The sequence below is a fragment of the Winogradskyella aurantia genome, from assembly GCF_002266855.1.
GTDB classification, from domain to species: Bacteria; Bacteroidota; Bacteroidia; order Flavobacteriales; family Flavobacteriaceae; genus Winogradskyella; species Winogradskyella aurantia.
On record NZ_NGJN01000001.1, the window covers coordinates 173,015 to 634,387 of the forward strand.

Consider the following 461,373-nt stretch of genomic DNA (forward strand, 5'->3'; position numbering starts at 1 on the left):
TCCTATAGTACTAGACTTATTTAAAAAATTGTACAATCGCAGATTATTGGTAAGACTTGTCGGTGTGCGTTTTAGCCATTTGGTAGAAGGAGGGCACCAAATCAATTTATTCCAAGATGATGAGACACAGCTTAATCTGTGTAAAGCGATTGACAAAATGCGTAAGCGCTATGGAGATAGAGCCGTAATTAATGCCGCAGGTATGGAGGCCAAAACCATCAGTCGTTGGAATCCCTTTACAGGTGAACCGCCACCACTACTAGCTAATAGACATCAGTAAATTTATCGCTTTAATGTAAAATGAGACGTAAACACTCTTGGTGAGCCATTCTCGTTAAAATAGTCCACCTTAAACCAATAATCATTCGCCGGCATTAGAGCGCCGTTGTATGCACCATCCCAACCAGAGCGTGTTGGTCTAATGGTGGCAAGGATTTTACCGTATCTATCAAAAATACTTATCCTGGCATTTGGTTGATTCCTTAAACAGGTAATATTCCAAAAGTCATTATCTGAATCACCATTGGGCGTAAAGAATTTAGGGTATTCCAAAATACGAAAGGTTTCACTGGCAACATTACTACAACCTGAGGATTCACGTGCCCTTATAATATGTTCCTCACAACCGGATACTCTTCTAAATACATTAGTCTCAACCCAAGGGCCACCGTCTAATTGATATTCATACGTGCCCGTACCACCTATCACAGTGGCCACCACAGTTTGATTATCACTAAATGGCTCCGTTACGACCTCAACCTCCAAAGACAATTCCGATATGGGAATAACCTCAACCGTCAAGGTGGTTTGGCCCGCACATTGATTTGCGTTAGGCGTAAATGTGTAAGTCGTTGTTTCCAGATTATTCAAATCTGGTGTCCAGACCCCAGTTATGCCGTCATTTGAAACGATAGGTAAGTTGTCTAAATTATCTCCTGTACAAATAGGTCCAACAGCATCAAAGGATGGGACAATAGGCTCTGTTACCACAATTTCTAAAGTTGTAGAGACTACACAACCCTGCCCTGGCTCTGGTGTAAAGGTATAGACTGTTGTTTCAACATTATTCAATTCGGGTGTCCAGGTTCCAGAAATCCCATTTAGGGATACGACAGGCAAATCAGCGATAAACTGCCCTGGGCAAACTGGCCCCACAGCATCAAACAAGGGTATTTCATTAGGAATCACTTCAACCGTTAGGGTAACCTCAACAGCACATTGATTGCCCGAAGGTGTGAAGGTATAGATAGTGGTTTCGGTATTATTTAATTCAGGCGTCCAGGCACCACTAATTCCGTTATTGGATATTGTAGGCAAATCATTGAGGGTATCACCTTCACAAATGGGAGGTACGGCATCAAAGACGGGAATCTCATTGGGCACCACCTCAATTTGAAGCGTTGTGGGTATTGCACATTCTTCAACATTTGGTGTAAAGGTATAAGTTGTAGTGGTTGTATTGTCTATTTCAGGAGACCATGTTCCAGCGATACCATTGGTGGATGTCGTCGGTAATTCTACCCCAGTATCTCCTTCACAAATTGGCCCTACTGATTGAAACGTTGGTGTAAGTATTGGGTTGACAACAACCTCCAAGGTTGTTTCTTGGGCACAAATTTGACCGGCATCAGGCGTAAAGGTATAGGTAGTTGTTGCCAATGGGTTTAACGCAGGGGCCCAAGTTCCTGTTATGCCATTAGTAGATGTGGTTGGCAAAGGGGCAAGTGCATCACCTTCACAGATAGGGTCTACAGGGTCAAAGGTTGGAAATTGTAAAGGGTTAACTACAATTTCAAGCGTGGTTGAAGTAGCGCATAGATTGTTTGGCGTAAATGTATACGTTGTCGTTTGGGTGTTATTAAGAGCGGGAGACCAAGTACCCGTCAACCCATTGTTTGAGGTTGTTGGTAAATTGTCTAAGGCATCTCCCTCACATATTGGTGCTACCGCGTCAAAAATTGGGTCTTCAATAGGAAGAACAAATAATGTAAATTCTTCTTCTGTGATATTACCACATACATCTGCAATGGTTACCGTATACGTTGTGTTCGTATTTGGTGAAAGTGTAGGGTTGGCAATATTTGGATTACTTACGCCGTTAATTGGTGACCATGAATAGGTTTCTCCACTTGGAATTGTGGCATCAATTACTTTAGAAGAGCCTTCGCAAATGAAATCATCCTCTATCTGTAAATTATCCACAAATGAAATGCTGTTAAAACAGACTTCATGTATGTTGGTCAAACCTCCTGTTGACCCTACAAAGCCAAAAAAAACAGAATCATCACCGGAAAATATGACATTTTTAACATCCTGATTCAATGTTAGTCTCAATTCGCAATCAAAAAACACACTTAAAATGTTGGTAGTCGCATTCCACTCTATTTTTATTTCATGGGTATTTCCATCTTCGATGTTTGCACTTGTAGCACTGGCTTGAATTGGACCAGATAAGTTACTGGCACCACTGTTATGGTTAGGGCTGCCGTTTCTCATTATGGAGATGTGATCAAAAAATGGGTCCCCCAAATCCCCATTCTGATAGGTATCAAACTCTATAACCAACGATGGGGATATGCCTTCATAGCCTACACCTCCGCCCGCATTTCCTAACTCAGGAGTTGGATTACCTTTAAACACCAATGCCATACCGTCGGCACCATTAGCATCTAAGGCACCAAAATTATTTTGATATAAAATGGTAAAGTCTTCGTCAAAATCAATGGGATTATTATACCAAACACCTCCGGCCTGGAATTCTAAATTTTGGGTAATAGTATAACAATTATTGCCTTGGTCAATAGCATCTCCAATTACAGCAGCGTTTAATTGAGCCATAACAGAACCTGTCACACACAGGGCTATTACCACAAAACCGTAAATTTTAGAATGCAATTTTTTTTTCTTTGGACAAAAGATATTAAATATAGTACTGAACTACAATAAAAGAGGTTGATGCGTTCAATATTAACGTTGATACTACTCTTAGACTAGGGTTAGTCGTCTGACACATATTCTAAAATATCACTGGGTTGGCAATCTAAAGCCTTACAGATAGCTTCAAGTGTAGAAAAACGGATGGCTTTAGCCTTACCCGTTTTAAGTATAGACAGATTTGCTGTTGTAATTCCAACCTTGTCTGCCAATTCATAGCTCTTCATGCCTCGTTTGGCCAACACCACATCTAGATTTACAATTATTGGCATAATTAGACGGTTAATTCATTTTCTTCCTTAGCGTGCTTGGCTACTTTAAATACTTCACTGAGTACCATAAAGAACAATCCCAAACAGACTATTAATAAGTATGAACTTATTCCTAACTGGATTCTAAATTTATTATCCACAAATAGCCGTGCCAAAAAGAATACCATTAAAGCACTAATTCCTATTCCTGAAAGCAAGTACCCTATCTTATAAAAGTTTGCAATGACATCCTCGTGAAAAGGCTTCACCTGTTGAAAATACCTTAGTGTCTTTCTAAATAAGTATAGACAATAGATACCAATAAAGCATAATACAACAAGTACTAATGCAATAAGTTGAACTTGTAACGTTGAGGCCTCGGTCTTAGAAACACCAGTATCTATTACAAAATTTACTGAGTCCGGATTGATAAATACAAACACCATAAAAAACAGAAGTAACGGTATACCAGGAATACAGGTCACTATCCAAATAAAATCTACAAGACTTTTTAAAATAACTAATTTTCTCATAATATATTATTGTTTTTCGATAACAAAACTATAAAAATTTATTGTAAAACAATAATTTCTTTCTTTTTTTCAATAAATCACATTGTTTATATTTGAATAATGAACGCTGAAAAAATTATCATTTCTGAAAGCAATAGACCAATTTGGCAAATTCCTATTGCCGCCTTGTGTTTTACAATTGCTTTTGGATTTATGGCCTACAAAGTATTTCTATGGCTAACCAGCGATGTTCCGCTTGATATAAATAGTTCAGATTTTCATATCGCTATTTATTTTAGCGCAATAGGCGTTAGTTTTACGTACACAAAACGAATTTATATTCATCTTGAAGACTCAAAGTTTAGGCCTACTTTTGAAGTTGGGCCTTTAAAATTCGGAAAATGGAAAACCATAAAGCACTATGAATATGTCTCTGTGTTTCACCAACCTTTGACAGATGGTAGTTACATCTATGAGGTAAATTTGTGGTACGACAACAATAAACATTTCCAACTTTATGAAAAAAATGATTATAAAGAAGCTTTTTTAATTGGCTATGAACTATCAGAAGAACTAGGTATTGATTTACTCGATGCCACAGTACCCAACGATTTTAAATGGATTGACAAGGAAGCGTGGAAAACGAAAATGAACGATTCAATTGAAACACAAAATCCGAAAACTTAAATGACAAACACATTTGCAACCATAGCACGTTATCAGTATTCCTCCGAAGCCCAAATCATAAAAGGACGACTAGAAGCAGAGGGCATTCAAGTATTTCTGAGTGATAATATCACCATTGACACAGATCCTTTGGTTAGCAATGCTATTGGCGGTGTTAAACTTAAAGTTCTGACAGAAGATGTTATAAAAGCTAAACACATCTTAGGGTTAATAAATTCTTATTCTCTTGATGATGATGGAAAGCGCATTTATTGTCCCAAATGCTCAAATGACCATATCGGTATGTACTCAAGTATAAAAGATTTTAAGTCCCTTTTTTCGTTTATTGTAGGCTTTCTCTTTGGGACTCTTCCATTTAGCACAAGGTACCACTACAAGTGTGAAAACTGCTATTTTGAATTCCCCCTTAAATAATATTATCTTGCGCCGAAACCAATAGCCATGCGCCTAAAATTAGTCTTTACGACAGTTGTTTTGCTAATACTAACAACTTGGGTTTTCGCTCAAGATTTTCCTCAACAGGACTTGGATTCCATTACCTTGACATCCGCTAGAATTGACTTGCCATTTAAAGAAAACTCAAGAACCCTAAATATTATCACCTCTGCCGATATCAAAAATAGTGCAGCGGTTAATGTGGCCGATTTACTTCAACAAGTTGCTGGCGTTGACATAAGGCGCAGAGGTACGGGAGGAAGTCAGGCAGATTTGCATATTAGAGGTGGCGGGTTTGACCAAACCCTATTATTGATTGATGGTATAAAAATGGACGATGCCCAAACGGGCCACCATACCATGAATGCCGCGCTCCCTATTGAAGTCATTGAGCGCATTGAAATTATAAAAGGCCCAGCAGCTCGCGTATTTGGCCAAAATGCTTTTACCGGTGCCATTAATATTGTAACTAAGAAAAAGTTAAAGAATAGTGTCTCTACTAATATCGAGGCCGGTTCTTTCGGTCAGCTTAACGGCAATGTTACTGCTGGAATTGAACTGGAGAATTCATCTCATATTGCACATTTTGGTCGGGTTACTTCAGAAGGTTACCGTTTTAACTCAGATTACGATAATGCCAACTACTTTTTAAAAAGTATCCTTAATAAGGATAAGCAACCTATTGAATTGATTGCATCGTTTTTGGAACGGAAGTTTGGAGCCCAGAACTTTTACACACCTCCAAGTCGTGGGTTTAATGAGTACGAAGAAACACAAAACAGTCTTGTTGGGCTAACCACTACCTTTAGAAAAAACAACCTTAAGATTTCCCCAAGACTCTATTGGAAACGTAACCAAGACATTTTTTTGTTAGAGCGTGAGGACCCTACCTTTTTTAGAAATATTCATATCACAGATAAAATTGGAGCAGAAACCAACGCATCTTATACATCTAAACTTGGAGTCACAGGTTTTGGTGTGGATTTAGCAAAAGTATACTTGAGAAGTAATAATCTAGGGAATCGCGACCGTTTTATGGCCACGGCATTTTTAGAACACCGTTTTAAAATGAGCAACGGAAGATTAGATATTACGCCGGGTGTGGCAATGACCTATTTTTCAGATTTTAAGTTTAATGCCTTCCCAGGTGTTGATATTGGATTTGCCATTACCGATGATTTTAGAATATATGGAAATGTTGGATATACTTATAGGATTCCTACCTATACGGATTTGTTCTACAGTGACCCTGCAACTCAAGGAAATCCTAATTTAGAGCCGGAAGAAGCATTTGCCCAAGAATTAGGTTTAAAATATATAACCCCAGTGATTTCAGCTTCAGTCGCGGTATTTAATCGCGATGCAGAAAACCTAATTGACTACATTAGACCAAACGTTACCGATGGTATTTTTACCGCTACCAATATTAGAACGGTCAATACACAAGGTGTTGAGTTTGACGCGTCCTACAATTTTAAAATCAAAGATTTCAATCAGACCCTAGCTTTGGGCTATTCTTATATTGATGATAATATCTTAGACCAAGACCCCGATTTATCGCGCTATTCACTAAATACCTTAAGACACCAATTTATTGCTCGTTTTAGCTCGCGATTGTTTAAACATATGAGTCAGAATATCGTTTATAAATATGCGGAGCGCACCACAGGCGATACTTATAACGTCTGGGATGCTTCCTTGATACTGCGTCTTAAACAAATGGAACTAACGGTTACGGCAAGCAATATTTTTAATGCTGAATACATTGAAACAGGCTTTGTACCCATGCCGCCAAGCAACGTATTATTCGGACTCAGATACACATTTAAATAATCATGACCATAGCTTTTTGTCTCAAAGGAAATTAAAAATTAAACATCACAGAAGGGTGTTTTACACAGCTCTCATTTTCAACATTATGCTATTTTAAAACAGTGTAATACTCATATTTTACTAACGTTTTATTAACTTTGACTTAATAATCAATAGAACATTGCAATTAAACCTACAGCAGATTCCTCGTGTTGAAACTATAACCAAGGAGGATTTTTTAAAAAACTACTTTAAGCCGCAAAAACCTCTGGTTATTGAACAGGGTATTAAAGACTGGCCTGCCTATTCAAAATGGAACTTAGATTATATGAAAGCTGTCGCAGGCGATATTACCGTTCCGCTTTACGACGATAGGCCTGTAGATTATAAGGATGGTTTTAACGAAGCTCACAAAAGAATGAAGATGGGCGACTACATAGAACTGTTAAAACGTGAACCCACAAAATATAGAATCTTTCTTTGGAATATACTGAAGGAAGTGCCTCAATTACAAAACGATTTTAAGTATCCCGATTTTGGTCTTAGGCTCATGAAGAGTTTACCCATGCTGTTCTTTGGTGGCAGGGATTCCTATACCTTTATGCACTACGATATTGATTTGGCCAATATATTTCATTTTCATTTTCAGGGAGAAAAGCAGTGTATCCTATTTGATCAAAATCAAAACAAGTACCTCTACAAGGTACCACATTCCCTCATTACGCGAGAAGATATCGATTTTGCCAATCCAGATTTTGAAAAATGGCCAGCACTACAACATGCCAAAGGTTGGATTTGTGATTTAAATCATGGCGAAACGCTCTATATGCCTGAGGGCTACTGGCATTATATGCGTTATATTACGCCAGGGTTTAGCATGAGTCTAAGATCTATTGCAAGAAACCCAAAAAATTTAGGTAAGGCTGTATACAATGTCTTCCTTATGCGGAACTATGACAACGTCATGCGTCGAATTAGAGGCCAGAAGTGGATTGATTGGAAAAACGACAAAGCCATTTCGAACACCAATCGATTCCTATAGATTTCAACCCCAAGCTAAAATTCTATTTGTATATTTGTTTGTATTAAAACTATTTATGATATGAAAAAAATTGTATTAATAGCAGCTTTACTATCGTTTACTTTTGGAAATTCACAAGCCTTTAAAGGTAAGGATGACAGCAAATTTCAGGTTGGTGCCAATTTTCAATCTGGGGGTACTGGTATCAATGCCTCGTATGATTATGGCGTAGGCGAAAATATTTCCTTGGGCCTATCGTCTACCTATGTGCTAGGTGTTGATAATGACATTGACGCTGATTTTACGGATCGCTTCGATGTAAGGGCGCGGTTTAATGCTAATATCGGTAACGTTTTAAAAATAGATGATAATTTTGACCTTTATCCAGGTTTAAGCTTCGGACTTAAAAATTTTGGAGGTCACCTAGGGGCGCGCTATTTTTTCTCGGATGGTTTTGGAATCTATACTGAGCTTAACACACCATTTGCAAAATATGATACTGGTGATTTAACACCAGCCGAAGAATTAAACAACCAATTTACCATAAGCTTCGGCGCATCATTTAATTTATAACGAATCTAAAAATTTATTAAGGAAGCCTTTTCAGACCAATACTGAAAAGGCTTTTTTTATAAGTATTCATTAAGTTTTTCATACACCAAATGCGACTCCCAGCCACGGTATAGCAAATAATCTGCTACCTTTTTCTTCTTTTTGTAATGGTTCTTTTCCTTCACCTGTTGTATTCGCTTTTGCACAAGGTCATCTAAGGTCTTGTAATAATCGTCCAAGTCTATTTCCTTTAGGGCACTATCAATACTGTAGGTTGAAATTTCCCTAAACTTCAGTTCTCTAACCAATCGGTTTTTACCCCATTTTTTAATTCTGAATTTACCCCTCACGAAGGTCTTGGCAAAGCGCTCCTCGTTTAAATAATTGTGCTGAATGAGATGCACCATAATCGTATCTATGGCCTCAGGAATCATCCGCATTTCCTTTAGTTTAGACTTAACCTCTTTATGACAACGTTCTTGGTAGGCGCAGTAGTGTTCTAACTTTTTCTGCGCTTCATCGACAGTATATGTTTTTTGCAGATCCACAGCGCCAAAAATATAACATTTTGTTAATAAAATCGTATCTTGCAAGAGTCTGAGGTACAAGGTTTTTGCTGTACCTTTACGACAATTTAATCCACTAATTCTCCCTCATGAAAAAAATTACCTTCGCATTCTTAGTTTTTTTAAGCTACTTAACATTAGGGTTTGCTGAAGCTAAATTCAACAACGCTACAACAGACCCAAACCCCAGTCTTGTCACCCCTTATAACAACGAACTAGGCCTTAACTCTAAAACGGTAATTTCAGAAATTGATAAGGAAAATGGAATTGAAGGCCTTAGTGGTAGTGTCTCTGCAGCGCCTTGCACAGGTACTACAATTACTTGGGATGGGGCTAACTGGAGTAATGGTGTTGGGCCAGATAATACCACGCCAGCCGTTTTAAATGGGGATTATAATACCGCTGTTAATGGTAGTTTTACGGCTTGTAGCTTGCTCGTAAACAATACCTTTAATTTAAATATCCAAAACGGAGATTTTATTGACATTGAAGGCAGTATTGTCGTAGATGGTACTATTACTGTTTCGTCACAAGGCTCGGTCGTTCAAAGAGATGATTTGGCAACAATAACGGGGACAGGGACAATGCAAGTTACAAAACGTACGGCACCAATGAATAATGCCTTTGAATACACCTATTGGAGTTCTCCAACCGCAAACACGACTATAAATGTCGCTCTATCGCAAGGTGATATTAATAGGCGATTTCTGTTTAATGCCCAAAACTATTTAGACCAGACCTCAGAAACGAACAATGATAACACTACCGTTGCCGGCCCAGATGATATAGATGATGATAATAATGATTGGACGCCTGTTATCGGAACTGATGTTATGCAAGCTGGTGTAGGTTATGCCTCTACACATGACCCAACATTATTTGCCAGCACACCTGGCACACCCCCGTATCAATTTGATTATATTTTTGAGGGGCCATTCAATAATGGTGTCATTACAGTGCCTGTTTATCGAAATGATTCATATTTATTGGATAACAACTGGAATTTTATTGGCAATCCATATCCATCTGCAATTGATGTTAATGCCTTCTTCGCTGAAAATGCTCAACCATTAAATGCTAATGGTGCCATGGATGGTGTTATTCATTTTTGGTCACATGACACAGATCCTGATGCTAATAATAATGGGAATCAAAATATAAACTTTGATCAAGGGGATTACGCCACGATTAACACAGTTGGTGGAATTGGACCGAGTAATGACGGTCAATCTCCAAATGGATTTATTCCCTCTGGACAGGGTTTCTTTGTAGCCATGAGTGACGCAGTTACTCCAACAACAGTTTCTGGCGATATTGCAACGAGCGAAGTAGTCTTTAATAATTCCATGAGGGTTACTGGAAATAACAATCAGTTCTTCAGAAATCCTAATCCAGACAATAAACTTTGGATTAATTTGACTTCTGATGATGGTATATTCAGCCAAATACTCATTGGATATGTGAATGATGCAACAGCAGGATATGATGGAAATTATATAGACGCACCTCGTCATCTAGGAACTGACATATCTACAAGGCTATATTCTTCAATCGAAGATTCAACTAAGAAATTTGTTATTCAAGGTAAAGCAACAACGGACCTTTCATTAGATGAAATAATTCCTTTAGGGATTTCCACTACATTAGAGTCGCCCACGATATACAACATTTCTATTGCACAATTACAAGGTCAATTTTTAAATGATAATTCTATTTATATAAAAGATAATCTTTTAGATACAATTCATAATCTAAAAGAGTCAGACTATAATTTCACTTCAGAAGCTGGCGAGTTTAATGACAGATTTGAAATAGTATTTCAAGAAAGTGCGCTAAACATCAATACCATTGAAATTGGAAGCTCAGATCTTAGCATTGTTGAACTTAACGATGGCCGTGTAGAATTTACTATAAGAAAAAACCTTACCATCCAAGAAGTGGTTATTCAAGACCTTGTTGGTAGAGAAATCTATCGATTAAGTGGCCATAGTTCAGTAGAAATCTATAATCTAGACAAACTGACTCAAGCGGCTTACATCGCACAAGTGCGCCTCTCAAATGGCCAAATTATTACCAAAAAAGCCATTAAACGCAGATAGCTAAACCACAGCATCATATCAAAAACCCGTATTAATAAGGCTTTTTTATAAAGTGTAACGAAGCGCTAAGATAAGATTTCTGCCAGCTGCAGAGAGGCCGGAAGAATACGGCCTATATCTTTGGTCGGTGATATTCTCTAAACTCGCCGTCAATGTAAATTGTCCACTAAATGCATACTGTGTCCTTAGGTTTAAGGTGTGCCAAGAAGGCGCATAAGGATTCCCGTTTTCATCCATGGCGTAGAGATACGCTTTAGACGGTTCGGAAGGCGCCAATTGATTGAAGGATAATTCGTCATTATAAACCAAAAAAGCATCAAATAAGAGATTGTCTTTTTTCCAAATTAAGTGAGTGCGTCCAAAATTTGGCGCTACATGTCTTACCGGCACCTCAACCCCATTGGTTTCTTCTGAGCCCCCAATAACATTATACTGGGAACGTAATTTTAAGTGGTCTGAAAAGTTGACTTCCATACCGACTTCAAAACCGTAAATCCAGGATTTTGATGCATTCTGAATGGCCTGAATATTACTCAATTCACCATCATAAATAATCTCGGTTTCACCGTTTAATTCAAAATCGCGTCTGATCAAAGCATTATCTAAAAAGGTATAATATGTCGCCATATCGAGTATCAACTTATTAGAAAAATTCAACTTCAAACCAAGTTCACCACCATATGCGTACTCTGCCTCCAAATCGTTATTAGGCACAACGATAGAACCTGGTTCAGAGTCAAATACTTTGCCTATATCATCAATATTTGGTGCTCTAAACGCAGTTGAAAAGTTCAATTTCCACTGAATCATTTCACTTGGTGACCATGTCATACCCGCTGATCCCGTTAAGGCTCCCGTATTCACTTCGGCCTTTTCAAAAGGTAAATTTAAGAACACATTATTCTCGCTGAAGTCTGCTTTTGTAATAATATGGTTATAACGCAACCCAGACTGAAAGACAAAGGCTTTACTAGGTTTAAATTTTAAGCTTGTATAAGCAGCCATAGCTTGCCAGGTAGATCCATTAGGATAACGGGTTACATTTGGTAGACTTGTGTTGGTATCAATATTTTCCTCTCGACCTGTTGAACCTACTTTATTGAATAGGTATTCTAACCCATAAAAAAGACTTGTACTTGTGCTTAACCGTTTTTCCAAGTCCGTATTAAAAGAAAAAACATCGACATTTTCCTCACGGATTTGTCTAATGGGTGACTGAAAATTTCTATCTTCTCTGCTCTCTTTAAAGTTTTGATAGGCCAAGGTAGTCTGTATCTTGTCATATAAGTTGGAGGAGCTGCTTAATTTGGTCACTTGAAAATTACCCATAAACCACTGTTGTGGCCCATAATTCCATTCAGCCGAACGGAGCGTGTCACCGCGTGGTCTAAGTAACCTATCATATCTTGAATATTCAGAAGTGGATGTATAATAAAGGCCAAGAACGAAATCTAAATTTGAGCTAGGCTCAAAACGTACCTTCTGCATTAGATTGATCTGGTCGTATTCCGTTGGTACTTGGATTTTAGGGTTTGGGTTGTCCACCAGGATATCTTCACCATTTTCCCTAACCACATAATTAGGTCTTAAATACGCGTCTGGACCATGACTTCCCATACGTAAATCATCAAAATCGGTATAGCTTACATTAGTTAGAAAACCCCATTTTTTATAGCCCAAATTAATATCGAAATGACCTGTTTTCTCTGTGTTGGCACTTGCAAATCTGGTCATTGCACCACCATCAATCATCAACTCATCATTATAGGATAATTGAGGTTTCTTGGTGTAAAAACTCATTACACCACCAATAGCATCGCTTCCGTATACAACAGACCCTGCCCCAAGGGTTACTTCGGTGTTTTGAACTGATAGAGGGTCTATGGATATGACGTTTTGAAGGTTTCCTCCTCTGAATATTGCATTGTTCATTCTTACGCCATCTATAGTAATGAGTAACCGGTTAGTAGAAAACCCTCTTATCATAGGACTTCCTCCTCCCATCTGGCTTTTTTGAATGAAAATATTCCCGGTATTGTCCAATAAATCTGCAGAGGTTTGGGGATTAGCAAGTGCAATATCCTTAGCGCTGAAACTCACGATAGTTTTAGGAATATCTCGCTTGCGTTGTTGAAATTTCGAAGCAGATAATACGATTTGCTTTAATGCCTCCACCGTTGGATTGAGATACACCACAAAATCTGAGTCAGACAGTTCTGACTTTTTAATTTGAAAATCTTCATAGAGGAAGTTCTGAAAATAAATAATCTCATCCTCCTTAAAATCGTTCAAACTTGCTTTGCCTTCAAAATCGGTAACCACCGATGTGTTCTTTTTTAGGTTATACAAGGTTACGCCAACTATAGGCTCCTTAGTTTGAGATTCCAGTACTGTAACTGTTTGGCCAAGGATTCCTTGTGTAAATAAGACTACAAAAAAGATAATATAACTGTACTTCACGTCAAGACTGTTCAACATCACATTTTCCTCAATATACCTCAATGAAATACCTCATTGAGCACTTGTAGTGACTTGGGTTTTTTAAAACCGTCCAAATGTAATTCAAAATAATACAATAACATCTTTAAAAATGATTGTCTATATTCTGAACTAATTTTAATCGTGTCTAACGCATCAAAATTTATGCCCAACAACTGTTTTAGCAACACTAAATTTTCTCCCGAAACAGAGTAAATCCCATTATTGACGTTTTCAAAAACGCCTGATTCGAGATTGAAATACGGATACTCCAAATTCAGATTTTCTGGCTGAAACCCTAAATATCTTGTTAACTTTAATAGGAAAAGTAAATGGAAATTCGAAAAGTTATTTTCACTATCCAAATATTGAAATGCCGTTTCCATATAAGAATATAAGTCCGAGTTCTGTTCTTCTTCCTTTAAAACCTGAGCTAATATTTCTGATAAGAACATTACAATGGCACTCTTGAATATATTGGTATGTAGTGTCTTAAAAATATAAGTTGGTTTTACTTCACTAATAGTTTGTAAGGATTGGTTGGCTTTATAATTTTCCTCAATGAACAACTGAGACAAGGGCTGAAAATAAATGGTTTTAGCTTGGCTTTTTTTTGACTTTAAAACCCCGCGAAGTATATAACTCACCAAACCACGTTCTGAGGTATAACATCTTACGATAAGGTCGTAATCTCGATATTTGAGCTTGGAGAGAACAATACATTTATTTTTAGAAAGCATGACTACCTAATGATTAGTACTTTTAAAACCTTAGTTTCAAACGATTCTAAATCTGAAATCATTACCAAATACACACCAGACCTTACGATATTGTTACCAAGATTTCTACCGTTCCAAATGGCAGTTCCACCATCAATAGCAAAATTATAGTTCGCTCCCGAAGATCTCAAGTTGACGTTTGACTGGGCCTCCGCCACCAAATTACCTTCTATGTCTGTAATTTTAATATTCACACGGTCCGTAAGACCACTAATTTTAATGCCCTTGGTAATATCACTTAAATCATTAGACCCTAAGATGTTGTATTCAGGCCGAACAGGGTTTGGATAGACATAAGCATTTTCCAGGTTTTCATCTGGTTCAGACCCTCCAGCTCTAAAGGATAACATTCCCCTGGTTGTTGCTATATAAACAAGCCCGTTTTGCGGATTAATAGAAATGTCTAAAATTCGATTTGACGGCAGTGGTGAGTTGTCTCGCGTAAAGTGGAAAATAGTATTTTGCCCATCTGGTGAAAAATAAAACACACCTGAGTCTACGGTACCAACCCATTTATTGTTAGAACCATCCACCTCAATATCTGAAATCGTTTGGCCTGCTAACAACTCTTGTGGTATGCCGTCCTCTAAAATCACAATGGTGTTTAATCTTGGGTTTGGGTTATCATAAAACCCTGCCGTATTAAACAGTACTCTGAGACCTGTAAAAGTACCGACCCAAAGTTGGTTTCTGTTATCTATTTCCAATGCTGTTATTCTTGGAAATGGCACATTTTGCTCTTCTGTACTCAAGGTTCTCAATGGGTTATTAGCAATAGTTTCATTAAAGGCATATAATCCATTAGAATAGCCTCCAATCCATTTCGTCCCATTATTATCAATAGCAATATCATAAAAACCAAACTCTCCTAACAAAGGGTTCTCATAAATATTGGAGAAGTCATAACCTTGCCAATTACCTGTTATGGGATCATATGATTTCAATGGATTTGGAGCACGCGATGTGGTTGACCAAAGCACACCGTTCCTATCAAAGGTAGAGGCAGAAACTCTTATAGAAATTAGGGCTGGATTGCTTGGTAGTACAAGTGATTCTAAACCGCTATTCGTGTTATCCAGTAATACAGTTGGTTCAAAATTATTGAGCTCTAAAATACCATCTTGGAAAGAGCTAATAAACACCTGGTTTTCAATAAATGGGTTTATTGAAATAGTATTTAAATTTCTAGCTCCGAGCAAGCTATCAAAGGGTATAGTGAACCAATCCTCATTACGGTAATAACTTAATCCTCGTGACCTGAGCGGTGAAGGATCAAAAGATTCCGTATAATCACCAAAGGTAGCCCAGACTACACCAGTCTCTGCATTGACGCTAAATACCTCATTAAAAAGTGGTCCGTTAGGCCTTATCTCAAAATAATCAATATCTGAATTTATGTTAGACAAAACCCCAAATTCCCTTGTTCCGATATACGTTATCCCATTTAGAATAGTCGCCGAGGTAAATACCGTATCAAAATTGTTGTTTGGTGTTAAGGTGTTTTCGAGTTGCAGATTAGTATCATAGATATAAATACCGTTATCTGAAGCGTAGATGAGATTATCATCATTGATTTCGCTATCGACTGGAAGCGCATTGAGGTCGAACAAAAGATTGAACGTTACACCTTCTATTTCAAAAAGGTTTCTGTTGGCTCTGACGGCATAAACCTTATTATTGAATGTATTTGTTGTGACAAAATTTCCAGGAATTAACGTTTGCCATTGAGCAAAATCGATTAAATTAGGATTATTCAGGTCAGCCCTTTTTAATCCGTTATTATCAGAGCAAGCCGCATAGATATCATTATTGACAATAGATACTTGATTTACTGTTATTTGTGCACCTCCATTCCCTAAGAAAAATGTATCCCCAAACTCTAAAGCCTCCAAATTATAAACTGAAACTCCGAAACCTGTAGATATATATATTAACCCTTCATTTTCAAAAAAATGATTAATACGTTTATTCACAGGGGCAATATTCTCTTTTTCCAAAATATCCACAATAGATAAAACGGTCTCTTCAGAGTCTGAATATAATTCTATTAACCCCGTTTCATAGCCAATGAGTAAATATTGGTATGTCTCACTGAAATATATTGTTGTAATCTGCTCGCCAGATAAGCCTTGTACCGTGGTTATGGTTTTAAGTTCATCACTTGACGGGTCATACTGAAAAATGGCATTTTGTGCAGCTGCATAAATTTTAGTACTGCCTTCTGCTACATCAATGATATCGTTGTAAGAATAATGCGCTTGCCATAAAGCCGAAAAATTTTGGGCATAACTAAAATGTGTTATGACCCCAAAAAACAGTAAAAAAGCAACCGAAAAAAATTTCATTAACTTTTATTTGCTCAAATATATTTAATACTTAACGATAATATTTAATCAATCATATAATTCATAAAAAAAGCTTCCATGAATATCATAGAAGCTTTTTAAAGTTATAACACTTAAAATTAAACCACGCCCTGCGCTAGCATCGCGTCAGCTACCTTTACAAAACCAGCAATATTGGCACCTCTAACATAATCAACAGAACCATCATCATTCGTTCCATATTCAACACACGAATCGTGTATATCCTTCATAATGTCTTTAAGCTTTTCATCCACCTCGGATCTTGTCCAACTTAAACGCAAGGAGTTTTGGCTCATCTCCAATCCAGATGTCGCTACACCACCGGCATTTGAGGCTTTCCCTGGTGCAAATAATAATTTAGCATTTTGGAATTCGTGAATAGCTTCAGGCATTGATGGCATATTGGCGCCTTCAGAAACACAAATACATCCGTTTTTAATAAGTTGCTTGGCCTCTTCACCATTTAATTCATTCTGTGTGGCACAAGGCAAGGCAATATCACATTTAACCGACCATGGTCTCTGGTTCTCAAAATATTTGGCATTTGGATACTCTTTGACATACTCACTAATGCGTCCACGCTTCACATTTTTTAGATTCATCACATACTTAAGCTTCGAAGTGTCAATGCCTTCCTCATCTAGTATATAACCTCCTGAATCGGATAACGTAAGTACTGTAGCTCCTAATTCAATAGCTTTTTCGGCAGCATATTGTGCCACATTACCTGAACCGGAAATCACAACACGTTTCCCTTCAAAGGATTCGTTTTTTCTCTTTAACATATTGTCTGCAAAGTAAACCGTCCCATAACCTGTGGCTTCTGGTCTAATTAAGGAACCACCCCAAGATTGTCCCTTACCAGTTAAAACTCCAGTAAATTCATTCTTTAGTTTTTTGTACTTCCCAAACATAAACCCTATTTCTCTACTACCTACTCCAATATCCCCTGCGGGTACATCTGTATTTGGACCAATATGTCTGAACAATTCAGTCATAAACGCATGACAGAAACGCATTATTTCATTATCACTTTTTCCTTTAGGGTCAAAATCCGAACCTCCTTTACCTCCACCCATTGGTAAGGTTGTAAGGCTGTTTTTAAAGACTTGCTCAAAGGCTAAAAACTTTAAGATACTAGCATTTACGGTAGGATGAAATCTCAAACCTCCTTTGTACGGCCCTATAGCAGAATTCATTTGAATTCTATAGCCTCTATTGACTTGAATTTCTCCAGAATCATCAACCCAGCAAACTCTGAACGAAATTAACCTCTCGGGTTCTACCATTCGCAATAGAATGTTCTTGCCATGATAAATATCGTGTTTTACGATATAGGGAAGTACGGTTTCTGCAACTTCCCGAACGGCCTGTAAAAACTCAGGTTCGTGGCCATTGCGCTCTTCTACCATGTCTAAAAAAGCTTCAATTGTATCTTTCATATAAAAAATAGTTAAGAAATTGTGATTTATAGGCCGTAAAGATACATTATCCATAAAAATAACTGCTCATTTTTTTTATATTCTCAATAAATTTTTCATTTTTACGTTATAAGCAAAATGCATTTACCTAATTAGAATGTTGCATTTTATCTGTTTTATTTGGTAGTTCGTCGAGTTTTTATATATTTGTTCGGCATAGCCTAAATCTTAACATTATATGGCAATACACATTAGGAAGATGTTTTTACTGCTTGCCTTGGGCTTCGCATCTCAACAGGGTTTTTCTCAATTAGGCTTTTCTCATGAAATAGGCGCTTTCGTTGGAGGTGTTGCATTTCAATCAGACTTTGGCGTTCGTAGCAATTTTGAGACGAATGCCGGTAATACAGGTTTGGCATTAGGATTAGTACACTACATAAACTTTTCCTATCGTGCGGATTGTAGTTGCTACACCACGGACACGTATTTTAACGATCATTTTAAAATACGGAGTGAGATTTCTTGGAACAGAACTAATCTTGAACATTTTGGTGCGTGGGTTGAAGATTCCAGAGTAAGTGATAATGCAGACCGACTCAGAGCACATTCTGGAAAGGCGGAGAATTGGGATATTGGAATGCAGCTGGAATACTATCCTAGGAGTATTAGAGCTTTTTCTGCTGGAGCGTATTCTTTTGCACCTTTCTTTGCACTAGGCGCGCATTTCGTTGCCTATAATCCCAGCGTCTCTACCACTTATGGTGACGGCAATCCAGATAATCCAAACAATTTCTATTCATTTTGGCAAGATGCCTCAGGTGGTGACCCTTTTGTAAGTGATGAAAGTGGCTCTACCTGGTCTGTTGTTGCTAGTGCGGGTACACGATATAAATTGACAGTGCTGTCCGATTTATTCGTGGAATTACGATGGCAATATTATTTTACGGATTTTATTGATGGCCTAGATCATAAATTAAATTCCAATAAATCCAATGATTGGAATTTATGGTTGAATTTCGGTTATATTTATTACTTAGATTAATCATAACTATACATTATAAAAGTTAAAAGCCGAGTTTACGGACTCGGCTTTTGTATAAAGACTTTCTTTTCCTTACCCTATGGCTTGTTTAAGATCGTCAATAAGATCTTCAACATCTTCTATGCCTACACTCAGTCTTATCAGCGCATCAACAATACCCGTTTTTTCTCGTTCTTCTTTTGGGATACTCGCATGTGTCATGCTTGCCGGATGACCAGCCAAGGACTCCACGCCTCCAAGGGATTCAGCAAGAGTAAAAACCTTAAGTTTTTCAACAATTTTTATAGCTGCGTTATAGTTGCTGTCTGCTGTAACAAAGGACACCATACCTCCAAAATCCTTCATCTGGGATTTGGCAATGTCATGATTTGGATGATTTTCGAAGCCCGGCCAGTACACCTTATCAATTTTAGGATGCAATGCTAAATATTCTGCTACAGCTCTTCCATTTTCACAATGACGCTGCATTCTTACATGCAAGGTTTTAATACCTCTTAATGCCAGAAACGCATCCTGAGGTCCACAAATAGCGCCACTTGCATTTTGAATGAAATACAATTTATCTGCCAGTGCCTTATCCTTAACCACTAATGCACCCATTACTAAGTCACTATGTCCTCCAATATACTTGGTAACTGAATGCATTACAATATCAGCACCCAAATCTAACGGCTGTTGTAAATAAGGTGTCGCAAATGTATTGTCTACAGCTAGCAACACATTATGTTCTTTGGCAATTTGTGATGTAGCTTTAATGTCTATAATATTCATCATAGGGTTGGTTGGTGTCTCTACCCAAATCAATTTGGTATTCTTATTAATATAAGACTCTATATGAGCCACATTATCCATACCAATAAAATGAAACTTAATACCAAAGTCCTTATAAATTTTAGTGAATAATCGATAGGTTCCGCCGTATAAATCATTGGTTGAAACCACTTCATCTCCTGGGCTTAATAATTTTAGCACAGCATCTATTGCGGCCAAACCAGAACCAAAAGCTAAACCATAATTACCATTTTCTATGCTGGCAAACGCTTTCTCAAGAGCGTTCCTGGTGGGATTATGGGTTCTAGAATATTCATATCCTTTATGGCCGCCTGGAGTAGATTGTGCATAGGTAGATGTCTGGTAAATGGGTGGCATAACAGAACCATAAGCTGGGTCGTTTTCTTGGCCGCCATGTATTGTTTTTGTATTGAATTTCATACTTGGTTATAATTAAGAATGCCTTGGGCTCTTTTAAAAAATACAGCTTTTGAGAAGGCTTTTTTTAAGGATAATAAAAATAACTGATAATTGGCTCTATTCAAATCTATCCCATACCTTTATTGTACACTAATTCAAAAATAGGATACATTGAAGAAATCACTTTTAGCCATTCAAATTCTCATGTTATTATTTTCCTGCTCTTCAGAATTTAAGCCTGCAACTTTTGAAACTGTAGAGATAAACGAAAATTTTGATGCAGACATTACTGTAATTTATGAGCGTGCAAAAGGTAATGATGACCTCAGCCAAGCCATTAATAAAAATATTGAACAGGCCATGATTTATGAGGTAGGCCGCGACAGTACATATACCGATGTTATGTCCATACTCAATTCCTTTAATCAAGAGTACGTTGATTTTAAAAAGGACTTTCCTGATGCCTCCGAACCTAAATGGGAGTTACAGATTGAAACGGAAAAAACCTACCAATCAGAAGATATTATCACTATTGCTATAAGTATTTATCAGTTTGAGGGTGGTGCCCATGGTAATGACCAAATTCGCCTACTTAATCTGAATGCCAAAAATGGAGCTATTTTGAGGCATGAGGATTTTATTGGAAATATCGAAGGATTTGAAACGTTAGCTAAAACATATTTTCTTGAAAATTTAGAAAACCAAAAAGAGAACTTAACCATGGAAGATTATTTCTTTGGAAAACCATTTCATTTGCCTGAAAATATAGGATATGGTGATGAGGGAATTATATTGTTATACAATGTTTATGAAGTAGCCTCCTATGCCCAAGGTTATACGGAATTTGCCATTCCCTATGATAAGGCTGAGTCGTTTTTAAAAATGAATTAAGTTGCGTTTCGTGTTAATCTTTTAATAATTGGTTCTACGGTTAGTCCTTGGCCAAGTATTGAGACGACAACCACAACATAGGTTATCACCAAAAACAACTCTCTGTTCATATCTTTGGAAAGACTCAAGGCTAAAGCAATGGATATACCGCCGCGAAGCCCACCCCAGGTCATTATTAGATTGGTTTTTGGAACAAAATCCAATTTTTTAGAAAAGATTTTTATAGGCAACCACAAGGAAAGGTAACGACATAATAAAATTACCGGTATTGCTAGGAGACCCGCATATATATAATTACGCCCCAAAGTAAGAACTAACATTTCCATACCAATCATAACAAATAGTATAGTGTTAAGGAAGACATCAATGAGTTCCCAAAACTTGTCAACATAGGCCTCAGTTGTTTCAGACATAGCAGAATTTCTAACCGTATCATTTCCAACCATAAGACCTGAGGTAACCATAGCTAAGGGTGCAGAAAGGTGAAATTTATGCGCAAGCATTGTTCCTCCCATAACAGAAGCAATAGTAAGTATCACTTCAATTTCGTAACTATCAATAGAGCGCATTAAGCGGTATGTAATCCACCCAAGCAATAGGCCAAGAGCAATGCCCCCTATAACTTCTTGTCCAAATAGTGTTGCAATATCAGAAATATCTATGGCTTTGTTTGGTTGAGCGGCTACTGCAAAAATTGTCAGAAATATAACCACACCTACCCCATCATTGAATAAGGATTCCCCTACAATTTTAGTTTCAAGTTTTTTTGGTGCACCTGCTTTTTTTAAAATACCAAGCACGGCAATGGGGTCCGTTGGAGAAATCAATGCCCCAAACAAAAGACAATTAATAAAGGTTACCTCTAAACCAATGCCATTCAAAATATAGAACATTGCACCACCTACAAGGAAAGTTGACACCAAAACACCTAATGTGGCAAACATTAAAATTGGTCCTCTTTGGATTTTTAATTGCTCAAAATTAGTATGAAGGGCACCTGCAAAAAGTAAAAAGCTCAACATAATGTCTAACAATACCGTTTCAAAATCAATACCGTTTATAAAGGCCTTTTCCCTTGTAAGAAGTGTATCGTCAAATTGTGCTAGCATAATTAACGCTAAGGTAAAAATGATGGTAATAAGCATTAAGCCAATGGTTATTGGGAGTTTTAGAAAGCGAACATTGATATAACCAAAAATGGCAGACAATACAACGAGAATTGTAACAATAGAGTAATATTCCATAATATCAGATTGATTTTCTAAGCGCTAAAATATAACCTAAATGAATGCCTTCGTGAAAATTATTGAATTCAATGGCATCTTCCACCTTATTTAGTGTGCTTTTGGTTGAAGTCGTATATGGCGTATACGTCTTAAAACGACCGTTAACATAGTCCTTTTTGGTTTTTTCTATAGTTGAAATCAACGCCCTTTTTACAAACTCCACATTTAGTTGGTCTACCCTAGCAATGGGTCGTGTGCCTTTTCTATATGCAGTAACCAGGTCATCTTCAATTAAGGGTGTAAGTCCAGAAAGCGTGTAAACCAATATTTGTTGGGTAACAAGTGTATGATAGATGTTCCAGATAATGTTGTTGGCAAAGCCATCGGGAATTTTATTAAGCTGTTCCAAGGTTAAGTCATTAAGAAAATCCCTTAAAATAAGTCTATTTTTTAAAGTGATGTCAAAAGCCCAGTCCATCCAATTATATTTTTCTTAAAAGTACTTAATTTTATGCTGAAATGCGGTTACTTTGCAAACTGAAACACTAATCTTTCAGTACCATGAAAAAACTGTTTTATCTAAGCACCTGCAATACCTGTACGCGTATTATTAACGAACTGGATTTGCCTGAGGAGGTTATTTTGCAAGATATAAAAACAGAAGCTATTACTGACGCCCAAATTGAGGAAATGAGACGGCTAGCTGAAAGTTATGAAAGTTTATTCAGCAAACGTGCGAGACGTTACAAGGAACTGAATCTAAAGGAAAAAAACTTAAGCGAAGCGGATTTTAAGCACTATATTTTAGACCATTATACCTTCTTAAAGCGTCCCGTTTTAATTTACAATGATGCTATTTTTATTGGTAATTCCAAAAAGGTAGTTGAGGCTGCGAAACAGGCCATTCATGCGTAGTAGAAGCTTTGCGATTTTCGCTCTCTTCTTGGTTCAATTGCTATATGGATTGAACTATACCTTTGCCAAAGTCATCATGAATGGCAACTTTGTAAAACCCTTTGCACTTACCGTATTACGAGTTGGTGGTGCCACTATACTATTTTGGTTGTTTAGCTTTTTGATGCCTAGCGAAAAAATCGAACGCAAAGATTACTTTAAATTTTTTGTCGCTGCTATATTTGGAGTGGTCATTAATATGCTCTTATTTTTAAAGGGTATAGAATTAACGACACCTATTCATGCGGCCTCAATTGTAACCATTACACCCGTTATAATTCTAATCTTATCAGCCCTTATTTTAAATGAAAAGATTACCAAGCTCAAAATAGTTGGTGTAGCCTTTGCTTTTTCAGGAGCTATCGTGTTAACCGTTTACGGTAAATCCGTCCGCCTAGGTGATAATATAGCCTTAGGCAACACCTTCGTGTTCATCAATGCTATTTCCTACAGCGTTTATATTATTTTAATTAAACAACTTACATCCAAGTATCACCCGTTTACATTTATTAAATGGCTCTTTTTATTCGGCTTTTTTATGGTGTTGCCTTTTGGATATCCAGAACTTCAAGATATAGAATGGTATGGTTTTACCCCTTATATAACTTTTGCCGTCATATTTGTGGTTATTGGTGCCACATTTGGAACGTATCTGTTAAACCCAATAGCCCTTAGCAAATTAAAAGCCTCAACTGTTGGGGTATTCATCTACTTACAGCCTGTTATCGCTGGGTTATTTGCCATTCTGATGGGAGCAGATGCTGTTGATGCGATTAAGATCATAGCTATGGTGCTTATTTTTTCTGGTGTATATTTAGTATCCATAAAACCTAAAAAGACACCATAATTTGTCTTTAAATTCTGAAATATTTTCATCAATAACTACAATACCAAAATCGTATTGGTCACAATTGGGTTGTGAGGATAATATATATTATACACCAGAATTTCTCAAAGCTTTTGAATTCGCCAACAAAGGCATTGATTTTAACTACATTTTTATTTTAAGAGACCAGATACCCGTTGCCTTTGCCAATACACAGCGCATCAGCATTGGTATAGAAACCATTACCAAAAACACAAGGATGCCCTCACTGACAAGGCAACTGGTAAATACAATTTTCCGGCATCGTAATTTACATGTTTTGTTTTGTGGCAATATTTTTCTCAGTGGTGAGTATGGGATATTTTTAAAAGAGAATCAAGATAAGACTACGGCGTTTAATGCCATTGCCAGGGCCCTTGGTTTACTGTCAAAAAACACACGGAAACTCCACACTCTATTTATCAAGGATTTTGAAAATGACTCTTTGCATATCACAAATTTGCTCCATTTGTATGATTATGCCTCTATGCAGGTAGAACCGAATATGATTATTTATTTAAAGCCCGAATGGCAAACTTTCAATGATTACAAATCTGATTTAAAATCAAAATATAGAATAAAAGCCAATAAAGCGGATGCTAAAAGCAAACCTCTTGAGGTTCAATTGTTTTCTAAAAATGACATTATAACTCATAAAAACGAGCTACAAGACCTCTACCAGAACACTATAGATAATGCCGATTTTAACGCCCAAATTTTAAATCTTGAAACCTATATTCACCTCAAGGAAACCTTCAAGGAGGCTTTTCTAGTTCAAGGCTATTTTCTGAAAAATAAATTGGTAGGATTCCTCTCAGCAATGAAAAATGGCACTCATTTAGATGCACATTTTATTGGGATTGACTATTCTAAAAATAACACATATGCTATATATCCTCGTATACTGAACGATTACGTGAGATTAGGGATTTCAACAAATTCAAGCCAGATAAATCTAGGGCGAACGGCATCTGAAATAAAGAGCACGCTGGGCGCTCAACCCAAACCTTTAACCTGCTATTGCAAACACAAAAGGTATTTGCCTAACAAAATCCTTAAGTCCTTTATTAAAAACGTTCGGATTAAAACTTATAAACAGCACCAGCCTTACAAATAATCATAAGTTCATGGGCTTTGGTCTTACATTGTATTTTCTGGTATCTGCTTTGGTCAAAACTTTATAACTTTTAGATCTTGGAAATTTGTTAGCGAGGGCTAACAAATCTTCTGGCAGACCTGTAAGCTTTCTTTGTTTTAAATCAATCCAGCCACCTTGCATTTCACAGTAGGCTAAATTATCCCCCTTATCGTTGTAGAAATTATGCTCAAACATAAATAACATCCCATCTTCACTTAATCCGGAAACCTCTATGGTTACTGTAATTGGGGTTCCAATAAACGACTCCTTAAAATAATACATATGTTCATAGAACACAACAGGGCCAATATTATTCTTCAATATCTCCCTCATTGAGAATCCTTGATCATTAAAAAAAGACATACGTGAATGACTCATAAAATTAGTATAGGCAGAATTGGCCAAATGACCATTAGCATCAACATCGCTCCAACGAATTTCAAATTGTTTTTTAAACATATTTTAATGAGGTTGTTATTTAAGGAGGCAAAGATAAAAAGTAAGGACCGTTGGCTCAATCCTTTTCCGATAATTTAACGGCATTATTAAAGATTTCAATTTTGTACCTTTGACCAACTTTAATCGTATTGGCTTAATGATACAATCCATGACTGGTTATGGGAAAACTGTTCTACAGCTCCCATCCAAAAAAATATCTATAGAATTAAAATCCTTAAACAGTAAAAGTCTCGATGTCAATGCCCGTATGCCTTCTATGTATAGGGCCAAGGAATTGGATATTCGAAAACTCCTCGCTAAGCATTTAACAAGAGGGAAAATAGACTTTTCGCTTTTTGTTGAAATAACAGGTGAGGATACAAGTTCTAAAATCAATAAAACTGTTGTAGAGCAATATATTAAACAACTCAAGGACGTTGTAGATGGTGACGAAACCGAGTTGCTCAAAATGGCAATTCGTTTGCCTGACGCTGTCACTACTGAAAGAGATGATATCGATGAAGAGGAATGGCACCTTATTGAAGAAGGCATCAATGATGCTTTAACTAAAATCGTAGCCTATAGAAAAGATGAAGGGGCTATCTTAAAACAAGATTTTACGGATAGGATTACCACACTTCAAGGACTGTTGAAAGATGTTATGGCCATTGATCCAGAACGTATTGATGGTGTTAGGGCACGGTTAGAAAAAGGCATTGCTGATATAAAGGAAAAAGTAGATGAAAATCGTTTTGAACAGGAGTTGGTTTACTATATCGAAAAATTTGATATAACGGAAGAAAAAGTACGCTTAGAAAATCACTTAGATTACTTCTTAAAAAGTTTAAATTCAGCCGATTCTAATGGTAAAAAGCTTGGGTTTATCTCACAAGAAATAGGTAGGGAAATCAATACCATAGGTTCAAAAGCCAATTATGCTCCCATGCAAAAGTTGGTGGTGCAGATGAAGGACGAACTGGAAAAAATAAAGGAACAATTATTGAATGTTCTTTAAATATCCGTATAAACTATTTTCAGTGGCTAAGGAAACAACTAAAAAACAAGGTAAACTTATTGTATTTTCCGCCCCGTCCGGATCAGGAAAGACAACTATCGTTAAGCATCTATTAAAACAGCCAGAATTGAACCTTGAATTTTCAATTTCGGCAACCTCAAGAGAAGCCAGAGGTAAAGAAATAGATGGTAAAGACTATTATTTTCTATCCCTTAAGGAGTTCAAAAACAAAATCAATAATGACGAGTTTTTGGAGTGGGAAGAAGTCTATCGCGACAATTTCTACGGTACGCTTAAGTCCGAAGTGGAGCGTATTTGGGCTCAAGGTAAACACGTTATATTTGATATTGATGTTTCTGGTGGATTGCGTATAAAAAGAAAGTTTCCTGAACAAACCCTTGCCATATTTGTAAAACCCCCAGATTTAAATGAACTGGTTAGACGTTTAAAAGATCGCGGTGAAGAGAGTCCTGAAAAAATAAGTATGCGCGTGGCCAAAGCCCCAGCCGAATTAGCCACGGCACCACTATTTGATGTTATTGTTGTAAATGCCAATCTCAAAGATGCTTTACAGAATGCTCATGATTTAGTTGCAAGATTTATAGCTGAGAAGTAATGAAAATTGGTCTATTTTTTGGAACATTTAACCCTATTCATATAGGCCATTTGACTATTGGCAACCACATGGTTGAGCATAGCGATTTAGACCAAGTTTGGTTTGTGGTGACGCCCCAAAGTCCTTTTAAACAGAAAAGCAGTTTATTGGACAACCATCAGCGTTTAGAAATGGTTTATTTAGCAACAAAAGACTACGATAAGTTGCGTCCGTGCGATATTGAATTTGGCCTTAAGCAACCTAATTATACCATTGATACCCTAACCTATTTAGAAGAAAAGTATCCTGAACATGAGTTTGCTTTGATTATGGGTGAGGACAATTTAAAAAGCCTACATAAATGGAAAAATTATGAGCTTATATTGGACCATTATGCTATCTACGTTTACCCAAGGATTTCAAATGGCACTCGGCCTGAAAGGTTTAAAAATCATCCTAAAATTTTTACTGTTTCAGCACCAATAATGGAACTATCCTCAACGTTTATAAGAAACGAGATTAATGAAGGTAGAAATATACGGCCTATGCTTCCTGAGCATGTCTGGCACTATATAGATGAAATGAATTTTTACAGGTAAATTCCATAAATAGATTAGATACTCATAACAGCGCTTATTAGAAATGGTAAAAGGCATTTTCTAAATGCTCGATATCATACGTATTCTTTTGTTTTAGAATAGCTATGATATCAAACCTCACCTCAAGATCTAGTTGATTCGAATCTACATATTCATTCACAGCCTTAACCAGATTTTTTATTTGCTTGGGTTTTACAAAATCTTGTGGATTTCCGAAGTCTGCCGTAGAACGGGTTTTTACTTCAACGATGGCCAAAACATCGCCCTTTTTAGCCATAATATCTACCTCAGCCTTATCAAAACGATAATTGCGTTCAATGATAGCGTAATTGTTTTCAATTAGAAAATCTACAGCCAATTGTTCACCTTTTTTACCGAGCTCATTGTGTTGTGCCATTAGCTGTCTCTTTCTATTATACTCACTATAAACCCTTGTTTAATTTTAAGATTCCGTCAAGTTTATTTATAAGTAACTTTTGACCTGTTTTTTGTGACCTCTAGTTTTATGGTTCTGCCCAAAACCAGTGCCCTATTATCCTCTTCATGACCTGCGGGCATGTTAAAGGCAATAGGGAAATCATACTCTGCTAGAGCATCTAATATCAACTGCTCTATGGATGTTCCCCAAAGAGTGGTGTTCTTACGAAGTTTGGACATATCACCTACGATAACCCCTTTACAGTTGTCAAAATAACCCGCTCGCTTCAAACTTTGTAGCATACGATCAATATGATATTTATACTCCCCGATTTCTTCTATAAACAGAATTTTACCTGAGGTATCTAAACTGGTTTCAGAGCCTAACATGGTATGGAGTATGGTTAGATTGCCTCCAACCAATTGGCCCTCTGAGGTACCGCCCCTATTATATTTAGAACCAACTAAGGTATAAGGTCTGGGATGACCGAATAGTGCTTCCTTAAACGAATCTACGGAATCTTTTATGTCTCCTAAATCTTTTGTGAGACTAACACACATAAGCGCATGCAAGGATTCAAATCCTTCATTATGCAGTTGGTTATGTAAGGCGGTTATGTCGGAGTAACCAATTACCCATTTAGGGTGCTTTTTGAATTTTGTATAATCTAATTTATCTAGAATCCTTACCGTACCATAACCTCCCCTAGCACACCAAATAGCACTGATTGTTGGGTCATCTAAAGCATTTTGAAGGTCTTCACAACGTTCTTCATCGGTACCAGCAAAATGATCGGCTTGATTAAAAACATGTTGGCCAACTCGGGCATGTAATCCCCAACTTTTCAATAAGTCCACGGCCTGTTGTATCTCTCCTTCACGACTTTTCAATATACCTGATGGCGCAACAATAGCAACTGTATCCCCTTTTTTTAGATAAAGTGGTTGAATCATATTAAAAGTCATTTCTGTAGAATTATCAGTTTTAGGTTGTGACACTAATCGTGCTATCGTCATCCCATAAAAGAGAAAGAAAACCACAATTATTTTAGCCCTTAGAGTCATGAAACATGCTTTTTGTAAATGTACATTTTTTTTCTAAATGCCTTTTAGAATGTGTACTTTTGTAGGCTCATTAATTGAATCCGTCATGGCTAAACGATACACTATCACAGCAGCACTACCTTACACCAATGGACCCATACATATTGGCCATCTCGCAGGTGTTTATGTGCCTGCAGATATTTTTGCCCGATATCTTAGATTAAAAGGAAATGATGTAGCCTTTATGTGCGGAAGTGATGAACACGGTGTTCCTATAACCATTAAAGCCAAAAAAGAAGGTGTATCACCACAGAATATAGTTGATAAGTACCACGGCATAATTAAACAATCCTTCGAGGAGTTTGGAATCTCTTTTGACAATTACTCCAGAACTTCAGCTAAAATGCATCATGATACAGCTTCAGAGTTTTTTAAAACCTTATATGACAACAATGAATTTGTTGAGGAAGTCTCACAACAATTGTACGATGCTGAAGCTAATCAATTTTTAGCCGACCGTTTTGTTACAGGGACTTGCCCAAAATGCGGCTATGAGGAAGCCTATGGCGATCAGTGTGAAAGCTGTGGCTCAAGCCTTAATGCGACGGATTTAATAAATCCCAAATCGGCCATAACAGGTAATGTACCAACCTTGAAAAAAACCAAACACTGGTTTTTACCCTTGAACAAGTATGAGGAATTTCTACGCAACTGGATTTTAGTAGGTCATAAGAAAGATTGGAAGCCCAATGTTTACGGGCAAGTAAAATCCTGGATCGATGATGGTTTACGACCAAGAGCAGTCACCAGGGATTTAGATTGGGGAATACCAGTGCCCGTAGAAGGCGGTGAAGGCAAAGTCCTTTATGTATGGTTTGATGCACCAATTGGCTATATTTCAGCAACCAAAGAGTGGGCCGCTCGAGAAGGTAAAAACTGGGAAGATTACTGGAAAGATAAAGACACCACCTTAGTGCACTTTATAGGTAAGGATAATATTGTGTTCCACTGTATTATTTTTCCGGCAATGCTAAAGGCTGAAGGCTCCTTTATTTTACCTGAAAACGTTCCGGCTAATGAGTTTTTAAATCTTGAAGGTAACAAGTTGTCTACATCAAAAAATTGGGCCGTTTGGCTGCCTGACTATTTGAAGGACTTTCCAAACCAACAAGATGTATTGCGCTATACGCTCACGGCCAATGCTCCTGAAACCAAAGACAATGATTTTACCTGGAAGGACTTTCAAGCGAGGAACAACAATGAATTAGTAGCCATTTTTGGTAATTTTATTAATCGTGTCGTTGTATTGACCCATAAATATTACAATGGTGTTGTTCCAAACCCATCTAACTATTCACAGATTGATTTAGATACACTTGCAGAACTCAAAGCTTACCCTGCTGTTATTGCAAGTTCCATAGAGCGCTACCGCTTTAGGGAAGCTAGTCAAGAACTAATGAATCTAGCGCGGCTTGGAAATAAGTACTTAGCTGAGGAAGAACCATGGAAAACCATTAAAACTGACGAAGCAAGGACCAAGACCGTTATGTATGTGGCCTTACAAATAGCTGCAGCTTTAGCAGTTTTAAGCGAACCTTTTTTACCGTTTACGTCTAACAAGTTAAAATCTATACTCAATGAGAGCGGCAATAGTTGGGATGATATTTCAAATGAAAAGGAATTACTGCCCACAAACCATGTAATAGGAAAAGGCGAATTACTTTTTTCTAAGATTGAAGATGCTGCCATACAAGAGCAATTAGATAAGTTGGAGGCCCAAAAAAGAACTAATGAAATGGCTGATAAAACAGTTGAACCTCAAAAAGATATTATAACTTTTGATGATTTCACTAAGTTAGATTTAAGAGTCGGCACGATTATAGAAGCTGAAAAAATGCCAAAGACCAAAAAACTTCTGGTCTTAAAAGTAGATACGGGTATTGATGTAAGAATCATTGTTTCTGGTATCGCAGAGAGCTTTTCCCCGGAGGAGGTCATTGGAAAGCGGGTTACTGTATTAGTGAATTTGGCGCCTCGTAAACTTAGAGGTGTTGAAAGTGAAGGTATGATACTAATGACAGAAAATGAGACCGGCAATCTTGTTTTTGTAAATCCAGATAAGGGAGACCAAATAGCAAATGGCATAAGAATTAGTTGAGAGTTCTGAGGAATTTGTTTATCATTCTTAGTTAATAAATTTTCTGATGAAAACAATTAATCCTAATAGCCAGGGTTAATTATAGTTAATGATTGGTTAAATCAAATTATAAGAAAATGATTTTTCTGTATTTTTCAGAAATGTATTACATTTAAAACAAATCTTGTGATTGTCATTAAGCGTATTTTGCTCTCCTTCCTCTTATTGTTTTTTTGTTCTGTTATTGCCCAGACACCAAACACCATTATTGAGCATTTTGAGAATTATGTAGAGGCTCCGCGAGAAGTTGCTTATGTGCATCTTAATAAGTCTAGTTACATTAAGGGTGAAATGATGGGATTTACGGCATACATTTTTGACAAATCAACGAAAGCCACATCCCAACTCACTACAAATCTTTATTGCACCATAACAGACGAGAACAATACGCCCATTAAAGAAGCCTTGATTCGGGTTGATGAAGGTATTGCCTCCAACGTCTTTAATATTGACAGTAGCTTCACAAGTGGTCGATATACCTTCAAAGCCTATACCAACTGGATGCGCAACTTTAAGGAGCCGAATCATTTTGAAGCTAGCTTCAGAGTAATACAAGCGAATGATAGCACCATCCAAACTAAACTTAATGGTTCGAGCGACATTGATTTACAGGTACTGGGAGAAGGAGGACATATTCTTTATAATGTTAACAATACTATTGGCATTATTGCCAAAAATAAATTTGGATATGGTGTTAAAGGCGCAAGCGGTACAATAAGGGATGAAAAAGATAACATTATTACAGAATTCAAACTCAATGAGGTGGGGCTTGCCAAAGCACTTTTTAATCCAAAGCCTAGTGCAAATTACAAGGCTGTTTTAGATATTGATGGTCAACTAACTGTGAAATCAATTGAAAACATTAAATTAACAGGAATCAACATGTCAATGGCGCCTTTATCTGAAAAGGTAAATATCTTATTTTCTACCAATGAAAGAAGCATCAAACAGCTTGCCAATAAAACGTTTAAGATTGCGCACCACAATGGAGTAGAGATTTATATTGTAGAGTTTAAACTCAACAGCGAAGGCAAGGCCTTGGTTAGTTTTCCTAAAGAAAGCCTTTTTAAGGGCATTAATATCTTTACTGTGTTAGATGAAAAGAATCGACCCACCTTAGAACGTCTTCTTTTTAATAAAAATGGTATTAAACACCACAAGGCATCTAGTGTAGAGTCACTCAAAGATAAAGATAGTTTAAGGGTAAAGATAGAATTTAACTTAAATGACAAAGTGGAATGGTCAAACTTAAGCGTATCAACTCTTCCGACCGGCACTAAATCTTACGACCACAATAGCTCGTTGCTCTCACAACTCTACATTAGACCATACATTAACGGATATCTAGAAAATGGACAAGACTACTTTAAAGATAATAATAGAATAACAGCCTATAACTTAGACCTTTTGATGCTTACTCAAGGTTGGAGCAGCTACAGTTGGGGCAACATTTTCAATACAGACAAAACCGTCCTAAAGTATCCTTTTGAAAATGGTATCGATATTACTGCAAAAATCAATAAAAATCAAAGTGGTACCTATGTATTATACCCCTTTGAAAATGATAATACGCAACTGTTCGATGTTCCTGAAGGAAAGGATGCGTTCCAGCTCAAATCGAACTTCCCTATGGAAGACGACTTTTTAAGGGTCTCTTATATAGGCCCTGGGGAAAAAAATAGTTATAAAGCCCCCAAACTTTACCTGACATTTTCTCCTAACATTTTTCCTAGTTTCGATTTGTCATACAATAGCCTAGCAAAGGTCTACTTAAAGGAAACACAAAACATATCAGCTGTCAAAATACCTGAGGCCTGGAAAAAAGTAGAACAATTAGAAGAAGTCATTGTCAAATCCAAAAAAAATAAGTCGCGCGCGGAAACATTAAAAAATAATGTGGTTAATTCAAGAATAGCAATATTAAATGATAACGTAGCTAACCTTAGAATAGACCTCTATATACAACGACTAGGTTTTATAACCAATTACAACTATTTCACTGGAGGATTAACAATAACAAATCCCAGGGTTAATTGGGGAAACCCAGTCCCCGCAGTTTATTTAGATGATGTTTTGGTTGGCGGTTATGGCCAAAATGCTACATTTGATATTTTAACAACCCTTACAACAAAGGATGTAGATTACATTGAATATGAATTGTATGGCATTGGTGGAGGTATTAATGGTGGTGCAGGGTTTATAAAAATTTATACGATACCTAGAGATAATAATAAAGGAGCTAATAAAAGTCTTAGCACCTACCTTGTTCCATTGCGATTTAGTTCAAACAAATCATTCTACACACCCAAATACACTAATTTTGACAACCAGTTTTTTGAGGATTATGCTGCTATAGATTGGCATCCTAATTTAAAATTGGATGATTCTGGTGCAGTATTTCTAACAATTGATAATTCAAGAACAGATGATATTACGTTATTTATAGAAGGGGTTATTAATGAGGACGAGTACATCTCTCAAAAAATTGAGCTGAACAAATATTAGGATTAATTTGCTTTGAGGTTACCTAGAATAGGTTAATTGATGTAACCCTCAATTATAGTTTTAGCGCGGCCCTATTAATGTTATTTTTTTTGCAGATGCTAAAAATTGCTTTTAACCCCATCTACAAACATCCCCTACCAAAGGGACATCGCTTCCCAATGGAAAAGTACGACCTTTTGCCACAACAGCTAAAACATGAAGGCACTTGCTCTGAGGTCAATTTCTTTGAGCCTAAAAGACCCAATGATAAGTATATTGTGGCTGTTCATGACCCAGAATATTATTACGATTTGGTCAATATGACCTTAGATCAACGTGCTGTACGTAAAATAGGCTTTCCACTAAGTGAAGTTTTGGTAGAGCGTGAAGTTATCATTGCAGATGGCACAATAAAAGCAAGTGAACACGCCTTGCAATATGGCATTGCCATGAATATTGCTGGTGGCACACACCACGCCTTTACCAATCGCGGCGAGGCCTTTTGTTTATTAAACGATCAGGCCATCGGAGCGAGATATTTACAACATAAGGGATTGGCTCATAACATCCTCATTGTAGACCTAGATGTGCACCAAGGCAATGGCACTGCCGAAATCTTTCAGAATGATAATTCTGTATTTACTTTTTCTATGCACGGTAAGAGCAACTATCCTTTTAAAAAAGAACAAAGTGATTTAGATATTGCATTAGATAATAATACCGATGATGGTACGTATTTATCGATTCTAAAAGAAACCTTACCTACATTAATCCGCGAGCAGAATCCAGATTTTATCTATTATTTATGTGGGGTTGATGTGATATCTTCCGATAAGCTAGGGAAATTAGGACTGTCTGTAGCTGGCTGTAAGGAACGTGATCGGTTTGTTTTGGAACAATGTAAGCACAATGGTATTCCTGTAATGTGTAGCATGGGAGGTGGTTACTCGCCAGATATAAAAACCATTGTTGATGCCCATGCTAACACGTTTAGATTGGCTAATGAATTATACTTTTAATCAAATCCTAGTATTCAAAACAAATTCATTCCGAATTAGGAAAAAATGCTTTTCTATGACTAATACCCTTTATAGTGAGGGAATTAGTAAGTATCTTTACATAAAAATTAAAATATTATGTTATCAAAAACTATAGAATCCGCATTAAATAAACAAATACGAATTGAAGCTGAGTCTTCCCAAGTTTATTTGGCAATGGCTGTTTGGGCCGAAGTCAAGGGTCTTGAAGGTATTTCAAACTTCATGTACGACCAATCTGATGAAGAGCGCGAACACATGCTTAAACTGGTCAAATTTGTTAATGAGCGCGGTGGCCATGCCCGTGTTTCAGAATTGAATGCACCTAACGTGACTTTCAAGAGCTTTAAGGAAATGTTTGAAAAACTATTAGATCACGAAATTGTTGTTTCTGAAAGCATCAATGAACTGGTACACATTTCACTTCAGGAGAAAGATTATGCCACACATAATTTCTTACAATGGTACGTTGCAGAACAAATTGAGGAAGAAGCTACTGCAAGAACCATCTTGGATAAAGTTAATATGATTGGTGACGATAAGGGTGGGCTATACTTGTTCGATAGGGACATTCAACAACTTACCGTTAATTCTGCAGCGCAGACCCCAACGGCCTAAAAGTGTTAAAGTTTATTTAGATTAAATTTAAATAATTATTTTTGCTTAAACATGGTCGGTTAGGTTTTGGGCAAAAAAAAGATTGATAAGAAGCTTAAAAAAGAACGCATTAACGTTCTTAAGACGTCTGGTGCTGAAGGTTTGGGTAAAGTAAAATCCAAGTGCTGTAAAAAGTATAAAAAAGCAGAGTGCAAACGCTGCAAAAAATGCCCTTGTCATGATTTACTCAAAAAAGTGGCGTAATTGGAAGAGCACCTAACAATGTGGAAAATCCATTCTTAAAAAATATTTGGAAATTTTCAAATCCAACCTTACCAATATCACCTAACCAAGTTCTAATCTTTGAGTTTCGTTTTTCTGACGGAATTTCAAGACACTCGATATTAAGAATAGATTATTGAATTAGAACAGCATCCAAGTCCTAAAAGGATGATGCTTGATGTTCTTCTCGTACGATAATAAATTAAAGCGTTTTTATGAATAAAATTTAAAGTTTAGCATCGCTTATATATTCTTAAATCTCAATTAAGTTTGTATTTTCTTTAGCTTAAATTTATATCACAATAAAGACCAAGTTTTAGTTCATTTCGAATCCTAAACACATCCTCAATTGTAGAAAACCTTGTATTTTATGGTTTTTTTTTGAGTCTCACATTATTTTTATCTTAATTTTAAAGTCTTAACATTAGTATTTATGAAAAAAACTACCCTATCTTATTTCTTGAAATGGAAAAACAAAAATTTCCTGATTTTTAGTTTTGTATCATTTTTTATCATCGGAAATTCTCAAAATATCGAAGATTTTGAGCGAGAAGAACTGATATTTACACAGCCTCTTTGTATTCTCTACGAAGGTCCATATATTGGACAAATTTCTGTGCCCAGGTCCCAAGAAATGATATCTAAAATGGAAAGGAATGGCAACCAATGCTCTAACATAGTGATAAACTATGGTCCAGGATTTACACCAGATGCCACCGCTGCCTTTGAGTTCGCAAAAAATATTTGGGAAAACTCCATAGAATCATCCGTTCAAATTACTGTCAATGCTACATTTAGTGCCTTAGATCCAGGAGCTCTAGGTGGTGCAGCTGCTACTGGCTCCTTAACTTCTAATCACCCAGATGCCTTACCTAATGTGTTCTATCCCAGAGCCCTTGTTGAAAAGATTGAGGGATCTGAAACCGACCCTTTCGGGGCAATTACTGTAGATATTACGGCTGCCTTTAGTAATACTGCCAATTGGTATTTTGGCTTAGACGCACAACCTCCAGGTGGCCAGTTCGACTTTGTTTCAGTCGTGCTTCACGAGCTTGGCCACGGTTTAGGTTTTTTTGGTGGTGCATCCGTTGGTGGTGCAGGTATTGGTAGTATTCGGACAAATAACAATCCTACTATTTATGACTTATTCATTGAAAACGGCAGTGGCAATTCCATTACTGATACCGCAATATTTCCTGATCCTTCGATTAGCTTAGGTAACCAATTGATAAGTAATAATCTATTTTGTAATGGCCCAATAGCCGTTGGACAATTATCAGGTACTCTTCCGAGAATTTGGGCACCATCAGTATGGACCCCAGGTAGTAGTTATTCACATTGGGATGAAAATACATTTGTTCCTGGTGATATTAACTCTCTTATGTCCCCTCAAATAGGTCCTGGTGAAGCCAACCACAATCCAGGCCCAATAACTTTAGGATTTTTTGAAGATATGGGCTGGTCAATTTGCGGAGGTTCTTTAAGTGTAGATGATATAAGCCTTAACAATACACTTGTAAGTCCTAATCCCTTTAAATCGTCAATTACCATTAACTTATCTAATGGTCTTAATGATGACTACAGCGTTACTATTTTTGATATTAATGGTAGACGTGTTCTACATTCAGATTTATCTGCAAAAAATGGCGCTATCATCTTAACTGATTTAACCCAATTGGATTCGGCATTTTATTTTATAAGGATTACTAATAAAACTAACGGTGCGCAGATCACTAAAAAAATCATGAAATCTTAATTAGATACAATAAAAAGAGCGGCCAATTGAAACCGCTCTTTTTATTTTTACCTTATAGGTTTATTTCCCCAACATCAGTAGTTCATTACAAACAACCTCAGTTGTATATCGTTTTATACCGTCTTTATCTTCCCACGCACGAGTGGTCAGTTTTCCCTCAACTGCAATTTCCTTTCCTTTAGTAATGTACTTCTCTACAATTTGTGCTGTTTTTCCCCAAGCTACAATATTGTGCCATTGTGTGTCGGTTACTTTCTCGCCTTGCGCATTTTTATAACTTTCATTAGTTGCAATAGAAAATTTTGCCAAGGTCTTGCCAGACTCTAAATTGATAATTTCAGGATCGTTTCCTAAGTTTCCAATCAACTGTACTTTGTTTCTTAATGTGTTCATGATTTTAAATTTAAATGTTAAACAGTTAATACTATTGATCCTCGATGGATTCAACACTGCAAATATGAGAGGTGTAGAAAAATATAGTCGGTAGTTACCTATTTATTATCGTTTGTAATTATTTGTATTCATTTGTAAATAGTTTTAGGCTCATTATCACTAAACCCTTCTGCTTATTTGTGATATTGGAGAAAACACTTAAGCGTAAATTTTTTTATTTGAGATTAATCTTGAGTTTCACAATTTTATTTTGTGTCTACCCTCAAAGGTTACGAGACAAGAATACCCTTGTATCTATTACTACAAAACACAGCGATATTGGTATGGTTTATGTGTTGCAGAAAAATGGAAACAGACCTCGATTTAAACCAAACCTAATACACAGGCAATTCAATGATTAACTCAAAGAAACTCCGATATCATCAAAAAAAGTGGACCATAGGTACTTTGATGAAGACTCTATTTCTTAGTTCAGCTTTATTACTTTTTATAAACTCATGTAATCTATTAAATCTACATAATGTTAAAAATGATTTTAAATGGAAAAACAAAAAATTATCTCAACCTTTGGAGATTCAACTAATTTTCATTCCAATAGTAGAGAAGAATTATGATTCTACTTCCGTTTTGGCATATTATTTCAAAAAGGATGACAGAATAGCTGACATTGAATCTACTCTGAATAAAAAATTATCCAATAGGAACTTTAAACTAACGGCAACCCCAAGCAAAACTTCACTAAGCATTGATAGCCTTCAGTTTGCCGATAAAGTCGAAATGGTGAGTGTGAGTTCTAATGACGGGACCGAAGTATTGGGAGACTATGAACAGAATCTTATTACACTTAAAATAACCGGTATTTTAAATTTAAAGGATAGCACTAAAACTAGGATTTCTACTCAATATACGTTTATTGATGAACCAAGGGAAAGTTATGTGGTTGAAGGCTCTATTGCATACTCGAACAATTGGGTTAGCATTGACAAGGTGATGAATAACATTATAAATGCATACAGTTATAAGTGCTACCAAGAAGTTCAGGCGCCCTAAAGCACTTTGATTCAGATTATTTCCAACAATTACTTTAACGCATCGGAATTAACTTTAAGGGCTTTATATTTAGGTATATAACCATTGGATGGGTCGTTCTTTCAAATCAAATAATAAGATAATTATTTAGAATTAGTATCTTGTGTTTGAGTAAACCAGAACAAGAAAGCAAGACATGCATCGAAAATGTCCAGAATGTGGTGATCGAATTATCGGACGAGCTGACAAGAAGTTCTGTGGAGATGCATGTAGAAATGCCCATAATAACAGGCTCAACAAAGATTCCAAGAACCTTATTAGAAACACTAACAATCGTTTAAGAAAAAACTACAGAATTTTGGAAATCCTGAACCCTAACCAAAAAACCAAGTGCTCTCGAGCCAAATTAATTGAAAAAGGTTTTGACTTTAATTATTTCACAAGTATATATACCACCAAGGCAGGTGCTATTTATTATTTTGTGTATGACCAAGGCTACCTGCCCTTAGAAGGTGATTATTACGCTTTGGTAAAACGCAATGATTAACTACTTTTTTTAGTAGAACTATTCCAATTAACACCTTTTAGTTGCAATGCTGCTTTCAAAATATCTTTCTGACTTATTTGACCAACTAATTTTCCGTTTTCGACTATCGGGAAACGTCTAAGTTTGGAGTTTAAAAATTTGTTTGCCGCATCAAACACGTCCATATTTCCGTCTATGGTTTCTACCTCTTTGGCCATTCGTTTTTCAACGTTGTCATGTTCTAATGGCATATTGTAATATCGGCTTTCGCTTAATTGTTTTAAACAATCTCCTTCTGAAATTATCCCAACAAGTTCATTGCGATCATTCACGACCGGTCCACCGGAAATCTTATACTTAATAAGTGATTCCACAACCTCTTGAACAGATTGTTCTGGCCTAAACGTGATAAGTGAGGTGGTCATATAATCTCTAACCTTAAGGGCTACTGGTACTGATGTACCTTGTTGTTTACGTGCCCCTTGAAAACTTTTGATGCCCATATTAGATTAATTTAGTGTGTCCTCTAAAATTAGTTAAAAATTATGATTTGGCAAAACAGCATGTGTTAGCACAACCTTCTGTAACTTTGTCTAAAGTTCTACATTTTGAAAACAAGGATTTCCATTATGGGCTGTGGTTGGTTAGGTTTACCCTTGGCCGAGATTTTATTGGAAAAGGGTTTCGCCGTGAATGGGTCTACAACCTCAAAGGATAAATTAGACAGCCTCAAGAAGCAACATATTGAGCCCTTTTTAATAGGTCTCTTAGAAGAAGGCATAGAAGGTGATATTGACAATTTCCTTAAAGACAGTGAGACTTTAATTATAAACATACCACCAGGCCTTAGAACAAATCCCAATAAAAATCATGTTAAGGAAATTCGCTATCTCATTGAAGCTATAGAACGAGGTAAGGTTAAAAACGTATTATATATCAGTTCAACTTCCGTTTTTAAAGACGATCTCACATTTCCTGTTATTACTGAAGCTACCATTCCAAATAATTTATCTAAAACCGGTAATCAATTAATACGCATCGAAAACCTATTAGAACAAAACTCAAATTTCAACACCACTATTTTGAGATTTGGCGGTTTAATTGATAACAACAGGCATCCAGGAAAAGTACTTTCAGGAAGAACAGACGTCCCTAACCCTGAAGCACCCATAAATTTAATTCACAAAACAGATGCCATAAATATTATTCTTACTATACTTGAAAAAGATGTATGGCAGAACTCGTTTAATGCTGTCTATCCGCTGCATCCAGACAAAAAAACCTATTACAGCAACTATTGTGAAGCACATAGTTTACCGAGGCCCTTCTTCAATCACTCAAAAAAAAGTACAGGAAAAATTGTGGAAAGTTCAAAACTGGAACGGCTTTTGAATTATAAATACATGGCACGACCATAGAATTAATAGATTTTTAAGACCAGTTATAATTAATTTTTATAGTTTTAGCCACCCAAAAAATTAAGAATCAAGAGGGTTGTTTATAACAACCTATTCTTTTAACAAATCAAGTGAAAATGAGAAAGATTACAATCGCAATCGCGTTATTATGTTCAGTAGGAGTTTTTGCACAATCTAATGCGGATTTAAAAACACATTATGAAAGTTTTTATAAAGAAATGAAAAAGCAAGGTGATGTGCAAGGTGTTATTAACGCGCTCACCCACCTTAATATTATAGAGCCATCCGTAGCGCGTAAAGATACGTTGGCTTATCTATACTTGTCAGAAGGAAAGTACGTGCAAGCTATTAATACTTTAGGTGTTGAAAAAAATGCTACCGATTCTGACATGAATGTCGAAGTAAAAGCGATAGCCCTTAAAAATTTAAACCAGCCCAAAATGGCGTTAGAACACTTTGAAGTGCTGTATGGCAGAAAACCTAATGTATATCTGGCCTATGAAATGGTGGATATGAAAATTCAGACCAATGACCTTGCTGGTGCAAGAGAAAATTTAAACTACGCATTTGCCAACGTTACTGATGACATGAAACGTGCATATTATGAAACACAACAACCTTATGAAACCTCTATGAAGGCCGCTTTAAAATATCTGGACGGCTTGTTAACTTTTACAGAGAATAAAACTGAAAATATGGATGCTGCTTTAAAGCTTATGAATGACGCCTTAGCGATTGATCCTAATTTCAATTTAGCTAAAGTGAGCAGACAGGCTTTAGAAAATCAGAAAGCACAAATGGCTAAATCGGCAGCACAAAAAAATTAGAACATAAAAGTCAAATCATAAAAAATGCGACCCTTTTAGGTCGCATTTTTCTTTTACCAAATTCTCACTCGTTCTTCAGGAGGCAAATACATGGCGTCACCCTTTTTAATATCAAACGCCTCGTAAAAAGCATCGATATTTTTTAAGGGTTGTGTAGCCCGTATCATTCCCGGAGAATGCGGATCTGTTTTAATTTGTGTTCTTAAAGCGTCTTCTCTTATTAAAGTTCTCCATACAGTTGCCCATGACATAAAGAAACGTTGTTCTGCCGTAAAACCGTCAATATCATCTGGTCTTCCATTTTCTTCAAAATATAACTGTAAGCCATCGTAAGCCCCAAGCACACCTCCTAAATCACCTATATTTTCGCCCAATGTAAATGGTCCATTAATATTTACACTGTCTAATACTTCTATAGCGGAATACTGGTCTGCAAGAGCCTTACCTCGTTTTTCAAATTCTGCTAAATCTTCTGCTGTCCACCAATTGTTTACATTCCCATCGCCATCAAATCTTGCCCCAGAATCATCAAAGGCATGTGAAATCTCATGCCCAATAACTGCACCTATTCCGCCATAATTTACAGCTTCATCAGCAGTGTAATTATAGAATGGTGGCTGCAAAATAGCTGCCGGAAATACTATTTCATTATTTAACGGATTAAAATAAGCATTCACTGTTTGTGGAGACATGCCCCACCTACTTTTATCTACTGGCTCATTTATTTCAGATAAATTATCTTTTTGAGCCCATTCGCCCACTGCAAGCATATTTTCTGCATACGAATTTCCTTCTTTGATTTGCATTTCAGAATAGTCTCGCCATTCGTCTGGATACGCAATCTTAACAGTAAACTTATCTAATTTTTCAATAGCCTTAGCTTTGGTTTCCTCAGACATCCAATCTAAAACCTTAATTCTATTTTGAAAAGCCTTAATAATATTGGTAATCATTTTTTCAGCTTTCTCCTTGGCTTCCGGTGGAAATTTTGACTGAACATATAGTTGACCAACAGCTTCTCCAACACTTCCATCAACAGTTCCCAGAGCGCGCTCTTCGGCTGGACGCATAGATTTTGAACCATTTAAAGTTTTACCATAAAATTCCCAATTGGCTTTTTCCATTTCAGTAGTTAGAAAACCTGCTGCATTATCTAAGGTTCTCCAGGTCATTAATGTCTTTATATCTTCTAGAGGTGTACTCTTTAAAAAAGCATCCATTGCTTTCATATACTTAGGCTGCATTACCATAAGAGTGTCTATCTTTTTATCAATACCCATATCTTCCATAAATCTTTTCCAATTCATGGTAGGTACCATAGCTTGCAAATCTTCTATTGACGTGGGGTTGTTATAGTTTCTTACATCTCTACTCGCCACCTTGTCTAAACGTGGTTCTGCCAAAGCTGTTTCTAATGCCAATATTTTTAAGGCGGCAGCATTAGCCTCATTTTCCGAATAATCAATATACTGAAGCATCCTTGCAATGTGATCAGTATATTTTTGTCTAATCTCTTTAGTTTTGGCATCTTGGTCAAGGTAATAATCACGTTGTAGACCTAAGCCTCCTGGAAACACCCACGCTATATTCATACTGCTGTCATTCAAATCTGGATTCGCTCCGATACCAAAAAATGGCGAGGAAACACCAATTTCTGTAGCCACTACTTTCTGCATGTCATCTAAAGAGGAAATAGCTTTAATATCCTCTAAATAAGGTTTCAATGGTGCTGTTCCAGCTTTATTTCTCGCTAGAGTATCCAACTCGGATTCAAAAATCAATAAAGCTTTCTTTTGATCAGACCCCTCCTTATAAGCACCAAGCTCCTTTGAGGTTTTCATAATCTCTAACATGTCCTTTCTCGTGGCTTTGCGGAGCACACCAAAACCTCCCCATCGTGTCTCGTCATCTGGAATTTGAGTCGTTTTCATCCAATTTCCATTAACATAATTGTAAAAATCTTCATTTGGACTCACTTCTAGATCCATGTTTTCCAGGACTATTCCCGGAATTTTTTCCGCCATAGCGGTCTCTTGCTTAGCCTCGTCTTTACATGAGAACATCATAAAGAAAGCTAACCCTGCTAGTGCCATATGGCGACTAAGATTTAAATTCATCATAAAATTGTTATTTGATTCAAATTAATAATCGTTATATATTAGACTTTGAGAGTCTTAAAATGTTACATCTCACTCTGGTTTGATACTATCAAAAAGATCTCGCTCCAATTTTTTATTGATTTGAAAATTAAGGTTCGAAAAGGACTCTAATACCGCCTTTATGCTCTCTAATTTATCCTCGACTTTAATATTACTTAAGGTTAAATCGTCATTTAGCTTTAATATAAAGGTTTCAAGAAGGGTAACTCTAGATGAAATGGGTCGCGTCTGTAAACTTTCTGGAATGTTATCTTTGAATTCCTTTATAAAATCGACCAATAGCGCTTTGTCGCCATTGAAAAAAGATAGATCGCCTTTTTTCAGGTAATTGATCTGTATGGTCAGTTCTTGGTATTTTTCCCATGGGTTGACAATAGTTTCTGCATCTTCACTGAGTGCATAATCCGTATAGTTTAAACTTTCAATCGCTTTGGCATTAATTTTCGTTAGGTCTTGAGATTTGACCGTTTCATCGCGTTCATTAGATTTTGCATTCTCATCACAAGCTACCAACACTAAAAAACTTACTACCAAAAGGACACGTACCATAGTCATTTGAAATATTTTCTCTGTAAATATAATTAAACTATTATTTGGCAATTAAAGTATATACTTATTCGTCATTGTTAAATTCATAAAATGAATTTTATTTCTTTGAGATTATGACAAGAATCTTGTTGATTTCTCATTATTTTTGAAGATAATATAATATCAAAACATGACACCTAAAATTTTAATCATTGGTGCCTGCGGTCAAATAGGTACAGAATTAACAATGAAGTTAAGAGAACTTCACGGTAAGGAAAATGTCATTGCAAGTGACATTAACACCAGAAACCTAGAGCTTGTGAACTCAGGGCCGTTTGAAATTATTGATGCAAAAAATTTTAATGCCATAAGGGACTGCTGCAAAAATTATAAAGTTAAAACGGTTTACCTTATGGCGGCACTCCTCAGTGCTACAGGTGAAAAATACCCCATGGAAGCATGGGACCTAAATATGAATTCTTTATTCCATGTCCTTAATTTAGCGAAAGACAAGGTTATTGAACGTATATTTTGGCCATCGAGCATTGCTGTTTTTGGTCCAACAACACCTAAAATAAATACCCCACAGCATACCGTTTGCGAACCCACAACGGTGTACGGTATTACCAAACAGGTCGGTGAACGCTGGTGTGAATATTATCATAATAAATTAGGAGTAGATGTGCGCAGTATTAGATACCCAGGTATTATTAGCCACAAAGCATTACCAGGTGGAGGAACAACTGATTACGCTGTAGATATTTATCATAAAGCCATTACGAATGGGCATTACAATTGTTTCTTATCTAAGGACAGTGAATTACCGATGATTTTTATGGAAGACGCCATTAGGGCAACCTTGGAACTTATGGATGCTCCTTCTGAAAAATTAAGTATTCGCTCCGCCTATAACCTAGCAGCTATAAGTTTCACACCTCAAGACGTGTTTGAGAGCATAAAAAACTACATTCCAGAATTTGAAATAACTTACAATCCAGATTTTAGACAAGCCATAGCCGATAGTTGGCCATCTTCTATTGATGATAGCGTCGCTAGAACGGATTGGAACTGGAGTCACCGATTCGATTTAGATGCTATGACCACAGAAATGATCCACAAGCTGCGTCTAAAATATGAGTCTTAATTTAAAAAAACAGAACCAAAAACGTAGTACGTCATTATTTTAATTGGAAGTCGGCAACTTAGCCTATCTTCATTATCTTTGAAAGACCTACTTAAGCATAGTATGAAATGTATCTTGAATTAGATTGTAACAACAATTGATCCGTTAAGAATTAATTATTTATATGACGCACGAGTTTAAGCATATACTCAACAAAGCAGTGGGCTACCAAAAAAATGGCGTTAAAAGTGTCTTGGCAAGCGTTGTTCATTTAGAAGGCTCATCTTATCGCAAACCCGGTGTGCGTATGCTCATTACCGAAGATGGTAAAATGACAGGTGCGGTAAGTGGAGGCTGTATTGAACGCGAAATATATCATCAATCCTCATCGGTATTTAAAAGTGGAATACCGAAAATAATGACTTACGACGGACGATATCGATTAGGCTGTGAAGGGTTATTATACATACTCATAGAGCCTTTTTTTATAACTGATCAAGTCTTAAATACTTTTTTAGGTTGCTTAGAAAACCGAAATAGTTTTATTATAAAATCTTATTTCAAAAGTGAAGACGTTTCTGCAGAGAACCTTGGCTCCATCATTGAGTTTAAGGACGACCTTAAATTCTCGTTTCGTGACGGTTTATCTGTAGATAAAGATGCCCAACTCAAAGAATTTGTACAAAAATTGGAACCCTGTTTTAAACTCCTCATTTTTGGAGGGGAACATGATGCAGTAAAATTATGTAGTATGGCCAGTTTATTGGGCTGGGAGGTCGATATCATTACTTCAGTAAAAGACCCTAAATCCTTGGCAGATTTTCCTGGAGCAGCATCGGTGACAGCACAAACGCCTGATATTTTAGATTTAAAAATCGATTCTGAAACTGCAGTTGTTCTTATGAACCATAACTACGCACAAGATTTAAAATATCTAATAAAATTAAAAACGTATAAACCAAATTACATAGGGATATTAGGCTCGGCCCATCGTCGCGAAAAACTTATTAGTGACGTCTATGACCATGTTCCCAACTTCGACGACTCAATTCTAGAGCATATCTACAGCCCGGCAGGTTTAAATATTGGAGCTATAACACCAGAAGAAATCGCCTTATCCATTATGTCTGAAATACTTTCGGTTTACAGAGGAATTAAACCTAAATCCCTAAGAGAAGTTTCAAAGCAACCCGTCTCAAAATGAAAACTGCTATTTTAATTTTGGCAGCAGGAAAATCTTCTAGAATGGGTCGGCCTAAACAGCTGTTACCTATAAAACACAAAACCTTATTAAATAGTGCTATCGATACAGCTCTTGCGTCTAACTGTTCAGATGTTATTTGTGTAATCGGTGCCTATAGGTATAAAATTAAAGCCTCTATTCCATCTAATTCTGTCAAATTGCTAGAAAATTCAAATTTTGAACATGGTCTAAGCACAAGTATTATTGAAGGTGTTAATTATCTAGAGAAAACAAACTGTGAAGGCCTTTTAATAATGCTCGCCGATCAGCCCAAAATAAGCACTTCCCATTTAAATCAACTCTTGAGTTCTTTTGAAAATCACCCTTCCCAGATAAGTGCAACTGCTTACCCAAATTCCCTAGGCGTACCCGCTGTTTTTCCAAAAAGATTCTTTGAAGGATTGAAGCAATTAAAGGGAGACAAGGGGGCTAAAGATTTTCTAAATTCAAGATATCATCAGATTGTACAGATTAAGCATTCACAATTATTTGATATTGACACTATCCAAGATTACGAGGACTATCTCAAATCCTTATAGGAGTTAAATCTCCTAACTCTATAACTTTGAAACCTTTAAAAATTTTCTAATTATCTAAAGATCCATAAATATTAGTTAACTTTAGCTAATAAATTTAGATACATGGCTATTTTCAACTTAAACGTAAACGGGAAAAAAGTTACCGTCGATGTCGATGCAGACACACCTTTATTATGGGTGCTTAGAGACGAACTTAATTTGATGGGAACAAAATTTGGATGTGGTATCGCCTCGTGTGGATCTTGCACTGTACACCTCAATGGCATGGCCATGCGCAGCTGTGTGACCCCAGTTTCTAGTGCAGAGTCAGTAGAAATTACAACAATTGAGGGCTTAGGTGAAGAAAAACTGCATCCCGTACAAGAAGCATGGAAAGAATTAGACGTGCCCCAATGTGGCTATTGCCAAGCAGGTCAAATTATGACGGCCACGTCTTTTTTGAAACAGAATCCTAATCCCAGTACCGAGGAAATACGCAATGCCATGAATGGTAATCTCTGTAGATGTGCCAGTTATAACAGAATTGAAAAGGCGGTTGCCCTAGCTGCAAAAAAAATGTCATAAGCGAAAAACATCATGAAAAAACAAGATCGAACCACCTTTAGTAGACGAAATTTTATGAAAACCTCAGCACTTGCTGGTGGTGGAATTTTAATTGGTTTTAATTTCTTCAGTTCGTGTAAAGAGGCTGTGGCACCGCCAGTAGATGTCTCTAAACTCAATTTTCAAGATTTTAATGCCTTTATAAAAATTGCAGAAAATGGCTACGTCACTATTTTTTCGCCTAATCCAGAAATTGGCCAAGGTGTAAAAACCTCCATGCCTATGATTATTGCCGAAGAACTTGATGTCCCCTGGAATCACGTGACTGTGGAGCAAGGTGCTTTAGATACTAAGAATTTTACAAGACAAGTGGCAGGTGGTAGTCAATCTATTAGATTTGGTTGGGACGCCCTGCGCCAAACCGGAGCCACGGCAAAACTTATGCTAATGACTGCCGCAGCCAATAAATGGGGCGTAGACGTCTCTGCATGCAAGGCTTCCAATGGAATTATAACAAATTCAAAGGGCGAAGAACTAACCTATGGGGATGTGGTTAACGATGCAGCAACGCTAGAAGTTCCAGAAGATGTCTCCTTAAAATCGCCAGAGGACTATAATATAATTGGAAAGGATGCCATTAACGTAGATATGGATAAAATTATACGAGGCGTTCCTTTATTTGGGTTAGACTACAAGGTCGATGGCATGAAATATGTTTGCGTATGCCGCCCACCGGCTTTCGGACAAAAAATTAAATCATTTGACGGTACGGCCGCAAAATTGGTCAATGGGGTAACTGAGGTAATTCAGTTTGGCGATAAGGTTGCTGTTTTAGCAGATAATACCTGGGCAGCTATGAAAGGCAAACAAGCTGTAAAGGTAGAATGGGTTACCGATAGCAAACCCGAAAACACAGCCCTCCACAATGAGGCTTTGTTCGAAGTACTAGATGGCAAAGGTTTAGAGACACGACGTGAGGATGGTAATATCAAAAACGCCTTTGAGGAGGCAGATAAAATTATTGAGCGGACCTATGAAGCACCTTTCCTCCCTCATAATTGTATGGAACCTATGAACTTTTATGCTAATGTCACAGAAGACAAGATTCATTTGGTTGGCCCCATTCAAACACCAGAACGCACGGCACAATACGTAGCAAAACTCTTAAACAGAAATGCCGATGACATCCATTTGGAAATGACCCGTATGGGTGGTGGATTTGGTCGTCGTCTCTACGGTGATTTTGTCGTAGAAGCCGCAGAAATATCAAATATCACGAAGCAGCCTATAAAAGTCATTTATTCCCGTGAGGATGATATGACTGCTGGGACCTATCGACCAGCTTCTAAATACCGTATTAAAGCTTCTATTAAAGATGGTGAGATTACTGGCTACCATCTTATAGAAGCTGCAGTTAATGGTAATATGTGGAATGCTATTGCCAACTATTTCCCTGCTGGTGCTATTGACAATTATAAGGTAGAAACCGGTAATTTTAGTAGTAATATCTCTACGGGTGCCTGGCGAGCCCCTTATACCAACTTCCTGGCTTTTGCAGAACAAAGTTTTTTCGATGAATTGGCATTGACTTTAGAAAAAGACCCTATTCAATTACGTCTCGATTTACTTAAAAAAGTACCTGATCAAAATGACCCTGAAAAATATTCATCCAAACGCATGACTCAGGTCATTAAACTTGCCGCTGAGAAGAGCAATTGGGGCAAAACAGATAGCGACACCTTTCAAGGTTTTGCCTCCTATTTCAGTCATAATACCCATGTTGCCGAAGTGGTTGATATTACCATGAATAATGGCATGCCCAAACTAGAAAAGGTGACGGTAGCCGTTGATTGCGGAATTGTGGTTAATCCTACTGGTGCCAAAAATCAAATAGAAGGTGGTGTCCTAGATGGCATTGGCCACGCCATGTTTGGTGATTTTTCATTTGAAAATGGAACTCCTCAGGATTCTAATTTTAACACCTATCAGCTCATCAGAATGAAGGATACACCAATAGTAGAAACCCATTTTGTTGATAGTAATATCTCTCCCACAGGATTGGGAGAACCTGGCTTGCCTCCAGCTGGTGGTGCCCTTGCAAATGCTATTAAAGCCGCCACTGGTCAACGCATATTACAACAGCCTTTTATAAACTCTCTTAAACAGCGTAAAACGGATATACAAGCTTAAGGTAAGTTAGTTTGCAAATCTTTGGTTGTAATGGTTTGATAATTGGTGATATTGTAGTGGGCTATCACTTGTTCTAACAAGGTGTCACGGACCACTAAAACCAAATGTGTATTGGAGCCTTTCTTATGTGCAGCGATGATGTGTTCGGCTGATTCATGTAATCCCATATTTTTTAACTCTAATTTGCCAATCTCATCAATAACAAAGTAGTTCACATTTGTATCCTTGGCCGCTTTCAATAAATAAGTATTAGCCCTATTAAAAGCAGAATTGAGAAATGTAAAAGGCCCTATTACAATAGTATCATGGTTGTTATCCCTATCTATTTCAAGTTTAAAGCGCTTAGCCGTCTTTATCTCAAAAAAGTACCGTTTTCCTTGGTTGTCGTCAGGACAGAGCAGACCATCCACATCGCTCCTATACTGGATCCACTTTTGTAGCGTATTTGTTTTTCCTGATCTAATAGGACCTGTAAGTAAATAAATCATTTTTTCCGATCAGGCTTTAAAATGAATACAATTAGAAATACTATTGGCTATAAAATATTTAAAACGGTTATAGCCTTTTAAGTGCTTCGTTTCTTTCCAGGTATGACGAATAATTTGCCTAAAGTAAGGAAGTAGGTCCATGGCATTAGCAACATCATCTTTGTATAATGATTCTTTTTTCTCAAGATATCGGCGCATCATCCTGAGTAAAAACGGACCAATGACTACGTACCAAAACATTATAATCAATAAACTTCTAAATAAGACATACACCCCCTTTTGCCAACCGAAAGTTGTATCTCCAAAGAAAGTGAATGATAAGACAATTATAGAAACCGTAGCCAACCATATCCATATGAGCTTTGCTTTGAAAGTTCCTTTTGATTTTGATTGCAACGTTTTTTTATCTTTAACTTCAAGATAAAAGTCTTCCTCTTCTTTTTCTGCTATTATTTTAATAATACTTTTAATAAATAACCCAGCGACGATACCTGACAACCCATAGACCGAAAGGTAAATGGTAATGAGCAGACTTGAAGCAGAACTATCTATAAATACATCGATTTTCTTTTGTACCCATTGTCCGTATATATTTATGGCTTCCCATAATTCGGTACCATATATAATAGTTAGAATTAGCAATTTCTGTAAAGCAGATTCTAAAAACGTTAAGACCCCTAAGGCCACCAAGGTCAACCCTTTCCAGGAAAAATTAGAAAAGAGTAATATTCCTAGTGCGCCTTGGAAGCTCACAGCGACATAGGCCCCAAGCGGCGAATAAGGGCTAACAGCCATTTTGATAATTAAAACCACAACCAGTGCTTTGAAAATAGATTGTGCTTTATTATCAGCATAATACGCTATTAAACTAATAAATAATATAGAAAGGCCACCTACGATTAAACCTGTAAACGGGGTGTTAAATATGTGCATAAAACCACCTAAGCCCGACTCATTTAAAGCCCAAAGTGCAGTTAATTTATCGATTGCGGATTTATTAGATTTTATCATTGCAGATATAACATTTAAAAATACTAACTTTTGATGCAAACAAAAATCATATTCGAGGGAAAAAAATAGGACTTAATACATATACTATTAAACCAATAGAAATTGTGGCTTATTTTGCTTCTCGAACTAGGCCAGTTTCAGTTTTGTCTAGAACGAACGTTGTGCACGGCTGTGCTAAAACAAAAAAACCACTCCGGTAAGAGTGGTTGTTTATTGCTTAGCTCCTCAGGCTGGGCTCGAACCAGCGACCCTCTGATTAACAGTCAGATGCTCTAACCAACTGAGCTACTGAGGAAGATGTTTTCGCTTTAGCGAGCGCAAATATAAATTATTTTTTTAATCTCTCCCAAAAGAAACATTAAAAATATGATGCCTCGTTACACAATTCTTAATTCGTAATGGCCTTAAAAATATCGTTGCCATTTGCAAATAAGACTAAGGCGATTAAAATGAAAAATCCTATAACCTGTGCGCGCTCTAAAAACTTTTCGCTTGGCTTTTTGCCTGAAATAATCTCAAATAATAAAAACATGACATGACCTCCGTCCAAGGCAGGAATCGGAAGCAGATTCAGTATAGCCAGCATAATGGATAAAAAGGCAGTCAATCCCCAAAAATAAGGCCAGCTCCACACAGGAGAAAACTGATCATAAATGGCTTTAAATCCACCAAGTCCTTTGTAGGCCCCAGTGCTAGGATTAAAGATAGCTGCTAATTGGTCCCCGTAATTACTGATGGTTTTGGTAAATTTAGTCCAGCCAGCACCAAAGCTTTCTCCAAAGGTGTACTCCTTTCTAAAAATATCATAATAGCCCAACTCGTCAAAACGAACCGGATTGTAATAAGGCCTGATTCCAAATTTACCTTCTTCATCGAGAGTTAATTCAATAGATTCAACGGTATTATCCTCCTTAAGTATTTCAGCAGCTACGGTCTGTCCTTCCAATCCAGAAGTTAAAGCCTCAAGTTGATCAAAATATTTAAGCTCCTTGCCATTAATTTTAGTGATGATATCACCCATTTTCAACCCTTTATTGGTATTTAGGGAACTGTCTGCGACTTCACCCACCATAAAAGGAATACGATATTCGAAATTTTTCTTGCTACGGCTATCTGAATACTTCCCTAAAAAGTCTTCAGGTAAATTAATAACTTTCTCTTGACCATCGCGCTCAATCTTTATGGATTGCGCACTGATAAGATTAAAACCAATATCTGAATTATTAACAATTGGAATATCATTTATGGCCAAAACCTTGTCCCCAGTTTTGAAGCCTAAATCTTCCAGCACAGGGTTATCGATCCAATAACCATCTTTTAAGCTCTCTACCTTAACGTCTGAATCCCCATAGGCAAATGACATAGCCACATATATAATATAGGCTAAAATAAAATTGACTGTTACACCACCCAACATAATAATAAGTCGCTGCCATGCGGGCTTAGAACGAAATTCCCATGGTTTAGGAGGTTGTGCCATTTGTTCCTTATCCATACTCTCATCAATCATCCCGGCAATCTTAACGTATCCTCCCAAAGGCAACCAGCCTATTCCATAAACAGTCTCACCAATTTTCTTTTTGAACAAGGAAAATTTAACATCAAAAAACAGGTAAAACTTCTCAACTTTAGTCTTAAACAATTTTGCTGGTATAAAATGTCCGAGTTCATGCAAAACGATAAGCAAGGATAAACTCAGCAAAAATTGGGATATTTTTATTACAAATTCCATGTAGTCTTTTCAAATTTCAGTTGACAAAAGTAAGGTTTTCAGGTAACTTAGAAAATAAATGTATTTGTTATCATTTCTTTTTTAACACCCTTTTATGGTTCTCAAAAAGTATCCCCAACTATTGTGTTAAAAATATTCTTGAAAACCGACCTGTATTGTAATTTTGCATTCTGAATTATAGGAATATTTATGTCGTTTATTTCTTTCTTTAAAGGGTACAGAAACTTCGGGATTTTTTTCTCTATCCTTTGCATTATTATAATCGCGATTATTTATAATATCTTAAATGTAAAGCAACCCTTACCCATATATCAACCTGCTATGGTTAGTGAAGAATTGGTAGATAGTGCTATTCAACACAAAATAAAATACCACACTATCGCAGATTTCAGTTTAATAAACCAAAACGGTGAGACGGTAACACAAGACAGCTACAAGGATAAAATATATGTGGCAGATTTCTTTTTCACAACCTGCCAGACCATATGCCCAATTATGACGGACCATATGTACCAAATACAGAAAGAAATCATTAATGATGACGAGGTGATGCTACTTTCACATTCTGTAACACCGACAATTGATAGTGTAGCCCAATTAAAAAAATATGCAAAAGAAAAAGGAGTAATAGATAGAAAATGGAATCTGGTAACAGGAGATAAAAAGCAGATATATGAATTGGCCCGGAAAAGTTACTTAGCAGTAAAAACAGACGGTAATGGCGATGAGTACGATATGATTCATACAGAAAACTTCATGCTTATAGATAAAAAAAGGCAAATTAGAGGTTTTTATGATGGCACCAACCCAGATGATATTGAGCGACTTTTGGAAGATATTAGTAGGCTAAAAGCAGAATCGTAAATTCTTCAACGATTGATTTTTACCCTTTACGATTTTAACGTATTTTTGCTTTTTTAAAATTAATCTAAATAAACTTAAGAGTGACTTTAGCGGAATTAAGACGTGGACAAAAGGCTATTATCAAGGATGTATCCTCCGTATACATTCCATTAAAGCTTTTGGAAATGGGCTGTTTACCAGGTAATTCCGCAGAATTAGTACAAGTAGCTCCTTTTGCTGACCCTATGTATCTTAACATCAATGGATCTCATCTTGCCATTCGCAAAGAAACGGCCATGCACATAATAATTGAGACTACGGATGAGTAAACAGATTAATGTAGCTCTAATAGGAAACCCAAATACGGGAAAAACCTCGGTGTTTAACGCACTAACAGGTCTCAATCAAAAGGTAGGTAATTACCCAGGAATTACGGTAGAGAAAAAAGAAGGTATCTGCAAGTTGCCTAGAGGCGTTAAGGCCCATATTATTGACTTACCAGGAACTTACAGTCTCAACGCATCTTCCCTAGACGAAAATGTGGTCATTGAATTATTGCTGAATAAAAATGACAAGGACTTTCCTGATGTCGCTGTAGTGGTAAGTGATGTTGAAAATTTAAAGCGTAACCTCCTGCTTTTTACGCAAATTAAAGATTTAGAAATTCCAACCATCTTAGTCATAAATATGTCAGACCGAATGGCTTACAAAGGAATTTCGCTAAATATTGACTTTTTAGAGCAGAAGCTAGAGACTAAAATTGCTTTAGTAAGCACAAGAAAAAATAAGGGCATTAATGAGCTAAAAGACTTAATTGCCAATTTTAAAAATTTAAATACCAAACCTTGTCTACAAGCATCAGAAATTGATAAGGCATATTTTGATGGTCTCAGAAAAGCCTTCCCTAATCAATTACTTTATAAGCTTTGGTTAGTGATTACACAAGATGTTAACTTTGGCAAAGTTGACAGAAATACGTATGAATCAGTCGCTGATTTCAAAATAAAATCTAAGTCAGATTTAAAACGACTTCAGCAGCGCGAAACGATTAAGCGCTATCAGTTTATCAATGAAATCCTTAAAGAAGGGCAGACCATAGATCTCAAAACAGCCAAAGACTTGAGGATAAAATTAGATAGAATTCTTACCCATAAGGTTTGGGGCTATTTAATATTTGGTATAATCCTTTTAACCATTTTCCAAGCTATATATGATTGGGCTGAAGTACCAATGGATTTTATAGATAGTACGTTTGCTTCATTAAGCGAATGGGCTAAATCGGTATTGCCTGAGGGGCCCTTTTCAAGTTTAATTACTGAAGGTATTATCCCTGGTTTGGGAGGTATCGTAATTTTCATCCCGCAGATTGCCTTCCTGTTTTTGTTTATTTCTATCCTCGAAGAAAGCGGCTACATGAGTCGAGTGGTATTTTTAATGGACCGTATTATGCGCAAGTTCGGGCTAAGCGGAAAAAGTGTTGTGCCATTAATTTCAGGTACCGCTTGTGCAATTCCGGCAATAATGGCGACACGTAACATTGAGAGTTGGAAGGAGCGTTTAATCACTATTTTGGTTACGCCATTCACAACTTGTTCAGCACGCCTACCTGTGTATCTCATTATTATTGCCCTTGTTATACCAGAAGGGCGATTTATTGGGTTGAGTTATCAAGCTTTAACGCTGATGCTTTTATATTTAATTGGTTTTGCCACTGCAGTGGGGTCTGCTTATTTGCTCAATAAGATTTTAAAAATAAAAAGCAAGTCCTTTTTTGTGATTGAAATGCCAAATTACAAATTACCATTACCCAGAAATGTGGCCTTGACTGTTGTGGAAAAAACCAAAGCATTTGTGTTCGGAGCTGGTAAAATCATTTTAGCAATTTCAATTGTATTGTGGTTTTTAGCTTCTTATGGGCCAGGTGAAGCATTTAATAACGCTGAAACTATTGTAACTGAACAATACGCAACAGCCAATTTATCAGAAGCGGAGCTACAACAAAAAATAGCATCACATAAATTAGAACATTCCTTTATTGGTATTACGGGTAGGGCTATTGAGCCAGCTATACAGCCTCTTGGTTACGATTGGAAAATTGGTATTGCCATTGTAAGTTCCTTTGCCGCAAGAGAGGTCTTTGTTGGGACATTAGCGACAATATACAGTGTAGGTAGCGATGAGGAAGATACCATTAAAAACAGAATGGCAGGTGAGGTAAATCCCATACTGGGCGGTCCACTTTTCAATTTAGCCTCAGGTATTTCGTTGTTACTGTTTTATGCCTTTGCTATGCAGTGTATGAGTACATTGGCCATAGTGAAACGCGAAACAAATAGTTGGAAATGGCCATTCTTACAACTCGTAATAATGAGTGGTTTTGCCTATATTGTAGCTTTAGCAGCTTATCAATTACTAAAATAGATAACACATGTTTATACAGAACATATTAGCCTTTTTAGCCTTAGCCATAGCTGTGTTATTCCTTTTTAAGACCTTTATCTGGTGGCCACGTAAAAAAGCTTCTAACTCTTGTGACGACACTAACTGTGGTTGTCATTAAGGCCTATCCCAAACCTACATCTAAAGTCATCATAACTATAAATCCACCTATAAATCCTAGTGTGGCAACATCTGTATATTTATCGCGTTGAGTTTCTGGAATCACCTCTTCAACTACAACGAATATCATAGCTCCTGCTGCAAAGGCTAATGCATATGGCAATACGGGCTGAAAAAAGGTTACGGCAACCGCTCCTACCACAGCAGCAATTGGTTCTACTGTAGCCGATAATTGGCCATACCAAAAACTCTTTAGTTTACTTACCCCGTGTCTGCGAAGTGGCATAGATACTGCAAGACCTTCCGGGAAATTCTGAATTCCAATTCCTAATGCCAATGCTACGGCACCACCAATGGTGGCTTCTGGAATCCCGACAGCTACACCACCAAAAAGCACCCCAACTGCAAGTCCTTCAGGAATATTGTGAAGTGTAATGGCCAGAACCAATAGTGTCGTTCTGCGCCAAGGCGTCTTAACGCCTTCTTTTTCATCTTCCTTAAAATTGATATGAAGATGGGGCAAAACTTTATCTAAACCAAATATGAAAAGAGCTCCTAGTGAAAAACCAACAACTGCTGGTATTACTTTAATAAAACCCTCGCCCTCACTCATTTCGATGCCTGGTGCTAACAAACTCCAAAAGCTAGCTGCTACCATTACGCCACCTGTAAAACCCAACATACCATCTAGCAATGCCCGATTCATTCCTCTTAAAAGAAAAACAAGAGAAGCCCCTGCCGCGGTAACTACCCACGTAAATAATGAGGCAAGTAAAGCGCCCATTACTGGATCAATAGATTCAAAAAATTCAATTACAGCATCCATAATTATATATTCTTTTTGACGTAAATATTAGTACTAATAATCTTAGACATTACCACAGTCTTACCTTTAATTTCAATAGTGATGGATTGATCGAACTCTTCTCTTTCCAACACCGTAATTTCAGAACCAATGCCAATATTGTATTTATCTAGATATTTTAAAAAATCTGAACTTGAATCAATAACGCCTACACAAATATAGGTTTGATTTATAACTGCTTGAGACAAGGTAATTTTATCGGTTCTCTGAATTTGTCCATTTTTGTCAGGAATGGGGTCTCCGTGAGGATCATGGGTTGGAAAGTCCAAATAAGCATCTAATTCATTAATTAATTTAGGCGACTTTATATGTTCTAATTGCTCTGCGACTTCATGTACTTCATCCCAGGAAAAGTTGAGCTTATCAACCAAAAACACTTCCCAAAGCCTGTGTTTTCTGATAATATCTACCGCCGTTAAGCGCCCTTTTTCAGTTAGTGTAACACCCTTATATTTTCTATAGCTAATAAGTTTTTTATCGGCTAATTTCTTTAGCATATCTGTTACAGATGATGCCTTTGCTTCAATTTTTTCGGCAATGGCATTTGTACTAATCTCCTTGTCACTTTTTTGACCCAGATGATAAATAGCTTTTAAATAATTCTCCTCCGTTAATGTGATTAGCATTTTACTTACTTTTCAAAATAGCGAGCATTTCCTTAGGTGGAATATAGCGATAAAATCGTTGCTCTACATTAAATTTCTTGTCAAGAATGACAGTTGCCGGTAGTTCTATATTTCTATTTTTTCTACCAGCCAACAACTCTGGTATCTGATGAAAAGCCAATCGCTTTTTACCAATATTTTTGTTCGTGAAATACTTTCCCCCAAAACTTATGGTGTCCTTAGTCTCAACATTAAACCGAACCGCATAATAGTTGCCTTCAAGCTCTTGCATAATTTCGGGCTTTGTAAAAACAGCCTCATCCATTTTCTTACAATATACGCACCAATCCGCGTAAAAGTGAATCATCACTTTTTTAGGTTGCACAATAAGTGCCTGCTCAAGTTCTTCAAAGCTTAGCCATGTCAACTCTTTCTTTTGGGCAAAACCCAAAGACATTGTAAATACGAATACGATTATAGATATCTTAGTCATTAGTGCAATTTTCCAATGGTTAGACCAATAAAAAACGTTCGTGGCATTGCTGGCCCATATACGTAATCTGAGTCGCGCATTGGACCAATATCAAAATCGTCTTGAAAACTATTGAAGAGATTTTTTACACCTGCATTTAGGGTAACGCTAAAATCCTTGGATACATCAAAATGGGTTTCAGCATTAATATTCAAATCAAAAAACGCTTGACTCTTATTCAATTGTAAAAATCCAGAATCACTAATGACAAGGGGCACTATCATTGGTCCGGTATAGGTTCCTGTTACTGATATACTGTAGGTTTCATTCGGTGTCCAGTTGGTATTTAGATAACCGTAAACATCTGGATTTCTTACAAATTCTGATATTAATATATCCAATTCGTTTGGGTTTGAGCCGTCTGCTTCAAACAAGACCTGCTCCTCTTTATATGCCGAACGTTGTAAGGTTCCGCCCACCTGAAACAACCACTTTTTTGAAGGGGATACACCAAGCTCAATATTGGCACCGTATACCAACGCGCCTTCGCCATTTCGCACCTCTTCAACTATTGACCCGTTAGGAAGTTGTGCGCCTGTGCTCACCAGGGTAAAGGGATTTTCTAAATTGGTATAAAACCCTTCCAACAGAAAATTAGTCTGTGTAGTATTAAAATCTTTGGTAAAATTAAAGGACCCTGTGAACGCGTTAGAGTATTCAGCTTCTAAATCATTTGATAGAATCACAAATTGTGGTTCACCTCCGACTGATGAAATATGTAAATCTTCATTAAATGCCTGTGGCGCTCTAAAACCTCTAGCATATCCACCTCTGAATTTTAAGTCTTCAGTAATTTGATATGCTAAAGTCATTCTGGGGTTTATAGTAGCTTGTGAAATATCTACACCACGTTCTATGTTGCCTACACGATATGTGCCATCAACGTTGATATAATCCAAACGTGAACCGATTAAAGCCGAAAACCTCCTATTGGGTTTCCATTCATATTGGGCATACACGCCCGAAGCATTTACATCTTGATCTATGAGACGATTATACCCAAGGATATTGTCTTCAGTCCGACTGACATTATGCTCCGCTCCTGCCGTAAGAATATCGCGTTTAAACTGCCTTGTAAATTGAAATCCAGTTGCTATGGCCAAATCTTTAGTAGTACCATAAGCATTTAAAGCCGTAAGGCTATCTTGCTGAGTTCTTCCCCCTCCAAGGCCACCGTAATAACTATCCCTATCCGTATATTGAACAGAACTATAAATAGAATAGTAACTAGAATTAGCCTCATTATTAAAATCATAACTAATACCACCCATTATAGTGTTGTGCGTTAATTCTTCAGTGATATCTGTTAAATGAGGTGCTAAATCCAAACGGTCTCCTCCACGGCGATATTCATTCAATACCGTCGCATCTACTGTGATGCGACTTCTGTCTGTCGGTTTATAATAGAACTTTGTTCCAAATGTGGTATTTCTTAATTCCACCAATTCCGTAAATCCATCATTATTGGCATCCCATTCATCTCGGTCTCTGTGGGTCCCGTAAAAGGTAGCTCCACTTCTTAAATCGTCCGACACTATTGAGGCATTAAATTTTAGAACCCTGTCAGGCGTATCTCCATCCACTAAACCCATATAACTTCCAACTTCCCAAGTATTTAGCACAGGGTCTTTGGTAATAATGTTTACTGTACCTGCGATGGCATTAGAACCAAAAAGTGCAGAACCACCACTGCGTACAATTTCCACCCTATCTATAATTTGGGCCGGAATTTGCTCTAACCCATAAACACTGTTCAACGCGCTAAATACGGCGCGACTATTAACCAATATTTGAGAGTAGCTACCATCTAGACCATTTAGTCGCACCTGAGTAAAACCGCAATTCTGACAGTTGTTCTCCACACGTACCCCAGGCGTATAATTTAAACTTTCTGAAACCACTAATGACTGGGTAGCATTAATGAGCTTTTCACCTAAAGTATTTACGATAATTGGCGCTTCTTTCTTATTAACTCGATTTCGAGTTGCACTTACAACGACTTCATCTAACCCTAATAAATCTTCAACTAATTCAATGTTAAGGTTATTCCTGTTTTGTTTGTTTATAACAATAGTAGCATGTTTGGCTTTAAAGCCTAAGGCATCAACCGTTAATTGATAATTACCATAAGGAATATTTATGCTGAAGTTTCCATTTTGATCGGAATAGCCAAGGTAGGTCTTTTCATCGTTTTTAAATTTTAAAGATGCATAAGAAATAGGGTCGCCCTGAAAACGAACCTTTCCCTTAACTGAGATATCCTGAGCAAATACAATGTTAATACAGAATAATGAAATGAAAATGTTTATACGCACCTTATTCTTTATTTCTGCAAATATAAATATATTTTTAGACTAATCTAAATTTAGTTTAATGGTCCTTAAATAGGCCTGATTAAAAAAGAAAAGGTTTTTATCAATACATGCTCGATAATGGTTATTTTTATAGCATATTTTAAAATTTTTAAACCAATGGAAAAGAATACCCTAATCATTGCCTTATTAATCGGTTTATTCCTAAGTCAAAGTTGTTCTTCCGTAAAAGTAATGGACTCCTGGAAGAGCGATGACATTTCCACAATTAAGCAGAATAATTTTTTAGTTGTTGCTCGGACAGAAAATACCCAAGCCCGGATTGCTTTTGAGGATGAAATTGTAAAGCAAATGACAGAAAAAGGCTATAAGGCAACTTCAAGTTTTTCAAAGTTTGCCTCATTGAAACCGAACGAGAAGCCTTCGGAGGAAAACAACAAGAAAATTGTGGAAATGCTCAAAAAAGAAGGTTTCAATGGTGTCGTTTTAACGATTCTTAAGGATTATCAAGAAGAGACAAGAGTACAAACAGACGGCGGCTACTATGCTGGCGGAACCTACTATGGATACTATCCGAGATACTACGGTGGTTTCGGTGGGTACTACTACCATCCTATGGCCTATCCAACCTTAGGTAATTATGTTGAGCAGACCACAACAACCAGTACATCCAAACTTTATATCGTAGAAACCACGGTTTACGACCTTGAAAAAGAAGGTGAGAATCAATTAGTAGCTGTTGTCACCTCACAAATTGACAATCCTGAAAGTGCAGGAGCCACGGCTAAGGATTACGTAAAAAAAATTACTCAAAGTTTAAAGTAAAAAACTCTTAATCAAAATATAAAGTGATTGGTCTAGACCAATCACTTTTTTTATTACTTAAATCCTCGTTCTCCCTGAATATGATCATAGGCCTCTTGAACTTGCCTAAATTTCTCCTCTGCACCTTCTTGATGTTCTTTACCTAAATGAACCACCCTGTCTGGGTGGTATTTTTTTGCCATTTTACGATAGGCACGTTTAACCTCATCATCAGATACTGATTTGTCAATTTCCAAAATTTTATACGCATTATCCGTCGTATTATAAAACATGGCCTTGATGCTATCAAAGTCCTTATGGCTAATCCCTAAATACCCGGACATGGTATAGATTTGCCTAATTTCGGTTTCTGATACCCGGCCGTCTGCCCGGGCAATCCCAAATAAAAAATGAATTAACTGAAGCCGTGATGCATGGTCCATCATCTGTTTTATTTGCAAACAGACTTGACGCATTGAAATGTTCTGCTTACTGACGCTTTTAAAAAGCTGAAAAGCATGGTTAGCACGCTCTTTACCATACAAAGATTTAAATTGTTGCCTTACAAAATCCAGTTCGCGCTGATCTTGCTGCCCATCTGCTTTAATTATTATTGAGGCTAATACCAGTAGACTCACCTCAAAATCACCAGATTGGGTTTGTGGTCTTTGTTTTGCGTTTTGGTATCTCGGTCTATTTACATACGGATTTCGCCTATTCCTTTTACCTCGTCTATCCTCTATTAAAGGCCTATCTGAATCACCGATATTATCCACAAGACTACCTAAGGCTAAACCAATTATTGCACCAATAGGCCCTCCAAAAGACCAACCTATAGCTCCACCAATCCATTTTGCAAAATTCATTTCATTATAGTTTTTATAAATGCATAAATATACTATTTGTTAGTGTATCGTATAAGGCAATTGTTACACAATTGGTATCTTTGTGTTTTGGAAGTTATAATTAAAAAAGAATAAATATGTATCCACCTGAATTAGTAAAACCAATGCGAGAAGATTTAACGAATGTTGGTTTTGAAGAATTGCATACTGCCGAAGCTGTTGATAAGGCAATAGAGAAGGAAGGCACAACGCTAGTTGTTGTAAATTCTGTATGTGGTTGTGCAGCTGCAAACGCCAGACCCGGCGCTAGGATGAGCCTACAAAACACCAAGCGACCTGATAATTTAGTTACAGTATTTGCAGGTGTAGACAGAGAAGCTACAGATAAGGCGAGATCCTATATGGTGCCTTTTCCTCCTAGTTCTCCGAGTATGGCCTTATTTAAAGACGGGGAATTAGTGCATATGCTAGAGCGTCATCACATAGAAGGTCGACCAGCAGAACTCATTGCTGAAAATCTGATGGATGCCTACAATGAGCATTGCTAAATCGCATTGAATTAGTTTTATCAAGACCACGATTTTCATCGTGGTTTTTTATTTTTACCATATGCGAAAGATTATTGCCTATCCATTAACCGTACTATATTTTATTTGCTTTGGCACTACCTTGGTTGTTTTTCATCCAATTCAATGGTTTTGCTTTAATGTATTTGGTTACAAAGCCCATAAAATATCTGTAGATTATTTGCAGTTTTTTTTAATGCGCTGTTTAAATGTGTTAGGAACACGTTTTACATTTAGCAATCCTCACAACATCACACGAGAAAGACCATTGATTATTGTATCCAATCATCAAAGTATGTACGATATTTCCCCGATTATGTGGTATATGCGACAGCACCATATAAAATTTGTAAGTAAGAAAGAGTTAGGAAAGGGCATACCCAGTGTATCCTATAATTTACGCCATGGTGGCTCAGTTTTAATTGACCGCAAAAACCCACGACAGGCCTTACCGGATATGATGAAGTTTGGTGCTTATATTGAAAAAACCAATCGTGCAGCTGTTATTTTCCCAGAGGGCACAAGAAGCAAAGATGGGAGGCCAAGACCATTTAAGACGAAAGGTTTAGAGATTTTAATAAAAAAAATACCGTCCGCCTTAATTGTTCCAATTACTGTAAATAATTCATGGAAAATGCTGCGATATGGAAAGTTTCCAATGGGTATTGGGAATCATATAAAATTTATAGTGCATAAGCCTTTAGAAATGGGTAACTTTACTGATAAACAACAATTAATTGAAGAGGTTGAAAAAACAATTGTTGATGCCATTGAAAATTAATTGCTCAAATCCCTTGAAAAATGTCCTTGAAAAACGTGCGATTAGAAGTTATGAATCATCTTGAAAAGGATGTGGAAAGCTTGATACAAAAATACTTAATCCCTGTAGATACAATTTGGCAACCTTCAGATTTTCTTCCAGATTCCGAGACTGATAAATTTTATGAAGAGGTTAAAGAGATTAGAGCTTTGGCTAAAGAGATGCCTTACGATTTTTGGGTAGTATTAGTTGGCGATATGATTACAGAGGAGGCCTTACCAACCTATGAATCCTGGCTCATGGATGTGGAAGGCGTTGGCCAAGTTGAACGAAATAGCTGGTCTAAATGGGTAAGACATTGGACGGCTGAAGAAAATCGTCACGGCGATGTTCTTAATAAGTATTTGTACTTGTCTGGTCGTGTAAATATGCGCGAAATTGAAAAAACGACCCAATACCTTATTGCGGATGGCTTCGATATTGGTACGGACCGCGATCCATATAAAAATTTTGTATATACAAGCTTTCAGGAACTAGCCACCTATATTTCCCATAACCGCGTAGCTAAGCTTGCCAAAGAAAAGGGTAATAAACAACTGGCAAAAATGTGTAAAATAATTTCTGGCGATGAGATGCGTCATCATAAGGCTTATGCGGAATTTGTAGAGCGTATTTTCGCAGTGGATCCTAGCCAAATGATGATGGCTTTTCACTATATGATGAAACAAAAAATAACTATGCCTGCACATTTTCTGAGAGAATCAGGTGATAAAATAAGCAGCGCTTTTGAAGAATTTTCAAATACTGCCCAACGCATTGGTGTTTATACGTCTGCCGATTATGTTTCTATTTTGCAGAATCTCATTAATCGCTGGGACATAGGAAATATAACTGACCTTTCCGATGAGGCAGAAAAAGCAAGAGATTACCTTATGAAACTTCCCGATCGTATGCTTCGATTAGCAGACCGTATGAAAATTCCAGAAAATTCATTTCAATTTAAATGGGTAGAGCCCGCCTAATTTATTCTCAATGCAAGCAAATTCTATTATAGATGTCACTAAATCTTTTGTGCAGTCTATCCTAAGAAATGCTGAAGGTGGTCATGATTGGTTTCATACCTCACGTGTTTATCGAAATGCCTTGCATATTTCAGAACATGAAGAGGTTAATGAATTGGTAGTAGCCTTAGCTGCATTGCTTCACGATATTGCAGACTCAAAATTTCACAATGGTGATGAACGTATTGGACCGAGACTAGCACGTGAATTTCTGCTGAAAAATAATGTAGATAGCGAAGTTATTGAACACGTCTCAAAAATTATTGAAAACATGTCTTTTAAAAATTCAATCGACGGGAGCTCTTCATTTTCCTCAATAGAATTGAAAGTTGTACAAGATGCTGATCGCTTGGATGCTATTGGTGCTATTGGAATAGCTCGATGCTTTAATTATGGTGGTTTTAAAAACAGGTCGATATATAATCCAGAGATAGAACCCAACCTTACTATGACCAAAGCTGAATATAAAGCAGCTAAGGGGCCGACAATTAATCACTTTTATGAAAAATTGTTGCTGCTAAAAGATATGATGAACACTAAAACCGGTCGTAGAATAGCTCATGAACGCCATGAATTCATGCTTCAATTTCTTAAGCAATTCTATGCCGAGTGGAATGGCAATAAATGAATTAACTTTCTTTGGCTACTTCCAGTGCGGTTAATTTATACTCTATCTTGGCCATTTCCTCACCGAAATAAATCAACTCATCAGGTGTTAAGTCTTTTCTAGAGTTGACCGTTTTAAGAATTTCTTCGCCTTGTTTTGTGTAGTAGCTAATAGCCGTTCCTATTTTATCCTTCATAATACATTGCTATTAAAATTTATTGTACCATCATTTTTAATTCACTTCTATACTTAGAGGCACTCTTACCGGTAATTTCTTTAAAGATTTTATTGAAGTGTGAAAAATTATTGAATCCACACTCATAACTAATATCTGTAATACTCATTTGACTTTCAGACAATAATTTAGTTGCATGAACCACGCGATATTCATTTACGAGTTTTGTAAATGTTTTTCCTGTTACTTTTTTAAAGTAACGACAAAATGCAGGTACGGTCATACTGACTACATCGGCAATTTCGTCTAAACTAATGTGGTTTTGAAAATTTGCATTAACATGCTTAAATATCTTATCTACCTTCGCACTGTCTTGTGGTTCTGCTTCAAAAGTAAAACTGTCAGCATTTAATACGGTATAGTCTTTGGCCTTTGCCAAAGCATGTAATACTTCTAGCAATACCAATATTTTTTTAAAACCTTCCTTTTGATTGAGTTTCTCAATCTTAGGGCCTATTTTCTGCTTTGTTTTTACACCAAATAATATCCCATTTTTAGCACGCTCGAATAAGTTATTGATGAGTTCCATTTCTGGTACCTTAAAAAAATGTTCTCCCAAAAATTCTGGTCTAAATTGAACGATAGTTTCAGAGCCATTAATGGTTAAGCGGTCCGTAAAGCCATTATGGGGAAGGTTGGAGCCTATAAGAAGCAACATACTGTTATTGAAATAAGACAAATGATTGCCTATATGCCGTTTGCCTCTGCCTTTATTAACATAGACCAACTCAATTTCTGGGTGAAAATGCCAAAACGGTTTTTTCTCACCGACATAAGCCTCATTTTTAATGACGCGCATTGAGCTGCCAAACTCATTACTGATTTTTTCTAATGTCGGTTTTCTTGTACTCATAGCTTAACAACTTATACAAAGTTAGACCTAATGTAATTTTAAAATCTATAGGAAATTACCTTAAATATGTCTTAAATTAACCCTTTTATTGTGTTTGAATAAAAATACGGTTAATATATTACACAAATATGGCAATTTTGTTCTATTAATTATACGAGTGATACGCTAACTTTGGATTGTTAATTTGAAAGAGACAGATTAACATCTCTAATTTTAAGGGTAGACTACTTATAATTTTCACTTCAAATATCATGAAATAGTCTTTCTTAAAAGTAGAACTTTAATATTGTTGTTTATATATTAGTTTTTATTTAGTAGAGAAAGTGGGTCACTTGGCCCACTTTTTTTGTTTTAACAAACTAGCAGGACCATTGTTTCTTATGATGAGCAGATAGGTCTCCTCACCAATGGTAATTGGTTTTATATGTTGCACATTTCCTGGAATAGACAATCCACTTTCTGAAGCTGCCAGGGCTTCAAGCTCTGATCCTTTATTAATTAATGTTGCTCCTATAGAGGCATCAAAGCGGCCAAACTCAGCATCTGTTCCATAGAAATTACCTCCTGTAACCATATCTAAAAGGCCGTCTTTATTAAGGTCTGTGACATAAGCATCATTTAATACTGAGATCTGTGTTTCTTTTGGCAAATTATGGGCTTTAAAGCGTTTTCCCTCCTCATTCACAAATAAAGTGTGTTGTAAATGATTAGCTTTTAAAACTATTGCACCCTTAAGTTCTATAGGTAAAAATATATCTTCAATTTTTGCATTTGCATAAGTTTCATAGCGCGTAAACCGTTTTTTGAGCATGACCATCTGATCTAGCATTCTGTCACGGCTATGGATTGGGTAACTCACCCCTTCGATGTAAGTAGTTAATATTGGGTCAATACTACCATTATTGTCAAAATCTTTAAAGTAGAGTTCTACTGGTTCAGATTCAGAAGCCTTAAATATGGAGTTTAAGCCCAAATTACCCGCAATGACATCTTTTAGCCCATCACCATTTAGGTCTGCAATAGTGATTGAATTCCACCAGCCTGTTTTATTATCTAACCCAAAAGTCTTTGTTACATTAACAAATCTTCCTTCATCAAACTTAAAAACAGAAATAGGCAACCATTCACCGGCTATAATTAATTCTTTAATCCCATCATTATCTAAATCTGCAAATTCAGCATCAGTTATCATGCCCATATTCTCCAGCCCTTCAGACCATGCAGTAGTTGCATCTTTAAAAATGCCGTTATTGTTTTTTAAAATATAACTTCTTGGAGCTTCAGGATAACGGCCAGGTGTAACCCTAGACCCTACGAATACATCTAATTGGCCATCATTGTCAATATCATGAACTTTAACTACTGAACCACTAGTCATTATATCTGGTAAAACCTTTGATAATCTTTGAAAATTTCCATTCCCGTCGTTACGGTATAAACGGTCCTTGTAATTAATACTGCCTGCTTTGTGCTCATTACCTCCGCTTACAACATATAGGTCTAGGTATCCGTCTGAATCCGCATCAAAAAATATTGCATCCGTATCTTCATATATTTTATCTTCATTAAAACTAGTCGTACTTCTAAAATCAAATGACCCTGATTTATTTTGAATAAATAGTTTCCCCGAAAAGCCCGAGGCTCCGCCGAGATAAATGTCTTCCAGCCCATCACCATTTATATCTTCAACAGCAACTGCCGGTCCTTCTTCGCTATATTTATGATGCAATAGTACTTCGCGCTTAAAGTCAATAAAATCATTCTCTACGTGTGTAAAGGCTCCCTTTAATTTTGAAGAAGCATCTTCAAAATATTTAGAAGGCGTCCGTGTATAAGAATATTTAGACTCTGGGGCTCGCTTAATACTTGTTATTGTATTTATTTCAGGGTTATTGATTACTTGAAGCTGTTTGTCTGGCCAAATAATTTCAAGCTTTTCAGCCTTTAATTTTTCTTTAAACCCAAAATGTAAACGATGCTGTGAAGACGATAAAAATCCTCGTGTCGGATTATATATTTCAGTAATTTCGGTGCCATCGGACAGGGTAAGCCTTGCGATAGTACCTTGTGCTACTTTACCAGCTTCATGTTCAAACGTAATTGAGATGAAATTATTTTTAAGCCTAGCCTTCCCTATATTCTTCATTATAAATGGATAGTCATTTAAATTATTGACGATAATATCTATATAACCATCGTTATTTAAATCGGTATAGGCCGAACCATTAGAAAAGGAAGGTCTGCCGCTGTTCCAGCCATCAGACACATCCTTAAAACTGTAATCTCCTTGATTTTTAAATAAAAAGGCAGAAACAGGAACGCTCGGGATGTTCTCGATCCACTGTTTTAAGGTGATTTGTTTTGCATTGAGCTGCTTTTGTAAAGCATCCATCTTATATCTTGAATAGTCATTATTTGTAACATCCCTATTATATCCATTTGTTATGTGCACATCCTTGAAGCCGTCGTTATTAAAATCTGCAAATAAGGCGCTCCAACTCCATTCTGTCTGTGCTAAATTATCGAGGAATGCTATATTTGAAAAATGGCCGATACCTGTGTTTATTTGTAACGCATTTGCCGAGTATTGCACACCAAATCCATAAGCCAGCATTTTTTCGAACTTATCATAATTCTGGGCCATCATCATCATCTTACGCCTATCGTTTTTCTTTGGTGACATATCTAAGGTGAACAAATCTAAATGACCGTCGTTGTTGATGTCCGCAAAATCTGATCCCATCGATGAAAATGAAGTATGGCTAAAATAATTATCTATTTCATCCTTAAATACATTACCTCCCTCGTTAATTAACAGACGATCAGGCATCATATAATCATTGCACACATAAATATCCGGTCTAAAATCATTATTAAAATCGCCTACTACGGCGCTTAATCCAAATGCATCACTAAGCACCCCAGCTTCTGAAGTAATATCCATAAATTTGGTAATATCGTTTCGGTAGAATCTATCCGTTACATTGGCATAGGATTTTGGTTCTGCCCTTACTACCTTCCCATTGTCATTTTGGGTTACCTTAATTGTATTTGATTCTCTCATATTACTTGAGTGATTTAAAACGTATACATCTAAATCACCATCACTATCTGAATCAAAAAAGTAGGCTTGTACGGAATAGCCTGGATCATCTAATCCAAAGGCTTCTGCTTTTTCCGTAAATGTTAGATCACCATTATTTATATAAAGTTCATTTCGTCGAAGGTTTTCATCCTTAAGAGCAGACTTACACACGTAAATATCTAAATAGCCATCGTTATTTACATCGGCCATGGTAACACCTGTTTTAAATCCATTGCCACTCGTAACTCCAGCACTTTCGGATATATCCTTAAATTCAAAATTACCTTGATTAAGGTATAATCTATTTTTTACTGTATTTCCAGAAAAATAGATATCATCGAGTCCATCATTATTTATATCTCCAACAGAAACACCGCCTCCATTGTATAGATACTCATAGAGAAGAAAATTGAAGGTTTCACTTTCGAAAACGTCATTTCTAAAATTAATATTAGTTTCCGCAGGAGGTAAAAACTCAAATAAAGTTGGTTCCTTTAGGTTTTGTTCCTCTGCAAAAGATTTAATCGGTTCTTTCTCTTTTTTTTGCTCCGCCTCTTTACAATTGATAAAGAGCAAAAGACAACAAAAAAATACTAACCCTCTATGAAACATCATGTTGTATTAATCTAATTTCTTAAGAATCATTTTAGCTATTTCAGCACCTTGTCTTGCACCTTCTCTTACGCCTTGCATATAATGAATTCCGCCATAAAACCGACTCAGATTCACTTGATTCGCAGCTTCTTTAAATGATTTGAATGAGCGGTTTTCTAAACCGAAGCGAATTTGTGTACTATCCGTAAAACCGTAATTTTCTCCAAATATATGCGTTAACATTTCGGCAGCTGAGGCCGAAGTCGCACTGTGGCCACTAGTATATTCTGGAAAAGGTGGTGTTTGTAAAATTGGACTCCATTCTGGATCGATATTTTCTTGAATATAAGTTATTGGCCTTACCAAATCGGTTTTATATTTTACATACCAAGCTCCAATAATAGCGTCAAACATGGCCATAGACGTAAATGTGTAAGCTTTGGTTGCTTTAAAATAATCTGAGTTTTCTTTTTCTGTTATTTGTCTAACGATATTCAACCAATGACCTGCTGGCGTAAATTTATGAATGGTTGTAATCATGTGGCCTTTATGGATAGTCATAATTGGATTACAATCCCAAAACCAAGCAATTCTCTCTTTTTCTTGAGTTGTATTTTTAGATTCCCGATAGACTTCATTGACCATCTCATAAAACTCAGATGAGACATCCGTACTGTATTTTGGCAATGGTTTATAGTCAAAAACATTTGCGCTATCTATTGCTAAAGGTCTTATTTTTTCCCAATAAGGCTCTAATGCTGTTGTGTAATCTGGTGGTGTCTCCCTCCAGTTTTCAGGATTTTTAGTGCTTGTAAAACGCGGAAGAGTTCTTGTTTCAATATACATATCCATATCAATCCAAGTACCCAGTTGATTAGTAATGGCTGAAGCGTAGTGTAAAGAACTCTTTATACTTTCTCTTGAGAGTCCATTTTCTAAAGCCTGGCGCTCTAAACTATCCTTCAAATTTTCAAAAAAATGTTCAGAATATATTAACTTCTTTCCAATATTAGTAAATGCAAATAAAGCCGAAAGTTCTGGATTGATATTTTTCTTATCCTCAATCACCATCTGTTTTAGTCCATTGATATGACTACTAATATCCTTGAGACTATCTGGCCTTAAACTTCTAAGAGTTATATAGTGAGCCAAGTGGGTATAAGCGTATATTCTACTGGCAACAGGCGGGGTAAAAGCATCTTCCATAACAGCCTCTAACAATACCGTATTCGCATAATTCAAATCTGATGTTTTAAAGATTTGGGACGCTTCATCTTTTTCCCTATTACAAGAACAGAACAGAATAAAAATGGTTAGACTGTAAATTCGGATTTTCATAAAGTATGATTGACCAGTTAAATATACTTATTAAATTATTATAACTCGTTTTCTAATATATTGAAAATTTAGAATAACCTCAATTGATTTGTTTTGTGATTTTGGTGAAATGACGTATCTAATTCTGGCATAAATTTCCCGTTGAAATATTTAAGTGTAGCGAGTTTCATTAGGTCGTTAATTTGTTGCGCTATCTTCCCTTCTCCACGCATACGCGTTCCAAACCTGTTATCATTCAACTTGCCTCCATGGCATTCTGCAATTTGATTTAATACCTTATCCGCCCTAGCTGGCATAGTCATTTTTATCCAATCTTTAAAAATTTCTCCAATGGCACCGTTTAAGCGAACTATGGTGTGTCCAATACCTAATGCTCCAGCTTCAGATACTGCTCTAGCCATTGGCAAAATCTCATGACTATTAATAGACGGTATAATTGGAGCAAGCATTACATTTACAGGAATTCCGCAATCAGTCAATTCTCTTATAACCATGAGCCGGCGTTTAATCGCTGTCGTTCTGGGTTCTAAAATACGTCTTGTTTCTTCTGATAACGTAGTAATTGAAATATTTACCGCAATGAGATTGTATTTGGCGAGCTGTTTCAAAAGGTCTAAATCCCTTAAGATAAGGGAATTTTTAGTAATAATTCCAACAGGATGTCTACAGTTTAAGAACACTTCCAAACACTTCCTCGTAATTCTTAATTTTTTCTCCACAGGTTGATAACAGTCCGTATTGCCAGACATCACTATAGTTTGAGCTTTCCAGCTTTTCTTTGACAAATGATTCTCAAGTAATATTGGAGCATTATGTTTTACTAAAATTTTACGCTCAAAATCCAGACCCGCACTATACCCCCAATACTCATGGCTGTTTCGTGCGTAGCAATATACGCAACCGTGTTCACAACCTTGGTATACGTTCATGGAGTAGGTCATCCCTACATCTGGACTGCTAATCTTATTGACTATAGTTTTAGGAAATACATTAAGCTATTGTGTTTTATTGACTTCAGCGACGTCGCCTTCTCTTTGACAGTACTGCATAAAATCATTGCGTAACTCGTGGGAGAGCTCAAAAAAACGGTTGGTTACATTATTTTGGGCACCACGTCCCTTGATGGCTCTTTTAGATTTCATACTACAAAAATATGATGATTATAGCTTCATAATAGCTACAATTTGTAGTATTAACTTTTTTAAGTTTAGCCAACTTATATTAAGCACAACTCCCTGAAAATATGGCAAATAGCCCAAAAAGGTTAATATGCAATAGAAATTCGATAATATACTTGTTTTAAGGGACTTAGAAAGGCTTCAACTTTGCAGTATAGTTTTAAACCAAATCTAAAAATGAAAAAAATGAAAAAGTCACATATAGTATTAGTCTTATTAAGTCCGTTTTTATTGGTGTCATTAGTATTGGCCTGTCCGTTTTATCTATTGCACAGAGCTATAGATGAAAACTCTAGAAATGTAGACTTCATTTAAAAAACCAACCTAAAGAATAACCGTTTTTAAAAAGCCTAGAAAGTTTCATAATGTTTTGGTCTAGATGGCAGTTATCTGCCAGGGAAGTTTGCTTTGCGTTTTTCTAAAAATGCGGTAGTACCTTCTGTAAAATCTTCTGTACCAAAACAGTTTCCAAAGGCTTCTATTTCTACATCATAGCCATTAATACCATCTTTATAGCTGGCGTTAATGGCTTTTATAGCTTCTGAAATAGCAACTGAAGAGTTACGCATAATTTTATCTGCAATTTTATGGCATAAAGCTAATAATTCTTCTTGCTCAACAACATGGTTAACCAAACCATAAGACAAGGCTTGTGCTGCATCAATCATACCCGCAGTCATAACCATTTCCATGGCTCGGCCTTTACCCACGAGTTGTGGTAATCGCTGTGTACCCCCATAACCAGGAATAACACCTAGTGAGGTTTCTGGCAATCCCATTTTAGCATTAGTGCTAGCTACCCTAAAATGACAGGCCATGGCTAGTTCTAGTCCACCCCCCAAAGCAAAGCCATTGACTGCAGCAATTACAGGTGTGCTTAAATTTTCAATAAAATCAAATAATAAGGCTTGGCCTTGCGCCGCTAATTTTGAGCCTTCCTCGACATTAAAATCAGCAAATTCACTAATGTCCGCACCTGCCACGAAGGCCTTTTCACCACTACCAATAACAATGATAACCTTAGTCTTCTCGTTTTGATTGGCTTCATCAAGAGCCTCATGAAGCTCTTGAATGGTTTCTCTATTGAGAGCATTGAGTTTACTCGGTCTGTTTATTGTAATGGTTGTAATACCGTTAGAATCTGCGGTAAGTATATTATTAAAAGCCATAGTCTTTAAGATTTAATGATTAAGCTGAGATTATTTTGATTTTCTTTGGTTTTAATAGCTACATTTTAGGAAAAGATACGGTGAATATGGTTCCTTTTCCGAGTTCTGAGGTAAAGGTAATACTTCCGTCGAAGGTTTCCACAATATTTTTAACCATAGCTAAACCCAGACCCATACCACTAGTCTTAGTAGTGAACTTTGGTTCAAATATTTTCGATTTTGTCTCCTCTGAAATACCACTTCCGTTATCCTCAACGGTTATTTTTATGAGGTCATCTTCTGTAAATACGTTAACATCGATTCTTGGGTTTGAATTATCATTAGTCATTGCCTGGATACTGTTTTTTACCAGATTAGTTACCACCCTTATCAGTTGGGTTCTATCAAATTTTGCAATGAGCTCTTCCGAATCTGCTGTAAAATGAATATAGTTTTCATTGAAAATATCTAAGGCTAATTTTACAATGTAGACTACATCTAAGAGTTCACTCTTTTGGGCTGGCATCTTAGCAAAGTTAGAGAATGCTGAAGCAATGGAAGTCATCGTATCTATTTGTTGAATTAGCGTATTGCTATATTCTGCTACCTTTTGGTTAATGTTAGGGTCGTTTGGGTTAAACTTGCGTTGAAAACTCTGTACACTAAGCCGCATAGGCGTCAATGGGTTTTTAATTTCGTGAGCGACTTGTTTTGCCATTTCCCGCCATGCCTGTTCTCTCTCACTAGTAGCTAACTTCACTGCACTAGCCTCTAGCTCATCAATCATACTGTTGTAAGATTTTACCAAAGTTTCAATTTCTTCACTTGAGGATTCTATCTGAATTTTAGAATTGCGCTTTTCCAATCGAATTTCATTCATTTTATCACTAATGGTTTTAAGCGATTTTGTAATGTATTTTGAAATGAAATAGGCGAAAATAATTGCCGCCAAAATCATAGCGACATAAGCATAACTTAATCTCAGTAAAAACTCATTTAACTCCCTATTCAGGAAGTCATCATTTTCTAAATAAGGTAAATTGAGAATCGCCAAATTTTTAAACTTCCCATCAGTAATATAGGAATAAGAAGACTGAAAGGTCTGTCCGTTTTTTTGGTTCTTTACAACGTAGCGGTGCTCTGCCGTGTTAGAGAGTTTATTTAAAATTTCAGCATTTAAGCATAATTCTGTAGAATCCCTTAAAATGGTACGTTTTGAGCTTTTGAGCAGTTGACCATCCAAATCATAAAGGTTGATTTGTAGATTGTGTATGGCGTCTATATCAAAAATATCCTCTTTGAAAATAAGGGGTATATTCTCTGTAGTTACTGGGTATGTAGTTTCTTTAATTGTAAAGTTAATGCTCTGCTTAATGGCCTTTTCCTTTCTATCCAGACGTTCTTTATGATAATCCTTAGCCTCCTCGTTATATTGATAAATAGTGACTGCCGCAATTAGGACAGATGCCAATAATACTAGAAGTATCATGGCAATGAATATTCTAGACCTTAGAGAAAGTTTTTTGATTATCATTGCTTGTCCGTGAAAACGGATGTCATTTAATTTAGTTCTAAATATAGCAATAATCGCGCCAACTAGGCATCTGGGTTTTTAGCCCGAATACTTTTGTAAACCTTAAACCCTAGCATGATAAGAATACCCAATATGATGATACCGCCCACACCAAAAATCCAGTTCAATGAGTTTTTCAAAATGACCAAAAACACAACAGCAAAAAGAATGAATGTGGCACCTTCATTCCAGAGGCGCATAAAATTTGAAGTCTTTTTTACAATGTCTTGCTGCAACTGTTTGAAATAAACGTGGGTCTGGTAATGATAGGCATATAGCAAGAATACAAATGCAAGTTTTACATGCATCCAACCTTGCTGAAGAAAACTTGGAACCAGTACTAAAAGCCAAAGAGCAAAAACTGTTGCTAAAATCGCAGAGGGCCATGTGATAATGTACCATAATCGTTTAGCCATGAGCTTCAGCTGCTTACCTAAAATCTCCTTATCTGGCGACGGTTTGTAAAAAGCTTCTATTTGATAAACAAATAATCTTGGAATGTAAAAAAGCCCTGCAAACCAGGTGACCACAAAAATCAAATGAAGCGATTTTATGTAATTATAGTATTCCATTAATCCTCAACAAAAAGGTAATTCAACCCCTTGGCATTGAACGCAGCATTAAAGGCTTTTATCTCATTACTCAATAAAGCATTAAACACATCCAATTCCTTGTTAATCTTACCCGTAAGCTCATTTTTAACCTCTATGGCCTGGTCTGTAGGTGGAAAATCACCACGACTCGTTAAGGCGTTTAATCCTCCTAATTTATCCGTAAGTTTAATTGGAAAATTCAATGGGTCTTGGTTACTTCTGTTTTTGGTTTGATACAATGCTTTCTCAATATTAGACAGTTGTTCTTCAAGTGTTTTTGCTTTTTCTAAAAGGTCTTTTACATCTTCATTATCCTTGTATTGTTTTTGAAAAGCCCCTAACTGCTCATTAATAGATCGGATGTTTTTAATGGATTTGTGTGCTTTGTCCACAGTAGAATTAACGTCCGTAATAAAATCGAACTGTTTTTCCATGTCTTCTACAGAACTTTCTGCCCTTGGGTCTGGAACAATAGTAAACGTTTGGTTTTGCTCGTCACCATTCACATTGAGTGATACCTTATACCTTCCAGGAACAGCTTTTGGTCCTTCCAAGCTTGCAGCCCATAAAATCATTCCTGGTAGCCGTTCAGCGCCATCGTAAGTCATATTCCAAATGAATTGGTTAGGTCCATTTTTTACTGTCAGTTTGTTTTTCTTATCAGACGTTGAAAACGTTTTTATGGTATCGCCCTTTTTATCAAAATAGGTTAATGCCACCTTGTCATCTTCATTGTAGTCCTTTAAGTTGAAATAGGTGATAACACCATTAGGGTGATTTGTACCAGAAGTTAAACTGCCTTTTCTGCTACCACCAGACATTCTATAAGAATCTTTTGGTTTAAATAAGTAATTCTTGTCTAAATCGGCATCAAATAACTGATTTATAACCGATAAATCGTCAATAATCCATAAGCTTCTTCCCTGAGTAGCAACAATAAGATTATTGTCTTTAATGGTTAAGTCTGTTATTGGAACTATAGGTAAGTTGAGTTGAAATGGTTTCCAATCCTTACCATCGTTAAAGGAAATGTACATTCCTGTTTCCGTTCCTGCATATAGAAGTCCTTTCTTTTTTGGATCTTCACGTACTACTCTGGTAAAATGCTCTTCATTAATGCCATTGGTAATCTGCTTCCAGGTTTTGCCATAGTCCGTAGTTTTATAAAGATATGGTGCAAAATCACCTGTTTTATATTTTGTACCTGCCACATAGCACGTACCTTCATCAAAGGCGCTTGGTTCAACACTATTAATCATCATCCATTTTGGCATTCCTTTGGGGGTTACATCTTCCCAAGTTTTACCTCCATCTTTAGTAACATGAATCAATCCGTCGTCACTACCTACCCATAGCAAACCTTCCTTGAGTGGTGATTCCTGAGCGGCAAAAATAGTACAGTAATATTCCACTGCGGTATTGTCTTGTGTGATTGGACCTCCAGAAGATTTCTGCTTTTCTGGGTCATTAGTTGTTAAATCTGGACTGATAACCTTCCAAGATTGCCCTTCATTTTCTGTTACATGTACATGTTGGGAAAACGTATACAGTTTGTTCGGGTTATGCTTGGAAAAAATTATCGGAAAATTCCATTGAAACCTATACTTCATAGCTTCTGCACCAGCACCCATTGGATTATCTGGCCAGACATTAATAGCTCTAGTAGTACCGCGCTCATGGTTAACACGTGTTAGGTATCCGCCATAACTTCCACCATAAACGATATCATTATTTTCTGGGTCCACAGCGATATGTGCGGACTCTCCCCCGGCAGTGGGCTCCCAATCATCCTCAGAAATGGAATAGCCATCTGTTCTATGTGCAATTCTTATAGTAGAATTATCCTGTTGTGCGGCATAAATACGATATGGAAATGCGTTGTCTGTTGTGACACGATAAAATTGTGAAGTTGGCTGGTTGTAATATGTACTCCAGGTCTCACCACCATCATAAGTAATCTGTGCTCCGCCATCATCACCAATAATCATTCGGTTTGGATCTTCAGGAGCAATCCATAAATCATGATGGTCACCATGAGGCGCACGATAGTTGCCAAAGGTCTTTCCACCATCTGTACTTTTGTGATAACTAACATTGAGCACGTAAACCGTATTGATGTCTTTCGTATCGGCATAAACTCGTGTGTAATACCATGCGCGTTGACGCAATTTACGTTCACTATTTGCCAAGGACCACGTTTCACCGCCATCGTCACTACGATAAAGACCACCATTATCTTTATTTTCAACCATAGCCCAAAGGCGTTCATTATTAATAGGGGATACCGTTACACCAATTATTCCTAAAATACCTTCTGGAAATCCCTCATGCCTTGAAATCTCAGTCCAGGTTTCACCGCTGTCTGTACTTTTCCAAAGTGCAGAACCCTCACCCCCGGAGCTTAAACTATATGGTGTCCGTTGTACACGCCAAGTTGAAGCATATAAAATTCTTGGATTTGTTGGGTCCATAGTCAAATCCACTACACCTGAATGTTCATTTGAAAATAAGGTTTTACGCCAAGTTTTACCCCCATCGGTACTTTTGTAGACTCCACGTTCTTCTGTCGGTTTATAGATATTACCCATAACACCAGCATAAACAATATTGTGATTAGTAGGGTGAATGGCTATACGCGGAATATGTCTTGATGTTGACAAACCTGAAGCCGTCCATGTCTTTCCTGCATCCACACTTTTCCAAACCCCATAACCTGAGGAGACATTACCGCGAACTGTTTTCTCACCGCCGCCGACATAAATAACGTTAGGATCACTTTTAGAAACACTAATGGCGCCAATACTACCACCGAAAAAACCATCGGAAATATTCTCCCATATTCGACCACCGTTGGTTGTCTTCCAGATGCCACCCCCAGTTGCACCAAAATAAAATAAATTAGGCTGATCAGGGACACCCGTTACCGCGGCACTACGACCACCTCGAAACGGACCAATAAGACGGTACTCCAAACCACCATAATCGGATTCAGTAAAGTTTTGGGATTCAATATTTAAGGTAAAAAAAGATAGAGAAAGGGCTATCAAAATGGCTGGAAATCGCATAGGTATATAGGATAATTTAATTAAAAGCTAAAATTACAATATAAAAATTACTTTGTTTTTGAACTCAATAAATTTAACGTCACTTCACGGTGAAGGAAATAAGCAGTCACAATAGTTGCTAAAATATCAGCAACCGGAAAAGCTATCCAAACCCCTAATTCGCCATAAAAAATCGGTAAAATAAAAATTAGTGGAATAAAGAAAATACCTTGGCGAAGAAGGGTTAAAATTAAGGCCGGCAAGGCCTTTCCAATGGCCTGAAAATAAGCGGCTCCAATAAGCTGAACAGCAATTATGGGCGTGGCCAAAAACACATAACGCATAGCGGGTGGCGTTTCTCGAAGTACAGCTTCATCTTGTGTAAAAAGGCGTGTTATTCCTTCAGGAAAGACCATTAAAAAAATGAATACTAGTGCAGCCAAAGCCGCAGCGTATTTAATAGCGGTTGTGATGCTTTCCCTAACCCGTTTATAGTTTCCTGCACCATAGTTAAAGCCTGCAATAGGAAGGAAGCCTTGTGTAATTCCATAAATAGGAAAAAAGGCAAACATTATCATGCGGCCTACAATAGCATAGGCTGTGACTGAAGTTTCGCCACCTAAATCAAATAAAATATTATTCATTAAAAGGTAGGTGACACTAACCACCGCCTGGCGTGATAAGGTAACAAATCCCAGGGACCCGATTTCCTTAACGATGGGTAGTTGCAATCCAAAATTGCAATTGGCAATTTTTAATTCTGAATTTTTTGAAAGAAAAAACCAAAGGATAAAGGCCAAACACAACATGTAAGATGCCGTTGTTGCCCACGCTGCACCATACATACCAAAATCAAACACATTAATTAGTATATAATCCAAAAGTAAGTTCCCAACGGATGGAATCAACATGGCGTACATAGCGAATTTTGGCTTGCCTTCAGCCCTAATAACGGTATTCCCCATCATACAAAGGGCTAGGAAGGGGATACCATAAAGAACAATAACGTAATAGATTTTGGCTGGTTCAAAAATAGCACCTCTACCACCAAAAGCTGGAATTATGCTATCCACAAAAATAAGCCCAGGGATAACCAAGGACACCGTAAGCAATAAGGTTAAGGTAATTTGATTTCCAAAAGTGGTTAGGGCCTTTTTCTTATTATTGCCCCCAAGTGCCCTCGAAATAATGGAAGATCCTCCTATACCTATGGCCATACCTAAGGCCGCAATAAAAAAAGACACCGGTAAAACAACGTTAATGGCCGCTATAGCTACCGAACCAATCCAATTACCAACAAAAATGGTATCAATAAGAATATTGAGAGACATCACAAGAATTCCAATAGAGGCAGGAACAGCTTGCTTTATAAGCAATTTTCCTATAGGCTGATTACCTAAATCCTGTGATGATACCTTAGCCATTAAACAGGCGCCATTTCAGCAGTTGCCCACTCATTAATCCATTTGGCCAATAAAGCGACCCACTCATCACTGTCATTTAAACAAGGAATGGTTGTAAAATCCTTTCCTCCCACTTCATGAAATATTTCTTCACCTTCCATAGCTATTTCCTCCAAAGTTTCTAAACAGTCGCTTACAAATGCGGGAGTTACAATGGCCATTTTCTTCATCCCTTCCTTGCCAAAACGCTCAATTGTGCGATCCGTATAAGGCCTTAACCAGGGATCAAATCCTAAGCGGGATTGAAAACTAGTAGAATACGTTCCCTCTTCCATATTTAATTTTTCACCAACAAGCCTAGTGACCTCAACACATTGATGTTTATAACAAAATTCGTGTGCAGGTGATGGTGTTTTACAACATTGGCAATCGCCGGAAGGTTTAGGATTGCAATGTGATTTTGTAATATCACTCTTTCTGATGTGTCGCTCGGGCACGCCATGATATGAGAACAATAGATGCTCATAGTCTTTCCCTTCAAGGTGTTTGGCAATACTGTTGGCCAAAACTTTTATGTAGTCTGGATTATTGTAGAAGGGTTTTAAATCCGTAATATTTAGTTTGGGGAAATAAGCTTGTCTTATCTCCTCGGCCAAAACCAAAATGGTCTCTGTAGTTGCCATAGCATATTGGGGGTATAATGGAATTAGAAGTACGTCTTCTACACCTTTATCGACTAATTCCTGAAGCCCTTCTCTTATGGTCATGCTTCCGTAACGCATAGCCAAGGCTACAGGGAAATCGACTTGTCGTTGAACTTTTGCTTGCAGCCGTTCTGACAACACAATTAAAGGTGATCCCTCTTCCCACCATATTTTTTGATAGGCTTTAGCAGATGCTTTTGGCCTAGTGTTAAGAATGATTCCTTTGACTAAAAGATTTCGTGCCCAAAGGGGAACATCTATAACACGTTCATCCATTAAGAATTCGCCTAAATAGGTCTTAACATCCTTTGGATTTGGGCTATCAGGTGAACCCAAATTAACCAATAATATTCCTTTCTTCATCTTATGCCCGCAAACGCGGGTATCCTTTTTAGTTCCACCTGAATTACCCGTGGTGGAATGATTAACAATCTCTTTTTACAAAAATACGAACCAATACCTAAGCTCATTTTAATTATACCATTGAATTTTACAATAAGGGCATAACGATTGATTTTTAGGAATTCGATTCTAAAATGTACTTCTTTGGTGTAGTTCCAAACTTCTTTTTAAAGGCTGCGATAAAATGACTGGCTGTACTATAGCCAACCTTAAGGCCTACCTCATTAACATTAAATTTACCGGACTCTAGATATTGTCTTGCAACCTCCATTTTATAATCAAGCAAAAAACTATAAACCGAATCGCCATATATCTGCTTGAATCCCTCTTTTAACTTTTTAAGGCTTAAACCAACGTCGGCAGCTAAATCTTTTAAACTTGGGGGCTCTACCATATTGGCAATAATGATATCCTTAGCTTGTTTTAATTTGGCCACATTAACCTCATCAACCAAAAATGGGCATTGCTCAATATCTGCATCCTCACTACGATTAAAAAACAAGCTCAACAGTTCATAAGCCTTTGCTTTAAAATAAAGGGGCTTTATAGAGGTGTTTAAATTAAAACTAATTAACTGATTTAAAACAACAGCCATGGAGGGCGAAATTTTCCCATCTTTATAGTATTTCTTGTCCTTATTCTCATCCGTTAAAAAAGTAATATAATTAGCGTCCTTAGAAAAAAGACTATGGAATTTTTTTATTGGAATGAGCAATGACACCAGTGTCGCTTTAGGTTGCGCCTCTAAATGTATGGGTAAATCTCGTTGAGGATTATACAATAACAAGGAGGTCTCTTCATTGATATTTAAAGAGTAATTTCCATTATTAAAGACAAAGGTTGAATAGCTTCTTGTACAAAAATGAAATTGGATAAAATTACTATCAATCTCGTGACCAACAACTTCAATATTTGTTGTTTCATTTTGATAAGTCAATACGGTAAAGCCATCTTCAATATCAACTTCGTCAAAAGTACCTCTAGCGATACTTTTTGTTGTTGAATTTTCCATTTTCATTTTACTGTTATTTAGATTCGTTCTAAACTAAAAGGTCTTAATCCACTGATTTCACTACAAAAATATGACAAATATCATGTTATTTTTAAAAAATAAGTTAAAAACCCAGAATCGATATTTAAAGTTCTTTTAGCGTTATTTTTTTGTTATTAACAAAATTACATTTGCATTGTTAATTTCCTAGTCAGGTAAACGAGCGAATGCAACACAAGAGTACATTCTTTTATGCCATAGGCCTCAGCTACAAAAAGGCTGACGCAGAGGTGCGCGGACATTTTAGTTTGAGCGATACGGCCAAGGAAGACGTATTAAAACAAGCTAAATCTAACGGTATAGAAAGTCTTGTAGTAATATCTACCTGTAACCGTACTGAACTGTATGGTTTTGCTGAACATCCCTATCAGTTAATCCATCTTCTCTGTGAAAACACAAAAGGTACTGTTGAAGAATTTCAAGAGGTAGCATACGTTTACAAAGCAAAAGAGGCTATTTCGCATATGTTTAGGGTAGGTTCTGGACTGGACAGTCAAATTCTTGGAGATTTTGAAATTATAAGCCAGTTAAAATCAGCAGCAAGACAGTCTAAAAAAGCCAATTTACTTAACTCTTTTTCAGAACGCTTAATAAATGCTGTCATTCAGGCTAGTAAGCGCATTAAGAACGAAACCGAATTATCGTCTGGTGCAACTTCAGTATCGTTCGCCGCTGTGCAATATATAATGAACACTGTTGAAGGTATTTCAGATAAAAATATCCTTCTTTTCGGTACAGGAAAAATTGGCAGGAATACCTGTGAAAATTTAGTAAAGCATACGAAAAACTCCCATATTACTTTAATAAATCGAACCAAAACTAAAGCTGAAGAGGTTGCCGGTAAGTTTAATCTTATCGTAAAGGATTTTGAAAGTTTAGAGGAGGAAGTTAATGCGGCAGATATTGTGATTGTTGCTACGGGAGCGCAAAACCCAACAGTACAAAAAGCGTTGATTTCAACTAACAAGCCCTTATTGTTTTTAGACTTATCGATTCCTAAAAATGTGAACGAAGATGTAAATGACCTCCGTAATGTGACTCTTGTCCACATGGATGATTTAGCTAAAATCACGGATAATACGTTGGAAAAACGCAAAACCTTTATTCCCACTGCAAAAAAAATCATTGATGAGGTCATGGGAGAATTCAATGGATGGCTAGACACCTTAAAATTCGTTCCAACAATTCAAGCTATTAAACATAAGCTTTCAGTTCTTACAACCACTGAAATAAATACGCAACGCAAAAAAATAAGCGACTTTAACGAGGACCAAGCAGAACTTATTAGCAATAACCTTATTCAAAAAATAACGAATCACTTCGCCCACCACCTGAAAGAGGATCAACACACCTCTGATGAGAGTATTGAGCTCATAAAAAAAATATTCCAGCTAGAAGAAACTACTGAAAATGTCTAAAGTGATTCGTATTGGCACACGAGATAGCGAACTTGCTATGTGGCAAGCTAAAACTGTCCAAGCACAACTTGAGCATCTCGGTCACAAAACCGATATAGTCCCTATAAAATCAACAGGAGATATTGTCCTGGATAAGCCTCTCTATGAATTAGGAATCACAGGTATTTTTACCAAAACCTTAGATATTGCTATGCTCAATGATGATATTGACATTGCGGTTCACTCATTGAAGGATGTCCCTACAAAACTACCAAAAGGGATTGTACAGGCAGCTGTAATAAAACGCGGTAATGTAAATGATACCTTGGTATTTAAGAACAATGAAGAGTTCCTCTCAGCAAAAGATGCCATCATTGCAACCGGAAGTTTAAGACGACGTGCACAATGGCTTCATCGTTATCCTACCCACACGATTGTTGGGCTTAGGGGAAACGTGAATTCGAGACTACAGAAACTAGAGGACAATGAAGATTGGAATGCTGCTATTTTTGCTGGGGCAGGGCTTGGACGACTCAATCTCACTCCTGAAAACGCTATAAATTTACACTGGATGATTCCAGCTCCAGCACAAGGAGCCATTATGATTACCGCATTGGAAAGTGATGAGGAAATACAAACTATTTGTGCAGAAATCAATCATGAAGAAACAGAAATATGTACAAGTATTGAACGTGAATTTTTGAACCGGTTAGAGGGTGGCTGCACAGCGCCTATCGGAGCTTTGGCCTATATAAAGAATGAGGAAGTTAATTTTAAGGGTATTTTACTGAGTAAAGACGGCACCAAAAAAATTGAAGTTACCAAAGTTGTTGAGCTTGGTAAACATCAGAACATAGCTGAATTCTGTGCGGATTATATTATAAGTAAAGGTGGAAACTCATTAATGGACAGTATTAAGCGCGATACGAAAACCGTAAACATCTATTCCACCAAAAAATTAACTGATGACCAACTTCAGTTGTTTCACAATGATGTGGTTGCCAATAGTAATGATGCCATAAAAATAAGTTTAAACAGACTCCCTCGAAGTGTTATTAAAAATGAAATTGAGAACGTAGTCATCACAAGTAAAAATACAGTGGAAGCCTTATTGCATAACTTTTCTTCAATAGAATTGCAATTTAAAAACATCTATTGTGTAGGCAGGCGCACCAAACGTATGGTACAGAAGCGCATTGGTGAAGTAAAACACACTGAACCTAATGCAAAGAAACTTGCTGAATATCTTGTAGAATATCTCGAAGGTACAGAAGTCACTTATTTCTGTAGTGATCTGCGACTAGACCATTTACCAAAAATTCTCTCAGAACATAGTATTAAAGTTAACGAAATTGAAGCCTATCAAACCAAGTTTGATGCAGAAAAGGTAGAATCAGCGCTCGAAGGTGTTATGTTCTTTAGTCCTTCAACGGTTGAGAGTTTCATGAAACAAAACAAAGCCAGTGGAATAGCCTTCTGCATTGGAGAGACTACCGCACTTGCTGCAAAAAATTACTTTAAGAATACGCGTATCGCAAAAGTGCCGACCGTAGAAAGCGTTATTGAGCTTGTTAATGATTATTTTATGGCTATTGGCCCTTAGCCTTTCGTTTATAGCAAATAGCTCTACTAATAAAATCGTTATGAATTGAGAAACTTTAGAACACTTGACATTTGGAAAAACGGAATTAAAATTGTTAATGCCATTTATTTACTTTCTGAAAAGCTACCTTCTGAAGAAAAATTTGGAATAAGAAGTCAAATAACGAGGGCTGCAATCGCAGTTCCTTCGAATATAGCTGAAGGTTGCAGTAGAAATAGTGAAATTGAGTTTAAACGGTTTCTTGAGATTGCTATGGGTTCACTTTTTGAAGTTGAAACACAACTTGTAATATGCCAAGAATTAGGTTTCATTTCAATTCAAGAACTTAAAACCATCTTCGAACTTCTTCATAAAGAGGCTAGAATGATTAATAGCTTAATTAACAGAATAAAGAACAACTAAAAAATAATGGCCAATAGCCCAAAGCTAAAAGCCAAAAGCGTTTATATGATTAAAAACGATTTATATCTGCGGGCACTAAAGGGTGAAACTGTTGAACGACCACCAGTGTGGATGATGCGTCAAGCAGGCCGCTACTTGCCAGAATTCATGGAAATAAAGGCCAAATACGATTTCTTTACTAGATGTCGCACCCCTGAACTAGCCAGCGAAATTACAGTTCAGCCCATAAGGCGCTATGGTATGGATGCCGCTATTTTATTTTCAGATATCTTGGTTATACCACAAGCTATGAATATTGAGGTTGAGATGAAACCTAATTTTGGCCCCTACTTACCTAAGCCTGTGCGTACGCAACAAGATGTGGACAATGTAATTATTCCAGATGTTACCATCGAACTCGATTATGTGATGCAAGCCATTAAAGCAACAAAGGAACTTCTCAACGATGACATTCCTTTAATAGGTTTTGCAGGTTCCCCGTGGACTATTCTATGCTATTGTGTTCAAGGGCAAGGCAGCAAAAACTTTGATAAAGCCAAACAGTTTTGTTTTACCAATCCAGTAGGGGCTCACCAATTGTTACAAAAAATAACAGATACGACGATTGCCTACCTAAAGGAAAAAGTAAAAGCAGGCTGCAACGCTGTACAAATTTTCGATTCTTGGGGAGGTATGTTATCGCCAGTAGATTATCAAGAATTTTCATGGCAATATATTAACCAAATCATTGAAGCTTTAAAAGATGATGCGCCGGTCGTGGCTTTTGGCAAAGGCTGTTGGTTCGCCTTAGGTGAGATGGCAAAATCTAATGCCTCTGCATTGGGGATTGATTGGACTTGCTCAGCCAGAAATGCGCGCTACCTTACAGGAGGTAATATTACGCTTCAAGGTAATTTTGATCCATCTCGGTTATTTTCCCCACCTGCTGAAATAAAAAAAATGGTACACCAAATGATAACTGAATTTGGAAAAGACAAATACATTGTAAATTTAGGGCATGGTATTTTACCTAACATTCCGTTGGATAATGCCAAAGCTTTTATAGATGCAGTGAAGGACTATCATGTTTAAAACTATTTTATCCGGATTACAAGCCTACTCAGGCGGTTTTGCATTAATTTCAAAATTGAAATTGTGGAGCTACTTCGCTATTCCTATTTTAATAAGTATTGTAGTCGCTCTCCTTATTATTTCTGCAGCCTATGGCTGGTCAGACAATCTTGGTGAATGGATTGCTAACGTTTGGGTTTGGGAATGGGGAAAATCAGCTTTTACTACCATAGGCACCATAGTAGGCGGATTAGTAATCATTGTTATTGGTCTTATACTATTTAAACATATCATCATGGCCTTATCTGCGCCATTTATGAGTCCGGTGTCAGAAAAAATTGAAGCCTATATCACCAACTCTGAAAGTGTCACCAGTAGAAAAACTACATTTATGTCCCAACTCTGGCGAGGCATAAAGATAAATGGCAGAAATTTAATTATGGAATTAGTGTTGACCGTTCCGATTTTACTCCTCAAGTTTATTCCCATCGTTAATATTTTTTCAACAGTATTATTGTTTTTGGTTCAAGCGTATTACGCAGGATTTGGAAATTTAGATTACACTTTAGAGCGGCATTTTTCCTATAAAGAGAGTATTGCATTCGTTAAAAAACATCGCGGTCTTTCCATTGGAAATGGTATTGGTTTTTTATTATTACTATTGATTCCAGTTGTCGGTGTTGTTTTAGTTCTACCCTTATCCGTAACAGCAGCATCAGTCTCAACAGTTAAAGTTTTAAAATCTGAACATAACGCACTAAAGCCATAAGACTTTTCAAATGACTCTAAAAGACAGGTTTTATAATTATATACAGGATTTACAGGACACTATAACCTCAGAACTCGAAGTCATTGATGGTAAGGCCAAATTCAGGCAAGACCTGTGGAAACGCCCGGAGGGTGGTGGTGGTCGCACACGCGTTATTGAAAATGGTAATGTCTTTGAAAAAGGCGGTGTCAATATTTCAGGTGTTCACGGTAAACTTCCAGAATCAATGCAGCAATATTTTGGAGTTGAGGATGCCGATTTTTTTGCCTGTGGCTTAAGTTTAGTATTACACCCAAAAAATCCTATGGTTCCTACGGTACATGCCAACTGGCGTTATTTTGAAATGTATGACAAAACGGGAAACATCGTAAATCAGTGGTTTGGAGGCGGCCAAGATTTAACGCCTTATTATTTATTTGAAGAAGATGCCAAGCATTTTCATGAGGTTTGCAAATCTGCTTGCGATAAGCACAATTCTAATTTTTACTTAAATTATAAAGGGCGTTGCGATGATTATTTCTACAATGCCCATAGAAATGAAGGGAGAGGGATAGGTGGATTGTTTTTTGATTACTGTAAAGCTTCAAAAGATATGAATATGCAAAACTGGTACGATTTTGTAACAGAAGTTGGCGATAGTTTCTTAGAAGCTTATGTGCCCATAGTTAAAAAACGCAAAGATTTACCCTATACCAAAGCTCAACGCGATTGGCAAGAAATTAGACGTGGCCGTTATGTAGAGTTTAATTTAGTGCATGATAAAGGCACCTTATTCGGACTAAAAACTAATGGACGAATAGAAAGTATTCTAATGAGTTTACCACCACATGTGCAATGGGTCTATGATCACCAGCCCGAAGCTGGAAGCGAGGAAGAAAAACTAATCAAGGTATTAAAGAAACCTAAAAATTGGATATAAATTATGTTCCCAATTAGAAGAAACAGACGCCTAAGAAACAATGAGGCTATAAGAAGTTTAGTTCGAGAAACTATAATAACACCAAATGATTTTTTAGTCCCTCTTTTTATAGTTGAAGGACGAGGTGTTAAAGAAGAAATTGGGTCTATGCCCAATTATTATCGCTTTAGTCTGGATCTATTGAAAGATGAAGTTAAAACGCTTTGGAATTTGGGATTAAAATCTGTTTTACTGTTTGTAAAAGTAGATGACAAATTGAAAGACAATAAAGGCACTGAAGCTCTAAATCCAAATGGCTTGATGCAACGCGCTATTAAAACCGTAAAAGACGTTTGCCCAGAAATGTTGGTGATGACCGATGTGGCTTTAGATCCATTTTCATCTTACGGACACGATGGGATTGTTGAAGGTGGAAAAATAATAAACGATGCTACGGTTGAAGTTTTAGCCGAAATGAGTATTTCTCATGCTGAAGCCGGAGCTAATTTTGTGGCGCCGAGCGATATGATGGATGGTCGGATTCTTGCTATTCGTGAAGCTTTAGACCAATCTAATTATATAGAAACGGGGATAATGAGCTATTCGGCAAAATATGCCTCTGCCTTTTATGGGCCCTTTAGAGATGCTTTAGATTCCGCTCCTGTAGACATGGTAGATATCCCTAAAGATAAAAAAACCTATCAGATGGATTTTGCTAACAGAGACGAAGCTATTCGAGAAACCGAAATGGATATTAATGAAGGTGCAGATATTGTGATGGTCAAACCTGGCTTATGTTATTTAGATATTGTCAGGGACCTTAGAAATAATTTTGAAATTCCTATTGCAGTATATCAGGTCTCTGGTGAATATGCCATGCTGAAAGCTGCTGCCGAAAAAGGATGGTTAAACCATGATAGCGTGATGTTAGAGCAGGTTACCTCAATTAAAAGAGCTGGTGCAGATATTATTGCAAGCTATTTTGCTAAAGATGTAGTGAAGTTAATTTCGTAACTTCGCAAAACTTAAATTCAAATGCATTAATGGGCTTACTCATTTTTTACGCCATTATTTCTATTTTCTTTTCTTTTTTGTGTTCCATTTTAGAGGCTGTATTGCTCAGCATTACACCCACCTTTATCAATGTAAAAAAGAAAGAAGGCAAAGTGTATGCACAAGAACTTGAGGATTTAAAGAAAGATGTTGATCGTCCGTTAATTGCTATTCTTACCTTAAATACTATAGCACACACCGTCGGAGCGATCTTGGTTGGTGTTCAAGCGAAAGTGGCCTATGCCGAATCTTATGGTAGTCAGACCCAACGTATTATGGGCATTCAGTTTACTGAAGATGTCATGGTTGGAGTTGTTTCTACCGTAATGACTATTCTCATATTGGTAGCTTCAGAAATCATCCCTAAGACTATTGGTGCGACGTATTGGAAACAATTGGCCAATTTTACGGCGAAAGCCTTACATGTACTTATTTTTCCCTTAAAATGGACAGGTATTTTGTGGCTTTTGCAATTAACCACAAAACTTATAGGTGGCAAGGGCCACGGGAGTGTATTGAGTCGTGAAGGATTTGCAGCTATGGCTGATATAGCACGTGAGGAAGGTGTGTTTGAAGAAAATGAGAGCAAGGTTATTAAAAACCTATTAACCTTTAAGGATGTGCAGGCCAAAGACATTATGACCCCTAGAACCGTTATGAAAACTGATAACGAGGAGACAGCTATTTCAACTTTTTTTAATGAGAATCAAAATATCAGATTTTCCCGTATCCCTGTTTATACGGATGAGTCCGATAATATCACCGGACTTGTTTTAAAAGATGAGGTATTTAAGGAGATGGCTCTAGGCAATGGCACAAAAAAATTATCAGAAATTAAACGAAATATTATTATTGTAAATCGTAGTACACCCATACCTAAACTTTTTGAGCAGCTGGTGGAAAGTCGAAACCATATGGCTCTGGTCGTAGACGAATACGGGTCGGTAAGCGGTTTGGTTACAATGGAAGATGTTATCGAGACCCTTCTAGGTCTTGAAATTATGGATGAAAGCGACAATGTTTCCGACTTACAATTATTAGCAAGACGCAGCTGGGAAGCCAGAGCTAAGCGTTTGGGGCTCATTGAAAATACCAGTTCTGAACCTTAATGCCAACTTGTTACATTGAAACACCATTAGGATGCGCTAAAATTGTCGGTGACGAAAAGGGTATTTCATCCCTAACTATAGTGGGTACACAAAAAAACAGGTCAGAAATTATTGCTAGTGAACTTGAAGATTGTGTTGAGCAGGTCGAGGCCTATTTCAGCAATCAATTGACTCAGTTCAACTTAACCTTAAACCCCCATGGCGCCGCATTTCAAAAAATGGTGTGGCGGGAGTTACAGACCGTCCCTTATGGTACAACCATGTCCTATAGAGAGCTATCCAAAAAAATTGGTAATGTAAAAGCTATACGAGCAATTGCCAATGCCAACGCAAAAAACCCAATTTGGATTATTGTTCCATGTCACCGTATCATTGGTAGTAACGGTAGTTTAACAGGTTATGCTAGTGGACTTCATAGAAAGCAATGGCTACTCAACCATGAAAGCAAATACAAACAAGAATCACTTTTTTAAACTGACTTTCACTATATTTATTTCTTAAATCATCATTATGAAATTCCTTATAAAAACGCTTAAATTTATCGTTGTTTTACTGGCTCTTGCAGTAGTTGTATTATACCTCACGGATACAGATTATCTCCTTAAAGCCGTGCGAACGATATATTTAAAAGGCCATACTACAGCTTATTTAGAAGACTACAAAGAATTTGATAATCAAATGATTGAAGCTAGCGATGAGCCTCTTCCTTGGCCAAATCACAAAAATTACAATAGTGTTGAAGAAACTGAAACCCTGAAAGAGCTTAATAACAAATCAGGAACAATTGCATATGTCATCATTAAAAATGATAGCATTTGGTTTGAGAATTATTACGATGGTTTTAGTGAAGATTCTAAGTCCAATAGTTTTTCAATGGCCAAAAGTTATGTGTCTGGACTAATGCAAAAGGCCATTCAAGATGGCTATATTCAAAGTTTAAACCAACCTGTTTGTGATTTTTTACCTGCCTTTTGCGATGGAAAAGCCGCAAAAATGACAGTTGGCGATTTATCAAGCATGAGTTCTGGCACCAATTGGGATGAAGCCTATTATTCACCTCTGTCCATCACAACTCGTGCCTACTTTGACGATGATTTGGCCAAAGTAATTAATGGTTTAAAAATGGATACTGATTCAGGAAAAAGTTTTAAATATGCCAGTGGTGATACACAAATGCTAGCTATGGTTATTGAAAAAGCCAGTGGAAAAAAGCTCTATAAGTATTTCGAAGAAAGCTTTTGGAAGCCTCTTGGGTCAGAACACCCAACTTTGTGGCAAGTTGATAGTAAGAACCACGATTTGGTAAAAGCCTATTGCTGTATTGCCAGCAATGCTAAAGATTTTGCACGCTACGGAAAATTATTTAAAGATCATGGGAAATGGAATGGGAAACAAATTTTAGATTCTTCTTTTGTTGCTAAATCGATAAAACCACGTTTTAACGATGGTCAAATGTATGGCTACGGCTGGTGGATTGCTAGCGTTAAGAACAAGGAGGTATTTTATATGCGGGGACATCTGGGGCAATTAGTTATCGTAATACCTGAAGATAATCTAATAGTTGTAAGACTTGGACATACTATTACCAAAGCAAAGAATAATAACCATTCGCCTGATTTTTATACCTTTATAGAGGAAGCTTATGAAATGATGAATAAATGATTAGCAAACTCAACTTAGAAAATATTCTATTTTTAGACATAGAAACGGTTCCGGAAACAGAACATTTCTCTGATTTAGATTCAACGAAACAAGACCTTTGGGATGCTAAATCGAGATACCAACGGAAAGATGATTTCACCGCAGAAGAGTTTTATGATCGCGCCGGAATTTGGGCTGAATTTGGCAAAATTATATGTATTTCTGTTGGCTATTTTCATTTTGAAGGCGATATAAGGCAATTTAGGGTAACCTCTTTTTATGGTGATGAAGTTAAGATTTTAAAGGATTTTAAAAATCTTATAATCTCACATTTCAGTCAAAACAAACACCTCCTTTGTGCGCACAATGGAAAGGAATTTGACTTTCCATATATAGCCAGGCGTATGATTATTCATAATATTCAATTACCGTATAAACTAAATCTTTTTGGTAAGAAGCCGTGGGAAGTCCCTCACTTAGACACCTTAGAACTGTGGAAATTTGGAGACTACAAAACCTACACCTCTCTTAAACTTTTGACCAACGTGCTAGGAATTCCATCGCCTAAAGAAGATATAGATGGTAGTGAAGTCTATGCGGTTTATTATAAAGAGAATAACCTAGACCGGATCATTTCCTATTGTGAGCGAGACACTGTTGCCGTGGCTCAGATTCTGCTTCGCCTGAGGGGTGATGAGTTGTTGGATAGCAGCGAAATAAAACGTATTTAATATCAAAGAAGTGTCAGATAAACGACTAGTTGTTGTTGATAAACTTAATATTTCATTCTATAAAGATGAAATAGAAACCCAAATCATTAAGTCTATATCGTTCCATGTAAATTCTAATGAAATTGTTGCTATCGTAGGCGAATCAGGTTCTGGCAAATCCATAACTTCTTTAGCTATTATGGGGCTATTACCAAAAGGGATTTCTAAAATTACCTCGGGTCATATAAATTTCAACAACCAAGACCTTGTGGGTTTATCCGAAAAGCAATATCAAAAGATACGTGGACAAGATATTGCAATGATTTTTCAAGAACCGATGAGTTCTTTAAATCCATCTATGCGTTGTGGTAAGCAGGTGGAGGAAATTTTAAAGGAGCATACTAATCTGAATAAGGCTGAAATTACTTCTGAAGTCATGAGACTATTTGGTCAAGTAAAACTTCCTGCTCCTGAACGAATTTATAAAGCCTACCCACACGAAATATCTGGAGGACAAAAGCAACGTGTTATGATTGCTATGGCCATAGCTTGTAAACCTAAATTACTTATAGCTGATGAACCAACTACGGCATTGGATGTTACCGTGCAAAAAGAAATTTTAGAACTACTAAAGCGAATACAGCAAGAAACCAAAATGAGTATCCTTTTTATTTCGCACGACTTATCACTTCTTTCAGAATTGGCTAATCGTGTAATTGTTATGTACAAAGGAGAAATAGTAGAGCAAAATACGGTTGAAAATATTTTCAAGAATTCACAGCATAACTACACTAAGGCCTTAATTGGCGCACGGCCGTCGTCTAATTATAGACTAAGAACCTTACCGACTATATCTGATTTTATGTCAGATTCAATTAATGAGGATATTATAACAGCAGAAGAAAGAAAACAAAAGCATAGAGAACTATATAAGCAACAACCTCTGCTAGAGGTTCTTGATGTTGAGAAAGAATACATCTCTAAAAGTAGTTGGTTTAGAAAAAAGGAAACTGTTAAAGCCGTGGGTGGTGTGAGCTTTAACATATACCCGGGTGAAACGGTTGGATTGGTTGGCGAATCTGGTTGTGGTAAATCAACACTTGGTAATGCTATTCTTCAATTAGATAAAGCAACCTCAGGAATTATTAAATACAAGGGTACAGATATTACGCAACTCAATAAAAAAGCAATACGGAAATTAAGAAGAGAAATACAGATTATATTTCAAGATCCTTTCGCCTCTTTAAATCCTAGGCTTAAAGTTGGGGATGCCATTATCGAGCCCATGCAAGTTCATCATATTGGCAAGGGTTATAAAGACAGGAAAGAACGAGTAATGGATATATTGCATAAAGTTGGTTTAGATAAGGAGGCTTTTCAGAGGTTTCCTCATGAATTTTCTGGTGGACAAAGACAGCGTATTGGTATAGCTAGAACTATCGCTTTACAACCAAAATTAATTATATGTGATGAATCCGTTTCGGCCTTGGATATATCTGTTCAAGCTCAAGTTTTAAATCTATTAAACGATTTAAAGGCTCAGTTTGGATTTACATATATTTTTATTTCGCACGACCTAGCTGTAGTAAAGTACATGGCTGACCAACTTTTGGTGATGAATGAGGGGAAAATAGAAGAAATTGGAGAGGCTGATAGCATTTATGATAATCCTCAAAAATCTTATACTAAAAAGTTAATAGCGGCTATTCCAAAAGGGTTTTAAATTGATTAACCTTATAAAAGGAGACCAAAGCAGTTTTTTAAGTCTCACCAACGATAATCGCGCAGATTAATAATTGAAACAGACATATTTACCATTTTTACTAGTGGTGACTCTTAGATCAATCTTAAAACAGGTTGTTTAATTAAATAAATAAGATTAATAAAAAAAGATATTTATGCTAGAAAAAATTATAGCATAAATATCTTTTTGGTCAATTTTAGGACGCTTGAGACTAACTGTAGGGTGTCCTTAAAATTTAAAATTGAACTACTTTCGTTAGTAGTAGGTTCTGGTAGATTTGGTTTTGTTCTCATAAGTAATTATTTATGACAGATTTGGGGCAAATCATAAATTAAGTTTATGATAGATTTGGTTATTTAAATTTGGGATTGCTAATATGACATATTTTTTATAAAAGTCAGTTTAAAAACATTATTAATCGATAAAATACATATTTTTTTAACATTTATAGTTTATAATTTAGAATTATCCTACAAAAAAGCCACTTAGAGGAGTGGCTTAAAGTTAAAAATATCTTTTATTACAGTTTCATTTCAGGAATTTCACCTCTAACCATCAAATGACCTTCAGTTGCTTCCTTAATGGCTTCTACGGAAACTCCCGGCGCCCGTTCCAAAAGTTCAAATCCTCCTTCGGTCACTTCTATTACCGCCATATTTGTGACTATTTTTTTAACACAACCAACACCCGTTAACGGAAGGGTACACCTCTTTAGTAATTTAGAAGCCCCGGCTCTATTAGTATGCATCATTGCTACTATGATATTCTCTGCACTAGCAACCAGGTCCATAGCTCCACCCATGCCTTTAACCATTTTCCCTGGAATTTTCCAATTTGCGATATCCCCGTTTTCCGCAACTTCCATGGCCCCAAGAATTGTTAAGTCCACATGCTGTCCTCTAATCATTGAAAAACTCATTGCTGAATCAAAGAAACTTGCACCTGGCAAGGTTGTTATTGTTTGCTTTCCGGCATTAATTATATCAGGGTCTTCCTCTCCTTCGTATGGGAAGGGTCCCATACCCAGAACACCATTTTCACTTTGGAACTCCACTTCAATATCATCTCTTACAAAATTGGCTACCAGTGTTGGTATACCAATACCCAAGTTAACATAATAACCATCCTTAACTTCTTTGGCAATGCGTTTTGCTATTCCGTTTTTGTCTAACATAATTATTAGCGTTGTCTAACTGTTCGTTGTTCTATACGTTTTTCGAAATGTGCCCCTTTAAATATGCGCTGAACAAAAATACCAGGAATGTGTATTTCATTAGGGTCTAACTCTCCGACAGGCACAAGCTCTTCAACTTCGGCTACCGTTACCTTCGCAGCGCCACACATGTTAGGATTAAAATTTCGTGCCGTACCCTTAAACACCAAATTACCAGCAGCATCTCCTTTCCAAGCTTTTATAAAACCAAAATCTGCATCAAAGGCCCGTTCCATAATATGCATCTTCCCATTGAACTCCCTTGTTTCTTTACCGTCTTGGACTTCCGTGCCATATCCAGCAGGTGTGTAGAAAGCAGGGATTCCTGCTTGGGCAGCTCTACAGCGTTCCGCTAATGTACCTTGTGGAATTAGTTCTACTTCCAATTCACCAGATAACATCTGACGCTCAAACTCGTCATTTTCGCCCACATAAGATGAAATCATTTTTTTTACCTGATTCTGTTGCAATAACAGTCCAAGACCAAAGTCATCGACACCAGCATTATTAGATATACAGGTTAAGCCTTTAATGTTTAATCTTACCAATTCAGCTATGGCGTTTTCTGGAATACCTGAGAGCCCAAAACCACCAAACATAAAGGTCATTCCATCCTTCACCCCTTTTAGGGCCTCAGAAACATTTGGTACTGTTTTATTAATCATAAATCAATATTTATATCTGAAAAATACGAAAGAAAGACTAATTTTTATATCACAACAGGCAGAGAATAAAGCTAAGATTTCAACAATTATTAGAAATCCACATTTACCTCATCCTCCTTTTTATAATCAGCACCTAAATCGCCTTCATCCACCACATCGCAATCTACATTGATACTTAATTCTTCTGGTTTTTCAAACTCTTCCAATGACACATTAAGGGTATCATCGGCATAACACGACTTCATATAAAGCGCCCAAATTGGCAAGGCCATTGAGGCGCCTTGACCATAGGTGATTGACCCAAAATGTGCAGCCCTGTCTTCAGCTCCAACCCAAACACCCGTAACTAAATTGGGCACCATACCCATAAACCACCCATCACTCTGATTTTGGGTTGTTCCGGTTTTTCCGGCTATTGGATTAGTAAACTCATAAGGGTAGCCGGTAATTATTTCTTTATAAACAGGAACTTTTGAGGCCCAACTGTGCCTTAAGCGCTGACCTGAACCCGCTTGGGTAACGCCTTCCATAAGGTTCACCGTAACATAGGCAACTTCCTCACTTAGTACATCCTTACTTTCTGGAACGACTTGGTAAAGCACTGTTCCATTCTTATCTTCAATTCGAGTAACCAAGACTGGCTTATTGTAAACCCCTTTATTAGCAAAAGTAGAATAGGCGGCTACCATTTCATAAACACTAATATCTGGAGTGCCCAATGCAATAGCAGGTACTGGAAGAATATCTTGCTCAACACCTAATTTTTTCGCCATTTCTACTACAGGCTGTGGTCCAATTTCGTTCATTAATCGGGCCGTAACGGTGTTCGTTGAACTTGCAAGGGCATCCTTTAAGGTTTGAACACCAGAATAATTTCCATCTGAATTTTTTGTCGTCCAAGGTTCTGGGTTACCAAATTTATTGGCTTCAATGGTTATAGCAGTCCTTGGAAACGAGTCACATGGTGAAACTTGTAATTGATCAATAGCCGTGGCATAAACAAAAGGCTTAAACGTAGATCCTACCTGGCGCTTACCTTGTTTTACCATATCGTATTTAAAATGCTTATAATCCATGCCGCCTACCCATACCTTTACATGGCCTGTTTGTGGATCCATTGACATCATACCTGGTCTGAGGAATGACTTATAATACCGCATAGAATCAATAGGCTTCATAATCGTATCAACTTCCCCAACCTTACCGTCAATCCACTTAAAGACTGTCATTTCAATAGGTTTGTAAAATGACGCTTCAATTTCCTTGTCTGATTTTCCCTGATTTTTTAGAATTCGCCATCGCTCACCTCTCCGCATTCCGTTCTTTAATAATTTGTCTATTTCAGCGTTTTTTAATTCTAGAAATGGTGCTGTTGGATTGCGTTGTGGCGTATTTTGATGGTCAAACTCTGCTTGTAATCTAGGCATGTGTTGTGCAACTGCATCTTCCGCATATTGTTGCATTCTGTAGTCTATGGTTGTGTAAATCTTGAGGCCGTCACTGTATAGATCATATTTACTGCCATCTGGTTTTCTGTTGTTTTCATCATTGATCCAGTCTTTCATAAAAGCTCTCAAGTATTCCCTAAAGTATGTCGCTAGACCCTCACGATGAGATTCTGGCGTGTATCGTAAATCTAACTCTGTATCTATTAATGAGTCCCTAACCTCTTCATTGATAAATTCATATTTAGCCATTTGAGCCAAAACCACATCACGTCTATTTTTGGTACCAACCGGATTGCGTCTCGGATTATACAGTGAGCTATTTTTTAACATACCTACAAGCATTGCAGATTCTTTTAAATCTAATTCACTAGGTTCTTTGCCAAAGTAAATACGTGCTGCTGAACGTATACCGTCTCCGTTATTTCCAAAATCATAAATATTAAAATATTGGGAAATGATTTCTTCTTTGGTATATTGACGTTCTAAACGGATAGCTATAATCCATTCCCTTACTTTCTGCAGGGCACGCTCTAATTTATTTTTAGAAACTTGGTCTGTAAATAGTTGTTTTGCTAATTGTTGTGATATTGTACTAGCACCGCCACCACGACCCGTTAAGGCGCGCAAGGTTCCTCTAGCATCTATTCCTGAATGAGAGTAATAACGAACATCTTCTGTAGCTATGAGGGCGTCAATTAGATTTTGTGGCAAGTCCTCATATGCCACCGGTGTTCTATTATCATTGAAATAAAATTTACCGAGTGTTTTGCTATCAGAAGAAATAATTTCAGTAGCTAAATTGGTTTCTGGGTTTTCTAATCTGGTGTGGTCTGGCATTTCACCCAGAAATCCCCATGATGCAAAGAGAAATAATATCACGATAGCTAAAACCCCTCCTGCGAAAATCATCCAAAACCAACGTATATATTTTGAAAAATCGTCCGTTGATGTTTTAGTTGGTGTCTTTTTTTTTGCCATGATTACTTGTTTTCAACTCTTTCTATTCTAAAGCCTACCTCAGTAACACCTTCTAGATTAACAATACCATTAACCTTACCATTGTTGCGCATAGCATGTTGCACATTTACAATGTAGTCGCCCTCCTCATCAAATCTAAAGATATCTTGATATCCTCTATACCAAAGTTTATTTTCCTTCACATCTGAAAACCCAGTCCCCAGTAGTTCACCATTAGGTTTGGCCATTTTATACTCTAAAGTATCCTTTAAGGTTTTTCCGTGGGGATACTGTAACTCTACAATGAGATAAAGGTTGTTGTAGTCGTAATCATTGTTATTTCTGAGATTGACAAACAGGTTATAACTCTGAGTCGTATCCGGCGCTGTAAACCTAAAACTTGCTACGGAATCCTTATGCCATTCGTTAGGGAATGATTTATAGGTATCATAAACAGCTGCTGAATCGCAATTTGCTAATACGAAACAAAGTAAGACTACCAGTCTTTTAATTCTTCCTAGCATTTGGCTTTCGATTTCTGTTTCGGTTAGATTTACGCTTTCTATTGTTTTTACGTTTTCTATTTGATTTTGGATTATCAAAACGTGTTAAACTATCCTGTCCTACAACGTTCTCAAACTCTGTTTTAGTATCTTGAATATGCTCCGAAGCGTATTCCTCTAAACTGGCAACTTTATCTTTTTTCTTATTTTTTTCTATAATTTCATTGGCTTGCTGGGCAGTAATGACATGCCAGTTCATCCATTCACCTTCATAGGCGTACCACATTAAACCTTTGAAAATATCAGTTTTTTGGCAGACCGCTGTCCCTTTTTCTGTATAAAGCTTAATATCCGTTTTAGGAAACTCCTTTAATGCATCGAGATAAGCATCTAGCTCATAGTTTAAACAGCATTTCAACTTACCGCACTGACCGGCCAACTTGAGCGGGTTTAAGGATAGCTGCTGATATCTTGCGGCAGATGTACTTACCGACCTAAAGTCCGTTAGCCATGTCGAACAACAGAGTTCTCGCCCACAAGATCCAATGCCCCCTAGTCTTGCAGCCTCTTGCCTAAATCCTACTTGACGCATTTCTATACGTGTTCTAAACTCTCTTGCAAAAACCTTGATTAGTTCTCTAAAATCTACTCGCTCCTCCGCTGTATAATAAAAAGTCGCTTTGCTACCATCGCCTTGATATTCAATATCCGATATCTTCATTTTTAGATTAAGGTCTATCGCAAATTGGCGCGCCTTAACCTTCATGGGTTCTTCCTTGTCTCTAGATGCAGACCAAATATCGATATCCTTTTGGGTAGCCTTTCTATAGATTTTAAGGACGTTTTCCTCGTCATTAATATCTATTTTTTTTCGTTTCATTTGAACGCGAACAAGTTCTCCCGTAAGCGTTACCATACCAACATCATGACCAGAATTAGCTTGGGTAGCTACAAGGTCTCCTATACTAAGGGTAAGATTTTCAGTATTTTTAAAATAATGTTTTCTGCCATTTTTAAAACGAACCTCAACACCTATAAAAGGGTCTTGTCCGTTTGGAAGCGACATATTGGCTAACCAATCAAAAACGGTAAGTTTGTTACAGCTATCTGTGCCGCAAGTACCATTGTTTTTACATCCTCTTGGTTGGCCGTCTATTCCAGTTGAGCAACTGTTACAAGCCATACAATTTTTTATCTATAGTCCGGCGTTGATTTCCGGATAAACGATTCGTAAATTATTTATTAAAAGTAAAGATAGCATTATTTATTTAGTCGCATTTGGAATTTAAGTTCAGTTTAAGGGGCAACTGAAATTTTTTATTTAACTTGTTGCTCACATTGGCACAATGTAATCGATAAATCACAAAACAAACCAACTAAATAATGAAATACATTTTATTTATCGCTCTTTTACTTTTTTCGACCCATTTGGTCATTTCTCAAAATACCCAATCTGAAATTGATGGCGGAGAACACGGGTATGTACCGGAACAATCAGAATGTTTAAATGAACAGCAACGGCAGTTGATTATTCAGCAGTTAAAGTCTCAATCACTACTATTAAAGTCGGAGGGACGACTTGCCTTTTCAGAAGAAAATCGAGGAACTAATCCCTTATTCATTTGGCCAGTTCAAAAGAAACAAGGCCTAGAATACAATTCAGTATGGTCCATTTCAAACTATGTAGATCACAACCCAACAAGTCCGAATGCTTTACTAGATTACAACTGTGGGTCTAGAACCTATGATACCAGTAGTGGTTATGATCACCAAGGTTTAGACATATTTACATGGCCTTTTAGTTGGAAGCAAATGGATAATGATGATGCTGAAATTATTGCTGCGGCAGCAGGGCAGATTATTGCCAAAAGTGACGGAAACTTTGATCGAAGTTGTGATTTCTCGACCATTACACCATGGAATGCCATTTATATACAGCATAGCGATGGCAGTGTAGCATGGTATGGCCATATGAAAAATGGTTCACTTACAACTAAAAACGTTGGTGATACAGTTGTAGTTGGAGAATATCTTGGTATTGTGGGTAGTTCGGGTGTTTCTACAGGACCTCACTTACACTTCGAGGTTTGGCAAGATGGAACATATACTCAACTTATTGATCCGTATGTCGGAGCCTGTAATTCGTTAAATTCTGTGTCTTGGTGGAATTCTCAAAAGCCATACACTAACCCGGGGATAAATGCCGTACTAACGCACTCTGCTAATGTCGATTTTAATAATTGCCCTAATTCAGAAACGACAAATGAGAGTGATAATTTTATGCTTAATGATATGGCATATTTTTATATTTATTTAAGAGACCAGTATATTGGCTCAATGTTTAACGTAAAAATTATAAGACCTGATGGGTCTTATCTTTTAGACGCTGACTATACAAGTACTAACGACTATTATGCCTCCTACTGGTGGTGGAGTAGAGTTGTGGATATGGAAGGTATTTGGCAATGGCAGGCTACCTATGAAGGTGAGACCGTTATACATTCATTTAGTGTTGGAGCATTGAGCATTGATGATGAAGAACTTCAAGAGCTATCAGTATATCCAAATCCGTTTTCGGATACTATTTCCATTAACTCAAGCACCATAATCCATTCCGTAACTATTTTTGATTTTACCGGAAAAAGTGTTGTTCTATTTGAAAAGAAATCTCCGGAAGGTATCCGAGAACTTGACTTATCAACTTTGTCACAAGGCATTTATTTTGCAGATATCAAAGGGGATAATAAAGAACAAAAAGTCATAAAACTCCTAAAGAAATAGCTTAATTAAACTCAATTTCATAATTAAGCCTATCAGATAAGGATTTTAATTCGGCCTTCGACTTAAATATATTTTTGAAAAGTGTATTGCTCCATCCAATTTTCTTAGAGAAATCGTTAAAGGACTCCTCTTTCCAGTTAAACCCTTCCTTCCAGAAGGCTTTGGGTGACACATAACAGAAGGTATAATCGTAAACAAAACTAGATTCATTTTCATTAGACAATTCTGAAATAGTCTGAGGGGCCAGTAAGACAATATTGTGTTTTTTGCAGGTTGTCCTTATTGAGTCTATAAGAGGCTGGTAATCATTGGATAAAGAGGAAATATCAAAGTCATTATATGCCGTATTTCCTATTTTTCTGATGGGTCTTATTTGGAGAATATCAAAGCTTTTAGGACTAAAGTGCTTAAATAGATCTTTTAACTCGCGGAAATTGTCCTTGTTAAATGTATAATTAACACGTACTTTAAAATTGTACGTTGTCTTTAACTTTTCAAAAGCCTTGAAGGCATTGTGAAATTTCTCATAACTTCCTTTCTGCATAAAGCCTTCATAACTTTCTTTATAAATTCCATGGAGCGAAATAGTGAACTCATTTAAGCCTGCTTTTAATAGATTTTCTATTTTCTCTTCAGTAAGTAAGTTGGCATTTGTTGTCAATGAGATATAAGGTACATTATACATCTTACCAAGCTCAACCAGTCTGTCCAGATTTTTAAACAAGGTGGGCTCTGTACCACAGCCTAATTGAAGTTTGAGGGCTCTGTTAAAAATCGACTTGGCAACCAGCTCTAAATCCTCTTCCTTAAATTGGCCCTTTAAGGTCTTGACATAGTCAACGTCTGTAAAATAACACATTTTACAACGCAGATTACATGCAAGAACGGGGTCGAGATTTACAGCCAAATAACGTTTATTAAGCTTGTGCAACAGGTATAACCCTAGAAATTTAATTCTATGGTTTTTAATCCTTCTATTCAGCTGTAATAATTTATAAACGTTCATCCAATGTAAATAAATATAAAAGCCTGGTTAAAAAAGCTCTTTTTTTCATTTGACTTTGGTCTTGGGGAATTTTTCAAAAATATTTCTCAAATCCTTCTTGTAAGGCAAGTGGTCTGCTCTTCCTTTTTTAAAGATGTCGTTACTATTGCCTTGCCCTTTTCGTAACGCTTTTTGTTCCTCATAAGGCAACCTATTTATTTCCATACATGCTGTGGAGCAACAGTTTTCCATCTTCTCCTTACAGCTATCACATTGAATAAATAGCAAGTGACAGGCTTCATTAGCGCAATTGGTGTGTAAGTCTGCAGGCTGACCACACTGGTGACACTTAGCGATTATATCATCACTTATGCGTTCCGAGCGACGCTCGTCGAATACAAAGTTTTTTCCAATAAATTTATTTTCTAAACCTTTAGATTTTACGTCTCTAGCATAATTTATAATACCCCCTTCCAATTGAAAAACGTTTTTAAACCCTTTATGCTTGTAATAAGCACTGGCCTTTTCACAACGGATACCGCCAGTGCAGTACATAACTAAATTCTTATCTTGTTTATGGTCTTTTAGGTCCTCATCAATAATGTCCAAGGACTCCCTAAAAGTGTCCACATCTGGTGTTACAGCATTCTTAAAATGACCAATCTCACTTTCATAGTGATTTCTCATGTCTACCAAAACGGTATTAGGGTCTTCAATAAGTTCATTGAACTGCTCTGCATTAACATGGATTCCCTTATTCGTTACATCAAAAGTTTCATCATTTAGACCGTCCGCTACAATTTTAGGTCTCACTTTTACCTTTAATTTTAAGAAGGCAAAATTATCATGCTCAATAGCAATGTTAAGTCTTACATTTTCCAAAAATGAAATAGAATCCAAATGACTTTTGAATAACTCAAAATTTTCGGCAGGCACTGAAAGTTGTGCATTAATACCTTCGGTGGCAATATATATACGACCTAAAACATCGAGGTCGTTCCACGCCAAGAACATGTGATTTCTAAAAATTTTGGTGTTTTTAATTTTCGCGTACTTGTAGAAAGAGATCGTCAATCGGTCCTTACCGGCTTTTTCAATAAGAGCAGCTCTTTCTTTAGCACTTAAGTTATTGTACAGTTGCATGCTATACTAATTTTAAGTTTAAAGACTAATGAAGCGCAAAGGTATTATTTTTATAAATCTCTAAGCCCTTTAACATAAAAAAAGCACTTTAACAGTGTAAAGTGCTTTTTTAGATTAACCAAAATTAAAAAGACTTAAGAAGTTAATCCCAATGGGCTTCACAACTGCTGAGAAATGTGCAACACTTGAAACACCTAATGTCTAAATTCTGATTAGATGACCCTTATTCAATTAAGACCACCATAAACAAATAACCTACTTCACCAAACATCCTTTCGAATGAATTTCATAGCAATTTTTTCCTTTTCATTATTAAGATGTAAAAAGATAGAAATGGTTGCGTAAGAAAATTGAAAAAAGTAAAATAAATGGTATTTTTGGGGATAGATTAATAATGAAATATTTTGACAGATGAGTAGTGAAAAAGACGCAAAATTAAAAGCTCTAAAATTGACCTTAGACAAACTAGATAAGGCATATGGAAAGGGAACCGTAATGAAAATGAGCGACCAAGCCATTGATGATGTAGATGCCATACCATCTGGGTCTTTAGGTTTGGATATTGCCCTAGGGGTTGGTGGTTATCCACGAGGTAGAGTGATAGAAATATATGGCCCAGAATCTTCAGGTAAAACAACTCTAACATTGCATGCCATCGCTGAAGCACAAAAAGCAGGAGGCATAGCTGCATTTATTGATGCAGAACACGCTTTTGATAGGTTTTATGCTGAAAAGCTAGGTGTAGATTTAGAAAATCTTATTATATCACAACCAGACAATGGAGAACAAGCTTTGGAAATAGCAGATAACTTAGTACGGTCTGGAGCTATTGATATTGTGGTAATTGATTCTGTTGCGGCCTTAACTCCTAAAAGTGAGATTGAAGGCGAAATGGGAGATTCTAAGATGGGGCTCCATGCCCGCTTGATGTCCCAAGCACTGCGTAAATTAACGGCTTCTATAAGCAAAACCAACTGTACCATGGTTTTTATAAATCAGCTGCGGGAAAAAATAGGGGTGATGTTCGGCAATCCAGAAACCACAACAGGTGGAAATGCCCTTAAGTTTTACGCTTCGGTTAGATTAGATATCAGACGTTCCACGCAGATTAAAGATGCGAACAGTAATGTAATGGGCAACAAAACACGGGTTAAAGTGGTTAAGAACAAGGTTGCTCCTCCATTTAAAACTGCAGAGTTCGACATAATGTACGGCGAAGGCATATCTAAGGTAGGTGAGGTGTTGGATTTAGCTGTAGAGCACGATATAGTAAAAAAGAGCGGGTCGTGGTTTAGTTACGAAGATACTAAACTTGGGCAAGGAAGGGATGCCGTAAAATCCTTGATTAAGGATAACCCAGATTTAATGGACGAGCTTGAAGAAAAGGTAAGGCAATTGATTAACGAAACTAAGTAAAATAAAAAAACCTGAAAATTCAGGTTTTTTTATTTTAACACGCAACCCTTTTAAGTTTTATGCATCTATAAATAGATTGATTTGAAATTATTATGAAAAAATTTATTTTTTTATTCATCCTCTCGTCTCTCATTTTCTCGTGTGATATTGAAAGCGATAGTCCGAACTTTTCATTTGAAATAGTGGGAATAGACAGTGTTGAAACACCAGAACTCTTCATTTTTGCTGAAACTTATGAAATAAGTGTCACCTATATCGCTCCAAACGGTTGTTACGAATTTAATGACTTTATTTACGATATAAATGGCAATGAAAGAACTATTGCTGTTGTTAATACAGTTTACGATTATTCCAATTGTACAACAGCTGAAGAGAGTATAACAGTAAGCTTTAATTTTACAGTGACTTCAACTGAAACCTATTTATTTAGGTTTTATAAGGGCGAGAATGAAGAGGGGGCAGATGAATATCACCTCGTGGAAATTCCTGTTGAAATGGGAGATTGAGAACTAGTGACTAAATCAGCCAATACTAATTAATATAAGTAAAAATGTGAGTTTAGAGAAGCTCATAGAACAATGCATAAAACAAAATGCTCATGCACAAAGCCAACTATACAAGCTCTACGCGAGTAAATTATTTTCGCTTTGTCTTAAGTACTCAAAGAATTATGCTGAGGCAGAAGATAATCTGCACGATACATTTATAACTGTATTTAAAAAAATAAATCAGTTTAAAAATAGAGGTTCTTTTGAAGGTTGGTTAAAACGTATTGCAATTAATACGGCACTGCAACGCTACAGAGAAAATGTAGGTGTTTTTGATATTGTTAATGAAGGACAAATTCAAGATGCTGCAGTAGATATAGAAGATGATGATGTAAGTTTAGATTTTTTGCTGAAAATCATCCAAGAATTGCCAGATCGTTACAGGTTGATTTTTAACTTGTATGTATTAGATGGTTATTCGCATGTTGAAATCAGTGAGCTCATCAATATCTCTGTAGGGACGTCAAAATCAAACCTCTCTAGGGCAAGAGCAATTTTAAAAAGTAAAATAGAAGATTACAAAGCGAATTTAAATTCGCAGTCAATTTAATAATGAGCGATAAAAAACAAATTGATAGGCTTTTTCAGGAAAAGTTTAAGGACTTTGAAGTTCATCCGGACGACCAGGTTTGGAATCGCATAAGTGAAAGCCTTCCCAAGAAAAAGAAAAAGCGAAAAGTATTGCCGCTTTGGTGGCAGATCGCAGGTGTGGCGGCAGCCATTGTTTTGCTATTCACAGTTGGTATTACAATATTTAATTCAGAAGATGGTAGTGATGAGCAATTACCTGTCGTCAATTCTGAAGTTAAGTATAAAAATAAGTCTTCTGATTATGACAACGCTAACGAAAATCAGGCCGCAGAATACTTAAAGAATAATAATTCCTCAAATAATGTGGTAGTCGAAACAGATTCTATTGATGATTTGAAAATAAAATCTAATGAAGTTGGAAATTCAATAATAACTCAATTTCCGAAAGCAAATCGGAAAAGCAAATCGTCCCAATCCACGGTGATTGCAAATCAAAGTACTAACAAGCAAAAGCCATTGTCCAATAACAAGACTAATGACTTAATTAAAATCACTTCAGAGAATAAGGCAAATAGGACAGTTGCTAATTCCACTGACAATGTCAGTATACCAACATCTAAAGATGGCTTAAAAACCAATGGTGAACTAAAATCCGTGATAGCTACATCTGTTAAAGATAACTCAACTGCCGTTACTGAAACGCATAGCGAAAAAGTAAATGATACGAAAAATAAGAACAACACCAATACTGATCTTAATTCAATAGAGTCGGCCCAAACCAATGAGACAATGCCTGAAGAATTTAATACGTTGACCATTGAAGAAGCGATTGCAGAGCAAACAAACACTACAAATGAAAAAGAAAAAGTAAATGAAAGAGACAGGTGGAGCATTTCTCCAAATGTTGCGCCTGTTTATTTTAGCTCGTTAGGACAAGGATCTCCAATCAACGAACAGTTTAACAACAATGCTAAAGGTGGTGATGTCAATATGAGCTACGGAATAGCAGGTAGTTATGCAATCTCAAATCGTTTAAAGATAAGAGCCGGTATTAACCGTGTTAATTTAAACCAAACTACGGCAGATGTTTTTGCGTTTGTTGGCGCCCAGTCTTCGGCAAATGGTGTAATGGCTAGAATGCCAAACGTAGATTACAAAAGCAATGTTGCTTCTATAGCCCTTATGAGTTCTGAAATGATGAACAGAAACTCATCACCCGAGTTATTTAATACAAAGATTGCTGGTAATTTGGAACAACGTTTTGGCTTTCTAGAGGTGCCGTTAGAATTGGAATATCGTCTTTTAGATAAAAAATTTGGTGTCAATTTAGTAGGAGGGTTCAGTACATTTTTCTTGAATGAAAATGAAATATATGCTGACGTTAATGGTTCGTCTACCTTGATTGGTGAAGCTAACAATATAAATTCAACAAGTTTTAGTGCCAATTTAGGTTTAGGAGTGGATTACAACTTAACACAACAATGGAATATAAATCTTGAACCCATGTTCAAGTATCAACTAAATACATTCAATAATACCTCGGGTGACTTTAGACCATTCTTTATTGGTGTATATACAGGACTAAGTTTTAAGTTTTAGGTTAGTTAGGTTATTGCAACAGATCAAAGCAATGATGAAATGCAATGATGACAAAGCTGCTCGTGGTTAGGGCAGCTTTTTTTTATGGGCGGTATTGAGTTCGTTTAGAATTACATTTCTCGCTTCTGTATTTAGAGTTTTTGTGTCTTCAATTTTAAGGTCCTCCGTCTTTATAAACTTATGGATTTTAGCTCTCATTGGACCTGGGCCTCCACTGAAAAACGTGTAAGAAAAACGCTTTTTATTATCATAAAAGGTAATTGGTACTACAGGAATTTGATGGTTAATGGCTAGCCTAAAGGCTCCATCTTTAAAACTGTCTAAAACGATGTCCTCATCTGGTACGCCTCCTTCTGGAAAAATGCATATGCTCAATCCTTGTTTTAGTCTACGCTGTGCCCTAAGAAATACAGCCTGTCTGCTTTTGGCGCTACTTCTGTCCACAAGAATACAGGTACGTTTATAAAAGAAACCAAACAAAGGGATATTTGCTAACTCTTTCTTACCAACGAAAACAAACGGATTCTTAACAGTGACCAACATCAACATGATATCTGCCATTGAGGTATGATTGGCAATAAACATATAGCTCTTCTTGGGTTCTGGTTGCTCCTCTTTAATAACTTTATAGGCAAAACCCATTCCTATGAGGATAAATTTGGCCCAAAAAACAGCTAGTTTAAAAAAATAAGGGTACCATTTCTCTTTAGAGATAGATATTACTAGCAAAGGCATTAAAACAATAATTGGAAGTGCTACTAGTATGTAGAACCAAATACGATATAAAAACCAAAATGGATACTTAAGCACTACCATGGCATCAAAACTAAATAAATAGTTCTACTAAAAAAATTATCTTTGTGAACTATTATTTAGGAAGTTTAATTTTAATAAAATTCCCTCTTTCGTGGGAAGTTAGCATGGCAAGAATTTTAACAGGCATACAAAGTACGGGAACACCGCATCTGGGAAATATTTTAGGGGCTATTTTACCTGCAATTGAAAAGGCACGGGATGAAGCTAATGATTCGTATTTATTTATAGCGGATTTGCACTCTTTAACCCAAATCAAGGAAGCACAAACCTTAAGACATAATACCTATTCTACCGCCGCTGCCTGGCTTGCTTTTGGCTTAGACACAGACAAAAGTGTTTTCTATAGACAAAGTGATGTGCCACAAGTCACTGAATTGGCATGGTATTTAAACTGTTTTTTTCCTTTTAAACGGTTGGAATTAGCCCATAGCTTTAAAGATAAGGCGGACCGTTTGGAGGATATCAATGGCGGATTGTTCACTTACCCTATGCTAATGGCCGCTGATATCTTGTTGTATGATTCTGAAATTATCCCTGTCGGAAAAGACCAAGAGCAACATATTGAAATGACGCGAGATGTGGCCTCAAGGTTTCACGCAAAAATGGGAGACACCTTTGTGTTACCAGAAGCAGACATTCAAAAAGATACTATGCTCATTCCAGGAACGGATGGTGCAAAGATGAGTAAAAGTAAAGGTAATATAATCAACATTTTCCTGCCTGAAAAAAAGTTGCGCAAGCAAATCATGTCCATAAAAACCGATAGCACTCCTTTAGAAGACCCCAAGGACTGGTCTACTTGCAACTGTTTTGCTTTATATAATTTATTGGCTTCAGAAGAACAAGTGTCTCTAATGAAAACCAATTATGAAAAAGGCGGTTATGGTTACGGACATGCCAAGCAAGCCTTATATGAATTGATGCTAGATCGATTTGCTGAACCGCGAAAGCGCTACAATTATTATATGGAAAACCTCAGTGAAATTGATGCAGCCCTAGCAAAAGGTGCGGCAAAAGCAAAAATTGTAGCTGATGAGGTTTTGAAGCGTGTTAGAAGAAAAGTGGGATATTAACTAAGCAAGTTCAAACAACTTACCTGGCAAAGGTCTTACTACGCCCTTAAGTTCCATATTCAACAAAATACCTGCTAATTTGTATGTTGGGATTTGGCATTGAATGGATATAACGTCTAATAGTTCCTTCTCATTTTCTTTGAGGTAGTTGTAAATACGTTTTTCGTCAGGTTCTAACTCCACAAAAAGTTGCTTTTGTACAACTGGCTTTTTGTCATTTTCTAATTGCCAATTTAATAAATAGGGCACATCTAAGGGGTTAGATAATAAGTGGGCTTTTTGAAACTTTATCAAATTATTGCACCCTACACTTTGAGAATCTGTCGGTCTTCCCGGCACTGCAAAAACTTCTCTATCATAGGAATTGGCAATATCTGCTGTGACTAAGCTTCCACCTTTCTCTGCAGATTCAATGACTATAGTGGCCTCACTCAAACCGGCAATTATTCTGTTGCGCTTAAGAAAGTTATTTCGGTCAAAATCATCGGTACTCCAAAAATCACTGTAAAACCCGCCATGCTTTTCAATATCAGCAACATACTTTTTATGCACTTTAGGATATATTTGATTAAGACCGTGAGCCAAACAACCAATAGTCTGTAGATTATTTTTTACCGCAGCGTTATGTGCTGTGATATCTGTACCATAGGCAAAACCTGATACAATTATTGGGTTATACGGTGATAAGGTCTCGATAAGTTTTTCACAAAACACAATACCATTTGTAGTGATCTTACGGGTACCGACAACACTAATTATAGGCTGCCGTTTTAAATTGATGTTTCCAGATTCAAAAAGGACAATAGGACCATCTAAGCAATGTTTCAATTTTTCAGGGTAGGTGTCACTTGTAAAGTAATGAACCTTGATATTGTTGCCTTTTATAAATTTAAGTTCATTTTCCGCCTCTTCAAGATGAATAGTGTCAAAAAGACCTTCCAAGGTTATAGACCCAATACCATCAATTTTTAAAAGCTTAGATTTTCTTTCGTTTAGTACCGCTTTAGGAGACCCACAATGATTAATGAGTTTTTTTGCAATTGTAGATCCAATTTTAGGAACGTGCTGTAAGGCAAGAGCATAAATTAATTCTTCTTCGGTCATAACTTGGATATATTCTATACAACAATTAACTAAAAAAATTTGATGTTAATAACTAAATACAAGCAAAGTTTCATCCGAATTAAAAATTTTTAACTTTGTTCCACAATGCAATTAGAGACATACATCAGCGACCTTTTATACCGTTACGATTGCGTAACAGTACCTGATTTTGGTGCATTTATAACTAATAGGGTGTCAGCAAAAATTCACGGAACAACGCATACGTTTTATCCGCCTAAAAAAGTCTTGTCTTTTAATGAACAACTTCAAAATAACGACGGCTTATTAGCAAATTACATATCGGAGATTGAAAAGATACCTTACGGTACTGCTTTAAATAAAATATCCAAACATGTAAAGTCTATAAAGTCTTACCTTATTGAAGGAGAAACCATTCAATTTGAAAATATTGGAGAGTTAATTTTGAATTCGGATGGTAAAATTGTTTTTAGCCCCTCTGACCATATTAATTATTTAACAGACGCTTTTGGCTTAGCCCACTTCTCCTCTAAACAAATCACTCGTGAGGCCTATAAAGAAGAGGCTAAAACCATAGAATCCAAAGCTCCTGTTGCATTAACACCAGAAAAACGTTCAAGTAATTGGTTAAAGTACGCTGCAGCTGCAGTTGTTGTTTTGGGGTTAGCTGGTTTTGGGGCAGTTAGATATTATGGTAATTCTATCGAAACCCATAATCAATTAGCACAAGAAGAGGCAAACGCTCAGTTAGATGCCAAAGTTCAGGAAGCTACTTTTGTTATTACCAATCCACTTCCTGCAATCACCTTAAACATAGAAAAGCAAACTGGAAATTATCATGTCGTTGCAGGTGCCTTTAGAATTGAATCTAATTCAGTTAAAAAAGTTAAGCAACTGCGAGACAAGGGTTATAAAGCTCGAAATATTGGTAAAAACCGTTATGGTTTGCATGAAGTTGTTTATTCCAGTTATGAAACAAGAGCTGAAGCCACTAAAGCTCTTTATAAAATCCGTCGCGAAAGCAATCGTGATGCATGGTTACTTATTAAGAAATTAGATTAGTCTTTTTTCAATTCACAATTAATTTTAAGCAATGTATCTTTGCGTAAATTTTAAAATTTATGCAACCTAAAACGGCATTTCAGTCTAAAACTGTAGTCACTGACTTAGTTTTACCTAGTGAAACCAACCCCATTAATAATCTTTTTGGTGGTGAGTTACTTGCGCGAATGGACCGAGCAGCCAGCATTGCTGCAAGACGACATTCTAGACGTATCGTTGTAACCGCCTCCGTTAACCATGTGGCTTTTAATCGTGCAATTCCATTGGGAAGTGTGGTTACTGTTGAGGCTAAAGTATCTAGAGCTTTTTCATCATCAATGGAAGTCTACTTAGATGTTTGGATTGAAGACCGTGAATCTGGTGAATGCATCAAGGCCAATGAGGCCATTTATACTTTTGTGGCGGTTGATGCCACAGGAGGGCCAGTTAAAGTTCCTGAGTTAATTCCCGAAACCGAATTAGAAAAGGAGCGTTTTGAAGGTGCTTTACGTAGAAAACAATTAAGCCTGGTTTTAGCTGGAAAAATGAAACCTGCAGATGCTACGGAACTAAAAGCTATTTTCGAATAGATTAAACCATAGCATAATTAATTGGTCTTATCATAGAACCAAATGTATTTATGATGAAATATGTAATATACACCTTGATTTTAGTTAGTGGTCTAACCCTTAATTCCTGTGCAAGTCGTGTTGTTGTACAGCCACAAAATTCAGTTACTGTAGTCACAAAACTCCCGAGAAATTATAAAGTAGTAAGAGTTAATGGCTACCGTTATTACTACTTTAACGGAAGACATTACAAAAAAACTAAACGAGGATATATCGCTGTAAGGGCTTAACTAATACTTTGCCAGCCAATATTGCGGATTAAGCTTTTTATCGTTTTTGTAAATCCTAAAATCCAATAAGGATTCTCCAGAAGAGCGGTTTGTAAATACCTGACCGATAACTTGTCCCGTTTTTATCTTATCACCTGACTTTACGTAAATCTGTGATAAGTTATTATAAATACTCAAATAATCACCGTGCCTTATTATAATTGCTGGATTGGCATTTTTTACAATAACGATTTTAGACACCTCACCGTTGAACACTGCTTTTACTTTGGCATCTCTTTCGGTTGCGATTTTTACCCCAGAGTTATTCACTTCAACTGAACGGTCTGTTAAAGAGCGTGTCTTCCCGAATTTTCCCTTTATGACTCCGCGCTCTACTGGCCAGCTCAAATTTCCTTTATTGGATTCAAAATTTGTTGCGACTCTTCTGGCTTCAGGGGTAAGGACAAATTTTCCAGTAGATGTTGTATTCCCTGCCTTTTCATTTGAGGCTGCAATGGCTTCCTTAATTAATCTGTCAATCTCTCTGTTCAATCGCTCTGCCTCTTGCTTTTTCTTTTTTATCTGGGCATTGAACTTACTCATGTCAGATTTAATGGATGCCATCAAGGTTTCGCGCTCCTTTAATTCCTGTTCAAGCTCTCGCTTAGCTAACCTATTTTCTTCTATGAGTTTTTGTTTGTCCTCTTTTCGTTTTGATAATTCGATATTTAGGTCTTGTAACTCTTTGGTTTTTGTCTTTATAGCCTCTCCCTGTTCTTTTTGATAATTGGTATATTGTTTTATATACTGAAGTCGCTTATAAGCTTGCTTAAAATCGTTAGATGATAAAAGAAACATGATTTTGCTCTGTTCTGATTTGCTTTTATAGGACTTAACAATCATAGCCGCATAATCCTCTTTTAATTCTTCTAATTGCTCCCTAAGGCTTGATATCTCTTTTTGATTGGCATTGATTTCGCGAGTTAAAAGATTGGCCTGTTCATTGGTGATTCTAATAAGGTTTCTTCTAACACTAACCTTATAGTTTAAATCCTCAATTAAGGTGATTTCAGATTTTTCTTCCTTCTTTTTTGAAAACAGCAATGCATTTATTTGCTTCATTTCCCTCAAAACCTGTTGGCGCTGGGCCTCCAATTTCTTTTGCTTTTCACTTTGTCCAAAAAGCAACAGCGATGAACAAAAACATCCAATAAAAACTGTGAGATAAAAACGATGTGCTTGCATTAGCGTAAAACAATTTCTTTAAACCCTTGAGGAATCCTAAACGGGAACCGCAGCTCTTGGTTTAAGGATACAGATTTAAATTCTAAGGCAATCTTAACTTCATCAGCATCTTCCACGGCAATAATATTAATATTTTGGGGCAATACAGTCTTCTCTACTTCTTGATAGGATGTGTAGTCAACTTGTAGTATGCGCTTTTGCAACTGCTGGAATAGTTGGAGACTATCCATCTTAAAGTGAGATGGGTTGATAAGATAGAACAACTCCAGAAGTACACTTTGGTTTTTTGGCCATAGGGCATATGAGTTTTCATTAACCTCTACTTTGTGCGGTTGGTCATCTAAATCAAAAATGGCCTGACCCAATAAAATATTCTGTACTTTGTTAAAATCTAAATCTACGCCAACGAAGTCACTCAGTAGCCTATAATCTCCATCAAAATATTCATTATCTTGTTTATTGTAAAACCTTACTTTTTCAGGAGTAACGATTATTCGAGCCAGTCCCAAAGGTGCACTTAACCAAATGGTTTTGTCTTTTTCCATCCTAAAATTAAATGTCAATCCTTGGGCTTTATTGCCTTCAATAATATCAATTCTAACCTTGGCTTGCAGAGTTTTGAAATCCGCAGCATTTTTTTGATGTTCCTTTATAACTTGCTTTGCTGAAAGTTTGCTACTAGCTTCTCCGGAAGCTATAACGTTTTTAGTAGACTTGCAATTAAAGCAAAACAAAAGCATTACTATAGCAAGGCCTAAATGCAGAGATAGTTTTGATATTCTCATTTATTGTTGTGCTTTTATGGCTTTTGCCTTTTTAGCAAACGTTTCCGATTTACTAATATTATTTAAGCCTTTATACGCCAGACTTAATTCCGAATAAAAATCAGATTCCATTTTTGGGCTGTCAATTAAAAAGTCTAACCCCATCTCCAAATTATCGATTGCCGTGTTATAATCCCCCAACTTATTATTAGCTACGCCATGAACTAGATATAAAAAGGGTTGGGCAGGATAAAGTTCTAAAGCGCGCTTACTGTCGGTTAAAACGGCCTGATAGTCTTCTATATCTAGTTGAAGTAAGAGCACGTCTTTAATAAGTTTAAAATTATTTGGGTCTTGCTTCAGTGCTTCCTTAAAATTAGACAAGGCCTTAACTTTATCCCCAGCCTTTAGATAATATTGTCCTAAATCACTATGCGTCTGAGCGTCCTTATTCTCATCTACCAAAGTAGTAATATCGACTAAATCAGATTCATATTCCGGGTTTTTAGCTACAAAAGCCACGAAATCCTTCAGGACTTTTGATTTGGCATCAGCATTTATCTCTGGGCTAGTCAGCACGACTTTAACTGAATTTATGGCGTCATCCACCCTATTGTCTTGCAAATAGAACTTATATAATGCCAAATGCACAAATTTGGACTCTGGCTTTATATTAAGAAGGTTTTTTGCTGCCTTATAGGCGTTTTTTTTATCGCCAATTTGGCTATATCTGTATATGAGTTTTAAATGGTTATCCTCATTATTTGGGTTATTGGCGATTCGTTGTTCAAGATTTTCAATACGATCATCGGCATTGCCTGTAATAGCATATATGTCGTTACGCATAGCATCTCTTGAATCGCTAATACCGAGCTGAGCATCTAGCTCGTCTAAAAGTTCTAGTGCCTGTCTATACTTTTCCTCTCTAATATACAAAGCTGCTAAATCTTGCTTATAATCTGGATGATACTCTACCAATTGCTTAATGGTTTTAATGGCATTTTTTATGTCATCTTGTTGATAATAGACATCATAAAGTTCGTCTAAAAACCATTCGTTATCAGGTTGCATGTTTATCGCCTTTTTTAACGCATCTTCAGCTGCGCCAAAGTTTTTGAGCTTATTGTAGTTCTTCCCGAGTTCAAAATAGATAATAGGAAGTTTACTGTTTAAATTAAGGCATTTCTGTAGAGCATCAACCGCTCGGTCATAATTTTCAATTCCCTTTTGCTTTAAGGCCTCGAAAAAATATTCCTGGAACTCATCTTCAACATTTCCCAAATCATCATTTGGGGGTTTATTAAAGTCAACTTGCCCAAAGGAAAGCTGAGGAATACAAAAGATTCCTGTCATTAGAAGTAGTATGAAAAGCTGTTTTCTCATGTTATACTATATCGAAGCCAATAAGGATATAAGGGTAATGTTCAAAATCTATTCCAAAACGGAATAATCACCTATACTAATTTTAGTAAAATTACCATCATAGGATACATGATTGCCAATCATGGCTTCGTCTAAATTAGCGTTTTTAACAGTGGTTCTATTTTGAATTAAACTATTTTTAACGGTTGTGTTTTCTAAAACACAGTGGTTACCGACAGAAACGTAAGGACCTATAGTTGTATTGCGCAATACGGTACCTTTACCCACAAAACAAGGTTCTATAATTTTAGAATCTTCTAATATAACAGAGCCGTCAACCAACTCTTCTCCATCTGCATTTAAAAAACCAAGCATTTTAGCGTTAGTTTCTAGTGTTACGGTCTTATTGCCGCAGTCCATCCATTCATCAACGGTACCGGTTTTAAAAATTCGTCCATCTGCCATCATGCGTTTTATCCCATCATTAATCTGGTATTCGCCACCATTCATTACATTCTCGTCTAAAACCTCCTGAAGCTTTTGCTTTAAAACAGCTACATCCTTGAAGTAATAAATACCTATTACAGCTTGATCGCTAACAAAAGTATCTGGCTTTTCCACTAATTCTACGATATTTTCATTTTTATCTAGCTTAACTACGCCATAAGCTTCGGGATTTTCAACATGTTTGGTCCAAATTACGCTGTCTGCTGTAGAATCTAAATCAAACTCTGCCCGAATTAAGGTATCTGCATATGCAATTACGGCAGGACCAGACAATGAAGGTTCCGCGCTCATTATAGCGTGGCCCGTGCCTAAGGGTTGATCTTGTCTGTAAATAGATGCCTTGGCACCTAAATCTTCAGCTAAGGCCGTTAAGCTCTCCACAACATCATCCCCAAAAAAAGCAGGATCACCTAAAACGAATGCTATTTCTTCAATAGGCTGTTTTAAAACTTTAGCTATGTCTTTAACTAAACGATGTACTATGGGTTGACCAGCTACCGGAATTAAAGGTTTTGGTACTGTTAAACTATGTGGTCTTAGGCGAGATCCTCGACCTGCCATGGGTACTATTATTTTCATTCTTAAAAGAGTTGATATTTGTACTAATTTATTCGTTTATTTTACACCTGTACTTCCAAAACCACCTTCACCTCTTTCTGTTTCAGAAAGTTCTTTTGTCTCTTCCCATTCAACACGTTCGTGCTTGGCAATTACTAATTGCGCAATACGCTCTCCGTTTTGAATCTCAAAATCTTCTTTCGATAGGTTAACTAAAATAACCCCTATCTCGCCTCTATAATCGGCATCAATGGTCCCTGGTGCATTGAGTACGGTAATACCCTTTTTTGCTGCTAACCCGCTTCGTGGTCTTACTTGGGCTTCATATCCAATTGGTATTTCTATAAACAAGCCCGTACCAACAACAGTACGTTCAAGTGGCTTTAATATTCTAGACTCTGTTAAACTTGCCCGTAAATCCATCCCAGCTGATGAGATGGTTTCATAATGCGGTAAATCGTGTCTGGATTTATTTAAAATTTTAATTTTCATATTGTTAATTTTAACGCGTCATTAGATATTAGCTTTATTTTGCCAGAGTTAATTATTGAATTATAAATGCATGGCAATGAATCACAAGTATGGTTATCACCAGCTACTCGATTTAAGTATGATATGCTATCCAAAGATAATTCACCAAGCGAAGTGGCCATTAAAATTTCATTGTATTTTCTTCGTTTTAAATGAATTCTATAAAAAGCAACAAATCTAGATAGATTATCAGAAAACTCTTGATACCGAACCTTCAAAACTTTGACTTTCTCTTTTGTCAACTCACGATTAGTAATCCAATTGTTTACTTGTAAGGCTAACAGAATATCAATCATCACTGATACAATCCCTGCAATAGCATATTTTAAATAGCGTCCTATTTTGTCTTGATTAAGCAATTGTTTTCGTATTTCATGAAAGACCATAATTATTAATTTCAACTCAGCCTTTTAAGACTTGTTTTAATTGGTTCTTTTCCAGCATTATGACTAGTCCCAAAAATACAATTAACATCACTAAACCTACAATAAAGTTATCACGATAATAATAAAAAGATACTACTGAAAAACTAATTGAGCTCAACATATAAAATCCAATTTTTTTGAGATTGTAGGGAATTGGGTAATATCGACGTCCGAAATAATACGATAGCGCCATCATTACTGCGTATGCTACCAAGGTGGCCACGGCAGATGCTTTATAACTATAATATTTAATAAAGACAAGGTTAATCACTAGTGTAATAATAGCACCTATTACAGAAATGTAAGCGCCGAACTTGGTTCGGTCTGTGATTTTATACCAAACTGAAAGATTATGATATATACCGAGGCAAAAGTTGGCTATAAGTATAATCGGAACAACCCACATCGCTTCCCAATAGGCCTCACTTCTAATGATTAGCGGTTTAATAAAATCTGCAAACACTACTACGGCCAATAATATTATAGAACCAAATGCCACAAAAAACTCAAGAATATTAGCATAGTTTTTCTGTGGGTTTTTAGCCTTTGCATGACTAAAAAAATAAGGTTCAATTCCCAATCGATATGCTGTTGCGAATAGGGTCATGAATAGGGCTAGTTTATAACAGGCCGAATACATTCCGATATCATTTTCAGCAACATCGTCTGGCAATAATTCTTTGAGTAAAATTCTATCAAAGGTTTCATTTATGGAAAAGGCTATTCCGGCGATTAAAACAGGCACGGCATATACCATCATTTGCTTCCATAAAAGCATACTGAATCTATACTTAAGTGTTATATAGAAGGGTATAAAAAATAGTACGGTACTTGCACTTGCAACAAGATTTGCAATGAAAATGTAACTTATTTCAAAATTGGGTCTATATAGGTTTTGGAAAAAGCCTTGATTTTGAGCCAAATGCTTTAAAGCCAATAAGAAGAATAAATTTAACCCAATGTTTATGGCAACATTTAGTAGTTTGATAATAGCATAATGTGATGGTTTTTCATTGGCGCGTAGCCAAGCAAACGGAATGATGACCAAAGCATCTAAAAGTAAAATCCAAACAACTAGATTTATATACCTTACATCAATATCAATCAAGTGGGCTATTTGGTCTTGGAGGAGAAACCCTAGCGTAAAAAAGCCAAAGGATGATAGTATTAATGATATCGATGCCGTACCAACAACAGTTTCCTTATCATCCTGCTTATTAAAGAAACGAAAAAATGCCGTTTCCATACCATATGCCAAAAGCACATTAAACAGGACGAAATATGAAAATATGACAGATACTTTTCCATATTCTGCAGGATTAGGTAGCACCTGTTCACTAGTATATAAGGGCACCAATAAAAAACTTAACATTCTTGGTAATACGGTAGCTAAACCATAGATAAACGTTTGCTTAAAAAGAGTTTTGAATGCGCTCAAAGTGATTAATCCTTATGGTTTCCAAAAATATTAAATTAATGCTGGCTTTAATCCATTTAGTCTTAAATACGTGTAAATAAAAAGCCGTTCTTACTAGAACGGCTTTAAATGTAATTATCTTCAATTATTAGTTGCCACTATCTTCATCAAGAGTTGCTAAAGTTGCTGATTTTCTCTGAGAAGAAATTGATGGTACACCATTCTCATAATATGCACCTGCTAACTCGGCAACAATTCTAATTTTATGAAATTTGGTCTTACCGTTTTCATTATAACTAATTACACATTCATTATCCTTTAAGTCGAATGGGTAATCTGATGGCTTCTCTGGTTTAGTAAAGGTGTAAGTAGTTGACGGATTCTTTAAGGTGGCCGTGTACCTACCATCTTCATTAAGGAGTTTAGCTTCGAGATTTCTAAAATAGAGATTTTCTAATTTTATATCTTCTTTCTTATTCACAACGGGAACAAAGACTCTATAGCCCGTTCCACCAATATCAATACCGGCATACCATTCTTGAAAATAAACTGGCTTGACCATAAATGGTGTTTCTTGCTCTAGTTCTAATGTAGTAGAAGTGGCTGGAACTATATACTCTTGGCTTGTACCCTGAAACGATGTTAATAAAAGAACTCCACAACAAATGGAATAATAGGCAGATTTAATTGCTTTCATGTTTAAGTAGGTTAAAATTTGGGAGAGCAATATATATAAAATATTTTTAATTTATCGATAAAAAGATAAAATAATCGATGAAATGCATGTTTGATGTCTTCAGAGTGTTGAACAAAAAAACCTAACTCTTTTGAGTTAGGTTTAACTTTATTGGAGATACTGAAACAAATTCAGCAAATCTTATTTTCAACAATTAATTACTTCTGAAACGTTTCGATAGTTTCACTTAGGCCTAATTATTCAGTGCTTCCGCACCTTTTTATCATTTGGCTCGCGCCTAATTATTCAGTGCTTCCGCACCTCCTACAATTTCTAAAATCTCGTTAGTAATTGCAGCTTGTCTTGCCTTGTTATAAGTCAATTTCAGCTGATCTCTTAATTCTGTAGCATTGTCTGTTGCTTTGTGCATGGCAGTCATACGAGCACCGTGTTCAGAAGCAAAAGAATCTCTAATAGCTTTAAATAATTGTGTTTTTAGTGACTTAGGAATCAAAGTCTCGACAATTTCTTCCTTTGACGGTTCAAAAATGTAATCTAGGTTGACGTTTGTATCGGATTCCACAGGAACAATAGGTAAATACTGCTCGGTCATAATAATTTGAGTCGCTGCATTTTTAAAACTATTGTAAACCAATTCTACCTTATCATATTCACCGCCGACAAATTTATACATGATCATTTCAGCAATTTCCGTAACATTATCAAAAGTTAAGTCGTCAAAAACTTCGCTTTTATTGGCAATGACCCTACCTGATTTTGAAAATGCATCATTAGCTTTTTTTCCGATTGCAAAAACAGAAACATTTTTGTCTGCGTAAGATTCGGCAATCATAGTATTAACCTGCTTAATGATATTTGAGTTGAACGCTCCACATAGGCCTCTATTGGACGTAATTGCAACAACAAGTACATTTTTTACATCTCGTTGTTCAGCAAATTTACTTCCGCTATCAGCATCCATAGTAGCACTTAAGCTCTGCAATAGCTCAGTTAATTTATTAGAATATGGTCGCATAGCAGTAATAGCATCCTGAGCCTTCTTCAATTTTGCAGCAGATACCATTTTCATGGCACTGGTAATCTGCATAGTAGAAGATACTGATGCTATTCTGTTACGTATTTCTTTTAAGTTTGCCATTTTTTTAGAATTAAGTATTGAGCATTCAGTAGAGCATTATAATATGCCCTACTCAAAACTAATTTCTAATTATGCTCTATATTTTGCAGAGAGTTCCTTAGCTACACTCGTTAATGTATCCATAACCTCATCTGTTAATTTACCAGCCTTAAGGGTATCTAGTGTATCTCTATACTTTACATTTAATAGCTCTAAATAATTACGCTCAAATTCCTTAACCTGCTCCACCGGTACGTCTCTCAATAGGTTTTTAGAACCTGCATAAATGATTGCAATCTGATCTTCTACAGTATATGGGTCATTCTGCGCTTGCTTTAAAATCTCAACATTGCGTTTACCTTTTTCAATTACATTCAAGGTAGACGCATCTAAATCCGAACCAAATTTTGCAAAGGCCTCCAATTCACGGAACTGCGCCTGATCTAATTTTAAGGTACCAGCTACTTTCTTCATAGATTTAATCTGTGCATTACCACCTACACGAGATACCGAAATACCCACGTTAATCGCCGGACGAACACCAGAATTAAATAAATCCCCATCTAAGAATATCTGACCATCTGTAATAGAAATAACGTTTGTTGGGATATATGCAGAAACGTCACCTGCTTGTGTTTCGATTATAGGCAGTGCTGTTAATGAACCACCTCCTTTTACCATTGGTTTCAATGCGTCTGGAAGATCATTCATTTTCTTAGCAATATCATCGTCATTTATAATCTTTGCTGAACGCTCCAATAATCTAGAATGTAAGTAGAACACGTCTCCTGGGTATGCTTCACGTCCCGGTGGACGTCTTAACAATAATGATATTTCACGATAAGCAACGGCCTGTTTTGATAAATCATCATAAATAATCAGAGCTGGTCTACCTGTATCTCTAAAATATTCCCCAATAGAAGCTCCGGCAAAAGGTGCATATACTTGCATAGCCGCAGGATCAGATGCATTTGCCGCTACAATAGTTGTGTAAGCAAGAGCTCCTCTTTCTTCTAATACATTCGCAATATTTGCAACTGTAGATGCTTTTTGGCCTATAGCTACATAAATACAGTAAACGGGGTTTCCTGCATCATAAAATTCTTTTTGATTTAAGATGGTATCGATACAAACGGTTGTTTTACCTGTTTGTCTATCTCCAATTACGAGCTCACGTTGCCCGCGACCCACAGGAATCATGGCATCAATAGCTTTTATACCAGTTTGTAATGGCTCTGTTACAGGCTCGCGAAAGATTACACCAGGAGCTTTACGCTCTAGGGGCATTTCAAAAGTTTCACCAGTAATAGGTCCTTTACCATCAATTGGACTACCTAGTGTATCTACAACACGCCCAACAATCCCTTCACCTACCTTAATAGATGCGATACGTCCGGTACGCTTAACGGTTGAGCCTTCTTTAACTTCTTTCGAGTGTCCTAAAAGTACAATACCAACATTATCTTCTTCTAAGTTAAGTACAATTCCTTCTAAGCCTCCTTCAAATTCTACTAACTCACCATATTCTGCATTTGACAATCCATACGCACGTACAATACCGTCTCCAATAGTCAATACAGTTCCTACTTCGTTTAATGAAGCTCCCGCTTCAAAACCTGAAAGTTGTTTCTTTAAGATTGCTGATATTTCAGCTGGTTTTACTTCTGCCATTTTATTTTAGTCTTTAGCTTCTAGACGTTAACTTTTTTGAATGCCTAACGTCTAAACTCTCTTAATTTAATGTAAATTCTCTCTTTAATTTGTTTAGTTTGTTGGCAATACTTGCATCGTACTGTACATCACCAACTCTTAATATAAAACCACCAAGTATTGATTCATCTACTACATTTTTAATTTCTGTGGTCTTACCCGTTAGTTCTTTAACCTTAGCTAATACCTTTTCCTCTAGGTCTTTAGTTAAAGGTATAGCTGTGGTTACCTTGGCAATTTGCGCATCCCTTAACGTATCAAATAACTGATTATACTTATTGGCAACATCATGCAATAATACAATTCTCTTGTTAGCGACAAGAGTGTCAATAAGATTGTATGTTGCCTTATTAGCATCTGAAAATACGTCAAATAACACTTTCTTTTTGTCAGATGAACGTATAACAGGATTTTGAATCATAGCATTTAAGTCAGCATTCCCAGCTATAGTAGATACAATTTGTTTCATATCTACATTTACAGCATCAGCTACCTTATTATCTGTAGCTAAACTCAAAACTGCTTTTGCATAACGTATTGCCGCTCTAGATTCTGCCATTTACAATTAATTTAATTTTGTTTCATCTAACATATCCTCAACAAGACCTAATTGCCTGTCTTTATTGGATAATTCAGCACGAACGACTTTTTCTGCGATTTCTATGGACAAGTCAGCCACATGATTCTTCAATTCTGCCATAGCTGCTTTCTTTTCACTTTCTATTGCAGCCTGTGCCTTTTCAATAATTTTATTCGCTCTTTCCTGAGCTTCTGTCTCTGCCCTAGCAATTGTTTTTTCTTTGATTTCGCGAGCTTCTTTTAACATAGACTCACGCTCTGTGCGTGCCTCTTGTAAGATACGTTCGTTATCTGCTTTAAGGTTTTCCATTTCCTTTCGAGCATTTTCAGCAGACGCTAAGGCTTCCTTGATACCTTCCTCTCTTTCGCTAACCGCTCCTAAGATAGGTTTCCAAGCAAACTTTCGTAACAAGATCAATAGTATAATGAAGGTGACTACCGTCCAAAATACCAATCCAAATCCAGGTTTAATTAAATCCATGTTTTCTACTTTCTTTTAATCTAAACTTTCAAACTAATGGTCTGAATGATAAATTACAGAAGTAGCCAACCGCTACTTCTGCAACTTAAAATTAATCCTTATTAAACGATTAACGAGGCTACAACGCCAAATAGCGCTACCGCTTCAACGAAGGCTGCTAAAATCAATGCAGAAGATTGAATCTTACCGTGCATTTCAGGTTGACGCGCCATAGCTTCCATGGCAGACCCACCTATTTTACCAATACCTACTCCAGCTCCGATAGCTGCTAAACCAGCTCCAATAGCCGCAATTCCAGTAATAGTCATAATATAAAATTTAAATTAATTAATGATGTGCTTCTTCAGTTGCCATTCCAAAATATAGGGCAGACAACACTGTAAATATATATGCTTGTATTGCGGTAACTACAATCTCAATTATTCCTATGAATAACGCAAAGGCTACTGAAACTGGCGCTACGGCAACAGATTTAAAAATAAATATCAAAGACATTAATGCTAATATTATGATATGACCTGCCGTAATATTGGCAAACAAACGTATCATTAGCGAAATTGGTTTAGTAAATATTCCAATTATTTCTATTGGCATTAAAAAAATCTTCATGGGTACAGGCACTCCTGGCATCCAGAAAATATGCTTCCAATAGTTTTTGTTTCCGCTTACAGTTGTAATAATGAATGTGAAAATGGCCAAAACCATCGTAAATGCTATATTACCGCTTAAGTTGGCCCCGTTAAGGATTGGGATAAGTCCAAATATATTATTCAACCAAATAAAGAAAAATACAGTTAATAAATAAGGCATATATTTTTTGTACTTGTGCTCACCTATCATGGGCTTTGCAATCTCATCTCTCACAAAGACAATAAGCGGTTCTACAAAACTAGCCACTCCCGAAGGCACATTATTTTCTGATTTTTTATATCGTCTTGCGGCCGAGAAAAAAAGCAATAACAAGACGATAACTGAAACCCACATCATAAATACATTTCTTGTTACAGAAATGTCTAGAGGAACAGAAGCGTTTGTGGGATGTCCCTCCTCATCTAACTGAACTTGGGTCTCACCATCGTTTAGCTGATATATTTTTTCGTGGACATTAACAAAGCGGTTGCCGTTTTTCTCTACTACAACCTCACCATGGTAATCGTGGTGAAATTCTGAAGACATAAACGTGGTAAAGCCATTGTCTGTATATAAAATAACGGGTAAGGGTATGGTGATATGTTTTTCATCTGCTTTACCTTCGTTTAAGGTAAGGATGTGCATACCGTAAGCATCCTTTACGTGATGCATAATCATGTCTTTTGCATTGAATTCCCCGTCCTTCTCAGACGCTTTTGCATCTGATGCAAAACCGAAACTATAAACCGATAGACATAAAATGGTAAATAGTAATCGTTTAAAGGTGCTTAATGTCATTCTTTAGCGCTTTAAAATACCTTGCTTTAAATTCGCTGCAAATGTACACACATTAAATGAATTGACAAACATTATTTTTTGCCTAAATTTTTTGAATCTTATTAAGGCGAAATTCTAAGGTTTTCAGGGTTTTTGAAGAAACTTTGTCAGAGCAAAAACTTCAAAAAAGAGATAGAGAAAATACGGAATGAAAAAGTTGAAAACATCAGGCTGTTTATTTTCAAAAGTTGACAGGATTAATGGCAATAGAAAAATAATGGCAAGTGCCATTTTTAAGAAAGTTAATATCATAAACAAATTAAAAATATCCTTTTTCCCTGAAGAATACCTGTAATTGATTGCTGTATACATAGCCAATGTAACTATCAAATGGAAGGTATATATCTGCCACACTGGAAAGTACAACTTAAGGTCTTGTGCAAAATGATAGAGCAAATAACTGTGTATGGCAAATAAGACAGCAGTAATGCCTATGAGTTGCAGTAAAAAGGCTAACTGTCTTTCTTTAAAATCTTTCATGGATCAATTACTTTTCCTTTGAACCTGCAATAATACGCCTTATTACAAAAACAATAGAGATAATTACAGAGGTCAAGGACAGAATAATTGTATAAAGGTTATACTCGTTGGGGTAGTTATGGTCTAACCTAACACCAATGTAAGACCCTATGCCAATTATGGCAAACATCTGAATTGCAATACCAGAGAAATGAGCGTAAGTATTAAGCTTGTTTTTCTGGTCTTTGAGGGGTTTGTTGTTGCTGTGCTTTGATTGGCTCATTTGACAATGCCTTAACGGTACCTTTCATACTACAAGTTGCATTAAACGCTGCGCCAGGTTCTACAGCCAATTTACTGGTGTGTACCTCACCTTCAATTTGTGCTGTGGATTTTAAGGACAAGGTGCCAGATAAGATTAGTTTACCTGAAAATTTACCCTCAAAATCAGCATTTTCGCCTTGAAGGGTCCCTTTGATGTAACCTGTTTTACCTACAACGACCTTTCCTGAGGTTTTTACATTCCCTTCAATCGTGCCGTCAATTCTAAAAGGTCCCTGACTTGCAATATCACCAACAATTTTGGTGCCTTGTGCTATTATGTTTTGTTGTGAGCTTGATTCCATAATATCTTGTTTTGGTTTTTTGTTATCGGAAAACATACGTATAAATAGTTTATTACTGCAATTTTAAATATGCGTTTAAGTTTTTATGTCGCTGGATGATGGCATAATTTGGCGAGGATATGGCGAAATACTCTTTGGTTATTCTTGGCTTCACTGGTCGTCCTCTTTTATCTTTTTCGCCTGACTCCAAGAAGACACCAAAACCTTCTGCACCTTGAATACTCTTTAATCCATGAACAACAACAAAGATTGTGTTTTCATCATAGACATCCTTAGAGGTTGATAAATCAAAATATTCAATCTTGGCCACTTCCTCATCTAATATTTTTACAAATTCATCAATATCTTCATCTGAATTTTTACTGAATTGGTAAACTACGTTAAAATTTTTGGCCTTATCATCTGATATAAAATCTTTCTTTTCCAAGTCTGGGAGAGCCCTATCCAATATATCCTGGGCCTTCTTGCCTTCTTCAGTGTTCGGATAAGTCAGTGCTATGTAATTTACACCTTCCTTGTAGGCCTCTAAACCGTAAAGCCTCCCTCTCGCAGAAGCCTTTAGTATTTCAAATTTAGGAACTATATCATTTCCCTCTAATCGTTTTATTTGTTTCTCCGATTCTGTTATAACAGCAATATAGTCTTGGTTTGTAAATTGCTCATAAAGCTTGGTGTAGATAAATTCTGGGCTGCTTTCGTCCTTTGCCAGTTCTGACTGGGGATTTAGTAAGATTTCGGCATATCGTGAATTAGGATAGTTGGACACAATATCTACTTTCATGGCCTCTGCTTTGCGGTTAAGGCCAAATTCTAGGTAAATCTTATATAGATTATATTTTGACGGAAGAACAAGGCGTTCTTCAGGATTGTTTTTTAGTAAGGACTCAAAGCGTATTTTTGATAATTCTAATTCTTTAAACTTCTCCTTGTATATAATGCCTAATTGATAATAGGCAAAATTGCGTTCCTTAGCAATACTATCTATTTCGGTTTGCTCCGTTGGTAATGATGCCAAATATACATCAGGATTAAAACGGGTATCCTCTTCTTTACTTTCAGCAACAACGTCCGGGCTTGTCGTTTTTATACCTGCTCTGTCATTTGAAAGTCTCCAATTGTCCTGTAGTTTTCGATCGCCCCAGAGATTAACAAACTCATTTTTACCATAGGCCACGGTACTTGGGTTGTAAAAGTAAAAACTGCCACCTCTGCTATTTTGGTTAAATCCAGCGTCAGGTAAAGCACCCCCTTTGCCCTTAGTCACATTGGTGGATGCAATTCTCGGGTTTGTCGGTGAACTGGCCATAGCATTTTTGCGTTTTTGCTCTTCTTTTTCCCTAAGCTCTTCTTCTTCAATGGCCTTTGCTTTTAATTCTTCAACATAGGCGGCATAAATAGTAAGTTGCTCTTCTTTGGAAAGACTTACAATATGTAGAATACTGTCATTGGCGCGCGCTATTCCTTCATAATAAATAACATCCTCAAGGTTTTCACGTTTTTTCTTTATTACCCTAAACGACTTTGTATTTGGCTGCATAGCAGTCATTGTACTATCGTAATAGGCTCCAGCTGTCTTATAAATATTTCGATCAAAATACATATTGCCCAAGGTCTCATAGTTGAGCGCTCTTAAATATTTATCTGATGTTGTTTTTCGCAGCGACTTATTATAGTAAGCCTCTGCCAAGCTATCAGACAATTGTTGGCGATGATATTCAGCAATGCGATAGTAAATTTTATCTAAAAATGGCCTGTTCTCCCTGTTTTCCTCTAGCTCTGCGAGGTATTCTTCAAAAGCGAGCAAATCTCCCTCCGTAGTGTCAAAGTTCTTTGACTTTTCAAGATGGGCATTAATATAAAATCCTCTAGGAATTTGTCTATGCATATCAATTACCACATCAAACTCAACATTGGCACTATCTCTAAGTCCAAACTCATTAAATAATTGCCCTCTTATAAAATGATAACGGGCCTTTTCTCTTTTTACCTTTGTATGCTCTGCGGCAATTGCTAATTGTGTTAAGGCACTGTCTTTAGCCTTAATATTCATATAAGCCTGTGCCAGTGCTGCTGAGGCATCCGCTAAATCCTGACCTTCTATAACGCCTTGCTCCTCCTCAAGCAGGCGCTTCAATTTTTTGACAGCCACTCGATTATTATCTAATCGTATATTGCTTTTTTCGCGCCAAATTTTTACTTGGTTTATTTTATCGCTAGTAGGGTATTTGTTAAGAATGTTATTGAAGGCCGCCAATGCGGGCACAAAACGCTGATCGTAATATCTAGACTTCCCCAGAAGTAAATAAGCCTCATCAATCTGATAGTTTTTCTCCTTACCGTTTATATTCATGCCGTGCTTCTGAATCGCCTTTATGGCTTTTTCCTCAGCGCGTTCAAAATCCGCGTTACGTGTTTCTCCAGGCAAGAAAACATCTTCGGAGATGTTCATCCGTTCAATTGGCAAGAGCTCCCAGAAGTTTTCGGTAAACTCGTCATTGATAGCAAGTTTACCACGTTCTAGGGCAAGTTCCCCGTTATATAGAATATTGTATCGTGTACCTAAGGCGTGAAAGTTACGACTGACAAATGTGTCTTTTTTTCGCGAACAGCTTTGCATCAATATTACAAGGCAAAAAAAAGAGAGCACTATGTTATAATTGGTTTTCACCGTAGGTTTTGTTTGAATAATACATAACTAAAATGCCATGATTTTAGTGTGTTAGGTGGTAAAAATAAACATCTTTTTGAATTTTTGTGGTAATTTGAAGGTTTTTCGGTATAGCACCAATATTGAAAAGAAAAAAGCCCGTAATCGAATAATAACGGGCTTTTTGTTGCTTCAGTTTAAATTACTCTTCCTCTTGGGCAGATGAAAATGCGTTACTCGCAAAATGCGCTTCCAGTTCCTTTAGGGTTTTAGGATTGGTTTCCAAATCCATAATAACGTCACCTTTTTCCAAAACAACAATACGCTCGCAAACATCTGTAACATGCATTAAATCATGGCTGGAAATCAAAATCGTTATACCTTGTTTTTGTGCTAAATCCTTGAGTATTTGCTTAAGTCTAATCTGTGTTGTTGGGTCTAAATTGGCAAATGGCTCATCTAGTACTATTACTTCTGGATTACCAATTAGGGCGGCAACAATACCTGCCTTTTTTTGATTACCCTTACTCAAGTCCCGTAAGTATTTCTTTTTTCCAATGATTTCACCATTGAAGAAGTCTTCAAACTGAGATGTTAAAGCGTCTACGTCTGCCTTATTCTGGCCTCGTAAATCACCTATAAAATAGAAGTATTCCTCTGGCGTGAGATACCCAATCAAGAAACTTTCATCTATGAATGATGAGGTAAACGGCTTCCAGTCTTCACTTTGGTCCACGACAATGTCGTTGGTGGTTATATTGCCGGTTGTGGGTTTTATTAAATCTAACAATAAACTGAAGTAAGTAGTTTTACCAGCGCCATTGTTGCCCACCAAACCAAAACTTTGGCCTTTGGGAATACTTAATTCTTCAATATTCAAAACGGTTGTACCGTTATAGGATTTGGAAAGGTCTTTAGTATATATCATCGTCTTATTTGTATTATTAACTATCTTGACTAAAGGCGTCAATCATTTTATATTTTGCATCTAAATATCTTTGGGTAATCATCTTCATCACTTTTTTATGAAGTACAATACCTGCAATTCCCAATAGAATTAAGGTTGCTACGCCAGACTCAAAGCCTGCTAACCAATTGACCAGGGCAAAAATGAGCATTGGTAGAATCATTAATGGTAAACCGATAATCCATTGTACAGCTCCTGTACCTTGGTAATTGAAAGCGGCACGCTGATTTAAATCTATTTTTTTTCTATTAAAGGAGCCCCCGTAAAGAATCACGTGTGAGTTTACTCCAATATTATATATGGCAGCAGCAAAGTGTGCCACTAATATTTTCCACCCAAAATAGACATAAGGAATACTTAAGACGAACATTATAACAACGCTTAATACCATAAGTATAAATTTAGACCTCAGATACTGTTCGTATTTTATATTTTGGCTCATGAGCATTTTATAGTAGCCGCTATCCCAGGCTGGTATGAATTGCCCAAAGTTGATAAGAAAGATTCCTGTTACAAAAATCCCAATAAATGGGAATAACCATACCATATCTCTATACATAGGCTGTGGATAAAAGAATAAACCATACAACAATCCAATAACCATAATGAACACCATAGATTTGGTACGCTTATTTCTCCATATCAGTTTTAAGTCTAACTGCATAAATGGCGCAATATCGCCAAAACGTTTAGTCCAAGATAAGTCCGCTGCTTTTACTTCCGTAACCTTTGATTTAAGCGAACTATCTAAGAATAATTTATCCTTTAAAATCTTAAAATTAAACGCATAGCAAGCTAGCAGAATAGCCAAAGGAATTAGAATAAGTATGGGGTGATTTGCAATACCAATAATGCCATCTCCAACTAGAGTGGTCATGGATACCACGTTAAAATAGTCTAAGGCATAAAGGGTTCCTACGACCGCTATTAACGGTAAAAACGATAATTCGGTCTCAGCTGAGAAAGCCTCAATGATAAAATTTAAGAAGTTAATAATGAGTACAATAAGAATCATTGTGAACATCCAGGTCAAAACCAAAACCGCACCGTAGCCTTCAACACCAAGCATTATACCAAATGGAACAATAGCAAATAAGGGCAGAAAATTAAAAAATGAAAATGCTGATTTCCCTAAAACATAATGCACGACGGTTGACCGTTTTACAGGGAGAGTCAACAATGGTTTTACGCTCATAACGGGAAGTTTCTGCAAAAAGAAACGAATCATTAAATCCGCAATAATCCAGAAAAATATAAATCCATTGACCACCTCAAAAGGGTCTTGGTCGGGATAAACCTTTTTTAGAATAGGTAACAATCCAAATCCTAATGCCAAGAAAACAACAATAAAATAAAGTGCAAAAAACACCAGAAGGATATTGAGCGCTAAATTTTTTTGCCAATACGAGGAACGGAAGTATTGTTTCCATTGCAATCTCAGAAAGTGCTTTATCATAGCGTTTTGATTAGTTGTTGTGCTCGGTTAGTAGCCTGTTTAAATATTTTGTTACACAATGTAATCAAATGATTTGGTAATTTGGATATTGTTTTAACATCTCCTGTTTTAGTTTAGGAGCTACAATGCATATGGATACATATAGACATAAGCCAAAACATATTAAAAAAGCCGATAAGAACACTAGTTTAGTATTTGAGAGTTTTTCTCCAATTTCAAAAACTATAGATATATAGATTCCAATATTTAAAACATACATTAAACCACCCAATTGCACCATGGTAGATTCAAAAAGCCATTTTTTACCGGTTTGTTTCTGTCTGCGTTTTATTATTTTTCCTTGCTTGTAGATATATCTAAAAGGAAAAAACATTAAGGTTAAACAAACAACGAGCAAAAACCAAAACTTATCTTCAAGACCGACTAAAACGAAGTGAAATACCCAAATTAAAAAGAGAGTCATAACGACCTTAGGTAATTTAAAAAACGCTATAAAATACTTCCAGACCATTTTTCTATAATGCTTATTGAGCGCATTTGTTTTTTGCTCTACGACATCAGAAAAACCGGTAACTCCAAATTTTTTGAATTCGATTTGAAGCGCTTTCTCAAAAGAAAGCTCTGGGTTTTTTTGCCACATATCTTCAATGCCATTCGCTAAATGGTCTACCAGCTCCGTTTGTACATCGTACCATTCTACATAATGCTTTTGCGTGAAGGCATATAATTGCTGGATTTGGTCTTTTGTAACTTTCAAATTCTATTATGAAATTAGCTTAGTATAAATAGCCTTGTATTCTTGCGATGTTTGACGATATATTTTAATACCGGATACTATAAATAGTACATTAAAAATTGTCGTGAAAAAAATAATGACATTATGCGTCTGTAAAGAGACTTCTATAATACCATCCGGCTTTGGCAACTGATAAAATAGATTGCACATGAGCATGGAAAAAATGATGTAGAAATAACTGTACAATAAATATCCAGATTTTTTAATCTTAACACTCATTACAGCGTAATGTAAGGTATAATATAGTATTGGAAGGCCAAAAAGAAGCAAACTGAACCACTTAAAAACGTTGAGGTTGGCATTCTGAAATACCAAATAATAGACCCAAACAAAAAGCAAAACCAAGATAAGACTTTTAGCCTGGGTAAAAAGTTCAGCAAAATTTCTGAAATACGCAGCTCTAACCTTTGCGTTTATAGTCTTTAAACGTTGTCTCTCTAAATATTTCAAATGACCAGACCAGCCTAACTTGTCTAGGGTATATTTAAATAACGTTTCAAAATCATGGTGCCCTTCTTTTTCTTCCATCTCGCAAGCGATATGGTCTATCATTTCTAATCGGATATCCCAATAACCAATACCTTGTTTTTTGAGATAGGTATCAATACGTTCAATATGTGTTTTGTTTAGCTTCATAACACAGTTAAGTTTTTAAATCGTTTTTGGTAACCCTTTGCCAATTGAATAGTCACTCTAAAAAGAGCCACCATCACACTTAGAATAATGCTAATTGTCAAGATGATATAGAGCATTTTAGATTCTTCGGCAGTACCTCCAAAAAAGGTGTTATTTAAAAAGACGAAAAAGTGGAAAATAAAGACTAACGGTAAGGATATGCGCTCTACAGCAGAAAACCGCTCTAATTTATAGCGCCTTAAAGCTATCCAATACACAAGTCCAAAAATTAAAAAGATAACCAAAGGCACGGCAAATAAGAGGTCTTTAAAAGTCTCTAAACTATAATACTGAAACGCAAGATATAATACAGCAAAGAACACAGCGATCGTAACGAGGCCTGCAGGTGAAAACAGGTTTTTAAATAAGGCTTTCCTGATTTTTTTATCTGCAGTCTTTAAAAATTTTTTATTGTTTTGAAGAAGTTTGGATTTATTCTCTATCATGTAATCCTTGAAGATATAGTAAAAGTTTCGCTCATCACCATTGTTAATTATTTCTTCAATTTCAGAAGCAACGTGATCAACCATTTCCGTTCTGATATCGGCATAAATCACATTGGAATTGTCAAGATAATTATTTATAAATTGAATCTGCTCCTTATTTAACGCTCCCATAACTAGGCCAATTTAGGGTTTACTAGGCTTTGCATTGTTTTTATATAATCAGCAAGTTCAGACAATTTATTAACCGTCTCCTTAGTTCCGGTTTCAGTAAGCTTATAGTACTTACGCAATCTATTATCTACTTTCGCAACCTCTACATCCAACAAACCTTCTGCTTCTAATTTATGTAAGGCTGGATATAAAGCACCTTCCGTGATATTAAACTCTCCCTTGGTTAACGCTTTTACCTTCTGTGTAATCTCATAACCATACATTTTATCATGCTCGCTGAGTAATTTTAAGATGATGGTATTTAAACTTCCCTTATATAATTTTGAATTGCCCATAGTTCGATATAGCAATTACAAATATATACATAATTTTCTTATGCATATGACTCTTAAGTATATTTTATTCACCACGAAAAGCACCGTTTAAAGACTTTTTTAAGAAAACTTTAGTCCTTTAAACCCTATTAAAGATTGTAAGGCTGCATGGACTTTGTTTATTTTTGCAAAAACAATTGCAATGTCACAATTTCAAACCCTTACCATAAAATCAGTTGAACGCATTACTGATAACTCTGTAGCCTTAAGCTTTACTGTACCTGAAGAAATTAAGGCTAGGTTTAGTTTTAAAGCGGGACAATATGTTACCCTTAAAACATCTATTAATGGGGAAGAAGTGCGACGTGATTATTCTGTTTGTTCCTCAAAAAACAGCGGTAGTCTTACAGTTGCCATAAAAGCCGTTGACGGCGGATTGTTTTCGGTATACGCCAATAAAGATTTAAAACCCGGCGATTCTATTGACGTTGCCGAGCCTAATGGTCGTTTTGTGTTTGAAGCCCATTCCGAAAAAACAAGAACCATTGCCGCCTTTGCTGCAGGTAGTGGTATAACACCCATCTTAAGTATAGCAAAAACGCTTTTGGAAGATGAACCCTTTAGTAACTTCATATTGGTCTATGGCAATAAATCGCCTAAAGAGACTATGTTCGCTAAAGACCTTTTACACTTAAAAGAGACCTACGGAAATCGTATCCATGTTCATTTTATCTATAGCCAAAGCAACGAGGAAGATGCTTTATTTGGTAGAATAGAAAAAAGTACGGTTAATTTGATTCTCAAAAATAAATACAAGGACATTACTATTGAAAAATTCTACCTCTGTGGTCCTGAACCAATGATTCATACGGTAAAAGATGTATTACTAGAAAATAAGGTTAAAGAATCCAACATTTTATTTGAATTATTCACGGCTCCAGCAGAGGTTGAATCCTCTGACAGTCAGATTATAGCATCAGGTAATACTGCCGTTAAGGTGATTGTAGATGAAGAAGAGTTTGAATTCCAAATGTCCAAAGAACAGTCTATTCTCGAAGCTGCCTTAAAAGAAGATATTGACGCCCCATATTCTTGCCAAGGTGGTATTTGTAGCAGTTGTATTGCTCGACTCACTGAAGGTGAAGCCAAAATGCGTCAAAATAACATCTTAACGGATAGTGAGGTTGCCGAAGGATTAGTACTAACTTGCCAAGCCCATCCCACATCAGATACAATTGTGGTGGATTATGACGATGTTTAATTTTCCAAAATAAATTAAAGAACTGACTTTACTTTCTCCACTACTGTGGAGGGTGAAATACTACCGGCTGCCATATCATAGCCTTCGGGATAGTTATTGCCATAAACTGAAGTAGGAATTAACGGAAATTGTGTTCTGTCAGCTAACAAAGCATTGTCACTTGACTGATTGAAAGGTGCAAAACCTGTGTAAGGGTGGGTGACACCCCAGATGGTTATAACCCTTTTACCAAGCATTGCTGCCAAATGGCCATTGCCAGAATCCATGGAGAGCATGACATCTAGATTAGATATGAGCTTTAACTCTTTCTCGAAGTTTAGTTTACCCGCAACCGAAACGACAGTATCATAACCCGTTGTCATCGTATTTAAAACTTCAATCTCTTCTGTACCACCTCCAAAGAGAACAATATTATGTTGTTTTGATAATTCGGCTACTACCTGTTTCATTTTATCCAAAGGATAAATTTTACTTTTATGTGCAGCAAAAGGCGCAATACCGATTGTTTTTAGTTTAGCATTTGAAATGAATCTTTTTAATTCTGAATCCAACTCTGCAGGAGGAGGAAAGGTTGGATTAGAAAGGTCAACTTTAAAGCCCAGGTTTTTAAAAACATCGGCATAACGTTGCGGTGTAGTTTTTAGCTGATGAAAGCTACGGCCACAAATCAAAGCTCTTTTTTCGGCACGTGCCTTATCAAGTTGAACTACTTTCTTATCTATTAAAAAAAGCTTTAAGATTTTAGTACGCAGAACATTGTGTAAATCAGCAATAGCGTCAAAATTTAATGCCCTTAACTCTTTGGCGAGTCTAAATAGACCAAAAACACCTTTGTGTTTTTCCTTAAGTTGAGCACCAAAGACAGAAACGCCTTCTATATTTTGAAATATTGGTTTGAACCTCTCACGAGTAACAACCGTAATTTTTACATCTGAATGCTGTTCTAAAAATGCTCGTATCACGGGTACAGACATAGCGACATCACCCATGGCAGAAAACCTTATGACGAGTATATGTTTAGGTTTCTGCATGTACCAAGAGCATAACTAAATTATCTGTTTACTTCTTATCTCTCAATACAGGATTTAGCTCATCGTCGTTGTACATTTTCATTTGCTTGTACACCTTCATGTATTTATCGCCTTTTGAAATATCCTCGAGAAGCCTATCAATAGCTTTACTCAAATCTTCACGCTGTTCTAGAAGTACCTGAAGTTTTTTATCACAGGCTGCTCTGTGGGCATCAGTTGCATCTTCTCTAACAGTCTCAAGGTGCATATGGTATATTTTAAGTGCAAGTATAGACAAGCGGTCAATAGCCCAAGCAGGACTCTCAGAATTTACAGTAGCATAAGGCTGAACCTCAACATCCTTAAACTTGTCTAAGAAATAGCTATCAATATACTCCACAGTATCTGTTCGGTCTTGGTTGGACGCATCGATTTTTCGTTTTAATTCAAGAGCATCGACAGGGTCAATATTAGGGTCTCTAATAATATCTTCATAGGCCCATTGCACAGTATCAATCCAACATTTTCTATATAATAAATGTGCAATTAAATCTTCATCTTTATCATATTTGTTCTTAAAAGGCTGGTCTACAGTATTAAGAACTTTATACGTTTTAATGACGTCTTGAAATATTTCGTTCGCTTTTTGTGAAAACATCGTGAATGGTATTATAATGTGCAAATATAGTTTGAATTATTAACTTAGCCATTGTATAAAATCATCTTGCATGCAGATTCACAACCTTTCTAAAGAGCCTTCGGTACTAAATACTTTCATTTCTGAAATCCGAGATGAGACCATTCAAAAAGACAGCATGCGATTCAGGCGTAATATTGAACGAATTGGTGAAATTTTAGGATATGAACTGAGTAAATCCCTGAATTACAAAAATCACACTATCAAAACACCTCTTGGCGAATCTAAAACTAAGCTATACCAACAAGATGTGGTCTTGTGTTCTATTTTAAGAGCAGGTGTTCCCCTCCACAACGGCCTATTAAATTATTTTGACGCTGCGGAAAACGCTTTTATTTCGGCTTACAGGCATCACAAAGATAACCCCGAAAGTTTTGAGATTATTGTAGAATATCTAGCTTGCCCAAATTTAAACGACAAAACCTTAATCCTTGCTGACCCCATGTTGGCCACTGGACAGTCTATGGTAGCTACTTTTGAAGCTCTAAAACCTTTTGGAGTGTCAAAAAGTGTTCATTTGGTAAGCGTCATTGGCGCTCAAAAAGGTGTCGATTTTGTCTCGGAAGCCTTCGGACCAAACACGCATCTGTGGATTGCAGCAATTGATGAAAAGCTAAATGATAAAGGCTACATTATTCCCGGTCTAGGTGATGCAGGCGATTTGGCTTTTGGCGAAAAACTACAACAATAAACTTATTAAAGGTGTAACTATAAAAAGCACGATAAATACTTCCTTGAACCAGCGCTCTGTAATAAATTCAATATAATTCGCCATAACAATTGAAAAGGGCGCAAACAAGAAAATAAATTCACTCCCATTTTTAACGGGTGCGATTATCGCTACTAAAAGAGCCAACACAGTGGACCAGGCCACTAGAAAGTAGGAGGGTCTTAATTTTTTGTTCTTGTTAGGTAAAGTCTTAAAAAAATAAATTAAGGTCCATACTAATGCTGTAAATAATACAGTAAGCTTTAAGACATTTCCCTTACCATTATATGCTGTAAAATCCAAGCTAGCATAACGCCCAAAATTAGATGGCTTTATATAAACATCGTAGGTGAAAATATTATAAACCATAAGTAAAATGAAAAGGGTCGCAACACCTACAAAGGGAGCAATTACATTTTTAGTATCATTTTGTGAATGATAAATCAAGGCAACGATGACCAAAGCAAAAAATAAAATAGCCCAAAAATAAAAGAGCGTGGCCAACGCAATCCAAAAACCCGCGTCGAACAATTTCTTTTTAACATCAATATTTGAATGTAAACTTAGCAGCCTCCGCAACGCGAAAAGAATAAAAGCATTTGCAAGCAACAAGTCACTATTTTTCATCACCTGTGGAAACATAAAAATTAGCAAACCAAACGTCATTATAGCGTAACCATTGCTTTGGGCGAGCTTATTTTTGGCTATAATAAAACGCAATAAAAAAATAAAAAATACAGATAAGAAAAGCCTTGAAATAGCCTTTAAAGTTGTTCCAAAATCTACAAATAAGACTTGATAATTTGTAAATACAAATACCAATACGATAAAAAGACCAACTATAACTAAGTTTATAGGTTTAGATTTACTGAATATGCTTGTAATCATTAAGTCTTTTTGTATTTTTGTTTCGTAAATTTAAAAAGTTATGAAAGATTTCTTTTACGGAATACAAGATTTATTTGTCAATGGATTATTTCTACCATTCGACAAGTTAAGAGCATTGGAATTAGAGAGCTGGTTCGCCGCCAATAGTGTGTCTTGGATTTTTATGTTGATTGGTTTTGTCGCTTTTATCTACTGGATGATGCAATTGGCTAAATTCAATGCCAATAACGAAGAGGACAAAAGTGTTACCGCACACTCTTATCTATAAATCAAAACCTATATCTTTACGATAATACATCTTATCAAAACATAATTTATTTATGCTTTGGTAAGATTTTTTTATGGCCTCTTGGTAAGTAGCGCCAAAGGATGTGATTGCTAAGACACGCCCACCTGATGTCACTATTTTTCCGTCAACAGATTTGGCACCCGCGTGAAAGACCAAGGAATCGCTAACATCATTGATACCGAAGATTTCCATACCCTTTTCATAGGCCTCCGGATATCCTCCAGAGACAAGCATAACAGTGGTAGCCGCCCGTTGATCAATTTCTAAATCAATGTCTGACAATGTTCTGTTAGACATCCCTTTAAAAATTTCAACTAAATCTGTTTTTAGTCTTGGTAGAACTACTTCCGTCTCAGGATCTCCCATTCTAACATTATATTCTATAACCTTGGGTTCATTGCCAACCTTGATTAAACCGATGAATATAAAACCTATATAGGGCAGGTTGTCTTTCTTTAAACCATCAACCGTGGGTTTCACGACTTTGGCCTCAATTTTGTTAAGAAAGTCTGGTGTTGCAAAAGGTACGGGAGAGACTGCTCCCATACCGCCGGTATTAAGACCTGTATCACCTTCGCCAATGCGCTTGTAATCTTTTGCCGTAGGTAGTATTTTGTAATTATCGCCATCGGTCAAAACAAAACAACTCAATTCAATACCGTCTAAAAACTCTTCAATAACTACCTTGTTGCTTGCATTACCAAACTTTGCCTCAACCAACATATGCTTCAATTCTGTCTTAGCCTCATCTAAATTACTTAGAATCAACACGCCTTTGCCTGCTGCTAAACCATCTGCTTTAAGCACATATGGCGGTTTTAAGGACTCTAAAAATTTGTAGCCTTCGTCCAAATTGTGTTTTGTAAAACTTTTATATGCAGCAGTCGGAATTTTATGACGCATCATGAACTCTTTAGCAAATTCCTTACTGCCCTCTAGTTGGGCCGCAGCCTTTTGAGGGCCTATAACGTTTACTTTCTTTAATGCTTCGTCGTTTAAGAAAAAATCATGGATTCCTTGCACCAAAGGGTCCTCTGGGCCAACAACAACCATATCTATATTTTTTTCAAGCACAGCCTGTTTTATGGCATTAAAATCGGTCACTGCGATATTCAAATTGGTTGCAATCTCTTCTGTTCCTGAGTTTCCTGGGGCTACAAATAAACCATTGCACTGCTTGCTTTGTGCAATCTTCCAAGCAAAGGTGTGTTCTCGTCCTCCAGAACCAAGTACTAAAATGTTCATGATTATTTTTTCTTTGGGCAAAAATAATTGGTTTTAAGATGAAAAAACAATTATTTTACGCAAACCTTAAGTCCTTTATACAACTTGCGCTTATTTGATTTTTCTTTGAAACTGAATGGCTTTGCGATAGCTAAAGCTCGGCAGGTTTTTACTGAAATTCAGAACGTCCCAGAACATCAATATACAGATTATATTGAACAGCAACGAAAGGCCATTTTGACCTATCATTTAGAACACAACCCGTTTTATAAATCCTACGGTAAATCTATTGATGTCAATGACTGGAATACCGTTCCTGTTATTGGCAAAAAGGAGCTCCAACAACCTCTAGAGAACAGATTGTCAAGAGGTTTCACTAGAAAAAACGTTTACATTAATAAAACATCTGGAAGTTCAGGTCACCCATTTGTCTTTGCCAAGGATAAGTGGAGTCATGCGCTGACTTGGGCAGAAATTATGAACCGATTCTCGTGGTATGGAATTGATTTCAACACCTCTAAACAAGCACGTTTTTATGGGATTCCTCTCGATAAAAAAGGCTATTATAAAGAACGATTTAAAGATTTTTTTAGCAACCGATATAGATTCTCCATATTTGACTTAAGCGATACCTCTTTCGAAAGTTCTTTAAAAAAATTTGAATCTATCCCTTTCGAATACATTAATGGCTACACGAGTAGTATTGTTCGATTTGCCAAGTTTTTGAATAAAAAAAACCTTTTACTAAAGACAATTTGTCCAAGCCTCAGGCTATGTGTGGCTACTGCAGAAATGTTGTTCGATGATGATAAAATTTTACTCCAAAATCAGTTTGGTATTCCAGTTATAAACGAATATGGAGCATCAGAGTTGGGGTTAATTGCTTTTCAAAACCCAAATGATGAATGGCAAGTGAATAGTGAGACCCTATTTGTAGAAATCTTAGACCATAACAACCATAGGCTTAAAAATGGTCAAGAGGGCAAAATCGTTGTAACCTCACTTTACAATAAAGCTCATCCTTTTATTAGATATGACCTTGGAGACCTTGGTATCTTGTCTCTGAAAAGCTCTTCTAAAAAGCCTATTTTAGAGAAATTAACAGGCAGAACAAATGATATTGCTATTTTGCCCAGTGGCAAGGAAGCTGCAGGGTTAACGTTTTACTACATTACAAAAAGTGTTATTGAAGACGATGGAAATGTCGGCGAATTTATAATTGAACAGCATACTAAAGAACACTTTAAAGTAAAATATATTAGTAAAGAGGTATTATCAGAAACAAAACAAAAGGCTATTACAGCGGAGATGAAGCGCTATTTAGAACCAGGAATAACCATTGAGTTTGAACGTTTAGAGTCTCTTAAAAGGACCGAAGCCGGGAAGTTAAAACAATTTGTCTCGTTAATAAACCAATAGAAATGACACTAACCATTGTTGCAGGAGCAAGACCTAATTTTATTAAAATCGCACCTATAATAAAAGCTCTACAAGATAAAAAAAAGACAGGGTTTACCATTGATTTTCGTTTGGTTCATACTGGCCAGCATTACGACAAGAACTTAAGCGATTCATTTTTTGAAGAGTTAAATATACCTCAACCACATATTAACTTAGATGTAAAGAGTGGTACTCAAGCGCAGCAAACGGCTGCTATTATGATTGCTTTTGAAAAGGAACTGATAGAAAACCCCTCTGATTTGGTTATGGTTGTTGGGGATGTTACGTCAACTATGGCCTGCACTATTGTAGCTAAAAAAGCTGGAATTGATGTGGCACATGTTGAAGCGGGCATTAGATCGGGTGATATGAGCATGCCTGAAGAAATTAACAGAATTGTGACAGATAGTTTGAGTGATTATTTTTTTACCACCTCGGCGTATGCAAACGACAACTTAAAACGTTTAGGCATCCCAGATGAACGAATATTTTTTGTTGGTAACGTGATGATAGACACTTTAACCAACCACATGTCCCATTTTAAAAAGCCTAGTTTTTTTGACAAACACCACCTCAAAAAAGGTGGTTATTTTGTTATGACGCTCCACAGGCCTAGCAATGTTGACGAAGCACAACAATTAAAACGTTTAGTTTCTAAAATAATTAGTCTCTCTAAAGGTTTTCCTGTTGTTTTTCCAGTGCACCCAAGAACCAAAAAGCATTTGCAAGAATTAAACTTAACTTTTGACAATCTCCATTATGTAGAACCTCAAAGTTATCTGCGTTTCAATTATTTAGTAAAAAATGCATTTGCCGTTATTACTGATTCTGGTGGCATTACAGAGGAAACTACCGTCATGAATATTCCTTGTATAACCCTGAGGCATAATACCGAAAGACCCGAGACTTGCACTATTGGCACGAATATGTTGGTTGGGGATGATCCCAAAAAAATTGAAAATGCCTTTAAAATTTTATGGGCCGGAAACTGGAAACAAGGGGAAAAGCCACAACTTTGGGACGGTAAAGCTGCAGAACGTATTGTAGAGCATCTAACAACCCTCTATTCTCCATAAAGAGCAATGAAAGATATTTTTATTATAACGAGCTATTATCCTCCGGAAACTGGTGCTGCTTCTAACAGAATCTTTCAATTGGCTGACGGTCTTTGTAAACAAGGATACAACGTAACGGTTGTAACACCCTTGCCTAATTACCCAACTGGAAGAATTTTTAAGGATTATAAAGGAAAACTCATAAGAACATCAGTTGAAAATAATATAACCGTTCACCGACTATGGATTTACGCAAGCAATTCAAAAAATAAGGTTTTAAGATTATTGGCAATGCTATCCTATGGAATCAGCCTTTTATCTTTTTATACTTTTAAAAAAATACCCAAAATTGTTATTGTACAATCCCCACCACTGTTGGTGGCATTTACCAGTGTGTTATTTTTAAACAAAAGAAACCGTAAACTTATTCTAAATGTAAGTGACCTTTGGCCCAAAGCTGGCCTAGACTTGGGTGCGTTTAAAAAAAACTTTAGTTATAAGGTACTAGAAAAAATTGAACGTTTTAATTATAAAAATGCGCATTTGGTTTTAGGGCAAAGTAAAGAAATATTGAGTCACGTAAAATCCATTTTCCCTAACAAGCAAACTTTCTTATATCGAAACTATCCCGAATTCCCAATTCCCGAAATTCCAAAGACAGCAGCACCAGCAAAAAAAATAAAAATCGTCTATGCTGGCCTTTTAGGTGTTGCTCAGGGTATTTTAAAGTTATGCGAAAATCTGGAATATGACAGGATTGAATTTCACATTTACGGCGCAGGAGCTGAAGAAAATCAAATAACTCGATTTGTTAAGGAGAATAAAGAGTTACCAGTATATTATCACGGCGAATTTCAACGAAAGGAACTTCATAAAGAACTAATATCATACGATTTAGCACTAATCCCATTATTGAATCGCATTTATGGTTCTGTACCCTCAAAGATATTTGAATACGCTATGCTTGGACTTCCCTTGGTTTATTTTGGCGGTGGTGAAGGAGAGCGAATAATCAAAACCTATCAGCTTGGTTGGGTAGCTCAAGAGGGTAATTATGCAAGTCTAAATTCAGTTTTAAAGTCTATAGAGTTAAAGGATGTTGGTTATGATGTCAAATCTAAGATTCGATTAACGGCTATTAAGCATTTCAATTTTTCAGAACAGCTTTTGGCGTTAGAGGCTAAAATTTAATATGCCTTATCGTCGCCCTTTACCGCGTTGATAAAAGTTTGAACAATAATTTTTAAATCGAGTAGTAAGGACCAATTTTCAATATAAAAAATATCATATTTTACACGTCCAATAATATCCTTATCGCTTTCGACTTCACCTCTGTAGCCACTGGTTTGTGCTAATCCTGTTATCCCGGGTTTAACAAAATGCCTTACCATAAATTTGTCTATTCGTTTGGCATACATATTTGTGTGACTGACCATATGAGGTCTAGGACCAACAATTGACATGTCTCCAAACAGAACGTTGAAAAATTGAGGGAGCTCATCAATACTTGTCTTTCTAATAAACTTACCCACCTTGGTGACACGCTCATCCCTGCGTGTTGCCTGATACAAATGAGCGTCTTCATTTGGCATCATTGATCTAAATTTATAGCAGTCAAATTCCTTATAATTAAAACCATTTCTAGATTGCTTGAAAAACACCGGGCCTTTTGACTCCAATTTTATAAGTATTGCCAAAATTGGCGTAAGCCATGATAGGATAAATACAATTACCAAACCCGAAAATAAAATATCAAACGACCGTTTAATAAACAAATTCACCGAATCCTCCAAAGGTATTGTTCGTAAGGTAAGAATAGGTATGTAATCGTAATACTCATAATTCAGTCTTTTAGAGTAAATCTCCTTACTGTCTGGAATAAATTTTAATATTTTGAGATTATTATCCGCGAAATCAACGATTTCAGTAATTTGGGAATTCGATAGTTCTGAAATAGAACAATAAATCTCTTCTATTCTTTCTCTTAAAACAAACTCAAAAGCATCGTCCAAAGAGACATCTTTAGTCTTAAACGCAAATGTTTTCCTATGTAGATAACCATATTCTGGGTTTTTATTAAAAAAAGTCTCAAGTGCTAATGTTTTTTTATTAGATCCAAAAATTACCGTTGTTCTATAATTTCCTCCAAAGGACACCCTATACTTCTGGAGCAAATAATAAATGGTAAACTTTATTATGATTATTATTGAAAAACACAATAAGCTATATTTTACAATAGGGCCTGGGTATATTTCAAGCTCGTGGTATAGTCCAGAAAAAGCAAAAACCAAAAACAAGAAAAATACCCCCTGCTTTAGAGCCAAGGATAGAATACTAACAGGCCGTGTGTACCTGTAGACTTCATAAAAATTACTGTAAACAGACAACAAAACCCACCCAATTGATATGAAAAGCATAAAGGTGAAAGGATCTTTGTCTTTCAGCAAATAAATAAAGGCTATACCATTAATTATAGATAAATCTATTAAGTAAGAAATGGGTCTTAAATATCCTGAGTATCTGCCGTGTTTAAATAAACTCAATTTGACTGAATTGATTTGAAATTTGTCTTAATTACAAAAAGTGATTTTATAAATTTTTTGAACTTTGCTGTTACTTTTTTCCAAGCAACCTTAAGTATTGATTTATTCTATTTTTACTTAAACTTTATCTTGTCTTCGAACAAAGGTAAAGACCATAATTCATCGTAAAAATAAATCATTATTGCTCTTCTTTATAGTTTAGGTTCCTAAAAGCAAAATAATTAATGATAAATGCAAAAAATATAACACCATTTTGTCTTTCCAAAACATTTTCGAATAGAAAAATTACAGTATAAAATAATAATATGCTTAAAAATATTAAATCACCAGACCTTATTGCAATATTATAATTATAACACATAAAGCAAAGAAAAATGATAAAGCCAATTATTCCTGACCGAAGAAGTATACTAAAATATTGATTATGGGTATTAAACTTATTTTCGTACAGATAGTAAAGGTTTTCTTTGTAACAATCGTAAAGTTCTTTTTTATCCCGTCCAATACCATAACCAAAAATTGGTTTGTTTTCAATGAGTTCAATAGCGCATTTATAAATTTGAACTCTATTATTAACGGAATTTGTTTCATTTTTCCCTAGATAGGTTTTTACATTAACAACCTCTAAAATCCTTTTGTTTATTGGCTTAACAAATACTATAATACATCCTGAAAGAATCAGCACAATAGCACCTATGCGTAGTAGTAGTAGTTTCTTTTTTCCCGTTCTTTTAAATAAATTATTTAAGAGAGGAATAAACGAAATAATTAAAGCTAAAATAGGTCCTCTTCTTGAAAGAAATAGTACAGTAGCTATAATAACGAAAATTAATGCTACTAACATTATTTTGTCTCTTCTCTTAAGACCTGTAGCATATAATTGATATGAAAATATAATAGACAAGCATAGTATAATTGAAATATAAATTGGGTGATCTGACCATATAGGAAGATTATTCGTGACTTGTGCCAGACAATAACCATACGTCCTTGTTCCGTTAAAGTATCCTAGATAAGCGAAATACAATATTATTATCAGAGAAAAAATCGCTGATGATAGTATGAAAAGTTTAAAAAAAAGCGTCTTAGTCTTTTGACTAAATAAGCTGTTTTTGTTTACTATGGCAAATATGAATGGTAAAACCAATATTGAAAGCCCGGTTTCAAGTTTTTTGGGTGTTTGCTGAGCATCAAAATACCAAAGAGCACTAATGAGATATACTAAAAATGGAGAGGCATTTATAATAAATACCTTTAGTTGTTTAATGTCTGGTTTTTGAGGAGCAGCCATTACGGCCACCAAACCAAATATTACAACCAAAATGCCTCTTTTCTCTGAGGGCATTAGAATGAAAAGAGCGAAAAGCACTAAACAAAACTGAAGCAATCGATTCTTCATGATAACACCCTCTCTAATTCATTCATAAAATTAGTCATGACTGCCTCTTTAGAATAAAATTCATTGACGTAGTCTTTCGCTGAATTTCCTAATTCATTTCTTAATCTACTATCCATTTTCAACTTCAGAAGTTTTTCTACAATCTCATTTAACTGATTATTACTATAATAATAACCTGCTGAAGCATATTCAAAAATCACCTTTACTTCAGAATCCAAATTACCTGTAACAATTGATGGATTACCGCTTCCCATCATTCCCAAAATTTTTGAGGGCATTACAGTATCAATAACATTGTCTTTTTGAAACAGCACATGCAAATCGGCACTAGCTAAAAGCTGTGGTAATTGACTAAAAGGAACGGGTTTGTAGTATTGCGTAAACTTATAATCCTTTAGTTTAGCTTCAACAAATTTTCTGTTTGCTCCTTCTCCCACAACTATAACCTCTATTTTTTCATGTTTCTTTAGCTTGTCTAGAAGTAGGAAAAAAACATCCCAATCTTGTTTTGCCCCGATATTTCCTGAGTATAATATCTTAAACGTATTTTTATCGGATAAATAGGGATGTGGTTCGTTGAATTGCTTATTAAATATATCTGTGTCTAACCAGTTGGTTAAATAAAAGCCCTTTTTTTTTGTTTTGCGCTCTAACTTTTCCATCATTCCTTTGCTAATGGTGCTTAAAACATCTGCTCTTTTTAATAAAAACCGTTCAACAAAAAATAGAAATTTAAAAATAATTGACTTGTTCTTGTTGACTAAACCTGATTCAAGAGCAGCGTCAAATTCAAAATCCTGAATATGCACCCATAACTTAGACTTATACTTTAACTTTAACAGCCATCCTAAAAATATAGCTGAAGTAAATGGCACTATAGCAATTACAACAGCTGGTTTTGGCACTTTATTCAAATTAGATAGACTCCCTATTGTAAAGCTTAGAATATGTTTTATTCGCTTAACAAAAGTAGGGTTTTGTGGTACATATTGTTTGTATCTGTATACGCTAACACCATTGATTTTTTCAACATAATATTTGTCTTTTTGTTTGTAATCTTCATTTATTCTCCAATACGGATAATATGGAAATCCCGTTATTACAGAGACATTGAAACCTCTTTGGGTTAAATATTCCGCTTTTTGCGTGGTATACAGTCCTATTGCACTATCTTCAGGGTAGTAGTTTACACCGATTATAGTTATATTCTTCATCGTTTTTTAATCATTCTACAAGGAGAGCCAATATTCACGGTTCCTTCTTCTACGCCTTTTAATACCGTACTGCGAGAACCGATAACGGCTCTATCTCCAATTACTACACCCGGTGCAACAAAGACATCTGTTGCAATCCAGCACTCGTTTCCAATTTTTATTTGATTTTCGTAGATTGGGAAACTTACATCGGTGTAATCGTGAGAACCCGTACATAGATATGATCTCTGAGAAATTACACTGTTTGAGCCTATGTCAATGTTTCCCAAGGAATACAATACGACCTCATCTCCAATCCAAGAATTATCACCAATTGAAACTTTCCAAGGATAGGTCATTTGAACTGAAGGCCTCAATAATACATTTTTACCAATCTTAGCTCCAAAGGACCTAGCCAAAAATCGTCTCCAACCATACAAAAATTGTGGTGAAGGTTTAAATAAAAAAAAGTGTACCAACCACCATAACTGCACGGTTACGGCCGACCTGCCTCTAAAGCCTTTTGGGTTTTTATAGAGCTCAAGATTTTGTTTTGTTGGTCTAGTCAATTCTTTTGGATTATATTAAGTAAGTTGTTTACAAATGCACCTTCATTTAATGCATCCGTGTATTTGTAATTTTTATTTAGCATTGTTTTTTGTTCTCCGAGCTGATTATTTAATTCTGTCAGTTTAGCGGCTATATCTTCTTTTGATTTTTTATCAATATAATGAATATTAGTGGAGTCAAAATAATCTCTCAATGCCTGGTGCTCGGTGCTAACAATTATATTTCCTGTCACCATAGCCTCTAAAATAGCTAAAGGCAAACCTTCAACTAAATAAGAAGGAAAAACAAAAACGTTACCCCATTTTAAAAGTTCTCTTTTTTCGTTTTCTTTGACCACACCTAGATATGTTGCGTTTTTTATCTTTTCAAAATTATCCAATATCTGGCTTTTCAGAGTAAAATCAATGTTTCCCGCACATCTAGCCTCAAACTTTACACCACTTTGATTCAGCATTTCTAATGCGTCAAGGAAGTAAAATATTCCTTTCTCAGTCATGAGGTTACTGAGATAAACTATTTTTAATTTATTATATGTTTTTTCTTGTCGTTCCTGTTCCTTTAAAAACAAATAATGCTCCACAAAATTGTTTAAGACGAAAACTCTTTCTGCTTGAATAAACGGCTTAAAATTTGCCTTTAAAGATTCTGAAAGAACTATAGCCTTAGAGGTTTTTGACAATATTGATCTCAATATTTTCTTTTTCGAAGGTGTTGATTGATTGTAAGTATTTATTAAAGTATTGCCATGAAGATGAATTATAATCTGTTTTCCGGCCATCTTCGACAAATAAATGAATAATGCATATTTCAATACTCCAAAAAAACTTTGGCCAATGGTTATGTAAATTATATCGTTTTTAAAAACTTGATATGCTTTTAAACTAATTCTTAGGAAAAAAATTGCCTTTTTAAGTGAAAATGCCCCTACAGATTCTTCAAAATTCTGTAACGACATGTTTATTTTTGAAACTTTAATATTAGCCCTATCTAATAAGCCCTTGTGCACAACTTCATTAGATAAAGACAAACCCGTTGTTGGTTCTGGAAATGGTCCTATAATAAGTATTTTCATTCTACTACTTTTTTTGGTAGAAGTTTCCACATCATATTCAGAAACCATATAACTAATAAAATGAAGTAGGCATAATATATATATCTTAAGGCTGACCTCAGATGATATTCAAAACTGTAGAACACAAACAAAGCCAATATTAAAGCAAAAAGAACGGCTGTTCTTTTCTTTCCTCTTATGAGATACTTTCGTATCACTTTTTCAAAAAACGAGAAAACAACTCCCAAAATAAAAAAGAAAACTATTAGAAATGTATAACCCATTTTAAAAACTTGACCGTGAAGGGTATATGGCATAAACCTAGTTATCATTAATTCTTTAGCTACATCTGGCCAACCAACAATACTTCCGGGTAGAGGGTTTACACTAACGTAGATGTAATACCAATTAGGGTCTGACTCGCTCAACGTTCTTGCCGTTGCAAATAAACCAAATACAAAGGAGTAATATATATTGAAAGCAATAGATTCGAGAATTTGAGAATCTTCCGTAAAAAGTGTAGCTATATAGGGAATGACGCCGTGCTCTTTTAACTGGCGTAGTGATATTAAATACGATAAGAAAACAAAGGATAGTATAATTTGAAGGAGAAATCGTAGCTTGTTAGCCCTTGTATTACCCGTCATTTGAAAGATAGTTAAAAAGTATAACATCAAAATAAGAAAGGAAATCCTAGAGCCTGTTCCAAAGGTAAAAACCAATATTGTAATAATTAAAACAACACTTAATGGCTTATTCTTGCTATATATTAACCCTAATATAATTGAGCATACAAGCGATAGTACTTTCGCTATTGTTATTAAAAACTTCTTGTCAAATATGGGAATATACTCCTGTCTCTGAAGCAACATATCACCATATGTGGCTAGATAACAAACTATTACTATAAAGCTTAATATATACGCTATTTTAGAAAAATAGGATGGGATTTTATATTTAGTGAATAGGCTATAATTTAAATCGCGGTTATAAACTTCTTTTATTCTTGAGGTTGATACTTTATGATAAATTAAAAACCCGATAATAAACGCAATATTGGCAATTAAATACATGTTTAAAACATCCCAAAACTGCATAGACGTAATTTCATCTACCTCCGCTATTGAAAATTTCTCCTCATAGAAAAAATAATACGGTACAGAAAGAATTACCATGATTAGATTAAAGAATATGAATATATAGGTAGGGCTTATTATTAAGTATTTTAAAACCCTAAAGAGAAAAAAGACTAAGCCTAAAAAAACAGTAAAGAGAAAAACTCCTAATAACAAAATGGATTATTTAATTATTTAGTATTGCGTATATCTGTTTTCTATCCTACTATTAAGATTCTCTTTCGATATTATCTGAGCGCTCCCATTTTGTGAGGATTTTTCTAAAATTAGCTTATTTCCTTCAAACCTGTGCTGTAGATTTTTCAATTTAAAATAAACCAATAGTGTTGAATCTTTGATAATTATTCTATCATCCATACGGTTTAATACAATTTTATCAAATTTTATTTTGTTTGTGGATTCATCCGAAAAAGTTAATGAAAACCCGTATGGTATGGTTTCCTCGGGGAAACGATATGTTACTCTTTGCCAATTATTTGGCATTCCTTTTAGAGAATTTCTTATAGAATCCATTCCTTCAATATCCTCAAAGTGAAGTACTACCTCGTCGTCATTGCTAAAAACACCATCAAAAAAAAGATTTAAATCACGGCTATTTTCCTTTTTAGTTTGCTCGTTTTCAGTTGTTTCTTTTTCCTTGGGTTTTTGGTCTTTGCAACCCATAAAAGAAGCTAACACTAAAATAAAGACTAATGTGTTATTTTTAAATTTTGAAATCATACACTTGTTAAGATGTAAATAATTATTTTTTACGCTGCAACTTAAAAATCAAAGATGAAAATCTAATTTACCAATTTAAATCGTCTTCATAGCCAAAGTCTATTAATTCCTTTCCTGCGTAGGTTTTAAATATATTTTTAGCTTCCTCATTAAAATAGTTTTTCCAATCGCCCTCAATCCCTTTTCTTAAAAAACTACCAGTATCTTCTTCACCTTTCTTTCGCATAGTTTGGTTTTCAAAAGAAAATTTATGTATAACCTCGGCAAGCCTTTGCTCATCAATTTCAACTTCAAAAAAGTCAGACAATAAACTTCTCATTGTCGATTCTGTGTTATGAAGAAGGTCTTCGTATTTTAATAAATAAATATTATCCCTATTTCGATTTAACTCGTCTTTCCATTTAGTATTATAATTAGCCCAATTACCTGGAAAATTAAAATAATGGGCTTTTGACGGTGTGTGCGTGAAGGAATACTCCAAATATTCTGGCATGTTTTTCTTAACATTATTATAATCCTCAAGACGAAGTTGTTTCCTTGTGTATATCACTGTTTTGGGGTCTAATTTATTTTTGTTGCTCCAAATTAGTTGATGATAATAGAAGGAGACATATACATCTCTACCGTCTCTAACTAACCATAAAATTTTATTATTTCTTGGGATAAAGTACTTGGGTTGGTAGTGACTGTGATATACAGATTTGGTTAGACTAGGAAACTTATTTCTAGGAAAGGGAATGTCTAGGTAATTAGACACTAATTGCCCAAGCCACGACCCTCCAGATTTAGGGTATTCAACGATAATTACAGACTCGTTTAAAAACGTTAGGCTATTGACAAAAACCAATCGAGCTGCTTGCTCAATCTTTCCCTTTATCATATTAATCATAGCGCCGAGATTTTCATACAAGAAAAGAATTGATTTTTAGTCTTTTCCTTATGTAGATATGTGAAATTACAAACATGTTCAATAAAGCAATGCTCGTTGCCAAGGCGGCGCCTGTAATACCAATCTTCTTTATAAGTACATAATTCAATAAAAAATTTAAAAGCATAGTTATGAACATTATTCTACTATAAACCCCTTGGTGCCCTGTCATCTGTAGTATGTCGCTTACAGGGCCAAATAAGCTAATCAATATTTTACCTACACAAAGTATCATTAAAGGATAAATGCCTGAAAGGTAAACCTCTCCCAAATAGCCTAAAATAAGTCTGTGAAAAACTAATATGGCAATGAAAATACCTAGACCGGTAATAAAGGTTGTTCGCACAGAAAACCTAACATTCTTTTGTAACAATTCGAAATCATTCTTATGAAAAGCATCAGAAATTTTTGGTGCTAAAATGGAATTTATGGCTTCATAGGTAAAGGTTATAACAATTGCCATTTTTGTTACTATATCATATACCCCAATATTTACCTCTGTCTCAAAAACTCCTAAGATGATTTTGTCTGACCACAGTAATAAAACATAAAAATATGTTGAAGACATCAAGGGAATAGTCTCTAAAATATACGTCCAGGTATCTTCTATCTTTTTAAATTTGGAATTTTTCTTCTTAAATCTTAAGGTGAGAATACTCGAAAAAATAAAAATAAACAGAATAGCATAAAAATGACTTTTCATTATCACGTATCCATTTTTAAAACTAGACCCCGCTATAATAAAAACAACTATTAGTGTAACGAAAAACCTCGAAAAAAAATTGATAAAGGAAAAAACAGCATTCTGCCTAACCCCTCTTAATACACCTGAGTTTATAAGTACTATGGTCCATATAGGAACTGCCAGTACTGTCCATTTAAGATATTCTGTAAATTCTGGTTTATTAAAAAATTTAATGGAAATCTCTTCTGCAAAAATATATAAGAATCCAGATCCTACAATAGAGAAAAATGAGGCTACAACAACACTTATATTATAGTATGAAAACCCTATATCAAGATCATCATAAGCAGAAAACTTTTTGGTTAAATGAATGTCAAAACCCATTTTACCAAACACGACCAAAATTGAAAATAATGTTAGGCCTAAGGCCACATAGCCATAAACTTGCTCTCCAAAAGATTTAATGATGTAAAAGGAAAACCCGTATGCAACAATAAAACCTAGTAATCTAAAAATTAAAAAGTGACTACTCTTAAATAGAATTTCCCGATAATCTTTATCGCCAAAAATTTTTTGAATTTCCTTTACCATTTTTACTATTCCACTTTCTGTAATCCAAACTTTAGGCCCAAGAATCTAAAGCGACATTAACCAACTCAAGGCTTATACTATCATTCCTGCAGCTACGGTTTCATTTGTGGTGTCGTCAATTAAAATAATACTTCCGGTTGATCTATTTTCCCTGTAAGAATCTACCATTAAGGGTTTTGTAGTTCTAATCTTTACTTTTGCTATATCGTTCATATTAAGGCTTAAGTCATCCTTCCTGCGCATAAGCGTATTTATATCGTACTTATAAACCACCTCCTTAATCATAGCCTTCTGCTCGTTAGAGGTATGCCTTATGCTATATTTTGCCCTTGGTTTAGCAGAATCATTATTTAGCCAACACAACATCACCTCAATATCCTGAACAACTTCGGGGGTGTTTTTAGAACGTGTAATCATGTCACCTCTACTAATATCGATGTCGTCCTCTAGGGTTATCGCAACCGACATGGGTGCATAGGCTTCATCTAAGTCCCTATCGTTCAGGTTGATTGATTTAATCTTGCTCGTAAATCCTGAGGGCAATACCACAACATCATCTCCTTTTCTAAATACACCACCGGTTACCCTACCTGCATAACCTCTATAATCTATAAAACCTTTCCTTTGTGGCCTAAGTACTGTTTGAACAGGAAATCTGGCATCAACCTTATTTATATCACTACTGATGTGCATGGTTTCTAACGTATGAAGCAAAGGCGCGCCTTGGTACCAGTTCATGTTTTCTGACCGATTAACAACATTGTCTCCAAGCAATGCACTTATAGGTATAAACCTAACATCCTTAATCAGCATCTTGGAAGAAAACTCTTCAAATTGGTCTATGACCTTGTTATATATTTCCTCAGAAAAATCTACCAAATCCATTTTATTGATACAGACAATAACGTGAGGTATCTGCAATAAGGAAGCAATGAAGGAGTGCCGTCTTGTTTGCTCTATAACTCCATGTCTAGCATCAACTAGTATTATCGCAGCATTAGCCGTTGAAGCACCTGTCACCATATTTCTCGTATATTGAATATGTCCAGGCGTGTCTGCAATTATAAACTTACGCTTTGGTGTGGTAAAGTATCTATAAGCCACATCTATGGTTATCCCTTGCTCACGCTCATCGCGAAGCCCATCTGTAAATAGCGCCAAATCCACACCGTCATGACCTTTCTTTTTACTGGTAGACTCTATGGCTTGTAATTGATCTTCAAAAATTGATTTGGAGTCGTATAGCAAACGCCCAATAAGCGTACTTTTCCCATCATCCACACTTCCTGCAGTTGTAAAACGTAAAAGCTGATTGTTATCTAGCATGTTAATGTTTTTTTGGTTAAAAATAGCCTTGTCTCTTGCGGTCCTCCATAGCTGATTCTGAGCGTTTATCATCACTTCTATTGCCTCGCTCCGTTTGACGCATTCCTGAGACTTCATCTGCAATCTTCTCTAAAGTATCGGCATCTGACTCTATACCGCCCGTAATGGTGATATCTCCTAAGGTTCGAAATCTTACTTTCTTAACCACCACTTCTTCGTGTTCTTCAAGTACTAAGAACTCAGAATTTGGTATCCAAGAATTCTGTCTCCAAACAACCTGGCGCTCATGGGCAAAATACAAAGAAGGTATAGCGATATTTTCGCGCTTAATATAATTCCAAACATCCATTTCCGTCCAATTGCTTATAGGAAAGGCTCTAAAGTGTTCTCCTTCGAAATACTTACCATTAAAAAGATTCCAAAGCTCTGGCCTCTGATTCTTGGGGTCCCACTGTCCAAAATCGTCCCTGTGAGAAAAGAATCGTTCTTTGGCTCTAGCTTTTTCTTCATCCCTTCTACCTCCACCGATAGCACAATCAATTTTATTTGACTCTATAGCATCGAGAAGCGTTGTGATTTGCAATGCATTACGTGTAGCGTTTTTACCTCGTTCCTCTGCAACACGCCCTTGGTCTATTGATTCTTGCACAGACCCCACAATTAAGTCAACTCCAAGCTCCTTTATGATATCATCCCTGAATTGGATAGTTTCAGGAAAATTGTGACCTGTGTCTACATGCATTAAAGGGAATGGAATCTTTGATGGGTAAAATGCTTTTTTAGCCAAGTGGGTCACCAAAATGGAGTCTTTTCCTCCTGAGAATAATATAACTGGATTATCAAATTGGGCCCAAACTTCGCGCAAAACATAAATGGCCTCGCTCTCTAATTCATCTAAATAATTTAGGTAATACTTGCTCATTTGTTCATTTTTAATTTTGAGTTGATATAATCTAAAACCTTTCTCACAGATTCGTCTACCGACTCAAATTCGGTTCTTATTTCTATATCTGGGTTTTCCGGAGCTTCGTAAGGTGCCGAAATTCCAGTCATGTTCTTGATTTGACCTTGTCGAGCTTTGTGGTAAAGCCCCTTTACATCTCGTTTCTCACACTCTTCAATTGAGGTGTTAACATAGATTTCAACAAAGTTATCAGAACTAACGATTTCACAAATATTTTTTCGATCTTTTTTATAAGGAGAAACAAAAGCAGCGAGGACCACAATGCCTGCATCTATCATTAAATTAGCCACTTCTGCTATTCTTCTTATGTTCTCAGATCTATCCACTGGAGAAAACGTTAAGTCCTTATTAATGCCATTTCGAATATTATCGCCGTCTAACACATAGGTCCTTATGCCCTGTTCATGAAGCGCGTACTCAACAAGGTTGGCTATTGTAGACTTTCCTGAGCCTGACAAACCTGTAAACCAAATTAAAAATGAATTATGCCTATTTTGGGATTGACGTTGAATCCTTGAGATTTGATAATTATGTGGAACAATATTTTTCTTCATAAGTTATTTTCTTGTGCCAAATATAAAATTTCGAATTTTACCTAAAGGTAATTTCAACCATAACTTTTCATGAAAATAATATAGAATGAATTTGGTAAACAGTTCGGTTAAGGCGATATACAAAGCTACTTCATCAAAAGCTTTTAATATATAACCAGAAATAAGAAATGTTGTGGAGGTCGCCACAATTCGCCATGAAATAGATTTGTAAACCAGCTCGTAAGTTTCTGTTGCGCGCTTGTTGAGCACCTCCAGCCAAATCCTATCATGTATATAAAAAATAAACAACTTCAATAAAAACTCCGATGCTCCAATTTTCAGCGCATTATCCATGCTACATTGGCCCAACAAACAAGTAACTAATAGCACTACCAAAATGGTGTCTGTGGTGGCAATTATACGCCATGAGACACCTTTTAAAACACTTCGAATATGTGAGGACTTTTTAAGTTTGGCCATCTATTGGTTTTTGGACACTATGAACCACGGGTTAAGAAGGTTCTCTTTATTGTAAAGTAGTGGTTTTTTTGTTTCCTCTGAAATAACTTCTATTCCTACTGCATTGCATATAGCTTGGCCAGCTGCAGTATCCCACTCCATTGTTGGTGCAAACCTGGGGTATACATCCGCACTCCCTTCTGCCACAAGACAAAACTTCAATGAACTTCCTTTAGACACTATCTTAATATCTTTGCCACCTTTTTTTAAGTTTTCTACAAAATCTAAAGTCTCCTGGCTCATATGGGACCTACTGCCAACTACCTCAACAATACTTGAACCCGCAATCTTTGGATTTAGCCTTGAAGAACTATCCGCTACCTCACTTATGTTGGCGTTGTGTTTTTTAAGCTGGGACTTGAAAGCCTCCCCGCTTTCAACATTCCCAAAATATAAGGTCATGGTTGCCGGAACATAAATAACTCCATACACGGGGTGTCCTTTTTCTACATAGGCTATATTAACCGTGAATTCACCATTTCGCTTAATGAACTCCTTGGTGCCATCTACAGGGTCAACTATCCAACATCGTTGCCAGCTCTTCCTATCCTCAAAATCAATTTGCCTATTTTCTTCGCTGATAATAGGTATTCTAGTAGGTTTTAAAAAAGAATTTATAATAGTGTTCGCTCTCGTATCTGCTTGGGTAAGGGGAGAATCATCTTCTTTATATTCAATCGCAATGTCCCCATTATAAATTTTCATTATTTCTTCACCGGCACTCAGTGCGGCTTGTATTGCGATTTCTAGGTGTATATTCATTTTAGGTTCATTAATGCCAATTTAAGACTGTCTCTCCAGAATGGGATTTTATAGTCAAACGTTTCTTTTGTTTTTGTTGTGTCTAGAACACTAAATACAGGGCGTTGTGCGGGTGTTGGAAAGGACTCCGATTTAATTGCATTAACCGTAACATCAATGGCCTTTATTTCGAAAATTGCCTTTGCAAAATCATACCAACTTGCCACGCCAAGGTTGCTAAAATGATAGATGCCGTAATCTTCGCTGTCCTTTGTTATTAACTCTAAAATGAAATAGGCTAAATCCTTGGCATAGGTCGGTGTCCCAATTTGGTCAACCACAACTCTGAGTTCATTTCTATCTTCCGAAAGCCTAAGCATTGTTTTCATAAAATTGTTAGCGTACTCCGAATATAACCAAGAGGTTCTTACTATAAAATAACGCGATAGAAAATCTTTAATTACATTCTCCCCGTCTAATTTTGTTTTACCATAAACACTCAATGGGTTGGCCTTGATTTTCTCTGTGTAGGCTATATTCTGTTTGCCATCAAAAACAAAATCTGTTGAAATATGTAATAATTTAGCACCAGCCTCTTCTGATGCTTTGGCTAAATGTCTAACCCCTTCTACATTTATTGACTTAGCTTTATCAACCTCGGTTTCTGCCTTATCCACCGCTGTATAAGCAGCGCAATTAATACACCAATCAAATTTATGCGTTTTGAAATAGTCGCTAACAGTTTGTGAATCTGTAATATTTAATTCCGCAATATCTGTAAAATGAAATTCAAAATCATTAAATGCATCACTTATACTTTGCAGACACCGGCCTAATTGCCCTTTAGCTCCAGTAACTAAAACTTGTTTCATATATTAAGATCTTGAAGCTTAGGAAGTACTAAGTCTTTTTCTGAAACGATGAAATCAGCTTCGTCTAATTTCCAATCTATATTTAAATCGGGATCGTTGAAGATTATTCCTCCTTCTGAGCCTTTGTCATAGTAGTTATCGCATTTATATGCGAAAATAGCTGTGTCGCTTAAGACAATATAACCGTGTGCAAAACCACGTGGAACAAAAAGTTGCTTTTTATTGGATTCGGTGAGTTCAATAGCAAAATATTTTCCGTACGTTTTTGAGCCTGGTCTTATGTCAACTACTATATCTAAGATTTCGCCCTTTATGACACGAACTAATTTAGCCTGAGCCTTGTCACCTGTTTGAAAATGTAAGCCTCTCAACACGCCTTTTGTCGAAAACGATTCATTGTCCTGAATAAAATTGATATTTAACCCCGTTACATCGTTAAAAGTACGCTGATTGAATGATTCAAAAAAATAGCCTCTTTTATCCTGAAATACCTTAGGCTTTAACACCAAACAACCTTCAAGATTTGTTTTTTCTATCTCCATACCTAAGATTCTAATATGCCCAGTAAATGTTTGCCGTAACCACTTTTAACCAATGGCTGAATTATTGCGCGAAATTCAGCTTTGGATATATATCCCATTTTATAAGCAGCTTCTTCAATGGCGCCAATTTTTAAACCTTGGCGCTCCTCTATTACCTGAACAAACTGAGACGCCTGCATTAAGGACTTAAAGGTGCCCGTGTCTAACCAAGCGGTTCCTTTATCTAAAACACTTACGTTCAACTTCCCTTGTCTGAGATATTCTTTGTTGATATCTGTTATTTCTAATTCTCCCCTATGGCTAGGTTTAATATTTTTAGCAATATCAACAACCGAATTATCGTAGAAATAAATACCGGGAACTGCATAATTGGATTTAGGTTTTTTAGGTTTTTCCTCAATGGAAACCGCTACGCCATTACTGTCAAAATCAACAACGCCATAGCGTTCTGGATCATGTACATGATAGGCATAAATTATCCCTCCATCAGGGTCATTGTTTTGTTGCAGTAAATCTGCCAGTCCCGTTCCATAAAAGATATTATCGCCTAAAATTAACGCGACCTTATCGTCTGCAATGAACTCCTCTCCTATGATAAAAGCTTCAGCAAGACCGTTAGGCGCTTCTTGCACTGCATATTCAAACCGACAACCGAATTTTGACCCATCTCCCAATAATTCCTTAAACAGCGGTAAATGCTCTGGTGTTGAAATTATTAAGATTTCTTTTATACCTGACCACATAAGTGTCGATAATGGATAATAGATCATGGGCTTATCATAGATAGGCATTAACTGCTTACTAACTGCTAAAGTTAGTGGATGCAACCTAGTACCTGAGCCACCTGCAAGTATTATTCCTTTCATTTCTGATATTGTTTTTTATAATAGTCTTGGTATGCGCCTGTTGTAACATGTAATAACCACTCCTTATTGTTTAAATACCAATCTATAGTTTGAGAGAGGCCTTCCTCAAAAGTAACGGATGGGCTCCAGTTCAATTCCTTGTTAATTTTGGTTGCATCAATAGCGTATCTCAAATCATGTCCTGGCCTATCCTTAACATAAGTTATAAGGCTTTCGGAAGTGCCTTCTGCTCTATTTAACTTAATGTCCATTTGTTTGCATAGCAACTTCACCAGGTCAATGTTCTTCCACTCGTTAAATCCCCCAATGTTATAGGTCTCTTTGTTGTTTCCTTGATGAAAAACGAGGTCTATGGCCGCGGCATGGTCAAGTACATAGAGCCAATCGCGGGTGTAATTACCATCACCATACACGGGAAGAGGGCTATTATTGATGATATTATTTATAAAAAGTGGTATTAATTTCTCCGGGAATTGGTTTGGCCCATAATTATTTGAGCAATTGGTTATCACAAAAGGCAGTTTATATGTTTCTCCATAAGCTCTCACAAAATGGTCAGAACTGGCTTTTGAAGCAGAATATGGTGAATTTGGCGCATATGGCGTACTCTCCGTAAATAGTCCTTTTAACCCTAAAGTACCATAAACCTCATCTGTACTTATATGGTAAAAGCGTTTATCCTTAAAATCGTCAGCCCAAAGATATCTGAAGGCGTTTAGTAAGTTTAAGGTTCCTATAATATTGGTCTTTACAAAAATCAATGGGTCTTCAATGGACCTGTCCACATGAGACTCTGCAGCTAAATGAATTACAGCGTCAAAGCGATATGATTGAAAGAGATCATTAATTTTTTGCTCATCATTAATGTCTGCCTTAATGAACGTGTAGTTGGGTTTTTGCTCAATATCTTTTAAATTCTCTAAATTTCCAGCATAGGTTAGCACGTCCAAATTATAAATATGATAATCTGGGTATTTATTAACGAAAAGCCTAACCACATGCGACCCAATGAAACCAGCTCCTCCGGTAATTAAAATTTTTTTAGTCATAGTTCTTTATAAAGTTAAAGACCTTAATACCGAAAAAAGCAAAGAATAATCCAATTAAGGCTAAAACAGGTAATAATAAGGTGAAGTTCTGTTTAAAACTAACCTCTTTAGACCCTATTCCATCAAAATTAGACAACACGTCGTAGTATGTGTTTTCTTCTGCCAATGTTGTTCTTAAATTCTTCAAAGCTTGTCTTATCTCAAGTTCCTTCAATAGTACTTCGTATTCTTTGGTCTCTGTCTTAGATTCCTGTAGGGGCAAGCTAGAACCAAAATCTATAGATAATTTACTCCGCTCAGATTCATTTTTTAAAACTTCTAAATATGTTTTTTGAATTGTATCTAAGCGTTTTAATTGTTGTTCTAAACTCTGAATTTCAATGTCGGAAATGGTATCTCTTCTAGCTTTAATTTTCTCTGATAATTCATTAATAAAGGTTTTCCTCAATCCAGGTTCAAGGTTAGGAAAAATATCTTTTCTGTAAGATTTCGCTATTATAGTATAAACATCACCTGAAAATAAATCCCTGTTTTCAACATATTGCTCATAAGTCAAACTATCTACAAGAGATGTGTCTACAGATTGTATGTATTCATCGTACTCTTGAAATAGTTTGTTGGGGGATTCGGGACCCTGCTTTAAATCAAACCGTTTTAAAGATTTAGCCTCAACAGTATCTATCTCAAATATATCAGCAAGAACGTCTAGTCGTTCAGAATTTATTAACTCATTGAAATAATCAATATTATTTGATAATTGATATTTAGAGTCAAAATAAGGCTTAACAATCATGTCGGAGGTGTAAATTGGCTTTTCTAGCTTTTCATAAACGAAACCCAAAATAGCTGCGCCCAAAACCACTAGTGATACGAGTTTAAAATTTACTACAAATGGTTTTATTAGATATATTATAGCTGAGAATATGCCCTTTAAGATTTTTCCAATAAATTCAAATAACCGATTGAAAAGCTTTCCTATAGCATTGAATAATTGACCTAAATCAACCTCCTCATTTTGATTATTTTGTGGTAATTTCTCACTCATATATTATGAATTAAATATTTGCTCTAAGATTTTTTTAGTTATCACGTATGTTGGCCTTACTCCTGCGGTACCTAACCCTCCAGAAGCTAAGGTGCTGCCCGTCTCTAAGGGGTTGTCACTGGCATAATAAGCATAGCGCACTTTGACATTCTCATTGATACTTCCCCTCACTCTAGATGCAGCTTGGATAGCTTTTTGGTAATGGGCCCCTTCCATCTCAAGCCCTATGACATTCCAAGTAGATTTCTTAAAAAACTTCAAGATCTCTTTGTTCTGTAGTGAGGTCCCTAAAACAGTAACCATAGTGCCCTCATACACATCGACATTGCAATCTACTAAATCGTTTTTAGTTAGTTCATTTTTGAAAGGATAATTATCCGCTGTGCCTTCAAAAATATGTGCTGTTGGTATCATAACATCACCCTTGCCTCCTTGTAAAATCCCGGCCTTCCCCATTATTGAGATTGATTTTACATCTAGATGAACCATATCTCCATTAATTTTAATTGGTTTCAATAGTTCATCCATAGTCTCATAGGCCTGCTCCCCAAAGGCGTAGTCCATCACAAGAATTACAGCTTTATTTCTTTTATCCTTTTCTAAATATTCAAATTTTGTCTTCGAAAAATCTATTTTATCGGTATCAAAGATTTGCACATCAATATTAGTTCCCGACCCGTCTTTGATGTATGTCATGCCTTGTTGCAACGCCATCTTTTCAACTTTATTGCGCATAGTCTTGTTCTTAGGGTCGCTTAAGGCCTCATAAATATCAAAAATATCAGTCTTAGTGCTTGTTGGCTTTAGCGCTGCCTTTGCAAAAACTGAGTTCATGACACTATGCATATTGGCACTTATAATATGAATTGGCCGTTGCAACAATCCATTTTTATCTAAAACAGATTTGATGTTATTTGCCCAGATTTCGCCATAGATATGATGGCCAAGCCTTTCCCTTAGAACAGGGCTAAAGGTTATGGTTCGCTTTTTATCATTTAGAGATTCTTCAATGGCTAGTTTACCTATCCAATAAACAATGTTCAAAAGGCGTTCTGGCTGTGTTTCTGTTGCAAATTTTGGATAGGCCTCCGTTATTTCATTGAAGGTTCTTCCCAAGATATTGGCCGTATGTGTTATAGCAACTTCCCGTTCCTTTTGTGTTAGTTTTTTGGTAGATCTTATGGCATTTTCCAATTTTTGCCAATCCCTTATCGCTGCCCCTTCCTCGTTAATCAAAACACGTTTACGTATTTTGTGCGACTCTACAAACAAAAAGGTGAGGTGCGTAAGGATATCGTAAATTTCTGAGCGCCCTCTAGTAATTTCAATATTCATTTGCTCATCATCTATACGATAACAATTCCGTCTTCTTTTCGGTGGTACAATGGGTTTAAAGTGTGAACTGCCATAACCCTCATCACTTGTTAAGTTAATAAACCGACATTCCTCAATACCTTGTGGTAATCTGTCTATGACGTATAATAAACCATCTAGCTCTGCTTTCTCTTCACCTATAGAGCCGTAAATTTCCGGTCTTAATACAAGAAGGGCCTCTCTTAAGGTTTCACCAGAAACACCCATGGGTTTGTAAAAGCCACGATTAAATAAATGGCGCATGGTAATGTACATGCGCTCTATGGCATTTGAACTTTCTTGGGCTCTAGTTCTTCCTTCTTTTTTCTTGCTCGTTGTGCTCATTATTTGATTCAGCCAGTAAATATACCTTTATTTCGTTAATCCAAGTCGATACAGCTCATCAGCAATCTTTCGGTCATTTGATAGTCTCGGAATCTTATTTTGCCCCCCAAGTTTTCCTATGGATTTCATATACGTTTGAAAGCCATTTCTCCTAATTTGGGTTACTTTTAAAGGTCTTAGTATTTTTCCCTTAATTAAATCATCATAATAACTGTTTTGCTTTTGAAGGGATTGCTCCATAGCATCTATAAACGTTCTTAGATTTTCAGGCTCATTTTCAAATTCGATAAACCATTCGTGATAAGGTAAACCATCTTTAGGATTTATTTGAGGGGCAACCGTAAATTCATTAACAGAGATTAAGGTGTTTTTTGTGGCATCTTTCAATGCTTGTTCTACTTCCTTTCCGATGACATGTTCTCCAAAAGCCGATATAAAATGTTTAATTCTTCCGCTAACAATAAGCCGATATGGTTTCAAGGAAGTAAACTCAACCGTGTCACCAACATTATATGCCCAAAGCCCCGCGGTTGTAGAAATTATCATTACGTAATTCACCTTTAGTTTTACATCCTTTATGGAAATGCGTTCTGGCTTGTCGTCAAAAAAATGCTCAGCCTCAATGAACTCATAAAATATACCTGAGTTTAACTGGAGCAACATACCTCTTTCATTCTGTTTGTCTTGAAAGGCAAAAAAGCCCTCGCTTGCAGGAAAAAGCTCTATACTATCAACCTTTCTTCCAATTAAATTCTCGAATTTAGCACGATAGGGCTCGTAATTGACGCCGCCAAAAATGAAAAGCTTAAAGTTTTTGAACAAGTCGCCAACATTTTTCCCTGATCGATTTATCAACTTTTCAAAATACATTTGAACCCATGAGGGTATTCCTGAGATAACGGTCATATCTTCATTCAGTGTTTCTTCTACGATAGCATCAACCTTAGTTTCCCAGTCTTCAATACAATTTGTTTCAAAACTTGGCATTCTATTTTTTTGAAGGTATGCTGGTACGTAGTGAGCCACAATACCTGAAAGTCGCCCAAACTTTATTCCATTCTTTTCGTTGAGTACTGGACTACCTTGAAGAAAAATCATTTTACCATCTACAAATTGAGTATTGCCCGTTTCATTGATATAAAGCAAAATGGCATTTCTTGCAGCATTGACATGTGTCGGCATGCTATCCTTGGTAATAGGAATATACTTAGCGCCAGAGGTAGTCCCAGAAGTTTTGGCAAAATAAATAGGTTTAGCTTTCCAAAGTACATTCTCTTCCCCTTCGACCGCGCGTTCAATATAAGGCTTTAAGTCCTCGTAGTCTCTAACTGGAACACGGCTTTTAAAGTCTTCATAAGTCTTGATGTTCTTAAAATTATGATCTTTCCCAAAACTAGTGTTTTGAGCTTCGGAAATTAAATGGTGGAACACTTTGTTCTGTGTACGAACAGGTTTTGACGACCATTTTTTAATACGATAAGCAATGTATCGTGCAAAGGGTTTTGAAAGTGCAGCTTTTAGTGATGGCATTATTGAAAGTCAATAAAATTAGTTGGGTTTACCGGGTAGCCATTGCTCCACAACTCAAAATGCAAATGTGGCCCGGTACTTAATTCCCCCGTATTTCCCGACATGGCAATAACCTCACCCGCCTTTACCAAATCGCCTTGGGCCTTTGTAATGGACGAGTTGTGCTTATACACAGAAATCAACTCTTGACTATGCTCTAGGATTACCACATAGCCAGTTTCTATGGTCCATTCAGCAAAGATAACCGTTCCATCTGCAGTCGCTTTGACTGGTGTATTACTTGGGACTACTACGTCGACCGCAAAATGCTTGTCTTCAATATTATAGCCTTCTGAAATTGTGCCATTAACTGGAGGAAACAAAACGTAATTAGACTGGTTTACAGCAGATTCGAAAACATTATACTTGTCTTCACTTTCCACTTTCGCCCGCAATAGCGAATCTTCTTTATTAGTGGAAATATTTAAAATGTCAATATCGTTTTTTGCCGCTTGAATAATGGAGTCTCTGTTAAAATCTACCGTCGCCACATCTCCAGATAAAACTTTACGTATGGAGGCAAAATAACGCCTGTTCATTTCCAATTCCTGCACTAAGGAATCTGTTTTATAATTTAAAAGCGATGCCTTCTTTTTTAAACGGGCTGAAGAATATCCTGGAATGTATTCTCTCAAAGGGGTAAAAGCAATGAGTAAGGTGGTAAAAAAGACTAATATAATTGCTGTAATTGCTGATAATACAAAGACATTGAGGCGTGTGAGCTTAATAGCAAAGCGTTCCTCAAACGTGTCCTCATTTAAGATTACCAGACGATACTTATGAAGGAGTTTTTTGGTAAATTTTCTTTCTTTTTTCTTCTTTTTTGCCATTAGGGCAAAATTAGTTAAAATAGTAATATAGCGGTATTACAAACTCCTAAAGTTCATTAAAGAAGGTAGTTATTAAAGTATAATTATTAACTTTGTAATCTAAATTCACAAACATGATGTCTATCAGTATATTTTTAGGAGCCATAGGCCCTTGGCAATGGGTCATTATTGGGCTAGCAATTCTCCTCTTATTTGGAGGTAAAAAAATTCCTGAATTAATGAAGGGTTTAGGAAGTGGAATTAAAGAGTTTAAGGACGCTACTAAAGAGGAAAAAAACAAAGAAAAAGAATAAAGCTTCTATAAAAAGATAAAAAGCCAACTCAATGAGTTGGCTTTTTTTATTTAATTTTTATGGACTTTAGAATGGATTCCAATTCAAAAACCAAGTCTCGTTTCTCTAAAGAAGGTGCGTAAACATAACCGTCAGCTATGAGATACCTTTTGTTAACCTCATCCTTAATCGCATAAGTTATAAATGGGCCGGCCATGTACTGGCCTTTAATCTCCCAAATACCTCTTACCTCAAAAGCTTTTTTATTGTCTATAATAGTTTCATACATCGAGGGTACGTAGGCATCTTCGATGGTCATATAAATGCCATCCTCCCCAGGGATTTTTGTTTTTGTAACTTCATCTCGAATTTTTATTATCTCAACAATACTACTATCACTTTCTGAAATTGCTTCTAGCGGCACCTCGTAAAACATTAAATCCATGTCCTTACTATTGGTAAGGCTTTTGCGTATCCAATAAAACCCTTCAGAAGCTTTTCCAAATCGATATACGGATGGGATGTCTACAGTAAAACCCAAGTCGTTTTCCATTTGGTTATCATTTAAAAGCGATAATTTAATACGCCGTTGTTTTTCCTTCACTTCCTCCTTAATGAAGGCGTCAATTATTTTTCTCCTATTGTCGTTCAACTGGGCAATAATCTCGTCATTCGTTTTTCCTCCGACAACGACGACGGTTTGTGGCTTAGCAAAGGCTTCGTTCACAACCTTCATTGTAGGCTCAAGATTTCCTTTTTCAACCTTTAATATAATTCTACTTCGTGTTGCAAAACCATCAAATACTTGTGGTGGAATTTGTCGCATACTAAATATTGGCTCATCAACGGGCAAACCTGGCAAGGGCGCAGCAAAATTCTGTCTAATAGCCTCTCCTATTTTTCCTTCCCATAATTCATTTTCCAAAACAACGGATATATTGTTGAGATTTCCATTTGATGCAGGTAGATACTTTGTCTTGTCACCTTCTTTTTTATCGCCGCAGGCCATAATTAAAAAACAGCATAGTACAGTAAAAAATGCTCTCATAAATTTGAGTTTTTTGTTGGTTTTCTATTGAGACACTATAAGTGTCATTCCTATTTTGAGTTTATTACCACTAATATCGTTCCAATCTTTAAGATTTTGAACGGAAACTCCAGAAAATTTTTGAGCAATAGTCCAAAGCGAGTCGCCTTCTTTAACCCTATAAGTTGTTTTTCCAGTTGTGTTTGTGCTACTACTAGCCTGTTTAACTGTGGGTGCCGAAGGTATGTTTCTAGGATAAATAGTAAGTCTTTGTCCTATCCTAAGGTTGTTGCTGCGAAGCCCATTCCAGCGTTTAATTTGGCTCACCCTAACCCCATAGCGCCGCGCAATTTTTCCAAGATAGTCACCACTTCTAACTCGGTATGTTATTTTTGTATCTACATTGACCAACTGAGGTAAGGGTTTTTCCCGCTTGTCAAACTCGGCCTTGGCAAAGGCATATATGGCTTCCTCATTAGATGTAAATATCCCAACAGCTTCTCTGGGCAATCTCAAAGCGTAGGTTTTACCTTCAATTTTGGGAATAATATCTAATTTGTAGGAAGGATTTAAAAATTGTAACTCTTCAATATCAACACCTGTTGTTTCCGAAACTTGGTCCAATGTTATCATTTGCTTTACATGAATCGTGTCAGTCTCAATGTGCTGAAAAGGTGGACGTTCAGGCTTAAAGCCATGCTCCTCGGCAAACTCAAAAATATACATCGTGGCAAGAAAAGCAGGAACATAACCGGCCGTTTCTCTTGGTAAATTTGCTCTAATATTCCAATAATTCTGATAGCCGCCGGAACGTCTTATGGCCTTATTTACATTGCCAGGACCAGAATTATAAGCAGCAAGTGCCAAATCCCAATCTCCAAAAATTGTATAAAGCCGCGATAGATATTGTGCTGCAGCGGTCGTTGATTTTATGGGATCACTGCGCTCGTCAACATAACTGCTGACATCTAATTTGTATTCCCGCCCGGTGGTAAACATAAATTGCCACAACCCTGTAGCACCAACTCTTGAACGTGCTCTTGGTTTTAGTGCAGATTCCACTATGGCCAAATATTTCATTTCAAGAGGAATATCATAGTTGTCAAATTCCTGCTCAAACATCGGAAAATAAAAATGGCTGAGACCCATTAAACGTTCTAGGGTCTGGCGCCTCGTTTTAAGATATCTCTTGATAACACTCTCTAAAGATGGATTGTATTCCACATTAAAAGGTGTTCTTGCGTTTAATCGCTTTAATCTTGCCTTTAGCGTATCCGTTGGTAACTCAGGATAGTCAACGGGCTCAAAAGACATTTCCGCAACTGTTTTATAAATTGTATCATAAAGTGAATTGCTGTAGAGCTCCTCTAACCATTTTTTATCTAGCTCGAAGGCCTCAGGTAAATCTTCTAAGTCCTTAATCGGCATAGAATCTATTTCAACAGGAATAGCCGTTTGAGGTTTTATGATTTTTCCGTCTATTATAGAATCGCCAACCTGTATTTTAGTAGGCTGTTTTGTCGTTAGGGTATCCGACTTAGTCTGGGAATATCCAAAAGCAAGACATAGACTTAAACAAACTGTAACACGCTTTTTCAAAATCACAAGCTTATGGTTTGACATGCTTTGTCTTAACGAATTCATTATTGTTTAAGTATTTATTGGTATTAATTTAGAATGGCCTCAATACCGGGAAGTGTCTTCCCTTCTAGGCTCTCTAACATAGCACCTCCGCCAGTGCTTACATAACTCACCTTGTCTTCAAACCCAAATTGTTTGACCGCGGCTACAGAATCTCCTCCGCCAACAAGTGAAAATGCACCATTTTTTGTAGCTTCAGCAATGGAATTTCCAATAGTTATAGTTCCTTTCGCAAAGTTCTCCATTTCAAAAACACCTAATGGTCCATTCCATAGTATGGTTTTTGATTCGTTTACAACTTTATCGAAATTTGCCAGAGATTGTGGACCGGCATCTAAGCCTTGCCAACCTTCAGGAATATTTTTAACATCAACTATCTGTGTATCTGCGTCATTACTGAATGCGTTTGCTGCAACGACATCAACCGGTAAATGTATTTGAACGCCTTTTGCTTTTGCTTGTTTCATGATATCTAAAGCGAGGTCCATTTTATCATCTTCACAAATAGAATCGCCAATGGACCCTCCTTGGGCCTTTATAAAAGTAAATGTCATCCCTCCGCCAATAATCAAATGATCAATCTTGTCCAAGATATTTTCAATAACGGTTATTTTTGATGATACTTTAGCACCACCTAAAATAGCTAGTACCGGCTTTTCGCCATCCTCCATAACCCTTTTGATGCTTTTAATTTCCTTTTCTAAAAGGTATCCAAAACACTTAGCGTCCGGAAAAAATTTAGCAATAATTGTGGTTGACGCGTGGGCCCGGTGGGCTGTGCCAAAAGCATCGTTAACATATATATCACCAAGCTTTGAAAGCTCTTCCGCAAATTTAACGTCACCTAGCTTTTCCTCTTCATGAAACCTGAGGTTTTCCAATAGCAAGATTTCACCAGGCTGCAGGCTATCGGCCTTTTCTTGAGCTTCCTTGCCCACACAATCAGAAGAAAATTTTACTTCAACACCGAGAACATCTTCAATTTTAGAAACAATATGCTTTAGCGAAAACTCTTCTTGTACACCTTTGGGACGCCCCAAATGCGACATAAGAACACAACTTCCGCCATCTTCTAAAATTTTTATAATAGTAGGTTTGGCCGAAATAATTCTCGTAGCGTCCGTTACCTCAAATTTATCGTTCAGTGGTACATTAAAATCTACTCTGATTAGGGCTCTTTTATTTTCAAAGTTGAAATCGTCTAAGGTCTTCATTTTTTATATTTTGAGGAACAAATATAAAGATTAGAAAGCATAAAAACCCATAATAGACAATAAGGAATTAATGGGCGTTTTTAAAAAAATCGTAGCGACTAAATATCAATCTCTTTTAAAATTTTAGATAGTGAAAAAATGCATAGTTTTGCTTTATGCTATTTTCTGAAGTCTTAGGCCAAAAACATATTAAAAGCCACTTAACAACAAGTGTTGATAACGGCAGAATCGCACACGCTCAATTATTTGTAGGACCGGAAGGTTCTGGCACCTTACCAATGGCCTTGGCTTATGCACAATATATGTTGTGTAAAAATAGAAACGGTGAAAATACCGGTGGCAATGAGGCTTGCAACCTAAAGTTTAAAAACTATTCCCACCCCGATTTACATTTTGCCTTCCCTGTGACTACAAGCGATAAGGTTAAGAGTAAGCCTGTTTCAAATTTTTATCTGGAAGAATGGCGGCAACTGCTCGACCAACAGCCCTATGGTAATCTTTTTGATTGGTACAGACTATTGGGCACGGACAATAAACAAGGGCAAATAGGGGTTGACGAGGCTTTTGAAATTGTAAAATCACTATCTCTTAAGTCTTATGAGGGTGGTTATAAGGTGATGATAATATGGATGGCTGAAAAGATGAACACCGCATGCGCCAACAAATTACTCAAGCTGATTGAGGAACCTCCTGAACAAACGATTTTTATACTTATTGCTGAGGATGAAGAACAAATTATAAATACCATCCGGTCTAGATGCCAGGTATTGCACTTTCCGCCTCTAGCGGAGGATGTAATTTCAGAGGCATTGGTTAGGAATTACCATATCGAAGCGTCAATTGCAAGTAAAATCGCTCATCAGGCTGATGGTAATTATAATAAGGCTTGCGATTTAATATACCAAGACAGTGAAGATATACAGTTTGAAAAGTGGTTTGTGTTTTGGATTCGTTCGGCCTTTAAGGCCAAAGGCAACAAGGGTGCTATTCACGATCTTATTTCTTGGTCTGAGGAAATTGCAAAAACAGGGCGCGAGACCCAAAAAAAATTTCTTGGGTTTTGTTTAAGTTATTTTAGGCAAGCATTATTACTCAATTATAAGGCTGAGGAACTTGTGTATTTAGAACCAAAATCAGAAGATTTTAAATTGGAAAAGTTTGCGCCTTTTATTCACGAGGCCAATATCATGGATATTTCCCAAGAGCTACAAGATGCTATCTATCATATAGAACGGAATGGTAACTCAAAGATTATTCTTACAGATTTATCTATTAAATTAACACGTTTACTTCATAAAAAAAGCCAGGCTAAGCCTGGCCTAAACTAGAAATACTATAGAAATTAGTCTTTTGTTGTTGCCTCTTCTTTTTTAGGTGAAGCACCTTTGTTTAACTCGGCTAAAACAACATCTGTAATATCATTTGCCTCAGCACCGTACATCACACTACCAGCATCATTTGCTCCAAGAATAAAGGTGTAGCCATTTTTCTTACCATAATCCTTAACGAAGGTTTTAACCTCTTTAATAAGTGAATCTACCTGTTTCTGGCCTTCAGACTGCAGCGCCTTCTCCTCGTTACCCAATTGATAATCTTGCATCTGTTTTTTTTGGACTAACGCCTGATATTCTTGCTCTGCCTTAGTTTTGTCCATTTGAGCGGCTCTTGATTGCCACAGCTGCGCTTCCATTTGAATTGCTTGTTGAAGACTATCGGCTTTTTTATTAAAATTATCAATTTTTACTTGAAACTTTGTCTCAAAATTCTTTTTCTTATGATAGTCATTTACAACCTTCTTATTATCTACAAATGCAATTTTTTGTTGATTTTGGCATCCTGATAATGATAGTAACACAATCAGTCCTAAAATTAGTTTTTTCATAATGCTGTTCTAAATTAAATTTTTGCAAATGTATAAAAGTTAAGTTGACAATTGCGATCAAAGCTAACTATATACAAATTCTATTAAGTTCTTGATTTTAATTTAAATAATCTATGTGATTTGGCGTGAAATAAAGCGTTTTAAGCTATTTACTTTCATACCTATTAACTTGGACATATACCTTCTAGTTTGGCCTTATAAAACTTGCTTATTTTAAATTTCCTTCAATTTCAAGATATAAATCTGTGAAGAGTACTGTTTTGTGGACCTAGCCTTTAGGTTAGATTTAAAACCAATTCTAAATGCTCTAATTGGATTCATAAAACCAGACTTATATTTTTCGGAAAGTAGACTTACGTAATATGCATCAAAAGGTAAAGGCAAAACCTTAACTAAATCAAAACCGTGAATTCTAAACAATTTCTGAATTGACTGTTTAGAGAAATGCCATAAATGCCTAGGAACATCGTAACCGGCCCAAAAGGATTTATAAAACTGAGCATCAAAGCTTTTAAAATTTGGAACCGCAACAACCACAAACCCATTAGGTTTTAAGTACTGCTTAAAACGTTTTATGTGATTATCTAAATCTGGTAAGTGTTCAAGAACATGCCATAGAGTAATGACATCAAAAGAATTTTCTTTGAATGAGTCCAGATGCTCGCTGTCATAAATATTGTTTTTGACTTTTGTATTGGCTATGCGTCTTGCCTCCTCATTCGGTTCAATTCCCGTAACATGCCAACCTTTTTTTTGTGCCGTTTGTAAAAAATCCCCTGTGCCACAACCAATGTCTAGCAAGTCTTTTGATGAGGTATTAAAACTGTTTATAAGTTTTAATTTACGTTTAAGAGATATACTTCTAACGACTTGATACGCTAATTCAAATAGATTTCTTTTACTATCTGTATGGGAAATATAATCTTCGCTCTTGTAGTATTCTGAAAGTTTATTTTCTGGGGGATTTGGAAACGTCTCCAACATGTCCAATTCACTATTGTAACGCAGCTCAAATACCTCCCCTGAAACAGAATGGTCTTTAACTTTAAGATAAGTCCTATTATAATTCATTACTTAGAATTTGAGCAATATGTAGGCAATGAGCACATTTCGCTTATCTTATTGTTCCACGTGGAACAATACAATTATCTTCCTAAATACACTAGCAACACAGACACATCATTTGGCGACACCCCACTAATTCTTGAGGCTTGCGATATACTAACTGGACGAATTTCAGATAATTTTTGACGTGCTTCCATACTCATTGATTTTAACTTGGAATAGTCAAAACCCGATGGAATCTTTACATTTTCTAATCGATTAAGTTTATCTGCATTATTTTTTTCTTTTTCAATATAACCAGCATATTTAACTTGTATCTCAGTTTGCTCTATAACTTCAGTGTCTAAATTCTTTGACTCTACGTAATCATGAACCGCCCTAACCTTTAGCATATCCTTTATTGTTATATTCGGCCTTGCATACAACTTAAACATTTTGTCTTTTTGCTTAACGCTCGCTGATTTCTTAGAAGCCAGTATGGGATTTATCTCTTCAGGAGTAACACTCGTGTCTTTAAAAAATTGAACAAAGGCATCTGATTTGGCTTGCTTTTCCTCCATTCGTTTTAACCGCTCTACTGTTGCTAAACCCAACTCATAAGCTTTGGGCGTTAGCCTAAAATCGGCATTATCTTGACGCAACAGCGTCCTATATTCCGCTCTTGAGGTGAACATTCTGTAAGGCTCTTCAGTGCCCTTAGTTATTAAATCATCAATTAAAACCCCTATATATGCTTCGTCACGCCTTAAAGTAAAAGGATCCTTCTCCTGAACTTTTAAGCTTGCATTAATTCCTGCCATTAAACCCTGAGACGCTGCCTCTTCATAACCCGTAGTCCCATTGATTTGACCAGCAAAGTACAGCCCTTCTACCAGTTTGGTCTCTAAGGTGTGCGTCAGTTGAGTTGGCGGGAAATAATCATACTCAATAGCATAACCAGGTCTAAAAAATTTCACATTTTCAAATCCCTTTACCGATTTTAACGCTTTATACTGAACATCTTCCGGTAAGGACGTACTAAAGCCATTAACATAGACCTCAACCGTATTCCAGCCTTCCGGTTCTACGAATAGTTGATGCCTTTCTTTATCCGCAAAACGATTTATCTTATCTTCTATTGATGGACAATACCTAGGTCCTACACTCTTAATCCTACCATTAAACATAGGTGACCGGTCAAATCCATCACGTAACAAATCATGAACCTCAGGACTTGTGTAGGTCATATGGCATGAGCGTTGTTCTAACAAGGGTTTTGTTATAGGCAGAAAGGAGAATTTTTCAGGAATTTCATCACCTGGCTGTTCAATCATTTTTGAATAATCCAACGAACGACCGTCTACTCTAGGGGGTGTGCCTGTTTTCATGCGGCCAGAATCAAAACCAATTTGAATTAATTGCTCAGTTATACCAGTTGCTGCCCTTTCTCCGGCCCTACCACCTCCAAAATTTTTATCACCTATATGTATGAGCCCATTAAGAAACGTCCCATTCGTGAGAACAACAGTTTTACTTTTAATGCTAATACCCAAAGATGTCTTTACCCCAACCACCTTATTGTGTTCCAGAATCAAGCCCGTTACCATTTCCTGGTAAAAATCCAAATTAGGTGTACGCTCTAACATTAGTCTCCAGTCCTCTGCAAATCGCATCCTGTCACTCTGCACACGAGGACTCCACATAGCAGGCCCTTTTGATTTATTAAGCATTTTGAATTGAATCGCTGATGAGTCAGAAACGATACCACTGTAACCGCCCATTGCGTCAATTTCTCTTACAATTTGGCCTTTCGCTATACCACCCATGGCAGGATTACAAGACATTTGGGCAATATTCTGAAGGTTCATAGTCACTAACAGTGTTTTACTTCCCATATTAGCAGCTGCCGCTGCAGCTTCACTACCCGCATGACCCGCACCAACAACTATCACATCATAAACATCATTAAACATCACCAATATATTTTATATGTTCCACGTGGAACATTTTTGTCTTAATCAATTAAAAATTTTGCAAATATAAAATGAAAACGTCACAATTACGAACGTTTCACTAAGTAGAAATTTTCTTTGCTACGCATTAATTTTTTCTCAGACCCAGATTTATCTTTATAACCACACAAATGAAGTACCCCATGAATCATGACACGACCTAATTCGTTTTCAAGAGTGACGCCAAACACTTTAGCATTTTCCTTTACTCTTTCAAGAGAAATATAAATATCGCCATGTAGTTCTTTTCCTACTGAATAATCAAAACTAATAATATCAGTATACGTGTCGTGATTTAAATACTCAACATTTAGCTCTAACAAATAAGCATCTGAACAAAAAATAAAATTTATCTCGCCTAGTTTACAAGATTCATCCAATATGGCCTGCTCAATCCACTGTGACCATTTGTCTTCATCATTTAAGCCAAAATCAATTTCATAGTTAAAACTAATCATCCTTATTCTTAAAATAGGTTTGAATTTTTTTCTTAAGATGGCTCTTCAGAGGTAATACTTGCCGATTTAAAATTTCTGTAGTATTGAAATATTGTTTCGCAGTAGGAATCTGACTAGATTGACCCGCATTAAACTCATCTTTATTGGTTTTCGACTGTCTTTTAGAATCCTCTCCTTGCAAAAACGTAGCGTTCTCCATTTTTAATAACTGGTGTTGTAAATCCATCATCTTTTGAAGAGTTTGATTGGTAAATCCATAATTTAACAAATCCAATTCTATATCCTCCATTTGCTTTATTAACTGCCCGGCAGATTGAATGTTCCCCTCCTTTACCAACTTATCCTCAAGTGCCTGACGCAATTGTTGCTGTTTCTGGTAAATCTTATATAGTTCAGCGTTCTGTTCCTCATTTCCACCTTGTCCATAACCATCTTTGTTTTCTGGACCGTCGCTGCCATCTGTACCACTTTTACCATTCTTTCCGTTCTCACCATTCTCGCCTTCATTTTTACCATTTCCCTCTTGATTACCGTCTTTGCCTGTTTCACCATCTTGACCTTTCTCACCTCCCTGCTTACCCTCTTGACCTTGCTCTCCTTCTTGGCCTTGCTTACTGCCATTCTCAGGCTGATTACCCTCACCTTCTTTGCCATCCTTGCCTTTCTCTTTGTTTCCTTTTTCCCCTTCTTGACCCTCTTCGCCTTTCTCAGACTTTTGAATACCCTTCTCCAATTCCTTTTTAATTTCTTCTTGAGTTTTAATGATATCCGGAAGTTGCATGCCCTGTCCGCTGCCCGAACCTTGAGATGGGTTCATTGACATTTCCATATTATCCAATACATCACTTAAAAAACTTGCTAATTCATTACTAGCGGTTACAGCATATTGTTGTGCAGCCACTCCTTGGTACAACCTATTTTCAGTTAACAAGCCAAGCGCCTTGTCTATATTAAAGTAAACGTCAGTTATTTGGGTATTGACACGTTCCGACAGCTTAGGTTGGCGCAACGATAAGGCAAATAAACTATCGTCAATGTGCTCAAAGTGCTCCCTTAGATTACTTTGCTCTATGATGTACTTTCCGTATTTATTATTGTCAATATCAATACGGTCAAAAGTGCTCATAAGTTTTTCTTGATCAAAGGAATACAAAAGTAAGTTTTCTAATATCTGGCGTAGCATATCTATATCCTCGGCCATTTGATTACCACCGCCTCCTCCACCTGAAGCCATTTGCTCCATCATCTCACCGATCTTCTTTATTTTCTTAGCCGCCTGCTTCTGTCTTTTTTGAGCCTTTTTTAATTCCTCTTGGGCTTGTTGTTTACTATTCTGAGCCTCTTTTTCCTCTAGGGCCTTTTTTGCTTCGTTTTGGTCATAATTTATTTCGCTTTCCAAAAATTCATCTCTTGGTATGTCCATGGGGTTTTGTAAACGCCTATCTTCTTGTTTTAACTCATCAATATCTTTTTGTATATCCTTAAAAGCTTTGTTTAATTTTTCTTGGGATGAGCTTATATTTTCATTATCCTTTTTTGAAAGCTCTTCTTGCTTTTCAGATAATTCATCTAATTGGCTAGCCAACTTCTCCGCCTTTTTCATCACATAAAATCTTTTGGTTAACTCCAAAAGTTGTTTCATGCTGCGTTTTTTATTCTTATTCTGTTTCGCTAATTCCTCAAGCTTTTGTGTAAATTCCTCTTTATCTATCTTTTCCTTAAACTCCTCTAGCTCTTTTAGTAATTTTTCGTCTTCCTTTAGCTGGGCTTCGTTTTCCTTAAGTCGCTCTTTTAAATCCTCTTTAAAATCATCTTTTTCAGTCTTTTCGTTTTGGAATTTTTCAAGGTTGTCTTGGAGCTTTTTATTAAAGTTCTTCATCAACTGTTCTTGTTGCTTCTGACGCTTTAGGAACTCTTCAAATTTCTTCTTATCATTGAAATTTAACTGCTCCTTTTCCTTTTGGGTCTTCGAAAACTCTTCTAGGGTTTCATTTTGTTCCTGAAGTTTTTCAAAAGTGCTATTGATATCGTTAATAGTCTCATTCTGTTCTTGAAGCTGCTTTTGTTGCTCTTCGTCTTCCGTTAATTTTCTATAGCTAAATACAGGGCTTTTAGTCTTTTTGTAGTTGTGCAGGACGTCATTATCAAAAATTTCAAAATACAATTCATAACTGACACCCTTTTCTAGATTAAATTCATCCGGGAATGCACTTACAAAATCCCCAAAATTCGATGTAGAGATAGCTATTGGTACAATGGTTTTTTCTGAGTCATTGTTAGTGGGGTAATAGACCAACTGAAGTCTACTAAGCCCATAATCATCACTAGCTTGACCATAAAAGTATAAGCTTTGTTCATCCAGCGAATCTTTTTGTACTTCAACTTTTAACTCTGGATATACGTCTTTAATAACAGCTATATTAAATGCTAAATTCTCATAATCTGTTAAACTCTCATTACTAGTTGTTAAGGTATATTCAAAGTTTTTAAATATACGCTTTGATGACTCAAAAACATTGGCTTTACTAAGCGTAAAGGCTAATGAATCTTCAGCATAGATATTAACGCGCGTTGTAGACTTAGTCAATGCTCTCCAAGTCACAGTAGTACCTTCAGGAACAACTGCTGAACCCGTACTTTTTAAAACCTCATCTCTCTTGCCAGTGTGTTTTGGGTAATTGAGTTCCATTTCAAAATTCACCAAATTCGGTGTGCTTAAAACCTTAAGAGTATAGGGCCTGGACCTTACTTCGTTTGCTGATAATTTAAACTCAATAGAAGATTTGGGCAAATTGAACACATATTGAAATTCACCCTCTCCAAGTGGCTGAAGGTAATAGGTTTGGCTATTAAACTCTATTTGAACATTTTCAGGGATTACCTCTCCGGCCACAGACACTTTTAATCTGAAATCTTTACCCTCAATACCAACTAATGACTCGTTTAGAACAAAAAACTGAAAGGGAGCCGGAGGCTCGTACGCTGTTTGATAATTGACTACACGCTCGTAACCATCACTAAACCAATCCGTTTTGCCTGAAAACCACGAAAGCAAAACAATTAAAACCGGAATTGCCGCGTATTTTAAATACTTAACATTCGACTTAAAATTTATAGCAGAAGTAAACGGTATAGGCTTTAACTGTAGCGACTTTTGCTCAATACTAGCAATAACCAAATCTGATTGTTTTTGGTTCTGATTCAGTTGCAGCAAGTTTAAGAGCTTATCACTTACCTCTGGAAAATGACTACCAATAAGCTTTGACGCCTTCTCGTGATTTATTCCGTTCCTGAGTTTAAATAATTGAAGCAGTGGCACTGCGATAAACTTGATAAATAATGTGGATTCAACACAGATAAATAGCCAAAACAATACCGTTCTTGCGGTTGGGCTCAACCACAGCATATATTCAAGAAAAAGCGTAAAAAAGAAATAGAGCAAACCCGCTGCAAAAAACAAAATAGATCCTTTTAGCAGTTCATTACTGTAATATTTAGTTATGAATTGCTCTAATTTATGTTTTACTGTTTCAAAATTGCTCATATGCTAAAATAACACTCCAATCTACGATTTTATTTTAATTGATATTTCTTTAAATTTGGTAAGATTCTGTTAATTTCGAATTCGTGATTGTTGAAGTTTCATCACTTTAATGAAGGACTTAAAATACTTAGCGGCTTTCTCCATTCCATTAATGGCCTTTTTAGGGCTCTATTTAAAAGGATATTGGGTGTGGGCTACTCCTATTTTTGCATTTGTTTGTATCCCAATTTTAGAGCTTATATTTCCTTTGGATAATACAAACTTGGATAGCGAAGATACTGAAAAAAGAGTAAGACAAAAACTATTTGATTGGTTGCTATACCTCAATCTGCCTGTAGTCTATGGGCTCTTGATTTATGCCCTTTACCTTGTGGCCCAAGTTCCTCTTGAATCATATGAATCTATAGGTTTAATGGTTTCGCTTGGCATTGTATTGGGCGTTAACGGTATAAATGTTGGACACGAATTGGGACACAGACAGTCCAGCAACGAACGTTTCGTCGGAAAGGCCTTACTTTTACCGTCATTCTACATGCATTTTTATATTGAGCATAATTATGGGCATCATTTGCACGCTGCAACGCCTGAAGACCCAGCAACTGCTAGGTACAATCAAAGTGTTTATTCATTTTGGTTTACGTCTACCATAAGGCAGTATTTTAATGCCTGGCGCATACAGAAGCAACTGTTAAAAAACAATAATCAGCGCTTTTTTTCCTTTAAGAACGACATGCTATGGTACACCGTATTTCAGCTCACTTATCTTTTTGTAGTGTACCTTATATTTGGAGCGTCTGGCTTAATCTTTGCTTTGGTTGCTGGTATCGTTGGCTTTTTGCTTCTTGAAACCGTAAACTACATTGAGCACTACGGGTTAATGCGTTTGCCAACAAAATCAGGACGATACGAACGCGTTAAAGAAATTCATTCCTGGAATTCCAACCACGTCATAGGGCGCATAGTGTTATATGAGCTTACGCGCCACAGTGACCACCATTATAGAGCAAACAAAAAATACCAAATTTTAGATTGTCACGAGGAGAGTCCGCAAATGCCTTTTGGCTATCCCACCTCTATGGTAATTTCTCTCATACCGCCGTTGTGGTTCCAAATAATGAACAAACGTGTTCCAAAGGAAATGATTCTATCTTAGATTGCATTTTCTTTGTTCTCTATACATATCAAAGTATCTTTGCCGAGGATTCTGAAAAAATACGTTGTCCATAAATGGAGTAATCGTTTAGAAATCCATTAATATTACCTCTGTATTATGTCTCAAAAAGTACGCGTGCGCTTTGCGCCAAGCCCAACAGGCCCTTTACATATTGGTGGTGTCAGAACCGCCTTATTCAACTATTTATTTGCAAAACAACACCAAGGCGAGTTTATTCTTCGCATAGAGGACACCGATCAAAATCGTTATGTTGAAAGCGCTGAACAATATATTACCGACGCTCTAAATTGGTGTGGTATACCGTATAGTGAAGGCCCAGGCAAGAATGAGACCTATGGCCCTTACCGTCAAAGTGAACGCAAACATTTATATAAGAACTATGCCGACCAACTTATAGCAGAGGGTAAAGCTTATTATGCATTTGATACGGCTGAGCAGCTTGATGCTCACAGAAAAGACCATGAATCTAAGGGGAAAACCTTTATATATAATTGGCATAACCGAGAAAAAGGTCGCTTGGTTAATTCATTGGTTCTGTCTAATGCCGAAACCCAATCTAAAATAGAGGCTGGTGAAGATTATGTCATTCGATTTAAGGCGCCAGAAAATCAGACCCTTCACCTTAAGGATGTTATTCGTGGGGATATTTCCATTGATACCAATATTCTAGATGACAAGGTGTTGTTTAAAAGTGATGGTATGCCCACATACCATTTGGCCAATATCGTAGACGACCATTTAATGCACATTACCCATGTGATACGTGGAGAAGAGTGGTTGCCGTCACTGGCGCTGCATAAATTATTATATGATGCTTTCGGGTGGGAACCTCCCAAATTTGCTCATTTACCATTAATCCTTAAGCCCACTGGAAAAGGTAAACTTAGCAAGCGTGATGGTGATAAGTTAGGGTTTCCTGTATTTCCCTTAGAATGGACGGACCCAAAAACAGGAGAAACCTCAAACGGTTATAAGGAAGAGGGTTATTTTCCTGAGGCCGTAGTAAATTTTCTGGCCTTTCTTGGTTGGAATCCCGGAACGGAACAAGAAATTTTTAGCTTAGAGGAATTAATTGATAGCTTTGATTTAACCAAGGTAAATAAAGGTGGTGCGCGGTTTGATCCAGACAAGACCAAATGGTTTAACCATCACTATATGCAGCAGCAATTAGACTTGGATTTGGCGCAGTCATTTAAGAAGCTGAAGCCGGAGCTCCAAGATATTGACCTTAACTACATTGCTCTTGTGGTTGGTTTAATAAAAGAACGGGCAACCTTTGTTAATGATTTTTGGGACTTAAGCCATTACTTTTTTGTAGCTCCGGAATCTTATGATGAAAAAGCTTCTAAAAAGGCATTAAAAGAGGAAACCCCTGAATTAATGCAGGGCGTCATTGACATTATTACGGCAACAAAGGAATTTACGGTTGAAAACCTTCAGGTTAAATTAAAAGCCTGGATTAACGAAAACAACATCAGCTTTGGAAAGGTAATGATGCCCTTGCGAGTCGCTTTGGTTGGTGCCCTGCAGGGACCTGATGTTTTTGAAATTATGTTCTTAATAGGAAAGCACGAAACCGTAAGGCGCATTGACAGATTAGTTAAAGGAATTGGTGACCTGTCTTAACCCAGCAATTTGTACTTTTTAATCTTACTAAAAAATCAATAAAGCAGTGAAGGCCAACATAGATTGATTCCCTTTAAAATCAGGACTATTCCCTGCTTCATTAAAATCCTTATCATTTAACCTTCCAAGGATATTGGTAAGGCCATAGATGTATTGGGCTTTTAATGAAAACCGGCCAAAACCCGCAGAGAGGCCAACCGCACCATTAATATTAAAACGTGAAATACCTGTAATGTCCTCTGCCGAGATATTATTGAAATTAGTAACAATATAGCCTTCTTTCGAATCGTCTTTTAGCTCTAAGTCACTGTTGTATTGTAGCATCGGACCTGCATCTAAGGTGAGATAATTGCCAATTAATTTAGCGTGAATTAAAAACGATAACTGAACGGTAAGCAGTTTATACTCAATAAACTCATCTATACTGGTTGCGGCCGGTCTTGCGCTGATATCTAAATTATTCTCAGAAAGCGCAATATTATAGCTCACGTTATACCATTTATGCGGAATGTCTACCCAAGCCGTAAGGCCTCCTAGGTAGCCCGTATTGGACTTAGTTTTAAAGTTATCCGTGATAATGTCAAATTGGGTTATACCGCCTTGAAGACCGATGCCATTTCTAATCTTATAACGGCCGTGCTGACTATAGCCTAGTGTAACAAATACTATACAAAACGCTACTAATAGGAAGTGCTTATTATTTTTCATTTTGATTTAGAGCTGTTGTTAACAAACCTAACAAAATAATTAATATTAATTACATTTAACACTATATATTCGTTAACCGTAAAACCAGTTGTCATGGGCAAAATTATTTTAATTCCAATTATTTTTTTCGGGCTTATTATCTTAATATCCTCGTTCTTTATTGTAAAACAACAAACCGCTGCGATTATTGAACGTTTTGGTAGATTTCAAAGTATTCGCCAATCGGGTCTTCAGATGAAGATTCCATTGGTAGACCGCATTGCCGGAAGACTTAGTCTAAAAATCCAACAGTTAGACGTGTTAATTGAAACGAAAACATTGGATGATGTTTTTGTAAAAATCAAGGTTTCCGTTCAATTTGTGGTCTTAAGAGGACAGGTGTATGATGCGTTTTATAAGTTAGAAAATCCTCACGATCAAATTACCTCCTTTGTTTTTGATGTGGTGCGTGCCGAAGTTCCAAAAATGAAATTGGATGATGTCTTTGTTAAAAAAGATGACATTGCTATAGCCGTGAAGCGCGAACTACAGGAATACATGTCTGAATATGGCTATGACATCATTAAAACCTTGGTGACAGATATTGATCCGGATGCCCAGGTAAAGGCCGCTATGAACAGGATTAACGCCTCTGAACGTGAAAAGATAGCTGCTCAATTTGAAGGTGATGCGGCCCGTATCCTCATCGTAGAAAAAGCAAAGGCCGAAGCTGAAAGTAAGCGCCTTCAAGGCCAAGGTATAGCCGATCAACGCCGGGAAATAGCACGAGGTTTAGAGGAATCCGTTGAGGTCCTCAATAAAGTTGGGATAAATTCTCAAGAAGCTTCGGCTCTTATAGTAGTAACGCAACACTATGATACACTTCAAGCTATTGGCGGAGAAACCAATAGCAACTTGATACTATTGCCCAATTCGCCACAAGCTGGAAGCAATATGCTCAACGATATGGTCGCTAGTTTTACAGCCAGCAACCAAATTGGTGAGGCCATGAAAAATGCCAAAAACAAAGAAGAATAACAAGTAGTTCTAAGCTAGAATTTCTTTTTTCCTTTATGGTATAGGGCTATCAAGTCATATATGGTGTTGCACTTTTAAAGTCCGCATAGTATCGCGCCCATTACGGTTGTTGTAACAATCCAATACCCGGAATTTACAAAGATGTATGTTGCGCTCTTCCGCTCAAAAAGGGCAATGGTTCCAATTATAGGCAGAGCGCCAAAAACACCAAATAGGGCACCGTGTAGGGCGCCATGTTTAAAAGTTCTGAAGGCGTTGCCATAATCATTCATAAAAACCTCAAAAGAAGGCTTGGCCAATTCTGGATTAGCCCCAATCATACCGAAGGCACCAAATTGGTGGTTGGTGAACTGCATAAGTAAAATCGCCAAGAGCGTTGAAAAAACAAGGGTTAAGCCAAAAATAACAGCTATTTTTCCACTCTTCATTTTTTCTTCGGTCATTCCAGAGGCTTTCATCCATACATTTCCAAAACCTATTTTTGGATTGTACCAAACAGCTCCAATAAATAAGGCCGCAATAGCGGCTAGGGGAATGGCAATGGGATTAATTGGATATTCCATAATCGATTGAGATTTAAGAGTTAGTACTTAATAAATGTACAAAAAAACCTCACGATTTAATATCACAGACGTGTAAGGCCGTAATTAATGTTCTTTCTTGTAATTTTCTACCATCTCCTTAAGATTATCGAGATAGGTTTGTAAATCGTCTTTATTCAGTTCGGTGTTACCTTCAGGGCCTGAGGGCAACGTATTCCTTGTTTCGTCTAAATATTTTTGAAGTTCGGGATACTTATCCTCAATCTCCCTTAGTGTGCTAGAGATTTCCGTTAATACATCTTTTGTGTCCTTCATATCTTATACTCATTTAATGATTATAAAATATAACTAATTGATTGTGAGATATTTCAAAATTTTTGTTAAATCTCTGAAGCCTCAGCTACTAGGAGTTGGTTTTTATCCTCTAAGGCTTTAGCGACAAAGTCATTAATAGCCTCATTACGTTCTAGTCCGTTTTTAAGAAGCTCCTTTAGAGTTATCATGACAGCTATACGTGTGCCTGCTTTTTTTACCGCAGTGACAAATAACGGCTCTAATTCATCATATGAAACATTCTTGGCCAAAGCTTTTATCTCCGCCTTTGCCTTGGCTTGTTTATCTTCAGGTAGATTGGTGTATTTCTTACCTAATTGTTGAATAACGCTGATAGCTGATTTTTGCTGTGTTTGTCTTTTGGGTCTATCGTTTTTAGGTTTAGGCTTTTGTTTGGCCCAACTATCCCTTAAGCCAACCGTTTTGTTAAATACCAATTTCCCTTCTTGGGAATCTTCATCTACAACAAAATAGCCTAAGCGCTGAAATTGAAAGCGTTCGCCCGGCTTTGCATTAGATAGGCCTGGTTCTAAGTATCCTGTTTTAATGTTGAGTGAATTAGGATTTAAGAATTCCATAAAATCTTTGTCCTTATCACCGTCTGGAGATTCGTGCATAAACAAGCGGTCATATTCTCTTATTTCGGCTGTAATGGCATGTTGTATAGATACCCAGTGCAAAGTGCCTTTGACTTTTTTATCCGTATCGGTGTCGTAGGTACAGTGTATTTCTGTGATTTCCCCTTTATCATCCTTAACCACACTATTTGCCTTAATAATATACGCGTTCTTTAAGCGCACCTCACCTCCAAGCTTTAACCTAAAAAACTTATTTCCGGCTTCTTCCTTAAAATCTTCTTTTTCGATATAAATCGCCCTAGAAAAGGGCACCTTTCTGTAACCTGCAGATTCGTCCTCTTGATTATTCTCGGCATCTAACCATTCTACCTTGTCTTCAGGGTAGTTAGTGATAACTATCTTAACCGGGTCTAGCACCGCCATAACTCGGTTCGCTGACTTATTCAAATCCTCACGAATGCAAAATTCTAGCAAGGATACATCTATTACATTTTCACGCTTGGCGACTCCCACCCTTTGGATAAATTGCCGAATAGCGTTCGGTGTGTAGCCTCTTCTGCGAAGCCCAGAAATTGTAGGCATTCTTGGATCGTCCCAACCAGAAACTATCCCTTCTTCGACCAAGCGTAACAATTTACGCTTACTCATAATAGTATAACTTAAATTTAATCGTGCAAATTCACGTTGTTTAGGTGGCAATGGCAGATTGTCCTTGCTATACTCATAGACATTGTCCCTAAACCAATTGTAAAGTTTTCTGTGTGGTTTAAACTCCAAAGAACAGAGAGAGTGTGAAATTTGCTCAATATAATCGCTTTCACCATGGGTCCAATCGTACATAGGATAAATACACCAATCATCACCCGTTCTATGATGGTGGGCATACATAATGCGGTACATTATAGGGTCTCGCATCAACATGTTGGGGTCTTCCATGTCAATCTTAGCGCGCAATACGTGAGATCCCGCAGGAAACTCGCCATTTTTCATGCGCTTAAACAAATCTAAATTTTCCTCTATGCTTCTGTTTCTGTACGGGCTATTAGTACCGGGTTCTGTAGGTGTTCCCTTCTGCTTTGCAATGGCTTCGGAGGGTTGGCTATCCACATAGGCTTTACCGTCTTTGATAAGCATAACGGCCCAGTCATATAGTTTTTGAAAGTAGTCTGAAGAATAAAGCTCATTCTCCCATTTATAGCCCAACCATTCAATATCGCGCTTAATAGCATCTACGTATTCTTGTTCTTCCTTAGAGGGATTGGTATCATCAAAACGAAGGTTTACAGGGACATTATATTTTTCGCCCAAACCAAAACTAATACCAATAGCCTTTGTATGACCAATATGTAAATACCCGTTAGGTTCTGGAGGAAAGCGAAATCGTAAGTTGTCTTTGGGCATACCATTCGCCAAGTCCTCTTCTATAATGTGCTCAATGAAATTGAGTGATTTTGTTTCGTTTGACATTCAATAAAAATTAATGCGTAAAATTACGCAAAAATGTAACAAAAGTCTTGTATTTTCTACCTATAGAATGAATCAAACATCTAAAAAAACAAATGGTTTACAAATGCCCAAAATGTGATAATACTACCTACGAAGTTGGCGAAATGAGAGCTACCGGTGGAACCTGGTCTAAAATATTCGATGTTCAGAATAAAAAGTTTACATCCGTAACCTGTAAACGATGTTCCTATACTGAGTTTTTTAAAGCTAAAACAGGTGCTTTAAGTAATATTTTTGATTTATTCACCAATTAGCCCACTCCGTTTAAAATTCTTTCTCATATTAAAGTCAAAATACACCTTTGTAGTATTACTTTTGTTTCATGGGAATAATAAAAGTTGAAAATATACGCCTTTTTGCACACCATGGCTGCTTAAAAGAAGAAACCGCCATAGGTAGTGATTATAGGGTTGATTTAATAGTGAAGGCAGATTTAAGAAAATCTGCAAAAACAGACGCTTTAAAGGACACTGTTGATTATGTTTTTTTAAATAAGGTTGTGAGGGAGGAAATGGCAAAACCCTCAAAGTTGCTTGAAACCGTAGCTAAACGCATTTTAAATAGAATTTTTAAAGAGGATAAAAAAGTCAAGAAAGCCAGCGTGTCGGTAAGTAAGATTAACCCACCGATTGGCGGCGATGTTGAGATGGTCACCATAAAGATGTCTCAAGGACGAAAATAAACCCCTAAGTAGTGTAAAAGGCTAAATATTTTTATATTTGCTCTCTGTTAAAGAATCCTGCTGGTTCGGGATAAATTGGCGTCTTGGCCGAGTGGCTAGGCAAAGGTCTGCAAAACCTTGTACAGCGGTTCGAATCCGCTAGACGCCTCAAAAAACCCTCTACTCACGTTGAGGGTTTTTTAGTTAATGGGATTTACCTTCTCTATTTGTTCCTTTCCTTTCTCGTAAAGCTCCGGAAATAAGCCTTGCGAAAGCAGAAGCACCCCAAAACCTAGAATAACCAATGCGATGATTTTTTTAGTTTTAAAAACCAATTTTGGAGTTAATTTACTCTTTAGGCGCTTGGCCGCTGCAATTTTGAATAAATCTGTTGTAAAATAGGTAATCAGCATTGTGCCAATAAAAATCAACGTGCCACCGTCTGAAGTTGTTAATGACGTCCCAATGACAATGAATCCAAGCCAACCTATTAGAACGCCTATATTTATAAAGTTAAGCAAGAATCCTTTAATAAAAAGCTTACCATAATCCTTTTTTGGTAAATGGATTCTTTGGTGCTCCCTAACAATGGATCTAAAAGAGTTTGATGTTTTAATAAAAGAAATAATACCATAAACTACTAAAAGCGCACCACCAAAAATCAAAAAATTTGGGTCGTCCTTGATTTTTTCAACCAGCTTGTTTGTGCTGAAAAATGCAATAAGAATAAAAACAATATCTGCTAGAATTACGCCTAAATCAAAGATGATAGCGCTCTTAAACCCTTTGGTGGCACTTGTTTCTAGAAGAACAAAAAAAACAGGGCCAACGGTAAATGCCAAAATAATTCCAAATGGGATTGCTCTTAAGATATCGTGAATCATGTAATCATTGCAGTTTACACAAAAATAGAAAAACCACAAGGATTTTACATACGCTTTATTCTACCGCCAAAAACACTGCTTTCATCTACCTGTTTTGGGTCGCCATAAATAAAGACATCCCCACCTGCCCTTATTCTAACATCAACCAGCTCAGTGGCGTTGATATAGGCTTCACCAGCAGCATTTACACTTACTTCCGTTTTTTCGGTCACAAAATCCTTTCCATTAAAAATTCCTCCTGTATAAATTGAAATATCTTGATTCTTTGAGCTACCCGTGACATTTATAATTCCTCCGGTAACGGCTCTTATGTTTGCATAAGATGTCTTTAGCTCTGCAGTGATTTCTGCCCCTTCTTGAGTTTTTAAATCCATCTCAAATTGTACTATAGGCTCTAACACTTCAACAACCGCACCTTCATTTGCATCAATCACGTCTACTGTCGTGTAGTAGAGCATTACGACAGTGTCATTTCCGTCGTACAACTCTTCTATATTCATGCGTATTTTAAGCTTACCATTTTTGTTTACCACCTCTACATCTTTCCTGTTCTTTCCAGAAATTACAACCTTATCTTCATTAGACTTTTTCATCTTAACATTGATTAAGTCGTAAACTTTCACTGTAGAAAATGCTCCAGTAGTTTTTTCAATAGATTCCTGGGCGTTGATTCCAAAACCCATTAAAACTAAAATTATCAAGACTAAATTTTTCATGAAGTTAATGTTATTATGTTATTGATAGTCTAAATCTAGATGGCAACTTTTACCGCGGTGCCCGTTACGGAAACCATAGCATAATTACTCGTTGTCAACTCAATTTCAACTTTAATGCCAACTACGGCGTTTGCTTTTAATTTTTTTGCGTTTTCTTGCAACTGCTGAAATGCTTTTTCTTTGGTGGTATCAACACTGTCCTGCACTTTTTTTGTGTATTTAGACATACTAAAACCTAATGCTATAACCCCGTCATGCATGGCAACACCGGTTACAATACCAAGATAATCAACTATTTTATAGCCCTCTATGGAATTGGTTGTTGTTAATATCATAATGATTTATGTTTTAAATAGGCTTCCCATAATTGATAAGGATTGTGTACAGATAATTCAACGTTACCACAAGACCCACAGATGTTTGCTTGGAGTTGCCCTTTTTCAAATTTATTAAAGAAAATATTATCCGTTGTTTTTATATGGATAGATAAATCTCTCATTTGATTCATATGTCCATAATCTACGATTTTTACTTCTGGTATTATCTTATTTGAACCGCATTTATGACAAGAGCGAGTATCCATAATTACTAACTTTTAAATATTAGAAGTCTAAAAAATAATTTTCTTATATTATAACGGCTATTTAAGAGTCGGCTTTACCTACCAAATAAAAATCAAGATGTTTTTTAACCAAGTCCGTATTCTTAACTTTAACAATAACCTCATCACCAAGTTGATACATAGTGTGGGTTTTCCTTCCTACCATTGCATAATGATCTTGATCAAAATCGTATAAATCATCTTTCATATCTCTAACGCTCACCATACCTTCACATTTATTGGAGACAATCTCTATATAAATTCCCCAATCTGTAACACCGGAAATTACACCTAAAAATTCCTCATCGTTATGGTCTTGCATAAACCGAATTTGCATATACTTAGTGGAATCGCGCTCAGCTTTTGTCGCTAAGTATTCCATATTGCTAGAATGTTTACACTTCTCTTCATAAAGCTCTTCATTAGCTGATTTACCACCGTCTAGGTAATGCTGTAGCAAACGATGTACCATGACATCGGGATAACGCCTTATGGGCGAGGTAAAGTGACTGTAATAATCAAAAGCTAGACCATAATGACCTATGTTATGAGTAGTGTACTCTGCTTTAGACATTGTCCGTATGGTTAAGGTATCTACCAGGTTTTGTTCTTTTTTCCCTACCACATCAGACAATAGCCTATTTAGGGAGGAAGCCACACTATTTCTATCCTTAAAATTGAGCTTATGACCAAATCGACCGACTATGGTTTGTAACTGAGCCAACTTAGCCTCATCAGGCTCATCGTGAACACGATAAACAAAGGTCTTTTTTGGTGTTTGTTTTCCTACGAATTCCGCTACTCGTTTATTGGCCAACAACATAAATTCCTCAATGAGCTTATTAGCGTCCTTACTCGTCTTAAAAAATACACCTGTTGGGTTGGCTTCGTCATCTAGACTAAATTTTACCTCAACCTTATCAAAGGAAATAGCACCTGCCCGCATGCGATTAGATCGCATTTTCTTGGCTAAATGGTTTAAGGTTAAGGTAGCTTGTGCAATGTCTAAAGAGGTCTTATATTCTTTACCTGTTAACGATACTTCAGGGGGAACTGTAGTATCTATTTTCTCTTTGCTTTTAAGCACTTCTACTGCACTCAATTTATCATTTCGTTCTATGATGGCTTGAGCTTCTTCATAAGCAAAACGCGCATCGGAATAAGTTACGGTTCTACCAAACCACTGGTGTTTTATCTCGCATTTATCGTTCATTTTAAACACCGCTGAAAAGGTATATTTCTCTTCATTGGGTCGTAAAGAGCACGCGCCGTTAGATAAGCGTTCAGGTAACATAGGAACTACCCTATCTACCAAATATATTGAAGTGGCCCGTTCATAGGCTTCATCATCTAAAACTGTATCTGGTTTTACGTAATGCGACACATCTGCGATGTGGATTCCAATTTCATAAAGCCCATTTTCCAGAACTTTAAAGGATAAGGCATCATCAAAATCCTTGGCATCTTTTGGATCGATGGTAAAGGTTAAATCCTTGCGCATATCCCTGCGCTTTGCAATTTCTTCTTGGGTTATTGACACATCTAATTGATTGGCATAATTCTCAACCTCGTGGGGGAATTCAAGTGGTAAACCGTACTCCGCTAGAATAGCATGAATTTCTGTACTGTGTTCACCCGGTTTCCCTAAAACCTGAAGTACTTTTCCATAAGGTGAATCTGCTTTTTTTGGCCAATCTTCTAGAGACACTAATACTTTATCCCCATTTTCAGCGCCTTTAATTTTATTGATTGGAACAAATATGTCCGTATACATTTTTGTGCTGTCGGGCACCACAAAAGCAAAATTCTTTTTATCGTGAATTTGTATAGTTCCTACATATTCTGATTTTGCCCGTTTAATAATGTTGGTGATTTCACCTTCTTGTTTTCCTCTATGTTTTCGTTTGTACGCATAGAACTCTACCTCATCGCCATTTAAGGCTTTATTGATATTGTTAGAGGCAATAAATACATCGTCCTCAAAATCGTCAGAAATTACATAGCCATTACCTTTGCTAGACATATCTAGAATACCTATATGGTATTCCGTTGTAACAATGGCTTTGAACTTGCCGCGTTCTACTTCTTCAATTTCTTGCTTTGCTTTTAGTTGTGCTAATTTTTTAATAATTTGATTGCGACTACTGGCATCATTAACACCAAGTTTAGCAGCAATTTGTTTATAATTAAAGGATTGGTTTCTGTCTTTTTTTAAAATACTTAGAATTGTATTTGTGAGGTTAGAAATCTTATTGTTAGATGATTTCCTTTTTTTCTTTCTTGTCATTTAATTTGTAATCATATTATGTATATGTGTCATTCTGAACCTGTTTCAGAATCTAAAAGATTATAGATTCCACAGCGCAATGCGCAATGACAACTTTGTTTATTAACTTAATACAAGTGGAAGTGAAGCTATTAAGTTAATGCAAAGCTACGCTATTAAAATTAAATAGCGTTTAGATAAGGTTAAATTAATAAAAAAGCGCTGTAAAGTTTACAGCGCTTTTTAATTCTTTGGAGTGCTAAATTTTACTCTATAACTATCTTTTTAGTAGACTTTCCTTGATCAGTTTTTACTTCTACAAAATATAAGCCATTATTTAAATTACTTACATCTATCCTTGTTGTTTTCGTAGAATATAAATACTGACCTAAATTATTGTAAATATTTACTTGTTTTAGTTCTAATCCAGGGTTTAAATTAATGTTTAGCACATCTTCTACGGGATTGGGATGGTAACTAAAGTAGTCTTGTTTAAAACTAGCTGTTGATAACACGGAACTTAAATCGTAAACACGCGCATGACCTGAATTTTCTCCGTTTCCATCGTTTCTAACTGCACCAACGATTAAAATTTCTCCATTTTCTGATAATTCAATATTATTACCACATAAATCACCTGGGAATTCACCGTCTATATCAGTGAGATGGACCCAGTCACTATTTTCTAGATTATAAATCCTAACATAACCAGAATCATTACCATTATTATCATTCCCAGCAGCGCCAACCGCTAATATTAATCCATCACCTGATAACGACACAGAAGTACCAAAAGCATCCATCTCGAATTCTCCATTTAAATCACTCCCAATTTGTAACCAATTACTATTAATAAATTGATAGACTATAACTTGACCTGAATATTGTTCATTATCACTATTAAGATCAGAACTTGCTACTAAATAATTACCGCTTGCATCAAGATTTACAGACCAACCTAATCTATCACCTGGATTTTCACCATCTATATCTAAACCTTTTTGCGTCCAATTTGTCCCACTAAATTCGTAGACTCTTACATGCCCAGATCCATCACCATTTCCATCATTAAATAAAGCTCCAATGGCCACATTATTACCGCTTGAATTAAGACTTACAGACCACCCTGATCTATCACCTGGATTTTCACCATCTATATCTAAACCTTTTTGTATCCAATTTATACCATTAAATTCATAAACTCTTGCATGTCCAGACCCTTCACCATTACCGTCGTTTTCCCAAGCACCAATAGCTATTATATCACCATCAAAATTCAAACTGACCGATATACCAGACTGATCAAAAGAAGATTCTCCTTCTATATTCTGACCTAACTGGGACCAAAAATTATTATTGTATTGATAAATGCGCACATTGCCTGATGCAGTTCCATTTTCGGAGCTAGCATTAGCACCAATAGCTATTATATTTCCACTAGAGTTTAAACTAACGGATTGACCAAACTGATCACCAATAAATTCACCTAGAATAGTTTGACCTAATTGTATCCATTCATTATTTATATTTTCATATATTCTTACATATCCCTCTCCTATACCATTACCACCACTGTAATTGTACAATGCACCAATAGCAATAATATTGCCCGCTGAATTTATACTAACAGATTGGCCTGAAAAATCACCAGCTGTTAATCCATCAATGTCATTACCAATTTGAAACTGACTAAAAACAACTATAGGGTAAAAAATAAAGAGTAGTAATTTTTTCATAAGATTTTTTCTGAGGATTCATCTTACAATATTAAAATTTAATACAACTCCTTATAAAATATCAATGTTAAATTCATAGAAAATTCACTTATCAACATATAAATACATATCATCAATTTTCTTTTAAATATTTAAAAATAAAATGGTGTTTATTATGGCCTGTTAATAGTTACTATAACTTTTTAGAGTTTTACTTTGATAAGTTAGCGTCCACATTTTATTACGGTTTAACTAACACTGAAATTTTAGCTAAACCCTTTGTAACAAAGCGTATTTTAAAAGCTATGAACATCTGTTAATAAGTGATATTAATAACTGTATGGGATATTTTTTTAATGAACTGTTGTTCATTTCTATACCATCCTTGTTTAAAAACTCTCTCGAAAAAAATAACTAACTAATTAGGTTTTTAAATTCTTAATTTGGCTTAGAAAAATATATAGATAAACCTAATTTTTGTTTTAAGGACTTGTAAACAGTTATTAACATGTAATCAGTATCAGTTATTAACCGTCTATATAATTTGTAACTTTACACCATAACACAAACTCATTAACATATGACTATATCAATTGGAAATGACCATGCAGGTCCAGAGTACAAAAAAACCATTGTAAATCATCTAGAATCTAAAGGTATAACAGTACATAATTACGGTACAGATACTAAAGATAGTGTAGATTATCCAGATTTTGTTCATCCTGTTGCTAAAGATGTTAATGATAGCAAGGTTGATTTCGGGATTTTAATATGTGGTAGTGGTAATGGTGTAGCCATGACCGCCAACAAATACCCGCACGTAAGAGCTGGTCTTTGTTGGATAAATGAAATTGCTGAATTAGCACGTCAACACAACAATGCTAATATTATCTGTATACCAGCGCGTTTTACGTCTGTACCACAAGCTGTTAAAATGGTAGACACGTTTTTAGAAACGGTATTTGAAGGAGGTCGCCATCAAAAACGCGTAGATAAGATTCCTATGGCATGTTAGTACCAATCTAAAATTGGTTTAAATGGGCCATTCACATAAGCATCATAAACACCATAAAGATTTAGGTGGGCGCAACCTTTTAATTTCTATAATATTGAATATAGGAATTACAGTTGCACAGGTCATTGGAGGACTACTTTCTGGAAGTTTGGCCTTATTAAGTGATGCCTTGCACAATTTTACTGATGTTATCTCCTTAATTATAAGTTTTACTGCAACAAGATTAGTAAAAACCAAGGCTTCATTGAAACGCACTTTTGGACTTAAACGCGCTGAAATCCTAGCGGCTTTTATCAATGCCTCCACTTTAATAGTTATTGCAGGTTTATTGGTTATTGAGGCTATTGAGCGTTTTAAAAATCCACAACAAATTGAATCAACTACAGTTATTTGGCTATCTATGATTGCTATTTTGGGCAACGGCCTAAGTGTATTGTTGCTAAAGAATAATGCGCAGGACAATATGAACATGAAGAGTGCCTACCTTCATTTATTGACAGATATGATGGCGAGTGTTGCGGTTCTTGTAGGAGGGCTGTTAATGAAATTTTATCGAATATGGTGGATAGACAGTGCGCTAACTTTAGCTATTGCTATTTATTTAATAATGATGGGATGGAATTTATTAAAGAATTCTTTTAAGGTATTGATGCTATTTACACCAGAGGCAACATCTGTAAAAGCTATAGTAAACGACATTCAGACCATAGAGGGAGTAAAAAATGTACATCATGTGCACATTTGGCAATTAAATGAAGATGAAATTCATTTAGAAGCCCATATTGATTTTAACACGGACATTCTTTTATCAGAATTTGAGGAAATTTTAAATGAAATTGAGGAGCTAGTATACCACAATCACGATATAAATCATATTAACATTCAACCTGAATTTGGAAAATGCGATGTTAAGGATGTTATTGTACAAGACTAGTATATCTAGTAAACCATTATAACTTATTATTTAAAATGTTAGAAATTAAGACCAAGAGCTTTAAAGAATTAAACACGCAAGAGCTTTATGATTTGCTTCAGTTAAGAAGTGAGGTTTTTGTTGTTGAACAAGATTGTGTTTACCAAGATATTGATAATAAGGATCAAAACGCCATGCACATTTTAGCTTACAAGACTAACGTTTTAGTGGCGTACACGCGCATTTTTAAACCTGGTGATTATTTTGAGGAAGCCAGTATTGGCAGGGTGGTGGTAAAGGCCCCTGAACGGCAGAACAAACTCGGTTATTCGATTATGAAAACTTCTGTTGACGCTGTGAATGCCTTATATGAGACAAACACCATCAGAATATCAGCCCAAACGTATTTAAAGAAATTCTATAATAATTTAGGATTTATGGAAGTGGGTGAGGAATACTTTGAGGATGGCATACCACACATCAATATGGTTATGAGCTAATCGGCAGAGCTATCTATTTTAGTCACTAAAATTTCCACACGCCTATCTAGTTCCGGAGCTCCACCCAAAGGGAATTTACGACGATGACCCACATATTTCATACGCATCCTATTGACGCCTTTCTTAGCTAAATAATCATAGACATATTTAGCACGGGCTACGGACAGATTTCTTTTTTTTGTTTTACGGTCTATAGCATCTCTTGTGCCATGTGTACAGCAAACATGGCCTTCAATAGTAAAATATACATCCTTGCGCTCTACGAGTATGTCGGCAATTTTATCTAAGGTACCTTGTGAATCCTTAGTTAAATAACTATAACCAGTTCTAAATAACAGGTTCTCAAGTTGAATTTTATCACCTTCCTTTAAGTCACCCCTCAGCAGGTCTTCCGTACTTGGTTTTTCTGGTTGTTTTTCTTTTTCGCGTGGTGGATCGTAGGGTTGTACAATAATTTCAACTTTTCTATTTAGTCCACGTATTTTATTCAGATCGCTTTCAACGACAATATTCAACAATATCTCGCCTTTACCATCTACATTTGTTATCAATGACTCATCAAATTCATTATTTGAAAACACACTTTTAATGGCGTTTGCGCGCTGTTGGGACAGAACAAGATTGTAGCTGTCGCTCCCTCTGTCATCGCAGAAGCCATAGATGGATACTTTTTCAACATCCATGTGTTCTATTTGTGATAAAAATAAGAGGAGTCTGCTGTGCTCAGTTTCAGGAATTTCAAACTTATCAGTTTCAAAATAAACCTGATGTTTCATTTCTTTCTGGGCAAGCACAAATTGAAAACTAAGGGCTAAAAAAACGATTAGGGACTTCATGTTTTTGTTTTGCTTTTCAATTGCTGCAGGCTAATATTTCTAAATTTTTAGAAAATAACCTAAAGATAAAGATAATATTTTTTTGCGGTTATCTCAAAATAGAGGCATATTGTGTAGGATTATTAAGAACACTGACCGCTTTGTTTATTTCTGGATTGTTGACGGTATAGTATTCATAGAGCCCTTGGCTGTAAAAATAACGTTTAATTATCTCATCCGTTAATAACGATTTTAGCTGTGCTTTGTTACCGTCGATGGCATTTGATTTATACGCCTGTACAGCAGCAGAAAGATTGTGGTATTCAGACTTTATGACATTATCTAAACCTTCATCTTCGGCGACGCTCATAGCGTCACCAAGTGCTTTTTCTGTTTTTGTCTCGAAATTGAATCCTGTTGATTTTAAATAGGCTTTGAATAACCTAAAATCGGACTCCGTGAATTCAAAGTTTTGTAAATCATTAACATCATTATTATAGTAATACTTCGTTGCAAAATCAAATATTAAATTCTTATTTAAAATAGCTTTTGTAATGGGTGTGTATTTGGCATTTTCAACTTCAATATCTGGTTCTATACCACCACCATCATATACATCACGACCATTTCTGGTTTTAAAGGTGTTGTAGTTTTCCTTTTTAACCCGTGTAGCCCGTCCTTCCTCATCTCTATTCCAGTAATCTAAAGCCTGAATACATCTGCCAGAAGGTGTGTAATATCTAGAAATTGTAATCTTCATTTGGGTACCATAAGTTAATGGTTTGGGGCGCTGAACCAGACCTTTCCCATAACTGCGCGTACCAACAACAACTGCGCGATCCATATCCTGCAGGGCGCCTGCCACTATTTCACTCGCGGAAGCACTTCTGCCATCCAAAAGTATAACAAGTGGCGTTTCTGTATCTAAGGGCTCTCTCTTTGTGTAGTAGGTTTTATTATATTTTTTAACTTTTGATTTTGTGGTAACCACAAGTTGATTTTTTGGAACAAAGATATTTGTCACATTTACAGCTTCATTTAACAAACCACCAGGATTTCCTCTTAAATCTAGTATTAATTTAGTTGCTCCTTGGTTTTTAAGTGCTCTAATAGCTCTTACAGTCTCTGACGAGGCCTTATTGTTGAATTTTCTTAAAACAACATAACCCGTTTGTTCTCCAATCATGGCATAATAGGGAACGGCTTTGATTTCGAGAGATTCCCGTGTAATTTTTACCATATTGGTTTTGCCCTGTCTTCTATAGGTGACCGTCACCTCACTGCCCGAAGCTCCTTGAAGCAAATTACCAGCATCATCCTTAAAATCCGCAACTGATATGTTATCCACTTTTATAATTTCATCACCAGCTTTGAGACCCGCTTTATCTGCGGCGTAATCTTTATACGGTTCAACAACAACTAACTTGTCCTTTAGGGTAAGTATTTTGGCTCCAATGCCGGTGTAATCTCCAGAGTTGTTAATTCTTGAGGCCTCAACATCTTGTTCGTTATAAAATTGGGTATATGGATCTAAATCATCTAACATGCTTTTAATAGCCGTGTCCATAAGGTCAGCAGGATTGGTATCGTCAACATAATTCATGTTGAGTTCTTTAAAAAGCGTAGTGAAAATTTCAATTTGCTTTGCAATTTCGAAGAAGTCGGTTTTAAAGGCTGTAGTGCTGAAAAATATAAGCACTGCAACTACAGGAATTATGAATTTTTTATGTAATATATGTTTCATTTGTTAGCTGTTTTATCCAAAAACTTCTGAAGCATCTTTTTCACGGTTTTATCCATAGCCTCAAAAGTTATTGTGTCTTTACTAATGTACAAAATCATTAACGCATAAGCTGTTGAACTATTGTTAAAGTAATTGGGTTTATTTAGTCTAAAGGCTTCTCTCATTAAGCGTTTTATCCTATTTCTAGATACGGCATTTTTATGCAAGCGCTTACTAACCGAAACACCTGTTTTAAGGGTGCTGTTATCATCAAATGGAGTTTTTAAGTAAATTAGCCGCAAAGGAAACACCGTTATAGATTGACCTTCATTAAAAAGACGCTCTATAATTTTTTTGCTTTTTAGTTTATCTTTTTTGCTGAACCGATACGACATCACCTGAAAATTACCGAGGCAAAAATAGAACTTCCCTTGCTAACACCAAGGTTTTTGGGGTATTTAGCTATGATAAAAGTCATATTTTATAGCTTTTTATTGAAGTAACTTACGAAGATTAATAAATATAAGAGCTTATTTATGGGACATTTAGACGTTAAACAGCTTAAAACCGCTCAAGACAACGCCGAATATATCCAATATCTTATAAAAGATTTAAAGGCGTTGGATCAAATGCTTAAACAAGATTTAATAGAGAAAGGTCCCATAAGAATCGGAGCGGAACAAGAGTTTTGTATCACAACTGATAATTATTTTCCGAATAATAACAATATTGAACTTCTAAAAGCAATAGACGATAAGCACTTTACAACAGAGATAGGACGATACAATCTTGAAATTAACTCCGACCCATTAGAATTAAGAAATAGTTGTTTCTCTGAACTTCACCAACAACTTAAAAAACTACTAGAGAAAGCTAAATTAAAAGCAAACGAAAAGGATTCAAAGATTGTACTTACAGGTATTTTACCAACGCTTAGACTAAAGCACATAGGAGAAAGCCACATGACCGACATGCCCCGCTATCGCGTATTAAATAACGCTTTAAAGGCTCTGAGAAGGCAAAATTTCAACATACACATTAAAGGCGTTGATGAGTTAAGTTTGGTTCACGATTGCGTGATGCTCGAAGCCTGTAACACCAGTTTTCAAACGCATCTACAGATTAATCCAGATGAGTTTGTGGCCAAGTATAATTGGGCACAGGCTATTGCCGGACCAGTACTGGCAAGCTGTACTAATTCCCCACTCCTTTTTGGTAGGGAATTGTGGGCAGAAACCCGAATAGCCTTATTTGCACAGAGTATAGACACACGTGCAAGCTCGTTTATTCACCACGAAAAGCAAGCGCGAGTGAGCTTTGGTGCCCACTGGGAAGAAGGTACGGTTACCGATATCTTTAAAGACCACATTTCAAGATTTAGGAGTCTTTTGACTTCTAGCAAACACGAAGACAGCTTGGAATTATTGAATAACGGGCAAATACCTAAACTCAAGGCCCTTCAATTGCACAACGGTACTGTTTATAAATGGAACCGGGTTTGTTATGGCATTGGCAATGGAAAACCTCACCTTAGGATAGAATGTAGATATATTCCTTCAGGACCAACTCTAGCTGATGAAATTGCTAATATGGTATTTTGGGTAGGACTTATGTTAGGACAGCCAGAACAGTATAAAGAGATTCATAAAAAGATGGATTTTAAGGATATTCAAAACAATTTCCTTAAGGCCTGCCGAACAGGTATGGAGTCCCAATTCACGTGGGACAACAAATTGGTAACCGCCAAGGAATTAATTCTAAAAGAATTGTTGCCCTTGGCAAAACAAGGACTTTTAAATTCTGATATAAGCAAAGAAGACGTTGAACTTTATTTAGGCATCATTGAAAAACGCGTCACCTCCCACACCGGATCTCAGTGGATGGTGTCAAATTACAGAAACCTTCAAAAATCAAAAACATCTTTTGAGGCACTACAAGATATAACGGCCTTTATGTCTGAGCGCCAATTAACGGACACAACTGTTGATGCTTGGCCAGATGTCAAACCAAGCGTTAGTTCAAATCAACACAAAAGCCGCATTGTAAAGCACAATATGAACACTAAAATTCTTTTAGTGCATCAAAACGACAGTTTGGAACTAGTTGCCCATATCATGAAGTGGAAAAAAATACATCACTTACCAGTTGTGAACAACAAAAAAGAACTGAAGGGATTATTGACTTGGACAGATTTAATTAAGTTGGGAGACAAGGAATTGCACGTGCGCGTAAAAGATGTTATGACTAAAAATCTGATTACGATTTCACAGGAAGCATCGCTTGAGAAAGCGAAAAAACTCATGGTGTCTAATAAAATTAACTGTCTCCCAGTGTTGAAAAAAAAGGAATTATTAGGTATTTTAACCACAAATGATTTATAATTAGTATGCAAGTAGGCCTCAAAGAACAAAAGCAAAAATTAGTAGCGTCAAAAAGGGTGTTCCACCATATCAAAGGAGACTTAACTGGCTCTACCTTGGTGTTTTTTGCGGGTATACATGGCAATGAATTTGCAGGCGTACACGCCTTAAACAAGGCTTTAAAAACAATTAAAAAAGCAGATATTAAAGGAGAGGTTTATGGCGTATATGGAAATATTGAAGCGCTTAAATTAAAAAAGCGGTATATAACGTCCGATCTAAACCGAATGTGGACCACTTCCCAACTAAATAAGCTAGAGACCAAGGAACATTTAACTTTTGAAGACCGTGAGCAAAAAGAGCTGTTTGAGTTTATCAATCAAATCTTATCAAACAGTCAACAGCCCGTTTATTTTATTGATTTGCACACCACCTCGAGTAAAACCCTCCCTTTTATTACTATTAATGACGCTATGATTAACAGAAAATTCTCAAAGTGTTTTCCTGTTCCGATAGTCTTAGGTATTGAGGAATATTTAGAGGGGCCTTTGTTGAGCTATCTTAATACAAAAGGATATTTGTCTATAGGTTATGAAGCAGGTCAACATACAGACCCCCAAGCAGTGAAAAATTGCGAAGCGTTTATTCATTTGGTCCTAAATTGTTCTGGAGTTTTACAACAGCCCGTACATAAGAATCTAAAAGTTTATGAAGAGCATTTAAAAAACGCGTCAAAAGGAGTTTCTTGTGTCTTTGAGGTAATTGAAAAACACCATATTCAACCGGGAGAGCAATTTAAAATGCGGGATGGCTTTATCAGTTTTCAAAATATAAGTAAAGACACTTTATTGGCGTATTCAAATGGCCAGCCGGTGTATGCCCAACACAAGGCAAAGTTATTTATGCCACTCTATCAAAAATCAGGAAATGATGGCTTCTTTATTATCCGCTCCATTCCACCTATTTTTCTAAAACTATCACAATTATTACGAAAGATTAAAGCCGATGTTTTACTAACCTGGTTGCCCGGAATTGCTTGGCACGATAAACAACAGGGCATTTTAAGAGCCAACCTGAGGGTGACGCGATTTATGGCTAAATCCATATTTCATCTATTTGGTTACAGGAACAAGCAGTTGGATAAAACACATATGCTTTTGTATAATAGGGAACGTGTTTCAAAAAAGGAGATGTATTATAAAGAACCCTGGTATTAAAAAAAACCGCAACTTTTAAGTTGCGGTTTTTTGTTGAGTCATTAGATTTGTCACTCTACGTTGAAAGTGTTGTTTTCTGGCTTAACGTCGGCCATAAGTTTTGATTTGTCTATTTCTACTGACTTTACAGGCTTATTAGTTTCGAAGGTGTAGGTCGGTATTGCCCAAGCCCAATCATCGATGATGGTTGCACTAGTTGGTTTTTCGCCGCGCATCATTTGTAAGGGAATATAAAAATCTTCAGTTGAACCGTCGATATAGGTTACCGAAATATCTATAGGCATTGGCATTAGTCCAATACGCTCTAAGGTTACACGTGTGTCCTCCACAGATTTTACACCATAGTCTATGGTGTTGGTGGTCTGCGCAAAATCAATCAGATACCAATCCAATTCGAAATCTGTAATACGCTCAGCGGTTCTTATAATATCCATCGGTCTTGGGTGCTTAAACGAAAAATCCGTAAAGTATTTTTTTATGGTTTTCTTTAAATTCTCTTCACCGATAACATAACCCAATTGAGCTAAGAACACCTCGCCTTTGCTATAGGCTGAAATTCCATAAGCTTGATTATAGGCGTATCTGTCGGCGTGGGTTGTAAGGGGTTGCTCGTATCCAGAAGTAGCAAGAGCAATATAGCTTCTGTAAGCACCGTCAAATGGATTATTACCTTTATTTTCACGCAAGGAGTTTGTAGCCAAAGAAGAGATATAGCTGGTAAACCCTTCATCCATCCAGGAGTGCTTTACCTCGTTAGTGGCCAATAAAAATTGAAACCAAGTATGGGCCAACTCATGAGAAGTAACGCCAACTAAGCTATTGTAATTGCGCTGGCCAGTAATTAAAGTGCACATGGCGTACTCCATACCACCGTCACCACCTTGAATTACAGAATATTGTTTGTACGGATACATGCCGACATTATCACTGAAGTACTGCATAAGCTTGGCCGTATCAGGCTGCAATTTTTTCCAGTTATCAAGATATTCTTGATCCATAGTCTTCTTGTAGTAGAAGTGGAGTTTAGGGCCGTCAGGCATTTCATAAATATCATGAATGAAATCTGGATCGGCTGCCCAAGTAAAATCATGGACCTTAGGTGCCGTAAAGTGTAAGGTTTTCTTTCCGTTTTTAGCTTTGGTTTCGCCCTTAAGGTAGCCAGTACCTCCGACAACATAATTTTCGTCAATAGTGAGTTTAATATCAAAATCGCCCCAAACACCATGAAATTCCCTTCCAATGTAGGGGTCGGCATGCCAGCCTTCAACATCATATTCGGCTAGTTTTGGATACCACTGGGTCATCGATAGGGCCACCCCTTCACTGTTATTTCTTCCTGAACGGCGAATCTGAACCGGGACTTGAGCATCAAATTCCATCTCAAAAGTAACTTTTTCACCAGGTTGTATAGGTGCATTGAGTTGTACTTCGAGAACGGTACCAACGGTTTTATATGTAATGGGCTTACCATTTTGAGTTAGTGAATTGACTTTTATGTAGCCAATCTCACCGGGTTTAAGCTTACTGATTTTATCCCCTATCGTAGGATTGGGATCGGGAATGGTACGAGAACGCACATCCATTTCGCTTCCTGGCTGAAAGGCATTGAAATAGAGATGGTAGTATACACGATTAAGAACATCGGGTGAATTATTAGTGTAAACAAGGGTCTGCTTACCTTTATATTGAAAATTGTCAACATCCATGTCAATTTCCATTTTATAGTCTACATGTTGTTGCCAATACCCAAGATTAGCTTGTCCAAAACAAGGGCCATAGCAAACTACTGAGATGATAATAAGGTTAAGTATATTTTTCATGGTTATTTAATCTTTGAGGCTAATATTAGAGCATTGTAAGCATTCACAATTTTTCCAGTTTTAGATAACTCGGCAAATGGTTTAACATTCGAAGCATCGCCACCAACAACCACTTTTGTGGTCAATGGTAGGCCAGAATCTAAAATAACCTGTTTTACTTGTGCGGCGGTTAATTTTGGATAGTATGATCGAATTAATGCAGCCACACCAGCAACTCCAGGAGCTGCCATGGACGTCCCACCTTTAAAATCATATTCGTTTTCTGGTGTTGTTGAATAAATTGAGGATCCTGGCGCAAAAACATCAACATTGTTTTTTCCATAATTTGAAAACCCAGATACCATTTTTGAGCCATAGCTGCTCGTCAAGGACCCTACTCTGATATATGTTTCTGAGATTTCAACAAAATCTACATTGTCATCTGGGAAATTGGGCTCTACATCAATATCATTGCTATCATTTCCGGCCGCATGTACAAAAACAACGTCATTATCTGAGGCATAAGCAATAGCGTCCCTCACCCAATCAGCATGTGGAGAAAAGGACTTACCAAAACTACCATTAATAACCTTAGCTCCATTGTCTACCGCATAACGGATAGCTAACGCTACGTCTTTATCGTATTCGTCTCCATTTGGAACGGTCCTAATGACCATAATTTCAACGTTATTAGCTACGCCGTTAGCGCCTAAGCCGTTATTGCGCTCTGCAGCAATAATACCAGCAACATGAGTACCATGAGATTCCGATTTTTTTACAGGCTTCACATTTCCATTGCCATAGCCCGTTTCTGTTAAGTCGTCAACATCATCACCGGTTTTACGCCCTTTAAACGATTTATTTAAATTAAAATTAAGACGCTCGTTGATTTGCTCTAAAGCTTCTTTTAATTGCTCGCTCGCCTCTGCCAAAGTTCCGCCATTGGCACTTATGTTTTTAGCCACCTGAATGGCTTGTTGCAAGCTTGGGTCTTCGGATGTTATACCGTTAACCTCTTCAATGGTATAGTCTTTTTTCCCAAAATGTTTAGCCAAGGATTCATCGGCATTTTTTACAACCTGAGCAATTTGATCATATTGTGTTTTACGGCCAAGCCATTTATCGTACTCTGACTCATATAGCGCTTGCGCCTCGTTATATCTAGGATTTGTAGTATCACCAGAAGCTAATATTCGAACATATTCTAGCTGCTCATCATAAGCATCGCCTAGAAAGTTCCAACCATGGATATCATCAACATAACCATTATTGTCGTCGTCTTTTCCATTACCTGGAACTTCATCTTTATTGGTCCAAATAACATCGTTCAAATCCTCGTGATCAATATCAATCCCAGAGTCTATAACTGCTACAATAACCGATTTGCCCTTTTTGTTTTTTATTATTTCAGCATAAGCTCGATCAACCGCCATTCCTGGAATGGTGTCTTTTTCAAGGTCTAAGTGTCCCCAATTCTTTTTTTCTTGGTCAGTGAGGTCCGAAACCTTTAATGGTGAGGAGTCAATATTCTCTAGTGGCGTAGAAATAATATCTGCGGATCCGCAGCCTAAAGAAATTATTCCAGCAAGTAGAATGTAGCTAAAAACCTTATAATTCAGTCTCATATTGTTATTCGTATTAAATTAATTAAATATATCCTCACAGGTAAAGGTTTCGTGGAGACGAACCCCTTTTTCCGTGTGTTTTACAGTTATGATTTGATTGTGAGCATCGTGCTCTAAAAACAAGTAAAAATTATGGTCTGCCGCTAAATTTAAAAATTTTTCTTTTTCATCTAAGGTTAAAAGTGGCCTGGTATCGTAACCCATTACAAAAGGTATAGGCAGATGGCCGGCCGTAGGTAAAAGGTCAGCCATAAAACAAATCGTTTTATCTTTATATCGAATCATTGGCACCATCTGTTTATCAGTGTGGCCATTGGCAAAGAACACATCAAATCCTAATGCTGATTTTTTGAGGGTATCGCCTTCTGGCAGGTTTATAAACTTAAGGTGTCCACTTTCTTGCATTGGCAAAATATTCTCTTTTAAAAATGATGCTTTTTCTCGTCTGTTGGGTTCTGTAGCCCATTTCCAATGATCGGCATTACTCCAAAAATTTGCATTTTTAAATGCAGGCTCGTAGCCTGTTTTATCCTTATTCCATTGAATACTGCCTCCGCAATGATCAAAATGCAGATGGGTCATGAAAACATCCGTGATATCATTACGGTGAAAGCCATATTTATCTAAAGACTTGTCAATGGAATTATCCCCCCAGAGATAATAATACCCAAAAAATTTATTGCTCTGTTTATTGCCCATGCCTGTGTCAATGAGAATCAATCGGTTGCCATCTTCAATTAACAAACAACGCGCTGCAATATCTATCATATTGTTATTGTCGGACGGATTACTACGTTGCCATAATGATTTAGGCACAACACCAAACATAGCGCCGCCATCGAGCTTAAAATTTCCGGATTCAATGGGATATAAATTCATAATTGCGCAATTTACCAAAATACAATGTAAATCGTAAAAGCCTTCACGTTTTATTGTGATTTTTTGAGTTGTAAAAAAAAACCTATTTTCGAATGATTATAAAACTTAGAAAATGGTAGAATTAGCTGGTATAATTATTTTGGGAATTTTGGCCCAATGGGTTGCTTGGAAATTTAAGATTCCTGCGATTTTACCATTGATTTTAATTGGTCTTTTGGTTGGGCCTATCGCTGCGGAATTTATTAACGAAGACGGGTCTAAATGGATTGAGCCTATATGGAATGGCAAGAAAGGGCTTTTTCCTGGAGAAAGTCTTTATAATTTTGTGTCATTGGCTATAAGTATTATTCTTTTTGAAGGAGGACTTACCTTGAAACGCAATGAAATACGAAATGTAGGTCCTGTTATTACAAAGCTTATTACGGTAGGGGCGGCGATTACCTTTTTTGGAGGGGCCTTACTAGCACATTATCTCTTCGGTTTAAGATGGGATCTGTGTTTTTTGTTTTCTGGTCTAATCATTGTTACAGGACCTACAGTAATCACACCAATTTTAAGGAATATTCCATTAAAACGAGACTTGGCAGCTGTTTTAAAATGGGAAGGAATTCTTATAGATCCCATAGGTGCATTAATAGCGGTATTAGTATTTGAATTTATATCTGTTGGTGGTGGTGTTGGTTTCACAAAAGCTGCTCTTGTGCCATTTGGTAAAATTGTTCTTTTTGGTTCAACCTTTGGCTTTACCTTCGCCCACGCTTTGGTATTTGCCATCAACAAAAACTTTATTCCTCATTATTTATTGAACGTAGTCTCTCTTTCTGTGGTGTTGCTCGTTTTTATTGAGTCTGAAATTTTTGCTCATGAATCCGGTCTGTTGGCTGTTGTCGTTATGGGAATGGTCATCGGCAATAGCAAATTAGATAATATCAAGGAGCTACTCTACTTTAAGGAATCCTTGAGCGTTCTCTTAATTTCCATCCTCTTTATTCTCTTGGCTGCAAACATTAACTATCAAGACATGCTATTGCTTTATCGCTGGGAAACCTTAGCCTTGTTTTTAGCTATAGTTTTTTTGTTGCGCCCCCTTGCTGTTTTTATGAGCTCATCAGCATCAAAATTAAAAACGAAAGAAAAAATATTCATAAGTTGGGTTGGACCACGAGGTATTGTAGCGGCTGGTATTGCCTCTTTATTTGGAAGTAAGTTAAGGGCCGAAGGAGTTGCCGGTGCAGAATATATTACACCGTTGGTTTTTATGATTGTGTTGGGTACAGTGCTATTGAACGCCACAACAGCACGTTTATTCGCTAAGATTTCTGGGGTGTTCTTAACAAAATCGGAGGGCATTTTAATAGTTGGCGCCTCCAAGGTGTCTCGTCTTATAGCCCAATATTTAGTAGATAACGACAGGCACGTAGTTTTGATAGATAGCAATCAAAACAATATTAAGGAAGCTGAGAAGATGGGTATTGAGGCATACACCGAGAACATTTATTCCGACAATCTTACCGACAATATAGAGTTTAACGACATTGGTTTTCTTTTGGCATTGACAGGCAATGCCGAAATAAATCGCTATGCCGTCAAAAAATTTGGAGATCAGTTTGGTGAAAACGGTTCATTCAGATTGGCCTCAAAGGCAGAGTTAGAATATGGGAAAATTTCTACAGAGGATGGTGTTTTCACGCTTTCTGATGATTTTAACAATCTAATGGATGTCACCGAAAATTATCCCCATATCCGCGAAATACCGATAAAGGACATTGAAAATTATAATCTGCTTTTAGATAAAATAAAAGCTGATAAAGACCAAATACCTCTTTTTGTAAAATCAGGCAAGGGAGAGCTACATATTATTGCCGCTGTTGATGATGTTTTAGAAAAAGAAATAGACGCAAAGAGTAAATTGGTCTATCTAGGCAAAGAAATAAAACAACAACCTAATTAGAGTTAATCATTTAATTTGAGTACTGCCATAAATGCCTGTTGAGGAATTTCAACATTACCTACTTGGCGCATGCGCTTTTTACCTTTCTTTTGTTTTTCTAAAAGTTTACGTTTTCTAGAAATGTCACCACCATAACACTTAGCGGTAACATCCTTACGAAGTGCTTTGATGGTTTCCCTAGCAATAATCTTAGCCCCAATAGCTGCTTGTACTGGGATATCGAATTGTTGTCTCGGAATAAGCTCTTTTAGCTTTTCAGTCATTTTTTTACCGATAGAGTAGGCGTTGTCTGCGTGAACTAAGGCCGAAAGAGCATCTACGGTTTGGGCATTCAACAAAATGTCAACCCGAACAAGCTTAGAACTGCGTAAGCCAATAGGTGTATAATCAAAGGAGGCATAACCCTTTGAAACCGTTTTTAAACGGTCATAAAAATCGAACACAATCTCGGCCAAGGGCATGTCAAAACTTAATTCAACACGTTCAGTGGTTAAATAGGTTTGGTTGGTAATCTGCCCGCGCTTTTCTATACAAAGACTCATTACGGGACCTACAAAATCCGATTTTGTGATAATAGTTGCCTTGATATAGGGCTCTTCAACCCTGTTTAAAGTCGAAGGTTCCGGCAAATCTGAAGGGTTATTGACAATAACGATTTCATCTGGATTTTTATTGGTGTAAGCATGATAACTTACGTTAGGCACCGTGGTGATGACGGTCATATCAAACTCGCGCTCCAAACGTTCTTGAATAATCTCAAGGTGAAGCATGCCTAAAAATCCGCATCTAAACCCAAAGCCTAAGGCTGCAGAACTTTCGGGTTGAAAAACTAGAGACGCATCATTGAGTTGAAGTTTTTCCATTGAACTTCTCAACTCTTCATAATCTTCGGTGTCTACGGGATATATACCTGCAAAAACCATGGGTTTAACATCTTCAAACCCTCCTATGGCATTGGTTGTTGGGTGTTTGGCATCGGTAATAGTATCACCCACCTTAACCTCACGGGCTTCTTTAATTCCAGTAATTAAATAGCCCACATCACCTGCTTTGATTTCGTTTTTTGGAGCCTGTTTAAGCTTTAGGGTACCAACTTCGTCAGCAAAATAGGTTTTTCCAGTGTTTATAAATTTGATGTGCTGCCCCTTTTTTATAGACCCATTAATTACTCTAAAAATAGTTTCTACACCTCTAAAAGGATTATAAACAGAATCGAATATTAAGGCCTGAAGAGGCTCATCAAGGACGCCTTTAGGCGCCGGAATTCGTTCAATAATAGCTTCAATAATTTTATCTACGCCTAAGCCTGTTTTCCCACTCGCAGGAATCACTTCTGACGGGTCACATCCCAAGAGGTCAACAATATCGTCTGTAACCTCCTCAGGGTTTGCGCTAGGTAAGTCTATCTTATTAAGAACAGGAATGATCTCTAAATCATTTTCTAATGCTAGATAAAGATTTGAGATAGTTTGCGCCTGAATGCTCTGTGCGGCATCTACAATGAGAAGGGCTCCTTCACAGGCAGCAATAGAGCGTGACACTTCATAGGAGAAATCGACGTGTCCAGGCGTATCAATTAAATTAAAAATGTATTGTTCGCCCTTGTAGTTGTACTCCATCTGAATAGCATGCGATTTGATGGTGATACCACGCTCACGCTCTAAATCCATATTATCCAGAAGCTGGTCTTGTTTTTCTCTTTCAGTCACCGACCCAGTAAAGTCCAACAAGCGATCAGCTAAAGTACTTTTTCCGTGGTCTATATGTGCTATGATGCAAAAATTGCGGATGTTCTTCATTTATCTTTTTCTAATGCAATATAAGACTGCAAATATAATTGATTTATTGTGCTTAATTATAGGAAAAGGTACAATATGGGCGCTATAATTACGGAAAAACCGTAACTAATAGTTAAAAACAATTTTTATCTTGCGATTTAAACCTAACTTATGATAGTCAATTTACGACTTTTGTTATGCGCAGTACTTTTACCGTCTTTCTATCTACTGCAGGCCCAAGACTTTTCAATATTAGGACGCGTTACAGAAGCAAGTGATACACCAATAGAGTTTGCAAACGTTGTGGTGTTAGCAGAAGATTCGAATCAGTTTATCAAGGGGACCTCAACAGATGATAATGGGCGATTTAGCTTAAATAATCTAGCCGCTGGGAACTATAAATTACGCATTAGCTATATAGGTTTTGAAGACTACGAGCAAAAACTTATTCTAAACGGAAATTTGGATATAAAAACCATTGTACTCAACGAAGGGGCTGAAACCCTAGGGCAAGTGGATATTGTAGGGAGAAAACCTACCGTTACCCGCAAGCCAGACCGATTGGTATTTAACATTGAAAATACAGCCCTGACAGAGGGGTCTACCTTGGGTGTTTTAAGAAATACACCAGGTGTTATTGTCGCTGAGGGCGAGATTAATATTAAAAGTAATCGTGCAGTGGTTTACATTAACAACCGAAGAGTGCAATTGACATCTGATGAGTTAATTCAATTACTTGAAAGCGCCCCGGCCAACAGTATAAAATCTGTTGAGGTTATTACCAATCCACCAGCTAGTTATGATGCGGATAGCGGTTCGGTAATTAATATTATAATGAGTAAAAACCTGGTAACTGGCTACAGGGGCAGTGTTGCAACAAATTATACACAGGGCGTTTTTCCTAGGTATAACGTGGGAACAAGCCATTATTTTAAAAACAATAAGGTTAATCTTAATATCAATTATGATTACAATAGTGAAAAGATTAATAGAGATAACGATGAGCGCATAAACTATTTAGACGCCGATAACGAGTTGGACGAAATTTGGCGGTCTAATGTCAATAGAAACACCTGGTCAGAAACCCATAATCTTAATCTTAATTTCGATTATTATCTAGATGATAAAAGCACATTAAGTCTTACAAGTACTGGCTTATATATGCCTTACTTTAAATATAAAATAAACAATAACACAAACATCAGCGACAGTAATGGCGCGTTTTTATCACGATTCACGGCAAACAACCTTTCGCGAGATAATAAATATAATATTGGGAGTGACCTCACCTTCTCACACAATTTTGAAAACGCTGCAAATTTGTCATTTAATGTGCATTATACTGCCTTTAGCTATGAGCGCGACCAAAACGTTTTTAGTAACTTTTTTGATGGCTCGAATAGTTTTATAAACAGTTCAGAATTCAACACATTGGCTAATCAAGAAACTCAAATCGCAACAGCAAAGGGAGATTATAGTTTACCTATTAGTGAGAGTTCAAACTTTACGACAGGTTTAAAATACTCTAATGTGATTACGGATAGCGATATTACACGACTAGATATAATTAATGGTCAGGAGGTTATTAATACAGATAACTCAGATGCCTTCAAGTATGATGAAAAGGTTTTTGCCGCCTATGCTAATTTTAGTAAATCATGGGAAAATTGGGATTTAAACATTGGCCTTAGAGTAGAACAAACCAATATTGAAGGCACATCTGTTACCTTAAACCAAACGAACACTCAAGACTATTTAAATTGGTTTCCAAACCTAAGCCTGTCCCACCAATTATTTGAAGACATGAGCATTTATGGAAACTATAAACGCAGTATTGTTAGGCCCAATTATACCAACCTTAACCCATTTAGGTTCTTCTTAAATGAGAACTTCGTAGTTACCGGAAACCCAGAGCTTACTCCAACATACATTGACCACTATACGGTGGGCACTAGTTTTTTGAAGTATTTTACTGTTGAAGCGTATTACATGAAATATGATGGAAATATTGTAGAACTACCTAGACAGGATAACACTACTAATATATTGGCCTTTTCACCGAATAATCTTGACAATATGGTAGATTATGGCTTTGATTTTATCGTACAATTTGGACCGGCTAGATGGTGGTATATTTATGCAGTGACCTCCTTTTACAATATATCACAAGAAACCAGCTTTGGCAATAACTTCGTGAGCCTGGACCAATGGTCTAACATCAGTATTTTACAAAATAGCTTTAGGTTTCTAGAGGATAATAGTTTAAACGTCAACTTTAACATAACCTATAATAACACAAACCTTCAGAATTTAGCCTTAATTAGCACGCGTTATATTTCTAGCTTGAGTGTTACCAAGTCGGTGTTTAACAAAAAAGGGATGATTTCTTTAAGTATAGAAGACCTCTTTAACGAACAAGATTATCTTTTAGACGTAGACTACCTCAACCAATCAAGCCAGTATTTTACTGATATAGACAATCGTTTCGTAAAAATCGGTTTCCGCTATAATTTCGGCAATACAAAACTCACTACGAATGAACGCTCCACATCTGCAGAGGAGAGAGACCGTATTAAAGACTTAAATTAATCTTGCCATTCGGCAATAAATAAATTCGTATCTCTTCCACCACCGTTATTTCGGTTTGATGAAAAGGCTAAGTACTTACCGTTGTTAGAAAAAACAGGAAAAGCATCAAAGGTTTCACCGTGGGTAATACGAGTTAAGTTTTTCCCATCTATATCAATCATATATAAATTAAATGGAAACCCCCGTTCGGCCTCAAAGTTAGAAGAGAATAAAATCTTTTCACCAGATGGATGAAAAAACGGACTCCAATTAGCATTTCCCAAGTCGGTTAACTGGCGTAAATCACTGCCATCTGCATTGCAGATATACAGCTCCATTTCGGTGGGCTCTACAAGGCCTTCGGCTAATAACTCCTTGTACTCTTTAATTTCAGTTTCAGTTTTGGGACGCGAAGACCTAAAAATAATTTTGGTACCGTCTGGCGAAAAGAATGCACCGCCATCATAACCTAATTCGTCGGTTATTTGCGTGACCTCGGAACCGTCAATATTCATTGTGTAAAGCTCTAAATCTCCACTGCGGGTTGATGTAAATACTATTTTATCCCCCTTAGGCGATACGGTTGGTTCAGCATCATATCCTATTTCATTTGTCAATTGATTGACGATATTGCCCTCTAAATCTGCTACGAAAATGTCATAGCTGTCGTAAATAGGCCAGATGTACTTGCCGTTTTTACGTAACGGTGTTTCTGGGCAGTTCTCATCACTTAAGTGTGTTGAGGCATAAATGATGTGTTTGTTATCTGGCAAAAAGTAAGCGCAAGTGGTGCGGCCCTTACCTGTACTGATCATTGGTGGAACGGTATCTTCAAACGTCTCATCAAAATTCATGAGAAACATTTGGTCACAACTCACATTCCAATTAGCATTATTGGATTGAAACACAATCTGTTTATCGTCAAAGCTCCAGTAGGCTTCTGCATTATCCCCTCCGAAGGTGACTTGCCTCATAGATTTGAAATGCTTTTCTTCAGGATATATTAAGGAACTGTCAGTTTTAATGGGTTCTGCAGTTTTTTGGTCAGTTGTTTTAGAGTCTTCAGAACCATTGCCTTTACAAGACCACAATGCAATGCATAAAAATAAACTTAAAAGTATTCTGTTCATAACAAAGTATTATAATAAATGGTATTTAATACCTAATTTTGTGCAAAAATAAGGTATAGTCTTGAAATGCACTATAAATAATTTTTTGTAACAATTTCTACTTTCTATCGCTGTATTTCTATTGTCTATACAATCAATTTCTTACAACATGAAAAAGATTCTTTTATTATTCATTTTAGTGGCTGTTGCAGGGTGTAAATCTGAACCACAAATAGCAGAAAATAAAATTAAGGAAGATGTCACAATTTTAGCTGACGATAAACTCGAAGGCCGACAGACGGGAACAAAAGGCGAAGAACTAGCCGCAGAATATATTGTAGGGCGCTTTAAGGACATTGGACTTTCGGAAAAAGGTACAGAGGGCTATATACAGTCATTTTCATTCAAGCCCAAAACAGACCCACACAAGGAAGTTGAGTTTAGCACAAATGAGGATGGTACTATTACCGGTAAGAACATTATTGGATTTTTGGATAATAACGCCAAAACAACCATTGTAATCGGTGCCCATTATGACCATTTGGGTTATGGAGGTGAAGGTTCCTTGTATAGAGAAGGCGACAAAGCTATTCACAATGGCGCAGATGATAATGCTAGTGGCGTGGCCGTGATGTTAAACTTAGCGAGCAGATTAAAGCTCAAAAATGATCAAGCCGAAATAAAGGACAAAAACAACTATTTGTTTATGGCATTTTCTGGTGAGGAAATGGGGTTATTGGGTTCTAACTTTTTTTCAAAAAACCCAACTATAGATGCTAAATCCATTAATTACATGATTAATATGGATATGGTAGGTCGCATGAAAGCTGACAGTACGTTGGCGGTTTATGGAACGGGAACATCACCAATTTTTAAACAAACCTTGAAGTCGCATAACGATAAGTTTAAGCTGATAGAGAACGAGAGCGGTGTGGGACCAAGTGACCACACATCATTTTATTTAATCGATGTTCCTGTGTTACACTTTTTTACGGGTCAGCACGAGGATTATCACAAGCCAAGTGATGATACAGAGAAGTTGAATTATGAAGGAATGAGCCTTATTTCCGATTATATTCTTGACATCGTCTCAGATTTAGATGACAATGGAGAGCTTGCTTTCAGAACAACTAAAAACGAAAGTGAAGAGACCCCAAGGTTTAAGGTTGGCCTAGGTGTTGTTCCCGACTATTTATATGATGGTGAGGGTATGCGTATTGATGGGACTCGTGAAGAAACCCCAGCTTTTAATGCAGGGCTTCAAAAAGGGGATATTGTTTTAAAACTAGGGGACAGTACTGTGACCGACATGATGAGTTATATGCGCGCACTTTCTGTTTTTGAAAAAGGAGATGACGCTAATATTACCGTAAAGCGAGGCCAGGAAACCATAGAGACCAAGGTAAAGTTTTAAGGGTTTTTCAAGTAAGAACCAATGATAAAACAATATATTTTATCTAAGATTCACTTAATTATCTCTATTCTAATTGTGGTGCCTGTAGCTTTTGTTTACGGATTTAACCCAGAATTTCTATTTGAGATCCATCCAGAATCCACAGACGAGCACAACATCTTAAAAGCCATAATGGGCCTTTATTTGGGCCTTGCTACAATTTGGATTTTAGGATTATACAAACCTTATTTTTACAGAACAGCTCTAACAACTAATACGGTATTTATGTTAGGCTTAGGTCTTGGAAGGTGCTTAAGTATGTTAACGGAGGGTATGCCTTCTCCTGCTTTTATATTTGGAACGATAGGCGAGTTGGTTTTGGGAGTTTATGGTTTGTGGGTTTTAAAGGCAGAACCATTCCGCCAGAATTAAAATCTTGATATTTTAAAAAACCGTAGCTTTGCTGCAAAATTATAGACTTGGTTAAAATAGGCGACATAGAATTATCTGATTTTCCTTTGCTTCTTGCACCTATGGAAGACGTGAGCGACCCTCCTTTTAGAGCCTTATGCAAGGAGCAGGGTGCTGATGTGGTCTATACCGAGTTTGTTTCTAGCGAAGGTCTTATTCGTAATGCGGCAAAAAGCGTTATGAAACTAGATATCTATGAAAAAGAACGTCCCGTGGGGATTCAGATTTTCGGCGCTAATATGGAAAGCATGTTGCAGACCATTGATATTGTTGAAAAATCTAAGCCGGATATTATAGACATCAACTTTGGTTGCCCCGTGAAGAAAGTGGTTTCTAAGGGTGCTGGTGCAGGGATATTAAAAGACGTTTGCCTCATGGAAGAGCTCACAGCAGAAATGGTAAAACGCACTAATTTACCTGTCACGGTTAAAACCCGTTTGGGCTGGGACCACGATTCCATAAAAATAGTAGAGGTAGCTGAACGGCTTCAAGATGTTGGTATAAAAGCAATTTCCATACACGGTCGCACAAGGGCGCAGATGTATAAGGGCGATGCAGACTGGAAACCTATAGCAGAGGTTAAGAACAACCCAAGAATGCATATTCCAGTTTTTGGAAATGGCGATGTTAACACGCCAGAGCGTGCGGTAGAGATGCGAGACCGTTATGGATTGGACGGTGCCATGATAGGACGCGCTTCTATTGGTAACCCATGGTTCTTTAAACAGGTAAAGCATTATTTTAATACGGGACAACACCTACCACCCATTTCAATGGAGGAACGGGTAAAGGCCGCAAGAAGACATCTTCAAATGGCTATTGATTGGAAAGGGGAAAAACTGGGTGTTTTTGAAACGAGACGACATTACACCAACTACTTTAAAGGAATTCCCGACTTTAAGGAATATCGTATGAAAATGGTTACCAGTGATGATTCAATAGATGTGTTCGCCGCTTTTGATGAGGTCTTGGAAAAGTTCTCCAATTATCAGTTCGTAAGCTAAGATTGGATTAATGACTTGCTAATGCGCTGAGATGCAATTCGTGATGCGATAATCCCCAAGGCGAAAATAGTAACAATCACAATAAGTATATTAAAGAATTTCAGCCTTACCGGATAGGGTAACTCTGGCGTCAACAATATCCATTCAAAACGTTGTTGAAGGAAAACAATAATAAACCCAATGGAGACGCCTATAAGACCGCTAAGAATAGTCATTAAGCTACCTTGAAGAAAGAATATAGATTTAATAGATTTAATTTCCGCACCAAGACTAAATAAGGTGTTTAAGGATTTCTTTTTATCTAAAATCATCATAATGATAGCGCCAATTACATTAAATAACGCAATGATGATTACCAGGGTGAAGATGAGATAAATAGCCAGGTTCTCGGTATTGAGCATTTTAAACAAGGCGTCATTTAATTGCTCTCTGTTTTTTACAACAAACCGATCGCCATAAAGCGCCGACAGCTCTTCACGGATAATAGACTCATCTGCACCCTCAGCTAACTTTAGTTCCAAAGCACTTATTTGATGGTCTTGATAACCCAAAAGGGTTTTGGCCAACTCAATATCAGAAAACAGATATTTTGAATTAAACTCTTCATTAACATCAAAAAGACCAACATTAGACACATAGGCTGCATTATAAGCGCTTTTAAGGGACCCTATTTGCCCTTTTCCTGGTTTAGGCACATATATGGATAAGGACTTTAGAAAATCAAAAACACCAAAAGAAAGATTTCTTGAAATACCCCAACCAGCCACTACTTCATTACTATTGGGCCTTAGCCATTGCCCTTGTTTTACCATGGAATCAATATTGGTAACCTTCAAATAATTCTCGTCCACACCCTTAAGGGTTGCTAGTAAGTTTTTATTTTCAGATTTAATGATAATACGCTCTTCAATTACTTTACTATAAGAAGTTACATGGTCAATACTCAAGAGTTTTGATGCATCTTCATCACTCCACAGAAATGATTTTCCTTGGGCTGCTATCAATTTTAAATCGGGATCTACGAAAGAGGAAAACTGTAAGCTAAAATCTTTAAGACCTGCAAATACGGAAAGCACAATAAATAATGCAGCTGAAGCAATAATGACCCCTCCAGAAGCGATACGGCTCATAATATTTATAGCATTGTTACTGCTTTTAGAAAACAGATATCGTTTTGCTATATAAAAGGAAAAATTCACTTAAGATTTTTTTCGCTTACCTAAAAGATCAGGATTCTCAATAGGGTTCTCGTCACCCTTTAAGGAACGCTCAATACCATCGATATACTCTAGGGAATCATCAATAAAAAAATCGAGTTGTGGCATACGTCTTAATTGGTGACGTGTGCGTTGGGCGAGTTCATGCCTGATCAAAGGCGTATTTGACTTAACACCTTCTAACAGGGGCTTAGCCTCTTTGTTTGGAAAAACACTAAGATAGACCTTTGCAATAGATAAGTCTGAGGTGACATTCACTTTAGTCACAGAGATAATCACACCTTTAAGACCACCTGAAGAGGCGGCGCGCTGAAGAACATCGGCGAGGTCTTCTTGGAGTATTCCGGCTATTTTCTTTTGTCTATTCGTTTCCATAGTACAAAAATAGAGGATATTTAAAGACTATGTGTTTATAAAGAACAAAAATCATATTTTGGTAGTCCAATAATGGCGATATTCGACGTCTAAAACTTATACTAATGGAAAAAATAGAACATATTGGCATTGCTGTAAAAGATATAGAATCATCTAATGCTTTATTTAAATCACTTTTTGGAGAAGCGCATTATAAAGTTGAGGAAGTGGAAAGTGAAGGTGTTAAAACCTCATTTTTTAAATGTGGTCCAAATAAGATTGAATTGTTGCAGGCTACAAATCCCGAAAGTCCAATCGCAAAATTCATTGAAAAGAAAGGAGAAGGCATACACCATATAGCCTTTGCTGTAGATGATATTGACAAAGAAATTGAGAGATTAACACAAGAGGGTTTTCAAATGATTCACAAGGTTCCCAAAAAAGGGGCGGACCATAAGCTCATTGCTTTTTTACATCCGAAGTCGACCAATGGAGTTCTCATAGAATTATGTCAAGACATTAGGAATTAAAATTCTTGTAGAGTTTTAAAATATATAGTAATATTGCACACTTATTTGGTTTAGCTCTTAGGAGTTAATAGGTCCCATAGCTCAGTTGGTTACCTGCCTACCTGGCGGTAACGGCGGGCAGGGAGCACCAAATAAGTGTATTTAAAAATAATGATTTATGTTTATGTGCTTAAAAGCTTAGTTGATGACCGCTTATATGTTGGTATGACGCAAGATGTAGCTAATAGAGTAAAGGAGCATAATTCAGGTAGAACAAAAAGTACAAAAGGATATAGGCCATGGGTTAAAGTCCATGAAGAAATATATTCGGATAGAACTGCTGCGAGACAAAGGGAAAAGTATCTTAAATCGGGATACGGAAAGCAGTGGTTAAAAAATAAATATAAATTGGTCCCATAGCTCAGTTGGTTAGAGCACCTGACTCATAATCAGGTGGTCCTTGGTTCGAGCCCAAGTGGGACCACAACAAAGCCTTTCGTTAGAAAGGCTTTGTTGATTTATAGTTTCAGCTTTTAAGAAGGAACCTGCCGTACCTGCATTCCAGATCAATAGTATTTATATATTTTATATTTAACACACAACACCTAATTTACCCTTAAAACAGCACATTTTTAGCATTTCACCGATAATATTTACCGTTTAAAGACGTTTTTTAGTAGAATAAATTTTGTTGGCTAAGTTTTTTTTATACTTTTACAACTTTATAAGCAGCATGCAAAACAAAACGATGATGGCCTCAGTCTTACTATGTTTTATAGGCTTTTTGTCGATGGCTCAAGGAGCAACGCCACCGCCCCCAATGCCACCGCCCCCGCCTGGACTCCCGATTGATGGAGGTATCATTGCATTATTTCTGGTAGCATTTGGTTATGGTATTTTCAAAGCTTATAAGTTATCAAGGCGCGAGAATCCTACTGTTTGAGCTCATGTAGGCGCTTGACGTATTTTCCAATCACATCAAATTCGAGATTTACAATATCCCCAACCTTTAAGGTTTTAAAGGTCGTATGCTCATAAGTGTAGGGAATTATAGCAACCGAAAAGGTGTTAGGTTTTGAATTGACAACAGTAAGACTCACCCCGTTGACGGTTATGGAACCTTTTTCAATGGTTATATTGTGATAAGTAGGGTCGTAATCAAATGTATATAACCAACTACCGCTGGTTTCCTCAGCAAAAGTGCAGGTTGCGGTTTGGTCAACATGGCCTTGAACCATATGCCCATCTAGGCGCGCACCTAGTTTCATGGCACGTTCAATATTAACAAAATCACCTTTCTTTAGCTTGTCCAGGTTGGTTTTGTCTAAAGTTTCTTGTATCGCCGTTACTGTGTAATTAGAGCCGTCGATAGCAACCACAGTTAAACATACGCCGTTATGGGCAACACTTTGGTCTATTTTTAATTCGTTAGTAATTTTTGTCTTTAAAGTAATATGCAAATTGCTATCACTCTTTTCTAGTTTTTCAACAATTCCTAAATCTTCAATAATCCCTGTAAACATAAGTTGAACTTTAATTAGTTAAATTTGCAATTGCAAAGTTAAGCACAACGCTTAATTCAATATTCATTTTTAATAAAAAAATAGGACAGACAGAATAATGAAAAAGGAAGAAAAGATAATTGTGGGAATATCTGTTGGCGACCTCAATGGCATCGGTCCAGAAATTATTATTAAGACGTACGAAGACCCGAGGTCTTTAGAGCTCAGTACACCTGTAATTTTTGCTTCAGGAAAGGTGATGCAATTTTTTAAAAATCACTTTAACAGCAAGATTAACTTTTTCAATATTGATTCTCCAGAAGACGTGGTACACGGTAAAGTAAATGTGGTTAACGTATGGCGAGAGCCCGTTAAAATAGAATTTGGCAAGGAGGATAAAAAAATAGGCGAATACAGCATTAGGTCCCTTGAAGCAGCAACAAAAGCCCTTAAGGAAGATAAGATTGATGTTTTAGTAACAGCACCGATAAACAAACACAATATTCAGTCCGATAAGTTTAATTTCCCAGGTCATACAGACTATTTGGCGCAGGCTTTAAATGGTAAAAGCTTAATGTTTATGGTTTGTGATGGATTAAGGGTGGGCTTATTGACAGACCATGTCCCACTGAAAGATGCGGCCGACCGAATAAATGAAGCTTTGATTGAGGAGAAGCTAGACACCGTAATCACATCCTTAAAACAAGACTTTGGCATAAGAAAGCCAAAGATAGCTGTATTGGGTATCAACCCTCATGCTGGTGACAGTGGCGTTATAGGAAGTGAAGATGATGATGTTCTAAGACCAACCTTGGCAAAAATTAGAGATCAAGGACATTTGGTTTATGGGCCTTACTCCGCAGATAGCTTCTTTGGTTCTAACACATTTAAAAATTTTGATGCAATTATTGCGTCCTATCACGACCAAGGGCTTATTCCATTCAAGACAATCTCGTTTGGTGAAGGCGTTAATTATACGGCGGGCCTATCAAAAGTAAGGACATCTCCAGACCACGGAACAGCCTATGAAATTGCTGGCAAGGGCATTGCTGATGAAACCTCATTTAAACGCGCCATTTATACAGCTATTCAAATTTACAAGAACAGAAAGGAGTATAAATATTTTAGCAGAAACCCTTTAAAAAAGGTTTCAAAATAACATCGGACAAAATTTGTTGCTTTCTAACCTTTAAGTAACTAAAAATTTATATATTTGCAGGCTCAAAATGAGTGTGGTAATGAAGACATTAAAAGCGTATACAATTCCGTTTGTTGGCTTAAAGTTGGGAGAGCATCATTTTGATTATGATATAGATAATACGTTCTTTCAGAATTTTGAGTATAATGAATTTAGCGGGGTTGATGTTAAAATCAATCTTAAATTAGAGAAAAAAACGACTTTATTGGAGTTATTCTTTGAGGCTAGAGGGTCGGTAAATATTAATTGCGATATCACTAACGAGCCTTATGATCAATTAATTGATGATAGTTATAAATTAGTTGTAAAGTTTGGCAGTGAATACAATGATGACAATGAGGATATTTTGATTTTGCCTCATGGTGAATATGAAGTGAATGTTGCGCAATACATATATGAGTTAATCATATTGGCCTTACCGGTAAAACGCATTCATCCAGGAATAGAAGATGGCACGTTAAAGTCGGATATACTCACAAAATTGCAGGAACTTAGCCCAAAAGACGAGAGTGATTCAAAATCATCTGAGGAAATAGACCCTCGATGGAATAATTTAAAAAAACTATTAACGGATAAATAACATTTAAAATGGCACATCCAAAACGTAAAATATCAAGAACCAGAAGAGACAAGAGAAGAACACACTACAAAGCATCTGTCCCTCAAATTGCTACATGTCCTACCACAGGAGAGCCACATTTATATCACAGAGCACATTGGCATGAAGGCAAATTGTATTATAGAGGTCAAGTTCTTATTGATAATTCAGTAGAAGAAGAGAACGCGGCATAAGTCTTATGCATGCATATAATAAAACGCTCACTTGTGAGCGTTTTTTTTATTTTAATTTTCTCAATAAGGCAAAATCTACGTAATTTGCGTCATTATTATGCAAAAAACGTAGAAAAATCATTAAAATTCATCAATTTCTAGCGATTTTCTATACTTTTAATTAATCTATAAGCTAATAATGAGTAAAGTTAAAGCGGCCATTACAGCTGTAGGAGGCTATGTTCCGGATTTTGTTTTAACCAATAAAATCTTAGAGACAATGGTAGATACTAATGATGACTGGATTACTACCCGAACAGGCATCAAAGAGCGCAGAATTCTTAAAGAAGAAGGTAAGGGCTCATCATTTTTAGCAATAAAAGCAGCTGAAGACTTAATTCATAAAACCAACTTAAACCCAAGGGATATCGATTTGGTTATTGTTGCTACCGCTACGCCTGATATGAAAGCGGCTTCTACTGCTGCTTACACTGCCACACAAATAGGTGCTGTCAATGCATTTTCATTTGATCTGGAAGCGGCATGTTCCAGTTTTCTTTTTGGAATGTCAGTAGCCTCTTCATATATTGAGTCTGGGCGCTATAAGAAAATATTGCTTATTGGTGCCGATAAAAATTCTTCCTTTATAAATTATAAAGATAGGGCGACATGTATCATTTTTGGTGATGGTGCCGGAGCGGTACTATTCGAACCCAATGAAGAAGGGCTTGGTGTTCAAGATGAATATTTAAGAAGTAATGGAGAAGGGAGAGAGTTTCTGCAAGCCACCTATGGTGGTTCATCATATCCTATAACATCAGAAACTTTTGATGAAGGCAAGCATTATGTGTTTCAAGACGGGAAAACAGTCTTTAAAAATGCTGTTTTTAATATGGCAGATGTAGCTGAGCGTATTTTAGAAAGAAATAACCTTAGCAACGACGATATTGCATGGCTAGTGGCCCATCAAGCCAATAAGCGCATTATTGACGCTACTGCCAGCAGAATAAAATTAGACGAATCAAAAGTAATGATGAATATAGAGAAGTACGGTAATACAACATCTGCTACGCTTCCATTGCTTTTGCACGATTATGAATCCCAACTGAAAAAGGGTGATAACTTAATTTTTGCCGCTTTTGGCGGTGGATTTACTTGGGGCTCCATTTATTTGAAATGGGCTTATAATTCCTAACATAAAAACTAACTAACAAAAGATTTAAACATTATGGACTTAAAAGAAATTCAAAACTTAATAAAATTTGTGGCCAAATCTGGCGCAAGTGAAGTTAAGTTAGAAATGGATGATGTTAAAATTACCATTAGAACGGGCTCCGACTCAGACACAACTATTGTTCAGCAAGTACCAGTACAATCAGCACCCATAGTGCAGCAGCAACCTCCAGCAGCAGCTCCTGCGCCAGCACCTGAGACCCCAACCCCAGCTCCAGCCTCTGAAGATTCCAAATACATTACAATAAAATCACCAATAATAGGAACCTTTTACCGTAAACCCGCCCCAGACAAACCTGTTTTTGTTGAAGTAGGTTCAGAAATTAAAGAAGGTGACGTACTTTGTGTTATTGAGGCCATGAAACTATTCAACGAAATAGAGTCTGAAGTAACAGGTAAGATAGTAAAAGTACTTATTGATGATGCCACACCGGTTGAATTTGATCAGCCTTTATTTTTAGTTGATCCGTCATAACGATTGAAAATTCCAATCCACAAATCCCAAGACCTAAATATTGGTATTTGGTGCTTGGAAGATGAATTTTTAAAGCAAAGGTTATGTTTAAAAAAATATTGATTGCCAATAGGGGTGAAATAGCATTACGTGTTATTAGAACCTGCAAGGAGATGGGCGTGAAAACAGTTGCAGTATACTCTACGGCTGACGCTGAAAGTCTACACGTTAAATTCGCAGATGAAGCCGTTTGTATAGGCCCTCCAGCAAGTAGCGAATCTTATCTAAAGATGTCAAATATTATTGCCGCAGCAGAAATTACAAATGCTGATGCTATTCATCCCGGCTATGGTTTCTTGTCTGAAAACGCCAAATTCTCTAAGATATGTGAAGAGCATGGTATTAAGTTCATCGGCGCTTCTGAGGAGATGATTGCCAAAATGGGCGATAAAGCAACAGCAAAAGCCACTATGAAAGCTGCTGGAGTTCCATGTGTTCCCGGAAGTGAGGGAATTATTAAGGATTTTAAAGAATGTGAAACTATTGCGAAAAAGGTCGGTTATCCTGTAATGTTAAAGGCCACAGCAGGTGGTGGAGGAAAGGGTATGCGCGCTGTATGGAAACCCGAAAATTTAAAAGCGGCATGGGATTCTGCCAGGCAGGAATCAAAAGCAGCTTTTGGAAATGACGACATGTACATGGAAAAGCTTATAGAAGAACCACGTCATATTGAAATTCAAATAGTTGGTGATTCTAGAGGTAAAGCCTGTCATTTATCAGAAAGAGACTGTTCTATTCAACGGCGACACCAAAAATTAACAGAGGAAGTACCGTCTCCATTTATGACTGATAAACTCCGTGATAAAATGGGTAAGGCTGCGGTTAAAGCGGCTGAATACATAAAATATGAAGGAGCTGGGACGGTGGAGTTTCTTGTTGATAAAAATCGTAATTTCTATTTTATGGAAATGAATACCCGTATTCAGGTAGAACATCCCATTACAGAACAGGTTATAGATTTTGATTTAATTAGGGAACAGATTTTAGTAGCCGCAGGAGTGCCTATTTCCGGTAAAAATTACACACCAAACCTACACTCTATTGAATGTAGAATAAATGCTGAAGACCCTTATAATGATTTTAGACCTTCACCAGGTAAAATAACTACCTTACATGCACCTGGGGGCCATGGGGTTAGACTTGATACTCATGTGTATGCGGGCTATAGTATTCCGCCCAATTATGATTCCATGATTGCTAAATTAATAACCACAGCACAAACAAGAGAAGAGGCTATAAATAAAATGAAACGCGCCTTGGATGAGTTTGTAATTGAGGGTATTAAAACCACAATACCATTCCATAGGCAACTTATGGAACACCCGGATTATTTAGCAGGTAATTATACTACTAAATTTATGGAGGATTTTGAGATTAAAGCAGAAGAAGAAGAAGATTAAATAAAAACCCAAGCTATTTGCTTGGGTTTTTTATTTCCATAAATACGGTAATACTAAAAAATCATATTCACAAGTATTTAGAGGCGGTCTTAAAAAATTTGCATTTAGGTTTGTTAAAAAATGTTAACTTTGAAATTCATAAAAATGATTTTTCAATAAAAACGAAAAATTAGAAAACCTGTTTTACATGAAAAACTTTACCCTAAAAACTATTATTGGCATTATTCTTATTATGATGTCGTTTACTATCCATTCACAAGACCGCACTTGTGGAATGGAAGCTTACATGGAAGAAATGCTTCAAGATCCAGAGTATGCGAGAGAATATGAAGAGAGTCAGAGAAGATTTAAGCAGCGTCTTCAAGAGTATTTATCAGATCAAGATTTTAGCCAAAGACAGAATACAATAGAAATTCCCGTTGCAGTACATTTCCCTGAAGCTAATGAAGCTGATAGAGCATGTTTGGAAGTACTTGCACAAAATCAAATTGACATATTAAATGCAGATTATTCTGCAACTAACACTGACATTGCTACATGGAATAATTCTGTAAGTTCCCTATTTCCTGGGACAACTGCCGGTGTTGCAGATATTTCTTTTTGCATAGCTGTATCTAACCATCCTCCTGGTTTAGACCCGGAACTAATAGAGGGTAACCCTGCTATTACCATAGGTTATAATTTTGGAGGTGGAAGTCCCCGTGACGGTAATTGGGCCGGTTATTTAAATTTCGTTGTAAGAAATATTGGGGCATTGGGCTTTTCTCCGCTTGGGGGAAGTATAGCGCTCGGTGATGCTGTTACCATGGATAATAATGCTTTTGGTTCAAATGCAGTACCTGGCTGCCCCGGATCAGGTGTTGTCCCAAGCGCACCATACAACCTTGGTCGAACCACTACCCATGAGTTAGGCCATTTTTTTAATTTAGAGCACACCTTTAATGGTGATGGTAATGGAACTTGTGGTATAGGTGGTGATGGTATAGCCGATACGCCAGAAGTTGCTAATAGCACCTATGGCTGTCCTTCACCCAATGCTGTAGCATCTTGCCTTGCTGGTCAAGTAGCATTGACCATGAATTATATGGATTATGTGAATGATGCTTGTATGTATATGTTTAGTGCAGGTCAAATGACAGTAGCTGAAGCCTATATAACAAGTAATTTAGTGCCAGCTTTAGCTCAAAATGTGTGCACACCACCAACACCAGGCTTTACTTTAACTGCAAATGATAGTCCAGTTTTTTCTTGTCCAAACACTGACACTCAGGCTGTTTTTAACCTGTCTTATACAACTATTTTAGATTTTGCTGAAATGACTACGTTTAGTGCTTCTGGTTTGCCGGCAGGTGCTACAGCAACCTTTAATCCACCTTCTCTAAATGATGATGGCGATTTTACAATGACCATCAATAATATTGATGCCACAGCTCAAGGTAATTTTACCATAACTGTTACAGGCACCTCAAATTCTGTTACAGAAACGGTAGATGTTGAACTCAATAACAATTGTACTCAAATACTCTGTGACCCTTATTCATCTGCTCAAAATTTAAATATCCCTATCGCTGATGGTTCAGGAGGAAGTGCAGGACAACCTATTGCTTCAGACGTTATCAATATACCTAATTCATCTATAATTGAAAGTATGACTGTAAACGTAGATGTTACTCATACTTTTATTGGAGACTTAATTGTGCAATTAGTCCATCCAGACGGCGTAACCTTTGTCAACTTATGGGAGCTAGATTGTGGCGGACAAAATGATTTTGATATTACTTTTGATGATACCGCAGGTACAATAGCTTGTGCCCAGCCCACCACAGGAACCTACGCACCTTCAAATCCATTAAGTGCTTTTAATGGATTAGATGCGCAGGGTAATTGGACGATATTTGTAGCGGATTTCTTTGGAGGAGACACGGGTACTTTCAATGATTGGACTATAACGATTTGCAGTGAACAGGCTCTTAGTGTAGACGAACTATCATTAGATAAGTTAACAATTTTCCCTAACCCCAATAACGGCGAGTTTAACATAGGATTCGATTCTAATTCTGGGGAAGATATCATTATTGAAATCTTTGATTTAAGAGGTAGAGCGATTTATTCTCAACGTTATAATTCCGTAAGGAGATTTGAGGAGGTAATCAACTTAAATAATGCACAATCTGGCGTATATTTATTGAATATATCAGATGGCCCCCAAAAGGTAACCAAGAAAATAATTGTTGAATAACAACTTAATTTATTAATAAAAAGCTCCTAATTTTAGGAGCTTTTTTTATGCTATGGAATTATCGTATTGGGAAATAAAAACGTGGTTGACCAATGTGGACTTTACCGTTATTGGCAGCGGTATTGTAGGTCTAAGTTGTGCCTTAAATTTAAAATATAGATATCCAAAGGCTAAGGTTATGGTCTTGGAAAAAGGTATGCTTCCCCAAGGCGCAAGTACTAAAAATGCAGGTTTTGCATGTTTTGGAAGTTTAAGCGAAATAATTGATGATTTAAAATCACATACTGCAGATGAGGTTTTGCAGCTTGTAAAAAAGCGAATTGAAGGATTACAATTACTGCGTGAAATCTTAGGCGATAGAGCCATTGATTATCAAGAATTGGGTGGGTATGAGTTGTTCTTAGACTCTGATACGGCCTTATATGACCAATGTTTGGAAAAACAGGACGGCATAAATCACCTGTTATACCCTGTTTTTAAGTCAGAGGTGTTCTCCTGGAAACCTAATCAGTTTAAATTCGGAAACATCAAACCCAATTACAGTTTTAATAAATACGAGGGTCAGATAGATACTGGTAAAATGATGGACGCCTTATTGATAAAGGCACAAAAGGAGGGTATAAAAATTTTAAATAATTGCCAGGTTGATTCCTTTTCAGAGGACCATTCTACCGTTAAAGTTAAGACACAACATTTTAATTTTTCAACCGAGCATTTGCTCATAGCAACTAATGGATTTGCATCAAAAATACTCCCTGAGTCTGTAAAACCAGCAAGAGCACAAGTTTTAATTACAAAGCCTATTGCGGACTTGCGCATCAAAGGCACGTTTCATCTTGACCAAGGGTATTATTATTTTAGAAATATTGATAGTAGAATTTTATTTGGCGGTGGTCGGAATCTAGATTTTAAAACCGAAGAAACTGCTGAATTTGGACAAACCCCTATTATACAACACAAGCTAGAAGAACTATTAGCACGTACCATTTTACCAAACACTGAATTTGAAATCGACCAGCGCTGGTCAGGTATCATGGGGATAGGGCTTCAAAAAAACCCTATAGTTAAACAACTTAGCAACCGTGTATATTGCGGCGTAAGGCTTGGTGGCATGGGAGTTGCCATAGGTAGTTTAGTAGGTAAGGAATTAGCTAATTTAATAGAATAGCCCAGTTATTGCTGCAGGGGCAAGCAGCTCATAATTATTGACCTAAAACATAGAATTGGTACTTAAGCAACAGTTATACCAAAAATGTCGAGACTTCTTAAACGAGCGTTTAGAGACTATTCAATGTACTATTTTAGATATTCAAAATTCATTACTAAGCGAAACCAAGAGTAGTGCGGGAGATAAACACGAAACAGGAAGAGCAATGCTACAATTAGAACGTGAAAAAGCAGGTTATCAGCTTGCTGAAGTACAAAAGCTAAAGGAGCTACTTGACAGAATCGATCCAACAACCATTAATGAAAACATAGCGCTAGGCAGTATTGTTTTTACTTCAAAATTCAATTATTTCATTGCACTCAGTGCTGGCGAAATAGAGATCAATGGCGATGTGTTTTATGCAATCTCACCTTCAACACCTATAGCAGTGTTACTCTTATCGAAGTCCATGGGCGACACTATTACATTTAGAGATACAAATTTTATAATTACCAAAATTCTATAAAAAAAGTATAATTCTTTTTATGTCCATAAATTGTGCTGTAACTTCAGAGCATAAAAGTTAGACGTGCTTAGAAAAATAGTTGTCATATTTAGTTTTGTTTATATCGCATTGGGGTTTGCTCAGGGCGATTCCAGTATAGATTTTGTTATTAAAAATTTAGGTATCAATGTCGACGGCAGTTTTAATGAATTTTCAATTTTAACTGAATTTACTTCAGAAGGTGCTTTAGAACACATCTCAAGTCAAATAAAAGTAGCCTCAATAACTACAGGTATAGAAAGTAGGGACGAACATATTTTAGAGGAAGATTATTTTAATGCTCAAAAATATGAGTTTATCACGCTTAAAAGCACAGCCATTAATAGAATAGCAGATAAAAGCTATATCGTAGATGCCAACCTAACCATAAAAGGAATTACTAATCGTGTACAAGTGCCAGTTGAGGTTAAAAAAGTATCGGGAGGTTATGAAATCAAATCAAATTTTGAAATTAACCGCAGGGATTTTGATATTGGTGGAGGTGGTTTTGTAATGGGAAAAATAGTAAAAATACGTGTGGACCATTATCAAGAATTGTAGATGACGGCACGGCAATTTGATGTTATTATTATAGGTGGGGGATTAGCTGGATTGACTAGTGCTATACACCTTTCCAGAGCTAAGTTTAAAGTGTTACTTATTGAAAAAAATGATTATCCTAAACACAAAGTATGTGGCGAATATATTTCAAATGAAGTATTGCCTTATTTGAATTTTCTAGACTTTGACCCTTTTGAATTTGGGGCTAAGCGTATTTCAAAATTTGAATTGACCACCCCTAACAATAAGAAAATTGAAGCAAAACTTCCACTAGGCGGTTTTGGTATGAGCCGTTATGAAATGGATTTTCGCCTTTATCAATTGGCCCTTAAATATGGTGTTGAAGTACGCCAAGATACCGTAGTTGATGCAAATTTTGAAGGGGATATGTTTCAGGTAGACACAAAGGCCAACCACAGTTTTGAGGCCAAAATTGTCATTGGTGCTTTTGGCAAACGCTCTAATTTAGATATACAATTCAATCGAAAATTTATAAAAAAGAAGTCGCCTTATTTAGGAGTCAAAATGCATGTCTCAGGCGATTTCCCTGAAGATAAGGTGGCCCTTCACAATTTTAAAGGGGGGTATTGCGGGGTATCTAAAGTTGAAAATAACCATATTAACGTATGTTATATTACCAACTTTGAATCGTTTAAAAAGTACAAGGATGTAAACTCCTTTCAAGAGGGAGTAATTTTCAAAAACTCAGAATTGAAAAAGATTTTTAGCAATTCAATCCCAGAATTTGATAAACCATTAACCATAAGTCAAATTTCTTTTGAGACAAAAAGCCCAGTAGAAAACCATATGCTTATGTGTGGTGATACGGCAGGCATGATTCATCCCTTATGCGGAAACGGTATGGGTATGGCCATTAGAAGCGCCCAATTAGCATCGCAGTTAATAATTGATTATCTTGAAGGAAAAATCGTAACTAGAGTTGCTCTGGAAAGTACTTACGCCAAACGCTGGAAAAACACTTTTAGTTTAAGGTTGAAAGTGGGACATATCATTGCTTATTTATTTCGACAAGATTTATTAGCGCCAAAGTTATTGGTGCTGCTAAGATGGTTTCCCTTTCTAGTGCCCCAGATCATAAAAATGACCCACGGAAAACCCATGGAGGTATAATGAGTCTATTTATAGATACCACATATAGAAGTGATGCCACTGAAATCATGGACGATTTTACCATGAAAGGAGAACTGCTTCGAGATACCTTAGACAAATTAGGCAATATTAATAAATGGTTGGGCGGCAATAGGGTTACCCTAAGTGGAATAGCACAACTGTTAAGAGGACAGCCTAAAGATAAAACCTATACGATTATCGATTTAGGCTGTGGCCATGGTGATATTTTAAGGTTGATTGCAGATTTTGGTCGAAAGCACAACTATAACTTTAAACTGATAGGAATTGACGCCAACCAAGACGCTATAGATTACGCCATTGAATTGTCTGAGAGTTATTATGAAATAAGCTTCAGAAATGAGGATATTTTTTCATCGAAATTCCAGGATTTGCAGTACGATATTGCCTTAACAACGTTGTTTTTACATCATTTTAAAGAAAAAGAAATACTAAGTTTATTGCGTGTGCTTTCAAGTAGTGCTAACTTAGGGATTGTTGTTAATGATTTACAGCGCAGTGAAATAGCTTATGGATTATTTAAATTATTGAGTTTGGTAATTTCGAACCAGATGATAGTTCAAGATGGTTTAACCTCAATTCTTAGAGCTTTTAAGAAAGAAGATTTAGAACACATGTCCAAACAATTAAACCTCAAATCACAAATCCGTTGGAAATGGGCATTCCGTTACCAATGGCTAATAAAAACATAGATGGCAGTAAGAATAACATCAGTAGCAAAGGAATTGCCTAAACATACACGAGAAACAAAGGATATTCTGCCGTATGTTGAACTTTGGTTGGAAGGCCAGGAAGAACGCTTTAAGCGAAAGGTTCTGAAAATTTTTGAAAATGCAGCGGTAGACAAAAGGTATTCTATAATGGATGCAGAAGAGGTATTCCTGAAAACGTCTTTTGAAGAGAAAAATGATATTTACACAAGAGAATCTATTAAGTTAGCAGAGAAGAGCTTGCTAAAAGCTTTGGATAAAGCGGCTCTGAAGCCTTCTGATATTGATTATATTATAACCGTAAGTTGTACAGGGATTATGATTCCGTCCTTAGATGCCTATTTAATTAATCGGTTAAAAATGAAGCAAGACATTGTCCGTTTGCCAGTTACTGAGATGGGTTGTGCGGCGGGCGTATCAGGGATTTTATACGCTAAGAACTTTTTAAAGGCCAATCCAAACAAACGCGCAGCGGTTATTGCTGTAGAATCTCCAACAGCCACATTTCAGATTGATGATTATTCCATGGTCAATATTGTTAGTGCCGCTATTTTTGGAGACGGCTGCGCCAGTGTTATTTTATCCTCCTATGATCATGAGGCAGGACCAGAGATTAAGGATGAAGCCATGTATCATTTTTTTGATGCCGAGCACATGATGGGCTTTAAACTGCGTAATACGGGTTTGCAGATGGTTTTAGATCAAACCGTCCCACAAACTATTGCGAATCATTTCCCTAAAATTATACATCCCTTTTTAGAAAAGAATGGATTGACCATAGAAGATATTGACCATTTGGTCTTTCACCCAGGGGGTAAAAAAATAGTACAAACGGTTGAAGATTTATTTGGGGCATTAGGAAAGAATATCGATGACACTAAAGAAGTTTTAAGACTTTACGGTAATATGAGTAGTGCTACGGTATTATATGTATTGGAGCGTTTTATGGACAGAGACTTACCGAAAGGTGACAAAGGGATAATGCTCAGTTTTGGACCTGGTTTTTCGGCACAACGAATCTTATTAGAATGGTAGCATGAAGGAATTTCAAGATAAAAATTATTGGGCTTTAATTCTTGGCGGAAGCAGTGGCTTGGGTTTGGCTACTGCCAAAAAGTTAGCCAAGCACGGCATGAATATCTGTATTGTACATCGAAATTCTAGAATGCAAGAGGGTGAAATTCAAGCCGAGTTTGAAATCATAAAGCAAGAACCCATTAAATTTAAAGCCTTTAATACTGATGCCTTTAACCCTGAAAAACGAGACGCTATCCTAGAAGAATTGAAAGTGGTTTTTGGAAAAGATCACAAGATTAGAGTCTTGGTGCATAGTGTGGCCAAAGGAAATTTAAAACCAATGGTTTCTGATGAAAAACCTGTTCTTAAAAATGACGACTTTGCCTTAACCATCAATGCCATGGGCATTAGTTTATACGATTGGACCAAAGCCCTTTTTGATGCAAAATTATTTTCAAAGGACACCCGGATTATAAGTTTTACAAGTGAAGGGAACACAAAAGCTTGGCAAAATTATGCAGCCGTTTCCGCTGCAAAAGTAACCTTAGAGGCGCTTACACGAAGTATAGCTTTAGAATTCGCTCCATACGGCATAAAGGCGAACTGTATTCAGGCAGGTGTAACGGATACATCGTCCTTACGAATGATTCCTGGAAGCGATAAAATTATAGAATATACCCTAAAGCGAAACCCAAATAAACGCCTAACCTTGCCAGAAGACGCAGCGAATGCAGTGTATTTACTGAGTAAAGATGAAGCCTCTTGGATTACAGGCGCTACAATTCCAGTTGACGGAGGCGAACATTTGAGCTAATATGAGAACGACAGAAATCATTTCGCTTTTACCCTACCAAAAGCCCTTTCTATTTGTTGATGGTATTGATTCAATCTCTGAAGATGCTGTTACTGGTCATTATACATTTAAAGAAAACGAACCATTTTATGAAGGGCATTTTAAGGACAACCCAATAACACCTGGTGTTATTCTTACAGAATGTATGGCTCAAATTGGCTTAGTGTGTTTGGGTATTTATTTACTAAAAGATGAATTAAAAGACTCTGTGAAACCACAAATAGCATTGACCTCACATCAAATGGATTTTTACCTTCCGGTTTTGCCGAAAGAAAAGGTTGTTGTAATTTCAGAAAAAGAAGTCTTTCGTTTTAACAAGTTGAAATGCAAGGTAAAGATGTTGAATCAAAATAATGAATTAGTGTGTCGGGGAACCATTTCAGGAATGTTGAAGGTATGAAACAACGTGTCGTCATAACCGGTTTAGGAGTTGTGGCACCAAATGGTGTAGGCATTACTAAATTTACAGAAGCCTTAAAAACTGGAAAGTCAGGAATTACATTTCACCAAAACCTTAAAGACTTAAATTTTTCCTGCCAAATTGGGGGCATTCCTAAAATTTCAGAAGAACTAACTGCAGCATATTTTACGGAATTACAGTTACGAGGGCTTAACAGTTCAGGCATTTTGTACGGTTGTATTGCTGGTATTGATGCTTGGAAAGATGCGGGCTTTGAAATGAATCCTGAAAGTACATTAGATTATGATACAGGTCTCGTTTTTGGTACAGGGACTTCTGGAGTTGAAAAATTCAGAGAGGCCATTTATAAATTAGACGAAGGCAATGTTCGACGATTAGGAAGCACTGTGGTTTTGCAAACTATGGCAAGTGGTATTAGTGCTTATTTAAGCGGAATGCTTGGTTTTGGAAATCAAGTCACCACAAATTCGTCAGCATGTACTACGGGAACCGAAGCCTTGTTGATGGGGTTTGATCGTATCCAAAATGGAAAAGCAAAGCGTATGCTAGTTGGTAGCTGTAGTGACCACGGCCCTTATGTTTGGGGCGGATTTGATGCTATGCGTGTTATGACCTATAAATACAATAACAATCCAGAGGAAGGTTCCAGGCCTATGAGTGCTTCAGCTTCGGGTTTTGTGCCTGGCAGTGGTGCAGGAGCTTTGGTCTTAGAATCCTTGGAAAGTGCCCTTGAACGAGGTGCTAAAATTTATGCGGAGGTGTTAGGCGGCGAGATTAATTCAGGTGGTCAACGCCAAGGAGGAACCCTAACGGCTCCGAATCCTCAGGCTGTTCAACGCTGTATTACAAAGGCCATAAAAAATTCCGGTATAGAACCTGAAGAGGTTGAGGTTATTAATGGCCATCTCACAGCTACATCAAAAGATACCTTGGAAATAGAAAATTGGTCGAATGCTTTAGAACGCTCAGGTGACCAATTTCCCTATATAAACTCCACCAAGTCTTTAGTAGGTCATTGTTTAGCGGCTGCTGGTGCTATTGAGTGTGTGGCTAGTGTGATTCAACTAAAACACGAATTTGTAGCCCCAAATATTAATTGTGAAGATTTACATCCAGAAATAGAGACCTTAATAACCTCAGCTCGTATCCCCAAACAGAAACTCGATTTAAAGTTTAATGTAATCGCCAAGGCTAGTTTTGGTTTTGGCGATGTTAATGCCTGTGTTTTATTTAAGCGATTTATAGCGTAACTTTACCTAATAAAAGCGCACTATGACAAAAGATGAACTGATTACCAAACTCAAGGCTATCATTGCACCCTATGTTCAGGATGAAGAGGCATTTAAAAAACTATCGGAAGACACTGATTTTGTAAAGGATTTAAAAATCAACTCAGCTAATTTGGTAGATATCATTTTAGATATTGAAGATGAATTTGATATTCGATTAGAAAATGAGGACATGGAAAAAATGCTCGATGTGAAGTCGGCCATGGCCATCGTGAATGCCAAGCTTGAAGCCTGATGGTAGGCAATGACATTGTCGATATTCGTGAGGCTAAAAAGTATTCTAATTGGCAACGACCACGATTTTTAGAAAAGCTTTTCACCTCAGAGGAGCAACAATTGATTCACGATTCCCCAAGCCCTTTTTTAATGGTTTGGCGTTTATGGACCATGAAAGAATCCGCCTATAAACTCTACACACAAACATCACCAAGTCGTTTCTACAGCCCGAGAGCTTTTCAATGTACTATTGAAAACTCAAAAGCAATAGTCTGTTATGAAGACTTTCAATGTAATGTCAAAACAAAACTAACGTCGCTATATATCTTATCTGAAGCGCGCCTCAGCGTGAACAAAATGACTTATGATGTTGTATTATTTCATGATAAAAACCCCAAAATCCAGAGCGAACTTTTAAAATCAAGATTGTTAGAAATGGTTTCAAAACTATACAATACAAATAGGCCTAATTTGAATTTTAAAAAATGCAAATATGGAATTCCAAAGGTGATTTACAATTCTGAAATAATACATGTTAGTATGACGCATCATGGAAATTTTGGGGCTATAGCGCTTTAATAAAATGAAACTATTAGAAGTTAGCATAGCTAAGATTATTAAGTATAGAGTTGTAATTATCGCAATTCTAGCGTTGGCTATGGCTTTTTCTGCTTATCAAACAGTTCAAAAGTTAACTGTAGATAATTCTTTGTCCATTTGGTTTTTGGAAGACAACCCAAGCTATAAAGCCTATATTGATTATCAGGAAGAATTTGGTTCGGATGAGATTTTTGTCGGGATGGTTCCTGTTGAAAATGCTCTAGAGGAGAAAAATATCGATAGACTAAAGGAACTTCATCAAGCTATTGATTCGTTATGGTATGTAAAAACGTCCTTTAGTTTGGCAAAAGCCAAATATCCTATTTATGCTAATAAAAAAATTGTTTTTGAGGATTTATATAACGCCCAACGGAGTGAAAAAGGATTAAAAAGTCTATTTAAGAAACTCCCAAATATAAGCGCGCAACTCGTTACAGATGATTACAAACACCTATTTTTCTACATACAGCTAAATCCCACCCCTTCTATTGAAGAACAGCGCGAAGTTATAGCAGGAGATATCAAAACCATTATTGAGTTGTATTATGATGATTATTACTTATCTGGCGCACCAGTTCTTAATGAAGCATACAGTAGAGGGATTTATAAGGAGAGTTTAGTTTTTGGTGTACTCACTGTTTTGGTTATTGCTATTATGCTGCTGTTTTTACTACCTAGCAAACGCTATCTTTTTATGGCGTTACTATCTGTTGCTGCACCAATAACCTTACTTTTTGGTATAATCACCTCATTTGGATTCGCCTTGAATATGATTTCTATGCTTATTCCAACCATTTTAATGGTGTATAGTGTTAGTGATGCAGTACATATTATCAATATCTATCATAAAGAAGGCTTAGTGCAAAAAAGCATGTCCAAACAGCAGTTGATGTCCCTCGCGGTACTAAAGAGCTTTACACCTTGTTTTTATACAACCTTGACGACCTTTGTTGGTTATTTCGCCCTGTATTTATCTCCGTTGCCAGCGTTCAAGAATATGGGTATTTTTACCTGTATTGGATTGTTATTAGCCTTTGCTTTAGTTTATGTGATAACCATTATTGGCTTTAGTTATGTCAACTTGGATTTTGAAAAGGCCAAACCTGTTTTAAGTTGGAAACGCTATTCACAAAGCCGCACCATTGACTGGCTCAACAATATCACAACACAATACAAAAACAGCATTATTATATTTTCTTCTCTAATTTTAATTTTTGGATTGTATTCTGTTTTCAAGGTTAATATTGATACCAATTCTTTAGACCTACTCGCCGAAGGACAGGCAAAGGAGGACCTTCGATATGTTGAGCAAAAATTAAAAAGTAGCTCGCGCTTACAACTTAACATTACCTCTAAAACAGAGACTATGCTAAAGTCCGAGCCTTTGAAACAGCTAGAATCGTTTCAGACCAAACTCGAGAGGAATAAATTTATGAGCACACCAGTTTCTGTGGTCAACTTGAAGAATTTTTTAGAAAAAAGGACACCAGTTCTGTTTCAATCTAATCTTTCAAAAGAGAGCATAGCAGAAACTATTGGCAGTATTGGTGACAAGAGCCAAGACTTTTACACATTCTTTTCTAAAGATTTTAAAACTGCAGGCATCACCATTGGTGTTAAAGAATTAAAAACCTCAGAATTAGAAACCTTACTTTCTAATATTAATTCTGATTTTGAATCTTCTTTTAATCAAGAGGAATATGATATTAAAGTGAATGGTTTTTCAGTGGTTTTTGCCCAATTGAATAACTTCATTCTCGAGACCCAATTTAAATCCTTTTTTGCTGCATTTTTTGTGGCCTTTTTATGTCTATGGCATTTTATAAAAAGTTTGAGAAGTACCATTTTGGTGCTTATTCCTAATATTCTGCCCTTAGCGATTCTCGCCATTTTTATGAGCCTTTTAAATATTCCTTTAGATGTTTCTACCGCCATGATTACACCTATTATGCTGGGCATAGCCATGGATGACACTATTCATTTGGTTTATAAATATAGGCGGAGCAAAAAAATTAGGGGCTCAGCTGAACAGCGCATTAATAAAGCGATGCATTACACGGGGAGTGCTTTATTTTCAACAACAATTGCCTTGGTGGCAGGATTTTTAATTATAGCATCAAGTGCAGTGCCTTCCGTTAGGAACTTTGGATTACTCTGTGCTGTTACTGTAGCAATTGCTTTACTTACAGACATCTTCTATTTACCTTCTCTTTTAAAGAGATTAGATAAATAGGTTATGGTCTAATTTTAAAGTAAACCTCCGTACCCGAATTTATTTTAGTCGTATGCTCAATCAATAGTGTTCTTGAGTTATATTCCACTGCAATCAACCAGGTCTTACCATTAAAATAAGAGTCTTTTACCAGGGCCTTAAAATCTGAGACTTCCGTTATTTTAAGTTGATGGGGATAGTAAATTTTATCATTGATAATTGAAAATTCATCAAAGAACGAAGCGACCAATCCAGACTTTGGGTTATTGTATAATTCTTGTGGACTACCAGTGGCTAATATGGTCCTATCATGCAATACGAGCATGGTATCTGCAAAACCCAAAACATCGTATTTGTCATGGGTAGCTACAATGCAGGTGATGGCATTTTTCTTTAAGTAATTAAAGACACTGCGTCGTAGGGATTGTTTTTTAAAGTTATCAATATGACTGAAGGGTTCATCTAGTAATAAAATATCGGGTTCTTTGGCCAGCGCTCTAGCTAGTGCCACACGTTGTTTTTGCCCACCACTCAATGTTTTCACCTTTCGTTTTGCAAACGCTTTAAGCTCAACAACATCAATGAGTTCGTTAATGCGTTGTTGACGTTTTTCAAGGTTAAATCGAGACAAATATTTACCTATATTATTCTCAACACTAGTATACGGCATTAAATCAAACTCCTGTGTCACATATTTCATGAAGCCGTATCCAATGACCAAGTTGTATTTAGGCCCCTTTATTTCGGTATCTTTCCACCAAATTTGCCCCTGTTCTAAATCGTATTCACCGTATATAAGTTTAAGTAGAGTGCTTTTTCCAGACCCGCTTTCGCCGATAATGGCAAGGTTTTCACCTTGCTCCACCGTAAAGTTGATATTATCTAAAACATGGGTTTTAGAATACCCAAAACTGACCTGTTCTACCCTTAGCATGCTGTAAAAATAGTATAAAAAAACCGCCTGAAATTTTTCAAGCGGTGTTCTCACTTATGGATTGAATCAATTACTTCTTAATAAACTTTCGTTTGATGCTTTTACCATTAGACTCTAATCGCAAAAAGTAAATACCACTTTCTAAATAAGAAACATCTAGAGCATCAGAATTAAGCTTTAAATTAAGCACGCGCTTTCCGTTAATATCAAAGACGGTTGCAATTCTTCCAACTAAAGCTGCAGTTGTTGTAATCATTAATACATCATCTACTGGATTAGGATAAATAGATACATCCGCCAATTCTTCGTCTATAATGCTCAAGGACGCACCCTCAACAATAGTGTGTGCTATATTGATATCCGGGTTTGTAATAACATCAATAATACCTGATGGCCAATAGATAGTAATGTTATCAATTGCGGTTTCAGTCCCTAGTCCAAAATGAGTATTTAAACTACTCATAAATTCAAAACCTTCACCACTCCTAACATCCCTTATTTGTATTCCGCTTGGCGTATGAAGCTCAACTCTTGCACCGATACCGTTGATATTACTTACAGTTCCAACTGTATTGATTTTAACCCAATTATTAGAATTGGCATTATTAACGTAGAGAGTTCCACTTCTAAACACATCTAGGAATCCGTCATTATTGACATCTCCAATAGCTCCCGTAGGGGGCATATTATTTGGGTAATTAGTGAAGGTAAAATCACCATTGTTAAACAGAACATCACCATTTGACAAAATATCTACAAATCCGTCATTATCAAAATCTACTGGGGCGTTTTCGATGCCTAATTGTGCATCTAAAACGCCAGAACCTGAAGTAACGTCTGTAAACGTACCGTCACCATTATTTCGCATTAGCTTGGAGTCACCATTAGCAAGGCTGCTAGCTCCCACATAAACATCCATATCACCATCGTTATCAAAATCGGCCCAAGCTGATGACCAGGTTTGAACATTGTCACCTAGATTCGATGAATTATCGTGTCCATCAGTTGGATAATTTGTGTCATACCAGCCGTTACTGTCAGCCACATTAACAAAAACACCATTACCGTCATTACGCCATAATTCGTTTGTGCTTATGGTCGTAGAACCACCACGACACTTTGCAATAAACAAATCCATATCGCGGTCATTGTCATAGTCTATCCAAACTGTACCGTAATTACCGCCACCTGGCGTTAGTCCTAGACCGTTTGGCACCACTCCTGGGGAGCGCCCTTGATAAAAGGTTAAATTTCCAGAACCATCATTTATGTAATATACATTTGCTTCAATATCATGACAAACAAAAGCGTCTAAATGACCATCATTATTGATATCTATAAAGTTAGAACGCTGAGAAAAGACATCTTCTGGCCCTGATATTTCAGTGTAACCGGTTCCATCATTATTAGCTTTCATAAAGGTTACGCCATTCCCAGAACCGTACAATAAATCGTTATAGCCATTACCATCAAAATCACCTGCGGCTAAACTCCAAGTAGGTAAGTGATTGGCAAAAGAGGTGGTAATATTTACTTGGTTAAAACCTCCTGAAGCTAATTGGTAATTCACGTTTATATCGGTTCTGCCGACAGAAACTACGTCGTCTAAAAAATCGCCATTAAGGTCTACTAATGCAATATCGTATGTTTCGGGAGCATTTATAGGATTTGGAGTAAATGTTACAGGATATCCAGACAAATCTGTCCCTGTAGTGAAGTTTACAGTTTCCCAACTACTGAAACCATCCGTTAAGCAATTTGCTCTTACATAAGCGATATAATCAGTTTCTTGGGACAGATTAGAAAAGGAGAAGGACAAATTTGAAGTCGAAGTTCCGGAAGAAGGAGTGCCTTCGCCAGGAAATCTCAAGGCGACCTCCCAAGAGGTCTCATTAGTGCCAGGGCTCCAATTTACAATTGCGCTATTGGCAGTAACATTGCTTACGCTGAGATTTAAAACATTGGGACAAGCGGGAGGAGATGTGGAATTAATGGTGGGAGAATCCACACAAAAACCCCAGCCCCACGTTAAATTATCATTATAAAAAATACGATATTGAAAATTTTGGAGTTGATTAGCAGTAAACCCTGAAATGTCTAATAGGGAGCTTGAAAATGAACCGCTAGAAGAACTACAAAAACTGTTTTGCGCACTTGAATTATCTTGTAGTGATTCCTCCCAATTTTCCCAAGTACTAGAATCTGCATTCCAATATTGCAAAAATAAATCCTGGCCACCCTGGAAAATATTAAAGACATAAGTAAAGCTAACGGTTAATTCAGTTTCATTCGCATTAAATGCATCTGTCAAATTTATCACCGGTGATTCAGCTGCAATCGTATTGTTTGAAGCACTGCCAGGCGCATCGTCGTTGAACGAAAAGGAAGAAGAGCCATTACTAACAGTAGGATTTTCATCCAGAAAATTAGCATCAAACTGTCCTGTTAAAGTCCAGTTTTCATTGGGCCAAGCTGCTGGTTGGTTAATTACCTGTGCAAATGCATTTAAACTTATAGCAAGGAATAACGTGAATAGTAATGTTTTTTTCATATGTCTAAATTTAGTTACATTCTGTATTTAAGGAGTCTATCCATTCTTCAATTAAGGCAATCCCTTCAGTATGCATTAAGGTTCTTCCAAGAAGTGGCATCCTCAACGAAGGGTCTATAGAGCTTATTCTATAATGAAGCACAGATTGACGGGCGTCTCCTGGTTCAATAATATGGCCCAACCCCTCCTCTAAATCTGTATCGGGATCTACACAAACACCCATATTGGTATAATTATTAGTGTCACTAAAATCTAACCTAAGAGGCCTGTAGGCACAATGTGTTTCTTCCGAGTGACAGTGAGCACAATTAATGTCTAAATATGCTCTAACCCTCATTTCAATGGGCTGTGATTCATCACTGTAATCAGGGAGAGTTGAAACCAAAGCAGGTAAAGCATCGTCGAGATAGCCAAACTCAACCCACTTATTGAGTTGGTTTTTTAAACCATCATCGTAATTATAATCACGGTTTAAATTTCTAGGTTTAGGCCCTATAGGCTCTGCTATTTCCATGATTTTATGACATGTGAAACATTTTGCCCCCGATGGGATTCTATAGTCTACTGAATTCGTTGTACCATTTTCAAGCCATTCTATATTTACAGTACTTCCGTTGAGGTCGAAAAACGCTTCACTTTGTTCATCGTTCCAAACGTAATTAGCAAAATCCCAACCTTCAGCCTTCTTTATCATCAGACGTGTTTCTATGATTTTGGTGTCGTTATCTGGAAGCACGTTTTCATAGTAAAAATTCTTTATTAAGATGGCACCAACCGGAAACTCCAAGTGCGTATCGTCGTTAACGTAGCTAGCCCTGGTGTTATTTGGCAACCAAACAAAGCGTTTCTTTTTGGCGTAATCACTAAATAATTTAGAATTCAAGGAGTAGGGAAGAATGCCAAAAGTAGGCTCTAGGTTTTTCATATCACCTGCAAAGAAACCGTATTCGGAAAGAGTGCTATAAGGCATCTCTGCCAAATTGAAATTCACTGTACTGGCACTAGTAATAGTTATGTTAACAGTAGTGGTCTCACAATTTTCAGTGCCATTGCAAATGGTATATTCAAAGGAATCTCCTCCGGTTTCATTAGGGTAAGCCTCATAACGTACAATATCATCAAGGAGATTATTTGGAGTATTATTTAGGTCTAGAATTTGAGCCGTTCCTTTGGTTGGGTTAGTTATGTTGAATTGACTCGAGGGCGGAATATTGGCATCATTTAAAAACACAAAAATATCTATTGAGCTATTTTGAGTAAGTGTAATTGTATCTGAGCTCAGTTCAATGTTCAATGGTGTGATACTGTCATCCTTAGCACAAGATATAGCAAATAAACAGATTAGGCCAAGGCATTTCCCTAAGTATTTTTTTAGCATAGACACTATATTTTTCAATCGAAAAATGTAGAACTAGTATTCTACTTTTATTTATTCGAAACGAAGGTAAATCTAAGACTTTTTTTTAAAAGCCCTTATAGCTAAGGGTTTAAATGCATTTTAAAGGAGTTGTATTCCAAGAGAAATAGCAATCCAAAATGATAATTACAGATAATGGCTTTAAATTAACTAGGCCCAAAAACCATTATGTTTAAACATCTTAAGGCTTTTTTACTTATACGCCCACTTCTTAAAATACTTTAAAGATTAAAGTTTATGCTGCCTGTAGTGTCCTTAATTGAAAGAAGAGGCTTGCGGAATCTTTCATCATTTTACAGGAAAAATTCCTTGGTCTATTCTTATTACCCTTTTACCTTTTCTTTAGTTTTACTTGGCAAGACATCAAACCCCATATTGTAAAGTGTAAACCCGAATATGTCTGCATATTGCTCTAAAGTTTTACTAACTGGGGTTCCAGCACCATGGCCAGCATCTGTTTCTATTCTAATAAGTGTAGGATTGTTCCCAGATTGCTTGGCTTGAAGTTCTGCAGCAAACTTAAAGCTATGGGCAGGTACAACCCTATCATCATGATCTCCTGTTGTGATTAAAGTTGCCGGATATTCAACGCCTTCCTTTACATTGTGAACAGGAGAGTAGCCTTTTAAATATTCAAACATTTCTTTGCTATCTTCTGCCGTACCGTAATCATAGGCCCAACCAGCACCAGCAGTAAAAGTGTGGTAACGCAACATGTCTAAAACACCTACGGCAGGGAGCGCTACTTTCATTAAATCGGGACGTTGTGTCATTGTAGCACCAACTAACAAGCCCCCATTAGAACCCCCTCTAATGGCCAAATAATCGGGGGAGGTGTAATTGTTTTCGATAAGATATTCTGCAGCTGCAATAAAGTCATCAAATACATTTTGCTTTTTCATTTGGGTTCCAGCGTCGTGCCAAGCTTTACCATATTCACCGCCACCTCTTATGTTTGGTACAGCATAAATACCACCTTGCTCCATCCAAACTGCATTGGCAATGCTAAACCGAGGTGTTTCGCTTACGTTAAAACCACCATATCCGTAAAGAATTGTCGGATTTTTACCGTTGAGCTCCAAACCTTTTTTGTGGGTGATTATCATAGGAACCTTAGTACCGTCTTTGGAGGCGTAGAACACTTGGTTGCTTTCGTAATCCTCTGGATTAAAATCTATGGCAGGTTTGCGAAATAATTCAGAGGTTCCACTTTCAATATCGTACTTATAAATACTTCCAGGTGTTACATAATTGGTAAAGGAATAATATAATTCAGATTCTTCTTTTTTGGCGCCAAAACCACCTGCCGAGCCAACTCCGGGTAATGCTACTTCACGAACGAGCTTACCGTTATAATCGTACTGCAACACTTTAGATACCGCATCTACCATATATTCAGCAAAGAAATAGCCGCCACCAGTTGATGGACTTAGCACATTCTCAGTTTCTGGGATAAAGTCTATCCAATTCTCTGGAGCAGGATTGGAGGCATCTACAGTAACAATTTTTTGGTTTGGGGCATTTAAATTGGTCATTATGAAGAGTTTTGTGCCTTCATTTTCTATAATATTGGAGTCACTATTAGTGTGGTCTAAAATGGTAACAAATTCTGAATTTGGCGTCGTTAAGTCTTTTATCAACAATTTGTTTCCAGAAGTTGAAACTCTTGGCGTAATAATTAAATAGCGGTCGTCTTCAGTAACACTACCATAGATATAACGGTGTTTTTCATCAGGCGTGCCACCGTAGATCAATTGGTCATCCGATTGTTTGGTACCTAGCTTGTGATAGTACACTTTGTGTTGATCTGTTTTTGCAGATAATTCACTTCCTTTTGGCTTGTCATAGCTTGAGTAATAGAAGCCCTCATTTTTGTACCAGGACATACCACTGAATTTGATATCTACCAGCGTGTCTTCAATTATCTCTTTGGATTCTACATCCATGACTAAAATTTTACGCCAATCGCTACCGCCCTCTGAAATAGAGTAGGCTAATATTTTGCCATTTTTTGAAAAACTAAGACCTCCTAAGGAAATTGTACCATCTTCCTTGAACGTGTTTGGGTCTAAAAAGACTTGGGCAGTTGAAGGGTCTTCACCTGTTTTGTAACGGTAAATAACGTATTGGTTTTGGAGTCCGTCATTTTTGCTATAATAGGTGTAATCCCCCTCTTTAAAAGGGGCTCCAATTTTTTCATAATTCCATAATTTCGACAGCCGAGTCTTTAGTTCTTCGCGATAAGGAATGTTGTTAAGATATCCAAAGGTTACTTCGTTTTGACTTTTTACCCAAGCTTCGGTAGCTTCACTTCGGTCATCCTCTAACCATCGATAAGGGTCTTCAACGTCAACGCCAAAATAGGTATCAACGGTATCTGTTTTTGTTGTTTCCGGGTAAGTCACAGCTATAGCTTTAGACGTTTCAGGTTCATTTTTGCAGGATACAAAAATACAAAGTGTAATGGCTAGCAAAAGTATTCTTTTCATGATAAGAAAATTTAGAAAAAAGTTGTTTCACAAGATAATAACTTAAAGTGTAGGTTATAAAATATATCACGAAAAATAATTTAAGATATCTGCAAGCACATGGGTTTATACAAAAAGGGATTAACATATTGAATCATACAGCTATTTGGATAGCAGCATGACAACTATGGCCAACTTAAATCAACCCTTTTGAAACGAGATATTCTGCAATTTGTACCGTATTTGTGGCGGCCCCTTTTCTTAAGTTGTCGCTTACAATCCAAAGGTTTAAACTATTTGGTTGAGACGTATCTCGGCGAATTCGTCCAACGAAAACCTCATCTTTACCATTGGCATAAATTGGCATGGGGTACATATTAACATCAAGATTGTCTTGCACAACAATACCATCAGTATTGCTCAAAAGTTTCCTGACTTCATTTAAATCAAAATCGTTTTCAAATTCTACATTAACAGATTCACTATGCCCACCAGCAGTTGGAATCCTCACCGCAGTGGCAGTTACAGCAATAGATGTATCGTCCAGAATTTTCTGGGTTTCTCGTACCAATTTCATTTCTTCCTTCGTGTAGCCATTTTCTTCAAACACATCACAGTGCGGTATGGCATTTTTGTGAATAGGGTATGGGTAGGCCATTTCACCTTTTTTACCAGCGATTTCATTTTCTAATTGTTCAACGGCTTTTACCCCAGTGCCAGAAACGGATTGATAGGTAGACACAACTATGCGCTTTATTTTATAGGCTTTGTGAAGGGGTGCTAACGCCATAACCATTTGTATGGTTGAGCAATTGGGATTGGCTATAATTTTATCTTCTTTAACGAGTTGGTGGGCGTTGATTTCTGGAACAACCAATTTTTTGTTTAAGTCCATCCTCCAAGCAGAAGAGTTGTCAATTACCGTTGTACCAACTTCCGCAAATTTAGGAGCCCATTCAAGTGAGGTTCCTCCGCCGGCTGAAAATAACGCAATATCAGGGCGTTCAGAAATGGCATCAGGGATACTAATAACTGTATAATCCTTACCTCTAAAAGAGATTGTTTTTCCTACCGAACGTTCTGATGCCACCACCAAAAGCTCATCAATTGAAAAATTGCGCTCCTCTAACACCTTTAGCATAACGCTGCCCACCAATCCTGTTGCACCAACTACGGCTATTTTCATAAGACCAAATTTAGAAGACAAAAGTAGATTTTTTAAATAATTTTTTTGGCATCACAAATGATAAAAAACTCCCAAAAACAGTAAATTATTAAGTGCACATAAAAAATAACCCAGACCAAGTGGTCTGGGTTTAATTAAACTAAAATGTAGTGTAGCGGTGTCGCTAATTTTTATTTTTTTAATAAGTCTCTAATTTCTGATAATAACTCTTCTTGTGTTGGACCAGCTGGTGGTTCCGGTGCGGGCTCTTCTTTTTTCTTCATTTTATTAACACCCTTAACGACCATGAACATAACAAAGGCTACAATAATAAAGTCAATAACATTTGTTAAAAAGGTACCATACTCTAGCCATACTTCACCTACCATTTCATTGGTATCGTTTAACGCACCATCTCTTAATTTATATCTAAGGGCTTTAAAATCTGAATTAAAAATCAAACCAACAAGGGGTGATACTATTCCTCCTGTGAATGCCGTTACAACTTCCTTAAAAGCAGCACCCATTACAAAACCTACTGCAATATCGACTAGATTGCCTTTCATTGCAAATTCTTTAAATTCTTTAAGCATAATCCGTTAGTGTTTTAATGGTTAATTGATGACTAAAATATAGAAAAAACTTAAATGTTAAAATTTTAATAAAAGTATTTAGCTAATGAAGCTGCGTTTCACACGTTGGGAAACCGCAGTAATAACCTCATAAGATATAGTATTAGCAGATTCCGCCAAATCACTGGCTCTGTGTGTGCCGTCGAAAATTATAACTTCGTCACCTTCTCTACATTCAATATTTGTGACATTGACCATTATCATATCCATACACACATTGCCAATAATTGGTGCTCTTTTGCCATTGATAATGACAAAGCCTTTTCCACGTCCATATTGTCGTGTTATGCCGTCGGCATGGCCTACAGGAATGGTTGCGGTCATTTCGTAGTCATTAGCTTGATAAGCACGGTTGTAGCCTACCGTTTCCTGCGGCTCTATTTTATGAATCTGTGAGATAATAGATTTTAATCGCGCAATAGGTATTAATACCTTGTCTTCCTTTACCGCATTCCCAAAGCCGTAAAGACCAATTCCGCAACGTACCATGTCTAGATGCGCTTCGGGATAATTTATCACACCTGACGTATTGCAAAGATGTAACCATGGCCTGTAACCCACTTTAGCTTCAAAGTTTTTGGCAATGGACTTAAAGTCGGAAATTTGTTGTGAGGTGAAAGTGCTCTCGTTTAAATCTTCACTTGCCGCAAGATGTGAAAAAATAGACTTCACAACGATAGCACTGGTAGATTCTAATTTTGAAATAATAGTATCTACACTACCTGGCCTAAAGCCAAGCCTGTTAAGCCCCGTATTAAACTTAATGTGAACAGGATATTTATTTTGCTTAGATGCTTCAGCGGTTTGTATAAATTCATCTAAAATTTTGGCACTATAAATACTAGGCTCTAAACACCAATCTATAATGGTTTTAAAATTTATAGGTTGCGGATGTAGAACCAAAATAGGGACAGTTATGCCGGCATCTCGTAAGAGAACACCTTCTTTGGCATAGGCGACGGCAAAGTAATCTACATTTAACGCTTCTAGTTGCTTTGCTACTGCTATAGAATCACTTCCGTAAGCAAAGGCCTTTACAACAGCTAGAAACTTAGTTTGGGGTTGTAGTTTTGATTTTAAGTAGTTGAAATTATGGGTTAAAGCCCTTAAATCAATCTCTAGGGTGGTTTCTTGGACTTTAGGCATCTCCTTTTTTTTCTTTCGAGTTGATTTCCTCTGCGTCATTGACTTTCATCTGCCTTATCTTGTCCCTAAGCATACTTTTGTAGAAGGCCGCTCTACTCAGCGGCTCATATTCTTCTACCTCACCCAGCAAAACCAGGTCGTCACTTTTTGATTTTCTATAGCTGTATTGCGCTAAATTTCCGGTTTTAGTGCAAATGGCATGGACCTTAGTCACATATTCTGCTGTTGCCATGAGATACGGCATCGGACCGAATGGGTTACCTTTAAAATCCATATCTAATCCGGCTACAATCACTCGAACACCCTTGTTTGCCAAATCATTACAAACGCGAACAATTTCATCATCGAAAAATTGAGCTTCGTCAATACCGACAACATCACAGCCATCTGCTAAAATGGGAATATTTGCTGCAGCAGGAACAGGCGTAGAGCGTATTTCATTTTCATCATGAGACACGACCATTTCATCATCGTACCTAACATCAACGGCTGGCTTAAATATCTCAACCTTTTGCCTAGCGAATTTGGCACGCTTTAATCGGCGAATTAATTCCTCAGTTTTACCGGAGAACATTGACCCACAAATTACCTCAATCCATCCAAATTGTTCTTTATGATTTACCGTATTTTCGAGAAACATTTCGTAAATTTAGCATTAAAACGTGGCGATTATTCGTTTGTATAAAGGTCAAGCAAATTTATTAAAAAACAAAAGCAATATAGATGAAAAAGAAATTAGAATCAGAATTAGTGAGCATTGCCCATAGGATTCTAAAACTTAAGGGGCGAGAGGATGTCGATAGAATGCATGAGGAAGTTTCTAAGCTGTATGAAAAGCTAACGGTTTTAAAATTTGCACAAGAAAATTTTGATGACAAAATGCCAACCATCGGCAATGATTCCTCATTTTTTGAAATGCTAGATACGGCATTCAACAATAAGGTCAGCGATAATATTGAAGTAGAAAACAAAGTGTATGTCAATGTGGACGACATAGAGGATGACGATATTATGGAGCCTGTTATGGAAAAGATTAAGGATATGGTTGCACAAATGCCTGAAGAGACCCAACAGGTAGACGTCATCTTAGAGAAAACCCTGCCAAAGGAAACAAAGACAAATGTTGAGTTTGAAAGTATAAACCCTGAGTATGGGAGCATTCCTGAATTTGAACCATTGGAAGAGGCTAAAAAGCGTGAAAGCGAAAAGGCAAAAACGTCCTTAAACGATAAATTAAAAGGAAAACAACTTCAGATTGGACTTAATGACAAACTTGCCTTTATAAAGCATTTGTTTGAAGGAAAACGGGAAGATTATGACCGTGTTGTTTCACAAATTAATACTGCCCCTAGTTTATCAGACGCCCAATCACTGATCAATCAAATGGTAAAGCCCGATTACAACAATTGGGAAGGAAAAGAAGATTATGAGCAGCGGTTTATGGAGATAGTTGAAGGTAAATTCAACTAAAAATGATTTACCTATTGCACCACATAGTTAGATTAATAGAACCCTATGCAGTATCCTGTTATTTACTCACCTCTTTTTTTAGATAAATATTGTAGAGACGAATGACTAAACTTTACCTAGTACCAACACCAATTGGAAACTTAAAGGACATGACGCTCAGAGCCATCGATGTTTTAAAAGAGGTAGATTTAATCTTGGCAGAAGACACTAGGACTTCCGGAAAGCTTTTAAAGCATTACAATATCTCTACACCGATGCAAAGCCACCATATGCACAATGAACATAGAACCATTAATGGGGTAATTGAAAAACTAAAATCTGGATTATCCGTTGCCCTAATCAGCGATGCTGGTACACCTGCGGTATCAGATCCAGGGTTTTTGTTGGTTCGTACCTGCGTAGATCACGGTATAGAAGTGGACTGTTTACCCGGAGCAACCGCTTTTGTTCCTGCACTAGTAAATAGTGGACTGCCAAATGATAAGTTTGTATTTGAAGGCTTTTTGCCCGTTAAAAAAGGACGCCAGACCAGATTATTGTTTTTAGCAGAGGAAACTCGAACCATAATTTTTTACGAAAGCCCACACAAATTATTGAAAACCTTGGGTCATTTCTGCGAGTATTTTGGAGAAGACCGACCCGTTTCAGTTTCTAGAGAACTTACTAAACTCTATGAAGAAACCACTCGTGGAACAGCCAAGGAAGTTTTAGAATATTACACTGATAAACCACCTAAAGGTGAGATTGTTATTGTGGTTGGTGGAAAGAAATGATTTGTTATTTGGAACCAATGTTAAGGATATAATTAATTTTCTTTTTTTGGAAGACCTACTTCACAATATCAGGCAATGTACCATCTGCAAATTACAGTTGCCTTTAGGACCAAGACCTGTGCTGAGAGCTCATGTAAATTCTAAAATTTTAATTATAGGACAAGCCCCAGGAACTAAAGTTCATGAATCTGGGATTCCTTGGGATGACCAAAGTGGTATAAAGTTAAGACAATGGCTTAATGTCACAGAAGCACAATTCTACGACATGCAACACTTTGCCATTATCCCGATGGGTTTTTGTTACCCAGGAAAGGGAAAAACAGGGGATTTACCCCCTAGACCGGAATGTGCACCACAATGGCATCAATCATTATTAGATAAAATGCCTAATGTGGCATTGACTATTTTAATTGGTGCTTATGCGCAGAAGTATTATTTAAGAGATAAAGCGAAACGAACGTTGACAGAAACTGTTGGTGACTACGAGACCTACTTACCCTACTACTTTCCAATTCCACATCCCTCACCAACCAATCGATTTTGGAGAAGCAAGAACCCTTGGTTTGAAGAGTTCGTTGTACCAAATCTTCAGAAGGTTATAAGGGAAATTATATAATAAAATCACCTTTGAACAAACCAGGAATAGGGTTGGTTTTTTTCTGTCAGGAGAATTACAAACTAATATTGTGATCCATCATGTTTACCAACTTCAAAACCGTGCTTTCTTAAAAATTGATTTCCACTTTCAATAGCACCCTCTTCCATTGTGGTTCCCATGGAATCGTTCCAACGGTTAAGGTAACCAAAAAGTGATATCACGCCTAGCATTTCCACTATTTCACCTTCATTCCAATGTTTGTATAAGCGATTTTTTATATCTGCATTAACAGCATTAGGGATTTGACTTGCAGCTAAGCTAAAATCTAAGGCAGCACGTTCTGCCTCAGAAAATGCAGAATGCGTTCTGTAATCCCAGATATTCTCTAATTGCTCCTGTTCAGCACCATAACGTTCAGCTGCTCTTATGGCATGGGCTTGGCAATATCTGCATCCTGTGGCGTTGCTACTTACCCAAGCAATCATGCGCTTTAATGCAGATGTTACGCGACCTTCATTCGCCATTACGGCTTTGTTTAAGTTAATAAAGGCCTTAGAGATAGCTGGCCTGCGTTGCATGGTTAATACCGAATTTGGACAAAACCCAAGGGTTTCATTAAAAAATATTGCCAGTTCTTTAGTTTCTAAATCATGGTCTGCAGACAATGGAGTTACTAATGCCATAGTTATTTTTTTAATAGTATTTTTGAGAGAACAAGATAGTATTTCTAACACGTAAACTAAAAAATATGTCACATAAAGTCACAACGCATTGGAAAGGTGGTCTAACCTTTGAATCGGATAATCCTAGTGGTAAAACCGTAGTCATGGACACAAACATTGAGGGACAGGAAGAACGTTTTGGGTTGTCACCAAAGGCCATGATGTTATCATCTTTAGCCGGTTGCTCAGGCCTTGATGTTATTTCTATTTTGGATAAAATGAAAGTTGAAATAGACGATTTTAAAATAGAAATTTCGGCAGAATTGACGGATGAGCATCCTAAATATTACCACTCAGTTAGTGTTGATTATCATTTCTATGGCCAGGATTTGAATAAAGAAAAAATTGAAAGAGCAGTTCAGCTTTCGGTTGAAAAATACTGCGGCGTGATGGAAATGTTTAGACGTTTTGCAGATGTAAAAACAACTGTTCAATATCATATTATGACCAATCTACAATAGATAGTATAGTGTTATGCGCTGGACATTAAAGCCAAAACCCGAACCTTCTAAAGTTGAAGAACTAAAAAAGGAACTTCAGGTCGATGATATTGTAGCGACATTATTGTTGCAAAGAGGTATCGATTCGTATGAAGCTGCAAAAACCTTTTTCAGGCCAAGTTTTGAAGATTTACACAATCCGTTCTTAATGAAAGACATGGATAAAGCCGTGGAACGCATTGAATCTGCGATACTTCAAAACGAGAATATTTTGGTTTATGGCGATTACGATGTAGATGGCACCACCTCAGTAGCGTTAATGTCCACATATTTAAAAACTAGAACAGATACCGTTGCCACATATATTCCTGACCGTTATGATGAAGGCTATGGGATATCTTTTAAGGGTATTGACTTCGCATATGATAATGACATTTCGTTGATTATTGCTTTAGACTGTGGCATAAAGGCTATAGATAAAGTCGCTTATGCTAAGAAAAAAGACATTGACTTTATTATTTGCGACCACCATAGACCTGGTGATAATATTCCAGAAGCCGTTGCTGTTTTAGATCCTAAACGCAGTGATTGTGATTATCCATTTAAAGAACTCTGCGGCTGCGGGGTGGGCTTTAAACTAATTACGGCTTTGGCCATTAACCAGGGCCAAACCGTAGAAGACTTAACAGCATATCTCGATTTAGTGGCGACGGCTATTGGAGCGGATATTGTACCTATAGTAGGTGAAAATAGAGCCTTGGCCTATTTTGGTCTTCAGGTCATTAACACTAATCCACGGCCAGGTATGAAAGCCATTATTGCTGAGGTAAAAAAAGAGGAATTAACCATTACCGACGTGGTTTTTATCATTGCGCCGCGTATTAATGCTGCTGGCAGAATGAAACACGGTAACCATGCTGTGACACTTTTAACCGAAACGGATTTTAATTTGGCGGTACAGTACGCTGTAGATATTGATCAGTTTAATACTGATCGTCGTGAAACAGATCAGCGCATAACGGAAGAAGCCTTAATTCAGATAGAAGAAAATAAAGAAGAAGACCGTTTTACCACAGTTGTTTACAATGAAGTTTGGCACAAAGGTGTAATCGGTATAGTAGCCTCGCGTTTAATCGAGACCTACTATAGGCCAACATTGGTGTTTACTAGAAGTGGCGATAAATTAGCGGCTTCAGCACGATCTGTTAAAGGCTTCGATGTATATAATGCATTAGAGGCTTGTAGTGAATTTATCGAACAGTTTGGAGGCCATAAATATGCGGCGGGTTTAACCTTGTTACCAGAAAACTACGAGGCTTTCAAAGCAAAATTTGAAACTGTGGTAAAGCAAACCATAGACCCTAAACTTTTAACTCCAGAGATAAGGGTGGATATGAACATAAGTCTTAATCACATTAATGATAAATTATACCGAATCATTAAACAGTTTGCACCATTCGGGCCCGGTAATATGACACCGGTTTTTATGACCCAAGATATTCGAGACACGGGCTGGGGAAAATGTGTAGGTGAGGATGATAAACATATTCGCTTTACTGCTACACAATCACCCAATGATAAATTAGTCTGTATAGGTTTTGGGTTAGGAGATAAAATAGACCTAATTAAAAAACAACAGTCATTTAGCGCAGTATATACTATAGATGAAAATCATTGGAATGGAAATACTACATTGCAGTTAAAACTAAAAGATATTAAAGCCTAAACTTATTGTATAAAAACGACCCATACGCAGCACTTCGAATTAAAGAATTCAATATATTTTTGCTGGTAAGATTTGCATTGGTCTTCGGTTGGTCCATGCAGTTTGTAGTCATAGAGTGGCAAGTGTATGCCTTAACTCAAGACCCTTTAGCTTTAGGAATTATTGGTCTCTGTGAATTTCTACCAGCTTTTTTTCTCGCGCCTTTTGCTGGTCATATCGTTGATAAAAAGGAAAAGCGAAATTTATTTACACTTTGCATTGCCTTGTTCTCATTAATAAGTTTCGGATTATTTTGGTTAAGCTCAGAACGTATTGAATCCTTGTGGGAAACCACAACTATTTTATACGGCATTTATGGATTGGTGTTTTTTGGAGGCGTCTTAAGAGCCTTTTTTGGGCCCACAATATTTTCACTTATTGCACTGCTGGTGCCTAAAAGAATATATCCCAATGCTGCCACATGGAGCAGTAGCACTTGGAAGGGAGCGAATGTTTTTGGCGCCTTGTGTGGTGGATTTTTAATTGCATGGATTGGGGTCCACTATACCCTTGGTATTATTTTTTTCTTGGTAGTACTGTCATTCGTTTTCGTGTTACAAATAAGCAAAAAACCTATTTTGAATCAAGGGTCTAATGAGTCCGTGAAGGAAAGTCTCAAAGCAGGGCTCCGGTTTGTGTTCAATGATAAAGTCATTTTAGGTGCATTGACCTTAGATATGATTGCTGTATTGTTTGGTGGTGCTGTAGCTATTTTTGCCGTTTTTGCCAAAGATGTTTTAAATGCCGGACCAGAAGGATTTGGACTATTAAACGCAGCATTGTCTTCTGGCAGTATCCTAACCATGTTGGCCACGACTTACATACCAATTACAAAAAGTACTGGAAAGAAATTACTGGTCTCCGTTTTTGGGTTTGGGCTATGTATGATTGTTTTTGGTGCTTCAAAATTATTATGGCTCAGTGTGGTGATGCTGTTCCTATCTGGTGTTTTTGATGGCATCTCAATGGTAGTGCGACAAACGATTCTTCAAATAAAAACACCAGACGCTATGAGAGGACGTGTTGGAGCAGTTAATTCCATGTTTGTGGGATCTTCTAATGAACTCGGGGCTCTGGAAAGTGGTATAGCGGCACGGATTTTTGGTGCACCATTGGCTGTAGTGCTCGGTGGCACCGTAACACTAATTATTGTGGCAATAATTGGCGTTAAAAATCAACCGCTAAGAGAACTGGATTTGCGTAAAGATATCGATGAGCATTACGAAGAGACTAAGGCTCAATAATTTTTCAATTCAAAGGTTTCACCATCAAAAACCCCATAAGTAAAATACTGAATCCAATCGCCTAAATTGATGTATTTTGACTTTGGATTAAGCTGTATTTCTAGAGGCAAATGTCTGTGGCCAAACACAAAGTAATCACGATGTTTTTCCTCTAATTTTTTCCGACTGTAAACCGCTAACCATTCCTTGTCTTCACCCAAAAAAGTAGCGTCATCATCTCCGGAGATCAATTTATTCTTTACCGAAAAGTACTGGGCAATACGCATCCCAATATCAGGGTGACCCCATCGAAATAACCATTTAAAAAAAGGACTTATAAAGACTTTTTTCATGCGCTTATACCCTTTGTCACCGGGGCCTAAACCATCGCCATGGCCAATAAAAAAAGAAGTCTTTCCCAATGTAAACTCCATAGGGTTATGGTAAACGGGAATCCCTAGCTCTTCCTCAAAATACCCATTCATCCATAAATCATGGTTGCCCACAAAATAGTGAATAGGGATACCAGAGTCGCTTATCTCTGCGAGTTTACCTAAGGTTCTAGTAAATCCTTTTGGGATTACCGTTTTATATTCAAACCAAAAATCGAACAGATCACCGAGTAAAAAAATAGCTGCGGCGTCTTCCTTTACCTCGTCTAACCAAGCCACGAACTTTTTTTCTCTCGGTAAAGAGCTTTCGCAATCGGGTGCACCCAAGTGATTATCTGATGCGAAATAGATTTTCTTACCTTTTGGAATGGATATGTGATGATTGCTATTCATTGTCCGAAGCAAACCACTCTGCAAAACTTGTGGCGGTTTCTTGAAGCTTTAAGGAATGAAGTTTTATGTTTTTTGGCAGTCTCTTCTTAATCTTTACGGCGAAGTCTATTACCATCATTTCACTTGTCGGTTGATAGTCTACCAATAATACGTTATGCCCTCTGTTTTCTAATTCTTTGGCCAATTCTATATGAGGTGTGTTTTTATTGAATACGGTAGCATGGTCAAACACGTCTACAATCTCTTCCTTCACAATTTTTTTTAAATCCCCAAAATCAATCACCATTCCAAATTTTACGTGGGTACTATCAGAAATAGGAATACCTATTACAGTGACGTCTAAGCGGTAGCTGTGGCCATGCACATTTTTGCACTTACCGTCGTAGCCATAAAGAGCATGACCCGTTTCAAAAGAAAATTGTTTTGTAATTCGAATTTGACTCATTAGGGTTTGCGATTACGATTAACAAAATAGATAACTATCAAGGCAATGGCCAAGATTAAAAACAGATAATTCCCCATGTTTAGTCTTCTTTATATCGATTCTTATTATATCTATAAATTAAATAGGCGAACGCCACTAAGATGACAAAGGGTAAAAGCATTCCAATAAACACACCGACACCATAGCTGCTATCAGGGGCCTCTTTGAGTTTCTGATCAATATCAACCTCTTGTAATATGTAAATTATAGCTGTCAAAGAGAAAAAATGCCTTTCTATCTTGGCTCAAATTTAAGTGTTTTGCGCTAGTGATTTAAATGTTTTCCTGAATTTTATAATTAGAGGGAGCCCTCTCGCTATTATCCAAAGTGTAAAGGCTATGAAAATCCCATAAAGTTTAAAACCCAATGCATCGCATACTAAAATAACTGGGATAAAGACCAATAGCGTTGAAAATAACAAGACATTTCTTAAGAATTGCATACGTCCAAGACCTTTAAAAACACCATCAAAAATAAAGGCTAAGGCACAAAGAGGCTGCATAGCAATTACTAACCAAAAGATTTCGTAAAACTCAGTCAATACCTGCTGGTCGTTGGTAAATAAACGACCGATGGGGTAATACAATAAACCACCTATTATAGCGATAACTGAACCAACTAGAATTCCGTACTTAATAAGTTTGTTACTTAATTCGATTAAAGTATTGTAAGCTTTAGCACCCAAGAGTTTACCAGATAGAATGTTACCAGCACTGGCATAACCATCAATTAAAAAAGCCCCTAGAAACCATAGATTAATAGCAATAGTGTAAGCTGCTATATAAACCGAACCATATTTTGTAGCGAAGCTTGTGCCGAAATATAGAGCGATATTTAGGGCAATGGTTCTAATAAATAAGTTTATAATCATTAAGGCGAAGCGCTTAATCTCCGGATTAAAAGGAAGTTTAATAAGAAGTGGAATATCAGTTTTTTTTAGCATATAATAAGCTGAAAGGGCTGCCATAATCAATTGTGCAATAACACTTGCATAAGCCGCACCTTCAATGTGCATGGCAGGGACATAACCTTCAACACCATAAACCAAAATAATATCGAGAATGATATTTGCCACGGCACCAGTTATAGCAATCAACATAGGATGGAAGGTATTCTGGAGTCCTCTAAAGGTGCCAAAAACGGCAATGGTAAAAAGGGTAAACGGAAATCCAAAGACCCTAATCTGATAGTAGGTAATACTATAATTTAAAATGGTTTCAGACGCATTGTAAAGCTTAAAAATTTCAGAAGCAAAGGGATAAGTCACTAAAATGATAATTACGCTTAAGGAGGTAATCAAAAACATAGCTTGGGCTGGTAGATTTTTAACCGCCTCTAAATTCTCAGCCCCGAGATATTGCGATACAATAGACGAAATAGCACTTCGGGTTTGGCCTAAAACCCAAATAAGCATAGAGAGAAAAGTCGTTACAATACCAACTGCTGCCAGGGATTCTGTGGCATTGTAATCCATATTACCAATAATGGCAGCATCTGTTAGAGATAGTATGGGCTCTGACACTCCTGCAATTAAAGCTGGAATAGCAAGTTGATTTATTCGTTTTAATGAGATTTCTGCGCTCAAAGGACTAATTCATAACAGTGAAAGGGATATTTGCTTTGCTTATGAAAGTAAATATCACCTAATCGTTTATAACCGCGAAGTTCGTAAAACTTTTGGTTTCTTACATTCTGCGAGAAGGTGTCTAATCGAATAGAACAATAACCATTTTCTATAGCATGTATCTCTGCGAATTCCATAAGTTTTTGAGCATTACCTTTACCTTGATATTTTGGATGAACGCATAAGCGATGAATATATATGTTATTTTTATTTTTTGTTAGCCATTCTATAGGAATATATTCATCATCTATTAAGGTAGATATAACGACACATCCAATTACCAGTCTATTTAATTCTAGGACGTAAAGCTCATTCCGTTTTATATCTTGTTCAAAAGTAGAAATATTCGGATAGTAGTCATTCCATTGATAAATTCCTTTCTCTATCATAGATTTTGCACAGGCTCTTGTTGTGGCCATAATAGAGTCTAGGTCTTTTTCTTGTCCAGTGCGTATCATTATTATATGTACTTTTGTTTCAAATTTAACAGTAATGAAAACAATTTTAGTTCCTGTAGGGCCCTCTAAAAATGCAACATCGCATTTACAATATGCTATTGATTTTGCAAAGGCATTCGGCGCAAAAGTTTATGTAGTTCAAATATATAACGTATATACCAAAGCCGGAACAATGATAAAGATTGATCATATTCTTGAGCGCGAATCTATGGCTTTTCTTGAATCCCATGTTGCCACTGTTGATAAAAAAGGAGTAGAGGTTATTACAAGAACGTTTAAAGGAGAATTGATTGACACTTTAGAAGAGGTTTGTAAAGCGTTGAAGGTTGATTTGATCATTTTAGAACCGAGAACCACTTCAAGCAAAGAAGAGGTTTACCTTGGTAAGACATCTGGAAAGATTGTTAAGCGCACTCAAATACCAGTATTAATTGTACCGGAGGGATATATTTATAAACCTATTGTTAAAATTCTTTTGGCACTTAAGTCCGCCGTCATTAAAAAAGAAGGAGTTCTTAAACCTCTCATCGCTATCAAAGACAAATTTAAAGCCGTTGTAAATATTTTGTTGGTAAAAACCCCGCATCACCTTGAAGGTGACTTTGAGATTAATGATGAATTAAAAAGGATAATTACAAATACAACAATTTCAGAACGACCAACAACCTTTCAAGCTGTACTTGAACATTACAAGGAGAATAATCCTGATCTGTTGTGCGTTGTGAGACGCAAACGCGGGTTCTTTTCAAAACTTTGGGAAAAGGACACAATTTTAAAAAAGGACTTTCATGCTAATAAAATGCCGGTCCTGGTATTGAGCGGCCTAAAGTAAATTGCATAGTTACATTTGGTTCAGACCTTAGTGAAATCATTGGCTACTTATGAGCAAAGAGATAATAAAAACTATAGAGCTTTTCGCAGGCGTCGGTGGATTTAGAATCGGATTGGAAGGCTTTCCAAAACGGAAAAGCAGTCATTATGACGTGGTTTGGAGTAATCAATGGGAGCCAAGCACCAAGAAACAGCATGCCAATATGGTATACACCCAAAGATGGGGTGAGGATAAGCACTCAAATAAAGATATTGCAACCGTAGATCTTCGCGATATCCCAGATCATGATTTATTGGTTGGCGGTTTTCCTTGCCAAGACTATTCGGTCGCCACAACCTTGAAGCATAGTGGTGGCCTCATTGGTAAAAAAGGTGTTTTATGGTGGCAAATTCACCGTATTCTTGAGGGCAAAAAAGAAAAAAAACCAAAATATCTCCTGCTCGAAAATGTAGATAGACTTTTAAAGTCACCGGCTTCCCAAAGAGGTCGCGATTTTGCTGTGATGCTTGCGTCGCTCAATAACCTAGGCTATGCCGTAGAATGGAAGGTGGTAAATGCATCTGAATATGGAATGCCACAGCGGCGTCGACGTATTTTTATCATTGGTTATCATAAGAGTACTGGGCTCTATCAAAAATTACAAAAAGCCAAAGGAAAAACAGAATGGCTTTTTGAGGATGGTATTACAGCAAAGGCATTTCCTGGTAAATCAGCTAACGCAAACTTGAATCATAGGGTTTTGGGGAAAAACCTAGTAGAAGTGTCGGATCATTTTAATAAAGGCCAAAAATTATCTCCATTTATGAATACAGGTGTTATGATAGAAGGCAACTTTTGGAGCCAAAAATATGAACCGGACTACTATGGGGAATATAAGACCTTGGGAGATATATTAATACCAGAAAAAGAAGTTCCTGAGGATTTTTACTTAGAAGATAACTCTCTGGACAAATGGGCATACCTCAAAGGCGCTAAAAATGAAAAACGTTATAATAAAGCTAATGACTTCTGGTACAAATACAATGAAGGAAAGATGATTTTTCCTGATGATTTGAAAAAACCCTCAAGAACGATTATAACAGGAGAGGGCGGAAAGTCTGCATCGCGATTTAAACATGTAATTCGGGTTAATGGTCGCCTGCGACGACTGACACCAGTTGAGTTGGAAAGGTTGAACACATTTCCAGATAATCATACCAAGGTTGAAGGTGTGACGGCTGCCAAGCGTGCCTTTTTTATGGGAAATGCACTGGTTGTAGGTGTCGTTGAAAAACTAGGTAAGGTTCTTGCGGACGAAATCACATCTTAAAAATAGTTTTTCCAACCTTTTTACGTATTAAGAAATCAAGCCTTAATACTAAATTAATAGGTTGTTCATCTTTATTGTTTTTAGAGAAGTATAATACACCTTCAGTCTTTGGATTTAGTTCTTTTATAGGATATTTTCCGTGTTCTCCTTTTGATCTTAATTGCTCATCAATAGATTTTAAGGTTTCATGAGAAAGTCCTTTTTCATTGAGCAAACGAGTTAATTTGTCTTTATAAACTCCAGTTATTTTAACCTTTTCTAATCCATTATTTAAATTGTGTCCTTTTGGGTAAATACCGGTTATTAAAAAGTAGATATCTGTAGTTTTGGTTTCATCAATAAACCAACCTTGGTGCCAATTAGTATTCTTTAAATAAGAAAGCTCAAAAGCAAAAGTAGGCAGCGAGGTGTTTAGATAATCGAGCTGTGCTTTTTCATCAACATTGAAACTTGTTGTACCATTACTTAATACCAAATCAATACCTTTATATTGCCTATCGAGTTGGTTGATTCTATTGAACCTGTAATTAGAACCTTTAAATAGTTTCAAATAAATGGCGTTAAGATATTTCGCTAATAGTACTTCATTATCTAAGTCCTGTCTAAAATTAGAATTGGCCATTTGATATTTTTGTATGGTCAAATATTTGATGATTTAAATTTAGCTAATTTTGGATAATGTAAAGTTTTGTACTTTATTTGTAATTGCCAAAAATGGGGATGTAGCTCAGTTGGCTAGAGCGCTTGACTGGCAGTCAAGAGGTCGTCGGTTCGAGCCCGATCTTCTCCACTTAGACAAAAGAGCTTCCAATATACGGGGGCTTTTCTATTTTAGAAAAGAAGACATTTTAGCTATAGCTAGGTTTAATTCTGGTGAAACATCTTCATTTGTCCATGGCTGTTTTGTATTAAAGACATGGTCAGCATTCTCTACGATAAATAGTTCGCTTTTTGGGTTCCATTTATGAACGCTCTGGGCTTCCTCAATTTTAACAGTATTGTCTTTATCTCCGTGAATAATAAGATGTGGAATGTCCATATGACGTGTTGCCCTTTGGATATTCAAACGTTGGCGATTTCTTAAAAAGTCCTCATAGAATTGGTAATAATGGGGCATTTGCTGTTTGGTTCTTCCATTAACTATAAATTTCACACCACTGGCTTTCCAGGTTCTAATCTCCTCTTCAGAACCAAATCTCATTTCGAAATCACTAACACCCGCAAGAGAAATGAGCTTTTTTATCCTTTTGTCTTCTGCGGCTTTTAAAATGGCTATACCGCTACCACGACTATGACCAATTAAGCCAATGTTAGATATATCAATATAGGATAGATCATTAAATTGTCTAGAAACCCAGTCAATAACATCGTTTAAATCATCGAGCTCCTTAGTGTAGTTGTTCTGTCCAAAAGCTTCAAGATCCGGAAAATCGATGGGCTGTTCAATAGTACCACCATTATGGGAAAAATTGAATTTCACAACGCAAATGCCTGCATTAGCTATGGCTTTTGCCATTAAATTCCAAGCGCCCCAATCCTTATAGCCCTTGTAGCCATGACAAAAAATAGCAATAGGCTGTTGGTCATAATCCTCAGAATAAAAGGTGTCAATTAAAATGGGCTTGTTATTCTCTCGTGTTAAAATAAGATTCTTGTTAATTTGCATTGGGTAGTTTTTTTTCGACAAAATCAATATTGGGATCAAAGATTTCCAGAATGAGCTTTTTAAGCTCTGCTTCAAATGCATCTATGGTATCTTCTGTTATAGATTGATTTTTTGTTCTACTATTTGTTGATGGCTTTTGTCCAAATTTTAAAAGGCCGGCATTTAAGTTCTTAAAAGAATAAATCCCGGCTTCAATTGGAAGGGAAATTCTACCTTTCCTTAACATCATATAGGCATAGCATAACACCTGAAAGGACTTACTATATTTGTCATAATCGGTTGTGAGATCTCCCCAATTAACTATTTCGACTTTATTTTGCTCTACTTTGCCAGATTTATAATCAATAACTCTAGTTTTGCCATTAAACTCATCTATTCGGTCTACTTTCCCCTTCAATTGAATGGGGGAACCCAATTCATCAATATCAATAACTGTTGACTCTTCTGTTTCAATAGCAATAATTTTTATGGTATTACCATCTTTTAAACTGTTGATTTCCGTATCAATAAAATTGGAAATATAACGTTTGGCAATTTCGAAAATGATGAGGTTTTTCCCTTTGCTAAAATCACCCTTTTTATAAATTGAGGTAAATTCTTCTGCAACTGTCTTGTCTATGAGAGTTTTAAATTCAGTCAGCTGTTCAACGGTCAGAAATATATTCTCAAGCGGTTTATAAAACGTTTCTAAGGTATTGTGTATAACGGTTCCCAAGGTGTTAGCCGCAATATTTTCTTCCACGTCTTCAAATTGTTCAATACCTAAAATTTTTTCAAAATAGAAGGCGATAGGGTTTCTGATATAATTGGTAAGCGAGGAGGGTGAAAATCCTTTGACTGCTAATTTTTGTAAGGCCTCCATTACTGAGGGTGTTTTGTGAATACGCTCAATATATTCTTTAATCACGGGTACTTTAGGCGTTACAATGGCATGTTTAATGTCATGGATACCCTCTATTTCAAGTTGGGTAATCAACCTGCTTTTTTCGCCTCCTTTGAGCGCATCTATCTCAGTATTATAAAGAATATATACCTTTTTGGCCCGTTGCAACAACCTATAGAAGTGGTAGGTATAAACCGCATCCTTTTCTTTAAAGGTTGGAAGTCCATTCTCTAGCTTTATATCGTAGGGGATAAAGGAGTTGTCAGATTTTCCACCAGGTAAAATACCTTCATTGACAGCGCTAATAATAACGGTCTCAAAATCCAAAACGCGAGATTCTAGCATACCCATAATTTGTAGCCCCTCTAAAGGTTCGCCTTTAAAATCTAAGGTTTCTGAACTCAAAAGCTCTTTGAATAGGTGATGTAACCCTTTAATAGTGTCTAAATGGTTAAAGTTTGTATTTAACTCCTCGAGTTGATTAAAGAGTGTTTTGAATCGATATAAGTATTCTAGCTCTAGGCTATGTTGGCTTGGGGTATACTTTTTTTTGATTTGGAATATAAGTTCAGAGCATCGTTTTAAAGCTATAGATGGCATGTCTTCCCAAGATTTAAACAAAACATCTATAAGGTCATGGTTTGTTTCGGAAATATTTTTTAACTCTAATGTGTCCAAATAAACCAGATTATTTTTTTGAATAAAACCGACGATATCTCTGGACACATTGATTTTTTGGTCCATAAATAATAAGTTTATCGATGGATGGGAAATTATTTTTACAATGTCTTTGTAGTAGAATTGATTAGAATTGTTTTTATGTATTGCAAATAGAGATTCAAAAAGGGAAGCTAGAGGCACAAATTTCAATGGTAAGCCCATAGTAACATTAAGTGATTTAACACTTTGAGGTAGAGAATTTAATACAGGGACTAGAAGACTCTCTTCGCTTAATACAACAGCGACATTATTGAAATTTGGATTATCATGGCTAATGTTATCCAATAATTGACCAATTAGCTTAGCCTGACCAACATGTTTTGGCACACCAAAAACCTGGATGTCTTTATGCTCTTTATAATGTGAGGACACCCAATTAAACGCATGTTTTTTGAAGTAGCTCCAATTATTGCTGTAGGCTCTCATAAATAAACCGGCATCGTGGATAGTATCGTCTATAAATGTTTTATCAATGTCCCAATAAATGAGAGCCATATCATTTTGGAGAAGCTCTTGTATTATTCTAGACTCGGATTGATTAAGTGCATTAAAACCCAGAAATACATGTAATTTATCCTTGTGGTTTTGGATATAGGACTCAAGATTTTCACAGGCCTCTCGGTAGATTAATCCCTGATAGCCTTTTTGAGATGCTATTAAATTAGCGCTAAATTCTTTGTAGTATAGTTTTAGGTTATGCCAAAATTTGAGGTGATTTTTGATAAGGTCAGTTTGGTTGCCTTCTAGCGACCAATGATTGAGCTCCTTGATGGCCTTTAAATAGTCAAAAACACGGTCTTGTGGAATAAGGTAACGGTCAATTTCATTGAAGTCTTGCAAGAGTAATTGTGCCCATTTTGAAAATGACTCAAATGGTTCTGGCTCTGAAGTACCCCTCAAATTTTTATAAGTGCTATAGAAACTAAACAGTAATTCTAAATTTGACGGCTGTTTTAGACCAGATAAATCCTCTACAAATTCTTGGATGCTTAATAATTGAGGTGCAAAAATGGGCTTATCTATAACTTCAGTCAACTCGCGTTTAAGAAAAACCCCTGCCCTTTTACTTGGCAGAACAAAACAAATTTTATCTAAATCATGGTTTTGCTGTTTAAGGCTAATCAGCACACTTTTAATAAAACTACCCATAAGGTAAAAATAAAAAACGCTCCGAATTTCGGAGCGTTTTTATTCTATATTTTGAGAAGTTTAATTTTTCAAATTCACTTCTACACGTCTGTTTTCTTCTCTTCCCGCTCTTGTGCGATTATCTGCTATAGGCTTATCTTCACCATAACCAGTAGCTGTTAATCTATCAGCGCTTATTCCATTGGCTATTAAGTAATCTCTAACAGCGTTAGCTCTTCTTTCAGATAATCTCTGATTAGTAGCTTTAGAACCTGTACTATCTGTATGACCATCTATAGAAAACTCTGCTTTTGGATACTCTTTAAATATAGTTACCATAGCTTGTAAAACTTTATCGGTTTCAGTTTTAAATGTAGCTTTACCAGTATCGAATAAGATATCTCTAGCGTAAGTATTAAGTGATTTTACAACTTCAGCAGAAGGCTTAATTTGTGGACAACCATCCAATTCAACCAATCCTGCTTCATTAGGACATTTATCATCTTTATCTAAGACACCATCACCATCTGTATCTGGCCAAGGACAGCCATTGTTAGCCGCTGGACCTGCTTCGTTAGGACAATTGTCATCGCCATCAGCAACGCCATCGCCATCAGCATCAGGACATCCCATTAATGATTTTAAACCAGCAACAGTAGGACATTTATCATCTTTATCCATTACACCGTCACCATCAGTATCAGGACAACCGTTGAACTCAGCTAAACCAGCTTCGTTAGGACAATCATCTTTAGAGTCTTGTATGCCATCACCATCTGAATCTGGACAACCGTTGAATATTTCTAATCCAGCTTCTTCTGGACAAGCATCTTCATTATCATAAATTCCATCACCATCCGTATCAGTACCACCGAATTTAAAAGTTACCCCAACTGCATGTTGAAAGTGCTTCGGTAAATAATCTTCAAAAGAATGTTTATAAGTAGATTGTACATCAACACCTACCTTCTCCGAAAGCCAATATCTAAATCCAAGAGAACCATTTAATGTCCCTGCTCCGATATCGTCTAGCCAAGTATAACCACCTCCAACGCCTAAATAAGGCTCGAAAGTCTTAGAATTTATTAATTCCATGAAACTATATGACACACGACCATCAATGGCGAAGTATGTTAGATTATCAACTCTATTGGTTGTTTCGCGACCAGTAATAGGGTCTGCAATTGAACCAAATTTACTAATGCGATTTAACGAACCTGTAGCTGAAAAGATAAAACCATCACTTAAATATCTAGATAGTGATACTGTTGAAACAAAAGGAAGGATATTCCAATGGTCGTCAACGTTGAAAAATTCGTCAAAATAATCTCCTTGAGGCATATCTTCACCTACTGGGTAAGGGTCTACTGCATTTACTCCAATACCGAAAGCCCATGGATTGTTTTTATCTTGCGCATTTGTAGCGCTCATTCCAAAAAGGAGCACTGCAACTAGTAATAATCTGCTAAGATTTTTCATATTCTAATTAATTTTAAATTATAAGTGTTAATTGTTGGCAAAAGTAACTTGTTAAATGTTATTAACAAAGACAAATATATAAAAATATTGTTACAATGCCCTATAATAGTGAGTTTGTAACGATTTTAAATTATCTCAAGTCTTTTGCCAATTTTGATAAAGGCTGAAATGGCAAAATCAAGTTGGTCCTTGGTATGAGCAGCCGAAAGCTGAACTCTTATTCTGGCTTTACCTTTAGGCACAACGGGATAAAAGAATCCTATGACATAAACACCCTCTTCAAGAAGCATATCCGCCATGTTTTGGGATAGTTGCGCATCATATAGCATTACCGGTACAATAGCAGAGTCACCTTCAATTATATCAAAACCAGCCTCTCTCATTCCCTTTTTGAAATATTTGGTGTTCCAGTCAAGCTTATCTTTTAATGAGGTATCGTTCTTGAGCATGTCAAACACTTTAATTGATGCTCCAACTATTGCTGGCGCTAAAGAATTTGAAAATAAATAAGGTCTAGACCGTTGTCTAAGGATTTCAATAATTTCTTTTTTTGCGGTAGTATAACCACCCATAGCTCCACCCAGAGCTTTACCTAAAGTACCCGTAATGATGTCTATTCTTCCTAAAACACCTTTTTCTTCCAGCGTACCGATACCTGTTTCTCCTATAAAACCAGTAGCGTGGCATTCATCAATCATTACCATGGCGTCATATTTATCAGCTAAATCACAAATTTTATCCAATGGCGCTACAAGGCCATCCATAGAAAAGACGCCATCGGTCACTATTAATTTAAACCTTGCTCCATCTTCACTAGCTGCGATAAGTTGCTTTTCTAAGTCTTCCATATCGTTATTTTGATAACGGTATCTCGCCGCCTTACAAAGCCTTACGCCGTCAATGATGGAGGCATGATTTAATGAATCGGAAATAATAGCGTCATCCTTAGTAAGCAAAGGTTCAAAGACACCACCATTGGCATCAAATGCCGCTGCATATAATATAGTGTCTTCCGTACCGTAAAATTCAGCTATTTTTCGCTCAAGTTCTTTGTGGATATCTTGGGTACCACATATAAATCTTACGGAAGACATGCCGAAGCCATGTGAATCTAATGTGTCTTTAGCCGCTTTGACAACTTCTGGATGAGAGGAAAGCCCCAAATAGTTATTTGAACAAAAATTTAAAACTTTTTGTCCTGTATTAAGGGTAATTTCCGCACCTTGAGGTGAGGTAATAATGCGTTCTTTCTTGAATAATCCCGCTTCCTTAATGGTTTCGATTTCTTTCTGTAAAAATGATTTAATTTCTCCGTACATTATTTTCAATTTTTATCTCCAACAAAGATAATATGCCTAGGTCAGACTTCAATAACTTCGATGGGTTCATTTATGTAAATCAATAGCTTTTTAGTAATAGTTAAATTCATAGCCTCCAAAACGGTCTGATAGGCGTTGATTTGCGATTTGTGATGCGCCTGTTTTTCACCTGTTTTATAATCAATAATTACAACATTGTTTTGAGCATCAATATTTAGTCGGTCAGGTCGTAAAATCTCACCTGTTTTTGTAATAATATCCCTCTCGTTGTAAACTTCATAGGTAGTATTAAAATAATGGGTAAGTTCGGGATGACGTATGAGTTCTTTAACTACTCTTTGTGTGCTTTCCAGGGTTTGGGCATTGAGGTCTCCAGACGAGATAAGTTCTTCAAAGGCAAACCCTATGTCGTCTTCCGATTTTATTTTAGACAGTATCAGGTGTATTAAGTTTCCTTTTTCGATAGCTTGCTCTTGCTGGGTATCCCAAAGCAAACCAGATTTGGTTATGATACTTAAATTATGACTCTCTTTAGGAGTTGAAATAAGCTTTAATTGTCTTGCTTCCAAAGCCTCTGACTCTTCCTTTTTTATGGGCATTTCACCAAAAGAGTAATGCAATTCAGAATCTAACCAACTCCCTTTGTGTTGTAAATAGGAAATAAACAAGCCTGAAAAGGTTTTGCTATTGGGCAATCCCTTAGAGTCTAAATCTTTTTTTGAAATTATATAGAGTTGTTCTACAGCCCTAGTTAAAACTACATACAGCAAATTGATATTATCAAGCTGAAGTTGAGAGGTATGCTCCATATAAATTTGTTTGCCTATTTCTTTGAAATGTTCTACATCCTTGTTGTAGTTTAATAAAAGACTTTCAAAGGTATTATAGACATTCTTGTCTACAGGAAACCATACTTTTGGAGAAAGTTCTTTGTAAATATCAAGGTCTGCAAATGGAAAAATAACAATAGGGAACTCTAAGCCTTTTGACTTATGAATAGTCATAATCTGTACGGCATTTAAATGATCGGGCAAAACAACACTTAGCTTATCTTGTTGCTCTTCAAAATAACTTACAAAGGCAGAGATATCGGAATTTTGGGTTTGTGTGAATTCCAAAACCGTATCTAAATAAAATTGAAGAAAGGCATCAGAGGTATTCTCTAGTTTAAAGGCTCTAATTAAATATTCCACTAGCTCATACAACGGCATTTGAAGGAGTAGGTCTCCGTTAAAATGAATGTCTATACGGTTTAATGATTTAAAAAAGGCGTTCAAGTCTTTCTTTAAGTGAATCTCATAAAAGGCATGTTTATCTTCAATACCTTGAATATTAGCGATAAACGAGAGCACTTCAATTTTTAAAATATCATTTTGTGGCTGTAAAAGTAGCTTTAAAGTAGAATGTAGCGCACTAACCTTTTCTGAATTTTTTAATAGGAGTGTCTCCGAGGATGTTATGTTTATTCCATTATCGCTAAGATATTCTGCAATAGCGACCCCTTCTTTCCGTTTTCTGGTTATAACACAAATATCACTGAGGTCATAACCATTGGCTTGACATTGCTTAATGGTTTCTAAAACAGCATTCACATAGAGTTCTGTCGTATCGTCTTCTTTTTTTATGCCCAAAAAGGTTAAATCGACATACCCAGGAGATTTAAGGTTGCTGTGCTGTGGGGCGCTTTCATATAATTCTGCATAGTCCCTGTTTTCAAAAAAGGTCTCACCTAAAAACTTAAAAAATGAATTATTGAATTCAACAATGGCTTTAGCACTGCGATAATTAGTATCTAAATTTTCCACAACGGCTTCAACAAAAAACGGATTGTTATTTTTATTGTAAAGCTCTATGAATTGCTCTGGATCACCACCACGCCATCTGTAGATCGCCTGTTTGGCATCACCAACCAGCATGGCAGAACCATTTGGTCCTGAAATGGCATTATCCAATAGGGGGACGAGATTTTCCCATTGCATTTTGGAGGTATCCTGAAATTCGTCAATGAAATAATGTCTGAACTTTTCTCCTAACCGTTCATATATAAAGGGTGTCGGTTGGTCTTTAATTTCTTTGCTTATAATTTGGTTGAATTCAGAGATGAGTATCTTGTTTTGTTGATTCTTAATCTGATTTAATTCATTTTGAATGGCATTTAAAACAGATAAAGGGGTAATGTTTCTGTAAATGGATTTTAAAAACTTTAAGTCAAGCACTAATGACTTAGTGTAGTTAAAACTTTCGGCAAGTTGTGGTTGGAGGCTTTCTATTGTTGACACAATATAATCTGAAACACGCTTCGGATACAACGGCTGACCTTCAATTAGGTCGGTTTGCCAATTTGATTCAAATGATAAATCAGTTCTGCCATTTTTGAGATTTAAGAAATGGTTGGGAAGTGACTTTCTGGAGAAATCATCAAATTGTAAACCAGATTCCTCAATTAAGGTTAGTATTTCTGAAGAACTATTTATAATAGCAGTTTCAATGGATTTAATTCTTTTATATACATCTTTTTTTAAATCCTTAAAATCCTCCAGGGATTTGCCCTCGAGTTTTTCTAATTCAATAATGTCATTTTCGTTGACTAGGAGCTTGGCAATTTTATTAAAGTCATAACTGATGTCCCAACTTTTATCATCATCAGTTTTTTCTATCGCAAAGTCAACTAAAGTATCTGTTAAAGTTTTGTCGGTACCGGCCTTAGCTATTAAAGCATCGACAGCTTCGGTCAATAGACGATCTTGGTCTAGTTCAACTTCAAAATTAACCGGTAAATGCAAATCGTGGGCAAAGGTTCTAATAACGCGATGTGTAAAGCCATCGATTGTTGAAATTTCAAATGCACCATAATTGTGAACAATATGCTTTAAAATATGGCTTGATTTAGTTTTTAAGAATTCCTCGGTCACTGAGAGCTCTTCACAAATAGCGATCATCATAGGATGGATTTCTTCGCCCAAATCGTGTGTCGAGAAAACTTTAAGCATTAAAATAATGCGCGCCTTCATTTCACCTACCGCCTTATTGGTAAAGGTGATGGCTAAAATATTTTTGAATTCCGTGTAGTTGTCAGATTGAAATAGAAGTTTGAGATAAGCCTTGGTTAAGGTATAAGTTTTGCCACTTCCAGCAGAGGCATTAAAGATTTTAAAGGTAGTTTCTGACAAAAGAAAAATTTTATACCAAAATAGGGAATCTTAATATTTTATTTAGACTTTGTTGTTTTCAATATCGTAATTTTGTTATTATTAGATTATTAACATTAAAAATAAATAATATTATGGCTTTTGAATTACCAAAATTAAAATATGCATATGACGCTTTAGAGCCTCATATTGACGCTAGAACCATGGAAATCCATTATACAAAACATCACAATGGATACACTACCAAACTAAATGCAGCTTTAGAGGGAACAGCTTTGGACGGAAAGTCTATTGAAGATATTCTTGCAAACCTAGATATGACAAACATGGCCGTTAGAAATAATGGAGGTGGTTTTTACAACCATTCATTGTTTTGGGAGGTCATTAACCCAAACGATAGAGGCTATCTTTCAGGAGAATTAAAAGACGCTATTGAATCTAAATTTGGTTCAAAGGATGCTTTTATTGAGGTGTTTAGTAAGGCAGCAGCAACCCAGTTTGGTTCTGGTTGGGCGTGGCTATGCGTTCACAAAGGCGGTGAAGTAGAGGTGTGTTCAACACCTAATCAAGACAATCCTTTAATGCCTGGAGTTGGTTGTGGAGGGACTCCAATACTAGGTCTTGATGTTTGGGAACATGCGTATTATTTGAATTACCAAAACAGGAGACCTGATTACATTGAAGCGTTCTTTAAAATTATTAACTGGAACGAGATTGAAAAACGTTATGCCGAGGCGAAGTAAGTCTAAGGAACTAACAGAGAACACCCAAGCCTTATGGTTTGGGTTTTTTTATGTTAAAGGATTCTGTAGTTTAAAGGAGCAAATGATTTTTTGCAAACGTATTGAAAATGAAAAAAGGTGAACAGATGTTCACCTTTTTTGCCCCAAATCTACCATAAACTTAACCTACTTATGTTATGGTGAATCAAATATAAGTTGACATTTTTCTAACCCCTGAATTTTTTGGACAAACGACCTATATATTAGCCTAAGCGTTGAAAGACCTCTATATACGCATTAAATAAGGGTCAAAACAGTTTTGTTTATGTAGGTTACTTAAAGTAATACTTCAATAAAAGACATAAAAAAAGGTGAACATCTGTTCACCTTTTTTTGCCCCAAATCTACCATGAACTTAACCTACTTATGTTATGGTGATACCAATGTAATTTTATTTGTTAAAACGAGCATATATACTAGACGAACTGCACAAATCCTCGATATAAAACAAATTTTATCGGATAAAGTGCCTTTTATGGTATTTTAATAGGCGCGTTGTTTATTCCCTTCATAGAAATTTATAAAGGCTCTATTAACGACTCTATTTCCTCCTGGAGTTGGATAATCACCGGTAAAATACCAGTCTCCCAAATTCTTAGGACATGCTTCATGAAGGTTTTCAACGCTTTGGAAAATGATCTTAACCTCTGCTTTTACCTCTTCATCACTAAGTAACTCGGATATCTTATCGGATATCTGTTCGTCCGTAAAGTTGCTGTAGATATCTTTTACGTAATTAATAACATTAGTGTCCTTAAGATCTACCTGAGTGAGGCATTTTTTATAGATGTCCTCCACAATATGGTATTGCCCGCTATCTTTCAATAATTCCAATGCGGCTCTAAAAGCGATTAAACTTTCTAAATTCGCCATGTCTATACCATAACAATCAGGATATCTAATTTGTGGTGCAGAAGATACCACGATTATCTTTTTAGGATTCAACCGGTCTAACATCTTAATAATACTCTTTTTCAATGTGGTTCCCCTGACTATACTGTCGTCAATAATAACAAGGTTGTCCGTAGGTTTAATAACACCATAGGTGACATCGTATACGTGGGCCACTAAATCATCCCGACTGCTATCTTCTGTAATGAAGGTTCTAAGCTTAACGTCCTTGATGGCAATTTTTTCTATTCTTGGTCTTTCAGATAAGATATCCTCTACCTTATCTGCTGATAATTCCCGTTTACCATTAAGAATGGCTTCTGTCTTTTTATGGTTGAGGTGTTCTTCTACTGTATCAATCATACCGTAAAAGGAGGTTTCGGCTGTATTCGGAATATATGAAAAAACAGTATTCTTAGTATCGTTTGCAATGGCTTGAAGGACTTTAGGCATAAGTAATCTGCCAAGTTCCTTGCGCTCCTTATAGATTTCTGCATCGCTTCCTCGCGAAAAGTATATGCGTTCAAAAGAACAAGCTTTGCGTTCTAGAGGTTCTAGTATTTTTTTAATTTCCGTACTTCCAGATTTTTTGGTAATGATGGCGTGTCCTGGATCTAGTTCAATAACGTCTTCAAAGGGGACATTAAATACCGTTTGTATTACTGGTCGCTCAGAGGCTACAACAACTACTTCGTCATCCTTGTAATAGTAGGCAGGTCTTATTCCTGCAGGATCTCTGAGGACAAAAGAATCACCATGGCCTAAGAGACCCGCTATGGCATAACCACCATCCCAGTTTTTAGCAGCTCGTCTCAATATTTTATGCACTTTTAAGCGTTCTGCTATTAAGGGAGAACATTCTATTTTTGAATAGCCTTCTTTTTTAAGGTCTTTGTAAATTTTTGAGACTGCATCATCTAAGAAATGACCGATTTTTTCCATAACGGTAATGGTATCCGCTTTCTCTTTTGGGTGCTGACCTATCTCAACAAGATTGTCAAAAAGCTCATTTACGTTGGTCATATTGAAATTACCTGCCACAATAAGGTTGCGGTGCATCCAATTGTTTTGTCTCAAAAATGGATGTACACTTTCCACACTATTTTTCCCAAAAGTTCCATATCTCACGTGCCCTAGTAACAATTCACCAATATATGGGATATACTTTTTTTGAAGGGCTACGTTGTTTTGGTACTCGGGATTTTGCGTTAGTTCTTCATTAATGCGCTTATTGATTTGAGAGAAAATATCTTGTATAGGTTGCTGAGCAATTGAACGAACGCGACTGATGTAGCGTTCCCCAGGATTAGTACTTAATTTTATACTTGCAAAACCAGCACCATCCTGACCACGGTTGTGCTGTTTTTCCATCATTAGGTACATTTTATTAACTCCATAAAAAGCACTACCATATTTTTCCTTGTAGTACTCCAAGGGTTTCAAAAGTCGAATAAGTGCAATTCCGCACTCGTGTTTTAAAGCATCACTCATTTTACGTAAACAGCTATTAGTAATTCTGGCACAAAAAAACGCGCTTCATCAAGCGCGCTTTATTATGAAAGTTCTATATCAAATTGTGTTAGGTTTTTAAATTGATCTAAACGTTTATAAATTTCTTTGTCAGTTAAATTCTGCATGCGCTCAGTTCCAAATTTTTCAACACAGAACGATGCCAATGTTGACCCGTAAATCACAGCATTTTTCATGTTTTCAAACGAAAAGTCACCAGTCCTAGCCAAATGGCCGGCAAAGCCGCCAGCAAAAGTATCACCGGCTCCTGTAGGATCAAATACCTCTTCTAAAGGCAATGCAGGTGCATAAAACACATTATCGTTATGAAATAAAAGCGCACCGTGCTCTCCTTTTTTAATAACTACATATTTAGGGCCCATCTCATGTATCTTTCTAGCCGCCACCACTAAGGAGTATTCTCCGGTTAATTGTCGCGCCTCTTCATCGTTAATAGTGATAACATCGATTTGACTTATGGTCTCATGTAACTCCTCCAGAGCACAATCCATCCAAAAATTCATGGTATCTAAAATGGTAAGCTTAGGCTTTTTATCCATTTGCTTTAACACACTCATTTGGACGGAGGGATGAAGATTTCCTAACATTACGACTTCTGCATTTCTGTAATCGTGAGGTACAATAGGCTGAAAATTGGCCAATACGTTTAATTCAGTAACTAAGGTGTCTCGGGAATTCATATCATTGTGATATTTGCCGCTCCAGAAAAAGGTTTTACCATCCTTTATAATTTCAATTCCAGAAATATCGATGTTATTTTTGGTCATCAAGTCTAAATATTTCTGGGGGAAGTCACCTCCCACAACAGAAACGACAGCAGGGTCAATATCGAATTGTGAAGCGGCCAAACCAATAAAGGTTCCAGCACCTCCTAGTATTTTGTCGGTTTTTCCAAAAGGCGTTTCAATAGCATCGAATGCCACTGTTCCGACAATTACTAATTTACTCATTAAAAGTAGTTTGAATTAAGGTGCAAATTTAAGTAAAATATATTCCCCTTAAAATTATTAATCTTTTCATTATTTGAATACTGCGAAAGCGTCATTTATTTTATCAATTCTTAGCATTTTATAGTCTAATACATAGTTTTGATAAACTCTCCATGGTGCTTTATCCCCTTGATTTGGGAGTATATTATGAGCTCTGTAAATATAACCCGAATTTAAATTTAACAATGGAGTTGGCTTTAGATTAGAATCTTTAGTTTTTGGGCATACGGATTGAAAATTATATTTATCCATATACTTTAGCACGCGGGTTATATATTCACTGGTTAAATCACTTTTTAAAGTCCAAGAAGCATTAGTATAGCCTACAAAGAGGAACAAGTTAGGTAAATCACTTAGCATGCATCCCTTATAGACATAGAGTTTTGAAATATCAATAGATGTGCTATCTACATATATCTTTACGCCACCAAGTGGTAAAATTCTTAAACCGGTAGCACTTACTATAATATCAGCTTGTAATTCCTTTCCAGATTCTAAAACAATTCCTTTTTCATTAAAGTGGTCTATTTTAGCTGTTTGAACAGAGGCTTTACCTTTTCTAATAGATTTAAACAAGTCTCCATCTGGCGCTAGACAAAATCGTTGTTCCCATGGATTATAATTGGGCATAAAATGTGGATCAACAGGCACATCCCCTAATTCTTTTTGTGCTTTTTTAACGATGTATTTTTTCATGGTATCTGGCCATTTTCTACAAGCATTAAAAAAGGCCATATCTAAGAGCACATTTTTTACTCTTATGGCTTTATGCGCTAATTTTTTTGGTAAAATAAACTTAAAAAATCTCGCCACACTATCCTTATTGGGAAGTGCACCAACATAGGTTGGTGATCGTTGAAGCATAGTCACATGATTAACCGTTTCTGCAATTTTTGGCACAATGGTTACTGCGGTTGCACCACTGCCAATAACCACTACGTTTTTATCATTTAATTCTAAGTCTTTAGGCCAATTTTGTGGATGTATAAATTTTCCTTTGTAGTTCGAGAGTCCATTATAATCTGGTGTGTAACCTTTATCATATTTATAATAACCGCTGCAATTAAAAATATATCTCGACGTGTAGGTATGCGTTTTATTAGTTTTTAAATCAACCGCTGCAATAGACCATAAATTATCGTTAGAACTGAATGCATACGAAACGGCTCGCTGATTATAAGCGATGTTTTCAGAAACATTATATTCTTTCGCAGCTTCGTTTAGATATTTTAGTATAGATGGCGCATCTGCAAAGGATTTTGCATCATCCCAAATTTTAAAAGAATATCCAAATGTATACATGTCAGAATCAGATCTTACACCAGGATATTTAAATAAATCCCATGTACCTCCTAGCGATTCTCGAGATTCAAGTATGAGATATGACTTTTCAGTATTTTTACGAGATAAGTGACATGCGGCACCTATACCTGATAAACCAGCACCAATAATTATAATATCGTAATAATTACTCATCGTTGCTGTATTATTTCCTCCCAAAATCGGCTGGGATTTCTCCCCATGCCTTGGTTTCCCATTTTACTATGGTGGTCGTATAATTATTTTCCTTAAGCCACTTCAACGCCCTATCAACAAGTTGAAACACGGGTGTATTTTTTTTAGTCCGTTGCAATTTGGAATTGCAGGTTTTCTTCCGTACCCAGCTCATGGCAGTTTTGGAGTCCGTATAAATAATGCGGTCACTGTTGTGCTGTTTTAAAAAGGCGAGACCATGAACTATGGCCAAAAATTCACCAATATTATTAGTAGCTTCTTCAAAAGGGCCTTGAATGAATAGTTGTTTTTTAGTAACTGTATCAACACCGCGATATTCCATTTTTCCCGGATTACCACTCGAAGCGGCATCTACACTAATAGAATTAGGGTTAGGTTTTCCAATTTTTTTGAGTTGCTCGTCAGACAACTCACTTGTAAAGGATTTTTGTTTTCCTATGTGTAACCTGTAATCTTCTTTTAATGCTTTTTTAGCGGCTTCAAAAGTTGAGAATGATTTGTATTGCGCACCTTTAAAATCCTTTATTTGCGCTTTACAATCTTCCCAAGATTCGAATATGCCAGTATGATGACCTTTCCAAACGGTATAATATTTTTTCTTCTTCTTACGCATTTAAAAGCTTGTCAACCACTTTTGGGAAGTGTTCCATTTCTAATTTATGAATTTTAGCGGCAACATCTTCTGGGGTGTCTGTAGGTAAAACAGCACACTTTGCTTGAAAAATGGTTGCACCTTCATCATAATTTTCATTGACATAATGAATAGTAATCCCTGTTTCAGTCTCTTTTTTCATTACCACGGCCTCATGAACGTGCATGCCATACATCCCCTTACCACCAAACTTAGGAAGTAAGGCAGGGTGAATATTTATGACCTTTCCGGGGAATGCATTGAGAATAAATTGAGGGAACTTCCATAAAAACCCGGCTAATATAATTAGGTCCGGTTTAGAGGCCTTTAGTATATTTAGGACGTCATCAGTTTTAAAAAAAGCCACTCTATTAAATGATAAAGCACTGATGTTTAAATTTTTGGCCCGTTCTAAAACTTTAGCATGAGGATTATTTGTCAACACTTGGATAACGGATACCTTATCATTGTTTTGAAAAAACCTGATTAAATTTTCAGCATTACTCCCCGAACCGGAGGCAAAAATTACAATACGCTTCATTCTCAATTAATACGTTTCTTATTAAGAGCAAAAAAAAGAATAAAAATTAACAATTAAGGGCCTTTCAAAAAAATACATATACTGATTTTAAGTATTAAGCGCTTATTTTATCGGTAAAAATGTTTTTTAAAATAAAGTTTTTTATTTTTGCGGTCTAATTAAAACTTAAAATTAAAAGATTATGTCAGACATTGCATCACGAGTAAAAGCGATTATCGTAGACAAATTAGGTGTTGATGAGAACGAAGTTGTAGCCGAAGCGAGCTTCACTAACGATCTAGGAGCAGATTCATTAGACACTGTTGAGTTAATAATGGAGTTTGAAAAGGAATTCGATATTCAAATCCCAGACGATCAAGCTGAAAATATTGCAACAGTTGGTCAAGCAATCTCTTACATAGAGGAGGCAAAATAAAAAGTTATTTATGAAATTAAAGCGAGTCGTTGTTACTGGGTTAGGTGCACTGACGCCCATTGGTAATACCATAGATGAATATTGGGATGGTCTTGTCAATGGAAGAAGTGGTGCTGCTCCTGTAACTTATTTTGATGCTGAAAAGTTCAAAACACAGTTCGCTTGCGAAATAAAAAACTTTAACGTTACTGACTTTATTGATAGAAAGTTAGCGCGAAAAATGGACAAGTTTTCACAATATGCTATGGTAGCCTCAGACGAAGCTATAGCCGATTCAAAACTTGACCTTGATACTCTAAACAAATATAGGGTAGGCGTAATATGGGGTGCTGGAATTGGCGGCCTAGAGACCTTTCAAGAGGAGGTTTTAAATTATGCTGCTGGGGATGGTACGCCAAGATTTAATCCCTTTTTCATTCCTAAAATGATTGCTGATATTGCACCAGGTAATATATCCATTAAATATGGGTTTATGGGGCCAAACTATACAACGGTCTCTGCTTGTGCATCATCAGCTAATTCTTTAATAGATGCTTTAAATACTATCCGTTTAGGTCACTGTGATGTGATTATTACGGGTGGAAGCGAAGCCGCAGTAACTATTGCCGGTATGGGCGGTTTTAATGCTATGCATGCGATGAGTACGCGTAATGACAGTCCTGAAACGGCGTCAAGACCTTTTGATGCCAATCGTGATGGTTTTGTTCTCGGTGAAGGTGCTGGGGCGATGATACTGGAGGACTATGATCACGCAAAGGCTCGAGGCGCTAAAATCTATGCAGAAGTTTTAGGTGGGGGTTTATCTTCGGATGCTTACCACATGACGGCACCGCATCCCGATGGGATAGGAGTTGTGGCTGTTATGAAAAATTGTTTAGAGAACGCAGGATTGAATCCCGAAGATGTAGATCATATTAATACACATGGCACATCCACCCCGCTCGGAGATGTCGCCGAACTAAAAGCTATATCAGAGGTATTTGGCAGTCACGCTAAAAACATCAATATTAATTCAACAAAATCAATGACAGGTCATTTGTTGGGTGCTGCTGGTGCAATTGAAGCTATTGCTTCAATATTGGCCATGCAGCATGGTATTGTACCACCAACGATTAATCATGAAACTGTTGATGAAAATATTGACCCTCAGTTGAATTTAACACTTAATAAAGCTCAGAAACGAGATATAAAGGTAGCTATGAGTAATACATTTGGATTTGGCGGTCACAACGCCTGTGTATTATTTAAAAAATTAGATTAAATCCCGAATGAGTCTCATTCGCAACATACTAAATTCCCGTTCTAATGAAGACGGGAATTTTTTTTTAAACCTAAAGGAAATTCTAGGTTATAAACCCAAATCAAAATCTTTATACATAAAAGCGTTTACACACCGCTCAATGAATATCAAGGATAATGATGGTAATGCTATTAATTATGAACGCCTAGAATTTGTTGGAGATGCCATGCTAAGTGCTGTAATTGCCGCGTATCTTTTTGAGCAAGTGCCACATGGCGATGAAGGCTATCTCACAAAGATGCGTTCTAAAGTAGTTAGTAGAGAACACCTTAATGAATTGGGTAAAGAACTAAATTTAATTGGGCTAGTAAAAAGTAAGATTCCGAAATCTAATTTTGGCAACAACATACATGGCAATCTATTTGAGGCCTTGGTTGGAGCAATTTATTTGGATAAAGGATATAAATTCTGTGAGCGTTTTATTTACGAGCGTGTCATTAATCCGCATGTAGACATTGAAACGCTTGAAGGAAAAGTAATAAGCTACAAAAGTCTTTTGATTGAGTGGTGCCAAAAAGAAAAAAACACCTTTGATTACGAGGTTTATGAAGATACAGGCAGAGATGAACTAAAGCATTTTTCCGTAAAACTGAGCATTAATAATAAGGTTGTATCAAAAGCAAGGGCCACTTCTAAAAAAAAGGCTGAGGAAAAGGCCTCGAAACGGGCATTTTTTGCATTTCAAAAGCAGATTGCGAGACGCACCTAAATTTCCCTAAAGAATATCTTAACAACAACTAAATCGTTTTCGTGTGTTTTCATGGTTAAGAATATCCAAAAGATAACCAAACAAAGTATTTTATATTTTATATTTAACACCAAACTTGTAACGTATGGCTTTGCATCGACTTCTGGTAGATGATTTTTATAATGATGCCTACAAGCTTATTGCTATACATTGTAGGTTACCAGATTACCGCTTGGCTTATCTTTTAAACCATAGCTTAGGCTTAAATTTGCGACGTAAGGATGACGACTTGGATTTTGAATACTTAAAATCTTCCTATAGTATTTTTGAATGGGACAATAAATTTCAGTATGTTACATGGAATTTAGTTTCTAATGTGTGTAAAAAAGAGGAGGATAGCCTATATAGTTCAGGGACCTTATTTCAAAAGAAACAAAAGGTGCTTAAGACCTTTAATTTAATTCCAGAATACAAAGAGGTTGACTACTTCATTAAAATTTCCAACGAAATCAATAATGTGAACGAAAGACTTGTGCTAAATAAATTGCAAAACATACCCCAAATAGTCACAAGCTATGCGGTCAACCCTTTAAAACTAAAATCTAGAGATCATTTAATTTTTTGATTTAATGCAAAATAAAAAGACAAAAATAGTAGCCACCCTAGGACCGGCTACCAGTACAAAGGAAGTGTTGAAACAAATGTTGGACGAGGGTGCTAATGTGTTTAGAATTAACTTTTCACACGCCAACTATGAAGACGTAGAGGAGCGTATAAGAATGATTCGGGAACTCAATGATGAGTATGGTTATAATGCGGCCATTTTAGGAGATTTACAAGGGCCAAAATTACGAGTAGGAACCATGAAAGGCGATGTAATAGTTGATGAGGGAGATGAAATTATATTCGCTACAGGGGAACGATTTGACGGTACAAAGGAGCGGGTATATATGACCTATGAAAAGTTTCCTCAAGATGCTAAACCAGGTGAGCGTATTTTACTTGACGATGGGAAGCTTATTTTTGAAGTGGTTTCAACAGATGGAAAATCAGAGGTAAAGGCTAAAGTCATACAAGGTGGACCTTTAAAGTCAAAAAAGGGGGTCAATCTTCCAAACACCAACATTTCTCAGCCAGCTTTAACAGAAAAGGATATTGAAGATGCTTTATTTGCCATTAAACAACAAGTAGATTGGATAGCTCTATCTTTTGTTAGGCATGCAGAAGATTTAATGGAATTGGAGAAACTCATCAGCGAAAACAGTAAATATAAAATTCCTATTATAGCCAAAATAGAAAAGCCTGAAGCAGTAGAAAATATTGATAAAATTGTGGCCTATTGTGATGGTTTAATGGTTGCTCGAGGAGATTTGGGTGTTGAAATTCCTGCTGAAGAGGTGCCTCTAATCCAAAAGAAGTTAGTTCTACGAGCAAAGCGCGCAAGAATTCCTGTAATTATTGCCACCCAGATGATGGAGACCATGATTAAGAGCTTAACACCAACACGTGCTGAGGTAAACGACGTCGCCAATTCTGTAATGGATGGTGCCGATGCGGTAATGTTATCAGGTGAGACCTCAGTAGGGCAGTATCCCGTTCAGGTCATTCGACAAATGTCAAATATTATAAGAAGTGTAGAAGACTCGCATTTGATTGAAGTTCCACAGTCACCGCCTCATATCCGCACAAAACGTTATATCACCAAGGCGATATGCTTTCATGCGGCTAATATGGCTAACGAAATCAATGCCAAAGCTATTTCTACTTTAACGAATAGTGGCTATACGGCCTTTCAGATTTCGGCATGGCGACCCCAAGCCCATATTTTGGTCTTCACCTCCAATCATCGCATCTTAACACAGTTGAGTTTACTTTGGGGAGTAAAAGCTTTTTATTATGATAAATTCGTGAGCACTGACGAGACTATTGAAGATGTTAACGCTATTGCCTGTAAAAAGGGCTATTTAGAAGTTGGTGACATGCTTATTAGTTTAGCCGCTATGCCTATAAAGGAGCGAGGCATGGTAAACACCTTACGTGTTACAGAAATAGAAAGTTGCAGTTTTTAAAACTCAAATTTCAATTGAACGCTAATGGCATCTTTTTCATCGTCTTCCTTATTTCGATCAGACTGTGCTGTATTTAAATTAGATAGTGAAATACCTAAAAGACGTACGGAGTCTTTCAAATGGTCTTGGTACAATAAGGCCTTGGCTGTCTCAAGGATTATTGCTTTATCCTGAATATAATATGGAAGTGTTTTACTGCGGGTTTGTTGGGTGAAATCGCTATATTTTATTTTAAGTGTTATGGTTTTTCCTGAGATGCCACTTTTATTGAGGCGTCTTGACACTTCTTCTGAGATATGCTCTAGCTTTTCGAGCAAAAAGATTTCTGAAGAGAGGTTCTTACTGAAAGTGCGCTCAGCAGCTAACGATTTTCTGGTCCGATTAGGTTTTACCGCGCTGTTGTGAATACCTCTAACGATATAGTAATAATGAGCTCCCGATTTTCCAAAATTATCTTCGAGGTAGCCAAGAGATTTTGCTTTTAAATCTTTTCCTGTAAAAATGCCCTTTTGGTACATTTTCTCAGCAGTTACCTTTCCAACACCGTAAAATTTACGAATATCCAATTCCTCTAAAAATTGAAGAACATCTTCTGGATTCACTGTCTTTTGGCCGTTTGGTTTGTTGTAATCGCTTGCTATTTTTGCAATAAACTTATTAATGGAAATTCCTGCTGATGCGGTTAAACCCACTTCTTCTTGAATACGTTGTCTAATCTTTTTGGCGATTAGAGTAGCACTTGGCATTCCAATTTTATTTTCAGTGACATCGAGATAGGCCTCATCCAAGGATAAAGGCTCTACCAAGTCTGTGTAATCTAAAAAAATGCTTCTAATTTGTTGAGAGATGTCTCTATAACGGTCAAACCGCGGAGCTACAAAGATTAAATGTGGACATAACTTTTCAGCTATTCGACCCGACATGGCACTTTTTACACCAAATTTTCTTGCTTCATAACTGGCGGCACTAATAACACCGCGATTAGTACCACCACCAACCGCAACTGCTTTACCCCTGAGACGTGGGTTATCCATTTGCTCTACGGAGGCATAAAAGGCATCCATGTCTACATGAATAATCTTTCTAATAGGAAGTGAGTCGTCCATCTTTCAAATTTATAATATCTTTAGCAAAGGTAAATTTAGAAATGGGTAAAACAGCTATCTTATTGGGAGCAACTGGTGTAACAGGAGGGTTTGTGCTAGACTGTCTCTTGAAGGACAACCATTACAACAGTGTTATAGTCTTTGGTCGTTCATCGGTGGGTATTGAACATTCTAAGTTAACGGAACACATTGTGGACCTGTTTGAATTAAAAAAGCAAAAGGCGCATTTTAAGGCAGAGGTTGTTTTCTGTTGTATTGGTACAACAAAGAAAAAAACACCAAATGAAGACTTATATAGAAAAATTGATTACGGAATCCCAGTGACTGCAGCAGAACTGGCCAAGACCAACGATATCCATACATTTTTGGTCATGTCTTCCCTAGGCGCGGATAAAAATAGTACTCTTTTTTATAACAGGACAAAGGGTCAAATGGAAGAAGCTGTGTTTTCCCAAAAAATTTCAAAGACTTATATACTTAGACCTTCCCTAATAGCTGGAAAACGCAACGAAAAACGTCTCGGAGAATATATTGTAAAAGGCCTAATGCGTTTAGTTAATCCGTTTTTAATCGGGAGTTTCAGAAAATATAAATCCATACCTTCTGAACATATAGCCAAAGCCATGGTATATTTAGCCAACGGTAAGCGCGATTCAGGTGTTGTACTTTCAGATGAACTAAATGATTTAGCAAAACTATGGCCATAGAGATTGAACGTAAGTTTTTAGTCACTTCTGATGCATTTAAAAAGGAAGCGAGAACCAGTTATAGGATTAAACAAGGATTTCTAAACAGTCATGAAGAAAGAACCGTAAGGGTAAGATTAACAAAAGATAAAGGCTATTTAACCGTTAAAGGTAAATCTACTAAAGATGGTCTCTCTCGATTTGAATGGGAACAAGAAATTTCAATAATAGATGCCAATGCTCTTTTGATTCTCTGTGAAGAAACAATCATAGATAAAGTGAGATTTGAGGTACACATTGGATATCACACCTTTGAAGTTGATGAATTTAAAGGTGAAAATAAAGGCTTGATTATAGCCGAAATAGAGTTAAATGCAGAAGATGAGGTCTTTAAAAAACCGTCATGGTTAGGCAAAGAGGTCACGGGGGATATAAAATATTACAATTCACAATTGGCCAAGAATCCTTACCAAAATTGGTAATCTAAGATTAAAAAAAAAGCTCTGAATCTATGTTCAGAGCTTTTTTTAATGCCTTAAAGGTTATTGTGCTTGTGGTGCGCCACTTACAATAATAAATTCTGAGCGTCTATTTTCTTGGTGCTGTTCTTTGGTACAACCACCGCTACAGTCTATTTTAGGTTCAGATTCACCTTTACCTTCTGCAGTAATGCGAGATTCATCAATGCCTTTAGAAATGATATACTGCCTAGTAGATTTAGCCCTGCTATCAGATAATCTCATATTATAAGATTCAGAACCTCTAATATCGGTATGCGAGGTCGTCTTAATGGTCATATCAGGATATTTGTTCATAATTTGAACGATTTTATCCAATTCAAAAGCAGCTTTCGCTGTAATATTGAATTTATCGAACTCGAAATAAATAGGTTCAAGTTCGATGCGATCTGCTACTATGAGTTTTTCTATTGGGTCTAGGGATATTTGAACCTCTTGTTCTTCATCCCTTGTTCCTTTAACTACAACTTGTCTACTGTTGTAATCTGGCATTTCTACTTCTAGCTGTGTATCTTCTTCACACTCTACTATGAATTCAGCTATACCTTCAGAATTTGTTGGTTTTGAAACCACTTTGTTTCCTTGATTATCGAAAAGCGTTACGGAAGCCCCACTTATTGGCTCACGTGTTTTATCATCTAAAACAATTGCTTTTACAAGAACATCACATAAGGGCTGTAGTTTTTTAATGAGATAAATATCATCCCCGCCTTGTCCGCCGTCTCTATTTGAGGACAAAAAACCCTCACCAGACTCTTCGTCAATTGTAAACGCAAAGTCATCGGCGTTGCTACTGATGGGAATGCCCACATTGCGAATAGGAGCCATTTTACCGTCTATTTCTTTAGTGTAAAACACATCCATACCGCCAAGACCTAAATGTCCGTTAGAGGAGAAATATAAGGTGTTATTACTGCTAATAAATGGAAACATTTCCTGTCCTTCAGTATTTACTTTTTGTCCTAGATTTACAGGCTCTCCAATACTACCGTCATCATTGATGGGCGCTTTATAAATATCAAACTGCCCATAACCTCCTGGCATGTTTGATGAAAAGTACAACATTTTACCATCTGCACTGACGGATGGATTCTTAACTGAATAATTAGCACTATTAATGGATAAGGGTTCAACAGTGTCCCAATCTGAACCAAGCTTAGTAGCTTTAAAAATGTACAATTGACCAAAGCGATTATTACTTAATGAATCTTTTTTATAGTCTTTTTCAAAATAACTTTCTCGCGAAAAGTACATTGTATTTCCATCAGGGGTAAACGATGCTAATCCTTCATGATATTTAGTATTAATCTTATCATTCAGTAATTCAGCCTCTTGATAGGAACCGTCTGAGTTTTTGGTTAGTCTGTACATATCCAAAAAAGGCTCATTGTTCCAACCATAGGTTTTTCTATTGTCATTTCTGGCAGAAGTAATATAAAGTATGCCGTTATCCATAGTGCCGCCAAAATCAGACTGTTCTGAATTGAACATGGCATTTTGTACATTAAACTTTTTGCCTTGTTCTAATATTTTTGGAAGGTAATCTGGATTTTTTCTAAATTCTGTAGCTCTATCATCTGAAGGCCGCATAGAGGCGAAACGCTCCATTTGCTCATTGGATTCTTTGTATTTCCCATTGGCTTTAAGCATTTGGGAGTACCTGTATATCATTTCGGGATCATTAGAAGTTTCTAAGGCCTTGGCATACCAGCGTTCAGCTTCAACTGTATTGAAAATATTGTAATAACTTTCGGCGAGTTGTCCGTAAACATAGGCGTCTCCCTTTCCATTTTCTACAAGCTTATTGTAACTTTTAGCAGCTTTAACAAATTCAAATCTCTCAAATTCTTTATCTGCTTTTTTTGTATTACTATTTTGAGCAGTTAAGCTTAAACTACTCATCAACGTAATAAATAATAGGGTTTTTAAGTTTTTCATAATTTAATTTCGCTTAACTGATTAAAAATATCTTGGTGAACGAGAAACACGTCTAGAGAAGTTAAGATCAAATAACAACATAATCTCATGAGATGCAGGAGCAAACGCATTGATGTCTGATGTTACCGCATCATAGGCATATCCAATGCGCACCGATGGCGTAACAGCAAAATTCACCAGACCAGAGAAAGAATCGTCTAGTCTGTACGAAGCACCAATTTCAAATTTTCTAAAGAATCTCGCATTAAGGTTTACGTCAAACGATGTTGGAGCACCAAAAGCAGATTTAACCATAAAAGAGGGTTTAAGTTCTGTATTAGGAGACAAGTCAAACACATAGCCACCAGTTAAAAAATAATGCTGTGTTTCTGAGCCAATTTTATTACCGTTGGCATCCAAGTGTACAGATTCTAACATATTCGGAACGGAAAACGATACATAATATTTATCGGTATAGTAGAAAAAGCCAGCACCAAGATTTGGCGTTGTTTCATTGATATCTTGAAAGAACGGGTCATTAGGATCAACAAGGTCTATGCCAGCCAAACCGATGTCATGAAAAGTTGCACCCGCTTTAATACCAAAGGCTAAACGATGCTCACCGCCTAATCTTAAGGTATAAGAGACATCTACATAGGTGTTGGTTTCCCTCACTGGTCCTAATTGGTCTGCTATAACAGATAAACCCAATCCAAGATTGTTTCCAAGTGGTGAATGGCCAAAAAAGGTACCTGTTTCAGGTGCGCCATCAATACGAGACCATTGATTTCTATATAAAAGCCCAAAGGAAAGACCTTCTCTAGATCCAGCATAGGCTGGATTAATGATATTCATATTATACATGTACTGCGTGTACTGTGGGTCTTGTTGTCCTTGCATTTGCAATGCCAAAAGGAGGACCGCTATTATAGAGAGTTTTTTCATTTGTATAATTTGATTCTGTTAATTGATTATCTATTTATATAAATCCAACCAGTTTTGGTTTTATTACCACCTTGATATATCATACTGTAGAAATATGTACCTACAGGTAACTCGTCACCGTCATTGGTCTGACCTACCCATTCATCTTTATAGTTATCCTTAGAATACACAAGGGTTCCATACCTATTAAAAATTTCTAGACGGCTTACGTCAAAAAATCTCAGGTCAAACGTATCATTTTGGCCAACGGAAACCCCAGGGGAAATTCCTTGAGGAATAACACAGTTGTCAAACTCCACAACCGTAACGTCTTCTAAGACATAAGGACAGCCTGTCGCAATTTCTATAATAATAGCAGTATAATCGCCAGGTTCAGAAACCTCAATAGAGAGAGCGTTTTCACCATCTACGGTCACACCATCACGTAACCATTCAACGGTAATTTCTTGAGGCGTAATGCCATTAGGAACTGCTGTTAAAACTATACCTGAACCAGATTCAGGGCACCACAAAAATTCACCAGTTTCATCATTGTAATAAAAGACATCGGTTGAGATACTCGCACTAAATGCAGCAGGGGTAACGATGAGCTCAACTTCGGATAATTCACGGCAACCTAAGAATCCATCGTTAAGGGCATCGGTGTCTTCAATTCTGATGACCAATACTTCACCATCAGTCCCCGTATACGGTGAACTCACTGGATTTATGGCCTGATTAGCGTCATCTACACTAGTGTAGTAACTGACTGTGAAATCAGTTCCAAACCCAAGAGATTCGGTTAAAGCATCTAAATCGAAATCACCTATACCGTCTCCACCCGTTATATCACACGCAGAAATACTTTGAGGGTCTACATTTCCAGGATCATCGTAAAAGTTAATCTCAACCAAGGCGGAAAGGTATATTTCACTTTGGTCGCAAATACCACCTAAGACCTGTACTTGATAAGTTCCAGATTCTGTAGCTGTATAGGTTGAAGATGTTGCGCCATCTATAGCAAAGCCATCCAAATACCATATGTATTGATCAACATCATAGAAAGTAGTTGCCTCGAGAGCGACGCTGTCAAAACCACAGTAATTCAAAACCTCATCTGGCACCCCTAACTCTGGGTTATCATCTTCAATCGGTGCACCCTCAACTTCCATAGTTACGTCACACACAACTTGACAATTAGTACCATCAGTAGGGCCTGAATCTTGAGTGAATGTATAAGTTCCTGGCTGCTGTGAAAAGTTAGTTATCAGAATAATATAAATAGAATTGGCAGGAACGTTATTCAAATTAATCGTTTCAGAGGCCGTGGCAGAAAAACTACAGTCTGCAATATTTTCTGGTATCAATCCTAAACAGCCGTCTTGCTGGTCAAGAAAAGGCCCCCAAATAATAAAATCGATATCTAATGGGACACCTGTTTCACTAACTTGGTCCAAACTAAATTGGTAATCACCCGCTTCATCAAACAATACAGTATTCCACTGCGGATCTGGTTGCGAGCCCAAACAGTCGTAGTCTAAATACGGAGGCGCAACCTGATCACCAACTACACTTGGGTACTGTATGTCTGGATCTGCACATATTGGCAGTGCGTCCAAACAGAAGGTAGGCTCACCAAGCGTACTTATACATAAATCGAAATTTGAAGTTTCATCATCAGAACCTCCGGAAAAGACTCTCACATAATAGGTATTACCTATAGTTAATGCCGGGGTTAAGCTAAAGTCATCCGTAGAACAATAAATTTCTGATAAGTTGTCGCAGGTACCTTCATAAAGTCCATGGTCTAAGTTGAAGGTTCCTCCGGTAATATTTAGAATTTGAATAATCTGTTGCTCCCCTAAAGCGACAAACTCAAACCAGACATCATCGTCTGGGTCACCAGTACAGCTTCCCGATGGCACACCAGATGGTGTTGCCGCTAAAATAGTACCCGGTGTTGTTACCGCACATGATTCATCATCATTAACCGATGCGACAATAGCGCCACATGGATTATCATTATCTGGAGGACAAGCCAATAATTGGAAGGGCTGGCTATTGATAACACAATTACCATCTTGATCATTACTAATTGTAACAATAATATCTTGTAGGAATGGAAATGGACCTACTTGATAAGTGCCAGGTGCAGTTACATTATCTATCGTGTCTCCATTAATGTTATTTGAAATGGTAAGGGATGTTGCGTCACCAAGGTCGGTTACGTTGACATCTATTAAAAATTGTTCGCCGTTGTCACAATCATCAATGATAGTGTACGTAGCTTGAGGGTTAATACAGGTAGCACAAGACACTGTGTAATTAATGCCAGTATTCATGGGTGCAGATCCACCTGCACAACTAAAGATACCATCAGAATTTACATAAAACGAAATTGTATCTCCAAATGATTGAAAGCTAAGGCCACCAATATTACCACCATTACCGTAATTGTCGTCAGCTGGAGCAAAACCAGGGAAAGGAGTTCCATCAGAGTCTAGTACAACGAGTTCATCCCAGCCATCCTCAACAAAACCTGAGTTAAAGTTTAAATTTAGTGGAGTCCCATCATTACTGGTAAAGGTAAATATGACAGGGTTCGTGGCACCGTCATCATCGTAACAATAATCCTGTGTTACGGGACCTCCATTTGTACAATCCAAAACGAAATCTGTTTGAATATCAGTTGTAAAGTTCAGTGGTCCAGCCCAAGAGCTGTTACCCGAAGTACAATTCGCTAAAATATACACTTCATAATCAGTGGATGGTGATAAGTTCGTTTCGCTTATAGTGGTTGTTGTAACGGTAGTTCCAGGACCTGTTGGAACACCTGTACCTGCCGGTTGTATCACATATTCCCAAGAGGTTTCACCGTTGTTACCAATCCAAGAAATATCGGCTGAAGTAGCAGTAATATTCGAGGCATTTAAGCTGCTTGGAGCAATACAAAAGGTACCACAAGTCTCTACTCTCATAAAGTCAATAGACATATCACCTTCAAAACCACCTGTTCCTGTATGACTGAACTCTATATAAATAGTTTGGCCTAAATACGCATCAAGGTTAATTCCAATCGGCACCCAGTCCTGAGCACCAGAAGTTTGAAACTCACCAATCCAAGTAAACAATGTTGTGAATGGGCCAGAGGGGGAGTTTGCAACACCAACATTCAAGGTGCCCATATCCGCGCCAAAGGCATGCATATAAAATGATAATTCGGCACCATCAGATGCAGCAGAAAGATCAATTGCTGGACTCACGGCAGAAGCCGTATTCGTAGTGCCACCAGATGACTCGTAATTCATATAGTTAGCACCACTAAAAGCATTATCTGGTCCTGTTCCAAAAGATCCTGAAGCTCCGGGAATTTCCCAGAATCCGTCTTGATTGGTATTGGTAATATCTCCAGTCCATCCATCGAAGGTATCAAATTCAGCAGTATAAATAAAAGATGAACTTCCTGAACCGCAGGTCACACCTACTGGTGGTGGTGGTGGGGTATTTTCGGTTGTAAATTCAATAGGTCCTTCCCAATTGCTAAAATCTGTTGTGCTACATACCGCCCGGACATAAACTTCATAGGCTGTACTTGAACTTAATGGGCTAGCCGTGTAAGGATTGGTAGTAGTACTTGTACCATTTCCTGTTGGAACGCCCGTGCCTACTGGCTGTACAACAACTTCCCACTCTGTTTCCGAGCCTCCAGCGTTCCAGCTGATTTCGGCAGAAGTGTCTGTGATGTTCGCTACGGCAATATTCGTAACGACTGGGCATGTTGGTGGCGTTTCTGACCTAAGTGTTGGGGAATCAAAACAAAATCCCCATTCAAAGCCGGCACCACCACCTGGGCCATCATCATAAAAGGCTAATCTATATCTAAAGCCAGAAAGCTGTGTCGCTGTAAAGCCTGCAATATTTAATTGTGTACTCGTAAAGGCATCCTTTGCAGGTGTACAAAAATTATCAGTTGGAACATTTGCACTTTCCTCAAATACTTCCCAACTTAACCAAGTACTAGAATCAGCATCCCAATATTCAATCCGCAACACATCGCCAAGAGCATTATAAACATAATCTACGTCCATAAATATCCACGTCTCAGCGGCCGTAAATGCAGCGGATAAATCAATGACGGGAGATTCCGCAAAGATATCGTCATCACTGCCAAAACCAGCATCATCATCATCAAAAGCAAAATTACTTGTTACCGTTGGATCAGCCTCAAATGCCGTTGGATCAGTATTATAGGTCCCAGTGACTTGCCAATTGGCATTTGGCCAATTTGCAGGTTGGTTTAAAACTTGTGCGCTAAGTGAAATATATGAGCACAAAAGCAATAAAGTGAGCGTAACTTTTTTCATTAGTTATTAGTTTGTTAAAAATTATATATCCTTTATAATCAAATTATTATAAAGGATTAATTTTAATTAATATTTTTTTGAGGCTATACAAGGCTTCAAGAAATAAAATCGTAGGTTTTCTTAATAGCAAGTCGAATATATAAAAAATGGCTATTAACAGGATATTAACAATACTATAATAGATTAAGTACCGTATTTATCGACAAATGACTAATTCCTATTTCATGGATGTTTTAACTCCATATATACGGGAAAATGATCGCTATAACCACCCTTATAGTGCTTGCCAACATAGGTTCTAAAAGGCTGTCCTTTATACTTACCATCGTATTGGGTTAGAAACCTGTCGTCAAATACTGCAGCATTGTTATAAACTAAAGCTGATTTTTCACTGTTGAGGAAATTTGTTGAGCATAAGATTTGATCGAACAAATGCCACTCAAAGTTATGACTTAAGCTACCCGCATCTCTTGACCAAACTGTTTTGAATGGGTTGTACAGCTGACTTTTTGCTTCCATCAGCTTTATACTTTTATTATCTGGATTATCGTTAAAATCGCCCATAACAATAATTTTAGCATCGTCATTGTTGGATTTGATATCTTGAATTATAGTATTTACTGCAGTAGCTGCAGCCAAGCGTTTATGTGCTGTTTCTTTTTCACCCTCGCGCCGAGATGACCAATGATTTACGAGTATGTTTAAGGTTTCATTTTTTAATTCGCCTTCAACCAAAAGAATGTCCCTAGTATAATCGCGCTGGCCAAGGTCATCCTCAAGATAAACAGGGAACGATTGCGAGTAATTCAATTTGAACACTTCTTTTTTATATAATAACGCCACGTCAATACCGCGCTCATCAGGTGAATCATAATGTATAAAGTCATAATTCTCCTTTTCTAAGGGTTTCACACGTATAAGGTCTGTCAGTACCTTTTTGTTTTCAACTTCCGCAAGGCCAACTAGGGTAGGAGCCGTATTTAAATTTTCAGGGCCAATCTGAGAAATAGCGTGCCCTATTTTATTTAGCTTATTAGTGTATCTTTTCGTAGTCCAACGTTTTTTGGAAAAAGGTAAGAAATCATTGTCGTCCGCAGTTGTGTTGTCGAACGGATCAAATAGGTTTTCTATATTGTAAAACGCTATGGTTATTACATTGGCTGTACTGTTCATGGCCATAAATATATAATTTTAAAACAGGATGCTTAAAAAGCGATTTACTTAACTTTGTACTTTATTTGATGTATGATAGAAAAAAAGAATATAGCTTTAGAAACAGTTGTGCTGATTGGGATAATAACCCAAGACCAAGATGAAGCAAAATCTAAGGAATATTTGGATGAGCTGGAGTTTTTAACCTTTACGGCTGGTGGTGAGGTCATTAAACGGTTTACCCAAAAAATGACCATGCCCAATCCTAAAACTTTTATCGGCACCGGTAAAATGAATGAAGTGCACGAATATGTTAAAGAGCATGAGGTAGGTACAGTAATTTTTGATGACGAACTGTCTCCTGCCCAAGAGCGAAATATTAGTAAGATCTTAAAGTGTAAAATTTTAGATCGTACCAATCTTATTCTAGACATTTTTGCGCAACGTGCCAAGACCAGTTATGCAAGAACACAAGTAGAATTGGCACAATGTGAGTATTTGCTACCAAGACTTAAGGGTATGTGGACGCATTTGGAACGACAAAAAGGGGGTATTGGAATGCGTGGTCCTGGTGAGACCGAGATTGAAACCGATAGACGTATTGTTAGGGATAAAATTGCTTTACTTAAGGAAAAAATTAAGACTATCGATAAGCAAATGGCCGTTCAGCGTGGCAATCGCGGTAAAATGGTTAGAGTGGCCCTTGTGGGTTATACCAACGTAGGTAAGTCTACACTTATGAATGTTATTAGTAAGAGCGAAGTGTTTGCGGAAAATAAATTGTTTGCCACTTTAGACACCACTGTAAGAAAGGTAGTCATTGGAAATCTTCCTTTTTTGGTTAGTGATACTGTAGGTTTTATAAGAAAATTACCCACACAGCTGGTAGAATCCTTTAAGAGTACCTTAGATGAGGTCCGAGAAGCAGATCTTTTGCTGCATGTTGTTGATATTTCCCATTCTAATTTTGAAGAACACATTGCTTCGGTAAATCAGATTTTAGAGGAAATAGGAGCGAGGGATAAGCCAACGATCATGGTGTTTAATAAAATCGATGCCTATGTTCCAGAACCTTTCGATGAAGAGGCAGAGGGTCAAGAAACATATAGAGCCAGTTATACCATTGAAGACTGGAAGAATACATGGATGGCAAAGATTGGTGATAAGGCTTTGTTCATTTCGGCATTAAATAAAGAGAATTTAGATGAATTTAGAAAACGCGTCTATGAAGAAGTCAGGGAAATTCATATAACACGGTTTCCATACAATCATTTCCTGTATCCAGACGTTGAAGATATAGAATAATCAAGTCATATTCTATTAATGGATTCTCACCAATTGTATTTAACGTCTTGGCTTAAAAAAAGGTTCAAAAACAAATGGATAAAGGCAGTGGTCATACTTCTCGCCTCTGTTTGTTTATTTATCGTTGGACTTTACATAAGTATTTATTTAGGACTTTTTGGAGAGTTGCCCTCAAAAAAAGATTTGAGTTCCATTAAACAAGAGCAAGCCACGCAATTGTTAGATCAACATGAAAGGTTAATCGGCAAATACTATATCTACGATAGACAGCCCGTAGCATTTGAAGATTTCCCACAACACCTAATCAATGCCCTTGTAGCCACGGAAGATAGTAGATTTTATAAACACGACGGTATTGATAACATGAGTTTAATACGCGTATTTGTAAAAAATTTAATTTTTCAAGATAAATCGGCAGGAGGAGGCAGCACTATAACGCTTCAGCTTGCAAAGAATTTGTACGGAAGGGAAGATTATATGTTGTTTAGCATGCTTATTAATAAATTTAAAGAATCTATTATTGCTAAGCGTTTAGAAGCAATTTATATCAAAGAAGAGATTCTAACGCTTTATCTTAATACTGTACCTTTTTCAGATAACACATATGGTATAGAAAGCGCATCGCTTAAGTTCTTCAATAAATCAGCAAAGGAGCTATCAATAACAGAAGCTGCTACATTGGTTGGGACATTAAAAGCCAACACTTACTTCAACCCAAGAACACATGCAGAACGAAGCAAGAAACGACGAAATGTAGTATTGCATCAAATGGTCAATAACGGGTATCTTTCAAAAGACTCTTTAAACTTTTACACCACCCAAGATTTAAAATTAGATTATCATTCTTTTAATCATGATTTAGGTATTGCACCTTACTTTAGAGAAGAAGTAAAACAGCAACTGGAAGCTATATTAGATTCTATAAAAACACCAGAGGGTAAATTCTATAATCTTTATAAGGACGGTTTAGTAGTGCATACAACGCTAGATGTTACGATGCAAAGTATGGCAGAGGCAGCCATGAAGGAACACCTCACCAAATTACAGAGCGATTTTGAGGCGTCTTATGGTAATAATTCTCCTTGGAATCTTAGCTCTGAAGTGCTTAAATCTGCTATAACTAATTTACCCATCGTTAAGCAATATAAAGAACAAGGTTTAACGGATGCACAACTAATGGATTCATTGCGAATTAAACGCCCCGTAGCATTATTTGACTGGAATGACAATATAATTAGAAACGTATCCATTCTCGATAGTTTGAAGCATTATTTAAAGTTTTTAAACATAGGCATGTTGTCTATTGAACCTTCTACCGGAGCGGTAAGAACTTATATTGGAGGTATAGATTATAGATATTTTAAATACGATCATATTTCGCAGAGTGAAAGACAAGTTGGCTCAACGTTTAAGCCTTTTGTCTATACGGCTGCAATTGAAGATGGTTTAAAACCGTGCACTTACTTTGCCTTAGACAAAATAACGTACACGGATTACGATGACTGGACACCAACCAACTCGGGTAATGCGGAACAAGACCCTTATATTAATTATACTTTGGAAAAGGCGCTGAGCAACTCCGTTAATACCATATCGGTAAAAGTATTAAATGAAGTGGGCATAGCTAAAGTTTTAGAACAAGCTAAAAAATTAGGAATTTCAAAAGAACTACCAAACGAGCCTTCTCTAGCTTTAGGTACTGCTGAAATAAACTTAGGCGAATTAACAGGAGCCTATGCCAGTTATGTGAATAAAAGTAGGGCTGTAAAGCCCTATTATATAACTAAAATAGAAGACAAATACGGAAATGTTATAGCAAGCTTTGAACCAAAGGTTTCTAGGAAAGAAGCTTACAGTCAATATACAAGGCAGGTAATGCTGGAAATGATGAAATCTACAGTAGATAGGGGGACAGCATCTCGGCTGAGAAACACCTATGGATTAACGAATGCTATTGCGGGTAAAACAGGTACAACCCAAAACAATAAAGACGGCTGGTTTGTTGGTCTAACTCCAAACTTAGTCACCGTGACCTGGGTTGGTAATGACAACCATTCTGTTGGATTCAAAACTACAAGAATGGGACAAGGAGCAAATTCAGCCTTACCTATTTTTGCTAAATTCTATCAAAAATTAAATCGCAGTGATGAATTTAGTGCTATCACTAAAGCAAAATTTGAAAATGCTTCAGAAGATGTTTTAAAGGATCTAGATTGTAAACCTACAAAACGCGATGGTTTTATAAAAAGGCTATTTAAGAAAAGAAATAAACAGAAAAAATTCAATTAAAAAACCCCGCTAAAAGGATAAGCAGGGTTTTTATGTTTTAAAACGGGATGTCTCAGAATTTATAGCTTAGTCCAAAAGTCCAGAAGGATTGCAGTTTGTTGTCCACATTATCAAAATTAGGCTCAGTGCCCGTGCCATCCCAATTATCTAAGGCAAAATTAACCGCCTCTTGGTTGTTGTCTCTCAGACCAAAATCAAATCCTAAACCAATATTTTTCCAAAGGGTATATCCAAATGAGTTTGTCCAAGTCCAGTTAGAAAGATTTGCATCTTCATAACTTTGAAATAAAGAGAGATTAGATTTAATATTTAGCTTACCAATGGTTTTGGTATAATCCGCTACAATTTTAGCACCAAGAGAAGAGTCAAAAACGGTATCGCCACTAGAGAAAACAAAGTTGTAGTTTAAAGGGTGGATAACAACAGTTAAGTCTGCGTTTGGCGTCCAAGTTAAACCAACACCCAAATCCAGATAGCCAGGGTCATTAAAATTGTCAATAATGGTTGAACGGTATTCACCAAAAGTAGATAATGCCCAAGATTTGCTTAGCCTGTAACCATAAAGGGACGAAATGTTAAACACATCTGTGGTGGATCTAAAGCTATCATCGTCATTAGGGTCATCTTTATCATCTAACTTTACCCAATTTAAATTTAAGGTCAAGGCGTTTTTCCAGAAATACTTGTCTTCAATTTTATTGGCATAAGCGTTTACAGTAAAGCCTATGTTTCCAGCCTCGTTATTAGGAGTACCTTGGGCATACCAATTATTAAAATTAGATAAGCTACCACCAATGGTTCCAAAAGCACCTATTCGCCAACCTGGCAGGGCGTCAATGATTGCCTGAATAGAGTCTGCTTGTGCCTGATATTTATCGACCTCTGCTTTTTTCTCTGCTTTTTGGGCCAATAGCTCTTCTTTGGTTTGTGAAAAGCTAAAACTAAATACCGTAATCAGCAATACGGATAGAAGTAATTTTTTAAGCATATGCAATTAGTATTAAGTTGATTATAACGTTTGTTGAGCGCAAATATAAGTTTTTATTTATTTCCTTTTATATAAAGGCACAGATGAGCAAGCCTCACCAAACATTACCGATTTTGCTATAGGTTTAAGGCGTTGAGATAAAAGTACTAAGGCGTTTGAAGGTACTGGCTTATGGGAACAGCCTTTAATGATCACTGGCATATCCCTATATATTTCAATATTAAGATTTGAAATAATTGAGCTGAAAATAATAGACTCTAAATGCTCTAAAGACCCAATAGCTGAAAGTTTAGCGTAGTCTTCTAATTTCATGGAAATAAGCATATAGGCCCAATCTGGCACAATAGCATCCGTTGAGCAATATAATGCCACATAGCCATCTTTATATTGAGACCAATCATGTTCAGCAACAAAAGCTCTAAAGTCTTTTTCCCTCAGCACAAGCCCTTCAAACAACCAATCTTTGATGTCGAGCGAAAAACGTGGTCCTTCGGGGTAATAATCTTCTAAATCAATTACCTTCAGTTTGCTATTGGCAACCCTATTAATTATTTCTTCTGCCATAATTTATCTAACTGCATATCGTCTTAAACCGTAATTGGTTTCATTATGCTCTATATGTTTTAAGTAAATTTTACTTCCATTTAGTATAGGTTCGACCATTTCTGAACGGTGCAAGCGTTCATAAGTATCGATAGCAATGGAATGTCTTTTGTCTAAATATTCAAAAAGATGAATAGATTCAATTTTTGAAGTCCAACCTCCTGTTATTCTCCCTTCAAATACTTTTGATTTTGAACCACTTCCGTAAGCAATAAAGCCAACTGTTGAACTAGAGAGGTCTTCATTGCGACGAAAAGCATCAGCTAACACACTTAGTAGAGACATAAATATGGATGCGGTATACATATTCCCAATTTCTGAAGAGGCAAGTTCGCCTGAGCTAATCTTATTTTTGATAAATCCACTATATAATTGAGATTTGTAGGCTTTTTTTAACCACTCTTTGTCTTCAATAGTTTCTTGTTTGCCGATTTCCAATTCTAATGTCTCGAGGTTTGGAGTTCCTTTTATCCAAGCAAGCCAGTTGTTAAATATAATTCTTCTACCGTGATAGGCGTATGGAAGATGAAAAACAATTTTATCCCACCTGTCTATAAAAACAGTTGGTTTTTGTTGATTAAAATGTGATAGTGCTTCGGTAATTCTATCTTCATAGCAGGCATTTGAAAATTGGCCATCAAAGACGGGCTCTTCCTTGAACACCTCTACTACCGCACTTGTATCACTCCAAAATTGTGAATTTGTCTTTGCAACGAATTCGTTTATTTTTTCCTCCGTTACTTCAAGATTCAGGGTTTCAAAAACAGACTGTAATATCTCAGTTTTGCTAAAGGAGCGCCTTGGTTTAAAGAAATCGCCTTCGCTTTTTGAGGCGACACCCCAAATGTCATTAATTTCTATAATGGACGGTTCGTGGCTCACCAAAACAGCTACAGCCCCGGCACCTTGTGTATATTCACCTGTTGAATTTAAATCGTATTTGGATAAGTCTGATGCAATAACCACGGCTTTTCTTGACGAATCCTGCTTTACCCAGTCTAGGCTATTGTGTAAGGCATCAACGGCACCCACACATGCAAAGGTCATATCCAAGATATCACAGTGCTTAAAACTGCGCGTGCCGTATTTCTCCTGCAATTGCTTTTCTACAATTTCAACGGCATAGGTTGCGGTTGGCTTAGAGCCATCAATAGCGCTTTCCGTGCCTAAATAAACCCGTCCAATATCATTTGGGTTAATGTCATTTTGATTAATAAGATTAAGTAAGGCATTTGCGGCAAAGGTTGCAGCATCTTCTCCAACATTTGGTATAGCCATTTTTTTTAAACCTAAGCCTTTTTGCAGTTTTTCAGGGATTATTCCTCTAGCCTCAGCCAAATCTTTTATGGGCACATACAGCGGGGGGACATAAAATGCTATTGAATCTATTCCTACACTAGTCATATCCCAAATTATAACATACCTAACTCCAGCTTGGCTTCCTCACTCATTAAGTCCTGTGACCAAGGTGGATCAAATGTAATTTCTACCTCAGCATCTTTAATTTCATTAATAGACTTTACTTTTTCTTCTACTTCAAGCGGAAGAGTTTCTGCAACAGGGCAGTTTGGAGAGGTTAAGGTCATTAATATTTTTACTTCAGAATCTTCATTTACGAAAACATCGTAAATAAGACCGAGTTCATAGATATCAACAGGAATTTCAGGATCGAAAATGGTTTTTAAGACCCTTACAATTTTATCTCCTAATACATTTGTGTCTATAGTGGTATCGCTCATATTAATTCAATTGTGTTTGGTACGCAATAGCATACATTTTTAGTTGCTTTATCATACTCACCAATCCGTTGGCGCGCGTCGGTGACAGATGCTCTTTAAGGCCAATTTGGTCAATGAAGTCCGTGTTGGCTTCTATAATGGCTTTTGGATGTTGGTTTGAGAAAACCCGAATGAGAATCGCTATAATGCCTTTGGTAATTATAGCGTCGCTATCAGCGGTAAATTTTACTTTATCATCGTCCATATCCGCATGAACCCAGACTTTACTCTGGCAACCTTTAATGATATGGTCCTCAGTTTTAAATTTTGGGTCAATTAAAGGCAAACTTTTGCCTAGGTCAATCATATATTGGTAACGATCTTCCCAATTGTCGAACATAGAAAATTCATCTATTATATCCTTTTGTACGTCTTCAATCGTCATAGCAGTAATTATTTTAAACAAAGTTACAAAATAGCTACTGTTTAGACACACTTTCCTTAATAGATAATATCTTGGTAACCAGCGCTTCAATTTCCTTGGGAGGATATCCGTGATCAAAAGTGGGCGTAGTGATTTCTTTTGTACCATGTATAATGGTGAGACTAGCATGCGGTGCCGCATCGTAATGACGTTTATCCGTAGGTGCAACTAGATTCTGAAAGGCATCCTCGTCAACCTCACCAAGTAACTTGGAAAGACTATCCCAGTCTGCTTTGGTGTTCGGATATTTTTGAATTTGCTCAAAATTTCGGTCTTGTGTTATTTTTATGTCCTCTTCAGAGATGTAGATATATTCAAAAAAACCTCTTGTCGATGCCCTGTAGGCTAAAGCAACCTTATTATTGATGGTGTCATTGCCCTTGGTTATATCTTCATTTGACATGCTGCTAGGTGTATCTGATTTTGACGAGTGTCTTTTGACTGAATTACAAGATGCAACAACCACAACAAGGGCCAAAATGCTCATAATAACTTTCATAAATCAGGTTTTAAAAGTAAAACTATTGTCTTTTTATATCTAAAGGTATGCCAAAATGAAAAAGACATAAAATGTGGCCTTCTTTAAACGCTCAGGGTAACGATACTGGAAATGGTTTGCAAAGTAAGGCTGAACGGAGAGCTATTAAGATAGCATCATAATGGCTTTTTTAAGGGCAGCGATAAATACATCTATTTCTTCTTTTGTATTGTAAAACATAAAAGAGGCTCTTATTGTACCAGGGATTTGGTAATAATCCATTATAGGTTGTGCGCAATGGTGTCCGGTTCTAACCGCAATACCCATTTTATCTAATATGGTCCCAATATCGTACGGGTGTATATTGCCAACATTGAATGAAATTACAGAGGTTTTTTCTTTAGCGGTACCATAAATTTTCATTCCCTCAATTTCTGACAATTTCCCGGTCGCATAACTGAGTAATTCTTGCTCGTATTTGGCAATAGCATTAAAACCTATAGCATTCATATAATCCAATGCAGCACCAAAAGCAATACCACCACAAACGTTTGGGGTACCTGCTTCAAATTTGTGCGGTAAGTCTGCGTAAGACGTTTTCTCAAAAGTAACCTCAGCAATCATCTCACCACCACCTTGATAGGGAGGAAGCGCTTTTAACCACTTTTCTTTACCGTAAAGCATGCCAATGCCCGTTGGGCCACAAATTTTGTGAGCAGAACAGACGTAAAAATCGACGTTTAATTTTTGAACATCTGGTTTTAAATGCGGACAGGATTGAGCACCATCAACTAAAACAGCCGCCCCATAAGCATGTGCTTTTTCAATTATATACTCTATAGGATTTATGGTGCCTAAGGCATTTGAAATATGGTTTACAAAAACCAGCTTTGTATTTTCATTTAAAAGTGCATCAAATTCAGAAAGAATTAATTCACCCGCTTCATTCATTGGAATTACCTTTAATTCAGCACCTGTGCGCTCGCAGAGCATTTGCCAAGGAACAATATTGCTGTGGTGTTCTAGTGCAGAAACCAGAATCTCATCACCAACTTTTAAAAGAGACGAAAAACCACTCGCTACCAAATTAATGCCATGGGTTGTACCAGACGTAAATATAATTTCATGGGAATGAGCTGCATTGAAATGTTTTTGGATTTTTTGTCGAGATTGTTCATAAGCATCTGTAGCCTCCTGACTTAAGCTATGAACGCCTCTATGAATATTAGCGTTGTAATTAGAGTAGTAGTCTACAATTACATCAATGACCTGTTGAGGCGTCTGTGACGTTGCGGCATTATCAAAATACACCAAAGGTTTTCCATTGATCTTGCGTTTAAGAATAGGAAAATCTTTTCTTATGGTTTCTACGTCAAATGCGGCATGCTCTTTTACTAGGTTCATTTATAAATTAAATCCAATATTAACGCCTAACTTCTGGGCAATTATTTTAGTAATTCTATTTTTTATTTCAGGAATTGTAACGGTCTCCAGTACGTTATTGCTAAAACCGAACATCAGTAAGGCTCTAGCTTCTTTCTTCGGGATGCCTCGAGACCTTAAATAAAACATGGCGCTCTCGTCAAGTTGTCCAATAGTACAACCATGAGAACACTTTACATCATCTGCAAAAATCTCCAATTGAGGTTTAGTATTGATACTGGCTTTGTCGCTTATTAAGATGTTATTATTCGCCTGAAATGCATTTGTTTTTTGAGCTTCTTTTTCAACGACAACCTTTCCATTAAATACACCAGTAGCATTATCATCAAAAATACCTTTGTAATCTTGATGGCTCTCACAGTTGGGCTCTATGTGATGCACAAGCGTATTGTGGTCTACATGCTGCTTATTCCCAATAATGGTAATCCCTTTCATAGTAGAATCGATACGCTCACCATTCTGGAAGAAACTGACATTATTGCGTGTTAATTTTCCACCGAAGGAGAAGGTGTGTAACTTAGCCACACTTTCCCGTTTTTGGTTGATGAAGGTATTGTCAATCAAAGACGCTGTTTGTCTGTCGTTCTGTATTTTATAATAATCTACAATGGCTCTTTTGTTAGCAAAAACTTCTGTGACACTATTAGTCAGTACCGGATTATCCGTTAAACTCTGATGGCGTTCAATAATTTGAACATGTGCATTTTCATCAACTACAATAAGGTTTCTAGGTTGTAACAATAAAGCCGATTCATCGCCTGTTGAAAAATGTAAAATCTGAATGGGTTTTTCAACCACCTTGTTTTTTGGAATATGAATGTAAGCGCCCTCAGCGGAAAATGCTGTGTTTAGGGATGATAACCCATCCTTTGCGGCAATTTTATTGAAGTAATTGTCAATGACTAGCCTATACTTAGGCTTTGTTAGCGCAGCAGACATTAAACATACATCTATACCATCATGCGTAGTCTGAGACAAATGTGAAGAATACTTACCATCTACAAATATGATTTTGTATGAATCAATATCATGGATAAAATACTTCTTCACCTCACCGTAATCCAGAGCCTTTTCATGCTTTGGAAATACACTATAGTCATACTTTAAAATGGAGTTTAAGGATGTATATTTCCAAGCTTCCTGACGTTTAGTCGGAAAGCCTTCAATTTCAAAGTTCTTTATGGCCTGTGTCCTAATATCGTGTATTGGAGACTCTATATTCACAGTGTCTTCAAATGCCATGAAGCAGGATACTAATTTATCTTTTAATTCCATTTGTTGCCTCTTTGGACACTGAGGTTCTCAAGGTGTCCTATTTCAATTGAGTTTTGTTTTAAGTCATTTAAAGAACCTCAATGACCAAACTAAAATCAATTATGCGTTTACTTCTTCTTTAATCCAATCGTAACCTTTAGCTTCTAACTCGTGCGCTAATTCCTTAGGCCCCGATTTTACTATACGTCCATTGTGTAGCACATGGACATAGTCTGGAATAATATAATCTAATAACCTTTGGTAATGCGTGATTACAATTACGGCATTATCCTTAGATTTAAGCTTATTTACTCCATTAGCTACAATACGCAGCGCATCAATATCTAAACCAGAATCTGTTTCGTCAAGTATTGCTAATTTTGGCTCTAACATGGCCATTTGAAATATCTCGTTGCGCTTTTTCTCACCTCCGGAGAAGCCGTCATTAAGGGAACGCGACAAAAATTTACGGTCAATTTCTAATAGCTCAGCTTTTTCTCTTATCATTTTCAACATTTCATTAGCCGGCATATCGTCAAGACCTTTCGCTTTCCGAGTTTCATTTATGGCAGTCTTCATAAAGTTGGTCACACTCACCCCAGGTATTTCTACGGGGTATTGAAAAGACAGAAAGATACCTCTGTGAGCACGCTCATCTGGACCTAGCTCATCGATATTTTCGCCGTTCAAGAGGATTTCACCTTCCTCAACGTCGTAATCCTCTTTTCCTGCTATGACTGAGGCCAAGGTGCTTTTACCGGAACCGTTAGGTCCCATGATAGCGTGAACCTCACCTGGTTTTACGCTAAGGTTAATACCTCTTAATATAGCTTTGTCTTCAACACTTGCGTGTAAGTTTTTTATCTCTAACATGATTTTAATTTGCTAATTTTATTACGTCGTCTCTATTTTTTGAAGGCGCCTCCACCTTTAATATATCTTTAATCTCTACGCGGTATGGCCAGCCCTCTTCATCCTTAGGCTTTTCAAATTTGCGTACCCTAACCGTTACCGGCACCATATCTGTATCTTCCGTTTTGAAGGGTTTAACCTGTTCAGCTAGAGTGTGCATATTTTTATCGATTACCACACCATAGATATCGTTCTTAGTTTGAAGTACCGCAGCGTCCGCATAGTATACAAACTCCCCTTTCATCGTGATTAACCCATCATTTTGGCTATAGGATTTATCCCTAGATTCTTCAAGGCTGGTAGCTTGGTTTTGCTCATTTTTGCAGGCCATCACTAACAAACACAGGATAAAAATGATATTGATTTTTCTCATTGTAAGATGATTTTATCCAACAGAACCTTCTAAACTAATTTCCAATAATTTTTGAGCCTCAACGGCAAACTCCATAGGGAGTTTATTCAGCACATCCTTGCTAAAACCATTTACAATTAAGGCAATGGCCTTTTCGGTATCAATGCCACGCTGGTTACAGTAAAAAATCTGATCTTCCCCAATTTTACTTGTGGTAGCCTCATGCTCAACTTGAGCTGTCTTATTTTTAGCTTCTATATACGGAAAGGTATGTGCACCACACTCATTACCCATCAATAAACTGTCACATTGAGAGAAGTTACGCGCATTATCAGCCCGCGGACTTATTTGTACTAATCCACGATACGAATTTTGTGACTTACCAGCAGAAATACCTTTTGAAATGATGGTAGATTTGGTGTTTTTGCCAAGGTGTATCATTTTAGTCCCTGTGTCTGCCTGTTGGAAGTTATTGGTTACGGCAATAGAGTAAAATTCTCCAACAGAATTATCACCCTTCAACACGCATGACGGATATTTCCATGTTATGGCACTACCAGTCTCTACTTGGGTCCATGAGATTTTCGCATTTTTCTCGCACAAGCCACGTTTGGTGACAAAATTATAGACCCCTCCTTTACCTTCTGAATTTCCAGGATACCAGTTCTGGACTGTTGAATATTTAATCTCTGCATTGTCAAGAGCAATAAGCTCAACTACAGCAGCATGTAACTGATTTTCATCGCGACTCGGTGCCGTGCAGCCCTCTAGATAACTTACATAACTTCCTTCATCGGCGACTACCAAGGTGCGTTCAAATTGACCTGTCCCTGCTTGATTGATTCTGAAATATGTAGATAACTCCATGGGACATTTAACCCCTTTAGGAATGTAGCAAAACGAGCCATCACTGAAAACGGCCGAATTGAGTGCTGCATAAAAGTTATCCTTTTTAGGGACAACCGTTCCTATATATTTTCGAACCAATTCCGGATACTCTTGGATGGCTTCTGAAATACTCATAAAAATGATACCCTTCTCCGCTAAAGTTTTCTTAAATGTGGTTGCTACCGAAACAGAATCTACTACCACATCCATAGCAACGCCTGCTAATTTCTTTTGCTCGTCTAAGGAAATACCTAATTTTTTAAATGTGGCCAGAAGTTCAGGGTCTACTTCGTCTAAACTGTCATATTTTGGCTTACTATTAGGTGCTGAGTAATAGGAGATTGCTTGAAAGTCTGGTTTTTTGTAGTGGATATTAGCCCATTCGGGTTCTATCATATCTTCCCAGGCCCTAAAGGCTTCAAGACGCCATTCGGTCATCCATTGTGGTTCATTTTTCTTTTTTGAAATTGCCCTAACAATGTCCTCATTTAAGCCATTGGGAAATGTATCAGATTCAATATCTGTATAAAAACCGTATTCGTATTCCTTGGTTTTTAACTCTTCCCTTAAATCGTCTTCTGTATATTTTGACATAGTATTTTTTATTACAGTGAAAATGATTCACCACAACCACAAGTGCGGTTAGCATTAGGATTATTAAAAACAAAGCCTGTGCCATTAAGCCCACCAGAATATTCTAGTGTGGTGCCGATGAGGTATAGAAAGCTTTTTTTATCAACAATAATTTTGATACCGTTGTCTTCAAAAATCTTGTCACCTTCTTCTTGTGATTTATCAAATTTTAGGTCATAGGATAACCCAGAGCATCCGCCGCTTTTAACACCAACCCTAATAAAATCAGTGGTATAGTTATAACCGTCATCAGCCATCAGTTCAATGACCTTTTTTTTAGCCTGTTCAGAAACTTTAATCATTATCCTTAACTAGATTAGTTCTAAATTGTATGCAAATATAATATATAAGTCCGCTTTAACCATAGCTACTAACATATTATTAGCATATAATGAAATAAGGTTTACTTATCATAAAATGGGCACTTTAACGGGTTTTGTAGCACCTGGAAATTTAAATGTTTAATGTTTTTGTTGAAAGGTATTTTAATGTAATTATTGGTCTGAAGAGAATTAATTTTGAAAATTAAAATTGTTAATGAAAGAATTATCTGTTAAGGTAAGTAAAAACGCTTTTAAATCCGCCTTATCAGACTCTGATAGCTGCACCCCGCCTTGATCAATATTTTTCATTAATGGGTCAATGGTGGGTGAATTCTGAAGTCCCTCACTATAAAAGTCAATAACCTCATCTAATGTAGCGAATCTACCGTCGTGCATATAGGGTGCTGTAAAGGCTAAATTCCGAAGTGAGGGGGTTCTAAACTTTCCATTGTCATTGGGGTCGCCAGTTATGGCACCTAAACCAAGATCGGTTATCGTGGCGTCCAAACCATTATTGTGAAATTCATTGTCTGTCCAAAGGGGATTGTATGGGTTACCGTGGCAATGAAAACAGTCGCCCTTGTCTTCCCTTAAAAAAATGTCTAGCCCATTCAGTTCCTGGGCAGTTAAGTTAGCCTCACCTAGTGTAAAGCGATCAAACTTAGAATTTGCCGAAATAAGGGTACGCTCAAATTGTGCAATGGCCATGGTTGTTAATTCCTTGGTAACGGCGTCACTATTAAAAGCTAATCTAAATAATTCTGGATAATCCGGATGGTTTTGTAACCGCTGCACAACCTCAGTCCAATTGCTGTGAAGTTCAATAGGATTTTCAACTGGTTCAAGGGCTTGGCGTTCCAAACTTAAGGCGCTTCCATCCCAATTGAAACGCTCGTTGTAGTTCCAAGCCAAATTAAATAAGGGCATGGCGTTTCTTGTGCCAGAAAGTCCGTCTGAACCAATACTTAGACTTAGGTTATCCGCGAATGCCTTTTCGGGCGCATGACAACTTGCACAAGATTGTGTGCCATCTCCCGAAAGTATGGGATCAAAGAATAGCCGTTTACCAAGGTCAACCCCTTGAACCGTTAAAGGATTATCACTCGGTATTACGGGAGCAATAATAGTATTTGAAAAAATGGCAGGAATATCTAAACTTAAAGGCACAGGTTCATAAACTGCGTCTTCGCCCGAACAGGAAAAAACCATCAGACTAATGATGCTAATATGTAAAACTCTTTTAAACAAAATACTATTATTATTGAACGATTTGGCCTAAACTAAACACGGTTTGACCATTTTCATACATTTTGATTTGGGCCTCCGGATTGGGCATTAACACAGTGTTTAATTCATTAAGATTCCAAGTATTTGGATTTCTAAACCATTCAGCCAAGTTAGCTTTTACCTCTATCACCGCATCAGCACTAATGCTAATTGGCCCTAAATTCACTGTAAAAAAGGTGTCTTGTGGAAAAACCAAATCTGTGCCCGTATTATCTACGGCTCTTATGGCATGGTAGTTAAATGGCTTTGCCTCATCGTTCACATCGAGATATTTGCCATCAAACTGCATGTAATGATAACCTCCTCCCAAGGATTCGGGGACGTTAAAGGACGCTGCATTTAAATCCAAATAATTTTGGGCGTTATCTTCATTATCAAAACCAAAGGTAAACGCCATATTTGCATAGTTACCGGGAGGAATAAAAAAGGGCAAGTCGTAGACTAAACCCTCACTATTGGTGACATCAATCAAATTGTAAATATTAAAACGTAGTTGCTCTCCGCTAGTCCCTGTAAATACAATATCCGAAATCACATACCTGAGGCGTTCAATACTCAATACGTCTCCATTTTCATTAGTAAATTGAAAGGTGTTGAAATCAACATTGCTCACATCTTCATCATCCCAATTGTGGGTAAATTTAAAACTGGTATTAAGCGAGGGGCTCGGTCCATCATTATTGCTAGCGTCACAGGCTGTAAAACCTAACAAGGCCATGAGTGCGTACACCAAAATTCTTTTCATAATTCTTTTAGTTTAACTTTATGATTAACACATCAGAAAATCCTTTATTTTGTAGAATATCGCCGTCATCACTAGCGGTATCTCCAACGGCTATGACAGCGCCGTCATTTAATTCTGTAACGCCATAGGCAAAGTCAATATTAGAACCGCCAATAGTGTATTCCCATTGTAAACTTCCTAAATCATCCACCTTTAGGACCCAAGCATCATTTTGCCCTTTGTTCTCCGAAACATCCACATCATTGGACCGCGAACTTCCAGCTAATAAAAACCCGCCGTTTTCTGAGGCAGTTAACGCCCTGGCGACATCAAAATTTGAACCACCAAGAGTTTTTTCCCAGATGAGATGGCCTTCCGGGGATATTTTAATCAACCACAGGTCGGCACCGCCTTTGTAATCTGACACGTCATTATTGTCGCTACGGGTATCACCTGCAATAATATAATTGCCGTCAGCAGAGGATACGATTGCCCTCGCCTCATCAATTTGATCACCGCCAAAGGATTTTTCCCAAACGAGAGTTCCATTAGATGAAAGTCGTATAACCCAAAAATCATAACTGCCAATGGGGTTGGATATATCAGTGTCATTACTATCTGAACCACCAGCAATAATATAGCCATTGTCCGCAGTTTGAACAACACCTTCAGGAGTGTCCGTAAAGTTCCCTCCAAAATAGTGACTCCATTCCAAATCCCCCTGTCCACTGAGTTTTAGGACCCAATAATCACCACCTGCATGTCGATTAAGGTTCCGGGAGGTACTGCCTTGGCCACCAGAGGCTGTAACATCTAAAATTCCTGTAATGAGATAACCTTGATCATTGGTCTGTATAACTGAAATTCCAGAATCCGTACCTGCAAAACCAAAGGATTTCTGCCAAGTGATTTGCCCATTAGAGTCTAGTTTAGCTAACCAGTAGTCCTGTAAACCAGCATTCTCGGTTAGATCACCATCATTTGAAAAACTAAAGCCTAATATAGCATATCCACCATCATAGGTTTGAATAATATCTCGTCCTCTTTCATCAAGCGAGCCACCATAGGTATTTTGCCATTCCAGTTCATCTTGGGCATTGAATTTAAGAACCCAGTAATCAAAACTGTTATCTTGTTTGTTTAAAACATCACCGTCCATACTTTGGGTATAGCCTAAGACGGCATAGCCACCGTCTTGGGTACTTGTCACGGCTCGGGCACTTTCAACATTAGAGCCTCCAAAGGTACTTACAGCAGTTATTTCTATTGAATTGGGGCCCGACAGGATGGTGTTCGTATTACTGCAGTAAAACAATAGAAAGAACAAAACAAAACAGAGATTATATACGATTGTTCGTTTAAACATAATTTAATTCGAAGGCCTTACAACGAATAACCCACCATCAATATCACTAACAATGATGTTACCACTTTCGAAAAAGGGATAAATATTCCAGGCGCCATTAAATACCGTATTGTCATTTGGAATATATGTATCTATAAAACCCGACTCAACCATAACGCCAGAGGCGATATTGGAAATGTCAATGGCTCTAAGTCCTGCAGCATAGTTTGCGATATAAAGCGTATTCCCAACCACATAGCCATTGTGGTCTATAGCTTGTGTGGGGCCTAAATATTCCATATGGAATACAGGGTTATCTAAATCGGTGAAATCAAAAACAAGGGTTCTGGTATTCCCACCAAAATTAATTTCATCAATCTCATCGCCTAATAGGAAATATTCCATATCCTCGGTGAACCATCCTTGGTGTGTATAGCCAATGTTCATGTAATCAATTGTTGAGATTTGAACGGGATTGGATTTATCTGTTACGTCCACAATAACAACTTCATTTTCATTGCTGCCTATTAATATTTCACGGCCTATGTAATCAGGGTCAGGACCGTTATAAGTTACGACTTGCGCATCATGAGAATAGGCATCATTAGCATAGCCTCCAGCAGCTTCAGGTGCCATAGGATTTTGAATATTCACAAAATGAGGTCCACCACTAAAGGTATTAGACCCCACAGCATAGGCATAGCCGCTATTTTCATTAATAATGATATTATGGGCACTGCCAAATTCGTTGTAATTGGCATCTGCGTCAAAGATAACCGGTGGAGTTGTGATATCGCGCAAGCGTGTTAGATCGAAGACCTGCATACCATGACCCGGTGCTTCGCTAACAATGAAAGCAAAGTTGTTATATGTTTTTACATCGCGCCATAGGCTGTTGATGGTAGCGGTAGGGAGTCTTCCTAAATAAACGGGGCTGTAAGGATCTGAAACATCGACAAAGGCTGTACTCGTGCTAGTACATACTAAGGCATATTCCTTTCCGGTTGCAGGGTCTGTCCATCCCCAAGAGTCATTCCCTGTCGCACCATTACCACCTAAAACGTCGAGAGGAACCTGACTCTTAAAATCAAAGCCATTACAGGGGTAATTATTTGAAAACCCATTTTCACATGGAAAGACGGATTGCACTGGGCCGTTATCAGGTGTACCGTCACCATCGGAGTCTAGTAGTGCGCTGTCAACAGGTTCATCGGAGCAACTATAATTTAACACCAAACCAAAGAACAACAAGATGCTGATGCGTTTTAATATGGTTGTAAGTTTCATATGTATATTTTTGGCAATTTACTGTAAAAATCGCATTTGTAAATAATAACGTATAAATTATAACTAATAATGCCTTGAGAATAAAAAAAGGGCAATATTTTTGCAACATGCTAGAAGATAAGAATCCAATTCGAACACCATTGAGTGAGTTAGGTGAGTTCAAATTAATTGAACACCTTACAGAACATCTAAAGATAACCCAAAAATCTACGATATTGGGTGTAGGCGATGATGCTGCTGTACTCAATTATGAAAACAAAAATGCTGTTGTATCTACCGATCTATTGGTTGAAGGCGTCCATTTTGATTTGAGCTATATGCCGTTAAAACATTTAGGGTACAAGGCTATTGTTGTGAATCTTTCAGATATTTATGCCATGAATGCCATGCCTAGTCAGGTAACGGTCTCCATAGCCGTGTCTAATCGTTTTCCGGTGGAGGCTTTAGAGGAATTATACCAGGGCATTAATAAGGCTGCAGAACTTTACGGAATTGATGTGGTTGGTGGCGATACCACGTCATCAACATCTGGATTGATTATCTCCGTCACTGCACTTGGCGCGGTGGAAAAACATAAGGAGGTAAGACGCTCGGGAGCTAAGGCTAATGATTTGCTAGTAATTACAGGAGATATCGGTGGTGCCTATATGGGACTACAGGTCTTGGAGCGTGAAAAGGAAGTCTTCAAAGTCAACCCCAATAACCAGCCAGATTTGTCCATGTACAGCTATATCATTGAGCGCCAGCTCAAGCCAGAGGCTCGAAAAGATATTGTTAAGTTACTTGAAGCTTTAGGGGTAAGACCAACGAGTATGATTGATATTAGTGACGGCTTGTCTTCAGAAGTACTTCACTTATGTAAACAGAGTGGTGTTGGGGTAGACCTTTATGAAGACAAAATCCCATTAGACCCCCAGGTTATATCAACTTGTGAGGAGTTCAATATAGACAGTACCACTATCGCTCTCAATGGTGGCGAAGATTATGAATTATTGATGACCGTATCCCAAGAGGATTATCCTAAGATTAAAGGCAACCCAAACTTAACAGTTATCGGTTATATGACAGAAAAGGAAAAAGGAAAGCACCTAGTGACTAGGGCGGAGGAGCGAATTCCAATTATTGCGAAAGGCTGGAACGCACTTAATAATCTAACATAAAAAGCTTTTGGCTTTTTTCCAGACGTTTTTTGTGAACGCGATTAAGAACAGCGTTAATTTCCCGATGTTTGGGTGTCAAGGGTATAAATTGACCATTACTATCTATGGTCATTTCAGATTTGCAGTTTTTACACTTGTACTCCTTAACGTGATAGGTCACTACTTTTGAGACTTTATAGTCATGACCAAATAAAGAGCAATAAAGGTTTTTCATTCGTATTTTATTTCTAGGGGGATTAGCTATTTTTTATTTTCCCTAAAGATACGAAAAGCAGTTGTTCACAGGTTGTCAACAATCAATAAATCGATGAACTGATGGTTTTTTGCTTCAAACGCAACCTTCTATTATTGTATATGCGTTCAAGGGCCGAATTTATCTCCTCATATTTTGGGGTCAATTCAATTAACTGGCCATTGCTATTGGTGGTTAATTGCTTTTTACAGCACTTGCAGGTGTACTCTTTAACGTGGTTGGTCACTTTTCTTGTAACCTCGTAGTTGTGACCGAAAAAGTCACAGTATAATTTGGTAGGTGTCATGGTAGATGTGGTTTATAATGTTTTTATAGATTTTCGTTGATAAACTTAGCAAAAAAATCACATTAAAACCGTTCAATGGATTTAATTTTCGATAAAATGTTTTAAAAAGTAAGATAATTCTGATTTATTCTCAATATGACTCATGTGTCCTTCAGATAATTCTAGCCATACCGCATTCGTATTTCGAATAGCGTACTTAAGGCCTTTGCGGTCAATAAGTGTATCCTTACGCCCAACGACTATAGCCGTTTTACCATTAATTTGCTCGAAGATTTCGAGCCGGTTAGGTCTTTCCTTCATACCTTCTTGAGCTGCAATAAAACCTTTTCGTGTTGTTTTGAGAGCTATTTTTAAAGCGTCAGTATAGGCCTCCTTAAAACGTGTACGACTTTCTGCTGCAAATAAATTAGCAAAGGAGAGCTGCACTAATCGCTTATAATGTTTCTTTGCGGTTGCTATAGCTTGGGTTCGTAGTAATTTGCGTTCTTCGGAATCAGCTTCAAAAGTTGAATTCATTAAAACCAATGCACTTATCAACGCCGGATGTGCTTCTGCTAAGGCTAAGGCCACATAACCCCCCATGGAATGTCCTATTATTTTTACCTTTTTAATAGTTTGGTGTTCAAGAACGCTCACTACGGCCTCTGCCATAGCCTCCATCGTATGTATATATCCTAAGCAATCCGTCTTGCCATGACCTAATAGATCAATACAAATAACGCAGTGATGGGCTGATAGTACTTCAATAAAGGGTTCCCACATAGTACTATCTTCAAGAAGGCCATGCAGTAACAGGAGAGCGGGACCATTACCATTAATCGTATAGTTAACCTTTATATTTTTATAGTCATGATCCATGGAAAACAAATATACGAGATGCTTGGTATTGGCACTCTAATTACTAGTTAACATTTTATATATTTGACTTTCCCTATTTCCAACAGAATTTCAGTATGCTTTTAAAACGTTTTTTCTTCGGGTTGTTTTGTTTATTTTTAGTTACAGTCAGTGCCCAAATCAATGACCGCGACCTAGACCAATTGGTAACACAGACCCTTAAAACATTTGAAGTTCCTGGAATTTCAGTTGGTATTTTAAAAGATGGGGAAGTGGTTTACGCCAAAGGGCATGGGGTACGGTCCATGATTACAAATAAGGCAATGGACACCAAGACTCTTGTTGGTGTGGCGTCTAACAGTAAGGGCTTTACCTGTTTTGCTTTGGCTATGATGGTTGATGCTGGGAAATTAAATTGGGATGATAAGGTTAGGCAGTATATTCCAGAATTTCAATTGCACGACCCCTGGGTCACCGAGGCTTTTACTATCCGTGATTTGGTTACCCATCGCAGTGGTTTACCTCTTGGTGCAGGAGACTTGATGTTTTTCCCTGAAGGCAGTGACTTTACGGTTCAAGATATTATTTCTAATCTCAAGTATTTAGAACCTGAAAGTTCCTTCAGAAGCACCTATAGATACAATAACAATTTCTTTATTACAGCTGGTGAAGTTCTCAGGAGGATTAGCGGGCTATCTTGGGAAGAATTTATAGAAACCAGAATCATGAAACCTGTGGGGATGCTAAATAGCAAGGCATCATATAATCGGTTTAAGGACAAATCGAACATCATTGATGCCCATACCAGAACAGAAGGCAAGATTACTAAGATTCCACATGATTGGAGTGAAACTGCCAATGCAGCTGGGGGCATTGTCAGCAATGTACCGGATATGCTAACTTGGGCTAAATTTTTAATGAATGATGCAGTTACGGCAACTGGAGAACGCCTCCTAAGTGAAGCTCAGTTTCGTGAGCTTTGGCAATTACAAACACCACGGAAAGTTAGAGCCAATGATTATTACGATTCTAATTTTAGAGGCTATGCTTTAGGCTGGAATGTCAGCGATGTTAAAGGTGGTTATAAACAAGTAGATCATACAGGTGGTTTACTTGGAACCGTAACTCAATTCACTATGATACCCGATTTGAATTTGGCCATCGTGGTATTGACCAACCAAATGAATGGTTTGGCCTTTAACACCATTACCAATACCATTAAAGATGCCTATTTAGGTTACGAGAACAGGAATTGGCTTGAGCGCTTTGGCAAGCGGAATGCCGCATACCTCAGTTATAATGACAGTATCAAAACCGCTGTTTATGCCAAGGTAGCGCAAATGAAAGACAGCCCTTTGTTACCTAAACCCGAGCAATTTGTGGGGACCTATAATGACAATTGGTTTGGCAATATTATCATATCGCAAAAGGGCTCTACCTATTCCATAAGGAGTGTGCGATCACCGCGACTATTTGGCGTATTATTGCCCTACAATGCTACGACATTCGTTGCTAAATGGAATGACCGAAGTTACGATGCTGATGTGTTTGTGCAATTTACCTTTAATGAAAAAGGAGAAGCGGTTTCGGCATCGATGAAACACATTGCGCCAATTACCGATTTTAGTTTTGATTTTCACGACTTGGAACTTAAGCGAATTAAATAATGAAGCATACCAAACGTATCCTTGTTTTTGGTTTTGCCTTGTTCGCAGGGTTTTTTGGGGCCGGTAATCTTATTCTACCACCACAAATAGGATTTAAATCTGGTTCAGATTGGTGGTTGGTGGCCTTAGGGTTCTTGCTTACCACGACGGTTATTCCTTTAATGTCCTTGTTTGGCCATGCCAAATTACAAGGAACCATACTTGATTTTGGAAAGAAGGTCTCACCCAAGTTTAGTTTGGCCTATTGTATCATCATGTTTCTCATTGTCGTGGCGTTTCCCTTACCGAGAACCGCTGCAGTGACACATGAAATGGCTATTGCACCTGTATGGGGAACCTCACCGCTTTGGACCAGCTGTATTTATTTTTTACTTGTTTTTCTGTTTGCGGCCAATCGCTCCAAAGCCTTGAATCTTATAGGTAAGTATCTAACCCCTATCATTGTGGTAATGGTATTGCTTATCATTACTATTGGTTTAACATCCTCAGCAGAGTTGATGGTGCCTTCACAATTATCATCGCCATTTGTGGATGGCCTCTTGGAAGGTTACCAAACCTATGATGCCATTGCTGGCTTAGTGATGGGTGGGGTTATCATTATCTCCTTAAATGCCCAAGGTTTTGAATCTTACACTGAGAAAAGACGTATAATCGCCCAATCGGGTGGCATAGCGATGCTGGGCCTCTTTATAATCTATGTGGGTCTCATTGCACTGGGGGCTTTTTACAATGGACAATTTCCCGCAGATATTACTCGAACGGAGTTATTGTTAGGCTTATCTACTTCTGCCTTAGGAAGCATAGGAGCCTCATTCATTGGAGTTCTTATAGCATTGGCCTGTTTCACAACTGCAGTGGCTGTTGTGGTTTCTGTGGGTGATTTTTTCAAGGTCTTTTTTAAGAACAATGAACGAATCTATCAGGTTACCATAATGATATGCTGTGTTATTGGGGTTTTGGTTGGGAGTAATGAGGTTGGATTTATTATTGACGTGGCCTTGCCATCGCTTATGTTTATTTATCCGATTTCTATAGCCTTAATCATATTGAATATCTTGCCGGAAGCTTGGTCATCCACTGTCATTTTTAGGGGTGTTATTATAACAGTATTTGTTTTTAGCATACCTGACTTTCTGAGTTTTATGGTGCCTGAAGAGCTATTGGGGCCCCTTAAGGAATCCATTCCCTGGTCTTCCTATAATTTAGGTTGGGTACTACCTGCCATCATCGTCTTTTTTGCCATTAAGGCTTATCAGGATTTACGATTGAGACATCACTAGCCCAAAGGTCTTAGCCAATACTTCGGTATTAAAAGTAGCCGATGGCTTAGGGTGTGGTTTTTGGTGCTTGAGGTTTTTGGCGTAAAACCAAAATCCAAAATGTCAACTGAGGTTTAAATTTTTAATGGCTGAAAAGGCCTGGTCAACCAAATGATTTTCCACAAGAACCGTAAATTCATTGGTGGTTGAAATCACCTCGTATAGTGCAATCCCTTCCCAAGCAAAACGCTTAAATATCTGATAATACAAGCCAGAAATTTTGGAATTGTTTACTGGGAGACGAATACTAATGGCCGATAGGTTATCCTGATAGCCAATCTGGTTTTCAGTTTTAAAACCCTCCAAGACCTTCGGCTCTTCAGATTTTGAGACCACAATATTACTTTCGTAGATACCCCGGGAAAAGCCATAAAAGGCTTTCGGATTAAAATGCTCTAACACCTTTGCATGGCTCTCAATAAGGGTGTCTGAATTCTGAAAGGTATAATCCACTAGATTAGACCGTACAGTGATATCGCCTAATTCCTTAAGGATTGCCTGGAGCTGCCTCGATTTCCTCAAGTGCGCTGGAGGGCTGTATCGACGTAGTGCCATCATAATGGCTCCTGTTTTCACAGGTTTTCGTAACATTTGGCTTATAGGTTCCTGTAACTCTTCCGATAAGGCCGAGAAGTTGATAATATTGCGGAATAGAGCTTCTTCCAAAAAAGGTTGCGTAATTAAGAGCTCTTCCACGCAGCTAGCTATGGTCTTCATGTTATATAATTAACAAACTGTGTAAATATAAACTAATTTTTACAGTTATTTCCAAAGCACAATAGCCGTAGTCTACTTTTGAACATTAAAACTAGAATGCTATGCATGTTTATAAATTTGGTGGGACCTCTGTAGGCTCTGTGGTGAACATGAGCCACGTGAAGGATATTATAAATGATACCCAAAAAAAAGTGGTGGTCTTATCGGCCATGTCTGGAACAACCAATGCACTGATTGCGATTTCAAAAGCCATTGAATACAAGGATTTAGATACCGCACGCGCTGCTATACACAGTTTAAATGAAACCTACAATAGCACGGTGTACGATTTAATTCAGGATCGTCCCTTACAACAGGAGGTAAGTAACTATGTCAATGGGGTTTTCAAAAATCTTATAGATGCCACAAAACGCAGGTACAGTCAGCAGCTTCACGATAGTATAGTAGCTAACGGAGAATTGCTATCTACCTTTATGTTCAGTCGTTATTTACAGCAAGAAGGTATCAATGCCGTGTTATTACCGGCCTTGGATTTTATGCGAATTGATGTCAATAAAGAACCTGATCAGTTTTATATTAAACAGAATCTATACCGTTCAATCGAGGCGCACCCCCAAGCAGATGTCTATATTACTCAAGGGTTCATTTGTTTAGATGCTGAAGGAAAAATTACAAACTTAGAGCGCGGTGGGTCAGATTATACTGCAGCTATTATTGGCGCGAGCTTAGAGGTTGATGAAGTACAGATTTGGACCGATATAGACGGTTTTCATAATAACGACCCCCGTTATGTTACCAATACCAAGGCCATAGCGCAGCTCTCTTATGATGAAGCTGCTGAATTGGCTTATTTTGGTGCTAAAATCCTACATCCACATACAGTAATGCCAGTGCGTGAGTCAGATATTCCCTTGCGTTTAAAAAATACTTTGGCGCCTAAGGCTCATGGTACCCTTATTACCAATCAAACTCATGGTGAGGGCATTAAGGCCATCGCTGCCAAGGATGGTATAACAGCCATAAAGATAAAATCGGTACGCATGCTTTTAGCCCATGGGTTTTTAAAGAAGGTGTTTGAGGTATTTGAAACCTATGAAACACCTATTGATATGATAACCACTTCGGAGATTGCTGTGTCTTTAACCATTGACAACGCCAAGCATTTAAATGCCATTGTTGAGGAGCTACAGAAATTTGCCACCGTAGAGGTTGATGACTATATGAGCATTGTCTGCTTGGTAGGACATAACATCATCTACCATCCGGATACACCAGAACTCTTTCAAATACTTCAGGATGTGAGTGTGCGTATGATTGCCTATGGCGGAAGTAATAATAATATTTCGGTATTAGTGAATACCAGTGATAAATTGGAAACTTTGCAAAAACTGCAGCGCTATGTTTTTGAAGAGCGTCCGCAATTTGAGTTGCCAAATTTAAACTAGGGTTTAGATTGTAATGATGAACTCCATCTAGTATCTTATCACCTTAGGATCAAAGTCCGTAAGGCTTAAACTGCAGCTGTCGGTTATCCTTAGCGGCTTTTTTATCTAAAGAGGTACCAACGGCAATACCAATCACCATACCTATGGGAAGACCAATACCCAATAAGCCCATGTTGCCCTGCGACGTCCCTAAAGCTACACCTAACGGAATACCAAAGGCCGACATTCCTAAAACCATCCACAGCCTTTGGTAGTATCCTTTAGGCACTATCTTTAGGCTTTTTTCAAGGTGATTGAGAATGCATTGTTGCGTGTTGAAGACCTGTTTATATAATTTAGGGTCCTTAGTATTGGAAGCGTTAAGCTGGTCAATCTCGGAATTGATAACGGTAACCATAGTATCGGGGAGAACCCTGCTTTGTAACTCAGCCAACAGGCTTTGCAGTTTGACTAGTTGTGTCGTAAATTTAGGATTGGGATTATCCTGTGGCTTATGTGTTATGGCTTGAAGGTTCATCTGACCGATTGATTGAGTTCTAATTTAGTAGTCGCCAGTTCTACTATTTTGTTACAATGAATGTTACTGTCCTCAGGGATCACTTCCGCAACATAGGGTATAAATTTTTAGGGTCAAAGTACCAGACTGTACTTAGATAAACAAGGAGATGTCTTCGTCCTCAAGGTAGCTTTTGGGTTTGGCTTGTCGTGGTTTTTGGGTAGGTGTCACGGTATCATTTTGTGCGCGGTTACGCTGCTCTTGGAGCCGTCGTTTTCTAAATAGTTGTAGTGATTTCATAGCAAGTAATTTAATGTCTTTATAAAAGTACGAACCTCTGATGAGGTTTAGATGTAATAGATACAGTTAAATCATTGAATATAAAGAGATTTAGCAATTATTTAACAGTTTAGACATATTGGGTTTATCTAAGATGGATTGTCAAAAGTAGGCGATATGATCCTCATTACTAAAGGCCGTTGAGGTGAGCAGATATTATTCTGATTTGTATTCTTTTATTTTGTCCTCAGATAAATTTAAAAACCTTGCGGCATTATTAAAGAAAATATCTTCTTTTTGATTCATAGTCAGAAAGTCTGCTGTATTTACGGCATCCACGGCAATGTCAATAGTTTCAGGCCAAACCATTTGGTCGCTTCCAAACATAATTCGTTTTCCAAATCCAGAGTCCACCAAACCTTTTAGAAAGTTCTGGAATTCCACTTCCGGTAGAATCCAATCGATTGCTGCTATGTCTATATATAATTGCGGATGAGCGTACATCATAGCTTTCATATCTTCTAAATACGGCCAACCACCATGCATAATGTAAACTTTCATTTTTGGATGACTAACAAGAACTTCTTCAAGTTGCTTTGGATTGGCATTTTTCACTCTTACCTTATCCATGCCCATATAATATATTCCACCTGGCGGTCCACCAGGCATAATGTGAAATCCTACAGGTAAGTTTAATTCCTCGGCAAGGTCAAAATAGGGTTTTTGACTTTCATGGTCTGCTGTAATACCTCCATAAAAAGGGTTAAGTTCTCCAATAGCAGAAAGTTTTCCGTTTTTTGCCATTTTTCTTAAACTATCCAAAGGCATGTTTCTACCACTAATTAGAATTTTATCAGATTCACCCTCGTCCCATAGTTCTCCATCAGAGGTTAGAGCAAGTACAATGTTGTGTTCTGAAAATTTTTTAAAAGTTTCAGTTTTTTGTTCTTCGGGTGTTTTTACACCTTTATATGTCTCATTTTTTAGTGGATTCGGATGATTCATTCCAAACATCATTCCGCCTGTTTGCCCATTGTATGCATGAATGTGCATATCTATAATAGGTCCACTATAAACCTCGTTTTTGAAATCCGATTGCTCTGTTGTTTTTTGACTTTCTTTTTTACAACTTAAATTAACAATAAGAAGTAAAATCAAAATCGATAATCTTGTTTTCATATGGTTAGTTTTTATTGCTCGTAATCCATTATAACAGAAGTTTATTTTTATTCAGGTACGGAACTCTTCGCTTATAATATCCATTCGTTTTTTATTTCTATCGATGTCTTGTTGCTCAAAAGTCAACTTAAAGATAAAAAAAGCCCTTCGGTTTACAAGGGCTTTTGAGCTACTAGCATTATTCTTCGCTATAACTTATCCTATCGCGAATTCCACCACTAGCACGGTGAATGATGACATCGGCCTTTTTGCGTTTGGCGATGGTCTTGGCCTTTCGAATAGCCGTGGTTTGTTTACGATGCTTGGAGGTGATACGTTGGTTCCCTTCACGGCGCACCGCCCAGCCGTCCTCATAGGGTACTACATGCTGGTGCCAGGTCCTGGCCGTTGTGTTGCTATGGCCTAGGGCCTTCAGAACAGCTTCAATAAGGTTTTGAATGGCCTTAACCCAAGATGCTGTTGAGTTGTATTTAGCCATGCATCAAGTCCTCAATCTCTTCGGCTTCAATAGGGATATTCTGCATCAGGTTAAAGGGTTCTCCTGTTTCCTGAATCACCACATCATCTTCTAAACGGATTCCAAAACCTTCGTCTGGGATATAGATGCCGGGCTCTACCGTAAAGACCATATTGGCCTGCATGGGCTCGTGCAATAACCCGTAATCGTGGGTATCCAACCCAATATGGTGACTGGTGCCGTGCATAAAGTATTTTTTATAAGCGGGCCAGTCGGGGTTTTCGTTCTGTACATCGGCCTTGTCTAATAGCCCTAAACCTAAAAGTTCTGATGTCATGAGCTTGCCGACCTCCACATGATATTCGGCCCAATCCGTCCCGGGGACCAGTAACTTGGTAGCGTCTTCCTTCACACGGTTTACCGCATTGTAAACCTCTTTTTGGCGCTTAGTGAATTTACCGGACACCGGAATGGTGCGGCTCATATCACTGGAATAATTGGCGTATTCTGCCCCAGCATCAATCAAGATGAGATCACCGGCCTTACATTGCTGGTTGTTTTCTATATAATGCAGTACGTTGGCGTTGTTGCCGGAGGCAATAATAGGGGTGTAGGCAAAACCTTTAGAGCGGTTATTGAGAAACTCGTGCATAAACTCAGCTTCAATATTGTATTCCCAAACACCGGGCTTAACAAAGTTTAGCACACGGCGAAACGCCTTTTCGGTAATATCGCAAGCGGTTTGCATTAGATCTAATTCTATAGCGTCTTTTATCGAGCGTAAGCGCTGCAAAATAGGATTGCTTTTGGCAACGCTATGGGCAGGGTATTTGTCCTTTAACCACTTAGCAAAGCGTGCTTCGCGGGTTTCGGTTTCCACAGCAGCTCTGTAATGTTCGTTTGTATTGATATAAACGGTGTCGCATTGGGTCATAAGTTCAAAAAACACCTTTTCAAAATCCTTGAGCCAGTAAACCGTTCTTATGCCAGAGGTTTCAAAAGCTTTTTCCTTGGTTAGTTTTTCACCTTCCCAAACTGCTATATGGTCGTTGGTCTCCTTAAGGAATAAAACCTCTCGATTTTTTTCCTTTGGGCAGTCCGGAAACAGCACTAAAATACTCTCTTCCTGGTCTACCCCACTCAAGTAAAAAATATCGCGATGCTGGGCAAAAGGTAGGGTACTGTCTGCGCCTGTAGGATAAATATCGTTAGAATTGAATACGGCCAAACTATTAGGCCTCATTTGTGCCATAAAGTTCTTGCGGTTTTTTATAAATAAGGTATTCGGGATAGGCTGGTATTTCATTTTGAATGATTTTTTATCGTGGCCTAAAGGTAAAAATATTGATTGTGATTTCATGGAAATATGAGTTATATTTGATTATCAATTTATGCCATGAAACGATTATTTTATTCTTTTTTTATAGTCAATTGTACGATTCTTTTTAGCAATATTCTTACAGGTCAGAACCTTACCTTTGAAGTGCCTTTGATTGATCAAGTGCAAAGTTCTTCACAAATTGTAGAAGGGAAAGTTATTTCCAAAGCATCGTATTGGGACACTGCGCAAGAGCACATTTATACCGCAAATACCGTAGAAGTCTACAAGGTATTTAAGGGTTCACCGACAACTTATGTGGAGATTATTACCCCTGGAGGTACCGTAGGTTTGTCAGCAGAAATAGTGACACCTAGCCTTGATTTATATGAAGGTGATACAGGTATGTTTATGCTTCAGGATACAGATGTTAGCTTAGAACGTCAGGCCTCATCTAGAGGCATTTTTGCGGCTTACAGCTCTTCGCAAGGGTTTTATAAATATGATTTGGTCGATAATAAAGCGGTTAACGAATACAAGGTAAAGAATGGCATTACTCAAACATTTTATAGCGAAATAGTGGGATTGACCAATCAAAATTTTGTTTCGGTAAAGGCCTTTGACATTGACGAAATCGTCAATCAGAACACTTCATCAGAGAATAACAGACAACCCATATTTTCCATAGTGCCACTCGTAACTACCGCTGGAACACAATCGGTCATTACCATTTCTGGTACGGCGTTTGGCGCAACCCAAGGCACGGTGAGTTTTGCAAATGCGGACAATGGTGGTGCAACCTTTACGCCGGCATTAGATTCCCAGGTCCTTTCATGGAGCGATACAGAAATAGTGGTAGAGGTACCAAGGCAGGCAGGAACGGGCAGGGTGCGAGTGACGACGAATTCAGGAGGGGTGTCTACATCTAACCAAGATATTACCGTTTTATATGCTGAGTTAAATGTGGTATCATCTGGAGTGGCCTATCCGACAAGGCATATAAATCAAAATGGAAATGGAGGAATGACATGGCAGATGCAAATAGATTTTGACGGTAACGCCGCTGCTAAAGCTTCTTTTTTAAGAGCCTTTGATACTTGGGTCTGTGAATCTGGTGTTAATTGGATAAACGGTTCGGTCACCACTATAGATGCAGCGGTATTGGATGGTGTTAATATTGTGCGTTTTGATAATGGCTCGGAATTACCAAATGGTGTGCTTGGGAGAAACACGAGTTATTGGGCTGGCTGTAATTCTGGAGGACTGCTCAATTGGTTTGTTAATGAATTAGATATTGTGTTTAACGATTCGACTAATTGGCAATTTGGTCCTGCAAACCCGATTGTCGGACAATTTGATTTTGAAACTACAGCCGTACACGAGTTGGGGCACGGCCACCAGTTGGGTCATGTTATTGATCCAGCGGCCATCATGCATTATGCTACTGGAGGTGCCGCGAACAGAATCTTGTCTCAAAATGATATTGACGGAGCTAATGATATACAGTTTAGAAGTGTTAATGACCCCGTTTGTGGTAATGATCCAATGACTAATTCAGATTGTTCGTTGAGCATATCCGATGAAGAATTCAATCAGAAAATTGTTATTTATCCATTACCGGCAAAAGACAATATTTATATTGAGAGTGCTTTTGATTTGAACTTAAAAACCGTTGAATTAATCGATGCCCAAGGGCGCCTTGTTTCTACTATTGAGTTGTCTCAAAACAGCACACTTCACACACTAAATCTGGAGGCTATCAATTCTGGTATTTACTTCTTGAAAATCACAACAGCGACCAACGCCCAGTTGGTAAAGAAAATAGTAGTAGAGTAGTTGAAGTGATATAAAACATGAAAAAAAGGTTATCTATAAAAGGTAACCTTTTTTATTAGAATTCATTAGCTTTAAGAACTTTTACAAATTGCATTTAACCGTCAAATACATATGGCATGAAGATTATATTTACATTTCTCTTTTTAATTAGTTCAGCAAATATCTTGGGGCAACACCCTGCAACACCCGTTGAAAGAGTTAAGCAGGCAATGGAACAAAAAGAACAAGCCTTTCAAAATTCTTTGGTAAAGAATGTTCCCTTTACTAATATAGGACCGACCATTATGAGTGGTCGCGTGGTTGATTTAGATGTTAACCCTGAGATGCCTTCTGAGTTTTACGTGGCTTATGCCTCTGGCGGCGTATGGCACACAAAAAATAACGGAACTACGTTTACCCCTATTTTAGATAATGCACCAACACAGAATGTTGGTGATATAGCCATGCACTGGCCCACCAGAACCCTTTATGTTGGTACGGGAGAAAATAACGCCTCTCGGTCGTCATACGCAGGAATTGGGATGTTGAAGTCTACAGATAATGGGGCCACATGGGCCTCAATAGGTTTGATGGATTCTCAGCATATTGGCCGTATTTTGATTCATCCGGATAATGCGGATGTAGTTGTGGTTGGTGCAACCGGCCATCTGTATTCCCCAAATGCCGAACGTGGTATTTACAAGACCACAGACGGCGGAAAAACATGGAAAAAAACCTTGTTTGTAGATGATATGAGCGGAATCATTGATTTGCGTCACAGTCCGAAAAATTACGATGTGATGTTTGCCACCTCTTGGACCAAGGACCGCAAAGCGTGGAATTTTACAGGGAATGGAAATAATTCAGGAATATATAAGAGCACGGATGCCGGTGAAAGCTGGACCAAGGTATCTACTGCACAAAGTGGATTTCCAACTGGTGAGGGCGTAGGCCGTATCGGTGTGGCCATCTTTGATGATTCTACCATATATGCCATTCACGATAGCCAGTTTAGACGTCCTGAAGAAAAGAAAAAAGACGATGGCAATGAGTTGGTCAAGGACGATTTTAAGGCGATGTTAACTTCGGATTTCCTAGATTTGGACGATAAGAAATTAAATACCTTTTTGAAGGTAAATGGTTTTCAGGAAAAATACCGCGCCCAAAACGTAAAGCAGATGGTGCGTTCTGGTGCGGTGAAGCCTTTTGATTTGGCTAACTACCTTGAAGATGCCAACTCCATGCTTTTTGATACGCCTGTAGTGGGCGCTGAGATTTATAAAAGTACGGATGGTGGAAAGACCTGGAAAAAAACCCATGAGGATTATTTGGATGGGGTTTATTTTAGTTATGGTTATTACTTTGGTCATATCCATGTGTCACCAGCAAATGAAGAGCACATTTATATCTATGGCGTACCCATCCTAAAATCTAAGGATGGCGGTAAAAGCTTTAGTTCTATTAGCGCTGAAAATGTACATTCAGATCATCACGCCCTTTGGATTAATCCTAAACATCCGGACCATCTAATCAATGGTAACGATGGTGGTGTTAATATAACCTATGACGATGGTGAGAACTGGATTAAGAACAATTCTCCCGCTGTAGGCCAGTTCTATGCCATTAATGTGGACAATGAGAAACCTTATAATGTCTATGGCGGCTTGCAAGATAATGGGGTTTGGAAAGGGCCACATAATGCACGGGAAAACAAGGCATGGCATCAAAATGGCAAGTACCCATGGACATCAATAATGGGTGGTGACGGTATGCAGGTGCAAATTGATAACAGAAACGCCAATATAGTTTACACCGGTTATCAATTTGGAAATTACTATAGACTAAATCTAGAAACGGGAGACCGCAAATTTATTCTACCAAAGCATACCTTAGGGGAAAACCCGTATCGTTTCAATTGGCAGACGCCAGTATTACTATCGCCACACAATCAGGATATTGTTTATTTTGGAGGCAATAAGTTGATGCGTTCCATGAATCGAGGCGATGATTGGGAAGCCATAAGCCAGGACCTTACCAAAGGTGGTAAAAAAGGAAACGTGGCCTATGGTACCATTACAACCATTAGTGAAAGTCCTTTTCAATTCGGATTGATATATACCGGAAGTGATGATGGATTGGTCCATGTAACTAAAGATGCTGGTGCCAGCTGGACAAATATCTCAAAGGGTTTTCCAAAGGATTTGTGGGTAAGCCGTGTGGTGGCCTCTCAGCATAAAAAAGAACGAGTTTATGTCACCTTAAATGGCTACCGTTGGGATGATTTTGATGTCTATGCCTATAAAAGTGATGATTACGGAAAGACATGGACTGCTATAAGTGGGAATATCCCAGCCTCTCCTGCCAATGTCATTCGTGAAGACCCTGAAAATGAGAATCTGCTTTACTTAGGAACTGACAATGGCAGTTATGTATCTTTTGACCAAGGCCAATCATGGCAAGCCTTTTCAAAGGGTTTGCCGCACGTAGCTGTGCACGATATCGTAATCCAACCCGAAGCGAAGGATCTTTTGTTGGGCACCCATGGACGAAGTATCTATAAAACCTATATAGGGCCATTACAACAGATGACTAGCGAAATGATGGCCAAGCCCGCTCAGGTTTTTGAGATAGAACCTATTCGCTACTCAAGTCGTTGGGGAAGGTCTTGGAGCCCATGGTCTCAGGTTTATGAGCCGGAAGTTACCATTATATTTTACAGTAATACCTCTGGGCAAAAAACTGTAATTATTAAGGGCGAAAGCGGTATTGAACTGCAGCGTATGACCGTCGGTGCCGATAGGGGCTTAAACTATCTTAGCTATAATTTGGAGCTTTCGGAAAAAGGCCGCAGAGCCCTATTGAAGGCTAATGACGATCTTGAGTTGGATAAGGCTAGAAATGACAAGTATTATTTACCTAAGGGGAGCTACGAGGTCCATCTGGATGACTCTAGTACCCCTCTTGAAATAAAATAGGAATCTAAAAGCCAGTAGCCGTTGTGGTTACAAGCCGGAACGCCTAATTAAAACGATTCTAAATAAATAATTAAGCTTAGGCGCAGTTGTTAAAACGGCAATTGCGCCTTATTTTTGTTGTGCTAAATTTTAAGATGAATTAACTACGATGAGTGGAATTTTAAAGTCTTCAGTTGGTAGGAAGTTTGCAATGGCACTTTCTGCTTTTTTCCTTATGATTTTTTTAGTTATGCACGTCTCTATAAACTTTACCTCCGTGTTCAGTGAAGAGCTGTTTAACAACATGTCTCACTTTATGGGAACCAATCCCTTGGTACAAGGCTTAATGCAACCGATTTTAATTTTTGGTGTGATCTTCCATTTTGTGATGGGGTTTGTGCTCGAGTACAAAAATAGACAGTCACGAGAGGTAAGTTATGCTAAAAATGTACCGTCGGGAAATTCCAGTTGGGTGAGCCGAAACATGTTGTTATCGGGTGTGGTGATCTTGGCGTTCTTAGCCTTACATTTTTACGATTTCTGGATTCACGAAATGACGGTAAAGTATGTGGAAGGCGATATGTCTGGATTGGTAGATGCCAATAATCCTGAGTCTGGATTCCGCTATTACGAAGAATTGCGCGAGAAGTTTGTAAGCCCGGTTAGGGTGGGCATTTATGCGGTATCATTTGTGTTATTGTCATTACACCTGTTGCACGGATTTAATTCTGCTTTTCAATCGGTAGGTGCCAATAATAAGTATGTAAAAAGTTTAAAAGGATTTAGTAAAGTGTATGCTATCGGCGTACCTGCGTTATTTATTTTTATAGCGTTGTTTCATCACTTTACCCATTAAAATAAAAGAATACGATGTCAATATTAGATTCTAAAATTCCAGAAGGCCCCTTAGCCGATAAATGGACAAAACATAAAAACGAGATTAATCTGGTTAATCCAGCAAACAAACGATTAATCGATGTCATCGTCGTTGGAACAGGTTTAGCCGGCGGCTCTGCCGCTGCTACTTTGGCAGAATTAGGCTACAATGTGAAGTCCTTCTGTTTTCAGGATTCTCCAAGACGCGCACATTCTATTGCAGCACAAGGGGGTATTAATGCCGCAAAAAATTATCAAGGTGATGGGGATTCTACCTATCGCTTATTTTACGATACCGTAAAGGGGGGTGATTACCGCTCTAGGGAAGCTAATGTTTATCGTTTGGCTGAAGTATCTACCAATATTATAGACCAATGTGTAGCTCAAGGTGTTCCTTTTGCTCGTGAGTACGGTGGATTGTTAGATAACCGCTCTTTTGGCGGTGTATTGGTATCGCGTACGTTTTATGCTAAAGGTCAAACAGGGCAACAATTATTACTTGGGGCATACGCTGCCATGAATCGACAAATTGGTCGTGGTAAGATTAAGATGTATACGCGCCACGAAATGCTAGATGTTGTAGTGGTTGATGGTAAGGCCCGTGGTATTATTGCCCGCAATTTAGTGACGGGGGAAATAGAACGTCATTCAGCCCATGCGGTTGTCATTGCTTCAGGGGGTTATGGAAATGCGTTTTATCTTTCTACCTATGCTATGGGGTCTAATGTAACGGCTGCTTGGAAAGCCCACAAGCGCGGTGCTTTTTTTGCTAATCCGTGTTATACACAAATTCACCCGACCTGCATTCCTGTGTCAGGAGACCATCAATCAAAATTGACCTTGATGTCAGAATCCTTGAGGAACGACGGTCGTATTTGGGTGCCAAAACACAAAAAAGATGTTGAAGCGATTAGAAATGGCAGTTTAAAGCCTACAGAGATAGCTGAAGAGGATAGAGACTATTATTTGGAGCGTCGATATCCAGCCTTTGGTAATCTTGTACCACGTGACGTCGCTTCACGCGCTGCTAAGGAACGCTGTGATGCGGGTTATGGCGTTAACCAAACAGGAGAAGCCGTGTATTTAGATTTTTCAGCGGCTATTGAGCGTTATGGTAAAGAACAGGCGCACGTTAAAGGTTTAGATGAGAATGATACAGCTCTAGTTCAAAAATTAGGTAAAGGGGTTATTGAAAATAAGTATGGTAATCTGTTTCAGATGTATGAAAAAATAGTAGATCAGAATCCATACGAAACCCCAATGATGATTTACCCTGCGGTACATTATACTATGGGAGGTCTTTGGGTAGATTACAATTTAATGACCACAGTACCAGGCTTATATGCTATTGGTGAAGCTAATTTCTCTGATCACGGTGCCAACAGACTTGGGGCGTCAGCCTTAATGCAAGGTTTAGCCGATGGGTATTTTGTATTACCATACACCATAGGAGATTACTTGGCACACGATATTAGAACAGGACCTATACCAACAGACACAAAAGAATTTGAAGAAGCTGAAGCAAAAGTACGAAGTGATATAGATAAGCTTATCGCGAATAAAGGATCCAAATCCGTAGATTACTTCCACAAGAAACTAGGTAAAATTATGTGGAATAAGTGCGGAATGGCACGAAACGAAAAAGATCTTAAATCGGCTATTAAAGAAATAGCAGAATTAAGAGATGAGTTCTATAAAGATGTTTTTGTGCCTGGAGATCAGAACGAATACAATGAAGAATTGGCCAAAGCTGGCCGTGTTGCCGATTTCTTGGAACTAGGGGAGCTATTTGCTAAGGATGCCTTAGAGCGTGAAGAATCGGCAGGTGGCCATTTTAGGGAGGAATACCAGACTGATAGTGGCGAGGCGATGAGGCGCAAGGAATATCAATATGTGTCTGCTTGGGAATACAAGGGGCAGCCCAGTGAAGCTGTGGAGCACAAAGAATCATTGGACTATGAAAACATAGAAGTGAAAGAGAGAAGTTATAAATAAAAAAGATTGCTATGATGAATTTAACGTTGAAAATATGGCGTCAGAAAAACGCTAATGATAAAGGAAAAATAGTAGATTACCCAGTAAGTGGAATATCACCAGACATGTCTTTTTTAGAGATGCTCGATGTTCTTAATCAGGAATTAATTGAAAAAGGAGAGGAACCTGTTGCTTTTGACCATGATTGTAGAGAAGGTATTTGCGGCACGTGTTCGTTATATATTAACGGTAGGGCTCATGGCCCTCAAACACGTATAACAGCCTGTCAGTTGCATATGCGTAGCTTTAATGATGGTGATACTATTTATATCGAGCCATGGCGAGCTAAGGCATTCCCAGTAATAAAGGATTTAATTGTTGATCGTTCGTCATTTGACCGGATTCAGCAAGCTGGTGGATTTATTTCTGTAAATACCTCAGGAAACACTCAGGATGCCAATGCAATTCCTATTGAAAAGGAACATGCCGACAAATCTTTTGATGCGGCCACCTGTATTGGGTGTGGTGCCTGCGTAGCGAGTTGTAAAAATTCCTCAGCCATGCTATTCGTATCTGCTAAGGTATCGCAATTTGCCTTGTTACCGCAAGGTCAGGTAGAAGCTACAGATCGCGTCCTGAACATGGTGAAGCAAATGGATGCCGAAGGTTTTGGTAACTGTACTAACACAGGAGCCTGTGAAGTAGAGTGCCCAAAAGGTATTTCCTTAGAGAATATTGCACGCATGAACCGTGAGTATCTTGCGGCAAGCTTGAAAGGTTAGTCAGGAAGGCCAATACACACGATATATCCCGAGATAATGTTTTATCTTGGGATTTTTAGTTTACGATATTAGATATGCAAGAGCCCACACTATTTTATAACCAACAACTAGCAAAACACCGTGCAGAAGCCAAACGTTTGCGGAAACAAATTGGCTGGTTAAGTACACTTCGCTTAACCGTATTCTTGCTAACAGGTTTTGGGATCAACCAAACCTTTAACCAGTGGCAAATCGCTACAGGGATTGCTATTGTTGGGCCTACTGTTTTTTTAATCTTACTGTCCCGTTACACAGACTTTAAAACTACGCGCGCTCTTCATAAGCGGCTAATAGTTCTAAACGAGACGGAGCTTCAGATTGCGGCGGGCGACTTTCATCATCAGCCTGACGGCAGTGAATTCCAAAACCCAAGTCATGCTTATAGTTTAGATATTGATTTATTTGGTCGTGGTTCTTTTTTTCAATATGCCAACCGTACAACCATCAAAGAAGGTACACAAAACTTCGTGAAATACCTGTTGGCCAATGATATTACGGCTATAGCGGATCGCCAAGAAGCTATTATGGAATTAGCCGAGCTATCTAAATGGCGACAGCAGTATACTGCACTCTCACAGGGTGTGCATACAGAGCATTCAGCAAATTCTATCATTACTTGGGTACGATCTTATAGACCATTCTTAAAATCGTGGCACTTTCTGGGGTCGATTCTTTTTAGCCTGCTATCGATTAATATTCTAGGTTTGGGGATTATAGAGGTTATTCCTATTGGCATCTCTGTATATTGGTTACTTCTAGGCTTGGCCTTATCAGGGTTCTATTTAAAAAGAATAAATGGTCTTGCACAGCATACGGAAATGGCTAAAGATACCTTTAGGCAGTATGCGCTCTTGCTAGAACAAATTGAAGAGCAAACCTTTACATCGGCCTTATTAAAGCATAAGCAAAAAAAAATTGAGTCTAACGGAATTAAGGCTTCTCAAATTTTTAAACGTTTTTCAAAAGCTCTGGATGCTTTGGATAACCGAAATAATTTGATTTCGGCGATTTTTGGAAATGGGTATTTGCTTTCGGACATAAGGCAGGCCTATCATGTAGAACAGTGGATTAAGGCCTATGGTCACAAGGTGGAAGATTGGTTTGAGGTGGTGACCTTTTTTGACACCTTCAATACCTTAGGTACTTTCGCATTTAACCATCAAGACTTTACGTATCCCGAACTAACCGAAAACGGTCAAACGATTGTAGCTAAAGGATTAGGGCATCCTTTGTTGCCAAGGGATGAGCGAATAACGAGTGATATGGAACTTTCAGAAAGTCAATTTTTTATTGTGACAGGGGCCAATATGGCTGGAAAAAGCACTTTTTTAAGAACCATAGCCTTACATATAGTTATGGCAAATGTAGGGCTGCCGGTCTGTGCGATATCGAGTTCTTATAAGCCTACAAAGCTAATCACAAGCATGAGAACAACGGACTCATTAACCGACCATAATTCATACTTTTTTTCAGAGCTCACAAGATTAAAGTTTATAGTAGATACGATTACAGAAAAAACAGCCCCCTATTTTGTTATTCTAGATGAGATTTTAAAGGGAACCAATAGTACGGATAAAGCCATTGGCTCTCGCAAATTTGTTGAGAAACTGGTTAAGCTTAATGCCACAGGTATTATTGCCACACACGATTTGAGTCTTACTGAAATTGAAAAGGAACTTGAAGCCGTAAAGAACTACTACTTCGATGCCCAAATTATAAATGACGAACTCTATTTTGATTATAAACTAAAAAAAGGTGTTTGTCAGAACATGAATGCGAGTTTCTTATTGAAAAAGATGGAGATCGTATAAGGCCCACGCTAAAATTGATAAGTTTTCAGTGTTCATGCCATGAGTAAATAAAAAAACCCTCTCTGAAAACAGAAAGGGTTTAAATTTTATTTAAGAAAATAGCTTCTTAAGCCTCAAAAGGCTCGATAGAAACATAAGACTTATTATCTTTTTTCTTGGTGAACTTTACAACACCATCAACTTGAGCGTGTAATGTATGGTCTTTACCTTGGTACACGTTTTCACCTGGATGGTGAGTGTTACCTCTTTGTCTCACAAGAATATTTCCTGCAATAGCAGCTTGACCTCCAAAAATCTTTACGCCTAAGCGTTTCGATTCTGATTCTCTACCGTTTTTCGAACTTCCGACTCCTTTTTTATGTGCCATTTTATTTCGATTTTATAGTTTAACTAATTAACTTAAGGCTGCTATTAACTCGGCTTTCTTCATGCTAGAATACCCAGTAATGCCCTTTGCTTTTGCCATCTCTTTTAATTCAGCAACTGTTGATTTGCTTAAATCTTGAGTGGCTTCTTTCGCTTTAGTCTCTGTCTTTTTAGGTGCAGCCTTTGCCTCAGCTTTAGGTGCTTCCTTTTCAACTTTCTTTGGCTCAACTTTTTCAGCTTTTACCGCTGGTTTAGCTCCAGATGCTACAATGCTTTCAATTTGAATTTCAGTTAAGGATTGTCTGTGTCCGTTTTTGACACGGTAGCCCTTACGTCTTTTCTTTTTGAAAACGATAACCTTATCACCTTTAAGGTGTTTTAAGACTTTTGCACTTACCTGTGCTCCGTCTATAGCTGGGGCGCCTAAAGTTACGTTGCTACCGTTACCTATTAAAAGAACATTGTCAAAAGACACTTTTTTCCCTTCTTCGGTATTTAAACGGTTAACAAAAACTTTTTGGTCTTTCTCAACTTTGAATTGATGCCCTGCTATCTCTACAATTGCGTACATAGCGTAACGTTTTTATTAATTCAGTGTTTAACTCAATAGCCTTCCTTTTAAGAAAGCGGATGCAAATATACTTCTAAATTCCTAAACTGCAAATCATTTGGTGCATTTAGGGCTTATTTTAAATGAGAAGCCCAAAAATGGGTCTAAAAGCTTAATTACTATTAGTTTGTACACCATATTTTCACATTTTATTATGTGGGAAATGTCATATCATTCCTTATTTTTGTAAGGTGCATTGTAACAATGGACAAAAATGACAGACAAACACTAAAACTATTTAAAAATTAAAACACACAAAATAATGAAGAAAAGCTTTTTTACTCTAGCGCTTCTGCTCATTGCTGGTTTTTACGCCAATGCGCAGAAAGTGGAATTTGAAGAGTACGATTTAGATAATGGGATGCATGTTATTCTGCATCAAGATAATTCGGCTCCAGTGGTAACCGTTAGTGTGATGTATCATGTTGGCGCCAAAGATGAAAACCCTGAGCGTACTGGTTTTGCGCACTTTTTTGAACACCTCTTGTTTGAAGGAACGGAAAACATCCCTCGCGGTGAATGGTTTGAAATCGTGACCTCCAATGGTGGAAGTAACAATGCCAATACAACTGACGACAGAACATACTATTACGAGGTATTTCCATCAAACAGTTTAGAATTAGGCCTATGGATGGAATCTGAGCGCTTACTACACCCCATTATAAACCAAATAGGCGTTGATACTCAAAATGAAGTTGTTAAGGAAGAGAAGCGACTTAGAGTAGATAATCAGCCCTATGGAAACCTTCTTGCTGAGGTTAAAAAACGTATGTTTAAGGTTCACCCTTACAAAGGCACAACCATTGGTGAAATGGAGCATTTAGATGCAGCAACACTAGAGGAATTCCAAGCCTTTAATAAAAAGTATTATGTTCCTAACAACGCTGTTTTAGTGGTTGCTGGAGATATTGATAAAGCAGATACTAAGCGAATGATCCAAGACTATTTTGGGCCAATTCCAAGAGGGGCCGAGGTAACAAGGAACCTTCCCAAGGAAGCACCAATTACAGAAGCCATGACTGGTGAAGCGTATGATCCAAATATTCAGATACCAGCGGTAATTGCAGCCTATAGAACACCGTCCTTTAAGGAAAGAGACTCTTATGTGCTCAACATGATTTCAAGCTATTTAAGTGGCGGAAAGAGTTCGGTACTTTACAAAAAAATGGTAGACGAACAAAAACAAGCCTTAGCCGTTCAGGCCGTAAACATCAGTCAAGAAGATTATGGTATTTACGCGTTGTTTGGTTTGCCTTTGGGAGACGTAAAGCTTGAAACCTTGGTAGCTGAAATGGATGAGGAAATCGTAAAAATTCAAAACGAATTGATTTCTGAGCGCGACTATCAAAAACTTCAAAACCAGTTTGAAAATGATTTTGTCAGTTCCAACTCTAGTATAGAGGGCATTGCTAACTCGTTGGCTCGCTATTATATGTTATATGATGATGTGAACTTAATCAATAATGAAATAGATATATACCGATCTATCACGAGAGAGGAAATAAGAGATGTCGCCAAAAAGTATCTCAATCCTAACCAAAGACTCGTGTTAAAGTATTTACCTAAGAAAGATGAACAGTAATAAAAAAATGAACCAAAATATGAAAACTAAAATATCTGCATTGTTGATATTGCTTTTAATGGCAGTAGGAGTCAATGCACAAATTGACCGATCTGTAATGCCTAAACCAGGGCCTTCCCCGAAGATTGTTTTAGAAGACCCGGGAGAGTTTGAACTAGATAATGGTATTAAGGTGCTCGTTGTTGAGAACCATAAATTACCACGTGTATCCTATTCTTTACGAATTGATAACAAACCGGTCACGGAAGGAGAAAAAGCGGGAGTTTCAAGTATCCTTGCTGCGATGTTGGGTAACGGAACCACAAATATCCCTAAGGATGAATTTAATGATGAAGTAGACTTCTTAGGTGCGAGTTTGAGCTTTGGGTCTAGTAGTGCTTATGCTAGTACCTTATCCAAATATTCAGAACGTGTTTTAGAACTCATGGCTGACGCCGCTATTAATCCGCTATTAACTGAAGAGGAATTTGAAAAGGAGAAAGAAAAATTAATAGAAAATTTAAAGTCTGAAGAAAAAAGTGTAGCAGCTGTCGCCAATAGGGTTGGTAGTGCACTTGCCTATGGAACGAACCACCCTTATGGAGAGTTTGTTACTGAAGAAACGGTTAATAATATTGAATTTGGAGATGTTTTAGGCTATTACGATGCTTACTTCAACCCTCAAAATGCTTATATAGTTGTAGTAGGAGATGTTGATATGTTAACGATTGAAAGGCTGATGAAAAAATACTTCGGTCAGTGGAAAACCGATGTTGCCATAGAGACATCATTGCCAGAACCGGCACCTAATGTACAGTATACACAAATAAATTTTGTGGACATGCCAAATGCCGTACAGTCCAATATTTCCTTGACGAATAATGTGGATTTAAAAATGGGCGATGAGGATTACCACGCTGTACTTATTACGAATAAAATATTTGGAGGTGGTTTTAACAGCTATCTCAATATGAATCTTCGTGAGGAACACGGTTATACTTATGGAGCACGCTCTAATGTGAGTGCTAGCAGATGGGGCGCTTCACGCTTTACTGCTGGAGCTGAAGTACGAAATGCAGTTACCGATAGTGCGGTTATGGAGACGCTTAAGGAAATTAAGCGTATTAGAACCGAGCTTGTTGATGACAAGGATTTGGCAAACGCCAAAGCTAAATATGTTGGTGATTTTGTATTGGCTTTAGAGCGCCCGCAAACAGTTGCTAATTATGCTCTTAATATAAAATTGAATAATTTACCAGACGATTTTTATACCACCTACCTCGAGAAAATTAATGCCGTAACCAAAGAAGATGTTAAACGTATTGCAAATACATATTTCAAGACCGAGAATGCACGCATTGTAGTTGTTGGAAAAGGTAGTGAGGTTATAGAAAACCTCGAGAAAACGGGTATTCCTATTATGTATTTTGATAAATATGCCAATAAGACAGAGAAACCTGTATTCTCTAAACCTTTACCTGCAGACCTTAAGGCCTCGGACGTATTAAAAACATACATTGAGGCTTTAGGCGGTAAGGAAAAGTTGGAGAACGTGAACACTATCGTTCAAGAAATGCAAGCTTCCTTCCAAGGACAAGATATGACAACTACATTGAAGCAAATGTCACCTAACCTATTGGTAAATGAGGTGAGTATGGCCGCTATGGGAACTGTTTTTAAACAAGTCTTTGATGGTGAAAAAGGGTACATGGCTCAGATGGGACAAAAACAAGACATGCCAGCTGAAATGGTTGAGGAAATGAAGTCTAAAAAGGGTTTGTTTGAGGAGCTAAACTATTTAAGTGATAATGCAAATATGGAATTAAAGGCCATTGAACCTGTTGACGGTAAAGACGCCTATGTAGTGACCATAGAAACCGCTTCCGGAAGCAAGACGACCAACTATTATGACGTGGAGACCGGCTTGAAGCTCAAGCAGGCTGAAACAGTTAAAGGACCAGGAGGTAATGAGGTCACCCAAGAGACCACATTTGGTGACTACCAAGAAGTGGATGGAATTAAATTTCCATTTACAATGAGCGTGCCTATGGCCGGAACCAAAATAGAGTTCAGTACAAATTCGGTTAAGGTAAATGAGCCTCTCACTAAAAAGGACTTTGAATAAGTCCTAAAACATAGAATACGAAAGAACCGAAGCTGAAGCTTCGGTTTTTTTATGGTTTATATTTGTTAGAAATATAAACACCAAGCAGAATAAGAACAGCACCTAATACCTGAATAAGACTAAAAGACTCTCCGTCTAACCATCCCCAAAACAGCGCAACCGTAGGCATAAGATAAGTTACTGAAGAGGCAAAAACAGGTGTGGATAGTTGCACTAATTTATTGAACAAAACCTTAGCAATGGCAGTACCAAATACAGATAGAATAGTGACATAAATCAAAGAATCATAAAAGAACTGTTTTTGAAAGGTCTTTGCTTCAAAAAAATCCGTGATATATAGAAGAATAAGGGCAGGAATAATAATAACCACATAATTCCCTGTTGCAATGGCGAGAGGCCTAACATCTTGTAAGTGTCGTTTAATGATATTCACATTGGTGGCATACATGAATGTAGAAGCGATAACAAATCCTGCATAAATGTAATTTTGATCGGGATTAATATTTGCTCCACTGAGTATTAATAAGGCCGTACCTACAAAACCAATAACAACGCCAAAAACTTGTTTGGCCGTAGTTGTAATTTTAAAAAAAGCAAGACCTAAAAGTATGGTGTTTAGAGGAACCAATGAGTTTAATATAGAGGCCACAGCGCTATCGATTTCGGTTTCAGCTATGGCAAAAAAGAAGGCCGGAATCAGTGATGCTATAAAACCAGATAGGGCAATCCATTTCCATTTATCCTTAGGGATGTCCTTGATGGTGTAGAACCCAAAAGACAATAGTATAATGCCGGTTAAGACCGATCGTAAGGCGCCCAACTGATATGCGGTAAGACCTAAGAGGGATTTCTTAATTAAGATAAAGGAACTTCCCCAAATAATGGAAAGAGCAATGAGATAGACCCATTTAAGGTTCGGATTTTTCATGCTTTGTTTTACAAAAGAATCACAAAAATCGTTAATTCGTTCGCAAGAAACCTGAAAGTTTGTTAGATTTATCAAGAATTTAATAGTTCCATTTTTATGAATACAATAAAGAATATAAGTTTAGCAATGATGACGGTTTTGTTCATTGTATCATGTAAGAACGATACAAAGCCTGAAATTAAAACTGTTGAGGTGGCAGTAGCGAATACGGAACCCACTCAAAATTTAGATCCAAATGCCAGCTATGCGAAAGTAGAGTTTGGTATTGAAGGCATGACTTGCGCCATGGGTTGTGCTAAAACCATAGAAAAGAAAATGGCAAAAATGGATGGTGTAAAGTCTGCCAAAGTAGATTTTGATAAGCGCCTTGCAATGGTAGAATATGATGAGGCCAAAGTAACACCAAAAACCTTGGAGGATGCAGTTACAGGAGTAGCTGATATTTATAAGGTGAAGGATATGAAAGTTGTGGATGAGTTTAATGCTGCAAAGAAGCCGTGTCCAGCAGATTGTAACAAGGCTTGTTGTGCTAACAAAATAGAAGCAGAGAAGAAAGCTTGCGCCAAAGATTGTAAAAAGGCATGTTGCAGCGGTAATAAAAAGACGGAGTAACATAATAGTTTACGAAACAACAAATAGCGCCACTATCAAAGAGTGGCGTTTTTTATGGTATCTGTAGAAGACTAATTCCAACGAGCATACAGCCAAAAGGCAAAAGCCAAAGCAAGTAAATTGAAGTAGGTTTGCCTTTGGTTTTAGCCTTGAGAATATGACGTTTTTTGCCATTATAATAGAGCCAGTTTCTAAAGGTAACCATAAGGGTTACCAATGAAAAAAGTACCCAAAATTTAGTGTCTGACATCATAGGAAGATTCATTTGCCTGGCAAAACCCATTAAAAAAGCTGCTAATACAAGAAGAATGGACCCCGACAATAGGTTAATGTAAAGTGCTGCTATGTTCAGACTCTTCTTTCCTAAGGTCTTATTGTAGTAACTGTAAATGGCGATATAAAAAGCGTCGAGCATAAGAAAAATTAAAAAAACCACACCTTAATCACAAAGATGTGGTTTTTTGTTAGAAGTTAAAATTTATGATTTAATTACCTGTAACCACTACATTATCTAAATGGTATCTAGTTGTAGCACTAGGGTCTGAGCCTTCATAGAAGAACCCAATCACTGCTGTACCATCTACACAGGAGATATTAACAGGGCCTACGGATTCAAAATTACCGAATGTACTGGCTGGACCAACAGGAATGGTAACATCTAAAATAGACCAGGTTGCTGTTGTTGGGTCACCCGTATAATCCGTAGATATCCAAACACTGAGATTGGTGCCGTTATCAAAGTTGGATTGAATGTCAAAAGATAATTCCTCACCAGTGGTATTATCCATGTTGATAGGTGGTGTAACTAACCATACATCTGCGTCATCGTTGTCAGAATTAAATGCAGAGATCTGCGAGTAAAAATTACCACTGAAACTGCTAATAAACCAATCTGTGTCCGTACCGCTAATATTAATGTTATCCCAGCCCTCAGATTCATAAGTCCCAAAGTTTTCAAAATCTTCTTCAAAGAATGCTGTACCTCCACCAGAAGCACCGGTACATTCTAAGAAATCTGGATCACAACGATCTTGAGTGTCAAAATTGATATCTTCTGGAGTGCTTATTACAATATTAAACACCTCGCCAAAAAAGTCTTTGGATAATATGGCTGTCATACTACCTCTTCCAAAAGGTAAGGTTAAGCCTTTAAAATCAGCAAAAGTACTGGTACTAAATATCACAGCAGAAGACGATGTACAGCTTTCTAATATGCGCTCGCCATCAAATTGGTCAAAAGGCTCAGAGGCATAACTTAATGGGTTGGGACCAGTGGCTTGATTTCGGTTAAATTGTACGTCTTGTAATTCAATAAGTAAGTTGGTCTTATCATTGGAAAATTCTGAGAATTCAAGAAGCATAGGTACCATAGTCGTGATTTCTGCAGAACGTATGATGACTTCATTTTCAGCTGCTGCTGAAATTTTTCCTATAAAATTACCATCTAATGTCCCCAAGGATAACACACCATTGGAAATACCTGCGTAAAGCCCGTTAAGCTTAACATAAACTTTGCGACCAATATCATATCGGCCAAAAAGTGGATTTACATCAATAAGAACGCGAATACCAACCGTTGGGTTCTCAGGGTTATCCTGAAGAATGATTTCCTCAAAATAGTTACCGGCCTCATCAGAAGATACCACATAACCTTCCATGTATTGAACAATGCCAGAATCGTCAAAATTGAAAAACAGGAAGTCTTCATTGTTGTTGTAATCGATCCCTCCACCATGGATTTGTCCTAATCCACCAGCAACTGATGAAATTGGGATGACGTCACCATCCAATACAGGTTCTACGATATCTGTGTTCGGTGTGTCAAAGTCATCGTCCTCAACGCAACTGTTTAATACTACCAATCCAAGTATTAGTAGCAGAAATTTGTTAAATTTTAAAGTTTTCATGATTGCTTTTTTATATGTTTTGTTGGATGATGGACACCCACTTACTTGTATGGTCTTTATTTGCTTATTCTGTTTCATAGCTTAAAATCTTACATAAACATTAAGGTAGTAGGTTGTGCCATTACCAAAGAAATAGCGCGGTCCAAATATTGGACCATTTGCTCTTGATTTATCTTCTTGTAATCTGCGGTAATTCGCTAAACGTGATTGTTCAAAACCACCTGTTCTGTATTCTTCATTAAAGACATTATTTATAGTGGCAAAGAATCCAACAAAATAGTCGCCTATTTTCCAAGATTTACCGCCGATAATATTAACTAGCATATAGCTATCAAACTGTTCCTGTTTAAGTAATTCCTTAGCTTCACCAGGATCATAATCGTTAAAGGTATTACCGTCATAATCTGAGGTAAAATTAGCTGATCGCGCTAAGTTACTTACATCGATATAGGCATTAGAAAAGAAGTTGCTTGTAATTCCTATATTCCAATAATTAGGATCTCTGTATTCAAAACCTATTTGGTAGGCGCGTTCAGGGCCACCTGCAACATGATAATTTTTGAGTTGGGTAGTACCATCACCAAAGGTCACCTCTCTGTTAATATCTGGTCGATTTAAGAAATCTACACTCGTAAGGTATAAATTTGGATTATTTTGGAAAGTATATTGACCAATTGAAGCAGCGCCCTTAAGTTTTATGGTTGGGGTTACTTGAGCTTCAATCCCCAATTCAACCCCGACATGTCGGCGTTCTATATTGGTCAAAATTTCCTGCACAAAGGCATCTCCGCTATCAATACCTAAACCAGCTAAATCTTCTGTAAAATAGAAACCTATATCGCTGCCGTCTTTAAAACCATTATAAAAACCGGTTATCCGTGCTTTTACTATCGGTGATCTAAAGATATAGCTTACATCAACAGACTGGATTTTCTCGCTCTCCAACCCAATAACCGTTGCATTGCTTTGTCTAGCATTACTGAAGGAATTTCTTAATGTTGGTGCTTTTGTAAAATAGCTGGTATTTACATCAACCAAATGTTTACCTGTCACTTTATAGGTAAATCCACCTTTTAAACCATAGTTGGTGAAATCGAGTTGATCACTTTCGCCAAAGGAACCATTATTACCTCCGCCTTGGAAAAAACCGTTTTCATATAAACCGGTTCTCTGGTATGAGGTCCGCGAAAAATTGGCGCCTACATAAAAGTCAATACGATTGTATTTAAACTGTGCCTGAGCAAAAGCACTCACTACGCTGGCATCCATTTCGTAATTATATTTGTAGCGTTCACCTTCCCGCGCAATACGGTTAGGATTCCTAATGTCACTCTGAGCTAAATTAGCGGCTACGACCTCATCGATATCATTGTTTTCCTCATCAGCAAAAAAATCAACATCCAAGTATCCAGTTCCACCCAAAAGATCTTCTAATCGGGCAAAGTTTTCGCTTTTTAATCGCCTGTAGTTTAAGGCTGCATTTAGCCTAATATTATCGGCTAATTCGGCATCTAATATCGTATTGAATGTAAATTGTTGGTCTTTTATAACATCTGCTTGTACCGCGTATAACGAATTACCTTCTACATTACTAGGTCTTGTATTTGCCTCATAAAAACTAAACCAAGGCATCTGACCATCATTTAAGAACTTCTGCTGGGCTAAGTAAGCATTTTGGTAATCAAAAGGCGTCGGGTTAGGATCTTGTAAAAAGAAACTCGGTAAATTTTGGTAATACGTGGGGTCTGGGTTGCGTGCGCCACCTAAATAAGCATCATCACCATTTTCATCCTCAAAAAGTCGTGTTCCGCCATTATCAATCCGCGTATTGGCGATTTCACCGAATTGATAGGCTATATTGGTATTCAATCTTACTTTAGAAGAAATATCCCAAAAATGGTTTAACATTAAAATAGGTTCATCGATATTACGGGTTCTAGAGTTTCGTTCTGCTCCATTAAGCAAACCCCAAAATGGATTGTAGCGCCTTCCTTTGAGTTCAAAAACCTCTTGTGTAATAGCTGTAGAACGGCCCCTTCTATTTTGAGCATAAATACCTGTAAAATTTAAGCTATGCTTTTCATTGATTTGCTTTTCAACAGCGATAAAAAAGGAATTGGCATCGTATAAGGTACCATCTATATAGCCTTGTTCCCCAAAGCGGCGCGAACCTAGAACGGAATATGACCAACCGCCCTCTAACAAGCCAGAGTTATAACTTGCCATAACTCGCCCTTGGTAACTTCTATTAGCTGAAGCATAGGAGATACGGCCACCCTTTCTGTACTTAGAGGCACGCATTATGATGTTATTGGTTCCTGCCAAATCCCCGAAGGTATAATCGTTAGCAGACATACCCATTGAAAATTCCTGATTACGCTGTACATCGTTTAAGCCTCCCCAATTCGCCCACTGAGGTCTACCGTTAAATTGTTTGTTCATCTCTACACCATTGATAAGAACCCTACCATTGGCGTTATCCAATCCACGAGGTCTAAAAAATGTTGCGCTAAAGTCAAAGGCTGCTGCATTTAAAAATACATCTCTTGAAGCCTGTAGAAGTCCAGAAATATTATCTGTTAAACCATCATCTTCACTGTTTAAATTATCATCGGAAATTGAAATGATGAATAAATCTTTTTTGTCACTCGAATCAAAATCTAAAGTTATACCGCTGATGTCAACAGTCTGTCCTTCATTAACAATGATGGGGTAACGTTTTGTAACATAGCCTACTTTTTCCACCTTCAAAACCTGTTCGCCTAAGGGGACATTTTCAGTAAAACTGAATTCTCCTTTACCATCGGTTTGTGTGTTTTGATCGGTTTCTTCAATAGTAATAGTTACATCAGGAATTGGTTCTCCTGTGGTTCCATCCAGAACACTTCCTTTTATCAGAGTTTGTTGTGCAAAACTTGTTAAAGAGAAGGCAACTCCGAACAGAAAGAGTAAGAAACTTTTTTTCATGCCTATTTTTATATTGATTGTTAGTGTAGATTAAAAAATGGTTATTTAAGGCAATCAAATGTACATTAAATATAATTATTACATAATTTTGAAAAGCCGTTTGGCTGGGATATAACGATAAGATAATAGTCCTATTTCATGTTATTATTTAAGATGGTTAACTTGTAATTTCCCTAGCCTTTGCTGCACAAATTAAAATAAAAATTAAATTGAATGCTAATGAATTTAATAAAATCACTACTCATATTTGCTGCCTTATCGTGTTTTTTAACTGTGGCTGCACAGAAAAAAAAAAAGTTTAAGATTCATACCATAGCCTTCTACAATTTAGAGAATCTTTTTGACACCATTGACGACCCCTTAAAACGAGATGAGGCTAGTCCAATTATGGAACTAAACGCAAATAGGAGCCAAATCTATAAACAAAAAGTCAAGAATATGGCGCGGGTCATAGCCAATATTGGTGCTGATATAGCTAAGAATTCACCGGCAGTGATTGGTGTATGCGAGGTGGAAAACAGAAAAGTACTTGAAGACGTGGTCAACGATCCGTTACTTTTGGGTAAGGACTATGGCATTATCCATTTTGAAGGGCCCGATAGACGAAGTATAGATGTTGCCTTGTTGTACCAAAAAGACTTATTTAGACCAATTGAGTCGAGCTCTCTGGAGTTACGCATTTATGACGACCTAACACGCAGGCGTGTTTATACGCGTGACCAATTGCTGGTAAGTGGGGAGCTAGATGGTGATTTAATCTATATCATTGTAAATCATTGGCCATCGCGCAGTGGTGGTGAGGCCAGGAGTAGATCAAAACGTGTAGGCGCTGCAAAACTTAACAAGCGTATCATTGACTCATTGCAATCCATTGATCCTTATGCCAAGATTTTTACTATGGGTGATTTAAATGATGACCCAACCAATGATAGCGTAAAGGAAGTTTTGAAAGCCAAGAAAAATAAAGAAGACGTGGAACTTAAAGGATTATACAATCCTTATGAAAAAATGTTTAGCGATAAAGGCTACGGAACAACGGCATATAGGGATGCTTGGAGTCTATTCGATCAAATAATTATGAGCCAACCCTTGCTAGAAGAGGATTACTCGTCTTATAGATTTTGGAAGGCGGGTATTTATAATAAGGCCTACTTAACCAATAAGCGTGGTCGATGGGAGGGTTACCCTTTTAGAAGTTTTGCCGATGGCGGTTTTACGGATGGGTTTAGCGATCACTTTCCCGTTTATGTTTACCTCATTAAGCAGGTTGAAGACTAACTTAATGAGTTAAGACAGCCATAAATTCCATGGTATTTTAGCAAGAACTAGAATCAGTGACAATGTATAAAAAAGAGCTAGCTTCTTAAATTTGGCTTTTGAAACCAGTTTCTTTTTATGTTTTGAATACCCAATCGTCACCAAAGCAACGGCAACTATCATGGTTGTGGGATGTTCAACAATAAGATTTCTAAGAGCAGAATTCTTCATAACTTCACCCATACCACCAACTTGTTCTATTGTTGTGAAATAGTCTTTTGTAAAATACAGGATGATTCCAATCAACAACTGAATATGCATAGTAATAAGCGCAAAAAGGGAGATTCTAAAGTCCTTGGCATCAAATTCCTTATTACCAAAAAACTTGATGAGTGCATTAAAAGTCGCTAATACGAGTACCACAAGCACTAAATATGCCCAATACGAATGAATAAATTGAAGAGTTTCCATAAAAAACTATTAGTTCAAGGCAAAAATAAGAATTTGCCATCAAAGAATTTAATTATTAATTAGTTGCTTTTACTTCTCGTAAATCCCAATTGTTAGATCACCAGTTGCGTTCATTTGTGCGCGATACATGCCCGCAGTATTGAACTCCATCACCATGTTCCCATCTTTATCTACGGCAATGATGCCGCCTGTACCCCCTAATTTGGTTAGTTTGTCTTGTATAACAATACGGGCAGCTTCCTTTAGGGATAACGCTTTGTACTCCATTAAGGCTGAAATATCATGGGCCACCATACCTCTAATAAAATATTCACCCCAACCTGTGCTCGATACCGCACATGTAGCGTTGTTAGCATAAGTGCCTGCGCCGATAATTGGAGCGTCACCAATTCTACCATAACGTTTATTGGTCATACCTCCAGTTGAGGTGCCAGCTGCAAGATTTCCATTCTTATCCAAAGCAGCGCAACCTACAGTACCAAATTTGGAGTTCTTTATATCGGTATCGTAGAAATTAATAGCGGCCGATTCCATATCAATATCTTTTTCTTTTTGGGCTTGTCGCTCCTTGACGCGCCGCAAACCATCAAAGCGATTTTGGGTAAAGAAATAGTCAGGTGTTACCAGTTCAAAACCTTGCTCTTCTGCAAACTGTTCAGCCCCTTTACCAGATAACATTACATGTTCAGACTGTTCCATTACAGCACGCGCTAAATTAATCGGGTTTTTCACCGTGGTTGTCCCAGCAGAAGCACCAGCGTTCAATGTTTTTCCGTCCATGATTGAGGCATCAAGCTCATTGGTTTCTACGTTGGTGAATACAGCACCTTTACCTGCATTAAACAGTGGGGAATCTTCCATGACATTAATGGTTTTCTGCACGGCATCTATGCTGCTCCCGCCGTTTTTGAGAATATCATAACCCACTTTAATGGCTTCTTCTAGTTTTGCTTTATAAGCAGCTTCGCGCTCAGGAGTCATATTTTTCTTTAGAATAGTTCCTGCGCCACCGTGAATAACTATGGCAAATTCTTGCTTTTCTCCAGTAACCTCTGCGGCTATGGATGTTTCACTTTTAGACTCGGAATTGTGCTCAGAATTACAGGAGAGGGAGAAAGAAATAATTACAAAATACAGAAGGAATTTTTTCATGGGTCAGTTGATTTTTAAAGAAACTTAAAGGTACATTATTAGAGAAGATGCTTCAAGAAAAAGTGACAATTTATTAGTAACTTCGCGATATTATTCAATAATTCTTAAAAAACACATATATATGGAAGCTGTAGCTACCGATTTCGGAATAAAAGACGCCTTAAACCAATTAGGTGTAAACCCTATAAACGAAGGAACCTCCACGGGTTCAAATTGCTTTTCTAACGGTGAATTAATTGAAAGTAATTCCCCTGTAGATGGTGCATTAATTGGCAAGGTAAAATCAACCACCAAAGAAGACTATGAAAAAGCCATGAAAGCCGCAACATCTGCGTTTAAGACATGGCGGACCATGCCTGCGCCACAACGTGGTGAAATTGTGAGACAGTTTGGTGATAAATTGAGAGAAAAGAAAGAAGCTTTAGGTAAGTTAGTATCTTATGAAATGGGTAAGTCTTACCAAGAAGGTTTGGGAGAGGTTCAAGAAATGATAGACATCTGTGATTTTGCTGTAGGTTTATCGAGACAGCTCCACGGATTGACTATGCACTCTGAACGTCCTGGTCATCGCATGTATGAACAGTACCATCCACTTGGTGTGGTCGGTATCATTTCAGCATTTAATTTTCCAGTAGCCGTTTGGGCTTGGAATACAGCTTTAGCCTGGGTTTGTGGCGATGTTTGTATTTGGAAACCCTCAGAAAAAGTACCGCTTTGTGGTATTGCTTGTCAAAATATAGCGGCTGAAGTTTTTGCCACAAATAATTTGCCTGAAGGTATTTCCTGTTTAATTAATGGCGATCATAAGGTCGGTGAATTTATGACCAAAGACACTCGTGTGCCTTTAGTATCTGCGACAGGATCAACCCGTATGGGTAAAATCGTCGCTAAAGAGGTTGCTGGCCGTCTAGGAAAATCACTTTTAGAATTGGGAGGAAATAATGCTATTATTGTTACACCAGATGCCGATATAAAAATGACAGTGATAGGTGCGGTTTTCGGTGCAGTGGGTACTTGTGGGCAACGTTGCACGAGCACACGACGCCTAATTATTCACGAGAGCATTTATGACAAAGTAAAAGAGGCTGTTGTAGACGCCTACAACCAATTGCGTATAGGAAATCCTTTAGATGAAAATAACCATGTAGGGCCACTGATTGACACAGATGCTGTAAAGATGTATCAAAATGCCTTAACCCAAGTTGTTGAAGAGGGAGGTAACATTGTCGTTGAAGGTGGTGTTCTTTCTGGTGAAGGTTACGAAAGTGGTTGCTATGTAAAACCTGCTATTGCAGAAGCCCAACCGGACTATAAGATTGTGCAACACGAAACCTTTGCGCCCGTATTGTATCTGTTGAAGTATTCTGGCGAGGTTGAAAATGCCATCACTATTCAAAATGATGTTGCGCAAGGTTTATCCTCTGCAATTATGACAAATAACCTACGTGAGGCTGAACGTTTCTTATCTGTTCAAGGTTCTGATTGTGGTATTGCTAATGTTAATATTGGGACTTCTGGTGCCGAAATTGGAGGTGCATTCGGTGGAGAAAAGGAAACGGGAGGCGGACGTGAATCTGGCTCGGATGCCTGGAAAATCTATATGCGCCGTCAAACCAATACTATAAACTACACTACAGAATTACCATTAGCTCAGGGTATAAAGTTTGACTTGTAAGATTTAAAAGACAACCATATTTTTCAAAATACTGGAACAGCTGCGTTTTCTAAATTTGGCTGAAGACACTCAAGGCAAAAACTGAAGGCAACAGCTGGGTTATGGCCTTGGTATTGGAATTTATCTTTGATCTCTAAAAACAAAAAACCTTGTTTCATCAACCCATAGGGCTTTCATTGAAACAAGGTTATATAATTGATTAATAGCCTAACAAAGATGCATATAAATATTGTTGAAAAGGAAATTTTATGACGAACGGCAAAAAAAAATGTATGATGAGCACGACGGTTTAATAGAATCCGATGAGAGGTAAAAAAATCAGGATAAAATTATTAAAAAATCCGACCAACTAGTTATATTTTACTTTTCTCAAAATTCTAATAGTTTCCTTGTAGGATTGATATATGTCAGCGCCGAAGTTCCTAAGATAAGGTTTGGCATATTCCAATTTTGGTAATGCACCATCAAAACCATTGAGATAACAAATGAGGTAACTAGCAGCTAAATTTTCAAGGTCTAGCGCTTCATGAGGGGCCAATTCAATATGCTTTTCAAGTTTTTCCAGAATAGCATTATTAGTGTTGTAGATGTGGTGTAATAACTTGCGATCAAACTGTGGTGGGTCAAAAAGAAGCTCAGCTTCTATAGAGTAGTTGGCACTATCATCAAAAGTAATCGTGGTTTTTTCTAGCTTATAATACTTGTAGGAATGTTGGAGTCCTAACCTCACATATTCTAAAATACTAAACGAATCATTATTGTAGCGAATAGCCACTTCGTCTAAGGCTGAATAAAACAATCGAACCTGCTCATTCACCAATTCAATGTCTACCCGTGAATAAAAGGTTTCATCCTTTACCTCCTTTTTACTTCCTGACCAACATAGCACAAAGTATTCCTTAAATACCTTGTACTGTGGGTTGTAATCCCGGCGCTTATTCATGAAGTCAAAGACTCCATCAAGAGTGAGTTCAATGTTATTTTGTGCGTGATTCTCAATAGCCGAAACTATTTTTGAATTTACATCCTTAAGCTCAATATCAAACACCTTGGGCATACTCATGCTACCATCTCTAAAGAACACTGAACCGCCATAATATTTCCAAATATTTTTTCTGAGTGAGGTTATTTTGTTATTAGGTCTTATGGTGACCAACCCCACAACTTTATCATCTGGCAGATGTGGAAAAGGAATATTCTCGTATTGCACGATAGGCGGATGAGTGAGATAGGCATTGATTAAATTTTGGATTTTGCTATCATCAAAAAAATCAACACCGATTATTTTATTGTCTTCATCTTGAACACCTATAACGATATAGGAATTATTTTTTGGGTTGCTATTGGATAGAGCACAAATGTGCTTTAGAAATTTCGCCTTGCCTTCTTTATAACCAATATCTATTTTGCGTTTTTTGTCATAAAAACTATTCTCATCATTGTGAGCCAATAAGTTTTTTATAAGCAGGCGTTTGTTTATCAAAACAAGGTTGCGATTAGGATCTTAAAAATTTATAGGTTTTTGTTTGACTTGTTTATGGTCGTTGAGTTAGCCTGTGCTGTCGGAAAGACTAATATATCTGCTAAATTAACGTGCTCAGGTCTTGTAATGGTAAAGTAGATTATGTCAGCGATATCTTCGGCCTGCAAGGCTTTATAACCCTGGTAAACTGAATCGGCCTCCTTGCCACCCTTAAAACGCACCTTGGAAAACTCGGTTTCCACTAAGCCAGGATTAATAGCACTTACCTTAATACCATAAGGATTTAAATCGATTCGCATGCCTTCGGTTATAGCTAAAACAGCATGCTTGCTTGCGCAATAGACATTGCCTTTAGGGTAGACTTCTTTCCCAGCAGAAGATCCAATATTAATGATATGGCCAGTATGCCGCTGAATCATTTTGGGGATTATGGCCTTACTCACGTAAAGTAGGCCTTTTACATTGATATCCATCATGGCATCCCAATCGTCTAAGCTGCCGGTCTGAATGGGGTCTAGACCATGGGCATTACCAGCATTATTGATTAGAATATCTATATCCTGAAATTCCTTAGGTAAAGATTCAAGGGCCTCCAAGGTTTTGGATCTATCGCTAACATCAAAATTCAAGGTATAAACATCAGTATCCCGAGAAAGTGCTTTTTCAAGACTGTCCAATCGCTGCTGGCGACGGCCGCATAAAATCAATTTTATACCGTGTTTGGCAAATTCGTGTGCGGTTGCTTGTCCAATACCACTGGTTGCACCTGTAATTAATGCTGTTTTTCTCATAAGTTTAAATTTAGGGTACTTTATGGCCTTGACAGGCTACCAAAATTAAAAACCAATCCTCTAATTCTAGATTTATTTTAGAAGCCGCCATAGCTTGTTTTAATCGTGTTTTGTTTGTTGTACCTACTACTGGATGAATTTGGGAAGGGTGTTTCATAATCCAAGCTAATAGCAACTGGTCTTCAGTGGCGTTATACTTATCTATTAAATCACCTAATTGTCTATGTATACGTCGGGTCTGCTCGTTATCTGTTTTAAAAACAGAACCCAAGGGTGACCAGGCCATGGGCTTTATGCCATTGGTCTTTATATAATCCAGCGTTCCGTCATGCATGGCTACGTGATTTGTGAGCGAAAATTCAATTTGGTTGACATCAATATCCATACGTAAACCTATTAAGTCCATTTGAGATGGTGTAAAATTAGATACCCCGAATTCCCTTATTTTCCCTTGCTTTTTAAGAATGGTTATGGCCTCGGCAATTTCCTCCGGATTCATTAGTGGGCTAGGTCTATGCAACAAGAGTAAATCCAAATAACCAGTCCTAAGATTTTTTAGGGATTCTTCAACGGACCAAATGATATAATCCTTGCTGTAATCATAATATTTTACCTTGTTATTTCGATTCTCACTTAGATGTTGAATGCCACATTTTGAAATCAATTGTATGGATTCCCGCTCTATGCCAGAGTGAGATAAAGCAGCTCCAAATTGAGATTCTGTGGTGTAGCTGCCGTAAATGTCTGCATGATCAAAAGTAGTAATGTTATTTGCAGTACAGTATCTAATGAGTTCAGCCATGTCTTTTTTAGACAGGTTTTTGCCCCAACTTCCCCACGACATTGTTCCTGCTATTAATCGAGAATATTTCACTTTATTTTCAGTTTATGCGGTTTTTTTTGCCATTGGTGTATAAAAATACTTAAAACATCAGTAATAAATTATTATTGTCGTGTAATTATTAAAAGCCCCAAAATCATGATTCTTTCAAAAGTTTTAAAACCTATTTTCACATCCTGTGTTATACTCTTATTTCTCTTTAGTTGTTCAAGTGACGAATTGGAGAACGATTGTGGTACATCCGTTGTTTCTATTAGCTTAAAGAGTTCTATGAACTTAGAAAACGACGTGTATATCGAAATTGAAGACATCCAGTTTCGGGTAAAGCAAGAGGCTAGCCTAAACAACGCCTGGGTAAGTTTGAACACTATAAATGAAGGTGTCGTAAATATGAGCGATTTGAACGCAGATTCAGATGTGCTGCTTGTACATAATGAAAATATACCCTCGATACCTATCTATGAAATACGTTTAGTGCTTGGTGATCAAAACTTTATAGACTCCAACGGACTTCTCATAGATTTAGATACTGAGAATTTGGGGAAGGCCACGGCAACAAATTTTTTGGAACTGAATTTGCTTCCGAATCAAGAATATGATATTACCATAGATTTTGATACGGACCAATCTGTGTATTTCTCTGAGTTAGAAAACCTAATGGTATTAAGTCCTAAAATTTATACTGAAATAAGACACCTTTCATATTAATTACTTTAATCCTAAATTAATGGAGTTGATGGGGTAATGCCTTTGTATTACTCCTTTTCTTTTTCAGTAAAGTCTATCAACCAATTTAGTTCGTATATCTATATATGTATTCATTATAAAATTTCAACACTATGAACCTTTTAAGACAACTTTTATCCGTTTTAATAATTTTGTCGCTTGTGGCCTGTAATGATTCTGACAGTTCAAATAGTCAAGAACCAGCACAGCTTTCGGTAAGATTGGTTGATAATCCAGGAGATTATGAAAATGTCTTTGTAGAAATTACGGATGTAATGATTAAATACGGAAATACCACGGACGATCCAGAAAATGATGATGAAGGAGGTTGGGTCTCTATAGGTATCATTGAACCTGGAATTTATGACTTATTGGAATTAACAGGTGGGATAAATCTACCTTTAGTTGAAAATGAGAACATAGAACCAGGCTTAATCAAACAAATCCGATTGGTGCTTGGGTCGTCAAATTCCATTGTTTTGGACGGGGAAATAGAAGCTCGCCCACTAACTACACCTAGTGCACAGCAGTCCGGACTTAAGGTCATGGTCAATCAGCCCATTGAAGCTGGTTTCAACTACAGTTTTATCTTAGATTTCGATGTGGATGAATCTATAGTTGTTGCAGGTAATTCAGGAAATATCATTTTAAAGCCTGTTCTAAGAGCCAATTTGGAAGTCAATTCGGGCAGTATAGAAGGCAGTGTTATCCCGTCTGACTTAGCGGTTGAAATTGAGGTTAGTAATGAAAGCACCACCGCCTCAACGTTTACGGATGATCTTGGTAATTACGAAGTTATAGGCTTACCCGCAGGTATTTATACTGTAACCATAACACCTGAAGAAAGTTCATTATTTGAACCAGTGGTATTAACTGATGTTGAAGTTACGGTAGGTAATACTACTATCCTAGATGTAATAACGTTTGAATAAGGCCAGTATCAATCTCTTCATAGGGTGCATTATTTCTCAAAATAATGCACTTTTTTTTTAACCAATTGTTAACAGCAACTCCAAAAATATTTTGACACTTTGCAGGTTTAATAGTTATAGTCTAAATTACACTGCCATAAAACTTTATAATGATGGAAGATGCGAGTACAGTTGATATAAAATCGATTAACGAAAAAATAGAAAAAGAAAGTGCTTTTGTAGATTTGCTGACTTTCGAAATGAACAAGGTCATAGTTGGTCAAAAGCATATGGTAGAGCGGCTATTAATTGGTCTGCTCGGACAAGGCCACATTCTTCTAGAAGGTGTCCCAGGTTTAGCAAAAACCTTGGCTATAAACAGTTTAGCTAAAGCTGTTGATGCGAGTTTTAGTAGAATTCAATTTACGCCAGACCTTCTGCCTGCAGATGTTATTGGAACCTTAATTTACAATATGAAAGAGAATGATTTCTCTATAAAAAAGGGACCGATTTTTGCAAATTTTGTTTTGGCTGATGAGATTAACAGAGCCCCAGCTAAGGTGCAGTCAGCACTACTAGAGGCCATGCAAGAAAAGCAAGTAACCATTGGTGACGAAACGTTCATTTTAGAAAAACCATTCTTGGTTATGGCAACCCAAAACCCGGTGGAACAAGAAGGAACCTATCCGTTACCTGAAGCCCAGGTAGACCGTTTTATGCTAAAAACAGTCATTGATTATCCCAAATTAGAAGAGGAGCAGCTTATTGTAAGAGCCAACCTAAAAGGTAGTTACGATAAAATCAATCCTGTCGTTTCCGTAAAACAAATATTAACGGCACAAGAAGCCGTTAGAGAGGTGTACATGGATGAAAAAATTGAGAGATACATTTTAGACATTGTGTTTGCCACTCGTTATCCAGAAAAGTATAGGTTAGATGACTTGAAACCGTTAATCAGCTTTGGAGCGTCGCCTCGTGGAAGTATCAATTTAGCTACTGCAGCTAAATGTTATGCATTTATAAAAAGACGAGGTTATGTAATACCCGAAGATGTCAGAGCTGTAGTTCACGATGTGCTTAGACATAGAATAGGCATCACCTATGAGGCCGAAGCTGAAAATGTTACTTCAGAAGACATCATCAATAAGATTGTAAACGAAATCGAAGTGCCATAAGATTTTTGGATTTAAGAATTACGTATGGCGATTCAGAGTAATCGTAAATCACCAATCTTCAATCGAAAATTAATTAATGGATACTAAGGAACTTCTAAAGAAAGTACGAAAGATAGAGATTAAGACACGCCGATTGTCTGATCATATTTTTGGAGGGGAATACCATTCTACCTTTAAAGGAAGGGGAATGACGTTTTCTGAAGTTCGTCAGTACCAATTTGGTGATGATGTTAGGAATATTGATTGGAACGTTACAGCGAGATATAACGAACCTTTCGTTAAGGTCTTTGAGGAGGAGCGTGAGTTAACCATGATGCTCATGGTTGATGTTTCGGGGAGTAAGTTTTTTGGAACTAAAAATCAATTTAAGGAGGTAATCGTTACTGAAATTGCTGCGACTTTGGCATTTTCTGCCACCCAAAACAACGACAAAATAGGATTGATTTTATTTTCAGGAGATATTGAGCTCTATATTCCACCTAAAAAAGGTCGTTCACACGTTCTCAGGATTATTCGGGAGCTTTTAGAATTTCAGCCTAAAAGTAAGGACACCAATGTCTCAGAAGCGTTCAAGTTTTTATCGAATGTTATGAAGAAAAAGGCTATTGTATTTGTCTTGTCAGATTTTATAGCAGACGATTACAAGCAAAATTTGAAAATAGCTGCTGGAAAGCATGATATTACAGGAATTAGGGTTTACGACAGATACGAGGAAAGCATTCCCAATTTAGGATTGGTGCAAATGGAGGATGAGGAAACGGGAGAACTCATGCTTGTCAATACCGCTGCTAAAAGAGTACGCTTAGACTATGCTAAGTTCTATCTAGAGAAGGTGGACTACTTTAAAGACAGCTTTACCAAATCGGGTTCAGGGACCATAGACTGCAGAGTTGATGAAAGTTATGTAAAAAAATTATTGGGTTATTTTAAACGCAGGGGATAAAGGAAAAATGAATACCAAAGCGCCAAATACAATTTTCGAATTGAAATTTATTTCGGTTTTACATGAAAAGTTAACCATCTGCACGGCGGTGCTCTTTTTTCTGTGTTCATGGGTGTCCTCTGCTCAAGTTACAACACAAATCGATACCACAACCATTAAAATCGGTGAGCAAATTAGTTATAAAATAAATGTCGAGACTGATTCTGTGGCAATAGTGGTATTTCCCGAAGGACAAACGTTCCTGCCTCTTGAAGCCGTTGAAGCAACTGATATCGATACGGTAAGGAAAGAATCACAGTATCTGTTGTCTAGAATTTACAAATTAACACAATTCGATTCAGGGCGATACACCATACCAAGACAAAAAGTGCTTATAGGTGATAGGTCCTTTTTTACGGACTCAGTCAAAGTAGCTGTTAACTATATTGAAGTTGATACTACAAAACAGAAATTATATGATATAAAACCTATCATGGAAGTCCAAAAATCTAGCGGGAATTGGTGGAAATGGCTTTTATTAATTTTAGGTTTTGTTGGCTTGGTAGCATTTTTGATTTATTGGTTTATTTGGCGAAAAAAACCATTAACTGAGGAAGAGGAAATTGCATTGTTGCCGCCATATGATCGCGCAAAGCTGGCTCTTCACAAACTAGAGGAACATAACTACTTGAGGCGTTCAGAAATAAAAACCTATTATTCAGAGCTTACCTTCATAATTAGAAAGTATCTCGATGATAAAGTTTACGATCGTTCCTTAGAAAGTACTACAGACGAGTTGATTTCGCGTTTAAAATTATTTAAGGATGGTAATCAATTTCCTTTTAAAACAGAAACAATCGTCAATATTGAAAGTATATTAAAACGTGCAGATTTGGTAAAATTCGCAAAATCCAAACCAGACACAGCACTTGCAGAAATTGATAAAAAAACCGTAGAAAAAGAGATTGACAATATAAAAACCTGCTTGCCCGAACCGTCGGAAGAGGAAAAACTTTTAGACGAACAATACAAGGAAAACCGAGAGAAAAAACAGAAACGTCAGAAAATTATTTTAACTGCAGCAATCAGTATAGCTCTTCTTGTAGCTACCTATGTAGGCTTTAGTCTTAAATATGGTTTTACTTATGTAAATGATACCATTTTAGGAGATGAGAGTAAGGAATTATTAGTAGGGGATTGGGTAGAAAGTGCTTATGGTTTCCCTCCAATATGGATTGAGACTCCAGAAGTTTTAAAACGAGAGGAAGTTGGGGATTCCAAAGAAGAACAGAATCAACCAAAGACAGCTGTATTTAGATTTTTGTCAAAAGAAGCAGGAATAGATATTCAAGTAAGTACAACAACCTTTAATATAAGCACGCAGCAAGGACAGCCTCAGCAAATGTCAGATGAGGACAAGGCAAAAGATTTGATAAGTGCCTCAGAGAATTTTTTAAAGAAATTAGAAGCTAATGGTGCAACAGACATTACAGTGAAACGTGAAGAGTTTAAAACGCCTAATGGAGCATCAGGTATAAAAACCTATGGAACAATGAATCTCGTCATTACTGAAAACAAAACAATACGAGCAAAATATATGAATCTTGTCTTTAGGGCAGAAAACGTAAGACAACAAATAGTACTGCGGTGGCGGGAAAGCGACAATTATGCTGAAGATATAGTTAAGCGAATTACAGATTCTATAGAACTAGTACCAGAAGAATTGCCTAAAGAAGACGACGTATAATGTTGGAGAATATAGAATTTTTAAATAAAGAATTTTTTTGGCTTCTGCTATTGTTGCCAATAGCTATAGTTTGGTACATTATTAAACATAACAAACAGACGGCAGAATTAAAAATATCAAGTTTAAGGGGGTTTAAGCTAACGCGCTCAATTTGGCCCAAATTGAGACATGTGTTGTTCATTTTACGTTTATTAGCTCTGACCCTATTAATTATTGCTATTGCAAGGCCACGGACAGTAGATGTTTCTACAAGAACAAAAACCACAAGGGGTATTGATATTGTAATGGCTATTGATGTGTCTGCTAGTATGTTGGCTAAGGACCTTGTACCGAATCGATTGGAGGCACTTAAGGAGGTTGCAGCAGATTTTATAAACGGACGTCCGAATGACCGAATTGGTTTAGTTGAATATGCAGGCGAAGCTTATACAAAAACACCTATAACCAGTGATAAAACTTTGGTATTAAGGTCTTTGCGAGATATAAAATATAATACTATTATTGAGGGAGGTACGGCCATTGGTATGGGATTAGCCACATCTGTAAATCGTTTAAAAGATAGTAGGGCAAAAAGTAAAGTTATAATCCTCTTAACTGATGGAGTCAATAATTCTGGTTTTATTGATCCTAAAATAGCCAGTGAACTCGCCGTAGAATACGGCATAAAAACCTACACCATCGGATTGGGCACAAATGGGATGGCTTTATCGCCAGTTGCCATTAATCCAAATGGCTCATTTAGATATGGTAGGCAGCAAGTAGAAATTGATGAGGACCTGTTGAAAGAGATTGCCGAAGCAACAGGAGGGCGCTATTTTAGGGCTACAAATAATAAAAAGCTAGCGGAGATATACGAAGAAATTAATAAGCTAGAAAAGACAGAGATTGAAGAGCGGAAGTATTATAATTATGAAGAAAAGTATAGACCACTAGCAATTTTAGCAGGATTGTTATTACTATTGGAACTGCTTTTAAGACATACAATATTTAGAAGTTTTGTTTAGAATAGATGAAAAAATATGGTTTTGGACTTTATTGATTATTCCTATAATCATGCTCCTATTTGTGTTTTTACAGGTTTGGAGACAATCTGCGCAAAAAAAATTCGCAGAACGGCGATTATTGGAAAAACTGAGTCCTAATCAGTCTTTATTTAAAGGTTTGCTCAAAGTTTTGGTGCTTTGTGCAGCTTTTGGCTGCTTATCCTTAGCTCTTGTCAACCCAAAGATTGGAACGAAATTAGAAACGGTGCGCAGTCAAGGTGTAGATATTGTATTTGCTGTTGATGTATCTAAAAGTATGCTGGCAGAAGACATTGCGCCCAACCGCTTAGAAAAGTCCAAACAGCTTGTTACACAAATTATTAACAACTTGGCTAGTGATCGGGTTGGTATTATTGCCTATGCAGGTAAGGCCTTTCCACAATTGCCCATTACAACGGACTATGCTTCGGCGAAAATGTTTTTACAAAACATGAACACAGATATGTTGTCATCACAAGGGACAGCTATTCATGAGGCCATTCAGCTAGCCATGACCTATTACGATGATGAAGAACAAACCAATAGAATCTTAATTATAATATCCGATGGTGAAGATCATGAAGGCGATGCCATTGAAATTGCAGAAGAGGCTAGTGACGAAGGGATAAGAATATTTACGATTGGTGTGGGCGATACCAAAGGAGGACCAATACCAATAAAAAGAAACGGGGTAATTCTCAATTATAAGAAAGATAATAGGGGTGAAACCGTTATCACCAAGCTAGATGAATCTACATTAAAGCAAATCGCAAATGAAGCCAACGGCACCTACATTAATGGCAGAAATACCAGCGAAGTAGTTGATACCATAAAGGACATTTTGGAAAAGATGGACAAAAAAGAGTTTGAGTCTAAACAGATAGCAGATTTTAAAGATCAATTTCAATGGTTTCTAGGACTTGCAATACTGTTTTTGTTTATAGATATATTTTTACTCGAACGCAAAACAGAGTGGTTAAAAAAATTAAACCTCTTTAATGAAGCTAATATTTAATGACAGCAGTATATCTTTAACATTTAAATATTCTTTAACGCAAATAAATCAAAGGGTTTGCTAATTTTAATTGTAAACAGGAAAGAATGAGGTATTTTATAGTTTTCTTAGGATTATTGGTTGGACTTCCATGTTTTGCCCAAGATGGTGCTAAAGAGAAACAAGAAGCCACAAAGAAGGCAGATGCTTTTGTATACAAAGCCAACGAACTGCTTCAAGAGGACAATTATATTGAAGCAGAAATGGCATATAGAAAAGCTATTTCAGAAGCGCCTAATAAAGCGGTTGGTGCGTATAATCTGGCTCATACATATTACGAGAAGGGAAATATAGATGAAGCATTATTTAGAGGGCAAGAGGCGGCTAAAAATGCTAAAACTAAAGAAGAAAAGCACAGGGCATTTCACAATATCGGCAATTTCTTGATGAAAAATGAAAAATGCAAAGAAGCTGTTGAAGCTTATAAAAATGCGCTTAGAAGTGACCCTAGTGATGAGCAAACACGATACAATTTTGCCTTAGCCAAAGAATGTGCAGAGCAACAAAAGCAAGATGGTGGTGGCGAAGACAACAAGGAAGATAAGAATAAGGACCAAGAGCAAGACAAACAAGAAGACCAAAAGAAACAGGACGACAATAAGGAGAATCAAGATCAAAAAGATGAAGGTGATCAGGATAAAAAGAAAGGTGACCAAGAAGAAGATGAAGACGGTAAACCTAAAGATGACAATAAAGACCAGGGCAAGGGTGATGATGATAAAGATGATAAAAACAAAAAGCCAAAGCCTAAGCCAGGCCAAATGTCTCCCCAGCAGATAAAAAATATACTGGAGGCCATGCAGAACCAAGAACAAAAAGTGCAAGCCAAAATGAATGCCGAAAAGCAAAAAGGGGCAAAAGTAAAAACAGAAAAAGATTGGTAAAACCAATGATGAATAAGGAAAACCAATGCTTAATTTATTGCGCTTTCAATTGTAGAGTTTCTTGGTCCAAAATTGTAGGTAAATGAGAATGATTAAATATATATCCATATTATTTATCCTACTGGCAACAAGCCTAGTTTCAGCACAAGTTCAATTTGAAGCTAAAGTCAGTAAAAAGAAACTTGGTGTCAATGAACGACTGCGGATAGATTTTGAGATGAACAAGGATGGCGACAATTTTGTGCCACCAAATTTTGAGGGGTTTGACGTTGTTGGAGGTCCTAATACATCGGTCAGTAATTCTTGGTACAATGGCCAGCGCTCGTACAAAAAAACCTATAGCTATTTTTTAGCTCCTAAAAAACGTGGCTCATTCACCATAAAGCAAGCCATCATTGAAATAGATGGTGAAACGTACAAGACCTTTCCGGTAACCATCACCGTAACGGCAGCTGTAGATAAACCAAATGGACCACCCGATGCTTCAGATATTGCTTCAGATAATATTCACTTGGTCGCAGAAGTCTCTAAATCCAATCCCTATTTAAACGAGGCCATAACGGTGGTGTATAAATTATATGTGTCACCCGAAACGGGAGTCAGTAATTGGCGCGAAAAGGACAATCCACGATATAATGACTTTTGGAGTCAGAACATTGAAATTAAAGGACTAAATATTCAGAACGGAAAATATAAAGGTGAAGATTACCGCTACGTGGTACTCAGAAAAACAGTTCTGTATCCACAGAAAACAGGTAAGTTAAAGCTAGAACCCTTGGTATTGGATATTACCGTAGAGGTGCCTACCAATAGAACGGATATATTTGGTAGGGCATTAATGACCAAAGTGCCAAAAACGGTTACTGCTGGTAGCCTAACCATTGATGTAAAACCACTTCCTGAGACTGGTAAACCATCAGATTTCAAAGGAGCTGTAGGAAATTTCTCCTTAAACGTTTCAACTTCAAAAAATCAATTAAACGCCACAGAGTCCTTACAGGCTACAATTGAGGTGTCTGGTAAAGGAAACCTTAAATTATTTGAATTGCCAAAATTAACCGCACCAAGCTCGCTTGAAGTTTACGAACCTGAACACAAGGAAAATGTTAGGACGAATCTAGCGGGAATGCAAGGAAGTATCTCCGATACTTATACCATCGTCCCTCAATACAAAGGCAAGTATCCCATTCCACTAATTTCCTTCTCTTATTTTGATTTAGCAACGGAAACCTATAAGCGTATTTCCTCAGATGAAATAATTATAGACGTTTTAGAAGGACCGACGGCCGCCTTGAATGCGGCCAATGAGTCTTCAAGCGCAAATACAAAGCAAACGGTAAAACCAAACACAAATGCCTTTGCTTTTATAAAAACATCTAGTAATTGGACTGCAATGAGGGGTAAGTCCTTTTTCAAATCCAATTTGTTTTGGGGCTTGTTTTTAGTGCCATTTTTATTTATTCCTTTAGCCATATTCATCAGAAGGCGTAAGGATTTACGTGATGCAGACGTGCAAGGTACCCGTCAAAGGAAGGCGGACCGATTAGCCAGGAAGTACTTGAGTAAGGCCAAGAAAGATTTGGGCCAAAAGGAAGCCTTTTATATTGCCTTAGAAAAAGCCCTACATAATTACCTTAAGGCCAAGTTAAGTATTGAAACCAGTGACTTTAATAAGGATAAAATCAAAAAATTACTCACAGATAGACAAGTGGAAGCTGATGTTGTGAACCAGTTTCTGTCAATTTTAGAGAGTTGTGAATTGGCAAGGTATACACCGATTACACAGGTGACCATGCAAAATGATTACGATAAGGCAGCTAAAACGATATCATTAATAGATAAACAATTGAGATAATATGCAGCTATTAAGATTACTATTGTTTTGTAGTTTAAGTCTGTTGGGAACGTCTCAGAATAATGAACGTTTTGAACAGGCAAATGCCTTATATAATGATGCCAAATATGCTGAGGCTATAGATATTTATGAATCTATTTTAGACACAGACGTTCACTCTGCAGAGCTTTATTTTAATTTAGGTAATGCCCATTATAAATTAAATAATATAGCTCCAAGTATTTATTATTATGAAAAGGCCTTGTTATTAGACCCAAACGATAAAGACATAAAGAATAACCTGGCTTTTGCCCAAAACATGACTATTGATGCAATTGACAAGGTGCCAGATGTAGGATTTTCGAGAATAGTAAAGAATATTGTAAACACGGCATCGGCCGATACTTGGGCAAAAATTGCCATTGTTGGTGTCTTTATTTTTGTGGGTCTCTTTTTGCTCTATCATTTTGCTTATGCCACAACGCGAAAACGCATAGCATTTATAGTGAGTGTCATAGGAATGGCATTAGCGTTGTTTTCTCTGACTATGGCATTTCAAAAGCAACGCATAGAGAGAAATGATAATCCTGCAATAGTTTTCGCGCAGGAAAGCCGAGTAAAAACTGATCCCAATAAAACGAGTGAAGAAGTCTTCAGGCTCCACGAAGGAACTAAAGTTCAGGTTTTGGAACCCTATGATGATTGGTACAAAATTCAATTGGCAGATAAATCTACAGGGTGGATTCCTTCAACAGACATTAAAATATTGAAGTGATTTTTTTCATTCAATAAGTTAAGTTGTCCATATACTCAGAAAAAGTCATTATATTTTAAGAATCTAAGCAATTCCTATGAAAGAACTTTTCAGTAACATCAGGGGTGATGCCTTTGGTGGTATAACAGCGGGTATTGTGGCGCTACCTTTAGCTTTAGCTTTTGGGGTATCTTCAGGTTTGGGACCAAGTGCAGGACTTTATGGTGCGATTTTTATTAGTTTTTTTGCGGCATTATTTGGAGGAACTAATACTCAAATCTCAGGACCAACAGCACCTATGACAGCTGTAAGCATGGTTGTGATAGCAAGCATTGTTGCCGCAAATGAAGGAGACGTTCAAAAAGCATTGCCTTCAATTTTACTTGTGTTTTTGTTAGCTGGTCTTATTCAAGTACTATTAGGAGTTTTAAGACTTGGCGAATACATTAGATATATTCCTTATCCAGTAGTCTCTGGTTTTATGACGGCTATTGGCCTTATCATTATTATTACTCAGATTTTACCAGCAATTGGATACTATCCTAAAGAAGACCATGAATTCGTAGAGCGGTTTAAACCTCAGGCGGAAGAAATAATTTTAGAAAATATTTTAAGAGAGGAAGCGGGAGAAGGGATATTGGTCATTGATAATTTTGAAGAAACGATAAAACGTGCTGATGAAATAACTCCAGAGGCCATTTTAAAAGAGTCAAAATCCTTAGCTGCAAAAAATGCTTCAGGAACCATAGGCGCTTTAAAGGTATTTCCTAGAGCATTTAAAAATATAAATTGGCTAGAATTAATTTTGTCCTTAAGCACTATCATTATTGTTTTTGGTTTTAAAAAAATAACTACCAAGCTTCCAAGTTCCTTAGTGGCCTTAATTGTAATCTCTACAATTGCAGTGGTTTTTGATTTAGATTACAGAACTATTGAAGAAATTCCTTCAGGTATACCAATGCCTCATCTCGATGTCTTCACAAATCTTGATTTAGGATCTATCTCACCTTATATTTTTACGGCCCTAACCCTATCTATTTTAGGAGCAATAGATTCCTTATTGACCAGTGTTGTTGCTGATAATATGACGAAGACCAAGCATAAACCAAATCGGGAACTAGTAGGTCAGGGTATAGGAAATAGTATCGCTGCAATATTTGGTGGTATACCTGGGGCAGGAGCAACAATACGAACTGTAGTTAATATTAAGGCTGGCGGAAGAACCAAACTTTCAGGTATGATTGCTGGTTTGGTGCTGTTAATCATAATGTTGGCGCTCGCACCTGTAGCCTCAAAAATACCTGCCGCAGTTTTAGCTGGAATTTTAGTAATGGTGGGTGTTGATGTCATGGATTATAAGGGCTTAAAAGCAATCCCAAGCTTACCGAAGGATTTGGAGCTAGGCCCCATAAAGTTAAGTACAGAGGTAATAATAATGTTAATTGTACTCGGTCTCTCCACATTTTGGGATCTTATTTACGCTGTTGGTATAGGTTTAGTCATAGCCTCCCTTATGTTTATGAAGAAGATAGGAAATATGACCGGCCAACGAAGCAGTGTAAAATCTATTAAGGAAACGATGTGGGTAGATGAACTGAATTTTCCTGAAAAATTTAAGGAAGAAGTCTTTATAAAACATATCAACGGACCCCTATTTTTTGGGTCGACCAGCGATTTTTCAGCATTAACCGTTCAAATTCCTGATACCGCAATGATCGTGATTATGCGTTTAGGTCGAATGCAATATATGGACCAGTCTGGACTTTACGCTATGGAGGATATGCTGCTTAATTTAAAAGAGCGAAATATAGAAGTGCTTTTTGTGAACCTCTTGAAGCAACCGCGATATATGATGGAACGTATTGATATAATTCCTGATTTTATCGGCGAAGATCGAATCTTCAAGACATTTGAAGAATGTATAGCATGGATTAACAAAAATGTGAAAGACCAATTCTAAAAATTCAGAACTCATGAACAAGTATTACAAGCAGTTATTGACCAATAATAAGAATTGGGTAAAAGCAATGAAGGATAAGGACGAGCACTATTTTGAAAAATTAGCAAGAGGTCAGCGTCCACCAGTGCTATGGATAGGATGTGCCGATAGTAGAGTTCCCGCTAATCAAATTACTGGGGCACATCCAGGTGAACTCTTTGTGCACAGAAATATTGCAAATATGGTGGTTCATACGGACATGAACATGCTCAGCGTTCTGGATTATGCGGTTAATAATCTTAAGGTAAAACATATTATTGTTTGTGGGCATTATGGCTGTGGAGGGGTTGAGGCTGCGATGCAAAATAAATCATTAGGACTTATTAATAAATGGATTAGAAATATAAAAGAGGTTTATAACGAACATAAAACTGAACTTAAAAATATTGAGGACTATCAAAAGCGATTTGATCGGCTTGTAGAACTCAATGTTATTGCTCAAGTTTATGACTTGGCAAAAACCTCTATAGTACAACAATCCTGGAAAGACAATACAGGATTGCAAATACACGGATGGGTTTATGGGTTAGATGACGGCGTCATAAAAGACCTAAAGGTGTCTATGGATAGTGCCGCTCATTTAGACGACATATTTACATTAGATTTAGATTAACTCGTTTCTAAATCATCTATCTCCTTCTCACTTTTTACTAACTCGGGAAAAATAACTGGAGCAAGTGATTTGACAGGTTCAAAAAGTACACTCTCTTCAACATGTTTCTTTTCCACAAAAGGTAATGCGTCGTTGAGTTTGTTAAAAATAATGAGAAGCACACTCAGTATAAGTCCAATTTTAAGCGCACCAAAAACACCACCAAGAAGTTTATTGAGCATCCCCAAGGCAGCAAAATCCGCTAATTTAGTTAAGGCCTTTCCAGCCAAGCTAATAGCTAATACAATAATCACAAAGGTAATGGCAAAAGCCGCCATGTTTATGGTATCATCACTCCAATCTAAACGACCCTCTAAAAAGCTAGCAGCAAAATGACTAAAATGGATGGCTCCAAAAATACCTAAGACAAGCGCAAGCAAGGATGCCACCTCAACAAAAAGACCCTTCATAAGCCCTCTAATTAGCCCGAAAAGTAAAAGTGCTCCTAAAACTATATCAATAATATTCATAGTAATAACAGTTTAACAAAAGAAACTCATTTTTATATGTAGCGGAATTGTTTGCCGACATTTAAAAATAAATTTGGAAATGTATGGTTTGGTCAAGATGAAATTCGTTCTAAAGGAGAAATATAGTTTAAATTTGCTGTTAAGATAACGCTATTTGAGAGATAAAAATTATGGCAAGGGACATACAATTGAAGGAGCGCTGGGAAATGATAGTTGAAAAACTATCTAATCAGTTTGCTGATGGCGACCGTTTAGATTTGGATTCTATTATTTATTTAATTGGAGTTCAGGAGCTAGGGCAAGTGCATCAGAAGTTTAAAAAAGATCAGAAGTTAGATTTAATGCATATTGCTATTTGCAAACTTCTTGAGCCATATGGATTTTACGAATTTGATTTTGTGGATGAAGACGGTTGGCCGCATTACAAGGTAAAAGCTCAATTGCCCTTCCTTAAGGCGGGAGAACAAAGTGTATTGATGAAGGAAGCAATAGTGAACTATTTTGTGGAAACCGAGTATATCGAATAAGAATTTTTAAATTTGTGCTCAATTTTTTATAAAGAAATCAGTTCAGCACCATAAGGAATGATAGATAAGTTAAAAGAACTCATAGCGGAAGCGGAAGCCTTTTCAGCCGAATCCAAGGAAGAAGTTGAAGCGTTTCGAATTAAGTATTTAGGATCTAAGGGCTTACTTAAGCAATATTTTGCTGAATTTAAGAATGTCGCTAATGACCAGAAGAAGGAATTTGGGCAAACTATAAACCAGCTAAAAAAAATAGCAGAAGATAAAGTCAATACCCTTAAGGAAGCTTTAGAAAATCAAGAAGATGACAAAGGTATTTACGGGGATTTGTCACGTCCAGGGGAGCCTATAAGTTTAGGGGCTAGACATCCTATTTCTATTGTTAAAAATCAAATTATAGATATTTTTTCACGTATTGGATTTAACGTAAGTGAGGGTCCAGAAATTGAAGATGACTGGCACAACTTTACAGCATTAAATTTACCCGAATACCATCCAGCACGAGATATGCAGGATACCTTCTTCATTCAAACCAATCCAGATATCTTGTTGCGTACGCATACCAGTTCGGTGCAAGTGCGCTATATGGAAAACAATAAACCACCGATTAGAACTATTTCACCGGGCCGTGTGTACCGTAATGAAGCGATTTCAGCCCGATCACATTGTTTCTTTCATCAGGTAGAAGGGCTATATATAGATAAGGATGTGAGCTTTGCAGATTTAAAACAAACACTACAGTATTTTACGACAGAGATGTTTGGGAAATCTAAGATTAGATTGCGTCCGTCGTACTTTCCCTTTACAGAACCTAGTGCCGAGGTCGATGTGTATTGGGGATTAGAAACAGAGACCGATTACAAAATGACCAAGGGCACGGGTTGGTTAGAGATTATGGGTTGTGGCATGGTAGATCCTAATGTACTTGAAAATTGCGGTATTGATTCTAAGGAATATTCTGGTTTCGCATTTGGAATGGGTATTGATCGCATAGCCCTTCTGTTGCACCAAATCAGTGATATCCGTTTGTTGAGTGAGAACGATGTGCGCTTTTTGGAGCAGTTTAAATCCGCATTTTAAACGTTTGAAAAAGGATATTAAAATCCCAGAGGTTAAAGAGGTTTATCTCGCTGTGGTTCAAGAAAAGCATCCTGAATACAACACCCTAGATTGGAATGCCTATATCATTAATAATAGTGATATAGATAAGGACACAGTACTTATAGTTTCTAAAGGGTATTCTGACAAAAAGGTGACACCACCGATGCGGCATAGTCTCAAATTATTGCCAGCTAGAAGTTATGCCAAGATTGAGTATTTACAGGAAAAAGTATTAGCGCTGAATAACGAATTTAAGGTTACTTATTTCGAAGGCAATACTATGTTTGAAAAAACATACGTATTCAGGAAAAATACTATTAACACCAAAGCCCTGCAACCTTTGCCTTTAATGACACTAAAAGGTGTACTTGTAAAATAGCAATGCCCCTCAAAAAAAGTTAGTCTAGTTGCTCAACCAACTTTTTGAAAACCTTTTTAGGATTTTTATTCTCATAAAGAATTTCATAAACCGCATTAACTATAGGGAGTCTTGTTTTTTTCTTATTCTTTTTATTTAACTCATGCGCACTTTTTGTAGCATAATAGCCTTCTGCCACCATATTCATTTCCATTTGGGCTGATTTTACGGTGTAGCCTTTACCAATCATATTTCCAAACATGCGGTTTCGTGAAAAGGTAGAGTAACCTGTTACCAATAAATCCCCTAAATAAGCTGAATTGTTAATATTGCGTTTCATTTTGTGCATTTTTTTGATAAAACGCTTCATTTCTCTTATGGCATTGCTCATTAAAACACTTTGAAAGTTATCGCCATAACCTAGTCCATGGGCAATACCTGCTGCAATAGCGTAAATATTTTTTAACATTACGGCATATTCTGTACCTATAATATCATCACTGATTTTAGTTTTTATATAATCACTAGATAAGGCGTTGGCAATAGCTTGTGCTTTCTTGGCATCAGCGCAAGAAATGGTTAAATAAGACAAACGCTCTAAGGCAACCTCTTCGGCATGGCACGGCCCTGCTATGACAGCAATATTTTCGAAAGGGACATTGTAAATGTCGTGGAAATGTTCACCAACTAGTTTACCACTTTCTGGCATAATACCTTTTACAGCGGAAACAATGATTTTTTTGCTAATATCAACGTTTAATTTTTCTAATTCAGAATGCACAAATGCCGATGGAATGACAATAATAAGCACATCTGCCCAACTTGCTATTTCATTAATATCGTTACTAAGCTTTAATTGGTCTAAATGAAACTCTACTGAACTTAAATAATTAGGATTGTGCTGTTCTTTTAAAATATGTTCTTTCGTATACACACTACGCATATACCAACCCACTTCATCCAAGTTTTCACAGAGCATTTTTACAATAGCCGTAGCCCAACTACCTGCTCCAAACACAGCATATTTAGGAGAATCAATCATATCTCTAATTATATTAAGCGTATCAAAAATACATAAAATAAAGGTTTTTAACCCTTCTGCACGCCATAGTGATTTAAAATTTGGCACAGGTTTTGAACTTCTTAAAACAGAAACCTTAAAACCCTTGAGTTATGAAGACGATGAAACTTTTTTTAGGAATGATTTTAAGCACTATACTATTAACGTCTTGTTATAGAGAAGAAGTTATAATAACCAATACCAATCCTGGAATCTCACTTAATCAATTATTGGGCTCTTATCAATTGTGGTATGTGGACATTAATCAAACTCAAGGTTTTGGTGAAACGCCATTTTTACAAATTGCATTTACTGTGAGCTTTGATAATGGTCGTATGTATGCTAACAATAATTTGGTTGGTTTTGGAAGTCAAGGTAATGGCTTTGGCGTTGAGATAGGAACCTACGATACCTTTGATATGATTCTAGACACCTATCACGTCATTGATGGTTATGATAGTTTTGATGTATACCAGATCAATGGTAACACCATAGAGTTGTATAATCCTTTTACGGATACATCTTACTTTTTAAGAGGTTACCAACGAACTACCTTTGACTATGATTTTATATTCTATGATAACATTCACTATTTTCTCCAAGAATATGAAGCATGGGAAAAAGTGTATACTAGTGAGTTTGGAGCTCTTAACGAGTTTGACAATGAAAACTATTTACAGTTTTTAGCTGGTGGAAACGATGCAACCTTTAGAAGCTCACAAGACGTTAATATAAATAACCCAAATGCTATTTTCTGGGACTATACAGGTATTTATGGAGTAAGCGATGTTGCTGGAAACCTATACCTAAAAACATTAACATTAGATTATGATTTCTTTGACAATGAATTCTTTGAACTTAGCGTTATTAATGATGGGACAATAGAATTGCTCCATGCGTCGTCTGGTACGATATATGAATTTGTTGGAAGAGGGTATATTCCGTATTACAGGAATTCTGATTCGCAAGGTAAAGTTACCAATGAGGATGTTAAACCTAAGAAGCGTAAGCAAAAATCACCTAAGGTTAACAATCCTAGACATAATACACGAAGATAAATTTTGGTTGGTTATTTAGTTTCAAAACGCTCAGTTTAAGCGCTTGCTTTGCTGGGCGTTTTCTTTATCTTTATATTCTATAAAAACCAAATGGGGTTATGAAAGATAATACACGCACCTGGAAATCTAGATTTAAATCCTTTCTCCTAAAAGTGCTCCTTGGGGTAATTGTGCTTTGCGCACTCACCTTATGGATATGCTCTTGGACATATTCCGAAGGGACACGTGCTGGGCAATTAATTAAGATTAGTGAAAAAGGGGTTTTCTTTAAAACGAATGAGGGAGAGCTAAATATGGGTGGTTTACGAATGGGCAATCCAAATGATGGCCTAGAAGGAAATCTATGGCAATTCTCAGTTTTAGACGAAGGTATCATTAAGGAATTAGAAAGGGCCGAAGGTAAACGCGTTAAGCTTAGTTATAAAGAGCGTTACAAATCTATGCCATGGCAAGGTGAAACCAATTATTTCATTACAAACGTGGAAGTTATAGATTATTAATGGCTTTAACAAGCTCGGCATAGTCATACGGCTTTTCTAGTATGAATTTATTTTTATCAAGCAAGAAATATGTAGGTGTGGCCGTTATACCATAGGTTTGTACAATCGGATTATCCCATTTTTCTAAACCCACTGTATGGACAAAATCTGGATATGCTTCAATTGCATCGGTCCATCCGCGAACATCGTTCTCTAGACCGAAGGCCACAACTCTGATGTTTGATTTATCCTTTATTAATTGGCTTACCTCAGGTAATTCTTTTAAACAGTGACCGCATTCACTGCTCCAGAAAATCAACAGGTAATATTCAGAACTGTCCAAAAAATTAAGACTGCTAACCTCAGTGCCATAGGTGGTTTCCGGGTTAAACTCAATATCTGGCGCTTTTGTACCTATAGAGGTATTTTTATAGGACGTTATCATTTGTGCCATAACCTTGTTGTCGATTAGGTTGGCTAATTCTAAAAGATACTTATCTGTAATATAGTTGGCAAGCTCATGATTATCAGTATTTACAAAACGTTGCCAAAGGGTGTATAAGAGAGTTGCTTTAATGTCCTCGGCGTCTTTACCAATCGCTGTTACAACGTCATCGACGTGAGCTTTATACGTATCATTCGTTGGGTCTAGGTTGATGTCAAAAACATAGGCTACAACACGATCTACAATGAAGGATGAACACTGTAAAAAATAGTTGCTAAAGTCAATTTCAGAAAGATAGTGCTCTTTTAAGTTGTTGGAGTAGGTGCTAATATCTTCGTACTTTTTAGGCAAGTACGGTCTATTGGCTTTTATAAAGGCAGAAACTAACATGCCTTTTGAGGATTCTTCGTAAGCGTTTTGAGTGTCTGCCATTACCTTAAATATCGACTTAAAACCTTCTTCGTCTGTCTCACCTTTGGAATAATAATTACTAATGGTTTGGTTAACCATTTCCATACTTTTTAGGTAAGAATCCCAAAGTTTGTTTTCTTCCGACTCAGTAAACTCAACACCTGTATCGTAATTAAATTTGAAAGCAACCGATTCCTTACCGTCGTAAATGAAATCAAAATTATTCTCCTCTGGTGGAATGGCATAAACTATCTTGTATATCCCAGGAGCGAGGGAGGAATCTAATGCTATTTCAAAATTACCATCACGATCTAATTGTCCTCTGTCTACATAATTAGCACCATCTGGCGTTGCACTATATAAAAAGGCGTAAGTATAATCTGTTGCTGGGGTAAAGGTTCCTTGTACACGTTGTGCGACCAAAATTGTAGGAAGAAAAAAAACTAGGATTAATTTTTTCATTTGTATTAGAGTTTGATATGTGGAATCCTGTCCAAGAATTAAGCCAAAATGGGCCGAAGCAATTTTAAGGCTTCATCTACACTTTTAACCTTATCAAATGTAAGTAATAATCTAAGACCATTTCGCGTTTGCTTTTCTTTCATTTTACATCGGCCAGGGTTTAGTTGAACAAATTGCAAAACTTTGGTAAATGCATCACTTTGGTAGAATTTACTTTGTTGGTCCTTTATAAAGTAACCAATCAATTTACCGTGCTTCATAATGAGTTTTTCAATACCCATATCAGTGGCAATCCACTTTAAGCGCACACTATTAAACAAATCTATAACTGGAATTGGTAATTCCCCAAAACGATCTATAACTTCGGACTCAAATTGTTGTAATTCAGCTTCTGATTTTATTTCATTGAGCTTTGTATATAGATTAAGGCGTTCGGTAATACTATTAACGTAATCATCTGGAAACAGCAACTCAAAATCTGTGTCAATAGTAATGTCTTTAACATATTGCTTAGGTTTACCATCGTCCTTGTACAAATCGGCAAACTCAGTTTCTTTTAACTCTTCAATAGCCTCATTTAAGATTTTTTGGTAGGTATCAAAACCAATGTCATTGATAAAACCACTTTGTTCGCCACCCAAGAGGTCCCCAGCTCCGCGAATTTCAAGGTCTTTCATGGCAATATTAAAGCCGCTTCCTAATTCCGTGAATTGTTCTAAAGCTGTAATTCGTTTCCGTGCGTCGGCGGTCATGGCGGAATATTCTGGTGTAATAAAATAACAAAAGGCTTTTTTATTGCTGCGTCCAACACGTCCGCGCATTTGGTGCAAATCACTAAGCCCAAAATTATTGGCGTTATTGATGAAAATCGTGTTGGCATTAGGTACATCTAAGCCGCTTTCAACTATAGTTGTACTTACTAGAACATCAAATTGGCCATTCATAAAGGCCAACATAAGATCTTCTAGTTTTTTTCCATCAAGTTGGCCGTGGCCAATTCCAATTTTTGCATCGGGGACCAACCGTTGGATCATACCAGCAACCTCCTTGATGTTTTCTATTCTATTATGAATGAAAAACACTTGTCCCCCACGTTGAATTTCGTAACTGATAGCATCCCTTATGGTTTCCTCGTTGAGTCTAATAACATGGCTTTCTATGGGATACCTGTTGGGTGGTGGCGTTGTAATAACCGATAAATCACGCGCCGCCATTAAACTGAACTGTAAAGTCCTTGGAATTGGAGTGGCTGTTAAGGTCAACACGTCGATGTTTTCCTTTAAGGTTTTTAGTTTGTCCTTTACGGCAACACCAAATTTTTGCTCTTCGTCAACAATAAGTAATCCTAAGTCCATAAACTTTACGTTTTTATTAGCAAGTTGATGTGTGCCAATTACAATATCAATACGCCCATTTTGCAAACCCTCAAGGGTTAAACGCTTTTCCTTTGCGGTTCTAAATCTATTGATATAATCTACGGTGACGGGGAAATCCCTTAGACGTTCGGTAAAGGTTCTAAAATGCTGATATGCCAAAATGGTAGTTGGCACCAAAACAGCAACTTGTTTGCCATTATCAACGGCCTTAAAAGCAGCTCTTATTGCAACTTCTGTTTTTCCGAAACCTACATCGCCACAAACCAGACGATCCATGGGTCGCTCACTTTCCATATCCCTTTTTATATCTGCAGTAGAGGATATTTGGTCTGGGGTATCTTCATATACGAAGGAAGCTTCTAGCTCGAGTTGCATATGACTGTCTGGAGCATATTGATAACCCTTTTTAAGCTTCCGTTTGGCATAGAGCTTTATGAGATTAAAAGCAATCTCCTTAACACGCGATTTGGTTTTTTGCTTTAAATTTTTCCAGGCTTTACTACCTAATTTATAGATTTTAGGGGGTTTACCATCTTTACCATTAAACTTGGTAATCTTGTGCAAGGAGTGGATGCTTAAATACAGGACGTCACGTTCGCTGTAAACTAATTTTATAGCTTCTTGTTGTTTGCCTTGGACATCAATTTTTTGAAGCCCTCCAAACTTACCAATCCCATGATCTATGTGAGTTACGTAGTCTCCGATTTCTAGATTGGTCAACTCCTTTAGTGTAATGGCCTGTTTTTTGGCATAGCCATTTTTCAGATGAAACTTATGATACCGGTCAAATATTTGATGGTCGGTGTATATAGCAATACGTTGTTCTTCGTCAATAAAACCTTGGTACAGGGAAAGCACAATGGTTTTGTAATGTACCTCTTGTTCTGCGTCTTCAAAAATATCGTGAAATCGCTTAGCCTGTTGCTCGCTAACACAAGAGATATAATTGGTAACACCTTGTCTATGATTCTCGTTAAGGTCTTCGATTAATAAATTGAAATGTTTATTAAAGGCAGGCTGAGGTTTGGTTTTAAATTCAATGGTCGAACTGCCAAAAATTGAGTTAGAGCCAAACTCAATAATACTATAATTTATAAGCTGTCTTTTAAGAAGTTCTGAATTACAGAATAATTCACTGGGAACAGCATGCTTGACCTCGCTGGTTAAGGATTGAAAAGCATCCTCAGCTTTTTTATAAAAATCATCAATCCTTGAAAATAACAGGGGAACATTCTTTATAAAAACGACTGTTTTTGGAGATATATAGTTCAAAAAACTCTCGCGCTGTTCTGCGATAAGCTTATTGGCCACGTTAGGGATAATACTAACTTTTTTGATATTCTCGGTAGAGAGTTGCGTCTCTACATCAAAGGTTCTGATACTATCTACCTCATCACCAAAAAACTCAATACGGTAGGGCAAATCATGCGAAAATGAAAACACATCAACTATACCGCCCCTTACTGAAAAATCTCCAGGTTCAGTCACAAAATCAACGCGTTTAAATTTATATTCAAACAACACCTCGTTAACAAAATCAATACTTAAATTATTGCCAACGGCAATTTTTAAAGTGTTCTTTTCTAGCTCTTTTTTGGTCACAACCTTTTCAAAAAGAGCGTCAGGATAGGTTACAATAATTGCTGGCTTTTTTCGCGAGTTAATACGGTTTAACACCTCGGCCCTTAACAAAACGTTAGCATTATTGGTTTCTTCTATTTGATATGGCCTGCGATAGCTACCAGGGTAGAATAAGACATCTTTGTCATTAATTAATTGTTCTAAGTCGTTGAGGTAATACGCCGCTTCTTCCTTATCTTCAAACACTACTAAAAAAGGGGCTTCAGAAGTTTTAAATACTTGAGAAAGCACTATGGACAAAGAGGAGCCAACAAGACCTTTTAGATGTAATTTTTTCTGGGATTGGGCAATAGACTCTTGCAGATTTTGAGATTGCAAAGCCTGTGCATAGGATTGGGTAATAAATGATTTACTCAAGTTCCTTAATTTGAAATGCAAATATAAAGTATTTGAATGGTTATGGCTTTTATATTTTTAACCAGGGTTGATGTTATTAATGTGTAATTTTAACCCAGACTAATTGAGAGTTCACCTGACTTTTTACGTTTTTTTTTAGGTCTATAAATCTAAATATTTTGTAGGTTTGTGCACCTTAAAAAAAGAGCATAAATAAAACTATATATATGTCAATTTCAGATTTATTCGATAGTGGATTTAGGAAGCGAAATGAAGACCATTTTGCCGCTATCGTTAGGGTTGCCATGAGTGACGGAATAATCAACGAAGCAGAAAAAGCATTTTTGGATCGTTTGGCCTCAAGATTGGATATAAACGAACACGATTATAAAAAGATTCTAAAGGATTATAACAGCCACCCTGTTAATGCGCCACATTCCTATGATAAGCGATTAGAGCGTTTATACGATTTGGCTCGTATGGTATGGGCAGACCATATTGAAGGTCCAAACCAGTTAAACCTATTAGAAAAGCTCTGTATTGGTTTAGGGTTTACACCAGATAATGTTAAGTATATAGCTGACAAGGCCTTAACTTTAGTCCATTATGAGGTGAATCTTGAAGAATTTACAGAGCGGATGAAGAAAATGAACCAATAGTAGGTTCTTTAATAATTAAATGGCGAATTGTGTAGGTACATTTTTACCAAATACAATTCGCTTTTTTTACGAGTTTCGCATAAACTCCTCTACTTTATCTACCATATTTTTACTCCCACAAATAAATGGAACACGTTCATGCAGTTCAGTGGGTTCAATATCCAAAATACGCGTCAACCCATCACTAGCCTTTCCGTTAGCCTGTTCTGCCAAAAATGCCATAGGATTACACTCGTAAAGCAAGCGCAATTTCCCGTTTTCGTTTTTAGAGCTTTTTGGGTACATGTAAATACCGCCTTTTATCATATTTCTATGAAAGTCAGAAACTAGAGAGCCAATATACCTACTCGTATAGGGACGATCACCCTCTTCCATTTGACAATATTTGATATAGTCTTTTATACCTTGAGGAAAGTGAATATAATTCCCTTCATTCACGGAATAAATGCGTCCAGATTCAGGGAACTTCATATCTGGATGAGATAAGTAGAATGAACCAATAGCAGGGTTTAATGTAAAACCATTAACACCGTGACCTGTGGTATAGACGAGCATGGTGGATGTACCATAGATAACATACCCTGCAGCGACTTGTTGATTGCCCTTTTGCAAAAAATCTTCAAGCTGAACAGGCGTACCCACAGGAGTCACACGTCTATATACAGAAAAAATAGTGCCGACAGAAACGTTTACGTCAATATTAGAAGATCCATCTAAAGGATCTATTAGTACAACATATTTATTTTGATGATTTTCATCTTGGCTGTTAATGGCAATAAAATCATCTTCTTCTTCACTGGCAATACCACATACGATGTTTCTATTGGTCATGGTTTGAATAAACTTATTATTGGCATAAACATCTAACTTTTGTTGGTCTTCACCTTGTATGTTAGTATCGCCAGCAGCACCAATAATGTCAACTAAACCAGCTTTATTTACTTCGTGATTTACAACTTTAGCGGCTAAACGAATGGAGTTGATAAGTCTAGAAAGTTCTCCAGAGGTATATTTAAAGGAGGCTTGGTTTTCAATGATAAATTCACCAAGGGTCTGATTGCGTTGAGACATGAAGCATAGAAATGGTTAGTGGCACAAATATCGTATTTTTTGCCAAACTATAACGTTTTCGTTAGCTAAATAAATTGTTATGAAAACCTACATTTCGATTATATTTGAACTTATTAAAACCAGATGACCCTACCTAGAATAGCTACCAAAGATGACATGGCTCAAGTATTGCAACTCATTAAGGAGTTGGCACAATTTGAGAAAGAACCCGATGCTGTAGAGATATCCCTTGCCAACCTTATAGAGGATGGTTTTGGTAATACGCCAAAGTTTACGTGCTTTGTAGTAGAAGTCAATCAACATATCGAGGGAATGGCCTTAGTTTATCCTAGATATTCAACATGGAAGGGAGAAGTTTTGCATTTAGAGGATTTAGTGGTTAGCGAAGCGTATAGAGGAAATGGCTTAGGTACTGTACTTTTGGATACTGTAGTAAAATTTGGTAAGTCAAGAGGGGTTAAACGCATTAGTTGGGAGGTTTTGGACTGGAACGAATCAGCCATTGCGTTTTACGAAAAAAAAGGGGCAAAAGTCATGAGAGATTGGGATGTTGTACAACTAGACGAAAAGGGAATTGATAAGTATTTAAGCAATTTATAATGCGTGTTTTTAAATTTGGAGGAGCTTCCGTAAAGGATGCTGAAGGAGTCAAAAATTTAGCAACTGTTCTTAAAACTACAGGTTATGATAATACCTTAGTGGTGGTATCTGCAATGGGTAAAACCACTAATGCCATGGAACGGGTCATTAAAAATTATTTTGAAAATAAACCGGAACTACAGAGCTCTATTCATGATGTCATAAAGTATCACAATGAAATCCTAATGGATTTATTTGAAAATGAACAGCATCAAGTATATGGAGCTGTAAAGTCTTATTTTGATGAATTAAACAGATTTTTAAAAAGTAATAAGTCACCTGACTATAATTATGTTTATGATCAAACTATTGGTTTTGGCGAGCTCATTTCTACCACCATAGTTAGTTACTATTTAAATGAGATAGGGTTAAGTAATCAATGGATAGATGTAAGGGAATTTATAAAGACGGATAATTATTACAGACGGGCTAGTGTTAATTGGGAATTGACCCAAGAAAAAATCACTACTGGCTTTAACACATCCAAGCTGAATCTAACTCAAGGGTTTTTGGGTAGTGATGCCAATAATTTCACAACCACTTTAGGTAGAGAGGGGAGTGATTACACTGCTGCTATATTTGCGTATTGCTTAAACGCTGATAGCGTTACCATTTGGAAAGACGTACCAGGTGTTCTCAATGCAGATCCGCGTTACTTTGAAAATGCCCAATTAATACATCAAATATCTTACAGGGAGGCAATTGAATTGGCTTTTTATGGGGCTACGGTAATTCACCCAAAAACCCTACAGCCCATGCAACGAAAGGAAATCCCCTTGTACGTAAAATCATTCCTTAATCCTCAGGACAAAGGCACTTGTGTGAGTAAAGGGCGTTCTTTAGACCCTGAGATACCGTGTTTTATTGTCAAGAAAAATCAAACGTTGATTTCCTTATCTTCACTAGATTTCTCCTATATTGTTGAAGAAAATATCAGTGATATCTTTAGTCTATTACATTTGTATAAAATGAAGGTTGACGTTATACAAAATTCTGCAATTAGTTTTTCAGTCTGTATTGATAACTTATATGATAACCTAGAGAAATTACTGCAGCATTTAAAAGCTAAATTCAATGTAACCAGTTATGAGAATGTGAGTCTTTATACTATCAGGCATTATAATGAAACTGTAATAAAGGAGCTCGAGAAAGATAAAACCGTACTCTTAAAGCAGCTCACACGGGAAACGGTACAAATAGTTACTAAATAAATTGTTGTTACATTTGTTTTATGGGGAAAACATCTGAGTTAGGTCTGGTTACGGCAAAGGAAGTCGCAAAAGCTATTAAGGTTGATAAGTATGGCTTTTTGGGTACGTTTGTCGGATGGATATTAATGAAGGTGTTGAAAATATCTACCCTTAACAAAATCTATAAGCGTAATAAGCACCTTAGTGATTTAGAATTCTTGGACGGTATTCTAGATGAATTTCAAATTAAGTTTGAAATACCAGAGGAAGATTTAAAGCGCTTGCCGAAAGAAGGTCCGTATATTACAATTTCTAATCATCCTTTAGGCGGTATTGATGGTGTTTTATTGTTGAAATTGATGCTGGAGCAACGCAGTGATTTTAAAATCATCGCTAACTTTTTATTGCATCGTATTGAGCCCTTAAAACCGTACATTATGCCAGTAAATCCTTTTGAAGATCGAAAGGATGTTAAGAGCAGCATAGTTGGATTTAAAAATGCCCTTCTCCATTTAAAGGAAGGGCACCCTCTAGGTGTGTTTCCTGCGGGAGAGGTCTCTACCTACCGTGATGGTAAACTCGTAGTTGACAAACCTTGGGAGGAATCTGCAATGAAGTTGATAAAAAAGGCAGAGGTACCCGTGGTGCCTATTTATTTTCACGCTAAAAACAGTAGATTATTTTATCGCCTTTCAAAAATAAGCGATACGTTAAGAACGGCAAAATTACCTTCAGAATTATTAACGCAAAAGCGACGCGTTATTAAGGTTAGGGTTGGAAAACCAATTTCTGTCAAAGATCAAAACGAGCAAGAAAGCCTTTCCGAGTTTTCAGAATTTTTAAGACGGAAAACGTATATGCTGTCCAATACCTTTGAGGATAAGCCTAAAATTTTAGACAATCTTCAATCTACCTTAAAAGCACCAAAGCTCCCTAAGAATATAGTTACACCTGTTGATGCCAACCTCATGAAAGATGAAGTTGAAAGGCTGAGGCTAATAGATTCTAGACTTCTGGTGAGCAAAAACTATGAGGTATTTTTAGCATCGCCAGGAGACATTCCGAATATTCTTCGAGAGATTGGGCGATTAAGGGAAATTACATTTAGAGAAGTTGGTGAAGGCACCAATGAAGCTATCGATTTAGATAAATTTGACACTTATTATCGTCATATGTTTTTATGGGATAGTGACAAAAATGTTATTGCCGGTGCTTACCGAATGGGGTTAGGGTCAGAGATTTTTGAGCGTTATGGTATTGATGGGTTTTATTTACAGGATCTATTTCGGTTTGAGCCAGAACTCTATAAAATGATGAGCCAATCCATAGAGATGGGTCGCGCATTTATTGTGAGTGAATATCAGCAGAAACCTATGCCACTATTCTTATTGTGGAAGGGTATTGTACACACCACTCTGAGATATCCGGAACATAAGTACTTAATTGGGGGCGTGAGTATTAGCAACCAGTTTTCAAATTTTTCAAAAAGTTTGATGATTGAATTTATGAAGTCGCATTATTACGATCCCTATGTCGCACAATATGTGCATCCTAAGAAGGAATTTAAAGTGAAGTTGAAAGATGCAGATAAGGATTTCGTATTTGACTCAACCGAAGCTGATTTAAATAAATTCGATAAGATTATTGACGAAGTTGAGCCGGGCGCATTGCGTTTACCAGTTCTTTTAAAGAAATATATAAAACAAAACGCCAAATTAGTCGCTTTTAATGTGGACCCCCTATTTAATAACTCTGTTGATGGCTTAATGTACATTAAAATTGCCGATCTTCCAGAAAGCACGGTAAAACCGGTTATGGAGGAATTTCAAACGGAGTTGGAGCGCAAATTCATGGATAACCATGATAAATAAACTATGCCTCCTAATTTTTAGCTTACCACTTTTATCGCTATCTCAAACACTCACAGGTAGGGTGATTGATAAAGTGACCCAAGACCCCATTGAAACGGTTTCAGTTTACTTTGACAATACAACCATTGGAACCACTACCGATGAAAATGGTGACTTTGTCATTACGTACTCAGATGCAGTTCAGTCTACTCTAGTTATTTCATTTTTGGGTTATGAGAAAGTCCTAATAGCAGATTATCGCAACAGGGATACTATTTTTATTGAATTAGAAGAGGCCAGTAATCTATTGGATGAAGTTTATCTGGAATATGATGATGGCCTTTCTAGGCGACAAAAATTGCGGTTGTTTAGAAAAGAATTTCTTGGACGGTCTAGTTTTGGCAGATCGTGCAAAATTTTGAATGAAAATGATTTAACTCTTAGGTATAACCAAAGATATAAAGCCTTATATGCAAGCTCGAGGGTACCGTTAAAAGTAAAAAACAGGGCGTTGCAATATGAGGTGTCCTATGATATAATAGACTTCGAAGTACAATATCGCATCGTAAATCTTGAAACCCAGAACTTTGTTCCAAATTCAGTCTCCTATCAAGGAACAGCATTCTACAAGGATTTAGAAAAGTCGAAAAAAAAGAAGGTTTTAAAGAATAGACAGAAAGCATACCGAGGCTCAGTTCAGCATTTTATGCGTTCACTATTTAATAAAAACCTCAAGGAAGAAGGCTATTCCATTTTTTTTGGCGGTTTTGCAGTCAATGAATGGGCTTATTTTAGCGTAGAAAACCTTGACGAATCAGACTTTAAAAAGGTTAGCTTAAAAGACCGTGTTAACATACTATTCAATAAGGAGGCTCAATCTGAAATTAAGCTAAGTGTCGAAGAATTTTTTGTTGATGAATATGGAAATTACGCGCCTATATTAGGGGTTTACTTCATTGGTGCCATGGGCGGTCAGCGACTTGGAGATACCTTACCCTCTGATTACGGAATAACCAAAGAATAAAAAAACCCAGAAATCAATCCCTGGGTTTTATAATGAATTGTTTTGTTTTAAAACCAGGGTTTTTTACCAACTTGATAGGTGTTGTAAAAATCCTCATCAGATTTAGTCAAATAAATGATTCCTTCAATAAGGCCAATTACAGCGGTAATCCATACTATAAAGATACCAATACCTACACAGGCAAGTATATACCCTATCAAAGTTACTCCTAATAAAATCCCACCTTCCTTATTGTAACCCAAAATAAATTTATGGACACCTAGACTTCCAAAAAGAATACCTAAAATACCTGCTAAAAGTTTTTTGTTATCCCCTGAGTTTTGCCCAAACGCCTCCTTTGCGCCTTCAGTAAATTCCTTTGCGGTTTCTTTAGCTTCATCCGCAAATTCTGAAGCTTTTTCTTTGGCTTCATGCCCAAGTTTTTTAGCCTCTTTACTAAATTCCTCTGCTTTTTCGCTAGCCTTATCAGCTGCTTTTTTAGCACCTTTTTTGGCATCACCTAACATATCGTTAAGGTCATCGCCTAAATCTTTATTCTCGTCTGACATGGTTATTGGTTTTAATGATTAATAGTCTAGCTTAAAATTACTAAAAAAATAATTCAATTTATTTAAAAGCTGCATCTATAGGCTCCCACAATTCTATCTTATTATTTTCATTATCTAGTATCCAAGCAAACTTTCCATAATCATAAGTCTCCATTTCACCAACAATTGTTACACCTTCCTTGTTTAATACATCTAATAGTCTTTCTAAGTTTTCAACCCTGTAATTAAACATGAAATCTTTTGATGAGGGTTTAAAATAACTTGTATCCTCTTTAAAAGGGCTCCATTGTGTTGTGCAATCATTACCGTCTTTATCCTTCCACCAGAAGGTTGAGCCATAGTCATCCGTATTAAAGCCTAAGTGTTTTTTATACCAATCTCTTGAGGCCTTTGGATCTTTAGTCTTAAAGAAGACGCCACCAATCCCTGTAACTCGATTTTTCATTTTATGGATTTTAATTTATTTTTCTATCTCTTTAGAGTTGATTCATAAGTGGTAATCCAATCTTTACAACTTATTTTTTTAGTTAGTTCACCAATGAGTTGGTATGGAATGTCATCCGGGTTCTTAAATCTAATGCAGCTTTTCCCCATATCTAATTTTCTACTGCTATATTTAGGGTATTCGTCGACAAACCAATCGTATAAGTCCTGATTTGCATAAATACCGCTATGGTATAAATTAATTGAGTTTTTTTGTGAAGCAAAACTCATAAAGGGCAACGGTATTTTGGGGTCGCAGTGGTAACCATTTGGGTATACAGCATGTGGTACGTAGTAGCCTATCATTTTATATATGATACCTTCTTCGAATCCTTTGGGCAGATTATTGTTAATAACTGATCTCAGTTTTCTTAAGGCATTTTGCCGTTCTTCGGGCACTTGATTGATATAATCTTCGGGAGAAGTAGCGTCATATGTCATATAAATCTATTTAGTGTTTACGCTGTAAAATAAGCGCTGAAATAATGGAGACGATAAGTCCAATTAGTACAACAGTTACAAACATCAAAGTAGCCATAAATCCCGAGCCCCCATAGTCCTTCATTTGCTGGGTAAGTTCAGCTTTTTTGGACACTAACTCGTCTCCAGTGTATTGGGACTCATAAATTTCTAAAGTTCTTTCAAGGTAATCGTCAGCAAAGTCAGGATTTAAAACTGTTGTGTAAAGATAATCTACAAGGCCAATGCCAATACCAACGAATGCTGATATTAATAAACCAATAAGCAGTGCTTTTCCAAAAGTAATTTTACCGTCATTTATCTTGTCCCGGTAATGTTTGATACCAAAAAATACAAAGGATAAAGACGCAATCATTGCACCGTATCCAATAATTTCCTGTGTGGTATAACTTAATCCACTGCCTAAAGTGAGTGCTAAACCAAAAATAACGACCCCAGTAAGTAGCCCATATCCACCAAATTTTAATACTGTTGATTTCATATTAGATGTATTTAATTGTTTGATGCAAATGTAAATGCAGGAGCCATTTTTGCTATCATACTAAAGTACCAAAGCTTTGGTACTTTAGTCTAAATGTAATTAATTTAAATAATATGTTGTGATTTTGCAATTTGAATAGCTTGGGTTCTTCTTTTGGCATTGAGTTTCACCAAAAGACTAGATACGTGGGTTTTGATTGTACTTTCCGACAAAAAAAGTTTTTCTCCAATCTCTTTATTAGAAAGCCCTTCGTGGATGAGTTGTAATACTTCGTATTCCCTGTCACTTATATCTAAAGCCTTTATTTTATCGTTATCAATGTCCCCTTGTCCCATATGCTTTTGGGTAAGGCTTTTTTTGTGAATAACATATCCAACTACGAAAAAGACAATAGCAATTACAGCAAAGATAATTTCAATTTCAGCATTGCCAGTAACAATACTGTATTTGCTAAATTGAAACAGCAGTAAAAGTGCTAGGATAAGTAATGAAAAAGCAAGAATGGTTTTCTTCATTCCATAAATTTAGGAAAATTTTGCCTTGATTTTGTTTACAATAGTTTGTGCAAGCTTAATTTTACTTTCTACGGTCCAGCCAGCTACATGTGGTGTAAGAAGGACATTAGGTGCTTTAACAAGGTATTGAAAAGCCTCAGGGATTTCTCCAGAAGAAAAGAGGTCTTCAAACGAGCTTTTTTCATATTCAAGGACATCTAATCCAGCACCCAAAATTTTTCCAGATTTCAAAGCATTGGCCAAATCCCTTGTAACTACACTTTTCCCTCGCGCTGTGTTAATAAGCCAAAAGGATTTTTTAACACGGCTGATGAAATCCGCATTTATCATATTAAGGGTTAAAGGTGTTTGGGGTGTGTGCAAACTTATGACATCAGCATTGTCTTGGAGAGTTTTAAGTGGTACTTGTTTAGCGTTAATATCTCCAACATCATCCTTAATATCATAACAAAGTACCTCGACATCAAACCCAGCTAGTTTTTTGGCGAAGGCTTTGCCCATATTACCGTAGCCGATAAGTCCAATGGTTTGTCCGTCGAGCTCAACACCTCGATTCTCTTCGCGCAACCATTTGCCATGTTTAACCTCCATATCGGCCTTGTTCATTTTGTTCAGTAAGGACAATAGCATTCCTAGTGTATGTTCACCAACGGCATTGCGGTTTCCTTCAGGTGCAGAGATCAAAAATATTCCTTTTTGTTCTGCATATGGCACATCGATGTTTTCCAATCCTGCGCCGACCCTACCTATGAATTTTAAATTTTTTGCAGCATCTAAAAAGTGTTTGTCAACAGAAAACCTGCTTCTAATGATAATACCATCATATTGCGAAATCTTTGCTTCAACCTCTGCTTTTGATGAGGTGTAATCCTCATCATTAGTATAGCCTAAATTATTGAGCTCATCTAAAAGTAGGGAATGATTGCTATCGAGATGGAGTATTTTCATTGATAAATTATTAATCTTGAGCTCAAGGCTTTAATATTTGGTTCAAGATAAGGGATGTCTAAAATAAATTCAACATCTCAGGTCAAATATTGAACAATCGGTTTGCTTGAACCTAACATTGTAAGAATAAATGCGTAAATAGCTTAAATACCAAGGATTAATTTAGCAATCCAAAAATAGAGAAGAATACCTAGAATATCGTTACTTGTAGTAATGAATGGGCCAGTGGCTATAGCAGGGTCAATGCCTCTTTTGTCTAAGAATAACGGCACGAAGGTTCCAATCAGTCCTGCAATTATTATAACTGCGACCAAGGAAATTGAAATGGCGAGGGCCTTGTCTATTTCATTATTGTAGATCCATACAAAAAGAAATAGAAATATAGCTAAAATCACGCCGTTAAGTGCGGCTAATAACATTTCTTTGATTAAACGACTATTAATACTACCCTTAAGGTCATCGTTAGCTAAACCTTGAACTATAATAGCACTAGATTGCACTCCAACATTTCCCGCCATGGCAGCTATAAGCGGTGTAAAGAAAAACAACATTTTATACTGGTTAAAGGCCTCTTGAAAACCTTCCATGATAATAAAAGCACCCACACCACCTAAAAGACCTAAAAACAACCATGGTAGTCTTGCACGGGTTAAATCGAGGATGCTGTCATCTGCCTCAACACCTTGGGTAAGACCTGCAGCTAATTGGTAGTCTTTCTCGGCTTCTTCCTTTAAGACATCAACAATATCATCAATGGTAATCCTTCCCAATAAGGTTTGGTCATTATCCACCACAGGAATGGCTTCTAAATCATACTTGGCCATAATTCTAGCGACGTCTTCAACATCGTCGTGAACATTAACCCAATCTACATTTTCTTTGGCAATTTCAGCAATTTTTTGTTCACTCTTAGCCACAATTAGGTCCTTAAGAGACAGTCGTCCAATAAGTTTTTCCTCTTTATTTACAACATAAATGGAATGGACACGTGTTACCTCCTTTGCTTGGCCTCTGATTCTGCGCAAACATCCAGCTACGGTCCAAGTTTCATAAACTTTAACCAATTCCTTCGCCATTAGTCCACCAGCCGTATCTTCAGGGTAGGCCAAAAGTTCGGTAATTTCGGCCTTGTGCTCCTCATCTTCAATTTCCGATATGACAGCTTTCTGCCGCTCGGCTGATAATTCGGCAATAATATCAGCAGCATCATCCGTATCCAACTCCTCAATTTCTTCAGCGATTTCCTTTGCTGATAAATTCCCTAGTACTTTTTCCCTAGTGTCTTCGTCCAGCTCGGTTAAAATATCGGATGTCGTTTCAGAATCGAGCAGTTTTATCAAGTAAACAGCGTTGTCTAAATCTAGTTCGTCAAGAATTTCTGCAATATCAGCATAATGAAATTCATTCAATAGGTTTTTAAGCTCCTTGTCGTTTTGCGCGGCAACGAGATGCTCAACCTTTTCAATGAGCTCATCTGTGAGTTGAAATTGTATGTTGTCTTGAATTTCCTCCACCTGAATGATTACATTCTTTTGATTTCTGCTCTAACACTCTAAACAGAATGCTATTTTTTTTGGTCTTTTTCGATTAAAGTCGTCAGTTCAATAAAGTCTGAAACGCTTAACTGCTCTGGACGTTGCCCAAAGATAGCATTTGCTTTTAAATTATCGGAAAGATTGAAGGTTTTTAAACTGTTGCGAAGTGTTTTGCGTCGTTGCTGAAAGCCCGTCTTTACAACCCTAAAAAATAAGTCTTCGTGACACGGTAGTTTATACTCATTTTTTCGTTTAAGAACTAACACACCTGAATCTACTTTTGGAGGAGGATTGAACACAGATGGAGGTACCGTAAATAAGTACTCCGCATCGTAAAATGCTTGTGTTAAAACAGAAAGAATACCGTATACTTTAGAACCCTCTTTAGAGCAGATACGTTGCGCCACCTCCTTTTGGAACATGCCGGCAAATTCGGGTATCTGTTGGCGCATTTCCAAGGTTTTAAAAACGATTTGAGACGAAATATTATAAGGAAAATTCCCGATAATAGCGAAAGGCCTGTTCTTAAATATGAGATTTAAGTCAAATTTGAGAAAATCTCTTTCATAGATTCTGTCGCTTAGGTTAAGGTAGTTGTCTTTTAGATATGCTACGGATTCAGCGTCAATTTCAATAACGTGGGTGACCACATTTTTTTGAATAAGAAACTGGGTTAAAACACCCATGCCCGGCCCAATTTCCAATACATCCTTATAGCCGTTAAGGCTCAGGGTGTCCGCTATTTTTTTTGCGATGGTTTCATCTTTTAAAAAATGCTGTCCTAAATGTTTTTTAGCTTTGACTTGATGGTTATGGGACACTATTGACTAATGGATTTTTTATAATGGTCGGTTCTAAGCTCAAGCGACCTTGTTTTGGTTATTGTTTAAATTCTGCGGTATATTCGTCAAGGACTTCTAATTCTGTTCTAAAGGCTAGCATTTTATCTGCAAAACGTTGTAAACCTTCTTTTCTGAGACGTTCAGCATCATCATTGTAATAATCATCCAATGCTTTTCGGCTATGCGCACGGTACTGAATGGAATACGTTGTACCTCCCATTTCTTCCTCAACCAATACCTTGGTTAACTTGGCGTCTTTAAATTTGCCAGTAGCAAGAACAAGAGGAATGTGCTCCTTAATCCAGGCTAACCATTCGCTGTGAACGGAGTCATCAATATTAACGGTTACATTGTAAATAATCATGAGGTGTTTTCAATTATTCAAATCACAATACCAAAGGTAGTATATGTATCTTGAAAAGTCTGGGCTAAACTCTAATTTATAGAATCTCCGCGCAGCATTCTGTATTTTTTACGCGCTTCAATGAAATAAATGCTATCCTCAAATTCAAAAATAATTTTCTCATATAGGGCTTTGGCCTCCTCAGGTTTTGCGAGCTGTAAATTATAAAGCTCAGCCAAATGGAAATGTGCGTCGTCTGCCAAAATATCCTCTGGATAGTCTTTTATAATTTGAAGATAATTGTTCTCTGCTTTGTTGAACTGTTTCTTTTTTTCAAAAAGTTTGGCTTGTTGATATAAGGCCTGATCTGTTATACTCTCACCTTTGTGTTCCTGCAAGATTTTATCGAGTAAGGCAATGGCCTGATCGGTTTTATTTTGAAAGGCGTAGAGATCGGCTTTAGCAAAATATTTAAGGGCGGTTTGGGTGCTATCCTCAAATTTATTGTCCGAAATCAATAGTTTTAAGTCCAAGGCGTCATTGGCAATTAATTGGGAAGTTGAGGATTTCAAAATCTTTAATTGCGATTCTGCCCAATCAAAATCCCCTTTGTAATAACTAGTTTTAGCCACTTTATAGCGTGCCTCCTGTGCAATAGTGCTGTTTTTTAGATTGGCTTGAATTTGGGAATAGAATATCAGTGCTTCATTAAAGCGTTCTTGTACAACTAAGATATCTGCCAATAAAAGTTTAACCGTGGCTTTTTGAAAGTCTGAAATATTGAGATTTAAACTTTCCTTGAGAAAGGTGTTTGCTTGTTCAGTATCTTTTTTATAAAAGGCCAAAAATTCACCATAGGCTAACTGTAGCGCTAAAGTGTTTTCTGATTTCCCAAACCCATTAAATAACGCATTGTATTTCTCATCAATGCGGTCTAAGCCTTTAGCGTCGGCCTGCTTGGTTTCAATTTCCAGAATGTATTGGTGTGCAGTTAATGCGGTACTTAAATCTTGGGTGGTTTCTAAAATATAATTGAAGATGTCTTTAGCGGTATCATCATCACTGTCATTAAGTGCAGTGAGGGCCAACTCAATAATACGGTCTAAACTTTCAGGATTTCTCTTGTAAAGCGCCTTTTCTTGAACAAATGATTTAAGATAAGCTTTCTCTTGCACATAAAGCCAGCTCAGCATCTCGTACCAATAGGAACTTGGGTCCTCCTGAATTTTTTTGAGCAATAAGCGCCTTAAATACGTGTTGTTTTCACTCTCTCTGTTTTCAGATATAAAATCACTGATGACCCGTTTTATATTATTCAGGTAATTTGGTCTGTAGGCAATATAATCTATGTAACTGGCAAACATTTTTTCAATACGGCCTTGGTCACCATATATTCTTGCGAGCTGAATACTATAATTCTTATCCGGTGTTAGGATTTTACCTTTATCATAAACTTGTATAGCTTGCTCTAGAAGAGAATGGTCTTCAAATTTTTTAGCAATGCTGTAAATATAAATAGGTCTCTCATCAATAAAGGCAATAGCTTCCTTGTATATACTATCAGCTATTTTAAGGCTGTCTTTTAATTGATAGTTATAGCCTAACTCAACCAGTAGTGTTGGTCTACGCGTTGTCGATAGCCGTTGAACCAAGAGGTCTTCGGCCTCGTCATACTGTTCTAATTGTTGGTGGGTATCTACAACTTTATATATATAATCGGAATTGTAAGGTTTCTCTTTTAGAAGGTTTTGATAAATAATCAATGCCTTTTTAAACTCCCCGCGCTTGTAGTAACTATCGGCAAGAACTTCACTGTTCTGAGCAATTCCAGAACAAAATGAAAGTATGAAGACTAAGGCAAATGCAAGCTTTTGCATAGGGCAATTTTTGTAAATATAACAAATGGTAAATCTAGTTATTGCAAATGTTATTATAAAAAATGCCTAAACATGTGTTTAGGCATTTTGACCAACAAAATAAATGTGCTATTAATCATTATTCGTTACAAATATGATTCAGTTATTCTGTTCAGGTATTGTTTTATTTTGCTATTACCAAAATGATGGTTAAAACAAAACCTTACTTACCATTACAACTAGTGCAAGGAGTAAAGCGATACGTTTTAAATTCTTCATAATAGGTCAGTTCTTTTTCGGGACTACTAACTTGAAAAAAATATCCAATAAAAACGAAGAAATGCTAATAAATTCGATAAAATGCTTTATTTTTTAACAAATAAGGGTGGTAATTTGCCTAATGACTTCTTAAGAAATCATATCGAAACCTGTGTACGGAACTAGTACTTCTGGAACCTTGATGCCATTCTCTGTTTGGTAATTTTCTAAAATGCCCGCAAATACCCTGGGTAAGGCTAGGGAGCTTCCATTTAAGGTATGGCACAATTCGTTCTTGCCTTCATTGCTTTTAAAACGCAGTTTTAGGCGATTAGCTTGAAAGGTTTCAAAGTTAGAAACAGAGGAAACCTCAAGCCAGCGGTCTTGTGCCGTTGAAAAGACTTCGAAGTCATAGGTCAGCGCTGAGGTAAATCCTAAATCGCCACCACATAATCTCAATATTCTATATGGTAATTTGAGTTCGTCTAGAATCCCTTTAACATGGTTCACCATACTATCTAGAGCTTTGTAGGAGTTATCGGGATGCTCAATTCGAAGTATTTCAACTTTATCAAATTGGTGTAAACGATTCAACCCCCGAACATGGGCGCCATAACTACCAGCTTCACGTCTAAAGCAAGGGGTATAACTCGTTAGGTGTATTGGCAAATCACTTTCATTTAAAATAGTATCCCTAAAAATATTGGTGGCAGGTACTTCTGCTGTTGGAATAAGATACAAGTTGTCTGCGGTAACATGGTACATTTGCCCTTCCTTATCGGGCAATTGTCCAGTTCCAAATCCGGAAGCTTCATTCACTAGATGAGGTACTTGGTATTCTGTATAGCCCACCTCTGTATTTTTATCTAAAAAATAGGTGATTAAGGCGCGTTGTAACTTAGCGCCTTTGCCTTTGTAAACAGGAAAACCAGCACCGGTGATTTTATTTCCCAATTCAAAATCAATGATGTCGTACTTTTTAGCAAGTTCCCAATGTGGTAGTGCACCCTCAAATAATATTGGGATATCACCAGCTCTAAATGTCTCCTCGTTGTCTTCATCTGTATTTCCGGCTGGAACAACAGTGTTGGGAACGTTGGGGATTTGGTAAAGCACTTGGTTCAGTGCTTCCATTTTATCATTGAGTTGTTGCTCAATATTCTTGCTCAACTCTTTCAATTTGGATGTCCTTTCCTTTATTTTATTGGCTTTTTCTACCTCACCAGACTTAAACAAATTACCTATTTCCTTGGATAAGGTGTTGGCCTCTGCTTTTGTTGAATCCAACTCAGTTTGAAGACTTCGTCTTGATTCATCTAAGGCAATAGCCTCATTAATCATTGGGCTAGCATCAATATTGCGTTTGGCCAGACGTGCAATAACATCTTCTTTGTGCTCTCTAATAAATGCAACTTGTAACATGTCTATGATTTTGATATTCCGCCAAATAGCAGAAGGAAAACAGCCAACAAAAGTAAAAAGAATTTAAGCAGATAAAAATAAAAAGAGTTCTATTTTGAAGGTAGAATCCATTGGTGGTGTTTAAAATGCATCCAATGTTCAGCAGCTAAATCCACTTCTGGGTCTATAAGCTGTTTTAAGGGTTTCCCGTTTACACTGGTATAAACTCTAGCAAAAACCTTCACGGATTGCCCTTTTTCTTCATAGACCTTTTTTAGGCGTTGTGCAAACTGCCAGATAAAGTCTGGTTTTGTGCTTAAGTTGTGTTTTTGTTTTCTACTTAGATAATCATCGAGATTTATGGGAATTATCTTATTAGTGGCCTTATCAACCACCGTAAAACTCGCAGTACCATTTTTTGCCCTTAGCATCATTCGCCAGGCCAAGCGATGACCTTCTTCAGTCCAGAGCACGTCATCCTTAAAAAAATGATGCCTTAGTGGCAAAGCCACTTGAACCAAAAAATAAATGATTAAAATACCGGTTAAAACCCTAGAGTCCCTCGGTATTATGATTTCCCCAGAATTGTAATAAGGCTTCTTTTTCAAGAATAGATTTTTGATGGTTTTAGGATCAAAAAAGAATAGACAAAAAGCTAAGGACAAAAATGGAAATATACCAATATGGAAAACGACTGAATTAAAGATATGGAAGAAGATAGAACCAAAAAATGCCACGGTTCGAGTTGGCCTAAAAAGTAATAGGGGAATAATTAAGCCGTCAAATAATATCCCACCATAGGCTATGAAATAATGAAGGCCCTGGGTTTGTAAAACCTCACCTATTATGGGAAAGTGTGCTTTGTTTTTCATTAATAAGGCAACGACTGAGGTGTCCAGCCAATCCGGGTAAATTTTGGCAATGGAGGCATAGGTGTATAAAATAAAAAGTTGAATGACAAAGAACCATTTGCACCAACTGGGCATTGAAATTTTCTTGAGCTGCGGATTCAACTTGGCATCTATAGAGGCGTAGTGATGCGCAGGCATAAATACCATGGCAAAACTGAGAATAAAAAGAAGATAATAATGATTGTTGTAGGAGGATTTTTGCATAAGGTATGTGGCGGTCCACATAATACCGAACATCAACATACTGAAACGGTATTTGTAACCAACCATGATAAGCAGCCCAAATACACCCATGACAAGATAATACACATACATCCAATTGCCTGGTAGCGGCTGTAGCCATTCAAACCCAATGAAAGAAAAAGTAAATTCTGGTTCTACCATGACCCGCCTTACCCAGCCTGTTATTATGGCTCCAACCGATTCTAAAAAACACAGAAGGCCAAATACCATTCTAAATACAACAAGACCTGAATTGTCTATATGTTTAAATAGAAACCTATTCATCTAATTTCGAAATAACGGCTCTAGCCTCTGCCATATCCACTTCCAGTTGTTTTTTCAGAGCATCCAAATCCTCAAACTTTTTTTCATTTCGCAAGCGCTTTAAAAAGCTAATACGCAACTTAAGATTGTAAATATCTTTATTAAAATCGAAAAAATGGACTTCTAGGGAACGGGACTTTCCATTTACCGTAGGATTGGTACCAATATTCATCATGCCGTGTACTTTATCATCATCAATAATGGATTGCACAACGTAGACCCCGTCACCTGGAATTATTTTATAGGATTCCTTAATGTTAATATTTGCCGTTGGAAAGTCTATGGTCCTTCCTATTTCCTTGCCCTTTACCACAACTCCCGTAATAAAAAAATTGTAGCCTAAATAAGCATTGGCTATGTCTACTGAACCCTTTTCTAAGGCTTTTCTAATTTTGGTGGAGCTTACCGTTACATGGTCTATGTCCTGTGCTGAAATTTCCTCAACCTTAAAACCATACGCTTTACCATGTTGTTTCAAATCATGAATATTCGCACTGCGGTTTTTGCCAAAATGATGATCATAGCCAATAACAATGATTTTAGAATTAAGTTCATCAACCAAAATACGTTTTACATAATCTTGTGCGGACAGATTGGCAAATTCCTTGGTAAATTCTTTAACCACAACATTTTTAATACCGAAGGATCTAAGGATTTCAACCCGTTCATCTATCGTGTTTAAAAGCTTTATGGATTCATCGCCAAAAAGTACCATTCTGGGATGTGGAAATAGAGTTAAAACGGTTGATTCAAAACCGTTTTTTTCAGCTAGATTATTGACTTGTTGAACTATTTTCTGATGTCCAATATGAACACCATCAAATGTGCCTATTGTTGTAACTTTTTCAGATTTAGCGGTCAATTACAAGAATTTTATTAAATGTTTAATAAAAATATGGAGTTTTCATGAAAAATTTTTAGATTACTTTCCGCAAATTTTAAAACTTAATCCATGAAGACAAAACTACATTTTGTTTTAGCATTAACCATGATTTTAACTGTATTTTCTCTAGGTGCCCAACAAGGGTATTGGCAGAAAACAGACAAATCAAATGAGAATCTTGGTTTAAATATTAGCTCCTTAAACGAAAAATTTTACGAAACGTTTCGATTAGATTTGAGTGCGCTAAAGGCACAACTCGCCAACGCACCACTTCGCAACGTTACCACAAATTCATCAGTACGTATCTCACTACCAAGCTTAAAAGGGGATACTCAAGAATTTATGGTCTTTGAGGCACCGGTGTTATCTGAAGAACTTTCCTTGGAGTTTCCAAATATTAAAACTTATGTTGGGTTTAGCTCTAGTGAACCTGGCACTCGAGCAAGATTCAGTATTACACCACAAGGTTTGCAGACTATGGTCACCTCTGCTGACGGTCCAATGGAATTTATTGCACCTATTACTAAGGGGAATACCTCCAATTATGTGCTTTATTCTAGAGACGCAAGATTGACGAGTACTAAAGATTTTGAATGTTTAACAGATGCTGAATTCTTTCCAATGAATCGTGAAGCACATATGAACAGAGATGCTAATGATCAGGTTTTAAGAACCTTTAGAATTGCAATTTCCACAACAGGAGAGTACACCAATTTTTGGGATGATGGCAATAATGCTAACGGTAATGCGCAGCAAGATGCTTTAGCCCAAGTAGTTTCCACTTTAAATAGAAATAACGAAGTTTTCGAGGTCGATATGGCGGTTACCTTTACCTTGGTTAGTGGCACAAATATTATTTATCCTAGTGCAGCTACGGATCCATACACTGGCAGTTTCAATTCGCAGTTGCAAACCACCTTAACGAATAATGTTGGTGAAGCCAATTATGATATTGGTCACCTATTTAATTTTGGGGGCAATAATGGTAATGCCGGTTGTATTGGCTGTGTTTGCGTTGACGGGCAAAAAGGAAGCGGATTTTCATCTCACTCTTTTTTAGACAATGACGGCGGACCTTACATGTCTGATTTTTTTGATATCGATTATGTGCCTCACGAAATAGGTCATCAAATGGGTGCTAACCATACATTTTCGTTTGGAAGTGAAGGTACAGGTGTTAACGCTGAGCCAGGAAGTGGAACGACTATAATGGGTTATGCTGGTATTACCGGCCCTAACGACGTGCAAGATCATTCCGATCCTTATTTTCATTATTACAGTATTTTACAAATCTTAAATAACCTACAGAACAGGACATGTTGGGTGGGTACGGCTATTGCGAATAATCCACCTGTCGCAGATGCTGGATTAGATTATACCATTCCTGCAGGAACAGCCTTTGTATTAAAAGGTGCCGCAACAGATCCTGATGGTGGGGATGCACTAACCTATACTTGGGAACAGATCGACAATGGAGTCACCACATCCTCTAATTTTGGACCTGATAAAACATCGGGTGCGGTATGGCGATCTAGACCGCCAAATACCTCCCCTAACCGATTTATGCCTTTTGTAGAGCGCGTTATTAGCGGACAATTGACAGAATCAAACCCTGTTGAAACTATAGATAACTCAAGCTGGGAAACCGTATCAAACGTTGGGAGAACATTAAATTTTGCTCTAACCGTAAGAGATCGTAGTGAAGCTAATGGGGTGGGGCAGACACCGCAAAGCAGTTATGATACGATGACCGTCACAGTAGATGGGTCTTCGGGACCCTTTGTAGTGACCTCTCAAACAACTAATGAAACCTGGGATGTTGGTTCTAACCAAACCATCACATGGGATGTGGCTGGTACAGATGGGGGTGCTGTGAACACACCAACAGTAAATATTTTACTCTCTGTAGATGGTGGGTTTTCGTATCCATTTACCTTAGCTTCAGACGTACCTAATGATGGTTCAGAAAACATAACAGTTCCGGTAACTGGTGGAGGCGATGTTACAACGGCAAGAGTTAAAGTAGAAGGTAATGATAATATTTTCTATGCTATTAATAGTGCAAATTTCTCGATTCAAGAATCAGAATTTGTATTAGGGTTAGCTGAAAATTCTGTGGATGTGTGTTCACCAGCTGATGCTGTCTTTAATTTTACGTACAATACTTTTTTAGGATTTACCGGTGTCACAACATTTAGTGCCACAGGACTTCCTGCAGGAGCCTCAGCTACATTCAATCCGGCTTCCGCTAGTGCAGATGGCACCAACGTAACGGTTACGGTTTCTGGTATTGGTAGTTTGGCAGTAGGCAATTACCCTTTAACATTCGTAGGAACTTCTGGTTCAATTACTAATTCTGTTGATGTTAATTTTAACACCTACAATGACAATTTTGCAATATTGAATTTACTTACACCATTCAATGGAGCCACAGATGTACCTGCGGATTCAGCAGAATTCTCTTGGTCTCCGGATTCTAATGCAGTTTCTTACGAGATTGATATAGCTACAGATCCTGCATTTGCAAATATTGTTGTCGGAACTGTAGTGGACAACCCTAGTTTTACCGCATCGACGTTAAATACAGTAACGGATTATTTTTGGAGGGTAAGAAGCGTAAATGATTGTGGAATTGGACCTTATTCGCAAGGAAATTTTACAACGGCAAATATCTCTTGTAATATTTTTAGCGCTATGGATACTCCCTTGGGTATACCAGATAACAACTCACAAGGCGTCAGTTCTTTTATCAGTGTACCTACTACATCTTTGATTACAGATATTAACGTTTCAGTGAATATCACCCACACTTATGACGGAGATTTGATCTTGACTTTAATTGCACCAAACGGAACTGAGGTTGTCTTGTCGAATAGAAATGGAGGTAGTGGTGCCAACTATACAAATACAGTGTTTGATCAAGAAGCGACGGAGGCAATTGGAGCTGGAGCACCGCCTTTCTCAGGAGCTTTTATTCCAGATGGTGATTTGAGTATATTGTATGGTACTTTTTCAGGAGGTAATTGGGAACTAAACGTTTCTGACAATGCTGGTTTTGATGTTGGGACCGTCGACAGTTGGTCTATAGAGATTTGTGGCGTTCCTCAAACCGATACAGACAATGACGGTATTCCAGACAGTTCGGATAACTGTCCTGCTATTGCAAATACGGACCAATCGGATTTAGACAATGATAGTATTGGTGATGTTTGCGATGATGATATTGATGGTGACGGCGTACCTAACGCGAATGACAACTGTCCGAATACACCAAATGCCGATCAGGCCGACTCTAACAACAATGGTATTGGAGACGTTTGTGATATAGAATGTGATAGCTTAACTGCAACAGATACACCCATTGCAATTTCGACTACAGGAGGTATTACTTACACGTCTACCATAGATGTCGCGTTTGATTTTGAAATCACGGATGTTAATGTAGGCATTACTATTCCACATACTTTTACAGATGATCTTGATATTTTCCTAACAAGCCCCTCTGGCACTGTAGTAGAATTAAGTACGGATAATGGAGGAAGTGCTAATGATTACATCGATACTGTTTTTGATCAAGAGGCTACAAGCCCTATAACCACAGGGTCTGCACCATTTACTGGGTCTTTTGTTCCTGAAGGTGATTTATCAACTTTATACGGTGAGTTTTCAGCTGGTATTTGGACACTGAGTGTTACGGATGACGCCGGTCAAGATGGTGGTTCTATTGATGACTTTACATTAGAGCTCTGTGTACTAGGGACACTGTCCACTGAAATAGTGTCTTTTAATACTGGTTTTAGTATTTATCCAAATCCGAACAATGGGATCTTCACTGTATCACTGTTTAATCCACAGACAGATAACTTAAGTATTCAGGTCTATGATATTAATGGAAGGCAGATCTATATGCAATCTGTTAATCCATCTTCTGATAACAATTATGAGGTAAATCTTCAGAATGTAGCTTCTGGCATCTATTTAGTGAAAATCAAAGATGGCACGAGTGAGTCCATTAGGAAGATAATAGTTGATTAATGACTAAATAATGACAATAAAAAAAGAGGTGAAATAACCTCTTTTTTTATTTGCCATTAAATTGGTTCATTGTTTCTTTCATTCCAGAAAGCACAAAGGATTTTATGGCTTCTGAAGAGACCTGTAGACGCTCGTCTAATTTCGATAATTCTTCGTCTGACCATTTTCCAAGTACATAATCCACTTGTCGTCCTTTGCTGTAATTATCACTGATACCAAATCTAAACCTATTGTAATTCGTCGTCTGCAATTTATCCTGTATGTCTTTTAATCCATTGTGGCCGCCATCACTGCCTTTGGTTTTTAATCGTATAGTACCAAAAGGTAAATTAAGGTCATCTGTTAAAACCAAAAGATGGTCCATAGGAATTTTTTCCTTATCCATCCAATACTTTACGGCTTTACCGCTCAGGTTCATATACGTGTTAGGTTTTAAAAGAATAAGTGTTCGTCCTTTTAATTTCACTTTGGCGATATCGCCAAGTTTTAAGGTTTCAAATGTAGATTCATAATCCTTTATGAAATGGTCTAGGATATTGAAGCCAACATTATGTCGTGTATCAGTATATTCATTACCAATATTTCCTAACCCAACTAATAAGAACTTTTTCATAACATCTTCTGCTGAGGTCTGAAGTGGTTTAGATAGACCTAACCATTGTTTAAGTTGCTTTAACATGAATTCATTTTTGTAAAACTAAAAAAAGCATTCTGGAATAGAATGCTTTTTTAAAATTTCGTCTAACGAATCCGTTATTTATTCTTGAGCATTATCTGCTGGAGCTTCTGCAGTAGCTTCAGTTGCTCCTTCTGCAGTCTCTTCAGATTCTTCACCTTCTTCCTCGTCTTCAACATCGACGATAGCCAGTCTGCTTCGTCTTACTTGACACACCACAATATTATCTGGGTGCATAAACTTGTAATCATCACTTTCAATTTCATTGATATAGAGCTTGGTACCAATTTTAAGCGGTGTAATATCTACTTCAATAAAATCTGGTAATTTAGAAGGTATGGCTTTAACTCTAAGTTTACGATAAGGCATTCTTAAGTTACCACCATTTAAAACACCTTTGGAAACACCTACTGTTTTTACAGGAATTTCCATAGTGATTTCTTTATCCTCATGGATTTCATAAAAATCTATATGAAGAATTCTATCCGTTACTGGATGAAACTGTATGTCTTGCATTACGGCATTGTACGTTTCACCATTATCTAGGCCAATTACAACTGTATGCGCATTTGCGGTGTATACAAGTTTTGAAAAAGCCAATTCAGGTGCAGAGAAATGTAATGGCTTATCTCCTCCGTATAATACGCAAGGAACCTGACCAGCATTACGTAAGGCTTTTGTTGACTTTTTGCCCACGCTTTCTCTTTGAGATCCATTGATTGTAATTGATTTCATTTGAAATGTTTTATTTATAAATAATTAAATTCCTCATTTTGAGGGCTGCAAATTTATAAATATAATATGAAATACCTAGTGTTTTGCCTTTGTTTTTTATGGGGGCAAGCGCAGGTTTAATTCACAGACGCCAATTTTTAGCTCAAGTTACGCCTACAGTATGAATTTACTGCTTATGGATTTATTGTGATGAACGTTATACATCACCTCGGCAAATAAATTTGCACAGCTTAAAACCTTAAGTTTAGTGCTCTCTTTGGTCAATGGAATAGAATTAGTCACAATCAGCTCTTCTAGTTTAGAGTTCTCTAATTTTTCATAGGCATTTCCAGAGAGAATCGGATGCGTACAAATGGCTCGAACACTTTTTGCCCCGCGCTCCATCATTAGGTCCGCTGCTTTTGTTAGGGTTCCTGCCGTATCTACCATATCGTCAACCAAAACAACATTCTTGCCCGTAACATCACCAATTAATTCCATATGCGATATGACATTGGCCTTTGCGCGTTGTTTGTAACAGATAACAACATCGCTTTGAAGAGCTTTTGAATAAGTATACGCACGTTTAGAACCGCCCATATCAGGGGAGGCAATGGTTAAATTGTCTAGATTTAAACTTTTTAAATAGGGAAGAAATATGGTTGAGGCAAATAAATGGTCAACCGGTTTTTCAAAAAACCCTTGGATCTGATCGGCGTGCAAATCCATGGTAATAATTCGTGTGGCCCCTGCAGATTCTAACATCTTTGCCACTAATTTTGCCGCAATGGGCACTCGTGGCTTATCCTTTCTATCTTGTCTGGCCCATCCAAAATAAGGCATCACAGCAGTGATATGACGTGCTGAAGCGCGTTTAGCGGCATCAATCATCAACAACATTTCCATTAAGTTTTTTGGGCCAGGATGCGTCGACCCGATAATAAAAATGCGCGTGCCTCTAATAGATTCTTCATAAGAAGGTTGAAACTCCCCATCACTGTATGTAGATGTAATAACATTTCCTAATTTTACGCCGTAAGCGGCAGCAATTTCCTCTGCTAAGTATCGGCTTTGAGTACATGTAAAAATCTTAGCTTCAGCTGGTTCGTGTGGCATTTTTATTTGTGTTTTACTGGGTTGATGACTCTTAAAAAGTAAAGGTCAAAAGTAGAAAAATAATTAACTCGCAAAAAGATAAAAGGTAGTATTTTTGATTGCTCCGCGGAAAATATTTTATATTTTTGCTATCCGAAAATTGCTCAAGTGGCGGAATTGGTAGACGCGCTGGATTCAAAATCCAGTTCTTTCGGGAGTGTGGGTTCGATTCCCACCTTGAGTACAAACATATCTTAAAGTATTCTAATAAGAAACGAGCTCCCTATGAGGAGCTCGTTTTTTATGTTAAAGATTTTACAGGACTCTTAGTTTTAAAAATAAATTCGGATAACCGCATTGGTGGTGAGTCCTAACGAAAATCTAGAAAATCCATTTACAGTGTCATTCTCTCCAACCCTAAAATAATTGCTGATGGTGTTTTCCCTGTTGGTTATGTTCCATACCGAAGCACCAATTTCTGAGCGGAAGGCGTCACTTATTCTGAACTTGTAAATTGCCGAGGCATCTAGTCTCAAATAATAAGGTAACCGCCTATTGTTTGCACTATCAAAATTTACCGAGTTATTTTCAATTTCATTGCCCGCTAATGGTATGGAAGTCGGTTTGCCGGTTCTATAGTTGATACCTGCCGATATATTCCAAGACTTATTACTGTAGGTACTTCCTAAGGTAATGGAGTGGGTGATGTCAAAATTACTTGGAAATTCTAGCTCTTCCAATGCTTCAAAGGTATAGGTGTTGTTGATGTATGAATAGCTCAACCAACTATTAAAGTGTTTGAACTTTTTTCGGCATAGCAGCTCAAAACCGTAAGCGTCATACTGGCCTTTTTCCTTTTCGAATTCATACTTTGTTGTAAACTCTTGGCTTTGCGTGGTTATGCCATTTACATTTTTGTAGTACGCTTTAGCATCAAAAAGCCACCCCCCATTTTTGTACATTATGCCAACTGATGCTTGTTTACTTTGTATTATGGGTATGCTGTCATTATCTGTGAGTTGCCATCGCCTTTTCTCGATTCCTAGAAAATCGTTTTGGAAGTTAACGATTTGTGACGTGTTTTGATGCTTAAATTCCCCCAAAGCCTCAATTTGAATATGGTCCCCTATGGCTTTTCGGACACTCACTCTGGGTTCAATAATTAATTTATCAAATTTGGTAAGATAGTTAACCCGCATACCTCCTCTAACCGAAAAATCCTTATTTGAACTGGTATACCAAGCTTGACCAAAAGCCCCATGTTCTCTTAAAATTTCTTCATCGCGTCTTACAAATCTAGGTAAGTCAACATCGTTTAGATTAATGACTTCGGTTTCTGTAAAACTGTAGCCAAGTTTTAATTGCCAAAGGTTTTTTCTGTAGATATTTTCTAGCTTAATACTCGTTTCTGAAACAACGTTTTCTTGCAAAAAGAGTTGTCCTTCCAAAACATTAGCATTTATAGCCTGTAACTTATACTCGCTATTGTAAATAACCAAGTTGGTGGCAAGTGCGTCATTCCATTTCCGTTTGTAGTGTAATCCCGCTGCAATACTATTTTGGGACACACTACTTTCCTTGGTTTGCAGGGCATCCTCAATACTTGCTGTTTCATTAAAGCTCAAATCACTGTTTGTTAATATAAAGTTGAGTCTAATGACATCGTTTTCTGAAGGCTTGTACAACCAACGCAGTGAGGTGTCAAAGAAATTAAAATCCTGATTGGAGTTAGTCACCTCCGAAATATTATTTTCGGCCTCAGTGGCTTGGGTTACCCGATCAAAATACACTTCATAGGTCGGTGTTCTAATAAAATCATCTATAGATTTCCTGGAGGCAATCTGTAACGATGATTTTTGACCGATGGGGATATCAGTAAAAAGTTCAGCATTTAGAAAATTCAATCCAAAAGTACCTTTAAATTTTGAATTTAGGTTATGGTCGGTTTGCATATGGATCGTGCCAGAAACACCATCGGTAAACGCAACATCGGTCCCGTTGTTGAGCACGCTAGCAGTCTGGGTCATATGAGGGTTAAAACTTGAAATTAGCCCGAAGAATTGACCTGTCTGATACATTTTAATGTCGTCCCAAAGAATAAGATTTTGATCGTGTGAACCACCTCTAATGTTTAAATTTGAAACCGTTTCATCAACGCTTAATATGCTGGGCAAAGCTTGTACGGTTTGAAGGACATCAGATTCGATCAAACCCGGCAAAAGACTAAATCTTTTATAATCTATAGATGTGCTCCAATCTTGTTTTTTGTCTATACCTCTAACCAAATAGGCATCGATTAATATTGGCGTTATCATCTCTTGTTGCTCTAGTAGTTTTATGCTATCGCATCTCTCTAGGTTAAAGAACCTAGCCTGGCGTTCAATGGTTTTAAATCCAATATGCCTTATAATTATTTTATCTTCTAAAGATGAAAGGGGTATCTCAAAATAGCCATTTTCATCGCTAACGGTATATTGTGAATTGCTTTGTATCGTTGCGCCTTCAAGCGGTTCCGCGGTGCGTCCATTTTCAATATATCCACAGAGACGTATGGCTTTGGATACGGCAATCACCATGTCGCTTATAGGATTGAAAGTTAAATTAGTTTGTCTTTCAAGATGCTTTAATTTATCTGAAAGTTTCAGCTTTTCCTGTGGTGGAAAAACCTTTAAACCTTCAAGAAGGCTACTTTCATAGTTAAAAGTAACGGCATGAATTTCAGAAATTTTATTTAAAACTTCTGTAATAGGCACTTTTTGTGTGGTGTCTTGTCCCTGTAACGTATAGCAGGCAAGTAAACTAATAAAAACAGGTATGAGAAAATTAATCTTGGGCATTCCTTATGATAACCTCGTTATTAGTTTGAATAGAGTAGGTTAAATTAAGGGGTTGAGTTATCTGTTTAAGGGCATTTTCTAAATTATTGAGCTCAAAAGCACCTGTGAACTTTATGGTGTTTTGGGTTAGGTTATTGACTTTAATATTGTATTGACGTTCTAGTTCTGATAGTACATCACTCAGGTTGGCATTTTCAAAAACGCTCATATGATTAAGCCAATGTGGTTCTGTAATTATGAGCTTAGACGTTAGGGCATTATCAGCCACTAAGGTAAATTCGCTACCTGCCGGCAACTTAATGGTGTCATTTTTATAGCCTACCTGCACAAGACCTTCATAACAAGATACTTTAAACAGACTATCCCTAGAGATTACATTAAATTCAGTTCCTAAAACACGTACCACACCGTTAGTGGTTTTAACTTCAAAGGTCTTACCTTTTTCAACATCAAAGAAAGCTTCTCCGTTGAGTTGTAGCAGTCGTTTTTTATCCCAATGGTTAGTGTCATACACTAATTGGGAAAGCTCATTAAGACTTACCTTGGAATTATCAGGTAGTATGACCTCGTTGGTTTCATTTGCCAATGTTCTTAGAGTGGTTTCACTATCGTTTAAAAATGTAAAATAAATAATACCAAAAGCCACCACGACAATACTTGCAATTTTTAGTAGAGGTGAAAACCAAGCTAAGGATTTAATAGGTTTTTGTGTTTCATAATAGCCTTGCTTAAAGGTTTCAAAATCTGATAATTCAGAATGATGAGATGCTTTAAATTGTTTGGCAAAGTCAACGATATAGGCATTAAAGTCAGCATCGTCCAACTTTTCAAAGTCCTGTTTCTCAGATGCGGATAGCTCATTTTTAAGCCATTTTTTTAGTAACTCGTCCTTATTCATTGGGTGCGTATTTAATAGTATAACAACTTCATTGTCATTTCTCCTGAATTATTTTAATTTAAATGCTTCAAGCTTTTCCTTTAAAACCTTAAAAGCACTGTAAATCCTATATTCTACCACTTTCTGGGTTATGTCTAGCATTTGGGCAATTTCTTTATGGGTTTTACCTTCCACTTTACTGAGCAGAAATGCTACGCGCTGTTCTTCGGAGAGGGATTCTAGAACCTTTTGGTAGCGTTCTGCAAACTGCTCTTTTTCTAAAATAAATTCGGGGGTTTCGTAGCTGTGCTTTACGGGTTTGCTCTTTTGGTACTTTAGCACTACTTTTTGATGCTTAATTTCGTTTAAGGCTAAATTATTGGCTACCGTAAACAAAAAAGACTTGGCTTTATCGAGTTGTACCTTGGTGCAGTTATTCCATAACTTTATAAATGCCTCCTGTGCCTTATCGTCGGCGTTTACTTGTGAACCGTATTTGTAATAAATGAAGTTATGAAGATCATGGCCTAAGGTGTTGTATATGCGATTAAAAACGCTTTCGTCACAAATATTTTCAGATATACTCTCTTTCACAAAAGATGGTTTGGAGCTAAAAATAATATTTTTTCATGGTATAATCGGGAGATTTCATAATTGGATTGTTTTATATAAAAAGACAATTAAAAAACCTTCAATAAAATATTATAATATCCTCTGAAGAGAAGTCGTAGGGTTACATGCTGTAAGTGGCAAGACCAGGAGCCTAAGAAAAATATTTCATTACGAGAGTAGCTTGTGCGTTTTGGCAATGCCAGGTTGGGAGGTAATAAACTAATAACGAGCTTAATGCCATGTTGAGAAACTTTGAAAAACAATATACAAATTTACTTGTGAGCCGTATCGTTCAATTAAAGGAAAACGAATTTTTCGTTTACAAAAATAAGGTGCTTCAGCTGAGATTATTAAGGGTCCAAAACCCAAACGATAAAGTCATTACGCTTAAACATTCTATCGCAGAAACACGTTACAGACAATTGAAGAAAACTACTCAAGACTTAAGGCGTTTAGAGATTAGGCTAAAAAAAGTTGAAAATATTTCAGGAGAATGATAACTATAGTTGTTATATAATAAACGGAGAAACAAAACAATTTATTTAAACTCAATTAATTATGAAAATTCAATTTAAAAAACACCACTTTTTCTTAGGCTTAATGGCATTGCTATTAGTGGCCTCTTGTAGAACCGAAGACGATTTAAGTATTGACCCACCTCAAGAAACGACATTACCGGCCAGTTCGGCCTTGGCTATGCAAATGCAAAACGTGGCCATGAATGACGGCTCAGTAGACAATATCGTTTACAACGCCAATTGCTTTACGATTCAGCTTCCTGTTACAGTCACTATCAATAGTGTTGTAATTACTATTACAGATATTGGCGATTATGACGATATTGAAGATATATTTGATGAGTTTGATGATGACGATGATACTGTAGAGATAGAATTTCCTATAACCATTATCCTTTCAGACTATACTGAAATTGAAATTAATAGTCTAGACGAGTTAGAAGATTATGCTGATGATTGTAATGGTGAAGATGAAGATGATGATGACATAGAATGTATAGATTTTGTATATCCTATTACAGCCTCGGTATTTAATACTAACAATGAGGTTTTAGCAACTGTAACTTTTACAAGCGATAGTGAGCTTTATGAGTTTCTTGACGACATAGATGAAGATGACCTTGTAGGTTTCGAATTCCCTATAAGCATTGTAATTTCTGACGGCAGTGAGATTGTCATTAACAACTTTAATGAGCTTGAGGAAGCTATAGATAATTATGACGATGACTGTGATGAAGACGACGACTACGATTATAATGATGATGACTGTGATGATTGTACACCAAATCAATTAGAATCTGTTTTAACATCATGTGCTGATTGGTATATAGACGACTTAGAGCGTAACGATGAGGATTTGGAAGACAATTATAGCGGGTACCTATTTAATTTCTTTGACGACAATACGCTAACAGTTACCTGGGATGACGAGACCGTCGATGGCACATGGTCTATTAGTGGAACAGGTAACAACATTACTGTAATTTTTGATATTCCTGGATTTGATGACATCAATGACACTTGGAATTTACAAGAAATTGAAGTAGAGAGTGACGATGATGACGATGATAATGAAAGGGAAGTGAGCTTTGAAATTGGAGATGATGACGAACTGGAGTTTAAAAATGATAACTGCAACTAAAACTTAGAAAACTATAATTATGAGAAAAGGACCTTTTTACAGCGCTTTGTTAGCATTAAGCTTTATGCTAATATTATCTTCCTGTTCAAGTGACGATGACGGCAACAGCCCAAGCAACAACCTGCAACAGATAGCACAGATTGAAAACGACGTAGAGTCAGGCACATGGCGAATCACAAATTTCAATGACTCAGGTCAGGATGAAACTTCAGATTTCGCAGGATATGATTTTACATTTAATTCCAATGGCACCCTAGTGGCTACGAACGGATCTAATACCCAAAACGGGACTTGGTCTGTAACAGATGACGATGATAGTGATGATGACAGTAGTAGTGACGATGATGATATTGACTTTAATATTTTCTTTCCAGTGCCCGATACCAATGATTTTGAAGATTTGAATGACGATTGGGATATCGTTTCAGCCTCATCGACTAAAATTGAACTGAGGGATGTCAGTGGAGGTAATGGAGATATTGATTTACTGACCTTTGAAAAGAACTAATGGAAAAGGCCTTTATACTTGAATAAGGTGACAGTAATTTTAAGATTTAAATTATTGGATTAATTGGAAGCTAGCCATAGTAATATGGTTGGCTTTTTTCTTTAAAGGAACTTCTGTCCAAATTAAATCAATTAAGGTGGACCCATATTATTTTAGAGTTATAAATGCGCCATGCTTTTTCGAAGAGATTAATAAAAATTGTACTTTTGAAATCAACCCAAATAATAGACTATGCTTAACGATTTTTGGTTTAATGTGTCCTATGGCATTAATCACGTGCTTGATTTAAACGGTTATGACCACGTGCTCTTTTTAATGGTATTGGCTGTGCCTTATTTGTTCAAGGACTGGAAACGGATCCTTATTTTAGTTTCAATGTTCACTCTAGGGCACACATTTTCTTTAGTGCTAGCAGCATATGGTATAGTTAAGGTTAATGCCAACCTAGTTGAGTTTTTAATCCCTATAACAATTATAATTACTGCCATTTACAACGTTTTTACAGCGGGTAAAAAGGATAAGGGTAAGTCTGCAGGCCCCTTGTTTTTTGCGTCATTATTTTTTGGACTAATCCACGGCTTGGGCTTTGCACGAGAGTTTAGAATGTTTGCAGGTGAGTCGTCAAACAAAATAGAGTTACTTGTTGAATTTGCTCTAGGTATTGAAATTGCTCAAGTTATTATTGTTTTTGTGGTATTGTTTTTAGGTTTATTGTTTCAAACCCTATTTAGATTTTCGCGTAGGGATTGGATAATGGTAGTCTCCTCTATAGTTATTGGTTTGGTTATTCCTATGATTTTTGGGAGTGAACTGTTAAACTAAGTTCTAAAGTTTGGTAAAACTTTAACTTCAAGTACGTTGTCTATAAAATACTATCCTTTTATCTTCGTTAATAAGGGAATACGTTTCTACAAATAAATTTTTAATGCCAGAAAAGAAACAATTACGATATGACAAGGCCTATTTGAGAATTGCCAATGAATGGGGTAAATTATCCCATTGCAAACGCAAGCAGGTTGGTGCTCTAATCGTAAAGGACAGGATGATTATTTCCGATGGCTATAATGGCACACCTACTGGATTTGAAAATTATTGTGAAGATGACGAAGGCTACACCAAGTGGTACGTGCTTCATGCAGAGGCCAATGCTATTTTAAAGGTGGCCTCCTCGACCCAATCTTGTAGAGGTGCAACCTTATACATAACCCTATCACCCTGCAAGGAGTGTAGTAAGTTGATTCACCAAGCCGGTATAGTGCGCGTGGTTTATCATCATGGTTATAAGGATGACTCTGGCTTGCAGTTTTTAAAGAAAGCAGGCATAACCTTAGACCAAATCAAAGACCTTAATGCCTAATGACCACAAAAAATAAATACATTCCCTTAATTATTGGAGTCGCCATAGCTGCTGGTGTTTTCATTGGAGGTAAACTAAATTTTACAGATACTTCAGACCGTCTTTTTACAACTAACAGCAAAAAGGATAAACTCAATAGGCTTATTGATTATATAGACTATGAATACGTTGATGAGGTAAATACAGATAGTATAGTAGATGTCACCGTAAACGGTATTTTAGACAATCTCGATCCGCATTCTACCTATATTCCCAAAGAAGATTTGCAACGCATTAGCGAAAACATGAAAGGTGATTTTGTAGGTATTGGGATCAACTTTTATCCATACAAAGACACCATTGCGGTAATTAAACCAACGGCTGGTGGTCCAAGTGAGCGTGCTGGAATAATGAGTGGAGACCGTATTCTCATGGCAGATGGGGACACCCTTTTTGGGCGCACCATTACCAACGACCTTATCGGGCAAAAGCTCAAAGGTGATAAGAATACCAGTGTAAAACTCACGGTCTATAGAAAGGGTGAGGACCAGTTGTTAGAGTTTGATGTGCGCCGCGAGGATATCCCTATAAAAAGTATAATAGCATCTTATATGTTGACCGATGAACTAGGTTATATTAAGATGAATAGATTTGCCGAATCTACCTTTAAGGAATTTAAGGAAGCACTCGATGAGCTTAAAGACCAAGGCGCCACTAAATTAGCCCTGGATTTAAGAGACAATCCCGGCGGTTTCTTGGGGATAGCAGAACAAATAGCCGATGAGTTTCTTGAAGATGATAAGTTAATTTTATTTACACGTGACAAGAATGGCAATGAAGAGCGAACTTATGCCACTAAAAGAGGAGATTTTGAGGACGGAGAGCTTTATATCCTAATCAATGAAAATTCAGCTTCGGCAAGTGAAGTTATTGCTGGTGCACTTCAAGACAACGATAAAGGTATCATTGTAGGTAGGCGGTCCTATGGGAAAGGTTTGGTACAGCGAGAAATGGCATTAGGCGATGGCAGTGCTGTGCGGCTTACCGTGTCTCGATATTACACACCTACGGGTCGTTCAATACAACGGCCTTATACCAATGGAGATAACGAATCGTATTACAATGATTATTTCAAACGCTTACGTACAGGAGAGTTAGCAGACGAAGATAACATTGAGGTCGAGGATTCTTTAAAGTTCACAACACCTAAAGGAAAAGTGGTGTATGGTGGCGGAGGCATAATCCCAGATGTTTTTGTACCTGTGGATAGGGCTTTTGAAAATGAAACCATGAATTTCCTCAGGCGCAGAGGCCATTTCGGATACTTTGTTTTTGAACTATTGGATAAGGATAGAGACCAGTATTCCGATTTATCGAAGTATGATTTTATTAATAACTTTAAGGTAAGCGACGATATTGTGGTGAGTTTTCAAGATTTTGTGAATACTCGCGAAGGCACAAGTTTTAGTTTTGTGGCTTATTATGATGAAATACGTCGATTGATTAAAGCTACTCTTGGCCGTCAGCTATTTGATGAAAATGCTTTTGAAGAAATCATCAATAAAGAGGATATTATGGTCGAGGAGGTTATTCTGCTAAGTACTGAATACCCTAATTTTAGGCAATAACTTTATCGTGTACCTTGGTGTGCTTGCCGTTATTCCACATAGTGAGAATATCCGTTGCCACTTGAGCGCCACTGCCACAGGCTATGGCAAACTGACTTCGCCACCCTGCTAGCGTACCTGCAACATATAAGCCTTCCTTTATTTTGTGATCGTGGTTTTTTAACCAAATCCTATTCTTTTCTTCCGCTGCCCTTGGATGGGCCTCAATGAATGCATCTAGTCCTTTAATCGTCATAAGGTTGGTATACCCAACGGCAATAACGACAACTTTTGTTTGGTATTGCTGCTTGTTGGTTTCAACAATGTAACCTTCGGTAGCTGGCAAGATTGATTTAACCTTCTCTTTTTCAATTTGTGAAACCTTAGGATATAAGTCCTTAAGCTGCTGTTTTCCCTTTTCCAATAAATCTTTACCTAAGGTACCGGGCTCAAGACCTAGAACATTATTGAATAGGGCATTCTGTAAGTGTGATGATTTTTGATGGGCTATCAGACCTATTTTTTTATTGTATGCATAGGCCTTATCTAGGGCAGAACCCAAAACAAGCGCACAAGACATACCTGCCGCACCACCACCTATGATCAAAGCATCAAAATTCATTTACGCTTCTTTTGAAGAGCCTCAATCTTTTTAGATAGTCTTAGGGTTTGCAATAAGATAATGGCACATAGACCAGCGATAATAGATAGAACAGCCGAGAAACTTTCCCCCGTTAAAAGGGCATTGAAGTCAAGTTTTGTGGCATTGAATATAATTAAGATTACAGCTAAAATGTTTAAAATAAGAGTGGCTATTTTCATGGTATATCAATTCAAGGTTACTAATTAAGCTCTGTGGGTATTCAACATGTAGAATCCATCGCACTTTCTTTTGCAAAGATAAAGGTTGTAAACGGCTTTATGAAATAGATTCCATTAAAGGAATAAGGCCTTAATATTATGTGCGAATAATTTAACTGCAATAGCCAATAAGATCACTCCGAATACTTTCCTAATAATCTTAATGCCATTTGCACCAATAACACGCTCAATTTTGGCTGAGGTTTTTAGTACGATGTAAATAACCACCACATTACTAATTACAGCCACTATTATGTTTTCAATGGCAAATTCAGCACGCAAGGAGAGTAGGGTAGTTAAACTTCCAGGTCCAGCAATAAGTGGAAAAGCCAAGGGAAACACGGATGCAGTAATGGCGTTGTGGTCGTCATCTTTGTACAAGGTTATGCCCAAAACCATTTCAATAGCTATAAAAAAAATAACGAAGGCACCTGCCACAGCAAAGGAATTAACATCAACACCAATAAGGCTGAGGATGCTTTTCCCCAAAAACAGGAACATAATCATGATAAGACCGGCTATAATTGAAGCTTTTTCACTTTGAATATGACCTACTTTCTTTCGCAAATCTATAATAATCGGAATGTTGCCAACAATATCTATTACTGCAAACAGCACCATGAACGCTGTAAATATTTCCTTAAAATTCAGTTGCATTGCAAGCCTTTTTAAAATTTGCCGCAAAGGTGCGATTTAATTGCAGATATTCAATATTAAATAACTGTAAACTTTAACTATTTTTGCGATATGTTTCAACTTGGTAAAACCCTGGTTTCGGAAGACATAATCCAGAAGGATTTTGTTTGTAATTTGTCGGCATGCAAAGGCGCTTGCTGCGTTGAGGGCGATGCAGGTGCCCCCTTGGATAGCGATGAGATAAAAATACTTGAAGACATCTACCCAAAAGTAAAACCATATCTCAGAAAGGAAGGGATTTCAGCCATTGAGGACCAAGGAACGCATGTCACTTCTGATTTTGGCGAATTGGAAACGCCATTGATTGATGGGGCAGATTGTGCCTATGTTATAATGGAAAACAATATGGCCTTGTGCGGTATAGAAAAGGCTTATAATGACGGTAAGATTGCCTTTAGAAAACCAGTGTCTTGTCATTTGTATCCCATTAGAGTTAAGGATTATTCTGAGTTTTCGGCCATTAATTATGATAAGTGGGAGGTTTGTGATGACGCGTGCTCCCTAGGCAAGGAACTGCAAGTGCCAATTTATAGATTTGTAAAGGACGCCCTCATTAGGAAATTTGGTGAAGATTGGTATAAACAATTAGAACAGGTGGCAAAACAGTACTTGAACAAATAATTTTTGGATAAAAAAAATTTTCTTGCCTTATTATGTTCACCATCAATTCACAGTTGGTTTAGGCCATAGGTTTGGGGCTTCCCAAAGCACCTATAAAAACGCTAGGTCTTGGTAAATTTAATAGTGGTATTCCTACAAAAATAATTCTCCCTAAAATTACATAAAACACAGAATATCAGTTAGTTAAAACAAATATTTTTTAAAGACCTCATGGGTGTCCTTGTTTTGGCTTTGTTAAAAACTTGTTGACAATGTTTATAAGATTGTCTTTCATTATCCTTTACATTTTTAAATCTTTGTCAGTCCCAAATCGCTCCAAAAAATCAATGTTTAATAGTCATAAAAAAGTAAAAGAAAATGTCGCAAGCAGTAGAGCCAATTTTAGCAGAAAACAAGGATCGTTTTGTAATCTTTCCAATTCAACACCATGACCTCTGGGAATGGTATAAAAAATCAGAAGCGAGTTTTTGGACCGCGGAAGAAATAGATTTACATCAAGATTTATCGGATTGGTCTTCAAAATTAAATGACGACGAACGCTACTTCATTAAACATATTTTAGCCTTTTTTGCCGCAAGTGATGGAATCGTAAATGAGAATCTAGCAGAGAACTTCGTTAATGAAGTACAGTACAGTGAAGCTAAATTCTTTTATGGTTTTCAAATAATGATGGAGAACATCCACAGTGAAACCTATTCTTTACTCATTGACACCTATGTTAAGGATGAGGTTGAAAAAGACAAATTATTCAACGCCCTAGAAAATTTTCCAGCTATTAAGAAAAAAGCCGATTGGGCATTAAAATGGATTGAATCACCAAGTTTTGCAGAGCGTCTAATTGCCTTCGCTGCTGTTGAGGGTATCTTTTTCTCAGGTGCATTTTGTTCTATTTTCTGGTTAAAGAAAAGAGGTTTAATGCCAGGCCTTACCTTTTCTAATGAGTTAATCTCAAGAGATGAGGGCGTTCATTGCGATTTTGCGGTGCATTTACATAATAAGCATTTGGTAAATAAGGTTCCGAAAGAACGTATTAAGGAGATTATTATTGACGCTTTAGATATTGAGCGTGAATTTATAACAGAGTCTTTACCCGTAAGCTTAATAGGGATGAATGCTAAATTGATGTCTCAATACTTGGAGTTTGTCACCGATAGATTACTAAGTGAGTTGGAATGCGACAAAGTTTACAATACAGCAAATCCTTTTGATTTTATGGATATGATTTCGCTACAAGGAAAAACTAATTTCTTTGAGAAACGCGTTTCAGAATATCAAAAAGCAGGAGTGCTAAACAAGGAGGAGGAGAAAGATAAATTTACTTTCGACGCTGACTTTTAATTGGGTTAGGTCTTTCCAAAAGGCCAAAAAATTCAATGCCTATTCTGTCTCAATCTAACATTGGGGCAGAGTTCTAATAAATTAATTAATCTAACCTAGGTGGGTGTCTGTCCATGTTTGTGTGGTGGACCTTGCTAAAACTAACTAACCGCTAGCTGAATTGGTGTATTCAGAGGGCAAATAAATTAAATAACGTATGTATGTAATTAAAAGAGACGGCCGGAAAGAACCGATGATGTTCGACAAAATCACTGCTAGAGTGAGAAAATTGTGTTACGGATTAAACGAATTAGTTGATCCAGTAAAGGTTGCTATGCGAGTCATTGAAGGCTTGTACGATGGCGTAACAACAAGTGAGCTTGATAATTTGGCTGCAGAGATTGCTGCAACCATGACTACTAGCCATCCAGATTATGCAAAATTAGCAGCGCGTATTTCGGTTTCTAACTTACATAAAAACACCAAAAAATCCTTCAGTGAAGTCATGGAGGATTTATACACATACGTTAATCCAAGAACCGGAAAAAAAGCACCACTACTGTCTGATGAGGTTTACAAAATCATTTCAGAAAATAAAGATAAATTAGATTCTGCCATTATTTATAATCGTGACTTCGGGTATGATTATTTTGGGTTTAAAACTCTAGAACGCTCCTACTTATTGAAACTAAATGGCAAAATTGCTGAGCGTCCACAACATATGTTAATGCGTGTCTCTGTTGGTATTCACTTAGATGATTTGGATTCAGTTTTGGAAACGTATGAGTTAATGTCAAAAAAGTACTTTACTCATGCCACACCAACACTGTTTAACTCAGGAACGCCAAAACCACAGATGTCTTCCTGCTTTTTGTTAACCATGAAGGATGATAGCATCGATGGAATTTACGACACCTTAAAACAAACGGCTAAGATTTCACAATCTGCTGGTGGTATAGGTTTGTCTATCCACAACATCAGGGCAACGGGAAGTTATATCTCAGGTACAAACGGCACCTCAAACGGAATTGTACCCATGCTTCGTGTGTTCAACGATACAGCACGATATGTAGATCAAGGTGGTGGAAAGCGTAAAGGCAGTTTTGCCATTTATTTAGAAACATGGCATGCCGATATTTTTGATTTTCTTGATTTAAAGAAAAATCATGGTAAGGAAGAGATGCGCGCGCGCGATTTGTTCTACGCGATGTGGATTTCTGATTTGTTTATGAAACGCGTACAGGAAGATGGAGAGTGGACCTTAATGTGTCCTAATGAATGCCCTGGTTTAGCAGATACGCATAGTGAAGCGTTTGAAGAGCTATACACCAAATATGAGGCAGAAGGCAAGGGCCGTAAAACTATAAAGGCCAGAGAATTATGGGAAAAAATTCTAGAATCCCAAATAGAAACAGGAACACCTTACATGCTGTACAAGGATGCTGCTAACCGCAAATCCAATCAACAAAACCTAGGGACAATTAAGTCGTCTAATTTGTGTACCGAGATTTTAGAATATACCTCTCCAGATGAGGTGGCGGTATGTAATTTAGCGTCTATCGCTTTACCTATGTTTATTAAAAATGGGGAGTTTGACCATAAGGAGCTTTTTAAGATTACTAAGCGGGTTACGAAGAATCTCAACCGCGTTATCGATAGAAATTATTACCCGGTAAAAGAGGCTGAAAATTCAAACTTCCGCCATAGACCAATCGGTTTGGGTGTGCAAGGCTTAGCGGATACGTTCATTAAATTGCGTATGCCTTTTACAAGTGACGAAGCCAAGACATTAAATCAAGATATTTTTGAAACTTTGTATTACGCGGCTGTCACAGCTTCCATGGAAGAGGCCAAAATAGATGGTGCGTACCAGACTTATGAAGGCTCTCCAATAAGTAAAGGAGAATTTCAGCACAATCTTTGGAATATTAAAGATGAAGAATTAAGCGGACGCTGGGATTGGGGAAAATTACGCAAGCAAGTTTTAAAACACGGTGTGCGTAATTCCTTGTTGGTTGCACCAATGCCTACAGCAAGTACGTCTCAAATCTTAGGAAATAACGAATGTTTTGAACCTTATACGTCAAACATATACACACGTCGTGTATTGTCTGGTGAATTTATTGTGGTGAATAAACACTTATTAGAGGATTTGGTAGAATTGGGCTTGTGGGATGATGGCGTGAAGCAAGATATCATGAGAGCTAATGGATCAATTCAAGGGATAGATGTTATTCCAGATGATATCAAAGAACTTTATAAAACCGTTTGGGAGTTAAGTATGAAAGACATAATAGACATGTCGCGTCAACGAGGTTATTTTATTGATCAGTCACAGTCGCTTAACTTGTTTATGGAAGGCGCCACGATGGCGAAATTGACATCCATGCACTTTTATGCTTGGAAGAGTGGCTTAAAGACCGGAATGTATTACTTACGCACAAAGAGTGCGGTAGATGCCATTAAGTTTACCTTGACCAACAAGAAAAAAGAAGAACCTGTTGCTGAAGCTGTTGAAATTTCACAGGAAACCGTGGTGGCAAAACAAAAACAAAAAGCAGCCAAAACAGCCGCAAAATTTGTAGAAAAAACAACAGACGTTGAGCCCTTAACGGCTGAAGAAATGAAAGCCTTAATCGCACAAGCTAAAGAGGCGGAAGGGGATGATTGCTTAATGTGTGGATCATAAGAAATTGCTATTAACAAAATTGCTTAAAGTGGTAAAAAGCATCTCTTTTCAGAGATGCTTTTTTGCTTATAATAAGCAGGGGTTCGGTTACATGTTTTAAATGGGGGTAATTTTTTGGCAATCGTTTTGTGTTTATAATAAGTTTACATTAACTTAACGTTGAAGCAACACAAACAAAATGGCCATTAGTATTAACCATGATTAAAAAGTCAGTCTTTATAGGGTTATTAGGGGCGCTAGCGGCGTCACTTTATGCCTATCCCAACTTTAAGACCATAGCTGCAGGAATCGCTATTTTACTATTTGGTATGGTTTTACTTGAAGAAGGCTTTAAGTCATTTACAAAGGGACCGCTTCAAAAGATCTTAAAAAAGACAACGAATAAATTATATAAAAGTATCACAGCAGGAGCCTTCGTGACAGCTATTATTCAGTCTAGTTCATTGGTGACTGTTATAGCGATTTCTTTTATAAGCGCAGGACTCATCTCATTGTCTGGAGGTATCGGTTTAGTTTTTGGAGCCAATATTGGTACTACGGCTACAACGTGGTTGGTTGCAGCCTTTGGCTTAAAAATAAAAATAGCAGCACTGGCAATGCCCATGCTAATTTTTGGAATTATTTTTTCCCTTCAAAAAAAATTATCTCTTAAAGGTTTAGGAAATGTACTAGCTGGACTAGGATTTTTCTTCCTCGGTATACACTATATGAAGGAAGGTTTTGACGTCTTCAAAACCTATATAGACTTATCCCAATACGCGGTTTCGGGATTTTTAGGTGTAATTATTTATACGGGTTTAGGTATAATCATCACTACAATATTACAATCTAGCAGTGCGACACTAGCGCTTATCTTAACGGCTTTATCTGCGGGCCAAATAGAATACGAAAATGCCTTAGCCCTCGCCATTGGGGCAAATGTTGGCACAACGATAACTGCGGTTTTAGGTTCTTTGGGCTCTAACGTTGCTGGAAGACGACTAGCAGGAGCCCATTTTATCTTCAATATAATCACAGGGATTGTGGCCTTGGCTCTAATCTATCCTCTAGCGAATTTGGTTGATCGAATATCTGAATTGGTGGATATTGCAGCGACTAACTACACCTTAAAATTGGCGGTGTTTCATACCATTTTCAATGTCTTAGGCGTCATTATAATGATTCCGTTAATTAAAACCATTGAGCGTATTTTGCTCAAGTTCTTTAAAGAGCAAAAAGATAAGGATATCGATGAGCCAAAATACCTTAATGCAGCGGTATTAAAGTTTCCTGGTTCTGTTATTTCCGCATTGATGAATGAATCAAAATACTTATATAAAAATGCCATCTTTGAAATTGTGGCGCATGCCTTAAATATTCATAGAATGGATATAAAGTCTGATGAAAAAATTAAGGATATTGTTAAAAAATCACATCGAGGCTTCAATATAAATATTGAAGAGATGTATTATAAAAAAGTAAAACACATCTACGGTGAAATTATAAAATATGCCACTACGGCTGAAAAGGATTTAAAGCTTAATGCGAGGCAAATAAATACCATTTTAGATATTAAAATTGCCAATCGCAGAATGATTGAAATTATAAACCACGCCAAGGAGTTAAACAAGAATATCAACTTGTCCCTAAACCAAGATAATAAGTACGTAGTACAGGAATATGATGGATTTAGAAAGAAAGTTACGAAAGTACTACGTATTATATACTTATTCAGAAAGGCGGAAGATTCTGAAATCTATGCTAAAAAGTTGGCCCAACTAAAAAAGGAAGCTAAAGAAAACATTAGATATAGCAATAAGTCTATAGATCGATTAATCAGAAAGGATTTAATCAATGCTGAAATGGCATCTTCTTTATTTAACGATAACACGAATGTAAATGAAATCAATAAAAAACTGATTGAAGTTGCGGAATTGTTATACGGTAAAAAAGACACCTTACTAGAGACTCAGAACGTATAGTTTATGCCTTGGCTTCGTGGGCTAAAGAATCGGTATTACACGTCATATTAGACTAATTTAAAAACCAAGACTATACTTAGTATTGTGATTCCCCCGATATACGCATGTTTAGATAATAAAATATATTTATTACTGTATGTTGCTAATTGATTTTCAACAATCTACCAATATATTTATTAACGTCTAACGGCTAGGATAGAATTAAAATAAAAAAGCATCCAATTCCGAATTTACGGGAGGATGCTTTTTTTATCTTGTTAAGATAGCTTACTGAATTATTTTTCTTCCATTAAAGCGAAAAACTTGTCAATATTTGGCATTAAAATAATTCGCGTTCTACGGTTTTTAGCACGGTTTGCTCTAGAGTCGTTCTCAACTAAAGGTTGGTAACTACTGCGTCCAGAAGCAATTAATTGCTCTGGGGCAACATTGAATTGGTTTTGCAGTTTCCTAACTACAGACGTAGCACGCAAGACACTCAAATCCCAGTTATCTTGTATTTTCTCCGTATTGATACTTCTAGAATCAGTATGTCCTTCTACCATAACATCTAAACTTGGCTCAGAATTGATAACATCGGCTAGTTTCTTTAAGATTTTATCGGCTTTATTACCTACTCTATAACTAGCAGTATTAAATAGCATATCATCTGCTATGGAAATCATCACAACGGTTTCGTTAATATCAACAACCATATCCTCATCCTCATCTAAATCACTAGTGTCCATAGCTTTGCTCAAGTTATATTGAACAGCTAGGTTCATAGAATCTTTTAAGGTCTTGGCATTTGCCAATTTTTCTTGGTCAACGTTTTGTAGTGTGGCCATCATCTTTTCCTTACTAGCTCCAGAAATGACAGTGCCGTCTTCATTGACTTCAAATTTAGCTTGGTTTTCTATGGTAAGGCCTTCAACATCTTCATTTAGGGATTGAATTTTTGAGTTATACTCATTAACTCTGGCTTCAATAACAGCAAATTTGTTTTCTAGCTCTTCCTTTTCTACTTGGGTTTTGGTTAGTTGGCTTTTAATTTCACCATTTTCTTGTTCTAAGGCCATATATTTTTTCTTAGACACACAAGAACTAAAAATAATGGCTGTCAATAAAAGAATTGAAATTTTTTTCATGATTTTTTTTCAGTTTAATTAATCGGTTCACTAACATATACGGTGAAAGCTAAGTTTTAGACGTTGAATTACAAATAAATTCGTTTAAGTTTTTGAGTTGTATTGCCTGAGGTTATAATTCCAGATAATGTAAGGTGTACTCCCTGCAGCATAATAATGTATTAGGGACTGAAGATGATTTCAGTGCGAAAGTAGAACGTTTTACGATTTATTGCCTTTGCCAAATGTAACTACCGCAAATGCTGTATCAATGGCCAATATTAACTCTAACCAAACAATGAACTATTGGTTGCACAATTTGTCGATATCCTAAGGATACTAGGATTTCTTTTTGGTATTGTCGGTAATGACCTTGGCAGGTTCAACCGTGCTATCATGAGCACTGAAGTATTCTTCGAGTAAATTCATGGTAGCTTTCAAAAGGTCTTTGGTTTCTAATAGTAGGCTAAAATAAAGCGTTGTGTTTTTAGGACTTGAATCCTCATTTCTTGTGCGCTCAACCTGCATGGCTATTTTATTCCTAACCAAATTAAATATTTCTGATTTGTCTTGTAGAATTGCACCTATTTCTTCAAATGAACGGGATTCAAAGGCAGATTGTGTTGCAATGAACAGTGTTTCTAGGTGTTGGTCAAGGTCCTTGAGCTCCTTAATTTGACTAAATTTTAGCTTTTTATGGTTATTGTTTACATACTTGAGACTGACCTTGGAAATGTATTCGAGAGATTGTGCCATATCCTGAAGGTAATTCAGAATGTCGAGATAAAAATTACTTGCAGATAAACTGGGCTCATCAAGGTTTTTTATGAAGTAGAAAATATTATCTCTAAGGTCATCTACCTCAGCTGAAAGTTTTTCGACTTGTTTTTTATTCTTTTTTAGGACAGAAAGGTTTTGCGTGGCCAAACCATTAATGGCATTAGAATAAATTCTGTTACCGCGCTTTACAACGTTAGCAATATTAGAAGCACTTTCATGAATCACACCTTGTGTAGAACTGCTTTCTGCTTTTTCTAATTTATCCTCCTCCTTTAAGACCTTGTTATTTTTTCGATGTGTCAAGTAGTTTTTAGAAATCATGACCAAGGCAAAAGCAAACAGACCAAACAAGGCATAGGCCTCACCGTAAAAGAGTATATAGGCCATTACTAGAGCGGCTGTAAATGCGCTGAAGGCTGTAAAGAACCACCCACCAATAACATTGAGTACTCCAGCTACCCTGTACACGGCACTTTCAGTACCCCAAGCCCGATCTGCTAAGGAGGTTCCCATGGTGACCATAAAGGTAACATATGTAGTGGAAAGAGGTAATTTCATTGATGTAGCAATTGAAATCAGAACGCTCGCCACCATTAAGTTTACCGCGGCTCTAACTAAATCAAAGGCGGGCGCGTCTTGGGGCTTTACTATCAACTGAGGTTGTGTGAACTGTCGGTTGGCCCAGTCTTTATAGGCACTTGGCAAAATGGTATTCAGACTAGCAGACAACCCAATGGATAATCTCACAATATTTCTAGATAGAAAATTGGGCTCAAAACGTTCTTTACCGTCATCCTGTCGCGCTAAATCAACGGAGGTTTTTACAACAGCTCTTGCTTTGCTGGAAAACCACAAAGTCAAAACCATAACTAATCCGGCAATCAGAAGCAAGATAGGTTCTGTTTGAACGGGCTCACCTAGAGCGGTCATTACAAAGTTTGATGCTTCTACACCACTGTTAGACCACACCTCATAAGAGTTGTAAGCAGCGATAGGAACGCCGATAAAGTTCACTAAATCGTTACCAGCAAAGGCTACGGCAAGTGCAAAGGTACCAACAACTATGATAATGGTATAAATTTTAGCATTCAAAAGTTTAACAGCTAAAAAAGAAATTAACGCAAAAATGACGAAACTGACTTCGATGAAATAAATGGGGTGATCATTTAGAAAGGATAATATAGAATCGTCGATAAATGTTGCATTTTTCAATCCTTTAATGATGATAAAGTACATTATCGACGTTATTGCAAAGCCACTGAAAATAGAGCCATACCAAATCGGTTTGTCTTGAAACTTAAACGACAATAATAATCTTGAAACATATTGAACAATAGCTCCAATGGTAAATGCTACTACCACAGACAAAAGGATGCCTAAAATAATTTCAATAGCCTTAGAATTGTTAATATAATTGGTTAAATCCGTAATATTCTGGCCTTCATCCATGTAAATTTTTATGGCTGCCATTGCAACCGAGGCCCCTAACAATTCAAAGACAATAGATACGGTAGTAGAGGTTGGAAGGCCAAGCGTATTAAAAAAGTCAAGGAGAAGAATATCCGTAAGCATAACGGCCATGAAAATAATCATGATCTCGTTGAACATAAACTCCCCAGGATTAAAGATGCCTTTTCGTGCTACCTCCATCATACCACTAGAAGTCAGTGCGCCAACAGCAACTCCTAGGCTAGCCACAATCATAATAGTTTTAAATGGAACGGCCTTAGAGCCGATAGCTGAATTTAAAAAGTTAACAGCATCGTTGCTAACACCAACAACCAAATCTGCAACGGCTAAAAAAGCCAATGCACCAAGCATGTAGATATAAAGATTCTCCATATGAGAGCGAAGCTAAAAGTAATTGCAAATTTCTTCTTTTAATTTGAACGTTATGTTATCGGAATGTTATGTTCTTTGGTTATGTTGAAATGAAAAAAGTTCTTATAATTTATTTTTAGAGTCGCTTAGCCAATATACCAAGATATTATTATGGTTATAAATAGTAATATACTGAAAGTCAGTATATAACGTTCTCAATGTTAAATTAATGTTACCTAAATGTTGTTTAAAAGTAAAATATATGTTATGTTTGTAATGTAATTATTAATTAAAGCCCAGATGAACATGAAAAAAGCAGTTGTTATAATCGTTATGCTGTGTGTAGGATTTGTATATGCTCAGAAAGAAAGAGACCTAAGTCTAAATACTGACAAGGATTTAATAGAAGTGGTGTATTACCATGATAATGGTACAATAAGTCAAACCGGTTATTATACGAAGGAAGGCAAATTACATGGAGAATGGTTTACCTATTGCCAACAAGGGAATAAACTGGTTTCCGCCAAGTATGATAATGGAAAGAAAGTAGGCAAGTGGTTTTATTGGACTAAGGATACTTTAAAAGAGGTGGACTATAGTAATAATCAAATTGCCTCTGTTAATGAGTGGACCAATAGTAAAACAATAATAGCTTCTAATTGAAATTAAATGATGTCACTCTGATTAATTTGGTTGAAATAAAAAAACCCGCTTGGATTTCCAAGCGGGTTTTTTATAAATAAGCCTAAACTCTTTTAGATGCTTTTAGTTATCAATCCAACCAAAGTCAGCTTCTAAAGTGGTAGAAGAATCGTAGGTTGTGGCTTCATTGGCAGCTGCTCCATCTATTACTAATTCTGCGGCAGTTGAAGTTCCAGCAAACTCAAACTGAAGTGCATACCCAGTAAGCGTCAAACCGTTGATTGTGGCAGTAGACGCCGCTTTCATTTGAATTGCTAATCCACCTGTTGACGAAATTGCAGTAAAGTTTGTTAATGTTGGGTTACTGGCTGTACCATCCGCTTCAATAGAAGTGGAGAAACCAGTAATCGTTTGCTTAACAAAAGTATTCGCTAATGTTCCATTCCAGCCTTCAGTCCAGTCTACTGAATCGTCTTCAATATTCTCAGCGTAGAAATTAGTAACACTAACAGTTCCACCAAAGAATTCTATACCGTCATCAGCACCGTCGATGACGGCAACGTTGTCTATTGTTGTCCCAGAACCTACAGCGTAAAGCGATAAACCGTTAAACTGAGAATCAGCGTTGATTTGAGCTCCAGTATTTCTTAGGATTAGGTAGTCGATGTTACCTGAAGATTCAGTAGGACTATTTCCTCCATAAACTAATCCACCAACTTCAGCGGTCACATTTTCACCGGCTGTTGTTGTAGAATTTCCACAGATTAAAAGACCACCCCATGGGTTACCATCATCAGAGCGCATCTCTACTGGATTCATCATCGAACCTTGAATGTCAATAGAACCACCTTGTAATACAGCTAAATAGTTTGCAGTTCCTGAAGCAGAAACGATCTCTGTTCCAGCAGGTATTGTTAAGGTTGCACCAGAGTTTACTAATACAGGACCGCTGATTGTGTATATAACGCTAGGATCCAAAGTTAAATTTGAAGTGATGTTAGCTGGCAATTGATCTGATACAAGATCGCCAGTTGCCCAAGCAAAGTTACTTGCATTTGTTGGAGATGACGAATAAACTGCATCGTTTGCTGTATCTGCAGCTGCACCATCTATTACTAGTTCAGCAGGAGTAGAAGTCCCAGCAAACTCGAATAAAAGATCAAAACCAGTTGCCGTGAATCCATTTATTGTAGCGGTAGACGCGGCTTTCATTTGGATTGCTAAACCACCTGTAGAAGAAATAGCAGTTAGGTTATTCAACGTTGGGTTACTAGCAGTACCATCTGCTTCGATAGCGGTTGAGAACCCTTGAATAGTGTTAACAATATAAGCCGTATTCATAGTACCATTCCAACCTTCAGTCCAATCAATGGCATCGTCTTCTATGTTTTCAGCGTAGAAATTAGTTACACTTACAGTTCCACCAAAAAATTCGATACCGTCGTCAGCACCAGAAATTACAGCAACGTTACTAATCGAAGTTCCCGATCCAACTGCATAAAGTGATAATCCATTAAATTGAGAATCCGCGTTGATTTGAGCACCAGTATTTCTTAAAATAAGGTAATCTATGCTACCAGAAGATTCAGTGTCATTGTTACCACCGTAAACCAGACCACCAACTTCAGCAGTTACATTTGTTCCTGCCGTTGTAGAAGCGTTACCACATACAAGTAAACCACCCCATGGATTTCCATCAACAGAACGCATTTCTACTGGATTGTCAATAGTACCTTCAATTTCTATAGAACCTCCTTGTAAAACAGCTAAGTAATTTGCAGTTCCAGATTCAGAAACGATTTGAGTTCCAGCAGGAATTGTTAATGTAACTCCTGAATTTACTAATACAGGTCCACTGATTGTGTATTCCACAGAAGGATTTAAAGTAACATCGGCAGTGATATTCCCAGGTAATTGATTGCTGTCAAAGGCATCAGTTGCCCATGCGAAATCACTCGCATTAGTTGGCGAACTTGCATAAACTGCATCCTCTGCAGTATCTGCAGCGGCACCGTCTATTAACAATTCTGCAGCTGTAGAAGTTCCTGCAAATTCAAAAAGAAGATCAAAACCTGTTGCAGTAAATCCGTTGATTGTAGCGGTAGAAGCTGCTTTCATCTGAATAGCTAAACCACCAGTAGAAGAAATGGCGGTAAAGTTTTCAATTGTAGGGTTACTTGCTGTACCATCAGCTTCAATGGCAGTAGAAAATCCTTGAATTGTATTAACCACATAGGTGTCAGATAAAGTACCATTCCAGCCTTCTGTCCAATCTACTGCATCGTCTTCGTTATTTTCTAAATAGATATTACTTGCATTAACAGTACCTCCAAAGAACTCAACTCCGTCATCAGCACCATTAATGATAGCTACGTTAGTGATTGAAGTTCCAGAGCCAACTGCATATAATGATAAACCGTTGTACTGAGAATCGGCATTGATTTGTGCACCAGCATCTCTTATGATTAAGTAGTTTATGCTACCAGAGTCATCACTTGCATTTGTTCCTCCGTAAACCAAACCACCTACTTCTGCTGTGACGTTTGTTCCAGCAGTTGTTGGGGCATTACCACATAATAAAAGTCCACCCCATGATCCGGCGTTGCCACTTGAAGATCTCATGACCACTGGATTAGAAGGCGTTCCTTGGATGTCTATCATTCCCCCTTGTAGAACAGCCAGATAGTTTCCAGTTCCAACTGCAGATACTATTTCTGTTCCTGCTGGAATGGTTAAAGTTACTCCATCTGCCACTCTTACATCTCCAGAGAGGTTGTAAGTAATATTAGGATCGAGTGTCAAGTCTGCTGTTATAATTCCATCCAGACCTTGACTTGGTGGTCCTCCTCCTCCATCATCATCGTTGTTACACGATAATATAGCTAATGACAGAATCATTGTAAAAATAAAATTGATGTTAATTGTTTTCATTGTTTAAAATTTAGATAATATGTTCAACATTGATTAAAATTTATAGGATAAGTTTAAACTAATATTTACTCCTCTTTTATAGGATAGTACAGTCTCCTCTTGGGTCGCAGAAGAGTTACCAAAATCAGATGCTACATTTTGATATCGTTCGATTTCTGGATTCAATAGGTTCCTTCCTCTCAAACCTAAACTGATATGTTTATTAATGCTTTTATTAACTATGAAATCAAGAACGACAAACCCCTTTTCGATAATTTCACCGTTAAAATTGAAGTCTTCCAGATTGTTCCCTGGACTATTTGGATCTTCACCTTGAAATATTGGAGAGCCAATTGCGTAAATGCGATCGGATGCGTAATTACCTGCTAGAGTGAACTCAAAAGGATATTTATTACCTGTATCTAAGGTCAATGCTAAATTTGTAGTCCAGTCTGATGCTCCTTCAAGTCCTATTTCGTCATTACCGCCATATTGAAATGTTCGTGGCGAACCATTAACGTTTAAACCTTCAGAAGCATCTTTTAAATCCTGCTTATGGTCTATGTAAGACACATTTCCAGAAAGTTTAAGATTTGGTAACGAGTCACGCTTTTTGATTAAAAAAACTTTCCCTTCCAATTCAATTCCAAATATGCGAGCGTCACCAGTATTATAAAAAGAAAATACGTCACCACCGCCCACACGAAGCGATCTGTTTATCGCGTTATCTATATTCTTGTAATAAGCGGTTACAGAAATGAGCTCATCATTAGAAGGAAAGAATTCATATTTTAAATCTATATTAGTATTGGTCGAACGTTCAATAAGTCTATTACCCGCTTCAATTAAACCTTCAGGAGATACGTATTCAAAAGGAGCAATCTCTTTAAACTCGGGAAGTGTTTGGCTTAAACTACCGGAAAGCCTTAACGCCATTTTATCGTTGAGATCGTATTTTAAATTTAATGAAGGATAGATGTTGTTGTATGTCAATTCTGTTTCACCCTCACGTCCACCAGGTGCATTATTTACATCGTAATCAACAAAAATCCTATCGCTTTGATATCTTAAACCTACCTCCGCAGTTAAATTGCCAAATACACCTACAAAATCAACGAATCCCGCATAAGATGTTAATTCGGCATCGTAAAAATCATCTGGTTGAACGTTGATTAACAAATTTCCATTGTCAACATTTTGCTGGGTGAAAGCAGAACTTAAATCATCAATTGATACCGGATTAAACGACCCAATAGGTCCGCCTTCTTCAAATCCTACAAAAGTAGATCTGAAGTCTCTTTGTTTATATCTTCCGTCACCACCAAAACTTAACTTATAAATATCATTCTCATCTTCATCAACTTTTAAGCTGAAGTCATCTTTTATCCTACCGTTAAATTCTTGGTCTAAAATTTCTTGAGAGCTTTTTCTTTGCTGAAACCCCCCTGTATTACCTAATTCTATTGGTCTTTCGTCTTGAGGTACACCATCAACGTTTCTAAAATTCAATTCATTTCTAATACGGTTGGGCTCATCTGCCGCCAAGCGATTATACCCTAAAGCCCAATCTAATTCATTTTTAGTACCCAATTTATGATCACCGATTAATTGTATGGTAGACAAAAACGTGTTCTTGATGTTTTGATCCCTAACAAATTGATTACCAGCTATGGAATTTGGCGTTAATTCATCAAAAAAGATAGCCTCGCCACCCCGGCCACCTTCATAGACTTCTTCTAATACCTTATTAATACCAAAAGCATTGAACTTAAGCTCGTTATTTTGGTTTATTCTATATTGTCCAACAAGAAGGGCATTAGTATTGACTGTTCTTTGCCAATATCTGTTATCGCCATCAGGCACAAAATCCCTAGCACCACCTGTAATCGGTAATAAACTTCCGGTAATTCCTCTATCGAAAAATCTGAATAAACCTTCACGGTATTCGTTGTCCACACTTTGGCCTCCAGCGAACGAAAGTCTAAACTTTCCTTCTTCATCTAAAAAACCACCAGCATTAAATCCAAATGAATAGTTTACGGGATTTTCTATACCGACAGTATTCCAGCCTTGGTCAGTCAAACCATTAACTAAATTACTGTTATTGTAAGGTCTGGAGAATATGCCAAAGCTCAAATCATCATTTAGAGCTGTTGCTGCAAAATTATCCGTTACAAACACCGCATTTGTATTGAGACCGCTTGACAGACTTATACCAAAGTCTTTGCGAGAGGTGATGTTTTTCGAAGTTATGTTTATATTACCAGACGACTGATCGGTGGAGTTGTATGGTGAAAAAGTTTTACTAATAGATACACTACTAATAAATCTTGTAGGAAAAAGCTCAAGATTTATATTCTTTTTGTCTATGTTGTCTGATGGTATAGGAAGACCATTCACTGTTGTAGTAAGATATCTATCTCCCAAACCTCTCACGTAAATTTGACCTGAACCTTCTGATTTGGAAACCCCAGATATTTTTGCTGTTGCTGCTGAAGCATCACTAACACCTAATTTAGCGAGTTCAATAGCTCCAATACTTTCCTTTATCTCAACAGCCTTTTTTTGATCAAGTAAAAGCGCAGCTTCACTTTCTTTTCGCGTAGATGTTGTAATTACAATTTCATCAAGACTTGCCGAGCTCGCTCCCATTGGAACATTTACTGTAGTAACCTTACCAGCCACCACTTCAGCTTTGATTTCAAGGGTTTCGTAGCCTACAAAACTAAAAACTAGAGTATAGACTCCTGGACTTAATTCGTTGAATTCATACAGACCGTCAACATCGGATGTTGTTCCTGTAGTTGTTCCTTTTATTAATATATTGACAAAAGGAAGCGGTTCGTTATTAAATTCTTTATCTGTTAAAAGGCCAACTATAGAACCTGTTTGTTGTGCAGAACATAATATACTTGAAAAACAAAAAATTAATAGGATTATGCGTTTCATTTATTTATTAAATTAATGTTGCAAAGTAACTGTGATTAACCTGTTCTAAGGTTAATCATGAATTAAACATTTGTGATGAAAAGGTTAGTGGAATGTTAGCGCAATATTAAAATGACGTGATATTAAGGAAACAATAAGATAACATTGGAGCTGTACTATGGGCATTCATTTTTATAAGGTATTGTATACCATTTTATCTATCTTGCACGGTCTAATATTTTTAGTATGAATTGGGAGCAATTATTGTCACTAAAACGCTTTGGAGATAGGCATAAACGACTGAGAAAAGAACAAGATGAGACGCGTTTGGGTTTTGAAGTCGATTATGATCGTATCATTTTTTCATCAGAGTTTAGAAGCCTTCAGGATAAGACCCAAGTCGTTCCCTTATCTAAAACAGATTTTGTACATACACGGTTAACCCATAGTTTGGAAGTAAGCGTTGTAGGAAGGTCCTTGGGTAGAAAGGTTGGGCAGCTTTTATTGCAAAAACATCCACACCTAAGTAGTGTACATGGGTATACCATGAACGATTTTGGTGCTATCGTAGCAGCCGCTGCTTTAGCACATGATATAGGGAATCCACCATTTGGGCATTCGGGAGAAAAGGCTATTGGCTCTTATTTTAAAGTTGGCGAAGGCGCAAACTTTAGACCCCAACTAACGGAAAAACAGTATCAGGATTTATGCGATTTTGAAGGTAATGCCAACGGCTTTAAAATTTTAACTGAAAGCAGAGACGGCCGGATTGGAGGCTTACGCTTAAGTTATGCAACCCTTGGCGCCTTTATGAAATACCCTAAGGAATCTCTTCCTAAAAAACCGACTAAGCATATTGCAGACAAAAAATATGGGTTTTTTCAGTCCGAAAAAGAGATGTTCCAAGATATCGCAAAAGAATTAGGGCTAACAGCTAGAAGCGCCTCTGATCTTAGTTTTCAAAGACATCCTTTGACGTATTTAGTAGAAGCTGCAGATGATATTTGCTATACAATAATTGATTTTGAAGATGGTATTAATCTAGGACTTATAGAGGAAGATTATGCCTTGGAGTACCTCATAAACTTGGTAAGGGGCCGCATCAAAACAAGTAATTACAATGCGTTAAAGACCAAGGAAGATCGTATTAGTTATTTGAGGGCTTTGGCCATAGGAACGCTAATCGATGAGGCGGCCCAAATATTTATGACACATGAAGAAGATATATTAAATGGTGCTTTTGGCACGGCTTTGCTAGATGTGAGTCAGTATAAAGCTCAGATTGCCGATATCATTTCTATAAGTGTCAAGAATATTTACAACTCCAAAGAGGTCGTAAATAAGGAAATTGCTGGTTATGAAATCTTAAACAATTTGCTGAAGGTGTTTTGTAGTTTGGCATATAATACCTTCGACAATGAATTGTCTAGCTATGACAAATTAATGCGCAAACATCTTCCAGAGACTGTTAAACTGAATCAAGATTCACTATATAATAATCTCATAAATATTTGTTTATTTGTTTCGAAATTGTCCGACACTAACGCCAAATTGTTGCATCAAAAACTCAGAGGAGCCATATTCTAGATGTATTTCATCGAATAATTTTGGTTTTAATCGAGATATTACTTTACTTTAGAAACATATTAAGCCTCAAAATTACCTACTTATGAGAAATAATATACTAGGAGGAATGGTTATCTTTTTTGTTGTTTTAGCCTGTCTATTGATGATTGACGATATTTCGAGTCAGAAGAATGAAAAGACAGAAGTCATAACCTCGCAGGTAGATGATCAAAAAGATCAGACCGATTTAGCGGTGATCGAGGAAGAAGATTAGTTCTTCAATCCTCGTTTGTATTGAGATAGCGTCTAAATCTAGAAGTTTTTTAAGCTCATCGATGGTGCCCTGTCCGATGAATTCATCTTTAATACCATGAACAGCAATATGTTTTTGGTAGTTATTTTTATTTGCGAAATTTAAGATACTGCTTCCCAATCCACCCATGACCGTGCCATCTTCAATAGTCATTATGACTTCGTATTTACTAAAAAGCGTATGCAATAGTTCCTCATCCAAGGGTTTTAGAAATTGGATATCGTAATGGCCAATATCATCTTTTAAGTCAGACAAAGCAATAGCATCGCTCACCGTATTACCTATTGTACCTATGGATATAACGGCAATACGTCGCCCGTCTTTTAAGCACTGGCCTTTGCCGATTTTAATGGTGGAAAAGGGTTCCTTCCAGTTAAATACATGTCCTCTGCCTCTAGGATACCTAATGGCCAATGGAAAATCTATACCTAACTGTGCTGTGTACATCATATTTCTCAATGCTATAGCATCTTTTGGCGCAAATATGACCAAATTAGGAATGCAGTTTAGATAAGCTAAATCAAATACCCCGTGATGGGTCGCACCATCTTGTCCCACCAATCCTGCTCTATCAAGACAAAAAATGACAGGGAGGTTTTGCAGTGCTACATCATGGATAACCTGATCATAGGCTCGCTGAAGAAATGTAGAATAGATATTACAAAACGGAATGAATCCCTGGGTTGCCATACCGGCAGCAAGGGTAACGGCATGCTGCTCCGCAATGCCAACATCAAATGCTCTATCGGGTATGGTTTCCATCATGTACTTTAATGAGCTACCTGTTGGCATAGCAGGTGTTATACCAATTATACGTTCATTTTGAAGGGCTAACTCTACAATGGTTTCACCAAAAACATCTTGATATTTTGGTGGTAAATCTTGATTGTTTTTTGGAGCTAATTCACCTGTTGCTGCATTAAATTTTCCTGGGGCGTGATAGGTAACTTGATTATCCTCAGCCGATTTTAAACCCTTTCCTTTAGTTGTAATAACATGTAGGAGTTTGGGGCCATCTACAGACTTTAAGCGCTTTAATTCAGAAATTAACTTGGGCAAATCGTGTCCGTCAATTGGTCCTGAATAATTAAAATTAAGTGCTTCAAATATATTTTCTCTTTTTTGAGTACCGTTTTTTACATTGGTAAGGTATTGCTTTAAAGCGCCTACGCTAGGGTCAATACCTATAGCATTATCGTTTAAAATAACAAGTAAATTAGCATTGGCCACACCAGCATGATTCATACCTTCAAATGCCATCCCACTTGCAATGGAGGCATCTCCAATGACTGCAATATGATGTTTTATGTCTCCCTTAAGTTTTGAAACAATGGCCATGCCCAAGGCTGCTGAAATAGATGTCGATGAATGTCCTACACCAAAGGTATCATATTCACTTTCATCTCGTTTAGGAAACCCACTTATTCCACCGAGTTGCCGATTGGTTGAAAAAACATCTCTTCGGCCAGTGAGTATTTTATGGCCATAAGCTTGGTGACCAACATCCCAGACTAATAAATCTTTTGGAGTGTTAAAGACATAATGCAAGGCAATAGTCAATTCTACAACACCTAAACTTGCTCCAAGATGCCCTTCTTTTGTAGCGACGACATCAATAATAAAGTGTCTTAGCTCCTTAGCAAGTTCAATAAGGTCGTCATGCTTTAAATTCCTCAAATCTTGAGGCGAATTTATATGACTTAGTAATCCGTTTTTCACGTCCTAAAAATACGAGATAACTCTGAACTTAGGGCATACAAATATTGAATAATGGGTCACGGTATCTTCAGTATTTGGAAATAGATAATGATTGATGAAAACTACTGCAGTATATTCAAATTGTCTTTATGGTTTTTTAAAAATAATCAATGATTCACTACTTTTACAAAAAAAGCTAAAGTTTAATTAAGTAAAATTAGCCTACAAATCCTTTGCTATGAAACAGAAACTACGCTATGTAATCACATCATTAATTGTATTTGCCCTAACGCTTTCTATAAATGCGCAAATAACGCTGCAGAACAGTGAGTACAACAACTTGCTGACTAATTACCTAAATGACAGCAAGATAAGGTACAATTTTGAAGATGGGGACATATCCGATTTATATGTAAATAACCAATATGATTCCGAAAGTACCGGACTTACTCACGTTTACCTAAACCAAGCTTATCAAGGTAAGAGAATTTACAATGCTATTTCATCTGTTGCTATAAAAGAGGGAAAGGTCTTTTATTATGGGAATAGATTTAAAAATAACCTTAACGATAAGGTTAATGCGACCTCACCAATATACACGCCACAGGGGGCTATTCTAAAGGCAGCTGTAGAATTTGAGTTAGGAGTAATCCAAGGCTTAGATTTAATAGAGGCTAGTGGCTATCATTATACGTTTACAAATTCTGGCATCTCTTCCCAAAATATACCAGTAGAACTTGTTTATGTCAGTGTAGGTAATGAACTTAAGTTAGCATGGGACCTAAAAATTTACAAGTTTGATAATTCTAATTGGTGGAGCATAAGAGTTGATGCTATTACCGGTGAGATTATAGAATTCGATGATATGATTTTAACCTGTAAATTTGAAAAAGTTGAGGAGCACCTAGCACATAGCCAAGACGGTAGAGCTTCTTTTGATTTTTTTAAAGAGGTTAATTACCAGTCTTCATTGATGGTTGATGGATCTTCATATAACGTGTTTCCTATACCTGTTGAAAGCCCTAATCACGGTAATAGGCAAATCGTAAACAATCCTGCAAATCCAGTGGCATCCCCTTTCGGGTGGCATGATACTGATGGCAACGTTGGGGCTGAATTCACAATTACAAGAGGTAATAATGTTTTAGCTAAGGAGGATACGGATGGACTCAACGAAACTGGTACAATCGGTTTTTCTCCCGATGGGGGCGAAGCCTTAAATTTTGATTTTTCATTAGATTTTAGTTTATCACCCATTGATTATCAAGAGGCAGCTATCACTAATTTATTCTACATGAATAATATGATGCATGATATTTGGTTTAACTATGGTTTTAATGAACGGTCAGGAAATTTCCAAGCTACAAATTATACCGGTTTTGGCTTCGGGAATGATTTTGTTGTAGCCGATGGACAGGATGGTAGCGGTTTGAATAATGCTAATTTTGGAACACCACCGGATGGATTAAATCCTAGGATGCAAATGTTTCTTTGGTCTACTGCAGGGGGTGCTGCAAGCCAGCTAAACATTATTAACGGTAGTTTAGCGGGTACCTACAGTGGGGTCGCTGCTGCTTTTGGGGAGGAGCTGTCATCCTCAAGTTCAATCAGCGGAGCTTTACAATTGGTAACAGACACTGATGGTGATGAGCTAGATTTTTGTAACGAACTGAATAACCCTTCATCTTTAAATAATCGTATTGCAATTATAAGACGTGGTTCATGCGAATTTGGGTTTAAGGTATTGGCTGCCGAAAATGCAGGAGCTATAGGCGCAATAGTTGTAAATAATGTACCTGACTCTCCAATTGTAATGGGAGCGGGTGCAGTTGGTAATTCTGTAACTATTCCATCGATTATGGTAAGTCAAACTTTAGGGGAGTCAATAATTTTAGCTTTGCAAAATGGAGAAAATCTAAACATTGAAATTTTCGGACCAGACACCTCTAGCTTCGTGGATAGTAATTTTGATAATGTTATTATTGCACATGAATATGGTCACGGTATTTCTAACAGACTAACAGGTGGACCAAGTGCAGTTAATTGTTTGAATAATGATGAACAAATGGGAGAAGGATGGTCTGATTGGTTTGGCTTGGTTATGACTATGACTTCATCAGATGTACCAGAAAATGGAAGAGGTGTCGGTACTTTTGCCATAAGCCAACCAACAACGGGTCAAGGTATAAGACCTGCACGTTATAGCACTGATTTTGGAGTCAACCCGGCGACTTACGAAGATTCAAATTTCTTATCCCAACCGCACGGTATAGGTTTTGTTTGGGCGACCGCTCTATGGGATCTAACTTGGGCTTATATTGATAAATATGGTTTTGACCCAGACCTTTATAATGGTACAGGAGGTAACAACCGTATCATGCAATTGGTAATTGATGGTTTAAAACTACAGCCATGTCAGCCTGGGTTTATTGATGGTAGGGATGCTTTATTAGCAGCAGATTTAGCCACAACCGGAGGTGTAGATCAATGTATGATTTGGGAAGTTTTTGCAGCAAGAGGTCTAGGGTTTAATGCAGTACAAGGCTCATCTTTGGACAGGGCTGATCAAGTAGAAGATTTTTCTTTACCGCCATCTGATGACCCGTCATTAGCTAATTGTTCAAGCCTAAGTGCCGAGGAATTTACAAACGGGTCTTTACGTGTATATCCTAACCCAACTAAAACAGAATTACAGATAACGTCAAATGACAATTTTGGTGAGGTGTTTATAACCTTAATAGATATAAATGGTAGGATAGTGTACAGAAGCCAGGGTGAATTATTTAACACAATTTCAATCAATACATCAAGCTTGAGGCCTGGATTATATATCTTAAATATTAAGGGCGATACGGTAGAGTATAACGAAAAGATAATCAAGAACTAGATGCTTGTGTTCATATGATTACACCTTACGATGACACATACTTCATGAAAAAGGCGCTTCAGGAAGCTGAAGCAGCCTTTGAACAAGGCGAAATTCCTGTGGGAGCTGTCATTGTTGTTAGGGATAGAATAATAGCAAGAACGCATAATCTTACGGAATTGTTAAATGACGTAACAGCTCATGCTGAAATGCAGGCTATAACTTCTGCTTCTAATTTTCTCGGAGGAAAATATCTTAACAATTGCACCCTCTATGTTACCTTAGAACCATGCCAAATGTGTGCAGGTGCGCTTTATTGGAGTCAATTATCGCGGTTAGTTTATGCGGCTTCCGACGAGCAGCGTGGTTTTAAACGTATGGGAACCAAATTGCATCCTAAAACAAAGGTGGTTAGTGGGGTTTTAGCTGACGAGGCAGCAGAACTTTTAAAACGGTTCTTTATAGAAAAACGTAACCTAAACTAGGATTCAAAATTAAGACAAAAAAAAACGCCCAACCAAAGGCTGGGCGTTGAAACCGTAATAAAGTATAACTTAAAGAATGCTTACGTTTGCAGCAACCATTCCTTTTCTTCCTTCTTCTTCTGTGTACTCGACATTATCGCCTTCACGAAGTTCTAAACCATTTAGGTTTGATACGTGAACGAAGATGTCTTTTCCTGTTTCTTCGTTGGTAATGAATCCAAATCCTTTTGAATCATTAAAAAATTTAACTGTTCCAGTCATTGTAAAATAAAATAAAAATTAAAATACAAAGGTAGAAATTATTAAATGATAAACGTTAATTAAACGTAATATTTTAAAATACTGAAAATTAAGTGTTTGATTAGGGCGATGCGTTGTGTAGATTTGAAATTCTCAGTAAGTCAGCACGCCATAGCAGTCTACATATTCTTTTCTTTCTGTGTTTCTCTCATTTTATCTAGATTTTCCTTGGTTAGCATGTAATCCTTAAAGTCTTTATCCTTCCACCTGTAATAGGAAAAGAGTGGAAAAACAACTAAAAATAACCCTGATACACCAAACCCAATAAGTTTTTGTGAATGTGAGACCTCGAGCATATAACCACAAAAAATACATGTCAGGGAGGCAAAAAGAGCAATAACTGTTATTGATTTGAGTATTTTCATGATGTAAAATTAATCAATTCGCGCCTATATGCGGTTAATAATTTAGATTTAGAAATAAAACCATAATACTTATTCGCCTTAATTACAGGTAGATTCCAAGCACCGGAATCTTGAAACTTTTTCATAACGATTTCCATGGAATCGCTTTCATAATGTATATATTCTGGGGGTTTGTGCATAAAGGTTTCAACGGTGGTGGAATTGTAAAGTGACTGATCGAACATTACTGTTCTTATGTCGTCTAATAGGATAATACCGACAAAGTTTCCTTTTTTAGTGGTTACTGGAAATAGATTCCGATTGGATTTTGCAACTCCTTTCAGTAGCATTTCCCCAAGGGTCATTTCAGGTTGCAATTGAATAAAGTTCTGTTCTATGACCGAATCGATATTCATCAAGGTTAATACACTTTTATCCTTATCTTGAGTTAAAAGCGCCCCCTTTTCTAAAAGTTCTTTAGTGTAGATCGTATGGTCCATTCCGTTTTTATTAATAATAAATGACATGGATGCCGTTATCATCAATGGAACAAATAACTCATAACCTCCCGTAATTTCGGCAATAAGGAAAATAGCGGTTAAAGGGGCGTGAAGCACACCTGCTATAAGACCAGCCATTCCTATTAATGTAAAATTGGCTTCAGACACAGAAAATCCAAGACCACAGTGGTTGATTACCTTGGCTACAACATTGCCTAGAGCACTGCCCATAACAAGTGTTGGGATAATGATGCCACCCGTTCCGCCAGCAGCAAATGTTGTGGTCATTGCTATGGCCTTAAAAATTGTTATACCAAAAAGAAGACCAATAACAACCCAGATATTATCCAAATGTGCGTCGAAAGGAGTACTTCCTATAGCTTTAAGATCATTGCCTAACATAAGATCATTGATGAAGCCAAAACCTTCACCATAAAGAGGTGGAATAAAAAAGAGCATCACGCCTATAGCCAATCCACCTATAATGAGTTTATGGCGTGGTGATTTCAGTTTATTGAATAAGGCGGTTATACCAAAATATATTTTTGAAAAATATATCGAAGCGATACCTGTACCAACTCCTAAAACCAAATAAAAGAGCGTATCCTTTATGGCAAACTTTTCGCTGACATTAAAATCAAAGAGTACGCTGTCACCTAGAAAAAAATAAGATGTAATCACAGAAGATACTGAGGCAATCAATAATGGCAATAAAGAGGCAAAGGTTAGGTCTAAGCTAAATACTTCTATAGCAAAAATTATTGCCGCAATTGGGGATTTAAAAATCGAAGCGATAGCACCGGCCGATGCACACCCAATCAATAGACTTCTTGTTTTACGATCGGTATGAAGCAATGTCCCCAAAGTTGAACTTATGGCAGAGGCTGAAGCAATGGCTGGTCCTAATAATCCAACAGAACCTCCAAAGCCTACCGTCAATGGTGCCGTTATAATGGGATAATATATATTGTGCCTGTTAATAATACCATTGCGCTTGGATAGAGAATATAATATGGACGGAATAGCATGACCACTAGGTCTTTTAGCAATGTATTTTACAAATAGATAAACCAAAAACAAGCCTACTATGGGTAAAATAAAATATATGCTGTTTTGAGAAAGAATAATTCCTTTTTCAAGAATAGCCTCAATGGCAAAAGTGATATTTTTAATGAAAACCGAAACCAGACCTGCCAACAAACCGATAACTAAACTTAGGAGAAATAAAAAGTTCTTTTCAGAAATATATTTATACCTCCAGATTAAGATGCGTTTAAAGAGATTTGATTTTGGCATAACCTAAAGCTAATAAAAAAAACCTGCAAGGTGCAGGATTTAATTTTTTATGATTTCAAATTGAGTTTTAAACTCAATTCCTCTAATTGTTCGTCATCAATTGGTGCAGGAGCATTTATCATAACATCTCTGCCCGAATTATTTTTCGGAAAGGCGATAAAATCTCTTATGGTTTCTTGACCTCCCAATATAGAGACAAGTCTATCTAGACCGAAAGCAATTCCACCATGAGGTGGCGCACCGTACTCAAAGGCATCCATTAAAAATCCAAATTGAGCCCTAGCTTCATCATCGGAGAATCCTAAGTGTTTCAACATTATTGCTTGGGTTGCTTTGTCATGGATACGAATCGAGCCACCTCCAATTTCGTTACCATTTAAGACTAAATCATAGGCATTGGCTTTTACCTCACCTGGCTTGGTGTCTAATAATTCCAACTGTCCAGGCTTTGGCGACGTAAAAGGATGGTGCATGGCATGATAACGTTCGGTTTCCTCATCCCATTCTAACAACGGGAAATCAACCACCCAAAGAGGCGCAAATTCATTAGGCTTTCGCAAACCTAATCGCTCTGCGAGTTCCATTCTTAAGGCACTTAGTTGGGACCTTACCTTGTTCACTTCACCTGACAATACACAGATTAAATCACCAGATTTTGCACCTGTAATATCGGCCCATTTTGAGAGATCATCTTGGTCGTAGAATTTGTCTACTGAAGACTTAAAGGTACCGTCGTCATTACAACGGCAATAGACCATGCCTTGCGCTCCTACTTGGGGGCGTTTTACCCAATCAATGAGTTTGTCAATATCCTTTCGGGTATAGGTATTTCCTCCAGGCACCGCAATGCCAACTACTAATTCAGCTGAATTAAAAACATTAAAATCTTTATGCTGTGTAACGTTATTGAGTTCACCAAACTGCATGCCGAATCTTATATCTGGCTTGTCATTACCGTAAAGGCGCATGGCGTCATCATAGGTTATTCTTGGAAAACTATCTAAGTCTACACCATTGATTTCCTTTAATAAATGACGGGTTAATCCTTCAAAGGTATCCAGGACATCCTCTTGCTCCACAAAAGCCATCTCACAATCAATCTGCGTAAATTCTGGTTGTCTGTCGGCACGGAGATCTTCATCCCTGAAGCATCTGACTATCTGAAAGTATTTGTCCATTCCACCAACCATAAGCAATTGCTTAAAGGTTTGAGGGGATTGTGGTAAGGCGTAAAACTGTCCTTCGTTCATTCGGGATGGCACGACGAAATCGCGAGCACCTTCAGGCGTAGACTTTATTAAATAAGGAGTTTCAACCTCAATAAAGCCATTGTTGGAAAGGTAGTTCCTTACAGATTGTGTAACGTTATGTCTAAATATTAAGTTGTCTTTTACAGGATTACGTCTTATATCCAAGTATCGGTATTTCATACGTAAATCATCACCACCATCAGTCTTATCTTCTATTGTAAATGGTGGAAGAAGTGCCGTATTCAAAATATTTAATTCTGAAACCAATACTTCTATGGCACCGGTTGAAATATTAGGGTTTTTTGAAGCACGCTCAATCACTTTACCAGTTATTTGAACAACGAATTCGCGACCTAGTTTTTGTGCTTTTTTCATTAAGTCTTTCGCCGAGTGCTCTTCATCAAAGTATAATTGGGTAATACCATAACGGTCCCTAAGGTCAATATAAATCATAAATCCCTTGTCCCGTACACCTTGAACCCATCCAGCTAAAGTGACTTCAGTATTAATATGTGCGGCTGTTAACTCGCCACAAGTGTGACTTCTATACATTTCAAAATATTAAGGTTGCAAATTTAAGCAACTTAAGCCATTAACAATAAAAAAAGCCTCAACAATTGGTGAGGCTTAATGATCTTAATCAACTTTAGCATTTAGCACCAAAGTGGGCTCCTCTTCCAGTTCCTGGAATACAGGTTCTGTATCAATCTTCTCAGAGCTCAGTTTTCGTTTTAACCTCATTTTAAATTTTATTGAAAGGAAAAATAATATAGGAACAACCACTAAGGTTAAGAACGTGGCAACCAAGAGCCCATAAATGACGGTCCAAGCCAAGGGCCCCCAGAAAATGACATTATCTCCCCCAAAATAGATATTGGCATCAAACTCACTAAAGAAGGTGAAGAAATTGATGTTTAGTCCAATAGCTAAAGGAATGAGACCTAAAATAGTTGTTATGGCTGTTAATAGAACTGGTCTTAAACGAGCCTTCCCCGCTTTTACTACACATTCGTAAAGGTCTTTCGCGGGTAAAAAGTCATCATCGTCAAGATTTAGCTTATTCTTTCTTCTGTCAATTAACAGCTGTGCATAATCTAAAAGTACCACCCCATTATTAACAACAATTCCTGCAAGGGAAATAATTCCCATCATGGTCATCATAATTACAAATGAGGCGCCAGTGATGACAATACCACCAAAAACGCCGATTAAGCTTAAAAATATAGCTATCATTATGATGGCTGGTTTTGACACCGAATTAAATTGGAAAATAAGGATAAAGAAAATTAGACCTAACCCTTTAAAGAAAGCTCCCATTAAAAAAGCTTGTTGTTTATTCTGCTCTTCGATTTGTCCGGTATAATCTATTTTAATGTCTTGTGGTAAATTATCAAAATCTTTCATCTCTGTTTTGATTTGTTCAACCACTGCAGCGGCATCAACAAACCCTGGGGCTAAGGCCGAATATACAGTTACAACACGTTTAGTGTCTTTATGTTTAATAGCACTAAAGCCAGAACTGTTGTTTTGTTTAGCCAAAGCAGAAACGGGGATGGTTTTAATCTGGCCAGATGCCATATCCCTAAAGGTGATGTTTTGGTTGAACAAGGCATTTTTATTGTATCTGATACTTTCGTTAAAGCGTACATAGATATCATAGTCATCGCCATCTTCTTTATATATCCCTGCTTTTGAGCCAAATAATGCATTTCTTAGCTGCATGCCTACTTGGCCGACGCTAACGCCAAGCTCCCCTGCTTTTTCACGGTCTACTATAACGCGCATAGCTGGTTTACCCTTATTCACATCAATTTTTAATTCATCAACACCAGCGACATTTCGTGAGTTAATAAAACGACGCATTTGTTCTGCCGTGGCAATCAATTCATCATAATCATCGCCTTCCAACTCTATATTTATAGGCGCGCCAGCAGGAGGTCCCGCAGCATCTTTTTCAACAGAAATTAACACGCCTGGATATACCCCCGTCAAAGCTTCCTGTACTTTTTGACGCAATAGCTCACTGTCCTGTCCACGACGGTATTTGTATTGTCGCATGGTTGCCGTAATCTTAGCTCGATGTGGCATTTCGGCCTGAGAGCCGCCATCGGTTTGGGGATTTCCAGCACCTTCACCAACTTGGGAAACCGCAGCTTCAACCATATAGTTGTAGCCGTTGTCCATATAGGTGTCTTCGTTGAGAATGCTGTAGACGCGTTGTTCAATTTCTTTAGTTATCTGATTGGTTTTATCAATAGCTGTACCTTCGGGATATTCTATATAAACAATAATCTGATTGGGCTTGTTATCTGGAAAAAATTCAATTTGTGTTCTCTGACTAGCTACTGAGGCACCAAATCCACCAAAGGCAACAAACAACAGAAAAACAGTTCCTACCGAAATAGCAATAGGTCGCCACCCTTTCAAAGCGCCTTTAAGGGTACTTTCATATGCCCTTTCTAACCAAACTAGCGTGGTTCTTTGAAAATAACTAGCAGCTTTTCTTAAAAAGAGACGATATACCCAAAGTAAAATCGCTGTAAAAAGCATCACTCCGCCTAAACCGCCATAGGGTCCACCAATGAGCAGTATAATCAATCCTAAACCACCTACAATTGAAGATATCGTGATAATACGTTTTAAGGGCATCTCTTTGTCTTCGATAGACATAAGCTGAGAAACCAGTACTGAGTTAAAAAATATAGCCACGAATAATGAAGAGCCTAGTACAACGGACAAGGTAACCGGGAAATAAATCATAAATTGCCCAAATAAACCAGGCCAAAGGCCTAAAGGCACAAAGGCAGCTACGGTAGTAATCGTTGAAATAATAATGGGAAAGGCAATTTCCCCAATGCCTTTTTTAGCGGCTTCAACACGAGAAAGACCTTCTTCGTCCATAAGGCGATATACGTTTTCTACAACCACAATACCATTATCTACCAGCATTCCTAAGCCCATAATTAGACCAAACAAAATCATGGTATTCAACGTATAGCCCATAGCACTTAAAATCATTAAGGACATGAACATAGACATAGGAATGGCAAATCCGACAAAAAGGGCATTTTTAAACCCTAAGAAGAACATCAACACAGTTACAACTAGGATGATGCCGAAGATTATATTATTGACTAAATCATCGACCTGACTTATAGTTTTATCCGACAAATCGTTAGTAATGGTAACTTCAAGGTTTTCCGGAAAATAATTTGCTTTCGCATCTTCTACAATCTGCTTTACTTTTTCTGCGGCAGCCACCATGTTTTTACCGGCACGTTTTTTTACATCGAGCATAACAACCTTTTTGCCATCTTTTCTGGCAAACGTGGTTTTGTCTTTCTCCTTAAAACTTACCGTAGCTATATCCTTAAGATAAATAGATTCATCGTTTTCAGATTTTACTACAAAATTATAGAGGTCTGAGGGCTGCTCAATTTCTCCTAAAATACGTATAGTACGCCTTTGGCCACTTGCAATTAAATTACCGGCAGAAGTAGTTACATTACCGCGATTAATAGCATTTATAATGTCATCAAAACTTACTTTTGTGGCATTCATTTTATAGACGTCTACAGCAACCTCGACTTCTTTTTCTTGAGCACCTCGAATATCCGCTTGTTTAATCTCGAGTAAATCTTCAATATCGTCTTCTAGATATTCCGCAAAATCCTTTAATTTTTGAGTGGGGTAATCACCAGAAATGTTAATGTTGAGAATGGGAATTTCTTCAGACATACTTAAGTCGAACACATTGGGATCTACTTTGGCGCCATTAAACGTTGGCCAATCTTCCCCTGCAATTTCAGTATCGATTTCATCTTTAACTAATTGCTTAGCGACTTCAACATCCATGTCGTCATCAAATTCTATAACAATAAGTGAATAATCTTCTTGTGATGTTGAGGTAATTTCAACCAAATTGGTCACCGTTTTTAATTTATCCTCTAAAGGATCGGTAATCAATTTTTCAATATCCTCAGCGGTATTTCCTGGATATATGGAACTTACATATATTTTAGTTTCTTTGATTTCAGGGAAGTCTTCTCTTGGCATATTAAAGTAAGCGGTAACGCCCAAAACCAGTATGAGCATCATTAAGACGTACATGGTAGTTTTGTTGGAAATTGCCCAAGAGGATAACTTAAATTCCTTATCTATATTCTTTTTCTTTTTGGCCATGAGTGAATGTTTTTATTCAATAGTATCTATACGTACACGCTGACCATCCTTAACACTTCGTGCGCCTTCTTTAATAAGTTGCATGTTTTCGGTTAAGCCAGATTCAACTTCTATAATATTTCCTTGAGTTTGGCCGGTTGTAATATCCACCCGTTGAACAGTACCGATATTATTGGCAACATCTTTAAGAGTATAGACATATTGAGCCCCTTCCGCATCCTCTGAAATGATGTTCTGTGGAATTAAAATAGCCTCAGGGTTAGAGTAGTCATTTATTCTTAGTCGCGCTGTAAGATTGGGTTTAATGTTTTCGTTAGTCTCTGTGACGTCAACTTCTATTTTATACGTTCTGTTTGACGGATTAATAAAATTACCAGCCTCTCTAATTCTAGATTTCATGGATTTGCCGATAACAGGAAATTCAATTTCAACAACCTTTCCTTTTGTAACCCCAGTTATATAACGTTCAGGCACCTCTGTTTCTATGTACATGTCATCTAAATTAATAAGACGCATCAAAGCTACACCCGCGGTAACTAAATTACCTTGTTCTGTAAATATTTCATCTATAGTTCCAGAAAATGGCGCTGTAACACGGGTTTTTGCCAATTGCTGATTCATTTGGTTTATAGCCTCGTTCTGAGCTTCGTAGCTAGATTTGGCTTGAAGATATTGAATTTCACTTCCAATATTCTGGTCCCAAAGCCGTTTTTGGCGGTCATAGGTAGTTTTAGCTAAATCGCGCTGTATTTCCATCTGTGCAATTTGCTGTGCAAGACCACCATCATCAATCTTCGCTAAGATTTGGCCCTTAATGACCTTATCGCCTTTTTTTACGTAGACTTGTGACAACAGTCCATTGAACTCCGCTCGTAACGTAACCAAACTTTTTGTCGTAACATTTCCTTGTAATTCAATATAATGTATGAAAGGTTCAAATTTAGAAGTCAACGTTGAGATAAGTGGTAGATTACTGTTTTCATCTAATGTGGTTATGCGCGCATTAATCGCTTTAAGCTGGGATGTGATTTCTTGCTGTTTTGCATTAAGCTCATCCTTTTTTGCCCTTATAGAGTCTAGATTTTTAGATTTTAGCACATTGTCAAATGCGATTTTTGAGCTGTCAATTTGTTTGCCGTCTCCGCAAGAAGACAGCAGCAAGACCGATAAAATTAGGCTAAATAAATTTATTTTTAACATGGGTGAATATTTCATGGTGGTAGACTTAATAGTTTGGTCGGTTTAAAACTGTTTCTAGTTGTGTTTTATTGGTAATTACATTGAGCATAGATTGTAAATATTCTGATTGGGCAGTATAGAGTTGTGTTTGGGCTTGCCTTAATTCAAAACTAGACCCGATACCTTCAAAAAATTTGATTTCATTCTTTTTCTCAATACGTTCAGCAAGTCTCAAGTTTTGCTTTTTAACCTCGTAGTCTTCAATTGAAAATTGATAGTCACTTTTAGCTCTAGAAATTTGTAATCTTAGTTGTTGCTCTAGTTCAGTAAGGTTCTCTTCCGTGATTTCCAATTCTATTTTAGCCCGCTGCGTTTTCGCAGTTCTGCCTAAAGAACTGAATATTGGAATATTTACATTTAGGCCAAATGAGGCAAAACCAAACCACTCCTGATCGGTGTTTAGGAATTTAAAATCATTATTAAACGCCAAGTAACCTGCATTTAAAAACCCTGATAATTGCGGAAGTGCTTTGCTTTTTTCAAGCTTTACCATCAATTCTTTGGATTTCATATCATTTTGAGCAATCTTAAAATCAATATTGGCTTGTACATTGTCTTCTACGCCAAGAAGATCGAGTGAAATATTAGACAAGGTCAGATTTTCAAGTGTATCTGTAAGTATAGTCTTGGTGTTTATATCTATACCAATAGAGATATTGAACATTTGATAGGCAATATCTTTTAGTCGTGTTGCATTTTTGAGTCGGCTTTCTATACCTGAAAGTGTAATTTGAAGTTGCTCCACACTCTCCTCTTCTTCCAAACCATTCTCATAAATTTTAGATGTTTCTTCTAGATTTTTTTGAAGTACATCTTTGTTCTTTTTTAAAATCAATTCACTTTCTTCGGCAAGAAGGACATTGCCGTAGGCATTAATAACATTTTGGCGAACCTCTAGTTCTGTTTTCTCTAAGTTGTTTTTTGAAATTTCTAAAAACACTTTGGTCGATTGCAGACCGACGATATAGGAACCATCAAAAATGAGCTGATTTAGTGTTGCGGAGGCGCTAGCATTTTGCTCTGTACCGAAAATTACGGGAATCAACTCGTCTGGGTCACCACCTGTAAAACTTCCCGGTATAACCTGTACTTGTTGCTTAAGGAAATTTTGATAATTGATGTTTCCGTCAATCTGTGGCAGACCAGTTGCTATAGTTTCCCATTTTTGTTCTTCCGCAGCACTCACATTTCTGTTAGCGTTTTTGACGTTTCTATTGTGTTCTAATGCATAGGCAATAGCTTCATCTAGACTGAAGGTAATCGCAGACTCTTGCGCCCCAATGAAACCGCTAAACAGAATAGCTAGAAAGGTTAAGATTGTTTTATTCATGAGGTGTTACAATGTTTTTATTGATGAAATTATTCAATATGCTCATTCCTTTGTCCGTTACGATTGCTCTTAAGTGGTATTCAAGATAGCTCTCCATGAGATACTCCATTTGAAACTGTTCTGGCGGAAAAAACATAATATCTTTAATTCCTGTCATGCCCGTGAAGTACATTCTTGATATAAAATTCACATCTATAGTATCTCTAAACACACCAGTATCTACGCCATGCTTAAGACTTTCTTCTACGGAGGCGTGCATTTTTTCAAATTGTTTTCGTTTTAATTCATTGTGAATCGCCGGGTAGTACTTTTTAAGCTGATATTGAGGAGATGCCTTTTCGTTTTTAAGATGATGCATCACGAACATTTTAATGGAATATAATTCCTCAATGGGGTTGGGTGCATTGGCGCAAATGTCATCTATACCATTACAAATGGTGTCAAATAAGTGAAATGTTACAGCTTCAACCAATTTGGTTTTGTTAGGGAAATGTATATAAATGGTCTTTTTGGATATGCCCATGGCATTGGCAATGTCGTCCATGGTAACACTCTTAAACCCTATAGTAAGGAATAATTCCGACGATTTATATATTATTTGTTCTTTCATACAGAGCGCAAAAGTAACATAGGAAACTTTAAAAACAAAAAAAGTTTCCAAAGTTTTAATAATTATTTAACATGATTAACATTACCTTAAAATGGTGGTAATCTTTTATTTTTGCTAAATGCAGAATATTGAATCGTACAGGAATTACTTGCTAGAGCAGATACAGGAATATACCTGGGTAAAAGAGCCTAAAAATTTATACGATCCCATAGACTATATTTTAAAATTGGGAGGTAAACGCCTGCGACCAATTCTTGCATTGATGACCTGTGATATTTTTGGGGGGAACCCGAAAAATGCAGTAAATGCAGCACTATGTGTAGAGGTATTTCATAATTTCACGTTGATTCACGATGATATAATGGACGATGCCCCTTTACGCAGAGGGAAGAAGACAGTCCATGAAAAGTGGGATTTAAATACAGGAATTCTATCAGGAGACGCCATGCTCATAATGGCCTATCAATTGTTGGAGGTCTATCAAGGTAATCAATTTCAGGATTTGGTGAGTCTTTTTAGTAAAACGGCTATTGAGGTCTGTGAAGGGCAGCAGTACGATATTGATTTTGAGAGTCGTAATGATGTAACTGTTCCAGAATATCTTAAAATGATAGAATACAAAACCGCCGTTTTAGTGGGAGCCGCTATGCAAATGGGAGCTATAGTAGCTGGCGCTAATAAAGAGGACCAAAATGCTATTTTCGATTTTGGCCGTTATTTGGGCATTGCTTTTCAGTTACAAGATGATTATTTGGATGCCTTCGGAGATCCAGCGACCTTTGGTAAACAGGTCGGTGGTGATATCATTGAAAACAAAAAAACCTATTTGTATTTAAAGGCTATTGAATTTGCAGATGAGAAAGATAAAAAATCAATTTTAGATTGGTTTGAATCCCATCCTGCTGACACTGTAGAAAAAATAGAAGCTGTTAAGCAATTATTTGCTGTTACAGGTGCCAAAAAAGCTACCCAAGACGCTGTCGAGGCTTACACAAATAAGGCCTTCACCATTTTGAACCAATTACAACTTCCAGAAGATGAGAAAGCACAATTGAAGCATTTTGGAATGGGCCTAATGACAAGAAACGTGTAATGACACTACCGCAATCCTTTGACGATTTGGTTAAAGTTGCCGTAAGTAAGCAACTATACGGAAAATTAATCGATCAACTCAACAAAGATTTAATCTATGCCAATATTGATGTCAGATTTGACAGAGATGTTTTGCCAGAATCTCTAAAACTATTACTGCAAGAAATAATCTTTAAGCTGATTAATGAAAAATTTTCTGATTATCTCAATGTGTTGTATATCGTAGATGTCTCTGAGAATGAGGTGAGAAAGTTAGAAGGCAACGACACGTTTCAACTGTCAAAAGAGGTTACTTTTTTAATTCTTAAAAGAGAATGGCAAAAGGTCTGGTATAAACACCAGTACTCCTAGAATAATACCCTTACAAATGGAAACCACGCATCGTTATAAATACTTCTATTACGATCGTAAAGAACATCATATTGTATACCAAAAGTTATATTGTTAGTCGTATAGCCAAGGCCTAAAAACAGGGCGGGCACCCAATACTTGTCGTCCCTTAACAGGGTTCTTTCATCAAAATTACGACTAACATACGATTGCTGAAACTCAGTAGAAAATTGTATTTCTCGAATGGGATTGAAAAAACCAAGAACACTACCACCTAGAACAAAACTTTCATAAAAATCACGTTCACTGGTATAAGCAAAGTTCAGTCCAACTCCAGTAGACACATACTCATTAATCTGATACATTCCAATAGGCGCAATATTGCCTGCAAAAAAACCATTACCAAAACTTAAACCAAGACCTCCGCCAAACCGCACGTTTTGCCAAAAATTAGCCTGTGTTTCTGGCAGCTGTTGAGCATAGCTCATACTGATAAAAATAAAATACAGTGTACCTATTAATGCGGATTTTACACCTAATTTTTTAATATAATTTTTCATATTCAAGTCCCTACGTTGCAATGTCATAAATATAGCAAAACCCTATATAAAATTTGTCAAAAGTTGTATTTTTGAAAAAATTTTACTGAAACGACAACGTCTCATAAAACATAATGGATAAATATTCCTTTCTCAACGCAGCACATACGGCATACTTTGCCGATTTGTACGACCAATACCTTAAAAATCCTGATTCCGTAGAACCTAGTTGGCGCGCCTTTTTTCAAGGGTATGATTTTGGTTCGGAAAGTTATGGACTAAGTGGAGAGATTGTTGAAGGGGTTTCTGCTCAAATACCAGAACACCTTCAGAAGGAATTCCAAGTTGTTAAACTTATCGATGGGTATAGGACCCGAGGACATTTATTTACCAAAACGAATCCAGTAAGAGCCAGAAGAAAATATGCTCCAACGCTGGAAATTGAAAATTTTGGATTATCTCAATCAGATTTGCAAACGGTTTTTTCCGCTGGAGAAATACTGGGCCTGGGAACGACATCCTTGCAAACTATAATTGATCATCTTGAGCGTATTTATTGTGATTCTATTGGTGTAGAGTACATGTACATTAGAAAGCCCGAAGAGATTGAATGGATCCAAAACAAACTGAATGTCAATGATAACCACACCAAATTTACCTTAGACGAGAAGAAATATATTCTTAAAAAACTAAACGAAGCCGTTGCGTTTGAGTCATTCTTGCATACTAAATATGTGGGTCAAAAACGATTTTCACTTGAAGGTAACGAATCGTTAATACCTGCGGTAGATGCCATTATTGAAAAAGCGGCAGACCAAGGAGTGAAAGAGTTCGTAATGGGAATGGCCCACAGAGGTCGATTAAGTACCTTAACCAATATTTTTGGAAAATCAGCCAAGGATATTTTTAGTGAGTTTGACGGTAAGGACTACGAGGAAGAAGTTTTTGATGGCGATGTAAAATACCATCTCGGCTGGACCAGTAATCGTGAGACTTACAACAACAAAAGAATTAATTTAAATATTGCGCCTAACCCATCGCATCTAGAAACGGTTGGTGCTGTTGTACAGGGTATTACAAGGGCCAAACAAGATAAAAAAGAAATAGAAGACCCATCCCAGGTATTACCTATTGTGGTTCATGGTGATGCCGCCATAGCAGGTCAAGGCATTGTATACGAGGTGGTACAGATGGCCAAACTAGAAGGCTATAAAACCAATGGGACTATTCATATTGTAGTTAATAACCAGATAGGCTTTACCACTAATTATTTAGACGGGCGTTCTAGCACCTATTGTACAGATGTTGGTAAGGTGACCTTGTCGCCAGTACTTCACGTTAATGCAGACGATGCTGAAGCTGTTGTGCACGCCGCACTTTTTGCTCTAGACTTCAGAATGCAATTTAAGCGCGATGTTTTTATTGATTTACTTGGTTACAGAAAGTATGGACATAACGAGGGTGATGAGCCGAAATTTACACAACCGCTGTTGTATAAGGCAATTGCCAAGCATAAAAACCCAAGGGATATTTACGCTGAGCGATTAATTGCAGAAGGAGTTATTGATGAAGGCTATGTGACTCATATTGAGTCTTCATACAAAGAAAAACTTGAGGTGAATTTAGAAGATTCACGTAAAGAAGATAAGACTGAAATTACTGCATTTATGCAGGAGGAATGGAAAGGGTTTACACGTGTTACAGAGGTTGTGATGATGGAAGATGTCGACACCACGGTGCCAAAAAAGACTCTCAGTGATGTAACAGCCGTGATTTCAAAATTACCATCGGATAAAAAGTTTATAAGAAAAATTCAACGTCTTGTAGAATCTCGCCAGACCATGTTTGACGAAAATCGTTTAGACTGGGCCATGGCTGAGCATTTGGCATATGGTACTTTGCTTTTGGAAGGTTATAACGTTAGGATTTCTGGCCAGGATGTAGAGCGTGGAACCTTCTCTCACAGGCATGCAGTGGTAAAAGTTGAAAATAGTGAGGAAGAAATCATATTACTTAAAACCTTATCTAAAGAGCAAGGGGAATTTAATATTTACAATTCCTTATTATCTGAATATGGCGTGGTTGGTTTTGATTACGGATATGCTATGGCAAGTCCAAATACATTAACAATTTGGGAAGCGCAATTTGGAGATTTCAGTAATGGAGCCCAAATAATGATTGATCAGTATATATCATCTGGTGAGGATAAGTGGAAAACCCAAAACGGTTTGGTTCTATTATTACCTCATGGTTATGAAGGGCAGGGTGCCGAGCATTCTTCAGGCCGTATGGAACGCTACTTGCAACTATGCGCCAAGGATAATATGTTTGTGGCCGATTGTACGACCCCAGCCAATATGTTCCATTTGTTGAGACGACAAATGAAAGCCAATTACCGCAAACCTTTAATCGTATTCACGCCAAAAAGCTTGCTTCGTCACCCAAAGGTAATCTCAACAGTAGAGGAATTTGCTAATGGAAGTTTCCAAATGCTTATTGATGACGCTAGTGTGGATATCAAAAAAGTGAAGACTTTGGTTTTTGTAACCGGAAAATTCTATTATGATTTACTTGATGCAAGAGAGAAATTAAGTCGTGATGACGTGGCTTTGGTTCGGGTTGAGCAACTATTTCCATTGCCCGCTAAGGCTATAAGAAGTCTGATGTCAAAGTATAAGAATGCCAAGGATATTGTATGGGCGCAAGAAGAACCAAGAAATATGGGCGCTTACAGCCACCTACTGATGCATTTAAATGAATCAAGACATTGGCGTGCAGCGACCAGAAGACCTTATGGTGCGCCTGCCGCAGGAAGCTCAGTGCGTTCTAAAGCGAGACACCAGGAGGTTATTGATTATGTATTTGACCAAACAAAGGATAATCAAAAAAAATATAATGAATAGTATACAGAATTAAGATTTTAATAAAATAGAGCCAATGATTTTAGAAATGAAAGTGCCTTCACCAGGCGAATCCATAACAGAGGTCGAAATAGCGGAGTGGTTAGTTGAAGACGGTGATTATGTAGAGAAAGACCAAGCTATTGCTGAGGTTGATAGTGATAAGGCGACCTTAGAATTACCTGCTGAGGCAAGTGGAACTATAACACTTAAGGCTGAAGAAGGGGATGCTGTAGCTGTTGGTGAAATAGTTTGTTTAATAGACACCAGTGCATCAAAACCAGAAGGAGATACCTCTACAAAGGAAGATAAAGCGTCAAAAGACTCAGATAGCAGCCAAAAATCAACTAAAAAGGAAGAATCTAAATCAGCTACTTCTGAGACTAATACGTATGCTACTGGTACGCCAAGCCCTGCAGCCAAGAAAATTTTAGATGAAAAAGGTGTTCAGCCAAGTTCAATTTCCGGTACAGGCAAAGATGGGCGTATAACTAAAGCAGACGCAATGGATGCAGTACCTTCTATGGGAACTCCTACTGGAGGATCGAGAGGCGAAACGCGTTCTAAACTATCCATGCTGCGTCGTAAAGTCGCGGAACGCTTGGTATCTGCAAAGAACGAGACAGCTATGTTAACCACGTTCAATGAGGTAGACATGTCACCAATTTTCGCTTTGCGCAAGGAGTATAAGGAAACCTTTAAGGAAAAGCACGGCGTTGGTCTTGGGTTTATGAGTTTCTTTACCCTTGCTGTGGTAAGAGCATTGCGGGAGTTTCCAGCGGTTAACTCCATGATTGATGGTAAGGAAATGATTACGTATGATTTTTGTGATATTAGTATTGCAGTGTCGGGACCCAAAGGCTTAATGGTTCCAGTAATCAGAAATGCTGAAAACCTAACATTTAGAGGGGTAGAAGCTGAGGTAAAACGTTTGGCAATACGAGCTAGGGATGGGCAGATTACCGTTGATGAAATGACAGGTGGTACCTTCACAATATCCAACGGCGGTGTGTTTGGCAGTATGTTATCTACTCCGATTATTAATCCACCTCAAAGCGGTATTTTAGGAATGCACAATATTGTGGAACGACCAGTGGCCATAGATGGAAAGGTAGAAATACGTCCTATTATGTACGTCGCTTTATCCTACGACCACCGAATTATAGATGGCAAAGAGTCCGTTGGGTTCTTAGTGGCCGTAAAAGAGGCATTGGAAAACCCCGTGGAGCTCTTAATGAATAATGATGTTAAAAAAGCTTTAGAGTTATAGTCTAAAACTTAAAATCAAGTTATAAAAAAAGCGTAATTAAACATAATTACGCTTTTTTTGTCCCAATACCTTGGGCCAACTAACTAAAATTAACTAATGTAAATGACTGCTACATTTACGGATACGACCATTATTGACACCACAACTAGCAGAATCACTAAAAGTTTATCGGTTTTTGAATTTGGTTCTTTCATTGTATTTGGAATTAACTTTTTTAAAAGTCCTGAATCAAATTACATTCAGGACTTTATAATTGAATTTGGGGCGATTGATTAATAGCTTTGTAAAATTCCTAATTATTCTAGTACGATGCAATACGTAGAACTACGTATTTTTTAATAAAAAAAGCCTTGGACAGTTGCCCAAGGCTCAATAATCCCCTAAGAACTAATTAATAGCTCGTCGTTAACCCTAAATTAACAACAATGTAAAGTTCTTAAATATTTTGTGCTTTTATATACGTAGAACTACGTATTTTTCAAGATTTTGGAATTTTTTTGGGCAAAAAGATATAAACTTGCTGATTTAGAGTCTAATGCTAGTTTAGATCTTATGTTACTCTTGTGTTTTTCTACTGTTCGGATAGATATGAATTGGTCTTCGGCAATTTCAGTGGCTGTTTTATTCTCACTTATAAGCTTTAGAATTTTTGTCTCAGTCTTTGTTAAGGCCTTAAGTTTTTCGGCAGCCTCATTTACCTCAATATAAGTTAAAAGTTCTGGGCTGAAATAGGGTTTTTCAGCAATGACAGATGAGATACAATTTTCTATTTCGTCAAGCGCAAATTCCTTTAGGATATACCCATAGATGTTTAGGGATTTTGCCTTTTCATAAGTAGTTTCGTCCTTTTCAAAAGTAATAAGGACAATTTTGGTTGTTAATTTTTCCTTTTGACAATATTCAGCAATTTCTAGACCAGAGTGAAAAGGCATTTTTATATCTAAAATAGCAATATCCGGAACATGGGCTTTAATTAATGCTAAGGCTTCTTTGCCATTTTTGGCACTTGCCAAAACATTAAATTTTTTTTGTATCAAAAAATCATTTAATCCTTTTAAAACCAAGGGATGGTCATCTGCAATGATGATAGTAGGCTTCATCTCGTTATCAACTTTAGTAATCTTAATGTATTTAATTTAAGAAAGGTTGTCAAGTTTTAGATAGAGATATTTCTTTTCATAATCGATAATGGCTTTGCCTTTCTTTAAAATATCAGCACCAATAATACCATCAACGGGTTCAGCATTGTGATTTATAAGACCTTCATTAACATGCGTTAGATTGAATAAAATTAGTGCTACACGCTTCTTTTTCCAACGTCCTATTTTAAGATTATTCGATTTTGAAATTTTGGTCATCATATTAGACGCTCCAGCGCCTACTGCCTTAATTTCAGAATCCTTTACCTTTAGGTTAAAGCGTTCAATGGCCTCAAATCCAACGCAACTTCCGGAGGCTCCCGTATCTAAGATAAAACGCCCCTTCACACCATTAATGTCAGCTTTAATTTCAAAATGATTGGTAGCGGTTAGCTTTAATTTTATTTTAGAATAGCCTTTATTTAAAAGGAAGGTCTTTAATGTTTCCATTTCCATATTTTAGGTAAATATAACATTCTAATCAATTACTTTTGCATCATGATACTAACGGATACGCACACCCACTTATATAGTGAGGCCTTTGATGAGGATAGGGATGATATGATACATCGCGCTATCAATGCTGGTGTAGAACGGTTTTTTGTACCTGCTATTGATTCAAACTACACCGCGGCGATGCTTCAGCTAGAAAAGGACTTTCCTAAGCACATCTTCTTAATGATGGGATTGCACCCAACACATGTTAAAGAGAATTTTAAGTCCGAATTGACGCATGTTGAAGACATGCTTAAAAAACATAAGTTTTATGCAGTTGGCGAAATAGGGATAGACTTGTATTGGGATAAATCAACCTTAGAAATCCAGAAGGAGGCTTTTCGCTTTCAGATTAACTTGGCGAAAACCTATAAATTACCCATCGTTATTCATTGTAGGGAAGCGTTTGATGAGATATTTGAAGTTCTTGAAACGGAACAGTCCGACGATTTATTTGGAATCTTTCATTGTTTTACAGGAGATTTAGAACAAGCCCAGCGTGCCATATCCTATAATATGAAATTAGGTATTGGTGGGGTGGTTACGTTTAAAAATGGAAAAATAGACCAATATATAAATCAAATAGATTTAGAGCATATTGTCTTGGAGACAGATGCGCCTTATTTAGCACCAAAGCCATATAGGGGTAAGCGCAACGAGAGTGGCTACATAGTTCAAGTTTTAAAAAAACTATCTGAGTTGTATGAGCTGAGTGAAGAAGATATCGCAAGTATCACTACGGCCAATTCAAAACAGATTTTTGGAATTTAAAGACATGCAAACACCAAAAATTTTACTTATTTATACAGGTGGTACCATTGGGATGATGAGGGATGCGGACACAGGAACCTTGAGACCCTTTGATTTTGATAGCATTCTTCAGCGCATCCCAGAATTACGGTTATTGGAATGTGAAATAGCAACAGTGTCCTTTGAAAACCCAATTGATTCATCTAATATGAATCCAAAATATTGGGCTGAAATAGCATTTATTATCGAGTTCAACTACAAGGTATATGATGGATTTGTGGTTTTACACGGTAGTGACACGATGAGTTATTCAGCCTCGGCTTTGAGCTTTATGCTTGAAAATTTGGAAAAACCTGTAATTTTCACAGGCTCTCAATTACCTATAGGTGACTTGAGAACTGACGCAAAGGAAAACCTGATAACATCTATACAAATGGCATCTTTACAGGATAATGGTAAACCTGTAATTAGGGAAGTAGGTCTTTATTTTGAATACAAATTATATAGGGGTAATAGAACCACTAAAATTAATGCCGAACATTTTGAAGCGTTTTCATCTCCTAATTATCCTACTTTGGCTGAATCAGGGGTTCATTTAAAAGTTAATAAGGAGTATTTGCGTCGCGAGGACTTTCAGGATAAGCTGATTGTTCGTACGGCTATGGATACTAATATTGTTATTTTAAAACTATTCCCAGGGATGTCTAGATTAATTTTAGAGGGCATTTTTAAACAAAACCAGTTAAAAGGCTTAATCCTTGAAACCTATGGCTCTGGGAATGCTACAAACGAACCGTGGTTTATCGATATTCTAAAAAAGGCCATAGCTAAAGGGTTATATATTATCAACGTAACCCAATGCACTGCTGGAAGTGTTAATATGGGTCAATATGAAACAAGTTCGGAACTTAAAGCTATTGGTGTTATCTCAGGAAAGGATATGACTACAGAGGCAGCAGTAACAAAGCTTATGTATCTATTGGGCTATAAAGTAAACCAAGACGAATTCAAGTATTACTTTGAAAAGTCATTACGTGGTGAAATGACCTAAAATTAACGATGTAAATTTTAGTGTTTAAAGTTTTTTTCGTTATTTGCCACACTGTAATTTTAAAACAAACATTACAGAGAGGTGGCCGAGTGGTCGAAGGCGCACGCCTGGAAAGTGTGTATACTCCAAAAGGGTATCGAGGGTTCGAATCCCTTCCTCTCTGCTTTTATTTTAGGTTACATATATATTTTTTTTATCTTTAACCCTTTAACTAATAAAATTAAGATTAGAACAATGAAAAGACTATTTTCTATCCTTGCCATAACTTGTTTAATGGCTATCGGAACTGTGAATGCTAATGCAACGACATTGGCAAGTGCAGCAGCAACTGTAACAAGTGTGACTCAAGATGATGCGTCAGCAGAAGACTTGACGTTCCATCAAGAATTAAAAAAGCGTTTTATTGAGGGTGGCCCAGGGTTTATGGGTATCGTATTGTTATGTTTAATTCTTGGTTTAGCTATAGCTATCGAGAGAATTATCTTTTTAAATCTTTCAACTACAAATACAAAAAAACTAACTCAAAATGTTGAAGATGCTCTAGCGTCAGGAGGTATAGAGGCAGCTAAGGAGGTTTGTAGAAACACAAAAGGTCCTGTAGCTTCAATTTTTTATCAGGGATTAGACAGAGCAGATGAGGATATCGATGCTGCTGAAAAAGCTGTTGTAGCCTATGGTGGAGTACAAATGGGACAATTAGAAAAGAATGTGTCTTGGATTTCATTGTTCATCGCTTTAGCACCGATGCTTGGTTTCATGGGTACGGTAATAGGTATGATTCAGGCCTTTGACAAAATTGAAGCCGCTGGTGATATGCAACCTTCTTTAGTAGCAGGTGGTATTAAAGTAGCACTTTTAACAACTGTATTTGGTCTGATTGTGGCGATTATACTGCAAATTTTCTACAACTATATTATTGCTAAGATTGATAGTATAGTGAATGACATGGAAGATGCATCTATCACATTGATGGATTTATTGGTAAGACACAAGAAATAATTAAAAAGACCTTATAAATTATGTTACATAAAATATTAAAAATAGTTGCGGCTATTCTCAGTATCCTTGGCATTATCTTCTTGGGAAGAATTATAGCCGAAGGGGACGATGAGATTAAAGCGGCAGCTTTGGCAGGAGATACCAGTATTGTAGATCCAATTGCCATCGTTTCGTATATAATTTTAGGTCTTGTAATCTTATTTGTAGTGGTTTTTGTTGTCAAAAATCTCTTTACGAATACTGCAGGCTTAAAAAATACGTTGATAGGAGTAGGAGCTTTCGCGGTAGTCCTTATTTTGTCTTATGTAGTATCTAGTGGAGATACCATGAAGTACAAATTACAAGATGGATTTGCTACTGAAGGACAATCACAAATGGTAGGAGCTGGCTTAACAGCATTTTACATTTTGATAATTGTTGCTGCTGTAGCAATGATTTTCTCGGGAGTTAAAAAAGTAATCAGTAAATAATTTTCTATGGCAAAAAGAGCAGCACCAGAGGTAAATGCAGGATCAATGGCTGATATTGCCTTCTTGTTACTCATCTTTTTCTTGGTTACGACTACTATCGAAAAAGATAAGGGTATCTTAAGAAGTTTGCCACCTATTGATGACTCTGAAGTGGAGCCTCCAATAATTAAGCAAAAGAACCTATTTACTGTTCTGATTAATAGAAATAATCAGTTACTTGTTGAGGATGAACAAATGGAGCTTAAGAATTTGAGAAAAGCGGCCATTGAATTCTTAGATAACGGCGGTGATACTAATGCGGAAGGAGAACGTTGTGATTACTGCAGGGGGAAACGCTCGCCAAGTTCGTCAGACCATCCTGATAAGGCCATTATTTCTATGAAACATGACCGGGAGACGTCTTATGACAAATATATTGAGGTACAAAATGAACTCGTAGCAGCTTATAATTTTCTTAGAGAACGGGAAGCACAACGTCTATATAACAGGTCCTTCCAATCTATGTTAGATGAGAAAGAAAAAAATCAGTTCAAAAAGGATGAAAAACTCAATGACCAAATAGAAACAATAAAAAAATTGTTTCCTATGAAGTTATCTGAGGCTGAACCTGATAAAAACTAAAAGTAACTATTATGTCTAAATTTAAAAATAAGAAACAAGGCGATTTACCTGCTATTTCTACAGCATCTTTGCCAGATATTGTATTTATGTTACTTTTCTTTTTTATGGTTGCAACGGTGATGAGAGATAGTTCTTTAATGATAGAAAATATTTTACCTAGCGCAGACCAAGTGGAAAAGCTAAAAAAAGATAGAACAACCTTTATTTATGCGGGTAAACCAAGTAGTCAGTTTAAACAGTTCGGCGATGAGCCTCGTATTCAGATAAATGATGCATTTGTCGGTATCGAGGACATAAGACCAGCAGTTTTGCAAGCACAGGCTGATATGAATGAAGAACTACAAAGCAAGATTGTTGTGGGTCTTAAAGTAGATAAAAATACGCATGCAGGTCTTGTATCTGATATCAAACAAGAATTACGTAAAGCCAATACCTTAAAGGTAATGTATATTACAAATGCAAAGGCAGAACAATAGAATACTTAATTTATAGTGAAAAGAAACGTCCTGCTAAGTCAGGACGTTTTTTATTTTCAGACGTTTAAAGATTTCGTAGTTTTATTGAATGAAAAACCTGCAGCTTATTTTATTGCTTATTTTTTGTACCACTGGATCTGCACAGACTAAAGTAGATCAGGACACTTTGGAATTATACAAGAATTATCGCGAAGACCAGTTTTTTATATCTATAACGTACAATGTCTTAAACTTTAAATCACCCGAAATAGCTCAGAATGGTTTCTCTCCAGGATTTCATTTTGGATTTATTAGGGATATGCCCATCAACCCAAGGCGAAATCTAGCAATAGGTCTTGGTATTGGCCTTTCCCTAAACTCATACAACCAAAATCTCTCTATTTTTAGATCTAATAATGACATAAACTTTGCTGTATTTAATAGTGAAGAAAGAAACGTAACCCAAAATAGATTCTCAACATATCTTGTTGAGGTACCAATTGAATTTAGATGGCGCACTTCAACACCGACCACATACAGTTTTTGGCGGATATATACGGGGTTTAAATTTGGTTATATGTTCTATAATTCAACGACACTAAAAAGTGATTTAGGTGAACAGAAGTTAAAAAATATTGATGTATTCAATAGATTACAATATGGATTAACGTTGAGTGCGGGTTTAAATACATGGAATATCCATTTGTATTATGGACTTAATACCTTATTTAACAATCAGTCAAGATTGAATAATGAATCTATTGATTTGGCAACCTTAAATATCGGTCTAGTGTTCTATATACTATAACCAATAATTCAGAAAGATAAATTGAGGGAAAAATCCCGTGAACATCCCTATAACTAATTCTTGATTGGTGTGTGCATTTAAATGAAGACGAGAAGTGGCAATGGCGCCTAATATAATCATCATGAGTGCAATCGTACCATTAATATTGATTTTGTAATGAACGCCTAAGGCCACAGCAAACATGAAAAAGCCCGATGCTGCAATCATATGGATACTTGCTTTTATCTTAAAAACAGCTAATATAAAACACGCTAGCGTAGAGCATAATATTCCCAAAAAGAAATAGTACAGTTCTAGAATTTCATTTGGAGGTAAAACCCTAAGTAGAATCAAGATAATTATGATGCAGTTAATAAGCAACGGAATAAGACGTTCTCGAGTACTTTTCAAATAAATAGTATCGACCTTATTGATTGTTTTTAACAAGAAAAACAGCAATACTGGAAGAATAATGGTGAGAATAACTATAGAAAAAACCTTAGCTTTCATGACAGGGTCAGGTATAAACCTAGGTGTTTTTGAAAAATAAAACAATACTCCTAAAAGGGGCATTATTAAGGGATGGAATACAAAGGATATGCTTTTTAAAATGAAATCTTTCATTAAAAGACCTATTAGATTTTTTTCCTTAACCGTGCGACAGGAATATCCAATTGTTCTCTGTATTTAGCAACGGTTCTTCTGGCAATTGGATAACCTTTCTCCTTGAGTATTTTGGAAAGGCCCTCATCTGTGAGAGGTTTTTTCTTGTCTTCTCCTTCAATTACGGTCTCAAGTATTTTCTTTATTTCCCGTGTGGAGACTTCCTCGCCTTGGTCATTGGTCATCGATTCTGAGAAAAACTCCTTAATAAGCTTGGTGCCATATGGTGTATCAACA

The 461,373-nt window shown here is 37.1% G+C and carries 423 protein-coding genes, 6 tRNA genes and 1 pseudogene (2 of these 430 only partly in view); 192 read left to right on the top strand and 238 right to left on the bottom strand.

The features are described from left to right. Positions 1–280, top strand: the 3' end of a protein-coding gene (gene dinB / locus CA834_RS00780; RefSeq protein WP_094966756.1) for a DNA polymerase IV. Its footprint begins 938 nt before the window's first position; the window shows 280 of its 1,218 coding nt (coding positions 939–1,218); its start codon lies off the left edge, out of view; it ends in the stop codon at positions 278–280. 2 nt (positions 281–282) lie between these two features. Here the strand turns inward: dinB (CA834_RS00780) and CA834_RS00785 are convergent, their stop codons facing one another. The 3 genes from CA834_RS00785 to CA834_RS00795 all read right to left on the bottom strand — a co-directional run bounded on the left by CA834_RS00785 (position 283) and on the right by CA834_RS00795 (position 3,718). Next, on the bottom strand, positions 283–2,895 hold the full coding sequence (locus CA834_RS00785; RefSeq protein WP_094966757.1) for a lectin-like domain-containing protein: 2,613 nt from the start codon (positions 2,893–2,895) through the stop codon (positions 283–285). A 101-nt stretch (positions 2,896–2,996) separates the two neighbouring features. Then, entirely contained in the window at positions 2,997–3,206 is a 210-nt protein-coding gene (locus CA834_RS00790; RefSeq protein ID WP_094966758.1) for a helix-turn-helix domain-containing protein, read from the bottom strand. 2 nt (positions 3,207–3,208) lie between these two features. Further along, complete coding sequence (locus CA834_RS00795; RefSeq protein ID WP_094966759.1) at positions 3,209–3,718, bottom strand: DUF2975 domain-containing protein; 510 nt, start codon at positions 3,716–3,718, stop codon at positions 3,209–3,211. 99 nt (positions 3,719–3,817) lie between these two features. Between CA834_RS00795 and CA834_RS00800 the strand changes: the two genes are divergently transcribed. The 5 genes from CA834_RS00800 to CA834_RS00820 all read left to right on the top strand — a co-directional run bounded on the left by CA834_RS00800 (position 3,818) and on the right by CA834_RS00820 (position 8,225). After that, complete coding sequence (locus CA834_RS00800; RefSeq protein WP_094966760.1) at positions 3,818–4,384, top strand: hypothetical protein; 567 nt, start codon at positions 3,818–3,820, stop codon at positions 4,382–4,384. Next, positions 4,385–4,798, top strand: coding sequence for a putative signal transducing protein (locus tag CA834_RS00805; protein WP_094966761.1), 414 nt, complete (start codon positions 4,385–4,387; stop codon positions 4,796–4,798). It abuts the gene before it with no gap. 27 nt (positions 4,799–4,825) lie between these two features. Then, on the top strand, positions 4,826–6,652 hold the full coding sequence (locus CA834_RS00810) for a TonB-dependent receptor plug domain-containing protein (RefSeq protein WP_094966762.1): 1,827 nt from the start codon (positions 4,826–4,828) through the stop codon (positions 6,650–6,652). A gap of 160 nt (positions 6,653–6,812) precedes the next feature. Further along, positions 6,813–7,673 (top strand): cupin-like domain-containing protein, encoded by an 861-nt coding sequence (locus CA834_RS00815; protein WP_094966763.1) that lies wholly within the window; start codon positions 6,813–6,815, stop codon positions 7,671–7,673. Between the two features lie 60 nt (positions 7,674–7,733). Then, entirely contained in the window at positions 7,734–8,225 is a 492-nt protein-coding gene (locus CA834_RS00820) for a DUF6646 family protein (RefSeq protein ID WP_094966764.1), read from the top strand. A 56-nt stretch (positions 8,226–8,281) separates the two neighbouring features. Here CA834_RS00820 and CA834_RS00825 read toward each other — a convergent pair whose 3' ends face one another. Next, a complete protein-coding gene (locus CA834_RS00825; protein WP_094967228.1) occupies positions 8,282–8,752 on the bottom strand; it encodes a regulatory protein RecX in 471 nt (156 codons plus the stop codon). Positions 8,753–8,859: 107 nt separating this feature from the next. Between CA834_RS00825 and CA834_RS00830 the strand changes: the two genes are divergently transcribed. Beyond that, on the top strand, positions 8,860–10,869 hold the full coding sequence (locus CA834_RS00830; protein ID WP_094966765.1) for a hypothetical protein: 2,010 nt from the start codon (positions 8,860–8,862) through the stop codon (positions 10,867–10,869). A 45-nt stretch (positions 10,870–10,914) separates the two neighbouring features. On the opposite strand, the gene CA834_RS00835 is transcribed toward CA834_RS00830, so the two are convergent. From CA834_RS00835 to gdhA, 4 genes are all read right to left on the bottom strand, one after another. Then, entirely contained in the window at positions 10,915–13,347 is a 2,433-nt protein-coding gene (locus tag CA834_RS00835; protein ID WP_094966766.1) for a TonB-dependent receptor, read from the bottom strand. Between the two features lie 20 nt (positions 13,348–13,367). Beyond that, positions 13,368–14,087, bottom strand: coding sequence for a DNA repair protein RecO (gene recO, locus CA834_RS00840; protein ID WP_094966767.1), 720 nt, complete (start codon positions 14,085–14,087; stop codon positions 13,368–13,370). Between the two features lie 2 nt (positions 14,088–14,089). Beyond that, positions 14,090–16,471: a type IX secretion system anionic LPS delivery protein PorZ gene (gene porZ / locus CA834_RS00845; protein ID WP_094966768.1), complete on the bottom strand. Its 2,382-nt coding sequence runs from the start codon at positions 16,469–16,471 to the stop codon at positions 14,090–14,092. 119 nt (positions 16,472–16,590) lie between these two features. Then, positions 16,591–17,934, bottom strand: a complete 1,344-nt coding sequence (gene gdhA / locus CA834_RS00850) for an NADP-specific glutamate dehydrogenase (RefSeq protein ID WP_094967229.1) — start codon at positions 17,932–17,934, stop codon at positions 16,591–16,593. Positions 17,935–18,151: 217 nt separating this feature from the next. Between gdhA and CA834_RS00855 the strand changes: the two genes are divergently transcribed. Further along, the gene (locus CA834_RS00855; protein ID WP_094966769.1) at positions 18,152–18,955 is read left to right on the top strand and encodes a THC0290_0291 family protein; all 804 of its coding nucleotides are present in this window, start codon (positions 18,152–18,154) and stop codon (positions 18,953–18,955) included. 72 nt (positions 18,956–19,027) lie between these two features. Here the strand turns inward: CA834_RS00855 and CA834_RS00860 are convergent, their stop codons facing one another. Next, a complete protein-coding gene (locus CA834_RS00860) occupies positions 19,028–20,167 on the bottom strand; it encodes a cystathionine gamma-synthase (RefSeq protein ID WP_094966770.1) in 1,140 nt (379 codons plus the stop codon). A gap of 150 nt (positions 20,168–20,317) precedes the next feature. Between CA834_RS00860 and CA834_RS00865 the strand changes: the two genes are divergently transcribed. After that, complete coding sequence (locus CA834_RS00865) at positions 20,318–21,037, top strand: DUF3298 and DUF4163 domain-containing protein (RefSeq protein WP_133085437.1); 720 nt, start codon at positions 20,318–20,320, stop codon at positions 21,035–21,037. On the opposite strand, the gene CA834_RS00870 is transcribed toward CA834_RS00865, so the two are convergent. Next, the gene (locus tag CA834_RS00870) at positions 21,034–22,281 is read right to left on the bottom strand and encodes a cation:proton antiporter (RefSeq protein WP_094966772.1); all 1,248 of its coding nucleotides are present in this window, start codon (positions 22,279–22,281) and stop codon (positions 21,034–21,036) included. The genes CA834_RS00865 and CA834_RS00870 overlap by 4 nt on opposite strands. A 4-nt stretch (positions 22,282–22,285) precedes the next feature. Then, positions 22,286–22,741: a DinB family protein gene (locus tag CA834_RS00875; protein WP_094966773.1), complete on the bottom strand. Its 456-nt coding sequence runs from the start codon at positions 22,739–22,741 to the stop codon at positions 22,286–22,288. Positions 22,742–22,824: 83 nt separating this feature from the next. On the opposite strand from CA834_RS00875, the gene CA834_RS00880 reads away from it, so the two are divergent. The 3 genes from CA834_RS00880 to CA834_RS00890 are packed head-to-tail and all read left to right on the top strand — an operon-like array spanning position 22,825 to position 25,199. Next, entirely contained in the window at positions 22,825–23,178 is a 354-nt protein-coding gene (locus tag CA834_RS00880) for an arsenate reductase family protein (RefSeq protein WP_094966774.1), read from the top strand. Further along, entirely contained in the window at positions 23,171–24,064 is an 894-nt protein-coding gene (locus CA834_RS00885) for a DMT family transporter (RefSeq protein WP_094966775.1), read from the top strand. Before CA834_RS00880 ends, CA834_RS00885 begins: the two co-directional genes overlap by 8 nt. 1 nt (position 24,065) lies before the next feature. Continuing rightward, positions 24,066–25,199 (top strand): peptidogalycan biosysnthesis protein, encoded by a 1,134-nt coding sequence (locus CA834_RS00890; protein ID WP_094966776.1) that lies wholly within the window; start codon positions 24,066–24,068, stop codon positions 25,197–25,199. On the opposite strand, the gene CA834_RS00895 is transcribed toward CA834_RS00890, so the two are convergent. After that, entirely contained in the window at positions 25,200–25,679 is a 480-nt protein-coding gene (locus CA834_RS00895; RefSeq protein WP_094966777.1) for an acyl-CoA thioesterase, read from the bottom strand. Positions 25,680–25,815: 136 nt separating this feature from the next. Between CA834_RS00895 and CA834_RS00900 the strand changes: the two genes are divergently transcribed. Genes CA834_RS00900 through nadD form a run of 3 tightly spaced genes read left to right on the top strand, consistent with a single transcriptional unit; the run spans position 25,816 to position 27,867 of the window. Further along, entirely contained in the window at positions 25,816–26,673 is an 858-nt protein-coding gene (locus CA834_RS00900) for a YicC/YloC family endoribonuclease (RefSeq protein ID WP_094966778.1), read from the top strand. Positions 26,674–26,695: 22 nt separating this feature from the next. Then, positions 26,696–27,289 carry a guanylate kinase gene (gene gmk, locus CA834_RS00905; protein WP_240507387.1) on the top strand — a complete coding sequence of 198 codons (594 nt, stop codon included), beginning with the start codon at positions 26,696–26,698 and terminating at the stop codon, positions 27,287–27,289. Next, complete coding sequence (nadD, locus tag CA834_RS00910; RefSeq protein ID WP_094966780.1) at positions 27,289–27,867, top strand: nicotinate (nicotinamide) nucleotide adenylyltransferase; 579 nt, start codon at positions 27,289–27,291, stop codon at positions 27,865–27,867. The genes gmk and nadD overlap by 1 nt, the downstream gene beginning before the upstream one ends. A gap of 37 nt (positions 27,868–27,904) precedes the next feature. Here the strand turns inward: nadD and CA834_RS00915 are convergent, their stop codons facing one another. Together CA834_RS00915 and CA834_RS00920 are read right to left on the bottom strand one after the other, a co-directional pair. Further along, on the bottom strand, positions 27,905–28,264 hold the full coding sequence (locus tag CA834_RS00915; RefSeq protein ID WP_094966781.1) for a YraN family protein: 360 nt from the start codon (positions 28,262–28,264) through the stop codon (positions 27,905–27,907). 62 nt (positions 28,265–28,326) lie between these two features. Beyond that, entirely contained in the window at positions 28,327–29,250 is a 924-nt protein-coding gene (locus tag CA834_RS00920; protein WP_094967230.1) for a S66 peptidase family protein, read from the bottom strand. Positions 29,251–29,434: 184 nt separating this feature from the next. On the opposite strand from CA834_RS00920, the gene metG reads away from it, so the two are divergent. From metG to CA834_RS00945, 5 genes are all read left to right on the top strand, one after another. Beyond that, positions 29,435–31,486 carry a methionine--tRNA ligase gene (gene metG, locus CA834_RS00925; RefSeq protein WP_094967231.1) on the top strand — a complete coding sequence of 684 codons (2,052 nt, stop codon included), beginning with the start codon at positions 29,435–29,437 and terminating at the stop codon, positions 31,484–31,486. A 165-nt stretch (positions 31,487–31,651) separates the two neighbouring features. Beyond that, positions 31,652–34,030 carry a hypothetical protein gene (locus tag CA834_RS00930; protein WP_133085438.1) on the top strand — a complete coding sequence of 793 codons (2,379 nt, stop codon included), beginning with the start codon at positions 31,652–31,654 and terminating at the stop codon, positions 34,028–34,030. A 95-nt stretch (positions 34,031–34,125) separates the two neighbouring features. Further along, positions 34,126–35,028, top strand: a complete 903-nt coding sequence (locus tag CA834_RS00935) for a histone deacetylase family protein (protein WP_094967232.1) — start codon at positions 34,126–34,128, stop codon at positions 35,026–35,028. A 117-nt stretch (positions 35,029–35,145) separates the two neighbouring features. Continuing rightward, positions 35,146–35,664, top strand: coding sequence for a ferritin (locus CA834_RS00940; protein WP_094966783.1), 519 nt, complete (start codon positions 35,146–35,148; stop codon positions 35,662–35,664). 694 nt (positions 35,665–36,358) lie between these two features. Then, positions 36,359–37,681: a T9SS type A sorting domain-containing protein gene (locus tag CA834_RS00945; RefSeq protein ID WP_094966784.1), complete on the top strand. Its 1,323-nt coding sequence runs from the start codon at positions 36,359–36,361 to the stop codon at positions 37,679–37,681. 60 nt (positions 37,682–37,741) lie between these two features. Here the strand turns inward: CA834_RS00945 and CA834_RS00950 are convergent, their stop codons facing one another. After that, positions 37,742–38,074 carry a single-stranded DNA-binding protein gene (locus tag CA834_RS00950; protein WP_094966785.1) on the bottom strand — a complete coding sequence of 111 codons (333 nt, stop codon included), beginning with the start codon at positions 38,072–38,074 and terminating at the stop codon, positions 37,742–37,744. A gap of 567 nt (positions 38,075–38,641) precedes the next feature. On the opposite strand from CA834_RS00950, the gene CA834_RS00955 reads away from it, so the two are divergent. Next, a complete protein-coding gene (locus CA834_RS00955; RefSeq protein WP_133085439.1) occupies positions 38,642–39,124 on the top strand; it encodes a hypothetical protein in 483 nt (160 codons plus the stop codon). A gap of 175 nt (positions 39,125–39,299) precedes the next feature. Next, the gene (locus tag CA834_RS00960) at positions 39,300–39,650 is read left to right on the top strand and encodes a hypothetical protein (protein WP_094966787.1); all 351 of its coding nucleotides are present in this window, start codon (positions 39,300–39,302) and stop codon (positions 39,648–39,650) included. Here the strand turns inward: CA834_RS00960 and CA834_RS00965 are convergent. Further along, complete coding sequence (locus tag CA834_RS00965; protein WP_094966788.1) at positions 39,647–40,132, bottom strand: CBS domain-containing protein; 486 nt, start codon at positions 40,130–40,132, stop codon at positions 39,647–39,649. The genes CA834_RS00960 and CA834_RS00965 overlap by 4 nt on opposite strands. Positions 40,133–40,237: 105 nt before the next feature. Here CA834_RS00965 and CA834_RS00970 point away from each other — a divergent pair, with 105 nt between their 5' ends. Together CA834_RS00970 and CA834_RS00975 are read left to right on the top strand one after the other, a co-directional pair. Beyond that, entirely contained in the window at positions 40,238–41,047 is an 810-nt protein-coding gene (locus CA834_RS00970; RefSeq protein ID WP_240507388.1) for an NAD(P)H-binding protein, read from the top strand. A gap of 116 nt (positions 41,048–41,163) precedes the next feature. After that, positions 41,164–41,874, top strand: a complete 711-nt coding sequence (locus CA834_RS00975; protein WP_094966790.1) for a hypothetical protein — start codon at positions 41,164–41,166, stop codon at positions 41,872–41,874. Between the two features lie 53 nt (positions 41,875–41,927). On the opposite strand, the gene CA834_RS00980 is transcribed toward CA834_RS00975, so the two are convergent. Together CA834_RS00980 and CA834_RS00985 are read right to left on the bottom strand one after the other, a co-directional pair. Beyond that, the gene (locus tag CA834_RS00980) at positions 41,928–43,991 is read right to left on the bottom strand and encodes a M13 family metallopeptidase (RefSeq protein ID WP_094966791.1); all 2,064 of its coding nucleotides are present in this window, start codon (positions 43,989–43,991) and stop codon (positions 41,928–41,930) included. Positions 43,992–44,063: 72 nt separating this feature from the next. Further along, the gene (locus tag CA834_RS00985) at positions 44,064–44,582 is read right to left on the bottom strand and encodes a hypothetical protein (protein WP_133085440.1); all 519 of its coding nucleotides are present in this window, start codon (positions 44,580–44,582) and stop codon (positions 44,064–44,066) included. A 169-nt stretch (positions 44,583–44,751) separates the two neighbouring features. Between CA834_RS00985 and CA834_RS00990 the strand changes: the two genes are divergently transcribed. From CA834_RS00990 to CA834_RS01010, 5 genes are all read left to right on the top strand, one after another. Beyond that, positions 44,752–45,705, top strand: a complete 954-nt coding sequence (locus tag CA834_RS00990; protein WP_094966793.1) for an NAD-dependent epimerase/dehydratase family protein — start codon at positions 44,752–44,754, stop codon at positions 45,703–45,705. A 163-nt stretch (positions 45,706–45,868) separates the two neighbouring features. Then, on the top strand, positions 45,869–46,888 hold the full coding sequence (locus CA834_RS00995; protein WP_094966794.1) for an XdhC family protein: 1,020 nt from the start codon (positions 45,869–45,871) through the stop codon (positions 46,886–46,888). Further along, positions 46,885–47,466, top strand: a complete 582-nt coding sequence (locus tag CA834_RS01000) for a nucleotidyltransferase family protein (RefSeq protein ID WP_094966795.1) — start codon at positions 46,885–46,887, stop codon at positions 47,464–47,466. The genes CA834_RS00995 and CA834_RS01000 overlap by 4 nt, the downstream gene beginning before the upstream one ends. Before the next feature lie 102 nt (positions 47,467–47,568). Continuing rightward, positions 47,569–48,030, top strand: coding sequence for a (2Fe-2S)-binding protein (locus CA834_RS01005; protein ID WP_094966796.1), 462 nt, complete (start codon positions 47,569–47,571; stop codon positions 48,028–48,030). 12 nt (positions 48,031–48,042) lie between these two features. Then, complete coding sequence (locus CA834_RS01010) at positions 48,043–50,199, top strand: xanthine dehydrogenase family protein molybdopterin-binding subunit (protein ID WP_094966797.1); 2,157 nt, start codon at positions 48,043–48,045, stop codon at positions 50,197–50,199. Here CA834_RS01010 and CA834_RS01015 read toward each other — a convergent pair. From CA834_RS01015 to rseP, 4 genes are all read right to left on the bottom strand, one after another. Further along, entirely contained in the window at positions 50,196–50,687 is a 492-nt protein-coding gene (locus CA834_RS01015; protein WP_094966798.1) for a nucleoside-triphosphatase, read from the bottom strand. The two genes, CA834_RS01010 and CA834_RS01015, sit on opposite strands and share 4 nt — an antisense overlap. Before the next feature lie 9 nt (positions 50,688–50,696). Beyond that, a complete protein-coding gene (locus tag CA834_RS01020; RefSeq protein ID WP_094966799.1) occupies positions 50,697–51,698 on the bottom strand; it encodes a hypothetical protein in 1,002 nt (333 codons plus the stop codon). Positions 51,699–51,919: 221 nt separating this feature from the next. Further along, positions 51,920–51,993, bottom strand: a tRNA-Asn gene (locus tag CA834_RS01025). Positions 51,994–52,086: 93 nt separating this feature from the next. After that, positions 52,087–53,430, bottom strand: coding sequence for an RIP metalloprotease RseP (gene rseP / locus CA834_RS01030; RefSeq protein WP_094966800.1), 1,344 nt, complete (start codon positions 53,428–53,430; stop codon positions 52,087–52,089). A 189-nt stretch (positions 53,431–53,619) separates the two neighbouring features. Here rseP and CA834_RS01035 point away from each other — a divergent pair, with 189 nt between their 5' ends. The 3 genes from CA834_RS01035 to feoB all read left to right on the top strand — a co-directional run bounded on the left by CA834_RS01035 (position 53,620) and on the right by feoB (position 56,694). Beyond that, positions 53,620–54,294, top strand: coding sequence for an SCO family protein (locus tag CA834_RS01035; protein ID WP_094966801.1), 675 nt, complete (start codon positions 53,620–53,622; stop codon positions 54,292–54,294). Between the two features lie 80 nt (positions 54,295–54,374). Beyond that, positions 54,375–54,602 (top strand): FeoA family protein, encoded by a 228-nt coding sequence (locus CA834_RS01040; RefSeq protein WP_206186833.1) that lies wholly within the window; start codon positions 54,375–54,377, stop codon positions 54,600–54,602. Next, positions 54,595–56,694 carry a ferrous iron transport protein B gene (feoB, locus tag CA834_RS01045; RefSeq protein WP_094966803.1) on the top strand — a complete coding sequence of 700 codons (2,100 nt, stop codon included), beginning with the start codon at positions 54,595–54,597 and terminating at the stop codon, positions 56,692–56,694. The genes CA834_RS01040 and feoB overlap by 8 nt, the downstream gene beginning before the upstream one ends. A gap of 142 nt (positions 56,695–56,836) precedes the next feature. Here the strand turns inward: feoB and CA834_RS01055 are convergent, their stop codons facing one another. From CA834_RS01055 to CA834_RS01070, 4 genes are read right to left on the bottom strand one after another with little or no spacing between them, the layout of a single operon-like run. Beyond that, a complete protein-coding gene (locus tag CA834_RS01055) occupies positions 56,837–57,658 on the bottom strand; it encodes a ZIP family metal transporter (RefSeq protein WP_206186834.1) in 822 nt (273 codons plus the stop codon). A gap of 2 nt (positions 57,659–57,660) precedes the next feature. After that, the gene (locus tag CA834_RS01060) at positions 57,661–58,323 is read right to left on the bottom strand and encodes a metal-dependent transcriptional regulator (RefSeq protein ID WP_094966806.1); all 663 of its coding nucleotides are present in this window, start codon (positions 58,321–58,323) and stop codon (positions 57,661–57,663) included. A gap of 1 nt (position 58,324) precedes the next feature. After that, positions 58,325–58,795 carry a thioredoxin family protein gene (locus CA834_RS01065; protein ID WP_094966807.1) on the bottom strand — a complete coding sequence of 157 codons (471 nt, stop codon included), beginning with the start codon at positions 58,793–58,795 and terminating at the stop codon, positions 58,325–58,327. Continuing rightward, entirely contained in the window at positions 58,795–61,149 is a 2,355-nt protein-coding gene (locus CA834_RS01070) for a TonB-dependent receptor (protein ID WP_094966808.1), read from the bottom strand. Before CA834_RS01070 ends, CA834_RS01065 begins: the two co-directional genes overlap by 1 nt. Positions 61,150–61,305: 156 nt before the next feature. Between CA834_RS01070 and CA834_RS01075 the strand changes: the two genes are divergently transcribed. Continuing rightward, positions 61,306–61,971 carry a hypothetical protein gene (locus CA834_RS01075; RefSeq protein ID WP_133085441.1) on the top strand — a complete coding sequence of 222 codons (666 nt, stop codon included), beginning with the start codon at positions 61,306–61,308 and terminating at the stop codon, positions 61,969–61,971. Between the two features lie 53 nt (positions 61,972–62,024). Here the strand turns inward: CA834_RS01075 and CA834_RS01080 are convergent, their stop codons facing one another. Further along, on the bottom strand, positions 62,025–62,816 hold the full coding sequence (locus tag CA834_RS01080) for a TerB family tellurite resistance protein (RefSeq protein WP_094966810.1): 792 nt from the start codon (positions 62,814–62,816) through the stop codon (positions 62,025–62,027). 116 nt (positions 62,817–62,932) lie between these two features. On the opposite strand from CA834_RS01080, the gene CA834_RS01085 reads away from it, so the two are divergent. The 4 genes from CA834_RS01085 to CA834_RS01100 all read left to right on the top strand — a co-directional run bounded on the left by CA834_RS01085 (position 62,933) and on the right by CA834_RS01100 (position 65,810). After that, positions 62,933–63,343, top strand: a complete 411-nt coding sequence (locus CA834_RS01085) for a BrxA/BrxB family bacilliredoxin (RefSeq protein WP_094966811.1) — start codon at positions 62,933–62,935, stop codon at positions 63,341–63,343. A gap of 61 nt (positions 63,344–63,404) precedes the next feature. Beyond that, on the top strand, positions 63,405–64,142 hold the full coding sequence (locus CA834_RS01090; RefSeq protein WP_094966812.1) for a lysophospholipid acyltransferase family protein: 738 nt from the start codon (positions 63,405–63,407) through the stop codon (positions 64,140–64,142). Between the two features lie 20 nt (positions 64,143–64,162). After that, a complete protein-coding gene (locus tag CA834_RS01095; protein ID WP_094966813.1) occupies positions 64,163–65,143 on the top strand; it encodes an acyl-ACP desaturase in 981 nt (326 codons plus the stop codon). A 10-nt stretch (positions 65,144–65,153) separates the two neighbouring features. Continuing rightward, positions 65,154–65,810: an HD domain-containing protein gene (locus tag CA834_RS01100; RefSeq protein ID WP_094966814.1), complete on the top strand. Its 657-nt coding sequence runs from the start codon at positions 65,154–65,156 to the stop codon at positions 65,808–65,810. A gap of 1 nt (position 65,811) precedes the next feature. Here the strand turns inward: CA834_RS01100 and CA834_RS14600 are convergent, their stop codons facing one another. The 5 genes and pseudogenes from CA834_RS14600 to CA834_RS01120 all read right to left on the bottom strand — a co-directional run bounded on the left by CA834_RS14600 (position 65,812) and on the right by CA834_RS01120 (position 73,036). Further along, positions 65,812–65,985, bottom strand: coding sequence for a hypothetical protein (locus CA834_RS14600; protein ID WP_165764733.1), 174 nt, complete (start codon positions 65,983–65,985; stop codon positions 65,812–65,814). Between the two features lie 19 nt (positions 65,986–66,004). Beyond that, a complete protein-coding gene (locus CA834_RS01105) occupies positions 66,005–66,877 on the bottom strand; it encodes an AraC family transcriptional regulator (RefSeq protein WP_094966815.1) in 873 nt (290 codons plus the stop codon). A gap of 328 nt (positions 66,878–67,205) precedes the next feature. Continuing rightward, positions 67,206–70,577, bottom strand: a complete 3,372-nt coding sequence (locus tag CA834_RS01110) for a VCBS repeat-containing protein (protein WP_094966816.1) — start codon at positions 70,575–70,577, stop codon at positions 67,206–67,208. A gap of 6 nt (positions 70,578–70,583) precedes the next feature. Then, positions 70,584–71,894, bottom strand: a complete 1,311-nt coding sequence (locus CA834_RS01115; protein WP_094966817.1) for a vanadium-dependent haloperoxidase — start codon at positions 71,892–71,894, stop codon at positions 70,584–70,586. A 68-nt stretch (positions 71,895–71,962) separates the two neighbouring features. Next, positions 71,963–73,036 (bottom strand): annotated as a pseudogene (locus CA834_RS01120) (PA0069 family radical SAM protein). Positions 73,037–73,258: 222 nt separating this feature from the next. Here CA834_RS01120 and CA834_RS14780 point away from each other — a divergent pair. Continuing rightward, positions 73,259–73,387, top strand: a complete 129-nt coding sequence (locus CA834_RS14780; RefSeq protein ID WP_262508264.1) for a hypothetical protein — start codon at positions 73,259–73,261, stop codon at positions 73,385–73,387. A 71-nt stretch (positions 73,388–73,458) separates the two neighbouring features. Here CA834_RS14780 and CA834_RS01125 read toward each other — a convergent pair whose 3' ends face one another. From CA834_RS01125 to CA834_RS01155, 7 genes are all read right to left on the bottom strand, one after another. Next, positions 73,459–74,241 (bottom strand): enoyl-CoA hydratase/isomerase family protein, encoded by a 783-nt coding sequence (locus CA834_RS01125; RefSeq protein ID WP_094966818.1) that lies wholly within the window; start codon positions 74,239–74,241, stop codon positions 73,459–73,461. A 58-nt stretch (positions 74,242–74,299) separates the two neighbouring features. Continuing rightward, positions 74,300–75,709, bottom strand: a complete 1,410-nt coding sequence (locus CA834_RS01130; RefSeq protein WP_094966819.1) for a sensor histidine kinase — start codon at positions 75,707–75,709, stop codon at positions 74,300–74,302. A 107-nt stretch (positions 75,710–75,816) separates the two neighbouring features. Further along, positions 75,817–76,365, bottom strand: a complete 549-nt coding sequence (locus CA834_RS01135; RefSeq protein ID WP_094966820.1) for a CopD family protein — start codon at positions 76,363–76,365, stop codon at positions 75,817–75,819. Further along, complete coding sequence (locus CA834_RS01140; RefSeq protein WP_094966821.1) at positions 76,365–79,451, bottom strand: VPS10 domain-containing protein; 3,087 nt, start codon at positions 79,449–79,451, stop codon at positions 76,365–76,367. The genes CA834_RS01135 and CA834_RS01140 overlap by 1 nt, the downstream gene beginning before the upstream one ends. Positions 79,452–79,498: 47 nt before the next feature. After that, entirely contained in the window at positions 79,499–80,854 is a 1,356-nt protein-coding gene (locus CA834_RS01145) for an MATE family efflux transporter (RefSeq protein ID WP_094966822.1), read from the bottom strand. After that, a complete protein-coding gene (gene hemH / locus CA834_RS01150) occupies positions 80,854–81,900 on the bottom strand; it encodes a ferrochelatase (protein WP_094966823.1) in 1,047 nt (348 codons plus the stop codon). Before hemH ends, CA834_RS01145 begins: the two co-directional genes overlap by 1 nt. 154 nt (positions 81,901–82,054) lie before the next feature. Further along, entirely contained in the window at positions 82,055–82,957 is a 903-nt protein-coding gene (locus tag CA834_RS01155) for a helix-turn-helix transcriptional regulator (protein WP_094966824.1), read from the bottom strand. A gap of 200 nt (positions 82,958–83,157) precedes the next feature. Here CA834_RS01155 and hemA point away from each other — a divergent pair, with 200 nt between their 5' ends. From hemA to CA834_RS01215, 12 genes are read left to right on the top strand one after another with little or no spacing between them, the layout of a single operon-like run. Next, positions 83,158–84,408 (top strand): glutamyl-tRNA reductase, encoded by a 1,251-nt coding sequence (hemA, locus tag CA834_RS01160; RefSeq protein ID WP_094966825.1) that lies wholly within the window; start codon positions 83,158–83,160, stop codon positions 84,406–84,408. Continuing rightward, positions 84,401–85,990: a hydroxymethylbilane synthase gene (gene hemC / locus CA834_RS01165; RefSeq protein ID WP_094966826.1), complete on the top strand. Its 1,590-nt coding sequence runs from the start codon at positions 84,401–84,403 to the stop codon at positions 85,988–85,990. Before hemA ends, hemC begins: the two co-directional genes overlap by 8 nt. A 45-nt stretch (positions 85,991–86,035) precedes the next feature. After that, positions 86,036–86,392, top strand: a complete 357-nt coding sequence (locus CA834_RS01170) for a four helix bundle protein (RefSeq protein ID WP_094966827.1) — start codon at positions 86,036–86,038, stop codon at positions 86,390–86,392. A 45-nt stretch (positions 86,393–86,437) separates the two neighbouring features. Beyond that, positions 86,438–87,463 (top strand): uroporphyrinogen decarboxylase, encoded by a 1,026-nt coding sequence (gene hemE, locus CA834_RS01175; RefSeq protein ID WP_094967233.1) that lies wholly within the window; start codon positions 86,438–86,440, stop codon positions 87,461–87,463. Beyond that, a complete protein-coding gene (locus tag CA834_RS01180; protein WP_094966828.1) occupies positions 87,456–88,211 on the top strand; it encodes an EI24 domain-containing protein in 756 nt (251 codons plus the stop codon). Before hemE ends, CA834_RS01180 begins: the two co-directional genes overlap by 8 nt. Before the next feature lie 10 nt (positions 88,212–88,221). Then, a complete protein-coding gene (gene hemF, locus CA834_RS01185) occupies positions 88,222–89,130 on the top strand; it encodes an oxygen-dependent coproporphyrinogen oxidase (protein WP_094966829.1) in 909 nt (302 codons plus the stop codon). Between the two features lie 3 nt (positions 89,131–89,133). After that, positions 89,134–90,123 carry a porphobilinogen synthase gene (gene hemB, locus CA834_RS01190; protein WP_094966830.1) on the top strand — a complete coding sequence of 330 codons (990 nt, stop codon included), beginning with the start codon at positions 89,134–89,136 and terminating at the stop codon, positions 90,121–90,123. Positions 90,124–90,152: 29 nt separating this feature from the next. After that, complete coding sequence (locus CA834_RS01195) at positions 90,153–91,271, top strand: CNNM domain-containing protein (protein WP_094966831.1); 1,119 nt, start codon at positions 90,153–90,155, stop codon at positions 91,269–91,271. Continuing rightward, the gene (locus CA834_RS01200; RefSeq protein ID WP_094966832.1) at positions 91,271–91,744 is read left to right on the top strand and encodes a methylated-DNA--[protein]-cysteine S-methyltransferase; all 474 of its coding nucleotides are present in this window, start codon (positions 91,271–91,273) and stop codon (positions 91,742–91,744) included. The genes CA834_RS01195 and CA834_RS01200 overlap by 1 nt, the downstream gene beginning before the upstream one ends. A gap of 37 nt (positions 91,745–91,781) precedes the next feature. Then, complete coding sequence (locus CA834_RS01205; RefSeq protein ID WP_094966833.1) at positions 91,782–92,933, top strand: serine hydrolase domain-containing protein; 1,152 nt, start codon at positions 91,782–91,784, stop codon at positions 92,931–92,933. Next, entirely contained in the window at positions 92,930–93,643 is a 714-nt protein-coding gene (locus tag CA834_RS01210; RefSeq protein WP_094966834.1) for a 3'-5' exonuclease, read from the top strand. The genes CA834_RS01205 and CA834_RS01210 overlap by 4 nt, the downstream gene beginning before the upstream one ends. A gap of 10 nt (positions 93,644–93,653) precedes the next feature. Next, positions 93,654–95,345, top strand: coding sequence for an ABC transporter ATP-binding protein (locus CA834_RS01215; RefSeq protein WP_094966835.1), 1,692 nt, complete (start codon positions 93,654–93,656; stop codon positions 95,343–95,345). Positions 95,346–95,886: 541 nt separating this feature from the next. Here CA834_RS01215 and CA834_RS01220 read toward each other — a convergent pair. The 5 genes from CA834_RS01220 to CA834_RS01240 form a co-directional block, all read right to left on the bottom strand. Continuing rightward, entirely contained in the window at positions 95,887–96,540 is a 654-nt protein-coding gene (locus tag CA834_RS01220; protein WP_094966836.1) for a CoA transferase subunit B, read from the bottom strand. Positions 96,541–96,545: 5 nt separating this feature from the next. Continuing rightward, positions 96,546–97,244: a CoA transferase subunit A gene (locus CA834_RS01225; protein ID WP_094966837.1), complete on the bottom strand. Its 699-nt coding sequence runs from the start codon at positions 97,242–97,244 to the stop codon at positions 96,546–96,548. 89 nt (positions 97,245–97,333) lie between these two features. After that, entirely contained in the window at positions 97,334–99,670 is a 2,337-nt protein-coding gene (locus CA834_RS01230; RefSeq protein ID WP_094966838.1) for a penicillin-binding protein 1A, read from the bottom strand. Positions 99,671–99,672: 2 nt separating this feature from the next. Continuing rightward, positions 99,673–100,173, bottom strand: a complete 501-nt coding sequence (locus CA834_RS01235) for a gliding motility lipoprotein GldH (protein ID WP_094966839.1) — start codon at positions 100,171–100,173, stop codon at positions 99,673–99,675. Continuing rightward, positions 100,157–101,335, bottom strand: a complete 1,179-nt coding sequence (locus CA834_RS01240) for a PSP1 domain-containing protein (RefSeq protein WP_094966840.1) — start codon at positions 101,333–101,335, stop codon at positions 100,157–100,159. The genes CA834_RS01235 and CA834_RS01240 overlap by 17 nt, the downstream gene beginning before the upstream one ends. Positions 101,336–101,535: 200 nt before the next feature. Here CA834_RS01240 and CA834_RS01245 point away from each other — a divergent pair, with 200 nt between their 5' ends. Further along, on the top strand, positions 101,536–102,933 hold the full coding sequence (locus CA834_RS01245) for a peptidoglycan DD-metalloendopeptidase family protein (protein WP_094966841.1): 1,398 nt from the start codon (positions 101,536–101,538) through the stop codon (positions 102,931–102,933). Between the two features lies 1 nt (position 102,934). Here the strand turns inward: CA834_RS01245 and CA834_RS01250 are convergent, their stop codons facing one another. Beyond that, positions 102,935–103,939 carry a radical SAM protein gene (locus CA834_RS01250; RefSeq protein ID WP_094966842.1) on the bottom strand — a complete coding sequence of 335 codons (1,005 nt, stop codon included), beginning with the start codon at positions 103,937–103,939 and terminating at the stop codon, positions 102,935–102,937. A gap of 45 nt (positions 103,940–103,984) precedes the next feature. After that, positions 103,985–105,061 carry an oxygen-dependent tRNA uridine(34) hydroxylase TrhO gene (trhO, locus tag CA834_RS01255; protein WP_094966843.1) on the bottom strand — a complete coding sequence of 359 codons (1,077 nt, stop codon included), beginning with the start codon at positions 105,059–105,061 and terminating at the stop codon, positions 103,985–103,987. Between the two features lie 411 nt (positions 105,062–105,472). On the opposite strand from trhO, the gene recA reads away from it, so the two are divergent. The 4 genes from recA to CA834_RS01275 all read left to right on the top strand — a co-directional run bounded on the left by recA (position 105,473) and on the right by CA834_RS01275 (position 109,155). After that, entirely contained in the window at positions 105,473–106,477 is a 1,005-nt protein-coding gene (recA, locus tag CA834_RS01260) for a recombinase RecA (protein ID WP_094966844.1), read from the top strand. A gap of 92 nt (positions 106,478–106,569) precedes the next feature. Then, a complete protein-coding gene (locus tag CA834_RS01265; RefSeq protein ID WP_094966845.1) occupies positions 106,570–106,983 on the top strand; it encodes a hypothetical protein in 414 nt (137 codons plus the stop codon). Between the two features lie 46 nt (positions 106,984–107,029). After that, positions 107,030–107,575: an RNA polymerase sigma factor gene (locus CA834_RS01270; protein ID WP_094966846.1), complete on the top strand. Its 546-nt coding sequence runs from the start codon at positions 107,030–107,032 to the stop codon at positions 107,573–107,575. 2 nt (positions 107,576–107,577) lie between these two features. Then, positions 107,578–109,155 (top strand): outer membrane protein, encoded by a 1,578-nt coding sequence (locus CA834_RS01275; RefSeq protein WP_094966847.1) that lies wholly within the window; start codon positions 107,578–107,580, stop codon positions 109,153–109,155. 66 nt (positions 109,156–109,221) lie between these two features. On the opposite strand, the gene CA834_RS01280 is transcribed toward CA834_RS01275, so the two are convergent. Next, positions 109,222–109,971, bottom strand: coding sequence for a lysophospholipid acyltransferase family protein (locus CA834_RS01280; RefSeq protein WP_094966848.1), 750 nt, complete (start codon positions 109,969–109,971; stop codon positions 109,222–109,224). Between the two features lie 104 nt (positions 109,972–110,075). On the opposite strand from CA834_RS01280, the gene trpS reads away from it, so the two are divergent. Beyond that, the gene (trpS, locus tag CA834_RS01285; RefSeq protein ID WP_094966849.1) at positions 110,076–111,044 is read left to right on the top strand and encodes a tryptophan--tRNA ligase; all 969 of its coding nucleotides are present in this window, start codon (positions 110,076–110,078) and stop codon (positions 111,042–111,044) included. On the opposite strand, the gene dprA is transcribed toward trpS, so the two are convergent. Continuing rightward, entirely contained in the window at positions 111,045–112,148 is a 1,104-nt protein-coding gene (dprA, locus tag CA834_RS01290) for a DNA-processing protein DprA (RefSeq protein ID WP_094966850.1), read from the bottom strand. It lies immediately after the preceding gene. A 105-nt stretch (positions 112,149–112,253) separates the two neighbouring features. Between dprA and CA834_RS01295 the strand changes: the two genes are divergently transcribed. The 3 genes from CA834_RS01295 to CA834_RS01305 are packed head-to-tail and all read left to right on the top strand — an operon-like array spanning position 112,254 to position 114,027. Further along, positions 112,254–113,189 (top strand): HU domain-containing protein, encoded by a 936-nt coding sequence (locus CA834_RS01295; protein WP_094966851.1) that lies wholly within the window; start codon positions 112,254–112,256, stop codon positions 113,187–113,189. A gap of 59 nt (positions 113,190–113,248) precedes the next feature. Then, positions 113,249–113,758 (top strand): acyl-CoA thioesterase, encoded by a 510-nt coding sequence (locus tag CA834_RS01300; RefSeq protein ID WP_094966852.1) that lies wholly within the window; start codon positions 113,249–113,251, stop codon positions 113,756–113,758. A 50-nt stretch (positions 113,759–113,808) separates the two neighbouring features. Further along, positions 113,809–114,027 carry a DUF6515 family protein gene (locus tag CA834_RS01305; RefSeq protein WP_094966853.1) on the top strand — a complete coding sequence of 73 codons (219 nt, stop codon included), beginning with the start codon at positions 113,809–113,811 and terminating at the stop codon, positions 114,025–114,027. Here the strand turns inward: CA834_RS01305 and CA834_RS01310 are convergent, their stop codons facing one another. From CA834_RS01310 to CA834_RS01425, 24 genes are all read right to left on the bottom strand, one after another. Beyond that, on the bottom strand, positions 114,028–115,251 hold the full coding sequence (locus CA834_RS01310; protein ID WP_094966854.1) for a murein hydrolase activator EnvC family protein: 1,224 nt from the start codon (positions 115,249–115,251) through the stop codon (positions 114,028–114,030). It lies immediately after the preceding gene. Then, positions 115,251–116,036: a DUF4292 domain-containing protein gene (locus tag CA834_RS01315; protein ID WP_094966855.1), complete on the bottom strand. Its 786-nt coding sequence runs from the start codon at positions 116,034–116,036 to the stop codon at positions 115,251–115,253. The genes CA834_RS01310 and CA834_RS01315 overlap by 1 nt, the downstream gene beginning before the upstream one ends. Further along, positions 116,037–117,368, bottom strand: coding sequence for a tetratricopeptide repeat protein (locus CA834_RS01320; RefSeq protein ID WP_240507396.1), 1,332 nt, complete (start codon positions 117,366–117,368; stop codon positions 116,037–116,039). Positions 117,369–117,446: 78 nt separating this feature from the next. Further along, positions 117,447–118,463, bottom strand: a complete 1,017-nt coding sequence (locus CA834_RS01325) for a sugar phosphate nucleotidyltransferase (RefSeq protein WP_094966857.1) — start codon at positions 118,461–118,463, stop codon at positions 117,447–117,449. Between the two features lie 36 nt (positions 118,464–118,499). Continuing rightward, positions 118,500–118,934 carry a dUTP diphosphatase gene (dut, locus tag CA834_RS01330; protein ID WP_094966858.1) on the bottom strand — a complete coding sequence of 145 codons (435 nt, stop codon included), beginning with the start codon at positions 118,932–118,934 and terminating at the stop codon, positions 118,500–118,502. Next, positions 118,931–119,374: a hypothetical protein gene (locus CA834_RS01335; RefSeq protein WP_133085442.1), complete on the bottom strand. Its 444-nt coding sequence runs from the start codon at positions 119,372–119,374 to the stop codon at positions 118,931–118,933. Before CA834_RS01335 ends, dut begins: the two co-directional genes overlap by 4 nt. Before the next feature lies 1 nt (position 119,375). Then, a complete protein-coding gene (locus tag CA834_RS01340) occupies positions 119,376–120,836 on the bottom strand; it encodes an oligosaccharide flippase family protein (protein WP_094966860.1) in 1,461 nt (486 codons plus the stop codon). A 127-nt stretch (positions 120,837–120,963) separates the two neighbouring features. After that, positions 120,964–121,512: a hypothetical protein gene (locus CA834_RS01345; RefSeq protein WP_094966861.1), complete on the bottom strand. Its 549-nt coding sequence runs from the start codon at positions 121,510–121,512 to the stop codon at positions 120,964–120,966. 277 nt (positions 121,513–121,789) lie between these two features. Next, complete coding sequence (gene atpG / locus CA834_RS01350; protein WP_094966862.1) at positions 121,790–122,650, bottom strand: ATP synthase F1 subunit gamma; 861 nt, start codon at positions 122,648–122,650, stop codon at positions 121,790–121,792. Positions 122,651–122,719: 69 nt separating this feature from the next. Then, entirely contained in the window at positions 122,720–124,300 is a 1,581-nt protein-coding gene (gene atpA / locus CA834_RS01355) for a F0F1 ATP synthase subunit alpha (protein WP_094966863.1), read from the bottom strand. Between the two features lie 61 nt (positions 124,301–124,361). After that, complete coding sequence (gene atpH / locus CA834_RS01360) at positions 124,362–124,898, bottom strand: ATP synthase F1 subunit delta (RefSeq protein ID WP_094966864.1); 537 nt, start codon at positions 124,896–124,898, stop codon at positions 124,362–124,364. Positions 124,899–124,904: 6 nt separating this feature from the next. Then, positions 124,905–125,399 (bottom strand): F0F1 ATP synthase subunit B, encoded by a 495-nt coding sequence (locus CA834_RS01365; protein ID WP_094966865.1) that lies wholly within the window; start codon positions 125,397–125,399, stop codon positions 124,905–124,907. Positions 125,400–125,500: 101 nt separating this feature from the next. Next, positions 125,501–125,707, bottom strand: coding sequence for an ATP synthase F0 subunit C (atpE, locus tag CA834_RS01370; RefSeq protein WP_094966866.1), 207 nt, complete (start codon positions 125,705–125,707; stop codon positions 125,501–125,503). Positions 125,708–125,726: 19 nt separating this feature from the next. Continuing rightward, positions 125,727–126,827 (bottom strand): F0F1 ATP synthase subunit A, encoded by a 1,101-nt coding sequence (gene atpB / locus CA834_RS01375; RefSeq protein WP_094966867.1) that lies wholly within the window; start codon positions 126,825–126,827, stop codon positions 125,727–125,729. Between the two features lie 123 nt (positions 126,828–126,950). After that, positions 126,951–127,346, bottom strand: a complete 396-nt coding sequence (locus tag CA834_RS01380; protein WP_094966868.1) for a hypothetical protein — start codon at positions 127,344–127,346, stop codon at positions 126,951–126,953. A gap of 7 nt (positions 127,347–127,353) precedes the next feature. After that, positions 127,354–127,608, bottom strand: coding sequence for an AtpZ/AtpI family protein (locus CA834_RS14730; protein ID WP_094966869.1), 255 nt, complete (start codon positions 127,606–127,608; stop codon positions 127,354–127,356). Continuing rightward, positions 127,550–127,987, bottom strand: coding sequence for a bactofilin family protein (locus CA834_RS01390; RefSeq protein WP_094966870.1), 438 nt, complete (start codon positions 127,985–127,987; stop codon positions 127,550–127,552). Before CA834_RS01390 ends, CA834_RS14730 begins: the two co-directional genes overlap by 59 nt. A 16-nt stretch (positions 127,988–128,003) precedes the next feature. After that, a complete protein-coding gene (porW, locus tag CA834_RS01395) occupies positions 128,004–130,568 on the bottom strand; it encodes a type IX secretion system periplasmic lipoprotein PorW/SprE (protein ID WP_094966871.1) in 2,565 nt (854 codons plus the stop codon). A gap of 232 nt (positions 130,569–130,800) precedes the next feature. Continuing rightward, on the bottom strand, positions 130,801–131,526 hold the full coding sequence (locus CA834_RS01400; RefSeq protein ID WP_094966872.1) for an ABC transporter ATP-binding protein: 726 nt from the start codon (positions 131,524–131,526) through the stop codon (positions 130,801–130,803). A 16-nt stretch (positions 131,527–131,542) separates the two neighbouring features. Then, entirely contained in the window at positions 131,543–133,021 is a 1,479-nt protein-coding gene (locus tag CA834_RS01405; RefSeq protein ID WP_094966873.1) for a DUF5687 family protein, read from the bottom strand. Between the two features lie 64 nt (positions 133,022–133,085). Further along, entirely contained in the window at positions 133,086–133,778 is a 693-nt protein-coding gene (locus CA834_RS01410) for a hypothetical protein (RefSeq protein ID WP_094966874.1), read from the bottom strand. 6 nt (positions 133,779–133,784) lie between these two features. Then, positions 133,785–134,453: a hypothetical protein gene (locus CA834_RS01415; RefSeq protein ID WP_094966875.1), complete on the bottom strand. Its 669-nt coding sequence runs from the start codon at positions 134,451–134,453 to the stop codon at positions 133,785–133,787. Beyond that, on the bottom strand, positions 134,450–135,109 hold the full coding sequence (locus tag CA834_RS01420) for a hypothetical protein (protein ID WP_094966876.1): 660 nt from the start codon (positions 135,107–135,109) through the stop codon (positions 134,450–134,452). Before CA834_RS01420 ends, CA834_RS01415 begins: the two co-directional genes overlap by 4 nt. Positions 135,110–135,111: 2 nt before the next feature. Beyond that, a complete protein-coding gene (locus CA834_RS01425) occupies positions 135,112–135,444 on the bottom strand; it encodes a PadR family transcriptional regulator (protein ID WP_094966877.1) in 333 nt (110 codons plus the stop codon). A 181-nt stretch (positions 135,445–135,625) separates the two neighbouring features. On the opposite strand from CA834_RS01425, the gene CA834_RS01430 reads away from it, so the two are divergent. After that, on the top strand, positions 135,626–136,684 hold the full coding sequence (locus CA834_RS01430; RefSeq protein ID WP_094966878.1) for a ferredoxin--NADP reductase: 1,059 nt from the start codon (positions 135,626–135,628) through the stop codon (positions 136,682–136,684). Between the two features lie 14 nt (positions 136,685–136,698). Here the strand turns inward: CA834_RS01430 and CA834_RS01435 are convergent, their stop codons facing one another. Beyond that, positions 136,699–137,715 carry a glycosyltransferase family 9 protein gene (locus CA834_RS01435; protein WP_240507399.1) on the bottom strand — a complete coding sequence of 339 codons (1,017 nt, stop codon included), beginning with the start codon at positions 137,713–137,715 and terminating at the stop codon, positions 136,699–136,701. A gap of 28 nt (positions 137,716–137,743) precedes the next feature. After that, positions 137,744–138,352 (bottom strand): DUF4254 domain-containing protein, encoded by a 609-nt coding sequence (locus CA834_RS01440; RefSeq protein ID WP_094966879.1) that lies wholly within the window; start codon positions 138,350–138,352, stop codon positions 137,744–137,746. A gap of 70 nt (positions 138,353–138,422) precedes the next feature. Here CA834_RS01440 and upp point away from each other — a divergent pair, with 70 nt between their 5' ends. Next, positions 138,423–139,082, top strand: a complete 660-nt coding sequence (gene upp / locus CA834_RS01445) for a uracil phosphoribosyltransferase (RefSeq protein ID WP_094966880.1) — start codon at positions 138,423–138,425, stop codon at positions 139,080–139,082. Here upp and CA834_RS01450 read toward each other — a convergent pair. Beyond that, positions 139,071–139,988 (bottom strand): DUF6427 family protein, encoded by a 918-nt coding sequence (locus CA834_RS01450; protein ID WP_094966881.1) that lies wholly within the window; start codon positions 139,986–139,988, stop codon positions 139,071–139,073. The genes upp and CA834_RS01450 overlap by 12 nt on opposite strands. 40 nt (positions 139,989–140,028) lie before the next feature. On the opposite strand from CA834_RS01450, the gene CA834_RS01455 reads away from it, so the two are divergent. Further along, positions 140,029–140,256, top strand: a complete 228-nt coding sequence (locus CA834_RS01455; protein WP_094966882.1) for a DUF6341 family protein — start codon at positions 140,029–140,031, stop codon at positions 140,254–140,256. Here CA834_RS01455 and purD read toward each other — a convergent pair. After that, on the bottom strand, positions 140,251–141,522 hold the full coding sequence (gene purD, locus CA834_RS01460) for a phosphoribosylamine--glycine ligase (protein ID WP_094966883.1): 1,272 nt from the start codon (positions 141,520–141,522) through the stop codon (positions 140,251–140,253). The genes CA834_RS01455 and purD overlap by 6 nt on opposite strands. Positions 141,523–141,606: 84 nt before the next feature. Between purD and CA834_RS01465 the strand changes: the two genes are divergently transcribed. Genes CA834_RS01465 through CA834_RS01475 form a run of 3 tightly spaced genes read left to right on the top strand, consistent with a single transcriptional unit; the run spans position 141,607 to position 145,187 of the window. After that, positions 141,607–142,920 (top strand): phenylacetate--CoA ligase family protein, encoded by a 1,314-nt coding sequence (locus CA834_RS01465; RefSeq protein WP_094966884.1) that lies wholly within the window; start codon positions 141,607–141,609, stop codon positions 142,918–142,920. Positions 142,921–142,922: 2 nt separating this feature from the next. Next, positions 142,923–144,017, top strand: a complete 1,095-nt coding sequence (gene wecB, locus CA834_RS01470) for a non-hydrolyzing UDP-N-acetylglucosamine 2-epimerase (protein ID WP_094966885.1) — start codon at positions 142,923–142,925, stop codon at positions 144,015–144,017. Positions 144,018–144,023: 6 nt separating this feature from the next. Next, positions 144,024–145,187: a glycosyltransferase family 4 protein gene (locus CA834_RS01475; protein ID WP_094966886.1), complete on the top strand. Its 1,164-nt coding sequence runs from the start codon at positions 144,024–144,026 to the stop codon at positions 145,185–145,187. Here CA834_RS01475 and CA834_RS01480 read toward each other — a convergent pair. From CA834_RS01480 to CA834_RS01585, 22 genes are all read right to left on the bottom strand, one after another. Continuing rightward, complete coding sequence (locus CA834_RS01480) at positions 145,184–146,539, bottom strand: exopolysaccharide biosynthesis polyprenyl glycosylphosphotransferase (RefSeq protein WP_094966887.1); 1,356 nt, start codon at positions 146,537–146,539, stop codon at positions 145,184–145,186. The genes CA834_RS01475 and CA834_RS01480 overlap by 4 nt on opposite strands. Positions 146,540–146,717: 178 nt before the next feature. Beyond that, positions 146,718–147,938, bottom strand: coding sequence for an O-antigen ligase family protein (locus CA834_RS01485; protein ID WP_094966888.1), 1,221 nt, complete (start codon positions 147,936–147,938; stop codon positions 146,718–146,720). Then, entirely contained in the window at positions 147,935–149,152 is a 1,218-nt protein-coding gene (locus CA834_RS01490; protein WP_094966889.1) for a WcaI family glycosyltransferase, read from the bottom strand. The genes CA834_RS01485 and CA834_RS01490 overlap by 4 nt, the downstream gene beginning before the upstream one ends. Further along, complete coding sequence (locus tag CA834_RS01495) at positions 149,149–149,700, bottom strand: WcaF family extracellular polysaccharide biosynthesis acetyltransferase (RefSeq protein ID WP_094966890.1); 552 nt, start codon at positions 149,698–149,700, stop codon at positions 149,149–149,151. The genes CA834_RS01490 and CA834_RS01495 overlap by 4 nt, the downstream gene beginning before the upstream one ends. Further along, positions 149,697–150,773 carry a glycosyltransferase family 4 protein gene (locus tag CA834_RS01500; protein ID WP_165764736.1) on the bottom strand — a complete coding sequence of 359 codons (1,077 nt, stop codon included), beginning with the start codon at positions 150,771–150,773 and terminating at the stop codon, positions 149,697–149,699. The genes CA834_RS01495 and CA834_RS01500 overlap by 4 nt, the downstream gene beginning before the upstream one ends. Further along, entirely contained in the window at positions 150,770–151,927 is a 1,158-nt protein-coding gene (locus CA834_RS01505; RefSeq protein ID WP_094966892.1) for an O-antigen polymerase, read from the bottom strand. The genes CA834_RS01500 and CA834_RS01505 overlap by 4 nt, the downstream gene beginning before the upstream one ends. A 135-nt stretch (positions 151,928–152,062) precedes the next feature. After that, positions 152,063–152,608 carry a hypothetical protein gene (locus tag CA834_RS01510; protein WP_094966893.1) on the bottom strand — a complete coding sequence of 182 codons (546 nt, stop codon included), beginning with the start codon at positions 152,606–152,608 and terminating at the stop codon, positions 152,063–152,065. A gap of 67 nt (positions 152,609–152,675) precedes the next feature. Beyond that, entirely contained in the window at positions 152,676–153,497 is an 822-nt protein-coding gene (locus CA834_RS01515; RefSeq protein WP_094966894.1) for a sulfotransferase domain-containing protein, read from the bottom strand. Positions 153,498–153,510: 13 nt separating this feature from the next. Then, positions 153,511–154,812, bottom strand: a complete 1,302-nt coding sequence (locus tag CA834_RS01520; protein WP_094966895.1) for an oligosaccharide flippase family protein — start codon at positions 154,810–154,812, stop codon at positions 153,511–153,513. A gap of 72 nt (positions 154,813–154,884) precedes the next feature. Next, complete coding sequence (locus tag CA834_RS01525) at positions 154,885–156,138, bottom strand: sulfate adenylyltransferase subunit 1 (RefSeq protein ID WP_094966896.1); 1,254 nt, start codon at positions 156,136–156,138, stop codon at positions 154,885–154,887. A 16-nt stretch (positions 156,139–156,154) separates the two neighbouring features. After that, positions 156,155–157,060: a sulfate adenylyltransferase subunit CysD gene (cysD, locus tag CA834_RS01530; protein ID WP_094966897.1), complete on the bottom strand. Its 906-nt coding sequence runs from the start codon at positions 157,058–157,060 to the stop codon at positions 156,155–156,157. Continuing rightward, positions 157,057–157,656, bottom strand: a complete 600-nt coding sequence (cysC, locus tag CA834_RS01535) for an adenylyl-sulfate kinase (protein ID WP_094966898.1) — start codon at positions 157,654–157,656, stop codon at positions 157,057–157,059. Before cysC ends, cysD begins: the two co-directional genes overlap by 4 nt. Positions 157,657–157,659: 3 nt before the next feature. Further along, positions 157,660–158,115 (bottom strand): DUF2061 domain-containing protein, encoded by a 456-nt coding sequence (locus tag CA834_RS01540; protein WP_094966899.1) that lies wholly within the window; start codon positions 158,113–158,115, stop codon positions 157,660–157,662. After that, positions 158,116–158,916 carry a 3'(2'),5'-bisphosphate nucleotidase CysQ gene (gene cysQ, locus CA834_RS01545; RefSeq protein ID WP_094966900.1) on the bottom strand — a complete coding sequence of 267 codons (801 nt, stop codon included), beginning with the start codon at positions 158,914–158,916 and terminating at the stop codon, positions 158,116–158,118. After that, the gene (gene rfbD, locus CA834_RS01550) at positions 158,913–159,767 is read right to left on the bottom strand and encodes a dTDP-4-dehydrorhamnose reductase (protein WP_094966901.1); all 855 of its coding nucleotides are present in this window, start codon (positions 159,765–159,767) and stop codon (positions 158,913–158,915) included. The genes cysQ and rfbD overlap by 4 nt, the downstream gene beginning before the upstream one ends. Beyond that, positions 159,764–160,309, bottom strand: a complete 546-nt coding sequence (gene rfbC / locus CA834_RS01555) for a dTDP-4-dehydrorhamnose 3,5-epimerase (RefSeq protein WP_094966902.1) — start codon at positions 160,307–160,309, stop codon at positions 159,764–159,766. Before rfbC ends, rfbD begins: the two co-directional genes overlap by 4 nt. Positions 160,310–160,311: 2 nt before the next feature. Next, entirely contained in the window at positions 160,312–161,175 is an 864-nt protein-coding gene (rfbA, locus tag CA834_RS01560; protein ID WP_094966903.1) for a glucose-1-phosphate thymidylyltransferase RfbA, read from the bottom strand. Then, a complete protein-coding gene (gene rfbB / locus CA834_RS01565) occupies positions 161,172–162,224 on the bottom strand; it encodes a dTDP-glucose 4,6-dehydratase (RefSeq protein WP_094966904.1) in 1,053 nt (350 codons plus the stop codon). The genes rfbA and rfbB overlap by 4 nt, the downstream gene beginning before the upstream one ends. Then, positions 162,217–163,269: a hypothetical protein gene (locus CA834_RS01570; protein WP_094966905.1), complete on the bottom strand. Its 1,053-nt coding sequence runs from the start codon at positions 163,267–163,269 to the stop codon at positions 162,217–162,219. The genes rfbB and CA834_RS01570 overlap by 8 nt, the downstream gene beginning before the upstream one ends. 3 nt (positions 163,270–163,272) lie before the next feature. Continuing rightward, the gene (locus tag CA834_RS01575) at positions 163,273–164,967 is read right to left on the bottom strand and encodes a DUF6909 family protein (RefSeq protein ID WP_094966906.1); all 1,695 of its coding nucleotides are present in this window, start codon (positions 164,965–164,967) and stop codon (positions 163,273–163,275) included. A 27-nt stretch (positions 164,968–164,994) separates the two neighbouring features. After that, the gene (locus CA834_RS01580) at positions 164,995–166,497 is read right to left on the bottom strand and encodes a GH3 auxin-responsive promoter family protein (protein ID WP_094966907.1); all 1,503 of its coding nucleotides are present in this window, start codon (positions 166,495–166,497) and stop codon (positions 164,995–164,997) included. Then, the gene (locus CA834_RS01585; protein WP_094966908.1) at positions 166,497–167,366 is read right to left on the bottom strand and encodes a M23 family metallopeptidase; all 870 of its coding nucleotides are present in this window, start codon (positions 167,364–167,366) and stop codon (positions 166,497–166,499) included. The genes CA834_RS01580 and CA834_RS01585 overlap by 1 nt, the downstream gene beginning before the upstream one ends. A gap of 113 nt (positions 167,367–167,479) precedes the next feature. On the opposite strand from CA834_RS01585, the gene CA834_RS01590 reads away from it, so the two are divergent. Beyond that, a complete protein-coding gene (locus tag CA834_RS01590; protein WP_094966909.1) occupies positions 167,480–167,659 on the top strand; it encodes a Sec-independent protein translocase subunit TatA/TatB in 180 nt (59 codons plus the stop codon). A gap of 46 nt (positions 167,660–167,705) precedes the next feature. Here the strand turns inward: CA834_RS01590 and CA834_RS01595 are convergent, their stop codons facing one another. Genes CA834_RS01595 through CA834_RS01605 form a run of 3 tightly spaced genes read right to left on the bottom strand, consistent with a single transcriptional unit; the run spans position 167,706 to position 171,520 of the window. Beyond that, positions 167,706–168,686, bottom strand: a complete 981-nt coding sequence (locus CA834_RS01595) for a DUF4837 family protein (protein WP_094966910.1) — start codon at positions 168,684–168,686, stop codon at positions 167,706–167,708. A gap of 24 nt (positions 168,687–168,710) precedes the next feature. Continuing rightward, positions 168,711–170,288 (bottom strand): LysM peptidoglycan-binding domain-containing protein, encoded by a 1,578-nt coding sequence (locus CA834_RS01600; protein ID WP_094966911.1) that lies wholly within the window; start codon positions 170,286–170,288, stop codon positions 168,711–168,713. A 44-nt stretch (positions 170,289–170,332) separates the two neighbouring features. Continuing rightward, positions 170,333–171,520, bottom strand: a complete 1,188-nt coding sequence (locus tag CA834_RS01605) for a phosphoglycerate kinase (RefSeq protein WP_094966912.1) — start codon at positions 171,518–171,520, stop codon at positions 170,333–170,335. 155 nt (positions 171,521–171,675) lie between these two features. On the opposite strand from CA834_RS01605, the gene CA834_RS01610 reads away from it, so the two are divergent. Then, positions 171,676–172,848, top strand: a complete 1,173-nt coding sequence (locus CA834_RS01610; protein ID WP_094966913.1) for a DNA polymerase III subunit — start codon at positions 171,676–171,678, stop codon at positions 172,846–172,848. A 14-nt stretch (positions 172,849–172,862) separates the two neighbouring features. Here the strand turns inward: CA834_RS01610 and CA834_RS01615 are convergent, their stop codons facing one another. From CA834_RS01615 to CA834_RS01635, 5 genes are all read right to left on the bottom strand, one after another. Beyond that, entirely contained in the window at positions 172,863–173,402 is a 540-nt protein-coding gene (locus tag CA834_RS01615) for an OmpH family outer membrane protein (RefSeq protein ID WP_094966914.1), read from the bottom strand. Between the two features lie 213 nt (positions 173,403–173,615). Further along, positions 173,616–174,473, bottom strand: coding sequence for a class I SAM-dependent methyltransferase (locus tag CA834_RS01620; protein WP_094966915.1), 858 nt, complete (start codon positions 174,471–174,473; stop codon positions 173,616–173,618). A 74-nt stretch (positions 174,474–174,547) separates the two neighbouring features. Continuing rightward, the gene (gene mnmG, locus CA834_RS01625; RefSeq protein WP_094966916.1) at positions 174,548–176,419 is read right to left on the bottom strand and encodes a tRNA uridine-5-carboxymethylaminomethyl(34) synthesis enzyme MnmG; all 1,872 of its coding nucleotides are present in this window, start codon (positions 176,417–176,419) and stop codon (positions 174,548–174,550) included. A gap of 86 nt (positions 176,420–176,505) precedes the next feature. Next, positions 176,506–176,916 carry an rRNA maturation RNase YbeY gene (ybeY, locus tag CA834_RS01630; protein WP_094966917.1) on the bottom strand — a complete coding sequence of 137 codons (411 nt, stop codon included), beginning with the start codon at positions 176,914–176,916 and terminating at the stop codon, positions 176,506–176,508. Continuing rightward, positions 176,909–180,460, bottom strand: a complete 3,552-nt coding sequence (locus tag CA834_RS01635; RefSeq protein WP_094966918.1) for a DUF4175 family protein — start codon at positions 180,458–180,460, stop codon at positions 176,909–176,911. The genes ybeY and CA834_RS01635 overlap by 8 nt, the downstream gene beginning before the upstream one ends. A gap of 109 nt (positions 180,461–180,569) precedes the next feature. Between CA834_RS01635 and CA834_RS01640 the strand changes: the two genes are divergently transcribed. Both CA834_RS01640 and gltX read left to right on the top strand, forming a co-directional pair. Further along, positions 180,570–181,613: an alkane 1-monooxygenase gene (locus tag CA834_RS01640; RefSeq protein ID WP_094966919.1), complete on the top strand. Its 1,044-nt coding sequence runs from the start codon at positions 180,570–180,572 to the stop codon at positions 181,611–181,613. Positions 181,614–181,730: 117 nt separating this feature from the next. Continuing rightward, entirely contained in the window at positions 181,731–183,260 is a 1,530-nt protein-coding gene (gene gltX, locus CA834_RS01645) for a glutamate--tRNA ligase (RefSeq protein WP_094966920.1), read from the top strand. Positions 183,261–183,287: 27 nt separating this feature from the next. On the opposite strand, the gene CA834_RS01650 is transcribed toward gltX, so the two are convergent. Then, positions 183,288–183,968, bottom strand: a complete 681-nt coding sequence (locus CA834_RS01650) for a hypothetical protein (protein WP_094966921.1) — start codon at positions 183,966–183,968, stop codon at positions 183,288–183,290. 93 nt (positions 183,969–184,061) lie between these two features. Here CA834_RS01650 and CA834_RS01655 point away from each other — a divergent pair, with 93 nt between their 5' ends. After that, positions 184,062–184,985 carry an SPFH domain-containing protein gene (locus CA834_RS01655; protein WP_094966922.1) on the top strand — a complete coding sequence of 308 codons (924 nt, stop codon included), beginning with the start codon at positions 184,062–184,064 and terminating at the stop codon, positions 184,983–184,985. A gap of 74 nt (positions 184,986–185,059) precedes the next feature. Here CA834_RS01655 and CA834_RS01660 read toward each other — a convergent pair whose 3' ends face one another. The 3 genes from CA834_RS01660 to CA834_RS01670 form a co-directional block, all read right to left on the bottom strand. Then, on the bottom strand, positions 185,060–185,548 hold the full coding sequence (locus tag CA834_RS01660) for a DUF1761 domain-containing protein (RefSeq protein ID WP_094966923.1): 489 nt from the start codon (positions 185,546–185,548) through the stop codon (positions 185,060–185,062). Between the two features lie 84 nt (positions 185,549–185,632). Continuing rightward, entirely contained in the window at positions 185,633–185,842 is a 210-nt protein-coding gene (locus CA834_RS01665; RefSeq protein ID WP_094966924.1) for a hypothetical protein, read from the bottom strand. 65 nt (positions 185,843–185,907) lie between these two features. Beyond that, complete coding sequence (locus CA834_RS01670; protein ID WP_094966925.1) at positions 185,908–187,905, bottom strand: glutamine--tRNA ligase/YqeY domain fusion protein; 1,998 nt, start codon at positions 187,903–187,905, stop codon at positions 185,908–185,910. 92 nt (positions 187,906–187,997) lie between these two features. Between CA834_RS01670 and CA834_RS01675 the strand changes: the two genes are divergently transcribed. The 3 genes from CA834_RS01675 to CA834_RS01685 all read left to right on the top strand — a co-directional run bounded on the left by CA834_RS01675 (position 187,998) and on the right by CA834_RS01685 (position 188,774). Next, positions 187,998–188,198 carry a zinc ribbon domain-containing protein gene (locus CA834_RS01675; RefSeq protein WP_094966926.1) on the top strand — a complete coding sequence of 67 codons (201 nt, stop codon included), beginning with the start codon at positions 187,998–188,000 and terminating at the stop codon, positions 188,196–188,198. A 68-nt stretch (positions 188,199–188,266) separates the two neighbouring features. Continuing rightward, positions 188,267–188,626 (top strand): dihydroneopterin aldolase, encoded by a 360-nt coding sequence (folB, locus tag CA834_RS01680; RefSeq protein ID WP_094966927.1) that lies wholly within the window; start codon positions 188,267–188,269, stop codon positions 188,624–188,626. Between the two features lie 77 nt (positions 188,627–188,703). Beyond that, positions 188,704–188,774, top strand: a tRNA-Cys gene (locus tag CA834_RS01685). A 31-nt stretch (positions 188,775–188,805) separates the two neighbouring features. Here the strand turns inward: CA834_RS01685 and CA834_RS01690 are convergent. The 6 genes from CA834_RS01690 to CA834_RS01715 all read right to left on the bottom strand — a co-directional run bounded on the left by CA834_RS01690 (position 188,806) and on the right by CA834_RS01715 (position 194,808). Next, the gene (locus tag CA834_RS01690) at positions 188,806–189,489 is read right to left on the bottom strand and encodes a LysE family translocator (protein ID WP_094966928.1); all 684 of its coding nucleotides are present in this window, start codon (positions 189,487–189,489) and stop codon (positions 188,806–188,808) included. A 44-nt stretch (positions 189,490–189,533) separates the two neighbouring features. After that, on the bottom strand, positions 189,534–190,205 hold the full coding sequence (locus CA834_RS01695) for a head GIN domain-containing protein (protein WP_165764737.1): 672 nt from the start codon (positions 190,203–190,205) through the stop codon (positions 189,534–189,536). A 35-nt stretch (positions 190,206–190,240) separates the two neighbouring features. Beyond that, positions 190,241–190,540, bottom strand: a complete 300-nt coding sequence (locus CA834_RS01700) for a YbjQ family protein (protein WP_094966929.1) — start codon at positions 190,538–190,540, stop codon at positions 190,241–190,243. Next, positions 190,537–190,788, bottom strand: coding sequence for a hypothetical protein (locus CA834_RS01705; protein ID WP_094966930.1), 252 nt, complete (start codon positions 190,786–190,788; stop codon positions 190,537–190,539). The genes CA834_RS01700 and CA834_RS01705 overlap by 4 nt, the downstream gene beginning before the upstream one ends. A 61-nt stretch (positions 190,789–190,849) precedes the next feature. After that, complete coding sequence (locus CA834_RS01710) at positions 190,850–193,093, bottom strand: ribonuclease R family protein (protein ID WP_094966931.1); 2,244 nt, start codon at positions 193,091–193,093, stop codon at positions 190,850–190,852. A 245-nt stretch (positions 193,094–193,338) separates the two neighbouring features. After that, positions 193,339–194,808 carry a T9SS type A sorting domain-containing protein gene (locus CA834_RS01715; RefSeq protein WP_094966932.1) on the bottom strand — a complete coding sequence of 490 codons (1,470 nt, stop codon included), beginning with the start codon at positions 194,806–194,808 and terminating at the stop codon, positions 193,339–193,341. Positions 194,809–195,367: 559 nt separating this feature from the next. Between CA834_RS01715 and rpiB the strand changes: the two genes are divergently transcribed. From rpiB to CA834_RS01730, 3 genes are read left to right on the top strand one after another with little or no spacing between them, the layout of a single operon-like run. Next, positions 195,368–195,802, top strand: coding sequence for a ribose 5-phosphate isomerase B (gene rpiB, locus CA834_RS01720; protein WP_094966933.1), 435 nt, complete (start codon positions 195,368–195,370; stop codon positions 195,800–195,802). A gap of 22 nt (positions 195,803–195,824) precedes the next feature. Further along, positions 195,825–196,736, top strand: coding sequence for a cation diffusion facilitator family transporter (locus CA834_RS01725; RefSeq protein ID WP_094966934.1), 912 nt, complete (start codon positions 195,825–195,827; stop codon positions 196,734–196,736). Between the two features lie 35 nt (positions 196,737–196,771). Continuing rightward, positions 196,772–197,215: a GNAT family N-acetyltransferase gene (locus tag CA834_RS01730; RefSeq protein ID WP_094966935.1), complete on the top strand. Its 444-nt coding sequence runs from the start codon at positions 196,772–196,774 to the stop codon at positions 197,213–197,215. Here CA834_RS01730 and CA834_RS01735 read toward each other — a convergent pair. The 3 genes from CA834_RS01735 to rnpA form a co-directional block, all read right to left on the bottom strand. Then, positions 197,212–198,051: an OmpA family protein gene (locus CA834_RS01735; RefSeq protein WP_094966936.1), complete on the bottom strand. Its 840-nt coding sequence runs from the start codon at positions 198,049–198,051 to the stop codon at positions 197,212–197,214. The two genes, CA834_RS01730 and CA834_RS01735, sit on opposite strands and share 4 nt — an antisense overlap. Before the next feature lie 88 nt (positions 198,052–198,139). After that, entirely contained in the window at positions 198,140–199,774 is a 1,635-nt protein-coding gene (locus tag CA834_RS01740) for a S41 family peptidase (protein WP_094966937.1), read from the bottom strand. Next, positions 199,771–200,148 (bottom strand): ribonuclease P protein component, encoded by a 378-nt coding sequence (rnpA, locus tag CA834_RS01745; protein WP_094966938.1) that lies wholly within the window; start codon positions 200,146–200,148, stop codon positions 199,771–199,773. The genes CA834_RS01740 and rnpA overlap by 4 nt, the downstream gene beginning before the upstream one ends. A 141-nt stretch (positions 200,149–200,289) precedes the next feature. On the opposite strand from rnpA, the gene CA834_RS01750 reads away from it, so the two are divergent. Then, positions 200,290–202,134, top strand: coding sequence for a CBS domain-containing protein (locus tag CA834_RS01750; protein WP_094966939.1), 1,845 nt, complete (start codon positions 200,290–200,292; stop codon positions 202,132–202,134). A 5-nt stretch (positions 202,135–202,139) separates the two neighbouring features. Next, positions 202,140–203,330 carry a succinylglutamate desuccinylase/aspartoacylase family protein gene (locus CA834_RS01755; protein ID WP_094966940.1) on the top strand — a complete coding sequence of 397 codons (1,191 nt, stop codon included), beginning with the start codon at positions 202,140–202,142 and terminating at the stop codon, positions 203,328–203,330. A 50-nt stretch (positions 203,331–203,380) separates the two neighbouring features. Here the strand turns inward: CA834_RS01755 and CA834_RS01760 are convergent, their stop codons facing one another. From CA834_RS01760 to CA834_RS01770, 3 genes are read right to left on the bottom strand one after another with little or no spacing between them, the layout of a single operon-like run. Continuing rightward, complete coding sequence (locus CA834_RS01760) at positions 203,381–205,150, bottom strand: M1 family metallopeptidase (protein ID WP_094966941.1); 1,770 nt, start codon at positions 205,148–205,150, stop codon at positions 203,381–203,383. 2 nt (positions 205,151–205,152) lie between these two features. Further along, positions 205,153–206,754 (bottom strand): S8 family serine peptidase, encoded by a 1,602-nt coding sequence (locus CA834_RS01765; protein ID WP_094966942.1) that lies wholly within the window; start codon positions 206,752–206,754, stop codon positions 205,153–205,155. A gap of 18 nt (positions 206,755–206,772) precedes the next feature. Then, the gene (locus tag CA834_RS01770) at positions 206,773–207,633 is read right to left on the bottom strand and encodes an MBL fold metallo-hydrolase (protein ID WP_094966943.1); all 861 of its coding nucleotides are present in this window, start codon (positions 207,631–207,633) and stop codon (positions 206,773–206,775) included. Positions 207,634–207,745: 112 nt separating this feature from the next. Here CA834_RS01770 and CA834_RS01775 point away from each other — a divergent pair, with 112 nt between their 5' ends. Continuing rightward, positions 207,746–209,584 carry a cation:proton antiporter gene (locus tag CA834_RS01775; RefSeq protein ID WP_094966944.1) on the top strand — a complete coding sequence of 613 codons (1,839 nt, stop codon included), beginning with the start codon at positions 207,746–207,748 and terminating at the stop codon, positions 209,582–209,584. Positions 209,585–209,586: 2 nt separating this feature from the next. Here the strand turns inward: CA834_RS01775 and lepA are convergent, their stop codons facing one another. Next, positions 209,587–211,383, bottom strand: a complete 1,797-nt coding sequence (lepA, locus tag CA834_RS01780) for a translation elongation factor 4 (protein WP_094966945.1) — start codon at positions 211,381–211,383, stop codon at positions 209,587–209,589. A gap of 150 nt (positions 211,384–211,533) precedes the next feature. Between lepA and CA834_RS01785 the strand changes: the two genes are divergently transcribed. After that, positions 211,534–213,951 (top strand): TonB-dependent receptor domain-containing protein, encoded by a 2,418-nt coding sequence (locus tag CA834_RS01785; protein WP_094966946.1) that lies wholly within the window; start codon positions 211,534–211,536, stop codon positions 213,949–213,951. Here CA834_RS01785 and CA834_RS01790 read toward each other — a convergent pair. Then, positions 213,948–215,060, bottom strand: a complete 1,113-nt coding sequence (locus CA834_RS01790; protein WP_094966947.1) for a TolB family protein — start codon at positions 215,058–215,060, stop codon at positions 213,948–213,950. The genes CA834_RS01785 and CA834_RS01790 overlap by 4 nt on opposite strands. Before the next feature lie 148 nt (positions 215,061–215,208). Between CA834_RS01790 and CA834_RS01795 the strand changes: the two genes are divergently transcribed. The 3 genes from CA834_RS01795 to dusB are packed head-to-tail and all read left to right on the top strand — an operon-like array spanning position 215,209 to position 217,907. Next, positions 215,209–216,453 carry a M28 family peptidase gene (locus CA834_RS01795; protein WP_094966948.1) on the top strand — a complete coding sequence of 415 codons (1,245 nt, stop codon included), beginning with the start codon at positions 215,209–215,211 and terminating at the stop codon, positions 216,451–216,453. Positions 216,454–216,474: 21 nt separating this feature from the next. Beyond that, a complete protein-coding gene (locus CA834_RS01800) occupies positions 216,475–216,864 on the top strand; it encodes a DUF4345 domain-containing protein (RefSeq protein ID WP_094966949.1) in 390 nt (129 codons plus the stop codon). 47 nt (positions 216,865–216,911) lie between these two features. Next, on the top strand, positions 216,912–217,907 hold the full coding sequence (dusB, locus tag CA834_RS01805) for a tRNA dihydrouridine synthase DusB (RefSeq protein WP_094966950.1): 996 nt from the start codon (positions 216,912–216,914) through the stop codon (positions 217,905–217,907). On the opposite strand, the gene CA834_RS01810 is transcribed toward dusB, so the two are convergent. Both CA834_RS01810 and rbfA read right to left on the bottom strand, forming a co-directional pair. Next, positions 217,904–219,106, bottom strand: a complete 1,203-nt coding sequence (locus tag CA834_RS01810; protein ID WP_094966951.1) for an ABC transporter permease — start codon at positions 219,104–219,106, stop codon at positions 217,904–217,906. The genes dusB and CA834_RS01810 overlap by 4 nt on opposite strands. Continuing rightward, positions 219,107–219,499, bottom strand: a complete 393-nt coding sequence (gene rbfA / locus CA834_RS01815; RefSeq protein WP_094966952.1) for a 30S ribosome-binding factor RbfA — start codon at positions 219,497–219,499, stop codon at positions 219,107–219,109. A gap of 104 nt (positions 219,500–219,603) precedes the next feature. On the opposite strand from rbfA, the gene mce reads away from it, so the two are divergent. The 4 genes from mce (at position 219,604) to CA834_RS01835 (ending at position 220,930) form a co-directional block, all read left to right on the top strand. After that, positions 219,604–220,008: a methylmalonyl-CoA epimerase gene (gene mce, locus CA834_RS01820; RefSeq protein ID WP_094966953.1), complete on the top strand. Its 405-nt coding sequence runs from the start codon at positions 219,604–219,606 to the stop codon at positions 220,006–220,008. Between the two features lie 150 nt (positions 220,009–220,158). Further along, entirely contained in the window at positions 220,159–220,407 is a 249-nt protein-coding gene (locus CA834_RS01825; RefSeq protein WP_094966954.1) for a GIY-YIG nuclease family protein, read from the top strand. After that, positions 220,398–220,471: transfer RNA gene (locus tag CA834_RS01830), tRNA-Ile, on the top strand. Before CA834_RS01825 ends, CA834_RS01830 begins: the two co-directional genes overlap by 10 nt. A 264-nt stretch (positions 220,472–220,735) precedes the next feature. Beyond that, the gene (locus CA834_RS01835) at positions 220,736–220,930 is read left to right on the top strand and encodes a hypothetical protein (RefSeq protein WP_094967236.1); all 195 of its coding nucleotides are present in this window, start codon (positions 220,736–220,738) and stop codon (positions 220,928–220,930) included. Here the strand turns inward: CA834_RS01835 and CA834_RS01840 are convergent. Next, positions 220,920–221,510 carry a riboflavin synthase gene (locus tag CA834_RS01840; RefSeq protein ID WP_094966955.1) on the bottom strand — a complete coding sequence of 197 codons (591 nt, stop codon included), beginning with the start codon at positions 221,508–221,510 and terminating at the stop codon, positions 220,920–220,922. The two genes, CA834_RS01835 and CA834_RS01840, sit on opposite strands and share 11 nt — an antisense overlap. A 97-nt stretch (positions 221,511–221,607) precedes the next feature. Here CA834_RS01840 and pdxA point away from each other — a divergent pair, with 97 nt between their 5' ends. From pdxA to CA834_RS01935, 19 genes are all read left to right on the top strand, one after another. After that, positions 221,608–222,648, top strand: coding sequence for a 4-hydroxythreonine-4-phosphate dehydrogenase PdxA (pdxA, locus tag CA834_RS01845; RefSeq protein ID WP_094966956.1), 1,041 nt, complete (start codon positions 221,608–221,610; stop codon positions 222,646–222,648). A 79-nt stretch (positions 222,649–222,727) separates the two neighbouring features. Continuing rightward, a complete protein-coding gene (locus CA834_RS01850) occupies positions 222,728–223,267 on the top strand; it encodes a YceD family protein (protein ID WP_094966957.1) in 540 nt (179 codons plus the stop codon). Positions 223,268–223,275: 8 nt separating this feature from the next. Further along, entirely contained in the window at positions 223,276–223,479 is a 204-nt protein-coding gene (gene rpmF / locus CA834_RS01855; RefSeq protein WP_094966958.1) for a 50S ribosomal protein L32, read from the top strand. A 178-nt stretch (positions 223,480–223,657) separates the two neighbouring features. Next, positions 223,658–224,653 (top strand): beta-ketoacyl-ACP synthase III, encoded by a 996-nt coding sequence (locus CA834_RS01860; RefSeq protein ID WP_094966959.1) that lies wholly within the window; start codon positions 223,658–223,660, stop codon positions 224,651–224,653. Between the two features lie 33 nt (positions 224,654–224,686). Then, a complete protein-coding gene (gene accB, locus CA834_RS01865; protein WP_094966960.1) occupies positions 224,687–225,166 on the top strand; it encodes an acetyl-CoA carboxylase biotin carboxyl carrier protein in 480 nt (159 codons plus the stop codon). Between the two features lie 83 nt (positions 225,167–225,249). Next, positions 225,250–226,605, top strand: a complete 1,356-nt coding sequence (gene accC / locus CA834_RS01870) for an acetyl-CoA carboxylase biotin carboxylase subunit (RefSeq protein ID WP_094966961.1) — start codon at positions 225,250–225,252, stop codon at positions 226,603–226,605. A 187-nt stretch (positions 226,606–226,792) separates the two neighbouring features. Beyond that, positions 226,793–228,844, top strand: a complete 2,052-nt coding sequence (locus CA834_RS01875; RefSeq protein ID WP_094966962.1) for a zinc-dependent metalloprotease — start codon at positions 226,793–226,795, stop codon at positions 228,842–228,844. Between the two features lie 52 nt (positions 228,845–228,896). Then, positions 228,897–230,012 (top strand): NAD(P)/FAD-dependent oxidoreductase, encoded by a 1,116-nt coding sequence (locus tag CA834_RS01880; RefSeq protein ID WP_094966963.1) that lies wholly within the window; start codon positions 228,897–228,899, stop codon positions 230,010–230,012. 55 nt (positions 230,013–230,067) lie between these two features. Beyond that, a complete protein-coding gene (locus CA834_RS01885; protein WP_094966964.1) occupies positions 230,068–230,517 on the top strand; it encodes a GreA/GreB family elongation factor in 450 nt (149 codons plus the stop codon). Between the two features lie 63 nt (positions 230,518–230,580). Then, positions 230,581–231,096, top strand: a complete 516-nt coding sequence (locus CA834_RS01890; protein WP_094966965.1) for a YceI family protein — start codon at positions 230,581–230,583, stop codon at positions 231,094–231,096. Next, on the top strand, positions 231,097–232,227 hold the full coding sequence (locus CA834_RS01895; protein ID WP_094966966.1) for an NAD(P)/FAD-dependent oxidoreductase: 1,131 nt from the start codon (positions 231,097–231,099) through the stop codon (positions 232,225–232,227). Beyond that, entirely contained in the window at positions 232,227–232,937 is a 711-nt protein-coding gene (locus CA834_RS01900; RefSeq protein WP_094966967.1) for a methyltransferase domain-containing protein, read from the top strand. Before CA834_RS01895 ends, CA834_RS01900 begins: the two co-directional genes overlap by 1 nt. Then, positions 232,938–233,990 carry a type III polyketide synthase gene (locus CA834_RS01905; protein ID WP_094966968.1) on the top strand — a complete coding sequence of 351 codons (1,053 nt, stop codon included), beginning with the start codon at positions 232,938–232,940 and terminating at the stop codon, positions 233,988–233,990. Position 233,991: 1 nt separating this feature from the next. Next, positions 233,992–234,786 carry an enoyl-ACP reductase FabI gene (locus CA834_RS01910; protein WP_094966969.1) on the top strand — a complete coding sequence of 265 codons (795 nt, stop codon included), beginning with the start codon at positions 233,992–233,994 and terminating at the stop codon, positions 234,784–234,786. Between the two features lies 1 nt (position 234,787). After that, the gene (locus tag CA834_RS01915; protein WP_094966970.1) at positions 234,788–235,225 is read left to right on the top strand and encodes a 3-hydroxyacyl-ACP dehydratase FabZ family protein; all 438 of its coding nucleotides are present in this window, start codon (positions 234,788–234,790) and stop codon (positions 235,223–235,225) included. Then, entirely contained in the window at positions 235,222–236,496 is a 1,275-nt protein-coding gene (locus CA834_RS01920) for a beta-ketoacyl-[acyl-carrier-protein] synthase family protein (RefSeq protein ID WP_094966971.1), read from the top strand. The genes CA834_RS01915 and CA834_RS01920 overlap by 4 nt, the downstream gene beginning before the upstream one ends. Before the next feature lie 22 nt (positions 236,497–236,518). After that, the gene (locus tag CA834_RS01925; protein WP_094966972.1) at positions 236,519–236,770 is read left to right on the top strand and encodes an acyl carrier protein; all 252 of its coding nucleotides are present in this window, start codon (positions 236,519–236,521) and stop codon (positions 236,768–236,770) included. Further along, positions 236,770–237,330, top strand: coding sequence for a 4'-phosphopantetheinyl transferase family protein (locus tag CA834_RS01930; protein WP_094966973.1), 561 nt, complete (start codon positions 236,770–236,772; stop codon positions 237,328–237,330). The genes CA834_RS01925 and CA834_RS01930 overlap by 1 nt, the downstream gene beginning before the upstream one ends. 4 nt (positions 237,331–237,334) lie before the next feature. Continuing rightward, positions 237,335–239,584, top strand: a complete 2,250-nt coding sequence (locus CA834_RS01935) for an efflux RND transporter permease subunit (RefSeq protein ID WP_094966974.1) — start codon at positions 237,335–237,337, stop codon at positions 239,582–239,584. A gap of 1 nt (position 239,585) precedes the next feature. Here the strand turns inward: CA834_RS01935 and CA834_RS01940 are convergent, their stop codons facing one another. From CA834_RS01940 to CA834_RS01975, 8 genes are all read right to left on the bottom strand, one after another. After that, the gene (locus tag CA834_RS01940) at positions 239,586–240,497 is read right to left on the bottom strand and encodes an ABC transporter ATP-binding protein (RefSeq protein ID WP_094966975.1); all 912 of its coding nucleotides are present in this window, start codon (positions 240,495–240,497) and stop codon (positions 239,586–239,588) included. Between the two features lie 70 nt (positions 240,498–240,567). Beyond that, positions 240,568–243,048 carry an FG-GAP-like repeat-containing protein gene (locus tag CA834_RS01945; protein WP_094966976.1) on the bottom strand — a complete coding sequence of 827 codons (2,481 nt, stop codon included), beginning with the start codon at positions 243,046–243,048 and terminating at the stop codon, positions 240,568–240,570. Positions 243,049–243,058: 10 nt separating this feature from the next. After that, on the bottom strand, positions 243,059–244,426 hold the full coding sequence (locus CA834_RS01950) for an SO2930 family diheme c-type cytochrome (RefSeq protein WP_094966977.1): 1,368 nt from the start codon (positions 244,424–244,426) through the stop codon (positions 243,059–243,061). A gap of 362 nt (positions 244,427–244,788) precedes the next feature. Further along, positions 244,789–246,954 carry a prolyl oligopeptidase family serine peptidase gene (locus tag CA834_RS01955; protein ID WP_094966978.1) on the bottom strand — a complete coding sequence of 722 codons (2,166 nt, stop codon included), beginning with the start codon at positions 246,952–246,954 and terminating at the stop codon, positions 244,789–244,791. Positions 246,955–247,129: 175 nt separating this feature from the next. After that, the gene (locus CA834_RS01960; protein ID WP_094966979.1) at positions 247,130–248,119 is read right to left on the bottom strand and encodes an aspartate-semialdehyde dehydrogenase; all 990 of its coding nucleotides are present in this window, start codon (positions 248,117–248,119) and stop codon (positions 247,130–247,132) included. A 170-nt stretch (positions 248,120–248,289) separates the two neighbouring features. Further along, entirely contained in the window at positions 248,290–248,691 is a 402-nt protein-coding gene (mscL, locus tag CA834_RS01965) for a large-conductance mechanosensitive channel protein MscL (RefSeq protein ID WP_094966980.1), read from the bottom strand. A 78-nt stretch (positions 248,692–248,769) separates the two neighbouring features. Beyond that, entirely contained in the window at positions 248,770–249,876 is a 1,107-nt protein-coding gene (gene alr, locus CA834_RS01970) for an alanine racemase (protein WP_094966981.1), read from the bottom strand. Beyond that, positions 249,869–250,516, bottom strand: coding sequence for a thymidine kinase (locus CA834_RS01975; protein WP_094966982.1), 648 nt, complete (start codon positions 250,514–250,516; stop codon positions 249,869–249,871). Before CA834_RS01975 ends, alr begins: the two co-directional genes overlap by 8 nt. An 83-nt stretch (positions 250,517–250,599) precedes the next feature. On the opposite strand from CA834_RS01975, the gene CA834_RS01980 reads away from it, so the two are divergent. The 3 genes from CA834_RS01980 (at position 250,600) to CA834_RS01990 (ending at position 252,735) form a co-directional block, all read left to right on the top strand. Further along, a complete protein-coding gene (locus CA834_RS01980; protein ID WP_094966983.1) occupies positions 250,600–251,346 on the top strand; it encodes a hypothetical protein in 747 nt (248 codons plus the stop codon). Positions 251,347–251,447: 101 nt separating this feature from the next. Further along, entirely contained in the window at positions 251,448–252,119 is a 672-nt protein-coding gene (gene rsmI, locus CA834_RS01985) for a 16S rRNA (cytidine(1402)-2'-O)-methyltransferase (protein ID WP_094966984.1), read from the top strand. 46 nt (positions 252,120–252,165) lie between these two features. Then, positions 252,166–252,735: a uracil-DNA glycosylase family protein gene (locus CA834_RS01990; RefSeq protein WP_094967237.1), complete on the top strand. Its 570-nt coding sequence runs from the start codon at positions 252,166–252,168 to the stop codon at positions 252,733–252,735. 62 nt (positions 252,736–252,797) lie between these two features. Here the strand turns inward: CA834_RS01990 and CA834_RS01995 are convergent, their stop codons facing one another. Continuing rightward, entirely contained in the window at positions 252,798–253,400 is a 603-nt protein-coding gene (locus tag CA834_RS01995; protein WP_094966985.1) for a carboxymuconolactone decarboxylase family protein, read from the bottom strand. A gap of 65 nt (positions 253,401–253,465) precedes the next feature. On the opposite strand from CA834_RS01995, the gene CA834_RS02000 reads away from it, so the two are divergent. The 3 genes from CA834_RS02000 to CA834_RS02010 are packed head-to-tail and all read left to right on the top strand — an operon-like array spanning position 253,466 to position 256,888. Further along, positions 253,466–253,900 carry an OsmC family protein gene (locus CA834_RS02000; RefSeq protein ID WP_094966986.1) on the top strand — a complete coding sequence of 145 codons (435 nt, stop codon included), beginning with the start codon at positions 253,466–253,468 and terminating at the stop codon, positions 253,898–253,900. 13 nt (positions 253,901–253,913) lie between these two features. Next, complete coding sequence (gene recJ / locus CA834_RS02005; RefSeq protein ID WP_094966987.1) at positions 253,914–255,605, top strand: single-stranded-DNA-specific exonuclease RecJ; 1,692 nt, start codon at positions 253,914–253,916, stop codon at positions 255,603–255,605. Positions 255,606–255,610: 5 nt separating this feature from the next. Continuing rightward, a complete protein-coding gene (locus tag CA834_RS02010; protein ID WP_094966988.1) occupies positions 255,611–256,888 on the top strand; it encodes an MFS transporter in 1,278 nt (425 codons plus the stop codon). Here CA834_RS02010 and CA834_RS02015 read toward each other — a convergent pair. The 5 genes from CA834_RS02015 to CA834_RS02030 all read right to left on the bottom strand — a co-directional run bounded on the left by CA834_RS02015 (position 256,882) and on the right by CA834_RS02030 (position 260,218). Further along, positions 256,882–257,652: a UDP-2,3-diacylglucosamine diphosphatase gene (locus tag CA834_RS02015; RefSeq protein WP_240507401.1), complete on the bottom strand. Its 771-nt coding sequence runs from the start codon at positions 257,650–257,652 to the stop codon at positions 256,882–256,884. The genes CA834_RS02010 and CA834_RS02015 overlap by 7 nt on opposite strands. Beyond that, positions 257,645–258,097, bottom strand: a complete 453-nt coding sequence (locus CA834_RS02020) for a 6-pyruvoyl trahydropterin synthase family protein (protein WP_094966989.1) — start codon at positions 258,095–258,097, stop codon at positions 257,645–257,647. Before CA834_RS02020 ends, CA834_RS02015 begins: the two co-directional genes overlap by 8 nt. A 79-nt stretch (positions 258,098–258,176) precedes the next feature. Next, the gene (locus CA834_RS14610) at positions 258,177–258,353 is read right to left on the bottom strand and encodes a hypothetical protein (protein ID WP_165764738.1); all 177 of its coding nucleotides are present in this window, start codon (positions 258,351–258,353) and stop codon (positions 258,177–258,179) included. Positions 258,354–258,386: 33 nt separating this feature from the next. Next, complete coding sequence (locus tag CA834_RS02025; protein WP_094966990.1) at positions 258,387–259,721, bottom strand: MATE family efflux transporter; 1,335 nt, start codon at positions 259,719–259,721, stop codon at positions 258,387–258,389. Beyond that, entirely contained in the window at positions 259,718–260,218 is a 501-nt protein-coding gene (locus CA834_RS02030; protein WP_094966991.1) for a GNAT family N-acetyltransferase, read from the bottom strand. The genes CA834_RS02025 and CA834_RS02030 overlap by 4 nt, the downstream gene beginning before the upstream one ends. Positions 260,219–260,252: 34 nt before the next feature. Between CA834_RS02030 and CA834_RS02035 the strand changes: the two genes are divergently transcribed. Together CA834_RS02035 and dcm are read left to right on the top strand one after the other, a co-directional pair. Then, complete coding sequence (locus tag CA834_RS02035) at positions 260,253–261,050, top strand: universal stress protein (RefSeq protein ID WP_094966992.1); 798 nt, start codon at positions 260,253–260,255, stop codon at positions 261,048–261,050. Between the two features lie 49 nt (positions 261,051–261,099). After that, positions 261,100–262,359 (top strand): DNA (cytosine-5-)-methyltransferase, encoded by a 1,260-nt coding sequence (dcm, locus tag CA834_RS02040; RefSeq protein WP_094966993.1) that lies wholly within the window; start codon positions 261,100–261,102, stop codon positions 262,357–262,359. On the opposite strand, the gene CA834_RS02045 is transcribed toward dcm, so the two are convergent. Next, on the bottom strand, positions 262,349–263,002 hold the full coding sequence (locus CA834_RS02045) for a hypothetical protein (RefSeq protein ID WP_240507402.1): 654 nt from the start codon (positions 263,000–263,002) through the stop codon (positions 262,349–262,351). The two genes, dcm and CA834_RS02045, sit on opposite strands and share 11 nt — an antisense overlap. 73 nt (positions 263,003–263,075) lie before the next feature. Between CA834_RS02045 and CA834_RS02050 the strand changes: the two genes are divergently transcribed. Continuing rightward, positions 263,076–263,149 (top strand) — tRNA-Ala (locus CA834_RS02050). A 36-nt stretch (positions 263,150–263,185) separates the two neighbouring features. Here CA834_RS02050 and CA834_RS02055 read toward each other — a convergent pair. From CA834_RS02055 to CA834_RS02075, 5 genes are all read right to left on the bottom strand, one after another. Continuing rightward, positions 263,186–264,025 (bottom strand): alpha/beta hydrolase family protein, encoded by an 840-nt coding sequence (locus tag CA834_RS02055; RefSeq protein ID WP_094966995.1) that lies wholly within the window; start codon positions 264,023–264,025, stop codon positions 263,186–263,188. Continuing rightward, complete coding sequence (locus CA834_RS02060; protein ID WP_094966996.1) at positions 264,015–266,777, bottom strand: PD-(D/E)XK nuclease family protein; 2,763 nt, start codon at positions 266,775–266,777, stop codon at positions 264,015–264,017. The genes CA834_RS02055 and CA834_RS02060 overlap by 11 nt, the downstream gene beginning before the upstream one ends. A 60-nt stretch (positions 266,778–266,837) precedes the next feature. Beyond that, entirely contained in the window at positions 266,838–268,235 is a 1,398-nt protein-coding gene (locus CA834_RS02065) for an OmpA family protein (RefSeq protein WP_094966997.1), read from the bottom strand. A 125-nt stretch (positions 268,236–268,360) separates the two neighbouring features. Beyond that, complete coding sequence (kbl, locus tag CA834_RS02070; RefSeq protein WP_094966998.1) at positions 268,361–269,554, bottom strand: glycine C-acetyltransferase; 1,194 nt, start codon at positions 269,552–269,554, stop codon at positions 268,361–268,363. 41 nt (positions 269,555–269,595) lie between these two features. Then, the gene (locus CA834_RS02075) at positions 269,596–272,724 is read right to left on the bottom strand and encodes a UvrD-helicase domain-containing protein (RefSeq protein ID WP_094966999.1); all 3,129 of its coding nucleotides are present in this window, start codon (positions 272,722–272,724) and stop codon (positions 269,596–269,598) included. A 113-nt stretch (positions 272,725–272,837) separates the two neighbouring features. Between CA834_RS02075 and CA834_RS02080 the strand changes: the two genes are divergently transcribed. Then, entirely contained in the window at positions 272,838–273,446 is a 609-nt protein-coding gene (locus CA834_RS02080) for a superoxide dismutase (protein WP_094967000.1), read from the top strand. A gap of 522 nt (positions 273,447–273,968) precedes the next feature. Here the strand turns inward: CA834_RS02080 and CA834_RS02085 are convergent. From CA834_RS02085 to purN, 5 genes are all read right to left on the bottom strand, one after another. Continuing rightward, the gene (locus CA834_RS02085) at positions 273,969–275,867 is read right to left on the bottom strand and encodes an amidophosphoribosyltransferase (protein ID WP_094967001.1); all 1,899 of its coding nucleotides are present in this window, start codon (positions 275,865–275,867) and stop codon (positions 273,969–273,971) included. Between the two features lie 62 nt (positions 275,868–275,929). Next, positions 275,930–276,856, bottom strand: a complete 927-nt coding sequence (locus CA834_RS02090; RefSeq protein WP_094967002.1) for a PfkB family carbohydrate kinase — start codon at positions 276,854–276,856, stop codon at positions 275,930–275,932. 69 nt (positions 276,857–276,925) lie between these two features. Beyond that, positions 276,926–278,371 carry a flavin-containing monooxygenase gene (locus CA834_RS02095; RefSeq protein ID WP_094967003.1) on the bottom strand — a complete coding sequence of 482 codons (1,446 nt, stop codon included), beginning with the start codon at positions 278,369–278,371 and terminating at the stop codon, positions 276,926–276,928. A 10-nt stretch (positions 278,372–278,381) separates the two neighbouring features. Further along, positions 278,382–279,023, bottom strand: coding sequence for a ribonuclease H1 domain-containing protein (locus CA834_RS02100; RefSeq protein ID WP_094967004.1), 642 nt, complete (start codon positions 279,021–279,023; stop codon positions 278,382–278,384). Continuing rightward, entirely contained in the window at positions 279,016–279,582 is a 567-nt protein-coding gene (gene purN, locus CA834_RS02105) for a phosphoribosylglycinamide formyltransferase (protein ID WP_094967005.1), read from the bottom strand. The genes CA834_RS02100 and purN overlap by 8 nt, the downstream gene beginning before the upstream one ends. Positions 279,583–279,763: 181 nt before the next feature. Between purN and CA834_RS02110 the strand changes: the two genes are divergently transcribed. The 5 genes from CA834_RS02110 to pyk all read left to right on the top strand — a co-directional run bounded on the left by CA834_RS02110 (position 279,764) and on the right by pyk (position 284,054). Further along, positions 279,764–279,997 carry an acyl carrier protein gene (locus CA834_RS02110; protein WP_009778413.1) on the top strand — a complete coding sequence of 78 codons (234 nt, stop codon included), beginning with the start codon at positions 279,764–279,766 and terminating at the stop codon, positions 279,995–279,997. 10 nt (positions 279,998–280,007) lie between these two features. Next, positions 280,008–281,258 (top strand): beta-ketoacyl-ACP synthase II, encoded by a 1,251-nt coding sequence (gene fabF / locus CA834_RS02115; protein ID WP_094967006.1) that lies wholly within the window; start codon positions 280,008–280,010, stop codon positions 281,256–281,258. A gap of 7 nt (positions 281,259–281,265) precedes the next feature. After that, positions 281,266–282,006: a ribonuclease III gene (gene rnc / locus CA834_RS02120; protein WP_094967007.1), complete on the top strand. Its 741-nt coding sequence runs from the start codon at positions 281,266–281,268 to the stop codon at positions 282,004–282,006. A gap of 124 nt (positions 282,007–282,130) precedes the next feature. Continuing rightward, on the top strand, positions 282,131–282,610 hold the full coding sequence (locus CA834_RS02125) for an IPExxxVDY family protein (protein WP_094967008.1): 480 nt from the start codon (positions 282,131–282,133) through the stop codon (positions 282,608–282,610). A gap of 4 nt (positions 282,611–282,614) precedes the next feature. After that, a complete protein-coding gene (gene pyk, locus CA834_RS02130; protein WP_094967009.1) occupies positions 282,615–284,054 on the top strand; it encodes a pyruvate kinase in 1,440 nt (479 codons plus the stop codon). Here the strand turns inward: pyk and dinB (CA834_RS02135) are convergent. Next, complete coding sequence (gene dinB / locus CA834_RS02135) at positions 284,051–285,160, bottom strand: DNA polymerase IV (protein ID WP_094967010.1); 1,110 nt, start codon at positions 285,158–285,160, stop codon at positions 284,051–284,053. The two genes, pyk and dinB (CA834_RS02135), sit on opposite strands and share 4 nt — an antisense overlap. A 41-nt stretch (positions 285,161–285,201) precedes the next feature. Here dinB (CA834_RS02135) and CA834_RS02140 point away from each other — a divergent pair, with 41 nt between their 5' ends. After that, a complete protein-coding gene (locus CA834_RS02140) occupies positions 285,202–285,867 on the top strand; it encodes an NAD(P)H-binding protein (protein WP_094967011.1) in 666 nt (221 codons plus the stop codon). Then, positions 285,858–286,328, top strand: coding sequence for a CYTH domain-containing protein (locus CA834_RS02145; RefSeq protein ID WP_094967012.1), 471 nt, complete (start codon positions 285,858–285,860; stop codon positions 286,326–286,328). The genes CA834_RS02140 and CA834_RS02145 overlap by 10 nt, the downstream gene beginning before the upstream one ends. A 60-nt stretch (positions 286,329–286,388) precedes the next feature. Here CA834_RS02145 and CA834_RS02150 read toward each other — a convergent pair whose 3' ends face one another. The 4 genes from CA834_RS02150 to CA834_RS02165 all read right to left on the bottom strand — a co-directional run bounded on the left by CA834_RS02150 (position 286,389) and on the right by CA834_RS02165 (position 294,742). Further along, positions 286,389–288,302: an OmpA family protein gene (locus tag CA834_RS02150; protein ID WP_094967013.1), complete on the bottom strand. Its 1,914-nt coding sequence runs from the start codon at positions 288,300–288,302 to the stop codon at positions 286,389–286,391. A 21-nt stretch (positions 288,303–288,323) separates the two neighbouring features. After that, positions 288,324–289,226 carry a PorP/SprF family type IX secretion system membrane protein gene (locus tag CA834_RS02155; protein ID WP_094967014.1) on the bottom strand — a complete coding sequence of 301 codons (903 nt, stop codon included), beginning with the start codon at positions 289,224–289,226 and terminating at the stop codon, positions 288,324–288,326. Positions 289,227–289,252: 26 nt separating this feature from the next. Beyond that, the gene (locus CA834_RS02160; protein ID WP_094967015.1) at positions 289,253–293,569 is read right to left on the bottom strand and encodes a T9SS type B sorting domain-containing protein; all 4,317 of its coding nucleotides are present in this window, start codon (positions 293,567–293,569) and stop codon (positions 289,253–289,255) included. Between the two features lie 222 nt (positions 293,570–293,791). Continuing rightward, a complete protein-coding gene (locus CA834_RS02165) occupies positions 293,792–294,742 on the bottom strand; it encodes an endonuclease/exonuclease/phosphatase family protein (protein ID WP_094967239.1) in 951 nt (316 codons plus the stop codon). Between the two features lie 72 nt (positions 294,743–294,814). On the opposite strand from CA834_RS02165, the gene hflX reads away from it, so the two are divergent. Together hflX and CA834_RS02175 are read left to right on the top strand one after the other, a co-directional pair. Next, the gene (hflX, locus tag CA834_RS02170; protein ID WP_094967016.1) at positions 294,815–296,026 is read left to right on the top strand and encodes a GTPase HflX; all 1,212 of its coding nucleotides are present in this window, start codon (positions 294,815–294,817) and stop codon (positions 296,024–296,026) included. 18 nt (positions 296,027–296,044) lie between these two features. After that, complete coding sequence (locus CA834_RS02175) at positions 296,045–298,315, top strand: penicillin-binding protein 1A (RefSeq protein ID WP_094967017.1); 2,271 nt, start codon at positions 296,045–296,047, stop codon at positions 298,313–298,315. A 52-nt stretch (positions 298,316–298,367) separates the two neighbouring features. Here CA834_RS02175 and CA834_RS02180 read toward each other — a convergent pair whose 3' ends face one another. The 16 genes from CA834_RS02180 to CA834_RS02255 all read right to left on the bottom strand — a co-directional run bounded on the left by CA834_RS02180 (position 298,368) and on the right by CA834_RS02255 (position 313,034). After that, entirely contained in the window at positions 298,368–299,303 is a 936-nt protein-coding gene (locus tag CA834_RS02180; protein WP_094967018.1) for a DUF3078 domain-containing protein, read from the bottom strand. A 57-nt stretch (positions 299,304–299,360) separates the two neighbouring features. Then, positions 299,361–299,867, bottom strand: a complete 507-nt coding sequence (locus tag CA834_RS02185) for a DUF2480 family protein (protein WP_094967019.1) — start codon at positions 299,865–299,867, stop codon at positions 299,361–299,363. Between the two features lie 3 nt (positions 299,868–299,870). Continuing rightward, complete coding sequence (locus CA834_RS02190; RefSeq protein ID WP_094967020.1) at positions 299,871–301,310, bottom strand: hydroxymethylglutaryl-CoA synthase family protein; 1,440 nt, start codon at positions 301,308–301,310, stop codon at positions 299,871–299,873. A gap of 8 nt (positions 301,311–301,318) precedes the next feature. Then, positions 301,319–301,645, bottom strand: a complete 327-nt coding sequence (locus CA834_RS02195) for a DUF59 domain-containing protein (RefSeq protein WP_094967021.1) — start codon at positions 301,643–301,645, stop codon at positions 301,319–301,321. Between the two features lies 1 nt (position 301,646). Further along, positions 301,647–302,069: a SufE family protein gene (locus tag CA834_RS02200; protein ID WP_094967022.1), complete on the bottom strand. Its 423-nt coding sequence runs from the start codon at positions 302,067–302,069 to the stop codon at positions 301,647–301,649. Positions 302,070–302,103: 34 nt separating this feature from the next. After that, positions 302,104–302,607: a hypothetical protein gene (locus CA834_RS02205; protein ID WP_094967023.1), complete on the bottom strand. Its 504-nt coding sequence runs from the start codon at positions 302,605–302,607 to the stop codon at positions 302,104–302,106. Positions 302,608–302,751: 144 nt separating this feature from the next. Continuing rightward, positions 302,752–303,990, bottom strand: coding sequence for an aminotransferase class V-fold PLP-dependent enzyme (locus CA834_RS02210; RefSeq protein ID WP_094967024.1), 1,239 nt, complete (start codon positions 303,988–303,990; stop codon positions 302,752–302,754). Beyond that, on the bottom strand, positions 303,991–305,304 hold the full coding sequence (gene sufD, locus CA834_RS02215) for a Fe-S cluster assembly protein SufD (RefSeq protein ID WP_094967025.1): 1,314 nt from the start codon (positions 305,302–305,304) through the stop codon (positions 303,991–303,993). A 99-nt stretch (positions 305,305–305,403) separates the two neighbouring features. Then, positions 305,404–306,156, bottom strand: coding sequence for a Fe-S cluster assembly ATPase SufC (sufC, locus tag CA834_RS02220; RefSeq protein ID WP_094967026.1), 753 nt, complete (start codon positions 306,154–306,156; stop codon positions 305,404–305,406). Between the two features lie 4 nt (positions 306,157–306,160). Beyond that, positions 306,161–306,568: a hypothetical protein gene (locus tag CA834_RS02225; protein ID WP_094967027.1), complete on the bottom strand. Its 408-nt coding sequence runs from the start codon at positions 306,566–306,568 to the stop codon at positions 306,161–306,163. A 12-nt stretch (positions 306,569–306,580) separates the two neighbouring features. Then, complete coding sequence (sufB, locus tag CA834_RS02230; protein WP_094967028.1) at positions 306,581–308,029, bottom strand: Fe-S cluster assembly protein SufB; 1,449 nt, start codon at positions 308,027–308,029, stop codon at positions 306,581–306,583. Positions 308,030–308,040: 11 nt separating this feature from the next. Beyond that, positions 308,041–308,370, bottom strand: a complete 330-nt coding sequence (locus tag CA834_RS02235) for a HesB/IscA family protein (RefSeq protein ID WP_094967029.1) — start codon at positions 308,368–308,370, stop codon at positions 308,041–308,043. 210 nt (positions 308,371–308,580) lie between these two features. Further along, positions 308,581–309,639 (bottom strand): cytochrome-c peroxidase, encoded by a 1,059-nt coding sequence (locus CA834_RS02240; RefSeq protein WP_394346590.1) that lies wholly within the window; start codon positions 309,637–309,639, stop codon positions 308,581–308,583. A gap of 10 nt (positions 309,640–309,649) precedes the next feature. Beyond that, positions 309,650–310,423, bottom strand: coding sequence for an MbnP family protein (locus CA834_RS02245; RefSeq protein ID WP_094967031.1), 774 nt, complete (start codon positions 310,421–310,423; stop codon positions 309,650–309,652). A 7-nt stretch (positions 310,424–310,430) separates the two neighbouring features. Beyond that, positions 310,431–311,768, bottom strand: a complete 1,338-nt coding sequence (locus CA834_RS02250) for a hypothetical protein (RefSeq protein WP_240507405.1) — start codon at positions 311,766–311,768, stop codon at positions 310,431–310,433. 3 nt (positions 311,769–311,771) lie between these two features. Then, the gene (locus CA834_RS02255) at positions 311,772–313,034 is read right to left on the bottom strand and encodes a choice-of-anchor B family protein (RefSeq protein WP_094967032.1); all 1,263 of its coding nucleotides are present in this window, start codon (positions 313,032–313,034) and stop codon (positions 311,772–311,774) included. Between the two features lie 107 nt (positions 313,035–313,141). On the opposite strand from CA834_RS02255, the gene thiL reads away from it, so the two are divergent. Then, the gene (gene thiL / locus CA834_RS02260; protein WP_094967033.1) at positions 313,142–314,194 is read left to right on the top strand and encodes a thiamine-phosphate kinase; all 1,053 of its coding nucleotides are present in this window, start codon (positions 313,142–313,144) and stop codon (positions 314,192–314,194) included. Here thiL and CA834_RS02265 read toward each other — a convergent pair. The 3 genes from CA834_RS02265 to CA834_RS02275 all read right to left on the bottom strand — a co-directional run bounded on the left by CA834_RS02265 (position 314,178) and on the right by CA834_RS02275 (position 315,591). After that, positions 314,178–314,408, bottom strand: a complete 231-nt coding sequence (locus tag CA834_RS02265; protein ID WP_094967034.1) for a hypothetical protein — start codon at positions 314,406–314,408, stop codon at positions 314,178–314,180. The genes thiL and CA834_RS02265 overlap by 17 nt on opposite strands. 82 nt (positions 314,409–314,490) lie before the next feature. Further along, a complete protein-coding gene (locus tag CA834_RS02270) occupies positions 314,491–314,733 on the bottom strand; it encodes a hypothetical protein (protein WP_094967035.1) in 243 nt (80 codons plus the stop codon). Between the two features lie 81 nt (positions 314,734–314,814). Beyond that, the gene (locus CA834_RS02275) at positions 314,815–315,591 is read right to left on the bottom strand and encodes an alpha/beta fold hydrolase (RefSeq protein WP_094967036.1); all 777 of its coding nucleotides are present in this window, start codon (positions 315,589–315,591) and stop codon (positions 314,815–314,817) included. A 95-nt stretch (positions 315,592–315,686) separates the two neighbouring features. On the opposite strand from CA834_RS02275, the gene CA834_RS02280 reads away from it, so the two are divergent. Then, a complete protein-coding gene (locus tag CA834_RS02280) occupies positions 315,687–317,237 on the top strand; it encodes a serine hydrolase (protein WP_094967037.1) in 1,551 nt (516 codons plus the stop codon). Further along, positions 317,237–318,517, top strand: coding sequence for a branched-chain amino acid transport system II carrier protein (brnQ, locus tag CA834_RS02285; RefSeq protein ID WP_094967038.1), 1,281 nt, complete (start codon positions 317,237–317,239; stop codon positions 318,515–318,517). The genes CA834_RS02280 and brnQ overlap by 1 nt, the downstream gene beginning before the upstream one ends. 102 nt (positions 318,518–318,619) lie before the next feature. Here the strand turns inward: brnQ and CA834_RS02290 are convergent, their stop codons facing one another. Further along, positions 318,620–319,273 carry a hypothetical protein gene (locus tag CA834_RS02290; RefSeq protein WP_094967039.1) on the bottom strand — a complete coding sequence of 218 codons (654 nt, stop codon included), beginning with the start codon at positions 319,271–319,273 and terminating at the stop codon, positions 318,620–318,622. A gap of 101 nt (positions 319,274–319,374) precedes the next feature. Between CA834_RS02290 and CA834_RS02295 the strand changes: the two genes are divergently transcribed. After that, a complete protein-coding gene (locus CA834_RS02295; protein WP_094967040.1) occupies positions 319,375–320,718 on the top strand; it encodes an aspartate kinase in 1,344 nt (447 codons plus the stop codon). Between the two features lie 49 nt (positions 320,719–320,767). Here the strand turns inward: CA834_RS02295 and CA834_RS02300 are convergent, their stop codons facing one another. From CA834_RS02300 to CA834_RS02315, 5 genes are all read right to left on the bottom strand, one after another. Next, on the bottom strand, positions 320,768–321,235 hold the full coding sequence (locus CA834_RS02300) for a hypothetical protein (protein WP_094967041.1): 468 nt from the start codon (positions 321,233–321,235) through the stop codon (positions 320,768–320,770). Between the two features lie 132 nt (positions 321,236–321,367). Then, a complete protein-coding gene (locus tag CA834_RS14615; RefSeq protein WP_165764739.1) occupies positions 321,368–321,514 on the bottom strand; it encodes a hypothetical protein in 147 nt (48 codons plus the stop codon). Positions 321,515–321,709: 195 nt separating this feature from the next. Next, on the bottom strand, positions 321,710–322,672 hold the full coding sequence (locus CA834_RS02305) for an amidohydrolase family protein (RefSeq protein WP_094967042.1): 963 nt from the start codon (positions 322,670–322,672) through the stop codon (positions 321,710–321,712). Between the two features lie 178 nt (positions 322,673–322,850). Next, positions 322,851–323,150, bottom strand: coding sequence for a DUF2188 domain-containing protein (locus tag CA834_RS02310; RefSeq protein ID WP_094967043.1), 300 nt, complete (start codon positions 323,148–323,150; stop codon positions 322,851–322,853). Beyond that, positions 323,143–324,435 (bottom strand): aminopeptidase P family protein, encoded by a 1,293-nt coding sequence (locus CA834_RS02315; RefSeq protein WP_094967044.1) that lies wholly within the window; start codon positions 324,433–324,435, stop codon positions 323,143–323,145. The genes CA834_RS02310 and CA834_RS02315 overlap by 8 nt, the downstream gene beginning before the upstream one ends. 90 nt (positions 324,436–324,525) lie before the next feature. On the opposite strand from CA834_RS02315, the gene CA834_RS02320 reads away from it, so the two are divergent. From CA834_RS02320 to CA834_RS02345, 6 genes are all read left to right on the top strand, one after another. Next, positions 324,526–326,283, top strand: a complete 1,758-nt coding sequence (locus tag CA834_RS02320; RefSeq protein ID WP_094967045.1) for a T9SS type A sorting domain-containing protein — start codon at positions 324,526–324,528, stop codon at positions 326,281–326,283. 116 nt (positions 326,284–326,399) lie between these two features. Continuing rightward, the gene (locus CA834_RS02325) at positions 326,400–329,237 is read left to right on the top strand and encodes a VPS10 domain-containing protein (protein WP_094967046.1); all 2,838 of its coding nucleotides are present in this window, start codon (positions 326,400–326,402) and stop codon (positions 329,235–329,237) included. A gap of 148 nt (positions 329,238–329,385) precedes the next feature. Further along, the gene (locus tag CA834_RS02330; RefSeq protein ID WP_094967047.1) at positions 329,386–330,072 is read left to right on the top strand and encodes a succinate dehydrogenase cytochrome b subunit; all 687 of its coding nucleotides are present in this window, start codon (positions 329,386–329,388) and stop codon (positions 330,070–330,072) included. Positions 330,073–330,086: 14 nt separating this feature from the next. Then, entirely contained in the window at positions 330,087–332,087 is a 2,001-nt protein-coding gene (locus tag CA834_RS02335; RefSeq protein WP_094967048.1) for a fumarate reductase/succinate dehydrogenase flavoprotein subunit, read from the top strand. A 14-nt stretch (positions 332,088–332,101) separates the two neighbouring features. Further along, a complete protein-coding gene (locus CA834_RS02340) occupies positions 332,102–332,848 on the top strand; it encodes a succinate dehydrogenase/fumarate reductase iron-sulfur subunit (protein WP_094967049.1) in 747 nt (248 codons plus the stop codon). Positions 332,849–332,922: 74 nt separating this feature from the next. After that, positions 332,923–334,698, top strand: a complete 1,776-nt coding sequence (locus tag CA834_RS02345) for a MutS-related protein (protein ID WP_094967050.1) — start codon at positions 332,923–332,925, stop codon at positions 334,696–334,698. Between the two features lie 106 nt (positions 334,699–334,804). Here the strand turns inward: CA834_RS02345 and rpmA are convergent, their stop codons facing one another. Further along, the gene (rpmA, locus tag CA834_RS02350; RefSeq protein WP_094967051.1) at positions 334,805–335,065 is read right to left on the bottom strand and encodes a 50S ribosomal protein L27; all 261 of its coding nucleotides are present in this window, start codon (positions 335,063–335,065) and stop codon (positions 334,805–334,807) included. A 27-nt stretch (positions 335,066–335,092) separates the two neighbouring features. Continuing rightward, on the bottom strand, positions 335,093–335,635 hold the full coding sequence (gene rplU, locus CA834_RS02355) for a 50S ribosomal protein L21 (RefSeq protein WP_094967052.1): 543 nt from the start codon (positions 335,633–335,635) through the stop codon (positions 335,093–335,095). Between the two features lie 301 nt (positions 335,636–335,936). On the opposite strand from rplU, the gene CA834_RS02360 reads away from it, so the two are divergent. Both CA834_RS02360 and CA834_RS02365 read left to right on the top strand, forming a co-directional pair. Next, positions 335,937–337,256 carry a M16 family metallopeptidase gene (locus CA834_RS02360; RefSeq protein WP_094967053.1) on the top strand — a complete coding sequence of 440 codons (1,320 nt, stop codon included), beginning with the start codon at positions 335,937–335,939 and terminating at the stop codon, positions 337,254–337,256. A 19-nt stretch (positions 337,257–337,275) separates the two neighbouring features. Further along, positions 337,276–339,360 (top strand): M16 family metallopeptidase, encoded by a 2,085-nt coding sequence (locus tag CA834_RS02365; protein ID WP_165764740.1) that lies wholly within the window; start codon positions 337,276–337,278, stop codon positions 339,358–339,360. 49 nt (positions 339,361–339,409) lie between these two features. Here the strand turns inward: CA834_RS02365 and CA834_RS02370 are convergent, their stop codons facing one another. Next, complete coding sequence (locus CA834_RS02370) at positions 339,410–340,288, bottom strand: DMT family transporter (protein WP_094967054.1); 879 nt, start codon at positions 340,286–340,288, stop codon at positions 339,410–339,412. 96 nt (positions 340,289–340,384) lie between these two features. On the opposite strand from CA834_RS02370, the gene CA834_RS02375 reads away from it, so the two are divergent. Then, positions 340,385–340,900 (top strand): heavy-metal-associated domain-containing protein, encoded by a 516-nt coding sequence (locus CA834_RS02375; RefSeq protein WP_094967055.1) that lies wholly within the window; start codon positions 340,385–340,387, stop codon positions 340,898–340,900. Between the two features lie 52 nt (positions 340,901–340,952). On the opposite strand, the gene CA834_RS02380 is transcribed toward CA834_RS02375, so the two are convergent. From CA834_RS02380 to CA834_RS02390, 3 genes are all read right to left on the bottom strand, one after another. Next, on the bottom strand, positions 340,953–341,315 hold the full coding sequence (locus CA834_RS02380) for a hypothetical protein (RefSeq protein ID WP_094967056.1): 363 nt from the start codon (positions 341,313–341,315) through the stop codon (positions 340,953–340,955). A 70-nt stretch (positions 341,316–341,385) separates the two neighbouring features. Then, positions 341,386–342,807, bottom strand: a complete 1,422-nt coding sequence (locus CA834_RS02385) for a DUF5689 domain-containing protein (protein WP_133085443.1) — start codon at positions 342,805–342,807, stop codon at positions 341,386–341,388. A gap of 81 nt (positions 342,808–342,888) precedes the next feature. After that, positions 342,889–345,774, bottom strand: coding sequence for a TonB-dependent receptor (locus CA834_RS02390; RefSeq protein WP_094967058.1), 2,886 nt, complete (start codon positions 345,772–345,774; stop codon positions 342,889–342,891). 219 nt (positions 345,775–345,993) lie between these two features. Between CA834_RS02390 and CA834_RS02395 the strand changes: the two genes are divergently transcribed. Next, a complete protein-coding gene (locus CA834_RS02395) occupies positions 345,994–347,052 on the top strand; it encodes an endonuclease/exonuclease/phosphatase family protein (protein ID WP_094967242.1) in 1,059 nt (352 codons plus the stop codon). 9 nt (positions 347,053–347,061) lie between these two features. Here the strand turns inward: CA834_RS02395 and CA834_RS02400 are convergent, their stop codons facing one another. Then, on the bottom strand, positions 347,062–347,502 hold the full coding sequence (locus tag CA834_RS02400) for a hypothetical protein (protein WP_094967059.1): 441 nt from the start codon (positions 347,500–347,502) through the stop codon (positions 347,062–347,064). 69 nt (positions 347,503–347,571) lie between these two features. Beyond that, the gene (locus tag CA834_RS02405) at positions 347,572–348,654 is read right to left on the bottom strand and encodes an isoaspartyl peptidase/L-asparaginase family protein (RefSeq protein WP_094967060.1); all 1,083 of its coding nucleotides are present in this window, start codon (positions 348,652–348,654) and stop codon (positions 347,572–347,574) included. Between the two features lie 121 nt (positions 348,655–348,775). On the opposite strand from CA834_RS02405, the gene amaB reads away from it, so the two are divergent. Next, the gene (gene amaB / locus CA834_RS02410; protein WP_094967061.1) at positions 348,776–350,329 is read left to right on the top strand and encodes an L-piperidine-6-carboxylate dehydrogenase; all 1,554 of its coding nucleotides are present in this window, start codon (positions 348,776–348,778) and stop codon (positions 350,327–350,329) included. Positions 350,330–350,678: 349 nt separating this feature from the next. On the opposite strand, the gene CA834_RS02415 is transcribed toward amaB, so the two are convergent. Genes CA834_RS02415 through CA834_RS02425 form a run of 3 tightly spaced genes read right to left on the bottom strand, consistent with a single transcriptional unit; the run spans position 350,679 to position 353,477 of the window. Further along, positions 350,679–351,812, bottom strand: a complete 1,134-nt coding sequence (locus CA834_RS02415) for an ATP-binding protein (RefSeq protein WP_094967062.1) — start codon at positions 351,810–351,812, stop codon at positions 350,679–350,681. Positions 351,813–351,841: 29 nt separating this feature from the next. Next, a complete protein-coding gene (locus CA834_RS02420; RefSeq protein ID WP_094967063.1) occupies positions 351,842–352,603 on the bottom strand; it encodes an SDR family NAD(P)-dependent oxidoreductase in 762 nt (253 codons plus the stop codon). A gap of 10 nt (positions 352,604–352,613) precedes the next feature. Next, a complete protein-coding gene (locus CA834_RS02425; protein ID WP_240507406.1) occupies positions 352,614–353,477 on the bottom strand; it encodes an aldo/keto reductase in 864 nt (287 codons plus the stop codon). Positions 353,478–353,582: 105 nt separating this feature from the next. Between CA834_RS02425 and CA834_RS02430 the strand changes: the two genes are divergently transcribed. The 12 genes from CA834_RS02430 to can all read left to right on the top strand — a co-directional run bounded on the left by CA834_RS02430 (position 353,583) and on the right by can (position 367,085). Beyond that, positions 353,583–354,152, top strand: coding sequence for a DUF4382 domain-containing protein (locus tag CA834_RS02430; protein ID WP_094967065.1), 570 nt, complete (start codon positions 353,583–353,585; stop codon positions 354,150–354,152). A 131-nt stretch (positions 354,153–354,283) separates the two neighbouring features. Next, positions 354,284–355,102, top strand: a complete 819-nt coding sequence (locus tag CA834_RS02435; RefSeq protein WP_094967066.1) for a DUF4382 domain-containing protein — start codon at positions 354,284–354,286, stop codon at positions 355,100–355,102. A 152-nt stretch (positions 355,103–355,254) separates the two neighbouring features. Beyond that, the gene (locus CA834_RS02440; protein WP_094967067.1) at positions 355,255–356,256 is read left to right on the top strand and encodes an AAA family ATPase; all 1,002 of its coding nucleotides are present in this window, start codon (positions 355,255–355,257) and stop codon (positions 356,254–356,256) included. 76 nt (positions 356,257–356,332) lie between these two features. Beyond that, positions 356,333–357,199, top strand: a complete 867-nt coding sequence (locus CA834_RS02445) for a DUF58 domain-containing protein (RefSeq protein ID WP_094967068.1) — start codon at positions 356,333–356,335, stop codon at positions 357,197–357,199. A gap of 7 nt (positions 357,200–357,206) precedes the next feature. Next, positions 357,207–358,925, top strand: a complete 1,719-nt coding sequence (locus CA834_RS02450; RefSeq protein WP_094967069.1) for a hypothetical protein — start codon at positions 357,207–357,209, stop codon at positions 358,923–358,925. Further along, positions 358,925–359,929, top strand: coding sequence for a vWA domain-containing protein (locus tag CA834_RS02455; protein ID WP_094967070.1), 1,005 nt, complete (start codon positions 358,925–358,927; stop codon positions 359,927–359,929). The genes CA834_RS02450 and CA834_RS02455 overlap by 1 nt, the downstream gene beginning before the upstream one ends. Beyond that, complete coding sequence (locus CA834_RS02460; protein ID WP_094967071.1) at positions 359,922–360,962, top strand: VWA domain-containing protein; 1,041 nt, start codon at positions 359,922–359,924, stop codon at positions 360,960–360,962. Before CA834_RS02455 ends, CA834_RS02460 begins: the two co-directional genes overlap by 8 nt. Positions 360,963–361,048: 86 nt before the next feature. Then, complete coding sequence (locus CA834_RS02465; protein ID WP_094967072.1) at positions 361,049–361,885, top strand: tetratricopeptide repeat protein; 837 nt, start codon at positions 361,049–361,051, stop codon at positions 361,883–361,885. Between the two features lie 82 nt (positions 361,886–361,967). Next, entirely contained in the window at positions 361,968–363,740 is a 1,773-nt protein-coding gene (locus CA834_RS02470) for a BatD family protein (protein ID WP_094967073.1), read from the top strand. A gap of 1 nt (position 363,741) precedes the next feature. Beyond that, on the top strand, positions 363,742–364,494 hold the full coding sequence (locus CA834_RS02475; protein WP_094967074.1) for a tetratricopeptide repeat protein: 753 nt from the start codon (positions 363,742–363,744) through the stop codon (positions 364,492–364,494). A gap of 76 nt (positions 364,495–364,570) precedes the next feature. Continuing rightward, on the top strand, positions 364,571–366,433 hold the full coding sequence (locus CA834_RS02480) for a SulP family inorganic anion transporter (RefSeq protein ID WP_094967075.1): 1,863 nt from the start codon (positions 364,571–364,573) through the stop codon (positions 366,431–366,433). Between the two features lie 13 nt (positions 366,434–366,446). Beyond that, a complete protein-coding gene (gene can / locus CA834_RS02485) occupies positions 366,447–367,085 on the top strand; it encodes a carbonate dehydratase (protein ID WP_094967076.1) in 639 nt (212 codons plus the stop codon). Here the strand turns inward: can and CA834_RS02490 are convergent. Then, positions 367,082–367,594: a CvpA family protein gene (locus tag CA834_RS02490; RefSeq protein ID WP_094967077.1), complete on the bottom strand. Its 513-nt coding sequence runs from the start codon at positions 367,592–367,594 to the stop codon at positions 367,082–367,084. The two genes, can and CA834_RS02490, sit on opposite strands and share 4 nt — an antisense overlap. Before the next feature lie 170 nt (positions 367,595–367,764). Between CA834_RS02490 and CA834_RS02495 the strand changes: the two genes are divergently transcribed. From CA834_RS02495 to CA834_RS02505, 3 genes are read left to right on the top strand one after another with little or no spacing between them, the layout of a single operon-like run. Then, positions 367,765–368,121: a hypothetical protein gene (locus tag CA834_RS02495; protein ID WP_094967078.1), complete on the top strand. Its 357-nt coding sequence runs from the start codon at positions 367,765–367,767 to the stop codon at positions 368,119–368,121. A gap of 57 nt (positions 368,122–368,178) precedes the next feature. Continuing rightward, positions 368,179–369,198: a phenylalanine--tRNA ligase subunit alpha gene (gene pheS / locus CA834_RS02500; RefSeq protein WP_094967079.1), complete on the top strand. Its 1,020-nt coding sequence runs from the start codon at positions 368,179–368,181 to the stop codon at positions 369,196–369,198. 4 nt (positions 369,199–369,202) lie between these two features. Next, positions 369,203–369,598, top strand: a complete 396-nt coding sequence (locus CA834_RS02505; RefSeq protein WP_094967080.1) for a hypothetical protein — start codon at positions 369,203–369,205, stop codon at positions 369,596–369,598. Between the two features lie 19 nt (positions 369,599–369,617). Here CA834_RS02505 and CA834_RS02510 read toward each other — a convergent pair whose 3' ends face one another. Then, complete coding sequence (locus CA834_RS02510) at positions 369,618–370,619, bottom strand: NAD(P)H-dependent glycerol-3-phosphate dehydrogenase (RefSeq protein WP_094967243.1); 1,002 nt, start codon at positions 370,617–370,619, stop codon at positions 369,618–369,620. Between the two features lie 131 nt (positions 370,620–370,750). Here CA834_RS02510 and CA834_RS02515 point away from each other — a divergent pair, with 131 nt between their 5' ends. Next, positions 370,751–371,695, top strand: coding sequence for a nicotinic acid mononucleotide adenyltransferase (locus CA834_RS02515; RefSeq protein WP_094967081.1), 945 nt, complete (start codon positions 370,751–370,753; stop codon positions 371,693–371,695). A 98-nt stretch (positions 371,696–371,793) separates the two neighbouring features. Beyond that, positions 371,794–372,195 (top strand): 6-phosphogluconate dehydrogenase, encoded by a 402-nt coding sequence (locus CA834_RS02520; RefSeq protein WP_094967082.1) that lies wholly within the window; start codon positions 371,794–371,796, stop codon positions 372,193–372,195. Here the strand turns inward: CA834_RS02520 and CA834_RS02525 are convergent. Together CA834_RS02525 and mfd are read right to left on the bottom strand one after the other, a co-directional pair. Then, on the bottom strand, positions 372,182–373,492 hold the full coding sequence (locus CA834_RS02525; protein WP_094967083.1) for a TlpA family protein disulfide reductase: 1,311 nt from the start codon (positions 373,490–373,492) through the stop codon (positions 372,182–372,184). The genes CA834_RS02520 and CA834_RS02525 overlap by 14 nt on opposite strands. Positions 373,493–373,530: 38 nt before the next feature. Further along, complete coding sequence (gene mfd, locus CA834_RS02530; protein ID WP_094967084.1) at positions 373,531–376,866, bottom strand: transcription-repair coupling factor; 3,336 nt, start codon at positions 376,864–376,866, stop codon at positions 373,531–373,533. Positions 376,867–377,072: 206 nt separating this feature from the next. Between mfd and CA834_RS02535 the strand changes: the two genes are divergently transcribed. Beyond that, entirely contained in the window at positions 377,073–377,504 is a 432-nt protein-coding gene (locus tag CA834_RS02535) for a tellurite resistance TerB family protein (RefSeq protein ID WP_094967085.1), read from the top strand. A 66-nt stretch (positions 377,505–377,570) separates the two neighbouring features. On the opposite strand, the gene fbp is transcribed toward CA834_RS02535, so the two are convergent. Next, positions 377,571–378,575 carry a class 1 fructose-bisphosphatase gene (gene fbp / locus CA834_RS02540; protein WP_094967086.1) on the bottom strand — a complete coding sequence of 335 codons (1,005 nt, stop codon included), beginning with the start codon at positions 378,573–378,575 and terminating at the stop codon, positions 377,571–377,573. Between the two features lie 123 nt (positions 378,576–378,698). Between fbp and CA834_RS02545 the strand changes: the two genes are divergently transcribed. From CA834_RS02545 to CA834_RS02560, 4 genes are read left to right on the top strand one after another with little or no spacing between them, the layout of a single operon-like run. Beyond that, positions 378,699–379,175 carry a GNAT family N-acetyltransferase gene (locus tag CA834_RS02545; protein WP_094967087.1) on the top strand — a complete coding sequence of 159 codons (477 nt, stop codon included), beginning with the start codon at positions 378,699–378,701 and terminating at the stop codon, positions 379,173–379,175. Next, on the top strand, positions 379,175–380,425 hold the full coding sequence (locus CA834_RS02550) for an aspartate kinase (protein WP_094967088.1): 1,251 nt from the start codon (positions 379,175–379,177) through the stop codon (positions 380,423–380,425). The genes CA834_RS02545 and CA834_RS02550 overlap by 1 nt, the downstream gene beginning before the upstream one ends. 20 nt (positions 380,426–380,445) lie before the next feature. Further along, positions 380,446–382,275, top strand: coding sequence for a GNAT family N-acyltransferase (locus CA834_RS02555; RefSeq protein ID WP_094967089.1), 1,830 nt, complete (start codon positions 380,446–380,448; stop codon positions 382,273–382,275). Beyond that, positions 382,265–383,278, top strand: coding sequence for a carboxypeptidase-like regulatory domain-containing protein (locus CA834_RS02560; RefSeq protein WP_094967090.1), 1,014 nt, complete (start codon positions 382,265–382,267; stop codon positions 383,276–383,278). Before CA834_RS02555 ends, CA834_RS02560 begins: the two co-directional genes overlap by 11 nt. Before the next feature lie 47 nt (positions 383,279–383,325). Here CA834_RS02560 and CA834_RS02565 read toward each other — a convergent pair whose 3' ends face one another. The 13 genes from CA834_RS02565 to CA834_RS02625 all read right to left on the bottom strand — a co-directional run bounded on the left by CA834_RS02565 (position 383,326) and on the right by CA834_RS02625 (position 395,287). Further along, positions 383,326–383,826: a TM2 domain-containing protein gene (locus CA834_RS02565; protein WP_094967091.1), complete on the bottom strand. Its 501-nt coding sequence runs from the start codon at positions 383,824–383,826 to the stop codon at positions 383,326–383,328. Between the two features lie 58 nt (positions 383,827–383,884). Beyond that, complete coding sequence (locus CA834_RS02570; RefSeq protein WP_094967092.1) at positions 383,885–384,271, bottom strand: VOC family protein; 387 nt, start codon at positions 384,269–384,271, stop codon at positions 383,885–383,887. Between the two features lie 23 nt (positions 384,272–384,294). After that, positions 384,295–384,750 (bottom strand): DUF1801 domain-containing protein, encoded by a 456-nt coding sequence (locus CA834_RS02575; RefSeq protein WP_094967093.1) that lies wholly within the window; start codon positions 384,748–384,750, stop codon positions 384,295–384,297. Between the two features lie 10 nt (positions 384,751–384,760). Further along, entirely contained in the window at positions 384,761–385,270 is a 510-nt protein-coding gene (locus tag CA834_RS02580; protein WP_094967094.1) for a DUF4199 domain-containing protein, read from the bottom strand. A gap of 104 nt (positions 385,271–385,374) precedes the next feature. Beyond that, positions 385,375–385,785 (bottom strand): response regulator transcription factor, encoded by a 411-nt coding sequence (locus CA834_RS02585; RefSeq protein ID WP_094967095.1) that lies wholly within the window; start codon positions 385,783–385,785, stop codon positions 385,375–385,377. A gap of 9 nt (positions 385,786–385,794) precedes the next feature. Then, positions 385,795–386,733 (bottom strand): 2-hydroxyacid dehydrogenase, encoded by a 939-nt coding sequence (locus CA834_RS02590; protein WP_094967096.1) that lies wholly within the window; start codon positions 386,731–386,733, stop codon positions 385,795–385,797. A gap of 143 nt (positions 386,734–386,876) precedes the next feature. Then, a complete protein-coding gene (mgtE, locus tag CA834_RS02595; RefSeq protein WP_394346593.1) occupies positions 386,877–388,256 on the bottom strand; it encodes a magnesium transporter in 1,380 nt (459 codons plus the stop codon). A gap of 41 nt (positions 388,257–388,297) precedes the next feature. Continuing rightward, positions 388,298–389,089 carry a 16S rRNA (adenine(1518)-N(6)/adenine(1519)-N(6))-dimethyltransferase RsmA gene (rsmA, locus tag CA834_RS02600; protein ID WP_094967097.1) on the bottom strand — a complete coding sequence of 264 codons (792 nt, stop codon included), beginning with the start codon at positions 389,087–389,089 and terminating at the stop codon, positions 388,298–388,300. A gap of 58 nt (positions 389,090–389,147) precedes the next feature. Further along, positions 389,148–389,474, bottom strand: coding sequence for a DUF4286 family protein (locus CA834_RS02605; RefSeq protein WP_094967098.1), 327 nt, complete (start codon positions 389,472–389,474; stop codon positions 389,148–389,150). A gap of 71 nt (positions 389,475–389,545) precedes the next feature. Then, positions 389,546–391,330 carry a tetratricopeptide repeat protein gene (locus CA834_RS02610; protein WP_094967099.1) on the bottom strand — a complete coding sequence of 595 codons (1,785 nt, stop codon included), beginning with the start codon at positions 391,328–391,330 and terminating at the stop codon, positions 389,546–389,548. A gap of 387 nt (positions 391,331–391,717) precedes the next feature. After that, positions 391,718–392,989, bottom strand: a complete 1,272-nt coding sequence (serS, locus tag CA834_RS02615) for a serine--tRNA ligase (RefSeq protein ID WP_094967100.1) — start codon at positions 392,987–392,989, stop codon at positions 391,718–391,720. 89 nt (positions 392,990–393,078) lie between these two features. Further along, positions 393,079–394,386, bottom strand: a complete 1,308-nt coding sequence (locus CA834_RS02620; protein WP_094967101.1) for an HTTM domain-containing protein — start codon at positions 394,384–394,386, stop codon at positions 393,079–393,081. After that, positions 394,379–395,287 carry a bifunctional riboflavin kinase/FAD synthetase gene (locus CA834_RS02625; protein WP_094967102.1) on the bottom strand — a complete coding sequence of 303 codons (909 nt, stop codon included), beginning with the start codon at positions 395,285–395,287 and terminating at the stop codon, positions 394,379–394,381. The genes CA834_RS02620 and CA834_RS02625 overlap by 8 nt, the downstream gene beginning before the upstream one ends. 90 nt (positions 395,288–395,377) lie before the next feature. On the opposite strand from CA834_RS02625, the gene CA834_RS02630 reads away from it, so the two are divergent. Continuing rightward, positions 395,378–399,343, top strand: coding sequence for a reprolysin-like metallopeptidase (locus CA834_RS02630; protein WP_094967103.1), 3,966 nt, complete (start codon positions 395,378–395,380; stop codon positions 399,341–399,343). Positions 399,344–399,389: 46 nt separating this feature from the next. Here CA834_RS02630 and pth read toward each other — a convergent pair whose 3' ends face one another. The 3 genes from pth to CA834_RS02645 all read right to left on the bottom strand — a co-directional run bounded on the left by pth (position 399,390) and on the right by CA834_RS02645 (position 401,849). After that, positions 399,390–400,022, bottom strand: coding sequence for an aminoacyl-tRNA hydrolase (pth, locus tag CA834_RS02635; RefSeq protein WP_240507412.1), 633 nt, complete (start codon positions 400,020–400,022; stop codon positions 399,390–399,392). A gap of 78 nt (positions 400,023–400,100) precedes the next feature. Continuing rightward, on the bottom strand, positions 400,101–400,754 hold the full coding sequence (locus tag CA834_RS02640) for a 50S ribosomal protein L25/general stress protein Ctc (RefSeq protein WP_094967104.1): 654 nt from the start codon (positions 400,752–400,754) through the stop codon (positions 400,101–400,103). Positions 400,755–400,907: 153 nt separating this feature from the next. After that, the gene (locus CA834_RS02645; protein ID WP_094967105.1) at positions 400,908–401,849 is read right to left on the bottom strand and encodes a ribose-phosphate pyrophosphokinase; all 942 of its coding nucleotides are present in this window, start codon (positions 401,847–401,849) and stop codon (positions 400,908–400,910) included. Positions 401,850–401,990: 141 nt separating this feature from the next. Here CA834_RS02645 and CA834_RS02650 point away from each other — a divergent pair. Continuing rightward, positions 401,991–402,072: transfer RNA gene (locus CA834_RS02650), tRNA-Leu, on the top strand. An 88-nt stretch (positions 402,073–402,160) separates the two neighbouring features. On the opposite strand, the gene CA834_RS02655 is transcribed toward CA834_RS02650, so the two are convergent. From CA834_RS02655 to CA834_RS02665, 3 genes are read right to left on the bottom strand one after another with little or no spacing between them, the layout of a single operon-like run. Then, positions 402,161–404,665 (bottom strand): TonB-dependent receptor, encoded by a 2,505-nt coding sequence (locus tag CA834_RS02655; RefSeq protein WP_094967106.1) that lies wholly within the window; start codon positions 404,663–404,665, stop codon positions 402,161–402,163. Next, positions 404,652–405,563 (bottom strand): FecR family protein, encoded by a 912-nt coding sequence (locus tag CA834_RS02660; RefSeq protein ID WP_094967107.1) that lies wholly within the window; start codon positions 405,561–405,563, stop codon positions 404,652–404,654. The genes CA834_RS02655 and CA834_RS02660 overlap by 14 nt, the downstream gene beginning before the upstream one ends. 48 nt (positions 405,564–405,611) lie before the next feature. After that, positions 405,612–406,136 (bottom strand): RNA polymerase sigma factor, encoded by a 525-nt coding sequence (locus CA834_RS02665; RefSeq protein ID WP_094967108.1) that lies wholly within the window; start codon positions 406,134–406,136, stop codon positions 405,612–405,614. Between the two features lie 257 nt (positions 406,137–406,393). Between CA834_RS02665 and CA834_RS02670 the strand changes: the two genes are divergently transcribed. From CA834_RS02670 to CA834_RS02695, 6 genes are all read left to right on the top strand, one after another. Then, a complete protein-coding gene (locus tag CA834_RS02670; RefSeq protein WP_094967109.1) occupies positions 406,394–406,651 on the top strand; it encodes a hypothetical protein in 258 nt (85 codons plus the stop codon). Between the two features lie 61 nt (positions 406,652–406,712). Continuing rightward, positions 406,713–407,813: a hypothetical protein gene (locus CA834_RS02675; RefSeq protein ID WP_240507414.1), complete on the top strand. Its 1,101-nt coding sequence runs from the start codon at positions 406,713–406,715 to the stop codon at positions 407,811–407,813. Between the two features lie 19 nt (positions 407,814–407,832). Next, positions 407,833–408,321 carry a hypothetical protein gene (locus CA834_RS02680; RefSeq protein ID WP_240507415.1) on the top strand — a complete coding sequence of 163 codons (489 nt, stop codon included), beginning with the start codon at positions 407,833–407,835 and terminating at the stop codon, positions 408,319–408,321. A 231-nt stretch (positions 408,322–408,552) separates the two neighbouring features. After that, a complete protein-coding gene (locus CA834_RS02685; RefSeq protein WP_094967110.1) occupies positions 408,553–409,143 on the top strand; it encodes a HupE/UreJ family protein in 591 nt (196 codons plus the stop codon). 103 nt (positions 409,144–409,246) lie between these two features. Next, complete coding sequence (locus CA834_RS02690; protein ID WP_094967111.1) at positions 409,247–409,678, top strand: deoxycytidylate deaminase; 432 nt, start codon at positions 409,247–409,249, stop codon at positions 409,676–409,678. Beyond that, a complete protein-coding gene (locus tag CA834_RS02695) occupies positions 409,678–411,285 on the top strand; it encodes a S41 family peptidase (RefSeq protein WP_094967112.1) in 1,608 nt (535 codons plus the stop codon). Before CA834_RS02690 ends, CA834_RS02695 begins: the two co-directional genes overlap by 1 nt. On the opposite strand, the gene CA834_RS02700 is transcribed toward CA834_RS02695, so the two are convergent. From CA834_RS02700 to CA834_RS02710, 3 genes are all read right to left on the bottom strand, one after another. Beyond that, positions 411,275–411,886, bottom strand: a complete 612-nt coding sequence (locus CA834_RS02700) for an FAD-dependent oxidoreductase (protein ID WP_094967113.1) — start codon at positions 411,884–411,886, stop codon at positions 411,275–411,277. The two genes, CA834_RS02695 and CA834_RS02700, sit on opposite strands and share 11 nt — an antisense overlap. Beyond that, the gene (locus CA834_RS02705) at positions 411,883–412,086 is read right to left on the bottom strand and encodes a hypothetical protein (RefSeq protein WP_094967114.1); all 204 of its coding nucleotides are present in this window, start codon (positions 412,084–412,086) and stop codon (positions 411,883–411,885) included. The genes CA834_RS02700 and CA834_RS02705 overlap by 4 nt, the downstream gene beginning before the upstream one ends. 114 nt (positions 412,087–412,200) lie before the next feature. After that, entirely contained in the window at positions 412,201–412,782 is a 582-nt protein-coding gene (locus tag CA834_RS02710; RefSeq protein WP_094967115.1) for a MarC family protein, read from the bottom strand. 90 nt (positions 412,783–412,872) lie between these two features. On the opposite strand from CA834_RS02710, the gene CA834_RS02715 reads away from it, so the two are divergent. The 4 genes from CA834_RS02715 (at position 412,873) to CA834_RS02730 (ending at position 419,409) form a co-directional block, all read left to right on the top strand. Next, complete coding sequence (locus CA834_RS02715) at positions 412,873–413,442, top strand: DUF3109 family protein (RefSeq protein WP_094967116.1); 570 nt, start codon at positions 412,873–412,875, stop codon at positions 413,440–413,442. A 357-nt stretch (positions 413,443–413,799) separates the two neighbouring features. Next, complete coding sequence (locus CA834_RS02720; RefSeq protein ID WP_094967117.1) at positions 413,800–414,780, top strand: ribonucleotide-diphosphate reductase subunit beta; 981 nt, start codon at positions 413,800–413,802, stop codon at positions 414,778–414,780. A gap of 196 nt (positions 414,781–414,976) precedes the next feature. Then, complete coding sequence (locus CA834_RS02725; protein ID WP_094967118.1) at positions 414,977–417,448, top strand: ribonucleoside-diphosphate reductase subunit alpha; 2,472 nt, start codon at positions 414,977–414,979, stop codon at positions 417,446–417,448. A 197-nt stretch (positions 417,449–417,645) separates the two neighbouring features. Continuing rightward, positions 417,646–419,409 carry a Na/Pi cotransporter family protein gene (locus CA834_RS02730; protein WP_094967119.1) on the top strand — a complete coding sequence of 588 codons (1,764 nt, stop codon included), beginning with the start codon at positions 417,646–417,648 and terminating at the stop codon, positions 419,407–419,409. 275 nt (positions 419,410–419,684) lie between these two features. Here the strand turns inward: CA834_RS02730 and CA834_RS02735 are convergent, their stop codons facing one another. Together CA834_RS02735 and CA834_RS02740 are read right to left on the bottom strand one after the other, a co-directional pair. After that, complete coding sequence (locus CA834_RS02735) at positions 419,685–420,536, bottom strand: OmpA/MotB family protein (protein ID WP_094967120.1); 852 nt, start codon at positions 420,534–420,536, stop codon at positions 419,685–419,687. Positions 420,537–420,854: 318 nt separating this feature from the next. Then, positions 420,855–423,137 (bottom strand): inorganic phosphate transporter, encoded by a 2,283-nt coding sequence (locus tag CA834_RS02740; RefSeq protein WP_094967121.1) that lies wholly within the window; start codon positions 423,135–423,137, stop codon positions 420,855–420,857. Between the two features lie 285 nt (positions 423,138–423,422). Here CA834_RS02740 and CA834_RS02745 point away from each other — a divergent pair, with 285 nt between their 5' ends. Then, positions 423,423–423,779 (top strand): toxin-antitoxin system YwqK family antitoxin, encoded by a 357-nt coding sequence (locus tag CA834_RS02745; protein WP_094967122.1) that lies wholly within the window; start codon positions 423,423–423,425, stop codon positions 423,777–423,779. A 102-nt stretch (positions 423,780–423,881) separates the two neighbouring features. On the opposite strand, the gene CA834_RS02750 is transcribed toward CA834_RS02745, so the two are convergent. Both CA834_RS02750 and CA834_RS02755 read right to left on the bottom strand, forming a co-directional pair. After that, a complete protein-coding gene (locus tag CA834_RS02750; protein WP_206186835.1) occupies positions 423,882–426,689 on the bottom strand; it encodes a beta strand repeat-containing protein in 2,808 nt (935 codons plus the stop codon). 33 nt (positions 426,690–426,722) lie between these two features. Further along, entirely contained in the window at positions 426,723–429,617 is a 2,895-nt protein-coding gene (locus tag CA834_RS02755) for a TonB-dependent receptor (protein WP_094967123.1), read from the bottom strand. Between the two features lie 225 nt (positions 429,618–429,842). Here CA834_RS02755 and dgt point away from each other — a divergent pair, with 225 nt between their 5' ends. Together dgt and CA834_RS14620 are read left to right on the top strand one after the other, a co-directional pair. Continuing rightward, positions 429,843–431,183 carry a dGTP triphosphohydrolase gene (dgt, locus tag CA834_RS02760; RefSeq protein ID WP_094967124.1) on the top strand — a complete coding sequence of 447 codons (1,341 nt, stop codon included), beginning with the start codon at positions 429,843–429,845 and terminating at the stop codon, positions 431,181–431,183. Positions 431,184–431,265: 82 nt separating this feature from the next. Next, on the top strand, positions 431,266–431,436 hold the full coding sequence (locus CA834_RS14620; RefSeq protein WP_165764742.1) for a hypothetical protein: 171 nt from the start codon (positions 431,266–431,268) through the stop codon (positions 431,434–431,436). On the opposite strand, the gene CA834_RS02765 is transcribed toward CA834_RS14620, so the two are convergent. Beyond that, positions 431,410–433,194 (bottom strand): 1-deoxy-D-xylulose-5-phosphate synthase, encoded by a 1,785-nt coding sequence (locus CA834_RS02765; RefSeq protein WP_094967125.1) that lies wholly within the window; start codon positions 433,192–433,194, stop codon positions 431,410–431,412. The two genes, CA834_RS14620 and CA834_RS02765, sit on opposite strands and share 27 nt — an antisense overlap. A 217-nt stretch (positions 433,195–433,411) precedes the next feature. Here CA834_RS02765 and CA834_RS02770 point away from each other — a divergent pair, with 217 nt between their 5' ends. Then, a complete protein-coding gene (locus CA834_RS02770) occupies positions 433,412–436,060 on the top strand; it encodes a T9SS-dependent M36 family metallopeptidase (RefSeq protein ID WP_094967126.1) in 2,649 nt (882 codons plus the stop codon). A gap of 14 nt (positions 436,061–436,074) precedes the next feature. Beyond that, entirely contained in the window at positions 436,075–436,524 is a 450-nt protein-coding gene (locus CA834_RS02775) for a nucleoside deaminase (protein ID WP_094967127.1), read from the top strand. A gap of 69 nt (positions 436,525–436,593) precedes the next feature. On the opposite strand, the gene CA834_RS02780 is transcribed toward CA834_RS02775, so the two are convergent. The 8 genes from CA834_RS02780 to CA834_RS02815 form a co-directional block, all read right to left on the bottom strand. Next, positions 436,594–436,785 (bottom strand): cold-shock protein, encoded by a 192-nt coding sequence (locus CA834_RS02780; protein ID WP_073085124.1) that lies wholly within the window; start codon positions 436,783–436,785, stop codon positions 436,594–436,596. A gap of 158 nt (positions 436,786–436,943) precedes the next feature. Next, positions 436,944–437,189, bottom strand: a complete 246-nt coding sequence (locus CA834_RS02785; protein ID WP_094967128.1) for a hypothetical protein — start codon at positions 437,187–437,189, stop codon at positions 436,944–436,946. Next, positions 437,186–438,964: a chloride channel protein gene (locus CA834_RS02790; protein ID WP_094967129.1), complete on the bottom strand. Its 1,779-nt coding sequence runs from the start codon at positions 438,962–438,964 to the stop codon at positions 437,186–437,188. The genes CA834_RS02785 and CA834_RS02790 overlap by 4 nt, the downstream gene beginning before the upstream one ends. 47 nt (positions 438,965–439,011) lie before the next feature. Then, on the bottom strand, positions 439,012–440,766 hold the full coding sequence (gene aspS, locus CA834_RS02795; RefSeq protein ID WP_094967130.1) for an aspartate--tRNA ligase: 1,755 nt from the start codon (positions 440,764–440,766) through the stop codon (positions 439,012–439,014). Between the two features lie 84 nt (positions 440,767–440,850). After that, a complete protein-coding gene (locus tag CA834_RS02800) occupies positions 440,851–444,396 on the bottom strand; it encodes an efflux RND transporter permease subunit (RefSeq protein ID WP_094967131.1) in 3,546 nt (1,181 codons plus the stop codon). Between the two features lie 12 nt (positions 444,397–444,408). Continuing rightward, positions 444,409–445,611: an efflux RND transporter periplasmic adaptor subunit gene (locus CA834_RS02805; RefSeq protein WP_240507417.1), complete on the bottom strand. Its 1,203-nt coding sequence runs from the start codon at positions 445,609–445,611 to the stop codon at positions 444,409–444,411. Positions 445,612–445,621: 10 nt separating this feature from the next. Continuing rightward, the gene (locus CA834_RS02810) at positions 445,622–446,965 is read right to left on the bottom strand and encodes a TolC family protein (RefSeq protein ID WP_094967132.1); all 1,344 of its coding nucleotides are present in this window, start codon (positions 446,963–446,965) and stop codon (positions 445,622–445,624) included. Next, the gene (locus tag CA834_RS02815) at positions 446,958–447,575 is read right to left on the bottom strand and encodes a TetR/AcrR family transcriptional regulator (protein ID WP_094967133.1); all 618 of its coding nucleotides are present in this window, start codon (positions 447,573–447,575) and stop codon (positions 446,958–446,960) included. Before CA834_RS02815 ends, CA834_RS02810 begins: the two co-directional genes overlap by 8 nt. Positions 447,576–447,693: 118 nt before the next feature. Here CA834_RS02815 and CA834_RS02820 point away from each other — a divergent pair, with 118 nt between their 5' ends. Then, on the top strand, positions 447,694–448,668 hold the full coding sequence (locus CA834_RS02820) for a polyprenyl synthetase family protein (RefSeq protein ID WP_094967134.1): 975 nt from the start codon (positions 447,694–447,696) through the stop codon (positions 448,666–448,668). After that, positions 448,668–449,018, top strand: coding sequence for a hypothetical protein (locus CA834_RS02825; protein WP_094967135.1), 351 nt, complete (start codon positions 448,668–448,670; stop codon positions 449,016–449,018). Before CA834_RS02820 ends, CA834_RS02825 begins: the two co-directional genes overlap by 1 nt. Here the strand turns inward: CA834_RS02825 and CA834_RS02830 are convergent. Further along, positions 449,015–449,557, bottom strand: a complete 543-nt coding sequence (locus CA834_RS02830; protein WP_240507420.1) for an alpha-ketoglutarate decarboxylase — start codon at positions 449,555–449,557, stop codon at positions 449,015–449,017. The genes CA834_RS02825 and CA834_RS02830 overlap by 4 nt on opposite strands. Positions 449,558–449,670: 113 nt before the next feature. Here CA834_RS02830 and CA834_RS02835 point away from each other — a divergent pair, with 113 nt between their 5' ends. The 3 genes from CA834_RS02835 to CA834_RS14625 all read left to right on the top strand — a co-directional run bounded on the left by CA834_RS02835 (position 449,671) and on the right by CA834_RS14625 (position 453,982). Beyond that, positions 449,671–452,439 carry a 2-oxoglutarate dehydrogenase E1 component gene (locus tag CA834_RS02835; RefSeq protein ID WP_094967136.1) on the top strand — a complete coding sequence of 923 codons (2,769 nt, stop codon included), beginning with the start codon at positions 449,671–449,673 and terminating at the stop codon, positions 452,437–452,439. A 34-nt stretch (positions 452,440–452,473) separates the two neighbouring features. Further along, positions 452,474–453,706, top strand: coding sequence for a 2-oxoglutarate dehydrogenase complex dihydrolipoyllysine-residue succinyltransferase (gene odhB / locus CA834_RS02840; protein ID WP_094967137.1), 1,233 nt, complete (start codon positions 452,474–452,476; stop codon positions 453,704–453,706). A gap of 102 nt (positions 453,707–453,808) precedes the next feature. Beyond that, the gene (locus CA834_RS14625) at positions 453,809–453,982 is read left to right on the top strand and encodes a hypothetical protein (protein WP_165764743.1); all 174 of its coding nucleotides are present in this window, start codon (positions 453,809–453,811) and stop codon (positions 453,980–453,982) included. Between the two features lie 191 nt (positions 453,983–454,173). On the opposite strand, the gene CA834_RS02845 is transcribed toward CA834_RS14625, so the two are convergent. Both CA834_RS02845 and CA834_RS02850 read right to left on the bottom strand, forming a co-directional pair. Next, positions 454,174–454,806, bottom strand: coding sequence for a response regulator transcription factor (locus tag CA834_RS02845; RefSeq protein ID WP_094967138.1), 633 nt, complete (start codon positions 454,804–454,806; stop codon positions 454,174–454,176). A gap of 36 nt (positions 454,807–454,842) precedes the next feature. After that, positions 454,843–455,295: a retropepsin-like aspartic protease family protein gene (locus tag CA834_RS02850; protein ID WP_094967250.1), complete on the bottom strand. Its 453-nt coding sequence runs from the start codon at positions 455,293–455,295 to the stop codon at positions 454,843–454,845. 48 nt (positions 455,296–455,343) lie between these two features. Between CA834_RS02850 and CA834_RS02855 the strand changes: the two genes are divergently transcribed. The 8 genes from CA834_RS02855 to CA834_RS02890 all read left to right on the top strand — a co-directional run bounded on the left by CA834_RS02855 (position 455,344) and on the right by CA834_RS02890 (position 460,494). Then, positions 455,344–456,111 (top strand): TatD family hydrolase, encoded by a 768-nt coding sequence (locus CA834_RS02855; RefSeq protein WP_094967139.1) that lies wholly within the window; start codon positions 455,344–455,346, stop codon positions 456,109–456,111. A gap of 4 nt (positions 456,112–456,115) precedes the next feature. After that, positions 456,116–457,141 (top strand): asparaginase, encoded by a 1,026-nt coding sequence (locus tag CA834_RS02860; RefSeq protein ID WP_094967140.1) that lies wholly within the window; start codon positions 456,116–456,118, stop codon positions 457,139–457,141. Positions 457,142–457,216: 75 nt separating this feature from the next. Continuing rightward, a tRNA-Ser gene (locus CA834_RS02865) sits at positions 457,217–457,304 on the top strand. Between the two features lie 71 nt (positions 457,305–457,375). Beyond that, positions 457,376–458,140: a MotA/TolQ/ExbB proton channel family protein gene (locus CA834_RS02870; protein ID WP_094967141.1), complete on the top strand. Its 765-nt coding sequence runs from the start codon at positions 457,376–457,378 to the stop codon at positions 458,138–458,140. Between the two features lie 20 nt (positions 458,141–458,160). Continuing rightward, complete coding sequence (locus tag CA834_RS02875) at positions 458,161–458,610, top strand: hypothetical protein (protein ID WP_094967142.1); 450 nt, start codon at positions 458,161–458,163, stop codon at positions 458,608–458,610. 6 nt (positions 458,611–458,616) lie between these two features. Continuing rightward, positions 458,617–459,231, top strand: coding sequence for an ExbD/TolR family protein (locus tag CA834_RS02880; protein WP_094967143.1), 615 nt, complete (start codon positions 458,617–458,619; stop codon positions 459,229–459,231). Positions 459,232–459,242: 11 nt separating this feature from the next. Beyond that, a complete protein-coding gene (locus CA834_RS02885; protein WP_094967144.1) occupies positions 459,243–459,707 on the top strand; it encodes an ExbD/TolR family protein in 465 nt (154 codons plus the stop codon). Positions 459,708–459,795: 88 nt separating this feature from the next. After that, a complete protein-coding gene (locus CA834_RS02890; RefSeq protein ID WP_094967145.1) occupies positions 459,796–460,494 on the top strand; it encodes a porin family protein in 699 nt (232 codons plus the stop codon). Here the strand turns inward: CA834_RS02890 and CA834_RS02895 are convergent. After that, positions 460,489–461,097, bottom strand: a complete 609-nt coding sequence (locus CA834_RS02895; protein ID WP_094967146.1) for a hypothetical protein — start codon at positions 461,095–461,097, stop codon at positions 460,489–460,491. The genes CA834_RS02890 and CA834_RS02895 overlap by 6 nt on opposite strands. An 11-nt stretch (positions 461,098–461,108) precedes the next feature. Beyond that, a protein-coding gene (gene rpoN / locus CA834_RS02900; protein ID WP_094967147.1) for an RNA polymerase factor sigma-54 crosses the window boundary here: on the bottom strand, positions 461,109–461,373 show its end. It continues 1,202 nt past the right edge of the window; the window shows 265 of its 1,467 coding nt (coding positions 1,203–1,467); its start codon lies beyond the right edge, outside the window — the gene reads right to left on this strand; its stop codon occupies positions 461,109–461,111.

Coding starts and splice junctions, on each gene's coding strand:
- CA834_RS02745 (WP_094967122.1), top strand. CDS start 423,423: ATGAAAAAAGCAGTTGTTATAATCGTTATGCTGTGTGTAGGATTTGTA.
- CA834_RS01650 (WP_094966921.1), bottom strand. CDS start 183,968: ATGAAAAATAATAAGCACTTCCTATTAGTAGCGTTTTGTATAGTATTT.
- CA834_RS01525 (WP_094966896.1), bottom strand. CDS start 156,138: ATGCTAGATAACAATCAGCTTTTACGTTTTACAACTGCAGGAAGTGTG.
- CA834_RS02895 (WP_094967146.1), bottom strand. CDS start 461,097: ATGAAAGATTTCATTTTAAAAAGCATATCCTTTGTATTCCATCCCTTA.
- CA834_RS02495 (WP_094967078.1), top strand. CDS start 367,765: ATGGCAAGGGACATACAATTGAAGGAGCGCTGGGAAATGATAGTTGAA.
- CA834_RS01435 (WP_240507399.1), bottom strand. CDS start 137,715: ATGCAGAAACCTAAACATATACTCGTCATAAGGTTTTCTGCCATGGGT.
- CA834_RS02395 (WP_094967242.1), top strand. CDS start 345,994: ATGAATTTAATAAAATCACTACTCATATTTGCTGCCTTATCGTGTTTT.
- CA834_RS01695 (WP_165764737.1), bottom strand. CDS start 190,205: ATGAAAAATTTAGTCTTGATAATTTTAGTTTTAATGGGTTTTGGAATC.
- CA834_RS02340 (WP_094967049.1), top strand. CDS start 332,102: ATGAATTTAACGTTGAAAATATGGCGTCAGAAAAACGCTAATGATAAA.
- CA834_RS02095 (WP_094967003.1), bottom strand. CDS start 278,371: ATGAGTAATTATTACGATATTATAATTATTGGTGCTGGTTTATCAGGT.
- CA834_RS00870 (WP_094966772.1), bottom strand. CDS start 22,281: ATGGAATATTACTCTATTGTTACAATTCTCGTTGTATTGTCTGCCATT.
- CA834_RS02710 (WP_094967115.1), bottom strand. CDS start 412,782: ATGCAACTGAATTTTAAGGAAATATTTACAGCGTTCATGGTGCTGTTT.
- CA834_RS01505 (WP_094966892.1), bottom strand. CDS start 151,927: ATGGTAATTCTTTCTGTACCGTATTATTTTTTCTATGAGGAGAAATTT.
- CA834_RS01790 (WP_094966947.1), bottom strand. CDS start 215,060: ATGAACAGAATACTTTTAAGTTTATTTTTATGCATTGCATTGTGGTCT.
- CA834_RS02235 (WP_094967029.1), bottom strand. CDS start 308,370: ATGATTAAAGTTTCTGAACAGGCTAAAAAAAAGGTCATTGAACTGATG.
- CA834_RS01620 (WP_094966915.1), bottom strand. CDS start 174,473: ATGAATTATAATAGGACTTATCTTAAAGTTAAAGACCATTCTGTTTCA.
- CA834_RS01635 (WP_094966918.1), bottom strand. CDS start 180,460: ATGAGCAATTTTGAAACAGTAAAACATAAATTAGAGCAATTCATAACT.
- CA834_RS02805 (WP_240507417.1), bottom strand. CDS start 445,611: ATGAAATATTCACCCATGTTAAAAATAAATTTATTTAGCCTAATTTTA.
- CA834_RS02295 (WP_094967040.1), top strand. CDS start 319,375: ATGCATGTTTATAAATTTGGTGGGACCTCTGTAGGCTCTGTGGTGAAC.
- CA834_RS00795 (WP_094966759.1), bottom strand. CDS start 3,718: ATGAGAAAATTAGTTATTTTAAAAAGTCTTGTAGATTTTATTTGGATA.
- CA834_RS02290 (WP_094967039.1), bottom strand. CDS start 319,273: ATGAAGACCATAGCTAGCTGCGTGGAAGAGCTCTTAATTACGCAACCT.
- CA834_RS01195 (WP_094966831.1), top strand. CDS start 90,153: ATGGGCTTACTCATTTTTTACGCCATTATTTCTATTTTCTTTTCTTTT.
- CA834_RS00960 (WP_094966787.1), top strand. CDS start 39,300: ATGCATCGAAAATGTCCAGAATGTGGTGATCGAATTATCGGACGAGCT.
- CA834_RS01275 (WP_094966847.1), top strand. CDS start 107,578: ATGAGCGATAAAAAACAAATTGATAGGCTTTTTCAGGAAAAGTTTAAG.
- CA834_RS02175 (WP_094967017.1), top strand. CDS start 296,045: ATGGATTCTCACCAATTGTATTTAACGTCTTGGCTTAAAAAAAGGTTC.
- purN (WP_094967005.1), bottom strand. CDS start 279,582: ATGAAGCGTATTGTAATTTTTGCCTCCGGTTCGGGGAGTAATGCTGAA.
- CA834_RS02085 (WP_094967001.1), bottom strand. CDS start 275,867: ATGAGTGATGCTTTAAAACACGAGTGCGGAATTGCACTTATTCGACTT.
- CA834_RS01325 (WP_094966857.1), bottom strand. CDS start 118,463: ATGAAAATAATAGTACCCATGGCAGGTCGAGGATCTCGCCTAAGACCA.
- CA834_RS02775 (WP_094967127.1), top strand. CDS start 436,075: ATGATTACACCTTACGATGACACATACTTCATGAAAAAGGCGCTTCAG.
- CA834_RS02810 (WP_094967132.1), bottom strand. CDS start 446,965: ATGAATAAAACAATCTTAACCTTTCTAGCTATTCTGTTTAGCGGTTTC.
- rbfA (WP_094966952.1), bottom strand. CDS start 219,499: ATGGAAACGAATAGACAAAAGAAAATAGCCGGAATACTCCAAGAAGAC.
- CA834_RS01540 (WP_094966899.1), bottom strand. CDS start 158,115: ATGGCCAAACTTAAAAAGTCCTCACATATTCGAAGTGTTTTAAAAGGT.
- rplU (WP_094967052.1), bottom strand. CDS start 335,635: ATGTACGCAATTGTAGAGATAGCAGGGCATCAATTCAAAGTTGAGAAA.
- CA834_RS00855 (WP_094966769.1), top strand. CDS start 18,152: ATGGCAATACACATTAGGAAGATGTTTTTACTGCTTGCCTTGGGCTTC.
- CA834_RS02015 (WP_240507401.1), bottom strand. CDS start 257,652: ATGAATAGCAATCATCACATATCCATTCCAAAAGGTAAGAAAATCTAT.
- CA834_RS01000 (WP_094966795.1), top strand. CDS start 46,885: ATGAAAACTGCTATTTTAATTTTGGCAGCAGGAAAATCTTCTAGAATG.
- CA834_RS02645 (WP_094967105.1), bottom strand. CDS start 401,849: ATGCCACACGAACCAGCTGAAGCTAAGATTTTTACATGTACTCAAAGC.
- thiL (WP_094967033.1), top strand. CDS start 313,142: ATGCTAGAAGATAAGAATCCAATTCGAACACCATTGAGTGAGTTAGGT.
- dcm (WP_094966993.1), top strand. CDS start 261,100: ATGAGCAAAGAGATAATAAAAACTATAGAGCTTTTCGCAGGCGTCGGT.
- CA834_RS02380 (WP_094967056.1), bottom strand. CDS start 341,315: ATGCTCGACGCTTTTTATATCGCCATTTACAGTTACTACAATAAGACC.
- CA834_RS02315 (WP_094967044.1), bottom strand. CDS start 324,435: ATGAAATACCAGCCTATCCCGAATACCTTATTTATAAAAAACCGCAAG.
- CA834_RS01145 (WP_094966822.1), bottom strand. CDS start 80,854: ATGGCTAAGGTATCATCACAGGATTTAGGTAATCAGCCTATAGGAAAA.
- CA834_RS01725 (WP_094966934.1), top strand. CDS start 195,825: ATGGGCCATTCACATAAGCATCATAAACACCATAAAGATTTAGGTGGG.
- CA834_RS02705 (WP_094967114.1), bottom strand. CDS start 412,086: ATGAAAATAGCCACTCTTATTTTAAACATTTTAGCTGTAATCTTAATT.
- CA834_RS02735 (WP_094967120.1), bottom strand. CDS start 420,536: ATGAAAAAAATTTCAATTCTTTTATTGACAGCCATTATTTTTAGTTCT.
- CA834_RS02305 (WP_094967042.1), bottom strand. CDS start 322,672: ATGAAAACAAGATTATCGATTTTGATTTTACTTCTTATTGTTAATTTA.
- CA834_RS01090 (WP_094966812.1), top strand. CDS start 63,405: ATGCGAAAGATTATTGCCTATCCATTAACCGTACTATATTTTATTTGC.
- CA834_RS02610 (WP_094967099.1), bottom strand. CDS start 391,330: ATGCAAAAGCTTGCATTTGCCTTAGTCTTCATACTTTCATTTTGTTCT.
- CA834_RS02270 (WP_094967035.1), bottom strand. CDS start 314,733: ATGACACCTACCAAATTATACTGTGACTTTTTCGGTCACAACTACGAG.
- CA834_RS01220 (WP_094966836.1), bottom strand. CDS start 96,540: ATGTTAGACAAAAACGGAATAGCAAAACGCATTGCCAAAGAAGTTAAG.
- cysD (WP_094966897.1), bottom strand. CDS start 157,060: ATGAGCAAGTATTACCTAAATTATTTAGATGAATTAGAGAGCGAGGCC.
- cysQ (WP_094966900.1), bottom strand. CDS start 158,916: ATGAATATACACCTAGAAATCGCAATACAAGCCGCACTGAGTGCCGGT.
- CA834_RS00810 (WP_094966762.1), top strand. CDS start 4,826: ATGCGCCTAAAATTAGTCTTTACGACAGTTGTTTTGCTAATACTAACA.
- CA834_RS02200 (WP_094967022.1), bottom strand. CDS start 302,069: ATGACGATTGAAGACGTACAAAAGGATATAATAGATGAATTTTCTATG.
- amaB (WP_094967061.1), top strand. CDS start 348,776: ATGGAAGCTGTAGCTACCGATTTCGGAATAAAAGACGCCTTAAACCAA.
- CA834_RS02870 (WP_094967141.1), top strand. CDS start 457,376: ATGAAAAGACTATTTTCTATCCTTGCCATAACTTGTTTAATGGCTATC.
- CA834_RS01105 (WP_094966815.1), bottom strand. CDS start 66,877: ATGAGTACAAGAAAACCGACATTAGAAAAAATCAGTAATGAGTTTGGC.
- CA834_RS01305 (WP_094966853.1), top strand. CDS start 113,809: ATGATGAAATATGTAATATACACCTTGATTTTAGTTAGTGGTCTAACC.
- CA834_RS01380 (WP_094966868.1), bottom strand. CDS start 127,346: ATGAAAGATTTTAAAGAAAGACAGTTAGCCTTTTTACTGCAACTCATA.
- CA834_RS02080 (WP_094967000.1), top strand. CDS start 272,838: ATGGCTTTTGAATTACCAAAATTAAAATATGCATATGACGCTTTAGAG.
- CA834_RS01795 (WP_094966948.1), top strand. CDS start 215,209: ATGAAAAAGATTCTTTTATTATTCATTTTAGTGGCTGTTGCAGGGTGT.
- atpA (WP_094966863.1), bottom strand. CDS start 124,300: ATGGCAGAAGTAAAACCAGCTGAAATATCAGCAATCTTAAAGAAACAA.
- CA834_RS01580 (WP_094966907.1), bottom strand. CDS start 166,497: ATGCCATCACTAAAAGCTGCACTTTCAAAACCCTTTGCACGATACATT.
- CA834_RS01590 (WP_094966909.1), top strand. CDS start 167,480: ATGATGTCTATCAGTATATTTTTAGGAGCCATAGGCCCTTGGCAATGG.
- pdxA (WP_094966956.1), top strand. CDS start 221,608: ATGAAAAAGGAAGAAAAGATAATTGTGGGAATATCTGTTGGCGACCTC.
- rnpA (WP_094966938.1), bottom strand. CDS start 200,148: ATGTCGTATCGGTTCAGCAAAAAAGATAAACTAAAAAGCAAAAAAATT.
- CA834_RS02785 (WP_094967128.1), bottom strand. CDS start 437,189: ATGAAAATACTCAAATCAATAACAGTTATTGCTCTTTTTGCCTCCCTG.
- CA834_RS01690 (WP_094966928.1), bottom strand. CDS start 189,489: ATGATTCACGATATCTTAAGAGCAATCCCATTTGGAATTATTTTGGCA.
- CA834_RS01700 (WP_094966929.1), bottom strand. CDS start 190,540: ATGATATTAACAACAACCAATTCCATAGAGGGCTATAAAATAGTTGAT.
- CA834_RS01610 (WP_094966913.1), top strand. CDS start 171,676: ATGCTATTTTCTGAAGTCTTAGGCCAAAAACATATTAAAAGCCACTTA.
- CA834_RS02555 (WP_094967089.1), top strand. CDS start 380,446: ATGGGGAAAACATCTGAGTTAGGTCTGGTTACGGCAAAGGAAGTCGCA.
- CA834_RS02430 (WP_094967065.1), top strand. CDS start 353,583: ATGATTCTTTCAAAAGTTTTAAAACCTATTTTCACATCCTGTGTTATA.
- recA (WP_094966844.1), top strand. CDS start 105,473: ATGAGTAGTGAAAAAGACGCAAAATTAAAAGCTCTAAAATTGACCTTA.
- CA834_RS02370 (WP_094967054.1), bottom strand. CDS start 340,288: ATGAAAAATCCGAACCTTAAATGGGTCTATCTCATTGCTCTTTCCATT.
- CA834_RS02300 (WP_094967041.1), bottom strand. CDS start 321,235: ATGAACCTTCAAGCCATAACACATAAGCCACAGGATAATCCCAATCCT.
- CA834_RS01665 (WP_094966924.1), bottom strand. CDS start 185,842: ATGAAGGACACAAAAGATGTATTAACGGAAATCTCTAGCACACTAAGG.
- CA834_RS02110 (WP_009778413.1), top strand. CDS start 279,764: ATGTCAGACATTGCATCACGAGTAAAAGCGATTATCGTAGACAAATTA.
- CA834_RS00945 (WP_094966784.1), top strand. CDS start 36,359: ATGAAAAAAACTACCCTATCTTATTTCTTGAAATGGAAAAACAAAAAT.
- gltX (WP_094966920.1), top strand. CDS start 181,731: ATGTCTCAAAAAGTACGCGTGCGCTTTGCGCCAAGCCCAACAGGCCCT.
- pheS (WP_094967079.1), top strand. CDS start 368,179: ATGATAGATAAGTTAAAAGAACTCATAGCGGAAGCGGAAGCCTTTTCA.
- lepA (WP_094966945.1), bottom strand. CDS start 211,383: ATGAAGAACATCCGCAATTTTTGCATCATAGCACATATAGACCACGGA.
- CA834_RS01060 (WP_094966806.1), bottom strand. CDS start 58,323: ATGCTAATCACATTAACGGAGGAGAATTATTTAAAAGCTATTTATCAT.
- CA834_RS02065 (WP_094966997.1), bottom strand. CDS start 268,235: ATGAAAAATCTTAGCAGATTATTACTAGTTGCAGTGCTCCTTTTTGGA.
- cysC (WP_094966898.1), bottom strand. CDS start 157,656: ATGAAGAAAAATATTGTTCCACATAATTATCAAATCTCAAGGATTCAA.
- CA834_RS01875 (WP_094966962.1), top strand. CDS start 226,793: ATGAAAAACTTTACCCTAAAAACTATTATTGGCATTATTCTTATTATG.
- CA834_RS02830 (WP_240507420.1), bottom strand. CDS start 449,557: ATGAAAAATTATATTAAAAAATTAGGTGTAAAATCCGCATTAATAGGT.
- CA834_RS02815 (WP_094967133.1), bottom strand. CDS start 447,575: ATGAAAGAACAAATAATATATAAATCGTCGGAATTATTCCTTACTATA.
- CA834_RS01300 (WP_094966852.1), top strand. CDS start 113,249: ATGCAACCTAAAACGGCATTTCAGTCTAAAACTGTAGTCACTGACTTA.
- CA834_RS02450 (WP_094967069.1), top strand. CDS start 357,207: ATGAATACCAAAGCGCCAAATACAATTTTCGAATTGAAATTTATTTCG.
- CA834_RS02780 (WP_073085124.1), bottom strand. CDS start 436,785: ATGACTGGAACAGTTAAATTTTTTAATGATTCAAAAGGATTTGGATTC.
- rfbD (WP_094966901.1), bottom strand. CDS start 159,767: ATGAAACAAGTTTTAGTTACTGGAGCTAAAGGGCAATTAGGCCGGTGT.
- pyk (WP_094967009.1), top strand. CDS start 282,615: ATGCAAAATAAAAAGACAAAAATAGTAGCCACCCTAGGACCGGCTACC.
- CA834_RS01310 (WP_094966854.1), bottom strand. CDS start 115,251: ATGCAAGCACATCGTTTTTATCTCACAGTTTTTATTGGATGTTTTTGT.
- CA834_RS01775 (WP_094966944.1), top strand. CDS start 207,746: ATGGTAGAATTAGCTGGTATAATTATTTTGGGAATTTTGGCCCAATGG.
- CA834_RS02250 (WP_240507405.1), bottom strand. CDS start 311,768: ATGTTTAAACGAACAATCGTATATAATCTCTGTTTTGTTTTGTTCTTT.
- CA834_RS02475 (WP_094967074.1), top strand. CDS start 363,742: ATGCAGCTATTAAGATTACTATTGTTTTGTAGTTTAAGTCTGTTGGGA.
- CA834_RS01900 (WP_094966967.1), top strand. CDS start 232,227: ATGAGTCTATTTATAGATACCACATATAGAAGTGATGCCACTGAAATC.
- gdhA (WP_094967229.1), bottom strand. CDS start 17,934: ATGAAAGATACAATTGAAGCTTTTTTAGACATGGTAGAAGAGCGCAAT.
- CA834_RS02570 (WP_094967092.1), bottom strand. CDS start 384,271: ATGAAAAATCGAGTTACAGGGATTGGTGGCGTCTTCTTTAAGACTAAA.
- CA834_RS01520 (WP_094966895.1), bottom strand. CDS start 154,812: ATGGTAAAGGAAATTCAAAAAATTTTTGGCGATAAAGATTATCGGGAA.
- CA834_RS02205 (WP_094967023.1), bottom strand. CDS start 302,607: ATGAAAGTTATTATGAGCATTTTGGCCCTTGTTGTGGTTGTTGCATCT.
- CA834_RS01740 (WP_094966937.1), bottom strand. CDS start 199,774: ATGAAACATATATTACATAAAAAATTCATAATTCCTGTAGTTGCAGTG.
- CA834_RS01605 (WP_094966912.1), bottom strand. CDS start 171,520: ATGAAGACCTTAGACGATTTCAACTTTGAAAATAAAAGAGCCCTAATC.
- wecB (WP_094966885.1), top strand. CDS start 142,923: ATGACACTAACCATTGTTGCAGGAGCAAGACCTAATTTTATTAAAATC.
- CA834_RS02255 (WP_094967032.1), bottom strand. CDS start 313,034: ATGAAACTTACAACCATATTAAAACGCATCAGCATCTTGTTGTTCTTT.
- kbl (WP_094966998.1), bottom strand. CDS start 269,554: ATGTACGGAGAAATTAAATCATTTTTACAGAAAGAAATCGAAACCATT.
- CA834_RS02265 (WP_094967034.1), bottom strand. CDS start 314,408: ATGAAAAACCTTTATTGCTCTTTATTTGGTCATGACTATAAAGTCTCA.
- CA834_RS01035 (WP_094966801.1), top strand. CDS start 53,620: ATGTCGTTTATTTCTTTCTTTAAAGGGTACAGAAACTTCGGGATTTTT.
- CA834_RS01770 (WP_094966943.1), bottom strand. CDS start 207,633: ATGAATTTATATCCCATTGAATCCGGAAATTTTAAGCTCGATGGCGGC.
- CA834_RS02185 (WP_094967019.1), bottom strand. CDS start 299,867: ATGGCAGAAGAAATAATTAATAGGGTTGCCAATAGCAAACTGAAGGTA.
- CA834_RS02675 (WP_240507414.1), top strand. CDS start 406,713: ATGAAAATTCAATTTAAAAAACACCACTTTTTCTTAGGCTTAATGGCA.
- CA834_RS14730 (WP_094966869.1), bottom strand. CDS start 127,608: ATGAGCCAATCAAAGCACAGCAACAACAAACCCCTCAAAGACCAGAAA.
- CA834_RS00800 (WP_094966760.1), top strand. CDS start 3,818: ATGAACGCTGAAAAAATTATCATTTCTGAAAGCAATAGACCAATTTGG.
- CA834_RS01180 (WP_094966828.1), top strand. CDS start 87,456: ATGTTTAAAACTATTTTATCCGGATTACAAGCCTACTCAGGCGGTTTT.
- CA834_RS01570 (WP_094966905.1), bottom strand. CDS start 163,269: ATGAGTGAGAAATTACCACAAAATAATCAAAATGAGGAGGTTGATTTA.
- CA834_RS02640 (WP_094967104.1), bottom strand. CDS start 400,754: ATGAAATCAATTACAATCAATGGATCTCAAAGAGAAAGCGTGGGCAAA.
- CA834_RS01450 (WP_094966881.1), bottom strand. CDS start 139,988: ATGATTACAAGCATATTCAGTAAATCTAAACCTATAAACTTAGTTATA.
- CA834_RS01230 (WP_094966838.1), bottom strand. CDS start 99,670: ATGGCAAAAAAAAAGACACCAACTAAAACATCAACGGACGATTTTTCA.
- CA834_RS02055 (WP_094966995.1), bottom strand. CDS start 264,025: ATGCAAATTAACAAGAATCTTATTTTAACACGAGAGAATAACAAGCCC.
- hemB (WP_094966830.1), top strand. CDS start 89,134: ATGTTCCCAATTAGAAGAAACAGACGCCTAAGAAACAATGAGGCTATA.
- CA834_RS01735 (WP_094966936.1), bottom strand. CDS start 198,051: ATGAAGTCCCTAATCGTTTTTTTAGCCCTTAGTTTTCAATTTGTGCTT.
- CA834_RS02630 (WP_094967103.1), top strand. CDS start 395,378: ATGAAGACAAAACTACATTTTGTTTTAGCATTAACCATGATTTTAACT.
- ybeY (WP_094966917.1), bottom strand. CDS start 176,916: ATGATTAGTTTTAACTATGAAATTGATTTTGGCTTAAATGATGAAGAC.
- CA834_RS01940 (WP_094966975.1), bottom strand. CDS start 240,497: ATGCTAAGGGTAGAACAGGTCAGTTTTGGGTATTCTAAAACCCATGTT.
- CA834_RS02620 (WP_094967101.1), bottom strand. CDS start 394,386: ATGAATAGGTTTCTATTTAAACATATAGACAATTCAGGTCTTGTTGTA.
- CA834_RS01715 (WP_094966932.1), bottom strand. CDS start 194,808: ATGAAAAAATTACTACTCTTTATTTTTTACCCTATAGTTGTTTTTAGT.
- porW (WP_094966871.1), bottom strand. CDS start 130,568: ATGCAAAGCTGTTCGCGAAAAAAAGACACATTTGTCAGTCGTAACTTT.
- CA834_RS01200 (WP_094966832.1), top strand. CDS start 91,271: ATGCCAACTTGTTACATTGAAACACCATTAGGATGCGCTAAAATTGTC.
- CA834_RS02545 (WP_094967087.1), top strand. CDS start 378,699: ATGACCCTACCTAGAATAGCTACCAAAGATGACATGGCTCAAGTATTG.
- CA834_RS02825 (WP_094967135.1), top strand. CDS start 448,668: ATGACACTACCGCAATCCTTTGACGATTTGGTTAAAGTTGCCGTAAGT.
- CA834_RS02280 (WP_094967037.1), top strand. CDS start 315,687: ATGCTTTTAAAACGTTTTTTCTTCGGGTTGTTTTGTTTATTTTTAGTT.
- brnQ (WP_094967038.1), top strand. CDS start 317,237: ATGAAGCATACCAAACGTATCCTTGTTTTTGGTTTTGCCTTGTTCGCA.
- CA834_RS02125 (WP_094967008.1), top strand. CDS start 282,131: ATGGCTTTGCATCGACTTCTGGTAGATGATTTTTATAATGATGCCTAC.
- accB (WP_094966960.1), top strand. CDS start 224,687: ATGGACTTAAAAGAAATTCAAAACTTAATAAAATTTGTGGCCAAATCT.
- CA834_RS02140 (WP_094967011.1), top strand. CDS start 285,202: ATGGGTAAAACAGCTATCTTATTGGGAGCAACTGGTGTAACAGGAGGG.
- CA834_RS01730 (WP_094966935.1), top strand. CDS start 196,772: ATGTTAGAAATTAAGACCAAGAGCTTTAAAGAATTAAACACGCAAGAG.
- upp (WP_094966880.1), top strand. CDS start 138,423: ATGCAGATTCACAACCTTTCTAAAGAGCCTTCGGTACTAAATACTTTC.
- CA834_RS01850 (WP_094966957.1), top strand. CDS start 222,728: ATGAAGACATTAAAAGCGTATACAATTCCGTTTGTTGGCTTAAAGTTG.
- CA834_RS01020 (WP_094966799.1), bottom strand. CDS start 51,698: ATGATAAAATCTAATAAATCCGCAATCGATAAATTAACTGCACTTTGG.
- CA834_RS02330 (WP_094967047.1), top strand. CDS start 329,386: ATGAGTGGAATTTTAAAGTCTTCAGTTGGTAGGAAGTTTGCAATGGCA.
- CA834_RS01760 (WP_094966941.1), bottom strand. CDS start 205,150: ATGAAAAATATACTTAACCTTATTATCATCTCAGTAGTTTGCTATGGC.
- CA834_RS01895 (WP_094966966.1), top strand. CDS start 231,097: ATGACGGCACGGCAATTTGATGTTATTATTATAGGTGGGGGATTAGCT.
- CA834_RS02325 (WP_094967046.1), top strand. CDS start 326,400: ATGAAGATTATATTTACATTTCTCTTTTTAATTAGTTCAGCAAATATC.
- CA834_RS02525 (WP_094967083.1), bottom strand. CDS start 373,492: ATGAAAAAATTAATCCTAGTTTTTTTTCTTCCTACAATTTTGGTCGCA.
- CA834_RS02660 (WP_094967107.1), bottom strand. CDS start 405,563: ATGAATAAGGACGAGTTACTAAAAAAATGGCTTAAAAATGAGCTATCC.
- CA834_RS02560 (WP_094967090.1), top strand. CDS start 382,265: ATGATAAATAAACTATGCCTCCTAATTTTTAGCTTACCACTTTTATCG.
- CA834_RS01615 (WP_094966914.1), bottom strand. CDS start 173,402: ATGAAAAAACTAATTTTAGGACTGATTGTGTTACTATCATTATCAGGA.
- CA834_RS01280 (WP_094966848.1), bottom strand. CDS start 109,971: ATGGTAGTGCTTAAGTATCCATTTTGGTTTTTATATCGTATTTGGTTC.
- CA834_RS00820 (WP_094966764.1), top strand. CDS start 7,734: ATGAAAAAAATTGTATTAATAGCAGCTTTACTATCGTTTACTTTTGGA.
- CA834_RS02550 (WP_094967088.1), top strand. CDS start 379,175: ATGCGTGTTTTTAAATTTGGAGGAGCTTCCGTAAAGGATGCTGAAGGA.
- CA834_RS02360 (WP_094967053.1), top strand. CDS start 335,937: ATGAAGAAAAGCTTTTTTACTCTAGCGCTTCTGCTCATTGCTGGTTTT.
- CA834_RS00830 (WP_094966765.1), top strand. CDS start 8,860: ATGAAAAAAATTACCTTCGCATTCTTAGTTTTTTTAAGCTACTTAACA.
- CA834_RS02580 (WP_094967094.1), bottom strand. CDS start 385,270: ATGAAATCAACAGTATTAAAATTTGGTGGATATGGGCTACTTACTGGG.
- atpG (WP_094966862.1), bottom strand. CDS start 122,650: ATGGCAAACTTAAAAGAAATACGTAACAGAATAGCATCAGTATCTTCT.
- CA834_RS01800 (WP_094966949.1), top strand. CDS start 216,475: ATGATAAAACAATATATTTTATCTAAGATTCACTTAATTATCTCTATT.
- CA834_RS01925 (WP_094966972.1), top strand. CDS start 236,519: ATGACAAAAGATGAACTGATTACCAAACTCAAGGCTATCATTGCACCC.
- rpmA (WP_094967051.1), bottom strand. CDS start 335,065: ATGGCACATAAAAAAGGAGTCGGAAGTTCGAAAAACGGTAGAGAATCA.
- CA834_RS00860 (WP_094966770.1), bottom strand. CDS start 20,167: ATGAAATTCAATACAAAAACAATACATGGCGGCCAAGAAAACGACCCA.
- CA834_RS02860 (WP_094967140.1), top strand. CDS start 456,116: ATGCAAACACCAAAAATTTTACTTATTTATACAGGTGGTACCATTGGG.
- CA834_RS01440 (WP_094966879.1), bottom strand. CDS start 138,352: ATGTTTTCACAAAAAGCGAACGAAATATTTCAAGACGTCATTAAAACG.
- CA834_RS01225 (WP_094966837.1), bottom strand. CDS start 97,244: ATGATTAATAAAACAGTACCAAATGTTTCTGAGGCCCTAAAAGGGGTG.
- CA834_RS01320 (WP_240507396.1), bottom strand. CDS start 117,368: ATGACAGGAATCTTTTGTATTCCTCAGCTTTCCTTTGGGCAAGTTGAC.
- CA834_RS00965 (WP_094966788.1), bottom strand. CDS start 40,132: ATGGGCATCAAAAGTTTTCAAGGGGCACGTAAACAACAAGGTACATCA.
- rfbA (WP_094966903.1), bottom strand. CDS start 161,175: ATGAAAGGAATAATACTTGCAGGTGGCTCAGGTACTAGGTTGCATCCA.
- CA834_RS01950 (WP_094966977.1), bottom strand. CDS start 244,426: ATGCTAAAAAAATACTTAGGGAAATGCCTTGGCCTAATCTGTTTATTT.
- CA834_RS01110 (WP_094966816.1), bottom strand. CDS start 70,577: ATGATGTTTCATAGAGGGTTAGTATTTTTTTGTTGTCTTTTGCTCTTT.
- CA834_RS02790 (WP_094967129.1), bottom strand. CDS start 438,964: ATGCCAAAATCAAATCTCTTTAAACGCATCTTAATCTGGAGGTATAAA.
- CA834_RS01075 (WP_133085441.1), top strand. CDS start 61,306: ATGGAAAAGAATACCCTAATCATTGCCTTATTAATCGGTTTATTCCTA.
- CA834_RS02390 (WP_094967058.1), bottom strand. CDS start 345,774: ATGAAAAAAAGTTTCTTACTCTTTCTGTTCGGAGTTGCCTTCTCTTTA.
- fbp (WP_094967086.1), bottom strand. CDS start 378,575: ATGTCTCAACGCAATCAGACCCTTGGTGAATTTATCATTGAAAACCAA.
- CA834_RS02655 (WP_094967106.1), bottom strand. CDS start 404,665: ATGCCCAAGATTAATTTTCTCATACCTGTTTTTATTAGTTTACTTGCC.
- mnmG (WP_094966916.1), bottom strand. CDS start 176,419: ATGTTTAATGATGTTTATGATGTGATAGTTGTTGGTGCGGGTCATGCG.
- CA834_RS00920 (WP_094967230.1), bottom strand. CDS start 29,250: ATGACTTTTAATATGATTCAACCACTTTATCTAAAAAAAGGGGATACA.
- CA834_RS00975 (WP_094966790.1), top strand. CDS start 41,164: ATGAGAAAGATTACAATCGCAATCGCGTTATTATGTTCAGTAGGAGTT.
- atpH (WP_094966864.1), bottom strand. CDS start 124,898: ATGGCAGAATCTAGAGCGGCAATACGTTATGCAAAAGCAGTTTTGAGT.
- CA834_RS01205 (WP_094966833.1), top strand. CDS start 91,782: ATGAAATTCCTTATAAAAACGCTTAAATTTATCGTTGTTTTACTGGCT.
- sufB (WP_094967028.1), bottom strand. CDS start 308,029: ATGTCAAAATATACAGAAGACGATTTAAGGGAAGAGTTAAAAACCAAG.
- CA834_RS02160 (WP_094967015.1), bottom strand. CDS start 293,569: ATGAAAAAAGTTACGCTCACTTTATTGCTTTTGTGCTCATATATTTCA.
- CA834_RS02210 (WP_094967024.1), bottom strand. CDS start 303,990: ATGAACCTAGTAAAAGAGCATGCCGCATTTGACGTAGAAACCATAAGA.
- CA834_RS01905 (WP_094966968.1), top strand. CDS start 232,938: ATGGCAGTAAGAATAACATCAGTAGCAAAGGAATTGCCTAAACATACA.
- CA834_RS01485 (WP_094966888.1), bottom strand. CDS start 147,938: ATGAAGAATCGATTGCTTCAGTTTTGTTTAGTGCTTTTCGCTCTTTTC.
- hemC (WP_094966826.1), top strand. CDS start 84,401: ATGTCTAAAGTGATTCGTATTGGCACACGAGATAGCGAACTTGCTATG.
- CA834_RS02245 (WP_094967031.1), bottom strand. CDS start 310,423: ATGAAAAGAATTTTGGTGTACGCACTCATGGCCTTGTTAGGTTTTACA.
- CA834_RS01930 (WP_094966973.1), top strand. CDS start 236,770: ATGGTAGGCAATGACATTGTCGATATTCGTGAGGCTAAAAAGTATTCT.
- CA834_RS00980 (WP_094966791.1), bottom strand. CDS start 43,991: ATGAATTTAAATCTTAGTCGCCATATGGCACTAGCAGGGTTAGCTTTC.
- CA834_RS01860 (WP_094966959.1), top strand. CDS start 223,658: ATGAGTAAAGTTAAAGCGGCCATTACAGCTGTAGGAGGCTATGTTCCG.
- CA834_RS02770 (WP_094967126.1), top strand. CDS start 433,412: ATGAAACAGAAACTACGCTATGTAATCACATCATTAATTGTATTTGCC.
- CA834_RS02800 (WP_094967131.1), bottom strand. CDS start 444,396: ATGGCCAAAAAGAAAAAGAATATAGATAAGGAATTTAAGTTATCCTCT.
- CA834_RS01135 (WP_094966820.1), bottom strand. CDS start 76,365: ATGGAATACTATAATTACATAAAATCGCTTCATTTGATTTTTGTGGTC.
- CA834_RS01705 (WP_094966930.1), bottom strand. CDS start 190,788: ATGGATACTCGCTCTTGTCATAAATGCGGTTCAAATAAGATAATACCA.
- CA834_RS02730 (WP_094967119.1), top strand. CDS start 417,646: ATGATTAAAAAGTCAGTCTTTATAGGGTTATTAGGGGCGCTAGCGGCG.
- CA834_RS14600 (WP_165764733.1), bottom strand. CDS start 65,985: ATGAAGGATAAAATAGGAACGGCTATTAGCTACTACACAAAACAAGGC.
- CA834_RS01490 (WP_094966889.1), bottom strand. CDS start 149,152: ATGAAGAATATAACTATAATCGGTGTAAACTACTACCCTGAAGATAGT.
- hemH (WP_094966823.1), bottom strand. CDS start 81,900: ATGAAGAAAGGAATATTATTGGTTAATTTGGGTTCACCTGATAGCCCA.
- CA834_RS02195 (WP_094967021.1), bottom strand. CDS start 301,645: ATGAGCGATACCACTATAGACACAAATGTATTAGGAGATAAAATTGTA.
- CA834_RS01975 (WP_094966982.1), bottom strand. CDS start 250,516: ATGTTTCTCGAAAATACGGTAAATCATAAAGAACAATTTGGATGGATT.
- CA834_RS01945 (WP_094966976.1), bottom strand. CDS start 243,048: ATGAAAAAAACATTACTATTCACGTTATTCCTTGCTATAAGTTTAAAT.
- CA834_RS01910 (WP_094966969.1), top strand. CDS start 233,992: ATGAAGGAATTTCAAGATAAAAATTATTGGGCTTTAATTCTTGGCGGA.
- CA834_RS01655 (WP_094966922.1), top strand. CDS start 184,062: ATGGGCAAAATTATTTTAATTCCAATTATTTTTTTCGGGCTTATTATC.
- CA834_RS01345 (WP_094966861.1), bottom strand. CDS start 121,512: ATGAAAGCAATTAAATCTGCCTATTATTCCATTTGTTGTGGAGTTCTT.
- CA834_RS02520 (WP_094967082.1), top strand. CDS start 371,794: ATGAAAGATAATACACGCACCTGGAAATCTAGATTTAAATCCTTTCTC.
- trhO (WP_094966843.1), bottom strand. CDS start 105,061: ATGCAACTGTACAATAACTTAAGTGCTAAAGAAAGAGCTGCTCTTATT.
- CA834_RS01915 (WP_094966970.1), top strand. CDS start 234,788: ATGAGAACGACAGAAATCATTTCGCTTTTACCCTACCAAAAGCCCTTT.
- CA834_RS01710 (WP_094966931.1), bottom strand. CDS start 193,093: ATGACAAGAAAGAAAAAAAGGAAATCATCTAACAATAAGATTTCTAAC.
- hflX (WP_094967016.1), top strand. CDS start 294,815: ATGATAGAAAAAAAGAATATAGCTTTAGAAACAGTTGTGCTGATTGGG.
- CA834_RS01430 (WP_094966878.1), top strand. CDS start 135,626: ATGTCACAATTTCAAACCCTTACCATAAAATCAGTTGAACGCATTACT.
- CA834_RS02310 (WP_094967043.1), bottom strand. CDS start 323,150: ATGGCTAAATACAACTCAACAGCATCTTGGGTTAAGGCCATTCAAAAC.
- CA834_RS01675 (WP_094966926.1), top strand. CDS start 187,998: ATGGTTTACAAATGCCCAAAATGTGATAATACTACCTACGAAGTTGGC.
- CA834_RS02375 (WP_094967055.1), top strand. CDS start 340,385: ATGAATACAATAAAGAATATAAGTTTAGCAATGATGACGGTTTTGTTC.
- aspS (WP_094967130.1), bottom strand. CDS start 440,766: ATGTATAGAAGTCACACTTGTGGCGAGTTAACAGCCGCACATATTAAT.
- fabF (WP_094967006.1), top strand. CDS start 280,008: ATGAAATTAAAGCGAGTCGTTGTTACTGGGTTAGGTGCACTGACGCCC.
- CA834_RS02590 (WP_094967096.1), bottom strand. CDS start 386,733: ATGAAAATACTCCATCTCGATAGCAATCATTCCCTACTTTTAGATGAG.
- CA834_RS01115 (WP_094966817.1), bottom strand. CDS start 71,894: ATGAAAATCCGAATTTACAGTCTAACCATTTTTATTCTGTTCTGTTCT.
- rseP (WP_094966800.1), bottom strand. CDS start 53,430: ATGGAATTTGTAATAAAAATATCCCAATTTTTGCTGAGTTTATCCTTG.
- CA834_RS02030 (WP_094966991.1), bottom strand. CDS start 260,218: ATGATACGCACTGGACAAGAAAAAGACCTAGACTCTATTATGGCCACA.
- CA834_RS02685 (WP_094967110.1), top strand. CDS start 408,553: ATGCTTAACGATTTTTGGTTTAATGTGTCCTATGGCATTAATCACGTG.
- dinB (WP_094967010.1), bottom strand. CDS start 285,160: ATGGACGACTCACTTCCTATTAGAAAGATTATTCATGTAGACATGGAT.
- CA834_RS00950 (WP_094966785.1), bottom strand. CDS start 38,074: ATGAACACATTAAGAAACAAAGTACAGTTGATTGGAAACTTAGGAAAC.
- CA834_RS01455 (WP_094966882.1), top strand. CDS start 140,029: ATGAAAGATTTCTTTTACGGAATACAAGATTTATTTGTCAATGGATTA.
- CA834_RS02275 (WP_094967036.1), bottom strand. CDS start 315,591: ATGGATCATGACTATAAAAATATAAAGGTTAACTATACGATTAATGGT.
- CA834_RS01750 (WP_094966939.1), top strand. CDS start 200,290: ATGGGACATTTAGACGTTAAACAGCTTAAAACCGCTCAAGACAACGCC.
- CA834_RS02435 (WP_094967066.1), top strand. CDS start 354,284: ATGAACCTTTTAAGACAACTTTTATCCGTTTTAATAATTTTGTCGCTT.
- CA834_RS02755 (WP_094967123.1), bottom strand. CDS start 429,617: ATGAAACGCATAATCCTATTAATTTTTTGTTTTTCAAGTATATTATGT.
- CA834_RS01595 (WP_094966910.1), bottom strand. CDS start 168,686: ATGAGAGCATTTTTTACTGTACTATGCTGTTTTTTAATTATGGCCTGC.
- rnc (WP_094967007.1), top strand. CDS start 281,266: ATGAGTCTCATTCGCAACATACTAAATTCCCGTTCTAATGAAGACGGG.
- CA834_RS00835 (WP_094966766.1), bottom strand. CDS start 13,347: ATGTTGAACAGTCTTGACGTGAAGTACAGTTATATTATCTTTTTTGTA.
- mce (WP_094966953.1), top strand. CDS start 219,604: ATGGAAAAAATAGAACATATTGGCATTGCTGTAAAAGATATAGAATCA.
- CA834_RS01235 (WP_094966839.1), bottom strand. CDS start 100,173: ATGCTAGGAAGAATTAAAAGACTGGTAGTCTTACTTTGTTTCGTATTA.
- CA834_RS02165 (WP_094967239.1), bottom strand. CDS start 294,742: ATGAACAGTACAGCCAATGTAATAACCATAGCGTTTTACAATATAGAA.
- CA834_RS02090 (WP_094967002.1), bottom strand. CDS start 276,856: ATGAGTAAATTAGTAATTGTCGGAACAGTGGCATTCGATGCTATTGAA.
- CA834_RS02420 (WP_094967063.1), bottom strand. CDS start 352,603: ATGAGAAAAACAGCATTAATTACAGGTGCAACCAGTGGTATTGGACAA.
- CA834_RS01400 (WP_094966872.1), bottom strand. CDS start 131,526: ATGATATATACTAAAGACCTTTCCAAATCCTATAACGGTACAACCGTT.
- CA834_RS01250 (WP_094966842.1), bottom strand. CDS start 103,939: ATGAACGTTTATAAATTATTACAGCTGAATAGAAGGATTAAAAACCAT.
- hemE (WP_094967233.1), top strand. CDS start 86,438: ATGATTAAAAACGATTTATATCTGCGGGCACTAAAGGGTGAAACTGTT.
- CA834_RS01405 (WP_094966873.1), bottom strand. CDS start 133,021: ATGATAAAGCACTTTCTGAGATTGCAATGGAAACAATACTTCCGTTCC.
- CA834_RS01660 (WP_094966923.1), bottom strand. CDS start 185,548: ATGGAATATCCAATTAATCCCATTGCCATTCCCCTAGCCGCTATTGCG.
- CA834_RS01920 (WP_094966971.1), top strand. CDS start 235,222: ATGAAACAACGTGTCGTCATAACCGGTTTAGGAGTTGTGGCACCAAAT.
- CA834_RS01065 (WP_094966807.1), bottom strand. CDS start 58,795: ATGACTAAGATATCTATAATCGTATTCGTATTTACAATGTCTTTGGGT.
- CA834_RS02000 (WP_094966986.1), top strand. CDS start 253,466: ATGTCACATAAAGTCACAACGCATTGGAAAGGTGGTCTAACCTTTGAA.
- accC (WP_094966961.1), top strand. CDS start 225,250: ATGTTTAAAAAAATATTGATTGCCAATAGGGGTGAAATAGCATTACGT.
- serS (WP_094967100.1), bottom strand. CDS start 392,989: ATGTTACAAGTTGCATTTATTAGAGAGCACAAAGAAGATGTTATTGCA.
- CA834_RS01500 (WP_165764736.1), bottom strand. CDS start 150,773: ATGAAAATACTTATTATAGGACCATTTCCAGAACCAACAACGGGTTTG.
- CA834_RS02225 (WP_094967027.1), bottom strand. CDS start 306,568: ATGAGAAAAATCAATATCATTTTTATCCTGTGTTTGTTAGTGATGGCC.
- metG (WP_094967231.1), top strand. CDS start 29,435: ATGGCTAAACGATACACTATCACAGCAGCACTACCTTACACCAATGGA.
- CA834_RS01880 (WP_094966963.1), top strand. CDS start 228,897: ATGGAATTATCGTATTGGGAAATAAAAACGTGGTTGACCAATGTGGAC.
- CA834_RS02670 (WP_094967109.1), top strand. CDS start 406,394: ATGTTGAGAAACTTTGAAAAACAATATACAAATTTACTTGTGAGCCGT.
- CA834_RS00900 (WP_094966778.1), top strand. CDS start 25,816: ATGATACAATCCATGACTGGTTATGGGAAAACTGTTCTACAGCTCCCA.
- CA834_RS01510 (WP_094966893.1), bottom strand. CDS start 152,608: ATGATTTCAAAATTTAAAAATAACACATTAGTCTTTATTTTAGTGTTA.
- CA834_RS02145 (WP_094967012.1), top strand. CDS start 285,858: ATGGCCATAGAGATTGAACGTAAGTTTTTAGTCACTTCTGATGCATTT.
- CA834_RS01100 (WP_094966814.1), top strand. CDS start 65,154: ATGCAAGCAAATTCTATTATAGATGTCACTAAATCTTTTGTGCAGTCT.
- alr (WP_094966981.1), bottom strand. CDS start 249,876: ATGCCTAAAGTCCAAGAAACCACCCTAGAGATTGATTTAAGGGCTTTA.
- CA834_RS02845 (WP_094967138.1), bottom strand. CDS start 454,806: ATGAAGCCTACTATCATCATTGCAGATGACCATCCCTTGGTTTTAAAA.
- CA834_RS01640 (WP_094966919.1), top strand. CDS start 180,570: ATGAAGGACTTAAAATACTTAGCGGCTTTCTCCATTCCATTAATGGCC.
- CA834_RS01425 (WP_094966877.1), bottom strand. CDS start 135,444: ATGGGCAATTCAAAATTATATAAGGGAAGTTTAAATACCATCATCTTA.
- CA834_RS14780 (WP_262508264.1), top strand. CDS start 73,259: ATGAAAAAGTCACATATAGTATTAGTCTTATTAAGTCCGTTTTTATTG.
- rpiB (WP_094966933.1), top strand. CDS start 195,368: ATGACTATATCAATTGGAAATGACCATGCAGGTCCAGAGTACAAAAAA.
- hemF (WP_094966829.1), top strand. CDS start 88,222: ATGACTCTAAAAGACAGGTTTTATAATTATATACAGGATTTACAGGAC.
- CA834_RS01575 (WP_094966906.1), bottom strand. CDS start 164,967: ATGAGCACAACGAGCAAGAAAAAAGAAGGAAGAACTAGAGCCCAAGAA.
- CA834_RS02510 (WP_094967243.1), bottom strand. CDS start 370,619: ATGATTGATTCTCCTAAATATGCTGTGTTTGGAGCAGGTAGTTGGGCT.
- CA834_RS02365 (WP_165764740.1), top strand. CDS start 337,276: ATGAAAACTAAAATATCTGCATTGTTGATATTGCTTTTAATGGCAGTA.
- CA834_RS14625 (WP_165764743.1), top strand. CDS start 453,809: ATGACTGCTACATTTACGGATACGACCATTATTGACACCACAACTAGC.
- CA834_RS02535 (WP_094967085.1), top strand. CDS start 377,073: ATGTCAATTTCAGATTTATTCGATAGTGGATTTAGGAAGCGAAATGAA.
- rpmF (WP_094966958.1), top strand. CDS start 223,276: ATGGCACATCCAAAACGTAAAATATCAAGAACCAGAAGAGACAAGAGA.
- CA834_RS02190 (WP_094967020.1), bottom strand. CDS start 301,310: ATGACTAGTGTAGGAATAGATTCAATAGCATTTTATGTCCCCCCGCTG.
- CA834_RS02470 (WP_094967073.1), top strand. CDS start 361,968: ATGAGAATGATTAAATATATATCCATATTATTTATCCTACTGGCAACA.
- CA834_RS02605 (WP_094967098.1), bottom strand. CDS start 389,474: ATGATTATTTACAATGTAACCGTTAATATTGATGACTCCGTTCACAGC.
- CA834_RS02515 (WP_094967081.1), top strand. CDS start 370,751: ATGAAGACGATGAAACTTTTTTTAGGAATGATTTTAAGCACTATACTA.
- mscL (WP_094966980.1), bottom strand. CDS start 248,691: ATGCTTAAAGAATTTAAAGAATTTGCAATGAAAGGCAATCTAGTCGAT.
- CA834_RS02690 (WP_094967111.1), top strand. CDS start 409,247: ATGCCAGAAAAGAAACAATTACGATATGACAAGGCCTATTTGAGAATT.
- CA834_RS02455 (WP_094967070.1), top strand. CDS start 358,925: ATGTTGGAGAATATAGAATTTTTAAATAAAGAATTTTTTTGGCTTCTG.
- CA834_RS02880 (WP_094967143.1), top strand. CDS start 458,617: ATGGCAAAAAGAGCAGCACCAGAGGTAAATGCAGGATCAATGGCTGAT.
- CA834_RS01995 (WP_094966985.1), bottom strand. CDS start 253,400: ATGGCATTAGTAACTCCATTGTCTGCAGACCATGATTTAGAAACTAAA.
- CA834_RS01365 (WP_094966865.1), bottom strand. CDS start 125,399: ATGGATTTAATTAAACCTGGATTTGGATTGGTATTTTGGACGGTAGTC.
- CA834_RS01585 (WP_094966908.1), bottom strand. CDS start 167,366: ATGGCAAAAAAGAAGAAAAAAGAAAGAAAATTTACCAAAAAACTCCTT.
- CA834_RS02695 (WP_094967112.1), top strand. CDS start 409,678: ATGACCACAAAAAATAAATACATTCCCTTAATTATTGGAGTCGCCATA.
- CA834_RS02465 (WP_094967072.1), top strand. CDS start 361,049: ATGAGGTATTTTATAGTTTTCTTAGGATTATTGGTTGGACTTCCATGT.
- CA834_RS02835 (WP_094967136.1), top strand. CDS start 449,671: ATGGATAAATATTCCTTTCTCAACGCAGCACATACGGCATACTTTGCC.
- CA834_RS01240 (WP_094966840.1), bottom strand. CDS start 101,335: ATGGCTTGTAACAGTTGCTCAACTGGAATAGACGGCCAACCAAGAGGA.
- CA834_RS02035 (WP_094966992.1), top strand. CDS start 260,253: ATGAAAACAATTTTAGTTCCTGTAGGGCCCTCTAAAAATGCAACATCG.
- CA834_RS02400 (WP_094967059.1), bottom strand. CDS start 347,502: ATGGAAACTCTTCAATTTATTCATTCGTATTGGGCATATTTAGTGCTT.
- can (WP_094967076.1), top strand. CDS start 366,447: ATGAACAAGTATTACAAGCAGTTATTGACCAATAATAAGAATTGGGTA.
- CA834_RS02725 (WP_094967118.1), top strand. CDS start 414,977: ATGTATGTAATTAAAAGAGACGGCCGGAAAGAACCGATGATGTTCGAC.
- CA834_RS02875 (WP_094967142.1), top strand. CDS start 458,161: ATGTTACATAAAATATTAAAAATAGTTGCGGCTATTCTCAGTATCCTT.
- CA834_RS02155 (WP_094967014.1), bottom strand. CDS start 289,226: ATGAAAAAACTCTCTATAATAGCGGTCCTCCTTTTGGCATTGCAAATG.
- CA834_RS01315 (WP_094966855.1), bottom strand. CDS start 116,036: ATGAGAATATCAAAACTATCTCTGCATTTAGGCCTTGCTATAGTAATG.
- CA834_RS14620 (WP_165764742.1), top strand. CDS start 431,266: ATGAGAAATAATATACTAGGAGGAATGGTTATCTTTTTTGTTGTTTTA.
- CA834_RS00915 (WP_094966781.1), bottom strand. CDS start 28,264: ATGGCACAACACAATGAGCTCGGTAAAAAAGGTGAACAATTGGCTGTA.
- dprA (WP_094966850.1), bottom strand. CDS start 112,148: ATGACCGAAGAAGAATTAATTTATGCTCTTGCCTTACAGCACGTTCCT.
- CA834_RS01015 (WP_094966798.1), bottom strand. CDS start 50,687: ATGATTTATTTACTTACAGGTCCTATTAGATCAGGAAAAACAAATACG.
- CA834_RS01095 (WP_094966813.1), top strand. CDS start 64,163: ATGTCCTTGAAAAACGTGCGATTAGAAGTTATGAATCATCTTGAAAAG.
- sufD (WP_094967025.1), bottom strand. CDS start 305,304: ATGGAATTAAAAGATAAATTAGTATCCTGCTTCATGGCATTTGAAGAC.
- CA834_RS01005 (WP_094966796.1), top strand. CDS start 47,569: ATGGCTATTTTCAACTTAAACGTAAACGGGAAAAAAGTTACCGTCGAT.
- CA834_RS02885 (WP_094967144.1), top strand. CDS start 459,243: ATGTCTAAATTTAAAAATAAGAAACAAGGCGATTTACCTGCTATTTCT.
- CA834_RS00875 (WP_094966773.1), bottom strand. CDS start 22,741: ATGGACTGGGCTTTTGACATCACTTTAAAAAATAGACTTATTTTAAGG.
- CA834_RS01420 (WP_094966876.1), bottom strand. CDS start 135,109: ATGGGAGCGTTAAATAAGGAGCAGATTCAATTTATAAATAATTATCTT.
- CA834_RS02850 (WP_094967250.1), bottom strand. CDS start 455,295: ATGGAAACATTAAAGACCTTCCTTTTAAATAAAGGCTATTCTAAAATA.
- CA834_RS01600 (WP_094966911.1), bottom strand. CDS start 170,288: ATGTCAAACCATAAGCTTGTGATTTTGAAAAAGCGTGTTACAGTTTGT.
- purD (WP_094966883.1), bottom strand. CDS start 141,522: ATGAACATTTTAGTACTTGGTTCTGGAGGACGAGAACACACCTTTGCT.
- atpE (WP_094966866.1), bottom strand. CDS start 125,707: ATGACTATTACTGGAATTGCGGCTATTGGAGCTGGTTTAGCAGCTATC.
- CA834_RS01935 (WP_094966974.1), top strand. CDS start 237,335: ATGAAACTATTAGAAGTTAGCATAGCTAAGATTATTAAGTATAGAGTT.
- CA834_RS00895 (WP_094966777.1), bottom strand. CDS start 25,679: ATGTTTAAAAAACAATTTGAAATTCGTTGGAGCGATGTTGATGCTAAT.
- CA834_RS02060 (WP_094966996.1), bottom strand. CDS start 266,777: ATGGGTAGTTTTATTAAAAGTGTGCTGATTAGCCTTAAACAGCAAAAC.
- CA834_RS02180 (WP_094967018.1), bottom strand. CDS start 299,303: ATGCTTAAAAAATTACTTCTATCCGTATTGCTGATTACGGTATTTAGT.
- CA834_RS00990 (WP_094966793.1), top strand. CDS start 44,752: ATGACACCTAAAATTTTAATCATTGGTGCCTGCGGTCAAATAGGTACA.
- CA834_RS01515 (WP_094966894.1), bottom strand. CDS start 153,497: ATGATTAATATGATAAAGGGAAAGATTGAGCAAGCAGCTCGATTGGTT.
- CA834_RS02440 (WP_094967067.1), top strand. CDS start 355,255: ATGGAAGATGCGAGTACAGTTGATATAAAATCGATTAACGAAAAAATA.
- CA834_RS02490 (WP_094967077.1), bottom strand. CDS start 367,594: ATGAATATTATTGATATAGTTTTAGGAGCACTTTTACTTTTCGGGCTA.
- CA834_RS02575 (WP_094967093.1), bottom strand. CDS start 384,750: ATGACATATGACGCTACTTCTCCCGAAGATTATATCAATCAAGTGCCC.
- CA834_RS01825 (WP_094966954.1), top strand. CDS start 220,159: ATGATTTATGTTTATGTGCTTAAAAGCTTAGTTGATGACCGCTTATAT.
- porZ (WP_094966768.1), bottom strand. CDS start 16,471: ATGAAATTTTTTTCGGTTGCTTTTTTACTGTTTTTTGGGGTCATAACA.
- hemA (WP_094966825.1), top strand. CDS start 83,158: ATGCAACACAAGAGTACATTCTTTTATGCCATAGGCCTCAGCTACAAA.
- CA834_RS01130 (WP_094966819.1), bottom strand. CDS start 75,709: ATGATACTTCTAGTATTATTGGCATCTGTCCTAATTGCGGCAGTCACT.
- CA834_RS02480 (WP_094967075.1), top strand. CDS start 364,571: ATGAAAGAACTTTTCAGTAACATCAGGGGTGATGCCTTTGGTGGTATA.
- dgt (WP_094967124.1), top strand. CDS start 429,843: ATGAATTGGGAGCAATTATTGTCACTAAAACGCTTTGGAGATAGGCAT.
- CA834_RS02100 (WP_094967004.1), bottom strand. CDS start 279,023: ATGCGTAAGAAGAAGAAAAAATATTATACCGTTTGGAAAGGTCATCAT.
- CA834_RS01980 (WP_094966983.1), top strand. CDS start 250,600: ATGAAAAAGAAATTAGAATCAGAATTAGTGAGCATTGCCCATAGGATT.
- CA834_RS02890 (WP_094967145.1), top strand. CDS start 459,796: ATGAAAAACCTGCAGCTTATTTTATTGCTTATTTTTTGTACCACTGGA.
- CA834_RS00935 (WP_094967232.1), top strand. CDS start 34,126: ATGCTAAAAATTGCTTTTAACCCCATCTACAAACATCCCCTACCAAAG.
- CA834_RS01840 (WP_094966955.1), bottom strand. CDS start 221,510: ATGTTTACAGGGATTATTGAAGATTTAGGAATTGTTGAAAAACTAGAA.
- CA834_RS02385 (WP_133085443.1), bottom strand. CDS start 342,807: ATGAAAACTTTAAAATTTAACAAATTTCTGCTACTAATACTTGGATTG.
- CA834_RS01955 (WP_094966978.1), bottom strand. CDS start 246,954: ATGAAAAGAATACTTTTGCTAGCCATTACACTTTGTATTTTTGTATCC.
- CA834_RS02715 (WP_094967116.1), top strand. CDS start 412,873: ATGTTTCAACTTGGTAAAACCCTGGTTTCGGAAGACATAATCCAGAAG.
- odhB (WP_094967137.1), top strand. CDS start 452,474: ATGATTTTAGAAATGAAAGTGCCTTCACCAGGCGAATCCATAACAGAG.
- CA834_RS00885 (WP_094966775.1), top strand. CDS start 23,171: ATGCGTAGTAGAAGCTTTGCGATTTTCGCTCTCTTCTTGGTTCAATTG.
- CA834_RS01670 (WP_094966925.1), bottom strand. CDS start 187,905: ATGTCAAACGAAACAAAATCACTCAATTTCATTGAGCACATTATAGAA.
- CA834_RS01390 (WP_094966870.1), bottom strand. CDS start 127,987: ATGTTTTCCGATAACAAAAAACCAAAACAAGATATTATGGAATCAAGC.
- CA834_RS01415 (WP_094966875.1), bottom strand. CDS start 134,453: ATGAAGCTAAACAAAACACATATTGAACGTATTGATACCTATCTCAAA.
- CA834_RS02565 (WP_094967091.1), bottom strand. CDS start 383,826: ATGTCAGACGAGAATAAAGATTTAGGCGATGACCTTAACGATATGTTA.
- recO (WP_094966767.1), bottom strand. CDS start 14,087: ATGCTTTCTAAAAATAAATGTATTGTTCTCTCCAAGCTCAAATATCGA.
- CA834_RS02020 (WP_094966989.1), bottom strand. CDS start 258,097: ATGAGTCAAATTCGAATTACAAAACAATTTTCTTTTGAAACGGGTCAT.
- atpB (WP_094966867.1), bottom strand. CDS start 126,827: ATGACATTAAGCACCTTTAAACGATTACTATTTACCATTTTATGTCTA.
- CA834_RS02700 (WP_094967113.1), bottom strand. CDS start 411,886: ATGAATTTTGATGCTTTGATCATAGGTGGTGGTGCGGCAGGTATGTCT.
- CA834_RS01155 (WP_094966824.1), bottom strand. CDS start 82,957: ATGAAAATGGAAAATTCAACAACAAAAAGTATCGCTAGAGGTACTTTT.
- CA834_RS01055 (WP_206186834.1), bottom strand. CDS start 57,658: ATGGATGCTGTAATTGAATTTTTTGAATCTATTGATCCAGTAATGGGC.
- nadD (WP_094966780.1), top strand. CDS start 27,289: ATGAAAATTGGTCTATTTTTTGGAACATTTAACCCTATTCATATAGGC.
- rfbB (WP_094966904.1), bottom strand. CDS start 162,224: ATGACTAAAAAAATTTTAATTACCGGAGGAGCTGGTTTCATTGGGTCG.
- CA834_RS02320 (WP_094967045.1), top strand. CDS start 324,526: ATGAAACGATTATTTTATTCTTTTTTTATAGTCAATTGTACGATTCTT.
- recJ (WP_094966987.1), top strand. CDS start 253,914: ATGCGCTGGACATTAAAGCCAAAACCCGAACCTTCTAAAGTTGAAGAA.
- CA834_RS01010 (WP_094966797.1), top strand. CDS start 48,043: ATGAAAAAACAAGATCGAACCACCTTTAGTAGACGAAATTTTATGAAA.
- CA834_RS01245 (WP_094966841.1), top strand. CDS start 101,536: ATGAAATACATTTTATTTATCGCTCTTTTACTTTTTTCGACCCATTTG.
- CA834_RS01080 (WP_094966810.1), bottom strand. CDS start 62,816: ATGAATTTTGCAAAATGGATTGGTGGAGCTATAGGTTGGTCTTTTGGA.
- CA834_RS00940 (WP_094966783.1), top strand. CDS start 35,146: ATGTTATCAAAAACTATAGAATCCGCATTAAATAAACAAATACGAATT.
- CA834_RS01085 (WP_094966811.1), top strand. CDS start 62,933: ATGTATCCACCTGAATTAGTAAAACCAATGCGAGAAGATTTAACGAAT.
- CA834_RS02585 (WP_094967095.1), bottom strand. CDS start 385,785: ATGAAGAAAACCATTCTTGCTTTTTCATTACTTATCCTAGCACTTTTA.
- folB (WP_094966927.1), top strand. CDS start 188,267: ATGGGAATAATAAAAGTTGAAAATATACGCCTTTTTGCACACCATGGC.
- CA834_RS01210 (WP_094966834.1), top strand. CDS start 92,930: ATGATTAGCAAACTCAACTTAGAAAATATTCTATTTTTAGACATAGAA.
- feoB (WP_094966803.1), top strand. CDS start 54,595: ATGAGTAAACAGATTAATGTAGCTCTAATAGGAAACCCAAATACGGGA.
- CA834_RS00880 (WP_094966774.1), top strand. CDS start 22,825: ATGAAAAAACTGTTTTATCTAAGCACCTGCAATACCTGTACGCGTATT.
- CA834_RS01475 (WP_094966886.1), top strand. CDS start 144,024: ATGAAAGATATTTTTATTATAACGAGCTATTATCCTCCGGAAACTGGT.
- CA834_RS02405 (WP_094967060.1), bottom strand. CDS start 348,654: ATGAAAAAATTCCTTCTGTATTTTGTAATTATTTCTTTCTCCCTCTCC.
- CA834_RS02345 (WP_094967050.1), top strand. CDS start 332,923: ATGCAAGAGCCCACACTATTTTATAACCAACAACTAGCAAAACACCGT.
- CA834_RS02820 (WP_094967134.1), top strand. CDS start 447,694: ATGCAGAATATTGAATCGTACAGGAATTACTTGCTAGAGCAGATACAG.
- CA834_RS01960 (WP_094966979.1), bottom strand. CDS start 248,119: ATGAAAATAGCCGTAGTTGGTGCAACAGGATTGGTGGGCAGCGTTATG.
- CA834_RS02680 (WP_240507415.1), top strand. CDS start 407,833: ATGAGAAAAGGACCTTTTTACAGCGCTTTGTTAGCATTAAGCTTTATG.
- CA834_RS01140 (WP_094966821.1), bottom strand. CDS start 79,451: ATGCGATTTCCAGCCATTTTGATAGCCCTTTCTCTATCTTTTTTTACC.
- CA834_RS01265 (WP_094966845.1), top strand. CDS start 106,570: ATGAAAAAATTTATTTTTTTATTCATCCTCTCGTCTCTCATTTTCTCG.
- CA834_RS01295 (WP_094966851.1), top strand. CDS start 112,254: ATGCAATTAGAGACATACATCAGCGACCTTTTATACCGTTACGATTGC.
- CA834_RS00790 (WP_094966758.1), bottom strand. CDS start 3,206: ATGCCAATAATTGTAAATCTAGATGTGGTGTTGGCCAAACGAGGCATG.
- CA834_RS14615 (WP_165764739.1), bottom strand. CDS start 321,514: ATGAAATCACTACAACTATTTAGAAAACGACGGCTCCAAGAGCAGCGT.
- CA834_RS01765 (WP_094966942.1), bottom strand. CDS start 206,754: ATGAGACTGAATTATAAGGTTTTTAGCTACATTCTACTTGCTGGAATA.
- CA834_RS00985 (WP_133085440.1), bottom strand. CDS start 44,582: ATGGTACGTGTCCTTTTGGTAGTAAGTTTTTTAGTGTTGGTAGCTTGT.
- CA834_RS02750 (WP_206186835.1), bottom strand. CDS start 426,689: ATGAAAACAATTAACATCAATTTTATTTTTACAATGATTCTGTCATTA.
- rfbC (WP_094966902.1), bottom strand. CDS start 160,309: ATGGAGATAGAAAAAACAAATCTTGAAGGTTGTTTGGTGTTAAAGCCT.
- sufC (WP_094967026.1), bottom strand. CDS start 306,156: ATGTTAGAGATAAAAAACTTACACGCAAGTGTTGAAGACAAAGCTATA.
- dut (WP_094966858.1), bottom strand. CDS start 118,934: ATGAAAATTAAAATTTTAAATAAATCCAGACACGATTTACCGCATTAT.
- CA834_RS00995 (WP_094966794.1), top strand. CDS start 45,869: ATGACGCACGAGTTTAAGCATATACTCAACAAAGCAGTGGGCTACCAA.
- CA834_RS01755 (WP_094966940.1), top strand. CDS start 202,140: ATGCAAGTAGGCCTCAAAGAACAAAAGCAAAAATTAGTAGCGTCAAAA.
- CA834_RS02150 (WP_094967013.1), bottom strand. CDS start 288,302: ATGAAAAACTTAAAAACCCTATTATTTATTACGTTGATGAGTAGTTTA.
- CA834_RS02720 (WP_094967117.1), top strand. CDS start 413,800: ATGTCGCAAGCAGTAGAGCCAATTTTAGCAGAAAACAAGGATCGTTTT.
- CA834_RS02445 (WP_094967068.1), top strand. CDS start 356,333: ATGGATACTAAGGAACTTCTAAAGAAAGTACGAAAGATAGAGATTAAG.
- CA834_RS02740 (WP_094967121.1), bottom strand. CDS start 423,137: ATGGAGAATCTTTATATCTACATGCTTGGTGCATTGGCTTTTTTAGCC.
- CA834_RS01125 (WP_094966818.1), bottom strand. CDS start 74,241: ATGGCTTTTAATAATATACTTACCGCAGATTCTAACGGTATTACAACC.
- trpS (WP_094966849.1), top strand. CDS start 110,076: ATGGCAAGAATTTTAACAGGCATACAAAGTACGGGAACACCGCATCTG.
- pth (WP_240507412.1), bottom strand. CDS start 400,022: ATGTTAAAGCAACTTAAACAATGGTTAGGTCTATCTAAACCACTTCAG.
- CA834_RS02335 (WP_094967048.1), top strand. CDS start 330,087: ATGTCAATATTAGATTCTAAAATTCCAGAAGGCCCCTTAGCCGATAAA.
- rsmI (WP_094966984.1), top strand. CDS start 251,448: ATGACTAAACTTTACCTAGTACCAACACCAATTGGAAACTTAAAGGAC.
- CA834_RS01835 (WP_094967236.1), top strand. CDS start 220,736: ATGATGGCCTCAGTCTTACTATGTTTTATAGGCTTTTTGTCGATGGCT.
- CA834_RS02855 (WP_094967139.1), top strand. CDS start 455,344: ATGATACTAACGGATACGCACACCCACTTATATAGTGAGGCCTTTGAT.
- CA834_RS01785 (WP_094966946.1), top strand. CDS start 211,534: ATGATAGTCAATTTACGACTTTTGTTATGCGCAGTACTTTTACCGTCT.
- CA834_RS00805 (WP_094966761.1), top strand. CDS start 4,385: ATGACAAACACATTTGCAACCATAGCACGTTATCAGTATTCCTCCGAA.